Origin of the sequence: Prochlorococcus sp. MIT 0801 (genome assembly GCF_000757865.1) — a bacterium.
Classification (GTDB): domain Bacteria; phylum Cyanobacteriota; class Cyanobacteriia; order PCC-6307; family Cyanobiaceae; genus Prochlorococcus_B.
This window is the reverse complement of the sequence record NZ_CP007754.1, coordinates 288358-749730: the sequence shown is the minus strand read 5'-3', so window position 1 is coordinate 749730 and position 461373 is coordinate 288358. Positions and strand designations below refer to the sequence as shown.

The following is a 461373-nucleotide window of genomic DNA, read 5'->3' as shown; positions in this document are numbered from 1 at the left end:
AGCTTCCATCATCTCTGAGAGAGAAACTACAGCCATGTTTTTTTTGTGGGTTCCGGGTTCGCCTCCACCCAACAGGGATAACTTAAATAATGATTAAAAAATCAATATTTATTTATCACCCGAAACAGTCAGGTGTGCGTTTTTAGATTGCAGTACTAATCTAACAAACCATGGCTCATCGGAGTCCAATTAATGATGCTTCTCTAAAAATTTGTCTCACTCCAATCAAATTAAGAGGAAGTCTTAACAATTCCATAGCCAAACTAGATTGACCATTCTTAATTAGAAAAGCCAAAAGAGGTCTTAGTGTCTTCGTATTAATAAATCCACCAAGAGTTAAAAATTCCCAAAGACATCGATGAAAAAAAGTGTATTGAATAATAAATTTCACTCTCAAACTTGGATGTTTACGATAAAAAACTAATCCCATCTTTGCTCTCTCTTTTTCAATTTGAATCAACTGAGGAATTTGATCAAGAGCTAAAGCAGGATGCCAATGATATCCAATAGCTCTTGGACATTTGATAAGTTTAACTCCCATATTTCTTAGTCTTTCACCTAATTCCAAATCTTCCCAACCATATAGTCGAAAAGAAGGGTCAAAAAGGCCTGAGATTTCTAAAACGTTTTTATCAATAGCAACATTTCCAGTAGCGAAGTAAGCCCAAGACAAGTCTTGAAGTTTAAAAGGTTCAGAATTTGGATTATTAAAATTAGAAGTATTTATGACAGATCCATATGTAAAACATTTTCTATTACCAAGTTTTTTCCAGGCTACGAACAAGGAATCTAGATGGTTCCTTAGGAAATATCTATCAACAACTAGATCACTATCTATAAAAACAATTAATTCACCTTTTGACTTTTCCACTCCAAGATTTCTTCCTAGAGCAGGCCCTCCATGAGATTGTTCAAAAAGTCTTAAATGAGGATAAGTCTCAATATTAGTTCTTAGCCAATCAACTGTCCCATCTGTTGATCCGTCATCGACTATTACAATTTCAAAATCATGAATTTCAACATTCAAACTTTGATTTTCTAATGCATCTAGACACTTTTTTAGTATTGGAAGTCTATTATAAGTTGGTATAACAACGCTAATTAACATCCTAAATAAAAAAATAAAATCAAAATTTTTTCTTCAACCACTTTAAATTAAAGGATTTAAAAAAATATTTTTCGAATTGCATTTCGATTTATTAATCAGCAGCTCCACCATTATTTGCAGTTCCGGTAACGCCATTACCTGCGCCTTCTCCTCTACCATCATTGCGAAGCTTACGTTTCTTAAATTTTCTAGCATAAGCTCTATTTCTCTCTTGCTTCTCTTTCTTAAGATTTCGTCTTTTAGACATACTAAGATCCTTTGAATTTTATATCTAACTAATTTACTAAACAGAGGGCAATATTTGGCCATCTTCCATTTGCAAGAGACGATCTGCCACATCCAATATTCTTGGATCATGCGTAACCATCAACACTGAACAGGATTGTTCTAAAGCTAGTTTTTTTAACAAATCAACAATTTCTCTACCAGTTGAACTATCTAATGCAGATGTTGGTTCATCCGCTAATAGTAATTTTGGTCTAGCGGCAAGGGCTCTGGCAATAGCAACTCGTTGTTTTTGCCCACCTGATAAATCATGCGGCAGCTTAGATAAGTGGTCTTCTAATCCAACAGCTCTAAGCCATTCTCTAGACTGGGCCCTTCGAGCTTTGTATGAAAATCCATTTAAAAGGTCAGCACCCATTTGGACATTTTGTTCAGCGGTGAGACATCTCAAAAGATTATGACCCTGAAAAATCATTCCAATATTTTTTCTAAGGTTCTGTCTAGTTTTTCTACTTGCTCCAAATAGTTGTTTACCAAATACTTTAAGTTCACCATCTTGAACTTTACGAAGAGCTCCAATCAAAGTCAAAAGAGTAGTTTTTCCACATCCGGAAGGTCCCGTCAGCAATACAACCTCACCAGGAGAAATTTCCATTGAGACAGATTGGAGAACATGCCTTCTCATTTCTCCATGACCATACCAATGATTCAAAGAAGAAATATTTAAAGTATTATTATTTATATTTGTCATAAATTATTTAAATTTAAAACCGTCGATTTTTTCATCAAAATATCTCAGCAGGATCAGCATCTGCCAATTTTTTCATAGCTGCTAATGCTGATCCCATACACATAAAAAGTATCAAGCAAAATATAATTGATGCTCTACTAAAACTCATTTCAACAGGCAATTTAGTTGATGATCTAACCAAAGCATACAAAGCTTGTCCTGAAAGATAAGCAGGTATATAACCCATTATTGATAAAATGAATCCTTCTCTAGCTACAACTCCTAATAGGCTTCTTAAGTTGTAACCCATAGCCATTAGGGTTGCATATTCAGGTAAATGATCACTGACATCACTGTAAAGAATTTGATAAACAATTACACAACCAACAATAAATCCCATTGCAGCTCCCAATGTAAAAATAAATCCAATCGATGTACTACTTTTCCAATAATTTTTCTCAAAATCTATAAATGATTTCAAAGACATAACCTTAACGTCACTAGGCAAACTTATATTTAAAGAGCGAACAACTTTTTCAATATCAGATCCCTTCGCTAATCTTACCAAACCAATTTCAATACTTCCTTTGGGATTCCCCGGAGATAATCCTAAGTATGTCTCAGTGCTAGTTATTAAATTCCCATCTGCACCAAAGGAAGGACCTAAACTAACTATGCCAGAAACTCTAACTCTTCTCCCTGCGACTTCAGTTTCAACTACACGTCCTGATTTAAACCATGACGATATAGGTCCAAATTCATCTCTGGAAAGATCATCAAATAAAACCCTTCCTTTATTTTTTAAAGTTTTAGCCTTTCTCTCAAAATCAGAATCAATCAACAACGGCTTACTTGGCTCAAAGCCTAAAGCAAGAATTGATCTTGTTGATAAATTTTCAGGGTTTCGCCAAAGCAGAAAATTCCAATTAACCGCTGTTGTTCCAGTCACATCCTGATGTGCCATTGCTTGAACTAATCTTCTTCGAGGAAACCCACTCATACTTATTGAACTTTTTGAGCGAGGACTAATTAATACCAAATCTGCGTCAAATAACTTATGAACAGTAACACTTGCGTCAAATAAACCATCTCTGAAACCTAATTGCATGAACATCAAGATTCCAGCAAATGCTATTCCTGCAATAGCTACCAATATTCTTAAAGGTTGTCTTGTCAGCAAAAGCCAAGCAAGAGGTATTTTTCTTTTTTTTAAAAAATTTATAAATTCCACTACGGCTGAAAACGAGCAATAACTTTCATTCCAGTTAGTTGAGAAACCTTTTTAGCTGATGAATTATCAAGCCTTACTCTAACCTCAACAACCCTTGAGTCAGCATCGCCAGTTGGATCGGTTGAAAGCACTCTCCTTTGCCTGACTTGTGGGCTAATCAAAGTCACTTGACCACTTAAAGACCCATTAAATCCTCCATTCTCACTAATCAAATCAACAGCTTGACCCATTTGAACTCTATCTATATCGGATTCATATACTTCAATAAGCGCTTCCATCAATTTGTTAGCGCCAACATTAATTACACCAGACGAATTTGGTCTCTCTCCCTCACGAACTAAAATTTGCAAAACAATCCCATCAATTGGACTTTTTAATTGTGTTTGTTCTAAATCAACGTTAATTGCATCGATAGCAGATTTAAGCTTTAAAATCCTAGTCTCAGAAATAAACAAATCATCTTTCATCTTGTCTAAAACAATTTCCGCCACTGCTCCTTTCTCAACAAGAGTTTGATATCTATTAATTTCTCTTTTTTTTATACTGATTTCACTTATTAATATATTTAAATTAGCTTGCGCAGATTTTAAATTAGCTTCAAGCTTAGGACGATTATCAAAAACAGCTAATATTTGATCCTTGAGAATAGAGTCACCTTCTCGAATTAATAATTTAGATAATCTTGGAGTACCACCCTTTCCACTATTTGGAGCTGCTAATTTTCTTACTTCGCCAACTGGATTCAACTGGCCCAAAGCCGCTACTCCCTCTACCCTATCAACTACTTCAATCTCCTTGAGAATTTGATTTACTTCTAAATCTTTATTATCACATCCACTAATTAAGAGCACGCAAAAAGGTGTTGTGCATAGAAGAAATAAAAATCTCAAAGATAAATATTTAAACATCACTAACATTCAAAAAGTATTTTATTTATGTATTCGTCAGCCCAAGACGAGCCAAAGAATTTAGTTAGAATTCCTCTGGTTTTATCATTACGTTTTTGATTTAGGCAGTATCGTTTTTGATATTTAAGTCTTTTTATACTATCCAACGAATTAATTTGGTCTACTCTTACCTTAACCAATAAGGACAATATTAGTGACAAATATTGATCAGTGAGTTTTAGAAATAATTTTTCTTCGAGGAGATCAACTGGACGAATAAAGCATACATACGGAGAAAAGATGAATCCCCATTCTGGTAGCCTCCCAGGTTCAGCAAATTTAGGGACTTTTAATGATCTCATTTGAGAAATCAGAGAAACAGGCAAATGTTTACCTACAGGTGACAAATCAACAATTCCGGCGGAAATATTATTTGAATTAACTACCAAATCTGCACCAAATATGGGAAGTTCATAGCAAGGGTCCGGGAAAAAGACACAATGGAGTATTTGCAATGATTTTCCAAGCTTTGCAACTTCTAAATGAATTTTCCTAAATCCTTTTGCTCGATAAAATTCGTTAATAATAAATAATTCCTCTTTATTTAGGTTGCGGTAAATCTTGCTATAATTTGGATCAATGTATAGTGGTTGTAAATCAGTCAACGAATTGATTCTATTCTTGATAAGTTTGAAAGCCTCAAGCAAAAGAGGATTCAATTCACTTTGAATGCAAAAAACTGACTCCAAAACTTAGAACTCAAGCTAAAAGGGTTTGGGTTAGATTCATAGCAACTGTTTACTTATAAATATACTTACACAATATTATATGATTATTAAGGCTAAAAGAACTAAATAAGAGATTTTTTAAGAAAGGCAAGTAAATACTCACAGAGGGGTCAAATGTTGAATCTAGAAAAAGAATAAAATACATAGAAGAAAACAAGTAAAAAAGGATAATTAAATATGAAATAAATAATAGATATTAAAATCAAATGAATATGAAATCAATCTTTTACAATTAAAGAAATTTAAAATATAATGATTATAAAGTTCAAAATCTTATTACCATATATTAATATAGCATAAATATTTAGCGTGCTTTAAGATATTTAGAATGAAAGTAAAACATTGGTCATTACCTAATGGTGCTACATGTGTTGTAGCTGATATTGAAGAATCAAAGTTGACTTGTATTGACTTTTGGTGCAAAGGAGGAAGTCTTAGTGAAATGAAAGATGAAGAAGGGATTGCACATTTCTTAGAGCATATGATATTTAAAGGGAGTAAAAACCTTAAAGAAGGTGAATTCGATTTAAAAATTGAATCTCTTGGTGGAAGTAGTAATGCAGCAACTGGGTTAGACGATGTTCACTATCACGTTCTAGTACCCCCAGAAAAAATAGAAGAAGGACTAAATTTGATATTAGAATTATTATTGTTTCCTAAAATTGAAGAAGATGCCTTTGAAATGGAGAAAGAAGTAGTTTTAGAGGAAATCGCACAGAATATTGATCAGCCAGATGAAATTATTTATATGAAATTATTAAAGGAATGTTTAACACCACATAGATATTCGAAGCCAATACTGGGTGATAAAAATACTGTTAAAAATATGAATGCAAAACAACTAAAACTATTCCACAAAAGTCATTATGTAGGTAAAAATTGTACACTATCTATAGCAGGAGATTTGCCTAAAGAAATTCATTCAATAATCAACAATAGTAAACTTAAGGAATTAAAAACAATCTCAAAGGAGAGCGCTATAAGTAACTCAACATTTAATAAAGGTTATAAAAAAGAGACTATTCCAAGGCTTGAGGGAGGGAGAATATTGAAAGCCTGGAAACTTCCACCAGCAAAAGAGCAGCTTTTAATTTTAGGAGCAGAAATAGTTGCCACAATGTTATGCGAAGGCAAAAGCAGTCTCATTGTTAAGGACTTAAGAGAAGAAAAACGTATTATTGAATCAATAGATATAGATTTACAAATCCTTGAAGAGGGTGGATTAATTCTTCTAGATGTCAGTTGTCCAGAAGAGAACCTTAAAATTGTCGAAAGTGAAGTCAATAACATTCTCAAAGAGTTAACTAGAGATTTAGTTACTAAAAAAGATTTGGAACGTGCAAAAAAATTAGTCTTAAACAATATTTATTTTGGATTAGAGTTGAGTTCTCAGATTGCCTCAACATTAGGGAATCAAGCTCTATGGGGGCGACACAACTCAATACAAAAAACAATAGATGATATTTCATATTGGACAACGGTTCGATTAAATGAATTAATATTTCCATTATTCAATCCAGAAAATTCTTTTACATTAATTGCTGAACCTGAGAAATAAATATGAACATAATTCTAGACAAACTTAATAGCAAAAATATAATGTCTGCCAAACTATGGATAGAAGACGGGAGTAGGAATGATCCAAAAGATAAAAAAGGAATTCATCAACTATTAAGCTCAACAATGCTTAGAGGTTGTGGACCATACAATAATAAGCAGATCGCTGAAATTGTAGAAAGTTGTGGTGCAAGTTTAAACTGTGATACATACGAAGATGGTATTTTAATAAGTCTTAAATGTGTCGAAAATGATGCGTATACACTTTTCCCTTTAATTGGATGGATGATTACAAAACCTTTACTTCAAGTAGATCAGTTTGACTTAGAAAAAGATCTAACAATAAAAGCCATTAAAAGACAAAAAGAGAGTACATATCAACTAGCTTTTGATGCCTGGAGAAAGATGATATATGGAGATGGACCTTATGGACATGACCCACTAGGATCGATTAATGATATAAAGAAAATTAATAAAGAACATATATTGCCAATCGCAAGCTCATTAATTCATAGAAAAAAGAACTTGGTAATTTCAGGAAAGTTTCCAATTAACTTAGATAAATATATAGAAAATTCAATTGAATTTATGGGGATTAGTAAAAATATTAACAAGCAAAAGAAAACAATTAACAATGTAAACAAAACCGAACGTCTACTTAAACAAAAAAGAAGTATTTGCACACATTCATTAAATACTAAACAAGTCATTCTGCTACTTGGTAAGGCAACAATTAGATATGATAATAAATCTGATATTTTGCTTAGATTATTATCATGTTACTTAGGTTATGGAATGTCAAGTTTATTATTTAAGGTCCTCAGAGAAAAGTATGGAGTAGTTTATGAAGCAGGGGTTTATCATCCTATTAGAGAGAGTCAAACACCATTTATTATGCACGCTTCTACAAGTGAAGAGAAAGGAAACATTACTCTTCAATTACTAAAAGAGTGTTGGGAAAAAATTATCAATTGTGAAATCTCTCCTGAAGAATTATATCTTGTAAAAATGAAATATCGAGGTCAAATGGCTCATTCTTTGCAGAGTATTAGTCAAAGAGCTGAGCACAAAGCCCATCTTTTAGGAATTGGGCTAACAAAGGATCACGATAAAGAAATTCTGAAAAGACTCGAAAGTATAACTAGTAAAGAAATCAAGGATGCAGCAAATAGATATTTAAAGAACCCATTTCTAAGCGTATGTAGTAACAAAGAAGTTATTCGAAAAATCGTTAAAGACTGGAAAGTTTAATCAAGTCACATTTTTCTTATCAGTCATCCATAGCCACAATCTTAAGTCTTTCAGAAGGAATCAAGAAATTACCCCTTCTAAATTTTACTTCTAATAAGTCATTTGCTCTTATTCCAACAATCACCCCAACTTCATCAAGAGATACTAGATCTGGGGGTCTGAGCATTGATATAGCATCGGATGTCTTCAAATATGGCAAAGGAACTTGTAAGGATACTTTTTCTCCAACTGAAAATTTCATTATGAATAAATAGTTCTAGATAATAATATTGACATATCAATCAATTTGTAAATAATAAGTGAGATCAGCTAATTAAATTAATTGCACAAATTTACAAGTTGGACTCAAGCAATAACAGGCGTAATGCTAATCATAATATGCTCAATGATACCATCATCAATAATTTCCCCTCAAGAAGACCTATCTCTCTCAATTACCCCACTACATAGCAATTGGCAAATCCAAGGAGTCCTTTTGACTTCACTCGTTTGCGGACCCCAAATAGGAACAATTTCTGCAATTTCCTATCTGATTATAGGTTTATTCTATTTGCCTGTTTTTCATGGAGGGGGTAGTGTTGGTTATATCTTAACTCATGAATTTGGGTACTTATTAGGATTTATTCCAGCGGCATGGATATGTGGTTTCTTAGCTAAAAAAGAGACCAAAGCTAATTTAATTAATTATTCACTCTATACTGCCACGTCATTATGTGCTGTGCATATCATAGGAATTATTTATCTAATTATTGGGAAAGTATTTGGGAAGTGGTTAGAGAATTTATCTGATCTTATTTTAATAAATACTTTTATACCTTTGCCAACTCAACTATTACTATGCATATCAATAAGTCTATTATCTATATTCTTAAGAAGAGTCTTAATAATAAAATGACTTCATTTAACAGGAAAAGTATTAAGATCATCTCTTATTCTTTTTATATTGTTTTATTAGATCAAGTTACTAAGTTTTTAGTATTAAATACATTAGGGTTTCAAAGATCTCAAAACATTATTCCTAATCTTTTAAATCTCACCCTAGTAAGAAACAGCGGTGCTGCATTTAGTCTTCTAAGCAATTCCACAAGCCTTCTTACTATTATAAGCATTCTGGCCTCATTATTATTAATCACCGTTATATTAAGATTTCCACCAAGATCTAAATGGAATTTGATAGGACTTGCCTATCTTTTAGGTGGTACTTTAGGTAACGGAATTGATAGATTGTTCAAAGGTTATGTTCTAGATTTTCTAGATCTAGTTCCAATTAATTTTCCTATTTTTAATGTAGCAGATATATCAATAAACATTGCTTTAATTTGTTTTACAATCGATATAATTAAAACTAAAGATAAGTCGCAATTAAAGTATTAATCGAATGGTAATTATCAAATGAAAATCCTTAACTCAAGAAAAATAATATTATATATATTGATAATATTAATTAGCTTGATAATTATAGGTTTGGTTGGAGCAATAATTAGATTAATAAATATACCTGCCATATTAATTACAGTATTAATAATAGTTGGTTTAAGTTATTCGAAAAAAATAGATTGGTTGCAAAACAGTCTAAGATCAATATTTAAAATAAAGAAAGAGAAGGAATCATTAGATTTAAAGTTAATTAGCAAAAAAGAAGCCGCAGATAAATCATTAAAAAGTATTGATTATTTAATCACATTAATCAATGATAAAGTCAAGGCCAAGGCCTTAAAGGATGAAAAGGATAGAGTTTCATTAGAGTTAGATAGAGGAGATATTATTTTAGTAGTTTTTGGAATTGGCTCAAGCGGTAAAACATCATTAATAAGAGCTCTATTAAAAAAAATAGTAGGTAAAGTTAGTCCTGAAATGGGTTCAACGACAGAGAAAGAAACCTTCCGGCTAAAGCTTAAAGGACTTACAAGGGGGATAAAAATAATTGATACCCCCGGTATACTAGAAGCTGGCATAGGGGGTAGAGAAAGGGAAAAGAGTGCCTTAATAGAGGCAAGTAAATCTGATTTAATGTTAGTAGTAATTGAAGGTGATTTACGTTCTGAAGAAACAAGAATAATTAGGAGTTTGTCAAAATCAGGGAAAAGACTTTTACTCGTTTTAAATAAAATAGATTTAAGAGGAGAAAGTGAAGAAAAAAGATTAATTGAAATACTAAATTCTAGATGTAATGATTTTATTAATCCTAATGACATTATTTGTACATCAGCCTCACCTCAGACAATTGCTGTCGCTGGTAAAAAGCCCTATCAGCCAGCCCCTGAAATCAACAGTTTAATTAGAAGATTAGCAAATATCCTACATGAAGAAGGTGAAGAATTAATTGCAGATAATATATTACTTCAGTGCAGCAATATTGGAAAAGAAGGAAAAAAGTTATTAATCAAACAAAGAACTCAATCAGCCAAAAAATGTATAGATAATTATGGGTGGCTCAGCAGTGGTGTATTAATACTTACTCCTCTTCCTGTCTTAGATATGATTGCTGCAGCGGCTGTAAATGCACAAATGGTAATAGAAATAGCTAAAATACATGGTGTAGAACTTACAAATGAAAGGGCAAAGAATTTAGCACTTTCGGTAGGAAAAATACTTGCAACTATGGGTTTAGTTAAAGGTGGAGTTTCTTTAATAAGTTCAACATTAAGTTTATCACTACCAACATTAGTTATTAGTAAAGTAATTCAAGGTATTAGTGTATCTTGGCTTACCAGGATTGCAGGAGCAAGTTTCATTACTTATTTCCAACAAGATCAAGACTGGGGAGATGGAGGAATACAAGAAGTTGTTGAATATCATTACAACTTAAACAAAAGGGACGAATATTTTAAAAGTTTTATTCGTAGGGCTTATGAAAGAGTTATTGATCCGCTAGTTGAAAAGAATTTGAAAAAGCTACCACCGAGATCAAGGCCTCCGAAGGAGGGGGACTCATCGGACCTCTAAAATCTAAAGCAAAAACTAATGCTAAATAAATTAGGCCAACAAAAATTGATATTAAAGCTGTTATTAAAGCCAATATATTTTTTTTATTAAAAAAATCCTTATTCATATTAAAATCAACTAATTGACTGATTAATCAGATTAGCTAACATTTGTAAATCTTCAAATTTAGTATTTGGGTTTCCCATAACAGCTTTTAAATAATATCTATCTCCATACATTGGTCTAGAAAGCATAAACTTATTAGCTAACAAAGAGTTTCTTGTTTTTATAGACCAATCGGATGCTTGAGAAGAACTATAATTAATAGGTGTAAAAGCTAAAAGATGAAGAGGACCTGATATTATTTTAAATTTTGATTGATCAATTATTGATTCTAAATAACATCTTCTTTTAATTGAGCTCAAAAGTATTTTTTCAATACCCTCTTCACCTAATTGTCTTAATCCAATCCACAATTTCAATGACTCGGCGGATCTAGTACCTTGAATTCCAAGTTCTCCTCCATGAAAATCATCCCCTGTAATTGGCTCGGCATAAGGGAGTCCGGTTGAAAATGTAGAAGAAAGATGCTTTTTATTGGCTACGAGTAATAAAGAAGAAGTTTTTGGGATTCCCAATAATTTCTGTGGATTTATAGTTAAAGAATCAGCGAAACCTAATCCTTGAACAATTTCTGAAGTCATTTCTGATAAACCATAAATGCCACCAATTGCACCATCAACATGAAGCCAAACATTCTCTTTTTTACAAAATTTAGCGATCTCAGAAAGTGGATCAATAGCGCCTCTTACAGTAGTTCCAGCTGTCGCAACGACAGCAAAGCATTTCTTCCCCTGAGATTTAATTTTATTTAAACTTGTTCGTAAACTAGAAATTTTTAATGCACCATTTTCATCTGTAGAAACTTTTTGTAGAGATTGCTGGTTAAGCCCCATAATTCTAAAAGCTTTTGAGAATGAAACATGACAATCATGACTTGCAAAAAAAACAGCCTTAGGATCAGTTTCTAGACCAGAAATATTTCTTGCCATTACCAAAGCCATTAAATTACTCAAACTCCCACCGCTAGCGGCTACGCCTCCAGACAAATCACCAAGACCTAGTTTCTGACAAAACCATTTACATAGGTTTCTTTCCAAGGAAGACAAGCTAGGGGATAACTCATCGGCTAAAAGATTATTATTTAAACCTGCACAAATTAGTTCTCCTACTATTGAAGCTGATAGAGGAGGTGGATCCAAATGTGCAAGAGATCCTGGATGCGATGGTCGATAGGAACCATCCATTAGTGATTGGAGTTCGCTCAGTAAAACTTCATTAGAAACACCTTCTTTTGCGGGATAGACCACTGGCAATTCAAATGAATCGGGCATTGGACCTTCGCTGGCTGATTCAGCAAACCAATCACAAAGATTACTTGAGGCCTGAGCAAGTAAAGAACGCAGTTCTTTATCTAAGTTTTGAGGGGATGCGAAAGGATTCAAAGAAAATAAAACTCTATTTGTAGTATTGGATGATCCAGTTCAAACCAAAAAATGATTAATCTCTAGATAAACATTTTATTTGATAGTTCACCAAACATCTAAAAAATTGTCAAAAACAATCGATCTCAATCAAAAAGAAAAAATAGAGTGGATGACAAGATTGCTAACGAAAGCAAGACTTGTAGGAGAAAGAGGTGAGGTTCCTATTGCTGCAGTTATTCTCGACAAAAAAGGTAGGTGTATTGGCTATGGGGGGAACAGGAGAGAATCAATGAAAGATCCTTTAGGTCATGCTGAGTTAGTAGCTCTTCGCCAAGCTTCTTGGATTAAAAATGATTGGAGATTTAATGACTGTACTTTGATAGTAAATTTAGAGCCATGTCCCATGTGCGCAGGCGCATTAATACAAGCAAGGATGGGGAAGATTATCTATGGTTCTGAAGATCCAAAGAGAGGCGCGCTAGGTGGAACTATTAATCTAGCGGAACATAAAAGTGCTCATCACAACATGTTGATTGAAAGAGGAATAATGGAAGAAGAATCTAGGAAGATTATCGTGGATTGGTTTAAAGATAAAAGATTAATAGCTAGAGAAAATTTTGTTATCTAAACTTAGGTAATTCAGTTTCAAAAATATTTATTATCTTATCTACATTTGCAGAGGTGGAATTATATCCCATCAAACCAATTCTCCATACTTTTCCAGCCAGATCACCTAAGCCACCACCTATCTCCACTCCAAAATTATTTAGCAAATGCTTAGTAAATGCCTTACCATCTACTCCCTCAGGTATTTTGACTGTTGTTAGGGTAGGCAAGCGTAATTCTTCTTTAACGTGTAATTCTAAACCAATATTTTCCAACGAATTCCAAAGCGATTTTGCATTTGTACTATGTCTATCCCATGAGACTTCTAATCCTTCTTCCGCTAACAATCTAAGCGCTTCTCGAATGCCAAAATTCATATTTACGGGAGCCGTATGATGATATACACGATCACTACCCCAATACTTATTAAGCAAAGAGACATCTAAATACCAATTAGGAACTTTGTCTTTTCTATTAGACATTTTATTTTCGGCTCTCTCATTCATTGAAAAAGGACCTAATCCTGGAGGGCAACTTAATCCTTTCTGACTACAACTGTAAGCCAGATCAATTTTCCATTCATCTAAATAAAGAGGAACACCTCCCAAAGAAGTTACTGTGTCTACAAGAAGTAAACAATTATATTTTCTGCATAAATCACCAATTCCATCCATGGGTTGACATACACCTGTTGAGGTTTCCGCATGAACAATTGCGAAAACAGCTGGGGTATGTTTCCTCAGTGCATCTTCTATTTCCTCAAGTGAAAATGCATTACCCCAATCTTTATGAATTGTTTCTACATTCGCTTTATATCTACCTGCCATGTCAGCAAGTCGATGTCCAAAATATCCTTTGATAGCTACTAATACCGTATCTTCTGACTCAACGACATTTGCTAATGTTGCCTCCATTGCGGCACTTCCTGTACCACTCATTGGAAGTGTTAATCGATTGCTAGTTTGCCAAGCATATCTAAGCAATTCTTGAACCTCACTCATCAATTCCACATAAAAAGGATCTAAATGACCAATGGGAGGCTGAGAGAGCGCTTTCAAAACAGCAGGATCTGCGTTTGATGGGCCTGGCCCAAGCAATAGCCTTTCAGGAGAAACAGTTGGACCAAAATCTTTACGATGTTGATTATCAACAGAAGGAAGAATTTGAGTGGCCAAGAAAACAGATCGATTAATATCTCTTCTGAGCCTAAAAGGCAATGGGCAAAGTCGGGGTGTTTTTATTAGGGATTGCAATAGGAATTTGCTAGATCTGCTAAAAAAGACAAAAATAATAAAAGATTTCTGTTAAAAGTCTAAAAAAAGTGCTTCTTAATACAAAAGGAGATGCGATCGCTTATTACGTTCATAATTAAGTATCTCTGTTGTAAATCAAATTCATCATGAGCAAGACCTCTCAAGATGTTCTTCGTCAAATCAAGGATGAGGGCATTGAGCTAATAGATTTAAAATTCACTGACTTACATGGGAAGTGGCAACATTTAACCGTAGCATCAGATCTCATTGAAGAAAGCTCTTTCTCCGAAGGACTTGCTTTTGACGGTTCTTCTATCCGCGGATGGAAAGCTATAAACGAATCTGATATGGCAATGGTTCCAGATCCATCAACAAGCTGGATAGACCCTTTTTATCACCACAAGACTCTTAGCTTGATTTGTTCTATTCAGGAGCCAAGGAGTGGGGAACCATATGCCAGATGTCCTAGAGCTTTGGCACAAAAAGCATTGGATTATCTAGGAAGCACTAGTGTTGCAGATTCTGCTTTCTTCGGTCCTGAACCAGAATTTTTTATTTTTGATGATGTTCGATATAACTCAGGGGAAGGCGGAAGTTTTTATAGCGTTGATACCATAGAAGCCCCATGGAATACTGGGAGAGTAGAAGAAGGGGGAAACCTTGGATATAAAATTCAACTAAAAGAAGGGTATTTCCCAGTCTCACCAAATGACACAGCGCAAGACATGAGATCTGAGATGCTTCTGCTGATGGGTGAATTGGGTATACCCATTGAGAAACATCACCATGAAGTAGCGGGAGCTGGCCAACATGAATTAGGAATGAAATTTGCTCCCCTAATCAACGCAGCTGACAATGTAATGATCTACAAATACATTGTCAGAAATGTAGCAAAAAAATATGGGAAGACTGCCACCTTTATGCCTAAGCCAGTCTTCAATGACAATGGAACAGGGATGCATGTACATCAAAGCTTATGGAAAGGCGGTCAACCTTTATTCTATGGAGAGGGTACATATGCCAATTTATCTCAAACAGCTAAATGGTACATAGGTGGAATACTAAAACATGCACCATCATTCCTTGCGTTTACAAATCCAACTACCAACAGTTACAAAAGATTGGTACCAGGATTCGAGGCTCCAGTTAATTTAGTTTATTCACAGGGTAATAGATCAGCTGCTGTAAGAATCCCCTTAACTGGACCAAGTCCAAAAGCAAAGAGGCTAGAATTTAGATCAGGAGATGCATTGGCCAACCCTTACATTGCTTTTTCAGCAATGATGATGGCAGGTATCGATGGAATCAAAAATCAGATTGATCCTGGAGATGGAGTTGACGTAGACCTTTTTGAACTTCCATCAGAGGAATTATCAAAAATAGACACTGTTCCTTCCTCATTGAATGATGCATTAGAGGCATTAAAAAATGACAACAATTATTTAACTGAAGGGGGAGTATTTACAGAAGATTTCATTAATAACTGGATAGAGCTTAAATACGAAGAAGTTCAACAGCTAAGACAAAGGCCTCATCCTCATGAATTCACCATGTACTACGACGCTTAAAATAAATTCCTCTAATAATTTTTAGGATGCAGAATTAAGGTCTATGCAAAATTATGCATAGACCTTAATTTTTTTTTAGGTAACTCGTCACTAATCAATCAAATCTGTTAGATAATAGATAAATTAGAAAATGGTTCATGGCAGCGCCAAGCCTTAAAAAAATTGCTTACCATACTCTTCAACAAGGGAAAACGCTTGCTGGGTTAGCTCATAAAGAGTTGAGTACAAAGTTAATGGAAGTATTTGCACCTGGAGCCGCTCCAGGAAATTTTCCAATCAATCAAGATCTAATAAAAGAAGTTAGAAGATCAATGGAAAAACTAGAAAATATTGATTGGAGAGAAGCAGAGGCAGGTATTTACCCTAAATCACAACTTTTCGAAGCTCCATGGTTTGAATGGGCAAAGAAATATCCCTTGGTTTGGCTAGATATGCCACAAACTTGGAAGAGGCGAAAAAAAAATAAGACCAGAGAAATCCCAAAAATTATCAATGAAGAAGATTACCCTGACTACTATCTACAGAATTTTCATCACCAAACAGATGGTTACCTAAGTGACCATTCTGCTGAAATTTATGACTTACAAGTTGAGATTCTTTTCAATGGGACTGCCGATTCTATGAGAAGAAGAGTTTTATCTCCTTTAAAAAGAGGTTTGAAAAAATATCTATCTGAAGGCTCAAGGAAAGTAAAGGTTTTAGACATAGCGACAGGAACGGGAAGAACACTACAGCAAATACAAAGTGCATTACCTCAAGTTGAACTTTATGGTCTTGATTTGTCAGGCTCATACCTAAAACAAGCAAGTAAATATCTAAGTTCCAGAAGTGGAGATCTTGTTCAACTGACCAAAGGAAATGCAGAGAAAATGCCCTATGCATCCGAGAGTTTTCATGCATTAACTTGTGTTTTTCTATTTCACGAACTTCCCAGAGATGCACGACAGAATGTTTTGAACGAATGCTTCAGATTGTTAGAACCTGGCGGAATACTTGTTCTTGCCGACTCCATTCAAATAGAAGATTCTCCAAAGTTCACTCCAATAATGGAAAACTTTCACAAAATCTTTCATGAACCTTACTACAGAGATTACATAGTTGATAACATAAACTTAAGATTAGAAGAAAGTGGATTTTCATCTATAACTTCTGAATCCCACTTCATGACTAAAGTATGGAAAGCAACCAAGCCAAATTGATTTTATTGATAAAATGATTTAAAAAAGTCACAAATAAATATTATTTTATGCTAAAAACACACAAAAACATATGGCCAGGAAAAGTTAAGTTACTGGCAAAAGAACTCCATCATGAAATCAGTCTTAATAATGACAACTGGCATCAATTTAGGGGAAACAAACAAAGAAGAAGCGCCGAATTAATCATGTCAGCTATTTCACAATTGATTAATGATGGAGATGAAGCAGAAATAGAAAAATTACTTAACCAAGCAATATTATGGATTAAAGAAGAAATTAAAGATACAGGATGTAAAAGTCATTAAAAAATTATTTCTTGAATGATAATTGCAGTCTATTCCCTTTCCTACTCCATCTGACATCATCAAAACACTTATGAATTAAATAAATTCCTCTTCCGCTATTAGCATCAATTTCTAAAGGTAGAGAACTCACTCTTTTAGTTTTAACTACGCCTAATCCTTCGTCCTGAATTTGCCAAACGAACCAATATGGAGTAAGAACTCTTCGAACTCGAATAACTTTATTAGGATCAGATAAGTTTCCATGTACTACAGCATTAACAAGGGCCTCATGCAATCCTAATTCAATCTTTTTTGCAGTTTCTCTACATATTACAGGCTCTAAAAGAGTTTCAATAAATGATGATAGTTTTAAAGTAGAGGGATGAATAAATACATCCCAATTTTTAGAAGGCACCACAATTAATTAAAACAGATTTAGTAAATTAGTCTTCTGATCAAAAAATTAGTTTGGAATTAAAACGTAATTTAAGTCATCAAAAGTATTATTTGAGAAAAACTTAAGCATTAATAATTAAATGGTTAACTTTTAGTTTTAAATACTCGATGGTTTAGTAACGCATCCATCAAACGAACTCCTCTCAGTTGATTAACCAACGGCATGTGACCATTAGGTGCTTCAATTGACCAATCAAATGCTTTCGGATATCTAGTCCATATGCCATCTTTTTTCCAACCTATTCGAGGCCAAAGATTGTCATATCTTCCCCCTAATGAATCTAATATTTTCGCTTGAACTGTAAAGCCAAATTTTCCTCTAGAATAAACAACCCAAAGTTTATCCAAAGTTGACAAATCAATCGAAGGTATTGATTCAACCTCAGAGAAATAAACATACCCTCTTTTTACTGCCTTTTCTCCTGCAAGCTCTCTAAGTTTCGAGCTTGTAAAACGGTCAGCATCCTCATAGCTTTCATTTAATAAAAATCGCTGAAGAGGTGAATAATCAAAACCAACAGCTGATGGGGAATCAAACCAAGAAAGGTCATCACAATTGAGAGTATTTTTTATGAAATCTTTATCAGTTTTATGAATGAGTTGCAAAATGAAGCCAGGAGGCCAGTCATAAATACCAGGGTCAAAGCCAGACATTAAAGTTGACCCAAGGCCAAGAAGCTCCTCAACCCTCTCCTCTAAACCATTTAACAATCCGAGTCGTTTCCTTTCTGAAGCCATCTTAAAAGCCTCTAAGAACTCCTCTATGCTCTCTTTATTTGGATGTGATTTTTCTTCAGTCATGATCAACTGCAGGCCTAAAATGACCTAAGCACTAATACTATGTCAGAGAAACCTACCAATTCGAGCTTTCCCGTTACGGATTTTCGAAATTTAACCAGTCCAATTATTGATGTAAGAAGTCCTAGCGAATTTTGGCAAGGTCATTGGCCTGGTGCTGTCAATATTCCTTTATTTTCTGATAGCGAAAGAGAGATAATTGGGAAAAGTTATAAAAAAGAAAGTCGCTTAAAAGCAATATTTAATGGATTAACAATAACCATTCCTAACACTAAAAAACTATTAGAAATAATCCATCATATCACCACAAAAAAAGAAGGAAGGAATAAATCATTACGAATATATTGTTGGAGAGGTGGCATGAGATCTAGTGCTTTTGCCTGGCTTGCACGAACAAAAGGTTTTAGGACATATTTACTAAAAGGTGGATATAAAAACTATAGAAAATGGGTTTTAAATCAATTTGAGAATGATTTACCAATAAGACTTTTAGGAGGTAAAACAGGTACAGGGAAAACAGACATCTTAAATTATATAAATGAAGAAAATATACATGTAATTGATCTAGAGGGAATTGCTAATCACAGAGGGAGTAGTTTTGGTTCATTAGGTATGAGGGCGCAACCTACAACTCAACAATTTGAAAATATTCTCGCAGAATCAATATATAACTTTCAAAAAAATAGTGCTATGGAGATATGGATTGAAGCAGAAAGTTCTAATCTAGGTAAATGTCGAATACCAAATAGTTTGTATACAAAAATGAAAAAAGCACCGATCATTGAAATAATTAAAGATAAAAATGAACGTGTAAAGAATTTAGTCAATGTTTATAGTCAAAATTCACAAACTGAATTAAAAGATGCTGTAAATAGAATAAGTAAGAGATTAGGTCCACAAAGAACAAAAGAAGCATTAACGGCGATTGAAAGAAAAGAATGGTCAAAAGCCGCTGAATCCATGCTCGATTATTATGACAAGTGCTATGAATACGAGCTTAAAAAAACAAATAATATAAATTCAATTAATCTTAGTGGTTTAAGCCTAAAATCATCATTAAATAAAATCTTGAATGAGAACCTTAATCCCCTATAGTTTCAAATAAGGAAATCTCTTTTAATTAAATCCAAAGAAAATATGACTAAAATCAATGAGAATGTTGGAATTCAATTTGTTAAAGGTAAAAACGAAAAAGATCATCCTGAAATTCGTTTATTTAGAGACCTCGATGGCAAAAAAGGTAAAGCGGTATATAAATTCTATAGGCCTACAACAATAACACTAACTAATTATAAATCTGTTAAGAAAATGTATCTTATAGATTCCGAAGGTGAGCTTTCAACTAAAAAAATTGATTTATCTATTTCAGATGATCATATTAAAGAAATAAAGTCCACTTATGATTGGAAAACAGAAAAAGAATTCGAGAGGTTTATGCGCTTCGCATCAAGATATGCAAATTCATTGTCTCATAATTAATTATTTAAATTGAAACCAACTAGCTTGCTATCAATTACAGCTTTAATTATTTCAATATTGATTTTATGGAGTTTAAAAGAAATAATAATACTATTTTTTGCTTCGATAATCTTAGCAATGGCTCTTTGTACTATTACTGGTAAAATAAGAGATTTCTTTAAGGTCCCTAGGTGGATATCTTTAGTAATAGCTATAATTTCTATATTACTAATTTCAAGTCTTTCAATAGTTATAATTATCCCACAATTCACTAGTCAATTTCAAGAGTTAATAAGTCAAATACCATCAGCCGCAAGCAAACTATGGGATCTATCAATAAACACCTTTTTAAATTTCGCTGAGATTATATATAAAGATAATAATCCTAACCTCGCCGACAGATCAATACTAACAACTAAGTTAAGTATGATTCCAGACGGTGCGACCCTAGCTAGTGGTGTAACGGATAGCATTACAAAGTTAGTTAGTTTAGCCGGTAATGTAGGGATAGGAATACTTCAATTGTTTTTCATAATATCAGTTAGTTTAATGATAGCTATACAACCGAACTCCTATAGAGAAGTTGCTATATTATTAGTCCCATCATTTTACAGAAGACGCGCAAGAACTATTTTATTGAGATGCGGAAATGCACTAAGTAGTTGGATGGCTGGAGTTCTATTAAGTTCAATTTTTGTAGCGATACTTGCTTCTATTGGGTTATATTTATTAGGAATAAAACTTGTAATTGCAAATGCTTTAATAGCTGGTGTTTTAAATATCATCCCAAATGTAGGTCCAACAATCAGCACTATTTTCCCTCTATCTGTAGCATTGCTAGATACACCATGGAAATCGCTTGCTGTTCTGGGCTTATATGTAGTTATTCAAAATATAGAGAGCTATGTAATAACTCCTTCAATAATGCAAAAGCAAGTCAAATTATTACCTGGTTTGACAATTACTGCACAATTTATATTCACTATTCTTTTTGGACCACTTGGTTTATTGTTAGCAATTCCAATGGCTGTAGTAATTCAAGTATTTGTTAAAGAAATAATTATTAATGACTTATTAGAAAAAAATTATTTTTCCAATAAGATTTAAAGAAAGATGAAGCAACCATTAACCATCAGAAGGATCATCGGTGCAAGTGGAAATATCATTTTGTGAAATTTCTTACATATCTTGTTTTAAAATCCATTTATTCACACCACATCAATTCTGGCAGCAAAGCCTGAGATTTACTTTTAGAACGATAATCGATTAATCAGATTCAATAAGGTTTTAAATTTTTCGATTTTTATACTTATTTTTTCATATCTATTTTTATATCATTAGTTTAATTGTCTGCACTATATGTATTTTGTTAGTAGTTTATTTTTTTAATCCAAGCAAATATTGTTCAATATAAATAATTAAATTTAATACTGTAAATTCTTAAAGTATTGTTCAAAAACTAGTTAATTTCATCAATCATCAAATTCAGGCTTAGGTTTCTTTTTGATTTTACCTGAAAGCAATTGATGTAGGGCATCTAATGAGTTATAGACTTCTTTAAGCTCAGACAACTCAGGCAACAAGCCATCCTGGCCAAGCATTTGATCCAAATCTCGTAGTTCCTGTCTGATATAACGCAAATGAGAACTAACTTCCTCTCTTTTACTAGTAGACATTATAGGATAAATTAAATTGCTTCAATTTTTTTATTTTAGCTTAAGATAAGGATATTAAGCATCAATATTTTTACAAAGTTTATAAAGTTCCAACATATCAAAAGTTTTCAATAATATTTAATTGTTTATAAAATACTGATTGCGTAAAAATCCGCAAAAACTAATCTCTCTATATTTTCGCACAATGGATTAAAAAGATAATAAAGAAAGCATGATCACTATTTTGTAAAAAAATAACAATTATACTGGGCTATCTCATAGAGATGGTTAAGAATATATATATGGATACTCAAAAAAGAAAAGACCTCAACCTGAGATTAGGCAATCTAATACTTGCAATATTTCTTGCTACGGTTCCAACAGCCATAACTTATGGCACTCTAAGTGTACATGGATTAAATATTTGTAGAAATTTAAGTTCAAAAATTAGTGATTCTAGCAAGATCAAAAAAATGTGTTATAAGGCCTCTTGGGACACGACAAAAAGCTATATTGTTTTAATTGGATTCTTTATTACATTACCAACTTGGATGTGGTTTTACTGGTCTGTAAAAAAAAAGAAATAAGTACAAAAAGTTTAGGCTCTAACTAGGGCGATAAAAAGCTAGAGAAAGGAAATGCAAAATTTTTATCTTGCTTTGATTTTTTTGATATATTAGTTTTTTTATTAGGATAAACAGTATCGATTGTTTTCAGGTTGGGAGCAGAATTAACTGGATTTAATTTGTTTATGAAAATCTCAGTTACTAAATAATCAGCCGAGAATTTACCAGGGCCTAATAATATTATTGAGGTAGCAGAAGCGAAATACAGAGCTAAAAGTTCCAATAAATAAATGTTAAAACCTGATGTGACTAAGGCATGGTAGATAGCTACACTCATTGTCCCTAATATTGCGAAAGCTCCTAGTCGTGTTCCAAGACCAATAATTAAAGCCCAACTTCCAACTATTTCGGAAGCGGCAGCCATGTAAGAAAGCGTCACAGGGAAAGGTAAGTGGAGGGGACGCACAAATGCATCAGCAAAATTATTGATGTCGTTTAATTTTTCAAATCCATGATGGATAAGTAACGCACCAGTAAAAACTCTTAAAAGAAGGATTGCAAAATCCTTAAATATTGATTTAACGAGGACAGAAGTAAGCAATTTGACTTATTTTAATTGAATGAACTTTAATTGCAGCGGGACATAAAGCGTGGACAGGAACAACACAAAAGGTGACGATAAGTATTAATACCTAGAAAGTGTTTTAAAAGTTTTTATGTGCAGTTAATTGGAATTGCTTGAAATAAATGCTCCCAGCAGCACTTAAAAAGAAACATCAATATATTTGTTATCTAATCAAAAAATCAGATCCTTGGGAACCCTTACAAAGACACAAAAATCAATCACTTTGATTAGTATTAATACTCACATTAGTGATGCAAGCAACGTACTAATATTTGTTTGAATTAGAACTGCCTCTTGAGCACATCACTTCTTGCCGCTACTGCGTCTGTAGGCATAATAATAGTTGCTTTACCAGCGTTAATCGCTTCACTTGGCTAATTATTCTGCATATATACATTTAAATGAAAGCCAATAAAAAATTATATATTTGTATCTAACTCAAAGATATTGACTTTCCAGCCACCCAACCACTAGTCCAGCAATGTTGGAAATTAAAACCGCCCGTAACACCATCAATATCTAATATTTCTCCTGCAAAGAATACCCCCTTACATATCTTACTTTCCATAGTTTTAAAATTAATTTCCTTAAGTGATACTCCTCCAGCAGTTACAAATTCCTCCCCATACGGACCACGACCTTTTATCAAGTAGGTTTTCATTGTTAAACATTTGATTAAAGACTCTTTTTCTGATTTAGATAGTTCTGCCCATTTCAATTGTCTATCAACATTTAAACTTAAGAGGAAAGATTTCCACAATCTTCGTGGAAGACTATGGAAAGGTTTATTATTGAATATTGATTTCTTAGCATTTTCTAATTTATATAGATCTAATTTTAATCTGACTTCATTTTCATGCATACAAAGCCAATTTATTCTTAATTCACAATTATATTTGTTTCTGTATAGATTTCTTGCACTAAAGGCAGAGATCCTAAGTATCACTGGACCACTAAAGCCTTTATGTGTTATCAAGATAGGGCCTTTCCCGGAATATTTTTTGTTGTTTACTTTTAGTTTAATCTGAACATCTAAAGCAACACCTGAACAATCACTTAATGAGCTTTCTGCAGTAGAAAAAGAAAAAAGAGATGGAACAGGCTGAATAATTGAATGCCCAAGACTCTTTGCTAATCTACGTCCACTAGGATGACCACCACTACAAATCAAAATATTTTTGGCTTTAAAGGAATTGTTACCTCTAACTAATAAGTTAAAGCCACCATTTATTTTGCTAATTTGCTTTACATGAGAATTAGTTAATACCTTTACACCAGAGTTTTTCGCAGCAGCAGTCAAACAGCTTATAACATCTTCAGAAGAATCAGAGCAAGGAAATACTCTGCCATCTTTCTCTACTTTAAGACTAACTCCTCTCTTTTGAAACCAATCAAAAGTTTCAGTAGTGGAAAATCTATTAAACAGTCCTAATAGTTGCTTTTCTCCTCTTGGATAATTATTTACTAAATTAGAAATCTCGACACATGAATTGGTTAAATTACATCTACCACCACCACTAATTTTAACTTTTTCAAGTACTTTTGATGTGCCCTCTAGAATGACAACAGATCTAACGCCATTAGTAATAGCGGTGATTGCCCCCATAAAGCCAGAGGCACCCCCACCAATAATGACAAGATCTGAAGTCATCAAAGAACAAAGTTCTATTAATTTATATTTTAATAAAAGTAATAAATAAATAATTTATTTATTACTTTTATTTATTGAGTCAAAACTAAATTTTAAAAATCAAAAAAGATTATTGATTAAAGATATTGAGTAAAGACGCATTGTCTTGATACGCAGTTGAAATCTTAATTCAGTTCATTTTTGTTGTATCTTTTCAAAAATTAAAGAAAAATATGGCTGGCCCAAAAAGAGATGAAGCGAAATCAATTCTCTCATATGTAAGACAAGAGCTTAGATATATGGATGAAGACCTCAGGAACGACGGTTTACTTCCTGAGCTATCATCACTCAGATCAGTATATGAGCAACTTTCAACTTTATTAGAGCTTTCAGACGGTAGGAGAAAAAAGAAAGAGAAACCAGAGTTTCCTGAAGACAAAAGAAAATAGCTCAAAAAAATATCTTAGAAAAACAATTATTATTAGTCCTAAATACCTAAAAAATATATTTTACTTTATTTTTTCATAGAAATGAAAGTCAATAGTCTATTCTGGAATTATAGTTAACTATCTAATTCAAATTGAGAAATAACTCTTTATCGATAAACTAATGCCTAAAAAAAATACAAATTCTGGAAGTGAATCTAATCTTCTAAGCCCTATAAATCACATTCTTTTTTGGGATAAAGGAGAAATGGCATACTCAGCTTTAAAAAAAATAAATGAGTATAAGGCTAATAATGAAATGGAGAAAGCAAAAATAATGTTAGCTGATTGGATTTTTTAAAATTTATAGGTCAAGAAATACATAGAATATTTGATAATCAACCAGTAGGTAAAGTAAATTAAATTTCATCTAAATAAATATTTATGCCCTCCATAAGAAAAAGGATTGGCTATCTTCCATCAATTAATGCTCAAAAGACGATAACCAAAATTGCAATTAAAGAAAAGCTTAGCCAATCAAAAGTGGTAGGGATATTAGTAGAAGAAGCCTTGATGGCAAGAGTTGGATTCGATCTTCAAAATTCTAGTGATCAAATTGTAAAGAACCTTTATTGCAAAGAAAATAATATATATAAATCATCCTTAAACTATAACGATCTTGATGAATTGATCTCAGATAAAGGTATAACTTACAACAAAAAAAAGTACAACTATTATCCAGATTATGATTTATCCGAGTCTAAAGAAGATTCTAACGAAAAGTTAATTGAACAGTTTAAACAATTTATTCTGTTTCAAAAAATGATACAAGATAAATAATAAGGATTTTTTAAATGATTTAATAAAATCTATCTAGCGCTAAGAAATAATAAAAAGGCCTAGGCATTATAAAGGATGCAGAGATCAACAAAAATGACGCAAAAAACAATCCAATGCACTAGAAAGTGGATATATACCTTCTTCTAAGGATAACTAAACAAGTTTTTTTTATAAGAAATCTAAAATATAAACATGACATCAACAGCAATTCGTACAACATCAAAATCATCCAATCTTCTTGAAGAAGCTTTAAATCAGCCTCTCATTGGAGAAACAGATAATTTTGCATGGAACGCAACTCCCTTAGGAATTGCAGCGATTTATAAAGGCAATTCTCCTGCAAAACCTCCTTATGAACAAGCAATTAAAGAAGGTGAGGAATTAGCAATAGATTTAAGTCGAGAAGAGAAAGAGTTTTACATAACGCAAAAAGGTCTAGCAATTATTTTTTACTCATAAAACTAATTCAGCAGTTAAATAATTTAATTTAAGAATCTTGGATTAACAACTTATTTGTCTTCAACTGATGAGTCTATGACCCATTCGTCGTTTAGGCCAAGAAGAATAAGTGCTTTATCCTCCCAATCAGTATCAATAGACCAATCGTAAGGAACATCGAAAGACAATAGAATCTCATTTTTATTCTTAATATAAGTTTTACTTCTAGGGAGAGTCTTGTTAGAAATATTTTCATCTTTCAGAAAAATATCATCAGACTTCAAGTATTCAATATAACCAAGTCGTTTTATTTCTTCCTCAAATTTGAGTTCGATTCTGACATTAAAACAATGTGCCTCGTCCCAATCTGAATAATGTGAAAAGTATTGATTCCAAGAATTTGACATTTAATTGTTGCCACATCCCAATTTTAAGACACAAGAGATAAAATTTCAGATTGAAAAATACAATAACCAGAATTTATTAACTAAATTCTGGTTATTGTATATTAATTCAATCCATATTTATGAATTGAATATCAACTTACAAACTCAGTTTGTAAAAGTTAGAAAATTAAAATCATTGAGAACCCAAGTTCCTAAAGTTAGCAAACCAAATCCAGCAACAAACATCATCAATGCAGCAAGTTTATACCTAGTAGCCTCAGAGCCTCTTCTAAGCAAAAAGGTATCAGCAGCAAAAGAATTTGCTTGAGGAATTGCCTTCTGAGGTGCTTTTTTCCTTGATGAAAACATTTTTTTTAGAAGACTACAAATTTTAAATTAATGGAATTTTCATTAGACTGCGAACAACAGATGATCTTCTCTCGAGCACAAAACGATAAGCATGAGTCTAGGGGGTGTGACACCAGGCCAAAACAGGATCGAATTAAAGGATGCAAAGAAGGGAAAAGAAGAAATTCGAAGGTCGAGAAAGAACCGAGAAACAAGTAAAAAAGATTGCCATCACTTAAACGTATACGCCAACCCCACTAAAAAATAAGAGAAGAGAAGAGAGAGCAAGCAAGTGCGGATATTTACAAAAAGTCACAGATGCTTTACATTTATTCATAGTAAATCTCACATTGCTGAAGGAGTTCAATTTTCTAGCAAATTAAAATCTCGGCCAGCAAAAAAACTTCATCACAAACTCTCACAAATTTTTTATATTAAAAATGGAAATGAATCCCTACAAACCTTTAATTCAATTCTGTAAGGGCCTTTACAAAAAAAAAGCTCTACATCACAACCTCTATGAATTATTTTAATTTAAAAATTATTTTAGCCAAAACAACTTCTTGAAGATCTAAAGTAAAGTTTAAATTGAATTTTTTAGATTAAATAAATTTTATTTATAATTCATTCCAGAGCACTTAAAATTTAATCTATAAATTAAGTACGTTTTTTAATTTATCTAAATGTTTATCAGTAGAAATATTTGTTTCAATTAGTGGGCAAATTTGATTTAGTTTATAGATATTTAATAAATTTGTAATTATTTTATGGGCAGATTCCTCAGATTCTAAGAACTCAGTAGAACAATAAACACCTTTCCATGGTCGATATTTAAATCTAGCTAGAAATTGCCTAGATGGTATTAAAATACTACCAAATAGACTAATTTTAGAAACTTTAGAATGATTGTTAGTAGGCACGGATAGTATATTAGAGAGAATTTCAATCCTACTTTTGAGAAGTTTATAATCGGTACCAAATTGAATCCAAATAGAACTAACTAAACCTGATTGAAGTTTTTTTTCTAATCTTGAAATCTCTTCATCAAACAAATAGGAAGGTAAATAAGGATTAAATGCTACGCCAATAGAAATATCTTGATTAAAAAATAAAGAATTTTCTTTAAGCATATCTAGAGCCGAAACAGAGTCTAATGTAGACCTTTTTTGAGAACCAGAGACAAGAAGTACCTGTTTGCATCCGGAGTATTTAGCAGCTTGCAGAAAGTATATAAAAGAATCATATGTATTAATCCTATTTCTTTTAAATTCATTGAGGATACTAAAGTGAGGAATAATATCTATATTTGGAAACTCATCTTTTGTAATTTTTATCGACTCTAAAAGAAAATCCTTTTTTAAGCTATTTTTACATGGTATATTAATATTATAAAGATTATTTCTCTGATAAAAAGATAAAGTCTTACGAAGTTCATCAAAAGATTTAAAAGATATTTCTATCCGTATTTCAGTAAAGTTAAACAAAATATCATTCATTTAAAATAAAAAAAGATATAATCTTAAACTAAATACAAAGATTTAAAATTATTTGTGTATATAAATTAATAGAAATTATATACATTAGCTTTTTTCTATCAACCATTTATAAATGGCTTTCTTTTTACAATCAAGATCATTCAAGGAAGAATAATAGTAATCATTCCATGAATCAGAAGGTACCCCAAGGAAAATCATTAAGTTAAGGGGGTATTCATCAGAATCAGTACATTTACGAAAATCATCTCTAAATAAAAATATAGGTTTACCTAAAGCAATAGCAACCCCAAGCTCAACCATTACTCCCTCGTCAGGGGGAGTCCCATTAACTATTGCGAATAAGCCATCAGCTTGCCTCAAGTCGTTTAAGTTTGAATTAGCAACTTTATTAGCCCAACCAGGCGAAGTAATATCAATATGACTATTACGATCAAAAGGTTCCAAAACACTCGCCCCCATAACCTCCAATTTAGAAACAAATTCAGGTAAAAGTTTTTTTCTCCAATGCTCAGAAAAGCCATAAGGAGAGGCCAGATAAAGTGTCTTGTTTGTCAATTTATCATTCTGATTTTGAATTTTTTAATGGAATTATGCCTTGATTTTTTTCAGAAAAGCGCTCATTTGCATCTTTTACTAACAAAAGTGATAAATCCTTAACATTAAACATGAAATTCTTTTGATTCAGATACATTTTAGTTATTAATTCCTTAATCTCTATATTTAATGTTGTGCTAGATAAAAGAATAACTGAAGTCCATCCTGTAATTACAGCTGAGAATATAATAGTTAATTTGAGAAGTTTATGGAAAGTATTTAGCAATTTTAAAAATTATAAATACATAAATTTATGATAACCAGTAATAAGGATAATGCACACTAGATTAAAAAGCCTTTCAAGCACTTTTATTCATTTCAAAATCAAATTCAATCCAATTTGATGAGAGCAATTGATTCCATGTCTTTAATGACTCCTCCTTTGTGACCTTTCTTCTACTTTTAAATTGCATAGGTTTGCCATTTTCAACTACTCCCCACATATCAATGGTGAAAGATTCAGTATTCTGTTCACTAGTTACTTTTTTCCAATCAAAGTTTATTGCCCATTTATGATGGGGATCAATAAGCCATCCAATAGGGCATTTTGGACTATCTATTTTTGCCATCAAAAAAATTATACTTAATTTTGTTTTTAATGAGAAAGTCAGACTTCGTCAAGCCTGAAAATCTAAAGTGAAGTTAAAGAAATAATAATTTTAAAAAGCTGAAAAGAAAATTAATAATTTAAAATAATAGTTATAATAAGATAATACCAACAGCTCTTACAAAAATGACCTCTGAAGCGGGCAGCACACAGTGTCGAGGTTTGATAGAAGCAAAAGATAGCCTTTTAAAAGCTATGAATTCACTTGGATCCATCGAGCATTCAGATCATATAAAGAAAACATTACATGATGTCTATAATGAATTAGAACAACTTCATGAATCTAGGAGAAAAAAAGAATCTAATAATCTTAACTAATGGGAATTAAATAAAAACCAATAATATAATCAAATTTGCGAATATACAATTCATCATATATTTAAGTTGGTCATTAGAAAATATTTTTTGAGGTTGATAATATTAAAATATATATAATATTTTAATTTATAAAGATTGTAATTATATAAGTAAAGAGTAGAAAAAAAAATGCTCAAACTGATAAAATAGATAAAATACCTATCTAAATGTCTACAAAAAATATTGATATATGCAAATTAGAAGATCTTGATAAATTGAGATCTGCACCAAGACTTAATAAAAAACAATCAAAAAACCTTTTAAATCAAATTAGCCATCTAATTCACAAATCAGATTGGATAACGATAGGGGTTATGTCACCTACATTACAAAGGGGAATACATGCCGTTAGAAGAATAGAAGAAAAATTTGAATACGATGAAATGAAATGCATCACATTACCTAGTTCTGACGGTCCAGTATTTTTAAAGGCAAACCAAAAGACCGGTGAAATTCATGCTAGAATTGAATTTGGTTTGGGTGAAGGCATATTAATTAGTTGCCAATATTATGAAAATTCATTGAACTCCAAAACAATTGGTCCTTTTCCATTAGATTTCTTTGATTGAAAATAGAATTAAACAGCTACGTAGGTAAGAAATATATTTAATCAACAAAAGATAAATGTATAATATACAATGGTATTCTAAAGTATAAAGCAATTCAAAATTCTATACTTTACTAAACTAAAATTTAGTTATAAACAAATTGAATCAAATGCCTCACTACTATAAACCTTTTTTAGAAGATTTAATCTCTCCTTCTAACATAAATGGATAAAGAAAGAGGAAAGTTTTATCAATCCGGGGATGGCTCCTATTTTTATTCAGCCGATGATGCCTCCAAGTGGGACCTTCTAGATAGAATTGGTCAGCTTAATCTTCTTCACGTTTTAAAAAAAGAGTGGGCTCCAGAGGAATCGAGTCAAAGTAAATTAAGAAAGGTTCTTCAAGAATTAAATGTTGATGAATTTGAAGATTTTATGGCAGACATACTTGGCTTATGTGAATCATTTGAGGAAATGGTTTATGAATTTGAAGGGAACATAAATTTAAGTCCAGAATACTTAGAGAGGGTTTATCCAGAGGAAAAAGAGAGTTTAGAAAAGTTAAAAAATCAGATAAAAGAGCATAAAGATTGGAAGGAAAAGCATCAAGCTTCATATTCATTTCTAACGAGAAAGCTTTTAGAAAAGAATGAATCAGACAATAACGAAAAAAATACATAACGTATTCTTCGTAAATAAACCTTCCTAATCATGAAAACTGAGAAAGGAAATAAACAAACAAAAACTAAATAGAATTAAACTTATTTACCAAGCTCTACATATTGAATCTCCATCATTTACATCTGATCATTGATATGAAATAATCTTTTATTGTCAATAATATACTGGGAGATCGCCAAAGAGAACTGTAGATTTCTATTATTTAATAATCTATATCTATTAGTGATTATCTTTCGTTAAATTTAATGAGATCGAATTTGGAAGGAAATGATTGAAGCAGCTACAGGTTTTTTATCATGATTAATTAAAAGTGAAAATATTCAAGTCGATCGCAATAACTTGATGTTTTCAAAAAACAACCAAAAAAAATATAAAAATGGCGCTACAAGTTTTAGAACAACCAGAATTCCAAACATCCCATATGCCTTATGAAGGGTAATTAGTATTGCCTGAATTCAAATCAAAGTGATTTTACCTACACAACTTCCACGAAAATCTATTATAGTCTTAACAAATATTTACACATGAATCAGTTAGGCTCCAACCAATGATTTATAGCTTCGATAAAAGATAGCTATAAATCCAGGTATCTCTTGCTTACTTAAGCAGATTCTCTCTCAAATTGAATTCGTTTAAAAGGGATTAACCAATCTCAAAAATCAAATCTACATAAAAACAAATGACTTCAACAAATCCAAAATCTACAAAACTAATAAATAGAGAGGATGTAAATGAAATGATCGAGAATGCAATAAGAAGACATAACAGAAGGTCCACTATAATTTCAGCAATTCTAGGATGGATTCTTATTGGGGGATATTCATTCGGTTTATTTCATGTGGTTCAAAGTATATAAGTCTGAATCAAACAAAAATTAATTACTCTATGTTTAATATCTGAGCATGATTTAATTGTTGATATTAAATAAATTCATTGATTTAAAAATTTTTTATTTATTAAATTAATACAATAATACTTTAACATTTATGATTAACTAAGTAGTCTGACTCCATTTGTCTTGATAAGGAAGTTGATAATCCTCTTTATTCATTGGAATCCAACTCCAATCTGAGCAGATAGATATTTGATAACCAATAACATAGAGAGCAAGCATTGCATTAAATAAATTTATGTGCGTGATAGGAGTATCCATGGTTTAAAAAATTTTATTTATCTTAGCTAATTGAGTAACTTTTAAGAACTTCCAATTAATAAAGTGACCATTAATATCTAACAAGACAATAGTAAAATAAAAATTGAATATTAAAATTTATGATTTCTTTTTGAATTAATTTATAATCTTCAAGATTTAGATTTGAAATCTTAAACTTAAATATTTAATGGTTATTAATTATTGGAACTGTAGGATGATCTAAAGGATCATCATTTAATATAGGTGCACAAACTTGACGGCAAGATTTTCCCTGCTCATCTTCAATACAAACTTCTAAACATTCAAAATATCTATCTTGAGCGGTTTTCATATTTTTAATTTTATTTAGTAACTAAACATACTATTAAACTATAAAATTTATTGATAAATTAACAAAACTTCTTTAGGTAAATTCACTTATCAGTGGTCTTTTAACTGAAATAGTATCTGTGAAGATTTTCTTTTGGGATCACACGCTAAAACACATTGTGTTAGCTCCTTGTTAGCAAGAAGTTCAAGAATCCTAGCCATATCAACTGAAGATAATTCTCCATTGGAACTCCATTTAAGAGTAGTTTTTCTTTGAATGGGTTTGTTCATATCCCTCAAATGAAACTAAATTACAAATAGCATGAATTTAAATTTATCGTTTTTTCTTAATCTTATTTTCATTATACAAGAAAACTAAGTATAAATTACACGCTATTAATCAAAATTGTTAAAATAGTTCAGTCTTTATTAAATAAAAGATTCTGATGTTAAAAAAATTATAAGGTTAATGAGTCAAGCTCTAAGAAAAAAGTTTTAGAGAAAAAAGAAACTAATCTGATGAATATAACCTTCTCTCTTCGAGATTAGATTTTTTAATATTGTAATATGTTTTTTTTATTTTTAGATTTTTAAGAAAAAATTTTGAAAATTGTTGGGTTTCGGTTTTATGCATTTGTAAATAAACGAAAAAAATTAATTAATTAAAATTGTTTTTAATTTTTATTAATATGTATAAGATAGCAAAATGAGATCAATACTGTGAGTGAAAACCGAACAAACCTATCTTAGAGTTTTCAATTAATCATCTACTTTGATATTTTTAAGGTTTTAACTTACTTAACGGTTTATAATATATCAAACAAAATATTATAAATCTTTGATTACTGAAATATAAAGTATGTTTAGGCTAAAAAATAATTTCATAAGAAATCATTTACACCTAAACAGGTTTATTTTTAATATTTTTATAAATTACTTATTTGTTCAAGGGAAATGAAGTTTTATTCTTTATATTTCTAGTTTGTTGATCTGGTCCAAGTCTTTTCAACCTTTGATTTTTTTCCTCCTTTCAATACAAATAGCATTAGCAACGGAGCAATCCCCATTAGTGGAACTATAAGATTCATAGCATAGTTATGAGTTCCTTCCATTTAATAAACCAAAAATATTGTAATTTATACTAGTTAGTTTTTACGCTGTGTTAATGCGTAAAAACTCTTATTAAAGCGAATATAACTTTTCAGTTCAAAGCCTAAAATTAAGTTTTTGAAAAAAAAGCTTCTCCATCATTTCCTATTTATTGTGGATAATATAGATACTAAGCATTTAAGCAAAAAAAAATGAGTAATAGTTCTTTTGACATTAACTACTTATCTCCTACAGGTTTGATTGGCTTTTGGGTGCTATTAATTGGATTTATTTTCACAGGTGCTATGTTCTATTTTGTCTTTTTCAAGCTTAATGAAGATGATGATTCATATAAGGATCGAAAAAGGAAAAATCTAGAAAGAGAAATTCAAAAGCAGAAGATAGCTAGGCTATATCCAAAAGAAAAATACTATTGATTTTGTTTTTTGATAAATTAAATTAATGGGTCTAAAAACGAGATCTCATCAAAGTTTGAAAAAAGAATCACAGGACAATACTGACCTTTTCAAGCAAAAGCATTTACTCTCTATTACATCTCGTTTTTGTTCAGGAGATTTTGATTTATTGGGCTAATAAAGGGAGATAATAGAAATATAAAGAAAATGGCTTCTAACTATTAAAAGCCTATTTTAATTAAACCTATGGCTTCGAATCAAGCAAACACTAGTATTAATCTTAATGACCAGTCCTCTTTTTCAGCGTCGGGGAAACAAGTTCCTGCCGCTTTATCAATGATGGTGGACTCAATGACTAGCATGGTAGAAAGAGCAAAAATGGATTTAGAGAATGTTGATCAACGAGCTAGAGCAGACCTTGAAAACATCGATCAAAGAGCAAGAAAAGATGTTGCACTCCTAGACCAAAGAGCAAGAGAAGATATTCAAAAAGTTGATAAAAAAGCTAGAAAAGATATAGCCATTCTAGACAAAAGAGCAAGAGAAGATCATGAGCTACTTAGAAAGGTCCGCAAATCCAGAGGATTAACCTCTTGAGATCAACTTTTTAAAGTGAAAAATGCAAACACCAAAACCCTATTAAAATAAGGGTTAAATAATTTAATTATTCAAAACTAATATGTTATCTAAACCCACTAATTGAGAGAAAGTACCGCTTTGCCGTAAGGCCCAAGAAGCATCGACCTGGAAGAACCAGAGGGGGATTCAAAGTGGAGCTTCGTTTCCAGAACAGGCTGGTATACGTCACTTTCACGACAGCTTCCCCATATCGAAAGAGAGTCAGATCAGAGCACTTGAGAAGGCCTATACCAACAAAGCAGTACTGGAACAATCTAAAAGAAATGTTATCAAGAGGTCGGCCAAATTGAACGTATGGTTTGTAAAACATCTAATGCTTCTTTTTTTCTAGACAAAGCGTCCTTATTTTTCAAGAGATATGTAACGTGTCCAAGCTTCCTGCCCTTTTTTTCTTCCTCTTTTTCATACCAATGAACATTCAAACCGGGAATTCCCCTCAAATCATCCAATCTTTGGGTAAGTGATGTTGCATAGTTACTTTGTAAACCAAGCAAGTTTGCCATTAAAGCACCATTAACAAGCATTTCAGGCATGGGGACATTAATACCAGAGGCGATACATATTTGTTGATCAAACTGACTGCTGCTACAAGCATCAATAGAAAAATGACCTGAGTTATGAGTCCTTGGAGCTATTTCATTTACAAGTAATCCTTCAGATCCATAGAAAAATTCAATAGCAATAACTCCCACATATTCCAACTCGGCAAGCAACGACGCTGCGATATTCCTAACCATAAGCTCAACGTCATGTTTGATATCAGCGGGAGCAAGGACCCAGTCACATACTTGTTTAGATTGATATGTCTCTACAATTGGCAAGCTACGGACAATTCCTTTTGAATCCCTACTAGAAACAATGGATAATTCCTTATCAAAAGAGATCCATTTCTCTAACATCCATTGCTCTTCTCTTTCAACCAATAGAAACTCTTGAAGTTGCTTTAGATTTTTAATAATTTTAGTTCCTTTTCCGTCATATCCACCTTTGGCAGCTTTTGCCATTAAAGGAAATCCCCAATCTGCAGGAAGATCTATTTCTGATGATTTTTTTAGTGGTATAGCCAACCAATCAGGGCAGGGAATATCAAGACTGTTTAATAGCTCTCTTTGCGTTATTTTATTAATTAAAGGTCTTATTGATTGAAGTCTAGGGACAAAAGAAACCCCATTATTTTCAAGAGAAAGTAAACTTGAGATATCAACCCATTCATTCTCAAAAGTAATCAAGCGGGTCTTTTCAGCAAGAAGTTTTGTACCCTCTGGATTAGTAGGATCATGCAAAATGATTTGATTTGTCTTTTTAGCAGCAGGATCAGTTTTAGCTGCCGTCTGAACAACTACATCAACATTTCTTTTCTTTCCAGCCTCAATCAAAAGCATTGCAAGCTGTCCTCCGCCCACGACCCCAATCATTTAGTTAAAGACCTCATTTTTAGAGCTTTGAAAGCAAGCAAATAACAAAATCGCGCACTATCAAATAAAATAATCTATGAAGTCTGATTTTAATAAAAACATCCTTAATTCACAACCCAAAGAATATTCCACCATGTGATCCCAGAAAAAATACTTAACGTATATGAATACATATCATTTGCTTATAAAATGTGTTCATCAACCATATAATTACTTCTATATTTTGATGATTTAATGTAATAAACCATCAAAAAATTTATACCCTCACAACTGTGAATAAAGACAACCACCATATTAAAGTCTCTCTAACTAACAACCCATACGAAATAGTTATTGGAAAAAATAGTCTTGAAAGCATAGGAGATGAGCTATTTAATATTGGTTTTAGGGAAGGGCTAAAAATATTAGTCGTATCCAACAAGGAAGTCTCTGATCACTATGGTGATTGCATAATTAAAAGTTTGATTAAAAGTAAATTCAAAGCAAAGCTTTTAATAATAAAAGCTGGAGAAGATCAAAAAAATCAATCTTCTATAGATTTAATCCACAATGCGGCATATGAAGCGAGGTTAGAGAGAGGATCATTAATGATTGCACTTGGAGGTGGCGTGATTGGAGATATGACAGGCTTTGCAGCTGCTACATGGTTGCGTGGAATAAATGTAGTCCAAATCCCCACAACATTACTTGCCATGGTTGATGCTTCTATTGGTGGTAAAACAGGCATAAATCATTCGAAAGGTAAAAATCTTATAGGTGCTTTTCATCAACCTAGATTGGTTTTAATAGACCCTAAAACATTATTTACTCTCCCATCACGAGAGTTTAAAGCAGGTATGGCTGAAATAATAAAATACGGAGTTATATCAGACTTAGAACTATTCGATCTTCTAGAAAGGCAAGAAAATATTGCTGATCTTTCAAACATAAAAGAAAAACTACTAATAGAGATAATTAAGCGTTCTGCTAAATCTAAGGCAGAAATTGTTATAAAAGATGAGATGGAAAGTGGAATTAGAGCATTTTTAAATTATGGTCACACATTTGGCCACGTAATAGAAAATCTTTGCGGTTATGGGAAATGGCTTCATGGTGAGGCCGTAGCAATGGGTATGGTTGCAGTTGGTCAGTTAGCGGTACAGAGGGGACTTTGGAAAGAGGATGACGCGAAAAGGCAGAAACGATTAATAGAGAAAGCAGGCTTACCCTCTAATTGGCCCAAGCTTGAGATAGAAAGTGTTCTATGCTCACTTCAAGGAGACAAAAAAGTTAAGAACGGCAAGGTAAGTTTCGTTATGCCCTTAAAAATTGGTGATGTAAAATTATTTAATAACATTTCTAATGAAGAAATACGTGAATGCTTGCAAAAAATCAGTTAATTGGCTCTTCAAGAAAACGGTTTCCTAAAATCAACTCATCACTATTATCCTTCTGAAAAGCCAACCACCTAAAGTCCCCCAGTCCCATTGGATCAACTAGCCTCAATAATGACTCTCTACGATTTAATGCCGATGAGAGATCATTATTATTAGTATTTTGAAGAGAATAAAGAAAATTTGAAAGTCCTAATGCCAAGAGAGCTTGTCCCTGCCTGGTTTCACCCATAAACTTCCATCCGTTAAACAGAGCATAATTAATGGTTGATTCGATACATAGATGAGCTGTCAAATCACAAAAGCCAGCATCTTTTAAAACATTAGAGTTTGCCACATGATTTCTATAGGAAATAAGAGTACCGTCTTTTCTCATTGCGTTGTAGTAGCGCTTCGATTCCATCGCATAGTCGACAACTAATAATGAGCCATCAATTAAAACCTTAGACAATTTTCTAAACCAACTCGGGATATCACAATGCCATTCGGTGACCCATCTATTACAAATATCCTTTGGTGGAAACTCAATTTTCAAAAGGGTATTAGATTCTTTCAAAAATTTAACAATCCTCGAAGTAGGCTTGAGGTCAACAAACTCCAAAAAATATTCATCATTCATTTTTTTTAAAGCAACTCCCTGCCTAAAAACTTTATTGTCACTAAAAACCAATCTCTCTACTGGGAATGCATCCAAAACTTCATTAGCAATTACGACACCAGTTACTGGTCTTAAGATAAGATCTTCGATACTGCTCCAGCGATAATTTATCCCCTCCAAATTATTAACTACTTTTTCTTGTCGTCTTCTCATCCCTACATTTAATTCAACTAATACAAGCTCAATTTTACTGATTAAATCAGGTTCGATTTCAGCGATAGCCACTATCAAGTCTCTTGATAAAGTCCCTTCTCCTGGACCAACCTCAACAATAGATAACAATTTCGAATCAATTCCTGATTTTTCCATATCAAGAAGCCAATCAACTACTTGAATAGCTAATAAACGTGCAAAATCATTATTCAAAGATGGTGAAGTACAAAAGTCTCCATTCTTACCAATAGTCAATTTTCCAGTTGAATAAAATCCATTATCTGGATCATTTAATACTAAATCCATATATCTGTAGAAACTAATTGAACCGCCACTATCTCCAATGCGATCAACTAACCATTGAGGACATCTCGCGGTCGGGTCAATCATGATGGAGAATACCTTCAGAGAAAATCAAGCACATGCTTAAGAAATCATTTAATAGAGCCATGATTTTTTGTCTGGGACTATTGATTATGTTTTCAATGGGCGGAAACGCATTTGCATACGATAATCCTGAACTATTACCAAAAGAACAAACACCCATAATCGATCTCGCAAAAACTCTTAGTGAGAAACAAAGATTAGACTTGGAGAACTCACTAAATTCTTATGAACAAGAAACTGGGTGGAAAATAAGGGTTTTGTCGCAATATGAGAAAACTCCTGGTTTAGCAGTGAAGGACTATTGGAATCTTGATGAGACAAGTTTACTCATAATCGCTGATCCAAGAGGTGGAAATTTACTCAGTTTTAATGTTGGAGATGCATACTTTGCACTCATGCCCAGAATATTTTGGGTGGAATTACAAACTAGGTTTGGAAACCAATTTTATGTAAGAGATAATGGAGAGGACGGTGCAATCTTAGCTTCAATACAAGCAGTGGAGACCTGCTTAGACCGTGGTGGTTGTGAAGTTGTACCCGGCTTACCCCAAGAACAATGGCAATGGACTTTATTGACCTCTTTGTTGGGAGGGATAATTGCAGGTTTCGCAGCTTCTCCAAGAAAAGAAAATGAATCATTTTCAATAGGATGGCTTTTGCTCCTTTCTCCACTTTGGATAATGCTATTTGGAATTTTTGGCATTGCTCCTGTTGTAACAAGAACTAATGACATTTTGCCTTTAATGAGAAATATTTTGGGATTTATAGGCTCTGCAATTGGTGCTTATTTGATCGCAGAAAGAAAATTTAAGGATCCTGATTTAAACAAGCAAAGTTAAAGTCAAATGGATCTGAAGAAAATAGAAATATAGTGAAAACTAGTTTTCTTGGTTTAATAAAATCTCTTTATATGCAATTGATGCATCCTTCCTAAACCATCTGTGGGATACATGAATAAGCTTGTTATTAGAGAACTCAACCCAAGATAAATGACACAAATTCTCACCTGCAGAATCAATACCTCTTCTTGGAACACACGCTGCATTTAAATATGAAGTCCCCCATAAATCTTGAGCAAAAGTTTTTCTAGTTCGATTCCCCCCAATTCTTAATTGATGATGAGTGTGGCCAAAAACGACTAATTCTGGAACTCTAAATTTACGAATTTGATCAATTGCGATACCAAGATCTTTGTCCCCCCAATCCATTGAGGGCAATTTCCAATCTCTGCCACAAAGGCTTGAAGCCTCTGATCCAAGACCTACTGGTCCAGAATGAGCAAGTATTAATAAAGGAAAATCTAATGGTGCAGACTTAGCCGCAGAAACAATCCTAAAGACAGATTCATCAAGGCTGACCTCCCCGAATACAGATTTAACTTCTGGTGTTAAGAAAAACCCTCCCCCACCACTGCAAGGTCTAGCTCCAACGACAGAAAGTTCTTTTAATGCCCATTTCGATAAATTCCATGAACAATTCTTTTCACCTAACAAATCCAACTGTGCTTGTAAAACATTCCCAGATCCGTCTCTACCTCTATCATGATTTCCCAGTACTACAGAAGTGGGTATAGAAATTTTATTTATTCCCCGAACAATTCTTAAATCGCCATCTGACAAGTCACCAACAAATAAAACACCATCAGGATTCAGTTCCAAAAGCAGATCTAGATCATCCTGACTCCATGAGCCATGTAAATCCCCAGCGATAGCAATTCGGATATCTGTCAGATTTTTTTGGAAATTACCCTCTATACTGCCCCAACACATTGAATTGGAAACTAATTACTACTGTTTCCTATTACAAGACTGATACATCAGTCTCAAATAAAAGCAAAAATCTCATTGATGAGATCAATTTTTTGCGTAAAAAAAGAAACGCTATAATTCTTGCTCATTACTACCAAGAGCCTGCGATACAGGATATTGCAGATTTTATTGGAGATTCTCTTGAGTTATCCAGAAAAGCTTCTGAAACAAATGCAGACGTCATTGTTTTTTGTGGAGTTCATTTCATGGCTGAGACAGCAAAGATCTTGAGTCCAAAGAAGACTGTTCTTCTTCCTGATTTTGATGCTGGATGCACACTCGCAGATGATTGCCAACCTGATGACTTCCAAAAATTCTTAGACAAGCATCCTGATCATTTTGCTATTAGCTATGTAAATTGCAGTGCAGCGGTGAAGGCAAAAAGTGACCTAATTTGTACTAGTAGTAATGCCGTTGATCTGGTAAACAAATTACCCAAAGATTTACCTATTTTATTTGCACCAGATAGAAATCTTGGCAGATGGGTTGAACGTCAAAGTGGCAGAAAATTAACCTTGTGGCCAGGCAGATGTCTCGTCCATGAAACTTTTAATGAAGAATCGCTTATAAAATTAAAAATCAAAAATCCAACCGCTGAAGTTCTTGCCCATCCTGAATGTCAAGAGAATCTTTTAGATTTAGCAGATTTCATTGGTTCAACAAGCAAATTGCTGGACTATTCTCAAAATAGTAAAAAAGATAAATTCATCGTGCTAACTGAGCCAGGCATAATTCATCAAATGAGAATAAAAGACCCTTTAAAGACATATATCGAAGTACCTGGACTAGATGGTTGTAGTTGTAATGAATGCCCATACATGAGAATGAATACCTTAGAAAAAGTATTAAATTGCCTAAAAGAAATGAATCCGGAGTTGCACATGGACGAACAAATTAGATCAATGGCCTATAAGCCACTGAAAAAAATGCTTGATATGAGTAATTGATTTCAAGAGTGAATTTATCTCTTTTTATTGTTGTTTTAGGGGGAAGAAGTCTAAAAAGTAATATAGAAATACACGATGTAAGATGGGTTTTAGGTGAAACAATAGAGGATACATTCCCTGAGCTTAGGAAACAATGGTTAGGGAAAAAAAGAGGACTCCATATTGATAGTTATAAGTGTATTAAATATATAGATGGCTATCAAATAATCATTTCTAAATCTAATAAAGATAATTTAAATTCACCCAAAATAGAAGACTTAAAACTTTGGTTTGTTAATCTAGGTGGGTACAATCCTAAAAAGATGTATGAAGAACATGAATTCAAACTAGTTGTCGCACAAAAAGCTATTGAGGCAAAGAAAAAAGCCAAAAAGAATTGGGAAACAACTTTAAAAAATAAACATAATGATGACTACTCAGATATAAATTATATTGAGCAGGTGGACGATTTGCATCCTATAAAAATAAAGAATTGGGTAATAAAGCTGATCCCAGACGTTCAGAAAAGAGACGAAAAAATCATTCCTGACTGGTATGGATATAGGAGAATTGACAAGTTAAGCTAGTTTTTCAGGGCATAACCCAAATTTGATTTCAAGGGGTTATAAGAATTTTTATTACTGCCAATTTTAAACTTTTTAAGTAATAACTTTTCAGCCGCAACATATTGACTATCTTTTAAAGTTCCTATATCTGAATTTGTTAATTTATTTCTTTCATTTAACAAAAGATCAACTCTAACATCTGGTTCTATGCCATTTTTATTAATATCTTTACCACTTGGTGTTAAATATTTTGCGACCGTAACTGTTAGACCTGAGCCATCAGAAAGAGACCTGACAGACTGAACTAGTCCCTTACCAAAAGTCTTTTTCCCAACCAATACTCCTCTTTTATTATCTTTAATTGCTCCAGAGAGAATCTCGCTAGCACTCGCAGATCCTTCATCGATTAAAACCACAACTGGTCTGTTAGTTAAGGCTCTACTTTTAGCTTTCCTAACATCAGTAATTCCATCTTTTGTTTTAGTACTAACAATAATTCCTGTATTTATCCATTGTCTCGCTATTTCAATACTTGCCTCAAGCAAACCACCAGGATTACTTCTAAGATCTAATACATAACCAAAAGGTTGTTGTTTTTCTAATTTATTAATCGATAAACTCATTTCTTTAGGAGATCTTGCATTGAATTGTTTTAACCTTACGTAACCAATTTTTGCTCCAGAAACTGTATTATTTATTCGACTATCAACTACATTAATTTCAATTCTATCTCGTATTAATGAGATATTTAATAACTCCTCGTCTCTAATAATACCTAGTTCAACCTTCGTTCCTTTTTTACCTCGAATAAGTTTAACAGTACTGTCTATGCTCAGACCTTCGACAGGCTTACCATCTATAGATACGATTATATCGTTCGGTTTGATTCCTGCGAGGAAGGCTGGAGTTCCCTCTATTGGTGATACAACAACAATTTGATTAGTAACTTCATCTAGAGAAATTTGAATACCTACTCCCATCAATTCACCCGTTGTATCTATTCTCATTTCATTGAATTCTTTAGGATCTAAAAATCTGGTATAAGGATCATCTAATTCTGTCAACATGTCCTTAATGGCAATATATGCTTCGTCATTATCAAAATATTTAGTTGATAGTATTTCCTTTCTTAATTTAATCCAATCTTCTGGCTTATATTTCCCTGAATAGTCCAAAAAATCGCGATATATAATTTGCCATACCTGATCAATAATCTCCTTTGGATTGTTAGTAATCAAAGTAGAGGAATTAGCCTGGAAAGAAAAAGAAGGTGAAGGGCAAATAGCTATAAGTAAACATATTTTTAAAAATCTCTTCAACATAATTATCAAATAACTTTTCTAATACTAAAACAATAAAAAAATATATTCTATTTTTAAGGATCTACCCATTTACCATCCTCTTTAATTAAATCAACCAATGCCTGAACACCTTCATCCTCAGGTACCCTCTTAATTTCATCTCTATTCCTATAAAGAGCAATGGTTCCAACGCCTTTCCCTACATAACCATAATCAGCATCTGCCATCTCTCCAGGCCCATTAACTATGCAACCCATTACAGCAATATCCAAACCCGTTAAATGTTGAGTAGCGTCTCTAACTCTTGCTACAACTTCCTCTAAATTAAATAATGTTCTACCACAACTAGGACAACTAATATATTCAACCATGGTTTTTCTCAAACCAACCGCTTGTAAAATTGAATATGCAACTGGTATTTCTTTTTCGGGTGCCTCTGTTAAAGAGACTCTAATGGTATCTCCAATACCTTCGGATAATAATGTGCCTATCCCTACTGTACTTTTAATTCTTCCATAATCCCCATCTCCCGCTTCCGTTACACCCAAATGCAGAGGATAATTAAATCCCTCTTTGTCCATTGTGTCAGCCATCATTCTATAAGCTGCAAGCATCACGGGAGCTCGAGAAGCCTTCATCGAAATTACAATATTATGAAAATCTAATGAATGACATATTCGAATAAATTCCATAGCTGATTCAACCATTCCAAATGGAGTATCTCCATAAGCAAATAACATTCTTTCAGACAAAGAGCCATGATTAACGCCTATTCTGAGTGCCTTATTTTGCTCTTTAAGAGTATTAACAATTGGTTGGAATTTTTGTATGATCTTCTCTTTAATTGCATCAATTTCATCTTTAGTAAATTCAGTTCTATTGGGATCAGGTTTTTCAAAAACGAATAATCCAGGGTTGATACGAACTTTATCTACATGCTTAGCTACTTCTAAAGCTATTTTCATTCCATTATGGTGAACATCCGCTACCAAAGGAACTGGTTGATAAGTGCTAGCTAGAAGTTTCTTGATTTCCCCCACAGCTTTTGCACTTGCAAGAGTTGGAACTGTTAATCTGACAATCTCACATCCAACTTCATGCAATCTCCTTATTGCGGCCGTTGCCCCCTGGATATCCATCGTATCTTCATTAATCATTGATTGAACACGCACTGGATTATCTCCACCGATGCCAATATCACCGACCATTACTGGCCTAGTATCTCTACGAATAATTCTGGTGCTATATCGCTGAGAGAGATTATTTCCTTCCATATTCTTTGCCAGGGTCGCAATCATGAGTTAACAATTGAGCCTCTTTAATAAATAAGGATGACATATTTAAGGGCTATTATAAAAAATCAATTTTTTCCTTAATTTTTAAAAAATCAGATTTAGTCAGACTCATTGGTTTTCCTTCCTCTTTAGATGGATTCCTAATTAAATAAGATGGATGGAAGACAGGCATTACAAGTTTGCCCTCCCAATTAATCCATTCACCCCTGAGGATACTAATACGAGACTTAATTTTCAAAATAGCTTCTAATGCTGTTGCTCCAACTAGGACTATTACTCTGGGGTTTACAAGTTTTATTTGTTGATACAACCAAGGAAGATTTTCTTGTATTTCAATCTTTGTTGGGCGTCTATTTTGGGGTGGTCTACATTTGACCACGTTGCAAAAATAAACATCTTTGTTAATGTCAATTCCAGCATTTTGAAGCAATTTATCAAGTAATTTTCCAGACCTTCCTACAAAAGGCTCTCCTATCTCCTCCTCCTTTGCTCCTGGAGCTTCTCCAATAATCATTAACTTAGCGAAAGGGTTACCCCTGGATACAACGATTTTGTTTATGGAATTGCTTAAATTACAAACTTCAGAAAAGTCTTTATCAGACGCGCTATTTTTATTCACATCAGAGCATCCAAATCTGATCCTTTTGAGAGGTACGGAACTAAAATCAAGAATTTATTACCTTCTGGATCAAGAATCCATTGCTCAGCCCCAAAGTTTGCCAATTTTGGTATACCCATAACACTACCTCCTATTTTTAATATCTCAGAAATCCACCTTTCAATCATTTTTGATGGATCTTCAGAAGGTTCACCTTGAAAACACAATGAGGTTGAATTTCCTTTCCTTTGCCATTCATGATTCTCATTAGGTCGATAAAAATGTATTTTGGATCGATTATTTATTGAAATAAAATAATGAGTTGCATTTAAACCTTTATTTGCCTTGTCAGAGTTGACCTTGGCATAAAAATCAGACAATTCTTTAGGGTTTTCAGAAGCAATTACAAAGTTTATGTTCATCAAAGGCATGCAAGTATCTGATTAAGTAGTAAGTTTGTAATTAGATCAATTCACTTTAAAAGTGAATCTAAGAAAAACATTTTGAAGTTATGCTTCGAAGATGACTGAAAAATCACAGATATCTAAAAGAGCTCTCTCAATAAAACCTTCTCTAACTCTTGAGATCAGCGCAAAAGCTAAGGCTTTAAAAGCTGAAGGAAAAAACATTTGTAGTTTAAGCGCTGGAGAACCTGATTTCGATACCCCAGAATTTATTATCGAAGCCACTCTAAAAGCATTAAAAGATGGAAAAACTCGTTATGGACCTGCTGCTGGAGATCCAGAATTAAGAGAAGCCATTGCCCAAAAGCAATCAAATATTAATAAAGTTCCCACAAACACAGACAATGTTTTGGTAACAAATGGAGGGAAACAAGCAATATACAATTTATTTCAAGTAGTTTTAAATCCTGGAGATGAAGTTCTCATACCTTCACCATATTGGCTTAGTTATCCAGAGATAACCCTTTTAGCTGGTGCCAAGCCAATTAAAATTAAATCTTCAACTAAAGATAATTTCAAAATAGATATCAATTCTCTAGAAGAAAACGTAACTGAAAAAACAAGGTTATTAATTATCAACTCTCCCAGCAACCCAACAGGCTGCGTTTTAACAGAGCAAGAAATGAATACTATTTCTGAATTTTTAAGAAGACATCCAAGAATTTTTTTAATGAGTGATGAAATTTATGAATTTCTTATTTCTCCAAATCAAGTTCATCACAGTTTCGCAAAAATAGCACCAGATTTAAAAAATAGAATTTTTACAGTCAACGGTTTTGCCAAGGCTTGGGCAATGACTGGCTGGAGGATTGGATACCTAACAGGAAATACAGAGGTAATAAAGAAAGCCATTGCTTTACAAAGTCAAAGTACAAGCAATGTATGCAGTTTTGCTCAAAAAGGAGCTATTGCCGCACTTCAGGGCTCAAAAGATTGCGTTCATGAAATGGCAGAAATTTATAACAAAAGGAGATTATTGATAACAGAAAGACTAAAAAAAATAAAAAATATTTCTTTTGTCCCTCCTAGTGGAGCTTTCTATGTTTTCCCAGAAATTAATCTAGAGGATATCGATTCAATAAGTTTCTGTAAATTGGCACTAGAAAAGGTTGGCCTAGCAATAGTTCCAGGTATTGCTTTCGGTGATGACAAATGCATAAGAATCTCATATGCATCTTCAAATAAAATGATCAACGATGGAGTTGATAGGTTAGAAAAACTCTTAAATTATTTTTAAATCAAAAAAAATGCGTCAAGCATCAAAATTAATCAAGTTCACTAAAATAGCTATTGCTCTTTTATCAATATTTAATTTATCTAATATTTGTTCATTAAAAGCAGAGGAAGTACTTCGCATTGGGGCGATACCAGATCAAAACCCAGAGCACCTGAATCGTCTATATAAACTATTATCCTCTGAATTAAGCGAGCAGCTCAATGTTCAAGTTCGTTATAAACCAGTTACTAATTATGCTGCAGCTGTAACAGCTTTTAGGACCGGGAATTTAGATTTAGTATGGTTCGGTGCTTTAACAGGTATACAAGCAAGACTTCAAATTAAAGGATCCAAGGTAATAGCACAAAGAGATATTGATGAAAAATTCCATAGTATTTTTATTGCAAACAAGAAAAGTTCAATCCAAAAGATAAATAACATAAACGACTTAAAAACACTAAAAGGTAAGCGTTTTACTTTTGGCTCTGAAAGTTCAACATCAGGAAGATTGATGCCACAATATTTTTTAAACAAAGCAGGTGTTCAACTTAAAGATTTCAAAGGTGCAAGCCCAGGTTTTAGTGGTAGCCACGATTCAACATTAATGCTTGTGCAAAGTGGTTCATATGAGGCAGGTGCTCTTAGCGAAGAAGTATGGAAGAGAAATCTTGAGATAGGACGCGCGGACCCCTCTAAAGTCTTTGTGATTTGGAAGACTCCTTCTTATCATAATTATCATTGGCTTGCTCAAGGAAACCTAGATAAAAAGTTCAGAAAAGGTTTTACGAAAGAACTTACAAATGTATTTTTAAGTTTCAATGAAAAGTCAAAAAAACAAAAACAAGTTCTCGAATTATTTAGCGCAAAGAAATTTATAATATCAACAAACGAGAATTATAATAAAATAGAAAAGGTAGGTAGGAAAATTGGAAAGATTAAGTGACTAAGTTACTAGAATTAAAAAATATAAGCCATAGCAGTAAAGAAATTATTAGAGTACAAGATATTAATTTAACAATAAATCAAGGCGAGAAAATAGCGCTTATTGGCAAAAGTGGCTCTGGCAAAAGTACATTAATATCGATCGCTAATGGATCACTAATCCCAAACGAAGGGGATGTATTATGGAAAGGTTCTCACATTAACAATATTTCAAATATTGAGTCGTCAAAAATAGGAACTATATGGCAGGATTTATCTTTGATAGAAGAGCTAAATGTCGCTCAGAATATAAACTGCGGTGCACTAGGTAAACACAATTTCATTTGGGCTTTAAAAAATCTTCTAGGAGTCTTAGATAAAGGTTTATGCCAAGAATGCCTAGAAGCAGTCTCTCTTCCTAAAAAAACTATTTATTCCTATATAAATAAACTTTCTGGTGGGCAAAAAAAAAGAATAGCAATTGCACGTCTTTTGAGACAGGAGCCAGAGATTCTTCTAGGAGACGAACCTTTCTCAAATTTAGACCCTTTATTGTCAAAAAATATCTTAAATTTATTTATTAATCAAAAAAATTATCTTAGAATTAAAATCCCTGAGACAATACTTATAAGTCTTCATCAAATTAATTTAATAAATAATTTCAATAGAGTTATTGGGTTAAAAGATGGAGAGATTGTAATAGATAGAGAAATTCATAATATTAATAAATCAGAGTTTGATTGGATATTTTAATTCATAATGAAATTAATAAAACCAGTATCAACTTTATTAACATTAATCCCATCAATAGCCTACATTCCCATTCTAATAGAAATCATCAAAGGATTTCATATTGGGGGTCTAAATATCATATTTCTATTCATAAGCTCAGCAATAAAACCTTCGCTCAATGAAGAAGTAGTTAAAAGTGCATGGGAAGGACTTCAAATAACAATTTCTACTGCATTAACTAGCTGGGTTATAAGTATGCTTATTGGAATTCTTTTAGGTGTACTTTCTACAGATTTATTTTGGAAAAGTATTCCTAAGTTTTCTTATTTAGGTAAATTCATAAAATACTCATTAGCAATTCCAAGATCAATACATGAAGTAGTCTGGGGCCTGCTATTTATACAAATTTTAGGTTTGAATATTTGGGTGGCAATTATATCTATAGTCATTCCCTATTCAGCTTTAACAGCAAGAGTAATTTCAGAGCAACTAGATAGTTTTGACATACAACCTCTAATAGCAGTTAAGAAAACCGGATCTGATTTTATGAGCTCATTTATAACAATTCTAATACCAAAGTTAATACCTATCGTATCTACATATGGAAGTTACAGGTTTGAATGTGCAATTAGAAGTGTAACATTACTTGGAATATTTGGATTAGGAGGTATAGGAACAGAACTATATTTAACTTTAAAATCCTTTGAGTTCAATGAAATGTGGACTTGTTTGTGGATGCTTTGGTTAATTATGATTTTATTAGAGAATTTTATAAGATATTTAAGATGTTATCTATCTGATAATATTAGTTTGAAAAATTCTTTCTTAATTTCAATATCAATATTCTCACTATCTCTATCGTTAGGTATTAGTTGGCTTTATAATCTAAATTTTGAGATATTTACTCCATTAAACTTTTCGTATTTAAATTTACCTTCACTCGTAGAGATAAGAAATGGATTTAATACCTTACCTCTTTTTAAACTAATCATTACAACAATTTTAATAACTTTTTTCGCGTCTGGGATTGCAATAGGGACACCTCCTCTTTTACTAGTATTATTCCCAGGTAAATTCCCTCTAAGAGTTCAGAATCTTATTTGGATATTCTTTAGATTGATACCTCCTCCATTGACCACTATACTTATTCTTCTTTTTACTAATCCTAATATATCTGTAGCCGCATTATCACTAGGAATTACACATATGGGTGTAATGGGAAGATTACTTACAGATAACATACTAAATCAAGAAAAAAGTATTTATCGAGCAATTAAAAGCAATGGTTCAAGCAAGAAATCAGCAACACTTTATGGAATATTAGCCCCCCAAAGTAATAGTTACTTAGCTTATGGAGCATATAGAATTGACGTAATTCTAAAGGAAACAGCAATTATAGGTGCAGTCGGAGGAGTAGGATTGGGGTGGCAATTACAGGAATCACTAAGCTCATTCAATTGGGCACAAGTCTTGATAATAACTGCTACTTTCTCTTTATTAACAATGTCAGGAGAATTTTTATTTAACACTTCTCAAAATTATTGGTTAAAGAATTCAACTAACAATTTCATTAGTTAGTTATTTTATTCAACATATCTACTTATGAATAAATATCAGAAAAAATTAATCATAATTGGAGATAGTGGGGTTTATGGATGGGGAGATCTAGAGGGAGGGGGATGGTCTGAGAGATTAAGACAAAACTGGTTAAATTTAGATGGAGCACCCATCATTTATTCCCTTGGAGTAAGAGGAGATGGATTAGAGAAAGTTGCTATAAGATATAAGAATGAGTGGGCAACAAGGGGAGAGTTAAGGAGAAAAGTTCCTGAAGGTATTTTGCTATCAATTGGATTAAACGATACAGCTAGAATTGGGAGAAAAGATGGCAGGCCCCAACTTTCCGAAGATGCTTTTAAATTTGGCTTAAAACAATTAGTAAACGAAATTAAGAATGAAGTACATATAATGGTTCTTGGATTAACACCTGTTAATGAAGACTCAATGCCTTTTGCAGAATGTCTTTGGTATTCAAATCAAGCTTGTTCTAAATATGAAAATAAAATTGAAGAAACTTGCTTAGAATTAAATGTTCCGTTTTTATCTATCCATGAGAAAATGATCAACCTATTATCATTTAAAGAATTACTCTCATCAGATGGAATACATCTAAATACTAAGGGTCATAAATGGATTTATGACCAAATTAGCGAATGGCCAGCACTGAAGAATTGGGCTGATTTAAAATAAACATTTCAAACAAACTTCAAATATAAAAAGATAGAAATAATAGCGGCTATAGATGTCTGGATAGAATTAACTAATTCATTAGTCATCCAATCAATCTTATTTTGAACTAGTGCTCCTATATAACTTTCCAAAAAAGTTGCTAAATAACCAGAAAAGAAGACTATAAAAGCAACAGATAGTCCAGAAATGATCGATAGATTAAGCATAAAAACAGTCATAATAAAACTTCCTAACAAACCAGCCATTGAACCTTCGATGCTTATTGCCCCCTCTGTTCCTGGTGATACCTGCTTTAAAGTAGTTATTAGAAAAGTTCTTTTACCAAATCTTTTGCCAATTTCACTTGAAAAAGTATCGGAAAGCTTTGCACTGAAACTAGAAGCAAAACCCACCATGAATAAATTTAAAAAATTTGGCCAAATGCAACTGAATAAGGCAAGTGAGCAACCTGTTGCTGCAGACCCCCAAACATTTTCAGGGCCGCGTTGACCACCTCTGGCTTCAGCAATACCTCGGGAAGCCTTATTTTTGTATCCAATTTTTGTAACTAACGTTCCCAATAATAGATATGAACAAACTGATATCCAACCATTCCAACCAATAGATCCTAATAAAAGTGTTCCTAGTATTCCAGCATGAATCCAACCTTTCTTAGTTAAAAAGGGAAGCCTTTGTCCCAAAAGTATCAATAAGAAATTAATCAAAAAAGCATTAATCCAAACACCGCCTTCAAAAGACAAGTTACCCATCGTTTCTACTCAGAATACCTATTTCTAAACAATAGACGTTTTTATGATCAAAAATATTCAATCTTAAAGGGATGATTTAAGTCTTCTCCATGAAGTCATTATTTGACAAGCACTTACTGCAGCTGTTGATGTCCTCAAAATAGTTTCGCCCATAGAAACCCCAACTAAGCCAGCTTCAAAAGCTAATTCCTCTTCATCTTTATTCCAGCCTCCCTCTGGTCCAATTACCACCCAAACTTGATTAACATCATGTGGTGTTTCTTTTACCCAAGTCACACAATCTTGCAAGTCTTGAATACGTGTTGCAGCAAATCCGACTTGAGTTCCCGAGGGCATATCATTTATCCAATTGGGAAATGTCAATACCTGCATTAATTCTGGACTCCAGAGTCTTTCAGATTGCTCAACAGCTTCATAAATAATTTTTTTATATCTAATAGTTTTCTCGCTATTGCTTTCTTTAACTACTGATCGTTTTGAGATTAATGGTTGAATAATATCAACTCCTATCTCACAACTCATTTGTAAAAAGTTTTCAAAACCCTTTTTAGGAATAACTATAGCAATTCCTATTAATGGTCTTTCTCTTGAAACGAATCGAAGAGGCTTATCAAAACCATTGGTAAGTTTTATAGTTTTTTTTTCAACAATTTTTGCGTTCCAAAGATGACCTTTTCCATCAATGACTTCTAAAAGATCTTCCGATCTCATCCTCATAACCCTGTGTAAATAATGGGATTCATTAGAGGTCAATTCCAACTCTCCATTTGAATCGATTTCATCTCTTAATCGATTTAGTTTTATAAATAATCTTCTTTTCTCAGCCATAGAAAATTAATCTGTTGAAGAAAAAATTGCATCTGGATGTTTCTCTACTGGCCAATCTTCATTAACTCCTCCGATAATTAGTTCCTCTATTTTCATAACATCAACATCCATTTGTTTTAGTACATTTATCAAAATATCAATTGCTATGAGGTCAGAAGTGCCTAAATCGACCCAGCATCTAGCCCAACACTCATTAAATTCAAATTCTCCAAGATTATGCATTAATGATGGCAGGCTAGAAGAGCTATCGTCATTTTCATAGCTCATCCAACTGACATCAGCACCCATTTCGTGCGTTTGTAAATTTTCAGAATTAAATCCCCCAAGTCGGCCTAGCACATACCAAGAATCAAAAATACCATCAATGTAATCTTTTTCTCCTTTACTTGGAACACCTGAATATCTAAGCCATATCCAACAATTGAAAGGATCAACTTCACGAAATCTAACTTCCATAAACAATAGATCTTGAAAAAGAAAAACTAAAAGATATCAAACATAATCTAATGTAAATTGATTAAAGAAAATAGAAAAATCATTATTTATTTGATCAAAGCCTCAATAAAAAAGAATGCTTAGTTTAAAAAATATTTATTACCATCCCTCGACAGCAGAGGAACCAATCCTAAGAGATTTGTGTTTAAAATCAAAGACTGGGAAAATCACAATTGTTAGAGGGGCAAGCGGAAGTGGAAAAACTACATTAGTAGAAATCATTAGCGGTCTATCCGGACATCAGAAAGGAGAGATAACATGGTTTAACAAACCTCTAAATGCACGTAAGCGCAGGTGGTTATGTGGATTAGTTTTTCAATTTCCAGAAAGATATTTTCTTGGATTATCCGTAGCTCAAGAATTACGTCTTGGGCACAAGAGGTTAACGACTGAAGAACAAATTTCAACTCTCACAAAAGTGGGGTTAATCAACTTAGATTTAAAGAAGCCGCCAGAATCTCTTAGTGGAGGGCAACAACGACGACTAGCTATTGCTGTTCAACTATTAAGGAGTCCAAAAGTACTTTTATTGGACGAGCCAACAGCTGGTTTAGATTGGTCAGTGAGAAACGGAATTATAGAATTACTCGCGAAGCTTAAAGACAATCAAACTATTCTAATAGTTACCCATGAACCCGAACTTTTTAAAAATTTGAATACCGACAATTACGAGTTGCAGAATGGTCAACTTATCCCTCAATAAACAATCCAACTAATCAATGACAGATTCACTAGTTAGAGCTACTGCTGCAAAAGGAGGGATCAGACTAGTCGCCGTATCAACAACTGAAGCCACAAAAGAAGCAAAAGAAAGACATTCTCTTTCATATTTAACTTCTGCAATTGTAGGTAGGGCTATGAGTGCAAGCCTTTTGCTAGCAAGCTCTATGAAGGTAAATCATGGAAGAGTGACTTTGAGGATAAGCTCAAATGGACCACTAAAAGGATTAACTATTGATGCGGGTAGAGATGGAAGTGTTAGAGGTTACGTTGGCGATCCAAGACTTGAATTAGACCTAATTAAAAATAAAAGCAATCACTATTCATTTGATTTTAAAAAAGCTACTGGTATTGGATATCTTCACGTTATTAGAGATGATGGGAAAGGCGAACCACACAACAGTACAGTTGAATTAATTAATGGAGGGATAGGTGAAGACATAGCTTCCTATTTATTACATTCTGAACAAACGCCCTCAGCTGTTTTTGTTGGAGAAAGAATTAATCAGGATGGAATAGTTTGTAGCGGAGGGCTTTTAGCACAAATACTACCGAAAGCAGAGCGAGACTATTCATTGATAGACTTACTTGAAGATCGATGTAAAGAGATTAATTCTTTTAGTGAGTTATTAAACAAAAAAGGGAATAACCTTATTTCTCTTATTGAAGAGATTTTTCCTGATCTTGATCAATCACCCTCAGATATTATTAGCACATCTCAGGAAGTTAGTTTTAAATGTAGATGCTCAAGAGAAAGAAGCATAACAGCGTTAAAGATTTTGGGGAAAGATGAACTTCAGAAAATGATAAAGGAGGACGGGAAAGCAGAACTAACATGTCAATTCTGCAAAAATGTTTATCTTGTTAAAGAGGACGAATTGATAACTTTGATCGATTAGACGATTAATCAAGAAAAATCACTCCTAACCAAAGCAAAAATACTGCTGGTATCGCCTCAAATTTGTCTGAAGATAATGATCCAGCGTTATCAATAAATGATTGAGCACCACCCATAAATAATGCACCAGATAAAAGTCCAATGCTAAGCAGAATAATGCACCAAATAATAGAAGAAAAGAAAGGCCTACCTCTACGTGACTGACTAATAAATAAGCCTATTGTTGAAACTGAAAGTATTAATTCAACACTTTCAGAAGGTACAATTAAAACAAGTAAAAAAGCCAATATTCCAAGAGCTATCCGTATATTTAAGTCTTGTCCAGAGGGCAACTCTAATTTTGGTAAAAAGTTAGATGTTGAAGCCTCGTTTTTAGGAAGATTTAAATTTTTCAACCTAGTTAGAAGCGAACCAGGTCCTATATCACCAACCTTCTTAGCTTCATTTTCTTTATTTGATGCATTTATTGCCTCATTACTTGCATTACCAAGTTGTCTTGATTTAAGACTTATCATTAGCAACGAATCATAAGCAGCTTCAATTTTTGCTTTAGTAATTTGGTCATCACCCACATCTATTAACTTTTTATCTCTTGCTTCTTGAATAGCATCAAAACTTGCACCCTCATTTATTCCAAGAATCAAATATGGATCTTGTGAGTTTGAATTTGATTGTGAATTGCTACCAGGATCCATAGATTTTGCAAAAAAAGATTTATGAATTCTCTTTAAGATTAGATTTTAATCTACTTTAGAGGGAAACAGGATCAACACCACTAACAACTGGAGCAACTGAGTTTAATTCCATTTCAGGATGATCTTCCTTTAACTGATTAAGATTCCATTCATTTTTAAAAAGCAGTACTGGTCTAAGCCAAGCGTCTTGAACAGTTTTGCAATTAAAAATTCTTCCAACATCCTCTAAAACAGGCCATCCCCCTTTTACCCATCTGGCGACTTGATAACCCATCGGTTCAAGTCTAGTTTCTACTCCATATTCACTAGCAAGTCGATGCTGTACTACCTCAAGCTGAAGCTGACCAACTGCGGCCAGAATTGGATCTCTTTTACTTTGATCTTTATCATAAAGAATTTGGACTGCTCCCTCCTCTCTTAATTCATTTACTCCTTTCCTAAAGTTTTTAAAAGCTGAAGGATTTGGATTTCTTAACCAACTAAATATCTCAGGGCTAAAACACGGGATCCCCTCGAATTCAACTCTAGGTCCTATAAATAACGTATCTCCAATAGAAAACATTCCCGGGTTATTCAAACCAATAACATCCCCAGGATAAGCATCATCAACAACAGCCCTATCTTGACCAAAAATCTTTTGGGGTCTTGAGAGTCTGATTTGTTTACCTGTCCTAGCGTGTTGAACTGTCATATCTTTTTTGAACCTCCCACTACATACACGCACGAAGGCAACTCTATCCCTATGTTTTGGATCCATATTTGCTTGTAATTTAAATACAAATCCACTAAATGATTCTCTTGTAGGAACTACTGGCCCATCAAAGCTATTTCGAGCTACAGGTCCCTGAGATAGCTCAAGAAAATTATCTAAAAATGGCCTAACCCCGAAGTTGGTCATTGCAGATCCAAAAAACACAGGAGTTAATTCGCCAGATAAGATTAATTCTTGATTTAAGTCACAACCAGCCTCATCCAGAATCTCAATCTCTTCAAGTGCTTTTGTCAATAGCTCTTCTTCTACTAAGTTTTTAAGTTCCGGATCATTGATTTCCAACCTTATTTCATTAGATTGCTTCCCCCTTTCCGCTCTAGAAAATAAAACAACTTCTTTGGTTGCTCGCTCAACAACACCTCTAAAAAGCTCACCACTCCCTATTGGCCAATTGACTGCAAAGGTTGACAATCCTAATTCAGACTCAATCTCATCTAATAATTCCAGCGGTTCTTGACCTGGCCTATCCATCTTGTTGATAAATGTAAAAATTGGTATCTGACGCATTCTGCAAACCTCAAAAAGCTTCCTTGTTTGAGGTTCAAGACCTTTCGCTGCATCCTCAAGCATTACAGCATTATCAGCTGCGGCAAGTGTCCTATATGTATCTTCCGAGAAGTCTTGGTGGCCAGGAGTGTCTAATAAATTTATCGTCTTATCTTTATAAGCAAATTGTAAAACAGTTGATGTAATTGATATACCTCTTTGTTTTTCAATCTCCATCCAATCGGAAGTAACTTTTCTCTGTTCTCCTCTTGCTTTTACAGCTCCTGCTTGTTGAATAGCTCCGCCATAAAGTAAAAGTTTTTCTGTCAAAGTAGTTTTCCCTGCATCAGGGTGGGAAATAATCGCAAAATTTCTTCTTTTACTAACCTCCGTACTTAAAGATACAGTTAATTCTTCTTCTAAATTTGGATCTAAATTAGTCTTGTCTTGGGGAGTTGATTTCATTATTGTTTTTGGTTGTTCATTTGTTCAGGGCAAAGATTAAATACACCCAATAATCTCAAAATAAAGCTCATCAACTTGAAGAACCTCTAATTGAGATAACCCTGCATCAATTAGCTGTTGAGTTACTTCATCAACTGTAAATGATGCCTTGAGAGATGCATAAAAATCCTTTTTTAGAATTTCTGGGGAATCTGAAAGATGTTTTTCTTTTATCTCAAATGCTTTTTCTAAAGAAGTAGGCCTTATTAAATCACGATGAATATGAATACATTTGGTTTTACCAAGTTTTTTTAATGCACCCCAAAACCTATAAGGGTCATGAAAATGATGCAAGGCGCTATTACTGACAAGTACATCAGCTCTAAGAGGAAAATGTGTTTCACCTTTGGCTATTGAATTAATTTCAATCAATTGATAAGAGAGATTCTTCGTAAATTTTTTGGAAAGTTTGTTTTCTGCTTCATTCAACATTTCCTTTGAGCCATCAATTCCTACAACGGTTACGAAAGGCCAATTCTTAGCAATTCTCTCTGAAATATTTCCTGGCCCACATGCTATATCAAAAATTAGATCAGTTTTATTGAGAGTTTTTCCTATTTTTTTTAAATATTTGTCAAGCGATTTAATCACCATAGAATCACTCCTAGAGAAATCCGCATCCGCGTAAGCCCTTACCTGCGAGGGGCTTTGCATGAGTTCTGGTTCCGGTGTTCGCTTCATTGCTAAAATAAAGAATTTTCTTTTCCTTGAAGACCCCTGCAGATGGTGTTAAAAAAACTTGCCAACGCTATAGATGGAGTTAATGTAAAACATACAAAAGGGGTACAAAGATTTTGACAATCGCAACAAGCCAGCCCGAAACGAATAATTCAGCATCGGGTAAAAGAAATGTTACAACTGATTTTCCGATAACTGCACCTGCAGCCAATCCTGTCTTTTACAGAACTTATAGCAGGAAACTTCCAGCTGGTCGTGAAAGCTGGGAACAAGTAAATATAAGAAACTTAGATGGTCTAAAGAAGCTTGGGGGACTAAACGAAGCAGAAATAAATTTAATGCAAAGAATGCAACAAGAAAAAAAAGCTCTTCCCTCAGGTAGATGGCTTTGGATAGGGGGGACAGAATGGATTGAAAAAGAGAAGAATTTTTCTGGAGCCTACAATTGCACCTCAACGAATCTTGTTGATTGGCAAGCCTTTGGACTTATGATGGATTTAGCCATGATGGGTTGTGGAACGGGTGCGATAATTGAACCTCACTTGATTGATCAACTGCCAGAGGTTAGAAATAGAATTAATATTGCAAATGTTACAGATATTGGATTAACCCCTTCTGAAGAAAGAAATGAAAAGACTACATTTTCTATTCAAGATAACAATGTACTAATAAAAGTTGGGGATAGTAGACGTGGATGGGTTGATAGCTACCAAAAGATTCTTGAATTAAGCAGTGACAATAGTTTCAATTCTAAAGTTGTTAATGTATCTATTGACTTAAAAGATGTAAGGCCAGCGGGTGAATCACTCAAAGGTTTCGGAGGCATGGCGAACCCTGTAAAACTCAAAGATTTATACCCACGTGTGGCAACTCTTTTGAACAAAGCAGAAGGAAGAAAACTAACTTCAATTGAATGTTGTCTACTTATCGACGAAGCAGCCGTAACAATCGTTGCTGGTAACATCAGACGAAGTGCAGGTATGCGCCAATTTTCTTCGCAAGATTTAGAAGCTGCTGGTGCTAAAGAAAATTTATGGAAGCAAGACTTAAATGGTAATTGGAGTATTGACCCAGAGAAGGATGCATTAAGAATGGCTAACCATACTCGTGTTTACCACACCAAACCTGAATTAGAAGTTCTTGTCGATGCCGTTATTAAGCAATTTCATTCAGGGGAGGGTGCTATTCAATTTGCACCAGAGGCAATTGCCCGCTCAAATGCTGACATACTTTCAACAGTAGAACTCAGGAATGAATTTATAGATATCTATTGTGACCAAGGGAAAGAAGAAGCCTCTAAATGGATTCAATCAAATTATGGTCCATTTGATGATAAAGAACTTTTTCACAGACTCAGTAGATATGGTCTTAATCCTTGCGGAGAAATTCTAGGTTCAGATTTTCACTGTAATCTTGCAGAAATACATCTTAATCAAATTGATCCATTAGACATAAATCAACAAGAAGATGCTTTCAAAGCAGCAGCTTTGTCAGTAGCCTGTCTCCTTAATCATCGATTTGAAGTAGAGCGATACAGAAAAAGTCGCGAATGGGATCCCATTGTTGGGGTCAGTTTCACAGGACTTTTTGACTTTTTTGTTCATGCCTTTGGGACTTCATGGTTAAAATGGTGGGAAGCTGGACGACCTGAGACAAAAGAAGGAAAGGATTTTAAACTCAAAGAGGCTACTTTTTTGAGCCGATGGAGGAAGATCGTCAACGATACAGTTTTTGAGTATTGTGATAGGCATAATATTCGCCGTCCAAGTCGTTGTACGACAGTTCAACCTGCGGGAACAAAAAGTCTTCTAACAGGGGCTTCACCAGGCTGGCATCCTCCAAAAGCTCAGCGTTTTATTAGAAGAATTACTTTTAGGAAGAACGATCCAGTAGCGTTAGCATGCATGGATTATGGATACACAATCGTTCCTTCTCAGTCAGATAAAGATGAAAATGGGAAATTACTAGACAATCCATTTGATCCGAAATGTACTGAGTGGCTAGTTGAAATTCCGACTGAGGTAAGTTGGGCAAACATACCTGGTGCGGATCAAATAGATATCAACAACTTCTCAGCTCTTGCACAATTTGATTTTTATATGCAAGTTCAAACAAACTACACTGACCACAACACTTCTGCCACTATTGAATTTAGAGAAAATGAGATAGAGGGTTTAGCTAAAGCTCTTCATAGCTCTATCAATGAAAATAAAGGTTATATTTCAGCTGCATTGCTGGCCAGGTTTGATGCAAATGCAACCTTCCCTAGACTTCCTTTTGAACCTATTGACGAAGAATGCTATACAAAAATGCACTCAGAGGTAATAAAAAGAAGAGACAATTGTGACTTCTTTGATGCTCTTAGTCGATATGATCAAGGGGAGCTTACTGAAGCAGGTCCAGCAGGTTGCGATTCTGATAAATGCTTACTCCCTCTAGCGAAGCCATCTTAAGAGCAGTCATGCAATCTTGAGTGACGGTATTTTATATCAATCGAGAAAATTTTTTAATTAATAAAAAAGTTTATTTTTCAAAGAAATCTTAAGTTAATTGTCCAAATTAGAAAATTTGGCTAATTATTCAATAGGTATTGTCTTCCCTGAAATTTCAATGACCACGACAAATAAACCATTAAAGATAAGTGGCGCAAGTACTAATGATGCACTAATTGATCAACTGCGAGCTTGTAAAAACCCAGATGAAATTCTCAAATTCGAGAAATGGTTCAATACCAATATTGAATCAGACAAACTTTATAAAAGAATTTGTGAACTAATAAAAAACAGAAGTATCTCTAGAGCATTAGGATCAAAATGGCTCCTAACGCTTATTGAAGATAGAGAAAACACTATAAATAAGTTGTTGGTTCAATAATATTTTATTTAGACCTACTAATCCAAACCGATTTTTATATCCCTTTCAATTTAGAAAGGAAATGGTCCTGTTGCTCCGCTTGAAGCTGTAAAGCCGGAGAGAGCCCAAATACCAAAGGAAAACAGTGCACATCCAATAAAGAACATCAAGTGAGCGACATAACGGTATTTCTCTTTTTGACTAATACCACCCTCCATTGGAAGGTCTCCAAGGAAACGAGATTGTGGGCTCTTGTTGCTTGCCATGAATGTGATTTATCAATCCATGGAATTATTGCACAAATAATCTCATTGACATTTATGCATACAGAGAATCTATAGGTTCTGAAATTTTTAAAGGCTTAAAAGCATCCCATTTGAAACTGAACTAAAGAAAAAGTGATGAAATTCTCGTTTGAGCAATTTTTTTAAGATTTCTGAAGTTAATAAGGTAAAATCAAAAGTGGAGAGTTGGTCGAGTGGTTTATGGCTCTAGTCTTGAAAACTAGCATGGGGGCAACTCCATCGGGGGTTCGAATCCCCCACTCTCCGTTCTATATCGGGGAGTCTGGAGACATTTAACAATACTATTGCCCCTGCTATATAATAAATAAGCCAAAATATTTCATAGATTTATCAAAGAATATTAAAAATGATTTATTTTTTGGGCTACTAAGATAAGTAAATCAAATATTTAATACCTACAAGAACGCCATAATTCTCATGATTCTTTTATTTTTTCGTTATGGTATGACTTTGGTTTTAAAGATTTTTAAGATACTGATCTGATATCAATCAAAGCAACCTAGTAAAAGTTTGAGATTTACTGGATTGCTTTTCTTAAAAGCTCAGGAACCCATACCTTACATAATTAATTCAAAATGAAAGAAGAGCGTTACCTAAAAGACAGAGAAGCAATTGTAAGAGCTGATATTTGGAAAGAGATCACTTCTTCATGCAAAGGGCTTAGGACTGAACTTGGGTATACAAATATCCAAATAGTTGAATTTCTAAAAGAGATAACAAAAACATTTGAAAGAGACCAACTCTGATTCGTGCAGGTCGAAATTGAAATATTGCCTTAAACTTCTATTTTTCTATTTGTTTTAGAGCTTCATCAACACTTTTTATTGCATTCGGAACACTATTTAATGCAGACTTTAATCTCCAAAAGGCTCCTCTAAAAAGTGCACTTGTATCACCCAAACTTTTTAGAAAGTAATTTGGATTTCTTTTATGAGCTCTATCGGCTATTAAGGATGCCTTCCAAGGATTCCAAGAGGCAAGGTTAACTATAGTTCTATAAGCACTTGGCCAAGGATTATTTGGCAACAAAATTTCTAAATTTCTTAAATAAATATCTGCTTCAGAAGGTCTATTCGATAATATTTTAAGAAGTGATAAGGACCATAAAGATTCAACATTTTCGGGGTCTGAACTTATTTTTGATAATGCCTTATCTCTAACAATACTTTGATATTGAAAATGCCCATCAAGCATATGTTCTATTTCTATTTCATCAAAAATCAATTTAATGCCTAATGGACCTTGCTCCATACCCTTGGCTAGTTCAATAAATCTATTATGAAATTCATTTTGCTTAATTGAACTTGAACTTCGCTTCCATAGAGTGTAGCTTCCTTCTTTTTCTCTAGAGAATTTTCTAACTTGTGTGAAAAGAGAACTATCTCTAACTGCTTCATCCAGAGCTAGTGAATTACTTGAAACTGAGCCTTGATCTCCCTCAGCCAAGATAATCCAATTAGAATATTTAAGAACAGGCTCTATATGCAAAAGAGATTGCCCAAGTTGTCTGCCTAAAATATTCCCACCTTGCATTCTTCCAAAATAGCTTACATTATGCTGATTAATATCAGGAGTACTGGGAACGACAATAACTGTTTCTTTTTTATCGAAAGTCTGATCAGATCTAACTGTAGATATAATATCTTTAACAGGATAATATTTACTTGAAATATTTTGTAAGGTGTTAAATTTGCTAATAGAATTGGAAAACAAAAAACTTAAAAAAGGAATCAGGAATAAACCATAAGGGTTGAATTTAAAATAAGTATCTAGCCAGTCACTCCACTTAGTAAATCCAAGGGCTAAAAGTAAGATAATTAACGGGATTGTACATGCTATATATCTTTCATCCTTATTAGGAATGAAAGTTGTAAAGGTCCAGCATGTTATTAAATTAATATAAATCCATGTCCATTTATAATTATTCTTATTAAAAATATCACCTAATCTTGCATTAGCTCTAAAAGATCTTATATATGTTAAGAAGGCAAATAATATTCCTGAAAACCCAAAAAAGAATATTATACTTCCAAATTGATTATCTAAATAAGGAAAGTACCAGAAAATACTTTTGAAACCCAGAATAGAAGGATCACCTTCTATCGCCGCTGATTCAAAAACAGCTCGGTAAGTTCCACTTAATGTCATTATCCAATTATGATAAAACCAAGGTAAAATTGCTAAAATATTGAGAAGAACTAAGCATAAAAATTGCAATCGAAATTTAATATCTCTTTTAAAAGAAATTATAAAAATAAATAATAAAGAAGGTATTATCACCAACAAAGAACTCTGCTTAATCAACAATGAAATTGAGCATGCAAAAGTAGCAATTGTCAATTGAATCCATTTACCTCCAATTGATTTATCACTCCACCTTCCTAGATGAAACAAATAAAATGTAATGGCGGAGATTAAGGGCAACTCCAATACATAATCAGTTCTTAGATGAAATAAGAAAGGAGAACATGCACTGATAACAACACAAAAAAGCCCAAAAAATTTTCCTCTTAAATAAAGTCCCCATGAGGCCATATTAAATAGCAAAAATCCATTCCAAAAACTTAAGGACCAGGCAGCTTGATGAGGAGAATCACCAGCGAAGGCAATTACGGCTCCATTGATTATTGAGGCCAAAGGAGGAATCTTTGGAGATTTATCTAGCAAAGAACTAAAGTCTGAACCTCCATCTTCTCGCAAAAAAGAGAGTTCTCTGGCATGGTCAAGGGCACTATTGAGATAATCAGCCTGATCCCATGACGGAGTATTGCTATAAAAATTCCACCAAATCCGATCTATTATGGTGGAAAGAATCCATATAAATAGTATTGAAATCCAAAAAATATATTTAGAGTGATTAATATTTTTCTTAATAAACATATTGGCTACTAACAGTCCAATGTTTCACTTGTTTTTTTATTAGTAACACTGTTTATCCCATCTGCGATAAGACATAGTTTATTTCTAACATCATTTGCGATCAATACATCAGTAAAATCGGCACCTACAATAATAACGTTTTCAAATTTAGCATTATAAGCAAAAGCACCTTCTAATATGCTATTGGAAAGATTTGCGCCATTAAGTATAGCTGCATCCATTGTTACATCTCTCATATTTGTATTACTTAAATTAGCGTTTTCAAGCTTTGCGTCAAAAAAACTTGCTCCTTGAAGATCACTACCTGAAAAATCTGAATCTTGGAGATCACTTAAATAGAAAGTCGCACCTTTCAAATCGATGTTGGAGAAATCAGCACCTATCAAAGATTGCTTTCCATAGTCTAAAGCTGAATAAGCTGGCAGAGGATAAAAGAAAAACAAAACGGAGCTTACAAAAAAAAGAAGACGTTTAAACATAACTTACTAATGGCTACTAATCATTATATTTTAAGTCAAAAAGGGTCTGACTAACAGATAAATATTTGATTATATATATATTAGAAATAAAGGACTAATACTATAAATCTCTACTAAACCATAAAAATTAATCAAAAGAATTATTAATTAAAGTCCAAATCATAAGATCAATATATAGATCTTAATGATTACATTAAATGATTCAAGAATCATCTAATAAAATATATTCCATGCTAATGGTTTATTAAAGAAAGTGAAAACATAAAAATTAATCAAATTTCCCACCGGTCTAATAACTAACCCTATGATTTAATATATATTTTATATTATCAAAAAATAATTCCCTAAATCCACCAAATTTAAAATATACAAGTTTCAAAAAATGATTAAAAAGCCATACGAAGTCATAATTGTCGGTTCAGGTGCAACCGGAGGGATGGCAGCCTTAACAATGGCTAAAGCTGGAGTAAGAGTACTTGTAATTGAAAGAGGTCCTGAACTAGAGATCAAACAGTCAAACGGAACAGAACCTTGCAATATGATTCGGAGACTTATAGGGGTAACAACTGGAAATTACCAAAATCAACCTCAACATCCCGGGTTCTGGAAATCAAATCCCTTGCTGTACGCAAGCAAAAAAGCAAATCCTTACACCCACCCACCAAAAGCTCCATTCATGTGGACGCAAGGCAATCAAGTTGGTGGAAGAAGCCTTACTTGGGGAGGGATAACCTTAAGATTATCTGACGAAGATTTTGAAGCCTCAAAAGAAAAAGAATACAATCTTGAATGGCCTATTAGTTATAAAGATCTTGAGTCACATTATTCAGAAATTGAGAGTTTTCTTAAAGTATATGGCAACAAAGACGATCTTAATCAACTACCTAATGGTGAATATATAGGCAAACTTCCATTCACAGAGAGTGAATCAAGATTCGCCTCCAGTATAAAAGAAAGTTTAAATCTTCCCTTTATACATTCCAGAGGCTTTGGAGCAAATAAAGATAAAACAAAATGGCCCAGATATAGTAGCTTAGGAAGTACATTAAAAGAAGCAACTAGGCTAGGTAAAATAGAAATACTTTCAAATCATATTGTAGATAAATTAGTATTAAACAAGGATAGAAAGTCTGCAAAAAGTGTCATTGTAGTAAATCAAGAAAATGGAGAGAGAAGTGAATTAGAAAGTAAATTAATAATATTATGTTCATCAACAATCCAAACAATTAGAATTCTATTAAGTTCCGAAGAAAGTAATAATTCAAATGGTCTAATTGACCCCTCTAATTCATTAGGAATGAATTTAATGGATCATATATCAACCTGTAGGTTTTTCACTGTCCCAATCGATAAGAATTTCACTGATCATTCAGATGAACATAATAATAATCATCTTTTAACAGGAGCTGGTAGCTTCTTTATTCCAATCGGTAGAGACCGCTCAACTAAAAAAAACTTTATCGGTGGATATGGCATTTGGGGAGGAATAGATAGATTTGAACCACCAGAGATTTTAAAAAAATATAAAAATACAAAAACCGGATTTCTTATTGGTCACGGAGAAGTACTCCCAAATAAAAAAAACACTGTTTCGCTGTCAAATAGCAAAGATTTATATGGTATTTCGATACCACACATATCAATAGTTTGGCGTAAAAATGAGCAACGAATGGTTTCAGAAATGAACAGAATGATTGAACTTATTATCAATTCTGGAAATGGCAAGATTACTCCAGTGAATGAGATCCTCACCATTCCATTTGCCAAACAAATATTAAGTAAATCAGTTGCTATTAAAAGCGATGCTCCGCCCCCTGGTTACTACATACATGAGGTAGGAGGAGCACCAATGGGAAATGACAAGGAAAAAAGTGTTTTAGACAACTGGAATCGTCTATGGGAATGCAACAATGTATTGGTAGTTGATGGAGCTTGCTGGCCTACTTCATCTTGGCAGAGCCCAACATTAACAATGATGGCAATAACTAAGAGAGCTTGCGAAAAGGCAATTAAAGACTTTAAAGGTTAAAAATATCATTTAAGTATTTTTCAGTAACAGCCCTATCCTCAGAACCATTTTGAAAAAGAAAATTTGCTATGGCTGAGCTAATAAGCTTGGATTGATCCCAATTCTCATTTCCATATATAAAATCCTTCATACCTACATAAAGAGCTTCAGGCACCTCAGCTTCAAGGCTTATAGACATAAGGTCCAAGTCGTTTTCACAATATCCAACCTCATCAGTTTTCATCTCATCAATACGAGCTTCAATTTGATTAAACTCCATCTCTTTTCTTAAAAGCTAAAACACATGAATTAAGGATCTTAAATTTTCTAAAAAACGTCAAAGGTAAAGAAAAGCTGAACTGTAAATCAGAGACAGATGTAGACTCATCTTATATCAGCACTTCTCGAAGGATCATCTGGAATAAATTATTTTTATTCACATAAAGTGTCTAAGTGTAAATTACTATTAAAATATCTATTGAATCCCACAAGTTCATCACGAAAACTAGGGTTTTAGTCTTTTGTAGTGGAAAACTCTTTACTAGCTGTGGAAACCACTTGGGGAAAAGAGCTGAAACTAAACATTAAAAAAATGTATAAATGTCGAGTCCCCTGCGTCGCAAGCAAGAAAGAGACAAATGATTCTCTAATTTAAACCTATTTTTTTAAGATTTGGCTTTTATTTAAAGAGGGAAGCGTGACAGGTCCTAAAGGGTGCTTTGCATGTGGATAAGGAAAATGTTCATGCGCGTGATGATACTCCTTGTTTTCTGAGCGATTGTCTAGACAACCCTCAACATGATCATGATGACTAATCTGTTCATATCCAACCTCACTTTCAAAACCCAATAAATTAGAACGATATTTACATAAAGCACAGTTCATAAAATTCTCTCCATCAAAAACTTCTTGAATTCTTTCCATAAAAGTATCAATTACTAAATCTTGGTCTGACAAGTATCTTGCGTGTAGAAACTTCACATCAGGATTATCATTTGCAACTCTCATAGAGTGTTCTCTAACGCGACTTACTAAGACTCCAGAAAAAAGAAAATAAGGTAAGAGAATTACTCTTTTAAAACCCAATTTGAGAGCATGTCTCAGCCCAGGATCAACGAGAGGAAATGTTACTCCTGAAAAAACAGTTTCTCCCCATCCAAAACCAAATCCCTCAACAAGCATCCTTGTAATCTTACAAACATTTGAATTAGCATCTGGATCGGACGACCCTCTCCCTGCTACGACAAGTAATGTTTCAGAAAGGGGAAGTATTGGATTACTATCAATAATTTCTTTGAGTCTTGCTCCTGCAGCTCCAATCATCAACGAATTCAAACCAAGCTCCCTGCCATATTGAATTTGAAGTCCATTATTAGCGGAGTATTTATTCAAAACCGCAGGAATATCATTTTTAGTATGACCCGCCGCAAATAACATAGCTGGGAGAGCAATTACTCTCTCAACGCCCAATTTTCTAAGCTGATCTAGTGCCTCACTAATTATTGGTCGATTAAATTCTAGGAAACCAAATTCAACTGGGATATCAGGTATTCTAGATTTTATTTTTTTGACTACACTTATAAACTCCTTTACTGCTTGCGGATCTCTACTGCCATGTCCGCACAACAAAATCCCAATATTAGTTGGATATTTATAGTCAATTGATGCAGAGGGAATCAAAATATTTTGGCCAATAATATACTTTAATTGAATATAGTTTTATAAAATACCAACTTAAGAAATTCATTATAGAAAAAGGAGCCGATTATTAGAAATTCCATATCACTACAAAATCAGAATTCCAATGATAGTGATGTCCTTGGGGTTTTTGAAACTGTAAACTCTGAATTATTCCAATCATTGAGATCATCCCAAAAAACTTCCTGTCCATTTTTAGTCTCGAGTGGAGGAACCACAAGTAGAGCCGCCGCAGATAAACATTGGATTTTAGACCTAAGAAAAAACTACCAAAATATATTTTTCGATTTAGACAAAAAGCATGTAGAAATTGAAGGCGGGGTAACGATGGGAAAGTTATGCTCTTTTTTAGAAAATCATAAAAGAAGTTTTCCAATTGGGTTATCTGGAAATACAGGATTGGGATATATTTTGACCGGTGGAATAAGTCCACTCAGTAGGAGCAAAGGATTAGCAATTGATCAAATCTTAGAAATTAAAGGTTTTTGGGGAAATGGAAAAGAGTTTCATTTATTACGACCAAATACGAAAAAAGAAATGACTTATGAATGGAAAGCCCTTTGCGGAGCAGCTATATTTCTTGGCATAATCACACAAGTAAAGTTAAAGACTCAGCCATTAAGACCACTATTAAGTTGGACAGCTAATCTTTCATTTGCTCAGCTAGCTGAATGTATTAATCAAGCCGAAAGTTGGCCTAATTCTCTTAGCTTTCAATGGATATATGGAGACGATATTTTTGCTCATGCAATTGGTGAAATTAAAAATAGTGATGATGAATCGGTATTGATTAAATTATTAGAAAGATTACCCTTCTCTCGAAATAGAATCATTAATAAATTCAAAAATATGAAATCTTTACCTAATTTAAGCCTTGGAAATAATAATAATAATAATAATAATAATAATTTAAATCATTCTGAAGTACTTGGATTATTAGGCCCTGCTTGGCAAGGAAAAAATCAACATGTATTAAAAATCCTTAAAGAATTAATAGATAAAAGGCCGAACAAAAGTTGTTATATAGCTTCTCAACAATTAGGAGGTTTAACACATTTAAATGATCTTGACACTTCATTTATTCATCGTGATGCCATCTGGAAACCTTGGATTAACGGTACTTGGAAAGCCCACGATCAAGCGGAGAGAAAAAGAAGTCTTGGATGGATGAAAGAGTGTTGGAATAATCTAGAATTCATATGCCCTGGGGTTCATCTTGCGCAAATACACCCACATTTAGAATGGCATGAAAAAGAGTTATCATCCGCATTCAAAAATTGGCTCCCAAATTTACAAGAGCTCAAAACAATTTATGATCCAAGGAATATAATGCCTCCATTAAAATAGTCAAATCTTTCAACAAAATATAATCCCTGGTAAATCTAAAAAAGTTAAACACTCAGGCTTACACGTTGATAGCAGAACCACAACCATTGTTGAAATAATAAGTTTCTATGCGATCGCCATGAAGTATTTGATTTGGTAAAATCAAAATTTTCTGGAGGAGGTACATCGCCTCTTTTCTTATCTCTTTTCATCTCAGATTTCAATCTATCTACATTATATTCGGGATGTCCTAAATGTATTAATTGCCTCTGGTCAGGTGTTTCAAAAATTGTGTAGCCTACTTTTTCTCCATGAGCCAATAATCTTAGCTTGCCTTTTTGTTCTGCTTTTTCCATCTCAATATCAGGTAAACCGGCATGCCTACTTTGAGGACAGAAAAACTCATCATCTTGTGTTCCCATTAAAGAATGGCCAGGAACAAGACTTCTCATTGGATATACACCAAAAAGCTTTTTATTAAAAATTTTTTTCTCAACTCCAGCCAGATAAGCCATTGCAAAACCAGCCCAACACAATCCTAGGGTACTTGCACATTTTATCTTTGCTTCCTCAATTAGATTTACTAATTCCTTCCAATAATGAACTTCTTCAAAAGGAAGATGCTCAACAGGTGCACCAGTAATAATCAACCCATCAAGATGAGTTGGAGACATTGCCTCCTCCCAATGAACATATAAGTTTTTCAGATGCTCTAGATCCCAAGTTTTATATGAATGGGATTTTAATCTTATCCATATAGGTTCTATTTGTAGAGGAGAAAGTCCTAAAGGGTGCAATAAATTAAATTCATATTGTTTTCCCAAAGGCATAATATTTAATATCCCAATCCTAAGAGGTCGAATATCCTGTCTTTCTGCTAATTCAGGCTCAATCCATGAAATATGATTTTTTTCTATTGATGAAATTTTGTGATAACTGCGAGGAAGTATTAAGGCCATATCTATATACCTCCTTGAAAAATTAAATTAAGTTTAGAGCCTGCTCGAAATCCTCTAAAATATCATCAATGTGTTCTATACCAACAGACACTCTAACCATAGTGGGAGTAACACCTGCGGAAATCTGTTCTTCTGGGGATAATTGTTGATGAGTTGTTGAGGCAGGATGAATTACTAATGTTTTCGCATCACCTACATTTGCTAGATGACTAGAAAGTTTCAAAGAGTTTATAAACTTCACAGCATCATCAAAGCCACCTTTCAGAGAGAAAATCAACATGGAACCTTTTCCTCTATTGGTCATATAATTAGAGGCTCTTGAATGGTATTTATCCGAACGTAATCCTGGATAACTAACATTATCAACTTTCGAATGATCATCTAACCACTTAGCCAATGAAAGAGCATTAGAGCAATGTCTTTCTATTCTTAAACTTAAAGTTTCTAATCCTTGAAGTAATAAAAAAGAATTAAATGGACTAATTGCAGGTCCCCAATCTCGTAAGCCCTCTAGCCTAGCTCTTAAAGCAAACGCAATATTTCGATCTGCAGGGACTCCAAGCATTCCACAAATATCACTCCCAAATCCAAAGGCATCCCAATGAACCAAGCCATGATAAGCCGCGCTGGGTTGACTCATTAAAGGATATTTCCCATTCCCCCAATCAAAAGTTCCTGCATCAACAATTACACCTCCAAGACTAGTTCCATGTCCTCCTATCCATTTTGTAGCACTTTGAACAACCACATCTGCTCCATGTTCAATAGGACGAATTAAAGCTCCAGCAGCACCAAGAGTGTTATCAACAATTAAAGGGATATTTTTCGATTTAGCTAATTTCGATAGTCCCTCAAAATCAGGGATATTAAACCTAGGATTCCCCATTGATTCTACATAAATTGCTTTTGTAGATGAATCAATTTGTTCTTCAAAGCTCTCTGCATCATCACCATCAGCAAACTTGACATTGATTCCTAATCGTGGGAATTGAACTTTGAATTGGTTATAGCTACCACCATACAAAAACGATGTTGAGACAAAGCTGTCTCCTGAAGTAAGGAAGTTTGTAATCGCAATGAATTGTGCAGACTGTCCTGATGCTGTAGCTAAAGCAGCTACTCCTCCTTCAAGTGCTGCAATTCTTTTTTCGAAAACATCCGTTGTAGGATTCATCAAGCGAGTATAAATATTTCCAAATTCCTTCAAACCAAATAAATTCGCTCCATGATCTACATCGTTAAAAACATATGAACTTGTCTGATAAATAGGAACCGCCCTAGAATTGGTAACAGGATCTGGTACTTGACCTGCATGCAATTGAAGAGTTTCAAAACGTTGGGAAGTCAAAGAATTAATTATCTCTATTTTCTTTTTAGCCACATAAGTTAAGAATTGGCTATTAATTTATCCAATCATTAGGAGGTAAAGATTTATCTGACTCAGCTAGAGATGGTAAATTTTCTTTTATAAATGATAAAAGCTTTTCATTGACTTTCTTTCGGAATTCAAGAACGTTTTCTTTATCAATAATTTGATAGTCTTGGTTGCTCTCAAAATCACCATCTCTGAGAGATCGCCAACTAGAGTTTTTGCCACTGGATTTCGCATTAGCCAAAGCCCCTTGAAAATCAAATTGCTTTATAACAACTGATTCTTTATAGATTTCTAAAGCTGTTTTGACCAAGTCCTCTCTAATTGGGCCGATTAATTTGGCCTTAATTGTATCCGGCAAGCCTAAAACTGGTTCAAAATAATCAATTACTCGAAGTTCCTCTTCTAGAAAAATAGGCCAAACCCCTCTCATGCCATCGTCTAGATTTTCACTTAACTCAAAATCATTCATTTCATTTAGGAAAAACTGAATCCAGCAATAATATGACTTTTCTTTAAGAGGTTTTTTAACTGAAACTTTGCTTTTAGAAATTTCAGGCAATAAAGATTCTGCTTTTCTTAGAAAAAACCTATCTTCTCTCTCTAAATTTATAGAGCCCCACCTTTGTCTGTAATCCCATAATTCAATATATTTGTACAAATCTTCCTGATTCCAACCTAATTGTTTAAGCTCATCGGCTCTATGGGTTAATTCCTTTGCCACAAGAAAAAATAAATATCTTTTTTACTTTAGTGATAAGTTGGGTTATGTGAAACCCTAAACAATATTCTGTACATCTGAGACAAAATTTGAGTTTGAAGAAATCCCAATTCCATGAAGAGAGTTTGACAAAGTAGGAACTTGAGTAATGAAACTAGAAAGCAATTGATATTGAACCTCTGCTCTATATAGATTTTGTGTTTGATATTTTACTTTGAAATACCTATTTGATTGTAAAAAATCATTCAGGAATCGAATAATTAACTCAACAATTATCAAATAAATAAATTCGGGAAGGAGTCCAAAGAAGTCATCACCATTCTCATTAGAAAATGAGAAATAACCTTCGAGAAAATACTTACAACAGTTAACATCAAAATATACATTATTTATATTATCTGGATTCTCGCCAGCAATATTACAAATAGATCGAATACAATCAGCCAAATCAGTAAGTAAATAACCAGAAGATACAGTATCTAGATCAATCAAAGAAACAACATATTTATATTGAATATCAAAAAGAAAATTACTTAACTTAGGATCACCATGAATTAAACTTAGTTGTATTGATTTTCTCTTTAAATATCCTAGTAAAGATTTAATATATAAGATATGATTAGACAACCCATAAATTAAGTTTTGAACTCTTTTATTTATTTGATCGTCTAATTTAATAAAGTTAAAATCTTTAATCGTAATATTAAATTGGTCAATGTATTTTTTTGTATTATGAAAATCTTTAATAGTATTTTCTAATTTTGTAAGGTCAATATCGGAGCATGTTCCATGAAACTTAGCAAGACCAAGACCAGTTTGATAAGCCATTTTATTATCTTCTAAAATATCAAAGCTAAGACTTTCATCTATATATTCCATAGCTCGCCAAAAATCTGAGCAAAAAGGAAATACAAAAAGGTTATTAGAATTACACTTAATTAAACATGGAACTTCCCATCTTTGATTGATAGATTTAAGATGGTTTATTTTAATTTTAGTTTTAATATGATCGGTTATTAATTTATGATTCATATTAACTTGCTCATAGGATTCAAATATATTACTAAGACACTGTAAAACGAATTTAGACTTTTTCCCATTAATTAAATGTTCAATAATATACGTTTTATTTATAAGGCCAGAATCTATTGAATCAATATTTAAAAGTATACTATTATCAAAAAAATTGGAAGTGACGAAATTTATTTTCTCAAAATCCATAGGGTTTATTTTATAGATTAGTTTTTAAGAAATGAGTTTCCATGTAATCAATAACTTTACTATAAACCGGCTTATTTTGAGCTCCTAGTTGATTATCAAAGCCAATCTCACTAAATTCAAAAAACAATTCATCTTCATTAGTTAGTGAATTTATTACAAAATCTATAGAAGTTTTTAAATGGAAACTATTTAGTGCTTCAGATATTTTCTTACTCTGTAAAGACTTTACAGATTCTTGACAATAATTAGCCAGTTCACGGCTACATGACATAACACTATAAATGTATTTTTTTATCTCAAGAGGGCCAAATATACACATATATAAAAGATTAATCATTGAGGAATTATTCAATGGTATAGAATACTTTCTTAAAATATTTGGCCAATAATTCAAAGAATTTATACCTTCTAAAGCTCCACGTTTAAGACCAGATCTTTCGCACCATTCTATAAATTCATCTACACCTTTTGGACATCTTTTATACTCAATCATATTCTCAGCTAGGACTTGACCAGCTTGAAAATTTCTAGTTGGGTTACCACTTACAGGCAACATCATGCTCCCTCTCACATCCGCAACCATAGCTGTCAGCTGAGTAAAGGTATGATCTCTTACCTGAACAAAATCTCCATCCTTAATATAGGAAGCCTCTATGCGTTGGACGCCATATCCAAGTTCGGTAATAGGAAAAGGTTGTTTAGAATATAAATCCTCCCTATCAGTTCGACTCATTGAAACGTAGGCAGCCTGATCTAGACATTGATCTAATAATAGAGTTAATAAAGTTGGTAGTAATCCAGGATTATTCTTATGAAAAGTATGACCAAAACCCGCTAAGATTGAAGATATATTTTTAGCAGCTTTTATGTATTGACCTTCAATGTTATGTATACCTGCAGATACTTGTATATTTGGTGAAATTTTATTTAATAATTTTGCACCTAATATTGCATTCATAGCGTCTGGATGACAAAAATTAGCAGTAAAACTATCTAGTGGATTTCGAAGAGCTCCGTGTCGATGAAACCCTGAAAAGAAAGCTAGATTATTTAATTTTTCGCACAACACAAAAGATTCGTTCAAATCATGATCATGGCAAAATGATCCAACCAAGCATGCAATTAAAACATTATCTCTATTAAGCTCTTTTTTGAGTTTGAATGCTAACTCAACGTCATTTATTATGTGCTTACTATTTGAACTCAAAACAACTAATTCACAGTTAATCAATAAATCCTTAAGAGTATTATATCTGCCTGGTTTATTTTCATTTGAAATTGCCATAGATTCAATTTTATTTTTTATCCCGTTATCCATTTCAGAGAGATCAATATCCGAGAAAGCTCCAAAAAGTTCTCTACCATCTCTTGGGGCTAAAAGAATGTTGAAGCCTTCATTTTGCAACGCACAGTTGTAGGCAAGAGAGGCAGGGTATAAGCCGACACTGTAAAATCCGACTTTTCCATTCAAAACCTCTCTAATTCTTAGGGCTATGTGCTCACTTGAATAAGGCTCAGCAAAAAAGCTATTACTTAAATTCTTATCAAACACAGTTTATTTTGATTCAATTACATTATATACAATAATTAGAAACTTTTAAAAATAGTTTTTACCATACTGAATATATATCTATATAATTATTTAAGAACAAGAACTATCAATAACGTGTATATTCATTTGGACTAGAGTAAAATAATATTTAAAGGCTTCTTTTATGAAAATGTTTAAGACGAAAGAAGAAGTTATTGACACTATAATAAAAGAGAAAAATATTCTAATAGTTCAGGATCTTGACGGCGTTTGTATTCCACTAGTACAAGACCCACTGCAAAGAGAGATTAGCAAAGAATATGTGAAGGACGTTTCAAGATTAAGAGATAATTTTGCAGTTCTAACCTGCGGGGAGCATGAAGGCAGAAGAGGCGTTAATCGCTTAGTAGAAAAGGCACTTAATTCGAAAACAACTGCAAAAGAAAATGGCTTTTACTTACCTGGCCTTGCAGCATGTGGAGTTGAATTTCAAGATAGATTTAGTAATTTGTCCCATCCAGGGCTCAAAGATAATGAGATTAACTTTTTAGTAAAAGTTCCAAAGATGATGAGATCAATGTTAACTAATGAATTAAAAAAAAATTTACCAAACCTTTCAAATGAGAAAAGAAATAAATTAATTGATGTGGCTGTATGTGATACACGCTTCACACCCACTTTAAACTTTAATGAAATCTTTAGTTGCGTTAAAAATGATTTTCAAAAAGTGAAAGATTTGCAATTAATTATGGAAAAAATAATGAATGATTTGCTAGAAGATTCTAAAGATTTTGGCTTAGATAATTCTTTTTATCTGCATTTGATGCCAAATCTAGGAATAAAAGATGGCAGAGAAATAATGAAATATGCAACACAAACTGAATTTGGGACAACAGATATTCAGTTCATTATCAAGGGAGCAATAAAAGAAGCAGGTCTTTTATTTCTATTAAATAAATACATAGAAAATAAAACTGGCGTTTATCCTTTCGGTGAAAACTTCAATGTCAGAAATGCCCCAAAGACACACAGTCAATTAGTAAAGCTATGCAGAGAAAAAATACCTATTGATCAAATGCCACTGCTAGTAGGTGTTGGCGATACAGTAACCTCGGTTAAAGATAATAAAGACAACTCTTGGTTAAGAGGTGGAAGTGATCGAGGTTTCTTAACTTTGATACAAAGGTTGGGAGAATCATATAAGAAAGATAATCAAGTTGTATTTGTTAACAGCTGCAACGATCAGGTATTAAGACCAAGAATTAATGGAACTGATATGAAAGGAGTTAGTGATCCTAATGATAATTTAAAATTCAATATGATTATTAATAATGGTCCAAAAGAATATATAGAGTGGTTTAAACAATTAGCTATTAACTTTTAGCTTATTAGTAAAACCTTTATAAAAATTTGCACTTAAATAAATATTTTAACTATAATGGCAAATGAAGCTTTCTATATATAGATCTCTATGGAGATAAATAAAAATAAATTCCCAAAAATCAAAAGAGACTTTCTTGATACTTTGCAAATAAATATAGGATATAAATGTAATCAGGCCTGCAGTCATTGCCATGTAGATTCTAGTCCAAGCAGAACCGAAATGATGAGCGATGAAATTATAAAGATTATACCTAAAGTTATAAAATCTAATAATATTAAGCTACTAGATATTACAGGAGGAGCCCCCGAGCTTCATCCTAAATTCAAAGAATTAGTAATAGAAGTACGCAGTCTTAATGTTGAAGTAATGGACAGATGTAACTTAACAATACTCAGAGAGCCAGGTTATGAAAGTTTAGCTAGTTTTTTAGCATCAAATAAAGTACAAATAACTGCATCGCTTCCATGTTATCTCGAGGGCAATGTAGACAAACAACGAGGAAAAGGTGTTTTTGAAAAAAGTATCTTAGCTCTTAAGCATCTTAACAATTTAGGTTACGGCATAAAAGACAAAGGTCTACTTTTAAATCTAGTCTATAATCCAAGCAGCCCACAACTTCCTCCATGCCAAAAAGAACTAGAAGATACTTATAGACGCGAACTAAAAGAAAGATATGGAATCTTTTTCTCGAATTTATTTGTTTTAGCGAATATGCCAATTAATAGATATGAGAACTATTTAAAGATAATTGGAAAACTAGAAGATTATAATAAATTACTTAAAGATAATCATAATCCAGCAAATCTTGATTCAGTAATGTGTAGAACAACTCTGAGTGTTGATTGGAAAGGTTTTTTATATGATTGTGATTTCAACCAACAACTTGGGATGAAGAGAGATGGTAACGTTAAGCATTTGAATGATCTATTAATTCCACTTGTCTCTTTAAAGAATAATCCTATTTCAATAGGAAATCATTGTTTTGGATGTACTGCTGGAGCTGGTTCAAGTTGTGGTGGAGAATTAACTTAAAAAAGTTTATTTGTTAGAACACTTTGGACATAATGCTCTTACGTTTAACGATGACTCCAATAATTTAAATCCAAAGTTTTTAGCTGCTGCTTTACCAGCATTAATAACATTATTATTCTCAAACTCTTCTGTTCTACCACATCGAATACAAATCAAATGATGATGATCTGGATGATCATGACTAAGCAATTCGAATCTATTACCTCCTTCACTTAAATCAAGTTCATTAAGGAAGGTCATCTTGACCAAGAGTCTTAAAGTTCTATAAATAGTCGCAAGAGAAACCTTCTCCCCAGAAATTGTCAATTTGGAATGCACCTCCTCCGCACTGAGATGGATTCCAGAGCCAATCTCCTCAAACAAAGAAAGAACCTTTTGCCTTTGAGGGGTCATTCTTTTACCATCTGAACGAAGGCCAGATTCAAAAGGAGAAGGATGACTACGATAGGAAGGGGGAGAAATCAATCACAGCTATTCTTTCTCAATAGTATAGCGTAATGAGAAAAACCCGCAACAATGGAAAGGATTATCCGGATTGCTCTCGATAAAAATTATGTCTAGATTTATTAGATGATTTATATTTAAATAAACAAAAAGAATTTCTAAAATGGATAAATTTTTAAAAAAAAATCGAACCCCAATCAATGTGAATAATAATAATAATATATTAGTAGAGAATGAAACATTACTACTTATAGTAGATGTTCAACAAAAGCTCATAAAAAATATAAAAGACAATCAATTATTAATATTTAATATTAAAAAGCTTATTGATACATGCAATTTGCTTAATGTTCGAATCGCTATTACGGAACAAAATCCATTGAAACTTGGGAAGACTATAGAATCAATTACAGAAAATAATGAATATCCTAAATTTGAAAAAATGGAATTCAGTTGTATTAAGAATAAGAACTTTATAAATTATATAAATGATTATAATTTTAAAAATATAATAGTTAGTGGTATTGAGAGTCATATATGTGTTCTTCAGACATCGATTGATCTTTTACAAAAAGGGTTCAACATTCTAATTCCAAGAGATGCTATTGGCAGTAGGAATGAAATGGATAATGATACTGCTTTTCTAAGGCTTATATTATCCGGTGCAGTTGCGTCTACGACTGAAAGTCTAATATGTCAATTATGTAAGACCTCTAATAGAAAAGAATTTAGGGAGGTTAGTAAAATTTTAAAGAATTCATTTGAAATTAAATAATTAGAAAATATATAGACAAATCATTTTTTTCAGGCAGTCTGAAGAAAAGTAAACAGAGATCATGGACGATTTTTATAAAAACATAATTATTTCATTACTTACCTTTAGCATAGGTTGCATTATTTCCTTGGTGAGTCCAAAAATCTTAAAAAAGATTTTAAGGAAAATAACCTCTGCGACACAAAGCAAAACTGATGACTATATAGCGACTCTTCTACTTGAGACTATTAAACCCTTAGGGTTTATCTTAAGTTTCATAGTTGCATGGAAAGTCTTACTAATTGGTGGAATAGTAGATAAGACATTAATTGGTATTAGTAAGTTTCTATGCCTTATTTATATTGTCAGATTTGTAAATAGAGTATTTTTAAAAATAATACAAAGATGGGCAAGCAAAATAAATGATCAATCTATTAGTGAAATGATTCGTTCACTTAGTCCAATGGTTGGAGCATCTGTTTGGAGTCTAGGAGTTATTTTTTATCTTCAAAATATGGGTGTCCAAATGGCTGCCATTTGGGCTCTTTTAAGTGCAGGAGGTATAGGAGCTGGACTGGCTTTAAAGGAACCAGTTCAAGAGTTCTTCGAATACATAACGATCCTCCTAGACAAACCATTTCAAAGTGGACAGTTTATTCATATTGATGGGATCTGGGCAAAAGTTGAGAGAGTAGGCGTTAGATCAACACGCCTAAGAAGTATTAACGGCGAAGCAATAGTAATGAGCAATAGCCGACTCACAAATGGAGTAATATCAAATTATGCTGAGATGAAAAAAAGAAGACTCGTTCATAAATTAGGTGTGGTTTATGAAACTACATACGAACAAACGAAAAGCATACCTATGCTGATAAAAAATATTGTTGATAAAACTGAAAATGCGATCTTCGACCGATGTCATTTTATCGAATTCGCAAATAGCAGTCTTGATTTTGAACTTGTCTATTACATTCCTACAAGTGATTATCTTCTAGCAATGTCAGCTCAGCAAGAAATTAATCTAGAGATTATGAAGAAATTCCAAAATGAGAATATTAATTTTGCTTATCCAACCCAAACAATTCATGTAAATAAATAAGAGATATTTATTTAAGTATCTTATCTATTAGGGATTGAGATAGCTCCCATAACTTATCTGATAAATCTCTTCTTTGGGCATCATTACTGATTTCAGTTTGTTCAAAAGTAAATTTTCCTGATGAAATAATTCTATTACTATAATAATTGAAACCAGGTTCTCTATATTTACATAAACAAGCTAGATTAGTTAGAAGTAAACCTGCATCTTTATTTGATGTGGTTATTCTTAAAATATCTCTAGCTAAAAAAGAAAATAATATTTGTCCTAATTGATTATATTTTCTACTGTACCTAAAAAATCCTTGATTATCTCTAGAGATAACTAAGCCTGGAGCCCAAGCAATAACTGGAATTAACAATTTCTTGCTCATAAAATATTCACTTAACTTTCTTGCAAAAAGAATATTACATAATTTACTATCTTTATATGCTTTATCAGCATTAAATTTATTTCCATCAATCATTTCAAAACCAACACTAGATTCCAATCCTTTTAAGTTTCCTAAGCTTGCCTTGGCTCCTACCTTACCTCCACCACTGCTAGGATTATGAACTTCTGAAGAAGTAATAATTATTTTAGTATCATTGCTTATATCTATCAAAGGTAAAATCTTTTGTGTCAGATAAAAATGTGATAAATGATTAACAGCAAAAGTTAATTCTATTCCCTGAGTGGACCTTCTAGGTGTTTTTGATCCAGTATATTGAAGACCCGCATTAAAAATTAATACATCAATATTCCAACGTCTATTTTTAACCTCAGAACATAAGGAATCAATACTATTCAAATCAGAAAGATCCATTATTGGAGTATAAATCTCGCCTTTCTTAGATGATTTATCTAACGAATAATTAAATAAATTAGTCAATACTTCATTCGCTCGAGTTATATTTTTACAAGGTAAGATTATATTATTACCAAGGGAAATTAATTTTATAACTGCTTGAAAACCAATACCCGATGAACCGCCTGTTATAAAAATAGTTAAAGGTTTATCTTTTTTGAAAATATTTGAATTTTCTTTCATAAATGTTTAGTTTTACTATTAAATGATTTTGGAATTAAACTAAATTTTATATTATTTCAATTTTTAATAAAAAAATCTTGATAAATACTTAGAAATAAAATAAAATTATTAAGTTGATAAAAAACATTAATACAATTCATTCTTAATGCCATCGCGAGCTATTGTTGAACCTATAGGCATGGTGTTTAAAGTGGTAAACATGGGAGGCAATCAAATAACTAAATTTTATTCTAAGAAATTAAATCCTATTTTTCGACCCCAAGTAAAAGGAAATAGCCATTCTCCTCAAGGGAAGCAATGAATACTAGTGCATTAAAAGATGCTCTAGTACTTGGGTCAGGCCCAGGCGCTTTATCAATAGCGGCAGCTTTAGCGATTGAGAACTTAGATGTTGAAATCTTATCGGAACAATCGCCAGATGAACCTTGGCCCTTCACGTATGGGATTTGGGGTGAAGAAGTTGACGAACTTGGGCTAAGTCATTTACTTGAACATAGATGGGTAAATACCATTAGTTATTTTGGGGAGGGAGACAAGGATCCTAATTCTAAAAAGAATGAAATCACCAAACACAATAGAGATTATGGACTTTTTGATAAAAATAAATTACAAGCTTATTGGTTAGAACAATGCAATAATGCTCAAATAAAATGGCATAAAGGATCAGCAGTCAACTTAGAAACAAATCAATTAACCAGCACAGTTAAAACTTCTAATGGAAAAGAACTGAATGCTCGGGTAGTAATTGACGCAACTGGCTACAAACCTGTTTTTATTAAGTCTCCTAACCAAGGACCAGTAGCCGTTCAAACTTGTTACGGAATCGTAGGGGAGTTCAGTTCACCACCTGTCGAGAAAGGCCAATTTGTTTTAATGGATTATCGTTGCGACCACTTGAATACAGAGGAGAGAAAAGAAGCTCCAACATTTTTATACGCTATGGACATGGGAAATGGAAAGTTTTTCTTAGAAGAAACATCCTTGGGTCTATTTCCTCCAGTATCTCTTAATGAGTTAAAAAGAAGACTGGAAAAAAGATTAGAGACTCGGGGTTTAGAAATAAAAAGTCTTGATCATGAAGAGCATGGTTCATATCTGCCAATGAACATGCCTATCCCCGACCTAACACAGCCGGTCCTTGGATTTGGCGGTTCTGCTGGGATGGTACATCCTGCATCTGGATACATGGTTGGCAGCCTTTTAAGGAGAGCTCCTAAAGTTGCCAAAGCCCTTTCATTAGCAATGAAAGACCCAAAAGCATCCTCAGCTTCATTAGCAAAGAAAGGTTGGCAAACCTTATGGCCATCAGAGCTCAGAAGGAAACAAGCTATTTATAAATTTGGATTAGAAAAATTGATGCGCTTCGAAGAGAAGTTGCTAAGAGGATTTTTTATAGAGTTTTTCAGTTTACCTAATAAACAATGGTATGGATTCCTTACAAATACTCTTAGCCTTAAAGAACTAATATCCGCAATGTGGAAGATGTTTAGGAAATCACCGTGGACTATCAAACAAGGCTTAATGAATATGCATGGCAGAGAATTAAATTTATTATTTAAAGCATTACTAGTTAATAATAAATGAGAAAAATACTTATAAGTGGAGCAAGTAGAGGTATAGGTAAAGCGATAGCATTAAAATTACTTAAAGAAGGACATTCATTAAGCTTAGGGGTAAGAGAAAAAGGAGATTTATTCAATACACCCTTAGATCCCAAAAAAAACAATTCAGATAGTTTTTTGGTTCACAACTATGAGGCAATTGATAAAAATTCATCAAAGAAATGGGTAGATAAAACATTCGAAACTTTTAAAAGTATTGATACTATTATTCATTGCGCTGGGATATTCAAAAGAACAAATCTATTATTTAATGATAATGAAATGAAAGATATTGAAGATCTATGGAAAGTTAATGTGATGGGACCATGGATACTAACAAAACATGCTTGGAAGTATTTATCTCTAAGCAATTCAGCACGAATTATTGTATTGGCATCAATGAGTGGAAAACGATCAAAAGGTAACTTGACTGGCTATTCTATGAGTAAATTTGCTTTAATGAGCTTATGCCAATCCATGAGAAATGAAGGATGGGAAAAAGGTATTAGAGTTACAGCTATTTGCCCAGGCTGGGTAAATACAGATATGGCAAAAGAAATAAAACATTTTCCCAAAAAAAATATGACACAAGCAAATGATATTGCAAGTATTTGCTCCAATTTACTTGATTTACCAAACAGTTCTATTCCTTTTGAAATCGCACTAAATTGTCAACTTGAAACAAGCATTTATTAGAGAAGTCTTATTTTTTTTTAAATAGGATTAGTAGTTTTCTTAAATGTATTCAACACTCCCAGAATTGCCTTACGGAGATACTTATGAAAATAGTTTCTATAAAAACCTCCTATTGCTTTACCTACTGAATATGTTCTTTGAATGAGACCAACTATAAAATTAAAGAGCCATAAACAAACCAATACTGTAAGAACCAACGAAGCGATCGAGTAAACCTTATTTAGCTGTTCTTGTATTGGTTCTAAAAATTGAAGATAATCAGAAACGTTCATACTTTCTAAATTTCATTACCTATTAAATATATTTATAGCGACAATTTGATAATTGAGCAAGAATTTATAAATTATATAAATAAAAATAATTGCCTAGATTAAAAGGTAATTACAAAGCGAGAAAAGGTATATAGAACATATGAAACTGAAATCATGGAGATAGCTATCAAAAGACCTTTAAATCTATTAGAAAATGTCGAGAAAAGTGTAAGATCATCAGCATCATAGCCTCCAAAACTACCAAGAATTGCAAGCGACCACATAGGGAAAGAGGAAAATAATATTGACAGAGAAAAACTAAATATAAACATCTTATTAATAAGGAATGAAATAAGAAAAGTTATAGCAGCGAAAAACAAAGATCCATTTAATCCAATTCTTAACTCATCATTTAAGCTTTTTGGAAAATTACTTTTGCCTTCTAAATGTTTTTTACAATTATTAACTTCTGATTCAGATAGACGAAAATAGTTGGTATCGGGAATTCTTTTTTTCTTATAAAGCCTTAGCAATCTTACTTCAAAAGATTTTGGATCATTAGTTTTGAAAGAAGAAATTATTTCACCTGGTTTCATTTTAGTCGCCTCACTATTCAAATTAGTGGTACATCCAAGTTTATATAAATCACCATTTTTCATTAAATAAACAAATCCTGACATAATTTAATTTTCTTGAAAAATGAAGCGAATTGAATATATTTTAATAGTAAAATGTAATTTGCAAAGGAAACCATAAAGAATATACTTGTGAAGCATCTTCTATTTTGACCTCTAAGATTGACTAATCATCTATAGATATAATTGACAATATGATTTTAACAGGAAAATTATGAAGCACAATATTCTATATAGTTTTAGACGATGTCCCTACGCAATTAGAGCTAGATGGGCTTTATTAAACACAAATCAAATAGTAGAGTTAAGAGAGGTCGAACTAAAGAACAAGCCTATTGAATTAATTCAAATTTCTAAAAAAGCAACTGTACCTGTACTAAAAACTAGTTTAAATAAAGTAATTGATGAAAGTCTAGAAATAATGATATGGAGTATCAAAAAATCGAATATGAATGGATTATTTGGTTGTGGTAGTGATAATGATATTTCAAAACAAATATTGAGTCTTATAGAAATAAATGATAAAGCATTTAAATATCATTTGGATCGATTTAAATATGCATCTAGATTTAATATTGAAGAATCAGAAACTCATCGTTCTGAAGCTATGAAAATACTTTTATCTTTAAATAACAGATTAAAAGAATTTTCAAACCAAGGAAAAGCTCTATTTCTTGTTGATGCAAAAGAAAGCTTAGCTGATTGGGCTATCTGGCCATTTGTAAGGCAATTTAGAATAGCTGACATAAGAAAGTTTGATCAAAACAATGAAATTCATTATTTACGTTGTTGGTTAAATTATTTTTTTACGCATGAGAAATATCCAATAGTTATGAAAAAGAATGAAACATGGAGCAAGAAAAATGAACCTCTATTTTTTGGATAATAGAGCAGAAAATCATTCTGAGGCCCTTCTTTTGTCAATGATTCTTGATAACTCTAAAAAATAACCAGCTGTACAAAATTTACCTAGATTTCTATCTCTATTTCCTATATCGCTCCTAAACTCTGCAGTCTCTGCCATCACTAAATCCAACTGATCCTGAGGCAACTCATAGAGTTCTCTTAATTCAACCTCTTTCCCAAGCAGATGACTTTTAAACCATTTTTCTTTTGATTCTTGAGGGGGAATATCTTTGTAATTTTGTCGATTCATATAAAGGAGGGAAATAGTTTATTAAAACTTATATTTCTATAAATTATAACTTTAGTTAAGTTCATTAATTATTATGCTGAAGCTTTTGTATATTTTGACTGTAGAGATATTGCTACTACACATAAAGACAATGAAATTAATCCACAAAATTCTGTCCACCCTTTAAGCCCAAAATTACTGATAAACAAAGGCGCTATTACAGTAATCAGACCTCCAGAAAGAAGTGGTTGAAGAAATAATTGCTTAATAGAAAACACAGGTAACGTATTAGTAGAATTTCTAGGATCAGCCAATCTCAAAAGTAATAGTCCACTGGCTGCAACTCCCGTTGAATTTCCAAACTCTGCTATTGCTCTTACAAACCATTCTTCTCTAAAAAATAATCTAGAAAAAATCAACATCCCTACAAGATTCCAAATCAATCCACCAATGGCTAAAATGGTTATAGGAACCCAGTAGTTAACTAATAAAGGTAAATTCAATCCAGCCATGGCGGTAATTATAAGTAAATCGGTTGAAAGTATACCAATCTCACGTTGAAAAAGTGATGATACTAATTTAGTCTTTCCGGTTTTTTCCAATAAAAATCTAACTAAAAATGAACCCATCAAAGCCAATGGAAATACTGGGAAAGCTAATATCACCTGCTTACTTATATCACTAAAAAAAGTAGAAGATAGCCTCAAACAATAAAGAAAAAAGATTCCAATCAATACCGCTAATCCTAGTAGAGCAAAATTATATAAAAGCGACTTAAGTTGTTCAATTGGTTTAATTTCTAATTCAATATAATTTAAATCATTTGGGGGCTCTTGTTCAGTAGTCACAAGCCATCCAAAAAACCTACCTAGGACAACCAAGCCGCTCCCTAACAATGTAGAAGCAAGTAACCCTACAGTTGCCATTGCAAAGCCCAGGTCTAATCCCTCAGGAAAGCCTAATTTCATAAAACTTTCTCCCATTATTGCCGCAGCTCCATGTCCTCCTTCAAAACCAACTTCAATAATGCATCCCATCAGTGGATCTACTCCTAAAAAAGGAAGCAGAAATGACAGCACAATTATCCCACCAACAACATATTGACCAAAGCCTAATAAAAGTCCAAGTAATGCCTGCGAGGCAACTGGTTTCCATAAAGCACTAATTCTTGGAATAGGTCTTCCTAGCATTAAGGTCGCAAAGACTAAAGTGAGCAATGGAGTTGGTAATTGCATCCAAGTATTCAGAACCCTTTCTGGTAATAAAGAAAGAGGTCCATAAGGACCAATTAAAAAACCTAAAGCTCCAATTAAAAGGGCTATGGGAATACCAAATCTTTCCAACTTCATCGCGGAATCCAATCTTCTACCAAGGGTTAGAAGAATTCCTATCAGTCCAAGCAAACCCAAAGAAAGGACCAACGTCGGGATTGCATTAATTTTATATAGGTCTTCCAAACCTAAAAACGACAAACTCATCTATTAACAAGCTTACGGAAGTAAATGAAAATCCCTAAAAAATAATATCCCATTTGAATATTTAACATCTAAAGTAATTTTGTTTCTTATCATATCTCAATCAAATCATTTAATTAGCTTTAATTATTAGTAAATATGCGATCAAACCATAACCATATTTCTTATTAGTTTAATATTTTTTTAAATTTTAAACTAATAAGAAATATGGTTAATTATTATTGAAAGAATTGAGCCATTGATAAATAGAACCCAATAAAAAAGCCCCAAGCATGTGGGGCTTTTTTATTAAGTTAAATTTATTTAACTATTTTAAAGATACTGAAGCAGTATCAAGATTACTTAAGGCATTTGTCACTCGTTTGAAATCGAATCCCATTGCCCTAAGAGCATGCCATAGGTGACCTTGAATAAAGAAGAATCCAAAGTAGTAATGAACATTAGCTAGCCAAGCTCGAGAAGTATGAGCACCATTTGGAAGGTCCACAGTATCGATCCAATAAGGAGAGATTCCAAATTTAAGTGCTAGTGGTTCTCCAAACCATTCAACAGGGTAAACAGTGGTATTTGTTGCACTCCAGAATGCTGCGACAACTGCCATCCAGCCAATACCAGCTAGTGACCAAGAAAGAATAGCTTCTGCTGAAAGAAGCCCAGCTCCTTTGAACTTCGTATATTCTCCAACTTGCTTAGTAGCGATATGGAAAGCACCACCAGTTATTTCTAAGAAAGCCAAGAAAGCATGACCTCCCATAACATCTTCCAAGCTGTCAATAGTTAGGAAGTCAAACTGATGATCCCAGATATGACTCAAGTTAAGGTCGTATTCAACCTGACGAATAGCACCAATAGCAGGATCGTAAATCCCATGTATCCGCGCCCATTCAACAAACCAAATACATGCAACACCAAAGAAAATCAAATGATGTCCAAGGATGAAAGTCTGGTTATCTGGGTTGTCCCATTCAAGCTTGAATTTTCTGGCCTGTGGCACAGAAGATTCCTGCATGTCACTAGAGAAAAGAAGAGAGTGCATCAATCCACCTGCCCCATAAGCCATGGATCCAACTAGATGACAGACAGCAACTGCAACAACCGCACTTCCACCAACAAAGGCTCCAGTTTCATCGAAACCAATACCCAAAGCTGCTAAATGAGGAAGGGCAATTAAAGGCTGATGACCCATTGGTACGGAAGGGTCAAATCGAGCCAATTCAAATAACGTGAAGGCACCAGCCCAGAAAGCAATCAAACCGGTATGAGCGGCATGAGCAGCAATAAATTTGCCTGAACGGTTGGTGACCCCTGAGTTGCCAGCCCACCACCCGTAGGTGACGGCTGAATTTCCATAGGTCTGCATTAGAAGTTCTATTTTTCAAAACCGAACAGAGAATACTTCAATTTCATCGAATACTCATGCAACAGAAAGAATCTGTAAATTTTTTTTATTATTTAAATCCGATGAAATAAAAAAATATCAAAAAAAGCAGGTTTTAAACAATACAAAACAGACAGCCAAGGACTCATAATAAAATAATCAAGCGAATTGCAGAACCAAGACTTATTAATTAAAGAATTAATTGATACATAAAATAATTTTATATCAGGCATTCGAGACCAATCAAGTCCCAGAATCCATATAAATACATGCAAATATGTAATTAATATAAAAGATTAATTTGGTCTCTTTATTTACAACTAATAAGTAAATAAATCCTTTTGGATAATGAATCATGAACTTCAATCGACTTAATCGTCTAGAGATGGAGACAGAAGATCACTATCGAAAAAAAGCGAATGTTTATAGAACATCGCCTGAATACGGAAAAATGATTTCTCTTTATCCAATTTTGGAGACTTCGATCAATGATTGTAAAGGTGAGAATTTAGTAGCTTAAAAGGGCAATTCTTAAATATCAAATCTACAAAAATTCTTTGTTTTTCTTTAGGCTGCTCTTTGCGCACAAGAATCATCATTGTTCTGCCAATATTCAATAACTTCCTTACATCCCCTTAAAGAATAAAAGACTTTTGGCTTCCATGGCAATTGTTTAGGATCATTTGAACTTCTCCAGTGAATTCCTGGCTTTAAATATCCCCTTTCTCTCATCAACTCTAAAGATTGTTCATTTACTCTCAAAACCTCACTAGCTTCTTTTTCTGATAACCACATTGATGCTTCTATCATTCTTGAACAAACAAGTATCTTTTTTTTAGCGTAAAAAGTCCGCCAAAAAAAGCCCAAAGATTTAAGCTGGGAAAGCAAGTAATAATAAAAATATACTTAGATTGCATTCGAGTCGTATATAAAATATTACTTTAACTCTTTTCAAACCAAGGCCTAATAGTCTTTTTACTTATAGGTATTGTTAAACCAGAATCAATAGATGGTAGAGAAAAGTTAGTAGTTTTTATATCACTTTTATTATTTACTAATTTAGAAGAAACTCTATGATTTATTTCATCCCATCCAGCTTCCCACTTAGATAAATCAACTAACTGCGACCACGGAACTTTTACAACCACAGTCGAGTCAAGTACAGACATCAAAAGGACCCATCTTTTTAGCAATTCGCCACCATAATTAATTGCTACGAAATGAAGTTGGCCATTAAGATTAATCTTACTAGTCCAAGCTTTTACTGGAGGCCAAATCATAAAATCAAATAATTCATTGAAACTTTTCTAATAAATAACTTTTTTAGAATTTTTTTGACTCTTAGATATTTTTTGTTCTTTATTTTTTATTTTTAAATATTCTTCTCTGATTGATTTTAACAGTGCCTTTTTCTTTCTCATTATTATATTCTTTTCATTAAAATCTATTTCAAGTCTCTCTTCCTTTGATAAGTTCATCCAATTATTCATATCAAATTTTTGTTCTGATTGTTCTTGAAGTTTTTTCTTCTTCTTCTTTTTGAAAAGAAATTTAAAGAGCATTATTTTTTCTAAAATTAAATTAATAAAACACTTTAAATCAATTTGATTTATTTAAGCACCAATTATAGGCGTATTATTTTTTTATGAAGATATTTTAGTTCCCCTCACCCAGTCTCCACAGATTTAGACCTGTATTATCAATTTCTTGTCGATTAACAACAGATCTTGTATCAAAAACCCAAGCTGGTGATCTCATTAAAGAAGCTAAATAATTCCAATCAAGTCCATAGAATTCATCCCATGCAGTAAGAATTAAAACTGCATCAACATTTTTCAATGCTTCTGGAATGGAATGGGCCACTTTCCAAATACCTTGATTATCAAATGAAATTTTTTCAAAATCTTCCTCTATTCTCTCAAATGAAACCTTAGGGTCATAAATTGATAAAATTGCTCCTTCTTCGAGTAAGTCACTTGAAATTCTTATTGCAGGAGATTCTCGAGTGTCGTTGGTGTTTGCCTTAAAAGAAAAACCGAGTATTGCTATATTTTTCCCATTAACCGTACCAAAAAGCTTTTCAAGGACAATTTTATAAATTCTATCTTGCTGCCAAGTATTTAGAACTACTACTTGATTCCAATAATTAGCAACCTCTGGTAAACCAAAATATCCACTTAAATAAACTAAATTCAAAATATCCTTTTTAAAGCAACTCCCACCAAAGCCCGGACCTGCATTAAGAAATTGATTACCTATCCTTTTATCTGTTCCTATTGCTTTAGCAACTTCCTGAACATCAGCTCCAGTCGCTTCACAAAAGGCTGAAATTGAATTTATTGAACTAATTCTCTGAGCCAGAAATGCATTAGCAGCTAATTTTGAAAGCTCGCTACTCCACAAATTAGTACAGATTATCTGTTCACTAGGGACCCAATTCAAATAAATCTTAACCAGTGCATCTACATCATCAGCATCCTCCCCACCAATTAAAACTCTGTCAGGTTTTTCTAAATCATTAATTGCGGTACCTTCAGCCAAGAATTCAGGGTTCGATAAAACAGAAAAAGTTTTTGAAATTTCATTTGTTTCATTTTCTCTATTTGTTGTCTTAAGTATCTCTTTTATTACTTGTGCAGTACGAACTGGAAGAGTGCTTTTTTCAATTACTATTGTGTGTCCTTTTGAATATTTAGCAACTTGCCTTGCACTAGCTTCAACCCAACTAAGATCACTTGCTTGTCCAGCTCCAAGTCCTTTTGTTTTAGTTGGAGTATTAACTGATATAAAAACCATATCAGCATCAGAAATTGATTTTTCCATTTCTGTACTAAAGAAAAGGTTTCGCCCTCTTGTTCTTGAAATTATCCGATCTAATCCAGGCTCAAATATTGGTAATTTATTTAGATCTGAATCATTCCATGCATCAATTCGTTCTTTATTAATATCAACGACCCTAACTTCTAAATCCGGACATTTATCTGCAATAACTGACATGGTTGGGCCACCAACATAACCCGCACCAATACAACATATTTTTTTGATTTTACTAGAGCTCATTTAAAACAATCCATAATTTTTTTAGGCAATCAACTTCTTAATTAATTGATCTAGATCCTCCTTTGAAAAAATATATTCCTTACTCTTCTCATCCTTTTGTTTATCCCTTAATTTCTTCATCAATAATTGCCCCTTAGATGCCTCATCCTCACCTATCACTAAGGCCCATTTGGCCCTACTTTTATCTGCTCGCCTAAACTGTTTTGAAAAAGATGAACCTGAGTAGTCCAATTCAATCATTAAGTTAGACGACCTTAACTGACAAGTAATTTCCAAAGCAAGTTGTTCAGCTTTTTCACCCTTATGAATCACATAAGCATCTGGAGATTTTGATTGTAAAATTTTATCTCCAGCAAGAATTATCAACCTTTCCATCCCAATAGCCCAGCCAATTGAGGGAGCTTGCCCCCCCCCTAGTTCGCTTATCAGGCCATCGTAACGTCCCCCACCACATACAGTTGATTGAGAACCCAGGTCATCACTTGTTATTTCGAAGGCTGTATGAGAATAATAATCAAGCCCCCTTACTAAGTTATTGTTAATTTTATATGGGATCTTTAGATTATTTAGTAACTCCTTTAAATAATCAAATCTAGTTTTACTTTCATGAGATAAAAAGTTGTTTAGAGAAGGTGCTTCAGACAAAAGTTCTTTCATGGAATTATTTTTACTATCTAATATTCTCAAGGGATTAACATTAATTCTTTTCTGAGAATCTTCATCTAAGAAATCAAATCTCTGATTAAGCCAATCTTTCAGCTCTTCTTTAAAAATACTTCTATCTGCATTACTTCCAAGACTATTAATTTCTAAAGTCAAATCATTCAGACCAACATCCTTTAAAAAGTTCCAAGCTATTGAAATAACCTCAGCGTCACTCATAACAGAGGCCAATCCAACAAATTCAACTCCAATTTGATGGAACTGCCTTTGTCTTCCTGCTTGAGGACGCTCGTATCTAAACATTGGTCCTCTATACCAGAGCCTTTGAGGCCCATTATTTAACAACCCATGCTGGACAATTGATCTCGCGACAGAAGCTGTCCCTTCAGGTCTCAAAGTGCAAGAACGACCTCCTTTATCTTCAAAATTGTACATTTCTTTGCACACAACATCGGTATTTTCACCAATACCCCTTGCAAATAATTCAGTTTGTTCAACAATTGGTGTTCTAATTTCTTGAAGCCCAGCCCGACTAAAATGTTCAAGCGCAATTGATTCGACCTTTTGCCAGCTCTGACTCTGAGCAGGTAAAAGATCCACCATTCCTCTTAAATTCTTGAGATTGGTCAAAGTAGCTTCAGCAAAAATATTTGTTGTTTGTTTAATAGTAATTGTTTACGTAAACTGTAAAATATTTTTTAAAAGAGTAAGTTTTGAAAACCAAATTGGAGAGGTTCAACTTAGCAAGGTAATTAAGGTTAATCCTCTAGTCGCGTAGCGCCTGAATATTTAACCAACCAAAAATTAACTCTTCTTCTCACATTAAAAGGCATTTCATTTTGAAGTTGAATTAATTCCATAGCGCCGAGTCTCTTAAGTTCTTTTGATTCAAGAGTCCACATTTTTTCCGCTTCACAAATCAAACGAGCCCAACTTCTTGAGTGCTGCCATTGCCTGAGACGCTTTTTTAATTCGTTACCGTCAGTCTTACTTTTAAAAAGAGCCGTCTGACCAACTATTTTTTTCTTAGTGAAATATTTCCTCATAGATCAATCATGGAGAAAACTCTAAAAAAACTCATTACTCAATACATTAAACATAAAGAAAAGATTTGAAATGAGTACTTTATGAAAGATCTACTTCAAGTATTAAAGTCGACTTCTTGTACAGGGAAGTCTAATTTTTCCATCTCCAGACGACTCATTCTTTTAGACCAAGCACCCTTAATTGCATCATTCCACCTAAAGCCAGCTCTTTTCGCCAGATCCCTTTCTTCATATGAGATCTCAGCGCGAAATAGAATTTTTGGTTCTAATGCTCTAATCAATAGTTTTTCAAGTTCACTACATCTTTTAAAAACCTCTGCCAGATATATGCAATCTGTCAAAGCTCTATGTGCATTCCAGACTGGTACACCATAAGCCAATGCAAGATCTCTAACAGAAGGGCGAGGCTTCAATTGTCTATCAGCTGGCCAAGTTATATCGTCCATAGAACAAATCCACTTTTTGTCAATTTCAGGCAATTTATTGAGACCAAACCATTTCATATCAAATTCTGCATTGTGAGCAACAATCACATCTGATACACGAACCAAAGATTCAAAGTATTTAATTGCTTCAGATAAAGGTTGAGGTAATCTAGTTATCTCAGCAGGAATGTTATTTATTTTTTCTGCGTTATTATTTTCAACTGGTAAAAGAAACGATTGCTGCGCTAACACTGATCTAGTTTTGACATTAAAAAGTATCGAACCTACTTCAAGGCAATCATCATTCTTATTGTCAAGACCTGTGGTTTCCGTATCTAAAATCAAGATATTCTTAGGTAAACGTTCTTCTCTTAGTATTTCAACCGGTTCTTTTTTTGAGTTTAAAGAACTTTTTACTCCTAAATCAATTTCTTTTTTATTAGAAATTTCTCTAGTTGTTTCATACAGAAAGCCAAGCTGTTCGCTTTCTTTCTGACGATTTTGCACTTCTTTCACTTCAAAACAAATTAATCATGCCCCTATTATCATCATAAAAACAGTCTTGAATAAAAACTTATTAGATCATTAGAAATAAGAGATACACATATTTAATTTATAATCGACATCTATCTCTTTTTATATAGTGTTTTCCTCAATGAACACTTCTAGGCGTATAAGTAATGTTTCTTGTCAATGGCCTTCAAGACCAATTGGTCTAATAGAACTAATTGGAGGTAGCTATATTTCAATAAAGCCAGAAGTTACATACAAAAGGCTTATTTCTTGTCTTTTAAAAAGAAATTTTGCAGTTCATTCATGGGGCTATATCCCTAATTTTGATCATCAACTTCAAGCCAATCATGCTTGGAAACAATTCCGTCAATGTCGAAAAATTCTTGAAAAGAGAGTTGGCTTAATACCAAAATCAATAAGATTGGGACATAGTCTTGGATGTAAATTACATTTACTAGCGCCAGATGGTGGAAGGAATTGCGATGGTTTAGTCGCTATGAGCTTTAATAATTTCAAGGCTGATAAATCTATACCATTACTTAGGAAAATGTCTCAAAAGCTTGACTTTGAAGCAGAGTTTAGTCCAAGTCCTGCCGAAACATTAAATCTCGTTAGAGAACACTATGAGCAAATAAATAATCTATTAATAAAATTTAGAAATGATAATCTAGATCAAAACGATTTATTACTTGAATCATTACAAAAAAGACCCACTGATAAATCTAAAATTATGCAATTAGAAGGTAATCACCTAACTCCAGTAAGCGTAGGGCTAAGAGAAAAGTTACTAAAATCAAATTTCCAAAGTTTATTAAAATACGAAAAAATTGATTTAATAGTCGATCAAGTAACTCATTGGAAAGTTTAATATTAATTTCTTAATTTATCTAAAACTGATCTATCTTCAAGAGTACTTGTATCCCCACTGATTTCGTCGCCCGAAGCCAGTGCTCTTAAAATTCTGCGCATTATTTTGCCACTTCTTGTTTTAGGAAGAGAGTCAGTAAATTTTAATTCATCAGGTTTGGCAATAGCTCCAATTTCATTAACAACGTGTTTTTTTAATTGTGCCTCAATTTTTTCATTTGCTTCTGCACCAGTTTTTAAAGTAACGAAGGCTACTATTGACTCACCTTTCAAGTCATCAGGTCTACCCACAACTGCAGCTTCTGAGATGAGCTCATGACTAACTAATGCTGATTCTATTTCCATTGTTCCAAGCCTATGACCAGAAACATTTATGACATCATCAACTCGCCCCATAACCCAAAAATAACCTTCTTCATCTCTTCGTGCCCCATCCCCAGCAAAATATATATGGCTATTGTCTGAAGGTTTTAAATATTCCCAGTAACTCTCTCTAAATCTTTTTTCATCTCCGTAAACATTTCTCATCATTCCAGGCCATGGTCTTTTAACTACTAAATATCCACCCTCATTATTAGCGACAGATTCCCCCTCTGAATTGACCACATCGGCTTCAATCCCAGGCAAAGGGAAAGTTGCTGAACCAGGCTTGGTTGGAGTCGCTCCTGGAAGAGGACTAATCATTACTCCTCCAGTTTCTGTTTGCCACCATGTATCAACTATGGGACATCTCCCTCCCCCAATAACATCTCGATACCAGATCCAAGCCTCTGGATTAATTGGCTCTCCAACAGTTCCTAAAAGTCTCAAACTAGATAAATCGTATTGCTTAGGAATCTTTTCTCCTGCTTTCATAAAGGCCCTTATAGCTGTTGGAGCAGTGTAAAAAATCGAAATCCTATGCTTCTGAATTACATCCCAAAAAGCTCCTGGATTTGAGGGCCTAGGAACTCCTTCATACATAACAGTAGTAGCTCCATTAGATAGCGGGCCATAGACGATATAACTGTGTCCAGTGATCCAACCCACATCAGCTGTGCACCAATAAACATCATTTTCACGAATATCAAAAATCCATTTAAAAGTTAAATGAGACCAAAGATTGTACCCAGCAGTTGAATGAACTACTCCCTTTGGTTTGCCCGTAGAGCCAGAAGTGTACAAAACAAATAAGCAATCCTCACTATCCATTTGTTCTGGGAAACATTCTTCTGATTGACTATCTACAATTTCATGCCACCAATAATCTCTCCCCTTATCCATAGCAATAAGTTTTTTTGTTCTTTGAACAACTAAAACAGATTCGACCTTTGGACAAGCACCATTTTCTAATGCTGAGTCAACGGCATCTTTGAGAGGAATCACTTTATCTTTTCTAAAGCCACCATCAGCAGTAATTACTGCTTTCGCCTCTCCATTAATTAATCGATCCCTCAGAGCCTCAGAAGAAAAGCCTCCAAAAACAACTGAATGTGGTGCTCCAATCCTTGCACAAGCAAGCATTGCAATTGCAGCCTCAGGCACCATAGGCATATACAAAGCGACAAGATCTCCTTTGCCTATACCTATAGACTTGAGTGCATTAGCTGCTTTGCAAACTTCTTTGTGTAGTTGTTTATAGGTATATTTTTTTTGATCACCTGGCTCGCCTTCCCAAATCAAGGCTACTTTGTCAGCTGTTGAGCTACTTAAATGACGATCTAAACAGTTAAAAGAAATATTGGTTTTTCCTCCATCAAACCATCTAGCGAATGGTGGCTTGGACCAATCGAGGACTTTATCAAAAGCTTTAAACCAATGTAATTCTTCTCTAGCTGCATCACCCCAAAATTTATTTGGATCTGATTTAGCCATCTCCGACATTTCCAAATACTTTGAAAAAGATGAGATTCTACTTTTATGGGAAAAGGCATCAGAGGGGGGGAAAACTCTCTGCTCCTGAAGAACAGACTCAATAGAGTTAGAATTGTCTGAATTCATGAAAGATAAAAACAACTTTTCATTTATTGCATTCAAGCTATTTCTGACCAAAAGGCTTGAATAGTGAAACTCTTATTTAAAACAAATTCATAATGAAGAAAAATTGGAATTTTCCTAAAGCATTTTTATTTGATCTTGATGGAGTTCTAATTGATTCAGAACCCTTACATGGACAAGCATGGAGAGAAACCGCAGCACTTTTTGATCTAAATCTAACTGATAATCAACTAAAGCTCTTAAGAGGCAAAAGAAGAATTGATTGTGCCAATGAACTGGTTAAATTAATTCCAAAGGAAGTAAAAGCAAAAGAGTTACTAACACTCCATAAGCCCATCTCAAGACAACTCATCCTCACTGCACAAGCAATGCAAGGTGGCGAAAGTTTGGTCAAAAGATGTCATAAAAACAATATCCCAATGGCGTTAGTAACCAGTAGCAGCTCTGAATCTTTCCAGATAAAGACTGCTCCTCATAAGTGGATAAATCTTTTTTCTGTAATGGTTCTTGGCGATGAAAAATTACTAGCCAAAGGGAAACCAGCTCCAGATCCATATCTATTAGCCGCTGAAAAGTTAAATATTTCTGCTAAAGAATGTTGGGCTGTTGAAGATTCAATTGCTGGAGTAACTTCTGCGATTGAAGCGGGTTGTTGTGTTTTCTTTTTAAAAGAAAAACGTGATCAACTTCCGAAAAAAGAAGATTTTGACCAAAACATTAATTTAAAACAAATCACACATTTAAAAGAAATTGAACAAATATTGAATGAGTATTAAGTTAATAAAGTCTACTGATAACAAATTCAGGTAGTTCAAGTAAAGCTTTTTTTGATGGTGAATCTGGCAACCATGAAATAGAATCTTTAGATTCTGATGCAAATTGTTCGGCTAATTCTCTTGATTTTTTGATCGCACTTGAGTTCCTAACTAGTGACAGAGCCTTATCAAGATCATCTTTTTTGGAGAATTTACCAATAATAAGTTCGCTAAGAGTTGGATTTTCTTCCAAAGCATAGAAAACTGGTGCAGTAAGATACCCACTTTGGAGATCACTAGCTGCAGGTTTACCTAATTGTTCGTCATTTCCAGTGAAGTCAAGAATATCGTCAACCACCTGAAAGGCCAATCCTAACTGTCTTCCAAAAAAATAGAGTGAATTTAAGCTGTCTTGATCAACATCGGATAAAACACCAATAGCCTTAGAGCTGTTAGCAATTAGAGAGGCTGTTTTACAGTAACTTTTCTCTAAATAACTCTCAAAGGATTGACTTGAATCAAATCTATTAAGTCCCTGCTTTATTTCACCCTCAGCCAGATCCATAATCACTCTACTTAACAATTTAACAACATCTAAATTCTCAAGATTTGCCAAATGCCAACTTGCTTGAGCGAATAGAAAATCTCCAGCAAGAACAGCGATCCTGGGATCAAATCGACTATGGACAGTTTCAACACCTCGACGGGTATCAGCTTCATCAACGACATCATCATGAACTAGGGAAGCGGTATGAATCATCTCAGTAATTTGTGCCAATTTTCGATGTTTCAAAGGAAGATCCTTTTCAGAAGTCAAAGCTCTTGATATTAATAAAACAATTCCAGGTCTTAAACGTTTACCGCCTGCACTAAAAAGATGCTCTGCAGCAGCCTGCAAAATAGGGTGTCCAGCGCCTATGAGACTGCGAAGATCTAGTAGCAGCGCTTCTAGATCAAGTTCTACAGGTTGAAGAATTTCTGTGGCTGTGGTCATAAAACCGCTCTACTTTTTAATATTAAGAGACCCAGCCCTTCTTCTGTAGTGAAACCAGATTAACTTCAGGAAACACATCTAACCAATGTTTAGCTTTATTTGGAAAATTTTCAAGATTAGAGGTTACGTAAAACTTTAAATCAACTGATTTTCTTCTCTTTGAGAAATTGCTTGTTTTTGAATCCATAAACAACTTCAACTTCAAAGAAAGAGCTTCTGCTGGATCAATCAATTTAACACCAGAGGGTAAAATCTCAGTCAGCAAAGGAGTTATGAGAGGATAATGACTACAGCCAAGAATTAAAGAATGAATTTTTTGTTTTAAAAGAGGTTGTAAATATCCATTCGCAACATCAGTAATCTCATCTGAATTAATGTTATCCATTTCAATCATTGGAACAAAATCAGGGCATGGTTGCTCAATTACAAATGTTTTGGGCTTGATATCTAAAATTGCATTTGTATAAGCCTTGTTTTTTACTGTAGAAGGAGTTGCGAGAACACCTACCCTAGATTCCTTAATGGTTGAGGCAGCAGAGCCAATCAAGTCAAAAACAGGGACATCTAAATTATTTTTGAGTACGTCCAAGGCAATAGCATTTGTTGTGTTACAAGCAACCAAAAAAGCGTCAATTTTCTGATAACTAAACCAAGATGATATTTCTTCAGCAATTTTTTTGATCTCATTATTTGTCTTTACTCCATAGGGAAGTCTTGCTGTATCAGCCAAATATATAAATGAATTATCTGGACATAACTCAATAACCTTTTTTAGAACAGAAAAACCTCCAATACCACTATCAAATAATCCAATACGCATATCTAATTTGAAACTTTTAGATAATTCAGTACTCCCCTCGCGATAGCAAATGAAATTATATCCCTATAACTTTTTTGTCGTAATAAATCAGCATCATACATACCAGTAACAAATCCAATCTCTACTAAAGCTGCAGGCATGGATGTTTTTCTAATTACATAAAAGCGTGATCTACGAACACCCCTATCAGGGCTTTGCGGAGAAACAATTAAAATTTGTTTTTGAATATTTTTAGCTAAAGAATAACCTTTATAACCAGAGTAATAATAGGTTTCTAAGCCGTTAACATCTTTTCGCTTTCCTCTTGTTGCATTTGCATGAATACTCACAAAAGCATCTGCTTTTGAATTATTAGCCTTGGCAACTCTTGGCTGTAGGTCTAATGTTCTCTCGTAATTCCGAGTTAAAATAGTTTTAACGCCTTTATTTGTTAGAAATTCTGAAACACTCTTTGACACTTCTAAAACAATATCAGTTTCTCTTAATCCATTTATTCCAACAGCACCAGGGTCTGAGCCCCCATGCCCTGGATCTATTACAACTTTATACTTTCCATAGGGTACATCTGGTAAAGAAGATACATCTAAATCCTGAGTCTTTATTTTTTCATAAGTTCTTTTTATTGAGTTTCTTAAAATATTACCTTCTTCAATAGAACTAAAAGAATTACTTTCTAGACCAATAAGTTCCAACTCCCAGGTATTTCGCGATGTGCCAATTAATTTTAATTTTGATGGTGCTAATTTAACTGATGGCAAGAATTCAATAACAAGCCTCGTTTTTCCCTTAGAGGGTTTACCTAGTCTAATTTCCTTAACTGATCCATTACCTTTTATAGTTCTAGGTCGGCTTAATTCTCCAGGGAAATCAATCCAAACCCTCTCACCTTTATCAGAAGTTGAGGATTGATAAAAAGCATCTAATTTAGCCCCAGCAGCAGTTCGTAATTGAAGGCTACCGTTACTATTTAAGGCCCAAGCAGCAAGAGCACTAGCAGATCTTAGAGGTAAAGAAATAAAGAGATTGGAACAAAAAACAAATCCCGCAAACAATCCTAGTTTTGACTTTAAAGATTGATCTTTAAACATCAAATAAAAAGCTCTGTTTTTCGATGTTTCAAGCTGGGCATTTGTCCTCTAATTCTCTCAACTCTTTTTTTATCAGCAGGAGCTATTGCGGCTCCTTGAACAACTCCTGCATCTGCTAAAACTATCCCCCATGGATCAATGACCATCGCATGTCCATGGCTTTGTCTTCTGCCATAGTGACGGCCAGTTTGCGCCGGTGCCACAACATAAGCTGTGTTTTCAATAGCTCTAGCTTGCAATAAGACTTGCCAATGATCCTTTCCAGTAAAAGCAGTAAAAGCTGCTGGAATCATTAATAAATCTGCGCCTTTATTTACCAAATCCCGATAAAGTTCAGGGAATCGCACGTCATAACATATCGATAATCCAATTTTGCAAAGACCTGGCACATCAACAACAGGAGGAGATTCGCTTCCTGAAACAATTGTTTCAGATTCTCTGTAGGTATTACCTTCAGGTAGATCAACGTCAAAAAGGTGGATTTTGTCATATCTTGCTAGAGATTGACCGTCTTTACCAAACAACTCCGCTCTATTTAAAGTTCTGATTCCATCGCCAGCTGGAACAGGGAAACCACCTCCAAGCAAAACCACTTGATATCTCCTTGCCATTGTTACTAAAAAACTATTGCATTTTTCACATATTGAAGATGCAATTTTTAATTTTTTCTGATCTTCACCCAAAAATGCAAAGTTTTCAGGAAGTCCAACGAGGTCAGCTCCACGCCTTGACGCTAGCTCAATTTGTTCTTCAGCAGCATTGAGATTTGCGTCTATGTCTGAGGTACTTGTTAACTGTAAGGCCGCAGCCAAAAAATCTGACACTGAGTTAAAAAAGAAAAAAATTTATAAAGTTAGTTTGAGCGAAGTACGCCCATCTCAATCTGTTTAGGAATAACAGATAGGTTGTCCAAAGAAGCGCAACAAGCAAAATCATCATCATGATTTCCTATTCCTGCAAGTCTTTGTCCATGACTTGCAATACGTAAACATCCTTCAACATCATTCTCCCAATTTTTCCATAGTGCTATGGAGGCCATCAATTCATCATTTAATATCTGAACAGATTCTAATTGATCCATTAAAAGAGAGGCTAAAGCCCCAGCGGCTAAAGAATCCTCTAAAGAATAGGAACCCTCCCACCCACTACCAACAATCCAAACCTCTTTTGGATTATCACTTTTCAATCTTTCAGCAATAGCTTTTCTGTTTGGGAGTGCCATTGTGTACAAACTTTTGGATTCTCTGACACGATGTAGTGACCTTGTTCCATTGGTAGTACTCATAAAAACTCTTTTTCCTTTTACTCTCTCAGTTGAGACTCCTAATGGAGAATTTCCCAAGTCAAATCCATCTAATTTTTTTCCTCCTCTCTCTCCAACAAGTATTTTTTCTTTAGAGTCAAAAGCATTTGCCTGATTTTTAAGTTCATCAACATCTGCAAACACCTGCACTGAATCAGCTCCATTTTCAAGAGCCCAGGCAATAGTTGTTGTAGCTCTCAAAACATCAATCACGACTGAAGATTCAGGAATAATCCCATCAGGCACATCTGCCGCCGCATAAAAATAAGAAAGTTTCATTTCCACAAAGGCTGATAACTTGCGTCACAGTAACTAGATAAATAGGTTAATCGTGCAGACCTTCATGAAATTATTTCGTCAAGAACCTCTTACACGGGACATTAGAGATTTTCTTACTCTTCTAGAAAAGAAAGGACAACTTAAGAGAATAAGCAGTCAAGTTGATAGTGACTTAGAAATTGCGGCCATAAGCGACCGTGTCCTTGGAATGGGAGGTCCTGCTCTACTTTTTGAGAATGTAAGAGGATCATCAATACCTGTTGCAGTGAATTTACTGGGGACAATGGAACGTGTGGTTTGGAGTATGGGTTTAGAGAGGCAAGAAGAATTGGAAGATTTAGGTAAGAAATTAGCTCTTCTGCAGCAACCACGGCCTCCGAAAGGATTTAAAGAAACCAAAGCTTTTGCTTCAGTTGCATGGGATCTACTTAAAGCACGTCCAGATATTGATCTATTGCCACCATGCCATCAGCAAGTAATTGGTGAAAAAGAATTGGATCTAAATCATTTACCACTTTTGCGTCCCTGGCCAGAGGATGCTGGAGGTGCCATAACTTTAGGTCTCGTAATAACGAAAGATCCTGAAACAGGCGTACCAAATGTTGGTGTTTATAGACTCCAAAGACAATCTGCAAAGAGCATGACAGTCCATTGGTTAAGTGTTAGAGGAGGCGCTGGGCATCTTCGTAAAGCAGCTGCAATGAATAAGAAATTAGAAGTAGCTGTTGCTATTGGCGTTCATCCACTTCTTGTCATGGCGGCAGCAACTCCTATTCCAGTGCAGCTAAGTGAGTGGCTTTTTGCAGGTTTGTATGCAGGTGAAGGTGTTCGATTAACAAAATGCAAAACTCTTGATCTTCAGGTACCCAGTCATAGTGAAATTGTTCTTGAAGGGTCTATATCTCCTGGAGAAGAGATGATGGATGGTCCTTTTGGAGATCACATGGGGTTCTATGGGGGTGCTGAGTCCTCCCCTTTAATTAGATTCCAATGTATGACTCAAAGGAAAAAACCAATATTCTTAACAACTTTTAGTGGTAGACCTCCAAAAGAAGAAGCAATGCTGGCCATAGCATTAAATCGAATTTATACACCAATACTTAAACAACAAATACCTGAAATTATTGATTTTTTCCTTCCTATGGAGGCCTTAAGTTACAAGTTAGCGGTTATATCAATAGACAAAGCATATCCAGGCCAAGCTAAAAGAGCTGCGATGGCATTTTGGAGTGCTTTGCCCCAATTTACTTATACAAAATTTGTCGTCGTCGTCGACTCCACTATCAACGTAAGAGATCCAAGACAAGTGGTTTGGGTCTTATCCAGCCAAGTTGACCCTCAAAGAGATCTATTTATTTTAGAGAATACTCCTTTTGATACCTTAGACTTCGCTAGTGAAAATATAGGGTTAGGAGGGAGATTAGCTATTGATGCAACAACAAAAATTGGTCCAGAGAAAAATCATGATTGGGGAAAGCCACTGACAAGACCAAAAGAACTTGAAGACAAAGTCGATGAGAGATGGGCAGAGTTAGGATTGTCTGAGCTGGAAAACAATCAACCAAACCCAGAATTATTTGGGTATGTTATCGATGAAATAATGCGTCAAAAACAAACAAACAATTCATAAATCATAAATTAAGCTTATCGATAAATAAAATATAAAAAAATATTTGTTTTCATTGAAAGTCCACACTAAAGATCTGTCTTTAAGAGACCTTCAAAAAGGCGGGGAGCTCTGTGGGAAAGTGAAAGTACCTGGAGATAAATCAATCTCACACCGAGCACTATTGTTTGGGGCTATAGCTAAAGGGAAAACAATAATCAAAGGTCTATTACCTGCTGAAGATCCATTAAGCACTGCTGAATGCCTGAGGTCAATGGGCGTAAAGATTAGTCCTATAAAAAAAGGGAACATCGTTGAAATTGATGGTGTTGGATTAGATGGTCTCCATGAGCCTCAAGATATTTTGAATTGCGGAAATTCAGGAACAACTATGAGATTAATAATGGGGTTATTAGCTGGTCAAAAAGACCATCATTTCATCCTTACAGGAGATAAATCACTTCGAAGCAGGCCAATGAGAAGAGTAGGGCAACCGTTAAAAATGATGGGGGCTAAAGTTTCTGGGAGACAAGGTGGAGAATTTGCTCCTCTCTCGATTATCGGGAACAAATTAAGGGGTGCCGTAATTGGTACTCCAGTAGCAAGTGCTCAAATAAAATCTGCAATTTTACTAGCTGCTCTTAATGCAGAAGGCTCAACGACGGTTATCGAACCCGCAAGATCAAGAGATCATAGCGAGAGAATGTTAAAAGCCTTCGGAGCTAATATAAAAATTGGTGGTGAAATGGGTAGACATATAACTGTTTCCCCAGGTAAAGATCTAAAAGGTCAATCAATTATTGTTCCCGGTGATATTAGTTCCGCTGCATTTTGGCTCATTGCAGGTAGCATCATACCCGGATCAGCATTAGTTGTAGAAAATGTTGGTCTAAATCCAACAAGAACTGGAATACTTGACGTATTAGAAGCAATGGAAGCAAATATCAACGTGATAAACAAAAGAGAGGTAGCCGGTGAACCTGTCGGAGATATTGAAGTTTTCTACAAAGAAAACTTAAAACCATTTAAAATTGATGGTGAGATAATGCCTCGGCTTGTAGACGAGATACCTATTTTATCCGTAGGAGCATGTTTCTGTAATGGTATCAGCCAAATAAAAGGGGCAAGTGAATTGAGAGTTAAAGAAACCGATCGATTAGCTGTAATGGCCAGGCAATTAAAAAAAATGGGAGCCAAAGTAGATGAGCATCAAGATGGTCTAACTGTCTATGGCGGAAATAGTTTAGAAGGATGCGAGATTGATAGCGAAGATGATCATCGTATAGCCATGAGTTTAGCTATTGCATCAATAATGGCTACTTCTAATTCGACATTACGACGTAGTGAGGCTGCAGCAATTTCATATCCTGATTTTTGGAGTGATCTTAAGAGACTTCAACAAAAGAATTAGCTTTTCTTAGAATTGGATGCCTATAAAAAACACACGACAAAAGATGGGAGTTTAAGTCTTTATAGCTTGAGCTATGCAGAAGGATTTCATGACAAGGATGGAGCACTCAGAGAATCAATCAGTAAATATCTATTACCCTCTGAATTAGAACAATTTTCTAACGCTGAAAAAATTGTTGTTTTAGATGTTTGTATGGGATTAGGGTACAACACTGGATGTATTCTCGAAAAGTTACTTCAAAGCAATATAAAAATCGAATGGCATGGGCTTGAGATTGACAAAAAGCCACTAAATATAGGTCTCAATGAAAAGATATTTAAGGAAATTTGGTCTCCAAAAGTTTTGCATTTTTTTAATTGCCTAAACAAATCAGGGAAATGGTCTGAAGGTTTTAACGAAGGAACTATTCATTGGGGGGATGCCAGACAAAAAATATTCGAAATACAAGAATCTCTAAGGTTTGATTTAATTCTTCTTGATCCTTTTTCTCCACAAAAGTGTCCCGAGCTATGGAGTGAGGAGTTCATCTCATTATTAACCGAAAGGCTATCTACCGAGGGCCGCTTGATTACATATTCAACTGCTGCCTCAATTAGAGCGAGTTTCAAAAGAGCTGGTTTAAGCATCTATTCAATAGTTCCATCAACCGATGAACAAAGGAAATGGAGTTCAGGGACAGTTGCTGTGAAAAATAAAATTGAACATCAATTGATTGTAAAAAATTGTCAGATTAAAGAGCTAAGCATCAAAGAAATAGAACACCTTGCTACTCGTTCATCAATTCCTTATAGAGATCCAACAGGGAGAGGGAACTCTAAAGAAATTATTTCAACGAGAGAAATAGAGCAATCTAAGAGTCAATTAATAAACACTTCATTATGGAGAAAACGATGGGATACTGCGCGAAAGCAATAAAGCAATTAGATTTCTAAAAAAATACTCTAATGCTTGCCATCGCAATTTTAGCGGCTGGAAAAGGTACGCGAATGAAAAGTAAGCTGCCTAAGGTCCTTCACCATTTAGCAGGAAAATCACTTATTGATAGGGTTTTATCCTGTACTCATGAGCTTAAGCCAAACCGTAGATTAATAGTTGTAGGACATCAATCTAATTTAGTGGAGGATTCTCTAAAGAATCATCAAGACTTAGATTTTGTTCTTCAGCACCCACAAAATGGAACAGGTCATGCGATCCAGCAATTAAGTCAAAAGTTAAAAGGGTTTAATGGAGAACTTTTAGTCTTAAATGGGGATGTACCACTGATAAGAGAGGAAACTCTAAAATCACTTTTAAAGTTTCACAAAGAATCCAACGCGAGTGTAACTTTTTTATCTGCAAGTTTAGACATTCCAACAGGATATGGGCGAGTATTCACAGATGAGTCGGGACTAGTAAAAGAAATCATCGAAGAGAGAGATTGCACTAATGAACAACGAAAAACTAAATTAATAAATGCAGGTATATATTGCTTTGATTGGCAACAATTATCAGATGTTTTAGACTCATTATCTAACCAAAACAGTCAAAATGAAATTTACTTAACAGATACTATAAGTTTACTCAAAAAAGCAGTCCATTTTGAGGTGGATAATCCATTTGAGATTAAGGGCATTAATGATAGGTTTCAACTATCTGAATGCGAACATTACATCCAAGAAAAGCTTAAATCCTTATGGATGAGCAAGGGAGTTTCATTTGTTGATCCTATTAGTTGTTCCCTAAGTGAAGATTCTACCTTTGGTATAGACGTAATTATTGAGCCACAAACCCATGTACGTGGCAAATGCAATATTGGCAATGGATGTCATTTAGGACCAGGTAGTGTCATAACAAATTCAACACTTGCGGAAAATGTATTAGCTAGTCATTCATTCATCAATGAAGCAACGATTGAAAAAAATACATCAATTGGTCCATTCGCTCACATAAGGCCGGAATCAAACATAAGCAAGAATTCTAAAATAGGGAACTTTGTAGAAATAAAAAAAAGTTTTATTGGTGAAGGAACGAAGATTAATCATTTAAGCTATGTAGGTGATTCAGCGCTAGGAAAATATATTAATATTGGAGCAGGAACTATTACAGCTAATTTCGATGGCAAGAATAAGCATAGAACAATTATTGATGATTATTCAAAAACCGGTGCCAATTCAGTCCTAGTTGCACCCATCAAGATTGGATCACACGTAACTATTGGTGCAGGCTCAACAATAAGTAAAGATATTCCCGATAAAAGCTTAGTAGTTGAAAGATCAAAAGCAATTATTAGAACTAAGACTGATTAACTACAATAAGGAGTTATTTCTGTAAATAAGGTAATATTGTTTCCAATTCCAACTTACGACTACCTTTAATTAAAATATTATCTCCAGGTGAAAGCCATGATAGTAGTGCTACAGCAGCATCTCTTGGTGTTCTTACTACATCATGATTAGGTAAGTCCTTAATGATCTTTTTTATAAAATTATATTCTTCCCCAAAAGACACAAAAACGATTCCAGACAGACCTAGGTCAACGGCATGTTGAAGAACTTTCTGATGAAGTGAAATACTTTCAGGACCCAACTCAAGCATCGTACCTAAAACTGCAAAATGTCTGCCAGGCTTGGTTACCAATAACTCTAAAGATGCAATAACAGATTCTGGAGATGCATTATAAGTCTCATCTAAAACTAAATATTCTCCACATTCAACCAATCTATTTCTTCCCATAGGCATATCTATATTTAATTTATCAAGATTCTTTATTGATAGTCCTAATTCTGTTGCGACGGTCAATGCCATTAGAAAATTCATAGCATTATGTCTTCCTTCAAGGGGTAATTTATATTTACTCCCATCAAAAAAAATGAAATTATTTTGCATGTCAATTTTAGAAATATAATCTGGTTCAATATTTTGAGAAGCAAAATGATCATCATTACAACCTAACCAATCCAGTGAAAAGCCCTCTATCGCCACTCGAACAATACGTCCTGACCATTTTTCTGACAAAGCTTTTTCCAATAAGTTGTCACCAAAGGGAATAATCACAACGCCATCAGATCTTAGGTTCGAGGTGATTTCCGACTTAGCTATTGCAATATTTTCCCTACTACCAAGAATACCAATATGAGCTTGTCCCACATTTGTAATTACCGCAATATCTGGTTCAGCGACTCGAGAGAGACGTTCAATTTGACCAAAGCCTCGCATCCCCATTTCAAGAACAAATGCAGCATCTGTTTTAGACCCTCTAAGTAGGGTTCTTGGAACACCGACATCATTATTTTCATTCCCTCTACTTGAAACAATCTCACCAAGAGGAGACAATACTGCCCGAATCAATTCTCTTGTAGTTGTTTTTCCAACAGAACCTGTAACTGCAACTACAGGAAGATTCATATTTCTTCGATGAAGCAATGCGATCTGTTGATAGGCGCATAGAGTATCTGGAACTACCCAGTAGGTAAAGTCAGTTGGCACCAAACCATTAAATTGTTCAGAAACTATTGCTGCCTGTATACCAATATCAAACGCGATTTTTAAGTAATCATGGCCATCAAAGTTATTGCCTACTAAAGGGACAAAGAAATCACCCTTTTCAATCGTCCTCGTATCAGTAGATATATGACCAATAGGTAAATCAAGGTCTATTTCCTTTTGACTACATGGCTTCCCCCATAGCTTAATTAAGTCCTTAAAAGTAATATCCATACAAATATCTGAACAGAAGCATAGTAATCTAAATACGCAAAAATCCTATAGTTTTATTTTTTCCTTTTCCGTGAAGGATCCGCTTCTTGGCCGTAAGAAAACTTTTCAACCTCTGCAGCATCAGGAGAAGGCTCCTTAATGCCACAAACATCTTTATACATTAATTCATATTCCTTCGCGGATCTATCCCAACTATATTTATTTGACATTGCTCTTACTTGTAATTCATTCCAACTTTTTTGATGTCTATATGCCTCCCAAGAACGAACTAATGCTGTATAAAAGTCAATTGGTTCATAACGATCAAAACAAAATCCGGAACCTGTTTCATTCAAAGGATTATAAGGCTCTACTGTATCAACTAAACCGCCTACTTTTCTTACAATAGGAATAGCGCCATAACGCATAGCTAATAATTGACTAATTCCACATGGTTCAAAGCGACTAGGCATCAAGAATGCATCAGCTCCTCCATAAATGAGTCTAGATAATGCGTCATCATAAGTAAGGAAAACCGAAAAACGACCAGGGTACTCAATTGCAAGTTGCCATAAAGATGACTCTAAATAGCGATCTCCTGTACCAAGAACAACGACTTGAGAGTCAGTATAAGAAAGAAGCCTATTAGCTACTTGAAGTAAAAGATCAATACCTTTTTGATCAACAAGCCTACTTACCATACCCATTAGATATTTATCTGGATTAACTTCAAGTCCCATTCTTTCTTGAAGCACTCTTTTATTAATTGCTCTTCCAGAAATATTGTCTACACTAAATTTGGCTGGCAATGAATTATCCGTTGCTGGATTCCACTCAGCTAGATCAACTCCATTTAATATTCCACGTAATTTCCCTGAAATATAATTTAAAAGTCCCTCTAATTTTTCTCCATATTCAGATGTTCGAATTTCTCTAGAATAGGTAGGAGATACTGCATTCACTCTATCGGCATATAACATTGCTGACGCCATAGTGTGATCACCATGCATGTACCAAGGGCACCAAGTTATTTGATCAAGTTTCCATCTCCATGGGCCTTGATACTTGAGATTATGAATAGTAAATACAGTGCTAATTTCGGGGTCTTGATGCATCCAAACTGGGATCATTCCAGTGTGCCAATCATGGCAATGGAGGACTTGTGGCTTCCATGAGTTCCATGCAAATTCAGAGACTGCACTGGCAAAAAAAGTAAATCTCCAGTCTTCATCTTCTCCTCCATAAATATGCTCAGAATCAAAACATGGATGTCCAACTAAATAAATTGGCAACCCATTTGAGGGATGCCTTGTTTCAAAAACAGCAAAGTCAACTCCCATTGTATTGCTTCGAAAAATTGGCTCAGGAGCAATATCCATCAAGGTCCATAGTTTTCCATATCCAGGAATTATTAATCGAACATCATGTCCAAGTTTTTTAAGAGATGGAGGTAATGAACCAACAACATCACCCATACCTCCAACTTTTATCATTGGAGCGCATTCAGCAGCAGCAAAAAGTATTCGCATTTAATTCATTAAACAGAAAGGTTTATCTTTCGGATAAACCAAATAAAAATCATGGAAGCCATTTTGATTCGGAGAAATCAGGATCCCTTTTCTCCATGAAAGCATTTCTTCCCTCCTTTGACTCATCAGTCGTATAAAAAAGATGTGTTGCCTGGCCAGCAAGCTCTTGTATACCTGCCAATCCATCAGTATCAGCATTAAAAGAAAACTTCAAACATTTTATGGCCGTTGGGCTGTTTTGAAGAATTTCTCTAGCCCATTTAACCCCCTCTGACTCGAGCAAATTAATTGGAGAGATGGTATTTATTAGACCCATATCTAATGCTTCCTTCGCTCCATATTTCCTGCATAGGAACCATATTTCCCTAGCTTTCTTTTGGCCTACAACTCTTGCCAAATAACTTGAACCGAACCCTGCATCAAAACTACCAACCCTAGGTCCTGTTTGACCAAAAATTGCATTTTCCGCAGCCAAACTCAAGTCACAAATTAAATGTAAAACGTGCCCACCCCCGATTGCGAAGCCTGGAACAAGAGCAATCACCACTTTAGGAAGGCTCCGAATTATTCGCTGCAAATCAAGAACATTTAAACGAGGGATCCCATCATCTCCTAGGTATCCTCCACTTCCACGAATAGCCTGATCTCCTCCAGAACAAAAAGCGAATTTTCCATCCTTGGACGGACCAACCCCTGTAAATAAAACCACTCCAATTTTCGGATCTTCTCTTACTCTGATAAACGCATCACAAAGCTCTGAAATTGTTTGAGGTCGAAAAGCATTTCTTTTTTCAGGACGATTAATGGCAATGCGAGCAATTCCCTCAGAACTAATATCAAAAAAAATATCTTCGTATTCACCAACCGCAACCCATGAGGTAATAATTTCTCCAGGGAGAACCCTTCTGGAGATATTTTCAGGAGTAGAAGGTTTTAAAGTCATTGTTTAAATTAGTCAAAACTTGATAAATTGTCAGACAATGTTCTTTTCAGATCATCACGCAAACTTACTCTCAATTTATGATCTTCAACAGAGTTAGTACAAACTCTTATTAATACATTTGAAGAGAAAGAAAAGCTCCATTCGATTGCTTGTTCTAAATCATCTAAACAAGCAACTTGCCTATATTTCAATCCATAGGCTTTTGCAAGTGTAAGATGACAAACTTGCTGAGGCATAAGAAAAATTTCTTCAAAATTTCCTTCTTGAATTCTATCTATATTTAATTGATTAAATATACCACCCCCTCCATTATCTATCATTATTACTATTAGACTAATACTTTTATCCTTTGAAAATAACCAACCATTTGTATCATGAAGAAGTGCTAAATCTCCTGTTACCAAAATCATTCTTCCCATAATTATTGATAATCCCATACCCATTGAAAGTGTCCCATCAATACCTGAACACCCCCGAAAGCCAAAGCACCTTCTAAATAAAGCCCACTTACCAGCATAACTCAACCAATCTCTTATGGGACTGCTTGAGGCAAGCATTACAGGAACAGTACTTGGCAGTAAGCGAGGAAGCAATCTAGCCAATGCAGGCTCAGTAATTAAACCATTTCTAAATAACCTTTTATCAAGCCAATCATCGATTAACAAATCATAATTAATTAGCTTATTAGTTAATTTTCTACTAATAATATTTTTATCTATTTCAGGCTTTTTAGGAATACTCTCAAACAATTTATTAACCCAATAAGAAAATCCCTCACTAAATTGAGTTGAGTCCCCTATTGGATCAAGATTGCGACAATCTCCCTCAGTAATAAGTAATTGAATTTTTCCAGGTTTTTTAAGCCAACTATTTAATTCTCTACTTGGAGGTAATGGTCCCAAGCGTAAAACTTGAACCTCTTGGATTTTTTCAAATAGACCTGTTGAGAAAAAAAGATCCCAGTGATTTATTACACCTTCTTGATCATTTTCAACGCCAGAAAGTGGATCAGCAAGAATTGGCCATCCAGTTAGTTTTTGCCATTTCTTTAGTGCTCTCCTAAAAGAATCAAGTTGTTTTACTTTTCCTCTCCATGGACCAACAATAATTATTCCGAAAGAAAATGGATCTAATTTTGGTAGTTTTAAAGAGGGAGATTTTTTAACGATCTCAGTATTATTTGAAATAATTTTATCCTTTAAAAATCCTTCAAAGCCCCATCCATCAAGAACTTTTTTCTGGTCAATTTCGCAAGGATGTAAGGGTTCTTCATATGCAATGTTTATATGAACTGGACCAGGCAGGTTAGAAGCCATTTCGAATGATTTTTCAACTAAAGATGTGAGTCTCTCTTTAGAAATCAAATGAATTCCCTCTTTTGGAGATTCACCAAAATATCTACAAACAGACGTAAGAAAATCCTGTTGATTCACTGCTTGATTCGCTCCACATTCTTTTAATCGCAGTGGTCTATCTGCAGTCAAGAACAAAAGAGGATGGCATGATCTATCTGCCTCAACAGCAGCCGGCAAAAGATTTGCGACCGCACTACCAGAAGTTGTAATAACACCAATTACTTTTCCACTTGCAGCACTTATGCCCAAGGCAAGAAATGCAGCAGACCTTTCATCAATTGATGTTATGAGAGTTAATTCTTCTCTTTTAGAAAGACTTGCTGCCGCTAATGCAAGAGGCCCTGATCTACTCCCAGGACAAAGAACAAAATATTTAACGCCCTTGGCCACTAGAGCTTTAAGAAGTTCTAAGCTAATAAAAAAATTGTAACGTGCTAAAGAAATTGACAAAAGAAAAACTAGTTCGATTTTTGTAAAACACTATCCAAAAAGAAACTTAAGCAAAGAAAATTCATGACCTCCACCGAATCAAAAAATAATCAAAACCAAAATAATTGGAGAGGATTAATAATTTGGATATTAATTGCGCTTTTATTAAGATGGCAAGTAGTTGAACCTAGGTGGATTCCATCTGGATCAATGATTCCAACCTTGGAAATTCAAGACAGAATACTGATAGAAAAAATAACTCCAAGAATTAATCATAAATTAAATAAATATCTAAATTTAAATTCGATTGTTATTTTCAAACCTCCAAAGATTCTTACACAAGCAGGTTATAGTGATGGTTCAGCTCTAATCAAGAGAGTCGTTGGTTTGCCCGGAGACACAATTGAAGTTAAGAATGGAAAACTTTATAGAAATGAAAAAGAAATAAATGAACCTTGGATTAAAGAACCTATCCAATATGAAATGGAAGCAGTAAATGTACCTGACTATTCACTTTGGGTTTTAGGAGACAACCGAAATAACAGTTTAGATTCTCACATATGGGGTCCTCTCCCTGAAAAAAATCTTATAGGGACAGCACTTGCAAGGTACTGGCCGTTAAAAAAAATTGGACCTATTCGGTTCCCATAACCTGAATTAAATTTTATTGGAGTACATTTTGCGATATTGTGTGTATACACGGAAAAAACTGGATGTTTAATCCTGAATTTTTAGCTACAGACAATAACGAATCTCACGATACAAATGCTCTAATACAATATTTACAAGATCAACCGGCAGACGTTCTCCAGAGAGTTGCAAAGTCAGCTAGTCCTGAAATTCAAGAAATAATCAAACATAACGTTCAAGGTTTGTTAGGAATGCTTCCCGGAGAGCAATTCGAAGTCAAAGTAACCTCTAGCAAAGACAACTTGGCAAGTTTATTAGCCTCTGCAATGATGACAGGTTATTTCTTAAGACAGATGGAACAAAGAAAACAATTAGAAGAAACACTTTTGTCTGACGAAGAGATGTCTGTTGACCCAAATAAAATTTAATCGCTAAATTTTTTAAGTGGATTTTTAGGAACTATTCCGAAATCTAATAATTTTTGATCGAACCAACTTAAAAACTTAAAATCTCCTTCATTTTTTTTCCAATTTGATTTATCAATTTTAATTTTTAAATCTCTTATTTCATTTCTTGTAAATCTAACTTTTCCACTGTAATGAGCAGAAATCAAACAAGAAATTCCTTTCAGAGACTCAATCTTATTCAACCAAACGATAAAAGCTTTTTTTCCTCTAGGGAAAACTAACCTTTCTATTACAGGCGCGATTTGTATTAGGGGTTTTTTTTCTCCAACAAGTTTTTTCGCCGAAAGCTCCCAACCCTTCTGCCAAGCAAAAGGATAGATTCCGAAATGTGATCTTTTGTTTCTCATCTTTGGCTTAAAAGAGTTTTCAAGAATCTCTTTTATTTTTGGAATTTCCAACTTTTCAGGCTTGAGGTAAGAGGCGAAAAGAACTAATCGAAGCCATCCTTTCTTTCTAGCAATAGGCGTATCAATAAGTTCCTCGGAGCCTTTCTCTCTAGAATGAAACAACAACGGAGTTGGATCTAAATTAAAGAGCTCAGGCGGGGTGTCCTCGATACCTACAAGAGCATCAGTTACCAATAAAGATTTTGATGGTTTGTGAAAACAAGTAATCTCTTGAAAACGTGCCAGACCAATATCAATAGGACCTAAAGAAATCCATTCACAATCATCACCATGGGGAAAGCCATCAGCCAACAAAATATTAGTTCTATCAGATGGAATTCCTAGCCAATCAAAAGGCAATTGAAAAGGAAAACTCCATTGTCCGGGACATACCCATATTTTTGCATTAGGAAAAGCTCTGGTCAAAGCAGGAAGTCCTATTTTATGTTCTAAGCCAGAAGCCGTAGGCAAAACAATAGTTTTTACTGGTCCAATTTTTTTTTGAAGTAGGTCTATTTCTCTTAGCAATTCACTGGTAGGAGGAAGAGGATTAATTATCATTAATTCATTTTTTACTCTTACAACTAACAATCTCACTGGCACGGCAACATAATAAATACCTTGAAGTTGCTCAAAACTCCATATTTGATTAGGGACTAATTCACGAAATATTGTTCGTCTTCTTCCGTATGGGTAAAGAGGCAAGAGTGGCCACCAATTCCATTTTTGTTCGGAAGCTGAATTACTCATGTTCTATTAAATTAATCATTATTTATAAGAGTTTGTTTTTTAAATATTCCATATCTTGGGGCGAATAAGAAAGCTATTAAAAAGATTAATGTTTGTACTAAAACAATAGATCCTCCTGTTTCTATATCTGACCAATAACTTATATAAACACCTAAAATACTTGAGAAAGAGCTGCTAATCACTGCTAATATTGTCATCCTATCAAAACGATCTGTAAGCAAGTATGCTGTCGCACCAGGAGTTATCAACATTGCTACTACAAGTATAATACCTACGGTTTGCAGTCCTACAACTGCGGATAATGACAATAAAGTTAATAATAAATAATGAAGAATACCTGTATTTATTCCTATAGATCTAGCATGTTTAGCATCAAAGCAATAAAGCATTAAATCTTTTCTAAATATAAGCAAAATAGATATAACAATAAACGAAATTATTAAAGTCTGGTTAACATCTGAACGAGAAATACCAAGAGGGCTTCCAAAAAGTATTTGCATTAGATCAATATTACTTTTAATTTTTGAGACCAATACAAGGCCTAAAGCAAAAAAGCCAGTAAAAACAAGTCCTATTACTGTATCTTCTTTGATTCTAGATTTCTGTTTAACAAATCCAATCAAAGCAACTGAACCAACGCCAAAAACAAAAGCGCCTAAGGAAAAAGGGAGCCCTAAGGCATAAGCAACTACTACTCCTGGCATAACCGCATGAGAAACCGCGTCACCCATTAATGCCCAACCTTTTAATGTCATATAACAAGATAAAAGTCCGCAAACACCTCCTACTAAGGCGCTAACCATTAAAGCTCTTCTCATGAAGTCATGAGTTAATGGATCCAATAGCCAATCAATTGGCGTAATGGAAATTAGAAATTCACTCATTTATAAAATCTTTACTTGACGTTGGACCTGATAAAGGGTTTGGAGGAATTCCTCCAAATGTTTTATTTAGATTTTCAGAAGTAAAGACCTCCGAGGTTTTGCCATACGCAAGAACTGTCTTATTGATAAGGACAACAAAATCACAGAAATCTCGCACATGATTCAAATCATGAGTGGATATCAAAATAGTATGTCCTTCTTGTCGAAACTGAAGAAATAGCTCAGCCATAAGCTTTTCAGTGGGTACATCAACTCCAGAAAAAGGTTCGTCTAATAAGAGTACTGATGCCCGTTGGGCAATTGCTCTTGCAAGAAAAGCTCTTTTGCGTTGCCCTCCAGATAAAGATCCTATTGGTCTTTCTCTGAGATCAAAAAGATCAACTCTCTCAAGGGCATGAACAACTGCTCGTCTATCTGACTCTCTTGGTATTCGAAAAATGTTCATAGCACCATATCGCCCCATCATTACGACATCCCAAACACTCACTGGAAATGAATAATCTATTCCTTCATTTTGTGGAACATATGCAACGGATTGCTCCTTCTGCGCTTGATTAACGTTTATACCATTGATCTTTATTTTACCCCTTGAAGGTCTAACAAAGCCCATGAGAGCTTTGAAAAAAGTTGATTTTCCGGCACCATTCATGCCCACAAGGCCACAGATAGATCCAGCTTTTAAATTTAAACTTGCATCATAAAGAGCAACTGTTCCGTTGTAGTCCACACAAACTTGGTCTGCCTCAATACGCATAAAATCTTTCTCGTTACTTTTAAAAATTGGGTTCATTATTTTTTTATTGCTGAAATAGATAGGCCCTTAGTAATCAATCGAACATTGTGCCTTAGTAAATCTATATAGGTAGGAGCAGGACCATTTTGATTTGAGAGTGAATCTACATAGAAAGTCCCACCAAAAACAGCTCCGCTTGATTTTGCAACTTCCATTTGTGCTTCTGCACTCACAGTGCTTTCACAAAAAATAGTTGGAACTTCATTCTCTTGGATTTTTTTTATTAAATTCACCATTCTCCTTGGGGTTACTTGACTTTCAGCATTAACTGGCCACAAATATGCCTCTTTCATTCCGTAATCACGGGCCAGATAAGTAAAGGCTCCTTCGCATGTCACCAAAAATCTTCTTTCTTTAGGAATAGAGGATAAAGAATCTCTTAGCTCTTTATCAAGCAATTCAAGTTTAGCTTTATAGGTTGAAGCGTTAGATGAGTATTCAAGAGCTCCATCAGGATCGATTTTAATAAAAGCATCAACTATTTTATCTACATAATTCTTAGCTCTTTTGGGTGACATCCAGGCATGAGGATTTGGCTTCCCTGAATAAGCATCTCCCTCTATCAATAATGGCTTCATCCCCTCGGTTAATTTCACATTGGGAATATCACCCGTGCTAATCATAAATTTCGAAAACCATGCTTCAAGACCTAAACCATTTTCAATAATCAGTTTTGCTCCTTTAGTTTTTACGATATCACTAGGTGTAAATTGATAACTATGGATTTCTGCTCCTGGTTTCGTTATTGATTTAACTAGAAGTCTATCTCCAGCAACATTTCTAGCAAGATCGGCCAAAATTGTAAAAGTAGTTAAAACGAAAGGCTTATCATTGCTTGGTCTATAAGTGTTTTTATTTACACATCCTATCAGGAATAAAATATTTAAAGAAAGGAAAATATATAAACCAAGTATCTTATTTTTCTTATAAAGATAATCAAAAGGAACCTTTTTATTAAACATATATTTGAAATTAGAAAGTATTAATGTTTTATCTAAATATAAGTCAATGAGATAACAGAATAAAAGTTATAAACTTAAACTGATTTAACTTTGTAATTCATAGATTGAGAATGAATCCATTCTTTTGATTGCTTTAAAAAAGCCACCCAATCAACTCTTTCTAACTCAGCAGCTTTTGATACTAGTTGAGGAGCTTGTTGCTTAATAAGTTCTAAATCAGGTTGAGTTACTCCGTTATTAAGAGCCATCCAATCAGCCATCGATCTCCCAACCACTCTTGTTAAATAAGCAGCACTCAAGGCCTGAATTGTTCCAGCAGCAACCCAAGAGGAGCCATCAAGCTTTGCCAAGCTCAACAAGGACTGTCCACTCCATTCGACCACTCCTTGAGCAATTGCAGCCATTGCTAGTTGTCGTGAGACTGCCTCAAGTAATTCTGGCTTCATTTTGGAAGACCATATTTTCGACATTTCTTTGATCATCAAGCCATTAACCACTGCAACTGCAAGCAAATCAGTTGAGGCAACAGGGGAGGCGAAAACGATACCAGCAACTATCCACTGAGATCTTGTTTGAATAACCTTAAATTTTTCTCTTCTTAATTTTTCCAAATCTTTTTGCCAAGAAGTATGCAATCGAGACAAAAGTCTTTGCTTAGTAATGTCTGTATTCTTCTTTGGATTTTCAAGAAGTTTCTTAATTGGAGAAAGAACCGTTGCCATTTCTGTTTGAGATCCATCCCATTTCAATACTCTGTTAGTCCATCTATCTGGTAATTGAGCCTCTAATGCATTTCGCTCGTCAGACCAATCAGTAGATTCTTTACTGGCAACCATTAGCCAGGCTGGTTGATCTGTAGGGATATTTTTAATCCACAAAAGATCAGCTGCGCTCATTGGAAGTGCCAAAGAATAAACAATAAAATCTTGATCTTGGATTAAATCTGGCAAAATCCAATTTCGATCTCTTACAGGAAGAGCTGGTGGAAAAGAAACTTTTATTTGATTATTTATTCCTAAAACTTTTTCCAATTGCTCTTTATCAGGTAATTTTACGCCTTTTGTTTTCAAGAAACCAATGCTTTGATCTTCGCTTCTATCAATAATTTTTTGCAAGGAATTAATTCTTTCTTTTTTTCTTTCACTTTGTTCTCCATCCTCAAGTAAATACTCAAAATTCTCTAAAACGTCATGACATCTTCTTACCCATCCTTGAACAGTAGAGGGAGCATCAAATGAAACCTTTCCTGGTTTTAAAAAATAAAAAATACAACCAAGCCCTAATAGCAATCCAAGTCCACCCCCAGGGATATGGGCCACATCACTTAAAACCCATTGACCGGTAATAGTTAGCCCAATAAAAAGACTAATTTTCGGAATCGAAAAAGAAGGTAAGGAAAGAGGAGGTTTTGTTAATGAATGATTTTCCACGATTTGAATAAATACAGTTTCTTCTTAGCTAACTTTCATTTTAAAGCAAATTTTCCCTTAATAACCGCAAAGAAAGAAGGTTTTACGTTTTTAAGAGGAAAAATTTATGCCTAAAGAAATCAAATCATTCCGCAGGGATCAATGTCATTAGATGTGAAAGTGCTAATCAAGATATTCAAATATGTCGCAAAAGTACCGGCTATGCGTCACACTTGCCCCTATTGGCAAATAAGTTCATGGGTGACTCTTACACCAATAATCAGTCAGGTGGTGGCGATTTCCAAAACCAAAGACAAAATGGTCGTAATAATTTCAGAGGTGGCCGAGGTCCTAACAATAGAGAGGGAGGCTTTCGTATTCGCTTAAGTGATAATGAAATGCGAGCAGCTAGATCATTACAAGAAGCTTTTAATCTTCGTTCTACTGTTGCTGTTTTAGGTTTCGCGGTAAGAACTCTTGCCCAAATGCTTGAAGATGGAAATCTTGAAAATTTAGTCAACGAATATAGGTCTCAAGCGCCCGCCAATGACCAAAGAAGAGGCAGGGGTAACAGGGGAAACTATAACGGTGAAAATAACAACTCAGCCAACACAAAGCCCAACCCTTTTGCAAGACCAGAAAAGCCAGTTAAAGAACAAGAGGTAGCTGATACTAATCAGGCAAACAATGTTGCTCAAGATCCTGCAGAAAAAGATAATGATCAAACAACAGAAGCAAGTTCAAATGAAGATGATTCAACAAATACAAGCGAGCAAGGATAAGTGAATCAGAAGCGAGTCTTATCTGGTGTTCAACCCACAGGAGATGTTCATATTGGTAACTGGCTTGGAGCAATAAGAAACTGGGTTGAATTACAAGAAAATTACGAAACTTTTGTTTGCGTTGTTGATCTTCATGCGATAACGACTCCGCATGACCCAAAATCTCTTCATCAAAATTCTTTATCTACAGCGGCTTTGTATATCGCTTGTGGAATGAATCCTGATAAATGCTCAATATTCATTCAAAGTCAGATAAGCGCACATAGCGAGCTTTGCTGGATATTAAATTGCTTAACTCCTTTAAACTGGATGGAGAGAATGATTCAGTTCAAGGAAAAGTCAATTAAACAAGGCGACAATGTATCTATTGGATTATTAGATTATCCAGTTCTTATGGCCGCGGATATTCTTCTCTATGACGCTGATTTGGTGCCTGTTGGAGAAGATCAAAAGCAGCATCTTGAGCTTGCGAGAGATATTGCTTCTCAAAGAATTAATTCAAAATTCGGAACAAAAGAGAATCCAATACTTAAAGTTCCAAATCCCTTAATTTTGAAAGAGTGTTCCAAAGTCATGAGCCTGACAGACGGAACAAAAAAAATGAGTAAAAGCGACCCAAATGAAAATAGTAGGATTACTTTATTAGACAGTCCAGATGTAATTACTAAAAAAATAAAACGTGCAAAAACCGACTCACAATTAGGATTAGAATTCGGAAATCCTTCAAGACCTGAAGCTGAAAATCTTTTAACAATTTATTCTATAATTTCAGGCCTAGGCAGAGAAAAAGCAGCTGAGTATTGCGCAGAAATGGGCTGGGGTAAATTCAAACCAGAGTTTACAGAGGCAATGATTAACGTTCTTAAACCTATTCAAGAAAAATATAAAGAACTAATGAATGATCCAGAAGAGTTAAAAAGAATACTAAATAAAGGCAAACTTACTGCCCAGGAGGTTTCTAAGTTAACATTAAAGAGAGTTAAAGATGCTCTTGGATTTTATTCAACTCTATAGACGATTATGCCAATAATTACTTTACCTGATGGTAGTGAAAAGAACTATGAATCATCAGTAACCATTGAAAAAATAGCCACAGATATTGGTCCTGGTTTAGCAAAAGCAGCACTAGCAGGAAGAGTCAACGGTAATCTTTTGGATACATGTATTCCAATTACAAATGATGCCGAAATACAAATAATCACATCAAAGGATAATGAAGGTTTAGAAATTATTAGACATTCATTCGCTCACCTTCTCGGTCACGCAGTAAAGCAGCTATATCCTGAGGCCAAAATGGCAATTGGCCCTGTCATTGAGGATGGTTTTTATTATGATATTTCATACAAAGATACATTTACTCCAGTAGATTTGGAGAAGATTGAAAAAAGGATAAAAGAACTTATAAATAAAGATTACGATGTAGATGTAGAAGTCGTTTCTCCTGCAAAAGCAACACAAGTTTTCTCAGAAAGAGGTGAAGTATTCAAGCTAGATATAATTAAAAATATACCGAAAGATGAAATTATAAAACTATATAAACATGAAGAATATATTGATATGTGCAGAGGACCTCACGTCCCAAACACAAGGCATCTAAGAGCTTTTAAATTAATGAAAGTTTCTGGTGCATATTGGCGAGGAGATTCTAACAATGAAATGCTTCAAAGAATATATGGAACAGCTTGGAAGAATTCTAAAGAATTAAAAGAATACATTAATAGAATTGAAGAAGCAGAAAAAAGAGATCATAGAAAATTGGGTAAAAAACTATCACTTTTCCACTTTCAAGAAGAAGCACCAGGAATGATTTTCTGGCATCCAAATGGTTGGACTATTTATAGAGTTTTACAAGATTTTATTCGGGAAACGATTTCAAAATATGATTATCAAGAATTAAAATCACCTCAGATAGTTTGTAGAAGTTTATGGGAGAAATCTGGACATTGGGATAAATTTAAGGAGGACATGTTTACTACTACATCTGAGAATAAAGAATATGCTATAAAACCAATGAATTGTCCATGTCATGTACAAGTATTTAATCAAGGTTTAAAAAGCTATCGTGATCTTCCAATAAGACTTTCAGAGTTTGGATCTTGTCATAGGAATGAACCATCTGGAGCTTTACATGGATTAATGAGAGTAAGAAACTTTGTTCAAGATGATGGACATATTTTCTGCACTAATGAACAAATACAAGAAGAAGTTCAAAGCTTTATTGATCTTGTTTTTGAAGTCTATAAAGCCTTTGGTTTCAATTCAATTCTTATTAAACTCTCAACAAGACCAGAGAAAAGAGTTGGAAGCGATGATGTATGGGACAAATCAGAAAAAGCGCTTTCAGATGCTTTAGATTCAAAAGGATTAGATTGGTCTTTACTGCCTGGAGAAGGGGCTTTCTATGGTCCAAAAATTGAATTCTCCCTCAAAGATTGTCTTAACAGAGTCTGGCAATGTGGGACAATTCAAGTAGATTTCTCAATGCCTGAAAGGCTAAATTCAAGCTACATAGATGTTGATGGGAAGAAACAACCCCCTGTCATGTTGCATAGAGCAATTTTAGGTTCATTTGAGAGATTTATTGGTATTTTAATTGAGAACTATTCTGGGAACTTGCCCATATGGTTATGCCCACTTCAAATCGTAGTAATGGGGATAACTGACAGAAATAATGATGCATGCTTGGATACTAAATCTAAATTAATAAAATATGGTTTTAGAGCTTCTGTTGACACAAGGAATGAAAAAGTGGGATTTAAGATAAGAGAGCATACAATGCAAAGAATACCTTTCTTGATAATTATTGGAGATAAAGAAGAAGAGAATAATGAAATCTCGGTAAGAACACGTGAGGGAAAAGATCTTGGTAAAATGACTTTGGATAAGTTCAAACTTATAATGGATGAATCAATCAGCAAAAAGAGTTTGGTTGAGAGTAAATAATAATTAAAGAAATTTCATAAATAATGAATTTACTTGCTGGAGACCTTGGGGGAACTAAAACAATATTAGCTATTTATTCAAACGAGAACTATCCAAAAAAATTATTTGAGAAGTACTATATTTCATCAGAATGGAAATCTTTTTACTCATTATTTGAAGATTTTATTAAACATTTACCAGATCATATATCACTGCCTCAATATGGTTCTATTGGTGTAGCCGGGCCAATACAAAATCAGGAGGTTAAGATTACAAATCTTGGCTGGGACATCGAATCAAAAAAGTTATCTCTACTTTCAAAAATAAATAATATTGAATTAATAAATGATTTTTCAGTTTTAATCTATGGAATACCATTTTTCAACAGAAACCAATATGAAGTAATACAAGGGACATTAAATTCTGATTACAAAAACAATCAAAAATTAATTGCAATTATCGGAGCTGGTACTGGCTTAGGAATGTCCAGAGGCTTTATAACCCCTAAAAGCATTTCTATATTTCCAAGTGAAGGAGGGCATCGAGAATTTTCCCCAAGAACAGAAAACGAATGGGCATTAGTCAAATGGCTAAAAAAGAAGTTAAATATTCAAAGAATATCCATTGAAAGAATTGTTAGTGGTACTGGCCTTGGCATGATTGCCAGATGGAAATTGGATGATCCAATAAATGAAAGCCATCCACTTCAGGTAATTTTAAAAAATATGGATAGTGACAAATCAGATTCCACAGATTTACCCGCACTTGTTTGGGAAAAAGCAAAAAACGGAGACAAATTAATGACTGAAGCCTTGCAACTATGGCTAAATGCTTATGGGTCTGCAGCTGGAGACCTTGCTTTACAAGAACTTTGCTCTTCAGGCTTATGGATAGCAGGTGGAACAGCAGCAAAAAACCTCGATGGAATAAACTCTTCTAACTTCCTTAGTGCATTTAGTAATAAGGGTCGCTTTCAATCTTATTTAAAGGAAATTCCATTGGTTGTTCTTAAAGATAAAGAAGCGACATTATTCAGCTCAGCTTGCAGAGCACGCTTAATTGCCGAATAAAATGGGAGACTTAGCTAAAGGATAAAAACATGGGGCCGCCAAAAATAGGACAAACTGTCGTAGTAGAAGTCCCTTCTACTACAGCCAATATTGGTCCAGGGTTTGATTGCCTTGGAGCAGCATTAGACCTTTCCAATCAGTTCACTATTAAAAGAATTGAAGGTAATGCTGAAAGATTTGAATTAATAATGGAAAGTACTGAAGGCAATCATTTAAGAGGCGGCCCTGAAAACCTTTTTTATCGAGCCGCGCAAAGAGTTTGGAGAACTGCAGGTATAGAGCCTGTAGCTCTTGAAGCAAGAGTAACATTGGCAGTACCTCCCGCAAGAGGACTTGGAAGCAGTGCTACGGCTATCGTGGCAGGGCTAGTTGGAGCAAATGCACTTGCTGGATATCCTTTACCTAAGGAAAAATTATTGGAGCTGGCAATAGATATAGAAGGTCATCCAGACAATGTTGTTCCATCATTAATAGGAGGTCTTTGCGTAACAGCTAAAACTGCCAATGACAGATGGCGAGTGGTCCGCTGTGATTGGGATAAATCAATAAAAGCAGTAGTTGCAATTCCATCTATTCGCCTTAGTACAAGCGAAGCGAGACGTGTAATGCCGGAGAATATTCCAGTCAATGATGCAGTAATCAATTTAGGTGCGCTTACTCTTCTGCTTCAAGGACTAAGGACTGGAAATGAGGATTTAATTGCAGATGGTATGCATGACAAGCTTCATGAACCCTACAGATGGGGTCTGATTAAAGGTGGGTTAGAGGTAAGAGAAGCAGCAAAGGCTGCCGGAGCTTTAGGATGTGCAATTAGTGGAGCAGGACCAAGCATTCTTGCCTTGTGCAAAGCGACTAAAGGCCGAGAAGTCAGTGTCGCGATGGTCAAAGCTTGGGAAGCTGCTGGTGTAGCAAGTCGTGCTCCATTAATGAGCATCCAGCTCACAGGAAGCGAATGCATTTCAAACACCTTTGGGTAGTTCTACTCATGAAAACGAAAAAAAACTGATAGCTTTATGGCTGACTTGCCCCAAATTATGGATGCCAATCTGCCTATGAGTATTGATTCTCAGACGGTATTTCCATGGCTCTCACTCATTGTGCTCCTCCCCATAGTTGGAGCATTGATAATGCCTTTCCTCCCAACGCAAGAAGGTAAAAATTCTAATCTTCCGAGAAATATAGCCCTAGTAATTTTATTAGCCGATTTTCTAATAGTTGTATTGGCTTTTGCCAATTTATTTGATCCAAATAGCGAAAGCTTGCAGTTGGTCGAAAGACTTCAGTGGCTTCCGTCCATAGGACTCGAATGGTCACTGGGAGTAGATGGAATATCCGCTCCGCTGGTAGTCCTAAGCGGGCTAATCACTTTTTTGTCCGCAGCTGCAAGTTGGAAAGTAAAACAAAAAACAAGGCTTTACTTTGCTCTATTACTTATACAAGCTTCAGCCCAAGCTTTAGTTTTCCTATCGCAAGATTTCTTACTATTCTTTTTAGCTTGGGAGCTTGAGCTAGTTCCAGTCTATCTTTTGATTGCTATTTGGGGAGGCAAAAGGAAACTCTATGCAGCAACAAAATTCATTCTTTACACCGCACTGGCTTCCCTTTTAATATTAATTAGTGGGCTTGCTTTAGCTCTTTCTGGAGATCAATTCACCTTCAATTTAAGTGAAATTGCAGCCAAATCTTTTACCGGGAATTTTGGGATATTTTGTTATTTAGGTTTTTTAATTGGTTTTGGAGTAAAGCTTCCTATCTTTCCACTTCATACCTGGCTTCCCGATGCTCATGGGGAGGCAAATGCACCGGTTTCAATGTTATTAGCTGGTGTTTTATTAAAAATGGGAGGTTACGCTCTTATAAGATTTAACGTCCAAATTTTACCTGATACTCATTTAATACTTGCTCCAGCTCTAATCATCATTGGGATAGTAAATATTATTTATGGAGCTCTAAATGCTTTTGCACAAGACAATGTAAAAAGGCGCATCGCCTGCAGTTCTGTAAGTCACATGGGTTTTGTTCTTGTTGGAATTGGCGCAGTTAATGCACTTGGAATCAGTGGAGCGATGCTCCAAATGATTAGCCATGGACTGATTGCTGCCGCAATGTTTTTTGTTACTGGAAGTTTTTATGAAAGAACCAATACTCTTTCAATCCCTAACATGGGCGGTTTAGCAAAGGCTTTACCAATTACTTTCGCATTCTTCTTGGCCAGTTCTTTAGCGTCACTTGCCTTACCAGGGATGAGTGGATTTATAAGTGAAATCACAGTTTTTCTAGGCATCACCAGTCAAGAAGGATTCACTTCTTTATTTAGAGCAATAACAATCCTTTTAGCAGCTATCGGACTGGTTTTAACTCCTATCTACCTTCTTTCAATGTGTAGAAGAGTATTTTTTGGTCCTAGGATCCCTGCATTATCCATAGTAAAAGAAATGGATGCTAGAGAGCTTTCAATAGGTTTAAGCCTCTTAGTTCCTACATTAGTAATAGGTTTTTGGCCAAGAATAGCTATTGATTTATATGAGGTATCAACAAATGCTCTCGCACAATCATTAATTACCAATAGCCTTGTACCAATCAGTTAGTTTTTGAATTTTAAAAATGACTTCAATAAAGCCAACAGCTCTATTAAAAGGTGAAGGACTTCCTGATTACGATAAAATCACCCCTAACGAGATCACGGAAAATATACCCAAGCTCATAAAAGAATTAAATGAAAAATTAAATAAACTAGAAGAACAACTCGAAGAGCAATTAGAAACCAAAAGTTCACTAAGTTGGGAAGATGTAATGCCTCAGCTTTATGAAATAGGTGAAAAGCTTAGGTGGAGTTGGGGGGTTGTAAGTCATCTGAATGCTGTATGCAATTCCACTAAACTACGTGAGGTTCATTCAAATCAGCAACCTACCATCGTTAGATTTAGCAATCAGCTCGCTCAAAACGAAGTCATTTTCAAGGCGCTCTCAAATTTAAAAGAGCATGGAAATATAAAGGACGAAACACAAATAAGAATAATTGAAGCAGAACTAATAACGATGAAAAACAAAGGAATTGGTCTAGAAGCTGATAAAAAAGCACTATTTAATTCTCGTAGTGAGCGACTAGCCGAATTATCAACGACATTTAGTAACAACGTATTAGATGCGACTAAGAATTGGACTCTTTTATTAAAAAACAAATCAGAAGTCGAGGGGCTTCCTGAAAGAGCACTTGAAACATTAGCTCTTGCGGCAAAGGAATCTGGTGACAAAGATAAAGAAGGTAATGAACCATCAGCATCAAGTGGTCCATGGAGAGTTGGCTTAGACTTGCCTAGGTACATTCCTTTTCAAACCTATGCAAAAGATAGACGTATCAGAGAGGAAGTCTACAGAGCTTTTGTAAGTAGAGCTAGCAATGGAAAGATTAATAATAAAAAAATAATTGAAGAGATTCTAGATCTCAGAAATAAACAGGCAAAACTATTAGGATATAAAAACTGGTGCGAAATTAGTCTGGCTACAAAGATGGCTGATAATGAAGAGGCTGTTGAGATGTTACTAGAAGAATTACGATTAGCAGCAATGCCTCATGCCGAAAAAGAAATTATACATCTTCGTGAGTGTGCCAAAAGAAATGGAGAAAACGAAGATTTTGAGCTATCTCCATGGGATATAAGTTTTTGGGCTGAAGTACTACGCAAAGAGAAATACGATCTTGACCAAGAGAAACTCAGGCCTTGGTTTCCTCTAGATCAAGTTCTTAATGGTCTATTCAATTTATGCAAAAGACTTTTTGAAATTGACATTGAAGAAGTAATTAATACAGCTCCTTTATGGCATGAAGATGTCCGTTTCTTCGATGTTAAAAATATAGACGGCCAGAAAATTGCATCTTTCTATCTAGATCCCTTCAGTCGTCCCGCGACGAAAAGAGGAGGTGCCTGGATGGATGAATGTTTGTGCCGAAATCAAAAAACGAAAGATGATATTGTTCTCCCAGTAGCCTATTTAGTCTGCAATCAAACTCCTCCAATTGCGGACAAACCCAGTCTGATGAGTTTCGAAGAAGTAGAAACTCTCTTTCATGAATTTGGGCACGGACTACAACATATGCTGACAACTATAAATTACCCTCAAGCAGCTGGTATTAATAACGTTGAATGGGATGCTGTTGAATTAGCAAGCCAATTCATGGAAAATTGGTGCTTGGAGGATCAAACAATTTCTGAAATAGCAATACATTGGAAGACGAAAGAGCCATTACCAGAATCTGAAATCAATAAATTAAGGCAAAGCAGAACATTTAATTCTGGGCTAGCGACTTTAAGGCAAATACATTTTGCTCTCACTGATCTAAAACTCCATAGTCAATGGAATGAAGATTTAGAAATTTCCCCAGATGAGTTACGACGAGAAATCGCAAAAAATACAACAGTGATGGATCCTATTCCAGAAGATCAATTTCTCTGTGCCTTCAGTCATATTTTTGCTGGTGGCTATGCTGCTGGATACTACTCATACAAATGGGCTGAGGTACTCAGTTCTGACGCCTTTGCCGCATTTGAAGAGGCAGGCCTTGCTAATCAGGATGAAGTAAGAAAAATTGGCAAGAAATATAGAGATTCAATTCTTAGTCTTGGTGGTAGTCGTTCACCCAATAAGGTTTTCAAACAATTTAGAGGAAGACTTCCCTCTACTGAAGCCCTAATAAGACATAGTGGTCTTAATTAGATATTTTTAAAAATCTTTTCAACCAAAATATCTAGAGAACTAGAATTTGTTATCAATTCTTTATGAGTCAATACAGGTAAGTGATAAGAATCACCAATAGAAAGTTTTGCTTGCCAGCCTGGGAATGACATCAAATCCCATTTTGTAAAAAAGCTAGTGCATTCAACCTTTTCTAAGGAAGTCAAGTCATTATTTAATAGAGATAATAAACGACTACCTCTTTTCATTTCAGCAATACCTGGCATCAAAAATGAAGGGATCATTTGAGCGGTGTAAGTACCAAAATGAGGTGTACCAATACTAAAAAAACGTTTAGTTCTTAAAAAGCCATCATGATTTTGCAACCAAAACCGGCTAATTAATCCACCCATTGAAAAACCAACAATATCAATTTCGATTTCAGGACCCACTAATTCTTCAATCTTAGAATCAAGATCCAGAGCTAAACGCTTAAGAGAAGTTTTTCCATACTTGTGTGGCAAATGTGGTCTATACAATTCATAATCATCTTCATTTATTTTTCTAATTAATTTTTCAAATAATTTAGGATTGTTCCACAAACCATGAACAAGAAAGATTGGTCTTTTGTTTATATCCAATTAATTAATAGGAAATAAGAAATTCCTTTTTTTTTCGATTAGAACACTTCCAGTAAATCCATGTATTGGTGGCGAGCATTTTGTCAGCAGAATATGAATTGGAACTGGACCATATAGAGACTCAATAAGATTCAAAATTTGATCACTAAAATATTCAATCGTTAAGCATTTGATTTCAAATGAAAGTTTTTTTACTTCTTTAATTGCTTCGCTATAGTCTATTGATTTATCTAATTGATCAAGTTTGGATGACTCATCCAAATCCAACCAAAAGCTAAGGTCAAGAAGAAAGCTTTGACCATGTATTCGCTCACTTTCTAGAACACCTACATGGGCCCACAGATTTATATCTTTGATATGAATTGCGCTTAAATTATGAAATTGACTCATAATGGTAGATCAATATGAGAAAAACTTCTATCTCCAGAAGCGAAATCCTTAACGAGATCACCTTCACCTCTGAGATAATATCGATAGGTAACTAAGCCTTCCAATCCAACTGGTCCCCTTGGTGGAAGAGTCTGAGTGCTTATACCAACTTCAGCTCCAAATCCATATCTGAAACCATCAGCAAAACGAGTAGAACAATTATGGTAAACGCCTGCACTATCAACCGAACCTAAAAATTTTTCAGCAACCACCTTGTCATCAGTAACTATCGCCTCAGTATGACGAGAGCTATACTTACGAATATGTTCAATAGCTTCGTTCACATTACGAACAATTTTTATTGAAAGAATTAAATCAAGATATTCTTTAGACCAGTCTGCTTCATCAGCCTTATTTTTCACCCCTAAAGCTTGACTCTTTGTATCTCCCTTAAGAGTAACTCCTTCATTAGAAAAAATTGGCAAGCCTTTTTTCAAAAACATCTCAGCTACATCTTCATGAATTAATAATGTCTCAATTGCGTTACAAGCAGCAGGATATTGAATCTTACTATCTAAAGCTATGCTTATGGCCTTATCAATATCTACAGAATTATCTATATATAAATGGCAAATTCCATCAGCGTGCCCTAAGACAGGAATACGAGTATTTTCTTGAATAAATTGAACCAACTCATTGCTACCTCTAGGTATGATCAAATTCACAAACCTATCTAAACGAAGTAAGCCTAAACTTTCTTGACGTGTAGTAAGTAAAGACAACGCTCCTGAACCCACATTTGATTTTCTTAACCCCTTATCAAGAGAATCCATTATTGCTTGATTTGTGGCTTTTGCTTCACTTCCTCCTTTTAATAAAGCTCCATTACCAGAACGAACAGCAAGAGAAGCTATTTGTATCAATGCATCTGGTCTCGACTCAAATATCACTCCTAAGACTCCTAATGGAACTGTCACTCTCTCAAGAATAAGGTTTTCATCCAATTCCCTATGAAGTTGTCTTTTACCTATTGGATCTGCAAGATTTGAAACTTTGAGGACTCCGTCAATGCATCCTTTGAGTTTAGTTTTTGTTAGCTGAAGTCTTGATAAAAGCGATTTATTCAACCCTTCTTTTTCTGATCTTTCAAGATCTTGAACATTTGCTTTTAATATATCATCAGCTTTATCATTCAAAGCATTTGCCATTTCAGTCAAAGCATCACAACGTTGTTTATTTGTGGATTGACCAAGCGAAATAGAAGCCTCTTTTGCACTCTCTGCTACTTTTATTAGCTGGGGCGTAGGATCAGGAACTGAAAAGTTTGTACTCATTTGATTTAGATCAACTATTTAATCAAAGATAATTTTTCACTATCTTTAAAATATTCCTTTAATGGCTAATCAAGCAATAAAAGAAGATAAAAATCTATCTACCTGAGCATTTGTTAAGTAGGTCATTTTTTCAAACTATTCATTTATTTAATATCTAAAATAAAGCTGGAGCTGACTTTGCCAATTCCCATTTTTATCAAACGAGCCCAGTAGACCTACGTTGGGATTCATTTGAAAAGTAATATTTCCTTTCGGTGGAATATCCTTTCGGTTAGGAGCAGCCTGAACTGAGAGATTAATTTTATCGTTAAGGTCAACTCCTATTTCTGTCACCCATGCCTGTTGACCTGTCAAAGCAGCGTCTTCCTGATCAGTATTTGAAGAACTACTATCGCTATTATCATCCTCTGAATCTGATCCATTTATATATGCTGGATACAATGATATTTGAAGTCTATCACTTAAAAAACCATTGATATTGCCTTGAAGATACGAAGCAAAAGATCTATTCAAAAAGCTCGCAAGCACATCACCATTGCCTCCACTACTTATTAGATTTGCAAGAGAATTACCGCCTAATAGTCCTATCAACTCACTTCTTCCCAAAGATGGAGTACTTCTGAATTGAAAATTTTCACTAATGCGATCTGCAGGTCCAGAAGCCGTCACTTCGACGTTTACGAAACGAGATCCTCCAATACCAAATGATGCCAAGCCATTAGAGGAAAAATTACTTACGTCTCTAACATTATCTGGAACGCGGCTATTCAGAGTCACATCAACATATGGAACCAAGCCCATAGATGGTACAAATACGGCTACATTAGGTTCACTTTGATCTAAATTAAAAGTAGTCGTAAAGAGATTAACGTAACCACTGTCAAGTTTAATAACTCCACTAACATCAAGAGTCTCGTCAAATGCGCCATTCAAGAGAAGGAATCCATTTGTTTCAAAGCTTGCCAAGGGTTGAGAAACTAATCGCAATGAAGGGCCAAGTGCGAGCTTTAAATTGTCAAAGGTTAGTGATTCAAATCCATTAGGGAAACCACCACTAACTATTCGACTTGCAGGTGCATCTTTATCTTGAATAAATAAAACCAGAGGTTCTCTCTGGTTCCAGTTTTGTTCTGGTAAACTACGAATTTTTTTCACCTTAGAATCTTGATAACGATCCGTTTTTTCAGATGTAGTCTTACTTGGATTATTAGCCCTTTTAGCAAAAATCGAACCTTCTGAAATAAAGACTTCACCTGATAATTGAGGTTTCAAAATAGAACCCTTAACAACAAGGTTAGATGAAGCTCTGATGTCAGTAAATGCCGTCTTAATACGTGTTTTTTCTATAGAAAGAGCCAATGGCTCGCTTTCACTTAATTGAGAATCAAATAACGAAATTCCACCTTGACTGCGAATAGTACCGCTTGCTCCCATATTTGCGTTGAGATTACGGATTTCAAGTCGATTAAAATCAAAAACTATTGTGCTATTCAAATTATTAATTTCTTTATCTTGAAAAAGTAGCTCACTGTTTTTTAAAACCAAAAAACCATTAGCAACCGGTTTTGCAGGAGTTCCTCTAATCAACAAGCTTAGATCAGCTGTCCCTGAGGCCCAAGAGACATTCCCTTTAGTTAGACCAGTCAAAAACGCTAACCCATCTCCATGACTTTCGATCTTTAGATCAATAGGGTAGGAACTTATTAATGGGTAGGTTCCACCTAATTTAACAGGATTTGCCGAAAATTTATCCCTTAGAGTGATATCAAATTCGAGATTATTATCTTTAAATAAAATATTTCCAGTATCTAAAATAATATTTCTGTTATAAATTACGGTATCTTTAATAATTAAATCTGCTGTAACTCGTGGAGTTGAATTAGCTAAACTATATTTACCCTTTAAACCAAAATACCCATCAACTGCTGAAGGTATTGGTGCAACTAAAGTTAATAATGAGAAATTAAAATTAAGTAAAGAAAAATCACCCATACCTGAAGCTAGGTTCCCATTAAAAGTTGCTTTAAAGGGTTTTATTTTATTAGAGTTTATAATCTTCAATTTGTTAGTCCAAACCTTACCAAAAGCTTTTGCTTCTAAATTTAAATCAGATAGGCTTGGACCACTTAATTTAATATCAGCATTAATATCCCCATTAAGATCATAAGGATTAATAATGCTTTCATTATTTACCTTAGAAATCTCTTCTCTATATGAATCCTGAGACCTAGTTAAAGCTTCGAACTGACTATCTATAGAACTAATTGGATAACCAATTATAAATTTTTCTAGATCTCCAGCCTTCCCAATTGCATCTGAATACTTCAATCCTAATTTAGGAAACTCTAAAGCTGTAGCAGTAATCCAACTAGAGCTTACGTCCTTCAATTGAGCCAACAAAGAAAATTCGGACCCATTATTAATATCAAATTTAATCTTTCCTTTTTCAGATGGTATTAATTCACCTTTTAATTTAGTTTCTGAATTTTTAATTTGACCTTTAATACTTGCATTTTTTAATTTAAAACCTAACAATCTAAAATAATCTAAATTCAAATCACCATTAAGAAATAACGGATCAAGAGAAAATATTCCATTACCTGTAACTTCCCCGAAGATTCGTTTAAAACTTTTCTCTGGCGGGAAAGCCACTTCTACTCGATCTAATCTGAATTTATTAGCATCCCATTTAAAAGCATTTGATTTAGGATTTAGACTTATTTCACCTCCTAATCTATTTAGGTTTAAATCATTAAAATCTCCATTCTTAGCAAAGTTAATTTGAAGATTACCTGGGGTAGAAGAACCTTCTGATTTCATTCTCAAACTACCCCATTTCTTTTCACTTGGAATTCGAATAAAAGAACCTCTCCATTTTTCCCTTAATCGAATACCATTAAATTGTGGATTATCGAGGGCGAGGTTAATAGTAGATTTCAGAGAGGATAAAGGCCCCTTAAAATTACCTTTTGTATTTAATTTCCCCGATAATGATACATTTAGTATTGGGTTTAAAGCACCTAAAGGAAAAGATTCCAAATTAAAATTAGCGTTAAGGTCTCCAGGAATAAATTGTCTATTAACTACTGAAATTGGTAATTTGATTTTCAAAGAAAGTGGTTTATGGTCAAAATCTTTAATCTTAATAGTATTTACAGAACTTATATAAGTTTTATCTTTTTTATAAAATGGTATTTCAGAGGAATTAGATATATCCAAATATCCATAATTCCAGTTAGAATTAATCAACTTAAGCTTATTATTATCACATTTTATTTTTGAACTTTTTGTAGACAAGGTATCACTTAGAGGTCCTCCCCTCAGAGTTAAATTATCAAGCAATAACCCACCCTTACACCTTATCAAGCCTTTCTTAACGCCCAATTTTAGACTTCCATTTATATTTCCTCTTGTAGTAATATTAGAATTATCTCCTAAAATTCTCTCAAAGATACCAAGACTAAGTTTATTAACCTTTACTTTAGTTTGAAATTCGATTCCATCCCAATAACCCTTCCCTGCAAGATAGAGGCTTCCTTGTTTTTTGGAGTCTAGATTAATCGCACCAATAATTTTCTTCTCACCAAGATTTAGAGATAGCTTACCTTTCGCTAATAATGTCGTATCTCCAGGATTAAATACGATTTTGGTTGGTTCTTTTAAATTAAATTTTAGTTGGAGGTTGATTTTTTTAGGATTATCATTCTGGGGAACAACCCAAAAAGAACCAGTATCATTTTTATTTAATATAATTTCTGTTCCTTTTGGAGTAACTATTGCAACTGGTTTCCAATTAAATAAACTTGCAAAAGGAGCAAATTTAATTGTTAAATTTGAAATATTAACTGAAGAAGTATCTTTAATAATTGGAAGGAGTCTTGTTGGCCCCAACTCAACTCCCCATGGTCTAAGGCCCCTGTATGAACCTATTTTTAAAGGATGACCTAATGAATAAGATAATGTTTTTTCTATTTGTGGAGAAAAACGGCTTATAGTTCTACCTACTAGGAGATCTGCGCCACTCCAAATCAAAACACCACCCAACGCAGCAAAGGTTCCAGCAAGTCCCCATCGCTTTAATCTTTTAGAACTCCACTCATCTCCCATGAAACATTAATCTCAAACTTGGGGGAGCTAACAAACTATAAAGAATCAATTCAGGAGAAACCAGCCTATGTCTATTAGTGAAGTTATCCAAGATGTTTCGAAATGGCTAGCCTGGGGAGGTTCAGGACTTGGCGTCTTGACCATTTTGGCTTATTTATTTAACTGGGGAATTAAATTCCGACTCACTGGTACAACAATTTTCACACTTTTACTATCTGCTAGTTGCTGGGCCTTTGAGCAAAGTTATACTCCTCCTTATAATGTAGAAGGGTACAAATATGCTCCTATCGTTTATGACAATGGATTTGATTTAGTTGTTGCTCAAGCATCAAATGATTTCCCTAAAGAAGCAATAAAACCAACATTGTTACAAATAGCCGGAAATTTGAAAGGAGGAGGAAGAAATGGCGCTCAGGTCAAAGTTAGGCTAAGAAAAATAGAATCCGATGGTGATGGAATAAGTAAACCAATTATTCTAGGTGAATTAATAAAAGATTTAAAAGAATCAAAGATAATAGAATTACCAGACAGGAATTATTCTGCAAGTGAATATTTATCAAATGATGCTGATATTGAAGAAATTTCCTCATTAGAAACTGATGAATAATAAGTCATTATTGAAAGATCTTCCTAAAAACTTTTATCAAGAAGAAAAAATACTCATATCAAATAATATAAAAACATGGGATTCTTTATTATCTATTAGTGATGAAGAAATAAATCATCTAATTTATGGAAGCCTGGGAAGTGTTCGCAATCTAAAAAGACTTAAATGCATAGCATATTTTATATGTACTTTAGATATTCAACTTAACGAAGCTGCCTTATTGATGCACTCAGGATTAATTTCTAATAAGGCCATTTCACGACTTACACCTCAAGAGCTAGTTCAAAAGACTGGTCGCTTTGAAAGAATTCTTCGAACAGGAAGAATACCAATAATAGATCTAAAAAAAGCACATTTTTTAATAGAGAAAGCGAAAAAAACATTATTAGATTTACCCAAGAGCTATTAGGTAATAGAATATAATTAATTTAAGAGAAACTTGGTAAACTAAAAGAAATGAATGGTTTACTAATCACTTTAATATTTACATCATTTGGAATCAGTCAAGGTGTAATGGCTCAATCAAGACTTCTTGAAGGTGTAAAAAGGAATCCTGATGAAGCGAAGTCTATTTGTGAAAGTTTTAGAAAACTCAATAAAGAAAACATCTCAGCCAGTTCACAAAAATCTATTGAGAAAATCTCAATTCAAAAAAACATAAACGAAGTTGATGCTGAGATCCTTTCTATGTACGTAAGAGGTCTTTATTGCCCAGAAACTTTTTAAAGAGATAATGAATTCAATAACATACAGAGACGAAGACTTACAACTTAGAGACGGTACATTACTCAAATCCCGAATCTGGTCCCCTCAGGGGAATGGGCCTTGGCCTGTCTTGCTTATGCGCCAGCCATATGGAAGAGAAATTGCTTCTACAATTACATACGCTCATCCATCTTGGTGGGCTAGCAAGGGCTATGTAGTTGTCATACAAGATGTACGGGGTCAAGGTGGGTCTGAAGGGGAATTTTCAGGTTTCAACCAAGAAGCTTCAGATACTAGTCAAACTCATAATTGGGTACGATCCTTGCCTGAATGCAATGGTCTACTAGGCACATACGGTTTTTCATATCAAGGATTAACACAACTCCTTGCGGAAAAAGGTACTCCTCCACCTGATTGCATTATTCCTGCAATGACGGGTCTTTCAGAGAATGAACATTGGAGTTGTGAAGGAGGAGCGTTTTGGTGGCACTTGGGTATTGGATGGGGTTTGCAATTAGCCGCCCAAAAAGCACAAAGAGACAAAAATTGGAAAGCTTGGCATGAAATACGTGAAAATCTTGAATCGAAAAAATATTTACATAACGGTCATGAGTTACTTAAAAAGAATGACCCAGAAGGGATGGCATATAAATGGCTAAATCTTTCATCAAGCAAAACTCCACAATGGAAAACCCACGAGCCATTAAGTAACTGGTTAAAAAAACCTTTGCTTCTAATTGGTGGTTGGTGGGATCCTCATTTAAAAGGAATTTTAGATATCTTTGAGAAATCAAAAAAGGCAGGAGGCGATCCCAAATTACTAATTGGTCCTGCTACTCATCTTCAATGGTGGGAAGGAGCACAACGCACCCAATTAGATTTTTTTGATTCTCATTTAAAAGAAAAAAACAAAGAGATTCATTTTCCTCAAATCAATCTTTGGAATCTAACTACTAAGAGTTGGGAGCTGTCGGTTCAAAATAAAACTCCTTCATGGAATCTTCGTAGCGAAGGTTTAGCCTCAATAAATCACCTTGAAGGATGCCTAGTCCCTAATTCTGATTTAGAAGCAGATAGTGAAGTGAATTTGGTTCACGACCCATGGAGACCAATCCCATCCATCGGAGGACATCTCAGTGATACCGCCGGTGAAGCGAACAGATATGAACTTGATATTCGATCTGATGTCGCAGTATTTACATCAGAACCTATTTTGAAAGATCTTAGGCTGGAGGGTATTCCAACTCTTTTTTTAGAAACCAACTGTGACAGGGAAAGTTTTGATCTATTTGTGGCATTATCAATAATTCCTAAAGCGGTAGAGAATACTGTTACTCAACTTTCGACGGGTGTACTCAGAATTGCTAATTGCGATAAAGGTATAACAAGTGCTAGAGAAATCAGACTTCAACCAACTCTCGCCACATTTAAGAAAGGGGATCGTTTAAGAATTTCAATTTCAGGATCTGGATGGCCAGCAATTGGAATAAATCCTGGTCAGAGTAAATATTTGTGCGAAGGACCTAGCCCTAACTGCCTAGTGACAACAATTTCACTCTTACTTTTAAATTCAAAACTTAAATTTGAATCACTTATTTCCTCTTAAGGGTTCAATATTTACTTATAGAGGATTAAGCTTACTAGCTATTTAAGCTATAAATCATGACCGTCTCTATTCTATTAGATTCTTTGAAAGACGACGGACAAAGACTTTCTGAATGCAGACATGAAAGTCCATTTTCAATTCTTGGCCCTCAACCATTTAAAGATAAATGGATCATTCGAATATGGATGCCTGAGGCAAGTCAAGTTGAACTGATAACACAACAAACTAAAATTAAGCTACAAAATCCCAATCATGAATGGATATTTGAGGGGGTTTTAGAAAAAGATCCAGGTACTGACTATCAAATAAAAGTAAATAGAGGAGGAATTGAACATGTTCAACATGATCCTTGGAGTTTCCGAAAAGAGTGGATGGGTGAAATTGATAGGCATCTTTTCGCGGAGGGAAATCACCATCACATATGGCGAAAAATGGGTGCTCATCTCACTGAAATAGATAAAAAGAAAGGAGTTATGTTTTGCTTATGGGCGCCTCATGCAAAGAGTGTTTCCGTTATTGGTGATCTCAATTCATGGGATGGACGCCATCACCCAATGCAAAAACGTCTAGGAGGAATTTGGGAACTATTCATACCTGGTCTAAGTGAGGGAGATTTATACAAATATGAAATCAGGACTGAAAAAGGACATTGCTACGAGAAAGCCGACCCTTATGGTTTTCAACATGAAGTAAGACCAGCAAAAAGCTCAGTCATATCAAAAATCGACTCATTTCAATGGAGTGATCAGTCTTGGATATCCAATCGTGACAATAGAAATCCTTTAGAGCAACCAATTTCGGTTTATGAAATGCATTTAGGAAGCTGGATGCATGCTTCCTCGGACGATCCATTTATCAACTCAAACGGAGAGCATAGAGCTCCAGTTCCAGCTGCAGATATGAAGCCTGGCTCAAGATTGCTTACATATAAAGAACTGGCAAATAAGGTCATTCCCTATGTCAAAGAAAGAGGCTTCACTCATATCGAGCTTATGCCAATTTCAGAGCACCCTTTTGATGGGTCATGGGGGTATCAAGTTACAGGTTGGTATGCGCCTACAAGTAGATTTGGATCACCAGATGAGTTTCGTGCCTTCGTTGATTCATGTCATAAAGAAGGAATAGGAATCATTCTCGATTGGGTCCCGGGCCACTTCCCTAAAGATCAGCATGGACTAGCTTATTTTGATGGCAGCCATTTATACGAGCATTCAGATCCCAGAGTTGGAGAGCATAAAGAATGGGGAACATTAATTTTCAATTACAGTCGAAATGAAGTTCGTAATTTTCTAGTTGCAAATCTAATTTTCTGGTTTGATCAATTTCATATAGATGGCATACGTGTTGATGCAGTTGCCTCAATGCTTTACAAAGACTATCTTCGTCCAGAGGGTGAATGGATTCCTAATGAAGATGGAGGGAATGAAAATTTTGAAGCAGTCAGATTTCTACAACAGGCTAATCACGTTCTTTTTCAACATTTTCCAGGTGCACTTTCTATTGCAGAAGAATCAACGACATGGACTGGTGTAACCAAACCAACTGACATGGATGGACTCGGTTTCAATCTAAAATGGAACATGGGTTGGATGCACGATATGCTCGATTATTTTGAAATTGACCCATGGTTTAGACAATTCAATCAAAACAACATTACTTTCTCCATTTGTTATAACTTTACAGAAAACTTTATGCTTGCTTTAAGCCACGATGAAGTTGTTCACGGAAAAAGTCATCTCTTACACAAAATGCCTGGCGATGACTGGCAGAAGTACGCTAATACACGAGCCTTACTTGCATATATGTGGACACATCCAGGTAAAAAAACAATATTTATGGGAATGGAATTTGGGCAGCGCCAAGAATGGAATGTTTGGGATGATTTGCAATGGGATCTTCTAAATTATGAACCTCACAAAGGAATACAGAAATTAGTAGATGATTTGAATAATTTATATAAAAGAGAACCTGCTTTATGGAGAAATGATTTTGACGAATACGGATTCCAGTGGATTGATTGCGATGATAATAAAAATTCAGTAATCAGTTTTATGAGAAGAGAAAAAACTGATGGAGAATGGCTAGTAATAGTGGCAAACTTCACACCTCAAAACCACTCCAATTACAGAATAGGTGTGCCTGTTGACGGATTCTATGAAGAAATTTTCAATACAGATGCGAGTCAATATGGAGGTTCAAACCTAGGTAATATGGGAGGGAAATCAACAGATCTATACAACATACATGGCTATGAAAATTCTATAGATCTTTGCCTTCCTCCTCTTAGCGTTCTTGTTCTAAAGCATAAATCCAAGAAGAATTAAGCTTCCTCGAATAGAAATGTTTCAACCTTGACTTAAAACCTAATTTCAACTGTCGTCTGGATGTAAAAATTCAAAAGGTATGTCGAACTTTTGCAGAGAACGTATTTCATGATTTTCAAGTTACTGCTTCATGTAAGTTTTTCGAATAAAAGGACAAAATAATGAACGAAACTACTCCTTTACTACTCCGTGCAGCTCGCGGAGAAAATGTTGAAAGGCCCCCAGTTTGGATGATGAGACAAGCGGGTAGATACATGAAGGTATATCGCGACCTTCGTGATAATCATCCAAGCTTCAGGGAAAGATCCGAAAACCCCGATCTTTCTTATGAAATTTCAATGCAACCTTTTAAAGCTTTTCAACCAGATGGAGTGATACTTTTTTCAGACATCTTGACTCCTCTACCTGGGATGGGAATTAACTTTGACATCGTTGAAAGTAAAGGACCCTTAATAAATGACCCAATAAGAAGCCTCAAACAGGTTAAAGACCTTAAACCCCTTCAACCAGAAGAAAGCATGTCTTTTGTTGGGGAAGTCCTTGGAAGGCTAAGGGAAAGCGTTGGGAACAAAGCTGCAGTTCTTGGTTTTGTAGGTGCTCCTTGGACTCTTGCTGCATATGTTGTAGAGGGAAAAAGCAGCAAAAATTATGCAGTTATAAAGGCGATGGCATTCCAAGAGCCAGAACTACTGCATCAACTTTTAAATCACTTTGCAGAATCAATTGCAAACTACTTGTCCTATCAAATTCAATCTGGGGCCCAAGTAGTTCAAATGTTTGATTCATGGGCAGGACAATTAAGTCCACAAGATTATGACGAGTTTGCTGCCCCTTATCAACAAAAAGTAGTCAATTTAGTAAAAGAAAAACATCCAGATACACCTATGATTTTATATATCTCAGGTAGTGCGGGAGTTCTTGAAAGAATGGGACAAACCGGAGTAGATATAGTCTCTCTAGATTGGACTGTTGATATGGCAGATGGACTAAAAAGGCTGCCTCAAGCAGTTGGAGTCCAAGGAAATGTTGATCCAGGACTTTTGTTTGGTACTCCTGATGCGATCAGATCAAGAATTGTTGATGTCGTCAGAAAAGCGAAAGGAAGAAAACATATTCTTAACCTTGGTCATGGAATACTTCCAGGGACGCCAGAAGAAAATGCAAGAGTATTTTTCGAGGCTGGTAAAAATGTGAATGAACTTATAAAAGTTTCATCTTGAAAAACGAAATAATTCTGATTACTGGAGCAAGTGGATGTGTTGGGCAATACATAGCAAATTGGCTAATCGAAAACTCAACTTCAGAATTATTTTTATGGGTTAGAGATCCTAAAAAAATAACTTCAATAAATTTAGAAAACCCAAGGATTAAATTTTTAGTCGGAGATTTGAGAGAAGCAAATAAGTTCAAGAAAGAAATTTCAGAAGTGAACAGAGTTATTCATACTGCGACTGCTTGGGGTGATCCTAAAAGGGCGAAAGAAGTCAATATTGATGCAGTAAAAAATTTGCTCAATTTACTAAATCCTTCCAATATCAAACAAATTATTTATTTCTCAACTGCAAGTGTTCTTGATAGAAACTTAAATTTGTTACCGGAAGCTTTTACCTATGGAACAGAGTACATACAAACAAAAGCACAATGCCTCAGAGAGCTTGAATCTCATCAGCTTGCAACGAAGATCATAGCTGTTTTCCCAACACTAGTTTTTGGCGGACGTTTAGACGGTAAAAGTAAATTTCCAACTAGTTATCTTACCGAAGGACTTAGAGATGCATTGAAATGGATCTGGCTGGCTAGATGGATAAAATTATCCTCAAGGTTTCATTTTATTCACGCAGCAGATATCGCTTTCATTTGCGGGCATCTAGCTACCTCTGATTTCGAGCCTGTACAACCTTTTTCTGCCACTAAAATAAAAAAATTAGTTTTAGGGCAACCCTATACAAGTATTGATGTAGTCATTCAGACGCTTCTAATATGGAAAGGAATGAGAAAAGTCCCTCAAATCCCTATTGTGCCTTGGCTTATTGAACTTTTAACTATATTACTACCAATTCAAATGACAAATTGGGATAGATTTAGTCTTAGACAAAAACACTTTATACATGAGCCCGTAACCTCTCCTGAAACCTTTGGAGGTATAAGTCATGCCAAAACGTTAAGTCAAGTTTTACATAATTCTGGTTTAACTAAACAATAAAATGCCAAACAGAAGCTAAAGTAGTAAAATTAAAAAAGAAGAGAATTAATTTCATGATTCGTTCGATTTCAACAGCGTTATTTGCTTTCTTTGCATTCCTAGTAATTGGTGTAACCAATGTGAATGCTTCAACTGTTGAAGTTAAGCTTGGTACAGATGCAGGAATGCTTGCTTTCGAACCAAGCACCCTAAACATAAGCGCTGGTGACACCGTAAAGTTTGTAAATAACAAACTAGCCCCTCATAATGCTGTTTTTGACGGGAATGATGACCTAAGTCATCCAGATTTAGCTTTTGCCCCAGGAGAGTCTTGGGAGAGGACTTTTAGCACAGCTGGAACATACGACTTTTACTGCGAGCCTCATAGAGGTGCAGGAATGGTTGGTAAAATCGTAGTGAACTAAATCTCCAGAAAAATCTATTAAAGATGGGGGAGACCCCATCTTTTTTTTGTGAAAAAGATATTTAGAAATTCAATCAAACTCACTGAGTATATTTTTTTTAAACGAGAAACTTTTTCAATTAAAAACATTAAAGGAATTTTTTTTAGTTACGAAAAAGTTTTTATTCGCCTTTATTTGGGAGAATTTTAATTAGGATAAACTGCTTATAAATATCAATAACAGATCTGAAGTAAATAAAATTAAGATATTAAAATTCAATTAATTAGTTCCAAAAACTTAAACTGATCTCACAAATTTATATTATCAAGTGAAGAAAGGTCGGTTTTCTTATATTTATACAATTAACAGACATGAATATTATAAGTTTGGCAATAAATTTTAAGGATGAAGGTAGATCCTGATGATTTTACTAACAATGCTTGGAAAGCGATTATTGATGCAAAAGATTTAGCATTAACTGAAAAGCATCAGACTTTAGAAACAGAGCATCTTTTGTGGTCTCTCCTAAAGAAAAATGAAATAGCGATAAAAGTAATAGAAAGATCTGGCGGGGTAATAAAAAATCTACTCACAGAAATAGAAGAATTTATAACAAACCAACCAAAAATGCTGAAGACCCAAGAATCCATTTTCTTTGGCAAAAACATATCGTTTTCAATTTCAAGAGCAAAAAATATTCAACAATCTTTCAAAGATGCATTTATTTCAAGCGAACATTTAGTGATTTCCCTATTTGATGACAAGAGAATTTGTCATAGGTTATTTGAACAAAACGAAGTCCACAAAAACAGTCTTCTTGAGGCTGTAAATGCTATTAGAGGTGACAAAAAAGTGACCCAGAAAAATGCTGAAAATAGCTACGAAGCTCTGCAAAAGTACGGCACAGACCTTACTTTTGCCGCAAGAGATGGAAAATTAGATCCTGTAATTGGAAGAGATGAGGAAATCCGAAGAACGATTCAAATACTGAGCCGCAGGACTAAAAATAATCCCGTATTGATTGGGGAAGCTGGCGTGGGTAAAACAGCAATTATTGAGGGGTTAGCACAAAGAATTATCAACGGAGATGTTCCTACAGCCCTTGAAGAGCGTCAACTAATTTCCTTAGACATGGGGGCACTAATCGCAGGTGCAAAATTCCGGGGTGAATTTGAAGAGAGACTTAAGTCAGTTCTCAAAAATGTCACAGATTCAGAAGGAAAAATAATTTTATTCATAGATGAAATACATACTGTCGTCGGAGCAGGGGCAAGTGGTGGTGCAATGGACGCTAGTAACCTACTTAAACCAATGCTTGCTAGAGGTGAACTGAGATGTATTGGAGCAACAACCATCAATGAACATAGAGAAAATTTTGAGAAAGACCCTGCTCTGGAAAGAAGATTTCAGCAAATACTTGTAAAAGAACCCTCAGTTCAAGATACGATTTCGATATTACGTGGACTAAAAGAAAGATATGAAGTTCATCATGGTGTTCGTATCTCTGATAACGCCCTAATAGCTGCGGCGATATTGAGTGATAGGTATATACCCGAGAGGTTTTTACCTGATAAAGCTATTGATCTAATAGATGAATCAGCCTCACGTTTAAAGATGGAAATAACATCAAAACCAGAAGAAATTGATGAGATTGATAGAAAAATCATCCAACTTGAGATGGAGAAATTATCTTTGGAAGGTGAATCAGATATTTCAAGTAAAGAGAGACTCGAATTAATTTCTGCAGAACTAGCTTTATTAACAAAAAATCAAATAGAAGTAAATAAGAAATGGAAACAAGAAAAAGAATCAATCGAAGAAATTTCAACACTTAAAGAAGAAATTGAGAAAGTACAACTTGAAATAGAAAAAGCAAAAAGGAATTATGACCTCAACAGGGCTGCTGAACTTGAATACGGCACCCTTGTGAATTATCAACAAAATTTAAAATCTAAAGAACTGAATTTAAAAAATTCTTCTCAAAATGCAGAAAAATCACTTTTGAGAGAAGAGGTTGTAGCTGATGATGTAGCTGAAATAATTGCGAAGTGGACATCTATCCCAGTTAAAAGGCTTGCTCAAACTGAAATTGAAAAATTACTCAATCTTGAATCTGAGCTGCAAAAAAAAGTTATTGGTCAAAATAAAGCCGTCCAATCAATATCTTCCGCTATACAAAGATCTAGGACAGGACTTAGTGATCCAAACAGACCAATCGCAAGTTTTTTATTTTTAGGACCAACAGGCGTTGGGAAAACAGAATTGTCTAAGTCTTTAGCTTCTCAACTTTTTGATAGTGATAATGCCCTCATTAGAATTGACATGTCTGAATATATGGAAAAGCACTCTATAAGTCGCCTAATTGGCGCGCCTCCTGGTTACGTCGGCTACGAAGCAGGTGGACAATTAACAGAAGCAATCAGAAGAAAACCTTACTGCGTTTTGCTATTCGATGAAATTGAAAAAGCACATAAAGATGTTTTCAATATATTGCTACAAATACTTGACGAGGGCCGAGTAACTGATGGTCAAGGAAGAACAACAAACTTCAAAAACACTATTATCATTCTCACCAGTAATTTAGGAAGCGAATTAATCGCTGATAAGGATATGACGAATAATCTATCTACAAATATAGATGAACTTATTAATCAAGAGCTAAAATCAAATTTCAGACCTGAGTTCCTAAACAGACTTGATGAAATAATTAATTTCGAACCACTTAAAAAAGAAACTCTTCTTAAAGTAGTCAATTTACAATTAAACCGTTTAAGAGAAAGATTAGAAGCGAAAGGAATCGAGCTTGAAATTGATGATAATGTCCTATCTTTGATTACTGAAATTGGATACAATCCAAGCTATGGTGCTAGGCCCTTAAAAAGAGTTATTCAAAAAGAAATAGAAAGTGAAATAGCAAAATATATTCTTAAAGGCAAATATAAAAATGGAAGCACCATAAAAATAGAGAATAAAGAATCAAAATTAATTTTCAACTAAAAAATAAAACTTTAATCGTATTTCATCAAGAAGTCTTACTATATTTAGTATTGAACCACTCTGGGATGAAGCTATAACTAGCGGAATTAACATCATTTTCATGTGCTATTGCTTTCCAACAACAAGATCTACCTTTCTCTCTTGAAAATAATAAATCATTAGCCCATCCCCACACTAATTCAGCAGTCGATTCCATACCCACATTGTTCATAACTCTAAGATCTAGGACTTCTTTAGAGTGAAGGTCTTTCCAAGTTTCAAGAAGAGGATCATCAAAATTGACTAGAAAAGTATGATCAAAATGATCTTTTAATTGCTCTTCCAAAGGTCTCAGACTTGAGAAATCGACAACGAAGCCATTTTCATCAAGTTTTTTTGAAGCAAAGCAAAAAGTAAAGCTTCGACTATATCCATGAACATAACGACAGTGACCTTTATGTTTCCATTGACGGTGAGAACATGGATAGTCTTTAAAATGCTTTGAGCAATTAAATGGAATATCTTTAATCGTCATAAAAAGATAAATAAAAAACCAATAGAGGATTAAATTTAAATAGTTAGAGTTAAAAAGCCTAATTGGCTTAATTAAAAATGCTTTTTATAGATAATCTTCATTTTGATCAAAACGGCTTGATCCCAGCCATAGCACAAGATTGGCTCGATGGCTCAATTTTAATGATGGCATGGATGAACAAAGAATCCATTACAAAAACATTAGAATCTGGTGAAGTTCACTATTGGAGTCGTTCAAGAAAAGAACTTTGGCACAAAGGAAAAACAAGCGGACATTTTCAAAAATTGAAAGGAATTAGGACTGATTGCGATACAGATACAATACTTTTGTCAATTGAGCAAGTAGGTTCAATTGCATGCCATACAGGAAAAAGAAGTTGTTTTTTTAAAGATTTAGAAACAAATGAAGACGTTCTTTACCCTCCATCTGATGCTTGTAGTGAATTATTCAAAGTAATAGAGAGTCGTAAGAATAATCCTGAGGAGGGAAGCTATACAAATACTCTTCTGAAGGAAGGCGATAATAAAATCCTAAAAAAGATAGGCGAAGAGACAGCAGAATTTATAATGGCTTGTAAAGATAAAAGTCCAATTTCAGTAGCTAATGAGGCTGCAGATATACTTTTCCATCTCCAAGTAGCCTTAGCTCACCAAAACGTTTCATGGACAGAAGTTCTAAAAGTTTTAGTCAATAGAAAAGGCGCTCCCAGAAGAAATCTGTAGGGAAAGAACCAACTCATCTATTATTTTTTTACTTATAAATAAGTTTCTTTAGTACAAAGGCAAAGGATTAAATTCATAAAAACATCTTGAAAGAGAAAAAAACAGATCAAACCAATTTTCTTAAATCATTGGAAATTTATCGCTTCTCAAAAATTAGGTATAACGCTTGACCAAAATTTTTAGAGATTAAAAAGACTTTAACTAGTTTCATAGATCATAAAATTACTTTAAAGAATGTCTTTTATATCAATTGTTTTAAGATATTTCAACTAAGATTTCTTTTCTTCTAATTTCATTTCAAAGAGCCCAATTAAAGAACAGAGGAAACTTTTTGGGATTAATTGAACTTGTGAAGGCATTAAGAATAAAAAAAGGATAACTAATAAATTCCGAACACTTTATTACGCCTATTGAAAGTAAACAATTTCTCTCTAGGTTATAAATATAAGGAGGAATAAATCGTGAGTTCTTTAAGCGACTTTCTTGGAGAAATAGGAAAACACGAATTGCTCACACCAGAGCAAGAACTCACATTGGGTAGAGAAGTGCAATCAATGGTTGCACTTAATGAACGCTGCCAACAAGCTGGAGGAAATGGGCCAGAGTGCGAATATTCAAGCGCAGAGAAAAAAAGGCTTAAAGCAGGTGAGCGGGCCAAGAATCAAATGATCACAGCAAATTTGAGGCTTGTTGTGAATTTAGCCAAGCGCTATCAAGGAAAAGGGCTTGACCTTCTTGATTTAATTCAAGAAGGCACCTTAGGGTTAACGAGAGCTGTTGAAAAATACGATCCAAAAAGGGGGCATCGATTTTCAACTTATGCTTACTGGTGGATTAGACAAGGACTAAATAGAGCGCTGTCAACGCAAAGTAGAACCATACGAATCCCTGTAAACATTAATGAAAAACTAACAAAGCTTCGTGCTGCCAAGTCTCGACTAATGCAAGAACTTGGAGTTCATCCCTCAACCAACCAAATAGCCACACAGATGAAAATCCCTTTAGAAGAAGTAGAAGAATTGCTTGCATGCGAATTGAGAAGTATTACAGTTAGCTTGCAAGGTGCAATCAAATCCAAAGCAGAGCCCTCTGAGCTTGTGGATATTCTTCCAAGTGAGGAAGCACCTCCCATGGAACTTGCTGAATTAGCCGAAAGGAGTGCATCAGCTTGGTCTTTATTGGAAAAATCAAATCTCACCCCCAAAGAGCGAACGATACTAAGTCTTCGATTTGGTCTTGATGGTTCAAATGAATGGAGGACGCTAGCGGAAGTCGCCAGACAAATGAATTGCAGCAGAGAATATTGCAGACAAGTAGTTCAACGTGCATTAAGAAAATTAAGAAAGACAGGGGTTCAAAGTGGTCTTTTAGAGTCAAGTATTTAATTGTGGTTAGTTCAAGAGACTCCAATAAAGAAGTTTTTGAAGCAGAAGTACTTGAAAGTTCTGTTATCGATGAGGGGGTACTTAAAAAGATCTTATTAAGAGCAGGCAGAGTAATTGCACAGCCTGCTTTAGAAGGATTTGAACTCATCATGGATAATTCAACTCCTCCTCAGGTGAGGTTATCCATTATGGGAGCACTTACTTATTTAATTGTTCCTTTTGATTTAATTCCCGACTTTATTCCTGCCTCAGGTTTTAGCGATGATCTTGTGGCCTTAACAGCTGTAATTAGTCTATGGCAACATCACATTACTCCAGAGATAAAATTCAAAGCAAAATCAAAGCTGGATAAATGGTTTCCACTATGAGCAAAGAACGCTGGTCAAAAGATATAGAAAAGGATTTAGTACTTCTAATCAAAGACTGGTTGAAGCACACAGGTAGAACACAATCAGAACTTTGCCAAAGTCTTCATCTCCCTTCCGCAAGAATGCAAACTTTAATTGAATCTTTAAAAAAAGATTTTAGTTCTGGTGGCATTCCAAAAATTGCAAATAGGCTTTGTGAAGTTGAAAAGTTATGGACAAACGGTGGAGGAGAGAAATCAAAGAAAATTTTTGACTTAAATTCTTCGGGGCAACTTGATCTTCTTGACGAAATTTGTGAGGATCTTTCAAAAATTAATTTCGATAAATAAGATTTATAAGACTATGAAAAAATATTTAAGAGGTTTTTTTCTAATCATCTTTTGTTTCACCTTTTTTTATCTAAGTTTACCAAAAGAGCTAAATGCTATTGAGGCAGATTTAGGGGAAAGTATTTTCAAACACAACTGTGCTGGATGCCACATTAATGGCGGGAACATACTAAGAAGATCAAAGAATTTGAAGATTTCATCATTAAAACGTAATGGAATTGACAATCCAGAAGCTATAGCGAAGATAGCTAGACAAGGGTTAGGAATAATGAGTGGTTATGAAGATAAATTAGGAGATAATGGCGATCAGATTGTAGCTAATTGGGTCTGGGAACAAGCTCAAAAAGCTTGGGTCCAAGAGTAAATTTCGAAATCAGTCCATATCCCCTCTCTCCAGTAAACGTCCTCTTTGATAAGACTTCTTATATTTTCAATAGTCTCAGATTTAAATATCCCAAAAACATATCTATTACATTTTGTCGGTCCTAAAGTTATTAATATACCTTTTTCCTTAAGTAATGAGAGCCTTTGAAGATGCTCTTCCCTAAAAGGTTTTCTCTTTAGTAGAGCATCTTCACAGTAAGACCCCCAAAGGACAAATTGATCCATAGTTTTCAAGTTGAATAAAGACAACCTTTCTCAAGATAAAACATATATAAGAATTCAATATTCAGCTTGATCTGTTGCTATTTAAAAAAATATTAATTAGTTGCGGCTCTTAGTTCTTTACAAAAAGAACCTGCTTCTTCGACTTTCATTTCGATCGAGGCATTAGCAATTCTTTTAACTAAAGCACTACCAACAATTGCGCCATCAGCGCCCCATTCTCTAACTTGTTCAATATGTTTTACCTCCGAAATTCCAAAGCCCACAGCAATTGGACTAGATGAAGAATCTTTTAGTTGTTGAACAAGATTTCCTACATTATCTTCTAATGACGACCTTTCTCCTGTTACCCCAGTAACACTTACAAGATAAGTGAATCCATTAGAAGTCGCTGCGATTTTTCTCATACGATCCTTGGGGGTTGTAGGAGCAACAAGTAAAACCAAATCAATTTCCTTAGATTCTGCTATGACAGAAAGTTTTTCTGCTTCCTCTAAAGGAAGATCTGGCACGACAAGTCCTGAAACACCTACTTTCGAGGCTTGTAAGCAAAATTCTTCCAGACCTTTATTAATAAGTGGATTTGAGTAAGTAAATAAAATTATTGGTATTGTCAATTGATCTCTCAATTCAGACAACATTTTAAAAACCCTATCAGGAGAAGTTCCTGCAGAGAGAGCTCGAGAAGCTGCTAATTGAATAATCGGTCCATCTGCCAAAGGATCACTGTATGGAATGCCTAGCTCAATCATGTCAGCACCATTTTCCTGAAGTTCTAACAAAATCTTTGCTGTAGTTTCCAAATCAGGGTCACCTGCCATAAGGAAAGGCATTAATGCTATTCTTTTCTCTTTTTTTATTTTGGAAAAAGAACTACTGATATTTGTACTTTTCAATGTTTTAAGCCTTGGGTATCTATCTTTTTTATCATTTTTGTATCCCTAAGAGTAAAAAATTATTGAGATTTAGTAATTAAAACTTAAGTTTGCTCACTACTTTCTTCCTCAACGGTTTTTAGTAATTCAACTTTTTCTTCATCTGTCATGGCCTCAAACTTTTCTCTAATTTTTTCATCAGTTAATTTTTCATAAGCTTCTCTGTATCTTTTACGTTGCTCCATAAAAGTCATATTCCCAGAAAAAACTCTAAAAAGGTAAGAAGCTGTCCATACAAAAATAATTAAAATTAATATTGACTGTGATGCAATACCAGCTGATATTGATTCAAATCCAAGTAACTGAAACACTTCATATCCTAAGCCACCTAAAACAAAAACAATCAAACCTATTTGAAAAACCTGTGCTCTTGTCAAAGTTCAAGACTCCTCTTTTCCATTCATTCTTAAATTAATAAACGGTGCAAACAAAACCATTCCAGGAAAGAAAAGAAAAACAAGTCCATATATAAAAAGGCGTTCAAACTTTCCCATAACATTCCAACGATTATTCATCCAATAAAACAGAAATACAGGAACTACAAATAAATACATCCCTCCCAGTACCGCATAAGCCGATAATGTAAATATCGGATTAACAGCTCCCATTAATCCAAAAGGGATTAAACGCACAATCGAGATAGAAAACATCATGGGAGTGGGGGGACTTGAACCCCCACGGCCAAAAAGCGGCCAACAGATTTTAAGTCTGGTGCGTCTACCAATTCCGCCACACTCCCCAGTGATAGCAAGGATTATCACAATGCTAGAGAACCAACTCTAAGCCATTAATATATTAGCGTAAACGTATGTGCTTGAATCAGTACTCTTAAGAATATCTAGAGTTAAATTATTATTGGAAGAATCATTAACCAATCTCACTAAACATCCCATATGGCCCAGTCAAGAGTTTCTCCTGAATGAAATGGTTTTACAAAGTCATTGGGATCACCATCTAGTCCGACATCAATCATTTTCGGTACGGAAATATCTTTTTTAACTAAAGTTATTCTCTCTGTATTTAAAGGTAATCCATAAAAAGTTGCTCCATTAATACTCGAAAAAGCTTCAAACCTAGCTAGGGCATTTTCTTCTTCGAAAACTTTTAAATAGCTTTCCAAAGCGAAAGGGGCATTAAAGATTCCTGCACATCCACATGAACTTTCCTTAAATCTACGAGTATGAGGTGCTGAATCAGTTCCAAGGAAAAAGCAAGGTTTACCGCTAGTAGCAGCTTGTCTTAGAGCAATACGATGGATTTCACGTTTAGCTGTGGGTAAGCAATAAAAATCACTCCTTAAACCACCATCGAACATTGCGTTTCGATTGATATGTAGATGATGAGGAGTAATTGTAGCGGCTATATCAAACTCACTATTTTCTACAAAGTCAATTGCATCTGTGGTCGTGATGTGTTCTAAAACCACTTTAAGTGATGAAAATGTTCGTAATAGTGGTTCAAGGTGACGCTCAATAAAAACAGCTTCTCTATCAAATACATCAACATTGCAATCGGTCACTTCTCCATGAATTAATAACGGCATACCAATTCTTTCCATCGTCTCAAATAAATTGCCGATTTTACTTATATCTGTAACCCCATAAGAAGAATTAGTTGTCACATTAGCTGGATAGAGCTTTGCCCCATGAAAGACACCTTCTCTAAAGCCTCTCTCTAAGACATTCGCAGGCATATCATCTGTAAGATATGCTGTCATTAATGGGGTAAAAGAAACACCTTCAGGGATAGACTGGATAATTCTTTTTTTATACTCTTGTGCTTGGCTTAAAGTAGTTATTGGCGGATCAAGGTTAGGCATGATGATTGCACGGCAAAACACATCTGCTGTATGACTTAAAACACCTTTAAGAATCTTTCCATCTCTCAAATGCAGATGCCAATCATCCGGCTTTAATAATGAGATTTGATTAACAGAGGCAATCACAGGATTAAAGATTTTTCCATGTATATCTTATGCAACCTTGATCTATAAGTCTTCAAGTATCAATAAAGGGCTAAGATATTAAGATAATACCAAATGAAATAATATAAATTAATTCACTAATTTAGTTTCTCAATAAATCACTCAATTATGCCATCAATATTATTGTCATTTTTAGAGCTAGTTGCTGGGATACTTTTACTTTTTAGCGGTGGAGAGTTCTTTATTCAAGGATCTGTAGCTTTAGCCTTAATCCTGGGGATTCCTCAACTAGTCATTGGTTTAACAATCGTATCTCTCGGGACAAGTGCACCTGAACTATTTGTGAGTGTCAACTCCTCCCTAAATGGATCAGATAGTCTAGCTTTGAGCAATATTGTTGGCAGCAATATTTTCAATGTGATGGTAGTTCTTGGAGGAAGTGCTCTTTTACGACCTTTAAGAGTTGAAAGTCGTCTTGTAAGAAGAGACATTCCTCTTCTTTTAGCAGTCTCAACTGCCGTTTGGGGGATGGCCGCTTCAGAGCTGATAACTTGGCAATTTGGAATAGCTTTAATAGTTGCGCTAATAATAAATACCACTTGGGAAATTCGCACAGCAAGAGAGGAACCTCAAAGAACCCAAGAAGCAGAGCCAGAAATCAATATAGAAAAAGACTCAACAAGTTTATTCAATGCAGGCGTGAAATTATTAGGTGGTATTTTCTTGCTAACACTTGGATCACGACTTTTAATAGAAGGCGCATCTACAATTGCAGGATTGTTAGGGGTAAGCGAAGCTATAATTGGATTAACGATAGTTTCACTGGGCACTTCTTTACCTGAGTTAATCACGTCATTAGTGGCCGCTCTTCGTGGTCAAACTGACTTAGCGATAGGCAACGTAATTGGAAGTTGTTTATTAAATCAATTACTAGTTTTAGGTAGCTGTTCTGTATTATCTGGAGGCAGTGGTTTAGTGGTTGAGAATTTACTAATAACTAAGGATATTCCTATAATGGTAATTACTACACTTGCGTGCATGCCAATTTTTTGGACAAAAGGAATAATAAGTAGAGGAGAAGGTGGCGTTTTATTAGGATTGTATATGCTTTACATTGCAGACAAAATAATACCTCTAACTCTACCAACTTTACATACAGCATTCAAAGAATTAGTTTTTATAGCTATATCATTATCAATAACAATAATTATATACAAAACAATTGTTTACTGGCTAAGACTAAGAAAAAGTTCTAATAACTAATGCCTTATCTAAATCATCTCATTGTTACGAATTCCTCGGCTATCGTAGGATGCAATGCCATTGTATTATCAAAGTCAGATTTTTTAGCCCCTAGCATTAGAGAGATTGATGCCATCTGAATAATTTCAGATGCATTATCACCAATCATGTGACATCCCAAAACCTTATTATCATTTTTATCAACTATTAGCTTTAAAATACATTTAGAGCCAGTCTTTGGCAATGATTTAGATAAGGGTCTAAATATTGATCTATATACTTTAATGTTATCTTTACCCATCGACTGGATAGCCTTCTCTTCAGTCATGCCCACAGAAGCTATTTCAGGTTGACTAAATACAGCATAAGGAACAAAATTATAATTAACCTTATGATCTGATTCGCCATAATTTCTATCAGCAAACTTTCTACCCTCATCAATTGCGACAGGTGTCAAGTTGATCCTGTCAGTTACATCTCCAATAGCAAAGATATTAGAAATATTTGTTTTACCTTCACTATCAACTTTAATTTTATTTTCAAGAATTTCTATACCCGCTTGTTCTAACTTCAACCCATCTAAAAATGGCTCTCTACCAGTAGCGAAAAGCAATCCATTCGAGTCAAACTCTTTACCTGCATTTGTTTTTATAGTTAAAGATCCAGGAGTTCCTTTTAGTGATGAAACATTCTCGCCAAAGCTTATGTTAACTCCTTTATTTTTCATTGCCTCGGTTAATGCTGAAGACAGTTCAAAGTCAAACCCTCTTAAAATCTGGTCACCTCGTACTAGTTGAGTAACCTCAACACCTAAACCGTGCAGTATGCATGCAAATTCGCAAGCAATATAGCCTGCACCAACAATTGTAATTTTTTTCGGAAAGCTCTTAAGAAGAAACATATCATCACTTGTCCAACCTAAAGATGCCCCCTCTATGCTTGGTCTTTTAGGTCTGCCTCCCACTGCAATCAAAATTCTCTCTCCATAAAGTTCATTTAAAGTCTCTCCATTTTTTCGATCTTTTACTGCAACACAATTTGAATTTCTAAACTCACCCCAACCTTTAAAAAGCTCAACATTAGCTTTATTTAAAAAATTCTCGTGTAATTCATTCAGCCTTTGCACTTCCTTCCGAACATTAGCTAATAAAACTTCTGAATTGATCTTTAAATCATCAAAATTAAAGCCATAAGATGTTGCAGACAAAAAACTCTCCAAGAGAGAAGAGCCACAGACTAATAATTTTTTAGGAACGCATCCTCTTATTACACACGTTCCTCCGACAAGATCGCCCTCAACGATCGCTACAGATGCTCCATAACTGGCTGCTTTCTTTGCAGCAGCTAATCCACCGGATCCTGCACCAATGACAATCAAATCAAAAGAGCTTTTCAATTTTGCAACCTAGTATTATTTCCCTATTCTCGTTGAAATAAATGAATCGAACCAGAAATGCAATGAGTTGGGAAGAATTAGCAATATATGCAGCCGATCCAACTGATCAAATCAATGGGTTAAACAACCCCTATTCCTCACTTCGTCTTTTTAATAAAAATGAGTCCGAGGCAATTGTTACTCTTTACAGAGACAATCATGCTTGGTGTCCTTATTGCCAAAAAGTTTGGATTTGGTTAGAGCTTAAAAGAATTCCTTACCGGATTAAAAAAGTCACTATGCGTTGCTACGGAGAAAAGGAAAGATGGTATTTAAAAAAAGTACCCTCAGGTATGCTCCCTGCAATAGAAATTGAAAATCATGTAATCAAAGAAAGTGATGAGATCCTATTTGTGTTAGAAGAAATTTATGGTTCTTTAGGTCAATCTCTGAATGAGAAGAAAGTCTTAGAGCAGAGGAGACTTGAAAGAGAACTATTTTCATCATGGTGTAATTGGTTATGTCGCAACTCTCTTTTCCAAGCCCAGGAAGAACAAAAGAAAGAGAATTTCAAAAATGTTGCAACTAAATTTGAAAAAGAACTACAAAACAATGCTTCAGGGTGGCTAACACCTGTCTCAACAGAGAATGGTGAAAAGCCTGGATCAGCAGATGTAATTTTCATCCCATATGTTGAAAGAATGAATGCCTCATTGGCTTACTACAAAGGATACTCATTGAGAGATGAGCACCCTTTTATAAATATGTGGCTTAAAAATCTTGAAAAACTTGATGAGTATAGAGGGACTCAAGGAGATTTTCATACTCATGCTCATGATTTACCTCCTCAAATGGGAGGTTGCTTTACTTATTCAAATAAAAACCAACAATTATTTGCCCAAGAAATTGATATAGGTTCTGGATTAGGGCAATTAGAACTAGTAGATTTTAAAGTTGATCAAGAACCGGAACAACAATTTGAGGCATTAGCTTTAGAAAGAGTTATCAAACATAAAGAAAGGATCATCTCTGTAAGCCCAATGAAAAATAAATTATTTGATCAGCCATTGAGAGCAGCCTTAACTTCTATGATTTCAAAAGAAAATTGCCGTCCAGAGGAGAATAGTGCCTCTGCATTACGTTACCTCCGAGATAGAATTTCAGTGCCAAGAGATATGCCTTTATTATCAGGGAGATTATTTAGACAAGCTCTTGAACGCACAGCAAGTATTGATGGTAGTGATCTAGGTCCTGAAATACCTACACGAAATAGGTTAGATCAAAATCCCATACAGTTTAATTAACAAATATAAAATCCCTCTCACTATCAAATATTAAATTCAACGACGTTTTCGTGAATCGATCTGAAGAAGATCCTTAACTTTCTGAACTTGACTTGCTAATTGTGGCTCACTTGATAATTTTTTTTCTACTTGTTCAATAGCATACATAACTGTTGTATGGTCTTTCCCCCCAAAAGATTCTCCAATACGAGGAAGACTTAAATCTGTCCCATGGCGCATTAAATACATACCTACCTGTCTTGCCTGACTAACAGGCCTACGTCTACTTGGACTACGCATTTCCTCCTCGGTAACTCCAAAAACCTCAGCTACTTTTTCTAGTACTTGCTTAGGCTTAACTTCTACTCCTTGTCCAGTAGGATCAAGCATTGGTGCTACTGATTCCACTGTCATTGGCAACCCAGTTATAGAGGCAAATGCGACAGCACGAGTAAACGCTCCCTCTAACTCTCTTATATTAGAAGTGAATCGTCCAGCAATAAACTGAATCAAATCTCTTGGCAAACGCATTCTTTCATGCTCAGCTTTTTTTTGTAATATTGCCATTCTCGTCTCCAAATCGGGCGCTTGGATATCTGCAATTAGTCCCATTGAAAATCTTGAAATCAATCGTTCTTGTAAACGAGGTATTTGACTTGGAGGCCTATCACTTGTAAGGACAATTTGCCTGCCTGCCTCGTGCAAAGCATTAAATGTATGGAAGAATTCTTCCTGAGTATATTCCTTACCTTCTATAAATTGAATATCGTCAACCAAAATCAAATCAGCTTCTCTATATCTATTTCTGAAAGCTTGCATTCCATCTTTCCTGATTGCAACTATTAAATCATTGGTAAAGGTCTCAGTAGAAACATATGCAACCTTTGCTCCTGGATCGATTTCCAACCGGTAATGACCTATAGATTGCATTAGATGTGTTTTACCTAAGCCAACTCCCCCACAAATAAATAACGGATTAAATTCCCGACCAGGGGCCTCAGCTACTGCCATTGCTGCAGCGTGAGCCATCCGACTATTAGGACCAACAACAAATCTATTAAAAACATATCGAAGATTCAAACTCGGTAAAAATTTTTTTATTGGAGTTTGTTTAGATTTAATGTCGGAATTCTCACTAGTGGCAATAGAATTAGTTTCTACATTTGAAAAAGTCTTTTTCTTATTGCTTTTGTTTGATGAAAACTCTTCCTTAACTTTTATGTATACTTTAACTTCATGGCCAAAGATCTCTGATGCAATCTCCTCAATTGTTTGAGAGTAATTTTTCCTTAACCAATCACTTGAGAAACTATTTGGAGCAAGCAAAGTCAAGCATCCATCCTTGAAATCAAAAAATTCAGCCGGACGTATCCATGTTTCGTATGAAGGCTTACTTAAATTCTTTTGCAGTAATTCCTGCACCTTCGTCCATAGCTCATTCCGAGTTGGCACAGGCATTACTTAATGGAATACGAGTGTAGCTAAAAACCTTAATGAGTCATTCTTAAATTTTGGAATCCAGTTGTAGAATTTTTAATGCATTATCCCAAAACGCAACTATTGCAATTGATTAGGAAGATAAATGCAAGTGTAAATTTATTTTTTTCAGAACAAAATTTAATCTGATGCAATGAATAGTAACTTAAGCTTCAAAAACATAGAATGTTTTGAGATGAATAGCTATGAATCTGGTTATCAGTAAAGCAGAAAATACAAAAAAACTTTATGCAAATAGCAAACCAACTATTGTTTTAATGACAAAATGGCACGCGATATTTAGATGTAAAAGCCGATTAGCAAAGGATATAGGGGCTTTTAAAGCAGCAAAGATACAAGAGAAACTAACAAATCACACAATTAACGTTGCCAAAGAGATTCAAAAAGAAGGTCTTGCAGATATAAAAGTTGCAATCGATGGAATTGGGATTAAAGCCGCAAAAAAATGGGCCGCATTAAATGAAATCAAAACGGTTGAGATTCAAGGGCCTGGCAACCTAGGAACAAAAATGAAAAGACAGTTTTTAAAGACTCATTCTAAAAAAAATCTTTCTCACCAAATTCGAAATCCTATCTTAATTATTGGAAGTGATTTACCATCAATATCACATTTTGAATTAATTCAAGCTATTCAAATACTTAATCACAAAGAAATGGTTTTAGGTCCTTCAAAAGATGGAGGATACTGGCTTATAGGTCTATCCAATAAACTTTTAAATCCTTTATGTGCCTGGCTATTTTCTGGAATCAGTTGGGGAAGCGATAAAGTCCTAAAAGAAACTATTCGACTAGCATCCTTAAATCAAATAGATTATCAACTTCTTCAAACTAAAAATGATCTTGATAATATTATGGATTTGTCACCATGGCTAGATTACAAAAAATTCCGACTCTCAGCATCATCATACCAACTTTAAATGAAGCGGATCACCTCCCTCTTCTTCTTGCTGATTTAAATGAATGGCCATATAATTTTGAATTAATCATAGTTGATGGAGGAAGTATAGATTTAACTATTTCGATTGCACAAATACAAGGAATAGATGTTATTAAAAGCAGTAAAAAGAATAGAGGCTATCAATTAAAAACAGGTGCATCAAATGCAAGAGGAGATTGGCTTTTATTTCTACATGCCGACAGTAGATTAAGAATAGGTTGGGTTAAAAGTTTATCTAAAATAATACAAAATAAAAAGTCAGAAAATTTTGCATGGTATTTTGACTTTAAAATCAAAAAACATAATTTAGAATTCAGATTCTTAGAAATAGCAGTAGCACTAAGAAGTCATTTTTTACAACATCCTTATGGAGATCAAGGCCTACTAATACATAAAGATCTCTATTCCAATACAGGAGGTTATTCTTCTTTGAAAATAATGGAAGATATCGACTTGATAACAAGAATTACTAAAAAGACTAAGGTAAAGCGTATAAGAGAAAATATATATACAGATGATATAAAGTGGACTAATTCAAATATAATAAAACGTGCAATTAAAAATGCTAAATTAAGAAATAAGTGGCGTCAGGGTTGTGACATAGATTATCTTTCAAAAGAATATAATTCATGATTGTCTTATCCCTATCTAACCGATTAATTTGAATACCAAAATGCACATTTATTACCTTTTGGCTCTAAAGTCCACCCTTGCCTTTTATAAAAAGTAATAACATCAGAATCAGCAAATAAAGTTACTCTACTAATACCTTCTCTTTTTAAACTCTTCATTAAATATTCCATAAGTTGCTTTCCTAATCCATAACCTTGATAAACAGGGTTAATAGCCACATCCCATATTGTTGCGTCAATAATTCCGTCACCTGTACATCTTGCAAATCCAATCAACCTTGGAAATTTAGGATCATGTTGCCATACCCCAACCTTAAGCAAGCTATTATCGAGTGCACGTTTTACTCTTCTCAGAGGTCTTCTTCCCCAACCTACTGCTTGAAGAAGCTGCTCAAGTTCAATTAAATCAAAAGATTTTGAATGACTAAATACAAAGAGAGATGAATTGGTTTGATTAAAATATTGAAAAGCTTGTTGACCGTAAATATTTTTCAAAGTTTCATCAGAAAGAAGTTTTTCATTTTTCCATCCTGGCATTCCAATTTTTGTAGATCCTAAATTAATCATAAATTAATACTAATTAAATAGTTGTGAGACCTTTTTCTTGCAATTCTGAAAGTTGCGAATAAAGTCCACCTAAAGTCCTCAATTCTTCATGGGTACCTTCTTCAATAAGACTTCCTTTTCTCATTACTAAGATTCGATCAGAAGCTTCTATTGTTGCCAATCTATGAGCAATCACAAGTGCTGTCCTTTTTTCTAATAATCTATCAAGATCTCTTTGCAAAGTTGCCTCAGTAGATGGATCCATAAAAGCAGTTGCTTCATCCATGATTAATATTTTTGGATCTCTTATTGCAACTCTTGCGATAGACAAAAGCTGTCTCTCACCTGAGGAAAGATTTCCTCCTCTTTCTCGAATATAAGTATCTAAACCATTTGGCAACTTTCTCAGTAAATTATCAAGGCCTAATTCACTACATACATCTTTTAAGCGTTGATTATCTATTGAAGAATCTAAACGTAGATTATCTGCAACATTTCCGCTAAAAAGGAAAGTATCTTGAAGAACAACTCCAAGTTGTTTCCTCAATGAATCGATAGGGATACTTTTAATGTTTTGACCATCTATATATATATTTCCCTTCTGAGGTTCATAAAGTCTACATAATAATCTAATTAAAGTAGTTTTTCCAGAACCAGTTGGTCCTACCAGAGCAACATGATCGCCTGGTTTAATTTTGAAGCTTAAATCATTTATAATTGGTTCATCTTCTCTATAAAAAAAACTTACATTTTCAAATAAAACTTCTCCAAGAACAGTCTTATTTGAATTTGATAATTCTTTATTTTCAGCTTTATGCTTAATATGATCATAAATCTCGATTTTCTTCTCAAGCAATTCACTTATTCTTTCAACTGCTGTTAACCCTCCCTGTATTTGTGTAAATCTTTCTGCTAACTGTCTTAAAGGTTCAAATAGTCTTTGTGAATAAAGAATAAATGTAGTTAAAGTTCCTAATCCCATTGCCCCTGATGTAACCATATAACCACCTAGAGAAATAACTAAAGCGACTGCAGCTAGTGAGACCCATTCAATAAAAGCAGAAATGCTACTATCGTAGAAAATTGTCCCGTTTACGGCATGTTTATAATTAGTTCCAGTTTTGAAAAAGTTTTGGCCATTTAACGATTGTCGACTAAACATTTGAACAACTTCTAGGCCTTGCAGATTTTCCTGAAAATTTGCATTTAACTGGGAAAGTTCTTCTCTAACTTTATAATTTTGTTTTCGATAACGTTTTTGAAGCCACAAGATAAATAACGTAACAGGTATTTGAACAATCAAAAGGAGAAGACCTAACCTCCATTCTATTAAAATCATGGTTATTGATATAACTATAAGACTTACAAAGTCAGCTAAAACACCTACAGCTCCACTACCAAAAACTTCTGACAATGCATCAACATCACTAGTTAATCTTGTAAGTAATTTACCAACAGGCATTTTGTCATGAAAACGCAAAGACAATGACATGGAATGAGCAAACAAATCGTTCCTAATACGTGCCGTCAGTCTCTGCCCTACAGACTGAATATTGTATGACTGAAATCCCTGTAATCCAAGCCTAAGTAATACTGTTATAAATAACATTCCTATTATTAAATTAATTGCTAATTCATTAGACAAATTATTAAAAAAAGCTATTGTATTTTCTCCTCTTAAGACAGAAATAGCTTGCCCCACAAGAAGGGGTTGAACCGAACCAGCTAATGCAACAGGTATTAATATTATAAGTATGAGAATTAAACGTTTTTTTTCTTTTTTTAAATACTTTCCAAGTTTCTTAACTCTTCGAAAATCATTTTTTGCCATCAGAAAGGAGGTTTGTCTGAGATTGGATTTGAATTGAATCAATAATTTCTTGAAGTGGCCCTTTATCAAGTCTCAGGGATAGTGGATGACCGACAAGCCGAGCACTTGATTTAAAAAGTTCTTCAATTTCTACAAGACCATTATCTCTAAGAGTACGACCAGTTGCGACTAAATCAACGATTGCTTCAGCCATACCCGTTATGGGACCCAGTTCAACAGATCCACTCAAATGTACCAATTCAACGGGCAAATCAATTTGATCAAAAAAATTCTTTGCGCAGTTAGTGAATTTACTTGCCACGCGACAGTTTGGTGGTAGATCAGAAGCGCTCAAATAACCACTGCTGGATTTAACTGCAACCGACATATGACACTCTCCAAATCCAAGGTCAACTAAATTAGACACTTGCAATTTTTGCTCTTGCAATACATCAAAACCCACTATGCCTAGTTGCGCCTGACCATAAGATACGTAAACAGGAACATCGCTATTCCTAACCAAAAGAGCTTTAGCACGGCCACAAGCTGACGGAACCATTAATTGCCGATTGCTATCGTCTAAAACAGCAGAGAAGTCAAGTCCAACGTCAGAAAACATTGAGACTGATTCTTGCAATAAGGCACCTTTAGCTAATGCAACAGTAAACATGTCAAAAACTCTTGAAATGGACTCTAATTACTCCATTACCTAAAGAAACAATGTTAGGGGAAAAAAGCGACTTCACTATTCACCCAATTAATGTCTTACAGGACAATATCGTATGGGTATGGGTCCACAATTGCAATGCAGTGGTAGTAGATCCCTCCATATCAGGCCCAGTAGAAAAATGGCTTTTAGAAAAAAACCTATCATTAAAAGCTATCCTTCAAACACATCATCATGATGACCATATTGGTGGAACACAAAAGTTAATCAAAACATGGCCAGATGCAAAGGTAGTTGCATCAAAAAAAGAACATAAAAGAATACCTTTTCAAACATTTTCGGTTGACGATAATGATATTTTTAATTTAATGGATGGTGAGATTAAAGTTATCGAAGTGCATGGTCACACTGACAACCATATAGCTTTTTATATATCAAAACAAAATGCTAAATGTAACATACTATTCCCAGGAGATACGCTATTTGGAGGGGGGTGTGGTCGTCTACTAGAAGGTAGTCCTGTTCAAATGTTTGAAAGTTTATATAAACTTAATTCTCTTCCAGAAAATACTGAAATATACCCAGCTCATGAATATACAGAAAGCAACTTAAAATGGGCCCTATCATTAGAGCCTGGAAATATTTCTATCATCGAAAGACTAAAGCTTATTCAAAAAAAACTTCAAAAGGGAATGTCTAGCCTCCCATCAACACTCTCAGAAGAAAGAAAAACAAATTTATTTTTAATAGCAGAAAATGTCGAGAAATTTACAATGCTCAGAAAACACAAAGATAGATGGAAATGTTAAATTCTGATTTGTGTATCAAATCTATTCATTAAAGTCTAATCATTCATGAAAAGTTCATCGATTGAGGCCATCGAAACAAAATTTGCGCCTAAACCCGTTGGTCCCTACAACCAAGCTATTTTGGTAGAAAACTACTTATATTGCTCAGGACAAATTGCTTTAGACCCTTCAACTGGTGTAATGGTCGGGAATGGAAATATAGAAGAAGAAACTAGACAAGTTCTAAAAAATTTAATGGCTGTAGTTGAAGCCGCTGGAGGAAAAAGTTCAACTGTAATAAGAACAACCATCTACTTAACTGATTTAAATGATTTCGCAAAAGTAAATGAAATTTATGCAGAAACTTTCAACAAAACATTAAGCCCCGCAAGAGCATGCGTTGAAGTATCAAAGCTCCCTAAAGGAGGAAAGATTGAGATAGATTGCATAGCTTGGTTAGGAAACAAGAAGTAAAAAACAACATTATGACTAAATAGAGCCTTGCCACTTTGCTAAGTGGCCCCATTATTGACTAAATTAATAATTGATTAGCAATACACAATGTCCACTGCCAAGTTGACCATTGGCGAATTAGAAGCAGGATACCCTCTTTATTGCAAAGCACTTAGGAGGCTTCTGCAACAAGGACGTACTGCTGATCAGATTCAAAGAACTGTTTGCTGGAGCCACTTAGAGACTCTAAATCGCTGCTTACCAGGAAGATATAAAACCCCCTCCTACTTGATGGCATTAATCAAAAGAGACCTAGAACAACCAAAAGAAGAAGATTAATTTTCTTCTTTTTTATTTAAAAAATCTATTGCTCTGGCGAAATCATGATCACCTTTTGATATTTCCTCTTTTACATTATTTTCTTCAGGCCTGATGGTTATATTTGCATAAGTCTTCCCAAAACTTATATCGGGGAAGCGATTAACCTTCTCGCAATATTCTCCTAGTGCATCAAGAAAATCTCTATTTTTTTCATAAGATTTAAATTCGAATCTTTTTTCTAGACACTCTGGTCTTTTTTTTTGCCTCCACCCTTCCATGAAAAAACCTTGTCTTTTATAAAAACTACTACATCGTGAATTGATTGAAGAAATAATTTATAAATCAAAAACTACTTAACTTCTCCTTGTTGCTCCACTTCCTCTCAATGCTGGCTCAATCTCATAATGAGGTCGGGCAATGATATGTGCAGCTACTAATCCATCACCAACGCGCTCACAGGCATCAGCACCTGCTCTCACTGAAGCATTTACAGCACCAGTCTCACCACGAACCATCACTGTTACATATCCTCCTCCAACGAGTTCTTTAACGATCAAATTAACTTCAGCAGCCTTAGTCATTGCATCTGCTGCTTCTATTGCTGGTACTAAGCCACGAGTTTCAATCATTCCTAAAGCTATTCCAAAATTTGAATTAGCTTGAAAAGCTTTATTTTTTCCAATTGGAGGTTTAGATGATCCACCACCCACAGAACGATTGGATAAGTTTTTAGAAGTAGAAGTTTTTAAATTATTAGAAGAACTTTTATTTAGCTCAGACTTTACTTTAGGGGAAGTTTGTGATTGAGCAGTTGAATTCAAAGGAGTAACATCAACAACTTGATCTTGAGGTTTAAGACCCTTATCACTACTTTTTGATTGACGATTTTGTGATGCAGGCATGAATTTATAATTTTATAGGATTGAGCTTTTTTGAATACATGGTCAAACTAATCATCGGGTGACCAATGATCAATAATCCCACCTATAGTCAGATCGGTTTGAACATTAGGGTCTGGGCATCCCCACCTCGCTGCAGTTCCTGTTGCGGTAAAAACCCAATTACCTTCTCTCGCTCCGACAGGATCAACAGCAACGAGTCTTTTACCTTTGTTATTACACAATATTCTTAAATGCATATGTCCTAATCCTTCAACTCTCTGTGTACAAACTAAGCGTCCCATAACTTGCATGATCTCCATTATTTTGCTCCTCCTGAAATCTGTTGTTGTGTCTCTGGATCCCAATGATCAATAATCCCAACAATAGTTAAATCACTTGGATAAGACTTGCTTCCAGCAGCTTCTCGAGCGGCAGAACTTCCTACACAGATAACCCAATCATCTGGTTTACATCCAACAGCATCAACAGCTACTTTTTTTGAGCTGCCGTCCAACACAACCTGCAAATGCTTATGTTCAAAGCCTGGAATACGATTGGTTGAGACAAGTGGTTTGAGAACTTTACAAATAAGCATTTTAGTGAGCCTCCTGAGTGACTGGATCAAGGGAAGAACCTACAACTTCTGCAGGAGTCTTTTTATCTCGATCTCGAATAGTAAGAAATGTGTGAAGTGAACCATTATCTATTAAACCTCGATAACGAGACTTAATAGCCTCGTTAATTCTATGACAATCAGATAATGCTCTATTTCTTGCATGAGGGACACTACCTGAGTAATCAAAGCGGATGACAATAGGAATTGGTAAATTCCTAGAGATATTGAGACCTGTAAAAATTTTCACTCCGACATCGAGATCAGGAGCTCCTTGTTCAACAGTCTCCAAATGAGCAAAATAAGTAAGATTCCTTAAATGAACTTCTTTAAAACCAATACCTACCCCAATAAACCTCTCAGCATGACCTGCATCTTGGTAGCTTCCGGAGTGAAAATTTTTCACATAGTCAATTTGAGATATATTATTTGAAATAAGCTTTGTAATAAATGTGACCATATTCGGATCTGTTTCTCCAGGACAAACACTTTTGACATTTTCTTGAATTTTTTGAAGAGCCTCTTCAGAATTTAGGAATTGAGTTTCTTTGTATATTTCATTTGCACAAACCCATGATTTCAAATCAACTTCATTAGTTTTCGAAGGCGTATGAACTCTTATCGCGTCTGTATCTGTATCAATACCAATTAAAAGCAAATCAACTGATGCACCACAACAAAAACTATTTTCGACGGCTTCCCTAAAATCTAATAATCGCTGTAAGCCCTCTGATGCTGCTAACTCATCATTACTACCATGAGCAGCACATCCTTGGTGTGTAGGGTCAACAGAACTAAAATGATAGATTACTGATTTTAAATATCTTGTTGTCTCAGTTGCAGGATTAGGAATTGACTCTCTATATCTACTATGTTCAGTTTTAACCCAACGGTTAACTGTTTTTTCAATATCAAATAGTGCGCCTGCATGAGAACGCCTCCTTACAGAACTAAAAGGTATACGTAATGCATAAGAAATAGCATGAGCTAATCTACCATCGGCACAAGGAGTTATATCTAAAAGATGAAAGCCACATTTATTTAGGAAAGACTGAAAAGATTTAGCATTTTGACTGTCTCCAGATCCCTCTAGTGGATCTGAATCAAAAAATTCATTACTCGTCAATTGGTGTGATTGAAAAACACACCATGCAAACAAGGCACTTATGTCAACACTTCCAACCCAAGCCTTTTCAAGTATGTGCAGTGGCAATTCATAACCTAATTCTGCATGACATAAAGTTTGAGCTCTTTCTACAAAATTTAAATCATTTTGAAGACTAGATACTCTTTTTAAAAGAGGGACAATATTATCAAACCGACCTTTAACCTTATCTTCGTATTGATTTAACTTCTGATTTTCTTGAGAATTAGTTAATGGATGATCAGTAGATAAAGAGCTTATAGTTTTTATTTCATCGGAAAAAGACTTAATAGTTTTAATAACTCCAGAATTTAAGTTCTGGGTCTCTAGGTCATCAAATCTCTTCATAGGAGCTGTAGGCCCACGACGAGATTTCTTGGCCAAATTACGATAGGCCATTGACTATTTAACCTCTTGCTCCACCAGAGAAAGTAACCAATTGGCCATCCCTTGTATTGCCACTAGAACCAGTGATTAGGAAGTCTGGTTCGGGAACCTCTTGGTTTCTTTTTAATTCAGCTGCATTCATTGCACTCATTGGTCCTGGACGAGAGGGATTTCTCCGCTTAGCAGATGCCCCTTCTGTTCCAGTAACATGCTCTCCTCTAGCCCAATCATCACCAGTTATATTCAATCCTGCGGATTGTCCTTCTCCTGTTATTTGTGAGGTTGGGCGTTGCTTAGATTCTTCATTAATTATTTGATCAACTTTATTATTCTGAGAATTTGATGTTTTTCTGTCAAAGCGAAATTGTTCAGTACCAGTCACTTTATTTGCAGCCATATCGAATGGGCCAGTGATTCTTGAGCTATCTTCATAGCTCGTACCAGTGACACCTGTATTGATTTCATTTTGTATATGAGCTTGCCTTGCTGGAGATTTCACGCTGAAACTTGTCCATGCAGCTGCTTTTTCAATATTTTCTTGATGAGCATAACCTTCGGGAATATTTGAAATACCGCAATTCTCACTCAATTGATCACCTCCTATATAAGGAGTCCCAGTCAAAGGCTCACAAGCACCTTTGTGCGCGCCTGTCATTTTCCCTCCTATCCCAGGCTGCTGACCAGTCAATCTTGCTCCAGGAGTAGCAACTTTTCTAGGAGTTCTAGCCTCTATCTCAGATGAAGCTGAATTGTCACACCATTGACTTGCCTGATCTAATCCTGCATAGGGTGTACCTGTTACTGCTTTACAAGTACCAGGTTCATCTCCTGTTACGAGAGGTGATCTACCTGTCATAGTTCCACTAACAGATTGAGTTTTATTCGTAATACTTAGGCCAACTTTTGCTGGATCAGGAGCAGGCTTGCTTCCACAAAAAGAATCATATTGCCCAGCACCCACATACTCATCTCCAGTCACGTTCTTGCAACTACCAGCCTCATTACCAGTAACATTCTCTCTTCTCGAGACATCAGTACCAGTTACACCGTTTCCACGAATTGTTGTTAGTGAGCCAACCTTTTCTGCTGGTCTACCAGAAGGTAGTGGATCAGAACCTAAATACTGATCACCAGTTAAACCTTTATTTGATCCTGCTTCATTTCCAGTAACCAAAGCCGACCTTCCTGTCATGGTTCCACTGACTTTTTGACCATCAATAGTTTGGCTATAGCCAATTTTTGATGGTGAAGGGTTAACTCCTCCGCAAAAATTATTAGATTGATTCGCAGAAATATATTCAGTCCCAGTAAGGTTTTTACAAGTTCCAGGTTCGTCACCAGTAACCTTCTCTGACCTACCAACCTCGTTACCAGTTACAAGATTCCCATGACTAGTATTTGTGACTGCTACTTTTGCAGGCTGACTTATCGGCGTATTTGATCCATTACAGAAAGAATCAATGACTTCTGAACCTAAATACTGAGTACCAGTTATTGAACGGCATGTACTTGCCTCATTACCAGTAGTTTTAAGAGATCTATTCGCCTGAGTACCTGTAACAATTTGTCCAGTAGAAGTCTCACTTATACCAACCTTCCAATGAGCATCTGGAACATTAGCATTTTGCTTAGCTCCATTCTTATTAGGACCACATGGACGAGTTACTGAAGTGCGTTTTGATCCAGTGGCACCAGTTTTACTTTTAAGTTCTCTAACTCGTTGAGCTATTTCCTTAGTAGTTAAATCTGGATTACCTTGTCGAGCAACTGATGCAGCTGTAGTTGGTTGTTTCCCTGCAGACTTACCATGTTTTGACAAGGCTTCTCTCCTAGCCAAAACAAAAGCTCTACTTGAATTAGTAATTGCTTTTCTTTTTACAGTTGAACGGTGATCAGTAGTTCTCTTATTCAATTTCAAACTGATTTCTGGTTTATGGGTTGTATTACTAGTCTCTTCTTTAGCTTTTTGCTCACATTCTGGGCAACAATGTTCGGCATTTTTTGCATCATAAGAAGGAGCATTTTGAACTTTTTTTCTCTCAAGATCAACTCGAGTTATATCTTTAGTGTTATCAGCCGATTTCCCTCTACGAGATAAAGCTTCTCTTCTTGCGATAACAAGTTGGCGACTTGGTTTAGCTACTGACCTCTTATTATATGATCTTGAACCAGTTGATTTCCCAGGAGTACTTAATTGAAAGCTATTAGCACTTGACTGAGAAGAATTATTAGAATTTGCCAAATTATTTTGGGGCTTAACAAAAGTTGAATCAGTTCTTGTAGCTCTTGCATCGCTCGAGGAACGTACCCTATTAGGTGTTGAGCCTTTAATAGAGGCATTCTTTCCTCCTTGACTTAGAGCCTGTCGGCGATCAAGAACTAATTGTCTACTAGTTTGTTTTGCCATATCAACCCAATGGAGAGATCGTAAAAAAAAATTTTAATTCTCAAAAGAATTATTAGCCCCAAATATGTTTCGGGGCTAATTTATAAAAGACTACTAATTTAGCGGCCTTGGAAAACTACAAAGCAAGTACCTTGACTTTGTGTATACGCGTCATATCCAACGATACGAACGTGATGGTCAGGATATGCTCTATGGCAAGCTTCTAACTCGCTAACAACCAAATTTAAATCTTTCTCGCCAAAGAAAGGTAACTTCCAATAAGACCAATAAGTCTGCATTGAGCCACTTGGCTGAACATGCTCAATAACTGGGCTCCAACCCTGAGCAATGATATAAGCGATTTGATCGTAGATTTCGTCCTGGGTCATCGGCGGTAAGAAGCCGAATGTTTCCAGGGTGGCGACTGTTTGATAGTCACCTACTGTGCTCTGGAAAGGCATGGTGAACTTAAGTTAGTGAATGAGTGAAAGTCGATTTAGTTATCGACTAGTGAATTTAAGAAAGTTAGAGGCAACTTATAATGTCACCTCTATATCTTTTCTACTGAACGTCGAGTTTATCGACTGTATCGAATTCGAACTTAATCTCCTTCCATGTCTCAAGAGCAATTGCCAACTCAGGGCTATGCTTTGCGGCTTCTAGAAGGATATCGCGACTTTCTTTTTCGATTTCTCTACCTGCATTACGCGCTTTCACACATGCCTCTAGAGCTACTCGGTTAGCGGCTGCACCAGCAGCTGATCCCCAAGGGTGTCCATGAGTACCACCTCCAAATTGGAGACATGAATCATCTCCAAAGATTGCAAGCAATGCTGGCATATGCCAAACATGAATACCACCAGATGCCACAGCAAATACACCAGGCATAGAACCCCAATCTTGATCAAAGAAGTTACCGCGAGTACGGTCTTCGGGGACAAAGGATTCACGAAGATTATCGATATAGCCTAGCGTTGTTTGACGGTCTCCTTCTAATTTTCCAACAACTGTTCCTGTATGAAGTTGATCTCCGCCGGATAGACGCAAACACTTAGCAAGAACTCTGAAGTGAATACCATGCTGAGGATGACGGTCAATAACCGCATGCATAGCACGGTGAATATGAAGAAGCATGCCATTTTCACGGCACCAATTAGCAAGACCTGTATTAGCAGTAAAACCACCAGTGATGTAGTCATGCATGATGATTGGCATGTCAAGTTCTTTAGCGAACTCAGCACGCTTATACATCTCTTCAGGGGTAGTTGCTGTGCAATTCAGGTAGTGACCTTTAACTTCACCAGTTTCCTGTTGAGCTAGCTTTACAGCTTCAGCAACAAATTCAAAACGCTCTCTCCAACGCTGGAATGGCTGAGAATTGATATTCTCATCATCTTTAGTTAGGTCAAGGCCGCCTCGAAGGCATTCGTAAACAACACGACCGTAGTTTTTACCTGAAAGACCAAGCTTTGGCTTAATAGTACAACCAAGTAGTGGACGACCGTATTTATTAAGACGATCACGTTCTACTACGATTCCACTTGGTGGTCCGCCGCAAGTCTTGATAAATGCCATTGGGAAGCGAATATCTTCAAGTCGAAGATGACGCAAGGCTTTAAAACCAAAGACGTTTCCGACAAGTGATGTCAAAACGTTAGTTATAGATCCCTCTTCAAAAAGATCTAATGGATAGGCAATAAATGCATAGAAGGCATCCTTGTCTCCAGGGACATCTTCAATGCGGTAACAGCGGCCTTTGTAGAATTCAAGATCTACAAGTAATTCTGACCAAACTGTTGACCATGTACCTGTAGATGATTCGGCGGCAACAGCTGCTGCAACCTCTTCCTTTGGTACACCTTCCTGACCTGTGCATTTAAAACATGCAAGTAGATCAGTATCTAGGGGGACGTAATCAGGAGTGAAGTAAGTATCTCTATACTCCTTAACTCCAGCATCATACTTTTTAGCCATTGATAGCTCCTGTTAATTAGTTTAGAAGGTTGAAAATCTGAAAAGTCCTCTCCTCGTAGGACTTAGTCAAAAATCAGTCCTTCTGACCTAAGAAGTTACCGTTACCCAAAGCTGGCTCAACTTCACGATGAGGACGAGCAATGATGTGAGCTGCAACTAGTCCGTCACCTACACGCTCGCAAGCGTCTGCACCTGCGCGAACTGCTGCGTTTACAGCACCAGTTTCTCCGCGAACTAAAACTGTTACGTAACCACCACCAACAAATTCACGACCAATCAAGCGCACTTCTGCTGCCTTGGTCATTGCGTCAGCAGCTTCAATAGCTGGTACTAATCCGCGTGTCTCGATCATGCCGAGAGCAATACCCATTGTTTCGCTAGCCATGTCCTATTTCAGTAAAGGGATGGAATGTTCAGGAGGGACAATGGCTTGCCAAAGAGCACTTAGTCAAGGGGATTTTCTAATAGCGCTGATTACAGTTTCTAGCCCAATTCATAAGCTGAGCTTATCACCCTTGCTACGACAGTTGAGTAACGCTGTTCGATCAATCGTTAGGACTTACTCATATTGCATTGCGTAAACAAGTCCATGTAGTTATTTTTACTCACGAGACAGGGACCTGGCTATGTCAGGGTTGGAATGTTCGCCCAAAACTGTCTCAAAATCATCTAAAAAATTCATCTACTATTTTTTTTGACTTCTTCCTGTAAGACTATATAAAACCATTTAGAATAATCGAATTGAAAAAGCCACTAATAACCATAGCTAGTGGTAATCCCAAGAAAGTTGCTGAGATAGAGGCAATGCTTGGGCCGCTTCCAATTGAAGTCAAAAAACAACCTAGTTCTCTAGATGTTGAAGAAACAGGAAACACATACTTGGACAATGCAATATTGAAAGCGAAAGCAGCAGCAGAATTAACTAACAGTTGGACAATTGCAGATGATTCTGGACTTGAAATTGATTCTCTCGGTAATGCTCCCGGTATTTTTTCTGCGCGTCTTGCAGACACAAATGAAAAAAAGATTGAGAAGATTCTAACTGCTCTTGGAGACAGTCCTTACAGAAGTGCAAAAGTCTGTAGCGTAATGGTGCTCTGCAGTAACAGTGGAGAAATAATTAAGAATGCAATAGGAATTTGCTGGGGTGAAATTCTGAAAAAACCTGCCTATCCAAATGGAGAATTTGAATCATTATTTTGGGTTCGCGAAACTAATTGCACTTATGGAGAATTAAATAATGCACAATTATCAAAGCATGGAAGCAGAGGCAAAGCAGCCAGAGAATTAGCTCCTTACCTTTTGAACGCTATTGGAATTAAAAATAATTAATTTCTATTTATTTGATCAATAGATCTCATCGCGGCCGCAGCAGCCTCCTCAACATCACCCTCTTTTCCAGCCAAAGTTAATCTTCCAAAAGCACCAACTCCTTTTACGTCGACAATTGTGATGTTTGATGACTTTTCTGCCTCGTTTGCAGCCATCAAAACATATCCAGCAGGTTCAGTCTCAAGAATGAACATACTCATACCAGATTGAATCATTGATCCACGTCTATTTTGGCGATTGATCAAAACAGCATGATCTGGAGTAATAGCTCGAATAACTTCCGTCCAAGTAACTTGAGGATTAGTTCTCCTATCAATTGTGCTTCCAATGGCATCTAAGACGACATCACCCGAATGAAGAACTGTGCTTTGATCTCGGTGATAAAGAGCAAGCGATCCAAATGCCCTTTCAACGATCATTTGACCTAAGCGAACATTGCTGGCCTTTAGGGCAATATCTGTAACCCTGTGCACAGCCATTCCAGGAGAGACCTCCATCCAAAGACAAGCATCACCAGGTATGGGTAAAAATCCTGAACTTGCAGTTCCCATATAAGCCGCAAGTTGAGGCTGCAAAGAATCTAGAAATACATATGTTCTTAATTCAATTTGCTTTACATGACTGGCTTGACGAGCAACTAATGATTTTTCCGAGTCAGTTGTTATTACTCTTTTTGGATCGTCAGTAATGTATTCATTTACTTCTGCACCAGTAACTCTCTGGCTAGCACTTACTCGCCTTTCATTATTCTCAAATGTGGCGAATCTTGTCATGGGCGGGATACTACCTCAAAGATTGTCTTTTTAGCTAGCAATTAAGACTTGCATGCTGAATTTAAGCCGATAAATTCAATACATATTGATCTGATTGAAGAATGTCATTATCTCAGCCAAAGGATCCCAAAAACAATGACTCAAATGATGAAATCAATTCGGAGCAAGCGCTTGGTTTAGTCTCATTAAGTCTTATGCAGAAATTGTCTGACAAAGGAATTGCCGACTTGAATTGGTTAAAAGAAGACGAAAAATGTGATACGTATGAGCTGCGTCAAAGACTTGAACTAACTTCTCTAGCTATAGAAACAGGAGCCCCATTAAGTACTACAGAAGTATCAAAACTTTTGGGCGTTAGGCCAGGCTCCTCAAAAGTTGAGAGAGGTGGTCTCATTGCTAAGAAGGTATCAAGAAATGTTTGGAGATTAATCAAATCAAGCCAAGAAAGTTCTCATTGGCGTAATTAGAAGGTCCAAATTTAGGCTTTATAATGAGCCTTGGCGTCATAAAGAGTTTCTTCGTTGATTTCCCTACATCCGGCTTGGCGTGCATAATTCTCTGTATTTCTTCTTACTTTACCTCTAACGAAAAATGGGATTTTCGAAAGTTCCCTTTCACCTTCATGTGTCCATATGGGTTCCGCATTTGAAGTTTTTGAGTCACTTGAAATTTTTGTTTTAACTTCTGTATTAGAATTTTGATTTCCTTTTCCACCTAAATGACCTAAATGACTTTGATGGCCGTCAACAAATTCAAAGTCATGCTTGAACATTCCAATTAAATGTTCCTCAAGTCCCATCATTAATGGATGGACCCAGTCATCAAAAATGACATTTGCACCCTCCCAACCCATTTGAGGGCTATACCGAGCAGGCACATCCTGCACATGCATTGGGGTACTTATTACAGCGCATGGGATACCAAGCCTTTTTGCACTATGTCGCTCCATTTGTGTACCAAGGACTAGCTCTGGAGATGTTTCTTTTATCGCATCTTCTACTTCCAAGTAGTCATTAGTTATCAATGCTTCCAAACCAAGGGCCTTAGCGGCTGGACGAACTTTCCTAGCCATTTCACGGCTATAAGTTCCTAAGCCCACAACTTTAAAACCAAGCTCCTCATTAGCAATTCTTGCTGCAGCGAGGGCGTGTGTTCCGTCCCCGAAAATAAAGACTCTTTTTCCTGTTAAGTAATTCGAATCCACTGAATTCGAATACCAAGTTAATTTCGAATTATTAGATTCGTTTACTGATTGCGGGATTTCCATCTCTAAAACTTCGTGTAATTCTTTAAGAAAATCCTGAGTAGCACCGACACCTAGAGGAACTGTTGTAGTAAAAGGAATATTTAAATTTCTTTCTAGCCAAATACAAGTTGATTCGGCTATCTCTGGATAAAGGCAAACATTCACATCAGCATTAGGTATTCGCATTATATCTGCGGGTGATGCTCCTAAAGGGGCTACAACATTGACATCAATCCCGTACTGACCAAGGAGTTTTTGTATTTCCAAAACATCATCCCTACATCTAAAGCCAAGCAAAGTTGGGCCAAGTAGATTTACTCTCGGTCTTCTTTTTTCTTCCTGCCACGTATGTTTGGATTCATTCGAGTGGTCTTTGAGTAAAGTTCTTACGATTTGATAAAAGGTCTCAGATCCACCCCAGTTTTCCTTTTTGCTATAGGCAGGTAATTCGAGGCTGACAATAGGGATATCAAACCCCATACCTTTTGCTAGTGATCCGGGCTGATCTTGAATTAATTCAGCCGTACAACTTTCTCCTACCAACAGAGTCTCTGGCTTAAATCTGTCTACGGCTTCTTTTATATGTCCTTTTACAAGTTCTGCTGTATCACCTCCTAAATCTCTAGCTTGAAAAGTTGTATAAGTTACAGGTGGTCTACTTCCGCGGCGTTCAATCATCGTGAAAAGAAGGTCAGCGTAAGTATCCCCTTGAGGAGCATGTAAAACATAATGTAATTTTTTCATAGACGTAGCGATCCTCATCGCTCCGATATGAGGAGGTCCTTCGTATGTCCAGAGAGTTAATTCCATGAGATTAATTTGATGTAAGAGTTTTAGGATTTAAAATTTCATGTCTAAGAAGTGGCCTTGAGAACAATTCTGCTAGATCAGAAGCTTGATCAATCCCATGAATTGGGCTGAAAACCATTTCAATTGACCATTTAGTTGATATCCCCTCTGCCTCAAGTGGATTAGCTAGTCCCATACCACAAACGACAAGATCTGGTGAACTATCTCTAACTCTGTCTAACTGTTTCTCTACGTGTTGTCCTTCGACGATACGACAATCAGGAGGAAGTAAGTCTATCTCTGCTTTCATTAAATCTCTATTTAAATAAGGAGTTCCTATTTCAACAATCTTCATTCCACACTCATTACTTAGAAATCTAGCTAAAGGAATTTCTAATTGAGATTCAGGCAAAAGAAAAAGTTTCTTACCAGAAAGTTTTTCAACATGAGGTACCAAAGCTTGCTTTGCTCTAGATATCAGTGGATTTAATATTGAATCAACAATTGATTTATCGATACCAAATGAATTCGCAGCCGCCTGAATCCACAAAGTGCTTCCAGTGACACCTAGAGGGAAGGGAGCCTCAATTATTTCAGCACCTTTATTTTTTAGCTCTCTTGCCGTATCAGTTAAGTAGGGCTGAGTAAGAAGGACTTTTGTTTCAGGACCAATAGAAGGTAATTCTGTTGATTGTCTAGGAGGAAAACTTTCTACGTTATCTATTCCAAGCCGATTAAAAATACTTATTAACCGATCCTCCACAGCATTAGCAAGGGTTCCAACTAAAAGTAATTTTTTTTGATCGCTCTTCGGCATCAATGGAATCAAAGCCTTTAATGCTCCGTCTTCGCCTTGAGTAAAAGTTGTTTCTATTCCACTTCCCGAATAATTCAATACTGTTACTTGACCTTTAAGTTCAATATTCAGGTTTTCAGCAACCCTTGAAAGATCTATTTTTATTACTTCACTTGGGCAAGAACCAACAAGAAAAAGAGTTTTTATTTCTGGACGTCTTGCTAAAAGATTTTTAACTACTCGGTTTAACTCGTCATGAGCATCAGCTAATCCAGCTAAATCTCTTTCTTCTAAAATAGCTGTTCCAAAACGTGGTTCGGCAAAGATCATTACGCCTGCTGCACTTTGAATTAAATGCGCACAGGTTCTAGAACCCACAACAAGGAAGAAAGCATCAGGCATTCTTCTATGCAGCCAAACGATAGAAGTTAGCCCACAAAAGACTTCTTTTGGACCAGATTCTTTAAGGAGCGTTGCACCGCTCATAGAGATTTAATACATGTATATATTCAAACTGCATCTAAAAAGGGTAAACCGTCAACAAACACTTAATCTCTTTCGCATTTAGTTACTTTTTAGTTACCAAATGTCTGACTACGGTAACTTTTGCATTTGCACTAGCTAACAACCCTTTAACGACAACAACGCTTTTAAGGGTCAATTCTTTATCTACTAAGCACGCTAATGACATGAGTATAAATACGTGTCTACGGGACGCAATACATATATGTTTTCATTCGAAGATATATTTTTAATGTCAAATGTATCGAATTCTCCAAACATTTCCTAAAGAGATATTTGCCTGCAAGAATATAAACAATTCCTTTCGAAAGAAAAAGATTAATGACTTCGACAATAACTCGTAAGGAGGACGGTGAAGGTAGCGTTCAGGTAAAACAAGACCCGAAAGCACAAATTCAGGAAGGAGCCCTAGTTATTGCTGTTTATGGCAAAGGAGGTATTGGTAAATCAACTACTTCTTCTAATTTGTCTGCCGCATTTTCAAAGCTTGGAAAGAAAGTACTTCAAATTGGTTGTGATCCAAAGCATGACAGCACTTTTACCCTTACTCACAAAATGGTGCCTACCGTCATAGATATTCTTGAAGAAGTAGATTTTCATAGTGAAGAACTAAGACCTGAAGACTTTATGTTTAAAGGTTTCAATGGTGTTATGTGCGTTGAGAGTGGTGGACCACCAGCGGGAACAGGCTGTGGGGGTTATGTCACAGGTCAAACGGTCAAGCTATTAAAAGAGCATCATCTTTTAGAAGATACTGATGTAGTTATATTTGACGTTCTTGGTGACGTTGTATGCGGTGGCTTCGCAGCTCCATTGCAACACGCAAATTATTGTCTAATTGTTACCGCAAATGATTTTGATTCTATTTTCGCAATGAATCGCATCGTCGCAGCAATAAACGCTAAAGCAAAAAATTACAAAGTTCGTCTAGGAGGTGTCATAGCAAACCGATCTGCTGAATTAGATCAGATAGAGAAATTCAATGAAAGAACAGGTCTGAAGACCATGGCTCATTTCCGTAATGTAGATGCAATACGCAGATCAAGACTAAAAAAGTGCACAATTTTCGAGATGGATTCGGAAGAAGAAGGCGTAGTGGAAGTACAAAATGAGTATCTTTCATTAGCCCAGAAAATGATAGATAACGTTGAGCCATTAGAGGCCGAACCCTTAAAAGACCGTGAAATATTTGATCTTTTGGGCTTTGATTAAAGAGCTAGTTCAAGAATCATTTCAGCCCAACTAATCGCATAGACAATTCCCAAACTTTTCTAGAGGTCACTGGATCAGTCACTCGATCCGACAATTCTTGTGAAAATTGTTGTCTATCCTTGCGTTGTCTATTACCCCAACTCCAATGAACGCCAGAAATAGCAAATTGAGGGTCTGAAACGACTTGGGCTACTCTATCTCCAGCCAGTGCTTCACTTACGAAACCTCCTGTTATTAATTTCTGAAACCATGGGAACAACCACTGAAACAGTTTAGGAGTGTTTCTAAATAATCTTGTATTAGCTACACATCCGGGATATAGAGAGCTAAAAAGAATTGGAGAAGAATTAAATCGTCTATGTAATTCTTGGGTTGTAATCATATTGCATAACTTACTATCTTTATAGGCTTTGCCTGGTTTAAAACGTTTACCACTAGCCATTGATATGGGGTCGCAAAAACCTTCTTCAAAACCAGATAAATTTCCTAGATCAGCAGGCGCAGGTATTGGTATTTTTCCTCCAAGTTCTTTATTGTTAGCTGTTACGGTTCCTAAAATAACCACCCTCGATGATTCAACCCCCCAAGATCTTCCCTTCCAGACTGGTCTTGAAGACTTACTAAGATTTTCCAATAGCATCTGAATTAATAAAAAATGCCCAAAATGATTTGTTGCCATTGATATTTCATATCCCTGTGGAGATCTCAAAGGCTTTTTTAAACGCGGAAGATATACAGCAGCATTACAAACTAAAGCATCCAATGGCTTTTCCAAATCCTGTAAAAGACTTTTAGCCCCATTACGTACGCTATCCAAGTCGCCAAGATCAATTTGTATATGTTTAAGTTGTCTTGGACTATTGGTAGGCAATCCAACTGCGGATGCTGAAGCTTCAGCTCTCACAGAACATCTATTTGCGGTAATAACTCTCCAACCCCTCTCTACCAAAGACTTTGTTGCATACAACCCAACTCCTGATGTTGTTCCAGTAATTAATACAGTTCCTGGTGCCGCTTGTACTAGAGCCATATTCCTTAATAAAAACTATTTTAATCAATTTTCAAACACAAATCTAAACCTCAGAGAAGCAAAGTTAATCATCGCCAGATAACTCTGACACTATTTGGAGTAATCCACTGATCTTGCTCTTTAAAGAAACGTTGTTCTCCACCATTAGTAAACATTTCATCAAAACGTAGTCTTAAGTTGTGAAGTTTTTTTGATTCTTTTTCTAATAGATATGACAACTCTAGATTTCTATTCACACGTTGATGAGAAGCAAGTCCTAAGTTCACGAGGCTGGTTGCAAATACAATAAATAATCCAAGCTTCAAAATTAATCCCACATGGCTATATAAAAGCTCCCGCCTAACTTCTTCTTTCTGAAATTCAGAAACTTGAGTGAAAGCATCTATTTTTTTATTTACAGAAGGATTGCTTTTATTAATTTTTTTTAAACGTTTCCTTCTGAACGGCTCTTCAATTCGCTGAGGTTGTCCCAAAATTAAATTAAAATTTGCCAATTTTTTTCATGGTAACTTAATTAAAAATGGAATCAATTATTTGACTTCTTTCAATGCATTTATAAATTCAAAAAAGAAAATAAATATGGGTGGTATCAATACCCAACGTTTTTATGACGAATAACTAAAAAATAAAATGAATAATCTAGAAGAAGTCCTTTATTTAAATCCTCTTGAATTAAGTGGACCAGAGCAAATGGCAATCGATCTCTTCCTATTAGAGAAGTCATTTACTGACCACAATTTCAACATGGCAGTACGTTTTTATACGTGGGAGGGAGACTGGCTATCGATTGGGAACAACCAAAAAGAACTGCCAAAAACATGGATTGAACTTTTAAAAAATGAACAGTTAAAAATTGTAAGAAGACCTAGTGGAGGGAAAGCTGTTCTTCATAGCAGAGGACTAACTTACGCTCTTATATGGAAATATCCACCAAGAAATAAAAAAGAATCATATTTAAAGACAACTCAATGGTTAAAAGATGGTTTTAAAAAAGCTGGAGTGGATCTGTTTTTTGGGAATCAGCCAGTGAATATATCTAATAGCAATTGTTTTTCGACTTCAACATTAGCTGACCTAGTTGATAAAGATAAAAACAAACATATTGGAAGTGCTCAGTATTGGAGAAAGGGACATTTACTTCAGCATGGAGAAATCTTAATGGAACCTTCAAAAGAATTATGGAAAAAAGTTTTCAACGCAGATCCACCAAAGATAAAAAATGAAATTAAAGATAAAGATAAAATTATAAATTTTCTAAAAGAATCGTTAGGCCAAACATGGCCCAATTCAAAGATCTCTTATTATAAATTAGATCAAAAAGAAAAAGAAATAATAAAACATTTTACTATAAATAAATTTAAAGGAATAAATAATTATTGATCCTCTTTTAAATCATTCGAAACCATTGATTGTGCAATATCAAGTAGATTCAATCCTAGTGGATAAATATTCTCTTTTCTAGCAATTTTAATAAATTGATCTGGAATATTTAATCCGATTTTTTTAAGTAATGCTTTAGCGATATCTACTCTATCTAAAGTGCCAAGAGGAAGACCACAAACTGAAAGAACAAGTAGTCTTCCGTTTTTAGTTTTTTCTATTTTTATTATTGCTTTCCATAATAATTCGTTTTCACTAATAGATGGCAATTCATTTATTGGTAATAAGAACTCATAAAGAAATCTTTTATCCCAGTTCTGCACAGAAATATTCTTCAATATTTTTTCATTAACATAACCGACCCATCTCCCTTCTCTACAAATGAGTATCCATTCTTCATTGAAACGATTATTATTATTCAATGAATTAAATTTAGATAAAACTTTGACAGGTAAATCATCCTCAAGGACCCTGAATGAACGACTATAAACCTGATTTACATATACTTCAGACAAAATATTTTGTATTTGAATAATTTGGCTCTGTGATTTAGATGAAGAAAAAACAAATAAACCAATAATAGAAAAGCAAATTGCGAAATATAAGTTACCCCTAAGTAAACTTAAAATACCAATGAAAATAGCAATAAAAGAAATTAATCTGGCAGAGGTAATAGCCACTTTAATCCCTGCTCTTTTACTCCCTGTAAAATGCCAAATTAAAGATTTTAATATTACGCCACCATCAAGAGGCATTATCGGAAGTAAATTAAATACGCCTATCAAAAAATTTAGGCTACCAACCTGCTTAAGTAAATTAGAGAGAATTAAATTTGATACTGATAACTTATTACTTAATAAAATCATTAAAAAAGCTAATAAAAGACTAACAACGGGACCTGAAATTGCAATTTTCAAACTTCCTTTTGAAGTCGGGCATTCTTTTTCAAGATTTGCCATACCTCCAAGAAAAAAAAGTGTTATGTCTCTAACTTTTAAGCCCTCCCCAATTGCTACAAAAGAATGAGCCAATTCATGCAATAAAACAGATAAAAATAAAAGAGAAGCAGTAAAAGCACCTATCACCCATCCATTCCAAATAGATACTTGACCATCAAAAACCGTCTCGAACTGATCTCTAGCCGACACAGTAAAATACAAGAAAACCAAAAACCAACTTGGATGGATCCTTAAAGGGATGCCTCTGATTTTCATAACTTCCCAACTACCCAAATTTAAATTCCTCCAAGCTCTCAATAAAATCTATTTCAATCAATCCTAATAAAAGTTCGGATAATGATCAGAAAATCTTCTTCTAAAAAATCAACAGCAATAAAAATTTGTGGACTAACAAAGACTTCACAAGCACGATCCATAGCGGAATTCAAAATAAATGCTATTGGAGTTATTGGCGTAAAAAATTCACCTCGTTTTGTACCAGAAGAAGAATGTATAAAAATTTTTAATGAAGTAGCAAAAGTTTCTTCAAGTATTGAGAAAGTATTAGTAATAGCAAATGAAAAATTAGAGGAGGTTAAATGTATAAATAACAGATCAACTCCACCATCAGTAATCCAATTGCATGGAAATGAATCAGTTGATTATTGTCGTGAATTAAAGAATAAATTTCCCAAAATTAAATTATGGAAAGCCTTCAGGTTAAAATCTATTAATGATTTAGAAAAAACACAGCAATATGAAAAGAATATAGATGCTATTCTTATAGATGCTTGGGATGATAAGTCACTTGGAGGCACTGGGAATAGAGTCCCAGTAGAATTACTACTTAATAAAACTTTTAAAGTTCCTTGGATCTTAGCTGGTGGAATATCTGCTGAAATAATTCCTGAAATTTTTTCTAAACTTAGACCTGATGGAATTGATGCATCCAGTCGACTAGAAATATCTCCAGGTATTAAAGATATTAAGAAAGTTGAATCTCTTGTTCATGAAATAAGGGGGGGAAACTTAAAACACTCCTCCAGATGGCATTAAAGTTATATCCTCAATAGTTTGATTAATTGGTTGACTAGCAAGATGTAAGAGTTCAGAGGCAACTTGATCAACTGAAAGCATCGAATCTCTATCAAATTGCATCCCAACGGTATCAGAATCCCAAAGAGATGAATTTACTGATCCAAGAGTAAGTGTGCATGCTCGTATGAAATGCTTACGCTCTTCTTCTGCTAAGCATTTGGTAAAACTTGCTAAAGCTGCTTTGGAAACACAGTAAGCTCCCCATTGAGGAAAAGCATTTCTAGAAGCATGACTACTAACGTTGATAACTAATCCTCCTTTTTTTCTCATTAAAGGAACCGTCTCAGAGCAAACCTGAAAGATACTGGTGAGATTCATTTGCATGATCCATTCCCATTTTTCAAGTGGCATGGATAAAAGATCTCCAGTCCAAGCAACTCCAGCATTATTTATTAAAACTGATGGAATCAAACCATTATTCATTAATTCAGCTATTCCCTTAGATATAATTTTGGGATTACTTAGATCAATAGATTGGTAGAAGACCTTAACTTTTTTGTTATCAATTTCTTCGACAAGTCCTTGTAGATCATCTTCAGACCTGGCTAAAAGTAGTAAATCCCACCCAGAATTAGCAAAAGCCATAGCAGTTGCTCTCCCAATTCCTCTAGAAGCACCTGTAATTAATACTGTTGACAAGAAAGTTAAAAGCAAACACTAAAACTCTAAACTGAAATTTCACTTTCGATAGACTGAGATTCCAAATATTTTCCCATTTTTCTAAATTTGGAATATCTATTGTCTCTTAATTCATCAGGGGATAAAGCCAATAATTCTGATAAATGCTTCTCAAGGGCATTTTTCAAAGTATCTCCAGCCTGAAGCGGGGCCCAATTATTGCCCCCAGAAGGCTCTTTTAATACCTCGTCAACAATACCTAACTTCATAAGATCAGGTCCAGTAATTTTTAAGGCTGATGCTGCTTCAGGAGCCTTGCCAGCATCCCTCCATAAAATCGAAGCACAGGCTTCTGGGCTTGCAACTGTATAGACACTATGTTCAAACATGAGCAACCTGTCTGCGACACCTATCCCCAGAGCGCCACCAGAGCCACCTTCTCCAATTACAGTTGCAATTATGGGAACTTTAAATCTAAACATTTCACGTAAATTCACTGCGATTGCTTCTCCTTGGCCTTGCTCTTCTGCTATGAGACCTGCATAAGCTCCAGGAGTATCTATAAAAGAGATTATTGGCAGTCTGAATCGATCAGCATGATCCATTAGCCTCAAAGCCTTTCTGTACCCTCCTGGCTTTGCCATACCAAAGTTTCTTGCAACATTCTCTTTTGTATCTCTACCTTTTTGTTGGCCAATTATGAGGACAGATTTTTCACCTATTCGAGCTAAACCTCCTATGAGAGCTTGATCATCAGTTCCGTTCCTGTCTCCGTGTAATTCAACCCAGTCATCACAAAACATCTGAATGTAATCCAGTGTGCTAGGCCTTTGGGGGTGTCTAGCTACTTGAATCTTTTGAGCGGGTGTTAGTGAATTAAATATTTCATCTCGCCTTCTTGCTGCAAGGGTCTCTAATTGCAAAAGTTGCTGACTTACATCAACCTCTGAATCTCTTGCTAATTCTCTGATTTGATCAATCTGATTCTCTAATTCAACAAGAGGTTTTTCAAATTCGAGGAGAAAACGTCTAGCCATAAAAAAAGCAACCAAAAACTCAGACGGTTAATGTCTGAATATTTGATTTTAAACCAACAGCAGAAAACCCATGTCTTTCAGAAGCCTTGCCAATAAAATCCATCTTTTCCAACGAAATATTATTCCTCCCCCAACTGAAATTGGTGTGACAATTTTCAAATTCAAGAATCATTGCCTCAGCAAAACAAGCAAACATTTCTCTTTTAGGATTTTCCATCTCAGCCAATTCCATCATGCTCCAACCTATATCTTTAAAAAATTGAACTACTCCGCCTTTTAAGACATGTATACCAGGTCCAGAAAACTTCTCACCCAAATTCTTAGGATATCCTCCATCAATCATTAAGCAGGGTCTTTTAATTTTGGAGGGGTCAATTTCAAGGGTTTTTGGCATGCTTGCAACCCAAATCACAATATCCGCTTCAGGTAAAGCCTCATCAAGGCTAAGAATTCTCCCCCCTCCAAGTTGAGATTGAAGTTCAATTAAAGGCTTTTGCTGTCTAGCCACTAAAAGAAGTTCAGAAACACCGGTTCGATTAGTGAGCCACCTACAAACAGCGCTGCCAATGTCACCAGTAGCACCCACAACAGCTACTTTTGATTTGCTCAAATCAATTCCTATTCGAGGTGCATTTTGCTCTAACTGTCTACAAATCACCCAAGCTGTATGGGTATTACCAGTTGTGAATCTTTGCCAATCAAGAGTCGTATTTCTAACTTGTTGATTTTGAAGCAAATTAAAATTCTCAAAAATTATTGATGTAAATCCACCTAAAGCGGTGATGTTAATCCCTTTCTTTTGAGCTAACTCCATTGCATTGAGAACTTTTCTTCTTGCTGTTTTGAAGCGACTTAGCATCTCAGGAACAAAGCATGAGTCTATATAAGCCCCCTCAATAGTCTTTCCAATCGCACTTACAACCTTTACGTGCTCTACTAACTGAGGAGGGGCAGTGCACCATACGTCCAAATCTCCTTCAGCAATATGGTCAAACCCCAAGCCCAATGCCTTTCTCTTGGCATCTTCAAAACTTGTTGAGTGTCCGATTAGCCCAAACATTTGGCACCGAGCAAGATCAAAATTGAAAGTAAATATTTATCCATTTTGAACCTTAGACCACGAAGGTCTCAAAAAAAAGAATTCCTCAAGAACTTAAGCTCCTGAGGAATCAATGAAGATCTATAAATATAAATTTTAAATAACCTAAATCACTGCTGCAAGAGCCATTCTTGCAATTTCTCTATTATCAAGACCTATTTCCAGAAGAGAATCTTGATAAGCAATCATAAATTCTTCCATCAACTCTTCCTTATCCATGTGAAGTACTTCAGCATCATTTGAAACTTCATCAAGCATAGATTTTATAAGAGGCAAGTTTTCCTTATTAGCCCTCATAAGATCTTTCTTGACTGTCTCTAGATTGGCCTTAAGCCATTCTTGACCATAGTTCAAATGCAAGTATTCATCTTGCACAACACCCTCTGTGATCCTTTTAGCGAATGGATCAGCAACACGTATGTAAACGTGATATGCGGATATTGCAAAAGATTCAATAAGGATGCACTGAATCAGAAGACAGGTAGTTGTATCTCCTGCTTTGAAAGCCTCTAAAAAATTATTATGGAGTTTTGAGAAAAAGGTCTTTGCAAAAGGCATATCAGGCTTTACAGCAAGATTTCTCCCGCAAGCACAAAAGCCATTCATATGCTTTTTCTCCATCTTTCCAAGCTTCACAAGCTCATCAGCATGTTCAGGAATCAACTTAGCCAGATCAAGAAAATTGGAATAAGCTTCTTGCTCACCTTCAATTACAACTGCATTGATTCTGCTATAGGCATCTTTGTAAGATTCTGAGGTGAAATCTGGAAGAGAGTCAGAACTTAGCTCTTCTTTTTCTACGGTTAAGTTGTTGGATGCAAAAGCTTGCATAGATCTATTAGAAATTTGTCAATCTGAGTGATCTTACAGAATTTAAACCAAAACGGTAGTTCAGTTACCACATCTTAACTGCTAGAAACAGGCCTTTCTGACATAACTGGCGGCCAATCACTCTCCAAAAGACTTGTAAATAGGGACTTCCAATGATCTACTAGTGCATTTTCTAAAGCGGCACCCAATTCAGCATTCGAAGAACTTGCATCGCCAATAACTCCAGATGAGCTCAAATCTTCTGTCAACCATGCGCACGGTGATGCTCCTTCAAGGCTCCACCCTTTTGGGGTAGTAACAATTTGTTTATCTACATTATTTATTTCTAAGTAAGAATCATTTCGTACCAAATCTCCAGCCATGTGCAACATAAGACTTGTTTCCGCTAATGCCGCATGAAGGCCCTCCTCAACCTCTTTTTCAGGTAAAAGTTGATCTAATCCTGGGACACCACTCCAAAGGAAACAAGGCAATACAGCTAGAGAAGGACATTGAATTCTCAACTGCCTTGAAACCGCTTGGAGTAGACCAATTTGCCCACCATGAGCGTTAAAAAAAACTAATCTATTGAACCCCATAGAGGCTATTTGTTGGCCAACATCAGTAACCATTGAAAGCAAAACATCAGCTGATAGGGACAAAGTTCCTGGGAAAGCTTGATGTTCAGGAGAAAAACCAATCGATTGAGATGGGATCATCCATATCGGCATATTTTCTGGCAAACTATTAAGAGTCTTGATTAAAATATTTTCAGCAAAAAAAGTATCAGTAATCAAAGGTAAATGTGGTCCATGTTGTTCACATGCACCAAAAGGCCAAACCAATGTAGATCCATTCTCTGAAGCGGCTTTAGAGGCCTCAGGCCATGTCAAATGCTCAAATCGGCGAGTTTGAAAAATGATAGAAATCTCCTAATAATTAAAAAACAACTTACCCTTGACTGTAAGAATGTTTCACTTACTACTAAGGGTATTATGGCCGGGTCAGATCCTCAGCCTAAAAAAGCAACTCCCCCAAGGCCGGCAACAAATGCACCTCGCAAGCCATTGCAGGTTATGCATATCAGTCGAAAGCCTGAAGAAGAAATAATCAATCAAGGACTATCTGAGAAAGAATTCTCCGAGCGACCTAAAGATAGAAGATTTGATGAAAAGGTTCTAGCTCAAAAAGAAATCTCTAAATTAAAGAAAGCACCTGAACAGCAAAAATCAATCGAGGAAAACTCTAGCTATAATTCTCAGCCAGCGACAATGGAAGATCTTCTTAGATCTGAAAATAAAACTAACTATAATAATAATATTGAAGCTTTCGATGATCAAAATATTTTTGAACAAAAAAGTAGAACGGTTGATGAATTTGATTTTGATGAAGACGAATTCTTAGCAGCCTTAGAAGAGAATCAACCAATCGGGACAACTGGAGAAATCGCAACAGGTTCAGTTATTGCAGTTGAAAGTGATGGTATTTACGTTGATATAGGAGGTAAAGCTCCTGGATTCATGCCGAAAAATGAATGTGGTCTAGGTGTGATAACAAATTTAAAAGAGCGTTTCCCAAAAGGGTTAAAAGTCGAAGTTCTTGTTACTAGAGAACAAAATGCAGATGGGATGGTAACAATCAGTTGTAGGGCGTTAGAACTAAGAAAAAGCTGGGACAAAGTTCAAAATCTTGCAAAAGAAGGAAAAGTTATTCGAGTTAAAATAAATGGTTTTAACCGTGGGGGTGTTACTTGCGACTTCGAAGGTTTAAGAGGTTTTATTCCTAGATCTCAACTCGAAGATGGCGAAAATCATCAATCTCTTGTTTCAAAGACAATTAATACTGCTTTTTTAGAGGTAAATCCAGAGAGAAGAAAACTTGTTCTCTCCGAAAAGAAAGCTGCAATTGCTTCAAGATTTTCAGAATTAGAAATCGGACAACTAATCGAGGGTGAAATCTTAACAATAAAACCTTATGGTTTTTTTGTTGATTTGAAGGGGGTAAGTGGATTGTTGCATCATTCAATGGTAACTAATGGAAGCATGAGAAGCCTTAGAGAAGTTTTTCAACCAGGCGAATCCATCAAAGCTTTGATAACTGATTTAGATCCTTCTAGAGGACGAATTGGATTAAATACAGCTCTTTTAGAGGGACCTCCAGGAGAACTTATTACTGATAAAACAAAAGTTATGGAAGAAGCGAATGAGCGAGCTATTAAAGCGCGAAACAGCTTGAACAAAGAAAAAGTTGATCCTCAAAAGGAAAAGGAAGAAATCAACTTATCCTCATAACTTTATATTGAAGAAAAAAAATTGTGATCGCTTCAAAAAAATCTGATTTAAAAAGAGCAGACTGGGAAATAGACTTTTATTCCCGCCCAATAATTGATGAAAATGGAAAAAAAAGATGGGAATTATTAATTACATCTACAAATAATTTCAAAGACAAGAAAACATTTAAATGGGAAAAGATATGTCCAGCATCAAGTGTTAATTCAATTTGGTTAAAAGATGCATTGGTCGAAGCCATTGATGAAGCTTATTTACAAGGTTGGGATAAACCTTCAGTTATTCGATGTTGGCGATCCTCTATGAAAACAATGATAAAACGTGCAGCAGATCAAATAGGAATTGAACTTATTTCTAGCAGAAGAACATATTCATTATTGGAATGGATTATTGAAAGAGAAAGGAGTTTCTATCCTCAGCAAAAAGGATATATCGGCGTCAATCTTGCTCCTCCTTCAAACCCAATTACAAACCAAGCCATCCCATTACCAGAGGAAGTAAGAGGTGAATCATGGAGCTTTGCTTCCCTATCTCTAAATACACTTAGAGAGGCTGATGAATGGGAAATAAAGTTTTCTAATTTAATTCCCATAAAAGATTCAATTAATGAAAATATATCTATTCCAGGTATTAGGCTTTTTAGCCCAAAAAGGTCCTTAGCACTTGCAGCTTGGCTCGGGGGACTTGAACCAGCAAAGCTTTTAATAGAAGGGACTCAAATAATTTTAGAGGCAGGACAAGCTGATAGATGGTTAGTAACGGATGTCGAAGAAGAAGCTAAAAAAGTTATTGAAAATAATTTTCTAAATACAAAATTAGATGCAGATGGACTTCAATTTATTTCAGTTCAAAAAAGTCCTGAAGAAAATTCTCTAGATGGTTTTTGGATGCTAAAGGATATTGAAGAGAATTAACAATTTCATCTAGAAATAGAATTAAAATAGATCTACAGGTTTAAACAGATATCCATAAAAAATGAGGTTATTACTTTTTAGTATATTTAATATCTCATTCTGATCTATTAAAAGAAAACAATTTAATTATTACTATAGGACCTTCTATAAAAACAGATAAATATCAAATCAATCTAAATAGAACTTGTACATGCTCAAATACAAAACTATTTAATTCTTATAGAAAGAGTTAGAACTAATCAATGACAATGGTTTTGTATATATAAATAGTCATCGATAAATAGAATTTAATAATTAATCTAGCATTTATTTATAGCTAATCCTTCATTTATATATTTCTCAGTTATGTCAATAGAACTATCAAAAGGAATAACTTTGGCTACCAAAACACCATCGACTGATCCTTTAGGTTTTAAATTTACTTTTGTATGTCTCGGTAGTTGTTTTTTGAGCCACTTAATAGATTCTTCTTCTAAATCAGGAGTGATTTCTGTACATGCTAATTTCACAGTATAGGTACGATTATGATCTCCGATGAGCAAAACAGACGAACTGGTCACTTGCAAAATTTCAGCGGCATCAACTCCTGAATGAAGCCAAAAAAGAGAAATTAATAATATTAAAAACTTCTTAAGAAATTTATTCATAAAAAGTTTTTAAGTTATTTCTTAATCTCAGATATGCCAACCATTTGAGCATTACTTTTCCCAGGTGGCACCATAGGATAACAATTTTCACCTTTTCTTACATTTACGTTAACAAGAACTGGTCCTTCATTCGCCAATGCTTTCTGGAGTTCAGGGATTAGTTTTTCTCTTTCTGAAATTACTATGCCCTCAATCCCAAAAGCGTTAGATAGCGAAATAAAGTCAGGTTCTCCAACAGACATGTTAGATGCCGAATATCTTTCATCATAAAAACTTTCTTGCCATTGCCTAACCATTCCTTGCCAATGATTGTTGATGATAATAACTTTTAAATTCAACTTGTATTGAGCGATAGTTCCAAGCTCCTGAATATTCATCAGGATACTTGCATCACCGGCAATACAAATTACTTTCTCTTTGGGCAAAGCAACTTTGACTCCCATTGCAGCGGGCATTCCAAAACCCATTGTTCCAAGTCCAGCACTGCTAATCCATTGTCTAGGTCCATTTAACAAATATTGAGCTGCCCACATCTGATGTTGTCCAACATCAGTTGTAATATATGCATCTTGCGCCAAATCTCTCAACGCAATTAAAACTTCCTGTGGATAAATTTCTCCTTCTTTAGGAGGAGTTATCAAAGGAAAATTATTTTTCCAGTTTTCAATTTTATTAATCCATTTAGAGGTTCTTGGATTTGTTTTCCTCTGGTTACTGAGATCTAATAATTTAACAAGGCTAATGCCAACATCACCTAGTACGGAGACTTCAACTACTCTATTTTTATTTATTTCAGCAGGATCAATCTCAAAATGAATTACTTTTGCTTTTGGAGCAAAAGTATCTAATTTACCTGTAACTCTGTCATCAAATCTTGCTCCAATAGCAATCAACAAATCACATTCAGTCACTGCAAAGTTTGCATAAGCTGTTCCATGCATACCAAGCATCCCAACTGATAAGGGATCACGTTCATCAAAAGCGCCTTTCCCCATCAAAGTTGTTGTTACAGGTATTTGATATCTTTTAGCAATCGCTGCAAGAGTTTCATGTGCCCCCGAAGAAATAACACCCCCGCCAACGTAAAGGAGTGGTTTCTCAGCATTTTCAATTAAATCTAAGGCTGAACTTATGGCTTTATGTTCTGGCGCGAATGGAAGTTCAAAGCCTTGTGGCTTTATTGAACCTGGCTCAACAGGAAGATATTTAAACATCTCTTGTCCAACATCTTTTGGTATGTCAATCAAAACAGGTCCTGGTCTACCCGAGGATGCAATAAGAAAAGCTTGCGCTACAACTTTTGCAATTTCAGATGGATCTCTTACGACCCATGAATGTTTAACAATTGGAAGTGTTATCCCAAAAATATCTGTTTCTTGAAAAGCATCCGTACCGATAGCAGGTCTCGGAACTTGTCCTGTTATGACTACTAGAGGTACAGAATCCATCTGAGCGGTGGCTATTCCTGTTACTAGATTCGTAGCTCCAGGCCCTGATGTACCAAAACAAACACCTACTTTTCCCGTCGCTCTAGCAAAACCATCTGCTGCATGAGTCCCACCTTGCTCATGTCGAACAAGAATATGTTTTAACCATCCCTCTTGCTCTGCTTTGAAAACGGCATCATATATTGGGAGGATTGCTCCGCCTGGATAACCAAAAATAGTATCTACTCCATGCCTACGAAGAGAATCCATCAAGGCATCAGCTCCTGAAATCTCATGATGAGTTTGTGTTCCTGAATCTCCTATTTGAGTAGGTGTAGAAGTCAGGGTCACGGCAGAAGAAAATCTGAACTAACAATAAATCTTAGTATGCATAATTTCAATTAAAGTAAATTAAGCAAAGATTTAATTAAATTCTCTAAGTTTTAACAGCAAGCTTATTATTAAACTAATTAGCACAAATAGTTATTTTAATTCTTTAAAGCAAACCTATTTGGTGTAAAGGTCCACTCCCAATTATTAATTCCAACAAAAAACAAAGAAAAACAATCATCGCAACTCTTCCATTCCAAACTTCAGAGCTGTTATTCCAACCCCATTGCCATTTCTCTTGAGGATAAAGTTTTACTCTTTCTGGCAATTTTGATGCTTCCTCCAAACTAATCCCCTCGCCGTTTAAGCAAGAAGAAACTAAATCGGCCAAACCTTCAATAAACAAAGGATAGATATCAAGAGCTGGAACTCTTTTAAAATTAACAATTCCGTTTTTCTGAGCAATTTCTTTGTACTCAATATCAATCTCTTGGAGAGTTTCAATATGCTCACTCACAAAACTTATTGGGACCACGACAAGTTCCTTAACACCTGATTTACCTAGTTTTTCTAATACTTCTTCGGTATATGGTTTTAGCCACTCTTCTGGCCCTACTCTGCTTTGATAAGCAAGTGAGAATGAATTGGTGAATCCAAGAGAATTTTCAAGCTGGTCAATAACCAAAAGTGAACAGTTCTGTATTTGATCTTGATAAGGATCACCGGCTTCTTCTACATAACTTTTTGGGACACCATGTGCAGTAAAAAAAACGTGGGACTCTTGGGGTAAATCACAATCTAATATTTGCTTCTTTATTAATTCAGCCATTGAAGAAACATAGGCTGGATGATCAAACCAGCTTCGAATACAACGAATTGATAATTCTGCAAACTCGTCGTCACTATCTTTTAACCTTTTCAATTCTCTAAAGCTGGATCCACTTGTGCTTATAGAAAAATGGGGATAAAGAGGTAAAACAACAACCTCCCTAACACCGTCAGCCTTCATATCCGCCACCGCTGACTCAGTAAATGGATGCCAATACCTCATCGCAACATATGTTGTTGCGTCTATTCCTATATTCCTAAGGTAACTTTGGAGTTCTCTTGCCTGCTGCTCGGTAATACGACGTAAAGGTGATCCACCTCCAATTGATCTATAAGCCTCTTGTGATTTACTACTTCTTAATAAGCTTATGAGCCAAGCAAGAGGTTTTTGAAAAGCACGAACTGGTAAACGTATTATCTCTGGATCAGAAAATAAATTATACAAAAATGGGCCTACGTCCTTAATCCTCTCAGGACCTCCGAGATTTAATAAGAGGACACCAACCCGAGCCATTTTAGAAAAAACTCCTTATAAAAGGGTATACAAACCCTTATCGAAGTAAAGCTAGCTAAATTTACAGGATCATGGACGAGAATCAAAAGTTACTAGATATCAACCAAGACCTTGAATCAAAGGGAATCAATCTAAGAATTGAGAAAAGGGGTAAAGTTTTAAACATTCGAGGTTCTTTGCCAGATAAGAAATCTCATGATCTTTCTAAAGTTCAAAGAATAAGTCTGAAACTTCCATTCGACGTTAACGGTCTAGAAGAGGCTAGAAAAGCTATAGAATTGGTAGATTATCAACTTAAAAAAAATCAATTTTGTTGGTCTAATTGGATTAAAGAGAAAGCTTTCTCAGCAAGAAAGACTAATAAAACAGTAATAAGCAATGAAATAGAAAGCTTTAAAAGACAATTTTTTTCTGATACATCTAGGAGCAAATCATCAGCCGGAATGATCAGCACTTGGCAGTCTGCTTACAAACCATATTTGAACAGATTAATTGGAGTAAGTCATAAATCTACTCTTGAATTAAACGAGGAGCTCTTAGTGAAAATCCTTTTAAGTTACAAAGAAAATTCAAGGAGCAGACAACAATGTGGAATTGCTTTAAGTGCTTTAGCTAGACACCTTAAAGTAGAACTCCCAAAGGACTGGAAACAACTTCAAAGTGGTTATGGCATACACGAATCAAATTTCAGAGAGTTACCTAGTGATGAAGAAATTATTGATAGCTTTCAATTAATACCAAATCCAAAATGGAGATTTGTTTTTGGGTTAATGGCAGCTTATGGGCTTAGAAATCATGAAGTCTTTTTTAGTGACTTATCTTGTTTAAAAAAAGGTGGGGATAAAATACTCCGGGTTTTCCCAAATACGAAAACAGGAGAGCATCAAGTTTGGCCATTTCACCCTGAATGGGTTGGTTTATTTGAGCTAGAAAACATAACTGATACTTCAAGTTTGCTCCCAGAAATTAAAACAGATCTAAAAGAGACAACTCTTCAACACATAGGAAGAAGAGTATCTGAGCAATTCAGAAGATATAAACTATCTTTTACCCCCTATGATTTAAGGCATGCATGGGCAGTTCGGACCATCTTAATAGGCCTACCAAATACTGTAGCTGCAAAAATGATGGGACACTCAGTGTCAATACATACAAAAACCTACCATCATTGGATAACAAGAAGAGATCAACAAATTGCAGTCGATAGTGCTCTATCTAGAGTTAAATATTAACAAGAAGAATAATTAATATTTATTGCTATATCTTTTTTAGAAATTATTCTTTTATTAACTTATTTAATCTAAGCTTGGGAAATGAAAAATAAAATTAATAAAGAGGATTCAAGACTTAATAAGCTAGACAAGAGTGCAGAAAAAATAGGAATGGGTGGTAATTTAATACCAAACATCACCGAAGAAAAATATAAAGAACGAATGCAAAAGAGGAAAGAAGTTCAAACACAAAGATTAAAAGAAAGAAAAAAAGAAAAAGGTCTAATAATAGTTAATACCGGTCAAGGTAAAGGTAAAACTACAGCAGCTCTTGGGATGGGATTAAGAACTATTGGTCATAACTACAAAGTTGCAATAGTTCAATTTATCAAAGGTGGATGGGAACCAGGTGAATCATTAGCTTTGAAAATATTTGGGGATAAGTTAAAGTTTCATGCATGCGGGGAAGGGTTCACATGGGAAACACAAGATAGAAATAGAGATATAAATTTAGTTAAGTCAAGCTGGAGAAAGGCGGTCTCATATATTAAAGACCCAAATTATAAACTCATAATTTTAGACGAGATCATTGTTGCAATCAAACTTGGATATATTAAAGAAGATGAAATTATAAATGGCATAAATTTGCGTCCAGAACTTACACATATAGTCTTGACTGGAAGAGGAGCCTCAGAAAAATTAATCGATTCAGCTGATCTTGTGACAGAAATGAAATTAATCCACCACCCCTTTAGAGAGCAAGGAATAAAAGCACAAGAAGGAATTGAATATTAATCTATAGTCTTAAAATACTTCCATCGCAAGGGATCCAATACAGATGTCAAGACGTTCTCCCAAGACTTGCTACTGTCAAATTGTTATGAATTTTTAATGACATACTCTAGAGCACTCATAAAACTCAGTGGTGAAGCTCTTATGGGAGATAAACCTTATGGGATTGATCCTGAAATTGTTCAATCAATTGCCAAGGATGTTTCAAAAGTGGTTGAAAATGGCACGCAAATAGCAATTGTTGTTGGCGGTGGAAATATTTTTAGAGGTCTAAAAGGATCAGCTGCAGGAATGGATAGAGCCACGGCTGACTATGTTGGGATGCTTGCAACAGTAATGAATGCGATTACACTTCAAGATGGATTAGAAAGAGCTGGAGTACCAACAAGAGTTCAATCTGCTATTGACATGCAGCAGATTGCAGAACCGTATATAAGAAGAAGAGCAATAAGACATCTTGAAAAAGGAAGAGTAGTAGTTTTTGGAGGTGGATGCGGTAATCCATTTTTTACAACTGATACCACTGCTGCACTTAGGGCCGCTGAAATTAACGCCGAAGTTGTTTTCAAAGCCACGAAAGTTGATGGGGTTTACGATCGAGATCCAAAAAAATTCACTGATGCTGTCAGATATGACAACCTCACCTTTCAAGATGTATTAGCTAACGAAATAGGAGTAATGGATAGCACTGCTATTGCTCTTTGCAAAGATAATAAAATCCCAATAGTTGTGTTTAATATTTTCCAACCGGGGAATATTGCTAAAGCTATTTCTGGCGAACCAATTGGATCAAGAATTTCTAATTCAAGTTAAAACTGAACTTTTTTGAAGCTTTTAAAAATCAATTCCCAAAAACTTAATCTGAATGTCAAACCAAGAGCTAAAAAACACAATGAGCAAATCTGTAGAGGCAGCTCAGAGGAATTTCAATACCATCAGGACGGGAAGGGCAAATACGTCTTTATTAGACAGAATTTCAGTCGAATACTACGGAGCTGAAACTCCACTAAAATCTCTCGCAACCATCACTACTCCTGACTCTCAAACGATAGCAATTCAACCCTTCGACTTAGGATCATTAGCTTCAATCGAAAAAGCAATTGCAACAAGTGATCTAGGTTTTACTCCAAATAATGATGGCAAAATAATACGTATAAATGTTCCTCCATTGACTGAAGAGCGTAGAAAAGAATTTTGCAAACTCGCATCCAAATATGCAGAGGAAGGGAAAGTTGCCTTAAGAAATATACGACGTGAGGCAATAGATAGAGTCAAAAAATCTGAAAAGGATGGTGATCTTTCCGAAGATCAAAGTAGAGATGAACAAGAAACAATTCAGAAAGAGACGGATAATTTTATTAAAGATATTGAAAAAAAACTTTCAGAAAAAGAAGCTGAGATTTTAAAAGTTTGACCCTCATAGATGTTGCCATTATTGGAGGGGGAGCATCAGGTACTACTACAGCATTTCATCTGGCTAGTAAAAGTAAAAAAGTATGTATTCTTGAAAAAAATATTTCTTCTCCAGAGAAAATTTGCGGGGGTGGAATGTCTGCTGCAGTGCAAAATTGGTTTCCTTTTAAACTTTTACCAATAGTTGATGAAGTAATAACAAATGTAGAGTTTAGTTGGTGCAATACTGACAAAGTAGTCGCTGAGCTCTCTGGGTCTTCTCCTTTTTGGATGGTTAAACGTGAAAAACTTGATTCATTCTTATTAGATCAAGCACTAAATTCTGGTTGTAATTTATTGACTACTTTTAATGTAGTCGATGTAAAAAAAAAATCTAATGTCTGGCATATCACCGCTCTTGACGGGAGACAAATAGAGGCAAGAGCAATTGTTATTGCTGATGGTTCTCAATCGCCATGGCCTCAAACTTTTAATTTAGGTCCAAATCAACAAAAATTTGCCTCAACTTTCTCAGGGAGAATTAAAAGGAGAGGAAATCTAGGTCATGAAACTGCTAGATTTGAATTTGGCCTAGTAAAGAATGGATTTGCATGGGCCTTTCCATTAAACAATGAAGTAAATATTGGGATGGGAAGTTTTCTGGATAATAAGAATTCACTTCGAGTCAATGAAATACTTAAATCATTTCTTCCTGATTTAGATTTTGATCCTTCTGAAGTAATTGGTCATGAAAAAAAATTAAGGATATGGAATGGCCACAGTAAATTAAACGGGGAAGGAATTCTTCTGGTTGGCGATGCTGCCTCATTATGTGATCCTTTTTTAGCTGAAGGATTAAGGCCCGCTTTGATGAGTGGATTTGAAGCTGCAAAAAGCCTTATTTATTGGCTAGATGGAGAAGTGAATTGTTTAGACGCATATACAAAAACAATACAAAGAAATTGGGGGAATTCGATGGCTTGGGGTAAAAGAATTTCTCAAGTTTTTTATCGTTTTCCCAAAGTAGGATACCAATTAGGTGTAAAAAGACCTACAGCTCCAAAAAGAATTGCACAAATCCTCTCAGGTGAGATGGGTTATGAAGATATTGCTAAAAGAGTAATCAAAAGATTACTCTTCCAAAATTAAAGCTTAAAGAGTTAGGGCAACTCCTCCTTCAATCAACTCAAGTCTTTCGTTCAATTGATTTTCTAATTTATCAATTGCTTTACTAAAACCGCTAATTCCATCATCAAGTTTTTCCGTAGCCATTTTATCTCCAGCCATCATTAGTTCAAAAGATGTCTGATCTAGATGTATTTTCTCTTCAATGAGTAAAGGATTTTGTGCATTCAACTTGATTGGCAAGTCCAAATAAGTCTCATTAAGTTGCTGAAGTAATTTGGGCGAAATCGTTAACAAATCACATCCTGCAAGCTCGATTATTTCCTCTATATTTCTGAAACTTGCTCCCATGACCTCTGTCTGATAACCATTTGACTTGAAATAATTAAATATTTTAGTAACAGAAACGACCCCTGGATCCTCACTCGCTGGATAAGAATCCCTTCCTGTAGCAGATTTATACCAATCTAAAATTCTTCCAACAAAGGGTGAAATAAGCGTTACACCTGCCTCAGCACAAGCAACTGCTTGATAAAAATTGAACAACAAAGTTAGGTTGCAATGAATATTCTCTTTTTCTAATACCTCGGCAGCTTTTATTCCCTCCCAAGTAGAAGCAATTTTGATTAAAACACGATCGTTAGAAATTCCATCTTGATTATATTTAGCAATTAATTTTCTTGCTTTTGCAATAGTCGCATCAGTATCAAAACTTAGCCTTGCATCAACCTCGGTTGAAACACGGCCAGGAATTAATTTTAAAATCTCTTTACCGAAGACAACACAAAGTTCATCCAAAGCTTCCTTGACTACGTCAGTCTTAGAGGCACTAGCCCCTAACATTTCTCTTGAGGTAGTAAGTGCTTGATCAATCAAGTTTTGATAAGCAGGTATTTGTGCAGCCGCCAGAATTAAAGAAGGATTTGTTGTAGCGTCTCTGGGATGAAATTTCTTGATCGCTTCAAGATCACCAGTATCAGCCACCACCACAGTCATTGAAGATAGCTGATTAAGAAGGGATTCCATAAGATAAAACTTCTTTCATATGTCATAGGCTAGCTAAATTTTTTATAGATTTCACCCCTTAATCAGTACTTTTGGGGAAATTTAGCCATCTCTTAGCTTTTGATAGCCAAATGTTCTTTTTTAGAAATACTTGGAGGGATTTTTTCTATCACAAGCAAAGTCTCAATAATTTTTTTTGCCACAGGGAGAGCCACCGTTGATCCATAGGCATTTGGCTTTTGGGGTTCATCAATAACTGCTAAAACGACATAGCGAGGATCATCGATAGGAAGACTTGCAACAAAACTACAAATTTTAGAATTATAGTTAAAACCATCCTGCGATTTTTGTGCCGTCCCTGTTTTTCCTCCAATTCGATAGCCAGGAACATCTACCTCAATACCACTTTCATCGTAAAACGACACAACTGTCTCCATCCATCCAAGAACAGTATTTGTAACCTCAGGAGATAGAATCTGCTTAGGTTCTGAAGGATTATTGAAATACGACTCATGATCACCTTTCAGGCCTTTAGTGATATGAGGCGTCACAAGTCTGCCTCCATTTGCAATTAAAGCATGCAATTGAGCTAGTTTAAGCGGAGTAATAGAAAAGCCTTGACCAAAGGAGGCTACCGCAGGTTCTATAGGTTGATTTACAAAAGTCTGCTTTGATTTTATTTGTCCAGAGACTGCTCCTGGAAGATCAGTATGTGGGATTTCATCAATGCCTAGGCGCCTTAACCATTGCCAGTAATTACTCGCATTCAATTTATTCATAATCTTAACCATACCTACATTGCTTGAGACTTGTAACACTTCAGGGAAAGTCAATACACCGTTTGGTCTCCGATCCCAATTAGATAGAGGCCATCCTCCTACGGTTACTAGACCATCATCATTCACTTCTCCATCAGGGCTGATAACCCCCTCCTCCAAAGCCAATGCCAAGTTAATTGGCTTAAAGGTAGAACCAGGTTCAAATAATTCTTGTACTGACCACTCTTTAAACAGAGATGGAGAATAATCCCAATATTTATTGGGATCATAAGTTGGCGTAGAAGCCAATGCCAGAAGTTCTCCTGTATCTATATCCATTACGATGACCACACCTTTTTTTGCATTCCAATTCTTTACTTGCTTACTAATTTCTTTAATGGCTACTTCCTGAAGCCTTACATCTAAGGTTAGTTGAAGACTTAATTGATCCTCATCAAAGACTCCACGTTGAACACCTGTAGGCAAAGGTGTTCCATCAGCTCCTCTTCTGATTACACTGGTTTTTTCTAGACGCTTTAGATCACTATCTAAACTTAATTCCAAGCCAGCCTGAGGTCTTCTGTCTAAATCCAAAAAACCAACTACATTTGCAAAAAGTGATCCGTGAGGATAAAGCCTTTGAGGATACACCTCCAAATCAATACCACTTATTCCAAGTTTCTTAATTGCATTAGCTTGCTCGGGGGTCACCCCCTCTGCAAGTTTTACCCCTGAAGAATAATTTCCTAATTTGTTTAAAATCTCATCAACACTTTTGGATAGTGGCGTAGAAAGAAGCTTTGCCACTTCGACTGGTTTACGCACTGTCCTAGATGAATCACCAGGAAAATTAAAATACCTAGGATGAGCCCAAATCTTAAAACGTCTCTCATCTATTGCGACAAGCTTTCCATTTCTATCTAAAATAGATCGACGTGTCCCCAAAGGGTTCTTTTGTTCTGTTTGAACTTCGCGTGCTAGGGCTCTTAATTGATCAGACTGAAACAGCTGAAGCCAACCTACCCTTAAAAAAAGCCCCCCTAGTCCAAGGCATAATAAAACAAATATAATTCTAAACCTGGACTGAGATAAGGGCGAAAGAGTTTTTACTTTAAAAGTCTTTCTTTTCTTTCTATGATCTGCATTTCTCATGGGAATTATTAATAGCCTGATTTAATGGGAAAAGAAGATATTTTCTCTAGAAATCTACTTTTAAATGTCACATCGAATAATTTTTTAGTTTCTTCTGGTTTTGGTCTGTCTACGTAAATAAGATCTTCCGCTTTGGTAGGAACTAAATTTCTAGATAACTTTTGATTTTTCAATAGATAACTTTCAAGGATTGATGTTGATTCCAATATCCTTCGGTTCAAGTCTCTAGTGGTTTCAAGTTTAGTAAAAGACTTAGTCCACAAATATTGAGAATGAAGAGCTACGGATGACATTATCGCCACTGTTATAAGTATGCCTACCAATGCACCATCCAAAGCGATATGAAAAGCAGCTTGAATTGGAAATTTTCTTTGAACCTGTTTTGAGGAGAATACACTGTTTAACAATTGCTTTGACAACTTCTTTGTTAGAAATTGTTCTCCTTTTTGTTTATATAGAGTACGACTAATCAAATCAAAATTCGAGAGTAATTCAAGTCAAACACCTTGGTCAAGCAACTGCAAGAGCTGGAATACTGATATTTTTTTTATTTAATCTCAAGCTACTAATAGTAGACTAATAAAAGTGACTCCATTCCATAGAGAATGCATAAGAGCACAAGGGAATAACCTTCCTGAGCTCAATCTCATCAAACCAAGACCAATTCCTAAAACAAATAGAGGAGGTAATTCCCCTACGCTTAAATGAGCTAAAGCAAAGATCAAGGCACTTAATAAAACTCCGCTAGCTTTGCCAACTTTGGATACCAATACAGGCAAAAGAATACCCCTAAAAACCAACTCCTCAAAAACTGGAGCCAAAAAAACAGTTGTAATCAAAAGCAAAAACAATGGAATAAATTCATCACTACCTAAAACCAATTCCAACAAAGGATTACTTCCACCTTGGTCACCGATAATCTCATTCATTAGCCAACCAATAAGCAGTACTAAAGGCATAATCATTAACCATCCAATTATTGATTTAAAAAGTCCTTCTTTTATTGGTCTGATTTTCCATTGAAGCCAACCTCCATCAATCCCCGCAGAAACTAGACCCATTAATTGATATCTAATTATAAATAAAGGAGCTATAGTCATTGAACAGTAACCAATAAATACTCTTAGAGACTGTTTTAATGGAGAGGATAAATTATTAAACAATAAATCTGTTATTGGTATAATTAGTGCGGGGAAAACAACTTCACCAATAACAACGAAACCACCAGAGATCAGTAGAACCATATCTATTAGTGATAAGGGAGGAGATATCATTTCTGGCCATGGATTATTTTTCTTCCTTAAGAAAATTAAAGCATACCTAATCAATAATATACTCCCTATAACAGAAGCAAAAAATGGAAATAATTGTGAAGTTAAAAGCCTTATAGCTGTGCGGGAATTATATTCTTGATTAATACATTTTTCATCCGTAAATCCCAAAGTGGAACATGAAATTTGATAAAGTAAAGGGTCTAATTCAATCTCATCAACATCAGGGAATGTATCTAGTTCTTTACCTTTTTGTCTATCCAATATATAGCCTTTAACTGTTTCAAAATTCTTATCATTAAAACCTTTCTTCAAGATAAATTTTTGCTCATTCTCAGACTCTTCCAAAATTGCTAATAACAATCTTTCTCTATCCTCAATTTGTTCCAAAGGTATGTTACTGAGAGCTTGATAAAGTTTTTTTTGAGGTTCTGAACCTAAAAATACTTCTTGTATTGTTTCAGGTAAAGATGAAGAAGCTGACACTGCCATCTCAGTTTGCATCAAAGAAATCTTTGGAGCTACTGAGGGTCGCTCAAAGCTTTCTTGCAAACCTTGTTGCCAAATCAGTACAGTTAAAAGCAATGAAAATAGAGCTATCGCCCATTTCCAACCAGTTTTGGCTTGTCTCATAAAATCAACTTGTGAAGACTGACATGGAGAAAGACTTCTATCTTTACTAAAAGAACATTAGATTGCCCTCATGGCTAATACCATAAATATCTAGAAGACACTTTATTTAATGACATTGCGTCTAATTTTTGTCCGTCATGGATTGAGCAGTTTTAACAAGGAAGGTCGTATTCAAGGAAGAAACGACCTTTCAACATTGACTAGAGAAGGGCAATTGCAAGCTGAAGCGGCCGGAAAAACAATCTCTTCTATTCCAATAGATGCAATTTATAGCTCCCCTTTACAAAGAGCATCAGAAACCACAAGAATCATTATCAAACAGCATCAAAGCAAGCTTCAAGCAACTTATACAGATGAACTCCTAGAGGTTGACCTTGGGCCTTGGAGTGGTTTAACAAAAGATGAAATAAAAGATCAGTTTCCAAAAGAGCTTGCTATTTGGCAAAAAGAGCCAAAGGAACTAACCATTAATAGAGACGACGGTTCAAACTTTCAACCAATTAAAGAACTATTATATCAAGCTGAAAATTTCTTAAAATCTTTATTTGATACTCATTCAGGGTCTAATAAAACCATTTTGATAGTTGCCCATAATGCAATTCTTAGATGCTTGATACTGAAATTAATTAATGAGCCATCAAAAGGGTTTAGAAGATTGAAGTTAGATAACACCTCAATCTCAATTTGTAATATTAATTTTAATGATTGGAAAGATAGACAAGTTCAAATCCAATGTCTCAATAATATCGCTCATTTACATCCTACAATTCCAAAAAAAAGGAGTAAAAAAAGAATTATTTTAGTTAGGCATGGTGAAACAGACTGGAATAAACAAGGAAGGTTCCAAGGACAAATTGATATTCCCTTAAATAAAAATGGTAAATCCCAAGCAAAGGCCGCAAGTGAATTTTTAAAAACTAATATCATAAAAAAAGCTTTCAGTAGCTCTCTATCAAGGCCAAAAGAAACAGCTCAAATAATTCTAAAAGAACATCCAGGGATCAAAATTTCTCTCAAAGATAACCTAATAGAGATTGGTCACGGAAAATGGGAAGGGAAGTTGGAGTCTGAGATAAAGACCGACTGGCCAGATCTTCTGCAAAAATGGAAGATTTCACCTGAAAAAGTTCAAATGCCAGAAGGAGAAAATATAAATGAAGTCTCCAAGAGATCTATTACTGGTTGGAATGAAATTTGCCAAGGTCTTAATAACGATGAAACCGCATTGGTTGTCGCTCATGATGCAGTTAACAAAACCATTCTTTGCCATCTATTAGGGTTAATGCCATCAAACATTTGGATGATAAAACAAGGTAATGGAGGCGTAACAGTCATTGATCTCTCAGACAAAGAAGGTCAACCAGATCAAATCACATGTCTAAATATCACTTCACATTTGGGAGGAATTATCGACTCAACAGCTGCTGGAGCTCTTTGATTTAATGACTAATAGTTTTTTTTATGAAGATTTCCAAATACTTGAAAAGGCAGGATAATAGATAAAGAGGGAAACTGTTTTAATCAAAAGGGTGTGATCAAAGACAAAAAAAATAGTTGGGACAGTTATTAATTCTAGGCTAATTAATTAAGCTTACCAAAACGATTAATAGGCCAAAAGCGCCAGCTTGCTTTGCCAATTATTTCTTTATGGGGTAAGAACCCCCCTCCTGGCCAAAAGCGACTATCCCAACTATTAGCACGGTTATCCCCCAAAACGAATACATGTCCTTTTGGAACAGTTGAAGTCATCGGAGGACATAGATTAAATTTAGGATTACTTGAGCAGAAATTCATAACATATGTTTCATTGATTGATCTACCGTTCAAAACAATCTCTCCCTTACCATTAATCAAAAGACGATCTCCTCCCACAGCTACTATTCGTTTGATATAAGCATCACATGCACGATCAGATAGAGTAGGTATCCAAGAAATTAATGGAAAAGTTATTAATGAACATTGAAATTTAGACGGAAGTGGTTTTGTCCTATCAGCTATCAATTTCTGATCAAAGGAATATGGCGAGTTGAAAACTACAATTTCCCCACGCAAAGGTGTCCTTTTGCGCAAAGAAAATTTTTCAACAATTAGTCGATCATTTACTTTCAATCCTGGCAGCATTGACCCCGAGGGTATATATCTAGCTTCTGCTATAAAATGACGAATGCCTATATAAACGAGAATTGTTAGAGAAATAGGTCCCCAAGTATCACAGAAAGAATACCACCAACAATTTTTATTTTCTTTACTCGAGTCTGAATGATTTTGCTTCACTTGTTTATCTATAATAAATATATAGTTTACTGTATTTGTAAAGGCTACTCATATTTAGTCAATGATATTGATCATGTGAATTTCCAAGTAATTTCTCAGCCCACTTTTCTTCTTTAAATCCAACTAAAAAGCATTTACTAGATTTATATAAAAAAGGTCTCTTTATTAATCTGGGTTCCATAAAAAGTTGCTCAAACAATTCGTTATCACTCATTTTTTTTACAGCATCCGAACCAATAGAACGATATACAACCCCACTAGTATTTAAAAGATATTTTCTATCCCCATATAACTTACTAGCTGAGATAAGCATCTCCTTAGACGGGGGGGATTTTAAAAGATCAATTAATTCAAAAGTAATATCATTGTTTTTAAGCCACTTAATCGCTCTGCGACAAGTTGAGCATGAGGAATAACTAAATAATTTCAAGTTTTCAACTCATAAAAAAGATAAGTTTACCCAAAAAAGTGAAATTGAAAAAATTATTTTTGTGTTACGTCCAAATGATGTGCTTCTATACAGCTTTTTAATAATTCATCAACAGCATCGTAGTCTCTCCATCCGTCTATTACGATCACCCTCCCTTCCAAGCTTTTATAGGTTCTAAAAAACTCAGCCACATCCTCCAATTGGTTCTGAGCTATTTGCTTAATAGTATTAATGTCTCTTTGTCTTGGATCTGCAGTAGGTACACATAAGAGTTTGCCATCATAGGCACCAGAATCATGCATATCAAGAACTCCTATTGGTCTTGCCTGAATTAAGCAACCTGCAAAAGTAGGTTCTTCCATCACGACCATTGCATCAAGCGGCGCTCCATCCTCAGCAAGAGTATTTGGAATAAATCCATAATCAAATGGATATCTCACTGAAGAATGCAAAACTCTATCCAGAGCCATAATTCCTGCAGAGCTAAAATATTCGTATTTATTTCTGCTGCCAGCAGGAATCTCTACAACTAGATTTACTAATCCGGGCGATGGTGAAGGAGGAAGATCACTCAGGTCCATTTTGATTTATTGAAGTCGGTAAGCTTTTTGTTGTCTCTGACCTTTCACTAATAACAGCTAATAATGGTATTCCAAGCATTACAAATACTATTGCCAAACCAATTAAAGAAGTTGAGGTACTATTAAAACTATAAGGATCTTCATCATCGGAAGATAGTTGATCTTTTTCTTTATTAAGCAAAGGAGGGTCAATCTCAGGTGATTGCTTATTAATTAAATGTGGTTCTAAATCCATGTAAGGTTTGGAATAAATAAACCGTTAGTAAAATGTGAGAAAATCAATTAAAAGTCTTAATTCATTTGAAAGTATGTAAATATTATCCCACATTTAAGAATAACTAAGCAGCCTTTTTATCAGGATCTTGTAAATGATTAGGAATAGATTGATTCTTATCAGATTGTACATCAAGTTTATTCCTTATAATTACCAACTCATCAAGTATTGCCTTTAGAATATTTTGTGTTTCAGATGATGGAGAATTAAATATTTCTACAGTTACCTCTTTGATTCTGAGTATATCTTTTGCAAATCTTGCAACTTCATTGGGATGAAAAAGTAACAGATCTTTTTGATCACTTCTAAATTCAGTATTTAGTTTTCTTGGATTGAATGGAGGATTAAGATTTCTAGTGTCAGTATTTGTATACCTGTATACGGAAGCTCTGGATCTATTTAATGTTTTCTGAACTTCGTCAATAGTCATCAATGAATCAACTGATTTAGAAGCCGTATTCAATCCTTTATCTAAAAACTCTTCTGATCTTCCATTTGTTCCTGAATTTACTGACCCGTTAAACATTGCTAAAGAAAGCTTCTAGAAAAACATGTGAAAGAAATTAGCAGAAGAATCAAATTAATACCATGTACAATTGGACACTTTAATAAACAACCTGATTCCCGCACAAACAATATATATATTCTTACGGCCAACACTCAAAGGACTAATCTCATAAAGATTTAAATTTTAGGCTTATGCGTGTCTCCCGCTTAATGCTGATCACTCTCAGAGACGTCCCTGCAGAAGCCGATATAATTTCACATCAATTACTGGTAAGAGGTGGTTTTATCAAACGCCTAACCGGAGGTATATATGCTTACATGCCGTTGCTTTGGAAAGTTCTAAAAAAAATAACCCTAATTGTTGAAGAAGAGTTATCAAATAAAGGTTGTTTGCAAACTCTTCTGCCTCAACTTCAGCCTTCAGAAATTTGGGAAAAAAGTGGGAGGTGGAAATCATATACACAAGGAGAAGGTATTATGTTTAGCCTTAAAGATAGACAAGGTAAAGAATTAGGACTGGGACCAACTCATGAAGAAGTAATTACGCAAATAATTTCTCAAACTATTCACTCCTACAAACAATTACCTATAAATATATTCCAAATTCAAACAAAATTTAGAGATGAAATAAGGCCAAGATTTGGATTAATGAGAAGTAGAGAATTCATCATGAAGGATGCTTATTCCTTTCATGAAAATGAGAAGGATCTTCAATCAACTTATTCAGAGATGAGAGATGCCTATCAAAATATATTTAAAAAATGTGGTCTGGATTTTGTTTGTGTCGACGCCGATAGTGGAGCTATTGGAGGTGCTGCATCACAAGAATTCATGGTAACAGCCGATTCTGGAGAGGACTTAATTTTAATAAGTTCTGATGGTAAATATGGTGCTAATCAAGAAAAAGCTGTTTCCATTTTTGAAGAAGGAGAATTATTAGAGCCTAATAAACCTTCGATAATTGAGACTCCTAATCAAAAAACCATAGATCAATTATGTAACAAAAATAATTTCCACCCAAGTCAAATTGTTAAAGTATTAACTTATCTAGCAGTTTGTGATGACAATAAAAAATACCCAGTCCTAGCGAGTATTCGGGGGGATCAAGAAATAAATGATATTAAACTTTCAAATAAAATATCTCAAAAATTAAAGCAAAATGTACTTGATATTAGAATTATTACTAATGAAGATATACAAAAGCAAGGTATTACTAATATTCCATTTGGTTTTATAGGTCCAGATCTTAGCGATAATTTACTTTCAGAAGCAAAAGTATGGGAAAAGAAATTCATAAGAATTGCTGACAATTCTGTAAAAGATCTTAAAAGTTTTATATGTGGAAACAATATCAAGGATGAGCATAAAATATTTTATAATTGGAATTTAATTAATACCGAGCAACTGATATGTGATATTAGAAAAGCTAAGCCTGGAGACAGGTGCATTCATGATAAAACACAAAAGCTTCAAGAATGCAAAGGTATAGAAATAGGACATATCTTTCAATTAGGAACTAAGTATTCAGAGTCATTAAATGCTACTTTTACCAACGAAAAAGGTACTGAAGACCCCTTTTGGATGGGGTGCTATGGAATTGGTATTTCCAGATTAGCTCAAGCAGCAGTAGAACAAAATCATGATGATTTAGGTATTATCTGGCCGGCATCAATTGCCCCTTTTGACGTAATAATTATCATTGCCAATATAAAAAACAATGATCAAACGCGTTTGGCTGAGGATTTCTATCAGAAATTAATTAAAAATCGAGTTGATGCTCTTATTGACGATAGGAATGAGAGGGCTGGGATAAAGTTTAAAGATGCAGACCTTATTGGAATCCCTTGGAGAATTGTTGTCGGGCGAGAAGCTGTTTCTGGACTGGTTGAATTACATAATAGAAAAACAAAAACTACAGAGTTGTTAGATCTGAAATCCGTTTTCAAAAAACTTTCTGAAGAATTTAAAACTGAAAAACTATAAATTGAGCCCAAAGGACTCTAGAGTCTTGTGTAACTGCAAAAAACAAATGATTTCTGCCTTTCATCACCTCTCCATCAGGTTGGTGAGGGCAGCTTTGGCTATATGCCTTGGCTTCTGCCTCATATTCTTTCAATTCGCTTCAGGAGTGAATGCAGCCAAAACATTAATGACTGGAGATTTTGCAAAAGACACTATTGCAGTCTCATCAACTTTAAAAGAGACCATAACTTTACCTAAAGAAGACAAAGGACTATCTGAAGCAGAAAAAGAAGCTGTTTTTCTCATAAGTGATTATATTTCAAGATATAGGAATCGATCACAAGTAAACACTTCCACAACCTTTACAACAATGCAGACTGCATTAAATGCTTTATCGGGTCATTACAAGACTTTTGCAAACAGACCAGTTCCTGAAAATCTCAAAGAGAGGTTAAACAAAGAACTATCTAAAGCAGAGAAATTGGCAGTTAGAGATAGTTAAAGATAATCTTTAATTCATTTCTTTGACTCAGGGTAGGGCTATCTGCAAATCTTGTTTCTTCTAAAGTAAATCGGTTTCGAGCCGAATTTTCTTCCTTGGCAAATGTTGTAGTTATAGGAGCTCAATGGGGCGATGAAGGTAAAGGCAAAATCACCGATTTGCTCAGTCGCTCCGCAGATGTAGTTGTTCGCTATCAAGGTGGGGTTAATGCCGGTCATACAATTGTTGTAGAGGACAAAGTTCTCAAATTGCATTTAATCCCCTCTGGGATCTTGTATCCAGATACAATCTGTCTTATTGGGTCAGGAACAGTAGTTGATCCGAAAGTGATGATTAAAGAAATAAAAATGCTTGAAGATAACGATATCGATATTTCAGGATTAAAGCTTGCTTCAACTGCCCATGTAACGATGCCTTATCACAGGCTTCTTGATTTGGCCATGGAGCAAAAGCGAGGCGACCAAAAAATCGGTACTACTGGCAGGGGGATTGGTCCAACATATGCTGACAAATCTCAAAGAAATGGGATTCGCATAATTGATCTGCTGAGCAGGGAAAAGCTTCAAGAAAGGTTACAGGTCCCTTTAGCAGAGAAAAACGGACTTCTACAAAAGATTTATGGAATCGAACCACTAATTATTGATGAAATAATAGAAGAATATCTTGATTACGGAAAACAATTGAAAAAACATATTGTTGACTGCAATCGAACGATTCATAAAGCAGCCAGAAAAAAGAAAAATATCTTATTTGAAGGAGCTCAAGGCACTCTTTTAGATCTTGATCACGGAACCTACCCTTATGTCACTTCCTCTAATCCAGTATCAGGAGGGGCATGTATTGGAGCAGGAGTAGGTCCTACACTTATAGACAGGGTTATCGGGGTTGCTAAAGCCTATACGACTAGAGTTGGAGAAGGACCTTTCCCGACTGAATTGCAAGGGAGTATTAATGATCAACTTTGTGATAGAGGTGGTGAATTTGGAACAACTACTGGACGACGAAGGAGATGTGGCTGGTTTGATGGGGTCATTGGGAAATACTCAGTTGAGGTAAATGGATTAGATTGCCTTGCTATTACTAAATTAGACGTTTTAGATGAACTAGAAGAAATTGAGATTTGTGTGGCTTATGAATTAGATGGTAAAAGAATTGATTACTTTCCAAGTAGTGTTGAAGATTTTGAAAAATGTAATCCAATTTTCACAAAGCTACCTGGCTGGAGATGCTCTACAGAAAATTGTCGTCGACTAGAAGATCTTCCACCTGCAGCAATGAGTTACTTGAGATTCCTAGCTGAGCTCATGGAAGTTCCCATAGCAATAGTTTCCCTAGGAGCTAATAGAGATCAAACAATTGTGATTGAAGATCCTATTCACGGACCAAAAAGAGCTCTTTTGAATTCTTAAAAAACAAACAATTGTTCTTTTATGACTGTTAAATAAACTTGATGACTAATAAAACAAACTCCGCTTCTTTAGATATAGTAGGTATTGGGAATGCAATTGTAGACGTATTAATTACAACAGATGATTCTCTTCTTGAAAAACTATCTTTCGACAAAGGTTCAATGACCTTGATCGATGAAAACAAAGCTACAGAACTATATGAACTGACTACTAACAGAATTCAAAGATCAGGAGGTTCTGTTGCCAATTCATTAGCATGTGTTTCGCAGTTAGGGGGAAAGGCAGCCTTTATTGGAAGGGTAAAAGATGACAAACTAGGAGAAATCTTTACAGAGGAAATATCAACGACTGGGACCATTTTTAAGACTCCACCATCACCCGTTGGTCCCTCGACTGCCAGATGCATAATTTTTGTCACTCCAGATGCTCAGAGAACTATGTGCACTTATCTGGGTGCTTCAGTTCTCTTAGAACCTAAGGATATCGACCTCTCAGTAGTCAGGGAAGCAAAAATACTTTATTTAGAGGGATACCTATGGGACAACCCAGCTGCTAAAAATGCATTTATTAAAGCGGCAGAAATAGCTAAAAATGCAGGTCGAAAAGTTGCTCTATCCCTTTCTGATTCATTTTGTGTTATTAGACACCGTGAGAGTTTTATAAAACTAGTTGAAGATCATATAGATATATTATTTGCCAATGAAGATGAAATAACAACTTTGTATAAGACCTCCTCTCTAAGTACAGCTCTTGAAGAATTGAAAAAAAAATGTGATCTTGCCGCAATCACAATTGGTGAAAAAGGCTCAATTCTAATTTCAAATGGCAAAGAAATAAAAATAGATCCTTTCATTCTTGGGAAGGCTATTGACACCACGGGTGCAGGGGATCTTTATGCTGGAGCTTTTTTAAAAGGGTATGCAGATGGCCTAAAGCCAGAATTATCTGCAAGAATCGGGTCTATTTGTGCAGGACATATCGTTACTCAATTAGGATCTCGTTCCAATACTAATCTTTTAAATTTGATCAATTCACATCTAGAACTCTAAAGATTGAAAGTTTAAATAGAATTCACCCAATGATGATAATTTTTATTAGCTGAGACGCGAAAATAAATTATTTCTGGTATTTCGTAGCTATGCAATTCAGAAATCTTATTACAAACTTTATCTAGATTTTCTTTCTTACACTTAATCATTAATTGTACTTCTTGCGATTGATTTATATTTCCTTCCCACCAAAATTGTGATTCTATAGTCTTAAAATTTATGCAAGGTGCTAATTTCTCCCTTAAGAGAAGATTAGCTAATTTAAATGCATTCTTTTTATCGACTTCAGAAGTTATAACCAAATAAATTTCTTGATTGAAATCAGATAAAGACATGGTCTAAAAAATTCTTTATTACATATTAATAGATTTTAATTTTTCAATTAAGTTTTCAAAACTATCTACTGAATTAATATTCTTTAATTCAGTAGGTCTTTCCAACAACCAAAGATTAATTCTCATACTCAAACAGATTCGGTGCCATAAGACTTCATTACTTCCTCCTGATTGCCTACAAATGACACCAGAAATATTCCATTTCCTAATAAGAGCCTTTTCAATTTTCCCATTACTAGAGACTGAAGGGTTTAATATCGCAAAATTTGTTTTTTGAATTGATGAAGATAGTATTTTTCTTATACTTTCAGGATTAGCTAAAACTCTTGCATAAACATTTGCGCCTGCATTTCTTGCGAAGGTAAAGGCTTCCTGAAAATGCCTTACTCCTACAGCGAGCAAAATAGATTTATTCTTTAGATCATAATTTCTTAAATCACTAAATTTTTCTATTAAGAATGCATTTGAAATATTATCGATAGCTCTTTCATACCTTATGAATGCTTGACCTAGTTCCCTACAAACTTTTGAGATTGAACGTGTGATTTTCATAGCAAATGGATGAGTCAGATCAACAACGCAATGAAATCCATTTTGATGAATTCTGGCGTTTAATATGACTTCTCGGATCTCTTCCTCGGTGATTAAGGCACCAATTAATATTTTCTCTAAATTTAATTTTTCATATGGAATAGAGGCTCTATCCGAAACAACACTAACAGTAATTTTCCAGCCTTCTTTCAATAAAGACTCAGCAAAGACATGACCTTCTCCTGTTCCTGTTAACAACCAAAGATGTGGCTGGCATTTTTCTCTTATATCCATCAAGATAAACCACAATAACTAAAGAAAAAAAAATGAACCATTGCATGCTTGAGGTTTTGGTAAAGAAGGCCCCAACAGTTCGTTTTACCCAAGACAACAAAACTCCTCTAGCTGAACTAGAAGTTGAATTTGACAGCCTCCGTGCTGATGACCCGCCCTGCGCAATCAAGGTAGTTGGTTGGGGGAAATTAGCAGAAGAACTTCAAAACACAGTTCAAGTCAATTCTAAATTAGTAATAGAAGGTCGCTTAAGAATGAATACTGTTCCTCGCCAAGATGGGACTAAAGAGAAACAAGCTGAATTTACCCTTTCTCGAATCCACCCCTTTTCCTCTAAAACAGCTGTTTCATCAATACCTTCTCAAACTCAGTCAAATATAAAAAGCGATTCCGCAAATCCTTTAAATAACGAGGGTGTTAAATGGGACAGTTCACCATTAGTTCCTGATACAGATGACATTCCATTTTAAAAGAATCAACCATTTTCTTCAATGTATTCTGTAGCCCTAGTTAAAAGTTGACCTAATTCTCTCTCCAAAGCTGCCAGATCAGGTCTAAATTCAGGCCAGCTACCCTTATCTAATTGTTCAAGGATCCAAGCTCTATCCTTGTTTAATTTTTCAACAAGTTCAGTTAACTCAGAAAATTGTTTTTGGTGTGAGGCCATGAGACTGTCTCCTGAAAAACCCATCTGCTCAAGATTTTAGCCAAAATCACACTCATGAATAAACTACTTTCACCGGCAAGCCTCATCACTATCGGAGGAGCATCCCTTTCTCTAATAGGCCTAACAGCCTATTTCACTGATGCAACAAACCTTAGTGTTCCTACTTTCTTCTATGGAGTACCTATTTTTCTAATAGGTATATCACTAAAAACGACTGAGGTACCGCCTGCCCTAAGAGTAGTTCCAGCAACTAAGTTTGCCTCAGAGAGAGACGGAGCTCCTGAAGAGCTAGGAAAACTAGTTAAAGATGTGACTAGATGGCGCTATGGTCAATCTTGCCAACTTGAAGCATCTCTAAGAGTATTAAAGCTTTGGGACATCGACAATCCTCCCCAACTTTTAGAAGTAGAAGAGTTGGTTAAAGAGGGTAATTATGGAATACGAATGAGATTTGAAATGGCTGCTGTATCTTTAGAAAGATGGAATGCTCAAAAAGAACGTTTAGGAAGATTCTTTGCTAAAGGTTTGTGCGCTGAATTATTTTGTCCCACACCCGGTGCAATAGATTTAATCCTACTTCCGCAAAAACAAGAAGATAATCCACAAGAAAATGAATAAAGAAAACAAAAACGCTAACCTCAGTAAGAATATTAATAAACCCTTCACGGACAAAGATTCAATAAGAGTTTCTGTCTTAAGTGAGGCGCTTCCTTATATTCAGCGTTTTGCAAATAAAAGAATCGTAATCAAATATGGTGGCTCAGCCATGGCAGATAAAACACTTCAACATGCAGTATTTAGAGATCTAGCTCTTCTCTCGTCTGTTGGCGTTCAAATAGTAGTCGTTCATGGTGGGGGTCCAGAAATAAATCAATGGTTAGAAAAATTAGGAATCAAACCAGTTTTTCTTGATGGTTTACGTATTACCGATACCGAGACCATGGATGTCGTAGAAATGGTTCTTACTGGAAGAGTAAATAAACAGATTGTAAGTGGAATAAACAATCACGGAAGATTGGCTGTTGGACTATGTGGAATAGATGGCGGACTTATTGAGGCAAGAACGCTTGGAGGTGGAAGTCATGGTCTTGTTGGAGAAGTTGCAAAAGTAAATACAAAGATATTGAGCCCTCTTCTCGAAGAAGGTTACGTCCCAGTCATTTCTAGCGTAGCCAACTCTTCTGATGGCAGATCACACAATATCAATGCTGATACTGTTGCTGGGGAGCTTGCGGCCGCACTAGGTGCCGAAAAATTAATCCTTCTAACAGATACCCCTGGTATTTTAAAGAATGAAAATGATCCTTCTTCCTTAATAGAAAAGATACGTTTATCGGAAGCTAGAGAATTAATTGATAAAGGGATAGTTAAAGCAGGTATGAAACCTAAAGTTGAATGTTGTATACGTTCGCTTGCCCAGGGTGTGAATGCTGCTCATATCATTGACGGAAGAACTCCCCACTCACTACTTTTAGAAGTTTTCACTGATGCAGGTATTGGAACAATGGTTATGGGTAGAGGTTAAATGTCAAATATAGCTTCAGCTATAAAAGCTACTGAAGCGGCCCTTGATAAAGGTGACTACGGTACTTGCATAAGAATAATTGACCCTTTACTTCTACATTTTCAAGCAGAGACAGAAATAGGAGGGCAACTTAGGCTACTTATAGTTACTGCCTACATTGGAAAAGGTGATGAACAAAAGGCGATCAATATCTGTCAAACACTGATCCATAATAAAAAAGAAAGCGTCCGTCAACAAGCTAAACAGCTTTTATCAATACTTGATTCTCCACGTTTACCAAAACCATCAAACTGGTCAGTAGAAATACCAAAACTAGAGATGGAGCCATCTCTAAAATCTTCATTTAGCAAAGCAAAAAAGAAGAGGAAAAAAATTTATCATCCTCCAACTGGTCCAACAAAAAGTCTAGACTTTGGATTTTCAATAATAACTTTATTAATTATTTTATTATTAACCTTCCTTTTGAGTGGTTGCGTTGATATATCAACAAACTTGAGTGTTACAGGTCCAGATCGACTAAAGATTTCACTTGATATAGATAGTAATTCTGGTGAAACAATTCCATGGCAAACAAAATTTGAAGATAATCTTACTAAAAAGCATAGTATCTTAAAGCTCCAAACTCATGAGGATCAGCAGCATTTTGAATCACCAACTATTCGTTTTGAGGAAGCAAATAAATTACTTCAAGAAATAGTTTCAGTAGCTTCAAAAACTAGCGGATTCAGTATAAATAAACCTGAACTAATTACAAACAACAAAAACTGGATAATTGGTACAAATCAAAATTTTAAGATCTATTTTGATTTGAGAGAAATCCCAAAAATTCCTGGATTAAAACTAAACATCGTCATTCATGATATTGGCAATAAAAATAATTTCAAAACCAAACCTCTTGAACCTATTTTAAAACAAGGTTTAACTTTCTTTCCTCTTGAAATTGGACAGATTAACCAACTTGAGATTTCAAATTGGAAATGGAACCAAATTTCAGTTGGGATTATCTTGATAATTGCTTTAACCTTGTTGAGCTTATCCCTTCAAAGATTACGTCTCCAAATGGGCTTCGGTTTCCCTGAACTGCCACCTTAAAGATGATAAAGCTCATAATTGTAAAGGATCAGGATCAATAGAAAGACTTACTCCTTTTGGCAAATCTTTCCATAATTCAGGCCCATAAGGGAGTGGTATATGACTTAATTCTGGACCGTACAAAAGAAGTTGCCAACGGCTTTTACCTGCAACCTTCTCTACTAATGAAGGTGCTGGACCGACTAATTTCCAACCTTTTTGACTGCAAGCATTCTTTATTTTTGATAAAACATCAAATGCTCCCTGTGATGTCAACTCTGAAGATTCGCCAGAGAACCTTATTAAGCAGGCTCGACTGTATGGAACCATCGAGGCTTCTTTTCTAGTCTTTTCTTCTTTTTTCAGAAATTCTTCATAACTCCCATCAATCAAATGAAGAATCACTGGATGATCAGGACAATAAGTTTGCACTACAACCTTTCCAGGTTGTTCACCTCGCCCTGCACGACCAGCCAATTGCATAAATAGTTGAAGCGTTTCTTCAGTAGCCATTAAAGCAGGACGATGCAATAAACCATCTGCTGCTAAGACGACGGCAAGAGTTACCTTTGGTAAATCCATTCCCTTAGATAGCATCTGAGTACCTACTAAAATATCGGCCTCACCATCAGCAAATCTTTCTAGCAACAATCTATGGCCATCACGGCCTCTAGTTGTATCTCTATCAAACCTTAATAACCTTATCCCCTCTAGTTCTCTTTCTAAATGATCCATAACTCTTTGTGTTCCAGTCCCAAACGGTTTAAAAGCATTTGAACCACATTCTCCACATTTATCACTAATTTTCGAACGAAAGTCACACCAATGACAACGCAACCATTGATTACCCTCTTTAGAACGATGTACAGTTAGCGCAACATCACAATGTGGACATTGAACGACCTCTCCACAACTGCGGCAACTTAAAAAACTACTATATCCACGTCTAGGGACTAAAATAATAGCTTGATTTCCACTCTCTTTTATACTCAAAAGTTGTTTTTTGAGATATCTACTAATTAAGCTTCGATTTCCAATCGCTAATTCTTCTCTCATGTCTACGACTCTAACCGTTGGTAATTTACGATTCGAAATCCTTTGGGTTAATTTTGCAACAACTACATTTCCATTGGGTTTTAAATTTTTCCAAACATTTAAAGATGGTGTTGCTGTCCCAAGTATTACTTTAGCGCCTATTTTTTTTGCTCTATGAATTGCCAATTCTCTAGCATGATAGCAAGGCATAGGGGATTCCTGTTTATAAGAGCTATCGTGTTCTTCATCAAGAACTATCACTCCTAAGCTGGATAATGGTAGAAAAACAGCTGATCGAGTACCAATAAAAACACTAGGCTTTGTGTTATCTAAAGCTCTCTTCCATGTCTCAATTTTCTCTTTCGTAGAACAATTACTATGATATTCAAAAACATTTAACCCAAATCTTTTTCGAAAGCGATCAACTAATTGTGGTACTAACCCAATTTCGGGTGTTAGGATAAGACAATGTCTACTTTTAGATAACTCAAGCGCTGCAATTTGTAGGTATACCTCTGTCTTACCAGACCCAGTAACACCCCAAAGCAAAAGAACTGAACCATTTGAAAGAGACTCATATTTTTCTTTTGCTAATTTTTGCTCTAGCGTTAAAGGTTGAGGTTCCTCAATCTTTAAAATCTTTTTATCATCAGATTCTTCATTATCAAAAGAATTAAAAAGAAAAAGACGTTTTTCTCTTTCTCCGAAACCAACTGAGACAAAGTTTCTAATCAATACAGACGAAAATCCTTCAGCCTCCAAATCCTTTTGCCATTTCCCTCCTCCATTTAAGAGAAGATTTTTCTTTAACTCAATCTGTCGAGAAGATATCTTTCCCTCACGATTATTGCTAGACAATTTTACCCACCAGAGTTTTTTAGGTCTATTCGATAGTTTCGACCTTCCTAACCAACCAGGCGGTAACGCGGTCTTAAGCATCTGAAAATCACTTACATATAAATCAAGAGCAATTTCTTCTAGCCACTCTCTCCATTCTTTTTTAATAGCTGCTTTTTGAACCAATGTTTCTACATTATTCAGCGAAAAATTATTTAAATTTTGGTGTGTACTAGTTATATTTTTTTTCATCTTCTTGACGACCAACCCTTGCATGCTTTGCCCTCTCAGACGCACTGTAACAACATCGCCTAAATCAATATCTAAATTATTTCCATCTTGATAAGAAAAACATCGGCCTTCACGACCTACATGTAACCAAATATCAAATACAAAAGGATTCATATCTTTTTTAATACTTGCCGACTTTAGAAATTTTTTCTACCATTAGATAGTGAACAGCTTTAAAGCTGTTGTGGAACTTGCAAAATTCCACCCAGAGGGAAGACTAGAAGCTTTATCAAGAATAGGAAAAATCCAATTCTGAGATAAGCCGGTCTGAGAAATCCCCTGACTTCGTTGCTTACACATTTCCATTCTTCAACAAAACATCCTTCATAAATTCAAGTCCATATTGATTTCATGTGATTTTTCGCAAGATTTATCACAATTAAGGACAATCTCAAATTAGAGTGCTTTTGTTGAAATTTTACCAATTAAATAGTTTTTCCTGAAATATTATCTCTAGGAGATTCCGACCATTTTTTCGGGTAATAACCTGAGTTCTGCAACAGACCACAAAACCATCGGGGAAATCATGTTAAAGGAAAAACAGACATCTAAAAATATTTCTATTAATCAGGAAACTAAAAACAATTCCAAAAAAATTAAAAAAACAGTTGCCAAAGTAAACGTGACCCAAGAAACCCAAACTCTTTCTCAAGAATCTTCAACTGATCTAAAAATTGATTTAGATCTTGAGGCGGATAAATTAATTGCCGAAGCTAATAAAGTCCCTGAAGCTGATATCGATTTAGATGATGATGACGATAATGCCTCTGTGCTGTCGAGTGCTCAAGAAGCAGCAGCTAAAGCCTTAGCAAGTATAAAGATAGGACCAAAGGGTGTTTACACAGAAGACTCGATTAGGGTTTATCTACAAGAGATTGGTCGTATAAGACTTCTCAGACCAGACGAAGAAATTGAATTAGCCAGAAAGATAGCAGATCTTCTTCAATTAGAGGAAGAAGCTGCGCAATTTGAAAGTGAGAATGGACATTTCCCATCAGTCAAAGAATGGGCAGTTCTTGCAGAAATGCCATTAACTCGCTTCCGCAGGCGATTAATGCTTGGTAGACGAGCAAAAGAAAAAATGGTGCAATCGAATCTACGATTAGTAGTTTCAATTGCCAAGAAATATATGAATAGAGGGTTGTCTTTTCAAGATCTTATTCAGGAAGGGAGTCTTGGTCTAATTCGTGCTGCTGAAAAATTTGATCATGAGAAAGGTTATAAATTCTCAACTTACGCTACTTGGTGGATAAGACAGGCTATCACTAGAGCAATTGCAGATCAAAGCAGAACAATTCGTTTGCCTGTGCATCTATACGAAACAATTTCAAGGATCAAGAAAACCACTAAAGTTTTAAGTCAAGAGTTTGGAAGGAAACCAACCGAGGAAGAAATTGCCGAAAGCATGGAAATGACGATTGAGAAACTCAGATTCATTGCCAAAAGCGCTCAGCTCCCCATTTCTCTTGAGACCCCTATTGGCAAAGAAGAAGACTCTAGACTTGGTGACTTTATTGAAGCAGACATAGAAAATCCCGAACAAGATGTCGCAAAAACCTTATTAAGAGAAGATTTGGAGGGTGTTCTCGCTACATTAAGTCCCAGAGAGAGGGATGTTCTAAGACTTCGTTATGGCCTAGATGATGGAAGAATGAAAACCCTTGAAGAAATTGGACAAATTTTTGATGTAACTAGAGAGAGGATTAGACAAATAGAGGCTAAGGCTCTCAGAAAACTCCGCCATCCAAATAGAAACGGGGTTCTTAAAGAATATATCAAGCTAAATTAAAAAAATTAAACTAAATAAGCTTTACTTTCCCAAGCAACAAATACAAATAATTGTTTAGGTCATAGATTTCATTTCACATCAACCTTATTAAATTATTTTCCAAGAATTTTAATTTGGTAAGGTTGACTGCTTAAGGTAAAGAAATAGAAAATATTTGCTAATGACACTAGACCAACTGCGCATCGCCTCTCGCCGAAGCCAGCTGGCCATGGTTCAGACGAACTGGGTACGAGATGAACTACAAAAAGCACATCCTGATCTTGCTATCACTATCGAAGCAATGGCTACGCAGGGTGACAAAATACTTGATGTAGCATTAGCAAAAATAGGAGATAAAGGTCTTTTTACTAAAGAGCTTGAAGCTCAAATGCTTCTTGGGCATGCCGAAATTGCAGTCCACTCACTTAAGGATTTACCCACGAACCTTCCAAATGGCTTAATTCTTGGCTGCATCACAGAAAGGGAAGATCCTTCAGACGCGTTAGTCGTTAATGAGAAAAATCAAATTCACAAACTAGAGACTCTGCCAGAAGGTTCTGTAGTGGGGACTAGTTCCTTAAGAAGGCTTGCTCAATTGCGATATCATTATCCACATCTTGTTTTCAAAGATGTACGAGGAAATGTTATTACACGATTAGAAAAGCTTGACTCAGGAGAATATGACTGTCTTATCTTAGCTGCTGCTGGATTACAAAGACTTGGTTTTGCTAATCGAATACACCAGTTAATTCCAACAGATATTTCACTCCATGCTGTGGGACAGGGAGCTCTTGGCATTGAATGTGTAAGTGGTCAAAAAGAAGTCCTAGATATTTTAAAAACACTTGAACACGAATCAACATCTAAAAGATGTTTAGCAGAAAGGTCTTTCCTCAGAGAGCTTGAAGGAGGATGTCAAGTTCCAATAGGCGTTAGAACGGAAATTAACAACGATGAATTAATTCTTGAAGGGATGGTCGCAAGTTTAGATGGTAAAAGATTAATTAGAGATATAAAAAAAGGATCGGTAAGCTCTGCAGAGGAAATAGGCATAGACTTAGCCAATGAATTAAAGGGCCGTGGAGCAGGAGAAATATTAGAAGAGATATTCAAGTCTGCAAGAGCCTAAATCATTCATCCTAATTTAATTAATTAAATTAGGATCTATTTCAGATAAGTAACGCTCCTCACAGGATTTAATAATCTGAACTGCTTTTTCAACACCAAAGAAACCATTGACGGTACAAGTTCCTGGTTTTTTTAGATCCTTGTAATGCTCCCAATAATAAGTTGTTTCATTAATCCAATGCTTACCTAATTGCTCAAAGCTTTGAATGTGATCCATCCTCTTGTCATCGGCTATCACACCAATAACTTTGTCGTCAACTTCACCTCCATCATCAAAAGTCATTATTCCTATAATCCTTGCCTCAACAATTGAACCGGGGACCAAAGGCTCTGTAACATTCACAATTTCGATATCTAATGGGTCTCCGTCTTCATCCCATGTACGTGGAAGACACCCATAAGCAAAAGGGTAGGCCAGAGAAGAATATCCAACCCGATCAAGCTTTAGATGTCCTGTTTCAGTAATAAGTTCGTATTTATTTATTGTATTTGAATTTAACTCAACGATTGTATTGACTCTAAGTTCAGATTCATTGGCAAACGCAGGTAATACATGAAGCAGATTAGGCATTGTTCTGCTAGGTGCTTGGTCAAGGTTAGCCATGGTATTTTTTTATGTTCTTACATGGTAAATCAACACAGTAAATGCAAATGAAGTTGTGGCAGATAATTTAGAAAAGTTTCAACAAAAGATATGCTCCACTAAATCTTTTTGGGCAATATATGTCTATATTACTCAGAAATAGTAGAAAGCTTTTCAAGTTTATTATCTAAGTATTCAAGAAAATAAGTTGGTGATAATTTTGCTCCAGAGACCTTCTTTACAAGTTCCTCGGAATCTAAACTTCTACCATAATGATGAACATTTTTACGAAGCCAACCCAATATTTTACTGATTTGCTTAGATTCAATAATATTTTCAATTCCTCCTAAATCTTCTTCAAGAGTTTTTGTTAACTGAGCGCTAATAAGATGACCAAGCAAATAAGAAGGAAAATAACCAAACATCCCCTCACTCCAGTGCACATCTTGCAAACATCCTTCAGTATCATTTTCTGGCGAAACACCTAAAAGGTTCAAATACCTTTTATTCCATTCATTAGGCAGATCGTCGACAGAAAGCCCTCTCTCGAGAAGATCAATTTCCAAGTCAGTCCTAATCATTATGTGCAAGCCATAACTAAGTTCATCGGCCTCTACTCGATTCAATCCTGGAGTAAATGGATTTAGATTGATCCATAAATCATTTCCAGAGTGAATTGGAGCACCTGCATTCTCAAAGTGATGCCAAAAAGACTTTGCAAATGAAAAGCTCCTAGCAATTCTATTTTCCCAAAACAGAGATTGACTCTCATGTACAGCCATAGAGGTTGCTTGACCTAACGGCCATGCAAACCATTGGTGACTTTCAGAGGGTAAGCCTTGTTCATAAAGAGAGTGCCCCCACTCATGGGCAGTAGCTAATAAGCAAGAAAGTGGCTGACCTTTAACTATTCGAGTAGTAATTCGATAATCATCCGGACCTAAAGTTATGGAGAATGGATGAGGGGACTTAGCTATAGCGGTATTAGAAGGATCTCTAGACCAATCATTTAAAAGTATTTGACATAGTTTTTCTTGATCACCAATTGTTAAATCCCATTTTTTACTCTTTTTGTTGGTTATTGTCTCAACCTTCTGAATCAATTCTGGCAATCTTTTTTTTAAAGGTTCAAATAGTTCGCTTAAACGATTAATCGTTAAGTTCGGTTCAAAAGGCTGGGCAAGTGTCTCCCAGCAACTTCTTTCTTCACAGAGCTGATTGGATTGTTCTGTTCGTAATGCAATTAATTTCTTAAGCGAAGGAGAAAAACTTTTGAAATCTTTATTTTTCCTAGCTTCCTGCCAACACATATAACCTTCAGACTTTGCTGTTGCAAGCGCAGCAACCAATTGAGGATCCAAACTTTTCTGTCTATTGAAATCTTGCTCAAGCAACTCAATATTTCTAAACCTATCTGTCATGAGTTGTGATTCAAAATCGTCTTTTTCTTTGAAATTTTGAAGTTCAGATTTAGCTTCTTTTATTAAAAGTTCGAACTGTTCAGAACTTTGTCTTGCATGAAGTTGCTTAGCTAAAAGACTTAATTGCTCTCCTCTCCAAGTGGAACCAGCAATAGGCATAGATGTATTTTGATCCCAGTACAGAGTGCTTTGTATCGATCCCAATAACTGCGTATCTTTTAGGTAATCACCCAAAAGCTGCCAAGCAGACTTTGACAATGTATTCCATTTGATATTTACGTAATGCTAATATCTAACTGACGAAAATAGATCAGTATTTGATCAATTTTAAATAATTTAAATCATAAATTCTTAATTAAATTACTCATGATTTAAAAATCAAAAAGGTTCAATCTTTTCTAATAGATCGAGTTCAAACACTTTAACTTAATAAGAAAAGAACAAACCTGTTAGTATTTAATACAGTCAAGTTAGACAGGTTATTAGAAATGGAACAGATTTTATCAACTTTAGATTTCGAGACGAAGGGACAAGGTTTTACTGACATAACAAAAGACATTAATGATTGGATCCAATATAAAAAGCTTAAAAAAGGACTACTTCTTATTTTCCTAAAGCATACAAGCTGTAGTTTACTTATAAATGAAAATGCGGATATTAATGTTCTTAAAGACCTTTCAGCTTACATGAAAGCTATTGTCCCAGAAGAGGGAATTTATCCCATTAACAGAAGTCGTGAAAAAATAGAATATCTTCATTTAGAAGAAGGGTTAGACGATATGCCTGCTCATATAAGAACAATGCTTACTTCAAATAATTTAACCTTCAGTGTTGTTGATAGTAAATTAGAGATAGGCTTATGGCAAGCAATATATATATGGGAACATAGATCATCAAATAAATCAAGGTCATTACAATTGCATGCAATTGGCGATTTTGATTTAAATTAAATAAAATATAAAAAACTCATGGTTTCCTTAATAGAGCAAAATGAGCTCAATTCTTTTACAAAAAAGAACCCTTCTTGGTTAATAGATAATAAAACTATAAAGAAAGAATTTAAATTTGATAATTTTATTGATGCGTTTGGCTTTATGAGTAAGGTCGCTCTTTTATCTGAAAAAATGGATCATCATCCAGATTGGCAGAATACATATAATAAAGTTAAAATCAATTTAACAACTCATGACAAAGGTGGAATCACTAATAATGACATAAAGCTTGCTGAGTCTATTGATAAATTAATCAATAACTAATTTATTATTATTTTCTACAATTAAAATGAGTACTAGCGAATCAAATCTTAAAGAAATTATGGTTTCCAAAACTAATATTCCTATTACAATTATATCGGGTTTTTTAGGATCAGGGAAAACAACTTTATTAAATAATATACTTACTAATCAGAAAGAAATAAAGACAGCTGTATTAGTTAACGAATTTGGTGAAATAGGAATTGATAATGAGTTAATAGTCAAAACTGAAGAAGAAATGATAGAACTAAGTAATGGATGTATTTGTTGCTCTATAAATGGTGAGTTAGTAGAAGCAATAGAAAAGTTAATTAGTGTCAACAAGAAGTTAGACTATATTATCATTGAAACTACAGGATTAGCCGATCCTCTTCCAGTTGCGATGACATTACTTGGAAGTGAGTTAAGAGATCAAACAAGATTAGACTCAATTATAACTCTCATTGATGCTGAGAACTTTAATGATGTTGCTTTAGAAAGTTCAATAGGAAGATCACAGGTAATCTATGGTGATATTTTACTTCTAAACAAATGTGATTTAGTAACTAATAAAAAGATAGAAGAAACCATAGAGAAGTTAAAAGAAATAAAAAATGATGTGAGAATTTTAAAAAGCATTAAAGGAAATATTCCTCTGAATCTATTATTAAGTGTGGGTCTATTTGAAACTGATCTAATTATTCAAAAAGAATCAGTTCATGATCACTCTCATAAACATGAACATAAACATGAACATGAACATGAACATGAACATGAACATGAACATGAACACTCAGAAGAAGATAATAAAATTGAAGATTTTCTTTCTGTTTCTTTTCAAACTAAAGAACCTTTCTCTCTTAGAAAATTCCAATATTTTCTAGACAATCAATTAAAAAGTAATGTTTTCAGAGCAAAGGGTATTCTTTGGTTCAGCGAAAGCGAAAGGAGACATGTCTTTCACCTTGCTGGAAAAAGAATTTCTATTGAAGATAGTGAATGGGGAGAGGAAAGAAATAATCAACTTGTCTTTATTGGAAAAGAATTAGATAAAAAAGAAATACTCTCTCAATTAAATGCATGTATTGACAAATAATCATAAAAAAACAAATTGAACAACCTCAAATCCAATTCAAAGGCCGTCAAAAAAGAAAATAATATTAAATTTATCTATAATTTAATTGAATTAAATAATAGTCGCCACATATTAAAGTACTTAATAATTCTAATAACATTTTTTATTTTATGGCCGTTATTTACTCTCGTAAAAGAGGGTTTATACGGAATTCAAAAAGGTTCTATTTATTTAACGACAGCCAATCTTAATGAAATAAAAGGAACACTTTTACTATTGATTTTTTCTCTAACTCTAGGAGGATTTTTAGGTATAGCAAATGGTTGGATTTTAGCCAATTGCCATTTCAAAGGCAAAAAAATACTTAGAGTTTGCCAACTAATTCCTTTTGCAACTCCAGCTTATCTTTTAGCAGCTACTTTCATTGACCTCGGCAGCATTAATTCAATCAGAATTACCGGTATGTTTTGGGGTGTAGTAATAATGGCATTCACAACCTACCCATATGTATTTCTACTAAGTACAGAAAGTTTTGAGAAAGGCGGTAGAAAACAAATTGAAGCATGCAGAACTCTTGGGATAAGTCCTTGGAAAAGTTTTTTTAGAATATCTATGCCAATGGCAATTCCCTCAATTACTGCGGGGTTAGCTTTAATGGCGATGGAAATCATAAATGAGTTAGGTGCCGTTCAACTTTTAAATATTCCAAGTATTTCAGCTGGAATACTTGAGAGTTGGGTAGAAGAAGGTGAGCCCTCAGGTGCAATTGCTCTTGCCCTATTTGCCCTGATTTTAGTTTTTCTATTAGTTGCAATTGAACGCAAATCAAGAGAAAAAAGTAAACGATGGATAGACGGAATAAGTAGTCGGAATTCACAACAATGGGAATTAAAAGGTATAAATCTGTTCCTAGCTCAAGTTATAACATTTACACCTCCAATGCTGACATTGGGTATTCCAATTACATGGGCAATAATAAATATTGATCAAATAAATAAAGGCTTCAATACAGATTTAATTGGATTAACTATTAGAAGCTTTAGTTTAGCCTTAGTTGTTTCATTAATAACGGTATTTATATCATTAATTTTAGCAATTTCCAAGAGATGGAATAATCATCAATGGCTCAATATATTAACCTTCTTATCAAGTATTGGCTATGCAATTCCTGGATCTGTTTTAGCCCTTTCTCTTCTTTCCTTTAAAGGAAACATCTGGCAAATCAACATCTTAAGCTTACTAATCTGGGGGTATAGCATTCGATTTTTAGCTGTTTCAAAAGGTGGCCTTGATGCCGGCTTTGAGAGGATCACACCAAATATAGATAATGCAGCCATAAATCTCGGAAAGAACTGGTCAGAGGTCCTTTTAAAAATACATCTGCCACTTCTCAAAGGACCTATGTTGGTGGGTATTCTTCTTGTTTTTGTTGACACAATAAAAGAATTACCACTAACCTTTATATTAAGACCCTTTGATTTTGATACGCTTTCAGTACGAATATTCCAATATGCAGGAGATGAAAGAGTAGCAGAATCTATATTACCTTCAATGATAATAATTTGTCTGGGATTAATAGCCTCTTTAGCCCTAATACCAAGCTTAAATCACAGAAATGACTAAAATAAGTATCAAATAGATATTTAAACATTAAATAATTTTTTAACTGGATAAATCAAAGTTGCTAATATATCAGAAACTGTTGAAACTAGCCGATAGCAAAGCAATGAGGCCAAGAGAGGTGCCTCTGGCAAATGTGAGCTAAGACTAAATAGAATAACAGATTCAAACACACCTAACCCTCCAGGTGCTGCAGGAACTATAAGACCAATTACCCATGCCAAGGAAAAGGAAGATATTAATTCACCTTGAGAGATTAATGACCCAATAGAAAATGCATTTACACAACATAAAAAGCCAAGAAATCTGAACAAAATAAATATAATTTCTACAAATAGTGGCTTATATGGATACAACATCCTTATTGAAATATCTTGGCTATTTTGCGATAAATGTATGTCTTCTATATTATCATTATTAATAAAAGCTTTTGCCTTCATTTCTCTTAATTTTTTGATTAGAAATTGTCTAAATTCTGGCAAAAAGAGCAATGTAGATGACCAGCAAAGTATATAAATCGATAAGTTAAAACCTCTAAAAGGTATAAAAATAAAGCCTGCAACTAGCATTAAGATTGGCTCTAATAAAATAGATTCAATTGATTTTTCATTTGAAAGTTCTAACCGTAAGGTCTTATATCTAGATACAAAATGCCATATTCCACCAGGCAAATATTTATATATATTTGTAGCTAAAAAAAGTTTTATTATATTCAAATTATTAATACTACAACCAATATTATTGATTAAAAGCTTCCATGCATAAGCATTAATAATTATACTAAAGAAACTAAAAATAACACCGCACAATAACCATAATATCTCTTCACTAGTAATTATCTGATTAGATAATGAATCAAAATTCCCATATATTGAATTCCCAAGAAATGCAAAGCAAATTAAAGTTATCAACAGTTTAATATTGATTTTATAAATCATTCCAAAAACAAAATTTTTTCTGATCATTTGATTCATAGATAAATTAATTATCAAAAATAGCAATCATCTATTTCATAGAATTCTGATAATTCAATAATTAATTTCTGACGTATCTCTTCTATTGGAATTCCTGTCTTTAAAGTTATACGAGTCAAGTCTTTATGTTCTATTTTTATTGAATTCTGACCATTTGGTCTCATTACTTGTTTAACATTAACTGTCCCAAATTTAGTTTTATGACTCACTGTTCTTCTTGGAAGTATCCAACGACTGATTTTATTTTCTCTTACTCCAATTGTTGTACTATAGTTAAACCAGACTTCACGCAGTAATTTTTTATGCTTGGGGGAGACAATAGCTTGTATACATATACCTTTTCTATTTTTTTTCATATCGACCGAATAACAAATAACATCAATGGCACCTGCAGATCTTAATCTATCGATTAAAACCGCAACATCTTCAGGTGTGGAATCATCAATCCAAGCCTCCTGAGAAATTATAGTTTCATAAGAAGGTTTATTATTTTCTATATTTTCATCATTTTCATCTATTAGTAAAATACGTAAAAAGTTAGGTCGAGAAATATTTTTACTTCCTAGTCCAATACCAATATTCTGAATATTTATATTACCTGGCTGGCCAAACTTATCTATAAAAGTTGCAATCAATGCGATACCCGTAGGAGTTGTTATTTCACCAAAATATTTATCATCAAGTACCATTAATGGGATTTTATTTTGCCTCGCTATCTCTAGAACAGTAGGCACTGGGACAGGTAGAGGGCCATGTGAAGTGGATACGATTCCTTTCCCAGAAGGTGGATTTGAAGAATAAATCTTGTATGGCTTTAAAAAATCTATAGCAGAGCAAACATTAACAATATCAAGGATAGAATCCATTGAACCTAATTCATGGAAATGTACATCTGAGATTTGATGCCCGTGGACAACTGCTTCTGCTTCAGCAAGAATTTCAAAAACCTTAATAGACTTTTTCTTCACATAATCATTCAAGCTTGAATCTAGAAGTAAGTTCTTTATCTGATTAAGACTTCTAGATAATTCCTTAAATTGAATTTCGTTTTTTGTACAGACAATACCTTTTATGCCTTCACTATCTGCCTCATTAAATTTGAGTTTATAATTTTTATCTATGTTTAAACTTACTAAGTTATCCAAGAAAATAGAGTGCGGAACACCTAAATTGAAAAAAGCTGATGCGAGCATATCTCCAGATATGCCAAGACTACAATCAATAAAAATAGATTTCATTTATGATTAAACATATAATCAGTTTTACAGATAAAATACATTTATATAAAATTCTCGAAATAAGACTAATTTTTATTTTTTATAATTTTTCTACTTTTATTATTTATTTGTTGTTGAGAAAGAGGGCCTATTATTTGATAATCCTCAACCAAAAGTTGATAGTCAACACGACGAACATCAAGACTAATAAAATGTTTTAAATGATTAATAGGTATATCACCTTTAAGATTCAATTTGAAAGGTAACGCTTTTTTTTGATTATTTCTTGGCTTTTGACGAATTTTAATAACTACCTCCTTTTCTTCTGGCTTAGTAAAAATCAATTCTCCTCTTATTGAAAAATAATCATCACCTTCCAATAAAGAATCAGAATCGACCTTCAAAACTGAATCTTCATTCAATTCCTCGCTATCCAGAAGTTCTTTTTTTAAAGTACTTGGTTCCCAAATACCTGTGATTTGCAAATGAAGATTTTGATTATTTCTACATCTTGGATATACGACCCAGAGGTGAGGTTTCTCTAGAGGAACGTGATTTCTAATCAAGGTTATTACTCTTCCAAGGACAACTGAATCTATTTCATTACCTTTTGAATCAATTAAAGCTCCACGAGTAAAGGTGTCATCGTCTTGAGGCTTATAAATACCTCTAACTAATCCAATTGCTCGGTATTGCAATGGATCAGTAACCGAGGGGATTGGATGGTTCTTCATCTATTTAATAAATAGGCCATTAGGGACCAATCTTAAATTTACCAAAATCTTATGGATATTATTGTGTTTTTATTCATTTTGGACATTTTCATCCTCTGACTGATCAAATGCATTGAGAGCTGCATCGAGTGCATCTGATGGGGTTGTAGCATTATTCATTGCTCCTACTTGCTTAAGACGGTTCATCAAATCAAATGGATCTATTGGTAAACCTTGATCAATTTGATCTTCTGTATCAAAAGTGCTGTAAATATCTCTTTTCTCATCAGTTGAATAATCTTTTAGTTCCGAAATTCTTATTGTTCTTGGAGGAGCAAAAACTTGACCTACCGTAATTAAGATTGGAGCCAAACAATATAAAGCAAACAATAATTGACCATTAATAAAACGTGCAGTTTGCTTCAAAACTAAACTTTCGTCTGAATCTACATGATAATAACTTAAGCAATAAAATCTTTAAGTCTTGCTAGTTGCAACCTGGAATGTGAATTCTATTCGTTCAAGAATAGATCATGTCAAAGAATGGCTCATCACTAACAAGATTGACATTCTTTGCTTGCAAGAGACAAAAACAGAAGATAAGTCTTTTCCAATTGAAATTTTTTCAAACCTTGGATATGAGGTTTCAATCTCTGGCCAAAAGTCTTACAATGGAGTAGCAATCATAAGCCGATTCCCGATTAATAATATAAAGATTGGCTTTAATAAAGTAATCAAAGACTATCAAGATTTATCTATATTAAGTGAACAGAAAAGAATTATAAGCGCTGATATCAATGATATTAGAATAATAAATGTTTATGTTCCAAATGGATCATCTTTAAATTCAGATAAGTTTATTTATAAAGAAAAATGGCTAGAATGTCTAAAGGTTTATTTAAGGGAAATCAATCAAGATGAAACACCTATATGTTTACTAGGAGACTTTAATATTGCCCCTGAAGATAGAGATATCCATACACCAAGTAAATATAAAGAATCAATTATGGCTTCTTCCAAAGAGAGGAAATTACTCAAAGATGCTTTAGGAGAGAAATTAGAAGATGTTTTTAGGATTTTTGAGCCCGGAGAGAAAAATTGGTCTTGGTGGGATTATCGCCATTCAGCCTGGGAAAGAGACAAGGGCTGGAGGATTGATCATATTTACCTAACAGAAGAAATTCTTAGTTGTGCCAATAGTTGTTGGATCGATAAAGAACAAAGATCTAAAGAGAAACCTAGTGATCATGCACCTGTAGTTGTCGATATCAACTGGCCTCCATCAGATATTGAAAATGAATTTTTCTTCTAAAAAATTCATTTTTTTTCTATTTTCAAATCATCACAGAATTAACAAATCAAAAATTTACAATTAGCCAAAAACAATTGAAATCAAAGGGCGTCATATCCAAGAAAGTCTTACTGTTACTTGTTTTTAAGATTAAATTCAATTAGGAAGATAGACTTTATTAAGGATTAAAAAAAATAACCAGATGCTGAACAGATTCAAAAATTTAGACGAATCAGTCACTTTTAGGCCATTATGACGGACTGTGTTTATGAGCTCATTCGCTGAGGTGCTGTGACAGACGCGTTGAACACAAAAAGATCTGAAGAGATTTTTGGTGCTGCCAAAGATTTGATGCCTGGTGGAGTCAGTTCACCTGTAAGAGCTTTCAAATCTGTTGAGGGAGATCCAATCGTTTTTGATCGAGTTAAAGGTCCTTATGCCTGGGATGTTGATGGAAACAGATACATCGATTATGTTGGCAGCTGGGGACCAGCGATTTGTGGACATGCCCACCCCGAGGTAATTGCAGCCCTTCAAGAGACACTTGAGAAAGGCACAAGTTTTGGAGCGCCTTGTTTTCTCGAGAACAAGCTTGCTGAGATGGTTATAGATGCTGTCCCAAGCGTTGAGATGGTCCGGTTTGTCAATAGCGGAACGGAAGCTTGTATGGCAGTTCTTCGGCTAATGAGAGCTTTTACTGGCAGGGATAAAGTTATCAAGTTCGAGGGTTGCTATCACGGGCATGCAGATATGTTTTTGGTGAAAGCTGGTTCAGGAGTAGCAACACTTGGGTTACCAGACTCACCAGGTGTGCCAAGAAGTACAACCGCCAATACACTTACTGCTCCTTATAACGATCTTGAAGCTGTAAAAGAGCTTTTCGCTGAAAACCCAGATGCTATTTCTGGAGTCATCCTTGAGCCTGTTGTAGGGAATGCAGGCTTTATCACCCCTGAACCTGGTTTTTTAGAAGGATTAAGAGAGGTAACGCGAGAGAATGGAGCTCTTTTAGTTTTTGATGAAGTAATGACTGGTTTTAGAATCAGCTATGGAGGTGCCCAAGAGCGTTTTGGAGTAACTCCTGACTTAACCACTTTGGGCAAGGTGATTGGAGGAGGACTTCCAGTAGGAGCCTATGGAGGTCGCAAGGAGATCATGTCAATGGTTTCGCCTTCTGGTCCTATGTATCAAGCCGGTACGTTAAGCGGCAATCCTCTAGCCATGACAGCTGGTATAAAAACTCTTGAGCTCCTCAAACAAGAAGGTACCTATGAAAAATTAGAAGCTCTTACGAAAAAGCTTGTCGATGGAATCGTTAAAGCTGCTAAAGAATCAAACTTTGCCATTCATGGTCAAAGCATTAGCGCTATGTTTGGTTTTTATCTCTGTGAAGGACCAGTTAGAAACTTTGAAGAAGCTAAATCTACTGATAGTGAGCTTTTCAGCAAACTGCATAGAATCATGCTTCAAAAAGGGATTTACTTAGCTCCAAGTGCATTTGAAGCTGGCTTTACCTCACTCGCACATTCTGAAGATGATATAACTTCCACAATAAAAGCTTTTCAAGAAAGCTTTTCTGAAATTAAATAAAAAAAACCAACTCAAAAAAAATTAAATTGGTTTTTTTTATTATTTATATTTAATTACTATCTATTTCTTCCCCCTACAATAACTGGAACATTTCCTGAGGTAGTTCCTGGCAAAGAAGGAACAACTTGTGTCTCACCATTCCACTTATCTAAAAACAATTTAAAAAGAACTTGATCATCAAGACTTTTATTTAATGTGTCGTATCTGAGAGCTTCTTGCTCAGCAATTTTAACTTCAGTTTGAGCTCTTAAAAGTTTTTGCTCTGCAATTTGTTTTTCTTCAATAGCTGCTCGATATTCATCTGCAATTGTTAAACCAGTTAAATCAAGAGATTGAACATCCACATAGTCAAACTTATTTAGTTCCTCTGCAACCGTATCCTCAACTAATTCTGAAATATCACTCCAAGAACTAGCTATGGTTACCAACTCATACTTTGAGAAGACTGACTTAAGGGCTTTAAGTAGTGATGGTTGAATTATCCTGTTATAAATCTCTCTATCGTTATAAGAGATAGTTTTAAAGACTCTTCCAGCCTCATTGGGTTTTAGAGCATATTTAACAGTGGCGGTTGCAGAAATAACTTGCAAATCTTTTGTTAATGAATCAAATTTTTCAGGTCTAACTTGAGTTTGAACGTTAAATGGATAGGTATTTTGTACAAAAGGAACTTTGAAATTCAAACCAGGTTTACGTGATCCACCGCTTACTTTCCCTAATGTCGTTACTACTGAAACCTGACCAGCGGGGACGACAAAGAATGCTTGAGTAAGAAATAAAAAACCAGTAAAGCCAAGGACAAGTAGAAGAGTTGTTGTACTACCAGGTCCATTCGGAGTCACATTACGAAATGGAGTTGTCATAAAAAATATTATCTAAATAGATTTTATGTTGATTTAGACAATATTGTGTAATTTGTTAGGTAGAAAAAATAATTACCTAATATTTAAAAATCAGCAAGAAAATCATTTGGTGAACTAAAAATTTCCTACCTTATTTAATCAAATCATCTCTTTAGCAATTCTTAAAACCTCTAAATATAGTTCTTCGTCAATCTCTCTAATATCATATTCAGTTGGCATTGTCCCATGCTTAAACTCATGTACTATCATCCAACATGTTCTTTCTAGTTCTTTTTTTGACTTTCCAGATAAGTCAATTGCTTTTTTAGAAAGTTTTTGTATTAACTGATCCATGATAAAAAAACTGAACAACTAAAGTTTTTATATATTTATGTATTCTTAAACTATCTATAATTTTGAAATTGAATAGCTATATCCAATTCATCCTCCATTGTCTTAATTAAACTAATTGCAGATTGCAAATCATCTTTATTTTTACCTGTGATTCTCAAACTTTCTCCCTGAATTGATGCAGTTACTTTCTTCATATTATCTCGAACTAACTTACTTAATTTTTTTGAAGTTTCTTGAGACAGTCCTTTCCTTAATTTAACAATTTGCATTACCATGTTTCCTCCTATAATTTCAATCTTTTGAAAATCAAATATCTTTAAGGATAAATTTCTTTTAGTAGCTTTTTGTAATAAAATATCCTTTACTGATTCAATTGTCATATCGCTAAGAGAAATAATTGATAGTTCATCTTCTTTAATGTCTATTTTTGTCTTTGAGTCTTTTAGATCATACCTTTGATCAACTTCTCTCCTCAATTGATCAATAGCATTTACTAATTCCTGCTGATCAAATTCTGAAACCACATCAAAAGAATAAGAAGAGGGCATAAAAATTTCTCTTTGTTTTCACCATTTTATAAAAAAAAACGCAAATTGCTTGTAAATATACTTATGAGATATTTCGCAAGTTAAGAAGAACTATCCAGAAGTAGATGATTGTCTTTGATTGAAAATCAATCAAAAAACATCAGGCTCACTACTTTCCCCATATCTTCAGCACTATGACAACTACTCAATAATGTTTCACTGTCATGAAATGCGAAACAAATCAATTGATCACATCTGTTAATAATTTCTTGATTACAAAGACTGCTTGCCATTGGCAAAGGAAAATCATTATTGTCTTCTTTCTCTATTAGATGTAAAACGCTACCAAGAAGATCCTTAACCTCCGCAGTTTGTCTATCAAGAGACTGAGGCAACAAAACAGTTAAGAGAGAGGGATTAACATCCAGTACCGCTCTAATTACTGCAGCATTTACACCTTGAGAACCTGAAGTGATTATAGAATGGCCCTCTTGAGCCAAAGACCTAGCTATTAATTCAACTATATGAATAGAAACGACAGGTACATGCCGACTACCTAAAAAAGCAATTCTTCTTTTTCCCTCGTTTTTCAACAAGGCCAATTCCTGAGCGAGAGTATCAACTCGTCCCAATGCAGGAAGATCGAGTGATCGGCTCAAGGACATCCTAATTCAGATAATATAAAGCTAGCCATTATTGATGAACTCAAGAAGAAATTCCTAAAGTTTTTAAGATTCGATCAAGTTCACAATGTTCTTGTACTAATCGAAAAGCATAAGTAGCTTTGACTGTCTCATGAAGACGAACATGACCAAATGCTTGTTCAATAACCTCAACTGTTGAAAGAGTATCTCTATCGACTTTTAGCAATGGAACATCTAACTCTTCTGATCTGTTAATCAATTGTGGTAATGGTTCGCCAGCACCTGTCAATATTAGACATTGAGTCGACGCTTCCAAAGCCGCCAATTGGATATCTGTTCGATCTGCTCCAGTCACTACGGCCATATTGCGCCTTTTTCGAAAAAATTCCATTGCAGAATTAACACTCATTGCTCCAATACTTAATGTCTCAACCATTAACTCAAGCCTGTCAGAGCAACAAATAACTCGAGCATTTAAACGTCTCACCAATTCTTCAACAGTGACACTCCTCAACAAAGGAGACCTAGGCATTACTCCAAATACATCTAAACCTAATGCCTTAAGAGATGGAACTATATTTTCTTTAATATCTTTGATTTGATCAGGGTTAACAGCATTTAAGACAACACCACTGAGATGATCTCCTAGCTGATTTTTAGCCTCCAGTAAAGCTTCAACACTTCTACTATCCTGCCAGAAATGAGCAAGTAAAACCTTAGCGTTTAAACGTTTCGCAAGTTGAGTGAGACTTAATCCATACAATAGTCCCTCATGCAAACTACCTGCTGCTTCAAGAATATTGATAGCATCACTAGAAGAATCAAGAGATTGATGGAACTCATCAAATTTTATCCCCGGATCTAAGATATTCTCTTGAATCCTCTCGCTAGCAGTAGAAGCCGCCAAAAATTGAATGGAAGGAATTAAATTCTCAGCAGATAATTGTAATGTCTCCCCAACGAACCTAACATCATCATCGATCATATCTTGAATGTCTCCTCTTTCAGAGACATTTAATTCAAGGCTTGTGGCTAATGGTTTACCAAATCTAACCACATGATTTGAAGCAATTAAATTTCTTGCTATGCCAAGAACTAATGCCGACTTACCGCTAAATGGTTCACATGATCCAATTAGAAAGGTCTTGCTCATTAATTAAAGACCTGATGGGAGATGAATAACTCTATAAGTTTAGGCTTTTTGAAAAAGTTCTCAACACTAAATCTGTATAAAATTCTAATTAGACAAATATTCTCCAGTAATTCCTAACTTTTTCACATAAAATACAATGAATTCAACTAAGTGACCAAAAGATTGTCAGACAACTCAAGGTTTAAAGGTTTAAAAATTGCCATAACAGGTTCGAATGGAAGCCTAGGCAAAGCACTTATTGAGGTGCTGAAAAAAAAAGGGGCTTATGTAATTGGTTTAACTCATGACAGAAGAAATAATAGTAACGCGGAAGGAGGCGAACCTGATGAATGGATTCTCTGGTCCTGTGGAAAAGAAAGACTCCTTTCAAGCCGTCTCGCTAAAATTGATATTTTAATACTTAATCATGGATTTAATCCAAAAGGAATGATTGAATCAAATGAAATAAATAAAGCCTTAGAAATCAATTCCCTTAGTCATTTGAGATTAGTAGAAATATTTGAGGATTTAGCACTATCAAATAATTTAAATAAGCAAAATTCGAAGGAAGTATGGATAAATACATCTGAAGCAGAGATTCAAATAGCTTTTAGTCCGGTATACGAAATAACTAAACGTCTAATAGGTGAACTTATAAGTTTAAAAAAAAGCAAATTATTAATGGATAAAAGGAATTATTTTATTATCAAAAAATTAATTTTAGGTCCTTTTAAATCGAAATTAAACCCACAAGGAATAATGAGCCCTGAATTTGTAGCAAAAAAAATAATCCAAAAAGCAGAAAAAGAGGCTTACCTAGTCATAGTATCCCCTAATCCATTAACACATTTAATAATGCCATTCGTTGAATCAATTAGAATATTATATTCACGATTAATCAATAAAATTTACTCAAACACTCCCCTTTAAAAGGAAGTCAATCACCTCTATCAGTCAATATCTCGAAACCATTTTTGGTAACCAAAACAGTATGCTCCCATTGAGCAGATAGATTTCCATCTTTAGTAATGACTGTCCATCCATCACTAAGTGTCTTGCAGTGTTTTGACCCAAGATTAATTATAGGTTCCACTGCAATAGTCATACCCTCTCTTAGAGTGACGTTTGGCAAATCATTCGTTCTAAAATTAAACACCGAAGGTTCCTCGTGAAGATTCCTACCCACTCCATGTCCGGTATAATCCTCGACAACACTAAAACCATTAGCTTTGACATAATCTTCTATAGCACCTGCAATATCAAGAAGTTTGTTTTGTGGCTTAATCTGTTTTATTCCAAGCATTAAGGCTTTTCTTGCGACTCTACTTAATTCATTTGCTTTATCTGAGGTATTACCTACGCATATAGTTATACAACTATCCCCATGATAACCATTATAAAAAGCTCCGGTATCTACCTTAAGTAAATCTCCATCATTAATAATTTTCTTCTTACTAGGTATTCCATGAACAACTTCATTGTTTATGCTTGAACATATACTACCTGGGAAGCCATGATAGCCTTTGAAACTTGGCTTGGCATTTTGATCTCTTATTCGTTTTTCAGCATACTTATCTAGATCCAAAGTAGACATTCCAGGTTTAACTAAGTCTCTAATTTCACTCAATACAGTTGCAACTATTTTGCTGGATTTACGCATGATTTCTATCTCTCTTGAAGACTTAATTTCAACTCCTCTCCTCTGTTTAATTACAGGTCCTTTATTGATAGGAATTTTTGAGTTTTCAGAAGAGAGAAGGTCAGAGAAAAGATTCATTGTTTAGGGAAAAAGTAAAAATCTCAAAATTTGCACCTTATTAACAATCTAATAATAGGTAAACTATCAAACGAAGAGGGACAGTTTTATTAAAAAAATTCTTTTCTTTAATAAAATTTCCATATTTTAGAAAAAAGTTGAAAAAGACTAGGTTTTCTTTTTAAACGATCAATCAATGACTGAAAAAAAGCTAAATCGGGAAATCATGGTCATTAGAGATGAAAAGATCAGATATATAAAAAATTTTTAATTTGAGAAACCAGCGGTTACAATATAAGTTCGGCCAAATAAAGAGTAATTGGTGATGTCAGTCGATTCGAAAGAGCCCTCATTAGAAGAGGTGAAAATTGAAGATGAATCAAATGCTTCAGAGAACTCTGGGGTAAAAAAAGCTTCTGAAACAAAATCCAAAGGAAAGAAAATTTCAATTAAGAATCTTTCTCCTGCTGAAATAATAAAGACTTTTGAAGACGCTCAACTAAGTAAAGATCTTCCTGACATATACGTTGGTGATACAGTTCGTGTTGGTGTCCGAATAAGTGAGGGCAATAAGGAGAGGGTTCAGCCCTACGAGGGTGTTGTAATAGCAAAGAGACATGGCGGAATTCATCAAACAATTACAATTAGAAGAATTTTCCAAGGAATAGGAGTTGAAAGAATTTTTCTGGTTCACAGTCCACAAGTTGCATCGATTAAGGTTGAACGCCGAGGTAAAGTAAGAAGAGCGAAGCTTTTCTATCTGCGTGAGCGAGTGGGCAAAGCCACACGCGTAAAGCAGCGCTTCGACCGCTGAGGTTTCGGCCTCCTCAATAAAAATCATTGCTCAACAATGATTTAAAGGGCATATAAAATGCGCCGTTAGTTCAGTTGGTAGAACGCAGGTCTCCAAAACCTGATGTCGGGGGTTCAAGTCCTCCACGGCGCGTTTGAAAACCCTTTCCGCAGTTACTTTTTTAAAGAATGGAGTTGGATCTTCAACCTGGCGATGTCGTAAAAGTTCTTGAGTCAGCCGCATTAGGCTGGGTCAGAGCTCGAGTTATTCGTGTTAAATCAGGTGGCCGTGTAGTAGTGCAGAGCGACCAAGGCCGCGAGTTCACAGCTCGTGGGAATCAAGTTAGGCTTATAGAGCCTGCAGGTTTCCGTCCTTAAAATTCATCTACTTATTTAGTTTTATTTCATGAGTATCTCTCTTAACAGAGAAATTGATTGAAAAAAACCATATGAAGATAGTTTTCTTAAGTCAACAATATTAATTCTTAGTTGACTAGAAGGCATTTTTAGGATGATACTCATTGGGTCATTAAGAAGGATTTCTCATAAAAGATACAATCCTTTTCAAGGCCTAAAGCTGGGACCGTAGTTCAACTGGTTAGAGCACCGCCCTGTCACGGCGGAAGTTGCGGGTTCGAATCCCGTCGGTCCCGTATCTAAATCGAATTAGAGCTTTGAAAGTCAGGGTAAGATTGGCACCAAGTCCAACGGGAACACTTCATCTAGGGACAGCGAGAACAGCACTATTTAACTGGCTTTTTGCAAAAAAAGAAGGTGGGACTTTTCTCTTGAGAATTGAGGACACTGATATTGAAAGATCGAAAGAAGAATATATAAAAAACATATATGACGGACTCCAGTGGCTAGGAATCAACTGGGATGAATCCCCAACGATTCAAAGTGAAAGAGTAAATGAACATAAACAAATTATAAAAACTCTTATCGATAAAGGATTTGCATACAAATGTTATGCATCAGAACATGAACTCGAAGAAATGAGAGAAACCCAAAAGAAAAATGGTTTAGCTCCAAAATATGATAATAGGCACAGAAATTTAACTCCAGAACAAGAATCAGAATTTATAAACGCGGGAAGAGAGCCCGTTATCAGATTCAAAATCAGTGATCAAAAATTAATTACATGGAATGACTTAATTCGAGGAAAAATGACTTGGAGTGGAAAAGATTTAGGTGGTGACATGGTCATTGCACGAAGAGCACCAGCAGATTTAATTGGAGATCCTTTATACAATTTAGTAGTTGTTGCAGATGATTCAGCAATGCAAATTTCTCATGTAATAAGGGGAGAAGATCATCTCGCAAATACTGCTAAGCAAATTCTTCTTTACGAAGCTCTAGATCTCAATATCCCCGTTTTCGCTCATACACCATTAATTCTTAATTCTGAAGGTAAAAAACTTTCAAAGAGGGATGGAGTTACTTCAATTTCTGAATTCAAGAAAATGGGTTATACATCTGAAGCGATGGCAAATTATATGACTCTTCTTGGCTGGTCAGTTCCAGAGGGGATTAACGAAAGATTCAAAATCTCTGAGATCTCAGAGATTTTCACTTTTAAAAAGGTAAATAAAGCTTCAGCAAAATTTGATTGGGACAAATTAAACTGGCTCAACTCTCAAGTAATCCATGAGATGTCGGCAGAAACTCTATTAGAAAATTTAAATCCTTTATTTAAAGAAAATGGATGGCATCTTCCAAGTCATGAATGGGGAATCAATCTAGTAGGTTTAATAGGACCATCCATGGTTCTTATTAATGATGGAGTGGACCAAGCTAAATCTTTTTTTGAAGAGCCAGAATTAATTGATGATGGCAAAAAGCAATTGGAAATTAAAGAAGCAGCAGTAATTTTAAAGTTCATACTTGAAAAATTGGGAAACACAGATGCTGATTCCTTTTCAAAAGAGAAAGCTCTTGATTTAATTAATCAAGCCACGAAACACTGCGATGTAAAAAAAGGTCTTGTTATGAAAAGTCTAAGAGCTGCACTTTTTGGAACTCTCAATGGACCTGATTTAATTCAAAGCTGGGTTTTACTTTCAAGGTTCAGTAAAGATAGAACTCGAATTAGTCGTTTTATCTAGATCGTTATCCTCATCCAATAAACCCAATCTTTTTGCTAACGGTTGAGCTGTTAAACCTTGAATACCTACTGTCATTAATATTGTCAAAAAAACTAATCCCTGAAGTTTTCCAGCACCTAGAACGCCTGCCTGCTCTAATCTAATTGAAAACAAAGAAGCAACTGCGGCAGTTACTATTCCACGGGGTGCTAACCAACCAAGAAACAATCTTTGTTGATTATCAAGAGGTAATCCATAAGTTGCTATCCATACAGCTATTGGCCTCACTACAATCATTAAAAAAAGAACACAAGTTATACCGCCCCAACCCAAAGGACTTAATTCCCCCCATGAAACATCTGCTGCAAGGAGTGGGAAAAGCATAGTTATTGCTAACTGGGCTAATTCTCTTATTAATTTGTCAAGTTCATTTGCCTCTGTAGAAGGTCTTTGTCCTACAACAAACCCTGCTGCAACAGATGCAGGCAAACCTGATTCAGGTAACAACCATTCACATACTCCATATAGTAAGAAAACTACTCCAAGAGTAAGTTGCAATCTGATACCGACATAAGGCTCAGATCGTAAGCGCTTCAAGCCTTCTGAAAGCAATAAACCTGCAACTGAACCAATTAAAACTCCTCCTCCAAGCCTTGAAAGGAGACCAATTAATAGCTCTTTCCAGCCATGTAAGTCTCCTACAACAAGCTCCAACAATAAGAGTGCTAGTACAGCTCCAATAGGTTCAAGTATCAAACCCTCCGCCTCGAGCACATCGCTTAATGGAGATGCAAGTCGAATTTGTCGAACTAGAGGAGTTACTACAGTTGGTCCAGTAGCAAGAACAATTGCGCTGTAAACTCCAGCTACGGACCAACCAAGACCTGCGAACCAATGAGCAGCAAGAAAGGCAGCTGCTAATGAAATTATTAATCTAATTGATAAAATTCTTAGAACTATTGACTTAATTGCGCCCCCAGGGAATCGAAGATTTAAACCACCATCAAACAAAACAAGGCTTACCAATAAACCAACTATTGTCTCCAACCCCTTTCCAAGATCTAATGGTTCAACCAATCCAAGCCCTGATCGCCCAATCAACAAACCAGATAGCAACAATAAAACCACCCCAGGGAGTCCTGTTAGTACCGACAATAATCTTGCTCCAGCTCCAGAAAAAACTGTGATACCCCAGAGCAAGCCCAGCCGCTCAGGAGTCATAAACAACTAGCAATGAAGACATAAACGAGTATCCATTTAATCTACCTAAGAAAATAAATAAGTTAATAAGCTGATTTTACTTACATATTCTTATAGAGTAGCAACCCTTTCAATCCAAATATTATTTATATATCCTAGTTTAGAAAATAACTGAAAAAAACCTATTCAAAAACTATAGGTCAAACTTTCTTAAGAAAGATTGATTAGGCATATAGAGAGGGTGACGAGGGTTACCTTTTTTACTAAGGCCAAGACTTAAAATACGTTTGGAAAAATTATTTTCGTTTGATTTCAAATTTGAAAATTTCTTAATTAATTTTAGAACTTTACGATCACGTCCCTTTAATTGACCTTTATCACCCCATCCTAACCACAAATCACAATTGTTATTTTCGCGCCAAAATTGTAATGATTTTAAAGTAATTAAATCATTATTTTCTCCTATTGGATCATTGCTTTTTGATAATTGATCAGGAGACTTGGAAATCAGTCCAAAGAGATTAATTATATAGATATTTTTATAATTCCATCTCGAACAAAAATTAATTATCCTTACTAGAGTTTTATCATTATTTGATGTATTGGCTTTAGAAGGATTCAAGCCAATAAACAATATCGTCTTTTTACCACTTAATAACTCTCTTTTTAAAATCCATCGATAAGACCTGCATTCACTAAACAAGCAGAATGACAACCAAAAAATTAGAATTAAAATTAATTATAAAACCAATTTTTTTTTTAACCAGAAAAAATTAAGTTTGATACTAAAAGAGTAATTATGACAATAATTAAACCTGCTATTGCTACTCTGCCGTTCCATATCTCAGCTTGAGGAGTGAATCCTCTCTTCCATGAATTAAGTTCACTTGAGCTTGCAATCTTAGTGGATTTATTAGCTTCATTTGCATTTTTTAGTGGCATAATAAAAAATTAAAGCTTAAAAAAATATTGATTAAAAAGGGGGATTAAAGTCATAAAGTAAATCAGATTTTTCTAATGGCCATCGGGCTGAAACACCAAGTTCCATTGAACTTTGAAAATTATTAGAAAATCTTAACAAAGCTGCCGCTCCAATCATTGCCGCATTATCAGTACAAAATTCCATTGGTGCAAGAGCAATATTAATTGAATTTTCAGATGCTTTTGCAAGCATCATTTCCCTTAAACGCAAATTTGCAGCAACTCCTCCCACTAGAACTAGAGAATTCAGACCTTGATCAAGGGCACATCGAAGACTCCTCTCCACTAAGACCTCCGCAACTACGTATTCAAAACTTGCAGCAATGTCCTCTACTGGGAAGTTTTTATTTTCTGACCTGATTTTTTCTATCTTTCTAAATACAGCCGTTTTCAATCCACTAAAAGAAAAATCATATGGATAAAAACCACCTTCAGGTTTAGAGACTCTCCCTTTTGGGAAAAAGAACTTTTTTGGATCTCCAGATTTAGCTATTTTTTGAATTGCTGGCCCACCTGGATAGGAAAGTCCCAGTAGTCTTGCGACCTTATCAAAAGCTTCTCCGGCTGCATCATCATGACTTCTACCAAGGCGTTGATACTTGTGTTGAACATCTACTTTTATCAATTCAGTATGTCCTCCACTAACTAATAAGACTAAGAAAGGAGGTTTAGGATGATTTTCTGACAAATATATTGATGAAAGATGTCCCTCCAAATGATGAATTCCTAAAAATGGAATGTGATGCAAATTTGCTAAAGTTCTTGCAGTAACTGATCCGACCAAAAGTGAACCTGATAATCCTGGAGTAACAGTTGCGGCTACTGCATCTATATCTTCAATCTGTAATTTTGATTTTGCAAAAACTTCTTCAATTAAAAATGGAAGATTTTCCACATGTCTTCTTGAAGCAATTTCCGGAACAACACCACCCCAATTAGCATGCTCTTCCATTTGTGAAGCTATTTCATTAGCTATTAAATCAATTTTTCCTTTTTCATCAGAAACTAAAGCTGCTGCAGACTCGTCACAACTTGTTTCGAGGGATAAAATTATTGACATTTATCGCTATTGATCAACTAAGTTTAGTATTGAAATCCCATTAAAACAGGGAAACAGATAAAAATCAGAACTCATGAGTCGTCTTTTATCAATTTTACTTTCAGCATTTCTTTTCTTAGGAATAGCTCCAATAGCTAATGCAAGACCAGGCCCAGCACTAAACGCTGATAGAGCTCCTACAGATTTCACTGCTTCCGCTTTGGTATCTTGTGCTGATAATCCCCGTTTCCAAGAAAGAGCAAGCACAGCCTCAACAGATCAGGCAATAAAAAGATTTGAAAGATACAGCAAAGCCTTATGCGGAGATGATGGACTACCTCACTTAATAATTGGACCGCCTATTGAACCTTGGGGTGCATGGATTAACAGAGGTCATGAAGGAGATCTACTGATTCCAGGTGTAATGTTTATCTATATTGCAGGTATTATTGGTTGGTCTGGAAGGGAATATGTAAGAGCTGTTAGAGGCAAAAAGAACGCTGCAGAATATGAAATCATTATCGACACTGATCTGGCTTGGCAATGCTTAAAAAGAGGAGCCGCTTGGCCTCTACAAGCTAATAGAGAGGGAAAAAATGGAGAGCTTAGGGAAAAAGACAATAATGTTTCCCTTAATGGTCCAAGAGGCTAAAAAATTATTAATTCCTTAAATCACTTAATCTTTTCCAATCATGTTTCAATTATTTCGTACTAAATGGTTTAGATCAGCCCCAGTCGTATCAGCTATTTGGATTACTCTAACAGCAGGTATTATTGTTGAATTTAATAGATTTGTGCCAGACTTGCTTTTTCATCCAATGTCTTTTTAAAAATACAAATTATTAATTAAATTTAAGTTTTTAATCCCATTAAGCCTTCAATTTCTTTGAAGGCTTTTTCTATATCTTCATTAACAACTACAGCGTCAAACTCTTTTTTCGCAATAAGTTCCTTATTTGCTATTGCCAAGCGATCTCTAATAGATTCTTCAGTTTCAGTTCCCCTACCTCTGATTCTTTTTTCAAGTTCAGATAAATTTGGTGGTGCTATAAATATTTGCAATGCTTCAGGAAAAGACTTTCGAATTTGTCGAGCCCCCTCTAATTCAATTTCAAGAAGAACATTAGTTCCTTCTTTTATTTTTTCATTAACTATTTTTTTGGGAGTTCCATAAAAATTATTAGAGAATGAGGCCCACTCAAGAAAACCTTCATTATCTATTATGTTTTGAAAAATTTTCTTGTCTAAGAAAAAGTAATGCTCCCCATCAATTTCCCCCAATCTTGGTTTACGAGTAGTGGCAGAAATAGACAGCCATACATCACTATGGCTATCAAGGATTTTCCTAACAATTGTTCCTTTACCAACCCCACTTGGGCCAGTAAGAACAGTAAGATTTCCTAAAGTCGACATAATTAAATCCTATCGAATTTACCTAATAAAGGTTGATTCCATTATTTATAAAGTTAAAAGGATGATAAATGAACAAAGTTCCAATTCAAATAATGGACTTAACAACGCTCAAAGCGGTTGTTTTTGAACTTTGCGAACTCATCGTTCCAAGTAGATTTGAGAATGCACAGCAAATTGATTCACATACTCTTCAATTAGGATTTAGAACACTTGAAAAACTTACATGGATTGAAATCAGTTGGCTTGCCGAGTCCCCAAGAATTGTCCAAATACAACCTCCAAAAAGATATGGCGAAAAAAGTACATTAGCGAAACAACTAAAACATTTATTATTCAATTTAGCTTTGGTAAAAATAGAACAAACTGGTTTTGAAAGAATAGTTAAGTTTAAATTCTCTAGCAGACCTGGTAAAGAAATTGAGAAAGAGTTGGTAGTTGAGTTAATGGGGAAACACAGTAATATTTTACTTTTAGACAAATCAAACAAAGTAGTTACTCTTGGGAAAAAAATAAAAGAAAACCACTCAAGACTAAGGCCAATAGGAACTGGAGATAATTACAAATCTCCTCCAGCCCTTAAAGGATTAGCTCCTAACCTCTCTGAATCATTTCATTCATGGAAAGAGAATATATGCTTGGTTCCATCAACATTTAAGAATTGTCTTAAAGACACTTATCAAGGAATAAGTCCAGCTCTTACATTACAAATTGCAAGCAATGATTACAATGAAGCAATTAATATAATTAACCAATCAGTAACCAGTATTGAATTAAATACATGGGAGGCAATATATAAAAGATGGAAGAAGTGGCTAGTAGATATTGAGAATAATAATTATACTATCAATTTCAAAGGACCAACTGATTTTATAGTATGGGGAGAAGTGAAATCAAGGGTTGAGAATACACAAATTGGTCTTAGACTTGGCATATATTATTCAAATAAAATTATAGATAAGAAAATAAATTCTATTAGAGATAAATTAAAATATGATCTCCAAAAGTCAAAAGATGATGAAATTAGAAAACTAGACGAGCAAAGTTTACTAATTAAAAATATTTCTGAATATATATCCATGCAAAGCAAAGCTAATAATATTCTTACTTTAAAATCTCCAACGAAGAAGCAAATAATTGAGGCTCAGAATCTATTCAAAGAAGCTAAAAGAAAAAAAAGATCTAGAGAGTCAATCATGCATAGAGTCGAATTTCACAAAAAGAAAATATCTGAGATTGACTATTGTGAGTTATTTCTTGATTCATTAATGTATGAGGATAATGAGGCTAATAAAAATAAACTAGATTCAATTATTGAACTTAAAGAAGAAGTAGAAGAATATATATGCATTAAAAAAAATTCATCGAAGTTTAAATCAAATAGAAAAAATGAACAGGTTTCGACTATAAAAGAGATTCAAAGTCCTAGCGGTCTAAAGATTCAAATAGGTTCCAACAATAGGCAAAACGAATTAATTAGTCTAAGGAAAGGAAAAAAAGGAGATCTTTGGTTTCATGCCCAAGAGACACCTGGAAGCCATGTCGTACTTAAATCATCCAATGGACTTTTTGATAATAAAGATATTGAATTGGCTGCTGATCTTGCTTCTTTCTTTAGCCGTGCGAGAGGCAACAAACTTACACCAATAATTATGGTTCCAATTGAGAATCTACAAAGGATATCAGGATCCTTACCTGGCACTGTTAGTCATAGGGGTGGGAAGGTCCTGTGGGGAAAAGCTGAGAGAGCTGCGAAATATTTCCACCAGAAGTGAACTTCAATGACTTACTATCAGCTTCATTAGACCAGTTTAAAATGATTGACTTTTTGCTAGGAACTCATGAGTTTCTTGGTAATCACACTTTTCCAGAGTTTTTAATTGGATATTTATTTGGTGCTGCTTTAATTATTGGTGCTCCAACAGTATTTCTTTTATTAGCATTTACAAGCGCTTTAATGAAAACCAACGGAAAAATGGGTGGTTATAAAGAATATGCTAGTTATGGTGAATCTTCACTAAATGATTGTCCTCCTTTTATTTTGCCTGACCCAACAAAAAACAAGTAAAAAACTTCATTCATACATAGGCATCATCAATAATTTATCTATTTATCACTTATAAAATATCTAGCAAAATTTCTTATTTACTACTTACAAACTCAATTTCCTACTAAAATAAGCCTATTAAGCTAAATCAACCTGAATAGCTCCAACAAAAACGAAAATATTTTCAAAGCTCCTCCTCCAATAAGGATCAAGGAAAAAGCCAATTCATATGAGGCCACTCAACCTCTTGAGATGCCTTTGGTTGATCATCTTGAAGAACTTCGTCAAAGGATCCTAAAAAGTCTTATTGCAGTTCTTCTTTCATCAGGTTTTTGTTTGTTATTTGTTAGGAAGCTTGTACAAACATTAGAGATACCAGCGGGCAAAATACAATTTTTACAAGTGGCACCCGGTGAATTTTTATTTACTTCAATAAAAGTTGCAGGTTATGGAGGGCTTACTCTCTCTCTTCCTTTCATACTTTACCAATTTTTAAAGTTCATCCTTCCTGGTCTAACAAAAAAAGAGAAGCTTTTAATAGCACCATCAGTGGCAGGTTCAGCAATTTTATTTTTCTTAGGAATTTTCTTTGCTTGGAAGGCTTTGATACCTGCAGCCTTGGGATTTCTAATAAATTATGGTGCCGATGTGGTTGAACCATTGTGGTCAATAGAAAAATATTTAGATTTTGTCCTTCTACTAATGCTTTCGACTGGTTTAGCCTTCCAATTACCAATACTTCAATTAATTTTAGGTTTCTTTGAAATAATTTCTTGGAAAAAGATGTTATCTGCGTGGAGATTGGTAGTGATGGCCTCAGCCATTGCAGGAGCTGTTTTAACTCCATCAACCGATCCAATAACGATGCTTCTTTTATCAGCATCGATAACTTTATTGTTTTTTGTTGGGATTGGTTTAGTTGCCTTAACAACAAATCTCAAAGGACAAATTCGTCCATCCTTTGATCCCTAGGGAAAGCCAATGTAAGCGCCTTACCTAGTCTTGGTCTAGCTTGAACATTTTCAAGCCAATTTCTAACAAAACTTGATAGGCCTGCACGGTTAATTATTTCTAAGGTTCGATTTAAATTTTCTTTAAAAGTCTCTTCATCAATTGGAAAAGACTGTTGTTCTAAAAATCCCCACATCATTTGCAAATATATCTGGTCTCTTTTTATTAACAATCGCAAATCATACGTTACACCCCAGCGTCTTCTTAAGCAGTCCATTACTTCTTCTGATTCCAATGGAATTGAAGAAGAGAAACGACCAGAATTTGACTCGTTAAATTCAAAACTCATTTCAAAACCTAGTCTTGGCAGAGATTAATAACCCTTTATGTGTCCATTCTGGTCTAATATCTATACATAGGTGAACGTCTGTAATGACACAAATGACAACTGCAGATGTGCCCTCAATGGGCAGAAGGCAGTTCATGAATCTACTTACCTTTGGAACAGTTACAGGGGTTGCTTTAGGAGCGTTATATCCAGTAGCCCAATACTTCACTCCATATAGGGCTGGTGGTGGTGGTGGTGGAACAAATGCAAAAGATGAGTTAGGAAACAATGTAAGTGCAAGTGGTTGGCTATCAACCCATCCAGTTGGAGATAGGAGTTTGGTCCAAGGACTCAAAGGTGATCCAACCTACCTAATAGTTGAAGGCGAGGATGCAATTACTAGTTACGGAATCAATGCGATTTGTACTCACCTTGGTTGTGTAGTGCCATGGAATAGCGGAGCAAATAAATACATGTGTCCATGTCATGGAAGTCAATACGATTCCACAGGAAAAGTTGTTAGAGGACCAGCCCCTCTATCTCTAGCTATAGCTCATGTCTCAATTGAGGATGATCAAGTTCTAGTAAGTCAGTGGACAGAAACTGATTTTCGAACTGGTACTGATCCTTGGTGGGGATGATCAATAAATGAAAAAAAACTTTTATACCATTTCTAAAACCATGAGTCGTTCATTAAAACTTCTTATCTTTTCAGTTTTTATTGGATTTTCAATCTTTTTAATTCCTCAACCAACTTGGGCCTACCCATTTTGGGCTCAACAAAAATTTGAAAATCCTAGAGAGGCAACTGGAAAAATTGTTTGTGCTAATTGTCATGTCGCTAGTATGCCAACAAGAGCTGAAGTGCCTCAGGCAGTTGCTGCTGATAGTGTTTTCAAAACAGTCGTAGAGATACCATACAAAAAGGACTTACAAGAGATAGGAGCTGATGGAAGCAAAGTTCCTCTCCAAGTTGGAGCTGTTGTAATGCTTCCAGATGGATTTAAACTTGCTCCTCAAGAAAGATGGACAGATGAAATAAAAGAAGAGACACAAGGTGTCTACTTCACCCAATACAGCGAGGAACAAGAAAATATTATTTTAGTAGGTCCTTTACCAGGGGATCAAAATAGAGAGATTGTATTCCCTGTATTATCACCTGATCCAAGAAAAGACAGCAATTATAATTTTGGAAAGTATTCAATTCATGTAGGAGGTAATAGAGGAAGAGGTCAAGTTTATCCGACCGGAGAGAAGAGCAATAACAATTTGTTTACTGCAACAAATTCAGGGACCATAACTTCAATAGAAACTAAAGAAGATGGAACACAAATAATTAATCTAAACAATGAAGAAGGAGAAAGTTTTACTGAAAATCTTCCTGCTGGGACTTCATTATTAATAAAAGAAGGTGACACTATTGAGAAAGGTGCAAAATTAACTGAAGATCCCAATGTTGGAGGTTTTGGTCAACTTGACAAAGAAATAGTTTTACAGAGTAAAGCAAGAGTTATTGGAATGATAATTTTCTTTATTGGAGTTGGCTTATCCCAAATAATGCTAGTTCTTAAAAAGAAACAAGTAGAAAAAGTTCAAGCTGCAGAAGGAATATAAATTCAAATAGTTGATGGAACATATTTTTTTAGCGCTTAGATCACCTGGGCCTGAGTTGTTTCAATTGGGGCCTTTTTCATTAAGGTGGTATGGATTGCTGATAGCTGTTTCCGTTTTATTAGGTCTAAATTTATCAGGTGATTTGGCCTTAAAAAAAGGATTAAAAAAAAGCCTTATTAATGATTTACTTCCTATTTTAGTTTTGGCATCTGTGATTGGTGCAAGAATTTATTATGTTGCATTTGAATGGAGAAATTACACTGGCAAAAACTTCTGGAGTTCTATTAATTTCCTGAACTTAAATATTCCTATTCCCAGTGTGCTAGAAATTTGGGGAGGAGGAATTGCAATTCATGGGGCACTGATACTGGGTACATTATCCATTATATTTTTTTGCCGGTGGAGAAAAGAACCTTTCTGGGATGTTATTGATGTTTTAGTCCCCTCAGTTGCATTAGGCCAAGCAATAGGTAGATGGGGAAATTTTTTTAATAATGAAGCTTTTGGTATACCTACAAATTTACCTTGGAAATTATTTATACCTTATAGATTTAGACCTGAAATATTCTCAACACAAGATTATTTTCATCCTACCTTTCTTTACGAATCAATATGGAATATTTTTGTTTTTGGCATACTGATATTTCTTTTTAGAAAGGCAAATAAAAGAGAACTTAAGCTACCGCCCGGTAGTTTAAGTTGCTTGTATTTAATCACTTACAGCTTAGGCAGATTGTGGATAGAAGCCTTAAGAACTGATCCTCTCTGCTTAGGTGGGGTTCCACCTTTTTGTGAAGGAGGACTACGAATCGCTCAATTAATTAGCTTATTTTTAATTAGTGCAGGTTCATTAGGAATATGGAGAATTTATATTTCTAAAAAAGCACTCCCAGATCCTTCCTTAATTAATGGGAGAAATCAATGAATCAGATTTCAATTGTAGGAGCAGGTCCAGGCGCTTTAGACCTAATGACAATAAGAGCTCAACAAAGACTAAAATCAGCCGATGTTCTTGTTTGGACAGACTCTCTCATTCCTACTCAAATAACAAAACTTGTTAAAGATAATTGTGAAAAGATAAAGACAAGTTCATTAACTCTAGAAGAGATCCTTTTAATCTTAATTAAAAGGCACAAGGAAGGTAAAAAAATTGTTCGTCTCCATGATGGTGATCCTTGCTTATATGGAGCCGTATCAGAACAAATTTGTAGATTAAATGATGAAGGGATTGAGGTAGAAGTAGTTCCGGGAGTAAGTGCTTATCAAGCAACAGCAGCAACTTTAGGATTCGAACTAACTATTCCAGATTTAACCCAAACAATAATACTAAGCAGAGCTGATGGGAGGACCGGCAAACCAGAGAAGGAGAGTCTTCAAAAGCTAGCATCTATTCAATCTTCTTTATGCCTTTACCTAAGTGCAAGACATGTGGAAGAAGTGCAATCAATACTTATCAAGTATTATCCTGCAAATACACCAGTAGCAATTGCATATAGAGTAACTTGGCCAGACGAATGGATAAAAGTTATACCTTTGGCTGAGATGGCGAAAACATCTCGAGAACAAAATTTAATCAGAACAACATTATATATAATTAGTCCAACATTAAAGATCGGGAATAATAGATCAAAACTTTATAGTCCCACTCATTCACATTTATTTAGGTCTAGTTAAATAGAAAAAATTTTGGAATATATTTTAAAAATTATTTAAATCAGAGACAAATTATCTTTTAGAGACAAACCTCTTTACAGAGCCTTTAGAATAAATTTAATACCCAAAAGGTGTTTAATTGGAAAAAAGTGAAGAAAGGAAAAGCGATAGAACTCATGTCGCAAATAAACAACCTCCATTACAAACTGTTGGTGAGTTTCTCAGAGAAGCCAGACAAGGCAGAAATCTTTCAGTAGAGGATCTATCTTCTTCTCTTAGAATTGGTAAAGAACAACTGATTGCACTTGAATCAGGAGATGAAAAATCACTTCCTGAAAAAGTTTTCATTAGAGCAATGGTTCGAAGAATAGCCGAGAAGTTGAACTTAGATACAAGTTTTATTCTTGAAGAACTTTATGAAAAGAAAAATAATGAGCCTAAATCTAATCCTGTAATTAAGAAAAAAAATACCAGGGAAAATAGAAATTTCAATCCAGTTAGTTTAGTAATTTTATCAGGTGCTTTAGGATTATTTACTTCAGTTATGGTATTAAATTATATTCAAGGAGTTCAAAATGATTCGATTAATCCACAGCAAAGTGATATCTTTTTATTAGACAAAAAGATATTTTCTTAAAGGATATTAATATCAACATGCTTAATTTTCTTAATTAGTAAAATCGCCTTAGTTAAGCTCCATTTCTCAAGATCTAAGTTTTGGCCTAAGTCATTAGGAATCAGTTCTATGTTAACTTTTCTATTATGAGCTTCAACAACTATCTTTGATATCAAAGGTTCTGGCCTTCTATCTAAAGAGCATGCTAAGCGAAGAAGTAAAGACATGTCAGAAACCAAGCTTCTTTGACTTTCATCAACCAATAATTGCCAAGATTCATGTCTTTTTTTTGGAAGACTTTTCCTGTGATACCTTGCTATAGCAGCGACCATTAAATGCTCACTTTGGGAATACCCTAATAGCTCTCCATGTCTAATTAAATACCAGGAATGCTTGTGATAGGCACTTATATTGATATGTTTTCCACAAGCATAAAGTTTGGCTGCTGCCCACAAAAGATCTCTACCTTCACCATTATCATTATGTAAAGTCCCCCTTGTCTGATCATAGAAAGTAAGGGCAAATTCTGATACCTTTTTTGATCGTTTTGAGTTAACACCAAATCTTTTCGATTGATGAATAACTGTTCTTTCTCTTATTGATCCTTGAAAGCTCAACTGATCTTTTAAATAATTATTTCGACACATCCAATCAACAACTAGTCCTTCTCGAAGAGCTCTCTCACTTAAAATAATTTCATTAACATTAACCATTGTCATTATAGTTTGTAGAATCAAAGCTCCAGGGACAATAATTTCAGATCTTCTTTCACTTAATGAGGATAATTGACTTCGTTCAGAAGGTGTCATTTTTATTAACTGACTAATAATTACATCTAAATTATTTTTTTGAATTTTATATCCTTGTAATTTTGATTGAATATGATTTTCTTTGTTAGCTAGTAATGCACCGATAGCCATAGCAGTTCCACTAGTTGCAACCAAAACTGGAGTTTCACCTACTTCAATCCTCTTAGATACTTTGTCAATTGCAGACTCCATAGAGCCTCTGATGAATGACCTTAAAAATAATTCAGTCTGAGAGGATATTGGATCTTTTTTAATAAATTCTCTTTGTAATCTTACTGCTCCAATCTTTGTACTTGTTAATGCTCGTGCCTCAGCACTATCAGCAAGGATTAATTCTGTAGAACCTCCTCCAATATCAAGAACAAGATGAGGTTTATTTTCAAATTGCATCCCTGAAAGTACACCTAGATAAATCAATCTTGCCTCTTCCGCTCCGCTTATCAATTCAACATCTAAGCCTATCTTCTTTTTTATTTCAGAAATAAATTTTTTTCCATTTGGTGCTTCTCTAACCGCACTTGTAGCGGCAATAATAAGGCTTTCAACTTTATAACTTTCAGATAAATCCTTAAACCTCGTTAATGTTGAAAAAGCCCTATTCATAGCAAGGGAAGTAAGTTCTCCCGTCTGAGGATCTCTTTCTCCTAGTCTTGTCGTAGATTTTTCTGCCAGTTCAATACTAAAAGTATTTAATTTTCGCTCAAGCTTTGCAATTAACAAATGAGTTGAGTTGGTGCCAATATCAATTGTTGCCACACGGCATAACTCAGCATCTTGATTTTCCCCAAGATCCAATTCAATAAAATTCCTTTCAGAGGAATTATTTATTGAGTCACCTAACATGAATGAGTAGGTTTAACCTCAATACTCTGACACCCTCAGTACCCCATTGAGAAGACCTTAAAAATCATTATCAATCTGAATTTTAGTGAATAATCTTCTTACCCACAAAATGGGATATTATCTTCAACTTCTTAGATGGAACAAACCCAGTGGAAGATTGATACTTTTCATCCCCGCCGGGTGGTCTCTTTGGCTAACTCCTACAGCCCCTCCTTCTCTATTTTTGTTGGGAATAATAATTTCAGGTGGATTATTTGTAAGTGGTGCAGGATGTATTGCTAATGATATTTGGGACAGAAAGTTTGACAAGAAGGTATTGAGAACAAAAGAGAGACCATTAGCTAATGGCAAAGTTTCTCTAAAGTCTGCATGGATACTGCTAATTTTAATGTTGTTCTTAAGTCTATTTATAGTTCTTTCAATCCCACAAGAAAGTAGAAATTTATGCCTTCTACTTGCATCCTTATCATTACCTTTTATTTTCTTATATCCATCAGCGAAAAGATGGTTTAAATATCCCCAACTTATTCTTTCTATTTGCTGGGGGTTTTCAGTTCTAATACCTTGGGCAGCAAGTCAATCTTCTTTAGCAGGAGGACTAACATTGATATTTTGTTGGCTTGCAACTATTTTCTGGACTTTCGGCTTTGATACTGTTTATGCAATGGCAGATGAAAGAGAAGACAAACTAATTGGTCTAAATAGCAGTGCGATCAGTCTCGGAAGAAAGTCAATAAAAACAGTTTCTTTTTGCTATTCTTTAACTTGTTTTTTTCTAGGTCTTGCTGCCTTTAAAGCAGATTTGGGATTAATATATTGGCCTTTTTGGTTGATAACTACTTTAGGAATGCAAAGAGAGGTTTTTTTATTAAGTTCAAAATCAAAATGTATTAAGACTTCAGGTTTGCATTTCAGCAATCAAGTTAGGCTTGGAAGTTTATTACTTCTTGGCATGATCTTCAGCAAGATTAATTAATTAATATACTAATAAAGTTTCGCAGATGACGGAGCCCATAAAGAAAGGCGATCTTTTCCACATAGTTGCGGCAAGTTCGCCAATAACCCAAAAAGAAGATCTTCACTCTGGGATCAAAGTCCTTCAGGAGTGGGGATTAATATGTAACCATATCAATGAAATAGATAGGTCATGGGGTTATCTAGCAGGTAGTGATGAAGTTAGATTTAATGAATTACACTCAAACAATCATTACCCTCTTTTGGCTTTTGCTAGAGGTGGGTGGGGATCGGCAAGACTGCTAGAAAAAAAACAACCATGGAAAGAAGGTTGGATGATTGGCTTCTCTGATTTGACTTCCATACTTCTTGCACGTCTAGCCGGTGGATTTCAAGGAGGCGTTCATGGTCCACTAATTACAACATTAGGTTCCGAACCAGATTGGAGCAAAGATAGGCTTAAATCAATTTTGTTTGGCAACTATGTACCAGATATTTATGGAGACCCGTGGGGAGGCGGGATCTCAAAGGGGCCTCTAATAGTTGGCAACCTAACTGTCCTGACTCACTTAATTGGGACTGAACATCTTCCAAATTTCAAAAAATCCATTTTAATCATCGAAGATATTGGAGAAGCTCCGTACAGGATTGACAGGATGCTAACTCACTTAAGATTAGCTGGAATTCTACAACAGCTATCTGGCCTAGGTTTTGGCTCGTTTATAGGTTGTGATAATGAGAAGAACGTCGACGAAACAAAGACGTTTAAGCTTATTGATATTTTCAAAGATCGAACACAAGACCTTAAAATTCCAATTGTTTCAAGTCTGCCCATTGGACATTGTTGTGGCAATGCATCACTTCCACTAGGTAGTCAAGCTATCTTGAATGGCGATAAAGGAAGTCTTAGTCTTTTAAACTAGATAATAGAGACTCTGCAATTACGAGATCAAATGGAGTTGTCACTTTAATATTTGAAGGGCCTGCATCATATATTTTCACTGGCAATCCCAAACGTTCAAACAAGGATGCATCATCGGTTACATTCCATCCTTTGGCGATTGCTTCACTGTGAGCATGCTTCAGTTTATTCACTGGAAAACCTTGAGGTGTTTGTGCCGCCCATAAATCTGAGCGAGGAGGGCTCTCAATAATCTCACCATCTTTATCAACCTTCTTTATGGTGTCAGTTACCTGTGCCGCAGCAATAACAGATTGCCCCTTGGAAACAATCTTTGAGATTTCATCAAAAACGAATGGTCTCACCAAGCATCTTGCCCCATCATGAATCATCACAGACTTAGCACTATACGGAAGGGCCGCCAATCCCAGTTGAACTGACTGCTGTCTAGTGCATCCTCCATTGATCCATTGAACTGACTTTACTGAGTTATCAAGGATTGAACAAATGGAGTCTTTATCTTTGGGTTGTCCAATAATTCCAATCCAAGAAATTGTTTTAGCCTCGAAAGCTGCTTTCAAAGTCCACTCTAAAACCGTCTTACCTGCAACCTTCAAAAGGAGTTTATTTCTATCAGCACCCATTCGACTTCCACTCCCTGCAGCCGCAATTAACAAATGCAAAACTGATCCCCCTTCATTGATTATTTATTCAATATATTCCACCGGTAAAAATAACTATTTTTACTGGTCTAGCTTAAAGTCTTTTCAAAAAGCAAGTAGCTCAATAGTAAGTTAAATAAAATAAGCATCCCATTCTAAGGATTTTAAAATCATAAGATTATGACATTATCAAAATTACTTGAAGGTCAGACTGCGCTTGTAACTGGCGCAAGCAGGGGGATTGGTAAGGCAATTGCGATTTTGCTAGCGAAGGAAGGAGCAGAAGTAATCATCAATTATTCTTCATCTTTGGAGAATGCAAATAAAGTCGTATCAGAAATAAACTCCTTTGGAGGAAAGGGATACCCCCTTCAAGCTGATATTTCTAGTGAAAACTCGGTAAATGAATTAATAAAAACAGTATTGGAGAAAAATAATAAAATTGATGTTCTGGTCAACAACGCAGGGATAACTAAAGATGGCCTTTTAATGAGAATGAAAACAGACGATTGGCAAAAAGTTTTAGACCTTAACTTGAGTGGTGTTTTTTATTGCACAAGAGCTGTATCAAGGCAGATGTTGAAGCAAAGAAAAGGAAGAATTATCAACATAACGTCTGTAGTTGGGTTAATGGGCAACCCAGGGCAAGCAAATTATTCTGCAGCCAAGGCAGGAGTGGTAGGTCTCACACAAAGTGCTGCAAAAGAATTTGCGAGCAGAGGGATCACTGTAAATGCAGTTGCTCCTGGTTTTATTTCAACTGATATGACAAAAGATCTGAACAGTGAATCAATCCTTTCTGCAATACCGCTTGGACGATTCGGGAACCCTGAAGATGTTGCAGGAACAGTGAGGTTTTTAGCAGCAGATCCTTCCGCTTCTTACATAACCGGTCAGGTAATTCAAGTTGATGGTGGAATGGTTATGAGTTAACCAACTAGTTCGCCAACTGCTGACAATCCAGCTATAAAATTGAATCGATAATTTCTTTGAAAGTTATAACTTAGGTTCAAGCTATAATGTCAACTAATTGATCCTTTCAAAAAATAGATGTGACTGAGAGAAAAGCAGATCAGAAAAAAGAAGTATCTAAATTGAACATCATCCCAGTTCAAATTACTTTAGGTGAAACCGCAGAAATTTTTACTATCAATAGCAATAAATCTAATAAGCCTTCTCCCGCTCAAATAATTAATCAAGCACTAAACTTTCATTCACAAGGCAACATTTCAGAAGCAGCAAAGTATTATCAATATTGTATAAATCAAGGATTTAATGATCACAGAGTTTTTTCTAATTATGGAGCAATTTTAAAAAGTCGTGGGAACTCAAGTGAAGCAGAATTTTTTACACGTAAGGCAATTGAACATAATCCCAATAATGCTATGTATTATTTCAATCTTGGAAATATTTTACAAGAACTATCAAAGTTAAAAGAAGCAGAGTTTATGCATAAAAAAGCAATAAAACTTAATCCAAATTTCACAAAGGCTTATTACAATCTTGGAAATATATTAAAAAGTCTAGGTAAATTAAAAGAAGCTGAATTATCAATAAGAAAATTTATTGAACTTAAACCTGATTTAGCCGAAGCCCATGCCAGCTTAGGTAAGATATTAAAAGATCTTGGTAAATTAAAAGAGGCCGAATTATCTACTCGTAAAGCGATACAACTTAATCCTGACTTTGTCGATGCATATTCCTTACTTGGAAGAATTTTAAAAGACCTTAATTAGCTAATGAAAAATAATAAAACTGTAATTTTAGGACTTCATTTTGGGCATGATGCCGGTATTGCTATATTAGTGAATGGTATTCCTAAATGTAATTTAATTAGAGAAAGATACAACAGAGCAAAGCATTCATTTGGAATTAATGTTTCACATATTGAGGAATCCTTATTAAATGCAGAATTAGAAATAGAAGATATTGATATGATTGCTATTACTTCTACTCAAGCTTATGAACTTGTAGTGGTTGATCGACCTAAAGAATTACAAATTGAATATGGAGAGCACCCTAACAAGAAAATAAAATCAATTCTTTATAATGAGAATTTCAATGAAAATAATAATAATTTTAATACTCGTTTGGGTGGTTCCATAATTAATAATGTTTATTGTGATGATTTAGTAGCATCAAGAAGTTATAAAAATCAATTTCCTGAGTATAAGAAAGTAAAAAAAGAGGACTTAGGCATAAAAAAATCATTGAGAGATTTTGCTGAACTTAATTTTTGGAAACAAGAAATGGGTTTAAAAGATATTTCTGATTTAAAGATTAAAAATTTATTAAATGAAAAAGAAAAATCAGAATCTCTTTTTCACTTTCCCCTAAGAGTTACTTTAAAGGGGAGAAGCATACCTGGCGTTGCTATTCAACATCATGCTGCTCATGCTGCATCTGCTTTTTATAACTGTACATCTAAGAATTCTATAATTCTCACTCATGATGGAGGATTGCTAGAAACTGGTCCTCTTAACGGAATGATTTTTTATGGAGAATCAAATAAAATTCTTCCTATTTTTCCACATCATCTTACTATTGGTGATTTATATATTCGAGTTGGAAATTTCTTAGGGTTTGACTATTTTGGAGCAGCTGGGAAATTGATGGGTCTAGCCCCTTATGGTAAACCTATTTTTTTCAATGAAGACATGGTTGGTAATACTTACGACCTGCGTTTCAGAGGTATAAAAAATTTAAGAAAAAGTTGGCTAAAAAATTGCATAAAATTAGCTAAATCAATGGGATACGATCTCGATCCAATAGGAAATTGTAACCGAATTCTTGAACCTATATGCATTGACATTGCAGCTAGTACTCAAAAACTTTTCGAAAGAACTTTATTACAAACAGTCGAAAGTATTTCAAATATTTGTCTTAACAACGAAATTGATATTGATACTATTTGCTATGCAGGTGGTACAGGACTAAATTGCCCTGCCAATTCACTTTTATTTAAAGAAAGTGCTTTTAAAAATATCTATATTCCTCCTTTTTGTGATGACAGTGGATTATCTTTGGGAGGAGCTCAATATGCTTATCACCATGTACTAGACAACCCTAGTCTAGAAATTTCAAATAAATCATATTTATCTCTTCCTTATCTTGGTTTAAAAAATAGTAAAAATAGTATTAATGAAGCAATTAAAAGCTTTCAAGATCAAATAAATATCGAAGACAATATTAATTGTGAACAATCAGCAGCGATAGACCTTCATGAAAATAAAATCATCGCTTGGTTTGAAGGTCGCAGCGAAATAGGACCTCGTGCTCTGGGACATCGTTCACTATTGAGCAATCCCACTTACTCTGAAAATTGGAAACGCATGAATGAGTTAAAACAAAGAGAAAAATGGCGTCCTTTCGCACCTGCAGTTTTGAAAGAAGATGTTGATATGTACTTTAGTGGGTTGCAAAATGAGTCTCCATTTATGCTTTTCACTGGTCAAGTTCTAAAAAATAATCTGCCTGCAATTACTCATGTCGACGGTTCTGCACGGGTTCAAACTGTTACAGTGGAAACAGGTGGACTATTTTTAATACTTAAGAAATTTAAAGAACTATCAGGATGTTCAGTTGTACTTAATACATCATTTAATGGTCCGAAAGAACCTATTGTTGAGAAACCTGCAGAAGCTATTAATTTCCTTGTAACTACAAAACTTGATGTACTTTATCTAAATGGAAAAAAAATAACCAGAAAATAAACAGATATAAAAATTATATAACGAAATGAGTACTTACTATAAATTCATAGTTGATAATTATACAAGGTATCCGCAGACAATCCATCCAGAGAAATTATTTATATCGTACAGAAAGCAATTTCTCATGATTGTTTATTGAACAATGATTTTTACATACCTTATTAAGAATTAACTATTAGCTTTTCTACCTTTTGTGGCAGAAAATATAGATCTCATGGAAGCGGATATTATGTTAAAATATAGAGAAAAATTTAACCAGTTAGTAATTTTATATCATGAGATAATATTTCGATATTTATAAGTCTTTTTAAGGATTTCAATAGCAGGCCGTAGTATATCTTTGTAGTTTTTCCAACCACCAATAGATTTTGAATTAATTGGAAAACGAACTTGAACACTACTTGCTGTAGATATTGAGCGTTTATTTAAATGAGGCGAGAGATATAAATCATTCCATTCCCAACCCATCCAGGAGATTAATGATTTAATTTCTTCTTTAGGATTGGACACTAATAAATCGTAATTTAAATCATAGATTTTTTCACGATATTTCTTTTTATATAGTTCCATTATATGGTCTTGATCTAAATAAATCTTTGTACATTCAATTAATGAGGAAGCATATTCATTTTTATGGGCAAAGTTTGCACGGTAAATTGATAGAATATTATCTAGAGGGTTTCTAAAGCAATGAATAATTTTAGAATTCAAGATTTGTTTAGCTATTATTCCCGAATATTGATAATTAAATAGTGCCTTATTAGTAGATATTTTTGAATTGTATTTTAAATGATTTACCTTCTCATAGTATAAATTAGAAAGATTAAAATCTTGATTATTCTCATTATATTTCTTCAATTGTTCGTAAGATTCTTCAAGAATATTTGTTTCACCTAGATCTACAACATTAGGATTCATACTGATTATAGATTCTAAAAGTGTAGACCCACTTCTAAACATACCTACTATAAAAATACTTTCTTGTGTGATTGCTTTTCGACTAATATTCTGATTATAACTACAAATTGAATTCTCTGAATCTATAAGTAGCATTTTTGTTTTGAGAATTATATTATTAGAATAATTTTGTTGGTTCTTAAATTTTAAGGAATTAGCTAATTTTAAATATTTGGCACTTTCAATATAATTTTTCTCCCTATGAAGAATATTTGCTCTAGCAAAAAAAATATCAAATCTATTATTTGAGAGTAGATTAGTTAATATGGATTCTGAAAAGAGTTTATCTTTCCAGATTTTATCTTTACTTGTTGATTTTAAAGTAGAAAGTACAAAATAAGATTTAGCAATATAAGGATCAATTTGAATAGATTTAACTAATAAATCCTCAGCTTCTTTTAATTTACCAATATCTCTCATTAAAGTACCTAAATTATAATAGGACTCTGGAAAGTCTGGTTCAAGATTAATAGCTTGACGAAGAAACTTTTCTGCTTCTAATATTTTTCCTGAAGTTTTAAATAAAATCCCTAGACTATTATATGATTTTGCTAAATTTGGATTAAGGTTAATAGCCTTAAACAATACTTTTTCTGCTTCATCAAGATTACCTAGATCAACTAATAATGATCCGAGGTTAGAATAAGATTCAGCAATGTTAGGGTCAACTTCAATAGCTCTTCTTGTCACCAATATTGCTTCCTTTATTTTACCAAGATCTCTTAAAATTATTCCTAAGTTAATATAAGCTTCTAAAAAATTTGGATTGATTTTAATAGCTTTTTTAATTTCTATCTCTGCTTCTTTCTTTTGACCTAGAATATTTAATATAGTTCCAAGATGAAAATATGAATTAGAATGATTTGGATTTAATTCAATAGCTTTATTTATCGCTAATACTGCCTCATTCATTTTCCCAAGAGTTTTTAAGATAATTCCCAAATTAAAGTAACCTATAGCAAAATTTGGATTAAGTTTTATTCCTTCTCTAGTTGCTAACTCTGCTTCATTAGGTTTAGAAAGATCTATTAAAATAATTCCTAAATTAAAATAACCCATAGCAAAGTTAGGATTTAGTTCTATACCTTTACGGATTATTAATTCTGCTTCCTCTAATTTTCCAAGATTTTTCAATATACTTCCATAGTTTAAATAAACTCTGGGATCATTAAATCCTTGACTGATAAGATATTGATAAGATTCTATAGCTTCTTTAATATTTCCATTTGTGTGAGCATTAAATGCTTGATTAAGGACATCCTTAGAAATATTAGATGTAGTGTTTGTATTAATAGTAAAATTTTCCTTGATTTCATCTAAATTAAATGGCACTGAGAAGGTGATTTCTCTAGTTACTTTTTTTTTTCCTTGCTTCTCCTCGCCTATCTTCTCCATATGAGATTTATACTTGACCTATAAAAAATTTCTTAAATTTTAACATATTTTGTTCTGATTTTATAATAGATCTTCAAAAAATTTTTCAAACTTTGAAGTATACATTCTTAATTGATTAAATTTAATGTATTCTAAGTATTAATAGATCTATTCAAATATTTAAACTTTTCTGTACCTTTTATTATTTCTTCGGATATTTTATATATACTTTTATCCCCTATCTTATGAGCATAAGCTAACCAGTTTCTCATAATAAGAAAGTTATTTAAATTAAATTCATTTATAGTTTTATGAGATTTACCCCAGTTTCCATAACCCTTGTCAGCTTCATTTTCAATTCTTCTCCATTCTTTATTATATTCCATTGTTTGACTTCCAAATCTATTTATCTCTTTATATTCAGGGAATTCTTTTTGGAATTCAGAACAACCTCTTTTAACTATCGACTGTAAGTTGCTTCTAACATTTTTTTGAATAATATTATCTAGCTGATTAGAAATAAGATATGCTTCATTTAAATCACTACAATAAATCAAACCTTTATAAAAACCTGGAATATTTGGTCTCAATTCAACCATACATTTTCTAGTATTGTTATTTTCTAATTTTATTCGATTAAATACTAAGAATATTTTAATAAATTCTATTATTGAATTAGTTTCAATTTGAACTTTATAACAATTGAAACAAAATGCTGGGATTATCTTATTTTTTTCAAAAACCATATGATGTCTTTCACAATTTAGATTTATCTCATTACTTCTATATATTTGATAAGCATCGGTCTCCAAAGATAGATTATGTTTCTTATAAATTTCTAATCCTTTTCTATAAATATTCATTACTTTAATATCACTAATAAATTCACTATCACTATAAGAAAGATTAATTTTGTTAAATTCCTCATTGATAATATATAATTGATTAGAATTATTATCACATGGTTTATAGATACTAAGTAGGCTTATCAAATTTGACTTAAATTTCATATTATTAGGATTTATAGTAATTGCTTTATTCATTGCAATTTCTGCTTCATCAAGATTACCTAGATCAACTAATAATGATCCGAGGTTAGAATAAGATTCAGCAATGTTAGGGTCAACTTCAATAGCTCTTCTTGTCACCAATATTGCTTCCTTTATTTTACCAAGATCTCTTAAAATTATTCCTAAGTTAATATAAGCTTCTAAAAAATTTGGATTGATTTTAATAGCTTTTTTAATTTCTATCTCTGCTTCTTTCTTTTGACCTAGAATATTTAATATAGTTCCAAGATGAAAATATGAATTAGAATGATTTGGATTTAATTCAATAGCTTTATTTATCGCTAATACTGCCTCATTCATTTTCCCAAGAGTTTTTAAGATAATTCCCAAATTAAAGTAACCTATAGCAAAATTTGGATTAAGTTTTATTCCTTCTCTAGTTGCTAACTCTGCTTCATTAGGTTTAGAAAGATCTATTAAAATAATTCCTAAATTAAAATAACCCATAGCAAAGTTAGGATTTAGTTCTATACCTTTACGGATTATTAATTCTGCTTCCTCTAATTTTCCAAGATTTTTCAATATACTTCCATAGTTTAAATAAACTCTGGGATCATTAAATCCTTGACTGATAAGATATTGATAAGATTCTATAGCTTCTTTAATATTTCCATTTGTATGAGCATTAAATGCTTGATTAAGGACATCCTTAGAAATATTAGATGTAGTGTTTGTATTAATAGTAAAATTTTCCTTGATTTCATCTAAATTAAATGGCACTGAGAAGGTGGGGAATTTATATCTTTCAGTTCTTTTAACTTTTTTCCTATTACTCACGTCTATTGATGGTTTTTAAGGGTCTATTAATGATAATTATATATTAAAATTGGTTTTTTAATTTCAAAAGAAATTGAAAGGCTACAATCAAGTAGAAGTTGATCTTTTTGCGAGATGGAATTAGACTCAATCCATTAGTACATAAGTAATTAGCAATTGTGACAAATTCACCGGAGATTTACCGGAGAATCTAATTAGCATTGGTTTTTTACTCGATGTGTATTGGTGTTTTTTGATGGTAAAGTATAATAACAATGTTTTTTAGATTGTTTGCGATCATTTCAATAACTAAGATTTGGGCCATGGCTCAGTTGTTAAACAAGCTCTATGTCAAACATTTCCTTAGAGACTCAATTATTCATGGCTCCATAATTTTTAATTATTTAAACAAATGAGTTTCACCATCCTTTTCTATATTTTCTATGTTTCTTCTCTAATTAATTAGTAATTTCTATTTTCTAGGTTTTTCAAGAATAATGAAAGAGATTATTAGAAAAAAATATATTTACACTATCGATGGTAAATTAATTGAAAGTTTAGATTTTGAAGGATATAGTGAAAATGAATTAATTGAATTTGGAATATCTTTTCATTTAAATGGAGATATTATAAATGCTAAATCTTGTTATATATATTTAGTAGAGGCAGACATAAAAAACCCTTCAGTTTTTACTAACTATGCCGCTATTTTACAAATTGAGAATAAATTAGATGATGCAATTGATCTGTATATAAAATCTATTAACTATTTCCCTAAATTTGTTGATGCCTATAGTAATCTTGGGTCGTTATATTATCAAATGGGAGAATTAAATAAGGCAAAAATAATATTAAAAAAAGGAATAAAAATTAATCCAAATTTAGCTAGTTTATATAATAATTTAGGTATCACTTTAAAAGAACAATCTGAATATGATGAAGCAATTAAATATCTAACAAAAGCTATTAAGTTAGACTCTAAATATGCAGATGCTAATTATAATCTCGGAATATTATATAAAGATCTTGGTGACTTCAAAAAAGCAATAAACTATTTATCAAACGTTATAGAGATTTCACCCAAATATTCAAAAGCTTATTTATCGATCACAGAGATTAAGCAATTTAATCCTAAAGAAGATTGTATTAAGTTTCTCTTTTCAAAGGAAATTTTGGTTAATCAAAATGAAAAAAGTAAAAGCAATATTTTCTTTGCTAGAGCTAATATTTTACATAAAAGAAGAAAATATTTTGATAGTCAATCTTCTCTTAATATTGCTAACGATATAAAAGCTAAATTAGATCCACCAATTATTAATCCAATATTAGAAAAAAGTAGATATTTATATTTAGAATCTGACCATTATAATCAGAGTGATCTAGATAATAAAATTGAATTTATATTTATTGTTGGTATGCCAAGATGTGGATCAACATTGCTAGAGTCAATATTAACTAGAAATAATCAAATCTTTGATTTAGGTGAAAAAGATATTTTAGAAAAGTCATTTTATCAATGGAAACAAAATATTGAAAATAACATTGATTCAAATTTATACACTATATATAAGCAAAATATTCTTAAAATAACTGAAGCCAATATAACAACTAATAAGTGGTTATACAATTATCAATATACTGGTGTAATTTCTAAGTTGATAAAAAATTCCAGAATTATCTATTGCTATAGAAACCCATTAGATAATATTTTATCAATATATAGAGCTCATTTTGCAACTGGTAATCATTATGCTTCTTCCATTAGAGAATGTTCTAAAGTATATTTAAATCATCAGATTATAATGGATTTATATAAACAAAAGTATTCTGACCTGATTTATAGTTTTGATTATGATGCTCTAATTAAGAACCCTGATAAAGAAATCAAATCATTAATAGAATGGATTGGATTTAATTGGATGGATGAATATTTAACTCCTCATCTTAATTACCGTACTGTATCAACAGCTAGTAATGTTCAAGTACGAGAACCTATTAATAAGAAATCATTAGATGGATGGAAGAATTATAAAATGATGCTGGGACCCGCAATGAGAATAGTTAATAAAGATAATTTCGTGAAAGAAAAATGTAAGTTTATACAAACAAATATATTTAAAAAGGCAGTACAATTTCATGACAATAATAATATTGAGAAAGCTAAAGAGTTATATCAGTTATGTCATAATAATAATTATAATCATATTGATTTGTTCTTAAGATATGGTGGTATATTATTTGAAAATAACGAATATATTTTATCTCTAAATATTTACAAAGAGGGAATTAAAACATATCCAAAAAGTGCTGATTTGTTAACAAATATTTCTATTGTTTATTTAATGATTGGAAAATATTTAAAGGCAAAAAAATATATAGAGGATTCTCTTTATATTAACCCAGATTCAGCACATACTAATTCTGTTTATGCATCTATCTTAAAAGGATTAAATCAATTTGCTAAAGCTAGAAGATATATTGAGAAATCGATTTCAATTGATCCAAAAAATTCAAAATATATTATTGATCTTGCAAGCATTATGAGGGATATTGGAGACTTAAACTCGGCATTAAGGTTATGTCTTAAAGCTATAGATATAACTCCAGAATTTTCAGAAGCCTATTCAATTAAAGGTGTTATTGAAAGAGATCTTGGAGATTTCCTACAAGCTAAGAAATCAGTTTTAAAGGCAATTAAATTAAATCCCTCAAAAGGAGATTATTATTTAAATCTTTCTGCTATATATATTGATCTTGGTGACTTAGGAATTGCTGAGCAAACAATAAAAAAATCTATTTCAATAAACTCTAATTCTTCTGAAGCTTATTTAAACTTGGGTAATATTTTAAGAGATACGGGTAGGATTAGAGAATCTCAAGAGTCAATTGAATCGGCAATAAGGATTAATCCAAAATTAGCAAAGGCCTATTATGCTTTATCTGTTGTTGCCAGCTCATCTTTTAATAAAGATATACTTAATATATTATTCTCTGATGAAATTCTTAAAGATCAATCCTTAATTAGTTTATCTCATATATATTTTGCTAGATCAAATATTCAACATAGTTTATCTAAATATAATGATAGTCAATTATCTTTAACAAAAGCCAATCAATATAAGATGAATGTATTTAAATCAGATTCAGATTTCTTAATACAAAAATCTCAACAATTAATGGCTATATCTAATACTTATTACAATCAGAGTAACATATCTAATAATCAATTTAATCATATTTTTATTGTTGGTATGCCAAGAAGTGGATCTACACTTTTAGAGTCTATTTTGAATATGAATAAGGATGTTTTTGATTTAGGAGAAACGAATATTCTTGAGAATTCTTTTGAAGAATATAATAATAAAAATGTATTAGATAAAAAATTATCTGAAATTTACATTCAAAAAATGAATCATAATCGAATTAATTCTTCTATTAGTACTGATAAATGGCTTTTTAATTATCAATATGCAGGTATAATTTGCTCTTTAATACCTAATTCTAGGATTATTAATTGTTATAGGCACCCCTTAGATAATATTCTTTCGATTTATAGAGCTAACTTTGATAATCGGGGAAATCATTTTTCTTCTTCACTAGAAGAGACTGCAAGACTTTATCTTGAACAAGAAGATACTATATTAAAATATAAATCGAAGTTTCCGTCAAATATATATATGTTAAATTACGATAAACTAGTTTTAAATCCTTCTTATCAAATCCGGAAATTAATACGTTGGCTTGGTTGGGAATGGAATAACGAATATCAATTTCCGCATCTCACTAAGAGGAATATTAGTACAGCTAGTAGTGTTCAGGCTAGGTCCCCAATTAATTCAAAATCATTAGGAGGTTGGATTAATTATAATGAACTCTTACAGCCTGCTATTAATATCTTATCCAAAAGAGTAAAATACAAAGATATAGGATCTATTTAAATTCCATAACCTTTTATATGGCGTTCAATAAGGATAAGGAAAATTCTCTTGCAAGAAGTTATATTGAAAAAGGAGAATATCAATCAGCTAAGGACATTTATAATAAATTAATTTCCTTAAACTTGGCTGATCATAATGATTATAAAAATCTCGCTTTTATCTATGCGAAGAATAAAGATTGGAAAAACGTTATAGTTTTTTGTAAAAAAGCTATAACGTTAAATAAAAATTCTTATAGTGCATGGTCGATATTAGGATTAGCATTTAAAAATCAAAAAAATTACTCTTATGCAGTTTCTGCTTATGAAAATGCAATTAAAATTAAACCAGATTACTTCGATGCATTATGTAATCTTGGACTTGCAAGACAATATCTAGATGATCATAAGGGAGCTTATAAAGCTTATTCTCTAGCACTAGAAATTAATAATAAGTCCTTTATACTTTTTTATAATATTGGTAATTTATATTATAAACAAGGTTTTTATAATAAGGCTTTAGATAGTTATATGAAATCTCTTGAAATTAATGATAATTATTCTGATACATATCTAAATTTAGCATTATCTAATCATAAATTAAAGAATAATTATGAGTCTATATCTCTTTTGAAAAAAGGCTTAAAAATAGATAATAAAAATTATTCAATTCAAAAGGCTTTAATAATGTTTGAAAGAGAGATTTGCGACTGGAGTAATTTTAATACCAGGAGATTATGGTTAAACGAGTTAGGGATTAAGGGGATACCTATAAGTCCTATGGGTATTCTTTCTATGGAAGATTCTCCAAGTCGGCAATTGATTAGAGCCAGGCGATATTTTGATCATAACTTTAAAAGAAAGAGGTTTTCGTTAAGACTTAAACAGCATAAAAGAATCCGCATAGGATACTTCTCTGGTAATTTTTACGAACATGCTGTTTCTCATTTGCTCGTAAGAGTTTTAGAATTACATAATAGGGATAAATTTAAGTTATTTTCTTATTCATTAGTTGGAAGTAAGCATGATAATTATACTAACCGTATTATTTATGCCTCGGATTCTTATCGTGATGTTGAGAAACTGAACGACTTAGAAGTTGCTGAATTAGTTGTATCAGATGAAATTGATATAGCTATTGATTTAATGGGCTATTCAGATAGCAGCCGACATGGAATTTTTGCATACAAACCAGCTCCAATCCAAATTTCTTATTTAGGCTATCCTTGCACTACTGGTTCTGAAGTAATTGACTATATAATCGCAGATAAAAATTTAATCCCTCAAGAGTATAAGAAATATTATTCTGAAGAAGTTATTTATATGCCAGATAATTATCAATGTAATGATGATACATTATCTATCTCAAATAGAACATTTAAAGTAGAAGAATTTGGTATATATCAGAAGTCTTTTATTTTCTGTTGTTTTAATACGAATTATAAAATAGGACCAGTAGAATTTGATTCTTGGATGAGGGTTCTTTCAAAAATTGAGAATAGTATTTTATGGCTTATTAGGTCTAATAATTTAGTCGAAAGAAATATACAGAAGGAATCTTTAAGAAGAGGCATCGATCCTTCAAGAATAATTTTTTGTGAACCAATCAAGCTCCGGGAACATATGTCAAGGCAAAAGCTAGCAAACTTAGCTTTAGATACTTTTAATTATAATTCTGGAGCTACTGCTTGGATGTATTTACGAAGTGGTCTTCCATTGCTAACGTTATCTGGAGAAAGTTATGCTTCTAGAATGGCAACAAGCATTTTAAAATCTTTAGACCTCACATACTTAGTGGCCAAAGATATTAATGAATATGAATATAAGGCTATTGAATTAGCAAACAATAAACAACTATTAAATGAAATAAAAACTAAGATTAATCATAAGATTCATAATTCGAATTATTTTAATACTAATATTTTCACAAAAAATCTAGAAGATAAATTAGAGGATATATATTATAAATTCATAAATTCATAAATTATATCTAACTTTTATCTCTTATTTAATCAATTTATGTTTAATAGCTTATGGAAAATTTTTTAAATAACTCTTTCTTGAATTATAGAAATAATGAGATTCTTTCTCGGATTCCACTAAATTCTAAGGTTGTTTTAGAAGTTGGATGTGGAGATGGATCTCTTGGTTTTAATTTTAAGAATAAGAATCCATTGGTAGAATATATTGGAATTGAATCTTCTGTCAATAAAGGAAAAATTGCGAAAGAAAAATTGGATAAAGTTTTTATTTGTGATATAGAAGATTATTCAATTTGGATAGATAAGTTACCTCAATTAGACTGTGTTATCTATTCAAATATACTTCAACAAGTTAATGATCCTACAAGATTAGTTAAAAAACAAACAGATCTTTTAAAAAAAGATGCTGTTTTAATTACTCTTTTTTCAAATATCAATCATTGGAGTTTTTTAAAAAGATTTTTTAATGAAAGTGATTTAATAAGTCAGGTTTTATGTGAGTCTGAATTTGTGAAGAGAATAACACCTGAAAATATTTCTTCTATCTTTAATTTAACGCCATTTAGACTATTTGATATTAGTGCTATAAGCTCGCTTTCTGATAAACAGGAATGTAATGAATTTATTGAAAGTCTAGATTCTTCCTTAACTAATTTAGGTGTTGATAGGGAGAAATTCTTTACAAGAATTTCTCCCTCATTCTATATTAGTAGATTCACACATATAAGTAAAAAAAATCACCAGCAAATTAATGTTTTACTTGGTGATATGGATATTCAAGGTGTTTCTGACTCTAGGATAATAGTACCTTACAAATCAATCTCTACTAATCCCAATTTTGAAGTTAATATATCAAATACATTTATACTTAATAAAGAGATAACTGAATTTCCTAAAATCGTAATTATTTCAAGACCAATTCATCTTAGAAATGAAAATGATATTAATAAAATTAAAAAATTAATCAATAATAATTATCTTATTATTATTGATTATGATGATGATCCAAATATTATACCAAAGAGATATAGTGGTTGGGATTTTACTTTTACTAGTGCACATGCAATTCAAACTTCTAATTTATTTTTAGCCAATTACCTAAAACAATTTAATCCTGAAGTTCAGGTATTTAATAATACTGTCTCTCAAATTGGTGAAATAAGAAATTCTATAAATACTACTTATCTTAAGATTTTTTTTGGAGCTATTAATCGAAAAAGAGATTGGCAACCATGGATGAGATCTTTAAATAATATAGCAAACAAGTATCCCTCTAGATTATTTTTTGAGGTTATTCATGACCTTGATTTTTATAATTCTTTAGAAGTAGATTCGTCTCACAAACGATTTACACCCACATGTGACTATCCTACTTATCTTGATATTATGAAAGAGTGTGATATTTGTTTTTTGCCTTTATGTAATAATCATTTTAATCAATGTAAATCTGACCTTAAAGCTGTTGAGGCTGCTTCTTTTGGATTAGCTTTAATATCATCTCCTACAGTTTATAGTGAGAATTTCAGAGATGGAATCGAAGCTTTATTTTTCGAAGATTCTGAATCACTATGTAATATATTAACTAATTTTATTCTTGAACCACATAAGGTAAGAGAAATTGGTAAGACAGCACAAGAATACGTTAAAAATAACAGATTATTCAGCTATCAATTAGATTCTAGAATTGATTGGTATCAGCAACTTTGGTCTAAGAGGTCTAAATTAACAAAAGATATATATGACAGAGAACCAATACTTTTAAATTATACTTAGTTGATGCTATTTAAATTATAAATTAGTTTTTTGGAATTATTGTAGTTTGAAAGATATTAATTTTTAAATTTCCAATACCTTTTGATCTTTAATAGAAGCGGCAGCATCTTCAAGAGTCAGATCTAAAGCAGTTAGACGATTTTTTCTACTGTTCCAAGACCTAATACAAAGTAACCAGTTCCTAAATCCACAGAAATAGAAAGTCCCATTTCAAAGAACTAACGACAAAATTCTTTTCTAGCTGCAATGTCATCTCTTCCACTTTTTATAAAATCCTTGACTCCTTTTTATTTTTCCCTCAGATTGAAAACCTGTCTCTTTTTGCCTCTCTGTTCTATGTTGACTTTCTGCAAATTTTTATTCATCTAAAGCTTTTTCAAATTCCTTTTGATCATTTTTGAACCGCTCTTCATATATAAGTAGGAACGATCTACCACGACTTATATATTCATCCTCTGCCTTTTTATTCGATTTTTTTCTCTCATCCAGCTTATTCACGACATCGAACAATCTCATCATTTTGTTCTTAGCCGTTTTGAGCTTGACAGAGTTTCTTTTGTTGCTAAAAAGTTCTGCTTTTTTTGTAGTAAGCATTTATTGATTGTTTAGATCTCAACAGCACCACGGAACCCAGAACTGCATTAGAGATATTGATAATCGCTTTACTCTCCATTTTTTCAATCTGCGATTTTGAGCAGGGTTGAATTTGGAGTTACAGCAATCGCAAAATATTTAACCTCTAAATAAGTTAAGAATCTTTGGAATAAGTGGAGCGCCGTAATCTTGATTTCTAAATCTGCTTTTTCTTTTTTGTTGAAAAGCTTCCATAATTCATGCTCGATTAATAGTGGCCAAACACTTTTAAAAGAGAGTGCTCTGGTTTTTACCGCCGTCACTTTGAGGCTGCCATTCACCAAGAACGGCTCTTGATTTTAAATAACCTCCAATAGTTGATCTAGATAAACGGCGTTTTGAATTATTTATTGCCTGAAGGCCCGCGGCAACGAGTAATTTTTTGATATTTCCTCATTACCAACTTCTAAAGCCAAATTAAACATTCTTGCCATGTGCTTGGCTTGATCATTATGGACAAAATAATTTTTGACCGATCTTCCATTTCTTTGAGATCTAGCAAAAAAGATAATCAACTTTTTTACTATCGCTTGTTCTTGACTTGAAATCGCAAAATTTCCGTTTTTTATTCTTTTGTTTGCTTACCTGTAATAACTCAAGTGTATTAAACGGCAAATTCAACCAGAACGTCCTCCATCTATTTTTTGCTCAAATCCTTTATCCTCGTCGCAAAAGCAACCACAAAAAAAAAAAAACGGCGCAGATCCCTTCCTCTAATTGATTATTTATACATGTGCAATCGTGAACATTAACTCATGAGTTGAGCAGATATTAATTTTCAAGAGGCTGTCCTAATTCATCTCGCAATCTTCTAATTCTCTGCAATAGTTTTAATCTTCTGCTTCTTGCTGTAGCTGTAAGAAATATCCTCAAAGGGAAATAAATCAAAGTCATGGTCCCTGCCAACCCGGCCATGAGAATAAAAAATAAAGCCCCTGGATCGTTCATACGTTGACACTAACTACCTTCTGCAAAAATTGGGAATAATTTATGAATTACAATTCGGCTTTCCCCACTTATTTAGCCTCCCCTAATGTGTGTTTCCTGTGGGAGATTAAGTTTAATTCAAATCAGATATGGCAAAACTTCTCAGTTTTTCAGACGATTCTCGCGGTGCTCTCGAAAAAGGAGTAAACAACTTAGCCAACGCTCTAAAAGTTACAATCGGGCCTAAGGGCAGAAATGTTGTTATTGAGAAAAAATTTGGAGCACCAGATATAGTCAATGATGGAGTAACTATTGCTAAAGAAATAGATCTTGAAGATCCATTTGAAAATATAGGCGCAAAGCTCATCGAACAAGTTGCATCTAAAACGAAGGAAAAAGCTGGGGATGGAACAACTACTGCAACAGTTTTAGCTCAATTTATGGTTCAAGAAGGTTTGAGGAACACCGCCGCGGGAGCTAGCCCAATCGAATTAAGAAGGGGAATGGAAAAAGCTGTGGGTCAAATAGTTGATGATCTAAAGAAAAAAAGCAAATCAGTAAGTGGCGATGCTATTAAACAAGTTGCCACAGTAAGCGCCGGTGGAGACGCGGAAATAGGTTCAATGATTGCAGATGCAATAGACAAGGTAAGTTTTGATGGAGTAATAACAGTTGAGGAATCCAAATCACTCGCCACTGAATTAGATATCACGGAGGGAATGGCATTTGACAGAGGTTATAGCTCTCCTTATTTCGTTACAGATGAAGATCGATTGATTTGCGAATTTGAAAATCCTTCAATCCTAATTACTGACAAAAAGATTTCATCAATTACCGATCTCATTCCTGTTCTAGAAACAGTACAGAAAAATGGAACACCTTTAATAATTCTTGCAGAAGAAGTAGAGGGCGAAGCATTAGCAACATTAGTAGTAAATAAAAATCGAGGGGTTTTACAGGTAGCAGCTGTTAGAGCTCCATCATTTGGCGAGAGACGAAAAGCTGCTCTTGGAGATATTGCAGTACTAACTGGCGGCACACTAATAAGCGAAGACAAAGCAATGAGTCTTGAGAAAGTTCAAGTTTCTGACCTAGGTAAAGCAAGAAGAGTCACAATTACAAAAGACAGTACAACAATTGTCGCAAATGAGAATCAAAACACCGAATTATCTAATCGCATTGCATCAATCAAGAGAGAACTTGACGAAACAGATTCTGAGTACGATCAAGAGAAGTTAAATGAGAGAATAGCTAAACTTGCTGGGGGTGTAGCTGTAATTAAAGTCGGAGCTCCAACTGAAACTGAGTTAAAGAACAGAAAACTCAGAATTGAGGATGCTCTGAATGCAACGCGTGCAGCCATTGAAGAAGGTATTGTTGCAGGTGGTGGAACGACTCTTTTAGAACTCAGTGAAGGGCTTGGAGATTTAGCTAAAAAGCTAGAGGGTGATCAAAAGACTGGAGTTGAAATCATAAAAAGAGCATTGACTGCTCCAACAAAACAGATAGCGATAAATGCTGGATTTAACGGAGATGTTGTTGTGTCAGATATCAAGCGTTTAGGCAAAGGCTTCAATGCACAAACTGGAGAGTACGAGGATTTGCTTGAAGCAGGAATCTTAGATGCTTCAAAAGTAATACGACTTGCTCTTCAAGATGCTGTATCAATTGCCTCACTGCTCATAACTACTGAAGTTGTTATTGCTGACAAACCTGAGCCCCCATCAGCTCCAGGGGCTGAAGGTGGAGACCCAATGGGCGGAATGGGCGGAATGGGTGGAATGGGTGGAATGGGTGGAATGGGCGGAATGGGCGGAATGGGAATGCCTGGAATGATGTAAGTAAAAAAATAAAAATATCTACAATCTCAAATTAAAAAATTTGAAATTAGTAAAAACTAATTTAGAACTTATTTTCTCAACAACCACTTCTTTAGATAACTATATTTAGGTTTAGGAGGTAAAGGAATTAAAGCTTTAATTTCAGGATTACTATTAGTGTCTTTGTATGAGTTTATAGTTTTATCTTCATCATATTTTTTGTCAGCTATTGAATAAGAAGTAATTGTAAAAGATTTATCATTCTCATCCTTAACTGACTCATCAACCTCTTTGTTTATTATTTCTTTTGACTGATTATCATCGTCTTTGATAGAAGTTTCTTTTTTACCCTCGAAAGAATTTTCTTTTGATTGATCAATTTTTTGACTATCTACATTATTTGGGTTTTGATTTAACTGTTCTAAATCTAGGCTTTTCAGTTCTTCCAAACTATCTACTCCAAAACGATGAGCCCATTGAGATTTCAGGAGAGAATATAAATCATTATCGTTAGCCTTGAGAGCTTCTATAATTTGTTTTTGTAGTTGATACTTTCTAGACTCCAAGGCTCTTTTAAATCGCTAAATTAAGATTATCAAGCAAGTTTGCGATTTAAAAGAGGTCTGATAAGAAAAAACATTCCAACTGTAAGAATTAATAGAATTGCTAAACAAGAATATCCATTCACTTCTCCATAAGGAGCATCAATTAAAATTGCTGTCAGATCGACAGAACTGTGGTAAGCCATTCGAATAGGTTCAATCGCAAATGTTAATGGATTAATTGATGCTATCCATCCAAGCCATTCAGGCATAAAAGATATGGGGGCTAGGGCTGTACTAGCAAAAAGGACAGGCAGATTAGCTATGAAGATAATTGCAATTAGTTCTATATGTCCTGGTAAAACAAAGGCTAACCCAAGACTTAGGCCAGTTATTGCAAATACCAATAACAATAAGGTTATTGCTATGAGAAGAAAACCTCCCAGACTTGGCCATCCATAACCCAAGAGAGCAGAAGTTGCCATTATTGCAAAACTCTGCAAAAGGCTAATAGAAGTTATATAGATTACTGACGAAATTACTATTGAACTTCTACTACTCAATGGTGCAACTAATAGTCGATTTAGAAAACCAAATTCTCTATCAAACATCAAAGGGAGACCAGCATTAAGAGCACCACTAAAAGCAGTAAAGACTATTAATCCTGCACCAAGGAATTCTCCATAGCTACTGCTCCCTGGCAAAAAATCAATAGGAGCCTTAGAGAATAAGGCTGCAAAAAGTAAAAGCCATATCAAAGGCTGAAGAATCCCTGCAAATAACGTTGAGGGTCGTCGAATTAATTGAATGAAAAGCCTCCAAGTCAAAGCAGAAATCTCCTGAGACATTTCATTCAAATCATTTCTAGATTGCTTTTCCTTCTGAAGTGATGGGTTAGTAGTAATCATGTGTTTAATAGTTCAGGAATAATACAGTTAATTAACGCATCGATTTCTTATTCTCAAGCTTAAAATCTCTTTTACCAGCAAGTTCTAATTCAGCGTCCATAAGCGTTTTTCCTGTCGCCTGCAGATAAACATCATCTAAACTTGGCCTACTGTGAGAAAGAGCAAAGACTTCGAAATTTTCTTTTGAAAGATGACCCGACAAATTAGATATAACATCATTACTTTGCACTAAAAAATTTAGAGAATATCCTTGCGTTTGATTCACCACTACATTTGACACCCCATTTATATTTTTAATTAATTTCTTTACAGATTCAGCTTCTACTTCATCACTAAACTCTCGCACCCTAAGTGTCACTCTATCTCCACCAAGTTCTTTTTTTAAATCATCTGGCTTTCCACTAGCAATGACTTTTCCTTTATCAATAATAGCCATCTCATCTGCTAATTCATCTACTTCCTCAAGATAATGACTACTTAAAAGAATTGTAGTTTGTTTATTTCTTAGTTCCTTCAATAATCCCCAAATAACTGATCGACTTTCTATGTCCAACCCAACAGTAGGTTCATCAAGAATCAATAATTCTGGTTCATGCAACAATCCTGAGGAGAGGTCAAGTCTTCTTTTCATACCTCCCGAAAAAGAACCACATCGTCTATCAATCCATTCATGCATATCCAGTCTCTCTATCAATTCTTCAATTCTCTTTTTCTTATATTTTTTATCAAGATGATAGAGATCTCCTTGAAGCTGTAACAACTCTCTACCTGTAAGTATTTTATCGATCGCGACATCTTGAGCTACATAACCCAATCTTCGTCTGGTTTCTTTTTCCTCAAACAAGACATTATGTCCCCCAACCTCAACATGACCAGAATCAGGTGAAAGGAGAGTACAGATAATTCTAAGTGCAGTGCTTTTACCTGCCCCGTTTGGCCCCAACAATCCATACAAAGAACCTTTAGGGACTTCAAGGTTAAGTCCATTTAGAGCCATAACAGGGCCATAAGACTTAAATAAATCTCTAAGTTTGATGAAAAACATCTAGGAATAAATTGCCTAAAAAGATAAGCTGATATCTTCTAACAAATTCTAATTAATTTTGGAGAGCAAGTTCATAAAGTTTTTATTTTTATTTTATAGATTTACGAAAATCCGATAGAGAAGTCTTTAATTAAAGCTATCAACTGATCATTAAAAACAATTGAAACTTGTAATCTACTAATAACCAGCAAAAAACAAACTCCAAACATGTAAAGAATAGACCATCGAAATAAACCCTTCGCACGATCTAAATCTTCAGGATTATCTCTTAATCTGGAAACCAATTGAAGAAGTCTTGAATTATAAGGTAGCAATAAAATTCCGTATAACAAACCTCCTTCAGGTAAAACGAAGCACCCTAAAAAGCTTAAAAATACAGTTAGATAGCCATACACAGAGATAGCCTTAGCTGTAACAAAAGGTCCACTTACTGTAGGAAGCATAGGAATGCCAACAGATCGATAGTCCTCTTTCAACAAGATGGCCAAAGCCCAAAAATGTGCTGGGGTCCACACCATAACCAAAGAGAATAGCCACCAACCACCTAATCCAATATGTCCTGCCGCTGCTGAAGCCCCTACAAGAGGGGGAATTGCTCCAGCGACACCTCCAAAAACTATATTTTGAGACGTTCTAGGTTTTAAGAAAGCTGTATAGAGAAGTACGTAACTACAAAGTCCTAAAAGAGTAAGTCCCGCTGCTAAACAGTTCACTCCACTTACTAAAAGGGCTGAAGAAACAAGTGTACAAGCAACTGCTCCAATAAAAACAGAAGACTGAGAAAGGCGACCAGAAGGTAATGCTCTATTACTGGTTCGTTTCATTCGCTTATCAAGATCTTGTTCCCATAAGCAATTAAGAGCTCCTGCAGCCGCAGCGGCAAGGGCTCCTCCTCCTAAAGTGCATGCCAATCTTGGAGAGGGTAATGGCCATTCCTCAGAAAGAGCCATTCCTCCAACAGTTGTTGCAAGTAAAAGAGGAATTAATCTTGGTTTGACGACTTCTAGCCAAGCTGGCAGTTTAATACGCTTTCTAGAAGGAACTACTTCCTCACGATTAACGGGCTGTGTAATTAATTCTGATGTAGAGCTAACCATGACATGTCTCCAATGTTGATTGATTTATATAAAGTGATTGGGAAGAGTCATCATTTCCTCTACCTTTAAAATTTAAGGCTGCTATTACGGCAACTAACAAACAGGCAATTAGTTGATGACCAATTATAAGGCTAGGCTCACTCATCCTTAGATGAATAGAAAAAGCTCCTAAAAGGATTTGTGAAATGATCAAAAAAATAATCGTTAAAAGGTAGGGCCATTGCTTAATAAAAACATCTCTCTGTAAAGATGAAAAAATTACAAATAAAATCAACAATAAGCTGACTGGGATAGCACTTACTCGATGAAGTCCTAAAAGATTGCAAGACTCTCCAAAATCCAAGCATCTTTGAGCGGCCCACGAGGTCGCCACCCGACTACCTATTAAAGACTGAGCTATCACTGCAAAAAGGGATAAAAATCCAAAACAACGAAGCCAAGTTGGAAAAATTGATTGACCTGGATTAAGTAATTGTTGAGTCACACCACTCATAATGGCAACAAGAGTAAATGCAACTACAAGATGAGCCATGACGACTAAAGATGGTAATAATTGCAGTACTGTCAAAGCACCTAAAAAACCCTGCAGAGAAACCAAAAGAGTCAAGAATCCATAGATCCAAGGAAGCCATTTAGGTAAAGTTTTTGCCCAGTACAAAGAGAAAGCAAATTGTGTAATTAATACAATCCCTACGAAGAAGGCATCTAAGCGATGAAACCATTCCAAGAAGACTTGTAAATTCATTTGCCTACCAGGCAAAAACGATCCGTAGCAAAGGGGCCAGTCTGGGCAAGCGAGACCAGCCTCCATAACTCTGGTTGCTCCTCCTATCACTACAAGAGCGATAAGTGCAACTACCACGTGAGCAGCAAGCTGGCCCAATCTAAAGAGTGGCTTGGGTGGATAAATAACCTGCACGTATGCAAAAATCCATCAAGATCATTGTTTACTCAACGTAGCGATTACTTCTTACACGTCACCTGAATAAACTGACTGGAACATAAAGATTCTCTTTAAAAAAAATTATTCATCTTGAATTAACAATTAGCCGATACATTAATTACTTTTGCCCATAACCTATAGATAGAAAAGGAGATCTTCTTGCCGAAACTGTCGGCCATCTTAACTCTTACAACAAGTTTAATTCTTGGAATAGCTGGAGTTTGGGTTGCGTACAACGTAGATATGCTTCCCGTGAGCGCGAGCATGAATGCCCCTGTTTACGATGAACTATATCGAGTCCTGTTCATTATTGGCCTCATACTTTTCATAGGTATGACTGCTTTAGTAATTTATAGTCTTATCCAATTTCGTCGTAGACCTGGAGAAAGTGGAGATGGCATTGACTTAGAGGGTAATATTTCTCTCGAAATTTTCTGGACAGCAGTTCCTGCAATTGTTGTTTTATTTGTAGGTTTATATAGCTACGATATTTATGATCGAATGGGTGGTATGCAACCTTTAATGCATGATCACAGTGGACAAATGGATAATCAGGCCGAGAGAGTTTGGGGAGGGATTGGGTCTGGTCCAATTGAGTCTTCATCTGAAAAAAATTCATTATCATTACCTATTGAGTTAACTGCAATGCAATTTGCTTTTATCTTTCATTATCCAAAAGGAGATATTATTTCGGGCGAACTTCATGTTCCTGTTGGAAGAGAAGTTAGTTTAAAAATGGAATCTAAAGATGTAATACATGCTTTTTGGGTGCCTCAATTCAGACTTAAACAAGATGTCATTCCTGGCCAACCAACTATTTTAAATTTCACTCCTACAAAAGCAGGTAATTTTCCAATTGTTTGCGCAGAATTGTGTGGTCCTTATCATGGTGGGATGAGATCAAACGTAATAGTTGATGAACAAGAAGACTTTGATACTTGGTTAAAAGAAAACTCTAAAGAATCAATATAAGTTCATGACTATTTCACTCAAACCAAACAACTCATCTCCAGAAAAACTTCAACCAACTGGATGGCTGAAATATCTGAGTTTTAGTCTTGATCACAAAGTCATAGGACTTCAATATTTAGTTTGTGGTTTCTTGTTTTATTTAATTGGAGGATCTTTAGCTGGAGCAATAAGAGTAGAACTCATCAGTCCCCTCTCAGATTTTATGCCTAGAGAGGTTTACAACCAGGTTTTAACTCTCCACGGCACAATCATGATTTTCTTATGGATCGTGCCTGTAGTAAATGGTGCCTTTGGAAACTATTTAATACCCTTTTATGTTGGGGCTAGAGACATGGCTTTTCCAAGGCTGAATGCAGTTGCTTTTTGGCTAATACCTCCCTCTGGCTTAATGTTGATAACAAGTTATTTCATAAACGGAGCCGCACAATCTGGTTGGACAGCTTACCCACCTTTAAGCATTACGACTCCAGCCGCTGGGCAAATCATTTGGATATTAAGTGTATTGCTCTTGGGTGGGAGCTCAATTTTTGGTGGCATTAATTTCATCGCCACCATTCTCAAGCTAAGAAGACCTGGTCTTAAATTAATGCAATTGCCTATGTATTGCTGGGCAATGCTTGGCACGAGTATTCTTGTAGTTCTTTCAACTCCTGTTCTCGCAGGTACTCTAATACTTCTGAGCTTTGACATAGTTGCTCATACCGGTTTCTTTAACCCAAGTCTTGGTGGGAATGTAATCGTTTATCAACATCTTTTTTGGTTTTACTCGCATCCTGCTGTTTATATCATGGTCTTACCTGCCTTTGGTTTAGTCAGTGAAATACTTCCAATCCATAGCAGAAAACCACTTTTTGGCTATACAACAATGGTCTTCTCAATTATGGGAATAGTTGTATTGGGTCTAGTTGTTTGGGCTCATCATATGTTTACAAGCGGTACTCCTCCTTGGATGCGCTTATTTTTCACAATCGCTACTGCATTCATCGCTGTTCCCACAGGTATTAAATTTTTTAATTGGGTTGCCACCTTATGGGGAGGAAAAATATCACTTAATGCTGCAATGTTATTTTCCTGCGGATTTATTATTAACTTTGTTTTAGGTGGAATAACGGGAGTTGCCTTAGCGCAAGTACCTTTTGATGTTCATGTACACGACACTTATTTTGTTGTTGCTCATTTTCATTACATAGTGTATGGCGGTTCTGTCTTTGTTATCTTCTCCTCGATTTATCACTGGTTCCCAAAATTTACTGGAAAAATGCTCAATGAAAATCTTGGAAGATTTCACTTTATTATTACTTTTATAGGCTTTAATCTTTGTTTTGCTCCTCAACATTGGCTAGGTTTAAACGGAATGCCTCGACGAGTTGCCGAATACGATCCACAATTTCAGTTAATCAATCAAATAAGTAGTGTAGGTGCATTATTAATGGCTTTAAGTACTTTACCTTTCCTCTGGAATATTCTTCAAAGCACCCTATACGGTGAAGAAGCTGGTGATAACCCTTGGAATGCACTAACTCCTGAGTGGTTAACAAGTTCTCCTCCTCCTGTTGAAAATTGGGACGGAGAGGCACCACTCGTTCTTGAACCTTATGGTTATGGAAAAAAAGATTCAAATGAGACTCAGGAGGCAATCAGATGACATCAATAGTCCCAAAAGAGCAATCCTCAGAAAGCAGAAATGACCTCTCAACTGAAGAACATGAAGATTTTCGTTTGTTTGGCTTAGTAGCTTTTTTAATCGCAGACGGGATGACCTTTGCAGGTTTTTTTGCGGCATATCTCACTTTCAAAGCAGTCAATCCCATTGCTCCTGATGCTATTTACGAATTAGAACTACCTTTACCAACTTTAAATACAATCTTGCTCTTGGTTAGTAGCTTTACTTTTCATCGTGCTGGCAAATTCCTAGAGAAGAATGAATCAAAACAATGCCAAAAATGGCTTCTCATAACAGGTGCATTGGGAGTGGCATTTTTAATCAGTCAAATGTTTGAGTACTTTACTTTGCCTTTTGGATTAACTGACAACCTTTTTGCAAGTACTTTTTATGCATTAACTGGCTTTCATGGGCTTCACGTAACGCTTGGATCAATAATGATAATGATTATTTGGTGGCAAACACGTGTTCCATCTGGTCGAGTGAATAATCAAAACAAGTTTCCATTTGAGGCCGTAGAACTTTATTGGCATTTCGTAGATGGTATTTGGGTCGTTTTATTCATCATCCTTTACCTGCTTTGAGAGGTAAATATTGATACTAAGCAAGAAACTTTCAATTAATTTGTTGCCACAATTCCACTTATTGGTCAGAATTCAGTTAATTAAAACAGTCTGAAATGCTTGTTGGAAAAGAACTCCTAGACAAAGCAAGATCTTTGAGCACCCGTCCAGAAGACGAAATAGCTAAAGGTTGTGGTTACGTTGGGCCAAGCGGAAGAGTTTTACGTAAAAGTTTCTATCGTGCTCTAGTTGAGGCAAAGGGTTATAAACTTCGTTCAAATGGTCCTGGAAGAGCAGGAAATAGATCTTCAAGAGGAAGGCAAGCGGAATTCCGAACTAAGGTTCATGGCAATGGCAATCTTCTTATTGGACATGCCTATACAAAAAAATTAGGGCTTGAACCTGGACAGGAATTTCGTATTGATGTACGAAAAGAGTCAGGAGCGATAAGTTTATTACCACTCAAGAAATAATAAATTCCTCAAAAGAAATTATATAAATTAAACATAAAATTACTAATACCAACCTTGCTCACTTAGCCACTGATTATTAATTACTGGGCTTTGTTTAGAAGGGGCATCATTATTATTTACATTTAGAAGTTTTTCTGCGTACTTAGCCATCAAGTCAACTTCCAAATTAACCTTTTCTCCAATTGTCAAAAACTTCAAGCATGTATTTGACCAAGTGTGAGGTATTACTGCTACTGAAAATTCACATCCATCAACATAGATCTCAGCAATAGTAAGACTTATTCCATTTAGGCTAATACTCGCCTTATCGCACATATATCTGCAGAAGTTTAAATCATCCCAAGATACTCTCAAATTCCAAGAGTTTCTCAAATTTTCGATTGAAACAACTTCACCTAACCCGTCTATGTGTCCACTTACAATATGTCCACCTAATCGATCAGACAGACGTAATGCTGGCTCAAGATTTACATATTCATTTTTCTGAGCTTTTTCTGCAAGATTTGTTCTCTTAAGAGTCTCTTCACTTATATTAGAGAAAAAAGAATCATTCATTAATTCAGACACTGTTAGACAAACTCCATCAACAGAAACGCTATCTCCAAGTTTTAACGGAGAAAAAGGCTTACATCCATCAACAATTACCCCCAAATTATTTTTCTTGATCGTGCCAATAGACTGAATTAAACCAGTAAACATTATTGAGCCTACAACTTTTAGAATGTTAGTTATGGTATTTGAAAATGTCTCTGAAAAGGTTTTCTAATTTCAAAGATAGTTCAATTATGAATTATTCCAATTTAAAGCCAAATCTTTTTTTTCCTGAAAACTTAGAATTGGTAATGACCAACATTTATTCCAAACACTTTCTTCAGGAAGAAAGATAGATTGATACTTTTTGGGGACATTTATATTTTTCCTCCTTAAGTCTAAGAAATTTGTTGGGGGCAAAAAACCTTTACTTATTACACGTCTCAAATAAATAGCGCCCCATAAAATATCAAACCAATCAGTAGGGAAAGACCCTGGAGAGAGGGAAGGTGAAGCAAGTACTGTCCAATTCAGTGGGCTACCCTCTTGGGGTAAAAGAACAGACAAGCGAGGGTCTTTGACAAGGCTATCAACACAGCTAGATAAAGGTAAAACTGCTGCATTGGCTCTACCTGAAAGAACCCAATTTAAAGCATTCATGTCATCAAATGACTTGGCTTGACCCTTGATTTTTGAGAAATCATTAAATAAATCTATTTTTTGTGCTATGGAAATCAGAAGATAAGGACTTTTAGGAAAAACTATTTGATTTGTAAGTGAACTCGAAAAAACAACTTCCCAAGAATTCTTATTGCTAAGAGCGAGAGAGTCTTCATTTCTAAAAAGTATCACCCAAGGACTAACAGCTAAAGGTAAAATCTTTTTCTCATAGTCCTTTCCTAATCCATTGAGAAAAGAACTAGTCTGCTTGCTGAAATTATTTCTAATATTGTTTGCTTTAATTTCTTGAAGTGAATTAACAGGTAGACCAGAAATCCAACCATCATTTAAGACTAATAAATCTGTTTTTTCTTTAAGTGCAGAGTTATAGGGAAATTTGTTGAACTCAATATCTTTTATAGGGAAAAATTCCCAACCAGTAGACAAACTATTAACAAATTCACTTGGGAAACTATTGGTAACTCCTCTCAAAGCTAATTTTTTTTGAGACGTTGAGCACCCTGATAGTAAAAACAAAGAGGAAATCAATCCATATTTGATGAATTCTCTCCTTCCAAGCGTATTAGTATTCATATTAATTAGAATTCTTGAAAGGTTTTTTTATTATTAATCTTAAATAGATTACTAACCTCAATATCACATCTTTGAATCATTTCTTTCTGAGTCAATCCCTTAATTTGAGCTAATAACGATAATGCACCAGCACCAACACCCTCTTTGACGTAACCAATCTCATAATCTCGCAAAACCTTTTGATTACTATCATTAAATCTATATCCACTAGCGAGACCTAGGATATTTACTTTAAAATGATTAGCAACATGATTCATTAAATGAATAAAAGAATTTCTATTTTCCGCAGAAGAAAGTGATTCATCAACTAACCATGATGTTGTTCCTATTAAAACTTTACCAACGAATTCAGGGCGTGACGCAGGTTCAATTTCATTTAATGCCAAAGCCAATACTGCCAACATTTGACAACCTCCTCCTAATAAAATCTCCTGGCCAGATTCTCTAGCACCCATTAAAAGACCAACTGCAATTGGCTGAAATGGATCACCAACAGCAGCCATTAGATCAAAAGAAGCGGGATTTTTCTTTAATTTCGCGGCATCAAGTCCTTTTTTAACTAATTTTATTTTTAATTCTGAAGGTGGATTTCTATGACTTCCGCTTATAAGACCATTAACGTTTATTCCTAACCCAGAGAGAACGGCAAAAGCTGTAGATGTACCTCCAGGAACACACTCTGTGAGCAAAAGAGATTTTTTTAATTTCTTACCTATCTTAAAACCACCCTCGAATAAAAGTTTAACCCTGGTTCTTTCCATTGCATTTCCTGAACTCAAGCATCTAGCAGGTCCCATATCTGGTGACTCTAGGGAAACATGAGTAAAGGGTGGCGTTTGTAGCAGTCCTGACGATATTATTGTTGGTTTAATTTCTAAGAAACTTGAAGCAACGTAACTAATTAATGCGGGAGAGACCCCTGCGGGCAAAGGAGGCAAAGGCCATCTTTGCGCAAGATTAGGTCCTCTTAATAAAAGTTCAGCATCTGCAACAGCGGTATAACGTCTAGAAACAGCAGTAGAACCAGCAGCAGAAATTCCCTCAATCTCTGCGGTTTGCGATCCGGCAAGAATTAAAAAGAAAGCCATATTCGTAATATTTTCATGCCATCTTTGAACAATTTCTTCAACATTTTGCTCATGAAGACCTTCTCCAAAAGCCAATATTCCTGACGTCAACAAAACGTAGTCGTTTCCTGTCATCTTTAATCAGTTAGATTCTAGAGAAATTAAATTTTCTAGCAAAGTGGGTGGTTCAGGTATTGACGACTTGAGTCTAGGAAAAATCCAATAAGCCAAAGCATGCAAACATAGGACGTAAACGATTTCTTGAGTAATAATTAGACATAGTGCAACTATTTGAACTTGTCTCATATCTGGAGTAAAAGAAAGATTAAAAATATCTATTCCTTTTTCAAGTAATGCTGCTCCAGCACGAGTAAGAATAACCCATAAATTCTCACCAACCAACAGAGACAAGACGAAAACTCTGACAAGAAAACCCATAGTTCCTATTGAGACCCCAACACTCCAACTTAACCACCAATTCCATCCCTTTCCCCAACAATATCCTAACCATAAGGAGAGCAATCCATAAGGGAAAACCACCAAAGGTCCTCTTAGCGGACCCATCAGAGCAGTTAATAGCATTACGCATATTGTCACTCCCTCAATACCTGTTTTGACACCTCTGCGAATTTGAAGAAGAGCCAATGGCAATGGTAAAGCAAGACGAAAAAAAGCTCCACCAATAGGTAAATAATAAAGAGCTATCCAAATTAAAGCTGTTGCAGCTGCAAGATAAGAGGACTCAACGATTTTTAAAGCTTGTCTCTTACTTAGAGGACCTCTATAAAGAGACCTATCTTTTACAAACTTTTTATTATCTAAGGTCAAAATGATTATCTTTTAAAAGATGGATCCTTTAACAATTTCTCCTCATCAAAACGTTCGATCTTCTCCACCTCAAACTGGACACCTGCTGTTCTTAGAGCCTCAGTAACAGTCTCCGCAGGTGCAGAGGGATTTGCACCTGATAATCTTAAAATTATTCTGTATGGTTGTGGATTAAAAATAGTCTTCTTTTTTGGCTTTATTGATTTTTTACTAAGTCTATCTTTATTAGATATTGAATTTTCTTTGACAATATTATCAAAAATATTTTTATTTTCTTTCTTATCATCTTTTATTATTGATTTTATTTTTGTTTTTTCCTTAGTTTTTTTTGGCTTATTATTAGTTTTTTCTGAAGTTTTTGGGCTTTCTATGATATCAAAACTACTTTCCAATTTTTCACCAATTAGAGTATTTGAGCATGATTGAAGTACAAAAAAGGTAACTATTAGAAATGATCTAATAAATATTTTTTCAACTAATATTGAAATATTCAAAATTTTATTTTGTTTTAATTACCCTTACTTTACTTGCTCTTAAACGTCCTGTTTTAGTTGTAGAAGGTGCTTTTCGAGTACTACTTTTTTTTGATAGTGATGAGTTTACATCTTTCTTTGTTGACTTAGTTGTCTTTTGTGTAGATTTTCTTTTCTTAGATGTTGTCTTTTTACTTGATTTCTTAGCTGCCAATAATTCAATAGCAACCTCAAGAGTGATATCTTCAGTACTTTTGCCCTCTGGTAGAGAAGCATTTACTTTGCCCTGTTTAACATATAAACCATAAGGGCCATCAAATAATTGGATAGTTTCTTTTTCTCCCTCTGGGATACCAAGTTCCCTCAACGCAGTTCTCCCTCCTCTTCCTCTTTTAGGTATAGATAAAAGCTCAAGAGCTCTTTCTAGGCTTACTTGAAGAACGTCATCTTCACCCTTAATTGAGCGATAATCTTTTTCACCACCACTTTTACTCCAAACTACATACGGACCAAATCTACCCAAGCTTGATTGAACTCGACCTCCCTCTGGATGCTCTCCAAGTAGACGTGGTAATTGAATTAATCCAAGGGCCTCCTCAAAGGTCAAGTTTTCTGGTTTTAAACTCTTTGGTAAGGAAGTCCTTTTTGGATTTGGAGCTTTTTTTAATGATTTATCATCTAAATATTTAAGTGCTTTTTCAACATCTATATCTTCCTCCTTTATATTCTCTGGCAACAGAACCTGAACCTTTGATGAATCCTGCTTCAAATAGAGTCCATATTGACTGCTTTTGAACAAGCGAAGATTTCCTAGCTTTTTCTTACCTTTTGGAATTCCAAGATCTTTCACTTCGACTACTAAGCCCCTTTGAACAAAATGTCCATATCTACCATTTAATAGATATAAATTCTGTCCACTTTCAGGGTCAACTCCAAGTGATTCAGGACCCTCAGCTTTTTGTTTTAAAATCATCTCTGCGATATCCTCATCCAAATCTGCAGGAGTAATTTCCTGTGGAAGAGTAGCTGTTATAGGCTTGCCATTTTCACCCAGTTGCTTTGATTCCAGATATGTTCCAAATTTGCCCAACCTAACAAGAGATGAAAGTCCCTCCAGGGAAACAGCTCGAAACTCCCCTCCATCAATATCCCCTTCTCTTTGTTGAACTTGATTCTCTAGACCAGTATCACCCTTATAAAAGCCCTTAAGGTATGGAAGCCAACTCACTTTTCCTGTTGAGATCTCATCAAGTGTAGATTCCATTCGAGCAGTAAAACTGGTATCTACAAGATCAGGAAAATGTTCTTCAAGAAGTGCCGTAACAGCAAATGCTGTAAAGCTTGGAGTCAAAGAATTGTTATTGAGGACTGAATAACCTCGATCTACAATTGTTCCTATAATACTTGCGTATGTTGACGGACGACCTATACCTTCTTTCTCAAGTGTTTTGACTAATGAGGCTTCGCTATATCTAGCTGGAGGCTGAGTCTGATGCCCCAGCGCCTCTACATTCTTAGCTGTTGGAGAATCTCCTACAGCTAATTTAGGCAAAAGCACTTCTTGACCTTCAAGGGCAGTATCAGGATCATCACTACCTTCAACATAAGCTCGAAAGAAGCCAGGAAAATCAATTCGTTTACCACTAGCCCGAAAAGATAAGTCCGATGCTTGTAATTCGACTCCAAGCATTGTCAACCTTGCATCGGCCATTTGACTGGCAACTGTGCGTTTCCAAATAAGTTCATATAAAGAAAGGTCCCTACCTTGCAAGTTTGACTCTTTGGGTGTTTTAAAGCTCTCACCGGAAGGACGAATTGCTTCATGGGCTTCTTGAGCATTTCTAGTCTTGTTGGAAAATTGTCGCGGCTTCTCACTTAAATATTCAACCCCATATTTTGACTCAACACAGTTTCTTGAGGCATTTATTGCCTGATCAGAAAGATGAACAGAATCTGTTCTCATATATGTAATAAAACCTCTTTCATACAAGCCCTGGGCACATCTCATTGTCTCTCTAGCTGATAATCGTAGCTTCCTATTAGCTTCTTGTTGCAATGTGCTTGTTGTAAAAGGAGGAACTGGTTTACGGATTGACGGCTTTTCCTCGACATTAACAACTTTCCATTTATCAGTAGTTAATTTTTTTGCAAGTTCCCTAGACTCTTCTTCCTTGAGTAATATGACATTTCGGCCAGATTTCAACAATCCCGTTGACTCATCGAAATCACTACCAGTAGCAACTCTTTTACCACCAATTGAAGTCATTTTGACCTCAAACTCACTACCTTCTTTGTCTAATTTTGCTTTTAAGTCCCAATAACTTCCGCTTTTGAAAGATCTCCTTGCTCTCTCTCTAAGGACTAGCAATCTTACTGCAACTGATTGGACTCTTCCTGCAGATAAACCCCAGGAAACTTTCTTCCATAAAAGGGGAGACAACGTGTACCCAACTAATCTGTCTAAGATCCTCCTTGTTTCTTGTGCATGGACTAATTCCATATCAATTGCTCTTGTTTTCGATAGCGCTTTAGAAATAGCTTCTTTAGTTATCTCATGGAAGACCATTCTCTTCACAGGGATCTTCGGGTCAAGCACATTCATTAAATGCCAACTTATACTTTCTCCTTCTCTATCTTCATCAGTGGCAAGCAACAATTCACTAGCACCCTTCAAAGATTGTTTTAATTCCTTGACAATTTTTTTCTTGTCTTTTGGAACTACGTACAAAGGATCAAAATCAGCAGTTGTGTTCACTCCAATAGTTGCCCACTTTTCCCCTTTGTGCTTCGCAGGAATCTCAGATGCATTGTTAGGCAAGTCTCTTATGTGCCCCATTGACGCAAGAACCTGAAAGTCCTTAGGCAAAAAACCTCTAATAGTTTTTGCCTTTGTAGGACTTTCAACAATCACCAGAGTATGGTCAGTGGGCATCAGCTCAGTTTTCCTCCTTCTTATCTAACGTACTGAGTAGTAAAATGCATAGCCCAAAATGATAAAAAAGGCATATTTCATAACTTCGCTAGAGTTATAAAATCAGATTCAGCTTAAAAACAATACCTAAATGGGAGAACTCTTGTCTTTTCAAATATTCATAAATGAGCCTGTAGAGCTTTTAAATGTTTCTCTAAATGCTAAAGCTGTGCTTCCAGAGGCTGCCGTTCTAATGGCAATGCTGGGAACGCTTTTGGTTGATTTGGCTGGTGAAAAGGTATCAGCCCGCTGGTCTCCTCCAATCTGTTACGCAGGCCTTGGTAGTGCTTTGATTTTGCTGATAATGCAATGGAATGGAGAAATTCAAGAATCTTTTTTAGGTGCATTTATTGCAGACAATCTTGCTATTGCTTTTAGAGGGGTGATTGCTCTTTCAACTCTTATTTCTTTACTAATTAGTTGGAGATATGCTGATCAAAATGGAAGTCCTATTGGAGAATTTGCTGCAATATTATTAGCTGCAACTCTTGGAGCAATGCTTCTATGTGGTTCAACTGATTTGGTAAGTGTTTTTGTTTCATTAGAAACACTTTCTGTGGCTAGCTACCTGCTTTCTGGATATCTCAAAAGAGACTCAAGAAGTTCAGAAGCAGCTTTGAAATACTTGTTAGTTGGTTCAGCTGCAGCCGCTGTATTTCTTTATGGAGCATCCTTACTTTATGGAATAAGTGGATCTACAAATTTAAAAGAAATAGGATTAACTTTACTAAATGCTCCTACACCTTTGTCAGCATTAGCTCTGGTTTTCGTATTGTCTACAGTAGCTTTCAAAATCGCAGCAGTTCCATTTCATCAATGGACACCAGATGTTTACGAAGGTTCTCCTACTCCAGTAGTTGCCTTCTTATCAGTAGGTTCCAAAGCAGCAGGTTTTGCACTCGCAATAAGAATACTAGTCGGATGTTTTAGCGCTTTTGACACACAATGGAAATTGCTATTTACCGTTTTAGCTGTTCTCAGTATGACTCTGGGAAATGTTGTAGCACTAGCTCAAAAATCAATGAAAAGGATGCTTGCTTATAGCTCAATTGGACAAGCTGGCTTTGTAATGATTGGTTTGGTTTGCGGAACTGAAGATGGTTTTGCAGCGATGGTTCTGTATATGGCTGCTTATTTGTTTATGAATCTTGGTGCTTTTGCATGCATAATCCTTTTCTCAATCAGGACGGGTAGTGATCAAATCTCAGATTATGCAGGACTGTACCAAAAAGATCCATTAATCACATTAGGATTAAGTTTATGCCTTCTCTCCTTGGGAGGCATTCCTCCAATGTTGGGATTCTTTGGGAAGATTTATTTATTTTTTGCTGGATGGGCGGATGGGCAATACTTATTAGTAAGCGTTGGTCTAGTTACCTCTGTTATTTCAATTTACTATTATATTTCAGTTATAAAAATGATGGTAGTAACAGAACCTAAAGAAGCCTCAGATGTTGTAAAAGCATATCCATCTATAGAATGGTCAATGCCTGGGATGTCATCTCTCAAAGTGGCTTTGATTTTTTGTGTTCTCGTAACTGCTATTGGTGGAATTATTTCAAATCCTCTCTTCGATTTTGCAGATAGTGCGGTAAACGGAACTCCATTACTTCGTGAAGCCATTACTCTTGCAAGTAAAAGTTCAATTGGTTAACCAATTAAAATCATTGAAAAAGTCTGTAGCGCGACTAACGAATGTTAATAAATTTTATGGGGAAGGCTCGGTCAAAGTGAAAGCTCTTGACGAACTAAACCTTGATGTTTATCAGGGTGATTACCTTGCCGTAATGGGTGCAAGTGGATCTGGTAAAAGTACTGCAATGAATATACTTGGATGCCTTGATCGTCCTACTAATGGGACTTATGAATTAAACGGAACTGCTGTAGAAAAGCTAGATGATGACCTGCTTGCAGATATTAGAAACAAAGAACTTGGTTTTGTTTTTCAGCAATTTCATCTACTTCAAGAAGTTTCAGCACTTGAGAATGTCATGCTTCCAATGATTTATGCATGCGTCCCCTCTTCAGAGAGAAAGAAGCGCGCTGAAGAAGCTCTTAAACGAGTAGGGCTTGGGAACAGGATGACCAATCTCCCTAATCAATTATCAGGGGGACAACAACAACGAGTTGCCATAGCAAGGGCAATAATCAATCAGCCATCCCTGCTATTAGCAGACGAACCAACTGGTGCTCTTGATTCCAAAACTACTGAAGATGTTTTAAATCTTTTTGACCAACTTCATAGTCAAGGAATCACAATAGTCTTAGTTACTCATGAAGACAATGTTGCTCAACGAGCAAAAAAAATAGCAAGGTTTAGAGATGGCAAAGTAACAGAGATTACTCATAATTAACTCAGACAATCAATTGTAATCAGACAATACCTTCACTTTATTTTCTCTTAAAAGAATCAATCTTCCACTTGAATCTATACCTTTGATATCCCATTTTAATCCAGTTTCTTTATCAATGTATTTTCTTGACCAAAATCTTTTTTCGACCTGACTGCACAGGAAATTTTTATTAACTAAAAGATCTAAAGATCTTTCTATTGCAAGTAGAACTTCTGAAGACCAAAAATTTATATTCATTGTTTTAGCTCCAATTATTTGTTTTAGTGAAATCCCCTCTTTAGGAACATTATTAAAAACGTTTAAACCTACTCCAACTCTTAATAATCTAAGTTTTCCTCCTCTAAAAAATAATCTAGGTAAAATTCCAGCTAATTTTTGGCCATCAACTAATAAATCATTAGGCCATTTTATTTTGACATTAACCCCTATCCGTTCAATTCTTTCAACCAAAGCTAATGCCACCGCTAACCCATAAAGCTGAGAATTATTTTCACTAGAATCTTCCCTGTTAATAGCCGCACTAACCCAAACCCCTCCTTTTGGTGCATGCCAAATTCGATCAGATTGACCTTGACCAAATCTTTGGCAAGAAGAAAAAATAGCTATTGGCTGATTTTTTCTTACAGGTTGCTCTGCAATCCAATTCGATAGTTCTATTTCTGTACTAGCACAAATAGTTTTCAGCATTATTCTCCAAGACCTAGGAGAGGAATTATTTAATTTGTGACATCTATAGATCAACCCAACCCCTCTATCGAATTTTTGATTATTCATATTTCAAAAGTAATGTCTTCTTAAAAAATCAAGAATTATCTATTGACTTTTTCATCGCCTCTAATTCAACTTCAACTTCTTGGATTTCTACTGTTTTTACTTCATTAACATCTAATTCAGAAGGAGGCAAAGCGATTGCCTCAACTCCCGATTTCAATTGAGTCCTCAATGTCTCTAATTCTTTCTCTATACCATCACCTCCTTCTAATGCTGCGAACTTACTTTCTAGATCTTCTCCAGCCAACTCTAATGCAGCTTGCCCAGAAGCTTCCAATGCCTCTACTTTGTCTTCCATTCTTTCAAAAGCAGCCATGGCGGACTTGCTCCCTAAATCACCAACTGTACTTTGAATTTGTTGCTGAGCTTTGGCTGCCTGAGCTCTTGCTTTAAGCATGTCTTTTTTAGTTCGAGCCTCGGCAATCTTTCTCTCTAATAACAAAAGGCTTTTCTTTAGTTTTTCAACTTGACCATTTTGTGTTTGAAATTGAGTCGATAAAGATTCATAAGTTTCTTGAAAAGTTTTTTTTCTACTTAATGCTTCTCTAGCTAGATCATCCTCTCCCTTCTTTAAGGCTAATTCAGCTCTGGTGAACCAATTCTTTATTTGCTCTTTTGCTTGATTTGCCTGATTCTCTAATCTTTTTTGACTTGCAATGGCCATAGCGACAGCTTGACGAAGCTTCACCAAGTCTTCTTGCATATCAGCAACAGACTGATCAAGTATTTTTATTGGATCTTCTGCATCACTGACAAAAGCATTTAGATTTGCCCTTATCAATCGACTTAACCTATCGAATAATCCCATTAGGATCTTTTGTGCAATCTAAAAAATATTAGCTAGATTTAAGCACTAACTCACCATCAATGTCTAATTAAAATTGATTTTAGAAGACTTAAAACATAAAACAAAAGGAAAAAGAGAGCAGTCAATTTATACATGTTTGGAAGAAATCAAGTCTTCATGGAAAGGAAATGTCGGGGAGCTTATTCAAGATTGGGTAAAAATAGCTGGAGAGCAACTCGCATTGAATTGCACGCCTCTTAATATTAAAAATAAAATTTTAACGATTGGAGCAAGTCATCCTCAGTGGAGACAGGCTCTCCAGTACAACCGCTTAGAATTAATTGAGTCTTTAAAATCATATGGATATCAAATAAAAGAGATTCGGATTAGACAACATTATCCCAATAATTTAGTTGCCAGAGAGAGTGAAAAAGAAATATGGGAAAAGCACCCAAGTAGAACTGATAAGACTGGAATCACAAATTGTCCTTTTTGCAAAGTCCCATCTCCCAAGGGAGAAGTTAAATTATGGGGTAAATGTAGTTTTTGTAGAAGAAAAGAATTGAGAATAGATTGAACGATTTTGATTCAGGCTTCAAGTAATAAAATCCCCATTTGTCCCATTGCTAATGTTTGGTATTTTGCTTTTTTAAAGCCCGCAGAAAGTGCCAAATGAATTTGTTTTTCACCAGAAGGGAAGTTAACTAAACTTTTTTTTATATATGAATATTCTTTTCCCAATCCGAAAAGAGATGAAATTGGAACAACATAAAAACTTAAATAAATTTTTTGAAATACCCCTTGAATAGAGGTTCCTTCAAAAGATCTAAAATCTAAGATTCCAGCTCTTCCACCTGGTTTCAAAATCCTAAAAGCCTCTTTAAAACCTGCATAAGGGCTGGAAAGATTCCTTAAGCCATAGGCCATTAAAAGGCCATCGAATTGATGAGATGTGAGATTTGTCTCTAGAGCATCACCATTTATCCATTCAATTGAAGAATAGTTTTGCTTAGATCTTTCTCTCGCAACTAATAATGGTTTAGAAGCTGAATCTATCCCAGTAATATTTTTAGAACTCTCTATATATCTAGCCAAAAGTATTGACATATCTCCAGTTCCACAACAAAGATCTATCCATTTTTCTCCAAAAGTTGGATTAAGAATATCCAATAATCTTGTTTTCCAAAACCTATGCAATCCAAAGCTAAATATATCATTTAAAAAATCATATTTTGAAGAAATTGAATTAAACATTTCTTCTATAGCTTTAGTATTACCGGGCCTCATGTGATTATAGAAAAAAGCTTAGCTAGCAAAAAAATTTCAAGGCCTAAAGGCCTAAAGAATTAATCTTACATCCTTTTATGAGAATATTTATAATTCAATTGGTCTTATAGGTAAATTTGCTTTAATCAAATATTCTTTTATTTCTCTGATAGTTAATTGTCCATCATGCAATAAGGAAGCCAAGAGAGCCGCTGAAGATTTCCCCAAAGTAAAAGCCTCTTTAATGTGTCTCAAAGAACCAGCTCCTCCTGAGGCTATTACTGGTATTGAAACTTTCTCAGAAATATATTTCGTCAGTTCTATGTCATAACCATTTTGAGTTCCATCACCGTCCATGGAGGTTAAAAGGATTTCACCTGCTCCCATCTCAAACACTTTTTCTGCCCATTCAATCGCATCCAATCCTGTATTATTCCGTCCTCCACTCACATAAACGTCCCACTTATTGGGAATGTTTTTGTTCTTTTTCGCATCTATTGCGACCACAATACATTGAGATCCAAAACGATTGGCCCCTTGAGAAATCAACGAAGGGTCTTTAACAGCACTGGAATTCAAACTTACCTTGTCAGCTCCTGCTCGTAGCAATTCATTGATTCCATTCAATGAGCTGATTCCCCCTCCAACAGTAAAAGGAATGGTCACCGCTTCGGATGTTCGTCTAACCATATCAACCAAAGTCGCTCTTTTCTCGTGCGTAGCTGTTATGTCAAGGAAGACCAATTCATCCGCTCCTGCCTTGCTATATCTACATCCAAGCTCAACTGGATCGCCTGCATCACGCAATCCAACAAAATTAACCCCCTTAACCACTCGTCCGTTTGAAACATCAAGACAAGGGATCAATCTTAAAGCAACCATGATTTTTACTCTGAGGAACTGTTAAGGTGCCGAAATCAAGTAATTTAATTCCATGGCTAAGCCAACCTCCCTTTCAAGGATAGGTTCAAAAATTAAGATTAATATTGAACGTGTTCGAGATCGCATACCTTCTTATTTGATAGACCAACTATCAGAGGATCCAAGAGGTACTGTCATCGACTACAAGATGACTGACGGAAGAGGTGGTATTGGAGTGGTCATTAAAATGAATGACGGGAGCAAACATTGGTTCTTCGAGGATGAAGTTTCTTAACCCTGAGATTATAAAGTGAGCGATGCTAAGCAACTCCTTGGGATAAAAGGAGGTTCTGAAACAACAAACATTTGGAAGCTTCGGTTGCAATTAATGAAGCCCATCACATGGATTCCCTTGTTATGGGGAGTCATCTGTGGAGCAGCTGCCAGTGGTAATTATCACTGGGAATTAAGCAACATTCTTGCTTCGATAAGTTGCATGTTTATGAGCGGGCCACTCCTAACTGGATATACCCAAACAATAAATGATTATTTTGATAGAGAAATTGATGCAATAAATGAACCTAATAGACCAATACCTTCAGGGGCAATTTCACTTTTCCAAGTAAAATGTCAAATTTGGATTTTATTAATAGCTGGTCTTGCAGTTGCCTATTTATTAGATTTGTGGGCACATCACACAATTCCTTCCGTCCTTCTTTTGGCATTAGGAGGTTCATTTGTAAGTTTTATTTACTCAGCACCCCCTTTAAAACTTAAACAAAATGGTTGGCTTGGAAATTATGCACTAGGTGCAAGCTATATAGCTCTCCCCTGGTGGGCTGGACAGGCTCTATTTGGACATTTAACGTGGACAACTGCCATGCTCACTCTTGCCTATAGCTTGTCAGGATTAGGAATTGCTGTGATAAATGATTTTAAAAGCGTGGAAGGTGATAAAAGCCTAGGACTTGAATCACTTCCTGTTGTTTTTGGTATTAAAAATGCAAGTCGTATTAGTGCAGGAATGATAGATATCTTTCAGCTTGCAATGGTGGTAGTTTTAATCGCGATAGGACAAAATTTTGCATCTGTCATTCTGGTTTTACTAATAATTCCTCAAATCACATTTCAAGACATATGGCTATTACGTGATCCATTAAAATTTGACGTTAAATACCAAGCCAGTGCACAACCATTCCTAATTTTAGGAATGCTTGTAACTGCAATAGCCATAGGCCATAGTTCATTAATTAGTTTATAAAATTAATTTTTAATTCTATAAAATTAGAATGATAAATATTTTAAAAGGGTTGACATCCTATGTATAAGTCCTTTGATTAATTTTTTAATTTATTTAAAACAGCAATATAAAAACCATCTCCATTATCTTCCTCACCAGGCCATATCTGTTTTTCAAATTCTAATAAAAAATCAGACTTTAATTGAAGAAAGTTTTTTATCTGATTGAAATTTTCTTCAGGATGAATAGTACAGGTGGAATAGACCAATGTTCCTCCACTTTTTAATAAAGGAGTTAACGAGTTAAGTAAATGACTTTGAACAGCGACAAGCTCCTGAATATTTTCTTGGTTCATTCTCCATCTCGCATCAGGGTGGCGCGCAAGAGTACCCAATCCTGAGCATGGCGCATCAATAAGTATTCGATCAAAGAACCCTTTCCAAGCGGGATTTTTGAGTAATAGCTCATTGGAATCAGCAACCAATATTTGCAAGCATTTAGTCCCAAGCCTCTCTGAGTTGGCTATTATTTTTTTTGATCTTCTGAATGATCGATCAACAGACCACACCTCGCCCTTATTATTGATTAATTCAGCAATATGTGTTGATTTTCCTCCTGGTGCAGCACAAGCATCAAGAATCTTTTCTCCAGGCAAAGGTCCTAATGATGGGGAAATTAGCTGAGAAGATCTATCTTGAACACTCCATTTCCCTTCTACATAACCGGGCCATTTCCTAGGTTCACCAACACCAACTTGAACTTCCAATCCGTAAGGACAGTTTGGTATCAGATGATTATGAATACCACAGGAATCAAAAATTTCTTTTACTTCTTTTAAATCTGCACGCAATTTATTCACTCTTATGTCAATAGGACTAATGCAATTAAATGCTTTAGCAATCTTCTTAGCATCTTCTACTCCCTTCCAATTAATCAATTCATCTGCCAACCAAAGAGGAAGGGATTCGTTTTTAGCTAATTCTAAACTCGGATTATTTGATTTAGGTAGCAGTAGACCTCTCTCTTTGCTTCTAAGAGCAGATCGCAAGATTCCATTAACAACAGGGGCCAGCTTTTTTAAATTATGAGTTTTAGCAAGCTCTACAGTTGTGTTAATTGCAGCAGCTGGAGGCATTCTCTCCATTTTTAAAACCTGATAAAGCCCAAGATGCAATAGCCATCTCAACAAAGGAGGTTGTTTTTTAGCGGGTACTTTCCCTAAATAATCAATCCAACAATCTAAAAAATATCTTTGGCGAATTGCACCATAAGAAAGTTCAGTTATTAAGGCTTTATCGATCGACTTAAAGGAATAAAGATTAAAAATTCTATCCAAAGCAACATCTGCGAACGCACCTCCACCCACTGCTTGGATAACCTCCCAAGCAGCCTTTCTGGCATCTAAGCCTTTTATGGATGACTGGTTTCCACTCAAGAGCGATTATTTAAAAATTCAGTTCACAGTAAAGTGTGTATCAAATAAATCATAGCTCAAATCCCCCAGAAAGTCTTTTACCGCAGTGACTTTCAAAGCAATAGTCGGAGGTAGGCCAACTAAAAAGGTGTAACATAAGATACTTTTAACCTCCTCTTAAGGTAGTTAAATTTTATATAACTTCTTTAATGTGTGAGGACACTATGAAGCTTTTTTCACGTTTATTAGTAGCTCCAGCAGCTTTGGGCCTAATGGCTCCAGTTGCAGCTAATGCGGATTCTGCATTTTCATCAACTACAACTCTTTCTGGTAGCGCTGTTTTTACTGTTGGTTCAGTTGCTGACGGCGGAACTGCAGACAACCAAGAAGAGCTTTATATGCAATATGCATATGGCCTTGATATAAATACTAGTTTTACTGGCGAAGACCTATTCACAGCTGGAATTATCACTGGTAATGCTAGTGGTCCTTTAGCGAACATGGATAGTGCTGAAACAGGTGGCGGAACACTTTCAGTTTCATCTCTTTACTATGCATTCCCAGTTGGCGATCTTTCAGTAACTGCTGGTCCTTTGGTTGACCAAGATGATGTTGTTGCGGCAACAACTTCTGCTTACTCAGATGCTTTCAGACTAGGCAGCATGCCTTATTCTCTAGCTGGTAGCGAAACTGGTCCTGGACTTGGTGTTGCTTACTCTAATGACAACGGTGTTGTTGCTTCTGTAAGTTTCGTTTCTGTTGGTGGTAACGATTCAACTGTTGGAATCGGTGCTGACAATGGTGATGATGTTTCAACATTCACTCTTGGCTATAACGGCGACGGATTTGGCGGTGGTCTAGTGATCGCTTCTAACGACGGCGAAGCTGGAACTACTGGATATGACACATTTGGTGGTGGTATCTACTACACCCCTGAGTCAATCCCAGCAACTATCAGCATTGCTTACGACACAAAAGATCCAGAAGGAACAGCTAAAGACGAAACCGATCTATTCATCGGTATCGACTATGAAGTTGGTCCTGGAACACTAAGTGCTGCTTACAATGAAACTGATGTTGACGGTGGTAGCGATAAGGATGTAACAGGCTTTGAAGTCTCTTACACTTATGCAGTGAACGACAGCGTCACAATCACTCCTGGTTTCTTCACTGTAGAAGACAATACTGGTGATGATGACTCTGGTGTTGTTGTTGAAACTGTATTTAGCTTCTAATTAACTAGAAACCTAAATTCTCAAAGACAAAGAAAAAGCTCCTGTCCAATGGACAGGAGCTTTTTCTTTATTTAATATTCCAATAAATTGCTTTAATTTAATATTAGTTATTTAATTTAGTTCTCCATAATCAATTAAACCCTCTTTTCTACTATTCTCATTAAGGAACACCAACTGTTCTATATATGATTAGAAATGCCGATCCTAACTAGACGTTTTGAACGTCTAAAATCAGTACTAAATAAAAGGATTTCAGATCTCACTGTATTAATTGAGAATGTTGAAAAGCCTCATAATCTCTCAGCGATAATACGAAGTTGTGATGCAGTTGGTATTCTTGAGGCCTATGCAATCTTTAACAAAGAGAAGTTTTTAACATTTAATAGTACGGCTCAAGGAAGTCAAAAGTGGGTCAAAATAAACCAATATAAAAAGACCACCGAGGCAATAAAAGTTCTTAAAGAAAAAGGGTTTAAATTGTACGGAACGAACTTGAATCCCAGATCAATTGATTACAGAAAATGTGATTTCAAAGGGCCAACTGCATTTGTACTAGGTGCCGAGAAATGGGGTATCAGTGAGGAAGCAGCAAGTTTAATGGACGAGCATATTCATATTCCAATGAGAGGGATGGTTGAATCTTTGAATGTATCAGTTGCGGCATCGGCATTATTGTTTGAGGCGACAAGGCAACGACAAGTAGCCAATATGGTTCCTGAATCTGGGGAAGGCATGAGCAAAGAAACATACAAAGAAAAGCTTTTCGAGTGGGCTTACCCCGAGGTTGCTCAATGGTGCAAGAGTGAAGGCACAAAATATCCAGAACTTAATGATAAAGGAGAAATTATCGATGATCTTCCAAGAACAAAAAAAATGAGATATTAAATTCCAAATGTAAAATATGATTTAATTCTGCAGACTAGTTTCACTTATAACTTTCTCTAAGCCTTCTCCAATAAAAGATAGTCCCAGTACTAAAACGAACATAGCCATACCAGGATATATCGCTGTCCACCAGATACCAGTAGGCAATGCAACTAATGCCATATTTAAATCACTTCCCCATTCTGGAATATTCTCAGGAAGACCTAATCCAAGAAATCCCAATCCCCCAAGAACTAATACAGCATCTGCAGCATTAAGTGTTAAAACCACAGGTACAGAAGTAAGAACATTTTTAAGGAGGTACTTTCTTATTACCCACAAAGGGGAGGCTCCCATTGATATTGCTGCCTCAATATAAAGTTCTGATTTAACCTGTGCAGTCTGGTTCCTAACAAGTCGAAAATATTGAGGAATATAAACGACGCACAATGCTATTGATGCATTCAATATACCTCTGCCCAATAAAAATGCCATCACAACAGAAAGAAGAAGGACAGGAATTGTATAAAGAGTATCCATTAAAAGAACCAAAACCCTATCTAAAAGCCCACCGATGTAGCCACTTAAAAGTCCCAGAGGAATTCCTACAAGAACGGCAAGAGATACGGCAACAAAAACAACTTGTAACGCAATTCCACTCGCAGCTAAAGTTCTAATACAAACATCTCTTCCTAGTCGATCAGTTCCACACCAGTGATCTATGGATGGAGCCGAAAAAATCGGGTTCCCCAACCCAAACTCACCATTAGGGACAATCTTTAAAGATATTAATAGTGGTATAAAAATAGAGATGCATATATATATGGATAAAATTATCAGCCCAGCAAAAAATAACCGTGTCGACAAATTCTTTCGTCTTAAAAAATCACTCAAATTCAATGATCAAATAATAAGAGCTAATTAAATTTAGCTGTAAAAGGTAGAAATAAAGAAAAAGATTGCTTAAATAAATGAATACATACATTTTTATATGCATTTAAAAAATGATGGTCTCACCGTAGGGGAACTCACAACAACTATTGCAGTATTAATAGTTATAGGTTTTATATGGACAAACCTAACCAAAGATAAAAGGAATCAGGAGGTCTCAATGTTTATAAATAATTCAATAGAAATAAGCTCTACAAGACAAACATAGACCATATTAATATCTATTAATCACTATTTAATTTCAAGACAGCCATAAAAGCCTCTTGGGGAACATCTACTTTCCCCATAGACTTCATTCGTTTTTTCCCTTTTGCCTGTTTCTTCAACAATTTCTTTTTTCTTGATATATCTCCTCCGTAGCATTTTGACAAAACATCTTTTCGTAAAGCACTAATACCTTCACTTGCAATAATTCGACTCCCAATTGAAGCCTGTAAAGGAATCTTAAATTGCTGTTTTGGAATAAGTTCTTTCAATTTCTCAACAAGTCCTTTCCCGACACCATAAGCGTTATCTTTATGAACAATCGTTGTTAAAGGGTCTGCCCGTTCTGAATTAATTAAAACGTCTAATCTGACTAAATCATTTTCCCTATAACCAATCAAGTGATACTCCATAGAGGCATATCCTTTAGTTCTACTTTTCATCTGATCAAAGAAATCTGTCACAACTTCTGCAAGAGGTATTTCATAAATAAGCGTAACTCGATCAGTCGTTATGTACTTCATATCGATAAAGTCTCCTCTTCTATCCTGACAAAGACCCATCAAAGTTCCGTTGTAGTCATTGGGAGCATAAATTTCCATTCGAACGTAGGGTTCTTCTATAGTTTCACGTTTTTGAGGATCTGGAAGTGTAGCTGGATTATCGATCATCCTAACGTCTCCATCTATCATTCTCACTTTATAAATAACTGATGGAGCAGTAACAATTAAATCCAAATCATATTCACGTTCTAAACGCTCTTGAACAATTTCCATATGCAATAAACCTAAAAATCCACAACGGAAGCCAAATCCCATTGCACTACTTGTTTCAGGCTCATATTTCAATGCAGCATCAGATAGCTGTAATTTATCTAGAGCCTCTCTTAAATCTGGATATTGATCTGCATCCGTGGGAAACAATCCACAAAAAACCATTGGTTTGGCTTCGGCATAACCTGGCAAAGCATCTTCAGCAGGTCTATTCACCAACGTAATCGTGTCCCCTACTCTCGCATCAGCAACTGCTTTGATAGATGCAGCTAAATATCCAACTTCACCAGCATGAAGAGAATTTACTTTTACTTGATCAGGTGCCATAACACCTATTTCATCTAACTCATAACTTTTTTTACTAGACATAAGCAAAACCTTGTCTTTCTTACTTATGCCACCACTCATGATTCTGAAATAAACAATCACGCCTCTGTAAGGGTCGTAATAGGAATCAAAAATAAGTGCTTTTGTAGCTTGATCAGTATTATCTTTCGGAGAAGGTATTCTATCTACTACTGCTTGCAGTATTTCTGGAATACCAACCCCTGTTTTAGCAGAACAGGAAATTGCCTTAGATGTATCTAAACCAATAATTGATTCAATTTCATTTTTTATTTTCTCAGGATCAGCTCCAGGTAAATCAACTTTATTGAGAACAGGAATAATTTCTAAATCATTTTCCAAGGCGAGGTAAACATTGGCCAAAGTTTGAGCTTCTACTCCTTGACTAGCATCAACAACCAGCAAGGCCCCCTCACAAGCCTGTAATGATCGACTCACCTCATAAGAGAAGTCAACATGGCCAGGAGTATCAATCAAATTCAGGACATATTCCTCTCCATCATCCGCTTTATAATTCATCCTCGCAGCCTGTAATTTTATAGTTATTCCTCTCTCTCTCTCAAGGTCCATATTATCCAAGAATTGTTCTTGCATGTCTCTAGAGGAGACAGTGCCAGTATCCTGAAGAAGCCTATCTGCCAAGGTTGATTTACCATGGTCAATATGAGCAATTATGCAGAAGTTCCTCAGACGAGAAATGGGCACATTAGTCATACGAAAGCAATTAAAGGAGCAAGATCTTCATTTATCAATTCAACTCTGAATAAAAATTAAATATAGCTCACCAGTACTAAAGTTTTAAATTAATTTAAGTAAGAAATCGTTTCTTTTTCGAATTGCCAAAAGAGCTTCTTGATCTGAATTAATATCTGTACCAATACTGGGGAAAAGCTCTAACATTTTATTTTTCCATTTACTTGATTTCATTTTTTCCTTCCAGCAGCGGTTTAGAACTTCAATCATGATTGTTACTGCTGTGCTTGCGCCCGGAGAAGCACCAAGCAAAGCAGCTAAAGATCCATCTGATGAAGTAACCACTTCTGTCCCCATTTTTAAAACACCACCTTTAGAGGTTTGTTTAATTATTTGAACACGCTGTCCTGCAGTTGAAAGCTTCCAATCATTAGGTGAAACCTGAGGAAGAAATCTTTTTAAAGTATTTATTCGATCCTCATTTGTTTGTATTAATTGATTTAACAAGTATTTTCCTAAGTCTATATTGTCTAATCCTGCTTGCAACATTGAGAAAAGATTAGTTGTTTTGATTGATCTAAACAAATCCAACTTTGATCCGTATTTTAAAAAATTTGAACTAAATCCTGCGAAAGGACCAAACAAAAGAGATTTTTTTTTATCTATCCATCTTGTATCTAAGTGCGGGACTGACATTGGCGGGGCTCCAACTGCTGCCTTTCCATAAACCTTTGCATTATGTGTTTTTGTTGATTTCTCCTCATCACAAATCAACCACTTGCCGCTAACAGGGAATCCTGCATATAACAAGCCTTCTGGAATTCTCGATTTTTGCAAAAGGGATAAAGCTCCTCCACCTGCCCCCAGGAAAACAAACTTTGATCTAACAATTCTATTTTTTTTGGCTCCTTCTAAAGATAAATACCAATCTCCTTCACTATCTTGTTGAAGATTTTCAACATTAGTAGAGTAGTTAATATCAATAGATTTTGCTCCTTCAATTTGATTGATATATGAGCGAGTTAAATTGCCAAAATCAATATCAGTACCTCTTTTAATTCTTGTCGCGGCAATCTTCTCACTCTGTTTCCTACCATCCATAATCAATGGAATCCAATCTTGTAATTCACAATGGTCCATAGTGAATTCCATTTTGGCAAAAGCGGCATGAGAACTAAGTTTAGAAAACCTTTTTTTAAGCAAAGAAATATCCTCATCTCCAAAGACAAGGCTGATGTGTGGCAACTTATTTAAAAAAGTTTTTGGTATCAATTTCCCTTTTTCTGCCAAAGATGCCCAAAATTCTAAGCTTTGCTCAAAGGATTTATTTATTTCAAAAGCTTTGGTAGTACTAAGTTGGCCATCCTCTTGGATTGGAGTGTAATTAAGCTCACAGTTAGCAGCATGTCCTGTTCCAGCATTATTCTTAGCGCAGCTACTTTCCAAGCCAGCAGAAGATAGTTTTTCAACAACCAACAACCGTAAATCCGGCTCAAGCTCATGCAGAAGTACTGCAAGAGTTGAGCTCATGATTCCTGCACCTACTAATATTGCGTCATAAGTATTTTCTGAATCTGGAGTGCCGGTATTAAACAAAATCTTTATCAAGATTACATACAGACTATCCTGCAATTAACTAAGCTAAGCAAAATTAAATTAAGTAAATCGAAATGAGCGACGAAACTCTTGCACTGACGACAGAAAACGTTGAAAAGGTTCTTGATGAATTAAGACCTTTTCTGATGGCTGATGGAGGAAATGTAGAGATAGCTGAAATAGATGGACCAATCGTCAAAGTTAGACTTCAGGGGGCTTGCGGAAGTTGCCCTAGTAGCACAATGACTTTAAAAATGGGTATTGAAAGAAAACTAAGGGAAATGATTCCGGAGGTTAGCGAGGTAATACAAGTTTTATAAATTAACTTTCTAATTAACCATTATTGTTTAATTTAGAGAACTTAATTCTCTTTTAATTGCAGACTTATAATCAAGACAATCTAAAGGCAGACCATTATAGATTAGATAACCGATTGGAGCCATTAGTCCAACAGTAAAAATAAGATTAGACACTTCTAAACCTAAGTTTCTTAGCAAAAAAGTTATTCCATAAATCCCTAAAAGATAAACATGCAGAATCAAAAATTCTTTACTATTTTGAACAGGCCATCTAAAGATAGAACCTAAAAAAAACAAAACACCTTTCATTACTCTTCTTGATAGTTAATTAATCATACATAATCTTTAATAATTTTCACTGATAAATATGTATCTAAAGATGAAAAATGATGTATCAATTAATTTTTGAACTTTGATTTATTTAGAGAATATTCTTTTTTAAGTTTTCTCATTCTTCTTGCCCATATAAGTGTCGCGATAACAACCCACAAAAAGAAGCCCCCCAAAGCAAAAAGGCTAGCTGTGTAATTCATGAAGCAATACTTTTAAAAAGTTAGAATTGAGGTCTTTTGAAGCCAAAATATTCCAGTCACTATTGATAGTGCTCCTATTGATCTCATCAAGAAAGGATAAAACATTTTATTAGCTTTACTCGTTGCAAAAGATATTCCTAAAACAACGCATCCCATTGCAAAAATTGATCCAAGTAAATATGAAAATAGATAAGCCAATGCTCCAAACAAAGGCAATGCTAATGCTGGAATAACTGCAACCAAATGACTGGCTCCAGCGAACCCGTGTAAAACCCCTAATCCAGTTGCAGCATGTGTATGACTTCTGTGAAGTTTATTTCCAAGTGAATGGAAATGAAAATGTTTATGAGTCGCTTCTTCTCCATGCATATGCTGATGCATGTGAATGTTTACTTTCAAGGAAGTCCTAATAGCGACTCCCCCGACAATCAAAAGGCTTATACCAACAAGAAACTCTGCATAAGAAGACATTAGTTCAATGTTTATTAGGTCCTTAGCCAAAATCCCTAATATCGAGAGAATTAAAACCCCTGCTGAGTGCCCAATCCCCCATGCCAACCCATTTATCAAAGCTACTCGAGGGTTTCTGACAGAGGAAGGAGCCATTGCCACCATATGATCAGCACCACTAACTACATGCACCGCCCCAGAAGAAAAGCCAGTCAAGACGCTGATCAACATGAGAACAGATCAGATAAGATTACTTTCTTGAAGAAATTATTATCTTCATTCAATGGGAACAATTTATCTAAAATCAATTCTTCAATATTACATCCCAGCAGTTTAAATATGTTGATGAAATTTTGTATAAACAAAATTTTTCATCAAAATAAAGTTTTGAGACTTTCGTTTTTACGAAATTTGATCCTTTTGAAGTTTTCCAGACATCTCATAGGCCTCTGAACTTCCACCATGACCATGCGCAATACCTAATTCATGCATTTTCGCATGCTCATCAATAGTGTCTCTGAGCTCTTTTGAGCCCGAACCGAATGTTGAATAAACGCCATAGGCTACTGAGCCGGCTAGTAAAACAACAATTCCTCCTATCAGCATCAATAAGGTTGGATCAGTAGTTGAAGTTTCCATTTGTATTGATTAATTCAAGTGATTCTACTGTATGAATACAGACATCGAGAGCTACAAAAGGAAACTACTTAAATTGGCCTATTATAATCTTAAATTCAATGGATCAATAATTGAAAAGACATTTGTATATAAAGGATTTTGAAGTGATAAATACTTTAAAAAATAATTAATTACCAGCGATAGAAAATAATTTAGTTTATATATGTGTAATCAGAATATTATATTGTTTTTTTATCAATTAATATAATATTAAAGAGTGGAATTATAAGCTAAAAGACCGAAAAAGCCCAATATCAAAAGGATGCTAGCAATCCTGCTAAAAGTTATGGGGCCAAAATCGATTTTCATCTTGAAACTTAATTAGGAATAGCATTTTAATATAAAACCCATAAAAAGTGAAACACTTTTAAAAGAAATAAATTCAAAAGTTCAAAAAAATATCATTTCCACTAATTTGCCCAACAAAACCAAAAGCTAATCACTCTTTTGATTATTAACTTCTAAATGATGCTCATCAGAATCGATCTGTTTCTCACTTTTTTTTATTTGCCCATCGAACATAACCACCCATTCTTGAGCTTTGATTTTTTGTTCTTTTTTAATATTCATGAACCAATAAAAAATTAAAACCATCATACTTTAATAACATGTTTTTTTTAATCGCTTATAAAATACAAAAAAAAATTGTAGGCGTTAGGTTGACATAACTAGAAGACAGACACAAATTGGTAAGTTGGCAAAAAAAAGATATTCTTAGTAACCACAACTAAGAAAAAAAAAGATATGTCACCAATATTGTTCAAAGACAATATGCCCGCGCTGCAAAATAAAGCTTATTTCAATTATGGAGGTCAAGGTCCACTCCCAACTCAATCATTAAATGCAATAACTTCTAGTTGGCAAACAATTCAAAAATTAGGTCCATTCACAAATAATGTTTGGCCATACATCACGAAAGAGGTAATAACCACAAAAAATCTTATAGCGGAGATTTGCTCTATACATCCTAAGAGAATTGCATTTACTGAAAATGTCACCTCCGGATGTGTCTTGCCTTTACTAGGGCTACCATTTTCTGATGGTGATAATTTATTACTTAGCGATTGTGAGCATCCGGGGATAATTGCAGCATGCAAAGAGTTAGCTCGAAAAAAGAATCTAACAATAGCAATACTTCCTGTATCAAAGTTATGCAATGGTAACGACAAGAAAGATGAGACGTATAACACAGTACTGAAATTGATAGATGAATATCTTCAAAAAAATACGAAGCTTATTGTTCTTTCACATCTCCTTTGGAATACAGGGCAAATTATGCCAATTGAACTTATTTCAAAAAGACTTAAAGAGCATTCAAGCAAACCTTATTTATTAGTTGATGCTGCTCAAAGCTTTTGTCATATTCCAAGCAAAGGTGCTTGTGATACTGCGGACATCTATGCGTTTACAGGACATAAATGGGCTTACGGGCCTGAGGGCTTGGGCGCTGTTGTTCTTTCAGCAAGAGTTCTAGAAGAATCTAGCCCAACATTGATTGGTTGGAAAAGCTTAAAAGCTGAAGAAGGAATACATATAAATAATAAAGCTCCTTTTCATTCTGATGCCAGACGTTTTGAGATAGCGACTTCTTGTATCCCTCTTTTAGCTGGTCTCAGAAGCTCTCTAGCAATGCTAAAAAACGAAGGTAATGAGACTGAGCGCTTTTTTAAGATTAAAAGCCTCAGCTGTATCCTGTGGGAGAAACTCAACCAAATCAAAAACATTGAACTTGTTTTAAATAGTCCTCCACCTTCAGGAATTATAAGTTTTACCATTAATGGGAACCATTCTCCTGAAGAGGTTGTCGATTATCTTGGTAAAGAGAATTTATGGATAAGAGTCCTCGAGGATCCTAAATGGCTTCGTGCTTGCGTTCACATAACTACAGATTCAAACGAAATAGATAACCTTGTTATTGGTCTAAAAAATTTCATCTCGACTAAGTAGTCAAATAACATCTGTTCTTAAAGATAGTGCTTTTCTAGCTTGTTCACGATCGTCAAAATAAATTGTCTGATCTTTTAGAATTTGATAATCCTCATGACCTTTCCCTGCGATTAAAACAACATCGTTTTTCTTGGCTTTTGCTATGGCAAATTGAATTGCAATGGATCTCTCTGGCTCAACAGAAATTTCAGAATCAATTGTTATACCCTTTTCAATATCTTTAATAATTTCGATTGGGTCTTCTTGTCGAGGATTATCAGATGTCACAACTATACAATCTGCAAACTTAGCAGCAACTTCCCCCATCTTAGATCTTTTACCTTTATCTCTATCACCACCACAACCAAAGACACAAATTAATCTTTTTTTCGTCAATGATCTTGATGCGATTAAAGCATTTTGTAAACCATCTGGTGTATGAGCATAATCTACTATCACTAGTGGATAGCCGTCTTTTACTTTAAATCCATCCATGTTTATCAGTTGCATTCTCCCTGGCACTCCAGGGAACTTGTTTAAAGCTTCTAAAAGATCATTTAATGGGAGTCCCCTTTGAACTAAAATTCCTACTGCTTGCAACATATTCATTAAATTAAACTCACCTATTAGTGGTGAAATAAAATTTCCCACCCCAAATGGCGTATGCAATTTTCCCATGTATCCGTCTTGCATAATTTGAAGATTGCTAATATATAAATCTGGTTTCTCTCTGGTTTGGGAGTTCTCTTTTAATGAACATGTCCAACATTTTTTGTTGAGCTCTTTTGCTAATATTGAACCCCATTTATCGTCTATATTAATTACTGATCTAGGACCATCATCGTCTATCAGATGTGATCGGAACAAACTAGCTTTAGCCTCAAAATAAGATTCCATTGAATCGTGATAATCTAAATGGTCTCTTGAAAGGTTTGTAAATATTGCCCCATTAAAATCACAACCAGCGACTCTATTCTGAGACAACGCATGTGAACTTACTTCCATTGCTGCATATTCAACTCCTGCCTGAACGGCTTTCCTAAGTTTTGCCTGCAAAGGGACCGCAAAAGTAGTTGTATATTTTGAAGTTTCCTCATGATTAGGCCATCTATTAATTAATGTTCCAAACAAAGCGGATGGATGGCCAAGCGAAGTAGTCAGAAATTCAATTAAAAATGATGTAGTCGTTTTTCCGTTAGTACCAGTAATACCTATCAAACAAATCTCACTAGATGGCTTACCCCAAAAATCTGCAGCTAATTTACCCATAAATAGTGATACAGGCTCTGGGAGAATAACTACGGGGTCTTCGTTAGCTGGCGGATTTAAAAGAGAAGCCTTTTTACTAATAATGGCTGCACAAGCACCTCTCTCAAGTGCTTTTGCCCAAAAGTTCCCCCCATCAACTTTTTCACCTTCTAAACCTAAGAACAAATCACCTTTCTCAATTTCTCTAGAATCAGTGGACAGATTTTTTATTTCTGGATTTGCTAACCCTGAGCGGACCTGAAGATCAATTGCTTTCAACAAAGTGTGCAGATAACGCGACAAAACAAACCTCGGATAATGAAAAATCAATGAAGGATCATTTCAAGTATAAAAAGATCTGCATGATTTTCACCACAAAAGAAATCTACTTACTATTCAGTAATTAAAAAGAAATTTAATCTTCTTCATAAAATAATTTTAGTTATTAAAAAAATAAATTATGTTTTTCTCTTTGAAATCAATAAAGAACTTTATTAAAAAGAAGAATTGGTTATTTTCTTAAACTTTTTTGTACAAAATATTCAAATTCTTTTGTATCCAAGATAAAAGCATGTCTTCCTTTAAACGTGGTGAGACCCGAGGCAATTCAATCTTTTTTAACAATCTAGTTGAGTCAAGAACTATTACTGGAACTTCATTTGTATACTTCATTTGTATATCTAAAGACACTGTTTTACTATCTATATCGATAATGGAAAGCACAACAGAAGGGTTTAAATTATCTAGACATATCCTAGATAATTTCTCCTCAAGTGTTTGACACAAGCAGCAGCCTTTACGTGAATATAAGATCAATACCTCTGAGTTCATTTTTCTGGAACTGGGTCACACCCACATGGGGTAAAAGGATGACATTTACTTAATCTTTTCAAGGTCAACCAACCACCTCTCCAAGGACCATGCCTATTAACGGCTTCTATCCCATAAGCACTGCAACTAGGGATAAATCGACAACTCGGTCCAAACAATGGTGAAATCCACTTCTGATAAAAGGAAATCAAACTAACAAAAATAAGTGCAATGGCTTTATTGATCTTTGTAAGCATCTTTAGATAGAATAATGAACTGGTGAATCAGGGGGCAATGGATTTATTCCAGATTACCCTTACCAGTGAACATTTTCTAAATTAAACCCTTATGTCTAGATACCGCGGACCTCGTTTGAGGATCACGCGACGCTTGGGAGACCTACCTGGTCTCACCCGGAAGGCCGCAAAAAGGTCTCATCCACCAGGTCAGCACGGCCAAGCCCGTCGCAAGCGCTCTGAATACGCGATCCGACTCGAAGAAAAGCAAAAACTTCGATTCAACTATGGTATTTCTGAACGCCAGCTTGTTCGCTACGTAAAGAAAGCTCGTGCTCAGGAGGGTTCCACAGGAACAAATCTCTTAAAGCTTCTGGAAAATAGGCTTGATAATGTTTGTTTTAGGCTTGGATTTGGACCTACCATCCCAGGTTCAAGACAGTTAGTAAACCATGGGCATGTAACTGTTAATGGCAAAATCACTGACATTGCAAGTTACCAATGCAAGGCTGGAGATGTGATTGCTATCAGAGACAACAAAGCTAGTAAGCAACTGGCTCAAGCTAACTTAGAATTCCCAGGTCTTGCTAATGTTCCTCCGCACCTTGAGCTTGATAAAACCAAACTCTCGGCAAAGATATCTGCAAAGACAGATAGGGAATGGGTTGCTATTGAAATTAATGAATTGTTAGTTGTTGAGTATTACTCAAGAAAAGTTTAGAGCTAATCTATTACTTTCTTCTGACGACTCAGTTCAAACTTTTGTCAAACTCTTGCTAAGCTGTTTTCAGTAAGGTGAGAGTTTTTTTATTTCGAATATCCCCGAAAAAAACAAAAATGCTTGGAGGTAAAGGCTCTGTCTTGTCATTTTAAAGAGATCCAAACGTTTTCTGGTATTGAGAGCTAGTCCCAATTTAATAATAAGAAGTACAAGTACAAAGTTGTTAAGGATGTACATACCGTAGGTGATTCAATTGATAAATCACTTGATGCACATAAAGCACTAAGGAACGAGATCGCAGATCAGGTTGAGGAAGCAGCATTCGCAAAAGCTCAGTACGAAATAGAAACCAATAAACCTAGAAGAAGATCAAGAATGATTGGCGAGAATATGGTTTAGTCCAAGGAAGTCAGCATAAAGAAATTCCTCCACAACTTTCTTGAAGAAGAGCAGAAGAAAGTTCTGCTGATCTATTAAAAGAAAAATCTCTTCAAAACAAAGGGCTGAGAAAGAATATTACAGGTAGCTATATTTAGACAGATTTAACGAACTTCTACCTACAACCCCCTTGAGTAAAACTTGATTAGGCACTAAGTTTTTCCCAGATCTTTTCAGAATCTTTAATTAAGTTTATAGCATCTTCCTCTCCAAGGCTCTTTTGAGCATCTCTCATCAACTGTATATATCTCAATCTTAATTGACCCATTTCAATTTCTCGATCCAATTCACTCAAAGAAGTCCGTCTCTTGTATGGTGCATGTGAGGAATTTAGCGTGGAGTTGTGATTGCTCATCATCAAGCCTCAATAAAAGTTAGGAAAGAGTAGAGAGCTGACCACAGAAAACTCCAAATCCCTTGATTCAAGAAAGAAATTCACATCGCATAAGCTTCTCTACCCTAGTTGGTGCTGATCCCAACATTTAAATATTCTGACTAACAGTTTTAATGAGTGTGTTGGAAATTTGTTCGGTTCCCTTTCTATCCTAAAGATGTCTTGGAAGTGCTTTAACACGGAAGATGTTCTCAATCATACAGAGAGTACAATGCCCCTCTGTGTACAGGGGAGAAAGGCTCTTTCACAAGCCGTAAAAATAGCATCGATATTAAAGACAAACCGCTAGCAAATACTGTCAAGAATAAAAACTGAGATAGCAGAAGAGTAATCTGCGGCATCAAGATTAATGGATTAATAATATTCTTGCCATTTAAATAGAAGATATATCTGATTCACTAACAGCAATTACTTCTCATGATGCAAGCAAAACAGGAGTTCGTTATAAAATACTATTGAGTCTTCGGACATTCCTGGTAAAGGTAAAAAGATCAAGCCATCAGAAGAAAGCCTCAGATGGATTGGATCAGGTTAGGTTCACAATCACAATGCCAAAATATAAACTGAACTCTGAACAGCGATTTATAAGAAATCTACTTATTGGATTTTTCTCAGCATTATTTATTGTCTTTGTATTAGCGATGATTACGCTCTTCCAGACACTAACCACTTATCCAAGCGCTTCTGATCTGCCAATAGTCACCATACAAAACTGCTACGACGTGGATACTTGTACAACTACCGAAGGAGAACAGATCCAACTTGCTTGTATTGATACTCCTGAATTGAGAGAAAAAAAAGCTGATCTAATTGCTGCTAAAGCAGCAAGAGATTATTTAAATGATTTAGTTGCCGGATCAGCAATAAGCATTCGCCGTATCAGTGAAGATCGATATGGAAGAACAGTCGCGGAGTTATCAAAAGGTCCTATTAATATTCAAGAACACCTAGTTGAAAAAGGCTTTGCACGTATCTATAAAAGGTATTCAAGTCAATGTGAGTGGAGCATGAATAAAATATGAAACTCCGTAAAACATTGATTTCCTTAGGCATTAGTGCTGCCACTGCTACTGGTTTATCGCTACTAAAAGTTAATAAGGATCTTGTTGTTGGATCTACTGCTGTAGTTGTGGGTGCAGGATTAATGATTGCTTTAAAAGATAAGATCGAGCTAAATAAAAAAGCAAGAGATTATGAATATTTTTTTAATAGAGCACAAGATAAATTTGAACTCGCAGATTATGAAGAGGCAATACTTGACTACAACAAAGCTTTGGAACTTTCACCTACTGAGATTTGCCTTGTCTACTCAATGCGCGGTAATGCAAAACGTAATTCAGGTGATTTTGAAGGTGCAATCTCCGATCAAAATAAGGCATTAGATTTCGATCCTTTATATGCAGATGGATATTTCAATAGAGGTATTGCCAAATTTAAAAAGGGAGATTTTGATGATGCAATTGAAGACTATTCACAAGTTATAAAAATCAACCCAAAAGATTCAGATGCATTTTTTAATCGTGGTCATGTAAAAAAAGAAATGGGAGAGATGAAAGGTGCATGTGAAGATTGGAGAAAAGCTGCAGAGCTTGGGGATGACGATGCTGCAAAATTCTTTAGGGAAAATTGCGAATGAATCTTTTCCTTGCAGTTTATTCCCAATAGTAATCGGAGGCTTATCTATCAATCCATAGTTGAAATATATGACACCAAAACAACAAACCCACAAAACTGCCAATCAATCAATTGAATTCGTAAACAATTCTGGCATTGACTATATAGATTCTCTTTTTAACAACTCACAAGGACAACCTATTAGATGGGTCTCGGATCCAGTTTATACAAAGGATCATTCTGTAAATTCCTCAACAGTCATTACCTATAGCTTGCCAGGATTAAATGGGAAGACAGCAAGATATAGTTATGCTGAAGAAGAGTTTCTTGGGTTAGTCAAAGCTACCGCTTTCACAGAAAAACAAGCAAGTGATATCAGAAAAGCATTTGAACGCATAAGTGATTTTGTAAATATAACTTTTGTCGAAGTTGATGAAGAAGACGTTGAGGAGAATGGTGAGACAATTTCAAAAGTTGGAACAATCAGATTAGCTATAAGAACAATTACTGACGAATCTGGAGTTTATAGAGAAGGCATTGGTGCAACAGCTTCAATCCCTGGAGATCAGCCGCGAGGAGGTGACATTTTTTTTAATAAGCAATATGAAAATATTGGTAACTTTGCTTCTGGCACAGTGCCTGACAATGGAATAAGTGATGGGGATCTAAAAATTTTATACCACGAAATTTTTCATGCTTTAGGAACCGAGCACCCTGGAGATCATCCAACAATTAAATTTCCTGAATCTAAAAACAAAAGACCACATACTTTATTCGGCCCCGACGGTGAAAACACATTTATAGACGATAACAATATTATTTCGATGGATCCTGGAATATACGATATAGCACCTTTACAGTATCTATATGGAGCAAATAACCAATATAATGTAGGAGATACAATCTATAGCTACTCACCAAACGAACCACTCTTTGCAACTATTTGGGATGCGGGTGGAGTTGATACGTTAGATTTTGGTAATTTTACAAAGAGCCAAATAATTAATCTTTCACAGGGTGAATTTTGCGATTTAAGTTTTGATAATAATTGGTCTGCAAAAAACCATTTAGGTATTGCATTCAATTCCATCATTGAGAATGCTAAAGGTGGTTCCGGTGCTGATCAAATTACAGGTAATAAGTACAAAAACAATATTCAAGGTAATAGTGGTGACGATATAATTGATGGTGGCAGTAACTATGATATAGCAACCTACTCCGGGAAATTCTCAGATTACACATTCACAATTTCTAATAAAAAAGTAACTGTTGTAGATAATCGATCATCTACAAATGATGGGACTGATACCTTATCTAATATTGAAAAGCTGACCTTCGCAGATAAAAATGCCTTAGTAACAAGCAAGGAAGTTAAAGGTATTACTTCATTAGGATTTAAATCAGAAAAAATATATTCAGGCAAAAGTGATAGTTATAAATTCTATGATTTAGGAAGTGATAAATATGGAGTCGAGACAACAAGTGGAATCGATGAATTAACAGGTGCCTCGATCTTAAAATTTGATGATAAAAATATGCATCTAGCTAATGACATCAAAGCAACTTTTGATCAAGTCACTGGGCTGAATACAGACTCTGGAAAAATGTTCCGCCTATACAATGCCTCCTTTAAACGTCTACCTGACCCCGATGGACTACGATATTGGATTAGTAATTTCAGTTCTGGGAAAGATGATGAACGAGCCGTAGCTTCATCTTTTTTAGCTTCTGCTGAATTTAAGCAGCGTTATGGAGACAATGTCTCGGATTCAATCTATGTCAATACTCTGTATAGAAATGTCCTAAGCAGAGATGCTGATACCGGTGGATTGAACTATTGGTTAGGTCAATTAAATAGCGGAGCAGAAACAAGATATGAAGTTCTCCTTGGCTTCTCTGAATCAGCAGAAAACAAAGGACTCTTTACTGAAATGACAGGATATGCATAACCAATGAAAAGCTTAGAGCTAGTCTATTACTTGTTTCTAACCACTCAGGTCAAGCTTTTGTCAAACTCTTGCTAATCTATTTGCAGTAAGGCAAGCGTTTTTCATGCCGAATATCGCCGTAAAAACAAAAGTGCTAGAAGGTAAGGGCGTTGTCTTGTCATTCAAGAGAGATCCAAACGTTTTCTGCTATCGAGAGCTTGTCCCTAACACTAAGAAGTACCAGTACAAAGCTATTGAGGGAGTGAATAGCAATGAGAACTCAAACCAGTGGAACGGAAAGATAAAATCAGTAGACCAGATCAAATAGCCATTATAAATTTTCATAAAAGCTATTAATTTTCAGCCTATATCAAAGTATGTGCTTTATTTGCTTACAATCGAAAGGGTTTGAAACTGATATTGCAACAGTTATTGAACTTACAAGGAGTTCCCAATTATCAGTTAATGCTGAAGAAACAAACGGACTTCAATCTAAAGAATATTTATCAGCTCCCACTAATTTCCAGGAAACAGATTCATTTAAGCCAATAGATCCTAAATATTTAATAATGGGATTTGCAGATGGACGAGATGAAATTGCTATAAGGAAAGAATACGCAGGAACCAATAGGGAAATCAAAGTATATCTATCAACTGGTGGAGATGAATTAATAGATATCAACCTAGGAGAATCAGAAAACAAGAAATACTATTCATTAATACCAGAAGAATGGCAAAAGTCATATGTAATTGACTCTCTTGAAAAAATAAATGAATATATCGACATAGACTTAAAGCTAGTAAATAAAAGAGATGAAGCTGATTACACCATTGTAATCTCACCATTGGCCGATAATAATTTCTTATCAGCAGATACAGAGAGAGGAAAAAGTGGCAATTTACTCTCTGTAAGTTATCAATCTGGACTGTATACCACTGAAAACAATTTAGATCTCTTAAATCACACTGACTTCAGCAAAAAGATGCAGAAAGCAACTTTCGTTCATGAATTAGGACATCTACTTGGATTGGAACACCCATTTGATTTAATTGATGATGATGTGCTTAACCCATATTATCCTGAAAATTTTTCCTATCTTAGAAGTGAACCACTGTTTCCCTATGAATACTCATTGATGGGTTGGAATGGTAGCTATGTCGATGACACTAATTATAAAGACATATGGTTCCAAAGTGTCGATATAAAATCACTTGAAGTTATATGGGGAAAATCAAAAATTATGACTTTTTCTGATAAAAGTTATGATTTTAAATTTTACAATTTAGGGAATTCTCAATATGGGATAAAGAGTAAAAATGGAACAACTATTGATCCTCTAACTGGCATTAACCTTTTAAAGTTTGAAGATAAAAATTTAAATCTTACAAACGATATAAAAGCAACTTTTGATCAAGTCACTGGGCTGAATACAGACTCTGGAAAAATGTTCCGCCTATACAATGCCTCCTTTAAACGTCTACCTGACCCCGATGGACTACGATATTGGATTAGTAATTTCAGTTCTGGGAAAGATGATGAACGAGCCGTAGCTTCATCTTTTTTAGCTTCTGCTGAATTTAAGCAGCGTTATGGAGACAACGTCTCGGATTCAATCTATGTCAATACTCTGTATAGAAATGTCCTAAGCAGAGATGCTGATACCGGTGGATTGAACTATTGGTTAGGTCAATTAAATAGCGGAGCAGAAACAAGATATGAAGTTCTCCTTGGCTTCTCCGAATCAGCAGAAAATAAAGCTCTCTTTACTGAGATGACTGGATTTGCCTAAACAATGAAAAACTTATTACTCCCATTACAGAGCAGATGAGTCCACTGAATCCTTGGTAAAGGTCTAAAGATAAAGCCAGCAGTGGAAAGTTTGAGGTGGATTGGGTCGGTCAAGTTAGACTCAAAACTACAAATAGTATAAAAATTAGCTCTAAAGCAAAACACTTACAAAGTATCAAAAAGAGTTATATTACTTTATTGATAAATACCATTGATATTGTGTCATCCTCCTTTTTAATTTCAGGTCCATCAGGAAGTGCTGTTGATTTGACAAGCACTAAGTCCATCAATGAGAATTCAACAACTATTCATACTTTTTTAGCAACTGAAAGTGCTACCTGGTCACTTTCTTCTGCCTCAATAACTGATACTCAAAACTTTTTTAAAAGCGGTGAGGTCAAAGATAGTGGATCTGGAGATATTGCCTTAACATTTAAAACACAAGCAGAAAATTCTCTCCTTGATGTTGGTGGAAACGATGATGGAACAAAAGGGTTTAAAAGTCTGTCCACTTTTTCATATGATTCTGCTCAAGATAAGTTCGTTCAAATAGATGGAAGTAGCCTGCAGAATGGCAATGACTATAGAGGAGATACCACTACAAGATCTAGGCAATATTGGATTGATGAATGGAATGGGACAGACTCGTTACGTTTTGATTTCAAATATATAAACAGTAGTGGAACTGAGTATTTAGATCATTACTATCTAGAGAAAATCGATGGAACATTTACTTTCTCTGATATTCCAACGAATGAAAGTTTATTAGGTATAAGTGATTTAAATGATGCGTCTAAATTTAGTATTGATTCAAGTTCAGGTGCTTTAACGTTTAAAACTGCACCCGATTATGAAACTCCTACTGATAGTGATACAAATAATGATTATGTCCCAGTCGTCAAAGCAAGTAATAGTTCTGGAACTATAGCTAAGCAAACAGTTACTATTTCGGTTCTTGATGTCAACGCACCTACAGCACTAGTCTTATCTTCAAGTAGTTTTAATGAAAATGTTGCAGCTACTTCTACAGTCGCAACTCTCACCACAACAGATGCTGATTCTTCAGATACGCATACATACTCCTTTGTAACTGGCACTGGTGATACTGATAACGATTCATTTACCATTGATGGTACATCTCTAAAAATTAAAGCAGCCCCTGACTACGAGACAAAGTCTTCCTACAGCATCAGGCTACAAACTACTGATAGCGGTGGTGAAACCTACGCTAAAGCTTTCACCCTCTCAGTCAACGATCTTAATGAAGTGCCCACAGCCATAACATTATCCTCAACTAGTTTTAATGAAAATGTTGCAGCTACTTCTACAGTCGCAACTCTCTCCACAACAGATGCTGATTCTTCAGATACGCATACATACTCCTTTGTAACTGGCACTGGTGATACTGATAACGATTCATTTACCATTGATGGTACATCTCTAAAAATTAAAGCAGCCCCTGACTACGAGACAAAGTCTTCCTACAGCATCAGGCTACAAACTACTGATAGTGGTCAGAAGCAAGCTAAAGCATTTTCAATTGGAAGTATTTCGAGTGATGCTCCAAGTGGTATATCTCAGACTTTTTCAAAAGAGGCAGAGGTCTTTGGGATAAAAATTTACGCAACATCAACAACTCTTGATAGTGATATACAGCATGCTGCGAAAATCATGGCTGAATATCTTGATAATGACGAAGACGGAGTAGCTGATGATAGTGCGGTTATCACATCAATGATTAATAGCAAGGCGACCTTAGTGATGTTCAAAGACGAAGCAGAAAATGACTCGGCAGATTTAAGTGTTTTAGAAAGTACAGGGTTAAATGCACAAAACCTCTTTGGAGAAGAAACAATCCCTAACGGTGCCGCCACAGGTAAATTTGATGCTTCTTTAGAAGAAGTCCTGCATTTAATTACCGACTATGGATATGCCAAAGTATACCCAACGGCGTTTTCTGTTAATACAACATCGTTATTAACTGAAGCCATGGACATTGCAAGAGGTGGAAATTTTCAAACAATACCTAGCTCTTATCCCGCTGGCGCCTGGTATACCTATTATGACGAAACAAGTGATTATGCTACTCAAGCAACGGAGTATTTCTACTGGGGTTTGACCTCTATCTTAGGAGCTCAAGATTTTACTGGAAGACTTGACTCTATCAAAAATGAATGGACACCAAATACATCAGCAAAAGTACAATCCACAGATACAAAGCTGTACTCACTTTTAACCGACACTCAATATAAATTACCCACTGTTCTGCCCAATGGAGAGTACTCAGTTCCAAGTCAAGCAACATTCACTAAAACGCTTACTGTCAACGATTTAAATGAACTTTCTGGAACAACAGGAAAAGATACAATAACAAGCACCTCAAAAAATGACTATTTAGACGGCGGAACAGAGACTGACACGTTGATCTATTCTGGCAAGTTTTCTAATTACAGCTTTACACGTGGCACAGATACGCTACAAATCTCAGATCAACGGACGACTGGAACAACTGATGGAACCGATACTCTTAAAAATATTGAATATATTCAGTTCTCAGATCAAACCGTAGAAGAATCCAAAGTAGACGTAGTGAAAACTTATACCGGTGAATTTAGTGATTACAAGTTCTATAACAAAGGTAATGGAAAATATGAAATCAAAACTGATTCTGGTTATGACGACATCACTGGTTATCCATCGTTAAAATTTAGCGGAGAGGCAAGCACCAGTTCGTTCCGTGATGTGAGTGCCATCGCAGATATCAAAGGAACCTTTGATCAAGTCACTGGTTTAGATACAGATTCAGGGCGTATGTTCCGTTTATATAATGCTTCCTTTAAACGCCTTCCTGATGCGGATGGTTTGAAATATTGGATTGGCAAATATTCTTCTGGAGAGAATGATGAACGTGCTGTTGCACAATCATTTCTTGTCTCTGCTGAATTTAAACAGCGGTATGGAGATAATGTGACTAACGCAAAGTATGTAGAAACTCTTTACACCAATGTCTTAGGTAGAGACTATGACCAAGAGGGCTATAACTATTGGCTTGGCAATTTAAATAACGGTACTGAAACTCGACATGAATTGCTTTTGGGTTTTGCTGAATCAGCTGAAAACAAGACTCTCTTTACTGAAATGACAGGTTTTGGTTAAACACCTAAGTATCCACCACAAATTTCTTCACGATCATTATTGATCGAATCACCTATCATATACCCCAGACACCACTACTCTTTAGCTATGCTGAGAGGAATAAAATATCTCTCTTTGTATCAATCCAACTATGTGCAGATTATACGTGAGCAGCTAAGTTTAACGCCCTTTAATCTTATTGATACCAATAGATCTCAAGTTACATGGTACAATCAGAATTAATATCGATTTACTGGATTAATCTTGAATAATATATCATAAAAAAATCAATGATATTTAATTAAAGAAGAAGTTTCAAGATATGGCTACTTACGAAGTAAATGACGATATTTCACCGTTCAGGCGGGTTGTATATATAGAGGCTGATTATGGAAGCGAAACTTTTTCAGGTAGCGGTATTATTATTGGAGAAAATGATATCCTGACTGCTGCTCATGTTATCTATGATAAGAAGCTAGGGGGTTTGCCGGATGCATGTAGGATATATCCTTCATACGACCCTAACAGCAGTTCAAATACTTATTATAATGCCGAATGGTATAACACATTTGATTGGGACGAAAATGGTGATGAGTTAGTAACTGCAGGTGATGGTGTCCCCGGCACACTATTAGAACTAGAGAAAGATATTGGCTTAATTTCTCTCGGGACAGATATTGGTTCCACTTATGGTTGGATGGGTTTGAAATTTGATTTTGATAGTGGAACTGCTTCAAAACTTGGACATCCAGGTCAATACAATTACAGGTTGATGTATGACGAAGGTATAGTTTATAAAAATTCAATAGATAATTTCTTTTCTTGGAATACTAGTGATATTGAAGTTAACAGCGGTGATTCAGGTGGTCCTGTCTATGTGTATTCAGGTGCAAGCCTTGAATATCAAGTAATTGGAGTAGTCAGTACTAATAGTTGGGCATGTGCACTCAATGCACACTCTGATTGGTTATTAGAAGAAAGAGAATTAAATAATTATCTATATGACAAGAGTTTTGCGACGATAACATCTGCTAACAGTGTAAATGAAGGTAGCAGTATTTCATTCACTTTTAAAACTCATAAAAAGGAAGAGAATACACAATATACATATACATTAAGTGGAGTATCCTCCTCTGATTTCTCAAGTGGTGCACTTAGCGGAATAACAACCATTGATGAAAATGGTGAGGCTACCTTCAGTATTGGTATTAGTACAGATCAAAAAACTGAAGGCACAGAAAACTTCACATTATCAATTGGCGAAAAAACAAAATCAATATCCATTAATGATACGTCTACAGATGAGATAAAGCCATTAATTACGGGTCCTTCAGGAAGTGCTGGTGCGGAAAATAGTAAGAAAACAATCAATGAGAATACGACAACTGTTCATACCTTTACTGCCAACGAAGCTGTTACTTGGTCAATTAATGGAGGAAATGACCCCACATTCTTTTCAATTAATTCCACTACTGGTCTATTAACATTTAATAATGCTCCTGATTATGAAAATCATCTTGATAGCAATTCCAATGGCATTTATTCGATATATGTAAAAGCGACAGACCTCGCTGGGAATTCTTCTAATCAATGGATTGAGACTACTATTGCCGATGTTAATGAAGCGCCTACAGACCTTCGATTAATCTCAACAAGTTTCAATGAAAATATTGCTGCCTCTACAATCGTCTCGGCAATAGGTAGTACAGATGCTGATACTTCCGATCTACGAACCTACTCTTTAATCAGTGGTAATGGTGACACCGATAACAGTTTATTCACCATCTATAAAGGAGTAGCAATAACATATTTAAAGATAAATTCTTCTCCTGATTACGAGACAAAGTCTTCCTACAATATCCGCTTACAAGTCACTGATAGTGGTGGTGAAACCTACGCTAAAGCTTTCACACTCTCGGTGAATGATCTCAATGAAACACCTACAGCATTAACCTTATCTTCAAGCAGTTTTAATGAAAATATTGCTGCTGCTTCTACGGTCGCAACTCTCTCTACGACAGATGATGATACATCCGATACGCATACCTACTCTTTAGTCACCGGTACTGATGATACAGATAACAGCTCCTTTACGATTGATGGATCATCCTTAAAAATTAAAGCCTCTCCGGATTACGAAACAAAATCCTCCTACAAGATTCGCTTACAAACAACTGATAGTGGTGGTGAAACCTATGCCGAAGCATTCACTCTGTCTGTTAATGCTTTAGAAGAAGGGGATACGGAAAAACCAATCATCTATGGAGTAAATAATGATGTACTTTATTCCACTACCTCTGGCACTTTTGCTTCATCGACATCCATAGATATTCAAGAAGGTACTAACCAAGAAATTTACAGATTCATTGCCAATGAAGAAGTCACTTGGTCTATATCACAACTATTTGATAATAATGATTATCAACATTTTTCAATAGACCCAATCACAGGATCTCTGTCTATTAATGGAAATCTTGACTATGAAAACCCGCAAGCAGGTGGTGATAATAATTTATACATAATGAGTATTAACTCTACTGACACTAATGAGAATGTAAATAATTCAAATTGGTTTCGAGTAGTAATTACTGATGTAGAAGATGAAAGTAATACCTCTTCTACATCTGCGACATCAACTGAATTACAACAATTATATATTGGTTATTTTGGGAGACCTTGTGATCCAAATGGATTAGATTATTGGCTGGGCCAAAAAGTAACTAAAAAAGCTTTTGCTGCAAATATGTATTTGCAACCTGAATTTAATTCGGTTAATGGAAATCTAAGTACGACAGCTCAAGTCAATCAAATCTATTTAAACCTATTTAATAGAAATGGAGATACCGCAGGATTAACTTATTGGTCTAGTCAAATCGATTCAGGAAATCTTGAACTTGCTTCAATTGCAAACGATTTAACTTGGGCTGCCCTAAATAATGATGGGAGCGAAGTCGATAAAAAAACGTTAACTCATAAAACAAATGCTGCTATTCAATATACATATGAAATAAGAAAAAGTACTTCCGATATACTTGCCTATCAACCAGCATCTACTAGTCCTTGGATTACAGGAAATAACCTTACCGAGGCAAAAACATTTATTAATGAAATCGGCTATTCAACAGTTGCGACACTTTCAGAGATCCAAAATAGTATTACAAAATTCAGTAGTACCTCAAGTAATCTTCAATTAAGTCCTGTCAGCAATCCAAGCAATTCAATAGATGTTATTACTGGTCTAACTTTGGATAATTTATCAGATTATTCTTTAGACAATCTAAGACAACCAGATACAACAAATATCAACAGCTCAAATATTTCTCATGCTCCAAATATTAACTACAAACTAAATTATGTTGAGTTATCAAATCATTTAACTAATCAAGAATATATAGATAATTTGTATGGAGACATACTTAATAGAGCAGCCGATAGCAATGGTCACAATTATTGGGTAGGTCAATTAAATAGCGGAGCAGAAACAAGATATGAAGTTCTTTTAGGCTTTGCAGAATCAGCAGAAAATAAAGGATTATTTACTGAGATGACTGGGTTTGGTTAACTAATGAATAACTTTTTGATAGTCGCTCTAACCACTTCACTTCTCTTCCCTTCTCCTTCACAATCAGACACCAATCACTTTGGTGCAGGAGGAGTTTTCGAATTAGATCTATGCAATATCAAGATACCATTGCCACCGAAGCAAGAAAGAGAACAAAAGCTTTTAGAGGAGCAGTTGATGTAGATGAAAAAATTTCAAACCAGAAAACAATAAGTCTTAACTATTCATACAAGAATTGAGGTCAATTTCCAGTTGTGTCAGATGGCTTTGTTCTGAACTTATCCCCCATAATTCACCTCGTTAAGAAGCTTCTAAAATAGATTCATAAAGTTCTGGAATATCCTTTGGCATTGTTTTAGTTGATTTTTGAAGCAGAAATTTTCTCCTCACAATCGGTATCTCCTTCCTCACAGACAACCTCAGCTTTGTCTGAATGTGAGCTACAACCCAATGCCATTACTGGTGAAATGCCAAGAACTGTATGTAGAGTAGTTGCCGAAAAAATTAAGTAAGGAATGAATTTTTTCATAACCACCTATTAGTTATCATTAATGATCTATCAACTGATTAGCAACTGTGAGTTTTCAATGTTCGGTTAACTCCTTAAAGCCAATAGGAATAGAAACTATTTATAAATAAATGAGTCCTAATAAAAGTAACTTATAAAATAAGAGTTGCTATTTTGGCATTCCTCGTATCTATTAATAAACAAAGAAATCTAGGAACATGAATCACTTCCAATTCACGGATGAACAATTTATCGAGATCAGAGAAATCTGGAGAGATATCAATTCTCAATGCAAATTGCTGCAAGAGCAAACTGGTTGTCCTGATAGCGAAATAGTTAAAATGATTGACTCTGCAAAGAGTTATTGGGAAAACAAGCGTTAAACAAAAATAACTATCTAAGCACTAAGTTTTTCCCAGATCACCTCAGATTCTTTGATCAAGTCAATAGCCTCATCTCTACCAAGTATCTTTTGTGCATCATTCATGAGCTGTATATATCTAAGCCTTAGTTCTTGTTTATTCATAAGCTGCATTTATATTTCATGCAGAGACTTCTCTCTAAATGCAACATTATGCTTATTAGGTGCATGCGAAAAGTTTAAAGAGGCATTGTGGTGGCTCATTAGAATGAATTTGATTAACTTCTTATCGAGAAAGGGAAATTGCTATAAAGAACAATTTCCCTGGCCCTAGGTGGGTGTCAAAAAGGTGCATTGCAAAACCCTCTTTAATCACATGCAGGTGATTGACTGACCTACACAACGTAAAGAATATTTTGACTAGGTAATTGAGCTATCGAGTTGGTTAATCAGCACGGTTTTCCTTATTAAAGGTTGGTACTTTAAGTGTTGCAGCTTGAAGTACTTCAGGGTAGACATTGAATGATGTTGTCCACTCACAAAATTCTTGGCTAACTGCATAACTATCTTCATACCTCTGTAACTCATCGAGGTAATTTACTCTTTGAGTAGCCCATGCAATGATGAGTCGATGACTAATATCCATCATCGGATCTTATTCAAGCCAAAAAAGCACCGTGGTTATTACTTGTTAAATGAATATGAAAAGAACATTCAAACGAAAGCTTTTTTATTCCTAATTACTCACGACTAAATCAACTTTTAGATAAAATTTTTCATGAACTTTTAGTTTACAATCTTGTTTAACTTTAAAAAGTGGAGACGATAAATCTAGTTTGGTTCAAAAAAGACTTAAGAACATTTGATAATGAAGCACTTAATGAAGCGCTTAAAACCGAGAATGTAATACCAATCTTTGTTATTGAACCAGATCTCTGGAAATTACCTGATCATTCTTCAAGACAATGGGAATTTGTACGAGAATGTTTAATTGATTTAAACAACTCATTAAATGATATTGGTTTGAAATTAATTATAAGAGTTGGGAATATCGAAGATGTAATTAAAGAATTTACGGAAAGGTTTCATGTTAAAGGTATTTATAGTCATGAAGAAACCGGCAATGAATGGACATTTAAACGTGATCAAGATCTAAGGCGTTTTACAAAAAACGAAAACATACACTGGTATGAATACAGACAATTTGGTGTTTTTAGAGGTCTCAAAACACGTAAAAATTGGTCTCGAAAGTGGGAACAACATATGTCACAGGAACTCATCAATGATCCCAGAAGAGTAAATTACTTTATTGATATTCCAAGTCATAATTTACCCTCCTCTAAAAGTCTAAAGTTAAATTTAGATAAATGTAGTCATCGAATTCAAGGAGGAAGAAAGCAAGGGCTGAATAAACTATATGAGTTTCTGAAATACAAAATAGATAATTATCAATATTCTCTATCAAGTCCTTTAAAAGCATTTGATGGATGTTCTCGCTTATCGCCTTACTTAACTTGGGGTTGTCTATCAGTTAGAGAGGTAGTCCAGACAATTAGAAGAACGAAGAAAAGAGGATCTAGAGCAATTAACTCAAGATTACATTGGCATTGCCATTTTATTCAAAAGCTTGAATCAGAGCCTGAATTAGAAAGTCGTGAGTACCATCCATACATGAGTGGTATCAGGAAGTCAAATCAAATTTTTTTAAAAGCATGGAGTCAAGGTCTAACTGGAATACCTTTTATAGATGCATGCATGAGATCCCTAAATAGTCATGGGTGGATTAATTTCCGAATGAGAGCAATGCTTATGTCATTTGCTAGCTACCAACTATGGCTTCCATGGCAAGAGAGTGGCTTATGCCTAGCACGCAAATTTATTGACTACGAGCCAGGAATTCACTGGACACAATGCCAAATGCAATCGGGTACGACATCGATTAATACGATGAGAATTTATAACCCAATTAAACAAGGATATGATCATGACCCAGAGGGAATATTTATTCGAACTTGGGTAAAAGAATTACAATACCTTCCAAGCAAATTCATCCATGCACCATGGAAAATTGATCTATTTCATCAAGATGATTCATCATTAGTTCTTGGAAAAAATTATCCATTCCCTATTGTAGATCCAATTATTAGTACAAATACAGCACGAGCAAAGCTAAAAGAGATAAGAAATAAACCAGGCTTCTTTGACATCGCTAATAATATCCTTGAGAAACATAGCTCAAGAAAAAGGAGAAAGTCAAAGTTGAAAAAGAAGCAAAACAATCCCGTTCTACATAAACAATTAACCCTCAAGCTTTAAAATTGCAGGGCTGATGAGTCTACTGAGATCATTGGTAAAGGTAAAAAATCAAGCCAACAGAGGAAAGCTTGAGGTGGATTGGATCAAGTTAGATTCACAATCATCAACATTTGATTTAAGAAAGACTAGATGATCTAGTAATCTATGATTTCCATGATTTTGGTCAATTACCAGTGAAGTACAAATGCTTTTTACTGGCATGACGGGATTTATTAAATCTAGATCAAATGAAATTCAATCAGAAAACTCTATATTTATTATTGTAAAAGTGAATGTCGTCTTATAATCGATCATATGCGAATCAATTATATTTATCTGCGGTTAATGCTAGTTATATAAATGGCAACTACATTGGAACAAAGTCTAACGAGTATCAAAGAGAAAAAGATGACACGTTTAAAATTGATACAACTACCTCCAGAGAGCCTTACGAAAGACTTACTGTACTGCAAGAGGTCTTAAGTCAAGAAGCATAGTCGGCATCGATCTGAACCTTAACCTGAGCTTTATTTGTATAGTCGGCATCGATCTAAGCCATATCTCTAGATCACTTCTCTTAACAAAAATTCTATTTCCTTTAGGAGTTAAAAAAACCTTCTCAACAATTTTGCCCTCTCTTACAATCATTCGTACTGTTTGTCCTGAGAATCTACCTTGAATCCAATCAAGAATATCTGGATAAAACCTATCAATATTTTTAAAAGACTTTCTTGAGAAGACATGAATAAATCCTTCTGATTTAATTTTGCTTTCAATAGATTCTGTAGATTTTGCCATTAAATTATGAATTTTAAAACGAATGAGTTCTGTTTCAGTTGATTCTCTATGAAACTTTGAGGTTAACTTCCGGTGAATTAACTCATATTTTGACTCAAATCGTTTTGCAACTTGATGATATTTGGATTCAATTCTCTTTTGCTTATTCTTTAGAAAAGTGGCGACAGGCATCTCTAATATCTTCTACTAATCCTGTCTATCGCATATACGAATACAAAACCAGATAATAAATACTTATAGATACGCAATCAACAATGATTTAAACCTCTCTAAAAATACCTAAGACCGAGCACCACAGGTTTACAACCCACTATGGCTCTAATAATTCAAGATATTGTTCTGAACTATTATCAGGCATAGACGAGCACTCAATGCCGATCATGGGCGGGCTGGGCTTAGACATGCAAAAAGGTAATAACCTTTCTCTCTGCGGCTATTTCCACTGAGGATTGGTTCTTCGCCAGCCAGCCGCTAAAAGCTTCTCCCACAACTGAATCGCTAGGTTCCTACGCATTTTCTTACGACTCTTAAGTAGAGGTATTCCATTGCATTCAAGCCTACCTTTGTCGATAATGACCTTAGGGTTCTGACCCCAAGCCTCCCAGTCATACCTAAATCTCAAAACCCAAAATCCATTAGGCTCTTTAAGCCATCCATCACGCTTCATCCTTCAGATCTACCTGCTAGTACAATTGTACTAGGAACAGGAGCTTTGTGTTCTGATTCCTGTCCAGCATTCGTCCAAAACGCTCAATAACTATACAAAGAGATCAAACATTAATTAGCGAGTAAAGCTATAACTGAGTTATTCCTCGCCTTGCACAACTGATCTAACAGCAGTTATGCAAGCTTGAGAGATCGTTTTAGCGAGTTAAAAGATTGTACGGATAGCAGAAGACGGATTTATTTCGTGCGTATTGTGCGATATGTATCGTTTCTCTGTCCAACCCAAGTCAAACTCTTTTTTCTCTATCTTTGCTTACTGTTATTGGTATATAGTTTTACTAAAGAAAGGTATAGGGCTACACATAGCTTCTTTATCATTAAATTTAATTATAGTGCCTTTTCTAGGGGCTTTTTCATATTCTTCTATAGCCTATAAAAAACTACTAAAGGATATGGGATCAGTTAAAAGAGACAAGGAGTTCAGCACTGGAGTAAACACAAGAGTCATTCATCACAAAGAGAATTTTTCTGAAGGAACCGGATCAATAATGCCGCCAATCTTTCCAACCTCAACCTTCGTTCATGGCAATGAAGGTGGCTTTGACTACACTCGTTCAGGAAATCCAAATTTTCGAATTCTTGAATCAGTTTTGTCTGATCTGGAAGAATGTCAGTTCGCAAGTGTATTTAGTTCTGGAGTCGCTGCGATCACAGCAATAGTCTCCACTCTAAAGACTGGAGACTTAATCCTTTGTGAGGAGAACCTTTATGGATGTACGGTGAGATTATTTGAACAAGTTTTTAATCGTTTTGGATTAAAAACTCAATGGATAGACTTTACTAAACCCAATTTCCAAGAAGTCATTTCAAATCACAAACCCGCGATGATTTGGATCGAAAGTCCTACTAACCCACTCCTTAAAATTATTGATATTGAAGGGATTTGTCATTTCTCAAATAAAATGGAAATACCTGTTGTTGTAGACAATACTTTTGCAACACCTCTATTACAAAGACCTCTTAAACTTGGAGCGACCTTATCTTTAACTAGCACGACCAAGTTTATCAATGGTCACTCAGATGCACTTGGAGGTGCAGTATGCACCGAGAGTGCTATCTGGAGAGACAAGCTAAATTTCGCCCAGAAAGCTCTTGGATTAAACCCTTCTCCCTTTGATTGCTGGCTTATTACACGAGGAATAAAAACTCTTCCACTTCGCATAGAAAGACAAGTTAATAATGCATCTACAATAGCTAATCAACTAGCCGACCATCCAGCAATAAAATATGTTCGATATCCTTTCAGGAATGATCATCCACAATGTAAATTGGCAAAAAGACAAATGGCTATGGGAGGAGCAATTGTTACTGCAACTGCTAACACAACCCAAGCTCAAACCTATTCATTTTGTAAAAGTCTGCATTACTTCAAAATGGCAGAAAGTCTCGGAGGAATTGAAAGTCTTGTTTGCCATCCAGCCACAATGACACATGCTTCAGTGTCCAAAGAAACAAAATTAAAAATTGGAATTACTGATTCACTTATTCGATTTTCTGTTGGATGTGAGGACATTGAAGACTTAAGTGCTGATTTAAATCAAGCCTTGGGAACTATCTCTTGACTGAAAGAAATTTACTTATTGATCCTTGCTGGAGCTCCAAAGATTTAGGAGAGCCTCTACCGAGCAGGCCACATGCTGTATCTGTTGCATTGCCTAGATGGGAAGATGTAATCGCATACGAAGAGAAGGTTCCATCCTGTTTAAATTCATTAAAGGCAATTTATCCTAGATTTGGGTTTCATCCGTTTGTTGCTGAGGTAGCTCGAAAATCACTTGCATTTCATGGTGAATCACACCAAAGTAGTTGGCCCTATCCCAATAGAGCTTCTGCATTGAGTGCACAACAATATTGTCATCGAAAATATTCGGATTGTTCCTCAAAAATAAAAGATTTTCTTGGTATTTCCTGTCTAATTGTTGACCAAAGGAGTTCCCCTTCAGCAAAAGCTTTTTGGCAACACACTGGTCTTGGATTGTCGTCACGTGAAGCGGCAATTGCCCTAGGAAGAGAGAAAAGACCCTCGACCTCGGATGGTCATTGTGCTCGAGAGGAACTTCTTAATCGTTTGGCAAATATATACGATTGTCATAAAAGTCTTATACGACTACACCGCTCAGGCATGGCTGCCTTAACGACTATTCTTTCAGGGATATATTGTATCAAAGGGAAGTCTTCGACGCTTCAAATAGGCTTCCCATATGTTGATGTACTCAAACTACCTCAGAATATTTTCCAAGGGAGTGATCTCATTGTACAAACACAATTAAGTCATATAAAAGAAGAGATCGACAAAAAGAATCCAGCTGCGTTAATCATAGAAATACCAAGCAACCCTTTATTGCAATGTGTTGACCTCATATCTATTTCAAAATTAGCCAAAGATAAAAATATCCCTGTCATTGTTGACGATACAATCGGTTCATCTATAAATGTTCACTTAACTCCTTACGCAGATGTGATTTTTAGTTCTCTTACAAAAAGTTTTGCTGGAAGAGGAGATATTCTTGCTGGCAGCTCTGTCATTAGCCCATACTCTAAATGGAAAAAAGAATTAACTGAGATAATTCCTAAAGTTGCATTATCTACACTATCTGATTCAGATGCTATTGAGCTGGCATTAACTAGTAGAGACGTAAAGGATCGCTTAAAAAGGTTAAATACATCTTGCTTAAAGCTGAAAGAAAAATTAGAAACAAAAAAAGAAATTTCAAAGGTTTTACATCCTCAACATTGTAAAAATTTTAATTCGCTATTAAGGGAAGGAGGTGGTTATGGATGTCTATTATCTTTTGAACTTAAAGGGGGGATTGAAGAATCAAAAAGAGTTTATGATTCATTAAGAGTAAACAAAGGACCAAGTTTAGGTACAAATTTTACATTGGTTTGTCCATACGTTCAGTTGGCTCACTTTAAAGAATTGCAATGGGCTGACAGTTGTGGCGTCTCAGAACACTTATTAAGAGTATCAGTAGGGCTAGAAAATGAAGATGAATTATGGTCAAGATTTAATTCAGCAATATAAAAAAATCACTAATAAAGATTATCTAAATAACCAATTACCGAGATTCTTATATAGATTTAGAGTATTAGTTAATTAAGTCATTAAAAAAATGTCCAGAATCTATGAAGACAATAGTTTTGCTATTGGTCATACACCATTAGTTAAGCTTAATTCGATTACAAAAAACGCAAAAGCAACAGTACTTGCAAAGATAGAAGGCCGTAACCCTGCCTACAGCGTCAAATGTAGAATTGGAGCGAATATGATCTGGGATGCTGAGAAGAAAGGTTTACTCAATAAAGATAAAGTAATTATTGAACCAACATCTGGAAATACTGGAATAGCCCTTGCTTATACAGCTGCTGCTCGAGGTTACAAGTTAATCCTCACAATGCCTGAGTCCATGTCAATTGAACGTCGGAGAATGATGGCCGTTCTTGGTGCTGAATTAATACTTACTGAAGCAGCGAAAGGAATGCCTGGCGCCATAGCGAAAGCGAAGGAAATAGCAGATGGCGACCCTCAAAAATACTTCATGCCAGGACAATTTGATAATCCAGCTAATCCAGAAATACATTTCAAAACAACAGGTCCTGAAATTTGGGATGATACCGATGGTCAAATTGATGTTTTAGTCTCTGGCGTCGGGACCGGTGGCACAATAACAGGTGTTTCTCGCTTCATAAAGCAAGAAAAAAATCATTCATTATTATCTGTTGCCGTAGAGCCCACTCATAGCCCAGTAATAACACAAACTCTCAATGGAGAAGAAGTAAAACCAGGACCTCACAAAATTCAAGGCATTGGGGCTGGTTTTATTCCTAAGAATCTTGACTTATCCGTAGTCGATCAAGTTGAGCAAGTCTCGAATGATGAGTCTATTGCAATGGCATTACGATTAGCACAAGAAGAAGGTCTACTAGTTGGGATATCATGTGGTGCTGCTGCCGCTGTGGCTGTAAGATTGGCCGAAAAAGAAGAGTTCTCTGGAAAGACAATCGTTGTAGTTCTACCTGACCTTGCCGAAAGATATATCTCATCCATAATGTTTGAGAATGTTCCTACAGGCGTTATTAAAGAACCATCATTAGCTTGACTTTTGAGTTTATATAACTGACTCCGGTGTTATCAACATCGCATCTCCATAAGAGAAAAATCGATATTTATTATAAATAGCATGCTTATAAAGTTTCAACATACGTTTTCGACCAATTAGAGCGCTAACTAAAAGTAATAGAGAACTTTTAGGTAGGTGGAAATTAGTGAGCAATCCATCAATGACGGAAAATTTAAATCCTGGTTTAATTACCAAATCCACTTTACCTTCATACGGCTCCAAAGTTCCTCTTCCTGAAAGGTAAGTAGCCTCAAGGGCTCTCACACTTGTAGTGCCAACAGCAAAGACTTTTCCCCCATCCTCCTTACAATTAGTTATCGCTTTGATGGTCTCTTCAGTAACCTCTATCCACTCACTATGTAAATGCAACTGAGATAAATCTTCTTTTTCTAATGGTCTAAAAGTTCCTAAGCCGACATGCAAAGTAATTTGAGCAATTTTAATACCTCTCGTTTTTAAATTTTCTATAAGTTCATCACTTAAATGTAAGCCCGCTGTGGGAGCAGCTATGGCTCCTGGTTTCGAAGCAAATCTAGTCTGATAGCTTTCCTCATGACCACTAGATTTGTCCTTATCTATATATGGAGGCAATGGGACTTCTCCACATAAATCAAGTAAAGTTTCCATTTCCGTCCAACTAGTAAACTCATTTGAAAATTGAATAATTCTTCCGCCTGTTCTCTCATCCTTATCAATAACTTTCAAGATTAAAGAATTATCTGGTGACGTATCCAACCACAATTGATCACCTCCTCTCATACGCCTAGCAGGACGACCAAGACAAAGCCATCGGCCGTCACCCCTCGGTTCCATTAGCAATAATTCACCTGTCCCTCCTCCTGACAAACGAATTTTCAATCTTGCTTTAACAACTCGCGTATTATTAACAACTAAAAGATCACCCGTCTTCAAGATATCCTTTATGTCCCATACCTTTGCATGCACAAGGTTTAAAGAATCATCGAGGCCATCTTTAACAATCATCAATTTAGCATCATGCCTACTCTTGGTAGGTGATTGAGCAATTAAGTCATTTGGTAAATCATAGCTATATGAGCTTAAAAGATTATCTTTTTGATCTAACACATCAAATGAGGTTAAAGTAAGAAAAAATCACTTGTAGCTCAACTAATTAAATCTCAAGACGAAAGGCTATAAGGGTTCTTTTCGATTAAGTATGCCAAATCCTTCAGGAATAGTGCTCCATCAGCCCCATATATCACTCTGTGATCAGCGGTAAGATTTACTTGCATCTGTTTTTTGATTGAAATCGAACCATCTTTAGAAGCAACAACTTTAGACAATGAAGCTCCTACCGCTAAAATTGCTCCAGTCCCTGGGGGCAGAATTGCATCAAAACGATCCACACCAAACATACCTAGATTCGAGAGTGTAAACGTTCCACTGCTATATTCTTGCGGTTCTAATTGCTTATTCCTCGCACGCTTAACAAGATCAGCCCATTGTAGGGATAAATCAGCAAGGCTCGTCTTATCAGCATTTTGCAGCACTGGAGTTATCAACCCTCCGTCCTCCATCGCAACTGCAACGGCTACATTTATTTGTGAAGGATAGGCAATCCCCTCAGAACTAAAAGCTGCATTCACCTGGGGGTGTCTAGCCAGGGTTAAGCCAACTGCTTTAGCAAGTAAAGCAGTCATAGTTACTCCATTAGGTTTAACTTGTTTATAAAGATCATCCAATTCATCAGTAAGAATTGAATATCCGACTCTGAAACAAGGAGTATTTAAACTTTCCTCCATGTTCCGATTTACCGCTTGTTGAAGAGTATTGAATGCAATTGTTTCTCCTCTAGATCCAAAACTTTTCCCTGGAGCAGGTGGCTTACCAGAGTCAACAGATTTTTTTTCTATGCGAGGCACGTCAGAAACGATTTTCGCTGGAGCATTACTTTCTGCGATCCAAGGAACGCTTATGGGTTGCCCTTTTGCACTTTGAACATCCTCAGCTTGTATTCGTCCATGAGGTCCTGAGCCCCTAACAGTTGCCAAATCCACTCCCATTTGAGAAGCAAGTTTTTTAGCTCTTGGGGAAGCGACTATTCGACCATCATTTAAAAACTGATCCTGATTTACAGAGGATTCTGAAACAAGAGGTGCAGGCGATGCCTTTGTAACTACTGTTGCTTTGGGAGAGTCAACAGAGGCTTGTTTTTCTTGAACTTGAGGCGATGAACTCTCTTTTTCTTTACTACTTGATTGAGTGGAAGGAGAAGGTGCATTTGCTTGAGCCGCAGCGATCTCATCTGCTGTCTCAACGATCAATCCGATTGTCTCTCCAACAGGTGCAGAGCTGCCTGCAGGCATCACAATCGAAGCAAGAAAGCCATCTTGGAAAGACTCAACATCCATATCAGCTTTATCTGACTCAACAACTAAAACTGACTCACCTCTTTCAACTTTATCTCCAGGTTTTTTTAGCCACTCAACTATTTTGCCCTCAGTCATCGTTGAACTTAAAGCAGGCATAAAGATGTCATGAGTGGCCATAATTTGTTCCTATTTCCTTTATGGAGAGTTTTTGCAAGGCTTCAAAATTTTCTATCTAGAAGCTTTGCAAGTATCAATACATACCAATGTTAGTTCTACATGAGTGTCCTTACAACGATAGTTTTTTTTATGTGGATTTCTTCTTAATATCAAAAATTATTTTTGGATTAATAGTAGTTCGACCAAATTTCAATCTTGATCAATTGCCTCTACTACGCCATCTCTGACTAAAATACTCACACCCATTTTACTGACTAAGTTATCACCAACTTTTAAATCACAAAAGCTGTCAATTTGTCCTTGCTCAACGATTTGTTCCATCTCCAACTCACGAACTTGAGATTGCTGAGACAGAAGATTTCTTTTTTGTTCTTCAAATTCTGATCTCTTCGAAGCAACTTGGTTCTGAACTTGAGCGACTTGCTCTTGAACTCTTGGATCAAGAGGATTAGAGCTCTGACGTCTAATACCATCAACAATTTGTTGTCCTTCTTTTTCTAATTCACCAAGTTGCTGATCTATTGCTGATATTGCATTACTTAATTCACGCTCAGCCTCCTCTTTCCATGAAGGTGTTACAACTGCTCTGACAGTTATAGAACGTTTTATAGAAATTGAGTCCACCTGATCAATAAATCATGATTAGACCCATAGAGTCTCAGTAAAAGATAGTATTGGTCAATTTAATTGGCCAAACAAACAAATTACAAACCATATATTTCATTTACAAGTTTCAAATCACGTTGGATAATTTTTTCACGTTTTTGCTTAAGAGTTTGCGTTAACAAACCATTTTCTATTGTAAATGGCTCTACCAAGGCAATTGAAAATAATCTCTCTTCTCTTCTAGATCCGAGACGATTTGCCAGTGCTTGATTCATTTCCAATTTTAGAGATTGTCTTAATTCATAATTTTCATGAGATATTCCAAGAACAACTTTTGAATTCACACCCCTTTCTGCCAGCCATTCTTTTACGTGATCAATTCTTGGAACAATCAAAGCAGCAAGATATTTTTGATCTTGACCCAATAGCAAAGCCTGCTCAATCAATGGACTAGCAATCAAACATTCCTCCAAAGGTCCAGGCTCAATATTTTCTCCACTACTTAGCACAATCGTATCTTTTGCTCTTCCAGTCAGGATTAAGGATCCATCAGAAAGCAACATCCCTAAATCTCCAGTATTAAACCAGCCGGTAGCATCTAAAACCTTCTTCGATTCAGATCGTTTTCCTAAATAACCAGACATTATTTGAGGACCACGCGCAAGAACCAAACCTTTTTGACGCAGTTTTTTTATTTGGAATGTTTCAGGATCTACTATTTTTATCTCAGTCTCTGGCAATGGTTGACCTGCACCCCCACGTATATTTCTCCAAGGCCTTCTACATGTAAGGACTGGACTAGTTTCTGTTAAGCCATAACCAACTAATAATTCAACACCTAAAGCTTCAAAGAAAGAATCAATATGCGGAGCAATTGCACCTCCACCACTAATTGGGAATCTCAATTTTCCTCCACAAATCTTGGTAAGGATTTTTGGCCATAGATAAATAGAGGAAATTCTATGAATGGGGTACCGTAAAAGAATCTCTATACAAGAGATAATTTGTTCAAAACTAGAAACACTCTCAATAGTTAAAAAATAAAGTTTTCTTCGTGCCAATTTATATGCCTTACTATTAGAAATCGCACTTTTTATCAAGGTCTTTCTCAGTCTCGGCATTTTATCAACAGCATCCTCAAACCCTAACTTTATTGACTCCCAAAGCCTTGGAACTGTTGCCATTACTATTGGCTTAACCCTTGGCAAATCTTCCTTAAGATGCCTAATTGATGTATATGTTTGAGTACAACCACAAGAAAAAAAATAATATTCTGCACTACGTTCATATGAATGCCAAATTGGCAAGACACTTAATACAGGCGCACCTGGAGAAGGGTTCGCTACGCAAGCTAGTGATCTAATTTGATGTAATAAATTAGTATGTGTTAGTGGAACTCCTTTAGGTTTACCAGTCGTTCCAGAAGTATATAAAATGGTTGCTATTCTGTTTGGTTGCCTATCAATTATTTTCTCCTGTTTACTTACATTTTCTATATTCAATCCTTTCTTCATAAAAGTCTCCCATTCAAAAACGCCTTCACAAGCTTTACCCTCAAGTTGAAGAACAAATTTCAAATTATTTATTTGATCATCATTAAGCGAAAGTCTTCCCCATACATCGGAGTTTTGAACAATCAATCCAACCGCATTTGAGTCTTCAAGAATATATCTAAGTTCACTTGATGGAGCAGTCGCACCTCTAACAGAGTCTGTTGCACCTATTCGCATAAGACCTTGATCGGCGATGAGCCATCTAGGACTATTTTCGGCAAAAAGAGCGACCACCTCATCAGGTTCTACTCCGACCTGAGAAAAAGCAGATGCTGCCATAGAAATATTTTCTGCAAGTTCTTCATATGTAAAGCTTTCTGGGTGGAAAGTATTTGGTGAATCAACAGCCAATACCTCCCCTAACTGAACTTTTAATAGTTCCCAAATCTCATCAACTTGAGTGATCTTATTAAGATGAGATCTTCTATTAATTGCTTGTTCCTCTTTCCTATTAGGGATCCAAAAAGCCAAAGCATCCTCAGAAGAAAATATATTTTTTTTTGAGTTAGTTTTTGTCATAGCAAAAAAATAATTTTTTATTTTTTTAGTGATATTTAAAGAGGTTAATTTATTTTTTCCCAGTTCAATTTAAAACGTCTTTTAACAGATTCCCTTAAAAGAGGCGTAACGTCACAGACTTTGATGCCAGGTATCCAATCACTCAATTTCCCTACTTTCATATTATCTAGTCCACAAGGAATTATCTTTTCAAAACCAATTAAATCACAATCTACATTTAATGAAAATCCATGCTGAGTCACCCATCTCTTGCAACCAATTCCTATTGAACCAACCTTTTTATCTTCACACCAAACTCCTGTTAATCCATCTAGCCTCTTCCCATCTATGCCCAACAAGTCAAGAACATCAATCAGCACTTGCTCCAATTCTCTCAAATACCAAGATAAGTCTTTTTTGTGAAGACTTAAATTTAGAACCAGGTATCCAACAATCTGTCCAGGCATGTGATGCGTAACTTCACCTCCTCTCTCGATACTAAAAACTGGTAAAGGAGATTTATTTTCTTCAAATAATAAATTTTTTTTGTCGCTACCTCTACCTATTGTGAAACAAGGAAAATGCTCAAGTAACCATACTGCTTGTGGTGAGAACGGTTCCTCAATAAGGCTTTTCTGAAAATTCTTCTGCCAACCTAACGCAGTCTCAAATGGCACAATTTTTTTAGGTTCAAAAAGAAAAGCGGAAGAAGATTGTGCAAGTTGAGGGGTTAGATCTAAGTTGCTATTAGGCCCTGATTCAGGCAAAACAGAATGAAGCTTCTTATTCATGGACGCAATCTTGAATTAACTCCATCACTTCGTGATTACACCAAAACAAAAATTGATAAAGCAACTCACAACTTCCAAGAATTGGTGCAAGAGGCTGATGTCCATCTCTCAGTCGCTCGAAATCCTCGAGTACCACAACAGACGGCTGAGGTGACTGTTTTTGCAAATGGAACAGTGATAAGAGCCCAAGAAAGAAGTGAAAATCTTTATGCAAGCATTGACTTAGTAGCAAATAAACTTGCACGACAATTACGTAAGTACAAAGAGCGACATAATAGTCATAATGTACATAATAATCAGTCAACGAAATCAGTCCAAAACGAAGAAACTCAAAATTATTCTTCCTCAGATCATTCACTCATTGAAGGTAAAGAACCACATCTACCTAGCCCAGGAGTAAGACGCAAATATTTTGAGATGGAACCTATGACAATTGAGCAAGCAAGAGTCCAATTAGACCTGATTGATCATGACTTCTATTTATTTAGAGAGGAAAAAGGGTCAGCTTTACGAGTCATCTACAAGAGAAATCACGGAGGATATGGCGTAATCCAAGAAAAAATATAGATACTAATCAAATGAGTAAAAACAGCTTGGAAGAAGCACATGCCAATATTTCTAATGTAATTTATCAAGCAGTCCTAAATCCTCATTTCAATAAAGAAATGATTGTCCAGGCTTGTGATGCATCCAAGCAAAGTGGCTTCGCAGGCTTATGCACTAGTCTTACAACTCTACCAATTGCACGTGAAAGGTTAGGGAGCAAAAGTAATACAAAATTGATATCATTAATTGCTTTCCCTTTTGGCTTCATCCCAACTTCTAATAAACAAAAAGAAGCCGAGTATGCAATAGAGAAAGGAGCAGAAGAGTTAGATCTTGTTCCAAATTATTTTGCTTTAAAAGAAGGAAATATAGAACTTTTTGCTGAAGAAATAAATCAAATAAGTGAACTTGGTATTCCAGTAAGAGTAATAATTGATGCAAATATAATCTTCAACTCATCAAAACTTTCTATGGCAATAGATGCTTTAATTGATGCAGGCGCAATTGGAATTCAAATAGGTAACGGTTTTGGTCCATCCATCTCAAAAGAGCAAACCAATCATGTCTCTAAAATTGTTAAGAATCGCTGCTCAATTAAAACTGTTGGAGGAATTAAAACTTTTGATCAAGCAATTGAACTCATTGAAGCAGGGTCAACATATATTGGAACAAGTTTTGGTTTTGAAATTACCCAAGGACAAAAGGAAAAGGAGTAATGAATTCAAATCAGAGGATGAAAGGATTGTCTTTAAAAGTTGGGCCTCTCGGCGAAAATGACAGGCTTTTAACCATACTTAGTGAAGAAAATGGAATATCTCGTCTTGCAATACCAGGAGCAAGAAAACCAAAAAGCAGACTAGGAGCGACATCACCTTTTAATTTGTTAGATTTACATATAGTCGGAAAAAAAAATCTTAGGCGAGTTACGCAAATAAAGATTATTAAGAGTTATGGAAACCTTGGGAAAAGCATCGAAACACTCTCAGCAGCACAAGCAATTTCAGAGCTAATTATGATTATGGTTGGGAATGAAGACCCGCAACAAGATTTACTTAATCTGGTTTTAATACATTTAAATAGATTAGATGAATTACATAAAACAGAATTTGATTCATTAGAAGCTTTAGCAATAAGCGTTCAATCGTGTATTCATTTATTGGCTTTAGGCGGATATTGCTTACCACTTCAAAACTGTTGTCATTCTGGCTTCAAACTTATACCCCCTATTGGAGAATGGAACTGGAGGTGTAGCTTTATTCCTGAAGAAGGTTTTGCAATTGGAACAATGCCTAATGCACGCACTGAGCTGAATCCATCTGAACTAGCTTTACTTCAAAGACTTTTACTAGAAAAAGTACCTTTCCACAGTAATGGAAAATTATTAGGTCCTAAAAATGTCTGGTTAAAGCTGCTGGAAATTGTTGAAGCCTGGATTGAAACTCATTTACAAAGAAGAATTACATCTCTTCAAATGATGAGAGAGATAATAATTAGTAATGATCTAAATAATTAAGTATGACAATAAATTGGGGGAAAATTAATAGTTAAGAATTTTTATTTATAAATTAATTAACTATTACAATACTTTGAGAAGAAATTTAGGGTAACTGCTAGTTTGAAATACCGGTTTTTTAGAGTTTGACCCATATCGCCTGGCTAGGCAAAAAAACACCTTTTTGCGGGAACGTCTGTTATGGACTGAGTACTACTGAAGAGCTTAGAGAAAGAGGACATCAAACCAGTTTTATTCACTTTGATAACCCAATGAGAGATGGGAATAATAAAACTTCCCTACTAGCAAATGATCCTGATGTAAGTCTTCCTTATTTAATAAAATCTCAGGTTTATACAATCCCTTCTTTAAATGCTCAAAGAGAGCTTAGAGAATCTCTCTCAAGACTTAAACCTGATTTAGTACATGCGAGTCTAACTCTCTCTCCATTGGATTTTCGACTACCTGAGCTTTGTCATCAACTTAATCTACCCTTGATAGCAACTTTTCACCCCGCTTTCGATTCAAAGCTCAGAAATCTAACTGCAAACACACAGCAACTTACCTACCAACTTTATGCACCATCATTAGCTAAGTATGACAAAGTCATTGTTTTTTCAGACTTGCAAGCAGAGGTTCTCGCAAAACTAGGAGTTAAAAAAAGCAGACTCGAAGTAATCCCTAATGGAATTGACATAAAGAAATGGAACCCCCTTGAGCCAAGCAATTCACAAAATGAGCTTCAACTTGAATTAAGAGAAAAGCTCGGCTCTGAGAGAATATTTATCTATATGGGTAGAATAGCTTCTGAAAAAAATGTTGAAGCCTTATTACGTGCATGGAGATTTGTCCAGCCAAAAGGATGTCGACTAGTAATAGTAGGCGATGGACCACTTAGGCCAACACTCGAAAATCATTCAACCTTTAATAAAGAAGATAATGTGATTTGGTGGGGATACGAAGCTGATCAAGAGAAAAGAGTAGCTCTTCTCCAAATCGCTGAGGTGTTTTTACTTCCAAGTCTTGTAGAGGGACTATCTATCGCTTTACTCGAAGCCATGGCAACTGGAACAGCATGCGTCGCGACAGATGCTGGAGCAGATGGAGAAGTTCTAAAAAATGGAGCAGGAATCATACTTAACACTGAGGGGGTTACTTCTCAATTAAGGACCCTATTGCCTGTTTTACGCGATCAACCAGTGCTAACCCGCGAATTGGGTAGACGTGCTCGTTTGAGAGTAGAAGAAAAATATACACTTCAACAAAATATTGACTCACTTGAAACTCTATATGCAAATATTCTTAGGTCATCTAACTCGAAACCTCTTCAGCCAATTGACGACTCTTCTGAGCTGCCAAAACAACTGCTTCAATCAAGGCGGATCTCAAGCCCGCAAGTTCAAGGTGTCGAAGAGCACTAATTGTAGTACCTGCAGGAGAGGCGACCATATCTTTAAGCTCAGCAGGATGCAAACTTTTTTCTCTTAGCAAGGATGCTGTGCCTGAAAGGGTTTTGTGAGCCAATTGATTGGATAAGTGTCGTGGCAATCCTGCGGCCACAGCCCCATCAGCCATTGCTTCAACCACTAAAGCTATATAGGCAGGTCCTGAAGAAGTTAAAGCCAAAAAAGAATCAAGCTTTTGCTCCTCTAACTCGTAAATTTCACTAATAGGTTCAAAAATCTTTCTAACAACTTGCTTTTGATCCAAAGTCATATCATCTGGCCAGGCCAAACCAGTAAGCCCTTGGCCGACAAGAGAAGGGGTATTGGGTACTGCTCTTACACATGTGTGCCTAGGAAAAGCTTTCTTAAGCCTTTTCAAGGTTATGCCAGCTAACACTGAAATTAATAACGGTTTAGGAAACTGATCATTCGACTGAAATGATGAAACAGATTCCTTGATTTGGCTGAGTTGTTGAGGTTTTACAGCCAATATTTTCAAAGGGGCTTTCCATACTTCTTTAGACAAAGAATCTTGGCTAGATACTACTTTTACTTCCTTTGGAAGATCATTCAATGCAGATACAATACTTGAGCTCCTACGAACAATTCCTAAAACATGTTGAGGATGATATTCCCCTCTCTCCAAAAGAGGAGAAACAATAGCCTTAGCCATACTGCCAAGGCCAATTATCCCAATAGAAATTTCCAATCTATTTAATCATTCACAGAGCAGTAGCCACTGTCTCCCCCCAAGCTGGCTCTGGAGCAGGAGAGGTTTCCTTGGAAATCAAATCATTACCTTTATTACTCATACTTGAAGGAGAAGCTTCCTCTTGAAAAGAATTAGTTACTGTTACGCAAGAAGGTGCAAAAAGAAAAATACTCTCTCCGACTCTTTCTTGATGTCCATCGATAGCAAACGTTCCTCCTGCGACAAAATCAACTGCTCTTTGAGCCTGATCAGGCTCCATCATTGTGAGATTTAAGATAACTGTTTTACGCTCCCTCAAAGCTTGGATTACTCTTGGCATTTCATCAAAGCTTCGGGGTTCCATCAAACTAACTTCAGAATCATTTGTTGAGATTCCAGGCATACCAATAACGTTTGAGGAAGGGAAACCACCCCTTCCATCAAAAGGATTGGTCTGAGAGATGGTCGCCATTTCTGCACTTCCTTCTTTATTGCCTCTATTGAAATTCTCAAAGTCATCACTTGTTTCGTAATCGAGCTCATCAAAATCACTATCTAAAAAGTCATCGCCAGCGACGACAGCACGAAGACGGGAAATAAGCGACACCAGTTAATCCTCTCGGGATGATTTGTTAAAAAGTTGGATAAGCCAACAGTCGATGCATCTTCAACAACATGAAGGATGAACCATATACTTAAATAACGTTCCTTAACTTATGGGGCAAGCTTTTTTATTGTTTTTTTCATATCTTCGACAATTTATCTATTGTGACGTTTACCAAACAAAAGAGATCCCAATCGAATCCAAGTAGCACCACCTTGAATAGCTTCTTGCCAATCATTGCTCATTCCCATTGAGCAATCCTTTAATCCCAAATGATTTGCAAAATTCCTACATTCGCAAAACAAATCTTTTCTTTGATAGGAATTAAGAACTATTGGTGGAATTGTCATTAATCCAATCAAATTAATATTCTTTAAAGAAATAATCTTAGACCAACTTTTCAAAAGATCTTCTTTTAAAAATCCACCCTTGTTGGGGTCATTTTTAAATTTTACTTGTAAAAATACATTCGGAGATTTTTGCTCTTCTTGTGAAATTCTTGAAATTCTTTCAAGCAAAGGCAATGAGTCAACAGAATGAATAAAGTCAAATGCTTTAATAACTCCTCTAACTTTATTTTTTTGCAATGTTCCAACAAAATGCCATCTCAGTTGCTTTAGATCACTTAGATAGATTTTTTTAGGGATAGCCTCTTGCAAACGACTTTCTCCAAAATCCAACTGTCCATAACCAGAAAGTTTACGTATCGATTCATGCTCATGCCCCTTGCTTACAGCAAGTAAATTTACCCCAAGGGGTAATGAGTCTTTAATTATCTTAAATTCATTAGAGCCAGTCAAAATCAAGTCAAATAGAGTTACATAAAAGTTTGATTAAATAGTTCTTGCCAAACGTCCATATCTGAGGATTTTTCTCGTCTACATTTAGCCATATGCATTTCCGAATAATGTCGAGCATCCATATATGGAATCACTTCAAAAGTTGCTCCCCGTGGTTGCAAAGTAACTAAAAAAAATATTTTCTGTGCATATAGCGTTGCATATACGTCTCTACCATTACTTGCTGGTGACACTAGATATAGCATGCCAAAAGTTGGATGATTTAGATAGCGCTCAGCGTTCAAATCTGATTTTTTTTAATTAAGACGTACCATACATACAACGCAAGCCAATAGCTATCAAAAGCAAAAAAATCGAACTTGTATTAACCCACAAATATTTAGGATTAAGCACAATGCTTGATCTTAGTTGTTCTGAAGATAGCCAAAGCCCCTGCCTTGACATTAAAGAATCAGCCCCTTGTTCTGCTCTAAGCAAGATATTTGATAAAAGTCTTTCACCTAAAGTCACAAATAAACCCAATGAACTTTTAAGTCCTAATTTTTTAAAATCAATTGCCCTCACTCCTATTGAGCGAAAGAGATTTTGGAGCTCTTCTTGAACTAAAGGTAAAAATCGTAAAGCTAAAAGCAGTTGAAAGGATAGCTTTTCTAAAGGAAATCCCAATAAAGTTAAAGGTGCAAAAAACCACCTTATTGACCATACAAGGTCTTCAGGAGGTGTTGTAATTAACATCAAATTCACACTGTGAATAACAGTAAAAATCAAGGTCGAAGTTTTAATACCTAACTCGGCAGAGCGGCGATCCACAATCAATGGTCCTAATGAAATCCCCCCGAAGTTAAATGGTCCCAATCTGAAAATCTCCCATGATCTAGTCAACACAATTGCACCAGGTATTTCATTAGATGCTCTTATAGGCAATTCAAAGGATGATTGACTAGCAGGTAAAACAATCGATAAGGATCCAATAATCAAAGAAAACGCCAATAAAAAGACTAGAGACCGCCACCAAATACGTGGAGGGAGGAAACTAAAAAATGTAATCAATAAAAGAACAAAAACTGTTGAAATTCTCCAAAGGGAATTAGCTAAAACCGGAGTCAACAAAAACAACAAGATCCAAGAGAGTTTAATCCGAGGATCAATATTCCGAAGCCAGCTAGATTTGCCAGAGACATATTGACCAATTGGAATCTTTTTTAGCCAATCCATAAATAATTACTAATTTCGGCCCCCTCTCTGTTGGCGTGCTAAATCTTTTTCGACATCGCGTTGCTGCTTCCCTCTCCAAAATAATTTTATAGGAGTCCCTTCAAAACCAAGACCCTCTCTAATTTGTCTCTCAACATATCTTCGATAAGTTTCCCCAAACAATTTTGGTTCATTCACGAAAAGAGTAAAACTTGGAGGATTAATAGCTACTTGAGTACCGTAATAAAGACGCCCTTGCTTCCCACCTCTTGTTGTAGGGGGACTTCTCCATTTTAATGCCTCAGTCAGCACCTCATTAACAACTGATGTAGTTACCCTTCTTCTACTCTGATCAACTGCCACAGTAGCTAATGCAAAAATGCCTTCTACTCTTTGTCCCGTAAGTGCTGATGTAAAGATCATCTCGGCCCAATCGAGAAAATATAATTTTGAACGAATGTCTTTTTCCATTGCAGACATTGTATGACTATCTTTTTCTACAGCATCCCATTTGTTAACAACTATCAAACAAGCTCTTCCTTCCTGCTCAATTCTACCTGCAAGCCTTTGATCTTGTTCTGTGACACCGTCCAAAGCATCTATAACCAACACACAGACATCACTTCTTTCTATCGCCTTAAAACTGCGATTAATACCGAAAAATTCTGGGCCATAATTAACACTTCTACGTCTACGTATTCCCGCCGTATCAACTAATTTCCATTCCTTACCTTGATGAGTAATTCGAGTATCAATCGTATCTCGAGTTGTACCCATAATAGAACTAACAATCGCCCTTGTTTCTCCACAAATAGAATTAAGAAGACTTGACTTGCCTACATTTGGTCTCCCAATAATTGCCAATTGAACAGGAGAATCACTAACTTTATCTAAATCTTTAGATGGAAACAAATTGACCACATGATCAAGCAGATCGCCTGTACCTACTCCATGTATAGCGGAGATCGGATAGGGCTCACCAAGACCAAGCTTCCAAAATTCAGCTGCCATTGATAACCCTTGTTCGGGAGATTCACATTTATTAACCACCACGACTGTTTTGCAGGAATGAGACCTTAAAAATTCCGCAATCGATTCATCAGCGGTAGTGATTCCCTCCTGGCCATCAACAATTACTAATGAGACTACGGCTTCTTCAAGCGCAAGATTAGCTTGCTCTCTAATTTCAGGAAGGAACTCACTATCGTCATCAAAAACAAGCCCTCCAGTATCCACAACTTTAAAATCTCTGTCCCTCCAGAATCCATCTTGATAAGTTCGATCTCTCGTTACCCCTGGCTCATCATGAACAATGGCTTCTCTACTCTGACATAAGCGATTCACCAATGTAGATTTCCCAACATTTGGGCGTCCAATTATTGCGACTATTGGTAAAGCCAAATTTCTCTACCTTTCATGAGATTATTGACCCTTTATAGGTCAAAATTAAGATTAATTCTTCATACTACAAGTATGAGCAAAGAGTTCTATTCCAAAATGAAATTTAGAAATCAAACTTCCATAAAAAGATTGACCAGAAAAGATAGGGATTCATCAACTACCAAACCATCTTTAGTAGCAATACTTCTGGTTTTCATAGCTTTTCTTCAAGTTCCAATTTCCTTAAAAGCATCAATAAGTATTTTTTGCTTATTTTCACAAATCAGCGAAACAAATACAACTTTGTCTTTTTGTAATGACTGAAATAAATATAATGTAACTCTAAAAATGAAAGAGTTATCTCCGATTTTTTTGCCAGGCAATGGGACTCCTAGATCTTTAGAGTGTCCGGTTATTCAGTCCCCACTTGCAGGAGTAAGCGATCAAATATTCAGGAACTTTGTTCGTAGATGGGCCCCAAAAGCTTTACTTTTTACCGAAATGGTAAATGCTAAAAGTCTTGAATTAGGTCATGGGGAAGAGAAAGTAATTGAGCTTTCAGAGGAAAATGGTCCAATTGGTGTTCAACTTTTTGACCACAGGCCAGATTCAATGATAGATGCTGCTATCAAAGCCGAATCATCTGGTGCATTTCTTATAGATATCAATATGGGTTGTCCTGTAAAAAAAATTGCCCGAAAAGGAGGAGGAAGTGCTCTATTAAAAGAACCAGAGCTTGCTCAATTAATCGTCAAAAAAGTTTCAAAAGCAATATCAATTCCATTAACAGTAAAAATAAGGTTGGGTTGGTGTGAGACTACAAGTGATCCAGTATCTTTTGCTTTAGGGTTACAAGAGGCTGGAGCACAACTCATAACAGTTCATGGACGAACGAGAAGGCAAGGGTTTTCTGGTTTTGCAAACTGGGAAGCTATATCAAAAATAAAAAAGTCATTAGATATACCTGTAATAGCTAATGGTGATATTAAAAACTCTCAAGATGCTATTAAATGCCTAGAAATTACGAAAGCCGATGGGGTGATGATAGGAAGGGCAAGTATGGGCGCTCCATGGCTGGTTGGGCAAATTAATGAAGACATTAAAAACCAAAAAACTTTTAAACCACCTGACGCAAAGATGAAAGTGAGCTTATCTTTAGAGCACCTAAAATTACTCGTTTCAAAAAAAGGGAATCATGGACTTTTGATTGCTAGGAAACATATGAATTGGACTTGCAGAGGTTTTGAGGGTGCATCTACTCTTCGTCATAAATTAGTTAGAGCAAACACACCAAAAGACGCAATCAAACTACTCGAAGACAAACTGCTTAAATTCAACTAAGAAATTTCAGGGCATTGTCAAAGGCCAACTTTGTCGAATTAACAGTAAAGAAAAATATGGCCTTTTACCAGAGGATAAATCAGATGCTCTAAGGATTTGTTGATCTGAAGATCCTATTCTTTCAGCGAATATAGCCTTTTTTATTAAATCAAGTTCTTCAAGCAAAGGTTTGACCCATTGCCATTTTTTACCAAGCTTGAGTAACACAACTACCTTTTTTTTATGTGGTGCATCAGACAAAATAACCTTTAATTCTTCATATGATCCTGGAACTGGTAATACAAGTAATTGTTCCTCTTGAAAAGCAAGTGGTAATCTGCTTATCGCGGCAGCTGCAGAAAAAGATGTCACACCTGGAATTAAATTAACAATACATTTTGGATGATATTTTTCTAACTCCTTTAAAAGATAAGAGCCTGTCGAAAAAAGCGAGATATCTCCTTGAGCAAGGAAAACGACTCTTTCACCTTTCTCAACCATCTTCATTAATTCATTGCCAGCAACTCGCCAGGCACTTTTTAAAGTGTTCTGATCATCAACCATCGGAAAATGCAAAGGTAATTTTTTTTTATCTTTGGTTATCCATTTTGAAGCAATTTTTTCAGCAAGACTGTCTCCTTCTCTAGTAGAGACTGGATAAGAAACAACTGTTGATTCTTGAATGGCCTCAACTGCTGCCAAAGTTAACAAAGAGGGATCACCTGGTCCTACGCCAGCAATAGTCAAAGCTTTCATTTGATTGGGTAAACTTCTTCTCCTTAAAAGAGATAATTAGCTATGCATCCTTGGCTGATGATGCATTTCCAATAAAACATCAGATTCAACCTTAGCCAATTCTCCAAGCCTAGAAGTAAGCAGATTTCGATCAAAGCGTTCATCTGCTAACTTCCAATAAATTCCAAAATGCCTAGCCTCGCTTTTTAGTAAGTCCGCGTATAAATTACGAAGTTCTATATCAGGAGAATGAATAGACAATAATTTCATTCTTTCATGACTCCTTGCCTCAATAAGTCCTGCAACCAGAAAGCTATCCAACATACGAAATGGTTCATCTTTACAAATGTTTTTTGCCAGAGTCGCTCCATAGGGTGGTGAGGCTAATTTTTGAAGTTTTTTTCCACGCGCATTCAAAATAGACAAAACCATCTCAAAATGTTCAAGCTCCTCTCGAGCTAATGGGCTTAGGACCTCTGAAAGCCCAGGTTCACTAACATAACGAAACATAAGTTGTAGAGCTACTCCAGCAGCCTTTCTTTCACAATGTGCATGATCCAAAAGAATTTCCATTGGGTTAGAAATTGCAAGATCTATCCAATCTTCAGAAGTTTTATTTTTTAGCCAGCGAATCTTCGATTGCCCTGGAACTTGAGATTTTGAATTATTCATAATCTTTTTAGACTCGCTTTAAATAAGAAACTATCCCCTCTAGAGCAAGTTGATAACTATTTGCTCCAAAGCCACAAACCAAACCCAATGCTTTATCTGAAAGGAATGATTTATGGCGAAATTCTTCCCTAGAATAAATATTACTTAAATGTACTTCCACATAAGGAATAGCAACTCCTAATAAAGCATCTCTTAGAGCAATAGAAGTATGTGTATAAGCACCTGCATTAATCAATATTCCGTCAATAGAACCAACGCTCTTTTGAATGCAATCAATCATGTCGCCTTCTGAATTACTTTGAAAGAATTTGAGCTTTACATCAAGATCAATAGCTGAAGTTAATAGGTCTTCTTGAATGTCCTCTAAAGTTTGCGCGCCATATATGGATGGTTCTCTTTTTCCAACAAGATTCAAATTAGGGCCATTAATAAGTAAAAGATCCATCTTCCTTTCAAAGTAAATATCTTTCTTGATCGTATCGATTCCAACCACATAGGACCAACAAATTAGAGAAAAGTGGCGCCATTTACTGTTAATCTCATCAAGTGGATCGGGTCGGTGCCCGAGTGGTTAATGGGGGCGGACTGTAAATCCGCTGGCTACGCCTACGTTGGTTCAAATCCAACCCGGCCCATCATTTCCACAAGCCCTTGTAGCTCAGCGGTAGAGCACTCCCTTGGTAAGGGAGAGGTCTCGGGTTCAAGTCCCGACGAGGGCATCGTCGGAAGCTGAGCCAAGTCAAGCGATCTAAGGCACTAAGATCGCAAATCTTAGAAGGTGGGCGTCCAATTTCGGGTCCACTTTTGATGTTTTTTGACCATTTGTTTGGGTTGCATCTGACCTGATGCAACCCAAATAAAGGCAACGATTAGAAGAAGTGGAAGTGACTGGCAAGAACTGATTCGGAAGAATAAATATCAAGGCCAAACATCCAAAAACTATAGCTCTAGGGCCGGTGCAAAACTATTGGCAAATGCTGTTTAAAGTTCCCTCCAGGCACCCTCAAAACTTGATCTAAAACCACCTTAAATCTTCCTAGAAGCAATTGATCTGTATATCCAAGGACTTTTGCAAGATCACCGCAGCGGTAGCAACGAGAAATACCCACTAAAAGTAATAGCCAAAAGTTGGATGGGAGGAATTCTCATTGAGGATATGTCATCAGACATTTTGCTCTCTCGTGAGACGAACTATTGACCAAGGTCAAACCGAGCAAGCATTAGGGAACTCAAAATTCTTAGAGTTTTATTGGATCGGGCGAGAGATGAGCTGAGCTGAGCTGCCAATTGAACTCAAATCCCGCAAGGGAATTGAAAGTCAGAGAAGTCAGTAATGCCCGATCTCCTTTCATCACACCACCCCAGAAAAAGAAATTAAAAGAGATAAAAACCAATAAAAAAGCCTCTTCTGTAATGACAGAGAAGAGGTCTTTTTTGATTAGATCTTAAGAATCAGAATTAAACTATTCCTGGAATGATCCAGCCTGTTATTCCGTAGTTAATCACAGCTGCAAAGAAGCCCATCATCGCAAGGCGGCCATTCATTTGCTCGGCTGTTTTCCAGTAGTTAGTTTCTTTGTTCATTAAACGAAACCTGGAATGATTTGACCTGTTGTTAAATATGCTCCAACAAGGGCTAAACAGCCAATCGATGCAGCTAAGCCATTAAGTCTTTCTGCAATCACCTTGCCATCTTCTACTCTTGGAGTTTCAGTAATTTGATTTTTCATTAAACGAAACCTGGGATAATTTGTCCTGTTGTTGCGTAAGCACCAACTAAAGCAATGCATCCAAACAATGCTGCATAGCCATTAAGTCTTTCTGCAGTTACCTTTTCAGGATCAATGTTTCTGCCGCTGCTGTTGTTTTGAGTAGTCATTAAACAACACCTGGGATAAGTTGACCGGTTGTTAGGTAGATACCTGTTAGTAGAACGAATGCCATCATGGCTGGTCTGCCGATGCTTCTTTCTAGGATTGTTTTGTTAGATGGTTGCATTGTTATTAGTAGTTATTGGTTTAGAAAATTCCAGGAATGATTTGACCTGTTGTGAAGTATGAAACCAAAAGACTGACCATTCCGATCATTGCCCAACGGCCATTTGTCTTTTCTGCTTCTTCTGGATAGCTGGTGTAGTCCTCTACAAGCTGTGGCTGTGTTTCACGGCCAAAGATGTTTTGCTTGCCGTACTCAGTGATTACCTGAGAAGAAGATGAACTTGTCATTACTGAAATTGCGTTGATGTGAATAAATGTAAAGTATTTACTTTGTAGAGCAAAGATACGGTCGGGTACGGCTTCTTCTAATAATCAATAACAACAAGTCTCAAAGACTAATGACAACAACTAATTAGAGAGATATTTATCCAATGATTAGATCTATTGATGACTCTAATAAGTATAAATAGCCCAAACACGAGTGAGTTTACCCAACCTTGATATTTTGCTTAGAAGCTATATTTCACAAGTTAATACACTCAATGCAAGTCATTTTTCATGAGTTCCGAACCTGATAATTTACAAATACTTATCAGTAAGTACAGAACTATGGACATATATGAATTAGAAGCAAATATCGATAATTGGGATAACGAGAATGATTGCCAAAGCCTTGTTATCGCAAAAAAAGAACTGGTAATTAAATACAAAGAGAGACAAGAACAAATAGAACTTTTAACTAAATCTCTCACTTCTTCTTCACGAGCTGGGAGATGGATTTCTAGTGTTAAAGCCGTTATTAAACAGCTTCTAAAATTCAAGAAATAAAAGCTACATCATTTTTAGGAGTTGTTGTATTTAATTATTCCCACGTTGAGAGATCCGTAGTTCCTTGTGATCTTTGCATCCATGCAATATTCCATATGCCATCAATTTTCTTGAAAATCAATGAATAGGTAGATAAATCATTATTCAGGTCACCTTTGTAGCTAAACGCTTCTTTCAGGGTAAATGCAGCAAAGCCCCAATCAGAATTAGTCTCTAGCCGATGAATCTTGACTAATTCGGAGAGTTTAATAACCAAATCATCACTGTCATACATTCCTGCAAGACCCTGCGCGGTTATGGGGTTACCACTTGGTCTGATTGCCAAGAAATCATTTGTGGTATTAGCTGGTAAAAATGTTTTGTTTTGAGCCATGTCTGCAAAACCTTGTATAAGAGCTTCTATCTGCTGTGAATCAGAAGACAATTTTCTAAAATGTATATTCTTAGAGCATCTCACAATTTAGTTAATTAGGATGTTTAATTTGATGTATTTGAACAGATAGGAAGTGAAATCAAGAGTGGGTAAAACGCACAAAAAAAATAGACGAGCGACAGATCAAAGCACTCCCTAAAAAAAATTTGGCAAGTCGTCACATCGGATATATATTCGATTGGCGTCAAGCAAAGATGCCAAGCTGCGTGGAAAGAAATCGGGTCGGTGCCCGAGTGGTTAATGGGGGCGGACTGTAAATCCGCTGGCTACGCCTACGTTGGTTCAAATCCAACCCGGCCCATCTTTCAACAAGCCCTTGTAGCTCAACGGTAGAGCACTCCCTTGAGAAGGTAGTGCTCTACTATCGGTTTCAAATCCCGTCGAGGGCACGAAGACCCTCTACCAAAGAACTATCAGAACGAATCTAGAGACCTCATGGGGTCTTTTTTTTATACCAATGCATTGCTATCGCTGAAAAATCGCAGAAATGAGCAATCAAGAACTATCAGCATATCCAAAAATAGAAAATAAATATTCTCGATTTTTTTGATGAGAATGTTCTCCATTTTGTTCTTTATTTTTAGATGTTGGAACGTAAATAATGGTCAGATGGATACTTTAAAGATGTTCATGAAATACTTTGGGTTTAAGCAGCATCAACACAAGCATTAATACTTTTCAATTATCACAGGTCATAAGAATTTAAAAAGTTTTGCTTTAGCAAGGACAATAAGCTTTATGTAACAAGCTGAACTCCGAGAATGCAAAATTTGACTTAAATTATAAATGTAGTTAAAACTACCAAAAACGTTCAACTCATCAAATGATGAGCCGCAGTTTGACTCAAGCCAAGGAACGGGGACTTGAGCATATTTCGGAGAAAGAAAAATGTCTTTAACCTACAGAGGTCTTAAGTACAACCAGCAAAAAGCAGCTATCGAAAAACAGCAAGTACAACTTACTTATCGAGGTAAGTCTTACCAAAGCTAGTAGCAAAAACCATATGCTCCAAAGCCCCTTAAGGGGCTTTTTTTTAACTAATAAATTACTTAATAATATTTGATCTTTTTTGTAGATATATATTTATGATTGCCAAGATAAATATTATTAAAAAAGATGTTATGAATAGAAAAAGGTAATTTCCAGAAATTATATTTAATTCTCCATTTAATATTTTTTGTAAGAAATTTTTCAATCCAATATCTTTGATTTTTCTTGCGGCAAAACCACTGGCTAAAAAAGGTGAATCTGAGATTATTATGCTAAAAATCAAAGCAGGCATAAACCTTTTCCATGTTATTTTTGTCAGTCCTATGGCATAACAAACAAAATCAAAGAAACCAGACATTAGTAGAGCTGTCATAAGGAAATAATTATTTTCTAGATAATCTTGACTAATGCTTTCAACTCTTCGCATTTGTCTTGAACCAAGTAATCTACTAATATATTTTCTTCCCAATTTTCTCGCCAGTAAAAATGATACTGAACAAGAGAAAAAATCTGCAAAAAATATAATAACTAGCCCCTGTGTAAAACCAAACTGAAAGCCAGCAGCAGCGGAAAATATTGTTCCAGGTAAAACTGGTATTATGATACTAATGGATCTTAATACAAATAACAAGAATATTAAGATTAAGCTAAAAAAGTTATTCGCATTTAAACCACTAACACTATCATAAAAAAAATCAGTAATGATATTAACATCCAAGTAAAAAAAAGTAATACTTAAAATAACAACGAAGAAAATTATTATTAAATAATTAAAATATTTACTAATAATAAACTTTTTAGTCATAAAATATTTTTCAATCAGGAACGAAGTCTTATCTTAAGTTTATAGTAATGAAATTATTAAATAATCGCTATAACAAACACTAATTATGTTCAAACTTTAGACTGCAAGTTGTATTAGCTTCTGTTAAAGGCATTTCTCCAGAGTTCCATTTCTCGTATACACATGCATAAAAAGGTTCATTTAGACTACTCAAATCATTTTTTTGATCTATTAATTCTCTTAGATATTTAGCTTTTGCTCTGAGATATTCTTTTTTATATAACCAGTACATCACTTCGGCAACACCTATAAAAGCCAAAGAGAATACAAAAATAATTAATAAATGATTAATCAATCTTACATTTACAGGGATTAATATATTAGGCCCGATATACAAAAAAAGTAACTCGTAAATAATACTCAAAGCCCTTTTTCTTCTTGTTTACTAAGAATAGCGATTGTTCTCTTTGAAAGTTTTCAGTATTAGTCTTATCAATCATCAAAAAAAGTACTGAGTCTCTTCAAAAAATAAAAGTCAAAGGCTAAGTTAAAATGCTCATAGAACTACCTCGTTAGACCTTAGCCTCAACTTATGATTTATTTTGTTAGAAGGGTTGAAAATCGTAATTAACAATGTCATTAGAAAATTTCGTACTTAATCAATTACAAGATCTAGTTCTATCTGGCAAAACTAGAAATGAGAAATGGAGAAGAGCACAGCTTAACTCTTTATCAAATTTATTAGAAAATCATCAACAAGACATTTTAAATGCTCTAAGGCAAGATTTAGGAAAACCAGCCACAGAGGCGTTCTTCGAGATTATTGCTGTCAAACAAGAGATAAAACTGGCACAGAAAAATTTATCTAGTTGGATGAAGACAAGGCAAATCAATGTGCCTGTCTCTCTTAAACCAGCTCAAGCATTGGTCCAGCCAGATCCGTTGGGCTGTATTTTAATAATTGGTCCGTGGAATTATCCTTTTTCGCTTACTCTTCAACCACTAGTAGGAGCATTAGCTGCTGGGAACACTGCTGTTTTAAAGCCATCAGAGCATGCACCTAACGTGTCAACTCTGATAAAAAAACTTATAGAAGAATATTTCCCCCCAGAGATCGCGCAAGTTATTGAAGGAGATGGAAACATTGCGGCTGATTTAATGAGTCGAAAATTTGATCACGTCTTTTTCACAGGTGGAGAAAATATAGGAAAAAAAGTAATGGAAGCCGCATCAAGAAACCTCACTCCAGTAACTTTAGAACTTGGAGGCAAAAGCCCAGCTGTTGTTATCGATGGTGCAAATCTAGAGGTAACGGCAAAGAGAGTTATATGGGGAAAAAGTCTAAACGCTGGTCAAACATGTATTGCTCCGGATCATTTACTTGTTGAGCATAAACTTTTTGATTCATTAATTTCTAATTTAATAAATTCGATTAATGATTTTTACGGAAATTCGCCTTTAGATTCAAAACATCTGGGGTGCATTATTAATGAAAAACAATTTAATAGACTTAATAATTTACTAAATCAGGCTAAAAAGAATCACCAGATAATCTATGGAGGAGATAGCAATGAAAAAGAGAAAAGAATTAGCCCTACACTCATCAAAATCGAGAATCGGAATGATCCACTTATGAAGGAAGAACTCTTTGGCCCATTGCTACCTATTTTGAGTATTAAAAATCTCGATCAAGCAATCTCAGATTTCAAGTTATTGCCTAAACCCCTTGCTCTATATCTTTTTGGAGGAAGTGAGAAGGAACAAGGGAAAGTACTATCAATGACCTCTTCAGGAGGTGTTTGTTTTAATGATGTTGTTTTACAGGCAGGTATACCTGAACTGCCATTTGGAGGTGTAGGAACAAGTGGTATGGGAAAATACCACGGTAAAGCAGGTTTTGATAACTTTACTCATTACAAATCAGTCCTAAAAAGACCTTTTTGGCTAGATCTAAACTTCAGATACCCTCCATACAAGTTAGATTTATCTTTACTTAATAAATTAATAGGTTAAAGTAAATTCAATATCTATAAGATAGATTATCAATTTAGTATAGAGATGTTCAAAAGTATAAAAATAACTATCATTTTATATTACATCAATAGTATTATATTACTCTTATCAATATTTACTTTAAAAGTTAATTCAGAGACAAAGATTATCGCAAAAAGTGGTGATACCCTTTTCAAAATATCCAAAGAATATGGAGTCACCTTAAAAGAACTAATGTATAAGAATAATTTCAATGATGCGACAAAAATAATAGAAGGAGAAGTTATAATTATACCTCATAAAGAGATTGATAAATACAAAAACAATGAATATGTTACTTATAAAGTAAGCAAAGGGGATACTCTTTACAAGATTGCAAGAGATTACAACGTAAGCCTAAATGATATTATTTCCATGAATAATCTAAAAAATGATTCTTATCTTAAGCTTAATCAGATTATCTTCTTACCAAAGGGAACTACATATAAGAAAGTAGTCGATAGAGAAAATATTAAATTAGCAAGTAAAAAAGTTTTTTATCATCAAACGTCCAATAAAGATGATCTTTCAACTATCGCATATATTCACAAAATCCCAATTGAACAAGTTAAGACTTTAAATAAATTAAATTATCCTATCAAAATCAAACCTAATTTCAAATTGAAATTAAGAACACCTAAACCTTCAAAATGGATAAAATATGGATCTTTAATTATCAATTGGTCAGATTGGACATATTTTGATGGCAACTATATTGCTCAATCAAAAACAAAAAAAAATAAAGCTTTCTATTTAGCTCTTAATTGCACAAAGAGAGCTCTAAACAATACATTAAATAATTCTTACTGGACAAACTGGTATTTCCCTGAAACTGATTTTGAATTTAAATTAATTAGTGATTTTTGTGATCAGGATTTTAAATTATAAATTATTAATTATTAATTGATTTCAAGAGGTGGAGGTTCCAATCTTTCAGAGTCTTCTTCAACAAGTTGTAATCTCAACCTTTTCCCTCCTGAAAGTTCTCCAAGAGAAACTCTTATTGTTGAACCAGTGAGTGTTTGAAGTGTGTCTAAAAGCTCTCTTAAATATGGCGTGCTACTACCAGACTCAACCCATAGTCTCTCTTGCAAGCCTTCTAATCTTTTCCAAGCAGAATGGAATTTCAAAATAGAACTCTCTATAGTTTTTGCTTGTCCAAAAGCATCTGAAAGCAATCCTAAAGAATCCAACCTGAGAGCTTCTTGAGTAGCTTTATCTAAATTTAAATTCTTATTTTGAAAAGCTCTTAACGCTAAAGAAGCATCTAAAGACTTACCCATCCATTTAGCTGTATTCGTCATATCTTTTACTGAATCTATTTCAGGATTTTCTCTTAAAGTTTCGCAGATTTCTTCCTGCTGAATAGGCGACAACTTGGATAATTCTCTTACTAATGGCGCCACAAACTTTGCTGGTAATAAATTTGATTGCGTTTTTTCTTTAATTTCATCAGGCAAAAGAGTGCTGGTTGCAGCCATGAATTGGTCAGTTAAGCTTTTTACTTGTCTTCTTGTTATGTCCCTCCCTTCATTAGCAGCCTCAGAAATCATATGTTGAATCTCAGGCTCAGCTTGTGCTGTTTCTATAAAAGCTCTTTTAGAAAAATTATTTACACTAGATTCTTCAAGTATTCCATCGACTACAAGATTATCGGAGGAATCAGCTAGTTGGATAAGGGAATAGGCTTTGCTTTTACTAATTTCCATCTCCCTAAGCCATTGCAAAAAGCCTGAACCTCTGCCATCCCCACCTCTCTTTTCTCTATCTCTAACAACACGTAAAATTCTTCCTCGCCAAATTTCGGTTTGCAAATCAAACTGCTCACATATTGACCATGCATTCTCTAATCTCTTGATGAAATCAATATTACTCAAGTCATCTTGATCAGGATCAGGCAAATCAAAGCTAAGAGAAGATGGGTCTAAAGATGGCTGTGGTATCACAAAAAATAAAATCTTTAAAGGTTTAACATTTCGAAGCTAATTGAAAATTCGCCCGGAAATCAATATGGATTATTTATGTCTAATGTAAAAAATCTTTTAAAAGGGATTTGATTTTTTAAAATACTAGCGACAGTCTGTGACACATCTACAAATATAACCTGTTCTGTTAGATAATAATAATAAGAAATTTAGGTAAATCAGATGAGCTTTGCAAGAAAGGATAAGGTTCGCATCTTGCGTCAAGAATCTTACTGGTTCAATCAAATTGGAGAAATTGTCTCTATAGATAAATCTCCATCAATGAGATACCCAGTAACTGTCAAATTTGATAAATGTGATTTCAAAGCTTTTAGCGGTGTTGATGGTGGAGCCAATACCAGTCAATTTTCAGCCAAGGAATTAGAAGCTGCCGTACTTTAGCAGTATTATACTTTGTGCCAGAATTACCTGAAGTTGAGACAGTTAGAAAGGGACTTGAGAAACTTCTAAATGATTTTTATATTGAGAGAATAGAAGTATTAAAAGAACGTTCAATAGCAAGTAATGGTGGATCAAAAAGTTTCATAAATAATGTTAAACATAGTTATCTAGGTCATTGGGAAAGAAGAGGTAAATATTTAATAGGATCCCTCCTTACAAAAGAAAAAATTAGCAAAGGTTTTTTAGTTGTTCACTTAAGAATGACAGGCCAATTTAAAATACTTGAGAAAGAAGTTTTAGCATGCAGCCATACTAGAGTGAGATTTTTGGAGGAGAGAGGAAGAGAACTCCGTTTTATAGACATTAGGAATTTCGGACAAATGTGGCACGTGCCCTCAACAAAATCAGTTTCAGAGATAGTTTCTGGAATTAAAAGATTAGGCCCAGAGCCATTTAGTACTGATTTTAATAGTCATTATTTGGAAGAATATTTGAAAAAAAAAACTCGCTCAATTAAATCTGCTTTATTAGATCAAGAAACTGTTGCTGGGGTTGGAAATATATATGCAGATGAAACATTATTTGATGCTGGGATTAATCCAAAAACAGAAAGTAGAAATTTAAAAAGTAATGAATTAAAAAGGCTATGCAATAGTCTGGTCAAAATCTTAAATATAAGTATTGGGGAAGGGGGCACAACTTTTAGTGACTTTAGAAATTTAGAGGGGGTCGATGGAAATTATGGCGGACAAGCTTGGGTGTATAGAAGAAGTGGAAAAAATTGTAAAAAATGTGGAACAAAGATATTGCGGGAAAAAATCTGTGGAAGAAGCACACACTGGTGTCCTACTTGCCAAAAATAATTTTTAATTAAAAAAGGGTCCCGAAAGACCCTTTTTTAAAAAATTTTTACCTGGCATTGAGCTATTTTCTCAGGGGGCAACCCCCCAAATATCGTCGCCGCTGATGCGTTTCACAACCGAGTTCGAGATGGATCGGAGTGGTTCCACATCGCCATGAACACCAGGATAGTGTTATTAGTGAACCCTGAAGACTGCATAGAAATTATTAAAGAATAACAAGAAAAAATAAAGCAAAAATTCGAATAATAGCAAAAGAAGGTCAAGCCCTCGATCTATTAGTACTCCTCCGCTGCATCTGTTACCAGACTTCCACGTAGAGCCTATCAACGGGTGTTCTTCCCGTGATCTTACTGGTTTAAACCATGGGAATACTCATCTTGAGGTGGGCTTCCCACTTAGATGCTTTCAGCGGTTATCCACTCCGCACATGGCTACCCAGCGTTTACCGTTGGCACGATAACTGGTACACCAGAGGTGCGTTCCTCCCGGTCCTCTCGTACTAGGGAGAAATCCTCTCAATATTCCTGCGCATACACCGGATATGGACCGAACTGTCTCACGACGTTCTGAACCCAGCTCGCGTACCGCTTTAATGGGCGAACAGCCCAACCCTTGGGACCGACTTCAGCCCCAGGTTGCGATGAGCCGACATCGAGGTGCCAAACCTCCCCGTCGATGTGAACTCTTGGGGGAGATCAGCCTGTTATCCCTAGAGTAACTTTTATCCGTTGAGCGACGGCCCTTCCACTCGGAACCGTCGGATCACTAAAACCGACTTTCGTCCCTGTTCGACTTGTAGGTCTCACAGTCAAGCTTCCTTCTGCTTTTGCACTCGACGACTGATTTCCAACCAGCCTGAGGAAACCTTTGTGCGCCTCCGTTACCTTTTAGGAGGCGACCGCCCCAGTCAAACTGCCCAGCAGATACTGTCCGTTTCCCGGATAACGGGTAAACGTTAGATCTCTAGCTCTGAAAGAGTGGTATCTCACCATTGACTCAGTAACACCCAAAAGCATTACTTCAAAGTCTCCCACCTATCCTGCGCATTCAGAGCCCGAGAACAATACCAACCTGCAGTAAAGCTTCATAGGGTCTTTCTGTCCTGGTGTATGTAGTCCGCATCTTCACAGACAATTCTATTTCGCCGAGCCTCTCTCCGAGACAGCGCCCAGATCGTTACACCTTTCGTGCGGGTCGGAACTTACCCGACAAGGAATTTCGCTACCTTAGGACCGTTATAGTTACGGCCGCCGTTCACCGGGGCTTCAGTCACTAGCTTCGCTTACGCTAACCAGCTTCCTTAACCTTCCGGCACTGGGCAGGTGTCAGCCCCCATACATCGTCTTGCGACTTAGCGGAGACCTGTGTTTTTGGTAAACAGTCGCCTGGGCCTCTTCACTGCGACCAGCTCGCGCTGGCATCCCTTCTCCCGAAGTTACGGGACCATTTTGCCGAGTTCCTTAGAGAGAGTTATCTCGCGCCCCTCGGTATTCTCTACCACCCCACCTGTGTCGGTTTCGGGTACTGGCAATTATGCCTTAGCGGGTATAGGGATTTTCTTGGAAGCATGACGTCACCAACTTCGCTGCCGTAGCAGCTCGTACTCACGCCTCAGCTCAGAACGTTTTCTCCGTTCCTCAAAGCCTTGAACGCTTGAACCAGTAACCAACATCTGGATTGGCTAGCCTTCTCCGTCCCCCTTCCCAAAACATAACTGGTACAGGAATATTGACCTGTTATCCATCGACTACGCCTTTCGGCCTGACCTTAGGACCAGACTAACCCTCCGCGGACGAGCCTGCCGGAGGAACCCTTAGGGTTTCGGGGCATGGGATTCTCACCCATGTTTTCGCTACTCAAGCCGACATTCTCACTTCTATGAAGTCCACGCCCGCTTACGCTAACGCTTCACCCCACATAGAACGCTCCCCTACCATTTATAAATAAATCCGCAGCTTCGGTACAACACTTAGCCCCGTTCATTTTCGGCGCAGGATCGCTCGACCAGTGGGCTATTACGCACTCCTTTGAGGATGGCTGCTTCTAAGCAAACCTCCTGGTTGTCTGGGCAATCCCACCTCCTTTATCACTTAGTGTTGATTTTGGGACCTTAGCTGGCGGTCTGGGCTGTTTCCCTTTCGACTATGGAGCTTATCCCCCACAGTCTGACTGCCTAGTTACACACAGGGTATTCAGAGTTCATCACGATTTGGTACCGCTCTCGCAGCCCGCACCGAAATGGTCGCTTTACCCCCCTGCTGGAGCACTAGACGCTACGCCTCAACGTATTTCGGGGAGAACCAGCTAGCTCCTGGTTCGATTGGCATTTCACCCCTAACCACAGCTCATCCGGTGACTTTTCAACGTCAGTCGGTTGGGACCTCCACTTGGTATCACCCAAGCTTCATCCTGGCCATGGTTAGATCACCAGGGTTCGGGTCTATAAACACTGACAAAACGCCCTATTCAGACTCGCTTTCGCTGTGGCTCCACCATTCTCGGTTTAACCCGCCAGTGCCTATAAGTCGCCGGCTCATTCTTCAACAGGCACACGGTCACCCGATAAGTCGGGCTCCCATTGCTTGTAGGCTCATGGTTTCATGTTCTATTTCACTCCCCTCCCGGGGTTCTTTTCACCTTTCCCTCACGGTACTGTTTCACTATCGGTCACACAGGAGTACTTAGCCTTACGAGGTGGTCCTCGCAGATTCACACGGAATTCCACGTGCTCCGTGCTACTCGGGATACAGATAGGCTAACTCTCCTTTCGATTACGGGGCTTTCACCCTCTGTGGCGCGCCATTCAAACGCTTCTTCTAGGTTTGTTAGTCCACGTTTCTGTCCCACAACCCCGATAGTCGAAACTATCGGTTTGGGCTATTCCCCGTTCGCTCGCCGCTACTTAGGGAGTCGTTATTTACTTTCCTTTCCTCCAGCTACTAAGATGTTTCAGTTCGCTGGGTTGGCTCGTGCCAGCCTATGTATTCAGCTGGCCGTTCTAAGGGTTGCCCCATTCGGAAATTCCCGGATCAAAGCGTGTATCCAGCTCCCCGAGACATATCGCAGGTAACCACGTCCTTCATCGCCTCTGTGTGCCAAGGTATCCGCCATGAGCCCTTTGTAGCTTGACCTTAAATACAATCACAAAATTAATTGTGCTTGGCTTTTACTCAAGAATTAAACATGAATTCTGTTAATAAAGAATTTAGTTTTAAGGCTAAATTGCAAAAACAGAATTATGCATCCATGAGATGCTTTATTCTTTCTAATCTATGCAGTTTTCAAGGTTCTACTGAATTCTCATGGATTAAACCATGGGAGCCCAGCATGTTATCAACTATGTAAAAGATGATAAGAAGCTAGGTTCTTTCAATAGACAATTCTAAGTCACATCTACAAATTTTTCTCCAGATTTTAGTTATCAGGATAGTTTTCAGTGGAGGTAAGCGGACTCGAACCGCTGACATCCTGCTTGCAAAGCAGGCGCTCTACCAACTGAGCTATACCCCCAACAACGAATGGGCCATCCTGGACTTGAACCAGGGACCTCACCCTTATCAGGGGTGCGCTCTAACCACCTGAGCTAATGGCCCAGGAGAAACCTTTGTTGGGTGTGACCTAGACAAGTTTAGGAACTGAAATAAAAGAATTAATATAAAATAATTCTAAAATCTGAGGTACCGATCGACCTTAAGGTGACAGGATTGCGGCCTAAGAATAAAAAACTTAGACATCACAATCAATATATTGTCTCCCTGTTAGGAGGTGATCCAGCCGCACCTTCCGGTACGGCTACCTTGTTACGACTTCACCCCAGTCATCAGCCCCACCTTCGGCGTCCTTCTCCACAAGGGTTAAAGTAACGACTTCGGGCGTGGCCAACTTCCATGGTGTGACGGGCGGTGTGTACAAGGCCCGGGAACGTATTCACCGCAGTATGCTGACCTGCGATTACTAGCGATTCCTACTTCACGTAGGCGAGTTGCAGCCTACGATCTGAACTGAGCCACGGTTTATGGGATTTGCTAGCTCTCGCGAGTTTGCTGCCCTTTGTCCGTAGCATTGTAGTACGTGTGTAGCCCAGGACGTAAGGGGCATGATGACTTGACGTCATCCACACCTTCCTCCGGTTTATCACCGGCGGTCTTTCTAGAGTGCCCAACTAAATGCTGGCAACTAAAAACGTGGGTTGCGCTCGTTGCGGGACTTAACCCAACATCTCACGACACGAGCTGACGACAGCCATGCACCACCTGTCACTGCGTTCCCGAAGGCACCCTCTAATTTCTTAAAGGTTCGCAGGATGTCAAGCCCTGGTAAGGTTCTTCGCGTTGCATCGAATTAAACCACATACTCCACCGCTTGTGCGGGCCCCCGTCAATTCCTTTGAGTTTCACACTTGCGTGCGTACTCCCCAGGCGGAACACTTAACGCGTTAGCTACGACACCGAAGGGGTCGATTCCCCCGACACCTAGTGTTCATCGTTTACGGCCAGGACTACAGGGGTATCTAATCCCTTTCGCTCCCCTGGCTTTCGTCCATGAGCGTCAGTAATGGCCCAGCAGAGCGCCTTCGCCACTGGTGTTCTTCCCGATATCTACGCATTTCACCGCTACACCGGGAATTCCCTCTGCCCCTACCATACTCAAGCCAATCAGTTTCCACTGCCATGATGGAGTTAAGCTCCACGCTTTAACAGCAGACTTGAAGGGCCGCCTGCGGACGCTTTACGCCCAATAATTCCGGATAACGCTTGCCACTCCCGTATTACCGCGGCTGCTGGCACGGAATTAGCCGTGGCTTATTCCTCAAGTACCGTCATATCTTCTTCCTTGAGAAAAGAGGTTTACAGCCCAGAGGCCTTCGTCCCTCACGCGGCGTTGCTCCGTCAGGCTTTCGCCCATTGCGGAAAATTCCCCACTGCTGCCTCCCGTAGGAGTCTGGGCCGTGTCTCAGTCCCAGTGTGGCTGATCATCCTCTCAGACCAGCTACTGATCGATGCCTTGGTGAGCCATTACCTCACCAACAAGCTAATCAGACGCGGGCTCATCCTCAGGCGAAATTCATTTCACCTCTCGGCATATGGGGTATTAGCGGTCGTTTCCAACCGTTATCCCCCTCCTGAGGGCAGATTCCCACGCGTTACTCACCCGTCCGCCACTAACCCGAAGGTTCGTTCGACTTGCATGTGTTAAGCACGCCGCCAGCGTTCATCCTGAGCCAGGATCAAACTCTCCGTTGTAGTCAGGCCCTATTGTAAAAAATAATTTCTACTCAGTCTGATTTGCTTCTCCCACTTGTAACAGCACTGGCGTACTGATTGTGATTGTTGCCACCTTAGTTTTAATAAGGGTTCTAAAGAGTGCACTTAGTTTTATCTTCGTGACTTTCCCGGATCTCAGATCCGTCGTTGCTCTAACTGTGTAACACCAAATATCAAAATAGAGCCGTGAAACTCCAATTCGAAATAGTGACAAAATCATGCAACTAATTTCTTTTTGACGGGACCTCACACCTTTATCGCAATACATCCGATTCACTAATGAACCAGACGCGATAAAAGCGTCAGTTCCTAAACTTTTAAGTTGTCTAGGTGCAATGTTTTCGACTTAAAAAGCCAAGAACATTTTCGATCTTGCGACCGTTTTTTAGCTTACATCACAGAAGGGTTTAGTCTTCGAATGTTGTAAAACTCCCACTTAACTAAAAAACTTTCGTAATTTTCGCTAACTGAGTGCGCTCTAGATTAACTTTTGCGCAGAAGAATATTCTAGACCCTCGAAGTACTTACTTGCAACAAAGTTGCAAATGAAATGTTTTACCTCTTACTATCAATATTAAAGGAGTAAGCCATAACTAGCTTTTAGCGATGGCAACAGATTATTTTAATGCCCGCACGTTTTAGCCAACAGCACCAAAGGGTCCGTCCCAACTCGAATGAAGACAAAGTTGTTGCCAGAGCTAAAGAACATTTTGAAAAAACTCTGATTGAAATTTCTGGAAGTATTGCAGGAAGTGTCGCAGCATTAGAGCATCCAACAAAGAATGATGCTCTCAATTACGGAGAAATTTTTTTAAGGGACAACGTTCCTGTAATGATTTATCTCTTAACTCAAAAAAGATATGACATAGTCAAGAAATTCTTGACAGTAAGTCTTGATTTGCAAAGTACCACTTATCAAACTCGAGGGGTTTTCCCAACAAGTTTTGTTGAAGAAAAAGGAAAATTAATAGCTGATTATGGTCAGAGATCTATTGGAAGAATCACCTCTGCTGATGCAAGTTTATGGTGGCCAATACTTTGTTGGCTGTATGTGAGAAAAAGTGGTGATCAGAGTTTTGGGACGAGTCAACAGGTTCAAAGAGGTGTGCAACTTCTTCTTGATTTAGTTTTGCATCCAACTTTTGAGGGAAATCCCGTTTTGTTCGTACCAGATTGTTCTTTTATGATAGATCGACCCATGGATGTTTGGGGAGCTCCTCTTGAGGTAGAGGTTTTATTGCATGCATGCTTAAAAAGCTGCATTCAACTAATGGAACTAAGCAGAAAACATCAAAAAAGTCGATTGCTTGATCAGAGGCTTGTTTTAACTCGTCAGTGGGTGCATGATCTTCGACAATTTCTTTTGAAACACTATTGGGTCACAAGCAAAACGATGCAAGTTCTTAGAAGAAGGCCTACAGAGCAATATGGTGAAGATCAACATCAAAATGAATTCAATGTCCAACCCCAAGTAGTACCTTCATGGCTTCAGGATTGGCTTGAGAACAGAGGTGGATACCTTATTGGAAATATAAGGACTGGTAGGCCAGATTTTCGTTTTTACAGTTTGGGTAATTCATTAGCATGCATGTTTGGAGTATTGACAGCACCGCAACAGAGAGCATTATTTCGTCTAGTTCTACATAATCGTGAACACCTCATGGCACAAATGCCAATGAGGATATGTCATCCTCCAATGGATGTTGAAGAATGGCAAAACAAAACAGGTTCAGACCCAAAAAACTGGCCATGGAGCTATCACAATGGGGGGCATTGGCCTAGTCTTTTATGGTTTTTTGGTGCTTCTATACTGCTACATGCAAAACGTTATCCAAAAGCTGATGTTTTACTCATGGGACAAATGAGGGCTCTTATTGAAGAATGTTATTGGAGTCAATTGAATCAACTTCCAAGACAGAAATGGGCAGAATATTTTGATGGGCCAACTGGCACATGGGTAGGACAACAATCTAGGACTTATCAAACTTGGACAATTGTTGGATTTTTATTAATGCATCATTTGTTAAGAGCTGAGCCTGATGATGTATTGATGTTGGACTTAGAGGAAAGTTTCTAAAACAAACCTAAAGTCAGAGATTTATCAATTGGTAAGCATGCTCCTATACCTAAATACATTGTCAAAACAGTTCCAAATAAAAATAATGTCATGGCTACTGGTCTTCTAAAAGGATTAGCAAATTTATTTATGTTTTCGATAAAAGGAAGAATCATTAAACCCAGAGGTATCAGTGTCTGCAGAGCAATACCGAGCAACTTATTAGGTACAACTCTTAAAATTTGAAAAACAGGATATAAATACCATTCAGGGAGAATCTCTAATGGAGTTGCGAAGGGATTTGCTTTATCTCCAAGGAATGCAGGATCTAAAACTGCTAAACCGACAACACATGCAATCGTCCCAAGAATAACCACCGGAAAAATATACAAAAGATCATTTGGCCATGCTGGTTCTCCGTAATAATTATGACCCATTCCTTTAGCAAGTTTTGCTCTTAATTTTGTATCGGTTAAATCAGGTTTCTTAAGAGTAGACATGGTTTAAGGGTGGTTTAAAAAAATTAGAGGTTATTTGAATTAATGATTTTAAATGTCTTTAATTATAACGGACCAGAGATTCCTTGTTTTCTAATCATTAGAAAATGCATCAACATAAATACAGCTAATAGCCATGGCATCACAAAAGTATGAAGACTATAAAACCTTGTCAAAGTTGACTGTCCAACGCTCTCACCACCTCTAAGAAGTTCAACCATAAAGTCACCAATAACTGGAATAGCTGCAGGGACTCCAGAAACAATTTTAACTGCCCAATAACCAACTTGATCCCAAGGCAATGAATACCCTGTAACTCCAAAAGCAACAGTTATTACTGCCATAACCACTCCGGTTATCCACGTCAATTCTCTAGGTCTTTTAAATCCACCAGTCAAATAAACTCGAAAAACATGCAAAATAAGCATGAGTACCATCATTGAGGCACTCCATCTATGGACTGATCTAATCAACCAACCAAAACTCACATCTGTCATCAGATAACTTACTGAGCTATAAGCTTCAGTTACTGTAGGTTTGTAGTAAAAGGTCATCGCGAATCCAGTCGCGAATTGAATCAAAAAACAAACCAGTGTTATGCCACCAAGACAATAAAAAATGTTGACATGTGGTGGAACGTATTTTGAAGTGACATCATCAGCTATGTCCTGTATCTCAAGACGTTCCTGGAACCAGTCATAAACCGGTGAAGATTTCGCCATCCACTTATGCACTGTACTTTCAAATATCTTACTCGATGTGCCCCTTGGTCGCCGCAAAAGATCAATCCAATGCTTTTATCTGTTAAATCTTTAACTAAGCTACTGCAAAGATTTTTTGCAGTAATAATTTGTTTTGGGATTTTATTTCAAGTCTTTACTCCGCCAGCAATTGCTCTAAATGATGGACAATTGCTGGTTATTGAAGCCTGGAATCTAGTTAATTCGGGTTATTTAGATCCTAAGAAATTTGATGAAGTTCAATGGAAAAAACTTCGTCAAAAAGCTCTTGAAAAGCCAATAAACAATTCTCAACAAGCCTATTCAGCTATTGAAGCAATGCTTCTTCCTCTTGGAGATCCATATACACGCTTATTAAGACCAGTTGATTACGAAGCGATGAAAAAAAGCAACATAGGTAGTGAAATCAATGGAGTTGGACTTCAATTAGGAGCGAGAAAAGAAGATGGAGATATAGTAGTAATATCTCCTCTTGAAGGCTCTCCAGCATCCGATGCAGGAATTACAAGTGGAACGATTATAAAAAAAGTTAACGGACAATCTCCCAAACAATTAGGACTTGAAGCAACAGCAGCAAAACTGAGAGGGCAAACCGGAACACAAGTAATCGTTGAATTAGAGCAGCCTGACAATGAAATAAAGGAAATTTCTTTAGAAAGAAGAAGTGTTGATTTAAGACCAGTTAGGACTAAGAGAATAAGAAACGAATCAAATACATTTGGTTATTTAAGAATTACACAATTTAGTGAGGGAGTTCCTGAGCAAGTCCAGGAAGCATTGGAAGAACTTTCTGGGAAAGAAATTGATGGACTCATTTTAGATCTAAGAAATAACTCTGGAGGTCTCGTAAGTTCTGGACTCGCAGTTGCTGACGATTTCCTCAGCAACATGCCGGTTGTTGAAACAAAAAAAAGAGATTCCATAAATGATCCCATCAGTTCTGGAATAGAAACTATTTATGATGGTCCAATGGTTACTCTGGTAAATGGGGGGACAGCGAGTGCTAGTGAAATTCTTGCTGGTGCTCTTCAAGACAATAAAAGATCTGAACTTATAGGTACTAAAACTTTTGGGAAAGGCCTCATACAATCTTTGACCAATCTCAGTGATGGTAGTGGTTTAGCTGTAACAGTTGCTAGCTATTTAACTCCGAGTGGAAGAGACATACAAAATCTTGGAATTGATCCTGATCGCCTATTAGAAATGCCAGAACCACTTAATCCAGGCTCTGATGAAGATAGATGGCTTTTAGATGCAGAGCTGATCATGCAAGCCACCTTGGACAAGGAAGAAGTCTCAGAAAAATTATCAAAAGAGACTTTAGTAAAAGAAGAACAATTAATAAGCCAAGAAATTGAATAAGTCATGTCGACAAGAACTTATTACGACCCTCTTCATCAATCCATTACATTAAATAGTTCCATTCCAGAAGAAAAAATGGTGATGGAATTAATAAATTCATCCCCATTTCAAAGATTAAGAAGAATCAAACAATTAGGACCTGCTTATTTAACATTTCATGGTGCAGAATCAAGCAGGTTTACTCATTCTCTTGGTGTATTTCATCTAGCAAGAAGAGCAATAAATCATTTATTAAACTTTGATTCTGGATTAAAAGAGCATAAATTCATTCTCTATGGTGCTGCGCTTTTACATGATCTTGGGCATGGACCACTAAGTCATACAAGTGAAGAAATCTTCAAAATAAAACATGAATCATGGACCGCTAAATTAATAAATTCAAATCAAGAAATAACTACTATACTTAATAAGTATGGAGAAGGAAATGCAAAAGCAATTTCAGATTTAATTCAATCTAGAAAAGCAGAAAAAAAATCAATAATTTCGTTAATTAGTAGTCAGCTAGACTGTGATAGACTTGATTATTTAATGAGAGATAGTTATACAACAGGAGCAAGATATGGTCAACTAGATATAGACCGAATAATTTCAGCAATGACAATTTCACCTGATGGGGATTTAGCGATCCACCCAAAAGGGTTAATGGCTGTTGAGCATTATTTAGTTATAAGAAATCTAATGTATAGAAGCGTATACAATCATCGATTAAATGAAGTTTGCAATTGGTTATTAGAGCAAATTATAAAGACAGCAAGAAATATTGGACCAAAAAACTTATGGGCTGATAGAAGCATGTCTGAATGGCTTTGGAATCATAAAGAAATGAGTATAGAAAGTTTTTTATCTAATGATGACACAGTAACTGGATACCATATACATAAATGGCAAGACTCTAATTCTAGCAACCTATCTAATCTCTGTAAGCGCTTTATACATAGAAATTTATTAAAAGCATTAAATTTATCCTCCTTTACTTTAGAGACAAGGTTAGAATCTCTAGCAAAAGCTAGAAAACTATCTGAAAAATATTGCATTGAGCCAGATATATCCTGTGGATTAAGAGAACAAATTGTTAAAAGTTACCATCCTTATAAACATGGACTTCGTTTATGGGACGGAGATAAGTTACAAGCTCTAGAGAGAGTTTCACCATTAGTTGAGAGATTAATTCAGCCTAATCAAGCTTCATGGTTGATTTATCCAAAAGAAATTGAAATTGAATTAAAATTAGAAATTGAGAAACTAAAAATGAAACACAATTAGAAATGAATTTAAACAATCAAAAAATAATAATCAATATAGACGATAGAAACTATCCTAATTGGAAAATAGATTTAAAAAATAAATTAAAAAACCTGAAGTCAAATAACTTAGAAATAGATTCTAGAAATATCGATCTTTCATGTAAAGACATATCAGAAATAATAGCAATTGCGAATCAATATGATTGTAAGATTATTAGTTTTTGCTCATCATCTCCAAAGACGATTGTAAGTTCTCAATCACTAGGTTATAAATCTCAATTTATTTTTGAAAATTCTTCAAAAAATATCTCAGAGATAAATAAGAAAAATCTAACTTTTTTAAAAACTCACTTTCATCAAGGAACTGTACGGTCAGGGGAATATCTTGAAAGTCCTGGGGATTTGTTAATCCTTGGAGATGTTAATCCAGGTGCAAAAGTTAGCGCAGAGGGAAATATAATTATATGGGGAAGGCTACTTGGGATTGCCCATGCAGGCAGCAAAGGCAACTCTAAAGCAAGAATATCGGCACTTCAACTTAGACCTGTTCAACTAAGAATCGCTAAAAAAGTTGCTAGAGGGCCTAAGGAGAAGCCTCATTTTGGCCTTGCAGAGCAAGCAAGAATCGATTCTGAAGAAATTATTATTTCCCCACTGGAGACAACATAATTAGAATACAAAAAAGTATGGTTTGGACAAAAAGCAAGAAAAACTTACCTCATAAGTCCTTAAAGATGTCTTCAAAAGCAAACCCAATGCAACCGATCTAACAATAAAGGTTTTCTCTTAATCAAAATCGAACTAAAGTTTATCGAATCCAAGGAGGTCAGTGGCGACAGATACACGCGTCATTCTTATTTGCTCAGGCAAGGGTGGGGTCGGCAAGACAACCCTCACTGCTAATCTTGGCATTTCACTAGCAAGGCAAGGCTTAACCACTGCTGTTTTAGACGCAGACTTTGGTCTGAGAAATTTGGATTTACTATTAGGTCTTGAAAATCGAATTGTATATACGGCACAAGAAGTTCTTGAGGAGGAATGCAGACTGGATCAGGCCTTAGTGAAGCACAAGCAAGAATCCAATCTATCTTTACTTCCTGCGGGGAATCCAAGAATGCTTGATTGGTTAAAACCCGAAGATATGAAGCGCATAGTAGATATGTTAAGAGAACAGTTCAATTACGTTTTAATTGACTGCCCTGCAGGAGTTGAAGATGGATTTAAAAATGCCATGGCAGCCTCTCAAGAAGCCATTGTAGTTACCAATCCTGAGGTATCAGCAGTAAGAGATGCAGACAGAGTAATTGGTTTACTGAACACAAATTCTATTAAACCAGTCCAATTAGTTCTTAATAGAGTTAGGCCAAAGATGATGGCCAACCAAGAAATGCTTTCTATCGATGATGTGACTGATATTTTAGCCTTACCTTTACTTGGGCTTGTTCTAGAGGATGAACAGGTAATTGTAAGTACAAATCGAGGGGAGCCACTAACTTTAAATAGCATTAATTCCCCAGCAGCCAAATGTTATCTAAATATTGCCAAGAGATTACAAGGAGAAGATATTCCACTTATTGATCCCGTAGAGGAGAGTTCTGGATTTGGTGCGAAATTTAGAAGACTAATGCAAACAAAAATTTTCTAAAGCAATGGCAATGACACTTAGAGACATTATCAACAAGTTACTTCGTAGACAGCCGGCTAGCGCTAGTACCGCGCGCGAGAGGTTGCAACTGGTTCTAGCTCATGATCGATCAGATCTCAGTACAGAACTTTTAGATCAAATGAGAAAAGAAATACTTGAGGTGGTCGCAAAGTATGTAGAGATAGATGTGGATGAAGGAGCAGTAAGTCTTGAGACAGAGGATCGCATGACCGCATTAGTTGCAAACTTACCAATAAAAAGAACTATGACTGGGCAAATCCAACTTAAAGAGCCTAAGAATCAGTCAGAAGTAAATTCCCCAGAAACTGAAGGCACAGATCAAGTATCTTAATCAATTTCAAGATGGCACTAATTTATTAGATGAGATCAACAAGATATTTAAAAAAGTATTTTCAACAAATTTCTTAAATGGATTTACTTTTAGATTACTTTTTTAGGTAAGATAAAAGGATTGCCGGCTTAGCTCAGCGGTAGAGCAGCGCTTTTGTAAAGCGAAGGTCATCAGTTCAAATCTGTTAGCCGGCATTTTTTTAACAGTCCTAAAAGATCTATTTAGATTTACCAGAGATTATCAAAATTAAAAATGCAGCAATAAATAGGTTGAAAAATTTTAATTGAAAAGTCCAATCAAAACTCATTATGGGGAGTCTGAAAAGCCACCAAAAAATAGATTGCACTAATAAAACTATAAAGAACAGATAAATCATTCGTTACTTTTATTTCAAAACGACTGAACCAGGCCTTAACACATTCCACTTTCCATTTTCCCATTCAACAACTGTACTTGCCATGCCAGAAGAATTTGGCCAAGGAATAGGAGCCAATATTGGAATCCCAGGGAATTGAATCGAAGCTTCCATCGCATCTTTAACAGGTGCTTCTCCAGAAATGTTTGCACTTGTAGTTGCAAGAGGACCAGTTTGCATCAGCAAATCTCTTGCAAGTCTTAATGCGGGGACTCTAAAACCAACAGCATTTGAATTGCCATTCAAATGCTTAGAAAAATTTCCTATTGTTGGTAAAACCATTGTTAATGCTCCCGGCCAATAGATTTTTGCCAATTTCAAGCTTTGTTCCAAAGCACAAGGATGAACAAATTCAAACAAATCATCCAAGCAACCTCCCATTAATATAAGTGGCTTACTTAAAGGCCTTTTCTTAATAGTCCAAATTTTTTTTGAGTATTTTGGGTATGAACAAAGTGCTGGCAAAGTATCAGTAGGGAATAAAGCTAAAGATCCCTTTTTCAACTTTAAAGCCAAGTCAAAGATTCCAAATTGCTGAGTGATCATTTCATTTTCTACGACAAATTGCATAGCGATTGATTCCACTTAAATCTTGTTCAAAAGAAACTTCCTCCATTCCAATTTTCTTCATAAAACTAATTATCTTTTCACTTTGATCATAATGATGCTCAAGAATCAACCAACCTCCTTTGGAAAGTCCATTTAACGCTCCAAGGATGATTTTCCTAGAAGCATTCATTCCATCCTCTCCACCATCCAAAGCAATCAATGGCTCATGGTTTTTAACAACTGGCTCTAACTCTTCAATTAAATCGGAGGGTATATAAGGAGGATTACTTAAAACCAAATCAAAGCTCCCCCTCCATCTTTTCAAAGGTTCCCACCAATCACCCAAAGAAAATCTCACATTCGCATGTGGCACAATAGATTTTAAATTTCTTTTTGCTAGTTCTAATGCTTCATTACTAATATCAGCTGCGTGTCCATTCCAATTAGGAAGAGATTTAGCTAAAGATACTGCAATAGCTCCAGAGCCTGTTCCGAGATCAGCCCATCTTCCAGAATCAAAATTAGTAATTTTTTTCAAAGCAATATCAATCAAAAATTCTGTTTCTTGTCTAGGGATCAGAGCCTCTGATGAAACCTCTAACTCAACATCTCTCCAAGGGCACTTAGAAATCAAATATTGAAGTGGGGTTTGATCTTTTAAATGAGATTTCCAAATAACTTCTATTTCATCAGTTGAGATATCTAAGGAAATAAACTTCTCAGGACTCAAAATAATGCTTTGCAATTTAGCCCAAGAGACTCCAGCAGACATATCCAAAAGCCAATCAAAATCAACTTTCCTACCACCTATCAATATCATTTGTTTTCTCCATTTAAGAAAAGCCTCACCCGAAATGGATTTAAACATAATAAATTCTTAAATTACTTAAACTTTTGGGCCTTCTTCTAGCATTAATAAAATATTTTTAATTTCGAATGGTAATTCTCTTACTAACTTTATAGAGCCATTTGTTTTTCTTACAACAACAAGTCCTATTATTGCTTCTGCACCAATATTACCATTTGGTTTTAAAAATAAAGTTTTACAATTAAGTCTTATTTTATTTTCCAGCTTAAATTGACTCGATAAAAAAACCTTTTCGCCGTGAAAAAAAGATATTTTATATCTAAGTTGAATTGAAACAACTGGAATTTCGAAACCCTTTTCAGATAGTTTTGAATACGAATGACCAACTTTATCCAAAGCATCAATTCTCCCCTCTTCTAAAAAGTTTAAATAAGAGCCATGCCACATAACCCCTGCATGGTCAGTGTGCTGTGGAAGAACTTTTTTTGTTAAACTCCATCTATTAATTGTTGAACTCATCCTAAATAAGAACCAATTATCTTAGTCGTTAAATTTGATATGTAATTTTTTGAAGCAATACCTTACGGTAAAACCTCAATAAAAATATTGACCTCGAGCAAATACTTGAGATCTATATATTTTGAAAAAGTCTTAAATTACTTTTTAGGTTCAGGGCTCAATCTTCCCTTACTGGTATCAGAATAAAAGCTTGATTTCTCACCATCACTGGTAGAAACAAACAAACCGATAAGAAAGATAGTTGGTACTCCAACAAATAAAAGACTTGCGGCAAAGCCAAAACTAGTGGTTTCCATAACCGAGGTTTTTTACTCAGAACAAATTTTACTGAAATAAACTATATAACCCTTCAGCAGAAAAACTGGGGTTTGAATCAAAGAGACTGAGATTTTGTAATTTGCCGAAAAATTAGGAGTTTAAAAAGTGGTTCAGCCATATGAATTTGAAAAGCCACTAAAAATAATTTTCAAACTATCGGTTTCGAGTAGATTTAAGCTCGGATTTTTAGTTTTTTAAAACTAATTTGATACGAAAACGTCTTAAAATTACAAAATCAATCGAAATTCGAAAAATTCTTTTTTTTCTTTTTTTTTTAATTTTTTCTAGTCTGAGACAGTCTATTCGCAATTTTGAGCCCCTCAAAACCAGTTAGATTTTACGAAAGAGTGTCAAAAGTCATTTCAGGTCTCTACATCCTGTGCCTTAACTCAAGCAATACCATTTACGATCATGCGAGTCTTGCTGCATTAAGCAGCTTCGTTATACGAACCTGACCCATGGGATTGCCCTGGTATCGGGTGCACACAGTCGTTATCAACGACCCTGGCCGCCTCTTGGCCGTGCACCTCATGCATACTGCTTTGTTAGCCGGCTGGGCCGGCTCAATGGCCTTATATGAATTGGCCATTTTTGATCCTTCTGATCCAGTACTTAATCCAATGTGGCGCCAAGGCATGTATGTCATGCCCTTTATGGCCCGCTTAGGAATTACAGGCAGCTGGAACGGATGGGATATAACCGGAGCAACTGGAGTCGACCCCGGCTTCTGGAGCTTCGAAGGTGTTGCTGCAGCTCATATAGTTTTCAGTGGTCTCCTTATGCTCGCTGCCGTATGGCACTGGACATATTGGGACCTTGAATTGTGGGAAGATTCCCGCACTGGAGAGCCAGCTTTAGATCTTCCAAGAATTTTTGGAATCCATCTTTTCTTAGCCGGCCTGACATGCTTTGGGTTTGGCGCATTTCATTGCTCATCTGTTGGCATATGGGTCTCTGATCCATATGGATTAACGGGGCATGTAGAAAAAGTTGCACCAGTCTGGGGTGCAGAAGGATTTAATCCATTCAACGCTGGAGGAATTGTCGCCAATCACGTTGGAGCAGGACTTCTAGGAATCATTGGTGGAATATTCCATATCACCAATAGACCTGGAGAAAGGCTCTACAGAGCTCTAAAGCTTGGTAGCCTTGAAGGCGTTCTAGCTAGTGCTCTAGCAGCTGTTCTTTTCGTATCCTTCGTAGTTGCGGGAACCATGTGGTATGGATCAGCAACAACTCCGGTTGAATTATTTGGTCCTACTAGATATCAATGGGATTCTGGGTATTTCAAAACTGAAATCAACCGCAGAGTTCAAGAGTCTATGAATGATGGTGCTTCGAAAGCTGAAGCCTATGCAGCCATTCCTGAGCAACTTGCTTTCTATGACTATGTAGGTAATAGTCCAGCAAAGGGAGGACTTTTCAGAGTTGGTGCAATGGTTAATGGAGATGGAGTTCCGAGTGGATGGCAAGGTCACATCTCATTTACTGATAGCGATGGCAATGACTTAGAAGTAAGAAGAATTCCAAATTTCTTTGAGAACTTCCCTGTCATTCTTGAAGACAAAGATGGGAACGTTAAAGCTGACATTCCTTTCCGTCGAGCCGAAGCTAAGTACTCCATTGAACAAACTGGAGTCACAGCGACTGTTTATGGTGGTGAATTAAATGGACAAACATTTACTGATCCAGTAATAGTTAAACGTCTAGCTAGAAAATCTCAGCTTGGAGAAGCCTTCAAGTTTGACAGAGATCGTTACAAGTCAGATGGTGTATTCAGAAGCTCTCCAAGAGCCTGGTTCACTTATGCTCACTTGTGTTTTGGCTTGCTATTCCTCTTTGGGCACTGGTGGCACGCCGCTAGGACTCTCTTTGGCGACAGATTCTCAGGTATCGATCCAGAGCTTGGTGATCAGGTTGAGTTTGGTCTCTTCAAAAAACTTGGAGACGAATCCACACGCCGAATTCCTGGTCGAGCCTAAATCAGGATTCTTTACCCCCTTTATATCGAGAACTTAGATGGAAGCTTTCTCCTACGTGCTAATCCTTACTTTGGCACTTGTAACGCTCTTCTTTGCTGTCGCATTTCGTGATCCTCCGAAATACGACAAGTAAAATAACAAAAAAAAACCCTGAGAAATCAGGGTTTTTTTTGTTTCAACTTGAGATTAAAAATTTAATAAATAAAAAAAATATTTTAAATAAAAAGTATTTTTATTTAATCTACCCCTTCTCAGAAGTCAAATAAATGTTTAAAGTTAGTTAAATCGTTGAAAAGGGCTGCATGCAGTGCCCATCTTGTCAAAACACAGACAGTCGAGTTCTTGAATCCAGATCGGCTGATTCTGGAAAAAGCGTAAGAAGAAGAAGGGAGTGCTTAAATTGCGACTTCCGATTTACTACTTATGAAAGAGTAGAAACAACACCAATTACTGTTTTAAAAAGAAGCGGAGCAAAAGAATTATTTAATCGAAGTAAAATAATTAATGGCTTAAACAGAGCCTGTGAAAAAACACTCATACATGAATCTCAAATTGAATTTATTGTTGATGAAATAGAACGAGTTCTCCATCAAGAGGTTTGCAAAGAGATCAAATCAATTGAAATTGGAGAGATGGTTCTTACAAATTTAAAAGATATTAATGAAGTTGCTTATATCAGATTTGCCTCTGTTTATAGACAATTCAATGGAATTAATGATTTCATGAAAACCCTTGAATCACTAAAACCCATAAAAAAAGAACAATTGGCATCAGTTATTTAACAAGAAAGACCTATCAATAAAGTAGAATTTAATCTCAATTTGGTCGGCGGGCCATTTTGTATTTCTATCGAACTGTTCTAAAAAGGCAGACCGCCATTCAAGCATGTCTGAAAATCAAGCGAGCAAAATTCAAGAAAAAAATCCTGAAAAAGAGACATCAATACCTGAAGAAAATGTCTCTAATTCCACAAGTGCAAAGCTTGAAGAAAATTCAATGAGTGAATTAAAAGAAGACGATATTCCGAAAAACATTCCTGCTGCTGATGACTCATCAAGCAGAATTAATAAGAGTGATCTTGAAAGTGCAGGTTTCACGCTTGATGAATTTGCATCTTTATTAAGTAAATATGACTACAACTTTAAACCTGGGGACATAGTTAATGGAACAGTTTTTGCCCTTGAATCGAAAGGAGCAATGATTGACATTGGAGCCAAAACAGCTGCTTTTATGCCTATGCAAGAAGTCTCAATAAATAGAGTCGAGGGTCTAAGTGATGTTTTACAGCCTTCAGAAATTAGAGAGTTTTTTATAATGACTGAGGAAAATGAGGATGGTCAATTATCTTTATCCATCAGGAGAATTGAATATCAACGAGCTTGGGAAAGAGTTAGACAATTACAAAAAGAAGATGCCACAATTTACTCTGAGGTTTTCGCCACAAATAGAGGCGGTGCACTTGTTCGAGTTGAAGGCCTCAGAGGCTTTATTCCTGGATCACACATAAGCACTAGAAAGGCGAAAGAAGAACTAGTTGCTGATTTCTTACCATTGAAATTCTTAGAGGTTGATGAAGAAAGAAATAGGCTTGTTTTAAGTCATCGCAGAGCTTTAGTTGAAAGGAAAATGAATCGTCTTGAAGTTGGAGAAGTTGTTGTTGGAGCAGTCAGAGGAATTAAACCATATGGTGCATTCATAGACATTGGAGGCGTAAGTGGACTTCTTCACATCTCTGAAATAAGCCATGAACATATTGAAACTCCTCACTCGGTATTAAATGTTAATGATCAAATGAAGGTCATGATTATTGATCTAGACGCTGAAAGAGGAAGAATTTCTCTATCGACAAAGGCACTTGAACCAGAACCTGGAGACATGCTGACTGACCCTCAAAAAGTTTTTGACAAGGCTGAAGAGATGGCAGCAAGATACAAACAAATGCTTCTTGAGCAAGCAGAAGAAGGTGAAGATCCTATTGCAGTAATGACTATTTGATTATTTACATTTATTGAAATGGCAGAACTATTAATTAAGAATAGCTCTGTTGGTTTTATTAAGGCAGTAATATTTGATAAGGATGGGACCTTATCAAATAGTGAAAAATGCTTATTAGAACTGGCTAAAACTAGGATAATTTTTTTTGAACGTAAATTTAAAAAATTAAAACTAAACAATATTAAAATTTGGATAATAAAAAAATTACTTATTTCAGTTTATGGATTAAAAAAAAATTGTCTTTCTGCTAAAGCAAGCTTAGCGATAGCTTCTAGAGAGCAAAATATTATATCAACTGCGACAATCTTTACTTTATTTGGTTTCGATTGGTTTCAATCACTTTCAATAGGTAAAGAAATCTTCGATGAAGTAGATATTTACCTTTCTAATCAAAAAAGTAATACGCAGCATCATAGAACTCTAATTTCAGGAGCTTTAGATCTATTGGTTTCTCTAAAAAGAAAAGGAGTATCTATTGCATTAATGACAAATGATACAAAAAGAGGGTTTGAAGAATTTATTTTCAGGAATAAATTGGAAGGTATATTTGATTATTATTGGAGTGCTGAGAATAAACCTTCTAAACCCAATCCAGAAGCAGTTATAGAACTTTGCAAAAGAATGAACTCTAATCCTTCAGATTGTGCTCTTATTTCAGATGCAGATACTGATTTAAGAATGGCCAAAGAAGCTGGTATAAACATAGTAGTTGGCTTTAATGGTGGATGGCAAATCCCCCCAGTTTTGACTGAAAAAAGATTTCTTATAGAAAAATTAAATGAATTAAAAATTCATTCAAGCCACTAAAATATTGAATATTAATATTTTAAATGAGTAGATACGTTTTCACCTCTGAATCTGTCACTGAAGGACATCCAGACAAAATCTGTGATCAAGTGAGTGACGCAGTTTTAGATGCATGCCTAAGTGCAGATCCAACCAGCAGAGTCGCATGTGAAGCAGTTGTTAATACTGGCTTATGTTTAATAACTGGAGAAATAACTTCAAAAGCAGAGGTGGATTTTAACAAGCTTGTCAGAGAAGTCATCAAAAACATTGGATATAGAAGTGCTAGTGATGGTGGATTTGATGCTAATAGTTGCGCCGTTCTAGTCGCACTTGACCAACAGTCTTCAGATATAGCTCAAGGTGTAAATGAAGCTGAAGATCATTCAACAGATCCGCTCGATCAAGTTGGGGCTGGTGATCAGGGGATCATGTTTGGATTTGCTTGTGACGAGACTCCTGAACTTATGCCATTGCCAATAAGTCTCGCCCATCGATTAGCACGAAGGCTGGCATTAGTAAGGCACCAAAAATTAATCGACTATCTTTTACCTGATGGCAAAACCCAAGTAAGTGTCTCCTACGAAAACGGAGTACCATGCTCCATAGACACAATCTTGATTTCAACGCAGCACAAAGCAGAGATAGATGGAATAACTCTTGAAGAGGAAATCCAAAAAAGAATCGCTAAAGACCTATGGAAATTTGTTGTTGAGCCTGCGACTGAAGACCTGTCTCTGAAACCTGCTAAAGAATCAACTCGCTTCCTTGTTAATCCCACTGGGAAATTTGTTATTGGAGGTCCTCAAGGCGACGCAGGTCTAACTGGAAGAAAAATAATTGTTGACACCTATGGTGGATATGCTCGACATGGAGGAGGCGCTTTCTCAGGGAAAGACCCCACTAAGGTTGATAGATCTGCAGCTTATGCAGCAAGATTTGTTGCGAAGGCATTAGTTGCAGCAAATCTGGCAAAAAAAATTGAAGTTCAATTAAGTTATGCAATCGGAGTAGCAAAACCCATATCGATACTTGTGGATTCATTTGGGACAGGAAAGGTTACAGACTCTGAACTAACACAACTTGTACAAGCTCAATTCGATCTAAGACCAGGCGCAATCATCAAAGCATTCGATCTTCAAAACCTACCAAGTATGAGAGGTGGTCGATTTTATAGAGATACTGCGGCCTATGGTCATTTTGGTAGAACGGATATTCTTCTCCCATGGGAGGACGTATCTCAAAAAGCAAAAGAACTAAGTTTACTCAAATAAAAAGAATTTAATCATAAAAAATGTTAAATAATTCTCTTGTCCTTGGTATAGATCTTGGGACATCAGGCGTAAGAATTGCAATCATTAATACTAAGAAAAAAATATTATTCACATCATCAAAAACATACTCTAAAGGTCTTGAAGTGTCTGAAGACTGGATAAATAGCCTTAAAACTCTAATACAAGAAATTCCAAAAGGTCTTAAAGAAAAATTAGTTTCTTGTTCAGTAGCTGGAACCTCTGGAACTCTATTGGCATGCAAGAGAGATGGACAGCCTCTTGGGAAAGCCCTACCTTATTTCTTATCCTTTTCAGAATATTCATACGAGATAGAAAAGCTATTTACTAAAGAATGTGCAGGATCAAGCATAAGTGGAAGTGTTGGGAGAGCACTAAGACTTTTAGCCTTATATGGTAATGAAATAATCTTAAGGCACCAAGCAGATTGGATTAGTGGATGGTTTATAAATAATTGGGAGTATGGGGAAGAAGGTAACAATATTAGGATGGGTTGGGACATATCAAATAGTTCATGGCCAGAAAATTTTCAGAATTTAAAATGGTTAAAATGTCTTCCGAAAATAATTTCTTCAGGACAAATAATGGGGACTATATGTAATAAAAAAGCAAATGAACTAAGTTTACCAAAAAATCTTCAAGTGATAGCAGGAACTACAGATTCTAATGCTGGGGTTTTAGCCACTTTTCCTAATAAAAATGATGGGATAACAATCCTTGGCAGCACAATAGTAATTAAGAAGTTCGTTAATAAGCCTCTTGAGGGGAAAGGTATTTCAAATCATAAATTATTAGGGAATTGGCTATCTGGTGGAGCATCTAATGCAGGGTCTGCAATACTACTAGATTTCTTTAATCTTGAATATATTGAAGAATTAAGCAAACAAATAAATCCTAATAACTCGTCAGGATTAAACCTTCTTCCATTATCAAGTCGAGGAGAAAGATTTCCAATAGATGATCCCAATTTACAACCTAAACTTGAGCCAAGACCCGTAAGTGATTCTCTTTATCTTCATGCATTATTTGAAGGGTTAGCGAAAATAGAAGCAAGAGGCTGGCAAAAAATCAATGAATTAGGAGCTAATTTACCTCAGCAAATAATTACTATTGGAGGAGGAGCAAAAAATATTACTTGGAAAAAAATAAGAGAAAGAGAAATTGGCATACCAATAAAAATTTGCAACAGACCTCCCGCTGCAGGAGTAGCAAGTATTGCTTTGCAGGGATTATTATGAAGCAAGCATTAAATTCTTTATAAAATTTTTAATCTCAATTTCTTTAAATCTACCTAACTTGTTAATTAATTTCTAAATTCACTAACAAAAAGATTTTTATGAATTCCGAGCCTATCACCTACGAGTCAAGCATAAGAATATGTAATCATATGAACAAAGACCATGAGGATGCTGTCAATGCATATGCAAAATATTATGGCAAAGTTAAAACTTTTAAATCAGCAAAAATGATAAGCCTATCTCCAGAAGCAATTCAGCTTAAAATTGATGAGCAGACATTAGAAATAAAATTTGATCATATTCTTCAAGACTGTTCAGATGCACACAAAACATTGGTTAGGATGATCAAAGTTATTCCTGGGTTATGAAATTCGCTTCCAACATAACAATGAGGAAGCTACTAGCGTTCTCATCATTTTCAAATTGCCTTTGCAATTGGACAAAAAAATAAGGAGATTTCAAATTATTTTTCAATAAGGTACTTACGAATTGGTAGATTATTAGGGGCTAAAGCCGGGATAGCTCAGTTGGTAGAGCAGGCGACTGAAAATCGCCGTGTCCCCAGTTCAAATCTGGGTCCTGGCACCATTAAAATTGAAACATTTTAGGTATTAAGAAAGCACCCCAACAGGTCCTTTTTTAATACCTAAAAACCATGCATACCAATGCTTTAGAACTTAAAGGCATTTAAATCGTCAGCTAATAAGTAAACCAATCACAATTATTACAAAGCTGCATAAGAGTTGATAATAGAAGCTCAAAAAATTAAAGATCATTTCAATCTTGAGTTAGCATAAATGAAATTAGTAGTTCAGAAATGACGAACCTTTTAATTGGAGTTCAAAGTACTTTTGATCTTTCAAAAGTAGATTTCTCCTCAGGTCTAGGTATAAATTCACCTGATCTTGCTGGTATATCATTTTTAATGGTTATTTTTGCAGGTGTTTTAGCTTTGAGACTTGGAACCACTCTTAGAGACTCTTGATTTTCAAAAACACTAAAAGTTAAATATATACATATTTTTAATTAAGCAGATAGTTTTTGAAAAAATTAAAAGATCTGATGATTCTAATTCCGACTTCTTCTAAAGAAGTTGACAATTAAAATGAAAATAATAATAAGTAAGACTAAAAGATCGTTAATATCTGGCAAAATCAATAGCTGGTAATCGAGTTTATTTTAAACAATAATTATAATTTATGTTGGTTTTCATATCATTTATCTCCAAATGCATTAGGTAGCTTATTACGCAGTAATCATTATGAGATGGTCTTTATCGAGCGAAATAGATAATGATTAACTATATTATAAAGACTTAGTTATTTTTAATATTCCATTAAGGAGTTAAAATGATTTAAAAATTTGATTCTATTCTTATGAATTTAGGAGCATCTAGTGAAAATTTATATAATAATGCTGATAGTTTTGCAATGGCATTTGATGCAGCATGGAAAGATTGTGATCTGGGAAATAATAAAGATATAAAAATAGATGAAAAAATTGAACTAGCTTTTGAGAATATTAAAAATCACCCTTTTCTAATTTCTAATCCAATCGAATCCAGAAATGTTGCTCTCTTCAGAATCAAATTATTAGGACTAGCCTAAGTTTTAAATAATCAGAAAAATCAAAACCCTTCTTCAATAAGTATTTTTAAAATAATCTAAGTACCATTCAGAAAATAATTGAATACCATTCTCTATGGATGTTGAGGGTTTGTATTCTACCCATGAATTAAGCAAGTCCATCCTTGCAGCAGTTGAGACCACATCTCCTGGCTGCATAGGTTCAAAATTCTTTATAGCTTTCTTTCCTAGATTCTTCTCTAATAACTCTATAAAGTGTGTGAGTTGCGTTGGACTTGAATTACCTATATTAAAAATCCTATAAGGTGCAGACGAAGTTGAAGGGTTGGGAACAAGAGGATTAAAGTCATGATCAATACTTGCTTTCTTGAAGCAACAACGAATTATCCCTTCTATCACGTCATCGATGTAAGTAAAATCCCTTTGCATATTACCGTGATTAAATACTTGGATTGGCTCATTATTTAAAATTGATCTCGCAAAAATCATCGGAGCCATATCGGGTCTCCCCCATGGGCCATAAACGGTAAAGAATCGTAGCCCAGTTGTTGGCAAGTCATATAAGTGGCTATAGGTATGGGCCATTAATTCATTAGATTTCTTAGTCGCGGCATACAAACTAACTGGATGATTTACTGCTTGTTCTTCATAGAAAGGAAGATTTTTATTGCCACCATAAACGGAACTGCTAGATGCATAAATCAAATGAGAAATATTATTCTGCCTACATCCTTCAAGTACATTTGCAAAACCCACTAAATTACTTTGTATATATGCTGCAGGATTGGTTATTGAATAACGAACACCAGCTTGCGCGGCAAGATGAACAAAAACTTGTGGTTTATATCTATTAATTATGTCTTGTAAAACTTTATTATCTTCTATAGAAATCTCATAAAAAAACCATTCTCCATTTATAATGGAAATTTTCTCAATTTCAGTTAGTCTAGACCTCTTTAAGGAAGTAGAATAATAGTCATTTAAGTTATCAATACCTATAACTTTAAAATCCAAAGCAAGAAGAGCTTTCACTAAAGCCGCACCAATAAAACCTGCAGCACCTGTTACAAGAATAGTCTCATTGCATGCCTTTGAATTCATAATTTTATTATAATTTTCAAAAGAAAAATGATTTGACTATCATGATAACATCTTATTGATTAACTTTTTAAATTTAAAATATTTAATTACTTATTTACTTTTTCAATTGAGATATTTCTTATTAAGTTAATTATTTGAAGACTAAATAATTCTTTAGGATTACCTAAATTAATAGGTCCTAAATTTGAAGAATTCATGAATAAAGTTAAACCATCTATCAAGTCATCAGCAAAACAAACGCTTCTTTTTTTATTACCATTTTCATAAATAATTAAGTCATTTCCATTTATTGATTGAACTAATAAGTTGATAACAAGTCTTCCATCATTTAATAACATTCGAAGACCATAGATATTAAAAATTCTGGCAATTCTTATTTCTACACCATGTATTCTCACGCAGTCATAACACAATGATTCCGCAATACGTTTACCTTCATCGTTGCAACTACGAATTCCTACAGGGTTTACATTGCCGTTATGGTTTTAAAGTTGAGGATGTATTTCGGGATTTCCATAAACTTCACTAATACTTGCGAATAATATTCGAGTTCCAACTCTCCTAGAGAATCCGAGCAAATCATAAGTCCCAAGAAAGCTCGTTTTAGCTGTTTTAATAGGGTTGAATTGAAAATGAATTGGAGAAGCTGGACAAGCTAAATGCCAAATCGTATCCACATCAAGCTTGATTTGTTCGGCAAGGTTGATGTATAAGCTCAAAAGATGGATTTCCAATCCAATGTGCAATATTTTCTTTACACACAGTAAAAAAATTATCCAAACATATAACTTTTTCTCCAGACTTAATTAAACGATCAACCAAATGAGAACCAATGATGCCAGCCCCTCCAGTAACCAAGTTTTTGACAGGAGCTGTGGGCACAAAATTTTACGCTTAAAAGTTTATCTTAGTATCGTGCTAAAAAGTAGAAAATTGATTAATTTTATGTCACGTAAATCTTTATGGATTAACTAAATCAAACACATTTTAAATAGGTTAATTTACATAGAAGTCTTTTAAGAGCTTATCCTCTATATCTAGGAGTTCAATTTGAAAAAAGAAAAATTACAAAAATACCTGACTATTGCATTTTTTATAGGTGCTTTCATTTTACTTGTCTTCTTAATTCAGACGTATGGAATTGAACCATTAAGAAGTGCCGTTAAAGAAATGGGCATTTGGGCACCTCTGGGAATTCTGATACTTCGAGGAATTAGCGTAATCCTTCCAGCATTACCTAGCTCAGTTTATTCACTTTTAGCCGGATCATTACTTGGTTTCAAAACAGGTTATCTAACTATTTTTATATCTGACCTAATTTTTTGCCAGATAGCATTTTTTATAGCTAGAAATTTCGGCCGAGCTCCTGTTCGGAAATTAGTTGGCATAAAAGCCATGAAAAGAATTGAAAGTTTCAACCAAAATCAACTAGAGGGAAATTTCTTTCTAATGACTGGACTACTAATGACTGGACTTTTTGACTTTTTAAGCTACGCGTTAGGGATAGGGGGAACACGATGGAGGCTTTTCACGCCCGCTCTAATAATCAGTTTATTAATAAGTGATTCAATTATTGTTGCAGTTGGAGCAGGCGTAAGTCAGGGCGCTGGACTAATGTTGGGGGGTGCCTTACTTGGAATGTTTGCACTAGCCACTATTACTGGATTTAATAAAAATAAAGTTTCCGAAACGCAGAAAAAAAGCCAATGAATTTAAAAAATTATTAAGAAATTAAATAATATAGATAACTAAAAATAAAAAATTTATATTTATTCTCATCATATTGTTAAACTAAATTAGTATTAAGTATTGATATGTCAAGTATTCCTTTTAAAGCGCTTAAAATAGGAGCAGAAGCTATCAATAAGGATCCAGTTAAGTTTAACAAAAGTAGAGTATCTGGAAGCAAAAAAACAACGTATGGATTACATATAAGAGGAGCATCAATGCCAGGAAAAAAAGAGAAATTCACAGTCACATCTAAAACCAAACCTAAGCAATTCGAAAACTTAATTCATAACAAAGTTATGAGCAGTTACAAAAGGGGGAAGATTGAAAGTTATAAATACAAAATATTAAATAAGGAAAGTGCTGAAATAAATATGCTTCAAATCAATGAATTTGCTCCTAATGATGATGATGCATTACTTGTAGCAATCAATGCATTATATAAACACATCTTTGGAAACTTATTATTAATGCAATCGGAGCGTCCAATTGATATTGAAAGGAAACTAAGGAATGGTGATCTCACAGTAAGAGAATTTACAAGGAAAATTTGTAAATCAACTATTTATAGAAATTTCTACTTTGATGGTATTAGCCAATATAAAGCTATCAAATTAAGATACAAGCATATTCTTGGTAGGCCCATCAAAAGTAAAAGCGAAGTAACTCAAAGTTCATATATTATAAATAACCTAGGTTTTGAAGCGCATATTGATTTTCTAATAGATTCTAATGAATATAATAATATTTTTGGCGAAGATATTGTTCCATACATGAGATCATGGAATTCTCCGACTGGTTTTAAAACAAAAAGTTTCCTAGAAACTTCGTACTTAACTAAAGCTTTTGCGACAAGTGATATTTGTAAAATTATTTAATCTTTTAAAAATAAATTAATAGCAATCCAATTAAAGTAGATGAATATTAAAGAATTTTTCTTAAAAAGCGTTGGGGAATGGAATTCAATGAGAAGCGGACATTCTCTAGCATTTCAAGAATTTGAAGAAATAAGAAGTAAAATAAAAATATCACCTTCTAAACCTAACGACGCAAGAGTTATTAAATTTTTAAAAGATAATTTAATAACTACTAAAGCACTAAATAAAGCATTCCTAATTAGTTGGGAAGCAAAAAGTGAATGGGGTGAGGAGAATCAAAAAGGGAACTCTTCTGGAGAAAGTATACTTGTTCCTATAGAAGTCTCTAAAACAAAAGGAAAAATAGTTAGGAGCGTTGGATACACTGAAGCAATTCAAGTAGTGTCATTATATAAAATTCTTGCTGATGGAACTCTAATTATTTATTCAGAATACAGTCATATTTGCACAGAGGAAAGAATATGGTTTATCTCAAACAATTTAAGGAGTAGATCTTCTGTTACAAGATCACTAGATTCATTAGCAATCCTTCAAACATCTTATGCATCTGAGATTCGTTCTTTAAAAAAATAAATAATATATAAAGATGAGAAAAAAAACTATCCTAGAATTTTCAAAGATACTTTCAGGCGTATTTAGTAATAAGGAACAAGCTTTAAATAATCCAAAAAAATTTGCACATATTCAAATACATATTAGGCCATTATTTTTTAAAACTTATAAATGTTTTGCGTTTTACTCTGAACAGAGATATCAACACGACATATGGAATCCTTATAGGCAGTCTATAAATAAGTTATCCCAAGAAGAAGAAATTTTTATTTTTAGTAATTATAAGATTGAAGACAAAGAAAGATTTACTGGTGGTGCATTAGATATATCTCTTCTAGACAACATATCTAAATATAAGTTATGTAAAAAGTCTGGGTGTTCTATGTATTTTAAAGAAACAAACCCAGGAAATTTTTTAGGATCTCTCGAATCAGGTTGTAAATGCTATATAGAATATGGGAGTGATAAGACTTATGTAAAAAGTAAAGTAACAGTGAACAAAAACCTTCTTATTTCAGAAGATTCTGGATATGCAATAGAAACTGATAAAAAAGTTTGGGGATCAGAGTTTGGGCCATTAATATTTAAAAAAATAGTTAATTTTGATTGTTTCATTAACGAGAATTGGAAATAAAGATTCTCATTACCTTAACTAAAGAGAAATAAACTAAGTACTAATTTCTTTTGCTTTTAATCTCACAAATCTATGACTATCATTCAAAAATAATTTAGCGAATTTATTTTTAATATGAATTTGCTTATTTTGTAATACAAGCAAAGCAGTATATCTATTTTTCCAATAAGGTGTATGACTCTCATCTGAAAAATAAATTAAGTTATTATAAAATCTATTTTCATTTAAACGACCCAATATTTGTATTGCTGAAGATTTAAATTTCATATAATCAGGCCAATTATTGGATAGTAAAAAACCTACTTTATCTAAAAGCAATTCATCATATAATTGCTGATCTAATAGTAATTTATATACATTAATAAAGAAATATATGGCCCCATAATCTGATTTTGCTCTATCCCAATTTTTATTTAGAAAATATAAAACTTTATCTAAAGGGAATTTTATTAATTCTTTAATTGACTTATAACATCTATTAAAATCTGTATGAAAGAGTTGCTCAACAAGAAAACTCAAGTCATTATTAAAATTATTAATTTCTAAAGTATCTATATTCCTTGGATCATCAACAACTACGGAGTCTATACAATTAAATAGATTTATATTTTCACATAATACTACTTCATTAATCCAAAGAGAATCTATTGCCTGTAATTTAAATGATGGAGAAAGTGGCGCCTTAATTAAATCAGGTAAAACAGATAGATGACCAGCATTTATAATATCTTGAACTGCACAATGTCTATCATTTTGATTTGATAGTCTCAAAAATCTTTTCAGATCAGTCAGCTTATCCTCTTCACCAGCAAGTTTTATTAATGCCGCAAAAGAGGCTCCTTTAACTCCATTGGAGGATTGTTTATCTCTTGATAATGATCTAATCATATCTATTTCTTTTCTAACTCCTAAATGAGTTAATGTTTGTATTACTACTCTTTTATTATTAAATTGCTTATATAATTTTGAACAAATCTTGTTAATGATATCAATATCATTACATTTAAGTTTAGCTAATGACCAAATAACTGTCTCAACAAGATAATCATCATCATTTTCTAGAAACTCCGCAATAGCTTGGATGGCTTGTTTACAACCGAAATTAGCGAGTACCTCAATTGCTTTCCTTTTAGCTATCTTATATTCAAGTTTTTCACAGTCATATTTAATAAAGTCAAGAAGGACCAGTTCTGATTCTTCACAAGGAAAATTTGCTAAGTGGAATACAGCCTTATAATAATCTGCTAAAAGCTTAACCTCAGAAATTGGTCTTCTAAGAATATTGATAGCGTCTATTTTATTGATTTTCGGTAGATTATTAAATGGATTAGATTGCACTTTAAATATAAGGATATGTATTTATTAGATAAGCTGAGAGCATTATATTCAGCATAAAATTTATACTGAATGTAAAAGGATATTATTTATGAAAATACATGTAATAAAATTATAGTGAATAATTTAATCTAGATTATATAATAAGCTTTCAAGGATATAAGAAAAAGTGGATAATTACTTGAACAGTGAAATATCGACTGAAGAAGAAAGTGAAAAGGCCAAGGGGGATAAACAAAACATAATGAGTAAGAAAAAATCAAGTCAAAAAGACATCAAGCTATTAATCAAAGGACTTAGTGATGAAAATGGTTTGGTAAGAAGAAATTATGCAATAGCACTAGCCGAGGTTGGTTCGGCAGCGTTACCTGAATTAATCAAAGCTCTTCTGAATAGTAAAAACGTAATACAGAGAAGAGCGGCAGCTAAGACTTTAAAGTTAGTTAACGATCCATCAGCTTTACCTCATTTAATAAAAGCACTTACCAGTGATTCAGATTCTGTAGTGCAATTTTCAGCAGCTGGTGCAATTGCAATTTTTGGAGAGGCTGCTGTTAATCATCTAATCATTGTCTTGGAGAATCAAGAATATACAGAAATGCAATATGGTCTTGCAGCATGGTGTTTAGAATTTATTGGAGCTAAAGCTTCTAATGCAATAAAAAAAGCAGCTAAATCAAAAAACACCAATGTAAAATCAGCTGCAATTTCAGCACTTGAAGAACACATTAGACAGTCCCAAGATCAGGAAGCAATTCAAATAGTAGAAAGGGCTATTAATGATCCTGCTGAAAATGTTCAGATTGAAGCTATTAAATTAGTTGGTAAATTGTATAGGATAGAATCTTTAATTCCTACCTTAATATTAAAATTAAAACACAAAAATCCAGATATTCGAAAAGCTTCCATATTGTCATTAATCCAACTTAATATTAATGAAGCTATAAATCCACTCAGGGACCTTCTTAAAATTGAGCAAGATAAAAATGTTATCGCAATTATTAAATTAGCTATAAAAAAAATCAATAACTAAAAGACTTAATAAAGAATCTGGAATATTAAATAATTTTGTCTCTCAAAATATCTTCCTTTATCATTTGATCAATAGATTTATCATTTAATAAGTCTTCAAATAAATCATCAATAGTCTGATCTTTCATTTCCAAAAGGGCGCTGATAGAAGCTTTCGCTCTTAATAAGTCTTTATCTCTACAGGTTTTCATCAAAATATCTCTACCAGTTCTCCCTAATTGCCTCAAAAGAGAAATAACAGTCAAGATCATTTCAGGAGAACTATCTTTAAGAGCTAAATCAACTACTAACATCGCATCCTGAGTTAATTCTTCTAAATTAAAATTAACTACAACTTTGATAATTGTTTTAAGGCAGCTAACTTTAACAGTTGTATTGTTAGTATCCATATACAATTGAACGATTGACTTTAAGGCTTTTTCTCCAAATCGTCCCAAAGCTAATATTGATTTTCTTCTTATAAATAAATCTTCTTCCTTGAGATTAGCTAAAAGATTATTCATAAACTTAACCTCAAATTCTTTTTTTAAAATCAAAAATGCTTGAGAATTAATATTTGGATTTGGATGCAAAAAATCTTGATAAAGTTCTATATATTTATTTAAATCTAAAGAATTAATCATTAAAAGTTCAAATAATTATTTAACACTACGAAAAAATATTTTAAATAAATTAAATTAATTTATTTTTATGCAAGTGCGTTTATTAAATAATCCAATAATCCTTTGAATTCCGTTTCGGCTTGCTGACCCATAACATCATTGATTTTAATTTCATCTCGAATAAAAATAAATGCTTCAATATAAGCAGCTGTTGGTAATAGCTGGATACGAATAATTTCTCTCATACCTGATATTCCCCATTCATCTAAAGGACCAGTGCCACCAGTTACTAAGCAATAATTAATAAGACGCAAGTAATGATGAATATCTCTCACGCACTTATCTTTATTAGCCTGCTCATATGAACCATTTTGATAAACAGCATCAACGGCAAGATTGGTAAATTTATCAAGACAAGAAGCAAGTTTTTCTGCAGCCTCTAGACGAGCTTTTGCCCTATCAAAAGATCCTTTCACAGACTCAAAATCACTCATGCTGGGAAATCTTCCTGCTGCATCAGCTGCGCTAACAACGGTTGTAACTGCAGATTTCATAGTGGCTTAATAAGAAATGGTTTGCGTGATGTAGTGGAGCAATTAGAGTTTAATATTTACCTCAAAGCTTCTATTACAAGATCAAAATAAGATGCCGCCTCAGAGGCGATGTCTTGACATTGTGCTCCTGATCCAGAATTAATCCCTTTAAACATTTTTCTTCCTGTATTTTTCTCGGTCATAATTGCGACTGTGGCAATCTTCATTATTTCAACGGCTCTAATAGCATTAGAGGTTGGGACGCCAAGAGCAAGATATGTTTCTTTTAAACCATTGAGGCATCTATCTTCAAGAACAGAGGGATCCCCTGCAAGAAGCGCGTAGCTTACATATCTCAAAATAATTTCTCCATCCCTTAAACAAGCTGCCATTCTACGAGTGGGATAGCAATGCCCTCCTGGTTGAGTAAGCCCAGTATTTTCACAAACCATTCCCGCCACAGCATCTGCAGCAATGCAAGAGACATTTTGAGTTATTGCAAGAGTTGCATCAATTCTTTTATTTGCATCTGCCACGTACTTTCTTAAATCTGCAAGATCCTCACTCCCAATTGCGGCGCCCTTGGCATCAGCACTTACAACTGTTCTAGAAAACGCATCAAGCATCTTTTAAATACCTACCTTCTAATAAGTAAAAGAGTTCAAGTAAAGACTTAATAGTCATTACTTCATTACTTCATTACTTATTCAACTTAAGACTTACAGTCAAATTTGATTGAAAGAGACCTAAGAACGCAATGCTTCTTAACTGTAAGAAAAATTTCCAAGAAAAACTAACCATAGAGTTATCTCAAAAAGCTTATAAGCAAAGTGGGATATCACTAATTTGAGCTATTGTTAAACAAAAAAATGAAAAGTCCAACTGAAGAAGAATTAGAAGAGTCAATTAAAGAACTAAGCGAATACAAAAATCGTTTAGAAAAAGAGGTTGTAACTATTTCACAAAAGCTCAAAATGCCTCAAAGAAAAATCGAATCAATTATCAACTCTCATCAAGAACTTAATAAAATAAAAATAATACTTTCTAAGCTATATAAACAAAAAGAAAATGCAACATCAAATCTGCTTTTATGATTTTATTTTTGCTGCTTAAATAATATAAAAATGTACCCCATGAATGTTGCAAAACTAAATTCAATTAAATGTATTTAAAGTCTATAAAATGAAACAATCAAACAGTATATTTCTAAATGGATTAAACGAGGCGCAGTCACATGCAGTTGATCATTTTCATGGTCCATTATTAGTTATAGCAGGAGCAGGAAGCGGAAAAACAAGAGCTCTTACTCATCGTATTGCGCATTTAATTACTGAATACAAAGTTGATCCTAGTTCTATTCTTGCAGTTACTTTTACCAATAAAGCTGCAAGAGAGATGAAAGATAGACTTGAATTGCTTTTAGCAAAAAGGTTATCAAGTCTTACCCACGGGAAGCCTTGGACTGCCTTGCAAGTAGCAGAACAAAGAGAAATTCGTAATCGTATACATCGTGAAATCAGTCGTGAATTATGGATAGGTACTTTTCACGCTTTGTTTTCAAGATTATTACGCTTTGACATCGATAAATTCAAAGACCCTGAAGGATTGACATGGACTAAACAGTTTTCAATATATGACGAAACAGATGCCCAAAGTCTTATCAAAGAAATAGTTACACAAGATCTACAATTAGATCCAAAAAGATTTGAACCAAAAAAAGTACGATGGGCAATCAGTAATGCCAAAAATCAATGCTTACTTCCTGATGATTTATCAAATAATCAAGAAGGTCAAAGAGGAAAATTAGTTGCTGAAACTTATAGACTTTATAGAAAAGCTTTAGCTGCTAATAATGCATTAGATTTTGATGATCTTCTATTAATACCTGTTCAATTACTACAACAAAATGAAAAAATAAGGACTTATTGGCACAGTCGCTTCAAACATGTTTTAGTTGATGAATATCAAGATACTAATTGGACACAATACGAATTAATTAAACAATTGGTTACCAATGGTAAAGATCCATCTTCTTTTCAAGATTGGAATAATCGATCAGTTTTTGTTGTTGGCGATGCAGATCAAAGTATTTACAGCTTTAGAGCTGCGGACTTTAGGATACTAATGGGATTTCAAGAGGACTTTGGAAAGAAAAGCCTAGACAATACATATGATTCAACTCTTGTAAAACTAGAAGAAAATTATCGATCTACCTCTACCATCCTCGAAGCAGCAAATTCACTAATCTCCAACAATAAAGAAAGAATAGATAAAGTTCTTAGAGCAACTAGAGGAGAAGGTGAGCCTATTAGATTAACAAGGTGTGACGATGAGATAGCAGAGGCAGAGGCAGTTATTCATAGGCTAAGAATTTTAGATGCCTCGAATCCAGAATTAAATTGGGGAGATATGGCTATTCTTTATAGAACCAATGCGCAATCAAGAGCAATTGAGGACTCATTGGTCCGCTGGAGTATTCCATACATTGTGGTTGGAGGATTACGTTTTTATGATCGAAGAGAAATTAAAGATCTACTAGCTTATTTAAGACTTTTAATTAATCCATCTGACAGTGTCAGTCTTCTGAGAGTTTTAAACGTTCCTAAAAGAGGGATTGGCAAAACAACAGTTCAAAGATTGAGTGATGCTGCTAGTCAATTAAAAATTCCTCTTTGGGAAGTTGTAAATGACCCCGAAGCTGTCAGATCACTCGCAGGAAGATCAGCCAAAGGTCTTTTAATTTTTAGTGAGCTTATTAATGAATTACAAAGTCATCTTCTCTCTTCAAGCCCCGCCGAGTTGGTTCAATTAGTTTTAGAAAAAAGTGGCTATTTAAGTGAATTAATTGCAACAGGAACAGATGAGGCAGAAGAAAGAAGACGCAATCTTCAAGAATTAGTTAATGCCGCGTTGCAATATCAGGAAGAAAGCGAAGATGCAAATTTAGAAGGTTTTTTATCAACTGCTGCTCTATCAAGCGATGCAGATAATAAAGACACTGCGTCAAATCGAGTCACATTAATGACTCTTCACAGCAGTAAAGGTTTGGAATTTCCTGTCGTTTGTCTTGTGGGAATGGAGCAAGGCTTATTCCCAAGCTATAGATCACTTGATGATCCATCTTCACTTGAGGAAGAAAGGCGACTTTGTTACGTAGGACTTACTAGAGCAAAAGAAAAACTATTTCTCTTTCATGCATCTGAGAGAAGAATGTGGGGAGGGATGAGAGAACCAGCTATCGCATCTATATTCCTCTCCGAAATACCAGAAGAACTTGTTAAAGGCGATATCCCATTATCTGGTGGGGCTACATTAAGAAGAGAAAAAAATCTAGACAGACTAACTAGAATTGATCGCCAAAGTAATAAAAAGTCCTTTCCTAGTGAAGCTGAAAATGCAGTAAGAAAAACATATTCTGGTCCTTCCCCAGGGAAGCGATGGTCAGTTAACGATAGAGTTGAACATTCTTCATTTGGAGAAGGGATAATCACACATGTTTTTGGTTCAGGAGAAAAAATCTCACTGGCCATAAAATTCTCAGGAATGGGGCCAAAAATATTAGACCCAAGACTAGCTCCATTGAAATTGATAGATGAGTAAGATTTAATCTGAAAAATGTTAACTAGCTAAAACCATATTTCTCATGGAATTATTTGATAAATCTACAATTGAAAAAGAGATAAAAGAATTACCGAGTGGAATTCTAACTATTATTTTAGAAGCAGCTTGCTCAGTCAATATAACTTCTATTGCAATAGTTGGAGGAGTTGTAAGAGACTTAATAAAAAAATCTAAAAATCAAGATTATGAAATTATCTTCAATGATCTAGATTTAATTATTGAAGGTGAGACCTCAACCTATATCAAAGAATTGCAAAAAGTTCTTGGAGCAGAAAGAGTAAAAGTCATACGAGATAACAGAAATTACAAAACCTCAGAAGTGATAATTAATGGCATAAAAGTTGATATTGCATCTGCTCGTAAAGAAACGTATCCAATACCTGGAGAAAACCCAATAGTCGAATTATCAACAATCAAAAAAGATCTAATAAGAAGAGATTTTAATATAAATGCAATGGCAATTGAACTGAAAGATAATAGACTAATCGATTTATTTTCAGGATCAGATGCAATTGAAAATATGAAAATGGACTTTTTGCATAAATCAAGTGTTTTAGATGACCCAACTAGAGTTATTAGAGCTTCTCGCTATTCTGCTAAGTTAGATTTTGATCTATCAAATCAAGCCTTAAAACAAATAAAAGATACAATAAATCTTTGGCCTTGGAATTGGCATATTGGAGATAATACTGATTTAGCACCTTCAGCATTATCAATAAGATTAAAAATGGAACTAGAATTGCTTTTAGAAGACAAATATTGGAAGAATGCATTAAAAAATCTACAAGTCTGTGGAGGGCTAAAAATAGTAGATTCGAAATTACAAAATGATCAACGACTTATTGAAAAAATTTTCATTGCAAAGAAGTCTAATATTGAACCCCTAACAGCATTTGTTTATGAATCTAAAAGCCCTATTTATCTAGCTAAGAGATTACACTTAAATCAACAGCAAAAAGAAATAATAGAAGGAGCTTGTAGATTAAATAAATATCTAAAAAATATAACAGCTAATCATTTATATAAAAATTGGTCACCATCAAAGTGGACAACAAACCTTGAGAAAATCAATGCTAATGAATCTTCTTTCATGCTTGAAATATGTAGAAATAACCCACTAAAAGAATATTTGAAATCTTGGCTATTTAATTGGAAGAATATAGAGTCTCCAATAAAAGGAGATGATTTAATAGCTAAAGGTTGGGAACCTGGACCAGAAATAGGAATAGAAATAAAACGGCAAAGAATGAAATTAATTGATGAAAATATTGCTTTTTAAAAATTTAATAAGTATTTATTTAGAAATAAAACCTATTTTAATCCAAGGTCCTTGCTGTATAAGTTTTTCTGAATAAATCGATGAACAACAAACAACCAAAGGGCCACAAGTTTGTGGGTCTACTAAGATTTTTAGCATGGCATTATAAAAGGATCTATTAGAGGAAGAATCATTAGATTTGAGCTCAAACCTTAAGTTTTTATCTCCATCAATATTTTTTAGAAAAATATGATTTGCAGGGGCTAAAGTGCTTTCAAAGCCTTTATCTAAAAGTTCTTTTACACCATCATATAATGGTATATTATCCAGTTCAAGAGTGACTTTAAATGGTTCTAAATTCATCTTTAATTGGTCACTATTAGTAGATTCCAACATTTCTGACAAATGACCTAGCAAACCAAATCCAGTTATATCAGTACATGCATTAACTATTTTTGAGCGTGGATTTAGATTTGTTAATTGATTAATATAATTGACAATCTCATGCTGACTTTTATTCATTTCTTTTAAGACATTATCAAGTATATAAGGTTTTACTTGACCATTCATAAATGCAGAAAAAATAATTCCAGTTCCCAAAGAACGACTAATTAAAATTTCATCTCCATTTCTCATTCCTCCCTTAGGCCAAAAATATTTTTTATCATCAATAACCCCATTTACAGTTAATGAGCTTTCTATTCCTAGGGAAAAAGGCTCTTCAGATATTTTTCTTGATTCTAATGTATGCCCACCTATAAGATTTGCACCTTGGATAGTTAAAGCAGAATTAATACCTTCCAAAACTTGATATAACAATTCTTTCTGTAAGTTATTAGATATGGATGGTAAGTTGATAAGAGACTGTGCAGAGATCACAGATCCTCCGCATGCCCAAATATCAGAACAGGAATGAAACGCCAAAAGTCTTCCATTTAACCAAGGATCACTAATTAAAGAAGGGAATCCATCTACACTTTGTATCAAAGTTTTATCAGAATTTAATATCCCTATATTCATAGAATCATCTTTTGAAGATTCTATTAAATCTACTTTTTTTAATGCTGAACTTAATGGAGTAAAAGCTAATTTTGCCGCACATCCTCTACATTTAATCATCTCTTCTTCAGAAGACATATCTGAATTTATATCTTTAACTAGATCAAATTTAGAGATAAATTGTTTATCAATTAATTCTTTTAAACTTGATAAAAAATCAAAAGGACCAATAATAACTTCACCCCAGGAAATAAAAGCTTTAGATTTCTTTTTTCTAATATTGATATCCAAAAGTTGTATTGCTTTTCTTTGAGGTTTCCATTCCTCTAGTTTTAAACCTTTAGTTATAAACTCTAAATTATTTGCAAGTGGTTTTGCTGCACGAACCGCCCATACTCCAGAAGAAGGTCGAGGATAATCCTTAATGACACCACAATCTCCTACAGCAAATAACTCTGGATAGTTAAGGACTTGAAGAGTTTTTTCAGTTAGAACTCTCCCATTCTCATCTATAGGTAAACCACTATTCTTTAACCAATTAAAAGATTTATTACCGGTACATATTAATTTTGGATATAAAATAGATGGTTGCTTTTTTGTAATTTCAATATCTAAAGCCTTTAAATTTCTTAAAAGATTTTTATTTATATTTCTTCCTGATTTGACTTTTAATAAAATAGTCCTTTTTGGCCATCTTTTTCTTAAAGAAAAAGCTATTTCTATTCCAGCGAATCCTCCACCAATAATTACAAATGGTTTTGCAGAAGAATCATTCTTGTGGATATCTTGATCGACAATAAATTTATAGGATTCAGAAAAAGGTTTAATTGGAACAGCTAAATCTTTATCACCTCTAATAAAAAGTTTAGAATTTATATTAGTTTTTGTTCCTATATTTAGGGATAATAGAGAATATTCAATTTCTGGCCGTCCTGCTAAAAGTAACTTTTTTTCCTTAAGATTGATTCCCTCAATTTCTGCCATCACAAATGAAACTCCTGCTTTTAAAGCAAGTTTCCTCAAATCAATTAGTATTTCATCTATCTTGTATTTACCTGCTATGACACCTGGAAACATTCCAGAATAAACAGTTGTACTTGCTTTATTAACTAAAGTAATCATTCCAGCAGGCTTCAATTTTGGATTCATTGCCCACTGGAGCAACACAAGGGCATGAGTATGACCACCACCAGCTAGAACGAGATGATCACTGAACATGATTTTTTGAATATTTCTGGAACACAATCAGATGCCTACGATTTCAAACAAGCAAGATTAGGAATTATTGGCGGAAGCGGACTATATAGGATAGAAAATCTTAAAGACATAGTCGAGTTAAGCTTAGACACTCCCTATGGGAAACCATCTAATAAGTTACTAATAGGCAATCTATTTGGAATTGAGATTGTTTTTCTTGCTCGCCACGGAGAGAAACATACTTTAAATCCAAGTGAAATTCCATACAAAGCAAATATCTGGGCTATGCGCTCTCTAAATGTTAGATGGTTGATATCCGCATCAGCGGTGGGATCATTAAAAGAAAATATCAAACCTTGCGACATTGTTATTCCTGATCAATTTATTGATCGCACTCATCAAAGGCCATTGACTTTTTTCAACAATGGAGTTGTAGCGCACATAAGCATGGCAAATCCATTTTGCGACATTCTTTCTCAAATACTTTCGAAAGAGATAGAAAAACTGTTAACAAAAGACAAAAAACTGCATATTGGAGGAACATACCTTGCTATGGAAGGACCAGCCTTTTCAACAAGAGCAGAATCAAACTTATATAGAGATTGGGGATGCTCAATAATAGGGATGACAAATCATACTGAAGCTAGATTGGCAAAAGAAGCTGAAATCGCCTATTCCAGCCTCTCAATGGTTACTGATTATGATTGCTGGAATCAAAATTGCGAAAATGTATCTGTAGAAATGGTTATTGAAAATCTTCAGGAAAATGCAAATTTTGCTAAATCAATAATTTCTGCTGTTGCTAAAAGGGTCTCATTATTAAGGCCGCCAAGCTCTTTTCACAATGCATTAAAAGATGCCTTAGTCACTCCAAAAGAGCATGTACCAGACAAAACTAAAAGCAAGATCAAATTATTTACAGATAAATATTGGCTTAAAAAAAACCAACCGACACATTAAGTGACGGTTGGTTTTTTTTAATTTCAATTCAATAGTATTTATCTAGTTAAGACTAACCAGCGTTACCAATACCAGTGTATGAACCATAAAAGAAAATACCCAGAACAAAAATTACAGCTGTTCCACCAGCAGTCGCTACTAACCATAAAGGAAGTGCTCCTTCTGTCCACCGTCTTTGCCAGGAGACTGCAGGTCTACCATCTGGCAGACGATCTCCTACTCGTCCATCAGGACCTTTTAATTTACTCATGATAAAGAGATTTAGTTAAAGAAGTAACTGGAAAAAAGAATTCCCATTACGAAAACAAGTAAGAGTCCAAGATAAAGACTTGTCCGGTTTAACTCAACCGGAACTTTATTTGGATTTGGATTGACTTGCATGGATAAAAAAGCAATCAGTTGAAATTTGGTTATTTCAGACGAGTGTCAAGTTCAGCCTTGGAATCAAAGCGCTGAACAACAACAGGAGCTTTGCTTTCTCCAGCCTGAAAATACGTATCTGGTCTAGGAGTTCCAAAAGCGTCGTAGGCAAGCCCAGAAGACACAAATAGGAATCCTGCCACGAAGATCGCAGGAAGTGCTACCGCATGGATAATCCAATAGCGGACACTAGTAATGATCTCAAAAAACGGGCGTTCCCCGGTAGAGCCGGCAGCCATAGCCTCACTTAATCAGCTCAGTGATCTTATCAAGCGAAACCATAAGAAACGATCTCTGTTGCAAGGTGGTTACACAGAGTCATGGAAATCATCAAAAATTTATGATATCAACCCTGCCACCGCAGTAAATTGCCCCTTTCTCCGAATACAAATCCCTTAGGACTGTCACTATTTAAATCGTCCAGAAATTGAATTCTTATGAAATTTGTTGGAACAGATTCACCAACAGGGTCTTTTTCCCAAGTTTTTCCATCATCATTGCTGACTAATAAAGTTCCATTTCCTCCAGCCGCCCAAATCGACTTAGATGGATCCCAAACAAGATCTTGATAGTTATACCCATTGACGATTGGGATTATGGGCTTTGACCATGAATCGATATCTTCAGGATCTGCGTTAAATCTGATTTCAGCTCCTCTAGAAAGCATCCATAAATCACCATTTGGCTGTTCACCAACACTTTGAACTCTCTTACTACTTGCTCTTTGATGAGGGCTCCATACCTCTTCTCCCGGTCTTAAGACTGAGAAAAAGTTACCAAGGCTACTAACACTTATATATCCACCGTTATTTGTACGTCTTAATTCTCTTATGCCTCCAGAGCCAGAAGTATCAAGAACAATTGCTTCCCAATTGGTACCACCATCAGTAGTTTTATAAATTGCTCCAGCAGTAGTTGCTAACTCGGCAGAATCAGTATCAATTGTTGTTATCAAATACGGATCTCCGGGCAACTTATTTCCCAAATCAAGACGAGTCCAATTTTTTCCTCCATCAGTGGTATGAAGAATCAATCCTGGTTGACCTGCAATCCAACCTTCTTGGCCTTTGAAATCAACGCTTATTAAACGAAAATTACCTTCGCTTGGGATATCTAAATTTCTTTCTTTCCAAGTTATTCCTCCATCATTTGTCTCCAGAATCAATCTGTTTGTTCCGACTAAGAACCCATTTTTGTCATCTACAAAGTCAACATCTAATGGATTTGCCTCAGTATCTAGGTCAACTGGTGACCAAGGGCTTGATGAGCCTATTGAAGCATTACTAACAGTACAACCACTAAGAGCTACTCCAACTACTAAGACAAGGGTCAAATTAATGACATTTGAAAACAGACGTTTCATTTCAAAGAATAAAGAGAGAGAAAACAGGCAGCGGCTAAAGCCAAGCTTCCAAAAATAAGAACGTTTTTCTGGCCTGAAGGAAGTTTATTAAATCCAAAGCCATAAGTAAGGTTTTCTTCAAATCCACTCGGCTTTGATTTAGGGCCAATATCCTTGTATCCACCAAATCCTACTCGACAGACAGGACATCTAAACTTGTCTCTATCTATGTCTAGGAATGGCGTCCCTGGTTCAATATTTAGCTTTTTTATACCCTCATCAGGATCAAAAATAAAACCACAGCTCATACATTCGAAGCGATTGGCTTTTGGATCAAATTCCTTGGTTGAGTTTTTTGGTTCAAATGAAATAACTTGATTTTGTTGTTCATTAGGATTCAAATTTTCCAAAGGATTTGATTCTTTTTTTGTGCCTTCACTCACAGTTTTCACTTTCACATATAACAACTCTATGTCACTAATCTAGAAAATGACTGTCAGACTGATATTGAAATCAGTAATTCATTCATGTTTTCCCTTCAGGGTTATGAGTATTTTTTAGGATTTCTTCTTATTTCTGGAGCAGTTCCAATTCTTGCTCTAACAACAAATAAGTTAATAGCTCCTAAAAGTAAGGCAGGAGAAAGACAGCTTACATATGAATCTGGTATGGAGCCCATTGGTGGGGCATGGATTCAATTTAATATTCGTTACTACATGTTCGCTCTTGTTTTCGTTATATTTGACGTTGAGACTGTGTTCCTTTACCCATGGGCAGTTGCATTTCACAAACTTGGGTTATTAGCATTCATAGAAGCACTTGTTTTTATCACAATATTGGTTGTGGCATTAGCATATGCATGGAGAAAAGGTGCCCTTGAATGGAGTTAAATCCCTTGAAAAAACCTCCCTCTTCTGAAGCTGTAAGAAATCTTAGAGAAGCTTCCTGTGGCCCAATTGGTACTCCGACAGTAACAAATGATTTAAGTGAAAACATAATCCTCACCAGCCTTGAAGATCTTCACAATTGGGCACGATTAAGTAGTTTATGGCCTCTTCTTTATGGAACTGCCTGCTGTTTTATCGAATTTGCAGCTCTAATTGGATCTAGATTTGATTTTGACAGATTTGGATTAGTACCAAGAAGTTCTCCTAGGCAGGCAGATCTACTAATAGTGGCAGGCACAGTCACAATGAAAATGGCACCCGCTCTTGTCAGGCTTTATGAGCAAATGCCAGATCCCAAATACGTTATTGCAATGGGAGCTTGCACTATTACGGGTGGAATGTTCAGCGCAGACTCAACCACGGCAGTTAGAGGTGTTGATAAATTAATACCTGTTGACCTTTACCTTCCTGGATGTCCTCCAAGACCTGAAGCAATATTTGATGCTGTCATTAAATTAAGAAAAAAAGTTGCGAACGAATCAATATCAGAGAGATCAAAGATCACCCAAACTCATCGTTATCTAACTATCCCTCATAAAATGAAGCGAGTAGCAGCAAAAGTAAATGGACAATATCTAAAGGCAAAAACTCAATTAATTGCTCTTAATCCTTCTCTTTCTGAAGAGTTTGATCAATCTTTAAAAGAGGTTCAGAAAATATCTGAAGAACTTTCAAGTAATTAAACCTCTCATAAAAAAATGACAAACGAATCGGAAATTGTAGTTGAAGAAAAAATCTCATGTCCAATAAGCGATTGGCTCTCTAAGAATGGATTTGAAAATGTTCCTCTCAAAGAAGATCACTTAGGAGTTGAAGTTATAAAAATCTTGCCAATCAATCTTTTATCAATAGTTGAGGCATTAAAGAATGATGGATTTAATTATCTGCAATGCCAAGGTGGATACGATGAAGGACCTGGTTTAAATATAGTTTGTTTTTATAATTTAATGGAAATGAGTGAATTTCAAGAAGGTATTTCTCCTCGCGAAGTCAGATTAAAAGTATTCCTAGATCGTAATGGTGACCTAACTGTACCTAGTTTATACAGTCTTTTCAGAGGAGCAGATTGGCAAGAAAGAGAAACATTCGATATGTACGGTGTTAACTTCAAGGGTCACCCTCATCCTAAAAGACTTTTAATGCCTGAAGACTGGAAAGGATGGCCTCTCAGAAAAGACTATGTTCAGCCTGATTTTTATGAAATGCAAGATGCTTACTAATTTATTTACCTTTTTTGTATCTTCTGTAAAACCTCATTATTGCTAAAGCGAGACTTCTTGGGTCGTGCCTCAAAGTTGGAGTGACCTTTGAACCCTGAAGAGAAGCTAAATAAACATTATATCCTCTAGATAAAAGATCAATCTTGTTGCATTTGACTGGTTCAGCCCCTTTTGATTTGTAGTAATCAACCAATGGGGATGGTTTTAATTCATCTTGAGCAAGAATTGAACTAAATATTTTCCTAGAAATTCCTCTTGATGCCAATTGCGCTTCTATGGCTCTTACATGACCAGTTACGTCAAGTCCATCAGTTTCTCCAGGTTGAGTCATCAAATTACATACATATAGCTTAGGAGCTTTGCTCTTCTCAATCGCCTCGACTATTTCAGGGACTAGCAGGTTTGGGAGAATTGAAGTATATAAACTTCCTGGACCTATCAAAATAATTTCAGCATTTCTTATAGCTTCTAGAGCTCTTGGCAAAGCTGGGGGTCGCGATGGGTAACAGCCTATTCTGATTATTGGCAAGGGGGCTTTTCCTATGGCTGACTCTCCATCTATTCGGTCACCATTTTCGAGTTCCGCCCACAAACGAACATCTACATTAGTTGCTGGTACAACTTGACCCTGAACTGCAAGAACACGACTTGAAGCAGTAATTGCGGTCTCTAAGCTTCCAGTTATCTCAGTCAAGGCAGATAGGAAAAGATTCCCAAAACTATGTCCCTCAAGTCCACTACCTGAGGGAAAGCGATATTGAAAAAGTCCTTTAATAAGAGGTTCTTCTGTTGCTAAAGCTGCTAAACAATTCCTTATGTCTCCTGGAGGCTGAACACCCAGTTCTCTCCTGAGAACTCCACTACTTCCTCCATCATCAGCAACAGTCACTATTGCCGTGATTCGGCTGCTATATCTTTTTAAGCCTTTTAATAATGAAGATAAACCTGTTCCTCCTCCAATAGCAACAATATTTGGACCTCTATTTAATTTTTGCTTAGCTCTTAAAGCATCAACCAAAAAAGTATCTTTTTTTGAACCTAACGCCTGCCTAATAGATTCAAAACTTCTCCCTTGCCCCCAAATTAAAAGAGATATCCCTATAAAAAAGACTATAGGTCCAGAAATGGTTCTGGGTAAAAAAGTAGTTATAAATCCTAAAAACCAAAAAAGTATTTCAACTACCCAATAAATTGGACGCAAGTCAGCCCAAATAGAGGCTCCAATCAAAGCAATTAACAAGCCCAATCCAGATGTCATCATCCACCTTTTGACTACTAATCCAGGCAAAAGCCATCTAATAGCTCTTTTGAAGCGAGAGTAAAGATGAAAAGACAAGCTAGCGAGAAGGCTTTTACGCAAGGTGGCTCTTCTTAATTTTCTTTTTCTTCTTTTGTTCAATGGATTCGAGTTTGAGGAAATTTCAAAAAAGAGAACTAAATAATTAATTCATATAAACTCTAATTAAACTTCCCATTTCACAGATCTCATACAAAATGAGACAGGTAAACAAACATTAGGGGAGAGTGTGCCAAAAAACACTCAAGTAATGTTGATGAAAGATCTCAGTGTTGTACTGGGGTCAAACAAAGTCCTCGATTCAGTCAATCTAGCCATGATGGCTGGAGAGAGATTGGCAATTGTTGGTCCATCAGGCTCGGGCAAGTCAACAATACTTCGCTTACTAGCTGGTTTGCTCTTACCTTCTGAAGGAAGCCTTAAAATATCAGGTATTGATCAAAATTATTTAAGGCTTGATCAAAATAGTCCTCCTGATGTGAGATTAGTTTTTCAAAATCCAGCATTATTAGCATCATTAACTGTTAGGGAAAATGTAGGCTTTTTGCTTGAAAAACAGAAAGTTTTACCAGAGGAAATTATCAATAAAAAAGTCATAAATTGCTTACAGAAAGTAGGCTTATTTGATGTTGCGGACAAATTTCCAAATCAACTGAGTGGAGGAATGCAAAAAAGAGTAAGTTTTGCTCGAGCATTAATCAGTGACTCCAAGAAAGGAAAAGGCTCTATTCCGCTTCTTTTATATGACGAACCAACTGCTGGGTTAGATCCAATAGCTTGTACTCGTATTGAAGATCTAATTATTAAAACGACTGAGGCTGCGGAAGGATGTTCAATTGTAGTTAGTCACGTTTCAAGTACAATTGAAAGAACGGCTAATAGAGTTATTTTGCTTTACGGTGGCAAGTTTCAATGGGATGGATCTATAGATCAATTTAAACAAAGTGAAAATGCCTATGTGAAACAATTTCGCACAGGCAATCTTCAAGGACCAATGCAACCTGAGGACTCATAAATTTATGCGAAGAAGTTTACGAGATGCTTTTGTTGGCTTTTCACTATTAGGTGGGTTAGTTATCTTTTCAGGAGCAATGCTCTGGTTAAGAGATTTTCGTTTAGGCTCAAAAACGTGGGAAATATCTGCAAGCTTTAAAGATGCAAGTGGTCTTGCCAAGATGTCTCCAGTTACTTATCGGGGAATCATTGTTGGATCTGTTCAAAATATTAGTTTCACGCCAAACACAGTTGAAACTAAAATAAAATTAAATAACGATAATCTAATTCTACCAAAACCTGTAATTGCCAAAATCGTCACAAGTTCTATGCTTGGAGGAGATGCTCAATTATCTTTAATTTCACTAGGCAAATCATTAAATAAAAATGAACTAATTACAGTCAATAAAGATTGTCCTCAAAAAATAATCTTATGTAGTGGAGATAAAATTAAAGGTGTTAAAATGGTTAGCATATCAAGCTTGACAGAGGGTATAAATGGAATTATTGGTGAAGCCGACAAACAAGAAATAGTAAATAAAGTATCTGAATCTATTCAACAATTTGATCGTACTCAAGCTAATCTTGATGAACTTGTCTTGTTATCTAAATCAGAACTTATAAGAGCAAAGCCTATAATTTCTGAACTAACAAAAGCTTCTTTTCATTTAAATAATATTCTTGAAAGCCTAGACAACCCTGAGACTTTAAAAGATATTCAGGAACTTGCCTCAACATCTAGCTCTCTAACAAAGAAAATTGATCAAATGAGCTCAGATATGGGAAATATTATGGAAGACAAAGAACTTATAAATGCTCTAAAAAAGGTAACCATTGGTTTAAGTAAATTATTTGATGATATATATCCTTAAAAAACAAGTTTCAGGTAACGCTGTTAATCGCATCCATTGCAATTGAAGCAATAGCCTTATCACTTGCCTTAGGTAATTGAACATATTTACCTCCGGATGCTTCAGCCAGGTCTTTACCCATTCCACTAGCAATAAACTTTCTTTCTGTATCAATTACAAGCAATTTAATACCCAGCGCACGATAACGCGAAGCGACATCAAGAACTTCTTGCTTCAAGTCGGGTGGTGTCTCTCCCTCAAGAATTGGTTGACCTAGTGAAGTGCTTAATGGAACGTTTCCACGCCCATCCGTAATTGCCACTACTACAACCTGTCCGAGATCTCCTGTGGCTAAGGCATTTGCTCCAACTCTTGCAGCCTGAGTTAAACCATGAGCTAGTGGAGAGCCACCGCCACATGGCATTGCCTCAAGTCTCCTTTTCGCAGCGGTGATTGATCTGGTTGGAGGGAGTAAAACTTCTGCTTGATCCCCTCTGAAAGGTATAAGAGAAACTTCATCTCTGTTTTCATAAGCTTCGGTTAGCAACCGAATAACAGCTCCCTTTGCACTTTGCATTCTATTGAGCGCCATTGATCCACTTGCATCAACCAAGAAAATTACCAATGCACCAGCTTTACGCTGCAGTAATTTTGCGCGTAGATCGCCTTCCTCAACAATAACTTTCCTATTAGGTTCTCTTTCCCTTCTTGCTTTCTGATAAGGAGCTGCAGCTCTTAAGGTTGCATCAACGGCAATCCTTCTAACAGGTCCTCTAGGAATAATTGGTTTTACGTATCGACCTCTGTTATCACTTAAGACAGCTGATCGACTTCCGCTATTTCCACTCTTTGATTTAGTAGATGAAAACAACAACAAATCAGGATCTACGGCACATGCTTCTGGATCAAGCATAAATTCCTCTGGGATTGGAGGGGATGACTCTTCATCTTGCTCCTCTTCCTGATCTTCTTCTTGATCTTCCTCTTGATCATTATTGTCATCAGAGTCTTCAGGAGGCGGTGGTGGTGGCTGCTGATCTTCAGGGGCCGGAGGCTCCATCTCCTCTTCTGACGGCATTTGCATAGCCCTGGGAGCGATGACAAGTCTTACTGCCGCTTTTAAATCTTCTGCGTCCACTGAATCCCTTCCACACAAGGCAGCATGAGCCTTTGCAACCCTTACTGCATAAAGCTCTGATCTGTGTCCTTCTACACCTCCACGTATGGCTTCCACAACTAAGTATTCAATTTGATCCTCACTGATTTGAACATCTGGAAGCCATTGCCTTGCCAAAAGCAACTGTGTTGATAGAGATTCTGTGTCTTCAGACCATTTCTTAGAAAAAGCTTCACTTGATTGACCATGAGAAATGGCAGATTGAGTTATTTCAACTCTTTGTTCGTTTGTAATTAATTGATCTGCAGATAAAACAATTGCAAATCTGTCCAAGAGGTGGTCCCTTAATCCCCCCTCTTCAGGATTGTAAGTAGCAATCAAAAGAGGACGGCAAGGGTGACTTAGGCTCAATCCTTCTCGTTCAACTCTATTTTCACCTGCACCTACTGAAGCCAAAAGAAGATTGACAATGCCGTCATCCAATAAATTCAATTCGTCTATGTACAAAACTCCTCTGTGAGCCTCAGCTAGTAAGCCTGGCTGAAATACTGGAGTTCCGCTTGATAATGAAGCAGCGACATCAACTGCACCAACAAGCCTATCCTCCGTTACTCCTAAAGGAACCTGAATAAAGGGCGCAGAAACAACTTTTGTAGGGATATTTTCTAAGTCATCAGTATTTTCATAACTCCCTATCTTTTTTGTGAAAAGTTTTTTAGTTAAATCATCCCATTCGCCTGAAAAAGAAGGATCTAAATTTCTACCTGCCGGATAAATAAATGAATCATCTCCATCCTCAGTATTGGCTAATTCGTCTAAATCAATTATTTCAATCGGCGGGAGAAGGGCATGTAAGCCTCTAGCTAAAACAGATTTCCCAGTCCCGCGACCACCCGCAATTATTACTCCTCCCAAACCAGGATCAACTGCGGCGAGCATTAAAGCAAGCTTTAAAGTTCCATGGCCTGTAATTGCAGCCAAAGGGAAAGCAAGATTGGCTCTATCCTTTACAGCAATGTCTTTTGAAGTCGAAGACATATTGTTATTGTTCAATCCACTGGAAACCATAGGGTTGGATCAACAAGCAAATTTTTAAAAGTCTTTTAATATTCGCATGACTTATGCAAAACAAAAACCAGAATTGAAACTCGTCATCTCAATAGGCGCAAATATCCCTGGCATTCTAGGAGATCCCATAAGAACAATCGCTGCCATGAGGCCGCATATAGAAAAAAGCATAATCGAGTGGAATATTGCTTTAAATCATCCAAAAATAGACTCTCAAAATTTTGATAAGTCTTTATCTTTTCAATGGGCTCCTCTATTTGAGACTGATCCTTTAGGGGGGCCAATTGACCAACCAAAATTCATTAATACCGTACTTGTTGTGGAGGGAGAGGGTTTTGCCTCAGTCACCCCAAATGAAAAAGCAGCTAAATGTTTGATGAAAAAATTTTTAGAATTAGAAAAAATTGCAGGAAGGGAAAGAGAAAATATAGAGATTATTTGGGGGCCAAGATCTTTGGATATTGACTTCATTTCTTGGGGCGGACTACAAATAAATACTGACACTTTGATTTTGCCTCATCCAAGATTTAGTGAAAGAAACTTTGTTTTAATTCCCCTTGCAGAAGTTTTATCAAAAACCCAAGGTAAAACGAAACGAATCAGTTCTCAAAATATTTGGCCTGAATAAAACTCGTAACAAAAATCACCAACCTTTTCTAAAAAAATCAGCCATCCTATAAGGATAGAAAAAAAAGCATGTCAATTCCAGGACCTGAACCCTCAAAAATTATTGAGACAAAAGATTGTCTTGATGCAAAAAAAATTCGTTTTGAAATTAATAAATTTCTTTTACCTAATTCAATGGAGGGCGAATTTGGGATCATTCGTCATCCTGGGGCTGCATTAGCCGTACCAATAACAGATTCTGGAGAAGTCGTTATTCTTCGTCAATACAGATTTGCTTGCTCGAGAAGAATTCTTGAGTTTCCTGCTGGAACATTAGAATTAGGCGAAAGCCCTCTTGAATCAATCAAAAGAGAAGTTCAAGAAGAAAGTGGTTACTCTGCAAAAAGATGGGACAAACTAGGAGAAATGCTTCCTTGCCCAGGATATTCTGACGAAACAATTCATATTTTTCTTGCAAGGGATCTAACAAAACTTGAAAAAAAACCTGAGGGCGATGCAGATGAAGATATTGAAGTATTAAAAATTTCCCCAAGAAAATTAAATGAAATCATTGCAAGTGGGGAAGAGTCACTTGATGGGAAAACTATTACAGCATGGTTCAGAGCATGCCAACTCTTGAATATGAGATGACAAAATTTCAATCAATATTTTGGCATAGGAGAGATTTAAGATTTGGAGATAATATCGGCCTATTCGAAGCATCAAAAAATTCAAAAAGCCTTATCGGAGTATATGTTTTAGATCCCAAACTCTTAGATCTAAATAGAACTACATCTGAAGCAAAAAACTGGTTTTTAGGTGAAAGTCTTATAGAACTACAAAAGAATTGGGAGATTAGAGGAAGTCGTTTATTAATATTAAATGGAGATCCTATTGAATTAATATCTAAATTAGCTGAGTTAGTTCATGCTGAATGTATTTACTGGAACGAAAATATTGAACCTTATGAAATCAATAGAGACAAACAAATTGCAGAAAAACTTTCAAAAGAAAAAAGGAAAGTTTATACATTTTTAGATCAATTAATTGTTAACCCAAGTAATATCAAAACAAACAATGATGAACCATACAAGGTATATGGACCTTTTTATCGCAAATGGATTGATATAATCAATACAACCAAATCATCAGAGAATAATTTAATACAAACCTCAGAAACAGCTAAACAACTTACAGGTCTTAATGAAAGAGAATTATCATCAATTAAAAACTCTGATTTAAACTACTGTATTACAAACAAAAGCAAATCTATTTATGAATTACTTTCTTTAAATAGATTCAACAATACAAATCTATGTCCTTGCAAGCCGGGAGAATCAGAATCAATAAAACAATTAAACTCTTTTATACATTCAGGAGTTATAAATTCATACAATAAAGCAAGAGATATTCCATCTTTAGAGAATACTTCTCATCTAAGTGCTGCTTTAAGTTTAGGTACCATAAGTTGCAGAGTAGTATGGAATGGGGCTCAAGTATCAAAAAACGCGACGGATGATGAATATAAAATAAATTCTATTGATACATGGATAAAGGAACTTGCTTGGAGAGAGTTTTATCAAAATGCTCTCATTAATTTTCCAGAGCTTGAGAAAGGTCCATACAGGGAGAAATGGTTAGATTTTTCATGGCAAAATAGACCTGATTGGTTTGAAGCATGGGGAGATGGATTGACTGGTATCCCAATAATTGATGCTGCAATGAGACAACTTAAGTGTTCTGGATGGATGCATAATCGTTGCAGAATGATTGTTGCCTCTTTTCTAGTAAAAGACCTTTTAATTGATTGGAGATTGGGAGAACTTTTCTTCATGAAAAGCTTAGTTGATGGTGACTTGGCAGCAAACAACGGGGGTTGGCAATGGAGTGCTAGCAGTGGGATGGATCCAAAACCCATGAGAATATTTAATCCTTTTAGACAAGCTTCTAAATTTGACGAAGATGGTGAATATATCCGAAAATGGATTCCTGAGCTATCACATATTTCAACGCCTAATTTACTTTCAGGTGAAATAAGTTCTGCGGAGAGAAATAGCTATCCAAAACCAATAATAAGCCACAAAAATCAAACATCAATCTTCAAAGAATTATATTCGAATATTAAATAGCTTATTTTTTAAATAGTTCTTTTATTTTATCAATGACATATGATTGCTGAATAGATTTTAACTCTGGGAAAATAGGTAAACTAATAACCTGACTACATACTTTTTCAGTAACAGGAAGAGATCCTTCTTTATACTCTAAATTTTTATATGCAGGTTGAAGATGTATGGGTATTGGGTAATAAATTATTGTATTTACACCAAGCCTATGAAGTTCAGTTTTAAATAGATCTCTATTTAGATTATCAAAAACATCATCTGAGTTATATTTTATATTTTTAATAAAAGAATTGTCCATTATTCTGATTACAAATTGATTCCAAGAATGACCAGAATTATTAACAAAAGTATTAGATGGTAATTCAATTGAATCTATAGCTGATAACTGATTTATGTAATTAATAGCTATTTCTTTTCTTTGCTCAATCCATTTATTTAATCGGATTAACTTAACATTTAATATTGCAGCTTGTAATGAATCAAGTCGACTATTATATCCAATATTTGTATGAAAATATCTCTTTGGCATCCCATGAATAGCTAGTTCCCTAATTGTTTTTGCTAGATCAAAATCATTAGTAGTTATAGCTCCTCCATCTCCTGCTGCACCTAAGTTTTTAGTAGGGAAAAAACTAAAACAACCTATATCCCCATAACTTCCAACAGGTTTACCTCGCCAATACGCCCCAGCTGCTTGAGCACAATCTTCTACAACCTTAAGATTATTGGATTCAGCAATTGCCATTATTTTATCCATATCTAGTGGATGACCAAACAAATGCACAGGCAAAATAGCTTTTGTTCTGGGAGTTATTGCATTTTCTATTAAATCCAGATCCATAAGATAGTTTTTAGAATCAATATCTACAAAAACCGGCCTAGCTCCAACACTGGTGATTGCTTCTGCAGTAGCAAAAAAACTAAATGATGAGGTGATCACCTCATCACCTTGTCCAATATTTAGTGCTCTTAAAGCAAGAATTAATGCATCTGTTCCACTATTACAACTAACTGAGTAAGAAGTTTCTGTTGCTAAGGCAAAAGCTTTTTCGAACGAAGCTACTTCCTCTCCTCCAATATATTTTCCGCTTCTGAAAACCTTAATTAAAGCTTCTTCAATCTCGTCTCCAATTTCAGAAATTTGAGCTTCAAGACTAAAAGGAGGTATTTGCATAACTATTTAAATTAAGTGGCAACGATGAACAATTAAAAGACTCTCATTAATTCATCCAAACCACTCAGGCTCCATACCTGGATGCCATTTTATGTTGCAACCAATAGAAGGTTTTTGATTAGCTGAAATAACTTCTCCCTTTAATAAGGATTTGAATACTAGACGAATATCATCACCAGATACAGGAATTTCATTGCCAGGGCGACTTCCGTCCATTTGTCCCCTATATCTCAATGTTAAGTTTCCATCTGGAGAAGGCCAAAAAACATAAAAATCGGGAGTACATGCGGCTCTAAGCGCTTTTGCTAATTTTTGATCAGAATCAAATAGGTATGGGAACTTCCATCCCAGTTTATTAGCTTGAGAGGCTAAGAATTCTGGTGCATCTTGAGGATGGGTTATCAAGCTATTGCTAGAAATAGCCAAAAATTGAATATCATTACCAAAAGAATTGAATAGGTTTGTGATTCCACTTTCTACATGTTTAACAAATGGACAATGAGCACATATAACCATCAAAAACAATGGTCTTTTTGTTAGGTCAACACTTCTAATATGACTAAGGCCTTTTAAAGGATCATCTGGAGCAGAGTTCACGCCTGAAACCACACCTAACTCAAAATCAGGTAATTGAGTTCCTAATGGAAGCATTGTTGAGGCTGTTCGAACCATGATTCTTATAGTTTTTTGGGGTTAATGGATTACAGAACTTTTAACTATATTTTCATTTAACTATGAGTCTTAGCCCTAAATAAGGGACAATTAGAAATACTAACCAAATGAGTCCGAAAGATGCTTCTCGATCTTAGTGGCAAAAAAATCCTTGTTACAGGAATAGCAAACAATAGATCAATTGCCTGGGGCATTGCACAACAGTTAAAAGCAGCTGGAGCTGAATTAGGAATTACATACTTGCCCGATGAAAAAGGTAGATTTGAAGCGAAAGTAAAAGAACTTACTTCTCCTTTAAATCCAAGCTTGTTCTTACCACTTAATGTTCAAAATTCTTCTCAAATTGAAGAAGTTTTTGAAGCCATTAAAAATCAATGGGGTCAGCTTGATGGATTAGTTCACTGTCTAGCCTTTGCAGGGAAGGAAGAATTAGTAGGCAATTACAGTGCAACTTCTTCAGAGGGATTCTCAAGAGCCCTAGAAATCAGCGCTTACTCACTAGCCCCACTATGTAAATATGCAAAACCTCTTTTCAGTAAAGGCGCTGGCGTAGTCACCTTGACTTATTTAGGAGCAGAAAGAGCAATTCCCAATTACAACGTAATGGGGGTTGCTAAAGCAGCTTTGGAGGCATCCGTTAGATATCTTTCGGAAGAACTTGGTCCTGAGAATCAGGTTCGAGTTAATGCTATCAGTGCTGGACCAATAAGAACTCTCGCTAGCTCAGCGATTGGAGGAATTCTGGACATGATTCATAACGTCGAAGAAAAAGCTCCCCTTAGGAGAACCGTTACTCAAATAGAGGTAGGCAATACCGCAGCTTTCTTGCTTAGCGATCTTTCAAGTGGTATATCAGGACAAACTGTTTATGTTGATGCAGGTTATTGCATCAATGGAATGTAATTTCAAGCCAACTTAAAATTGCCAATTAAATATGGAAAAAACTAGAGAAGGAGAGATTAGACGGGAAACTAAAGAAACTGACGTTTTTGTGAAAATTGATCTTGATGGTTCTGGAAAATGCAGTGCAAATACGGGGATTGGTTTTCTAGACCATATGATCCAACAATTATCTAGTCATGGATTATTTGATATTGAAGTAAGAGCAAATGGAGATACTCACATAGACGATCATCACACCAATGAGGATGTTGGAATTGCTATTGGACAAGCTTTGTCAAAAGCATTAGGTGATCGAGTTGGAATCAAACGTTTTGGTCATTTTTTAGCTCCGCTTGATGAAGCTCTTATTCAGGTTGTGGTTGATTGCTCCGGTCGACCACATTTAAGTTTTAGTTTAGATATTCCTTCTCAAAAAGTGGGCACTTATGATACGGAGTTAGTTAAAGAATTTTTTGGTGCTGTTGTGAGTAATGGTGGTTTAACTCTCCACATCAGACAACTGGCAGGAAATAATACTCACCACATAATTGAGGCTACTTTCAAATCGTTTGCAAGAGCCCTTAGGATGGCTACTGAAATTGACCCTAGAAGATCAAGTCAAATTCCAAGCAGTAAAGGAGTTCTTGAACAGGCTGGTCAATAAAAACTCCATATTTAAATAAATCATTTGAGCTTGAACTCGCAAAAGTCAGACTTTTAAGCGAAAATCAAGTTTCAATTCAAGAAAAATAATGGCAGTTAGTTATTTAAAAAGAGAAACATCACCAAAGCAAACAATCTTCAACAAAGAAGATTGGTCCAGTGCATATTGCAATGTTGAAAAAGAATTAGATAACGTTCAACTCAAGCTTGTAAAAGGATCTATTCCTGAAAAAATTTCTGGTACCTTTTATCGAAACGGCCCAGGTAGATTAGAAAGAGGGGGAAGATGGGTCCATCATCCATTTGATGGAGATGGCATGATTGCTGCCTTCAAATTTGACAATGGAAAAATAAACCTGACGAATCGTTTTGTTCGCACAAAGGAATGGACAGAAGAAGAAAAATCCCAAAAATTTCTATATAGAGGTGTATTTGGAACTCAAAAAGAAGGAGGAGTGTTAGCTAATGCTTTTGATATAAGGCTAAAAAATATTGCCAATACACACGTCATAAAACTTGGAGATGATCTACTAGCTTTATGGGAAGCATCTAGTCCATATTCACTTAATCCAAATACCCTTGAGACCAAAGGTTTATCAAATTTAAAAGGAGTTTTAAAAAAAGGTGAAGCATTTAGTGCTCATCCACGATTTGACCCTGGCCATCATCAAAGTCAAAGAATGGTCACTTTTGGGGTATCCACAGGTCCTAAAAGCACAATAAGATTGATGGAATTTTCCACAGAGGGAGAAAATATTGGTTCTCTTTTAAGTGATAGAAAAGATTCTTTTAATGGATTTGCCTTCTTGCATGATTTTGCCATAACTCCAAACTGGGCAATATTTCTGCAAAATGCTATTAGTTTTAATCCTCTCCCTTTTCTTCTTGGACAAAAAGGAGCCGCACAATGTTTAGCCTCTAAAAGTGATGGAACTCCAAAATTTTTATTAATTCCAAGGGACTCTGGCAAGTTTGCTGGTCAACCTCCAAAATCAGTTGATGCTCCAAAGGGTTTTGTTTTTCATCATCTAAATGCATGGGAAGATAATGAAAAAATCAATATTGAAAGTATTTTTTATGATGATTTTCCGAGCATTGGACCCGAAGATAATTTTAGAGAAATTGATTTTGATCTTTTACCAGAAGGAATTTTGAAAAGAAGTGAAATCAATCCCATAGAAAATACATTTACCTGCTCAACAATAAGCAATCAATGTTGTGAATTTGCAATGGTTAATCCTCATTTTGAAGGATTAAAGGCCCGCTTTAGTTGGATGGCAACTGCAGAAGAAAAAGAGGGGAATGGGCCACTTCAAGCCATAAAAAAAATCGATTTATCTAATAATAAAGAGATAAGTTGGAGTGCGGCTCCAAGAGGTTTTGTAAGTGAACCTATATTTATTCCATCTCAAGAATCAAAATCTGAAGAAGACGATGGATGGGTTGTTGCATTGGTTTGGAATAGTATTAGATCTGGAACTGATTTAATAATCCTTGATTCTAAAGATCTGACTGAAAAAGCTATTCTTGAAGTACCCATTTCAATACCACATGGATTACACGGAAGCTGGGTTGAAAATTAAAAACTAAAAGTTTTCAAGAAAACAAAAACTACTTTTTTATTGAACCCAATAGTTTTTTCAATTCTGGGATCAGCAATTTAAATGCATTTCCCCTATGACCAATATGCTTCTTTTTGTCGTGGTCCATTTCTGCATAAGTTTCACCTAATCCAGAAACTTCAAAAATCGGATCATAACCAAACCCATTTTTCCCTTTTGGGGAAAAAGTTATTACACCTTCGCAAAAGCCTGAAACTTCTATCAACACTTTTTCTCCACTAGCAATACATAATGCACATTCAAATTTAGCTTTTCTATTTGAAAAAGGTTTCAACTCGGCTAATAGTTTTTCTATTCTTTGCTTATCTGAACTTGCATACCTAGAAGAATAAATACCTGGAGCTCCTCCAAGAGCCTCAACACTTAATCCAGAGTCGTCAGCAAGAGACAAATTACCTGTTGCTTGACTGACAGCAATGGCCTTTATTCTTGCATTTTCCATAAATGTATTTCCTGTTTCCTCAATCTCAAAACCGACAGGTTGTGTCAATAAATCAAATGGAAAATCGTCCAAAAGTTTTTTAAATTCTCCAATTTTACCCTTATTGCCACTAGCAATTACCAGAGGGAGATCATCCAAAACTATTATCTATAAGTTGCTTTGCATAATACAAAGTTGAAGTAACTTCTGCACTGGATGGCGCTTCACAATAAATTCTTAAAAGAGGCTCTGTTCCAGAGAAACGAAACATCAGCCAATGACTTTTATCAAGTATGAGTTTGATTCCATCAGTTGAAATAACCTCTAAAACTGATTTATGACCAATTGAAGATGGGGTTTTCTGTTTCAAAAAATCTTCCAAGGACCTTCTCATCTCCATGTCTTTGAGAGTTAAATCAATACGTTCGAAATGACTCTTACCAAAACGAGCATGAAGAGAATCTATTTTCTCACCTAAACATTTACCATCAGCAACTATTGACTCCATCAAAAGCAAAGCGGTAAACAAAGCATCACGTTCTGGCAAGTGATGTCCAAACCCAACTCCCCCTGACTCCTCTCCTCCAATCAAAACTTCTCTTGAAAGCATTTCTTCAGCAATATATTTAAACCCAACTGGCTTTTCGAGCACTTCTCTCCCCAAATCCTCCGCAATCAATCTCATCAAGTCCGACCCACTTACAGTTTTTACAACGCAACCTGGCAAATTTCCAACTCTTGCCAAATGATCTATCAAAACAGGCATTAATAACTGTGTATTGCAATATCTACCTTTTTCATCTATTGCAGCAATTCGATCTCCATCCCCATCAAAAACCAAGCCCATGGACAACTGTCCTGCCTGGTATTCATCCTGAACTTGTTTTATTAATTGTGATAGATAAGCCTTCATAGGTTCTGGAGGATTTCCACCAAAGCATGGGTCTCTTTCAGTTCTTATTTCATAAATAAGCTCTTCACAATTAACTCCAAATAATTCAGACATGCAGCCCGCCGCAGATCCATGCATTGGATCGACAAAAATTTTCACACCTAATTTCCGCAAGCCATCAGAAATCAAATGCATGTCAAATTTCTGACTAATCCCCAAAAGATGTTGTTTTCGAAAATCAACTCTCTCGGTTACGCCTTCGATTGGGATTGATATCCCCCCAGCATCTAATCTTTTTTGCACCGAATCGGTAAAAGAGCTATCAACTGAGCCTCCAAAGGGTCCTTTAATTTTTAAACCCAACCATTCGCATGGGTTATGACTTGCTGTAATCACTAGTGCACCAAGTGCATTTTCTTCAACTATCCCCCAGCTACAAGAGGGAGTTGGCAACGCTGAAGAAGCCAACAAAGGGACTAAATCAACTCCTCTAACTGCAGATGCGACCGCCTCAGCCATCTCCTCTGCAAGGAAACGTCGATCATAACCAATGATTATTTTATTATTTTTTTTCTCTTTCACATAAGCAAGCTCTTGAGCTGCTGCTGCTGCAACTTTAAGCAATCTTTCCAAAGTGAACTCAACGCCTAATATCCCCCTCCATCCATCTGTTCCGAAAGAAATTTTCTCCTTAGTGAGATTCAACTTTTTCTTTTTCATCTTTATATTGGAGAAACTTTGTTCTTAGAGAAATGCGGATTATTCTCTAAGTATGAAATGTAATAAATCCAAACCAATTAACGATCATCTTTTAAGGAGTTGGATTAGATGCAGAAGAAAAGCGTGGCTTGATATTTATGGTGATAAACAAAAAAAGTTGTGGACGGCCCACAGCACACTTCAATTAAATCATCAAATCGACTGCTTTCATAATCTCTCACAAAAAAGTTATGGGATAGGAATTCAAGCTTGTGAAGAGGGGAAAAATATTGCTTATGGAGTCAGAATTAAATATCCTCTAATAAAAAATAGAATTATCAAAGCGAATTTACCGATACTAAAGAAGACATCAGGAGAGAGTATTTGGGGGAATTTTTCATATCAACCTATACTAGCTAGGCAAGGTAAAAAAATCACAAGAGAGCATAAATTATCACTTGCAATGACTGGTTTATTAATAAATAATTTACAAAAATTTGAAGTAAAAAAAGGGTTAATATTACACAAAGAAAATGAAGTTATAAAAGTCGAAAAGATAAAATTAAGCGCTAATATAAACAAAGATTTAATAGATTCATTATTAAATCTAGAGAAAGATATAGAATCAAGAACTCCTCCACCGATCACTTCTAATAGAAAAAAATGCACAATATGTTCATGGAGAAAAGATTGTGATGCTGTAGCAATTAATGAAGGAAGCTTAAGTGAAGTTAGCGGGATTGGAGCAAAAAGAGAACTTTTATTAAACAAAATTGGTATAAATAATATAGAGGAACTAGCGAAGACGAAGCATTATAAATTAAAGGAAAAGCTTGAGATATTCGGGCGACAACATGGTGATATTTCCAAGCAAGTTATTTTACAATCTCAATCTCAATCAACGAATAGGGCAATCAAACTAAATCCAGAAATAGAACTAAATAATCTAAAGAAAGCAAAAGGTTTATATATTTATGACATTGAATCTGACCCAGATATTAAACATGACTTTTTACACGGATTTATTCGAATACCAAAAAACATAAGAAATGAAATAAGTTTAGAAAAAACTAAATATTCTCCATTACTTAGTCTTGAAAAAAATACTGAAAGTTTTCTATGGAAAAGAATAACTAAAAAATTAATTCTTAATCGAGACTATCCCATCATCCATTATGGAGAAACAGAACCAATATCTTTGCTAAAGCTAGGATTGCGACAAGGAGCTGATCCTAATGAAATTGAAGAATTAAAAAAAAGATTTATTGATATACATTTATTAATTAGAGAATACTGGTGTCTTCCCGTAAGGAATTATGGTCTTAAATCAATCGCAGAATGGATAGGATATGAATGGAAACATTCAAATGTAGATGGAGCTAGAGCTCTTTTATGGTGGAGACAATGGAAAAAATCACGTAAAGTCAATAAAATGTATTCTAAAAATTTAAATTCAATTTTTGAATATAATCGTGATGATTGTATAGCTACCTTAATGATCGCAAAATGGTTAATAGATCACTAGTAAGCATATCGCAATAAATTAAAAAGGATTAGTAAAAGAGATTGGTTTTTTAATAGTTATGGAGTCACCATTTTCAGAAAAACAAAAATCCTGATCAAGAAAAGTTTTCTTAATTAAAGCCAGTCCATTAAAAAAATTATCATTAACCCTAATTGAAGAAGTAACAACCCCTACATTTTTTTTATATCCTTCATTTTTATTAGTATTAAAAAAATTTTTACCAATTTTAAAATTATCATTTTTCCCATAAGCTTCCCAATAACGAAGTTGATATTTTAGAGATTTTGACCTAAAGAACTTTGCCATTGCCTCTTGACCTAGATAACAGCCTTTATCTAAATTTATAGTATCTGCTAATCCTAGCTCGTAAGGATTAGTTTCTCCATTCATCTCTTTATCAAAGCTAGGTATTCCTTGTCTTATTTTCCAAGCCTCCAATTCTTCTTTAGTAGCTTTTCTATAGTGATTTATTTCGTCTAGGATTAAATCATTATTATCAATCCAACTAAAATTTGACTCCTTCCATGAATTATTATTATTTATTTCTTGTCTTCTTCTAATTGGATCTACAACTTCTAACTTAACTTTATCGGCTGGAAATATCACTGATTCAAATCCATCTCTTATAGAATTAATTTCACCACAAATTATAACTATTTCAGCCTTATTATCTGAAAGTCGAATTTCCAATACAGCTTTTAAAGATCCTTTAGTTGATAGCCAACAACTAGTAAATATTCTATCTAGTTCCTTCTCAGCAAAAACATCAGCGGTTGTTTGACCATGTAAAAAAGCAGTTGTCCCCTGACCTTTGAGAAGCAACGAAGGGAATGTTTCATCCCAAATCAATGATTGAGTTTCTGTCATTGCAAACTTTTAGCTCTTTCAACAATATCTTTTAAAAAGAAAAGACTATTTAACTCTAAATCAGCTTTAGACATTGCCTCAGCGCCTCCTTCTTCTCTATCAACTATTGCTAGTACTTGTTTAACTAAATAACCTTGATTTCTAAGCTGATCAACAGCTTTTAAAGAAGAGCCACCAGTAGTAACAACATCCTCTAGGACAGAAATCACAGAACCCTTTGGAGGCAAAGGTCCTTCTAGCCATGCTCCAGTCCCATAACCTTTAGCTTCTTTCCTTACTATTAAACCGTTTAAATAAATACCTGCTTGAGCTGCCAACATTACAACTCCACTAACAAGTGGGTCAGCACCTAAAGTCAAGCCGGCTACGCCACTATCACTTTGATTTATTTGTTTTAGGAATAATGAACTTATCGACAAGAGACCTGGACCTGAGAGAGAGACAGGTTTGCAATTGACGTAATGAGAACTTTTTTTTCCGGAAGCCAAAGAAAAATCTCCAAACCTATAGGCTTTTTGAGCTAATAAAGTTAAAAGATTTTCTTTTATTTCATCTGATGGAGGATTCAATGGGTTCATATCTTTATATGCAAGTTTAATTATTAAACATCTTGGTGGGATTAGATATATATTTACTTTAGGCAAACTAATTAACTATTATCAAAAAAAGTTTTAGTTCTGCTTTTTTGGGGGTGTAGCAATCTGGTGAATGCAGCGAACTCATAATTCGCCTTAGGCGAGTTCGATCCTCGCCACCCCCATAGAAAAATTATTAATGAGTTTATTACTTCTTTTTATATTGCTTGTAATACCAGCATTTTTCAATGCAGGTCAGTTTGCCATATTACGCCTTCGTTCAACTAAGGTTCAAAGACTTGTAGAAGATGGACTACCTGGTTCCAATTCCATAATTCGTCTACAGAAAAGGCTGAGAAGAACCCTTTTAATAGCGGAGTTAGGAATAACTATTTCATTAATTTCAATTGGTTGGATCTGCAAAAATTTCGCAAGTCAATGGTGGGCAAATAATGCTTCAATTAATTATTTTTTAGACCTAGGTCTTTTTATTACTGTTGTACTTTTAGCAACTTTGATATCTGGTCTGCTTCCAAAAGCACTTGTTCTTAATCAACCAGAGACTGCTGCTCTGAAATTATCGCCTCTAATTGAAGCAGCGATAAAATGGATGTCACCATTCCTTTCGTTGCTGGAAGGACTTGCTTTATTAATTCTTAGATTATTTGGACTTAATACTCAATCAGAAAGTCTTACGACAGCTGCATTCTCTGCCGGCGAATTAGAGAAGTTAATTGAAACTGGTGGTGTAACTGGATTAAAACCTGATGAAAGAAACATACTTGAAGGTGTTTTCGCTTTAAGAGATACACAAGTCAGAGAAGTAATGGTTCCTAGGTCAGGGATGGTTACTCTTCCAAGAGAAGTTTCCTTCACTCAAATGATGGAAGAAGTTCATAAAACTCGTCATGCAAGATACTTAGTAATTGATGATTCACTTGATAATGTTCTTGGAGTTTTAGATTTAAGGCAACTTGCTGATCCAATAGCAAAAGGGGATATGCAAGCCAACTCATCTTTAGAGCCTTATATAAAACCAGTTGTTCGTGTTTTAGAAACTTCTACTTTGGCCGAATTGCTACCCTTAATCAAAAACGGGAATCCACTACTGTTAGTCGTTGATGAATATGGAGGAACTGAAGGATTAATAACATCAGCAGACTTAACAGGTGAAATTGTTGGTGATGAAATTCAATTTGATAATAAAGAATCTGAGCTAAGATCTCTTGATGACATAAAAAAAATATGGCTTACTTCTGGTGAGATAGAAGTAATAGAACTAAATAGAGAGCTTGACTTAAAATTGCCAGAAGCTGATGATCATTACACTCTTGCTGGATTTGTTTTAGAAAAACTCCAAGAAATTCCCAATGCAGGAGAAACATTCGTTCATAATGAAGTTATATTTGAAATCATCTCCATGAAAGGTCCAAGAATAAACAAAGTAAAAATAATCCTTCCTAAGTAATTTATAAAACAGACTATTAATTAATAAAAAAGTAAACATGAAAACAATTTCCAATTCCAAGATCAACGAAAATATTATTCCTGTAAAAGTTGGGGTAATAGGAATTGGAAATATGGGGTGGCATCATGCAAGAGTCCTCAGTCTTCTCAAGGATGCTGAGCTCATTGGAGTTGCAGATTTAGACGAGGAACGAGGAAAGTTGGCTATGGAGCAATTTAATTGTAATTGGTATGGAAACTACAAGGATTTATTACATCAAGTAGAAGCTGTATGTATTGCTGTACCTACGTTATTTCATCATGAAGTTGGCCTAGAATGTCTAAAGTCTGGTAAACATGTTTTAATTGAAAAACCGATAGCAGCAAATAAAGAAGAAGCATCATCTTTGATCAATGCTTCAAACAATGCGAAAAAATTATTGCAAGTTGGCCATATAGAAAGATTTAATCCGGCATTTAGAGAATTGACAAAAGTTGTTGCTAATGAAGAAGTTGTAGTTCTTGAAGCCAGAAGGCATAGCCCTCATCCCGATAGAGCTAATGATGTTTCGGTCGTTTTGGACTTAATGATTCACGATATTGATTTAGTTATTGAACTTGCAAATTCAAAAGTGATAAGGCTTGCTGCAGTTGGAGGATGCAGTGGAGAAGGACCTATGGATTACGTTAACGCGACACTGGGGTTTAAAAACGGGGTCGTTGCAAGTCTGACTGCAAGCAAAATGAGTCACAAAAAAATCAGAAGTTTGAGCGCTCATTGCAAAGAAAGTCTAATAGAAACAGATTTCCTAAATCACAATATTCATATCCATAGAAAGGCTCATGAATGGTATTCAGCTGATCATGGAGAACTACTTTATAGAAACGATGGTTTTATTGAAGAAGTGAGTACAACATCAATTGAGCCATTGTATGCAGAACTGGAGCATTTTCTACAATGCGTCAGAGGAAAGGAGAAGCCAGCTGTAGACGGGCTGCAAGCTTCTCGAGCACTTCATCTTGCTGATTTAATTGAAAAGGCAGTATCAATACCAAGTGAAGACATTTTGATAAGCAAAGGGATCTAGATAAACTGATTAATTAACTCAAAAAAATAAAATTTATGTCCGATGTCTTACTTCGAACAAAAATTTTATTTTGTTAAGAATATCTAATCGATTAGTTAATTTTTAAAAAATCTAGAAGAAAAGACTTCGCTTTTAACGAAAGCCAACTGCCGCTTGCCAAACAAAAACAAGCAGAAAGAAGAAAAGAGGTATTAGCGGAAGTACATCCACTGTTGGTGCAAAAGCTTGGTATGCAACTGGAAGTTCAGCAAGCAAGTCGAAATTAATCAGTGCCATCCCTAAGAAATAATGGACATATTAAGCACGCACGCTACCACGTATGACGCGCTTTAGAGTCACTCTGCCACGGAGCGAAATCCTCTGAAAAACAACCTTCAGTAATTGCTTGCCTCATAGCACCTGTAAAACGGATCAAATGCGTGAGGTTGTGCAGACTCAAAAGTGTGAGACCAAGTAATTCTTTGTTGCGAATTAAATGGTGTATATATGCCCTTGAATATCCTGTACAAGCTTCACAAGTACATGTTGAATCTAATGGGCTGTAATCGTCTTTAAAACGTGAATTTCTTAAATTCCATACCTCTCCATTGACTAATGCGCTCCCATGCCTTCCCAGCCTCGTAGGAATTACACAATCAAACATGTCTACTCCATTTGCTACTGCTATGGCCATTTCTCGTAAGGTTCCAATTCCCATTAAGTATCTTGGTCGATCTTGAGGTAATAAAGGACAGGTTTCTCGTACGATTTTGTGCATTTGACTTATGGGTTCACCTACGCTTACTCCTCCAATAGCAATCCCAGGCAAATCGAATTCTGAGACGATTTTTGCGCTCAATTCCCTCAAATGAGAGAAGCAGCCCCCTTGAACTATGCCAAAAATTGCTTGATCATCTTTCTTATGAGCATTTATACATCTCTCCAACCAATGATGGGTTCTCTTGCAAGCCTCCTCAACATCTGATTCGCTCGCTGGATAAGGGGGGCATTGATCAAAAGCCATTGCCACATCGGCGCCTAAAGCCATTTGAATTTCAATAGCTTTTTCAGGAGTCAAATAAATATGTTTGCCATCTCTTGGGCTTTGAAACGAAACCCCTTCATCATCAATTTTATTTAACTTTGCCAAACTAAATACTTGAAAACCTCCTGAGTCAGTAAGAATTGGTTTATTCCAACTCATAAATTTATGTAGTCCGCCGGCATCTTGAACTATCTTTTCTCCTGGTTGAAGATGAAGATGAAAAGTATTTGCAAGAATCATTTCAGCCCCTGTTTTCTCAAGTTGCTGAGAAGTAACACCTTTGACTGTTCCTAAAGTCCCAACAGGCATGAATTTTGGAGTATTTACAATTCCATTTGGAGTTTTAATAGAGCAGACTCGAGCTAATGTCGTTTTGCATCGACTTTTTATTTGAAAATCGAAGGAGGTCTTTTTCAATTATTCCTAAATATTCCATAATTTAGACTAGTTATATAACTAATTTGAGATCTAAGAAACAGTTGAGGTTGTAATTCTGATTTTTAAAAACTGGCTAGGTGACCTTGCAGGTGCATGGGTGTTCTACACAATTTTGCCTCAATGGCCACTAATTAAACCTAGGTTCGAAAGAATTGCTCGTTTTGCACCTTTAGTAGGAGTTTTAATAGGCTTTTCCCAATCATTTTTTTGGCTTGTATTGAAGTACTTTGATTGGCCCAATATTTCTATCGCCTTGATTACTATTGCAATTAGCATTTGCATAACTGGTGGACTTCATATTGACGGGCTAATGGATACAGCTGATGGGGTTGGTGCAGGGCCATCAAAGCGAATTGAGGCAATGAAAGACAGCCGAGTTGGAGCAATAGGTGTGCAAAGTTTAGTAATTATTTTAATCCTTCAAATTGCAGCAATAATCAAACTTGATTTTTATGCTCCTTTTGCTTTTCCAATAGCTGCATTCTGGGGACGATTATCCCAAATATTTGCTATTGAAAATTATGAATACATTTTCAATAAAGAATTTAGCTCCATTCATCAAAAATACTGGCGAGGCATTTCCAAAGAGATACGACCTTCGTTGATAATAATTTTTATTGGGATAATATTTTTTTTATCTTCAACAAACTTAAATTTGTCTGCTAATTTATTACTAATATATTGCATTTCTTCAGGAGTAACAACTTCAGTATTAATCCCACATTTTATAAATAAATTATTAGGAGGCCATAATGGTGATAGCTATGGAGCAGGTTTAGTGATAACAGAAACTACTAATTTATTATTATTAAGTATCATTTTTGTTCCAAATTAAAAACGAAGGCATTCCCTGATTCAGGCAAAGAATTTTTAAATTGGCTTGGGTCAACAAATAACTGTAAATCTCCACCTAATTGTCTAGCCAAATCTCTAGCAAGAGCAAGGCCTATTCCACTCCCAGACATTTTTGAACCACTTTCACCCCTAAAACCTTTCTCAAAAATCTTTTCTCTTTCTTCCTTCTTTATGGGGGCGCCCTCATCCCAAATACATATCCCCTTTTCGATCACTTCAATACCAATAGAGGATTGAGGAGGGCTGTAACGAAATGCGTTTTCCAAAAGGTTTGCAACTATTTCAGCAATTACACCTTCTGAAATTGAATTTTCTTCCATCCAAGTTGGCCATTCTGAAGGGCCATAACATTTCCTGCCTTGCAAATTAGCTCTAGCTTTAGCTCTCTCAATCAATGGCTCTATTAAGCTTTTTACACTAATGCAAGTCTCAGTTGGCAAAAGTGGAGGCAAGAGCAATCTGTTTGATCCATCATCAGCTTGGGGTAGTTTTACCTGACTAAGTTGATCGAGCGCAGAAAGATATTTATTAACTTGTGCTTGTTCGTTAATTAGGCCTTTCACAAGGCTTTCATTTTCACTTTCAGGGCCTATTTTTCTCAAAAGAAGTTTTGCATAAGTTCCAAGAGCAGCTAGTGGATTCCTGAGCTGATGCACCATTAATGATATCTGCTCCTTTTGATCATCTAATTGATCTAATAACCTTTTTCTATCAAGTTCAGAAGCGAGGGAGTTAGCTAATAAAGTTGACATTGCTTGCAGGCGTTGATCAAGAGACTCGCGCCATTCTTCCTCAGAAGCGATTCTCTCCGCGCGTATAACACCTAGCAATATTGACCCCTCCTGCAATGGATACCATCTCCTATTAGAAGAAGGCGTGCGAAGGGCAGTATCAGTTTCTACTGGCTGTAAAACTTTCTCTGACTTCGGCCACTGGCCAACTACTTCCAAAGTAGGTGATCCACTTTCTCCAGATCTAGCTACATAAACAACAACATGCTCAAGCTCTTGGTCAGCTTGAAAGCTCATCAACTGTTGTTGAACAAAATTCAAAAACCGGTCTGAATAATGCATTGAAGTCATTACGCAATCTTAGTCAGGTAAAAAGAAAGATTCAAAAACTTGAAAAATTTGAAAAAAGTATTAAGATGTTAATAAAGAATTTAGATTCCTTAACTAGGAGGCTATCTCAAATTAAATCAAAAAGTGAGCACTTTAAGTGACTTTGAGGCTGTTGCAGAGATTGATGGGTAACCTCTGTAGTCAACTTTTTAATTATTTGAGAAAGGTTTTCTCCTCAGTTTCAAATTATTTTTCTTAAAAACTCTTGCTTAGGCTAGAGCCAATAAAAAAGAAAAACCTCTAACTCTCTCCAAACAAATAAAGGTAGTTTTTTCATGTCTAAGAAGCGCAAAAGAATTAGCAGAAGAAGACTGGCAGGACAGCGTGTTATGTCCCATGTACCTATTTTCCATTTAGGTACAGGTCAGCACAAGCCTGTAACAGCAGCTAGAAGATTTATCGCAGAAGAGGGGCTCTATGCCCCAGCTATATTAAATGTACGTCGTAATGAGCACACTACTGATCGCTTTTTTTGGGGAGAGAAAGGTTTGTTTAGTGCTCAATATGCTGAAGAAAATCATTTCCTGTTCCCTTCTTTAAGAGTGATTGTTGAGTTCCTGGGTGAAGACAAAATCTTTGCTGGTCTAGAACTTACAGCAGATGACTGGGAAGAAATCGAAGAGTATGAATATGCTTTTGTTTAACTTAAAAATAGTTGTTCAATTTTCCCACGGCAATAACCAATTAGATCATTATTAATTTCATGGCCTCCATCGAAAAAAAATAATTCTGCTTTAACTCCATTTCCCACCAAAATATCAAGACTTTTCTTAGAAGCAGCTTTTGGGACTACTGAGTCCATTTCGCCATGGCAAAGAAAAATAGGTGGCATATTTTTTGTAGGTTCCCAATCTGGATGAGGATATGAGCTAAGTGCAAAAACTCCCTGAAATTTAATTCTTGTCGCAATATCTAAGGCAATTGCACCTCCTTGAGAAAAGCCCAATAACAATGTCTTGTCTAAAGGAATTTGTTTAGTGCAAAGATTATTTAAGCGTTTTTCAAGATCTAACACTGCATTGGGGACCTGTTCCCATTCGTGAGGGTATAAAGGGTACCATTGCCTACCTGATCCGCTTGGATGAGGCTGAGGAGCAGAAAGAGAAACTATTTCAAAAGGATCTTTTAATCCATCAGTTAATAATTTCCCAATAGGCATTAAATCATGGGCATCAGCCCCCCAACCATGCAGCAAAATAAGTCTATTTGTTGCGGATTCAGAGTTTAAAGAGATTAGTTCAGTCATCTTGAATGCAATATTCTTCTTTGATGCGTAGGTTATCGAGAAGAATAGATTTCAAAAATAAAAATGTCACCGATAGCTCTGCTAAGTGTCTCAGACAAAACTGGCTTAATTCCACTTGCGAAAGCATTAGTTAATGAACTGGGCTTCAAAATTATTTCAAGTGGCGGGACTGCAAAGTTAATTGAGAGTGAAAATCTTCCTGTTACACGAGTCGCAGATTACACAGGATTCCCAGAAATTCTTGGAGGAAGAGTAAAAACACTAAATCCAAAAATTCATGGAGGGATATTAGCCAGACGAGATAAACAATCTCATTTAGATGATTTAGATAAACAAAATATCAATCCGATAGACTTGGTGGTTGTTAACTTATATCCATTTGAAAAAACAATTTCCAAAGAGAATGTTTCATGGGAGGAAGCTATCGAAAATATTGATATCGGCGGGCCAACAATGATCCGAGCAGCAGCAAAAAATCATCAAGATGTTCTTGTAGTTACTGATCCAAGTCAATACTCATACTTAATTGATGCCTATAAATCAAAAAAGATCACTACTGAATTACGAAAAAAATATTCGCAACAAGCTTTTGAGCATACCGCCACCTATGACCTAACAATAAGTAAATGGATTGCTAATCAAAGCTCCTCAAAAAAGGTTTCTTGGTTGCAAAGCTTGCCACTAAAGCAAGAACTGAGGTATGGAGAAAATCCTCATCAAAAAGCTTCATGGTATGGAGAGCCTGAAAAAGGATGGAGTGGAGCTAAACAATTACAAGGCAAAGAATTAAGTACAAATAATCTTTTAGATCTGGAGGCTGCTTTATCTACTCTTCGTGAATTTGGTTATGAAAATACTATTAGTAACCCCTCATATCAAAAAGCAGCGGTAGTAATTAAGCATACAAATCCTTGTGGAGTAGCTATTGGAGATTCTTCATCCTCAGCTCTTAAAAAAGCATTAGATGGGGATAGAGTAAGTGCTTTTGGGGGTATTATTGCTATCAATTGCCCTGTTAATGAAGCTGCAGCAAAAGAAATTGAAAATATATTTATTGAATGTGTTGTAGCTCCATATTTTGATGAGAATGCAAAAGAAATACTTTCAAAAAAGAAAAATCTTAGGCTCTTGGAATTAAAAGCTGAGTCTATTCAAAAAGCAGATCAAAATCACATAAGAAGCATACTTGGTGGTTTATTAATTCAAGATTTAGACGAACCAAGTATTGATCAAAAAGAATGGAAAACTGTTACGGAACTAATCCCAACAGATGAAGAAATGAATGACTTATCTTTTGCATGGAAAATCGTAAAACATATACGATCAAATGCAATAGCCGTAGCATCCAATCAGCAGAGTCTAGGGATTGGTGCTGGTCAAATGAATAGGGTAGGTTCAGCAAAACTTGCATTGGAAGTTGCTGGTACAAAATCAAAAGGTGCTGTAATGGCTAGTGATGGGTTTTTCCCATTCGACGATACTGTAAAGATGGCTTCTGATTATGGTATTAGTGCAATTATTCAGCCAGGTGGAAGTATTAGAGACAAAGATTCTATTAAAGCCTGCAATGAATTTGGAATAAAAATGATTCTTACTGGTAAAAGGCACTTTTTACATTGAGATAAACTCAAAGAGTTGGTTTTCTTAAATATATTATTCTTTACTTTAAATTTATACTTAATTACGATCCTTTTGGATAGTAAGTTATTTTATTAGATTTCCTGAAAAGTGATAATCTGCCAGGACCTGCACATAAGAAATAAAATGATATTGCTGCATAAATAGCGGATAATTCAAAAATATAATTGTGATTTTCGACTACAGCAAAAGGGAATCCCTCTAAACCAGTATCTATGAAATGGAAATACAAAGCAAAAACCATAGTTGAGAACAGCCCCAAGGAGGATAATCTTGCCAATACTCCTGTTGCTAATCCAATTGGACAAACTATTTGAGTTACTCCCGCCAAATAAGTCCAAATCACAGGATCACCAGGAAGAAAGCTGAAGTATTTGCCTACCACAAATTCAGCGAATCCTCCTGGATCACTCAATTTTTCCAGACCGTGATGAACCATGAACAAACTAAAGCTAACTCTCAGGACAAAGATTGATAGTTCACCAAAAATATTCACTTCACCTTCAGGGCTTTGAACAACCACTTCAACTTTTTGTGAATCAGGATCTTTAAGATTAGATTTGTTTGCTTGAGTCATCTTCTACTAAAAACTATTAACTATCCTACGAGAGATTGGAGCAAAATTGCGTTTTTTTCTTATCAAAAATTTTCGCCTATTTTCATTAGCTTGTGGATAACATCTTCAACTACACGGTCGGGAGTTGAAGCACCAGAAGTAATACCTACACTAATATTTCCCTTTTGAAGAAAATTTTCCTCAGTTAACAATTCTCCTCCCTCTAGAGGCATATGAGTAATGGTATTGGTCTCTTCTCCAATTCTCTCTGGAGTATCAATATGAAATGAACGAATCCCCCTACTAATTGCGATTTCTTGAAGATGAGTTGTGTTGGAAGAATTGAATCCACCAATTACAACCATAAGATCAAGAGGTTCATCAACTAGCGAAAACATTGCTCCCTGTCTTTCTTCAGTAGCATCACAAATGGTATTAATAGCTAGAAAATGTTCGTTCAATTGAGCTGGTCCAAATCGTTGCAACATTGTTTTCTCAAACAATCTTCCTATTTCCTCAGTTTCGCTTTTTAACATTGTGGTCTGATTAGCAACTCCAACTTTTTGCAAATCCTTATCTGGATCGAATCCTGATGAAGAAGCTTTTGAAAAACGCTTTAAGAAATCTTCTCTATTTCCCTTGCCTAAAATATAATCAGAAACATAATTCGCCTCTTCAAGGTCAAATAGAACTAGATAAGTCCCTGCGAAAGAACTAGTCGCTAAAGTTTCTTCGTGTTTATATTTGCCATGAATAATTGATGTGAATGTATGTTTTTTATGCTTTTCGACTGTATGCCAAACTTTTGAAACCCATGGGCAAGTTGTATCAATAATATGACAACCTCTATCGTGTAAAAGCTTCATATCTTGAACCGTTGCTCCAAATGCAGGAAGAATTACTACATCTCCATCTTTTACTACTGAAAAATCTTTGATCCCTTTCTCCTCAGTAATAAAAAGAACATTCATTTTCCTTAAATGATCATTCACAGAGGGGTTATGAATGATTTCATTAGTTATCCAAATTCTTTCATTTGGATAATGCTTCCTAGTCTCATAAGCCATTGCTACTGATCTTTCTACTCCCCAACAAAATCCAAAAGCTTCTGCAAGTTTAACTTTTAATCTTCCATGCTCTAAAAGATTTCCATTTTCTCTAATAGATCCAATCAAACCACTTTGATAAGCCTCAGCAAGTGCTTGAGCTCGCTTATTTGCTGAACCAAATCCTCGTCGGTTATAACGATCCGATTTATGAAGGGTTTGCTTGAAGGCTTGAGTATCCATTTCAATTAAATAGTAAAAAACAAATTGATAGGAATCTCATCACTATTAAACCACACTAAAAAAGCCCAGAAATATTCCGGGCTTTTTTAGATTTAATGTAAGACAATTAAACAAGTTAACTAGCTAGAAGCAAAGTCAGGATAAGCCTCCATTCCATGCTCGCCAATATCAAGTCCCTGTGTCTCTTCTGCTTCGCTAACTCTGATACCTCCGAAGAAGCCACCAATAATTTGCCAAGCAATCCAGCATGTCACAACAGTCCATATGCCATAAGCAGCTGCTCCTAATGCTTGAATGAAGAATTGGTTAATTCCTCCTCCATTGAGAAGACCAATTCCTGCAGCTCCAGGATCCATTCCATCAACGCCCCAAAGGCCGATAACAATAGTTCCCCAGACCCCACAAACTCCGTGAACTGAGAAAGCACCAACTGGATCATCAATACCTGCAGAATCCAAAGCAGCTACTGCAACTACGACGATTAATCCACCTACAGCACCAGCGAGCCAAGATCCAGCAAAAGTCATATTGCCACAACCAGCAGTGATACTTACTAATCCAGCAAGAATGCCATTGATTATCATGGTTAGATCAGGCTTGCCAGAAGTAATGGTAGATAAAACTGTAGCGGCGATTGCACCACCAGCTGCTGCCAAAGTTGTTGTTACTGCGACGTAAGCAACATATTGATCCATTGCTAATTCTGAGCCAGGGTTGAATCCGTACCAACCAATCCAAAGGATTAATGCTCCTAAAGTTGCAATGGCCATATTGTGTCCAGGCATCGCTTGAGCTTTGCCATCAACAAATTTGCCAATACGTGGTCCTAGAAGCATTGCTCCAACAAGACCTGCCCATCCTCCAACAGAGTGGACAATAGATGAACCAGCAAAATCAATAAAACCAAGTTCAGCAAGCCAACCACCATTCCACTGCCAACTTCCTGCAATTGGATAGATAAAAGCAGTCAAAACTATTGAGAAAACCACAAATTCACCAAATTTGACTCTCTCAGCAACCAATCCCGAAACGATCGTTGCAGCAGTACCAGCAAAAGCAGATTGAAAAAGGAAATCAACTGCTGGGACAAGACAACCTGTATCTCCAGCGGCTGCGCACTCAAGTGCACCTGAAGGATCAGGATCAACGAATAAGCCTTGGAAATAAAGCCATCCATCAATCACTGAACCGCCATACATTAAGGAATAACCAACTACCCAGTAGGCAGTAACAGCAAGAGCAAAAACAAATAAATTTTTAGCTAAAATGTTGACCGCATTTTTTTGACGGCACATACCAGCTTCAACCATTGCGAATCCCGCGTTCATAAAAATAACGAGGATTGTGGCTATAAATAACCAAAGGTTGTCCGCCAAGAAAGCAGCGGCTTGTGGTCCTGTTAAATCTGAAAGAGCAACCTCAGCTCTTGCAGAGAAAGTGAAAACACCTAACCCCAAAAGGGCCAAGGGGATAGAGGCTAGCCATGCCCAAGACTGACTTCTTCTAAAGCCTTTAATACTTCTTAAAAGAAGCATTGGCCCGTTCAAAAGACTTGCGTCTTGAAGACGGGAAGTAGTACGCCTTGGAGGCGATTGCAAAGCAGTGGTCATAAATGATGCTTACTTCGAGAAAAAGAAATGGATAGTTAATCCAAAATTTATACAACATTAAATATGTATGCAACACATACATACAAGATGTAAGTGTTTATACAAAAAAGAGTTTAGTCTTGAAAATATGTTCTTATTTACACATTTATAAATTCAATTAATTGAATTTATAAATGTGTAAATAGCTGAAGCAGTACAGCCAAAACCAAGAACTAGTTTTAATAGGTAAACTATTTAAAACTGTGACTTATATTAAATAATTTATTTTTCTCTCGAATTCTGAAATGGTCTAACACCCTCCCAGGTGATGTGATCTGCAAAAAAACCAAATGCGCATGGAATCACTTCAACACCCTTAGCTATTGCCTCTCTAAACAACCTCCCATATTCAGGATCTGCTATGTCACCAGGTGCAAAAAGTTCTATATCACTTCTACTAATACAAGGAATTAGGACTGCTCGAGAATCTGGATAAATACTCATTAATTCTATTAAATGTTTTTGACCTCTAGTCGTTACTGTATCTGGGAACAATGCTAAAGAATCTTGACACCAAGTTGTATTTTTAACCTCGACAAATATCTTTCTACTATCTTCATTCTGAATGCTGGGATAAAGCAATAGATCAATTCTACTTTTTCTCTCAAAGCCATAAACAACTTCAGGCTTAATGCTTGAAATTTGACCAAATTGCTTCTCTAAACAATTTGCTTCAATTAGATGTTTAATCAATTTATTAGGCAAAGATGTATTAATACCTACCCAGCATTTCTTGTTCTCATTATGACTAGGAACCTCAGCTTGCTCCCAAGACCAATCTAATTTACGTTTGGGAGAAGGAGAATACTTGAGTCTGACTCTTCGCCCAGGCCACAAGACCCCTTTCATCGGGCCTGTGTTTGCACAATGCGCTGTAACAACCTCTCCATCATCCAATTCAATATCCGCCAAAAACCTCTTATATCTCTTAATTAATATTCCCTCTATAAGAGGAGGAAACTTAATAATGGTTTTGCCAATTTCAATCACTTAATTAACATCCAATTAAAACAAGGACTACAAAATATTCTAGAAAAATGAAAGTTCTCTTTTTTCAAATTTAACATGTCGAAATCAATCAAAGAAATTGCTTTCGTCGTAAGTTTAGGAACTTTATTGAGCAAATTTGTAGGGATGGCAAGGCAACTAGTTATTGCTGGTGCTTTCGGAATTAGTGCTGCATATGATGCATATAATTATGCTTATATTATACCTGGATTTTTTTTAGTTCTCTTAGGAGGTATTAATGGTCCATTGCATAACTCAATGGTTACACTATTGGCAGATAAAAATAAAGTTGACAGTAGATTATTTATAAGTTCAATCAATAATATTTTATCTATAATACTATTAATTATAAGTTTTTTTATTTTCTTTTCATCTGATTTTTTGATTAATTTAGTTGGACCTAGTTTAACCCCTGAAATAAAAGAAATAGCATCCTATCAATTAAAAATAATGTCTCCAATAATCTTCCTTTCTGGATTAATAGGTCTTGGATTTGGATCACTAAATGCAAAGAAAGAATTTTTGATTCCCTCTATCGCTCCATTAGTTTCAAGTCTAGTAATCATAATTTCAATATCAAACTTTTGGATAAACAAAGGAAATACTATTGATATAGATGGATTGAATATGAGAGGAGGAATTATTTTAGCTAAGGCTACATTTATAGGTGCCCTTTCTCAATATTTAATTCAAATACCGTTCCTAATAAAAAAAGGAATATTTGCGATAAGTTTTTCAATAAGAACAAAATATGCAGAACTAAAAAGGGCCTTGAAAATGATTGCCCCTGCATCACTATCTTCAGGAATGATACAAATTAATGTTTTTACTGATTTATTCTTTGCATCGAAAATAGTTGGTGCTGCAGCTGCCTTAAGTTACGCGAACTTTTTAGTTCAAGCACCTCTTGGAATAGTATCAAATTCTATTTTAATTCCATTATTACCAGTTTTTGTAAGTTTAAGAGCTCGAGAAAATCATTTAAAATTGATCAAAAAAATCCATCAGGGATTAATTCTTTCGTCGACTTCTATGGTGTTTTTAGGATCGATATTTATTTCACTTTCTACTCCAATAGTTATATTAATCTATGGGAGAGGTTCATTCAATCAAAATGCGGTTGATGTAGTAAGTCAACTATTAATTGCATATGGAATAGGCATGCCTTTTTATCTATGTAGAGATCTATTAGTAAGAGTTTTTTATGGTATAGAGGATGCAAAAACACCATTTAGAATATCAATCATAGCAATATTATTAAATTTATTTTTTGACTGGTTTTTCATAGGAGGCTCAAGTCCATGGGGGGAGCTATCACCCCTAAACTTAGGAGTAAATGGATTAGTCTTTTCAACTACATTTGTTAATTTCTTTGCTTGCATACTTTTACTATTTAAATTAAATCATAAATTAGATAATCTAGATTTATCTAATCTATTATCTCAGAATCTGAGAATTATTCTAATAGGTCTAATTTCTGGTATTTGCTCATTCTTTATTTTTAAAGTAATATTTATACCCTATAGTTTTATCAATTTATTATTAAAATTAATAATATCATCTGGAATTAGTATGATTATCTTTTATTGTCTAGCAATTATTCTTAAAATTGATGATATTGATAAATTAAGTAAGTTTTTAAAGGAGAAGTTTATTCGTCTTTAAGAAAAACATCTTTTTCTGATCTAACTTTAAGTGGAATTTCCAAACAATTCATTTCATCCGTTTTCACTCCACTTACTGAGAGAATTCTTGCTTCGATGCCAAACTCTTTAAAAGCTATTTCCATCTCTTTCATTAATTCCTTTTCAACCTGTGCATCAGCATCAGCAACTTTCCCTATAAGTCTCTCTCCTAATCGACCAATTCGCTGCCTTACAACCTCTCTAGCATTAGTCACCTGAATGATTAGCAAGAATAAAGAAGCAATTGATCAAATCTTATCTGCAATAGGGTTCTAAAATCTCCTCAAGGTCAAAAAGTTGATTTGGTGGAATTAATTTTGACAACGGCAATCGCGTGATACCGCCGCCAAGTTTTACTTGAATTCCTTCAAGACCTTTTCTAGCTGCAACATTTGCACCTTGATCAAAGTTAGCCTGACATTCAATAGCTAAGTCCTTTGCAAGGCAAGCATCACCTAGATAAAGGTTCCAATTTCCAACTTGAATAAATAATCTGTCAGCTATTGACATCGCAAGCTCATTAATTTGCGATGCATCGATAGAAGTGGACATAAAACCTAGGGTTTTCTCTTATTCATGACCTTAGGCAGAGATTGGTTACTTTCTCAAAATTAAAAAAATTAATGGAATAACAACTTTTTAGGTTTCTTGATCTGATTTTAATGAATTTTCAAGGCATAGATACAAACATATTTTTCTATTCTTTGGGAGACTATCTGATATTGTTTTTTCATGCGCCTGTAGCTCAGCGGATTAGAGCATCTGACTACGGATCAGAGGGTCGGGAGTTCGAATCTCTCCAGGCGCGTTTAAAAAATTTGTAAATCCATATATATTCAGAAAATAAGAGAAAGTTTTCTCTCATTGGACTAAACATATGCTTACTATCAAATTATGAATAAAAGAATAAAGTGACTATTGAATCTTCTTTGATTGAATGTGATCCAAGTATTGCGAAATTAATAAACAATGAATTATCAAGACAAGAAACTCATTTAGAGCTTATCGCAAGCGAGAATTTTGCCTCTAAGGCCGTAATGGAAGCCCAAGGATCAGTCCTAACAAATAAATATGCTGAAGGTCTCCCTAACAAACGCTATTACGGAGGATGTGAGTATGTCGATGGAATTGAGCAACTAGCAATAGATAGAGCAAAAAACCTTTTTGGTGCCAACTGGGCAAACGTCCAACCACACAGCGGAGCTCAAGCTAACTTTGCAGTTTTCCTTAGCCTTCTAAAGCCAGGGGAAACAATCATGGGAATGGACTTATCTCATGGAGGTCACCTCACACATGGTTCACCTGTAAATGTAAGTGGCAAATGGTTTAAGACTTGCCATTACGAAGTTGATAAAAAGACCGAAATGCTCGATATGGATGCAATAAGAAAAAAAGCAATTGAAAATCAACCAAAATTGATTATCTGTGGATTCTCTGCCTATCCACGAAAAATCGACTTCCAGGCTTTCAGATCAATAGCTGATGAGGTAAATGCTTATTTATTAGCTGATATTGCTCATATTGCTGGTTTAGTCGCGAGTGGACTTCACCCAAGTCCAATTCCATATTGCGATGTAGTTACAACAACCACTCACAAAACTCTTAGAGGGCCAAGGGGTGGACTAATTCTCTCAAAAGATGAGGAGATAGGAAAAAAGCTTGATAAAGCAGTATTTCCTGGCACCCAAGGAGGTCCTTTAGAACATGTAATCGCGGCCAAGGCTGTTGCCTTCAAAGAAGCTTCTGCACCCGAATTCAAGATCTATAGTCAAAAAGTAATCTCAAATGCACAAGTTCTTTCTAATCAACTTCAAAAAAGGGGAATTTCAATTGTAAGCAAAGGAACTGACAATCATATAGTTCTTCTTGACCTTAGAAGCATTGGGATGACAGGTAAAGTTGCTGATCAATTAGTAAGTGATATTAAAATAACCGCGAACAAAAACACTGTACCTTTTGACCCCGAGTCCCCATTTGTTACTAGTGGGCTAAGGCTAGGTTCAGCAGCCCTTACTACTAGAGGTTTTAATGAACAAGCCTTTGAAGATGTTGGTAATGTTATTGCAGATAGACTACTTAACCCTAACGATGAAGATATAAAGGAAAAGTCAATCAATAAAGTATCTGAACTTTGCGATAAGTTTCCTTTATATAGTGAAAAAATCTAAAGAAATTTCTATTAACAAGAAAAATCAATTTGGAGCAGAGATTTTATGCATTGGAAGTGAAATACTTCTAGGAAATATTGTAAACACAAATTCTCAATGGATAGCAGAGCAATTAGCAATTTTAGGAATACCACATTTCAGACAAACCGTTATTGGAGATAACCCTGCCAGATTAGAAGAAGCAATACTTGAAGCATCTAATCGATCTGAAATTCTAATAACAACTGGTGGGCTTGGACCAACTCCAGATGATATAACAACGAAGGTGATTGCTGATACTTTTCAAACACCTTTAGAACAAAGAAATGATATTTTGATTGACTTGAAAAACAAGTTAATCAAAAAGGATAGTAAATTATCCGAAAGTCAAAAGAAGCAATCCTTAGTCCCAAGGGGCGCTAAAATTATAAACAATTACTCAGGAACTGCCCCAGGTATTTTTTGGAGTCCAAAGGAAAATTTCACAATAATTACTTTCCCTGGAGTCCCGAGTGAGTTAAAAGAAATGTGGGTTAAAGAAGCATCAAAATTATTAATTAGTAATAATTTATCAAAAGAAGTTATCTCTAGCAAAGTGTTACATTTTGCAGGTATAAGTGAATCATTGCTAGCAGACAAAATTCCTCATTTACTAATATCAAAAAACCCAACTGTTGCAACTTATGCAAGCACTGGAGAAGTAAAGGTAAGAATCACAGCTAAAGGAGAGGATTCGGAAAAAACCAATAGATTGATAGAACCTATTAAAAAAGAATTAACTCAAATCACTGGATTAAAATGCTTTGGTGTAGACAATGAAACTCTTGAAGAAATTGTATTTAAATTATTACTGGAAAGAAAAGAAACTATTGCTGTTGCGGAATCATGTACCGGAGGTGGAATAGGTTCTAGACTTACAAAAATCCCTGGATCTTCAAAAATTTTCCATGGAGGTGTCATCGCATACAACAATTTAATTAAACAGAGATTACTAGGTGTGCCTGAGGAAATCATTAATACCCATGGTGCAGTCTCAAAGCCAGTTGTTGAAGCAATGGCGAGAGGCGTCCAAATAAAATTCAAAGTTAACTGGGCTATCTCTGTCAGTGGAATTGCAGGCCCCACTGGAGGAAGCAAATTAAAACCAGTTGGTCTAGTCAATTTTTGTATTAAGGGTCCAAAAACCCTTATTACATGGGAAGAAAATTTTGGATCTAATAAGACAAGAGAAGATATTCAAAAATTAAGCGTTTTAAATGCTCTTGATAGATTACGTTTATCTATAATCATGGAAAATTAAGTCCTAATCATTGGATTTGAAAGTTGAGTTCTAGAACCCTCTACGACAAAGTTTGGAACTTCCATCAGGTAAAAGAGTTACCTGGAGGATCGACTCAACTTTTTATTGGTCTTCATTTAATTCACGAAGTTACAAGTCCTCAGGCTTTTTCTGCACTTAATGAAAAAAAACTTCGAGTAAAGTTTCCCAATCTTACTGTTGCAACAGTTGACCATATAGTTCCGACCTCAAACCAGCAGCGTCCTTTTAGTGATCCTCTTGCCGAGGAAATGTTGACTACTTTAGAAAAAAACTGCAAAACACATGGGATAAAATTTCACGGAATTGGAAGTAATTCGCAAGGAATAGTACATGTTATGGCTCCAGAATTAGGATTAACCCAGCCTGGGATGACAGTAGCTTGTGGAGATTCACATACCTCAACCCATGGAGCATTTGGAGCAATTGCCTTTGGTATTGGGACTAGTCAAGTGCGAGATGTTTTAGCCAGTCAAAGCTTGGCAATGAATAAATTAAAAGTAAGAAGAATATGGGTAGAGGGTGAATTGCAAAAGGGAGTCTATGCAAAAGACCTAATTCTTCATATCATTCGTCATCTTGGAGTTAAAGGAGGCGTTGGATTTGCATATGAATTTGCCGGGCCTGCAATAGAAAAGCTATCAATGGAGGGACGAATGACCATATGCAATATGGCTATTGAGGGTGGTGCAAGATGCGGTTATATCAACCCAGATGAAACTACTTTCAAATATATTAAAGGGAAAGAACACGCGCCCAAAGGTCAAGAATGGGATAGGGCTATTTCTTGGTGGAAAAGTTTAGCTAGTGATTCAAAAGCGACATTCGATGATGAGATTCAATTAGATGGATCATCAATCGAACCTACTGTTACTTGGGGTATAACTCCTGGCCAAGGAATTTCAATCAAAGAAACAATTCCAAACCCTGAGTTGCTTCCCGAAAATGAGCAACAAATCGCTAAAGATGCTTGCAAATACATGAATCTTAAACCAGACGAACCCATAGAGGGACAATCAATTGATGTTTGTTTTATAGGTAGTTGTACCAATGGAAGATTAAGTGATCTCCAAGAGGCATCTAAGGTTGTTAAAGGTAATACTGTCGCTGCTGGGATTAGAGCATTTGTCGTTCCTGGTTCTCAAAAGGTTGCTAAGGCGGCAAAAGAAAAAGGATTAGATAAAATATTCCTTAAAGCAGGTTTTGAATGGCGAGAACCAGGTTGCTCAATGTGTCTGGCCATGAACCCAGACAAACTAGAAGGGAGACAAATAAGTGCTAGTTCGAGTAATAGAAATTTCAAAGGACGACAAGGCTCTGCAAACGGGAGGACCTTGTTAATGAGCCCCGCTATGGTTGCTGCTGCTGCAATAAATGGAAAGGTTTCAGATGTAAGAAAGTTCCTGTAAGAGTAAAACTAAAAATAAACTTATTGAAAAATGAATCAAAAGTTCCCAAAAGGTGAAATCAAATCAATACAAGGCCGCAGCCTTACAATTAGAGGCGATGATGTTGACACTGACAGAATAATTCCTGCAAGATTTCTCAAATGTGTAAGTTTTTCCGCTTTAGGAGAACAAGTCTTTGCTGATGATAGAAAAGAACTAAAGGGTAATCATCCATTTGATCTTGAAAATAATAAAGGGGCAAATATTCTTATTGTTAATGACAATTTTGGCTGTGGCTCAAGTCGAGAACATGCACCTCAGGCTCTTATGAGATGGGGGATAAGATTAATTATTGGCGAAAGCTTTGCTGAGATCTTCTTTGGGAATTGCCTTGCTCTCGGGATACCTTGTCTAACAGCCACAAAAGAAGAAATAGTTAAATTGCAAAACCTAGTTGAAATAAATAATAACCAAATTTGGGATTTCAATCTTAAAAACCTATCCATTTCTAATCAAAAAGAAACTGTCAAACTTATTCTTGATGAAGGAGCCTACAATATGCTTTTTACAGGCAAATGGGATGCCACCTCTCAACTACTAGATGAAGAAGAAAAAATAAATAAAACATTTAATAACTTACCTTATCTCAATAATTTCAAACAAAAGCTCTAAAATACTGCTTTAGTAGAATTACCAAATTTAAATCCATTTATACGAAAATATAAGCCTCCTGCATCATTATTAGGATGATAGTAAATCCCACATTCGTATGCTCTTTTATGCCATAAGATTCCTAACTTTGTATCATAATATTCTCCATAGTTTTTGGAACTGCTATCAATATTTAAGTTAGAAACAACATCAAACATTAAAGGTCCATATATTTGTTGCATTAAACTTATATTTATTGTTTTTAAATCTATTGCGTTATCAAATTTAAATGGACTATTTCCAAATTTAATTTTCAAACCTGGCATAACAGAAAGTTTTGTATAATCAAAAAAATCTTTCTCTAAATTACCTAGTCTAATTTCGGGACCAATACTAAGTTTAAGAAAGCCTTGATCACTATCATGCAAATATTTAAAATAAGCTGAATCAATATTAGCTCTTAAGACTAATTCAGAGTCAATTAAAACAGGGGATAAAGGCGTTACAAAATTTTGATGAAGATTATTTTTATTACTTTTCCAGATTTGATATTCACTATCTAAAGAAGAAAAAATACTAGAGCGCCAAAGACTAATCATTTCACTATTTTCAAATTTTTCTGATTCATATCTACCTGTTCCTATCCTAATCTTTAAGTTATTTTTTAAATTGCCAGTCGTAAAATACTGCGACTTTTCGATAAAGCCTCCAAATGCAGATTTAATCTCAGTCTCACCAATTGTTCCATTCCAAGCTCTAGATCTATAAGCAGTAAACATATTGAAAGTTGATTCTTCTAAAATAGGTATTCTAAAAGAGCTTGAATGCCTTAAACCAGAAAATAATCTAGATGTATTTAATGTACTTAAATCATTTAAACTATCAAATTGCCAATTGGCATTACTTGCTTTTAGATTTATATTCAAACCAAATAAGTCAGCAAGATTAATATTTTTATTTTTACTATTTTTATAGCTATTAGTTTTACCTAAAAAAGCTCTATTAAGTAAAAACTGAGGCTGTAGATCAAGTTCTATATTATTATTAATATTCGTTGTATTACTTCTTCTTACCAAGACTAATCCGTCACGATCTTTACTATCTAATATCAATTGAAATTTACTTCTCTTTTTCTTTTGGTCTCCAAATATTCTTTTTCCAATAAAAATTTTCGATCTATTCTCAAGAATTAAATTAGTTTTAGAACTAGTAATAACTAATCTATCATCATCATCTTCTGCGACAACATCTATCCCCTCAAAAGAGATTTGATTTGGATCAAATGGATCATTAGTAAAAACAATTCTATTAGATTTCCAGCCATTTTCCTTAATATTTATTAAATCAGATTTAAATCTCCAGTTATTAATTGAACCAATAGATTTATTAGATCTTGTAATTTTATTTTCTGGTAATTTAATATTTCCAAAAGAAAATTCTATTCCATCATCGTAAGTATTTATTTTGTTATCATTAATTTTATTCTGAGCTTTAACCTGATTTGAACTAGCATCGATTTCCAAATCATTTAATATATTTTTCAAATCTAATATCCCATATGCATCTTTAATACTACCTTCTTTCTTTAACAAATTAAATTCGAATTCTTTAGCTCTAAAATATTGCCCTCCCTTTCTGAATCTAATATTACCCTCAGCAGAAAGAGTACCTGTTGATTTATCATAACTTAACAAGTCAGATCTTAAAATTCCACCATTTATTAGAGCCTTTACATTCCCCTCGGCTAGATAAATATTTTGATCATAATCATATTGCTTATCAGCAAATATTTTAAGAGTTAAAGATGCAACTTTATTATGTTCTAATTTTCTTGAGGATGACCTTTTATAGGTTTCTACTAAATTACCAACAGAAAAATTGTAGTGTTTATCAATAACTGATTTTCCGAGAGAATTCCCCTTTCCTCTTGAGGTCTCAGATAAAGACAGTAATATACTAAACCCCAGAAGTCCAAGGTTTAAAGCCAATAGATATTTTTTATTCGCCGTCAAAAGAGTTAAGCCGACGAAAAGATGATACCGAATAAAGCAATTACAGGAGCTTATTTAGTCCAGTAATTAGCGCGTCATTTTTAGTCCTGGGGACTTTCCAAATCCTTTCTGTTGGGTGTCCTTGTTGGATCACTTGCCAAGAAACCAAACAAAAAGATCCCGACAAAGAAAAAGACGACCGTATAGACGGAAATCTTGAGGGCAAGCATGAATCTAACCAACTAAATAGAGATTTAACCTATCCTATGAAGTCAATAACTCCAATCAAAAAACCAAAGGTGTTACAGACTTTTGGAAATGAATAAAATTTTCATCCCTCGGGAAAGCCAATAAAAGCTAGGAAACAAATAGAAAGATCGATTTTTCTCATACCATTTCCTAAAATTACAAATTTATTTCGTTTTGTGATTTTGCTAGTTTTTCAGCTTTTTTAGACCACATTTATCAAAAATAATATTTTTTTGGTTCATTCCATCACAAGTTTCTACAGTCTCTTCTTCTTTTGGACAAGTTCTCATACAATATCTTGACTCATACAAATCTGAGCTTAGAGAAACGACATGGGACAAAAAACAGCACTTGGATCTTTGCTTAAATCCATTGGCAATTCTGGACAAGGAAAAGTTGTTCCAGGTTGGGGAGCAGTACCTGTCATGGCCTTTATAGGACTTTTACTACTGATTTTTCTAGTGATCATGCTCCAAATTTATAACCAATCACTTCTTTTACAGGGTTTTTCCGTCGACTGGAACGGCTAAATTGGTTAAATTTTGAGCAGTTGAGATTCGCCCATGAATATTTTCGGGGTTGGTTTACCAGAAATTGCTGTTATTGCCGGCTTGGCACTAATTATTTTTGGTCCAAAACGACTTCCCGAATTTGGGCGAACTATTGGAAAAACCTTAAAGGGTCTTCAAAGTGCCTCTACGGAATTTGAGCGTGAAATACAAAACGCCATGAAAGAAGAAGAGTCTGCAAATGAAAACATTGTGGACAAAGAAAATTAATTTCCAGAAAATTAACTAAACATCTAACTATTAAAATCAACAACGATTTTGTTTGATTGGTATGTTGTCCGATGACTTGAAATTATTAGTAGGCTTAGGCAATCCGGGGACTGCGTACGAAAAAACTCGTCATAATGTCGGATTTATAGTGTTAGAAAAAATAGCGAGAAAAAATAATTGTAGCTTTAGTGAAAGCAAAAAACTATTTGGCAGGACTTGTGAATACGGCTCAGGTATAGAAAAAACTAGGCTTTTAATGCCCAACACATACATGAATGAAAGTGGAAAATCAGTAAGATCAACAAAGGATTGGTTTAATTTTAAAAATAATCAATTAATAGTCTTAGTCGACGACATGGATCTCCCTCTGGGAAAAATAAGAGTCCGCTCTAAAGGCAGCTCAGGAGGTCATAATGGATTGAAAAGCATTATCAACCATCTTGGTACTGATGAGTTTAAGCGATTAAAGATTGGTATAGGAGCGCCAAGTAACGACCAACAAGAGAGGAAATCTAAAACTGTTTCTCACGTTTTAGGAAAATTTTCAAAAGATGAATTCATAATATTAGATTTAATCATTCATGAAATAATTAGTTGTATTGAATCAATTACATCTAATAATTGGGAAAAGATAACTACTCGACTAAATTCGTACAAACCTAACATTTAATAACTTTATAAAAATGTATAACAAGCCATCAACTACTGCATATCTTCAAATTCATAAGCAATGCTTTAATCAAAAAAAAGTTGAGGGGATTGTCCGTGCAGGAAATTTTGAGTGGAGTTTTATTTGGGCTTTTAATCAGGGACAACTTTTTGTCGAACCGCCACTAGGCAGGGCGCTAATAAAAGATGCATTAGAGCGCTATTTAGTAAAAGCTGATTATAAACTTGAGTCTGGTGGAGATTACATTTTTACAGTTAGGGCCAAGTTTTAATACTGACTTTAGCTGGCCAAATAAATCTATATTTTAAAAAATCTTCCAATAAAATCAACGCGACAATTGCATCAAGATTCGCAGGAGGAAAAAGAATTTCTTTTGGAAGCCAACGAATAAAATAATTTGGAGGCCAAATTTGCCAATATCTAAATCTTGCTCTTAGCGTTGATCCTCTTTCATTCACATAATTTATATTCAAAAAATTATTTCGTTTTAATTTATTCCCTATATACTTACAATTAGTTCCATCACCAATTATTATATTGATAATGTCGTAATCTTCATTCCATCGAGAAACTAAATCAGAAGATTTATTTAATGAAGCTACACCTGCCTCAATAACTTTTCCGGATTGAATATCAGCCAATAATAAACCACATTTTTTCATTCCAGGATCTATGGATATATAAAGACTCATTTAACTCTTGTTTAGTATAGATTTTGCTAGAGATTTTAATTCCAATGATACGGAGACTTTTTCAGCACTTTGACTATCATCAAGAGCCCTTGTAATAATTTGGAAATCTCCCTTTTTTTTACTAACTAGATATTTTCCTAAATTATTAATTTGATTAGCATTAATTTTCAACTCAGAACTTAATGATCCTCGACGCCTAACCTCAGCTAAAGTTGAAGCCATTAAAAGATTAATCTTCTTACTGATAGTTTCAGAATCTGATTTTAATAAAGATATATTTTCTATCGCAATAACTTCACCTTTCTTTGTAATCATTTTATTTAATGTGACTTCAGGAAATGCATAAACATAATTTTCACCTCTAAGTATATTTCCTGCTGATTTAATCCTAACGACCCAACTTCTATTATCAGCTATCTTTTTTTCAAGTTTCTCAATATCATCTTTACGAACTAATAATATTCTTCGATATTCAGATTGATTTGTTTTTACTAAATTAAAAGCATAAAAATTTGCTTGCTGTAATATACTTTCTATAATTTTTTTAATATCATTCGTTTTATTTAATTTAATAGTCTTAGTTACTAGAGTTTGACCACTACTAATTACTACATTCCCACTCCTAAAAGCATACAAATTTTTCTCTAATTTTTTTAATTCTTTTTCACTCTCTATAATCTTTTCTCGAATATCCTCTAACTGAAATAATCCAACCCTTAAATCTCTATCAAATATAACCATAGTTGCAAATGAAATAGCACTAATAATACTTCCAGTAAAAACAGTTATTAATACAGCGGTACTTTTTGGTCTTAATTTAAATATACTTAAACGCGCTTTGCCAACTTTTGTACCTAAGCGATCACCTAGAGTAGAAAGTATTCCACCCAGGATTAATAGTAAAAGAATTTTCAGCCAGACAGTCACAGAGAGAAAGAAGAAGAATTAATCAAACCTCTTAAACCTTAGTATGCAATGGCCTTCAATTAAATCTTTTCGCAAGCGCTATTGGATCAAATATGGTTATTTTCTTCCTATCTATTGCCAATAAGGAGGAACTTTTCAACTCACCAAGTAGTCGTGTAATAGTAACTCTGGTTGAGCCTATGGCCTCAGCAATGGCTTGATGAGAGAGTCTCAAGTCAATTGTGACTCCTTTTTCCCCAGCCACGCCAAAGTCTCTACATAAAACAAGTAAAAAGCTTGCAAGACGAGAAGACATATCTCTATGAGTCAAAGTTTCAATCATTGTTTCAGTTTGAAGTACCCGACTTGATAAACCTTGTAAAAGTAGCAGCCCAACAGAGGCATCTTGCTCGATTGCATTCCTTACTGATGTGGCTGGGGCAGAAACGAGCTCCACACGAGTAAAGGCAATTGCGTGATAAAAACGATCTGATCTATGTCCTGTTAATAAAGATAAAACTCCAAACAGACTATTTTCTCTTAACAAAGCAACAGTAATTTCTTCGCCCGTTTCATAGACTCTGCTCAATCGAACTGCACCACGTCTTATCAAATAAACCCTTTCTGCAGGATCACCAGGAAAAAAAATAGTTTTTGACCTATCAACTGTTTCAGTAGAGAATCCCTCCAAAGATTTAATTACATCTAAGAGAGACTTATTTGGCGGCAATGGAGAAGATGAATTACCAACCATCTGGCTATTTCTTGGTTGGTTGAAACGAGTAAAGCCACGATAGGAGGTGACCATGTTTAATTAACTGTTCTGAGAACATTAATAAGTCGAGAAAAAACGATATGTAGCCATGGCGACTTTTTTGAACCTAAGTCTTTAATACAAGGCTGTTCGTTCAGGAAATTCTATCTTTTTTTCACTCAAAAAATTGCGACTATTTTTTCAAAAGGTATGAAAAACTACTTTCTCCTGTTTTTTTTGAATCGCTTTTGGGGCCTTAATAGTTTTGAGAACCAATTATTCTTACTCCATACACCACAGATAGTGTTCAATTGGTTGATTAGAAATTTTATGCCGCTAGATTAATTTGAAGACATTCTGATCAAAATCAATATGAATGCACGAGCGAGTATTAATGCTCAACAAAGGGGTTCATCTATGTCAACAGAGACGTCTCTAAGGCCTACCCCCATTAAAAAGCCTTTACAACTAGTTGCGACACAAGGCCAAGTTCAAATCCATACTTCTACTTTCAGAGGCAGTTTTTCTGTTGTTCTTAGTGAGGCAATTAGATCTGCAGGATTAGGAAGCCAGGTTTTAATAGCACAATTTTTGAGAGGTGGAGTCAATCAAGGGCCAAGTGGAGCTATCAATCTTTGCGGGCGACTTGAGTGGTTAAGACCAGCAATTGAAACGTGCTTACCAGAAAAAATATTGGAAGAACATTTATCTTTAAAGAGAAAATATGAAGAAAAAGCGATCAAAGAACTTTGGGAATTTTGTAAAGCACGTTTAATTGAAAAAAAAATAGATAAAATCATTCTTGATGAAATTGGAATGGCTATTAGTCTTGGTTTCATTGAAGAAAATGATTTAATTTTCTTGATAAATAATCGACCATCATCCACAGATATTATTCTTACAGGACCATCAATCCCGCCTAAAGTAATTGAAATGGCTGATCAAATCACTGAATTACGCTGCAATTAAATGTTAAAAAACGATCGTTGGATTGCTGAACAGGCTTCATTAGGAATGCTTGAACCTTTTCAAGAAAAGCTAATAAGACATCTTGAGCCGGAATCAGAAAAATCTCCTGTTTTAAGCTTTGGTTGCTCATCATATGGATATGATTTGCGTCTCTCTTCTAAAGAGTTTTTGATTTTTAGGCATGTCCCTGGAACAGTAATGAATCCGAAAAAGTTTAATCCTGCCAATTTAGAACCCACAGATTTGAAAGAAGACAAAGATGGTAAATATTTTATTTTACCTGCTCACTCTTACGGCCTTGGTGTTGCATTAGAAAAAATGAAAGTACCGCCAAATATTACAGTTATTTGCCTTGGGAAAAGCACCTACGCCCGCCTAGGAATAATCGTAAATACAACTCCTGCTGAAGCAAGCTGGGAAGGTCATCTAACCCTGGAATTCAGTAACAGCTCTGGAGCAGATTGCAGGATTTATGCTGATGAAGGAATTTGTCAATTACTTTTCTTTGAAGGAGATCCTTGCGAAACAACTTACAGTGATAGGAAAGGTAAATATCAATATCAACAAGAAAAAGTAACCCTAGCAAAGGTTTAAATATGAGTTGTGTTCAATTAATAACTTCTACGCCAGACGCTGAAAAAAGCATGGCATATATTGCCAGGGTTAGTAATCCAAAAAATCAAGACAATGATGATTTTACAAAATTAATTGGGTATTGCATTAAAAATGAACATTGGAGCGTATTCGAGCAAGCTTATATGACTTTACAAATAGAAACTACTAGAGGAATTGCTGCACAAATTTTAAGACATCGATCATTTACCTTTCAAGAATTCTCACAACGCTATGCCGATAGCATGCAATTAGGAGAAATTCCTATCCCCGAATTAAGAAGACAAGATAATAAAAATAGACAAAATTCTATATCAGACTTGCCAGAAGAAATTATCAATACATTCAACAAAAAAATCAAACATCAATTTAATCAGAATAAAGAACTTTATGAAGAGATGTTAGAAGCTGGAATCGCCAAAGAATGTGCAAGATTTGTACTTCCACTTGCTACGCCAACCAGAATTTACATGACAGGATCATGTCGCTCGTGGATTCATTACATAAATCTTAGAACTGGTCATGGCACGCAAAAAGAGCATATGGAGATTGCACAAGAATGTAAAAATATTTTTTCAAAAGCATATCCAGTAGTTTCATCAGCTTTAAACTGGCTAGTCTAGCTATGATATCTAGGGCCTTCTGCTCTAATATTATTTTGCACTTTTAAATTGTTTTTAGAAATCAAATTACTTGAATTTGATAATTTAGTGTAAGATGGTAACTCAGAATTATTAATTAAAGCAAGAAAGATTTCATTAAGTTCAGTATATTTTCTAACTCCTAATGAAAAGCCCTTAAATTCACCTTTATCGTTAAAAAAAGTTAATTGAGGAATACCATTAACATTATATTTTTCAATCAAATCCAACCATCTTGAATTATCGACATTAAGTAAAACTATATCTATCTTATTTGAATATAGTTTCTCAGCATCAAACATGTCGGGAGCCATTTCTTTGCAAGCTTCACACCAATCCGCATAAAATTCAAATACTGTAGGTTTTCCATTCAACAAAGCTATGTCTGGTTCCAAGGAGTTCTTAGCCAATTGATCAAGCATTGCATTAGCTTTAAACCCACTTCGGAAAAAGAAAAGTAAAGCAACTAAAAAAAGACTAAGTAAAACTAAAAAAATTTTTTGAAGGAGGCCAAGATCTTCATCTGAATTGGAGTTATCAATCATCAGAAATCACACTTTCTGTATAAGAATTATTATATACATAAACTTTAACTTATAACATATCATATATTTTGAGTATAAATTTTATTAATTAATGAATAATAGGTTATTTCTAATATACATTACTCTATAAATTAGCAGATTTTTTTTAAGAGAAAATATTTCTCTATCTGTCTTCACATTATAAGGATTTTTATCAATGAATCTTTGAGGTCCTACATCTTTTCTATTAAAATATCTATTTTTATCAATCGTATTAGTCATATATTCAATAAGTTTGAATATATCGCTTTGAATAAATATTTCGCCATCATTACTCATAGCTTTAGCAATTGAATTGAGGATACTTGTCTTTAATACCCTCCTCTTGAAGTGTTTTCTTTTAAACCAAGGGTCTGGAAATTGAATTGAAACTCTTTTTAATTGACCATAATCTAAATCAGACAACCATTCATCGAGACTGACATTAACATTACAAAATAAAAATTTTAAATTATTCAATTCTAATTTTCTTCTTTTCTTTTCACACAAACTAACAAGAGGTTCTCTTATCTCAAGCCCAACAAAATTCCAGTCAGGATGTTTTTTGGCTAGTTCAATCAGAAATTCACCTTTTGCAGATCCAATATCTAAATGAATTGGATAGTGAGATTCCTCAAAAAGAACATTCTTACTGGGAAGAGATAATGGTAACTGAAAAAATTGGCTTAAAGGATTTACATGCTGTCTCACAAAATGAAACCTGAAATAAATAAATCAGATTACTATATTAGTAAAGTCAATTAATTTTTTCAAAAGATGATATAAAGACAAACCAATTTATAAATTTTTGATGAGAGTCTTTTAATTATTTAATTTTAATTGGTATATACTCATTAAGTAAGCAATTGTAGAATTGGGGCAATAATCTAAGAATTCCGCAAATATAGAGAAAACGCTTTAATAATTAAGAATAATCATCAAAAGAATACCTTAAGGTTGATAATACATATAAATGAGATTTTTTTTGACTGAACCTCAATTCCAAATTCTAGTTTGGCTCTCATATCGAATTGCTGCTACCTTCGCACTCGGTCTCCCATTATTTCTATTGATTTGGGCAAAAAGATCCAATTCGAGGTCTATTGATCGACTTTTATCAATTTACTGGAAAGTTTCTAGTCTTTATGCGATAAACCTATTATTTCTTAGTGTTGAGAGCCAATTAGGCCAATTAATTTCATTGGTTGCCCCAATACTTATGGTTAGTTCTATTTGGTTTTGGTTTGATTTAAATCAAGAAATTGATGAAATGCCTGCTCATAAACCAATTGCTTTAACTACACGAATTTGGCGTTGGACTTTAACTTTTTGGTCCTTACTAAATACTGGACTTCATCTATTTAGTTGGAGATGTTTGAATTCAATCAATGAGAACTATTGTGATACTTGGAGAGAAATTCCATTTAATTCATTCATTACAACAAAAACAATAATAAAATTTGTTTTAGACGGTAATTGGAGTATAGGGTTTGCTACATTTTTTGCCTATTTAGCTCTAGTATTCTATTTAATAGGTTTACTACAATGGTTGCTTATCCAATTACCAAAGAATGGTCGTTTCGCCGGTAAATTTTAAAAAATAATAACTTTAATATTAAAAGTTAATTACTATTTAAATAGCTAAGACTATTTTTTCGCACCTTTTGCAAATATTTGAGTGTTGAGGACTCTTACTCATTTCTATTTCATAATGCCAACATCTTTCACACTTAAATCCCCTTGCTTTTGCAATCTCGACTGAAGCATAATCATTGTCCTCACTAACTAAAACTTCAGCCCATGGCTCACCGCCAATTTGTAAAGATGAAACTAGGAACCAATCTCTTAATACATCAACATTATTAGATTCGCTTTCAGCTAACCATTCAATAGCAGCTTTAACTTTTTGATCAGAGATATCAACCCTTACTGATGCTTCCAAAGAAGAACCTAACGCTTGATTATTTCTACAACTCTCCAACATACGATTAATAACTGCTCTGAGTTTACGGAGTTCATTCACATGAGAATTAAAACTACTATTTCGCCATGATTTAGGAACATTAGGCCATCCTCTTTGAAATACTGAGGCTTCCTCTAAGTCATATGGAATATTCTGCCAAATATCTTCTGCCATATGACATAAAACAGGTGCAATTAATCCAGATATTTTTTCAATTACCAAGGATAAAACTGTCTGACAACTTCTTCTTCTAAAGTCAGATTTAGAACTCACATATAACCTATCTTTTGCAATATCTAAGTAAAAATTAGATAGATCAACAACACAAAAATTTTGAATTGTTTGGAAAAATTTCGAAAATTCAAAATTATTGTATGCATCTGATATTTCATCGATTACTTCAGCTGTTCTATTCAACATCCATTTATCTAACAATGGTAGGTTAGCAATATCAATGGAATCAATTTTATAATCAAAATCATAGAGGTTACCTAATAGATACCTAGAGGTATTTCGAACCTTACGATAAACATCAGAAATTTGCTTTAGTATGTTTGATCCAATAGGAACATCTGCAGAATAATCAACAGAACTAACCCACAACCTCAAAACATCAGCTCCATAAGCAGGGTCTAATTTCTTATTTGAACCACCATTAATTATAACTAAAGGATCAATAATGTTTCCCAGGGATTTACTCATTTTCCTACCATTCTCATCTAGTGCAAAACCATGTGTAAGGACCTTTTTAAAAGGTGCATGTTCATTCACTGCTACAGAAGTTAATAAAGAGGACTGGAACCAACCCCGATGTTGATCAGATCCTTCCAAATATAAATCTGCTGGATAATTTAAATTTTCTTTCTTAGAAATAACTGAAGACCAACTAGAGCCAGAGTCAAACCAAACATCCATAGTATCAGTACCTTTTTGCCATCGATCTGCATCATTTAAATAAGAAGGAGGTAATAGCTCAGATACTTCATATTCCCACCAAATATCTGCTCCATGAACAGAAAATAAATCAGCTATATGAGAAATAGTTTCTTTATTGAGCAAGATTTCTTGTCCATTCTTTTCATAAAATACTGGTATTGGAACTCCCCAGGTTCTTTGTCGAGAGATACACCAATCTCCTCTTTCTCTAACCATGGAATTAATTCTATTTTTTCCCGATTCAGGAAGCCAAATAACATCTTCTATGGCAGAAAGGGCTTTATCTCTAAATCCTTCAACGGAAGCAAACCATTGTTCTGTAGCTCTAAAAATAGTTGGTTTTTTAGTTCTCCAATCATAAGGATACCTGTGCTCATATGGAATTTCTTTAAGCAAAGATCCAGCATTAATGAGATCACTTATTATGACACTATTAGCATCTTTTAATACATTTAGACCTTCAAATTTTCCGGCTTCTTTCGTTAGAAAACCTTTTGCATCAACTGGGCAAGAAATTGGTAAATTATATTTTTTACCAGTGTTGAAATCATCAACACCATGACCTGGAGCAGTATGTACTAATCCAGTTCCTGATTCAGTTGTAATATAATCTCCTCCTAAAACAACAGGGCTTATTTTATCAAATAAAGGATGTTTATATATAATTCCATCTAAGATTGATCCTTTGATTAATACTCTTTTTTCGTAATTAATTCCTACACTCTTAGATACTTCTTCCAAAAGATCGTTAGCAATAATTATCAATGAACGATCAGAACTTTGTGCAATTACATAGTCTAATTTTTGATTAACAGAAATGGCCTCATTTGCAGGAATTGTCCAAGGAGTGGTAGTCCAAATGACAAGTTTTACTTCTTTTAATTTTCCTTCAGAATTAAGTAGATCTGGAGCTTGCTTAGAAATTTCTTGAGCTAATCTTTTTGGTATTTGATTAACTTTAAATCCCACATAAATACTTTTACTCACATGACCGGTTGGATATTCTAGTTCCGCCTCGGCCAGAGCTGTTTGAGAACTTGGACTCCAATGAACTGGTTTTAGGCCTCGATATATGTATCCTTTGAAGACCATTTCACCAAACAACTTGATTTGAGAGGCTTCAAACTTTTTGTCTAAACTTAAATATGGTTGATCCCAATCACCCCATACGCCCCATCTTTTAAAACCATCCATTTGTTGGGAAACTTGCTTTTTTGCATAATCAGCAGCTTTTTTTCTCAACTTAATAGGTGTTAATTCAGCTCGTTGACTTTTATCCATAGCTTGAAGCACTTTCAATTCAATAGGCAATCCATGGCAATCCCAGCCAGGGACATAACAAACTTTTTTCCCTTTCATTATTTGAAATTTATTAATTATGTCCTTCAAGACTTTGTTGAGAGCATGCCCCATATGAAGCGTTCCATTTGCATATGGCGGGCCATCATGCAAAGTAAAAGTCTCTCCAGTATTATTTGAGCCTAATTTGAAATCTATATTTTTTTCTCTCCAAAAAGCTTGCAACTCAGGTTCTCTTATAGTTGCATTTGCCCTCATTCCAAAATTAGTCTGCAAAAGGTTGAGAGTGTCTTTGTAAGTTGGACGATCCTTTTGAGAATTTTTATTGATGTTATTCACTTTGAAAAATATTCATCAGTAATCATGTTTACCTGAGGTCTTTTAACCTTATCAAGAAGTTTCTTCATTTTCAGCGAATTCTTGATTTCCGATCTTATTGGAATCAATTGAATCAGATCTTTCAACTACTTTCTTCTTGACTTCTTCTTTCAATTCTGGATGAACCCATTTTTTTTCTTTTAACGGTTTTTCAGATTTAGTAGTGAAGCCTTTAAAAAAATTAAAAAAGCCACCTGCAAGTAAAGCAAAACTTTGACCGAGCTGTCTAAAAGATTCAAACCACCTCTGAAAAGATCCAACTCGCTTTTTTTCTTCAGAGTCTAATTGATTCCACCTAGTTTGGATAATTTCTAAAATCATTTTTCCATACAAAATTGCCATAGAAATAACAAGTAAATTTATTGAGCCTCTCAAAAGATCATTCTCCACTAACAGAAATAATCCTAAAAATAAAAAAAGTCCTCCCATCAACCAATCTCTTGGCCTACTTAATTCCACAAGCATTAAAGGTAAAGCCAATATCAAAAGCCCAACAAAAAGAAACAAGTATCCAGAAATAGAAATAACCATATTTTTCTCAATATGAGTTTGTTTTGTAGTGATGAAGGCTTATTGAACAACTAAAAATCATGCTTCATAAAACCAGAATTTCAAATGTCTCATATACAAATATAAAAATTACATTAATCTTTTTACGATCACGAATCAAAAATAGTCTTTAAATAGCCATCAACGAGCTGCTAGAATTAATATACAATCGGTGAAAACCCTTGGCCCACCTGGCGGAATTGGTAGACGCGCTGGTTTTATGTTTCAGTAAGACACTATTCGAAACAAGCCAAGCTAGGAATAAGGCTAGACCTTATTGCTAGCGCACAGCTAGCACGTTTAACTCCGTGGGTACAAAAAACAGAAACTATAAATTTTCTTGGATTCGAAGGGGTTGGCTCAAGGATTGGAGCATCGGAGACAACCTTGGCCAGATTTTTGCTTAGTAGATCATTGCAAATCCTTCAAACTGACTTTGAAAATGAGGGAATAATTGAACAGATTGCCGAATGGTATAGAACCGAAAAAAGTCACTCTGTGGTCAGAGGATGGGTTGAGGCCCCTTGGGAAGATTATGCAGATTCACTTATAAGTTACTTTTTAGCACTTGGATATAAGCGCTCACAAAAACCAATCAATAATAAAAATCTAATTGACAACAAAACCAGAGAAGAAGTTCTTAAAGGTAAGTTTTACGATGAGCTTCAAGGTATAGACAAAGTTATTGAAGAAATAAAATCAAAAGAACAAGAGGAATATGAGCAAGAACAAAAGGAAATTTACTGAATAAATCAAGTTCCAGCGCGTCCACTAATCAAGATTTTAAAGAATTTACTAGGTTTCCAGTACTACAATTTTGCTCCGCGCTGGATTATGATCGTTCAGATCCACCAGCCCACCTGGCGGAATTGGTAGACGCGCTGGTTTTAGGTACCAGTGGCTTTATGTCGTGGGAGTTCAAGTCTCCCGGTGGGCATTTTTTAATTAAGCTATAAAAGCTCAATTAATTTCAATCACATCAAGCAATGACCCAGTGCTTATCGAGGTCTGACAAAAATAAGGCAACGAAAAAACTGAAGTCATTGCGCGACTGGCAAAATGAGATCCAAGAATATCTTGATCCGCCAAAGCCTTTAAACGTAACTTTAGGTCTTTTCTTTGGTGGATATTTTCTTGCAATAGTTAGTGTTTGGCAGTGGTATCAGGGGAACTGGCCGTTACCAATTTTAGTTGCATTAGCTTTTTTGGCTCTACATATGGAAGGCACTGTTATTCATGACGCCTGCCACAATGCTGCCCATCCAAATAAATGGATCAATCAATTTATGGGGCATGGGTCAGCAATATTACTAGGTTTTAGTTTCCCAGTTTTCACAAGAGTTCATCTAGAGCATCACAAATACGTTAACGACCCAAAAAACGATCCAGATCACATAGTTAGCACCTTTGGCCCTATTTGGTTAATTGCTCCAAGATTTTTCTATCATGAATATTTTTTCTTTGAGCGAAAACTTTGGAGAAAGTTTGAACTAATGCAATGGGGAATTGAAAGAGGAATATTTATTTGCATAGTCATTGCCGGAATTAAATACAATTTCATGAATGTTATTTATAATTTATGGTTCGGACCAGCATTAATGGTTGGAGTCACTTTAGGAATATTTTTTGATTATCTACCGCATAGACCTTTTCAATCTAGAAATAGATGGAAAAACGCAAGAGTTTATCCAAGTAAATTAATGAACTTACTCATAATGGGACAAAATTATCATTTAGTTCATCATTTATGGCCCTCTATTCCATGGTTTGAATATAAACCAGCTTACGAAGCCACAAAACCACTTTTAGATCAAAAAGGTTCACCTCAAAGAATGGGAATTTTTGAAACTAAAAAAGATGGTCTAAATTTTCTTTATGATGTTTTACTTGGAATCAGAAGCCATAAAGAAACAAGAAGTAAAATGAGACCAATAGCAAGAATATTACCGAAAAACAATTGGAGGAGAAAATATATAAAATTGATTCATAAAACTAGAATCAGAACAGAAAGTAAATGATAATTCCTGAATTTAAAGTATTTTAGGAACTCTAA

General features: G+C 35.2%; 485 protein-coding genes, 14 tRNA genes, 3 rRNA genes, 1 other RNA gene and 1 pseudogene (2 of these 504 cut by a window edge). 244 read left to right on the top strand and 260 right to left on the bottom strand.

Annotated elements, in window-relative coordinates; genetic code table 11:
• From rpsB to EW15_RS03885, 7 genes are all read right to left on the bottom strand, one after another.
• Positions 1-36: the start of a 30S ribosomal protein S2 gene (gene rpsB, locus EW15_RS03910; RefSeq protein ID WP_038655148.1), read on the bottom strand. It extends 657 nt beyond the left edge of the window; only the first 36 of its 693 coding nucleotides appear in the window; the start codon lies at positions 34-36; the stop codon falls past the left edge of the window.
• A gap of 139 nt (positions 37-175) precedes the next feature.
• Positions 176-1108, bottom strand: coding sequence for a glycosyltransferase family 2 protein (locus tag EW15_RS03905; RefSeq protein WP_038652169.1), 933 nt, complete (start codon positions 1106-1108; stop codon positions 176-178).
• Positions 1109-1199: 91 nt separating this feature from the next.
• On the bottom strand, positions 1200-1355 hold the full coding sequence (locus EW15_RS10785) for a hypothetical protein (RefSeq protein WP_011293689.1): 156 nt from the start codon (positions 1353-1355) through the stop codon (positions 1200-1202).
• A gap of 36 nt (positions 1356-1391) precedes the next feature.
• Entirely contained in the window at positions 1392-2084 is a 693-nt protein-coding gene (locus EW15_RS03900; protein WP_038652166.1) for a DevA family ABC transporter ATP-binding protein, read from the bottom strand.
• 34 nt (positions 2085-2118) lie between these two features.
• Positions 2119-3285, bottom strand: a complete 1167-nt coding sequence (devC, locus tag EW15_RS03895; RefSeq protein ID WP_369793875.1) for an ABC transporter permease DevC — start codon at positions 3283-3285, stop codon at positions 2119-2121.
• 8 nt (positions 3286-3293) lie between these two features.
• Positions 3294-4211, bottom strand: a complete 918-nt coding sequence (locus tag EW15_RS03890) for an efflux RND transporter periplasmic adaptor subunit (RefSeq protein ID WP_038652160.1) — start codon at positions 4209-4211, stop codon at positions 3294-3296.
• The gene (locus EW15_RS03885) at positions 4205-4888 is read right to left on the bottom strand and encodes a phycocyanobilin:ferredoxin oxidoreductase (RefSeq protein ID WP_255327232.1); all 684 of its coding nucleotides are present in this window, start codon (positions 4886-4888) and stop codon (positions 4205-4207) included. The genes EW15_RS03890 and EW15_RS03885 overlap by 7 nt, the downstream gene beginning before the upstream one ends.
• A gap of 409 nt (positions 4889-5297) precedes the next feature.
• Here EW15_RS03885 and EW15_RS03880 point away from each other — a divergent pair, with 409 nt between their 5' ends.
• Together EW15_RS03880 and EW15_RS03875 are read left to right on the top strand one after the other, a co-directional pair.
• Entirely contained in the window at positions 5298-6527 is a 1230-nt protein-coding gene (locus EW15_RS03880) for a pitrilysin family protein (protein ID WP_038652157.1), read from the top strand.
• 2 nt (positions 6528-6529) lie between these two features.
• The gene (locus tag EW15_RS03875) at positions 6530-7777 is read left to right on the top strand and encodes a pitrilysin family protein (RefSeq protein WP_038652154.1); all 1248 of its coding nucleotides are present in this window, start codon (positions 6530-6532) and stop codon (positions 7775-7777) included.
• Between the two features lie 19 nt (positions 7778-7796).
• On the opposite strand, the gene EW15_RS03870 is transcribed toward EW15_RS03875, so the two are convergent.
• Positions 7797-8018: an NAD(P)H dehydrogenase assembly family protein gene (locus EW15_RS03870; RefSeq protein ID WP_038652151.1), complete on the bottom strand. Its 222-nt coding sequence runs from the start codon at positions 8016-8018 to the stop codon at positions 7797-7799.
• An 81-nt stretch (positions 8019-8099) separates the two neighbouring features.
• Between EW15_RS03870 and EW15_RS03865 the strand changes: the two genes are divergently transcribed.
• Genes EW15_RS03865 through EW15_RS03855 form a run of 3 tightly spaced genes read left to right on the top strand, consistent with a single transcriptional unit; the run spans position 8100 to position 10723 of the window.
• Positions 8100-8672 carry a biotin transporter BioY gene (locus EW15_RS03865; RefSeq protein WP_225866602.1) on the top strand — a complete coding sequence of 191 codons (573 nt, stop codon included), beginning with the start codon at positions 8100-8102 and terminating at the stop codon, positions 8670-8672.
• Entirely contained in the window at positions 8669-9151 is a 483-nt protein-coding gene (gene lspA / locus EW15_RS03860; protein WP_038652148.1) for a signal peptidase II, read from the top strand. The genes EW15_RS03865 and lspA overlap by 4 nt, the downstream gene beginning before the upstream one ends.
• An 18-nt stretch (positions 9152-9169) precedes the next feature.
• On the top strand, positions 9170-10723 hold the full coding sequence (locus tag EW15_RS03855; RefSeq protein ID WP_038652145.1) for a DUF697 domain-containing protein: 1554 nt from the start codon (positions 9170-9172) through the stop codon (positions 10721-10723).
• A 113-nt stretch (positions 10724-10836) separates the two neighbouring features.
• On the opposite strand, the gene EW15_RS03850 is transcribed toward EW15_RS03855, so the two are convergent.
• Entirely contained in the window at positions 10837-12207 is a 1371-nt protein-coding gene (locus EW15_RS03850) for an aminotransferase class V-fold PLP-dependent enzyme (RefSeq protein WP_038652144.1), read from the bottom strand.
• Between the two features lie 151 nt (positions 12208-12358).
• On the opposite strand from EW15_RS03850, the gene EW15_RS03845 reads away from it, so the two are divergent.
• Complete coding sequence (locus EW15_RS03845; RefSeq protein ID WP_038655138.1) at positions 12359-12817, top strand: nucleoside deaminase; 459 nt, start codon at positions 12359-12361, stop codon at positions 12815-12817.
• Here the strand turns inward: EW15_RS03845 and EW15_RS03840 are convergent.
• Entirely contained in the window at positions 12810-13988 is a 1179-nt protein-coding gene (locus EW15_RS03840) for an alanine--glyoxylate aminotransferase family protein (RefSeq protein ID WP_052041236.1), read from the bottom strand. The two genes, EW15_RS03845 and EW15_RS03840, sit on opposite strands and share 8 nt — an antisense overlap.
• 206 nt (positions 13989-14194) lie before the next feature.
• On the opposite strand from EW15_RS03840, the gene glnA reads away from it, so the two are divergent.
• From glnA to EW15_RS03825, 3 genes are all read left to right on the top strand, one after another.
• Positions 14195-15616 carry a type I glutamate--ammonia ligase gene (glnA, locus tag EW15_RS03835; RefSeq protein ID WP_038652138.1) on the top strand — a complete coding sequence of 474 codons (1422 nt, stop codon included), beginning with the start codon at positions 14195-14197 and terminating at the stop codon, positions 15614-15616.
• 137 nt (positions 15617-15753) lie between these two features.
• Positions 15754-16815, top strand: coding sequence for a class I SAM-dependent methyltransferase (locus EW15_RS03830; protein ID WP_038652135.1), 1062 nt, complete (start codon positions 15754-15756; stop codon positions 16813-16815).
• 47 nt (positions 16816-16862) lie between these two features.
• On the top strand, positions 16863-17120 hold the full coding sequence (locus EW15_RS03825) for a DUF6439 family protein (protein WP_038652132.1): 258 nt from the start codon (positions 16863-16865) through the stop codon (positions 17118-17120).
• A gap of 4 nt (positions 17121-17124) precedes the next feature.
• Here EW15_RS03825 and EW15_RS03820 read toward each other — a convergent pair whose 3' ends face one another.
• Together EW15_RS03820 and EW15_RS03815 are read right to left on the bottom strand one after the other, a co-directional pair.
• On the bottom strand, positions 17125-17514 hold the full coding sequence (locus EW15_RS03820) for an ATP-binding protein (protein WP_369793870.1): 390 nt from the start codon (positions 17512-17514) through the stop codon (positions 17125-17127).
• A gap of 125 nt (positions 17515-17639) precedes the next feature.
• Positions 17640-18356, bottom strand: coding sequence for a GUN4 domain-containing protein (locus EW15_RS03815; protein ID WP_038652125.1), 717 nt, complete (start codon positions 18354-18356; stop codon positions 17640-17642).
• 39 nt (positions 18357-18395) lie between these two features.
• Here EW15_RS03815 and mnmH point away from each other — a divergent pair, with 39 nt between their 5' ends.
• The 3 genes from mnmH to EW15_RS03800 are packed head-to-tail and all read left to right on the top strand — an operon-like array spanning position 18396 to position 20918.
• Entirely contained in the window at positions 18396-19448 is a 1053-nt protein-coding gene (gene mnmH / locus EW15_RS03810) for a tRNA 2-selenouridine(34) synthase MnmH (RefSeq protein ID WP_038652122.1), read from the top strand.
• A gap of 42 nt (positions 19449-19490) precedes the next feature.
• Complete coding sequence (gene psb28, locus EW15_RS03805; RefSeq protein WP_038652119.1) at positions 19491-19832, top strand: photosystem II reaction center protein Psb28; 342 nt, start codon at positions 19491-19493, stop codon at positions 19830-19832.
• A 9-nt stretch (positions 19833-19841) separates the two neighbouring features.
• On the top strand, positions 19842-20918 hold the full coding sequence (locus EW15_RS03800; RefSeq protein ID WP_038652116.1) for an AI-2E family transporter: 1077 nt from the start codon (positions 19842-19844) through the stop codon (positions 20916-20918).
• Between the two features lie 365 nt (positions 20919-21283).
• Here EW15_RS03800 and EW15_RS03795 read toward each other — a convergent pair whose 3' ends face one another.
• Complete coding sequence (locus EW15_RS03795; RefSeq protein WP_038652113.1) at positions 21284-21487, bottom strand: hypothetical protein; 204 nt, start codon at positions 21485-21487, stop codon at positions 21284-21286.
• Positions 21488-21768: 281 nt separating this feature from the next.
• On the opposite strand from EW15_RS03795, the gene EW15_RS03790 reads away from it, so the two are divergent.
• Entirely contained in the window at positions 21769-22053 is a 285-nt protein-coding gene (locus EW15_RS03790) for a hypothetical protein (RefSeq protein ID WP_225866601.1), read from the top strand.
• 22 nt (positions 22054-22075) lie between these two features.
• Here EW15_RS03790 and EW15_RS03785 read toward each other — a convergent pair whose 3' ends face one another.
• Entirely contained in the window at positions 22076-22633 is a 558-nt protein-coding gene (locus tag EW15_RS03785) for a DoxX family protein (protein ID WP_038652106.1), read from the bottom strand.
• A 457-nt stretch (positions 22634-23090) separates the two neighbouring features.
• Positions 23091-24308: an NAD(P)/FAD-dependent oxidoreductase gene (locus EW15_RS03780; RefSeq protein WP_038652103.1), complete on the bottom strand. Its 1218-nt coding sequence runs from the start codon at positions 24306-24308 to the stop codon at positions 23091-23093.
• A gap of 212 nt (positions 24309-24520) precedes the next feature.
• Here EW15_RS03780 and EW15_RS03775 point away from each other — a divergent pair, with 212 nt between their 5' ends.
• From EW15_RS03775 to EW15_RS03765, 4 genes are all read left to right on the top strand, one after another.
• On the top strand, positions 24521-24736 hold the full coding sequence (locus EW15_RS03775; RefSeq protein ID WP_038652099.1) for a hypothetical protein: 216 nt from the start codon (positions 24521-24523) through the stop codon (positions 24734-24736).
• Between the two features lie 160 nt (positions 24737-24896).
• Positions 24897-25073, top strand: a complete 177-nt coding sequence (locus EW15_RS11045) for a hypothetical protein (RefSeq protein WP_197049700.1) — start codon at positions 24897-24899, stop codon at positions 25071-25073.
• 83 nt (positions 25074-25156) lie between these two features.
• Positions 25157-25552: a hypothetical protein gene (locus EW15_RS03770; protein WP_038652097.1), complete on the top strand. Its 396-nt coding sequence runs from the start codon at positions 25157-25159 to the stop codon at positions 25550-25552.
• Positions 25553-25744: 192 nt separating this feature from the next.
• Positions 25745-26011, top strand: a complete 267-nt coding sequence (locus EW15_RS03765; RefSeq protein WP_038652093.1) for a hypothetical protein — start codon at positions 25745-25747, stop codon at positions 26009-26011.
• Between the two features lie 50 nt (positions 26012-26061).
• On the opposite strand, the gene EW15_RS03760 is transcribed toward EW15_RS03765, so the two are convergent.
• From EW15_RS03760 to EW15_RS03735, 5 genes are all read right to left on the bottom strand, one after another.
• Positions 26062-26397 carry a hypothetical protein gene (locus EW15_RS03760; RefSeq protein WP_038652090.1) on the bottom strand — a complete coding sequence of 112 codons (336 nt, stop codon included), beginning with the start codon at positions 26395-26397 and terminating at the stop codon, positions 26062-26064.
• Between the two features lie 144 nt (positions 26398-26541).
• Positions 26542-26745, bottom strand: a complete 204-nt coding sequence (locus EW15_RS03755) for a hypothetical protein (protein ID WP_038652087.1) — start codon at positions 26743-26745, stop codon at positions 26542-26544.
• Between the two features lie 629 nt (positions 26746-27374).
• On the bottom strand, positions 27375-28220 hold the full coding sequence (locus EW15_RS03750; RefSeq protein ID WP_038652084.1) for a hypothetical protein: 846 nt from the start codon (positions 28218-28220) through the stop codon (positions 27375-27377).
• Positions 28221-28304: 84 nt separating this feature from the next.
• The gene (locus tag EW15_RS03745; RefSeq protein WP_038652081.1) at positions 28305-28775 is read right to left on the bottom strand and encodes a nucleoside 2-deoxyribosyltransferase; all 471 of its coding nucleotides are present in this window, start codon (positions 28773-28775) and stop codon (positions 28305-28307) included.
• Between the two features lie 338 nt (positions 28776-29113).
• Positions 29114-29383, bottom strand: a complete 270-nt coding sequence (locus EW15_RS03735) for a DUF1651 domain-containing protein (protein WP_038652075.1) — start codon at positions 29381-29383, stop codon at positions 29114-29116.
• Between the two features lie 164 nt (positions 29384-29547).
• Here EW15_RS03735 and EW15_RS03730 point away from each other — a divergent pair, with 164 nt between their 5' ends.
• The 4 genes from EW15_RS03730 (at position 29548) to EW15_RS11040 (ending at position 31862) form a co-directional block, all read left to right on the top strand.
• Positions 29548-29739 carry a hypothetical protein gene (locus EW15_RS03730; RefSeq protein ID WP_038652066.1) on the top strand — a complete coding sequence of 64 codons (192 nt, stop codon included), beginning with the start codon at positions 29548-29550 and terminating at the stop codon, positions 29737-29739.
• Between the two features lie 206 nt (positions 29740-29945).
• Positions 29946-30347 (top strand): DUF1824 family protein, encoded by a 402-nt coding sequence (locus EW15_RS03725; RefSeq protein WP_038652064.1) that lies wholly within the window; start codon positions 29946-29948, stop codon positions 30345-30347.
• Positions 30348-30550: 203 nt separating this feature from the next.
• The gene (locus EW15_RS03720; RefSeq protein WP_038652061.1) at positions 30551-31006 is read left to right on the top strand and encodes a hypothetical protein; all 456 of its coding nucleotides are present in this window, start codon (positions 30551-30553) and stop codon (positions 31004-31006) included.
• Positions 31007-31685: 679 nt separating this feature from the next.
• Positions 31686-31862 (top strand): hypothetical protein, encoded by a 177-nt coding sequence (locus EW15_RS11040; RefSeq protein WP_197049699.1) that lies wholly within the window; start codon positions 31686-31688, stop codon positions 31860-31862.
• A gap of 138 nt (positions 31863-32000) precedes the next feature.
• Here EW15_RS11040 and EW15_RS11035 read toward each other — a convergent pair whose 3' ends face one another.
• The 3 genes from EW15_RS11035 to EW15_RS03715 all read right to left on the bottom strand — a co-directional run bounded on the left by EW15_RS11035 (position 32001) and on the right by EW15_RS03715 (position 32759).
• Entirely contained in the window at positions 32001-32159 is a 159-nt protein-coding gene (locus EW15_RS11035) for a hypothetical protein (protein WP_197049698.1), read from the bottom strand.
• A 184-nt stretch (positions 32160-32343) separates the two neighbouring features.
• Entirely contained in the window at positions 32344-32490 is a 147-nt protein-coding gene (locus EW15_RS11030) for a hypothetical protein (protein WP_197049697.1), read from the bottom strand.
• An 89-nt stretch (positions 32491-32579) separates the two neighbouring features.
• Positions 32580-32759, bottom strand: coding sequence for a hypothetical protein (locus EW15_RS03715; protein WP_038652059.1), 180 nt, complete (start codon positions 32757-32759; stop codon positions 32580-32582).
• Positions 32760-33769: 1010 nt separating this feature from the next.
• Between EW15_RS03715 and EW15_RS03710 the strand changes: the two genes are divergently transcribed.
• Together EW15_RS03710 and EW15_RS03705 are read left to right on the top strand one after the other, a co-directional pair.
• Positions 33770-33994: a hypothetical protein gene (locus tag EW15_RS03710; RefSeq protein ID WP_038652058.1), complete on the top strand. Its 225-nt coding sequence runs from the start codon at positions 33770-33772 to the stop codon at positions 33992-33994.
• A gap of 225 nt (positions 33995-34219) precedes the next feature.
• Positions 34220-34570: a hypothetical protein gene (locus EW15_RS03705; protein ID WP_038652057.1), complete on the top strand. Its 351-nt coding sequence runs from the start codon at positions 34220-34222 to the stop codon at positions 34568-34570.
• Positions 34571-34678: 108 nt separating this feature from the next.
• On the opposite strand, the gene ssrS is transcribed toward EW15_RS03705, so the two are convergent.
• Both ssrS and EW15_RS03700 read right to left on the bottom strand, forming a co-directional pair.
• Positions 34679-34860, bottom strand: a non-coding RNA gene (ssrS, locus tag EW15_RS10455) — 6S RNA.
• A 21-nt stretch (positions 34861-34881) separates the two neighbouring features.
• The gene (locus EW15_RS03700; RefSeq protein WP_038652056.1) at positions 34882-36027 is read right to left on the bottom strand and encodes a 5-(carboxyamino)imidazole ribonucleotide synthase; all 1146 of its coding nucleotides are present in this window, start codon (positions 36025-36027) and stop codon (positions 34882-34884) included.
• A gap of 272 nt (positions 36028-36299) precedes the next feature.
• Here EW15_RS03700 and aroB point away from each other — a divergent pair, with 272 nt between their 5' ends.
• Complete coding sequence (gene aroB, locus EW15_RS03695) at positions 36300-37406, top strand: 3-dehydroquinate synthase (protein ID WP_038652053.1); 1107 nt, start codon at positions 36300-36302, stop codon at positions 37404-37406.
• Here the strand turns inward: aroB and EW15_RS03690 are convergent.
• Positions 37399-38601 carry a class I SAM-dependent methyltransferase gene (locus EW15_RS03690; protein WP_038652051.1) on the bottom strand — a complete coding sequence of 401 codons (1203 nt, stop codon included), beginning with the start codon at positions 38599-38601 and terminating at the stop codon, positions 37399-37401. The genes aroB and EW15_RS03690 overlap by 8 nt on opposite strands.
• Positions 38602-38687: 86 nt before the next feature.
• Between EW15_RS03690 and EW15_RS03685 the strand changes: the two genes are divergently transcribed.
• Positions 38688-39437 (top strand): TPM domain-containing protein, encoded by a 750-nt coding sequence (locus tag EW15_RS03685; protein ID WP_038652049.1) that lies wholly within the window; start codon positions 38688-38690, stop codon positions 39435-39437.
• A gap of 39 nt (positions 39438-39476) precedes the next feature.
• Here EW15_RS03685 and EW15_RS03680 read toward each other — a convergent pair whose 3' ends face one another.
• The gene (locus EW15_RS03680) at positions 39477-40367 is read right to left on the bottom strand and encodes a TIGR04168 family protein (RefSeq protein WP_038652047.1); all 891 of its coding nucleotides are present in this window, start codon (positions 40365-40367) and stop codon (positions 39477-39479) included.
• Between EW15_RS03680 and nadA the strand changes: the two genes are divergently transcribed.
• The gene (gene nadA / locus EW15_RS03675) at positions 40367-41353 is read left to right on the top strand and encodes a quinolinate synthase NadA (protein WP_038652045.1); all 987 of its coding nucleotides are present in this window, start codon (positions 40367-40369) and stop codon (positions 41351-41353) included. The two genes, EW15_RS03680 and nadA, sit on opposite strands and share 1 nt — an antisense overlap.
• 8 nt (positions 41354-41361) lie before the next feature.
• A complete protein-coding gene (locus EW15_RS03670; protein ID WP_038655135.1) occupies positions 41362-41919 on the top strand; it encodes a DUF1543 domain-containing protein in 558 nt (185 codons plus the stop codon).
• On the opposite strand, the gene EW15_RS03665 is transcribed toward EW15_RS03670, so the two are convergent.
• The 4 genes from EW15_RS03665 to EW15_RS03650 are packed head-to-tail and all read right to left on the bottom strand — an operon-like array spanning position 41916 to position 45514.
• Positions 41916-43220: a S41 family peptidase gene (locus EW15_RS03665; protein WP_038652044.1), complete on the bottom strand. Its 1305-nt coding sequence runs from the start codon at positions 43218-43220 to the stop codon at positions 41916-41918. The genes EW15_RS03670 and EW15_RS03665 overlap by 4 nt on opposite strands.
• A 53-nt stretch (positions 43221-43273) precedes the next feature.
• The gene (gene ispG, locus EW15_RS03660; RefSeq protein ID WP_038652042.1) at positions 43274-44497 is read right to left on the bottom strand and encodes a (E)-4-hydroxy-3-methylbut-2-enyl-diphosphate synthase; all 1224 of its coding nucleotides are present in this window, start codon (positions 44495-44497) and stop codon (positions 43274-43276) included.
• A gap of 52 nt (positions 44498-44549) precedes the next feature.
• The gene (locus tag EW15_RS03655) at positions 44550-45113 is read right to left on the bottom strand and encodes a uracil-DNA glycosylase (protein ID WP_038652040.1); all 564 of its coding nucleotides are present in this window, start codon (positions 45111-45113) and stop codon (positions 44550-44552) included.
• Entirely contained in the window at positions 45110-45514 is a 405-nt protein-coding gene (locus EW15_RS03650) for a VOC family protein (protein WP_225866600.1), read from the bottom strand. Before EW15_RS03650 ends, EW15_RS03655 begins: the two co-directional genes overlap by 4 nt.
• 100 nt (positions 45515-45614) lie before the next feature.
• On the opposite strand from EW15_RS03650, the gene EW15_RS03645 reads away from it, so the two are divergent.
• From EW15_RS03645 to EW15_RS03625, 5 genes are read left to right on the top strand one after another with little or no spacing between them, the layout of a single operon-like run.
• The gene (locus tag EW15_RS03645) at positions 45615-46793 is read left to right on the top strand and encodes a pyridoxal phosphate-dependent aminotransferase (protein ID WP_038652037.1); all 1179 of its coding nucleotides are present in this window, start codon (positions 45615-45617) and stop codon (positions 46791-46793) included.
• A gap of 10 nt (positions 46794-46803) precedes the next feature.
• On the top strand, positions 46804-47715 hold the full coding sequence (locus tag EW15_RS03640; protein WP_052041165.1) for a putative selenate ABC transporter substrate-binding protein: 912 nt from the start codon (positions 46804-46806) through the stop codon (positions 47713-47715).
• On the top strand, positions 47712-48446 hold the full coding sequence (locus EW15_RS03635; RefSeq protein WP_038652035.1) for an ATP-binding cassette domain-containing protein: 735 nt from the start codon (positions 47712-47714) through the stop codon (positions 48444-48446). Before EW15_RS03640 ends, EW15_RS03635 begins: the two co-directional genes overlap by 4 nt.
• Positions 48447-48452: 6 nt before the next feature.
• Complete coding sequence (locus EW15_RS03630) at positions 48453-50003, top strand: ABC transporter permease (RefSeq protein WP_038652033.1); 1551 nt, start codon at positions 48453-48455, stop codon at positions 50001-50003.
• A 24-nt stretch (positions 50004-50027) separates the two neighbouring features.
• On the top strand, positions 50028-50675 hold the full coding sequence (locus EW15_RS03625) for a GDSL-type esterase/lipase family protein (protein WP_038652031.1): 648 nt from the start codon (positions 50028-50030) through the stop codon (positions 50673-50675).
• A 5-nt stretch (positions 50676-50680) separates the two neighbouring features.
• Here the strand turns inward: EW15_RS03625 and EW15_RS03620 are convergent, their stop codons facing one another.
• From EW15_RS03620 to EW15_RS03610, 3 genes are all read right to left on the bottom strand, one after another.
• On the bottom strand, positions 50681-51424 hold the full coding sequence (locus tag EW15_RS03620) for a TIGR00297 family protein (protein ID WP_038652029.1): 744 nt from the start codon (positions 51422-51424) through the stop codon (positions 50681-50683).
• A gap of 63 nt (positions 51425-51487) precedes the next feature.
• Entirely contained in the window at positions 51488-52252 is a 765-nt protein-coding gene (locus tag EW15_RS03615; protein WP_038652027.1) for a 16S rRNA (uracil(1498)-N(3))-methyltransferase, read from the bottom strand.
• Positions 52253-52258: 6 nt separating this feature from the next.
• Positions 52259-52708, bottom strand: coding sequence for a DUF3531 family protein (locus EW15_RS03610; protein ID WP_038652026.1), 450 nt, complete (start codon positions 52706-52708; stop codon positions 52259-52261).
• Between the two features lie 115 nt (positions 52709-52823).
• On the opposite strand from EW15_RS03610, the gene EW15_RS03605 reads away from it, so the two are divergent.
• Together EW15_RS03605 and hslO are read left to right on the top strand one after the other, a co-directional pair.
• Positions 52824-53450 (top strand): ABC transporter ATP-binding protein, encoded by a 627-nt coding sequence (locus EW15_RS03605; protein ID WP_038652025.1) that lies wholly within the window; start codon positions 52824-52826, stop codon positions 53448-53450.
• A gap of 16 nt (positions 53451-53466) precedes the next feature.
• A complete protein-coding gene (hslO, locus tag EW15_RS03600; protein ID WP_038652023.1) occupies positions 53467-54366 on the top strand; it encodes an Hsp33 family molecular chaperone HslO in 900 nt (299 codons plus the stop codon).
• Between the two features lie 4 nt (positions 54367-54370).
• Here hslO and EW15_RS03595 read toward each other — a convergent pair whose 3' ends face one another.
• From EW15_RS03595 to EW15_RS03585, 3 genes are read right to left on the bottom strand one after another with little or no spacing between them, the layout of a single operon-like run.
• Entirely contained in the window at positions 54371-55060 is a 690-nt protein-coding gene (locus EW15_RS03595; protein WP_038652021.1) for a CPP1-like family protein, read from the bottom strand.
• A gap of 55 nt (positions 55061-55115) precedes the next feature.
• Positions 55116-56783, bottom strand: a complete 1668-nt coding sequence (locus EW15_RS03590; RefSeq protein ID WP_038652019.1) for a peptide chain release factor 3 — start codon at positions 56781-56783, stop codon at positions 55116-55118.
• Between the two features lie 36 nt (positions 56784-56819).
• Positions 56820-57503: a trans-aconitate 2-methyltransferase gene (locus EW15_RS03585; RefSeq protein WP_038652017.1), complete on the bottom strand. Its 684-nt coding sequence runs from the start codon at positions 57501-57503 to the stop codon at positions 56820-56822.
• A 113-nt stretch (positions 57504-57616) separates the two neighbouring features.
• Here EW15_RS03585 and nrdJ point away from each other — a divergent pair, with 113 nt between their 5' ends.
• Entirely contained in the window at positions 57617-59953 is a 2337-nt protein-coding gene (nrdJ, locus tag EW15_RS03580) for a ribonucleoside-triphosphate reductase, adenosylcobalamin-dependent (protein ID WP_038652015.1), read from the top strand.
• Positions 59954-60050: 97 nt separating this feature from the next.
• Positions 60051-60374, top strand: a complete 324-nt coding sequence (locus tag EW15_RS03575) for an RNA recognition motif-containing protein (RefSeq protein WP_225866599.1) — start codon at positions 60051-60053, stop codon at positions 60372-60374.
• Positions 60375-60424: 50 nt separating this feature from the next.
• Here the strand turns inward: EW15_RS03575 and EW15_RS03570 are convergent, their stop codons facing one another.
• The gene (locus tag EW15_RS03570; RefSeq protein ID WP_038652013.1) at positions 60425-60619 is read right to left on the bottom strand and encodes a hypothetical protein; all 195 of its coding nucleotides are present in this window, start codon (positions 60617-60619) and stop codon (positions 60425-60427) included.
• A 198-nt stretch (positions 60620-60817) separates the two neighbouring features.
• Between EW15_RS03570 and EW15_RS03565 the strand changes: the two genes are divergently transcribed.
• Positions 60818-60904 (top strand) — tRNA-Ser (locus tag EW15_RS03565).
• Positions 60905-61233: 329 nt separating this feature from the next.
• Positions 61234-61404, top strand: coding sequence for a hypothetical protein (locus tag EW15_RS11025; RefSeq protein ID WP_011295219.1), 171 nt, complete (start codon positions 61234-61236; stop codon positions 61402-61404).
• A gap of 37 nt (positions 61405-61441) precedes the next feature.
• Here EW15_RS11025 and EW15_RS03560 read toward each other — a convergent pair whose 3' ends face one another.
• A complete protein-coding gene (locus EW15_RS03560) occupies positions 61442-63538 on the bottom strand; it encodes a glycosyltransferase family 39 protein (protein ID WP_038652012.1) in 2097 nt (698 codons plus the stop codon).
• 8 nt (positions 63539-63546) lie between these two features.
• Complete coding sequence (locus tag EW15_RS03555; RefSeq protein ID WP_038652011.1) at positions 63547-64017, bottom strand: pentapeptide repeat-containing protein; 471 nt, start codon at positions 64015-64017, stop codon at positions 63547-63549.
• 382 nt (positions 64018-64399) lie between these two features.
• On the opposite strand from EW15_RS03555, the gene EW15_RS03550 reads away from it, so the two are divergent.
• Entirely contained in the window at positions 64400-66046 is a 1647-nt protein-coding gene (locus EW15_RS03550) for a GMC oxidoreductase (protein ID WP_038652010.1), read from the top strand.
• Here EW15_RS03550 and EW15_RS03545 read toward each other — a convergent pair.
• Together EW15_RS03545 and EW15_RS03540 are read right to left on the bottom strand one after the other, a co-directional pair.
• A complete protein-coding gene (locus EW15_RS03545) occupies positions 66036-66305 on the bottom strand; it encodes a DUF2811 domain-containing protein (RefSeq protein WP_038652009.1) in 270 nt (89 codons plus the stop codon). The genes EW15_RS03550 and EW15_RS03545 overlap by 11 nt on opposite strands.
• A 377-nt stretch (positions 66306-66682) precedes the next feature.
• A complete protein-coding gene (locus tag EW15_RS03540) occupies positions 66683-67705 on the bottom strand; it encodes a sirohydrochlorin chelatase (protein ID WP_038652008.1) in 1023 nt (340 codons plus the stop codon).
• Positions 67706-67885: 180 nt separating this feature from the next.
• On the opposite strand from EW15_RS03540, the gene EW15_RS03535 reads away from it, so the two are divergent.
• Complete coding sequence (locus EW15_RS03535; protein WP_052041164.1) at positions 67886-69070, top strand: FAD-binding protein; 1185 nt, start codon at positions 67886-67888, stop codon at positions 69068-69070.
• Positions 69071-69114: 44 nt separating this feature from the next.
• Here the strand turns inward: EW15_RS03535 and EW15_RS03530 are convergent, their stop codons facing one another.
• From EW15_RS03530 to EW15_RS03510, 5 genes are all read right to left on the bottom strand, one after another.
• On the bottom strand, positions 69115-70008 hold the full coding sequence (locus tag EW15_RS03530; protein ID WP_038652004.1) for a homoserine O-succinyltransferase: 894 nt from the start codon (positions 70006-70008) through the stop codon (positions 69115-69117).
• 22 nt (positions 70009-70030) lie between these two features.
• On the bottom strand, positions 70031-71356 hold the full coding sequence (locus EW15_RS03525; RefSeq protein ID WP_156095786.1) for an O-acetylhomoserine aminocarboxypropyltransferase/cysteine synthase family protein: 1326 nt from the start codon (positions 71354-71356) through the stop codon (positions 70031-70033).
• 52 nt (positions 71357-71408) lie between these two features.
• Positions 71409-72104: a hypothetical protein gene (locus EW15_RS03520; RefSeq protein ID WP_038652000.1), complete on the bottom strand. Its 696-nt coding sequence runs from the start codon at positions 72102-72104 to the stop codon at positions 71409-71411.
• 54 nt (positions 72105-72158) lie between these two features.
• Entirely contained in the window at positions 72159-73133 is a 975-nt protein-coding gene (locus EW15_RS03515) for an aminoglycoside phosphotransferase family protein (RefSeq protein WP_225866598.1), read from the bottom strand.
• A 199-nt stretch (positions 73134-73332) separates the two neighbouring features.
• Positions 73333-74874 (bottom strand): hypothetical protein, encoded by a 1542-nt coding sequence (locus EW15_RS03510; protein WP_038651997.1) that lies wholly within the window; start codon positions 74872-74874, stop codon positions 73333-73335.
• Positions 74875-75037: 163 nt separating this feature from the next.
• On the opposite strand from EW15_RS03510, the gene stpA reads away from it, so the two are divergent.
• Entirely contained in the window at positions 75038-76237 is a 1200-nt protein-coding gene (stpA, locus tag EW15_RS03505; RefSeq protein ID WP_038651995.1) for a glucosylglycerol 3-phosphatase, read from the top strand.
• Positions 76238-76324: 87 nt separating this feature from the next.
• Positions 76325-77269, top strand: a complete 945-nt coding sequence (arsS, locus tag EW15_RS03500; protein ID WP_038651991.1) for an arsenosugar biosynthesis radical SAM (seleno)protein ArsS — start codon at positions 76325-76327, stop codon at positions 77267-77269.
• Between the two features lie 6 nt (positions 77270-77275).
• Here arsS and EW15_RS03495 read toward each other — a convergent pair whose 3' ends face one another.
• On the bottom strand, positions 77276-77662 hold the full coding sequence (locus EW15_RS03495) for a Fur family transcriptional regulator (RefSeq protein WP_369793873.1): 387 nt from the start codon (positions 77660-77662) through the stop codon (positions 77276-77278).
• 214 nt (positions 77663-77876) lie between these two features.
• Here EW15_RS03495 and EW15_RS03490 point away from each other — a divergent pair, with 214 nt between their 5' ends.
• Positions 77877-78488 (top strand): isochorismatase family protein, encoded by a 612-nt coding sequence (locus EW15_RS03490; protein ID WP_038651989.1) that lies wholly within the window; start codon positions 77877-77879, stop codon positions 78486-78488.
• 61 nt (positions 78489-78549) lie between these two features.
• Positions 78550-79566: a mechanosensitive ion channel family protein gene (locus EW15_RS03485; RefSeq protein ID WP_038651987.1), complete on the top strand. Its 1017-nt coding sequence runs from the start codon at positions 78550-78552 to the stop codon at positions 79564-79566.
• 7 nt (positions 79567-79573) lie between these two features.
• Here EW15_RS03485 and EW15_RS03480 read toward each other — a convergent pair whose 3' ends face one another.
• Positions 79574-80596 (bottom strand): SDR family NAD(P)-dependent oxidoreductase, encoded by a 1023-nt coding sequence (locus EW15_RS03480; protein ID WP_038651985.1) that lies wholly within the window; start codon positions 80594-80596, stop codon positions 79574-79576.
• Positions 80597-80893: 297 nt separating this feature from the next.
• On the opposite strand from EW15_RS03480, the gene crtL reads away from it, so the two are divergent.
• Both crtL and EW15_RS03470 read left to right on the top strand, forming a co-directional pair.
• The gene (crtL, locus tag EW15_RS03475) at positions 80894-82180 is read left to right on the top strand and encodes a lycopene beta cyclase (RefSeq protein WP_038651983.1); all 1287 of its coding nucleotides are present in this window, start codon (positions 80894-80896) and stop codon (positions 82178-82180) included.
• Positions 82177-82893, top strand: a complete 717-nt coding sequence (locus tag EW15_RS03470) for an SDR family NAD(P)-dependent oxidoreductase (RefSeq protein WP_038651981.1) — start codon at positions 82177-82179, stop codon at positions 82891-82893. Before crtL ends, EW15_RS03470 begins: the two co-directional genes overlap by 4 nt.
• A gap of 370 nt (positions 82894-83263) precedes the next feature.
• Here EW15_RS03470 and EW15_RS03460 read toward each other — a convergent pair whose 3' ends face one another.
• A complete protein-coding gene (locus EW15_RS03460; RefSeq protein ID WP_038651977.1) occupies positions 83264-83824 on the bottom strand; it encodes a GIY-YIG nuclease family protein in 561 nt (186 codons plus the stop codon).
• 169 nt (positions 83825-83993) lie between these two features.
• On the opposite strand from EW15_RS03460, the gene EW15_RS03455 reads away from it, so the two are divergent.
• Positions 83994-84665: a glutathione S-transferase gene (locus EW15_RS03455; RefSeq protein WP_038651975.1), complete on the top strand. Its 672-nt coding sequence runs from the start codon at positions 83994-83996 to the stop codon at positions 84663-84665.
• 12 nt (positions 84666-84677) lie between these two features.
• Here EW15_RS03455 and EW15_RS03450 read toward each other — a convergent pair whose 3' ends face one another.
• The 3 genes from EW15_RS03450 to EW15_RS03440 all read right to left on the bottom strand — a co-directional run bounded on the left by EW15_RS03450 (position 84678) and on the right by EW15_RS03440 (position 87749).
• The gene (locus EW15_RS03450) at positions 84678-84935 is read right to left on the bottom strand and encodes a hypothetical protein (protein ID WP_038651966.1); all 258 of its coding nucleotides are present in this window, start codon (positions 84933-84935) and stop codon (positions 84678-84680) included.
• A 71-nt stretch (positions 84936-85006) separates the two neighbouring features.
• Complete coding sequence (locus EW15_RS03445; RefSeq protein WP_038651963.1) at positions 85007-86392, bottom strand: sodium/glutamate symporter; 1386 nt, start codon at positions 86390-86392, stop codon at positions 85007-85009.
• Positions 86393-86696: 304 nt separating this feature from the next.
• The gene (locus EW15_RS03440) at positions 86697-87749 is read right to left on the bottom strand and encodes a chlorophyll a/b binding light-harvesting protein (RefSeq protein ID WP_038651961.1); all 1053 of its coding nucleotides are present in this window, start codon (positions 87747-87749) and stop codon (positions 86697-86699) included.
• A gap of 373 nt (positions 87750-88122) precedes the next feature.
• Here EW15_RS03440 and EW15_RS10780 point away from each other — a divergent pair, with 373 nt between their 5' ends.
• Complete coding sequence (locus tag EW15_RS10780; RefSeq protein WP_156095730.1) at positions 88123-88287, top strand: hypothetical protein; 165 nt, start codon at positions 88123-88125, stop codon at positions 88285-88287.
• Positions 88288-88334: 47 nt separating this feature from the next.
• Here EW15_RS10780 and EW15_RS03435 read toward each other — a convergent pair whose 3' ends face one another.
• The 7 genes from EW15_RS03435 to EW15_RS03405 form a co-directional block, all read right to left on the bottom strand.
• Entirely contained in the window at positions 88335-88577 is a 243-nt protein-coding gene (locus EW15_RS03435) for a hypothetical protein (protein ID WP_052041235.1), read from the bottom strand.
• 131 nt (positions 88578-88708) lie between these two features.
• Positions 88709-89047: a TIGR02450 family Trp-rich protein gene (locus EW15_RS03430; protein WP_038651959.1), complete on the bottom strand. Its 339-nt coding sequence runs from the start codon at positions 89045-89047 to the stop codon at positions 88709-88711.
• Positions 89048-89074: 27 nt separating this feature from the next.
• Complete coding sequence (locus EW15_RS03425) at positions 89075-89257, bottom strand: hypothetical protein (RefSeq protein WP_225866597.1); 183 nt, start codon at positions 89255-89257, stop codon at positions 89075-89077.
• A gap of 166 nt (positions 89258-89423) precedes the next feature.
• Positions 89424-90827 carry a nucleotide sugar dehydrogenase gene (locus tag EW15_RS03420; RefSeq protein WP_038651957.1) on the bottom strand — a complete coding sequence of 468 codons (1404 nt, stop codon included), beginning with the start codon at positions 90825-90827 and terminating at the stop codon, positions 89424-89426.
• 21 nt (positions 90828-90848) lie between these two features.
• Complete coding sequence (gene hisS, locus EW15_RS03415) at positions 90849-92120, bottom strand: histidine--tRNA ligase (protein WP_038651955.1); 1272 nt, start codon at positions 92118-92120, stop codon at positions 90849-90851.
• Between the two features lie 128 nt (positions 92121-92248).
• Positions 92249-92536: a hypothetical protein gene (locus EW15_RS03410; protein WP_038651953.1), complete on the bottom strand. Its 288-nt coding sequence runs from the start codon at positions 92534-92536 to the stop codon at positions 92249-92251.
• Positions 92537-92631: 95 nt separating this feature from the next.
• The gene (locus EW15_RS03405) at positions 92632-93468 is read right to left on the bottom strand and encodes a 3'-5' exonuclease (protein WP_225866612.1); all 837 of its coding nucleotides are present in this window, start codon (positions 93466-93468) and stop codon (positions 92632-92634) included.
• Positions 93469-93616: 148 nt separating this feature from the next.
• On the opposite strand from EW15_RS03405, the gene EW15_RS03400 reads away from it, so the two are divergent.
• Positions 93617-94342 (top strand): DUF1350 family protein, encoded by a 726-nt coding sequence (locus tag EW15_RS03400; RefSeq protein WP_038655114.1) that lies wholly within the window; start codon positions 93617-93619, stop codon positions 94340-94342.
• Between the two features lie 2 nt (positions 94343-94344).
• Here the strand turns inward: EW15_RS03400 and acs are convergent, their stop codons facing one another.
• On the bottom strand, positions 94345-96321 hold the full coding sequence (acs, locus tag EW15_RS03395) for an acetate--CoA ligase (protein WP_038655111.1): 1977 nt from the start codon (positions 96319-96321) through the stop codon (positions 94345-94347).
• 92 nt (positions 96322-96413) lie between these two features.
• Here acs and EW15_RS03390 point away from each other — a divergent pair, with 92 nt between their 5' ends.
• Positions 96414-97094, top strand: coding sequence for an HAD family phosphatase (locus EW15_RS03390; protein ID WP_038651951.1), 681 nt, complete (start codon positions 96414-96416; stop codon positions 97092-97094).
• Position 97095: 1 nt separating this feature from the next.
• Here EW15_RS03390 and sds read toward each other — a convergent pair whose 3' ends face one another.
• From sds to EW15_RS03365, 5 genes are read right to left on the bottom strand one after another with little or no spacing between them, the layout of a single operon-like run.
• Positions 97096-98067 (bottom strand): solanesyl diphosphate synthase, encoded by a 972-nt coding sequence (sds, locus tag EW15_RS03385; protein ID WP_038651949.1) that lies wholly within the window; start codon positions 98065-98067, stop codon positions 97096-97098.
• Positions 98068-98089: 22 nt separating this feature from the next.
• Positions 98090-98887, bottom strand: a complete 798-nt coding sequence (gene murI / locus EW15_RS03380; protein ID WP_038651947.1) for a glutamate racemase — start codon at positions 98885-98887, stop codon at positions 98090-98092.
• Positions 98888-98889: 2 nt separating this feature from the next.
• Positions 98890-99975, bottom strand: coding sequence for an N-acetylmuramoyl-L-alanine amidase (locus EW15_RS03375; RefSeq protein ID WP_052041161.1), 1086 nt, complete (start codon positions 99973-99975; stop codon positions 98890-98892).
• Positions 99975-100799, bottom strand: coding sequence for a carbon-nitrogen hydrolase family protein (locus EW15_RS03370; protein WP_038651945.1), 825 nt, complete (start codon positions 100797-100799; stop codon positions 99975-99977). The genes EW15_RS03375 and EW15_RS03370 overlap by 1 nt, the downstream gene beginning before the upstream one ends.
• A 29-nt stretch (positions 100800-100828) precedes the next feature.
• The gene (locus EW15_RS03365; protein WP_038655105.1) at positions 100829-101557 is read right to left on the bottom strand and encodes a 2-phosphosulfolactate phosphatase family protein; all 729 of its coding nucleotides are present in this window, start codon (positions 101555-101557) and stop codon (positions 100829-100831) included.
• A 64-nt stretch (positions 101558-101621) separates the two neighbouring features.
• Here EW15_RS03365 and EW15_RS03360 point away from each other — a divergent pair, with 64 nt between their 5' ends.
• Genes EW15_RS03360 through glmU form a run of 4 tightly spaced genes read left to right on the top strand, consistent with a single transcriptional unit; the run spans position 101622 to position 106859 of the window.
• The gene (locus tag EW15_RS03360; protein WP_038651942.1) at positions 101622-103187 is read left to right on the top strand and encodes a UbiD family decarboxylase; all 1566 of its coding nucleotides are present in this window, start codon (positions 101622-101624) and stop codon (positions 103185-103187) included.
• Positions 103188-103239: 52 nt separating this feature from the next.
• Entirely contained in the window at positions 103240-104574 is a 1335-nt protein-coding gene (gene aroA, locus EW15_RS03355; protein ID WP_038655103.1) for a 3-phosphoshikimate 1-carboxyvinyltransferase, read from the top strand.
• 12 nt (positions 104575-104586) lie between these two features.
• On the top strand, positions 104587-105489 hold the full coding sequence (locus EW15_RS03350) for an MnmC family methyltransferase (protein ID WP_038651940.1): 903 nt from the start codon (positions 104587-104589) through the stop codon (positions 105487-105489).
• 29 nt (positions 105490-105518) lie between these two features.
• Positions 105519-106859: a bifunctional UDP-N-acetylglucosamine diphosphorylase/glucosamine-1-phosphate N-acetyltransferase GlmU gene (gene glmU / locus EW15_RS03345; RefSeq protein WP_038651938.1), complete on the top strand. Its 1341-nt coding sequence runs from the start codon at positions 105519-105521 to the stop codon at positions 106857-106859.
• Between the two features lie 13 nt (positions 106860-106872).
• On the opposite strand, the gene murF is transcribed toward glmU, so the two are convergent.
• From murF to menD, 4 genes are read right to left on the bottom strand one after another with little or no spacing between them, the layout of a single operon-like run.
• Positions 106873-108270 carry a UDP-N-acetylmuramoyl-tripeptide--D-alanyl-D-alanine ligase gene (gene murF, locus EW15_RS03340; RefSeq protein WP_038651936.1) on the bottom strand — a complete coding sequence of 466 codons (1398 nt, stop codon included), beginning with the start codon at positions 108268-108270 and terminating at the stop codon, positions 106873-106875.
• Between the two features lie 53 nt (positions 108271-108323).
• A complete protein-coding gene (glgA, locus tag EW15_RS03335; protein ID WP_038651933.1) occupies positions 108324-109778 on the bottom strand; it encodes a glycogen synthase GlgA in 1455 nt (484 codons plus the stop codon).
• Between the two features lie 49 nt (positions 109779-109827).
• On the bottom strand, positions 109828-110721 hold the full coding sequence (gene menB, locus EW15_RS03330; RefSeq protein WP_038651930.1) for a 1,4-dihydroxy-2-naphthoyl-CoA synthase: 894 nt from the start codon (positions 110719-110721) through the stop codon (positions 109828-109830).
• An 8-nt stretch (positions 110722-110729) separates the two neighbouring features.
• Positions 110730-112526: a 2-succinyl-5-enolpyruvyl-6-hydroxy-3-cyclohexene-1-carboxylic-acid synthase gene (gene menD, locus EW15_RS03325; protein ID WP_038651928.1), complete on the bottom strand. Its 1797-nt coding sequence runs from the start codon at positions 112524-112526 to the stop codon at positions 110730-110732.
• A gap of 63 nt (positions 112527-112589) precedes the next feature.
• Here menD and lepB (EW15_RS03320) point away from each other — a divergent pair, with 63 nt between their 5' ends.
• Both lepB (EW15_RS03320) and EW15_RS03315 read left to right on the top strand, forming a co-directional pair.
• Entirely contained in the window at positions 112590-113156 is a 567-nt protein-coding gene (lepB, locus tag EW15_RS03320) for a signal peptidase I (protein ID WP_038651926.1), read from the top strand.
• A gap of 62 nt (positions 113157-113218) precedes the next feature.
• Positions 113219-113563: a DUF760 domain-containing protein gene (locus EW15_RS03315; RefSeq protein ID WP_038651923.1), complete on the top strand. Its 345-nt coding sequence runs from the start codon at positions 113219-113221 to the stop codon at positions 113561-113563.
• On the opposite strand, the gene EW15_RS03310 is transcribed toward EW15_RS03315, so the two are convergent.
• From EW15_RS03310 to EW15_RS03290, 5 genes are all read right to left on the bottom strand, one after another.
• The gene (locus EW15_RS03310) at positions 113560-114738 is read right to left on the bottom strand and encodes a DUF4336 domain-containing protein (protein ID WP_038651920.1); all 1179 of its coding nucleotides are present in this window, start codon (positions 114736-114738) and stop codon (positions 113560-113562) included. The two genes, EW15_RS03315 and EW15_RS03310, sit on opposite strands and share 4 nt — an antisense overlap.
• Positions 114739-114749: 11 nt before the next feature.
• Positions 114750-115622, bottom strand: coding sequence for a metal ABC transporter permease (locus EW15_RS03305; RefSeq protein ID WP_038651917.1), 873 nt, complete (start codon positions 115620-115622; stop codon positions 114750-114752).
• On the bottom strand, positions 115615-116412 hold the full coding sequence (locus tag EW15_RS03300; protein ID WP_038651915.1) for a metal ABC transporter ATP-binding protein: 798 nt from the start codon (positions 116410-116412) through the stop codon (positions 115615-115617). Before EW15_RS03300 ends, EW15_RS03305 begins: the two co-directional genes overlap by 8 nt.
• Entirely contained in the window at positions 116412-117377 is a 966-nt protein-coding gene (locus tag EW15_RS03295) for a metal ABC transporter substrate-binding protein (protein ID WP_038651912.1), read from the bottom strand. The genes EW15_RS03300 and EW15_RS03295 overlap by 1 nt, the downstream gene beginning before the upstream one ends.
• A gap of 74 nt (positions 117378-117451) precedes the next feature.
• The gene (locus tag EW15_RS03290; protein ID WP_038651909.1) at positions 117452-118807 is read right to left on the bottom strand and encodes a YcjF family protein; all 1356 of its coding nucleotides are present in this window, start codon (positions 118805-118807) and stop codon (positions 117452-117454) included.
• A 236-nt stretch (positions 118808-119043) separates the two neighbouring features.
• Here EW15_RS03290 and EW15_RS03285 point away from each other — a divergent pair, with 236 nt between their 5' ends.
• From EW15_RS03285 to EW15_RS03255, 7 genes are read left to right on the top strand one after another with little or no spacing between them, the layout of a single operon-like run.
• Positions 119044-119568, top strand: coding sequence for a hypothetical protein (locus EW15_RS03285; protein WP_038651906.1), 525 nt, complete (start codon positions 119044-119046; stop codon positions 119566-119568).
• The gene (gene trpS / locus EW15_RS03280) at positions 119569-120582 is read left to right on the top strand and encodes a tryptophan--tRNA ligase (RefSeq protein ID WP_038651904.1); all 1014 of its coding nucleotides are present in this window, start codon (positions 119569-119571) and stop codon (positions 120580-120582) included. It abuts the gene before it with no gap.
• A 6-nt stretch (positions 120583-120588) separates the two neighbouring features.
• Positions 120589-122511 (top strand): threonine--tRNA ligase, encoded by a 1923-nt coding sequence (gene thrS, locus EW15_RS03275; RefSeq protein WP_038651901.1) that lies wholly within the window; start codon positions 120589-120591, stop codon positions 122509-122511.
• Positions 122512-122534: 23 nt separating this feature from the next.
• Positions 122535-123560, top strand: coding sequence for a glucokinase (locus tag EW15_RS03270; RefSeq protein WP_038651898.1), 1026 nt, complete (start codon positions 122535-122537; stop codon positions 123558-123560).
• Between the two features lie 29 nt (positions 123561-123589).
• On the top strand, positions 123590-124537 hold the full coding sequence (gene thrB / locus EW15_RS03265; RefSeq protein WP_038651895.1) for a homoserine kinase: 948 nt from the start codon (positions 123590-123592) through the stop codon (positions 124535-124537).
• Between the two features lie 57 nt (positions 124538-124594).
• A complete protein-coding gene (locus EW15_RS03260) occupies positions 124595-126148 on the top strand; it encodes an NAD(P)H-quinone oxidoreductase subunit 4 (protein WP_038651892.1) in 1554 nt (517 codons plus the stop codon).
• A gap of 16 nt (positions 126149-126164) precedes the next feature.
• Positions 126165-128276 carry a M3 family metallopeptidase gene (locus tag EW15_RS03255; RefSeq protein ID WP_038651890.1) on the top strand — a complete coding sequence of 704 codons (2112 nt, stop codon included), beginning with the start codon at positions 126165-126167 and terminating at the stop codon, positions 128274-128276.
• Here the strand turns inward: EW15_RS03255 and EW15_RS03250 are convergent.
• From EW15_RS03250 to EW15_RS03235, 4 genes are all read right to left on the bottom strand, one after another.
• Entirely contained in the window at positions 128273-128875 is a 603-nt protein-coding gene (locus EW15_RS03250) for a triacylglycerol lipase (RefSeq protein WP_038651887.1), read from the bottom strand. The genes EW15_RS03255 and EW15_RS03250 overlap by 4 nt on opposite strands.
• Positions 128876-129265, bottom strand: coding sequence for a dihydroneopterin aldolase (locus EW15_RS03245; protein ID WP_038651884.1), 390 nt, complete (start codon positions 129263-129265; stop codon positions 128876-128878).
• Positions 129262-130578 (bottom strand): glutamate-5-semialdehyde dehydrogenase, encoded by a 1317-nt coding sequence (locus tag EW15_RS03240; protein ID WP_038651881.1) that lies wholly within the window; start codon positions 130576-130578, stop codon positions 129262-129264. The genes EW15_RS03245 and EW15_RS03240 overlap by 4 nt, the downstream gene beginning before the upstream one ends.
• Before the next feature lie 147 nt (positions 130579-130725).
• Positions 130726-134685 carry a translocation/assembly module TamB gene (locus EW15_RS03235; RefSeq protein WP_038651877.1) on the bottom strand — a complete coding sequence of 1320 codons (3960 nt, stop codon included), beginning with the start codon at positions 134683-134685 and terminating at the stop codon, positions 130726-130728.
• Positions 134686-134752: 67 nt separating this feature from the next.
• On the opposite strand from EW15_RS03235, the gene EW15_RS03230 reads away from it, so the two are divergent.
• From EW15_RS03230 to clpB, 9 genes are all read left to right on the top strand, one after another.
• Complete coding sequence (locus EW15_RS03230) at positions 134753-135292, top strand: Ycf51 family protein (protein WP_038651874.1); 540 nt, start codon at positions 134753-134755, stop codon at positions 135290-135292.
• A complete protein-coding gene (locus EW15_RS03225; RefSeq protein WP_038651871.1) occupies positions 135285-135701 on the top strand; it encodes a DUF4332 domain-containing protein in 417 nt (138 codons plus the stop codon). Before EW15_RS03230 ends, EW15_RS03225 begins: the two co-directional genes overlap by 8 nt.
• Before the next feature lie 47 nt (positions 135702-135748).
• Complete coding sequence (locus EW15_RS03220; protein ID WP_038651868.1) at positions 135749-136018, top strand: hypothetical protein; 270 nt, start codon at positions 135749-135751, stop codon at positions 136016-136018.
• Between the two features lie 7 nt (positions 136019-136025).
• Positions 136026-137603, top strand: a complete 1578-nt coding sequence (locus tag EW15_RS03215; RefSeq protein WP_038651865.1) for a CocE/NonD family hydrolase — start codon at positions 136026-136028, stop codon at positions 137601-137603.
• 56 nt (positions 137604-137659) lie between these two features.
• Complete coding sequence (gene glgB / locus EW15_RS03210) at positions 137660-139927, top strand: 1,4-alpha-glucan branching protein GlgB (protein ID WP_038651862.1); 2268 nt, start codon at positions 137660-137662, stop codon at positions 139925-139927.
• Between the two features lie 161 nt (positions 139928-140088).
• Positions 140089-141147: a uroporphyrinogen decarboxylase gene (gene hemE / locus EW15_RS03205; protein ID WP_038651859.1), complete on the top strand. Its 1059-nt coding sequence runs from the start codon at positions 140089-140091 to the stop codon at positions 141145-141147.
• Complete coding sequence (locus tag EW15_RS03200) at positions 141144-142130, top strand: NAD(P)-dependent oxidoreductase (RefSeq protein ID WP_038651856.1); 987 nt, start codon at positions 141144-141146, stop codon at positions 142128-142130. Before hemE ends, EW15_RS03200 begins: the two co-directional genes overlap by 4 nt.
• A 53-nt stretch (positions 142131-142183) precedes the next feature.
• The gene (gene petE, locus EW15_RS03195) at positions 142184-142534 is read left to right on the top strand and encodes a plastocyanin (RefSeq protein ID WP_011293551.1); all 351 of its coding nucleotides are present in this window, start codon (positions 142184-142186) and stop codon (positions 142532-142534) included.
• A gap of 384 nt (positions 142535-142918) precedes the next feature.
• Complete coding sequence (gene clpB / locus EW15_RS03190; protein ID WP_038651851.1) at positions 142919-145510, top strand: ATP-dependent chaperone ClpB; 2592 nt, start codon at positions 142919-142921, stop codon at positions 145508-145510.
• A 25-nt stretch (positions 145511-145535) separates the two neighbouring features.
• Here the strand turns inward: clpB and EW15_RS03185 are convergent, their stop codons facing one another.
• Complete coding sequence (locus EW15_RS03185; protein WP_038651848.1) at positions 145536-146024, bottom strand: 6-carboxytetrahydropterin synthase; 489 nt, start codon at positions 146022-146024, stop codon at positions 145536-145538.
• Between the two features lie 77 nt (positions 146025-146101).
• Here EW15_RS03185 and hisIE point away from each other — a divergent pair, with 77 nt between their 5' ends.
• The 5 genes from hisIE (at position 146102) to EW15_RS03160 (ending at position 149192) form a co-directional block, all read left to right on the top strand.
• Positions 146102-146746 (top strand): bifunctional phosphoribosyl-AMP cyclohydrolase/phosphoribosyl-ATP diphosphatase HisIE, encoded by a 645-nt coding sequence (gene hisIE / locus EW15_RS03180; RefSeq protein ID WP_038651845.1) that lies wholly within the window; start codon positions 146102-146104, stop codon positions 146744-146746.
• Between the two features lie 461 nt (positions 146747-147207).
• Positions 147208-148131, top strand: a complete 924-nt coding sequence (locus EW15_RS03175; protein WP_081930456.1) for an RNA polymerase sigma factor RpoD/SigA — start codon at positions 147208-147210, stop codon at positions 148129-148131.
• Between the two features lie 2 nt (positions 148132-148133).
• The gene (locus EW15_RS03170) at positions 148134-148499 is read left to right on the top strand and encodes a YkvA family protein (protein WP_038651839.1); all 366 of its coding nucleotides are present in this window, start codon (positions 148134-148136) and stop codon (positions 148497-148499) included.
• Positions 148496-148828, top strand: coding sequence for a hypothetical protein (locus tag EW15_RS03165; RefSeq protein ID WP_038651836.1), 333 nt, complete (start codon positions 148496-148498; stop codon positions 148826-148828). Before EW15_RS03170 ends, EW15_RS03165 begins: the two co-directional genes overlap by 4 nt.
• A 13-nt stretch (positions 148829-148841) precedes the next feature.
• Positions 148842-149192, top strand: coding sequence for a c-type cytochrome (locus tag EW15_RS03160; RefSeq protein ID WP_038651833.1), 351 nt, complete (start codon positions 148842-148844; stop codon positions 149190-149192).
• On the opposite strand, the gene EW15_RS03155 is transcribed toward EW15_RS03160, so the two are convergent.
• From EW15_RS03155 to pyrC, 6 genes are all read right to left on the bottom strand, one after another.
• Positions 149168-149437 (bottom strand): YciI family protein, encoded by a 270-nt coding sequence (locus EW15_RS03155; RefSeq protein WP_038651830.1) that lies wholly within the window; start codon positions 149435-149437, stop codon positions 149168-149170. The genes EW15_RS03160 and EW15_RS03155 overlap by 25 nt on opposite strands.
• Positions 149438-149529: 92 nt before the next feature.
• A complete protein-coding gene (gene trpA / locus EW15_RS03150) occupies positions 149530-150330 on the bottom strand; it encodes a tryptophan synthase subunit alpha (protein WP_038651827.1) in 801 nt (266 codons plus the stop codon).
• A gap of 83 nt (positions 150331-150413) precedes the next feature.
• Positions 150414-150746, bottom strand: a complete 333-nt coding sequence (locus tag EW15_RS03145) for a DUF3007 family protein (RefSeq protein WP_038651825.1) — start codon at positions 150744-150746, stop codon at positions 150414-150416.
• A 3-nt stretch (positions 150747-150749) separates the two neighbouring features.
• The gene (locus EW15_RS03140) at positions 150750-151022 is read right to left on the bottom strand and encodes an NAD(P)H-quinone oxidoreductase subunit L (RefSeq protein ID WP_081930455.1); all 273 of its coding nucleotides are present in this window, start codon (positions 151020-151022) and stop codon (positions 150750-150752) included.
• Positions 151022-151108, bottom strand: a tRNA-Leu gene (locus EW15_RS03135). The genes EW15_RS03140 and EW15_RS03135 overlap by 1 nt, the downstream gene beginning before the upstream one ends.
• Positions 151109-151249: 141 nt before the next feature.
• Positions 151250-152314, bottom strand: a complete 1065-nt coding sequence (gene pyrC, locus EW15_RS03130; protein WP_038651819.1) for a dihydroorotase — start codon at positions 152312-152314, stop codon at positions 151250-151252.
• A 147-nt stretch (positions 152315-152461) separates the two neighbouring features.
• Here pyrC and EW15_RS03125 point away from each other — a divergent pair, with 147 nt between their 5' ends.
• Complete coding sequence (locus EW15_RS03125) at positions 152462-153556, top strand: calcium/sodium antiporter (protein WP_038651816.1); 1095 nt, start codon at positions 152462-152464, stop codon at positions 153554-153556.
• Between the two features lie 13 nt (positions 153557-153569).
• On the opposite strand, the gene gorA is transcribed toward EW15_RS03125, so the two are convergent.
• Positions 153570-154931, bottom strand: a complete 1362-nt coding sequence (gene gorA, locus EW15_RS03120) for a glutathione-disulfide reductase (protein WP_038651813.1) — start codon at positions 154929-154931, stop codon at positions 153570-153572.
• Positions 154932-154972: 41 nt separating this feature from the next.
• Here gorA and EW15_RS03115 point away from each other — a divergent pair, with 41 nt between their 5' ends.
• Positions 154973-156214, top strand: a complete 1242-nt coding sequence (locus tag EW15_RS03115; protein ID WP_038651810.1) for a glutathione S-transferase N-terminal domain-containing protein — start codon at positions 154973-154975, stop codon at positions 156212-156214.
• Between the two features lie 36 nt (positions 156215-156250).
• On the opposite strand, the gene dnaA is transcribed toward EW15_RS03115, so the two are convergent.
• Positions 156251-157651 (bottom strand): chromosomal replication initiator protein DnaA, encoded by a 1401-nt coding sequence (gene dnaA, locus EW15_RS03110; protein ID WP_038651807.1) that lies wholly within the window; start codon positions 157649-157651, stop codon positions 156251-156253.
• A gap of 224 nt (positions 157652-157875) precedes the next feature.
• On the opposite strand from dnaA, the gene EW15_RS03105 reads away from it, so the two are divergent.
• Positions 157876-158607: a TIGR04282 family arsenosugar biosynthesis glycosyltransferase gene (locus EW15_RS03105; RefSeq protein ID WP_038651804.1), complete on the top strand. Its 732-nt coding sequence runs from the start codon at positions 157876-157878 to the stop codon at positions 158605-158607.
• Positions 158556-159260, top strand: coding sequence for a TIGR04283 family arsenosugar biosynthesis glycosyltransferase (locus EW15_RS03100; RefSeq protein ID WP_038651801.1), 705 nt, complete (start codon positions 158556-158558; stop codon positions 159258-159260). The genes EW15_RS03105 and EW15_RS03100 overlap by 52 nt, the downstream gene beginning before the upstream one ends.
• Before the next feature lie 23 nt (positions 159261-159283).
• Here the strand turns inward: EW15_RS03100 and EW15_RS03095 are convergent, their stop codons facing one another.
• Genes EW15_RS03095 through hisG form a run of 3 tightly spaced genes read right to left on the bottom strand, consistent with a single transcriptional unit; the run spans position 159284 to position 162285 of the window.
• Positions 159284-159826: a GNAT family N-acetyltransferase gene (locus tag EW15_RS03095; protein WP_038651798.1), complete on the bottom strand. Its 543-nt coding sequence runs from the start codon at positions 159824-159826 to the stop codon at positions 159284-159286.
• A gap of 13 nt (positions 159827-159839) precedes the next feature.
• On the bottom strand, positions 159840-161636 hold the full coding sequence (locus EW15_RS03090; protein ID WP_038651795.1) for an ABC transporter ATP-binding protein: 1797 nt from the start codon (positions 161634-161636) through the stop codon (positions 159840-159842).
• Positions 161623-162285 carry an ATP phosphoribosyltransferase gene (gene hisG / locus EW15_RS03085; RefSeq protein ID WP_038651792.1) on the bottom strand — a complete coding sequence of 221 codons (663 nt, stop codon included), beginning with the start codon at positions 162283-162285 and terminating at the stop codon, positions 161623-161625. The genes EW15_RS03090 and hisG overlap by 14 nt, the downstream gene beginning before the upstream one ends.
• A 50-nt stretch (positions 162286-162335) precedes the next feature.
• Between hisG and gloB the strand changes: the two genes are divergently transcribed.
• From gloB to EW15_RS03070, 3 genes are all read left to right on the top strand, one after another.
• On the top strand, positions 162336-163091 hold the full coding sequence (gene gloB / locus EW15_RS03080) for a hydroxyacylglutathione hydrolase (protein ID WP_038655100.1): 756 nt from the start codon (positions 162336-162338) through the stop codon (positions 163089-163091).
• Positions 163092-163136: 45 nt separating this feature from the next.
• On the top strand, positions 163137-163544 hold the full coding sequence (locus EW15_RS03075) for a RidA family protein (protein ID WP_038651789.1): 408 nt from the start codon (positions 163137-163139) through the stop codon (positions 163542-163544).
• A gap of 87 nt (positions 163545-163631) precedes the next feature.
• Complete coding sequence (locus tag EW15_RS03070; protein ID WP_011294518.1) at positions 163632-163862, top strand: DUF3136 domain-containing protein; 231 nt, start codon at positions 163632-163634, stop codon at positions 163860-163862.
• Here EW15_RS03070 and EW15_RS03065 read toward each other — a convergent pair.
• The 9 genes from EW15_RS03065 to EW15_RS03025 all read right to left on the bottom strand — a co-directional run bounded on the left by EW15_RS03065 (position 163859) and on the right by EW15_RS03025 (position 171614).
• Positions 163859-164122, bottom strand: coding sequence for a 4a-hydroxytetrahydrobiopterin dehydratase (locus EW15_RS03065; RefSeq protein ID WP_038651786.1), 264 nt, complete (start codon positions 164120-164122; stop codon positions 163859-163861). The two genes, EW15_RS03070 and EW15_RS03065, sit on opposite strands and share 4 nt — an antisense overlap.
• Positions 164123-164197: 75 nt before the next feature.
• Positions 164198-164746 carry a BMC domain-containing protein gene (locus EW15_RS11655; protein ID WP_038651783.1) on the bottom strand — a complete coding sequence of 183 codons (549 nt, stop codon included), beginning with the start codon at positions 164744-164746 and terminating at the stop codon, positions 164198-164200.
• A gap of 47 nt (positions 164747-164793) precedes the next feature.
• Positions 164794-165045, bottom strand: coding sequence for a carboxysome peptide B (locus EW15_RS03055; protein WP_038651780.1), 252 nt, complete (start codon positions 165043-165045; stop codon positions 164794-164796).
• Positions 165045-165320, bottom strand: a complete 276-nt coding sequence (locus EW15_RS03050) for a carboxysome peptide A (RefSeq protein ID WP_011294514.1) — start codon at positions 165318-165320, stop codon at positions 165045-165047. The genes EW15_RS03055 and EW15_RS03050 overlap by 1 nt, the downstream gene beginning before the upstream one ends.
• A gap of 1 nt (position 165321) precedes the next feature.
• Entirely contained in the window at positions 165322-166881 is a 1560-nt protein-coding gene (locus EW15_RS03045; RefSeq protein WP_038651776.1) for a carboxysome shell carbonic anhydrase, read from the bottom strand.
• Between the two features lie 7 nt (positions 166882-166888).
• Positions 166889-169276, bottom strand: coding sequence for a CsoS2 family carboxysome shell protein (locus EW15_RS03040; protein WP_038651773.1), 2388 nt, complete (start codon positions 169274-169276; stop codon positions 166889-166891).
• 98 nt (positions 169277-169374) lie between these two features.
• Positions 169375-169716, bottom strand: a complete 342-nt coding sequence (locus tag EW15_RS03035; RefSeq protein ID WP_011294511.1) for a ribulose bisphosphate carboxylase small subunit — start codon at positions 169714-169716, stop codon at positions 169375-169377.
• Positions 169717-169816: 100 nt separating this feature from the next.
• Positions 169817-171229 (bottom strand): form I ribulose bisphosphate carboxylase large subunit, encoded by a 1413-nt coding sequence (locus EW15_RS03030; RefSeq protein ID WP_011294510.1) that lies wholly within the window; start codon positions 171227-171229, stop codon positions 169817-169819.
• 73 nt (positions 171230-171302) lie between these two features.
• Positions 171303-171614, bottom strand: coding sequence for a BMC domain-containing protein (locus EW15_RS03025; RefSeq protein ID WP_011130577.1), 312 nt, complete (start codon positions 171612-171614; stop codon positions 171303-171305).
• Between EW15_RS03025 and EW15_RS10775 the strand changes: the two genes are divergently transcribed.
• Both EW15_RS10775 and EW15_RS03020 read left to right on the top strand, forming a co-directional pair.
• The gene (locus tag EW15_RS10775; RefSeq protein ID WP_156095728.1) at positions 171613-171810 is read left to right on the top strand and encodes a hypothetical protein; all 198 of its coding nucleotides are present in this window, start codon (positions 171613-171615) and stop codon (positions 171808-171810) included. The two genes, EW15_RS03025 and EW15_RS10775, sit on opposite strands and share 2 nt — an antisense overlap.
• Positions 171811-171970: 160 nt before the next feature.
• On the top strand, positions 171971-172561 hold the full coding sequence (locus tag EW15_RS03020; protein ID WP_038651765.1) for a non-canonical purine NTP pyrophosphatase: 591 nt from the start codon (positions 171971-171973) through the stop codon (positions 172559-172561).
• Here the strand turns inward: EW15_RS03020 and EW15_RS03015 are convergent.
• Positions 172558-173334 carry a microcompartment protein gene (locus tag EW15_RS03015; RefSeq protein ID WP_038651762.1) on the bottom strand — a complete coding sequence of 259 codons (777 nt, stop codon included), beginning with the start codon at positions 173332-173334 and terminating at the stop codon, positions 172558-172560. The genes EW15_RS03020 and EW15_RS03015 overlap by 4 nt on opposite strands.
• Positions 173335-173435: 101 nt before the next feature.
• Here EW15_RS03015 and EW15_RS03010 point away from each other — a divergent pair, with 101 nt between their 5' ends.
• Entirely contained in the window at positions 173436-173801 is a 366-nt protein-coding gene (locus tag EW15_RS03010) for a hypothetical protein (protein ID WP_038651760.1), read from the top strand.
• An 11-nt stretch (positions 173802-173812) separates the two neighbouring features.
• Here the strand turns inward: EW15_RS03010 and EW15_RS03005 are convergent, their stop codons facing one another.
• The 3 genes from EW15_RS03005 to EW15_RS11545 all read right to left on the bottom strand — a co-directional run bounded on the left by EW15_RS03005 (position 173813) and on the right by EW15_RS11545 (position 176856).
• Positions 173813-175390, bottom strand: a complete 1578-nt coding sequence (locus EW15_RS03005; RefSeq protein WP_038651755.1) for a ferredoxin:protochlorophyllide reductase (ATP-dependent) subunit B — start codon at positions 175388-175390, stop codon at positions 173813-173815.
• Positions 175391-175394: 4 nt separating this feature from the next.
• Entirely contained in the window at positions 175395-176651 is a 1257-nt protein-coding gene (locus EW15_RS03000) for a ferredoxin:protochlorophyllide reductase (ATP-dependent) subunit N (protein ID WP_038651752.1), read from the bottom strand.
• An 82-nt stretch (positions 176652-176733) separates the two neighbouring features.
• Positions 176734-176856, bottom strand: coding sequence for a hypothetical protein (locus tag EW15_RS11545; RefSeq protein ID WP_255327230.1), 123 nt, complete (start codon positions 176854-176856; stop codon positions 176734-176736).
• Positions 176857-177008: 152 nt separating this feature from the next.
• On the opposite strand from EW15_RS11545, the gene bchL reads away from it, so the two are divergent.
• Positions 177009-177899, top strand: a complete 891-nt coding sequence (bchL, locus tag EW15_RS02995) for a ferredoxin:protochlorophyllide reductase (ATP-dependent) iron-sulfur ATP-binding protein (protein ID WP_011294504.1) — start codon at positions 177009-177011, stop codon at positions 177897-177899.
• 16 nt (positions 177900-177915) lie between these two features.
• Here bchL and EW15_RS02990 read toward each other — a convergent pair whose 3' ends face one another.
• Positions 177916-178929: a protochlorophyllide reductase gene (locus EW15_RS02990; RefSeq protein ID WP_038651748.1), complete on the bottom strand. Its 1014-nt coding sequence runs from the start codon at positions 178927-178929 to the stop codon at positions 177916-177918.
• Between the two features lie 68 nt (positions 178930-178997).
• Positions 178998-179402, bottom strand: a complete 405-nt coding sequence (locus EW15_RS02985; protein ID WP_038655098.1) for a hypothetical protein — start codon at positions 179400-179402, stop codon at positions 178998-179000.
• 157 nt (positions 179403-179559) lie between these two features.
• On the opposite strand from EW15_RS02985, the gene EW15_RS02980 reads away from it, so the two are divergent.
• Positions 179560-180309, top strand: a complete 750-nt coding sequence (locus tag EW15_RS02980; protein ID WP_038651745.1) for a lipoate--protein ligase family protein — start codon at positions 179560-179562, stop codon at positions 180307-180309.
• Here the strand turns inward: EW15_RS02980 and EW15_RS02975 are convergent.
• The gene (locus EW15_RS02975; RefSeq protein WP_038655096.1) at positions 180303-181541 is read right to left on the bottom strand and encodes a site-2 protease family protein; all 1239 of its coding nucleotides are present in this window, start codon (positions 181539-181541) and stop codon (positions 180303-180305) included. The genes EW15_RS02980 and EW15_RS02975 overlap by 7 nt on opposite strands.
• 63 nt (positions 181542-181604) lie before the next feature.
• On the opposite strand from EW15_RS02975, the gene EW15_RS02970 reads away from it, so the two are divergent.
• Positions 181605-182303, top strand: a complete 699-nt coding sequence (locus EW15_RS02970) for a phosphoribosylanthranilate isomerase (protein WP_038651742.1) — start codon at positions 181605-181607, stop codon at positions 182301-182303.
• On the opposite strand, the gene EW15_RS02965 is transcribed toward EW15_RS02970, so the two are convergent.
• The 5 genes from EW15_RS02965 to EW15_RS02945 all read right to left on the bottom strand — a co-directional run bounded on the left by EW15_RS02965 (position 182277) and on the right by EW15_RS02945 (position 186802).
• Positions 182277-182984 (bottom strand): SDR family oxidoreductase, encoded by a 708-nt coding sequence (locus EW15_RS02965; protein WP_038655095.1) that lies wholly within the window; start codon positions 182982-182984, stop codon positions 182277-182279. The two genes, EW15_RS02970 and EW15_RS02965, sit on opposite strands and share 27 nt — an antisense overlap.
• Positions 182985-183010: 26 nt before the next feature.
• A complete protein-coding gene (locus EW15_RS02960) occupies positions 183011-184000 on the bottom strand; it encodes an acetyl-CoA carboxylase carboxyltransferase subunit alpha (protein ID WP_038655093.1) in 990 nt (329 codons plus the stop codon).
• Between the two features lie 19 nt (positions 184001-184019).
• Positions 184020-185060 (bottom strand): long-chain acyl-[acyl-carrier-protein] reductase, encoded by a 1041-nt coding sequence (locus EW15_RS02955; protein WP_038651738.1) that lies wholly within the window; start codon positions 185058-185060, stop codon positions 184020-184022.
• A 144-nt stretch (positions 185061-185204) separates the two neighbouring features.
• Complete coding sequence (locus EW15_RS02950; RefSeq protein WP_038651735.1) at positions 185205-185930, bottom strand: aldehyde oxygenase (deformylating); 726 nt, start codon at positions 185928-185930, stop codon at positions 185205-185207.
• 74 nt (positions 185931-186004) lie between these two features.
• Positions 186005-186802 (bottom strand): creatininase family protein, encoded by a 798-nt coding sequence (locus tag EW15_RS02945; protein ID WP_038651732.1) that lies wholly within the window; start codon positions 186800-186802, stop codon positions 186005-186007.
• Positions 186803-186904: 102 nt separating this feature from the next.
• Between EW15_RS02945 and EW15_RS02940 the strand changes: the two genes are divergently transcribed.
• Both EW15_RS02940 and EW15_RS02935 read left to right on the top strand, forming a co-directional pair.
• Positions 186905-188200, top strand: coding sequence for a S1 RNA-binding domain-containing protein (locus EW15_RS02940; protein ID WP_038655090.1), 1296 nt, complete (start codon positions 186905-186907; stop codon positions 188198-188200).
• Positions 188201-188223: 23 nt separating this feature from the next.
• Positions 188224-189111, top strand: a complete 888-nt coding sequence (locus EW15_RS02935) for a Tab2/Atab2 family RNA-binding protein (protein WP_038651729.1) — start codon at positions 188224-188226, stop codon at positions 189109-189111.
• Between the two features lie 299 nt (positions 189112-189410).
• On the opposite strand, the gene EW15_RS02930 is transcribed toward EW15_RS02935, so the two are convergent.
• The 3 genes from EW15_RS02930 to hemH all read right to left on the bottom strand — a co-directional run bounded on the left by EW15_RS02930 (position 189411) and on the right by hemH (position 192857).
• Positions 189411-189758 (bottom strand): hypothetical protein, encoded by a 348-nt coding sequence (locus EW15_RS02930; RefSeq protein WP_038651726.1) that lies wholly within the window; start codon positions 189756-189758, stop codon positions 189411-189413.
• A gap of 14 nt (positions 189759-189772) precedes the next feature.
• Positions 189773-191536, bottom strand: coding sequence for a biosynthetic-type acetolactate synthase large subunit (gene ilvB / locus EW15_RS02925; protein WP_038651723.1), 1764 nt, complete (start codon positions 191534-191536; stop codon positions 189773-189775).
• A gap of 145 nt (positions 191537-191681) precedes the next feature.
• Positions 191682-192857 (bottom strand): ferrochelatase, encoded by a 1176-nt coding sequence (gene hemH, locus EW15_RS02920; protein ID WP_038651720.1) that lies wholly within the window; start codon positions 192855-192857, stop codon positions 191682-191684.
• A 71-nt stretch (positions 192858-192928) separates the two neighbouring features.
• On the opposite strand from hemH, the gene EW15_RS02915 reads away from it, so the two are divergent.
• The 5 genes from EW15_RS02915 (at position 192929) to EW15_RS02895 (ending at position 197401) form a co-directional block, all read left to right on the top strand.
• Complete coding sequence (locus EW15_RS02915) at positions 192929-194089, top strand: site-specific integrase (protein WP_038651717.1); 1161 nt, start codon at positions 192929-192931, stop codon at positions 194087-194089.
• Between the two features lie 81 nt (positions 194090-194170).
• Positions 194171-194863 carry a cob(I)yrinic acid a,c-diamide adenosyltransferase gene (cobO, locus tag EW15_RS02910; RefSeq protein ID WP_038651714.1) on the top strand — a complete coding sequence of 231 codons (693 nt, stop codon included), beginning with the start codon at positions 194171-194173 and terminating at the stop codon, positions 194861-194863.
• Between the two features lie 96 nt (positions 194864-194959).
• Positions 194960-195673 (top strand): UMP kinase, encoded by a 714-nt coding sequence (pyrH, locus tag EW15_RS02905; protein ID WP_038651711.1) that lies wholly within the window; start codon positions 194960-194962, stop codon positions 195671-195673.
• Positions 195674-195725: 52 nt separating this feature from the next.
• The gene (gene frr, locus EW15_RS02900) at positions 195726-196274 is read left to right on the top strand and encodes a ribosome recycling factor (RefSeq protein WP_038651707.1); all 549 of its coding nucleotides are present in this window, start codon (positions 195726-195728) and stop codon (positions 196272-196274) included.
• Entirely contained in the window at positions 196271-197401 is a 1131-nt protein-coding gene (locus EW15_RS02895) for an NAD(P)/FAD-dependent oxidoreductase (RefSeq protein WP_038651704.1), read from the top strand. The genes frr and EW15_RS02895 overlap by 4 nt, the downstream gene beginning before the upstream one ends.
• Positions 197402-197404: 3 nt before the next feature.
• Here EW15_RS02895 and EW15_RS02890 read toward each other — a convergent pair whose 3' ends face one another.
• The 4 genes from EW15_RS02890 to EW15_RS02875 all read right to left on the bottom strand — a co-directional run bounded on the left by EW15_RS02890 (position 197405) and on the right by EW15_RS02875 (position 202196).
• On the bottom strand, positions 197405-198403 hold the full coding sequence (locus tag EW15_RS02890; RefSeq protein WP_038651701.1) for a transaldolase: 999 nt from the start codon (positions 198401-198403) through the stop codon (positions 197405-197407).
• Positions 198404-198495: 92 nt separating this feature from the next.
• On the bottom strand, positions 198496-200292 hold the full coding sequence (locus EW15_RS02885; protein WP_038651698.1) for a penicillin-binding protein 2: 1797 nt from the start codon (positions 200290-200292) through the stop codon (positions 198496-198498).
• A gap of 8 nt (positions 200293-200300) precedes the next feature.
• Positions 200301-200765 carry a hypothetical protein gene (locus EW15_RS02880; protein WP_038651695.1) on the bottom strand — a complete coding sequence of 155 codons (465 nt, stop codon included), beginning with the start codon at positions 200763-200765 and terminating at the stop codon, positions 200301-200303.
• Between the two features lie 84 nt (positions 200766-200849).
• Entirely contained in the window at positions 200850-202196 is a 1347-nt protein-coding gene (locus EW15_RS02875) for a CPBP family intramembrane glutamic endopeptidase (protein WP_038651692.1), read from the bottom strand.
• Positions 202197-202305: 109 nt separating this feature from the next.
• On the opposite strand from EW15_RS02875, the gene EW15_RS02870 reads away from it, so the two are divergent.
• A complete protein-coding gene (locus tag EW15_RS02870; protein WP_038651689.1) occupies positions 202306-203634 on the top strand; it encodes a histidine phosphatase family protein in 1329 nt (442 codons plus the stop codon).
• Positions 203635-203777: 143 nt separating this feature from the next.
• On the opposite strand, the gene lepB (EW15_RS02865) is transcribed toward EW15_RS02870, so the two are convergent.
• The 5 genes from lepB (EW15_RS02865) to EW15_RS02845 all read right to left on the bottom strand — a co-directional run bounded on the left by lepB (EW15_RS02865) (position 203778) and on the right by EW15_RS02845 (position 206281).
• Positions 203778-204470, bottom strand: coding sequence for a signal peptidase I (lepB, locus tag EW15_RS02865; protein WP_038651686.1), 693 nt, complete (start codon positions 204468-204470; stop codon positions 203778-203780).
• A 58-nt stretch (positions 204471-204528) separates the two neighbouring features.
• A complete protein-coding gene (locus tag EW15_RS02860; protein WP_038651683.1) occupies positions 204529-204900 on the bottom strand; it encodes a Spx/MgsR family RNA polymerase-binding regulatory protein in 372 nt (123 codons plus the stop codon).
• A 53-nt stretch (positions 204901-204953) separates the two neighbouring features.
• Positions 204954-205481 (bottom strand): inorganic diphosphatase, encoded by a 528-nt coding sequence (locus EW15_RS02855; RefSeq protein ID WP_038651679.1) that lies wholly within the window; start codon positions 205479-205481, stop codon positions 204954-204956.
• Positions 205468-205716 carry a hypothetical protein gene (locus EW15_RS02850; protein ID WP_038651676.1) on the bottom strand — a complete coding sequence of 83 codons (249 nt, stop codon included), beginning with the start codon at positions 205714-205716 and terminating at the stop codon, positions 205468-205470. Before EW15_RS02850 ends, EW15_RS02855 begins: the two co-directional genes overlap by 14 nt.
• 103 nt (positions 205717-205819) lie before the next feature.
• Entirely contained in the window at positions 205820-206281 is a 462-nt protein-coding gene (locus EW15_RS02845) for a resolvase (protein ID WP_038651672.1), read from the bottom strand.
• Positions 206282-206454: 173 nt separating this feature from the next.
• On the opposite strand from EW15_RS02845, the gene EW15_RS02840 reads away from it, so the two are divergent.
• The 4 genes from EW15_RS02840 to EW15_RS02825 all read left to right on the top strand — a co-directional run bounded on the left by EW15_RS02840 (position 206455) and on the right by EW15_RS02825 (position 211184).
• The gene (locus tag EW15_RS02840) at positions 206455-208245 is read left to right on the top strand and encodes a proline--tRNA ligase (protein WP_038651668.1); all 1791 of its coding nucleotides are present in this window, start codon (positions 206455-206457) and stop codon (positions 208243-208245) included.
• 46 nt (positions 208246-208291) lie between these two features.
• Positions 208292-208726 (top strand): photosystem II protein Psb27, encoded by a 435-nt coding sequence (gene psb27 / locus EW15_RS02835; protein WP_038651665.1) that lies wholly within the window; start codon positions 208292-208294, stop codon positions 208724-208726.
• A gap of 95 nt (positions 208727-208821) precedes the next feature.
• Complete coding sequence (locus EW15_RS02830) at positions 208822-210135, top strand: adenylosuccinate synthase (protein WP_038651662.1); 1314 nt, start codon at positions 208822-208824, stop codon at positions 210133-210135.
• A 41-nt stretch (positions 210136-210176) separates the two neighbouring features.
• Entirely contained in the window at positions 210177-211184 is a 1008-nt protein-coding gene (locus tag EW15_RS02825; protein WP_038651659.1) for an adenosine kinase, read from the top strand.
• An 11-nt stretch (positions 211185-211195) separates the two neighbouring features.
• Here the strand turns inward: EW15_RS02825 and cutA are convergent, their stop codons facing one another.
• A complete protein-coding gene (gene cutA / locus EW15_RS02820) occupies positions 211196-211519 on the bottom strand; it encodes a divalent-cation tolerance protein CutA (protein ID WP_038651656.1) in 324 nt (107 codons plus the stop codon).
• Between the two features lie 18 nt (positions 211520-211537).
• On the bottom strand, positions 211538-212344 hold the full coding sequence (locus EW15_RS02815) for a precorrin-6A/cobalt-precorrin-6A reductase (RefSeq protein ID WP_038651653.1): 807 nt from the start codon (positions 212342-212344) through the stop codon (positions 211538-211540).
• 32 nt (positions 212345-212376) lie between these two features.
• Here EW15_RS02815 and EW15_RS02810 point away from each other — a divergent pair, with 32 nt between their 5' ends.
• The gene (locus EW15_RS02810) at positions 212377-212814 is read left to right on the top strand and encodes a single-stranded DNA-binding protein (protein WP_038651650.1); all 438 of its coding nucleotides are present in this window, start codon (positions 212377-212379) and stop codon (positions 212812-212814) included.
• Between the two features lie 5 nt (positions 212815-212819).
• Here EW15_RS02810 and EW15_RS02805 read toward each other — a convergent pair whose 3' ends face one another.
• Positions 212820-213011 carry a hypothetical protein gene (locus EW15_RS02805; protein WP_038655087.1) on the bottom strand — a complete coding sequence of 64 codons (192 nt, stop codon included), beginning with the start codon at positions 213009-213011 and terminating at the stop codon, positions 212820-212822.
• A gap of 54 nt (positions 213012-213065) precedes the next feature.
• Between EW15_RS02805 and EW15_RS02800 the strand changes: the two genes are divergently transcribed.
• From EW15_RS02800 to EW15_RS02790, 3 genes are read left to right on the top strand one after another with little or no spacing between them, the layout of a single operon-like run.
• Positions 213066-213629 (top strand): DUF2854 domain-containing protein, encoded by a 564-nt coding sequence (locus EW15_RS02800; RefSeq protein ID WP_038651647.1) that lies wholly within the window; start codon positions 213066-213068, stop codon positions 213627-213629.
• A complete protein-coding gene (argB, locus tag EW15_RS02795; RefSeq protein ID WP_038651644.1) occupies positions 213622-214536 on the top strand; it encodes an acetylglutamate kinase in 915 nt (304 codons plus the stop codon). Before EW15_RS02800 ends, argB begins: the two co-directional genes overlap by 8 nt.
• Positions 214537-215628, top strand: coding sequence for a DUF3153 domain-containing protein (locus EW15_RS02790; RefSeq protein ID WP_038651641.1), 1092 nt, complete (start codon positions 214537-214539; stop codon positions 215626-215628).
• A 12-nt stretch (positions 215629-215640) separates the two neighbouring features.
• Here EW15_RS02790 and priA read toward each other — a convergent pair whose 3' ends face one another.
• On the bottom strand, positions 215641-217884 hold the full coding sequence (priA, locus tag EW15_RS02785) for a primosomal protein N' (protein WP_038651638.1): 2244 nt from the start codon (positions 217882-217884) through the stop codon (positions 215641-215643).
• 412 nt (positions 217885-218296) lie between these two features.
• Here priA and rpoD point away from each other — a divergent pair, with 412 nt between their 5' ends.
• Together rpoD and hemC are read left to right on the top strand one after the other, a co-directional pair.
• Entirely contained in the window at positions 218297-219559 is a 1263-nt protein-coding gene (gene rpoD, locus EW15_RS02780) for an RNA polymerase sigma factor RpoD (protein WP_038651635.1), read from the top strand.
• A gap of 160 nt (positions 219560-219719) precedes the next feature.
• Positions 219720-220667: a hydroxymethylbilane synthase gene (hemC, locus tag EW15_RS02775; protein WP_038651632.1), complete on the top strand. Its 948-nt coding sequence runs from the start codon at positions 219720-219722 to the stop codon at positions 220665-220667.
• A gap of 15 nt (positions 220668-220682) precedes the next feature.
• Here the strand turns inward: hemC and EW15_RS02770 are convergent, their stop codons facing one another.
• Both EW15_RS02770 and EW15_RS02765 read right to left on the bottom strand, forming a co-directional pair.
• A complete protein-coding gene (locus EW15_RS02770; RefSeq protein WP_038651629.1) occupies positions 220683-221270 on the bottom strand; it encodes an inorganic diphosphatase in 588 nt (195 codons plus the stop codon).
• 128 nt (positions 221271-221398) lie between these two features.
• A complete protein-coding gene (locus tag EW15_RS02765) occupies positions 221399-222928 on the bottom strand; it encodes a carboxypeptidase M32 (RefSeq protein WP_038651626.1) in 1530 nt (509 codons plus the stop codon).
• Between the two features lie 230 nt (positions 222929-223158).
• Here EW15_RS02765 and EW15_RS02760 point away from each other — a divergent pair, with 230 nt between their 5' ends.
• The 4 genes from EW15_RS02760 to EW15_RS02745 are packed head-to-tail and all read left to right on the top strand — an operon-like array spanning position 223159 to position 226600.
• Positions 223159-223620, top strand: a complete 462-nt coding sequence (locus EW15_RS02760; RefSeq protein WP_038651624.1) for a secondary thiamine-phosphate synthase enzyme YjbQ — start codon at positions 223159-223161, stop codon at positions 223618-223620.
• Between the two features lie 18 nt (positions 223621-223638).
• Complete coding sequence (locus EW15_RS02755; protein WP_038651621.1) at positions 223639-223926, top strand: 4a-hydroxytetrahydrobiopterin dehydratase; 288 nt, start codon at positions 223639-223641, stop codon at positions 223924-223926.
• 25 nt (positions 223927-223951) lie between these two features.
• Entirely contained in the window at positions 223952-224998 is a 1047-nt protein-coding gene (locus EW15_RS02750; protein WP_052041157.1) for a GTP-binding protein, read from the top strand.
• A 15-nt stretch (positions 224999-225013) separates the two neighbouring features.
• A complete protein-coding gene (locus EW15_RS02745; RefSeq protein WP_038651618.1) occupies positions 225014-226600 on the top strand; it encodes an iron ABC transporter permease in 1587 nt (528 codons plus the stop codon).
• Positions 226601-226620: 20 nt separating this feature from the next.
• On the opposite strand, the gene EW15_RS02740 is transcribed toward EW15_RS02745, so the two are convergent.
• From EW15_RS02740 to EW15_RS02725, 4 genes are all read right to left on the bottom strand, one after another.
• Positions 226621-227562: a lysylphosphatidylglycerol synthase domain-containing protein gene (locus tag EW15_RS02740; RefSeq protein WP_225866596.1), complete on the bottom strand. Its 942-nt coding sequence runs from the start codon at positions 227560-227562 to the stop codon at positions 226621-226623.
• Positions 227563-227585: 23 nt separating this feature from the next.
• Positions 227586-228809 carry a nickel pincer cofactor biosynthesis protein LarC gene (gene larC / locus EW15_RS02735; protein WP_038651615.1) on the bottom strand — a complete coding sequence of 408 codons (1224 nt, stop codon included), beginning with the start codon at positions 228807-228809 and terminating at the stop codon, positions 227586-227588.
• Positions 228810-228874: 65 nt separating this feature from the next.
• Entirely contained in the window at positions 228875-229522 is a 648-nt protein-coding gene (locus EW15_RS02730; protein ID WP_038651612.1) for a hypothetical protein, read from the bottom strand.
• A gap of 69 nt (positions 229523-229591) precedes the next feature.
• Positions 229592-229927: a hypothetical protein gene (locus EW15_RS02725; RefSeq protein ID WP_038651608.1), complete on the bottom strand. Its 336-nt coding sequence runs from the start codon at positions 229925-229927 to the stop codon at positions 229592-229594.
• Between the two features lie 58 nt (positions 229928-229985).
• Between EW15_RS02725 and xth the strand changes: the two genes are divergently transcribed.
• Together xth and hemL are read left to right on the top strand one after the other, a co-directional pair.
• Complete coding sequence (xth, locus tag EW15_RS02720; RefSeq protein ID WP_038651604.1) at positions 229986-230813, top strand: exodeoxyribonuclease III; 828 nt, start codon at positions 229986-229988, stop codon at positions 230811-230813.
• Between the two features lie 270 nt (positions 230814-231083).
• A complete protein-coding gene (gene hemL, locus EW15_RS02715; RefSeq protein WP_071841032.1) occupies positions 231084-232382 on the top strand; it encodes a glutamate-1-semialdehyde 2,1-aminomutase in 1299 nt (432 codons plus the stop codon).
• 56 nt (positions 232383-232438) lie between these two features.
• Here the strand turns inward: hemL and EW15_RS02710 are convergent, their stop codons facing one another.
• The 5 genes from EW15_RS02710 to EW15_RS02690 all read right to left on the bottom strand — a co-directional run bounded on the left by EW15_RS02710 (position 232439) and on the right by EW15_RS02690 (position 235902).
• The gene (locus EW15_RS02710) at positions 232439-233245 is read right to left on the bottom strand and encodes a prohibitin family protein (RefSeq protein WP_038651598.1); all 807 of its coding nucleotides are present in this window, start codon (positions 233243-233245) and stop codon (positions 232439-232441) included.
• A 138-nt stretch (positions 233246-233383) separates the two neighbouring features.
• Positions 233384-233578, bottom strand: coding sequence for a hypothetical protein (locus EW15_RS02705; protein WP_038651595.1), 195 nt, complete (start codon positions 233576-233578; stop codon positions 233384-233386).
• Between the two features lie 50 nt (positions 233579-233628).
• On the bottom strand, positions 233629-234126 hold the full coding sequence (locus EW15_RS02700) for a YajQ family cyclic di-GMP-binding protein (protein WP_038651592.1): 498 nt from the start codon (positions 234124-234126) through the stop codon (positions 233629-233631).
• 125 nt (positions 234127-234251) lie between these two features.
• Positions 234252-234770, bottom strand: coding sequence for a DNA recombination-mediator protein A (locus tag EW15_RS02695; RefSeq protein ID WP_038651589.1), 519 nt, complete (start codon positions 234768-234770; stop codon positions 234252-234254).
• A gap of 40 nt (positions 234771-234810) precedes the next feature.
• Complete coding sequence (locus tag EW15_RS02690; RefSeq protein ID WP_038651586.1) at positions 234811-235902, bottom strand: phosphotransacetylase family protein; 1092 nt, start codon at positions 235900-235902, stop codon at positions 234811-234813.
• Between the two features lie 150 nt (positions 235903-236052).
• Here EW15_RS02690 and EW15_RS02685 point away from each other — a divergent pair, with 150 nt between their 5' ends.
• Positions 236053-236811 carry an SDR family oxidoreductase gene (locus EW15_RS02685; RefSeq protein ID WP_038651583.1) on the top strand — a complete coding sequence of 253 codons (759 nt, stop codon included), beginning with the start codon at positions 236053-236055 and terminating at the stop codon, positions 236809-236811.
• A 7-nt stretch (positions 236812-236818) separates the two neighbouring features.
• Here EW15_RS02685 and map read toward each other — a convergent pair whose 3' ends face one another.
• On the bottom strand, positions 236819-237658 hold the full coding sequence (map, locus tag EW15_RS02680) for a type I methionyl aminopeptidase (protein WP_038651579.1): 840 nt from the start codon (positions 237656-237658) through the stop codon (positions 236819-236821).
• Positions 237659-237962: 304 nt separating this feature from the next.
• Between map and rplS the strand changes: the two genes are divergently transcribed.
• The 5 genes from rplS to gltX all read left to right on the top strand — a co-directional run bounded on the left by rplS (position 237963) and on the right by gltX (position 240534).
• Positions 237963-238451: a 50S ribosomal protein L19 gene (gene rplS / locus EW15_RS02675; RefSeq protein ID WP_038651575.1), complete on the top strand. Its 489-nt coding sequence runs from the start codon at positions 237963-237965 to the stop codon at positions 238449-238451.
• Between the two features lie 59 nt (positions 238452-238510).
• Positions 238511-238583, top strand: a tRNA-Trp gene (locus EW15_RS02670).
• 35 nt (positions 238584-238618) lie between these two features.
• A complete protein-coding gene (locus EW15_RS02665; RefSeq protein ID WP_006043540.1) occupies positions 238619-238807 on the top strand; it encodes a hyperconserved protein Hcp in 189 nt (62 codons plus the stop codon).
• Positions 238808-239008: 201 nt separating this feature from the next.
• Positions 239009-239082: transfer RNA gene (locus EW15_RS02660), tRNA-Asp, on the top strand.
• Positions 239083-239103: 21 nt separating this feature from the next.
• Complete coding sequence (gene gltX / locus EW15_RS02655; protein WP_038655076.1) at positions 239104-240534, top strand: glutamate--tRNA ligase; 1431 nt, start codon at positions 239104-239106, stop codon at positions 240532-240534.
• On the opposite strand, the gene EW15_RS02650 is transcribed toward gltX, so the two are convergent.
• From EW15_RS02650 to tsaD, 4 genes are all read right to left on the bottom strand, one after another.
• Entirely contained in the window at positions 240490-241734 is a 1245-nt protein-coding gene (locus tag EW15_RS02650; protein WP_038651569.1) for a sodium:proton antiporter, read from the bottom strand. The two genes, gltX and EW15_RS02650, sit on opposite strands and share 45 nt — an antisense overlap.
• Positions 241735-241906: 172 nt before the next feature.
• Complete coding sequence (locus EW15_RS02645) at positions 241907-242416, bottom strand: DUF1643 domain-containing protein (RefSeq protein WP_225866611.1); 510 nt, start codon at positions 242414-242416, stop codon at positions 241907-241909.
• Between the two features lie 56 nt (positions 242417-242472).
• Entirely contained in the window at positions 242473-242655 is a 183-nt protein-coding gene (locus EW15_RS02640; RefSeq protein WP_038651563.1) for a hypothetical protein, read from the bottom strand.
• Between the two features lie 31 nt (positions 242656-242686).
• Positions 242687-243754: a tRNA (adenosine(37)-N6)-threonylcarbamoyltransferase complex transferase subunit TsaD gene (gene tsaD, locus EW15_RS02635; RefSeq protein WP_038651560.1), complete on the bottom strand. Its 1068-nt coding sequence runs from the start codon at positions 243752-243754 to the stop codon at positions 242687-242689.
• Positions 243755-243827: 73 nt separating this feature from the next.
• Between tsaD and EW15_RS02630 the strand changes: the two genes are divergently transcribed.
• Both EW15_RS02630 and psaJ read left to right on the top strand, forming a co-directional pair.
• Positions 243828-244385: a photosystem I reaction center subunit III gene (locus EW15_RS02630; protein WP_038651557.1), complete on the top strand. Its 558-nt coding sequence runs from the start codon at positions 243828-243830 to the stop codon at positions 244383-244385.
• A 40-nt stretch (positions 244386-244425) separates the two neighbouring features.
• Positions 244426-244563, top strand: a complete 138-nt coding sequence (gene psaJ, locus EW15_RS02625) for a photosystem I reaction center subunit IX (RefSeq protein WP_038651554.1) — start codon at positions 244426-244428, stop codon at positions 244561-244563.
• A gap of 22 nt (positions 244564-244585) precedes the next feature.
• Here psaJ and gmk read toward each other — a convergent pair whose 3' ends face one another.
• Positions 244586-245146, bottom strand: a complete 561-nt coding sequence (gene gmk / locus EW15_RS02620) for a guanylate kinase (RefSeq protein ID WP_038651551.1) — start codon at positions 245144-245146, stop codon at positions 244586-244588.
• 68 nt (positions 245147-245214) lie between these two features.
• Here gmk and EW15_RS02615 point away from each other — a divergent pair, with 68 nt between their 5' ends.
• The 3 genes from EW15_RS02615 (at position 245215) to tatC (ending at position 248162) form a co-directional block, all read left to right on the top strand.
• Positions 245215-246918: an NFACT RNA binding domain-containing protein gene (locus EW15_RS02615; protein ID WP_038651548.1), complete on the top strand. Its 1704-nt coding sequence runs from the start codon at positions 245215-245217 to the stop codon at positions 246916-246918.
• 41 nt (positions 246919-246959) lie between these two features.
• The gene (locus EW15_RS02610; RefSeq protein ID WP_011294430.1) at positions 246960-247211 is read left to right on the top strand and encodes a hypothetical protein; all 252 of its coding nucleotides are present in this window, start codon (positions 246960-246962) and stop codon (positions 247209-247211) included.
• A gap of 231 nt (positions 247212-247442) precedes the next feature.
• Positions 247443-248162, top strand: coding sequence for a twin-arginine translocase subunit TatC (gene tatC / locus EW15_RS02605; protein ID WP_038651545.1), 720 nt, complete (start codon positions 247443-247445; stop codon positions 248160-248162).
• Here the strand turns inward: tatC and EW15_RS02600 are convergent.
• The gene (locus tag EW15_RS02600; RefSeq protein WP_038651542.1) at positions 248128-248490 is read right to left on the bottom strand and encodes a DUF3067 family protein; all 363 of its coding nucleotides are present in this window, start codon (positions 248488-248490) and stop codon (positions 248128-248130) included. The genes tatC and EW15_RS02600 overlap by 35 nt on opposite strands.
• A gap of 83 nt (positions 248491-248573) precedes the next feature.
• Between EW15_RS02600 and petC the strand changes: the two genes are divergently transcribed.
• The 5 genes from petC (at position 248574) to EW15_RS02575 (ending at position 252373) form a co-directional block, all read left to right on the top strand.
• Positions 248574-249110, top strand: a complete 537-nt coding sequence (petC, locus tag EW15_RS02595; protein WP_011294427.1) for a cytochrome b6-f complex iron-sulfur subunit — start codon at positions 248574-248576, stop codon at positions 249108-249110.
• Positions 249111-249150: 40 nt separating this feature from the next.
• Positions 249151-250083 (top strand): cytochrome f, encoded by a 933-nt coding sequence (gene petA, locus EW15_RS02590; RefSeq protein ID WP_225866595.1) that lies wholly within the window; start codon positions 249151-249153, stop codon positions 250081-250083.
• A gap of 13 nt (positions 250084-250096) precedes the next feature.
• The gene (lgt, locus tag EW15_RS02585) at positions 250097-251008 is read left to right on the top strand and encodes a prolipoprotein diacylglyceryl transferase (RefSeq protein ID WP_038651536.1); all 912 of its coding nucleotides are present in this window, start codon (positions 250097-250099) and stop codon (positions 251006-251008) included.
• Positions 251005-251757 carry a precorrin-4 C(11)-methyltransferase gene (gene cobM / locus EW15_RS02580; RefSeq protein WP_038651533.1) on the top strand — a complete coding sequence of 251 codons (753 nt, stop codon included), beginning with the start codon at positions 251005-251007 and terminating at the stop codon, positions 251755-251757. The genes lgt and cobM overlap by 4 nt, the downstream gene beginning before the upstream one ends.
• A gap of 118 nt (positions 251758-251875) precedes the next feature.
• Entirely contained in the window at positions 251876-252373 is a 498-nt protein-coding gene (locus EW15_RS02575; RefSeq protein ID WP_038651530.1) for a RodZ family helix-turn-helix domain-containing protein, read from the top strand.
• Here the strand turns inward: EW15_RS02575 and EW15_RS02570 are convergent.
• Positions 252370-254004 (bottom strand): Ppx/GppA phosphatase family protein, encoded by a 1635-nt coding sequence (locus EW15_RS02570; protein ID WP_038651527.1) that lies wholly within the window; start codon positions 254002-254004, stop codon positions 252370-252372. The genes EW15_RS02575 and EW15_RS02570 overlap by 4 nt on opposite strands.
• Positions 254005-254089: 85 nt before the next feature.
• Between EW15_RS02570 and EW15_RS02565 the strand changes: the two genes are divergently transcribed.
• Together EW15_RS02565 and EW15_RS02560 are read left to right on the top strand one after the other, a co-directional pair.
• Entirely contained in the window at positions 254090-254980 is an 891-nt protein-coding gene (locus EW15_RS02565) for a 4-hydroxybenzoate polyprenyltransferase (protein WP_225866594.1), read from the top strand.
• Between the two features lie 25 nt (positions 254981-255005).
• On the top strand, positions 255006-255881 hold the full coding sequence (locus EW15_RS02560; protein WP_038651520.1) for an LD-carboxypeptidase: 876 nt from the start codon (positions 255006-255008) through the stop codon (positions 255879-255881).
• On the opposite strand, the gene ispD is transcribed toward EW15_RS02560, so the two are convergent.
• Entirely contained in the window at positions 255865-256542 is a 678-nt protein-coding gene (gene ispD / locus EW15_RS02555; RefSeq protein ID WP_038651517.1) for a 2-C-methyl-D-erythritol 4-phosphate cytidylyltransferase, read from the bottom strand. The two genes, EW15_RS02560 and ispD, sit on opposite strands and share 17 nt — an antisense overlap.
• A gap of 159 nt (positions 256543-256701) precedes the next feature.
• On the opposite strand from ispD, the gene fabG reads away from it, so the two are divergent.
• The 3 genes from fabG to EW15_RS02540 all read left to right on the top strand — a co-directional run bounded on the left by fabG (position 256702) and on the right by EW15_RS02540 (position 260234).
• Entirely contained in the window at positions 256702-257454 is a 753-nt protein-coding gene (gene fabG / locus EW15_RS02550; protein WP_038651516.1) for a 3-oxoacyl-[acyl-carrier-protein] reductase, read from the top strand.
• Positions 257455-257573: 119 nt separating this feature from the next.
• Complete coding sequence (locus tag EW15_RS02545; RefSeq protein ID WP_052041155.1) at positions 257574-258257, top strand: tetratricopeptide repeat protein; 684 nt, start codon at positions 257574-257576, stop codon at positions 258255-258257.
• A gap of 3 nt (positions 258258-258260) precedes the next feature.
• Complete coding sequence (locus EW15_RS02540; protein ID WP_038651513.1) at positions 258261-260234, top strand: carbamoyltransferase C-terminal domain-containing protein; 1974 nt, start codon at positions 258261-258263, stop codon at positions 260232-260234.
• A gap of 273 nt (positions 260235-260507) precedes the next feature.
• Here EW15_RS02540 and EW15_RS02535 read toward each other — a convergent pair whose 3' ends face one another.
• Together EW15_RS02535 and EW15_RS10310 are read right to left on the bottom strand one after the other, a co-directional pair.
• The gene (locus tag EW15_RS02535) at positions 260508-262586 is read right to left on the bottom strand and encodes a tetratricopeptide repeat protein (protein WP_052041154.1); all 2079 of its coding nucleotides are present in this window, start codon (positions 262584-262586) and stop codon (positions 260508-260510) included.
• A 131-nt stretch (positions 262587-262717) separates the two neighbouring features.
• Positions 262718-264355 (bottom strand): tetratricopeptide repeat protein, encoded by a 1638-nt coding sequence (locus EW15_RS10310; RefSeq protein WP_225866593.1) that lies wholly within the window; start codon positions 264353-264355, stop codon positions 262718-262720.
• Positions 264356-264888: 533 nt separating this feature from the next.
• On the opposite strand from EW15_RS10310, the gene EW15_RS10305 reads away from it, so the two are divergent.
• Genes EW15_RS10305 through EW15_RS02515 form a run of 3 tightly spaced genes read left to right on the top strand, consistent with a single transcriptional unit; the run spans position 264889 to position 272062 of the window.
• Positions 264889-268329 (top strand): tetratricopeptide repeat-containing sulfotransferase family protein, encoded by a 3441-nt coding sequence (locus tag EW15_RS10305; protein WP_052041152.1) that lies wholly within the window; start codon positions 264889-264891, stop codon positions 268327-268329.
• A gap of 17 nt (positions 268330-268346) precedes the next feature.
• Positions 268347-270290, top strand: coding sequence for a tetratricopeptide repeat protein (locus tag EW15_RS02520; RefSeq protein ID WP_052041151.1), 1944 nt, complete (start codon positions 268347-268349; stop codon positions 270288-270290).
• Positions 270291-270340: 50 nt separating this feature from the next.
• Positions 270341-272062 carry a methyltransferase gene (locus EW15_RS02515; RefSeq protein ID WP_038651511.1) on the top strand — a complete coding sequence of 574 codons (1722 nt, stop codon included), beginning with the start codon at positions 270341-270343 and terminating at the stop codon, positions 272060-272062.
• A gap of 357 nt (positions 272063-272419) precedes the next feature.
• On the opposite strand, the gene EW15_RS02510 is transcribed toward EW15_RS02515, so the two are convergent.
• Together EW15_RS02510 and EW15_RS02505 are read right to left on the bottom strand one after the other, a co-directional pair.
• The gene (locus EW15_RS02510) at positions 272420-272656 is read right to left on the bottom strand and encodes a hypothetical protein (RefSeq protein WP_038651508.1); all 237 of its coding nucleotides are present in this window, start codon (positions 272654-272656) and stop codon (positions 272420-272422) included.
• Between the two features lie 83 nt (positions 272657-272739).
• Positions 272740-272976, bottom strand: coding sequence for a hypothetical protein (locus EW15_RS02505; protein WP_038651505.1), 237 nt, complete (start codon positions 272974-272976; stop codon positions 272740-272742).
• Positions 272977-273771: 795 nt separating this feature from the next.
• On the opposite strand from EW15_RS02505, the gene groL reads away from it, so the two are divergent.
• Positions 273772-275463 carry a chaperonin GroEL gene (gene groL, locus EW15_RS02500; protein ID WP_038651502.1) on the top strand — a complete coding sequence of 564 codons (1692 nt, stop codon included), beginning with the start codon at positions 273772-273774 and terminating at the stop codon, positions 275461-275463.
• 68 nt (positions 275464-275531) lie between these two features.
• On the opposite strand, the gene EW15_RS02495 is transcribed toward groL, so the two are convergent.
• The 5 genes from EW15_RS02495 to EW15_RS02475 form a co-directional block, all read right to left on the bottom strand.
• On the bottom strand, positions 275532-276008 hold the full coding sequence (locus tag EW15_RS02495; RefSeq protein WP_038651499.1) for a hypothetical protein: 477 nt from the start codon (positions 276006-276008) through the stop codon (positions 275532-275534).
• A 29-nt stretch (positions 276009-276037) separates the two neighbouring features.
• Positions 276038-276892 (bottom strand): ABC transporter permease, encoded by an 855-nt coding sequence (locus EW15_RS02490; RefSeq protein ID WP_038651496.1) that lies wholly within the window; start codon positions 276890-276892, stop codon positions 276038-276040.
• Positions 276893-276923: 31 nt separating this feature from the next.
• Positions 276924-277937, bottom strand: coding sequence for an ABC transporter ATP-binding protein (locus tag EW15_RS02485; RefSeq protein ID WP_038651493.1), 1014 nt, complete (start codon positions 277935-277937; stop codon positions 276924-276926).
• 101 nt (positions 277938-278038) lie between these two features.
• Positions 278039-279034: a heme o synthase gene (locus tag EW15_RS02480; protein WP_011823247.1), complete on the bottom strand. Its 996-nt coding sequence runs from the start codon at positions 279032-279034 to the stop codon at positions 278039-278041.
• Positions 279027-279953 carry a heme A synthase gene (locus EW15_RS02475; protein ID WP_052041150.1) on the bottom strand — a complete coding sequence of 309 codons (927 nt, stop codon included), beginning with the start codon at positions 279951-279953 and terminating at the stop codon, positions 279027-279029. The genes EW15_RS02480 and EW15_RS02475 overlap by 8 nt, the downstream gene beginning before the upstream one ends.
• Positions 279954-280136: 183 nt before the next feature.
• Between EW15_RS02475 and EW15_RS02470 the strand changes: the two genes are divergently transcribed.
• The 4 genes from EW15_RS02470 (at position 280137) to EW15_RS02455 (ending at position 283648) form a co-directional block, all read left to right on the top strand.
• Positions 280137-280949: a cytochrome c oxidase subunit II gene (locus EW15_RS02470; protein ID WP_038651490.1), complete on the top strand. Its 813-nt coding sequence runs from the start codon at positions 280137-280139 to the stop codon at positions 280947-280949.
• A 4-nt stretch (positions 280950-280953) separates the two neighbouring features.
• Positions 280954-282594, top strand: a complete 1641-nt coding sequence (gene ctaD, locus EW15_RS02465) for a cytochrome c oxidase subunit I (protein WP_038651488.1) — start codon at positions 280954-280956, stop codon at positions 282592-282594.
• A complete protein-coding gene (locus EW15_RS02460; RefSeq protein ID WP_038651486.1) occupies positions 282591-283196 on the top strand; it encodes a heme-copper oxidase subunit III in 606 nt (201 codons plus the stop codon). The genes ctaD and EW15_RS02460 overlap by 4 nt, the downstream gene beginning before the upstream one ends.
• Before the next feature lie 95 nt (positions 283197-283291).
• Complete coding sequence (locus tag EW15_RS02455; RefSeq protein WP_038651483.1) at positions 283292-283648, top strand: AbrB family transcriptional regulator; 357 nt, start codon at positions 283292-283294, stop codon at positions 283646-283648.
• A 42-nt stretch (positions 283649-283690) separates the two neighbouring features.
• Here the strand turns inward: EW15_RS02455 and EW15_RS02450 are convergent, their stop codons facing one another.
• The 6 genes from EW15_RS02450 to topA form a co-directional block, all read right to left on the bottom strand.
• The gene (locus EW15_RS02450) at positions 283691-284347 is read right to left on the bottom strand and encodes a riboflavin synthase (RefSeq protein ID WP_038651480.1); all 657 of its coding nucleotides are present in this window, start codon (positions 284345-284347) and stop codon (positions 283691-283693) included.
• Between the two features lie 84 nt (positions 284348-284431).
• Positions 284432-285433, bottom strand: coding sequence for a hypothetical protein (locus EW15_RS02445; protein ID WP_038651477.1), 1002 nt, complete (start codon positions 285431-285433; stop codon positions 284432-284434).
• Between the two features lie 5 nt (positions 285434-285438).
• The gene (locus tag EW15_RS02440) at positions 285439-286635 is read right to left on the bottom strand and encodes a nicotinate-nucleotide--dimethylbenzimidazole phosphoribosyltransferase (RefSeq protein ID WP_038651474.1); all 1197 of its coding nucleotides are present in this window, start codon (positions 286633-286635) and stop codon (positions 285439-285441) included.
• Positions 286636-286641: 6 nt separating this feature from the next.
• The gene (locus EW15_RS02435) at positions 286642-287328 is read right to left on the bottom strand and encodes a DUF2232 domain-containing protein (protein ID WP_038651471.1); all 687 of its coding nucleotides are present in this window, start codon (positions 287326-287328) and stop codon (positions 286642-286644) included.
• A 5-nt stretch (positions 287329-287333) separates the two neighbouring features.
• Positions 287334-287822: a hypothetical protein gene (locus EW15_RS02430; protein ID WP_038651469.1), complete on the bottom strand. Its 489-nt coding sequence runs from the start codon at positions 287820-287822 to the stop codon at positions 287334-287336.
• 4 nt (positions 287823-287826) lie between these two features.
• Positions 287827-290733 (bottom strand): type I DNA topoisomerase, encoded by a 2907-nt coding sequence (gene topA / locus EW15_RS02425; RefSeq protein WP_038651466.1) that lies wholly within the window; start codon positions 290731-290733, stop codon positions 287827-287829.
• Between the two features lie 130 nt (positions 290734-290863).
• On the opposite strand from topA, the gene EW15_RS02420 reads away from it, so the two are divergent.
• Together EW15_RS02420 and EW15_RS02415 are read left to right on the top strand one after the other, a co-directional pair.
• Complete coding sequence (locus EW15_RS02420; protein ID WP_052041149.1) at positions 290864-292426, top strand: NAD(P)H-quinone oxidoreductase subunit N; 1563 nt, start codon at positions 290864-290866, stop codon at positions 292424-292426.
• Between the two features lie 13 nt (positions 292427-292439).
• Positions 292440-293126 (top strand): ABC transporter ATP-binding protein, encoded by a 687-nt coding sequence (locus tag EW15_RS02415; protein WP_156095720.1) that lies wholly within the window; start codon positions 292440-292442, stop codon positions 293124-293126.
• 9 nt (positions 293127-293135) lie between these two features.
• Here EW15_RS02415 and EW15_RS02410 read toward each other — a convergent pair whose 3' ends face one another.
• A complete protein-coding gene (locus EW15_RS02410; protein WP_225866592.1) occupies positions 293136-293900 on the bottom strand; it encodes a biotin--[acetyl-CoA-carboxylase] ligase in 765 nt (254 codons plus the stop codon).
• 28 nt (positions 293901-293928) lie between these two features.
• The gene (locus EW15_RS02405; RefSeq protein ID WP_038651463.1) at positions 293929-294705 is read right to left on the bottom strand and encodes a PspA/IM30 family protein; all 777 of its coding nucleotides are present in this window, start codon (positions 294703-294705) and stop codon (positions 293929-293931) included.
• A 73-nt stretch (positions 294706-294778) separates the two neighbouring features.
• Here EW15_RS02405 and EW15_RS02400 point away from each other — a divergent pair, with 73 nt between their 5' ends.
• Positions 294779-295261 carry a DUF721 domain-containing protein gene (locus tag EW15_RS02400; RefSeq protein ID WP_038651461.1) on the top strand — a complete coding sequence of 161 codons (483 nt, stop codon included), beginning with the start codon at positions 294779-294781 and terminating at the stop codon, positions 295259-295261.
• A gap of 11 nt (positions 295262-295272) precedes the next feature.
• Here the strand turns inward: EW15_RS02400 and ubiE are convergent, their stop codons facing one another.
• Both ubiE and hisF read right to left on the bottom strand, forming a co-directional pair.
• A complete protein-coding gene (gene ubiE, locus EW15_RS02395) occupies positions 295273-295971 on the bottom strand; it encodes a bifunctional demethylmenaquinone methyltransferase/2-methoxy-6-polyprenyl-1,4-benzoquinol methylase UbiE (RefSeq protein WP_038651458.1) in 699 nt (232 codons plus the stop codon).
• An 87-nt stretch (positions 295972-296058) separates the two neighbouring features.
• Positions 296059-296832, bottom strand: coding sequence for an imidazole glycerol phosphate synthase subunit HisF (hisF, locus tag EW15_RS02390; protein ID WP_038651455.1), 774 nt, complete (start codon positions 296830-296832; stop codon positions 296059-296061).
• A gap of 52 nt (positions 296833-296884) precedes the next feature.
• On the opposite strand from hisF, the gene EW15_RS02385 reads away from it, so the two are divergent.
• Positions 296885-297106 carry a DUF2862 domain-containing protein gene (locus tag EW15_RS02385; RefSeq protein ID WP_011823230.1) on the top strand — a complete coding sequence of 74 codons (222 nt, stop codon included), beginning with the start codon at positions 296885-296887 and terminating at the stop codon, positions 297104-297106.
• A gap of 15 nt (positions 297107-297121) precedes the next feature.
• The gene (gene chlG / locus EW15_RS02380; RefSeq protein ID WP_038651451.1) at positions 297122-298072 is read left to right on the top strand and encodes a chlorophyll synthase ChlG; all 951 of its coding nucleotides are present in this window, start codon (positions 297122-297124) and stop codon (positions 298070-298072) included.
• A gap of 76 nt (positions 298073-298148) precedes the next feature.
• On the opposite strand, the gene EW15_RS02375 is transcribed toward chlG, so the two are convergent.
• Positions 298149-299486, bottom strand: coding sequence for a 16S rRNA (cytosine(967)-C(5))-methyltransferase (locus EW15_RS02375; protein WP_225866591.1), 1338 nt, complete (start codon positions 299484-299486; stop codon positions 298149-298151).
• 203 nt (positions 299487-299689) lie between these two features.
• On the opposite strand from EW15_RS02375, the gene EW15_RS02370 reads away from it, so the two are divergent.
• The gene (locus EW15_RS02370; protein ID WP_038651448.1) at positions 299690-300700 is read left to right on the top strand and encodes a porin; all 1011 of its coding nucleotides are present in this window, start codon (positions 299690-299692) and stop codon (positions 300698-300700) included.
• A gap of 195 nt (positions 300701-300895) precedes the next feature.
• The gene (gene trmH / locus EW15_RS02365) at positions 300896-301585 is read left to right on the top strand and encodes a tRNA (guanosine(18)-2'-O)-methyltransferase TrmH (RefSeq protein WP_038651445.1); all 690 of its coding nucleotides are present in this window, start codon (positions 300896-300898) and stop codon (positions 301583-301585) included.
• Between the two features lie 21 nt (positions 301586-301606).
• Here trmH and EW15_RS02360 read toward each other — a convergent pair whose 3' ends face one another.
• A complete protein-coding gene (locus EW15_RS02360) occupies positions 301607-302431 on the bottom strand; it encodes an ABC transporter permease (RefSeq protein ID WP_225866590.1) in 825 nt (274 codons plus the stop codon).
• A 124-nt stretch (positions 302432-302555) separates the two neighbouring features.
• On the opposite strand from EW15_RS02360, the gene EW15_RS10760 reads away from it, so the two are divergent.
• Positions 302556-302723 (top strand): hypothetical protein, encoded by a 168-nt coding sequence (locus EW15_RS10760; protein ID WP_156095718.1) that lies wholly within the window; start codon positions 302556-302558, stop codon positions 302721-302723.
• Between the two features lie 16 nt (positions 302724-302739).
• Here EW15_RS10760 and lepA read toward each other — a convergent pair whose 3' ends face one another.
• Both lepA and EW15_RS02350 read right to left on the bottom strand, forming a co-directional pair.
• On the bottom strand, positions 302740-304551 hold the full coding sequence (gene lepA / locus EW15_RS02355; protein ID WP_038651442.1) for a translation elongation factor 4: 1812 nt from the start codon (positions 304549-304551) through the stop codon (positions 302740-302742).
• A gap of 84 nt (positions 304552-304635) precedes the next feature.
• Positions 304636-306126, bottom strand: a complete 1491-nt coding sequence (locus EW15_RS02350) for a malate:quinone oxidoreductase (RefSeq protein WP_038651439.1) — start codon at positions 306124-306126, stop codon at positions 304636-304638.
• A gap of 74 nt (positions 306127-306200) precedes the next feature.
• Between EW15_RS02350 and EW15_RS02345 the strand changes: the two genes are divergently transcribed.
• A complete protein-coding gene (locus tag EW15_RS02345) occupies positions 306201-306446 on the top strand; it encodes a NifU family protein (RefSeq protein ID WP_011294385.1) in 246 nt (81 codons plus the stop codon).
• Between the two features lie 27 nt (positions 306447-306473).
• Here the strand turns inward: EW15_RS02345 and EW15_RS02340 are convergent, their stop codons facing one another.
• The 5 genes from EW15_RS02340 to EW15_RS11535 form a co-directional block, all read right to left on the bottom strand.
• Positions 306474-306734, bottom strand: a complete 261-nt coding sequence (locus EW15_RS02340) for a hypothetical protein (protein ID WP_011294384.1) — start codon at positions 306732-306734, stop codon at positions 306474-306476.
• 89 nt (positions 306735-306823) lie between these two features.
• Positions 306824-306958, bottom strand: a complete 135-nt coding sequence (locus EW15_RS11540) for a hypothetical protein (protein WP_011294987.1) — start codon at positions 306956-306958, stop codon at positions 306824-306826.
• 12 nt (positions 306959-306970) lie between these two features.
• Positions 306971-307639, bottom strand: a complete 669-nt coding sequence (locus EW15_RS02335; RefSeq protein WP_038651435.1) for a hydantoin utilization protein A — start codon at positions 307637-307639, stop codon at positions 306971-306973.
• Between the two features lie 171 nt (positions 307640-307810).
• Positions 307811-308047 (bottom strand): photosystem II reaction center protein PsbN, encoded by a 237-nt coding sequence (psbN, locus tag EW15_RS02330; protein WP_225866589.1) that lies wholly within the window; start codon positions 308045-308047, stop codon positions 307811-307813.
• Between the two features lie 474 nt (positions 308048-308521).
• The gene (locus EW15_RS11535; protein ID WP_011823217.1) at positions 308522-308656 is read right to left on the bottom strand and encodes a hypothetical protein; all 135 of its coding nucleotides are present in this window, start codon (positions 308654-308656) and stop codon (positions 308522-308524) included.
• A gap of 174 nt (positions 308657-308830) precedes the next feature.
• Between EW15_RS11535 and EW15_RS02325 the strand changes: the two genes are divergently transcribed.
• A complete protein-coding gene (locus EW15_RS02325) occupies positions 308831-310033 on the top strand; it encodes an aminotransferase class V-fold PLP-dependent enzyme (protein WP_038651432.1) in 1203 nt (400 codons plus the stop codon).
• Here EW15_RS02325 and EW15_RS02320 read toward each other — a convergent pair whose 3' ends face one another.
• The 3 genes from EW15_RS02320 to yidD all read right to left on the bottom strand — a co-directional run bounded on the left by EW15_RS02320 (position 310034) and on the right by yidD (position 312327).
• The gene (locus EW15_RS02320) at positions 310034-311563 is read right to left on the bottom strand and encodes a UDP-N-acetylmuramoyl-L-alanyl-D-glutamate--2,6-diaminopimelate ligase (RefSeq protein ID WP_038655038.1); all 1530 of its coding nucleotides are present in this window, start codon (positions 311561-311563) and stop codon (positions 310034-310036) included.
• Between the two features lie 216 nt (positions 311564-311779).
• The gene (locus EW15_RS02315) at positions 311780-312091 is read right to left on the bottom strand and encodes a glutaredoxin family protein (RefSeq protein ID WP_038651429.1); all 312 of its coding nucleotides are present in this window, start codon (positions 312089-312091) and stop codon (positions 311780-311782) included.
• Positions 312088-312327 (bottom strand): membrane protein insertion efficiency factor YidD, encoded by a 240-nt coding sequence (gene yidD / locus EW15_RS02310; RefSeq protein WP_038651426.1) that lies wholly within the window; start codon positions 312325-312327, stop codon positions 312088-312090. The genes EW15_RS02315 and yidD overlap by 4 nt, the downstream gene beginning before the upstream one ends.
• 91 nt (positions 312328-312418) lie before the next feature.
• Between yidD and rpsD the strand changes: the two genes are divergently transcribed.
• Positions 312419-313027, top strand: coding sequence for a 30S ribosomal protein S4 (rpsD, locus tag EW15_RS02305; protein ID WP_038651422.1), 609 nt, complete (start codon positions 312419-312421; stop codon positions 313025-313027).
• Between the two features lie 583 nt (positions 313028-313610).
• On the opposite strand, the gene EW15_RS11530 is transcribed toward rpsD, so the two are convergent.
• A complete protein-coding gene (locus EW15_RS11530; RefSeq protein ID WP_255327228.1) occupies positions 313611-313733 on the bottom strand; it encodes a hypothetical protein in 123 nt (40 codons plus the stop codon).
• Between the two features lie 674 nt (positions 313734-314407).
• Here EW15_RS11530 and EW15_RS02295 point away from each other — a divergent pair.
• From EW15_RS02295 to EW15_RS10750, 7 genes are all read left to right on the top strand, one after another.
• A complete protein-coding gene (locus tag EW15_RS02295; protein WP_225866588.1) occupies positions 314408-314881 on the top strand; it encodes a thermonuclease family protein in 474 nt (157 codons plus the stop codon).
• Positions 314878-315495 (top strand): tetratricopeptide repeat protein, encoded by a 618-nt coding sequence (locus EW15_RS02290; protein ID WP_038651415.1) that lies wholly within the window; start codon positions 314878-314880, stop codon positions 315493-315495. Before EW15_RS02295 ends, EW15_RS02290 begins: the two co-directional genes overlap by 4 nt.
• A 67-nt stretch (positions 315496-315562) precedes the next feature.
• On the top strand, positions 315563-317422 hold the full coding sequence (locus tag EW15_RS11430) for a DUF4214 domain-containing protein (RefSeq protein WP_225866587.1): 1860 nt from the start codon (positions 315563-315565) through the stop codon (positions 317420-317422).
• A 356-nt stretch (positions 317423-317778) separates the two neighbouring features.
• Positions 317779-319191: a DUF4214 domain-containing protein gene (locus EW15_RS10450; RefSeq protein ID WP_071841027.1), complete on the top strand. Its 1413-nt coding sequence runs from the start codon at positions 317779-317781 to the stop codon at positions 319189-319191.
• Positions 319192-319409: 218 nt separating this feature from the next.
• Positions 319410-322346 (top strand): DUF4214 domain-containing protein, encoded by a 2937-nt coding sequence (locus tag EW15_RS10755; protein ID WP_197049696.1) that lies wholly within the window; start codon positions 319410-319412, stop codon positions 322344-322346.
• 301 nt (positions 322347-322647) lie between these two features.
• On the top strand, positions 322648-325887 hold the full coding sequence (locus EW15_RS10295; RefSeq protein WP_052041147.1) for a DUF4214 domain-containing protein: 3240 nt from the start codon (positions 322648-322650) through the stop codon (positions 325885-325887).
• Between the two features lie 3 nt (positions 325888-325890).
• Positions 325891-326070: a hypothetical protein gene (locus EW15_RS10750; RefSeq protein WP_156095716.1), complete on the top strand. Its 180-nt coding sequence runs from the start codon at positions 325891-325893 to the stop codon at positions 326068-326070.
• A gap of 172 nt (positions 326071-326242) precedes the next feature.
• On the opposite strand, the gene EW15_RS02255 is transcribed toward EW15_RS10750, so the two are convergent.
• Positions 326243-326416: a hypothetical protein gene (locus EW15_RS02255; RefSeq protein ID WP_156095714.1), complete on the bottom strand. Its 174-nt coding sequence runs from the start codon at positions 326414-326416 to the stop codon at positions 326243-326245.
• Between the two features lie 197 nt (positions 326417-326613).
• On the opposite strand from EW15_RS02255, the gene EW15_RS10745 reads away from it, so the two are divergent.
• On the top strand, positions 326614-326778 hold the full coding sequence (locus EW15_RS10745; protein WP_156095712.1) for a hypothetical protein: 165 nt from the start codon (positions 326614-326616) through the stop codon (positions 326776-326778).
• A 14-nt stretch (positions 326779-326792) separates the two neighbouring features.
• Here EW15_RS10745 and EW15_RS11525 read toward each other — a convergent pair whose 3' ends face one another.
• Together EW15_RS11525 and EW15_RS02245 are read right to left on the bottom strand one after the other, a co-directional pair.
• Positions 326793-326921 carry a hypothetical protein gene (locus EW15_RS11525; protein WP_255327227.1) on the bottom strand — a complete coding sequence of 43 codons (129 nt, stop codon included), beginning with the start codon at positions 326919-326921 and terminating at the stop codon, positions 326793-326795.
• A 280-nt stretch (positions 326922-327201) separates the two neighbouring features.
• Complete coding sequence (locus EW15_RS02245; RefSeq protein WP_225866586.1) at positions 327202-327405, bottom strand: hypothetical protein; 204 nt, start codon at positions 327403-327405, stop codon at positions 327202-327204.
• A gap of 167 nt (positions 327406-327572) precedes the next feature.
• Between EW15_RS02245 and EW15_RS02240 the strand changes: the two genes are divergently transcribed.
• Positions 327573-329072 carry a deoxyribodipyrimidine photo-lyase gene (locus EW15_RS02240; protein WP_038651402.1) on the top strand — a complete coding sequence of 500 codons (1500 nt, stop codon included), beginning with the start codon at positions 327573-327575 and terminating at the stop codon, positions 329070-329072.
• 438 nt (positions 329073-329510) lie between these two features.
• Here EW15_RS02240 and EW15_RS02235 read toward each other — a convergent pair whose 3' ends face one another.
• Positions 329511-330020 carry a hypothetical protein gene (locus tag EW15_RS02235; protein WP_038651399.1) on the bottom strand — a complete coding sequence of 170 codons (510 nt, stop codon included), beginning with the start codon at positions 330018-330020 and terminating at the stop codon, positions 329511-329513.
• Between the two features lie 262 nt (positions 330021-330282).
• A complete protein-coding gene (locus EW15_RS02230; RefSeq protein WP_038651396.1) occupies positions 330283-330516 on the bottom strand; it encodes a DUF1651 domain-containing protein in 234 nt (77 codons plus the stop codon).
• Positions 330517-330967: 451 nt separating this feature from the next.
• Between EW15_RS02230 and EW15_RS02225 the strand changes: the two genes are divergently transcribed.
• From EW15_RS02225 to cysK, 3 genes are all read left to right on the top strand, one after another.
• Positions 330968-332137 carry a PLP-dependent aspartate aminotransferase family protein gene (locus tag EW15_RS02225; RefSeq protein WP_038655017.1) on the top strand — a complete coding sequence of 390 codons (1170 nt, stop codon included), beginning with the start codon at positions 330968-330970 and terminating at the stop codon, positions 332135-332137.
• Positions 332134-333600, top strand: coding sequence for a PLP-dependent transferase (locus EW15_RS02220; RefSeq protein WP_038651393.1), 1467 nt, complete (start codon positions 332134-332136; stop codon positions 333598-333600). The genes EW15_RS02225 and EW15_RS02220 overlap by 4 nt, the downstream gene beginning before the upstream one ends.
• Positions 333601-333688: 88 nt before the next feature.
• Positions 333689-334675 (top strand): cysteine synthase A, encoded by a 987-nt coding sequence (gene cysK / locus EW15_RS02215; protein ID WP_038651390.1) that lies wholly within the window; start codon positions 333689-333691, stop codon positions 334673-334675.
• 9 nt (positions 334676-334684) lie between these two features.
• Here cysK and queA read toward each other — a convergent pair whose 3' ends face one another.
• From queA to lipB, 5 genes are all read right to left on the bottom strand, one after another.
• On the bottom strand, positions 334685-335782 hold the full coding sequence (gene queA, locus EW15_RS02210) for a tRNA preQ1(34) S-adenosylmethionine ribosyltransferase-isomerase QueA (RefSeq protein WP_038651387.1): 1098 nt from the start codon (positions 335780-335782) through the stop codon (positions 334685-334687).
• Between the two features lie 53 nt (positions 335783-335835).
• A complete protein-coding gene (locus tag EW15_RS02205) occupies positions 335836-337206 on the bottom strand; it encodes a dihydrolipoamide acetyltransferase family protein (RefSeq protein ID WP_038651384.1) in 1371 nt (456 codons plus the stop codon).
• A 189-nt stretch (positions 337207-337395) separates the two neighbouring features.
• Positions 337396-337830 carry a YlqD family protein gene (locus tag EW15_RS02200; RefSeq protein WP_011823206.1) on the bottom strand — a complete coding sequence of 145 codons (435 nt, stop codon included), beginning with the start codon at positions 337828-337830 and terminating at the stop codon, positions 337396-337398.
• An 80-nt stretch (positions 337831-337910) separates the two neighbouring features.
• Positions 337911-339884, bottom strand: a complete 1974-nt coding sequence (locus tag EW15_RS02195; RefSeq protein ID WP_038651377.1) for an AMP-binding protein — start codon at positions 339882-339884, stop codon at positions 337911-337913.
• Positions 339885-339928: 44 nt separating this feature from the next.
• Positions 339929-340654: a lipoyl(octanoyl) transferase LipB gene (lipB, locus tag EW15_RS02190; protein WP_038651374.1), complete on the bottom strand. Its 726-nt coding sequence runs from the start codon at positions 340652-340654 to the stop codon at positions 339929-339931.
• Between lipB and hpf the strand changes: the two genes are divergently transcribed.
• From hpf to EW15_RS02170, 4 genes are all read left to right on the top strand, one after another.
• Positions 340637-341221: a ribosome hibernation-promoting factor, HPF/YfiA family gene (hpf, locus tag EW15_RS02185; protein ID WP_038655015.1), complete on the top strand. Its 585-nt coding sequence runs from the start codon at positions 340637-340639 to the stop codon at positions 341219-341221. The genes lipB and hpf overlap by 18 nt on opposite strands.
• A gap of 11 nt (positions 341222-341232) precedes the next feature.
• The gene (gene deoC / locus EW15_RS02180) at positions 341233-341916 is read left to right on the top strand and encodes a deoxyribose-phosphate aldolase (RefSeq protein WP_038651371.1); all 684 of its coding nucleotides are present in this window, start codon (positions 341233-341235) and stop codon (positions 341914-341916) included.
• Positions 341916-342713 carry a DNA repair protein RecO gene (recO, locus tag EW15_RS02175; protein WP_038651368.1) on the top strand — a complete coding sequence of 266 codons (798 nt, stop codon included), beginning with the start codon at positions 341916-341918 and terminating at the stop codon, positions 342711-342713. The genes deoC and recO overlap by 1 nt, the downstream gene beginning before the upstream one ends.
• Before the next feature lie 125 nt (positions 342714-342838).
• A complete protein-coding gene (locus EW15_RS02170) occupies positions 342839-344113 on the top strand; it encodes a glycosyltransferase family 4 protein (RefSeq protein ID WP_038651365.1) in 1275 nt (424 codons plus the stop codon).
• Here the strand turns inward: EW15_RS02170 and proC are convergent.
• The 6 genes from proC to der form a co-directional block, all read right to left on the bottom strand.
• Complete coding sequence (proC, locus tag EW15_RS02165; RefSeq protein ID WP_038651362.1) at positions 344004-344846, bottom strand: pyrroline-5-carboxylate reductase; 843 nt, start codon at positions 344844-344846, stop codon at positions 344004-344006. The genes EW15_RS02170 and proC overlap by 110 nt on opposite strands.
• Before the next feature lie 13 nt (positions 344847-344859).
• Entirely contained in the window at positions 344860-345435 is a 576-nt protein-coding gene (locus tag EW15_RS02160; protein WP_038651360.1) for a cell division protein SepF, read from the bottom strand.
• A gap of 152 nt (positions 345436-345587) precedes the next feature.
• Entirely contained in the window at positions 345588-346238 is a 651-nt protein-coding gene (locus EW15_RS02155) for a YggS family pyridoxal phosphate-dependent enzyme (protein ID WP_038651357.1), read from the bottom strand.
• 11 nt (positions 346239-346249) lie between these two features.
• Positions 346250-346516 carry a PipX family protein gene (locus EW15_RS02150; protein ID WP_011294361.1) on the bottom strand — a complete coding sequence of 89 codons (267 nt, stop codon included), beginning with the start codon at positions 346514-346516 and terminating at the stop codon, positions 346250-346252.
• Between the two features lie 16 nt (positions 346517-346532).
• Positions 346533-347447, bottom strand: a complete 915-nt coding sequence (locus tag EW15_RS02145) for an energy-coupling factor transporter transmembrane protein EcfT (RefSeq protein ID WP_038651354.1) — start codon at positions 347445-347447, stop codon at positions 346533-346535.
• Between the two features lie 9 nt (positions 347448-347456).
• Positions 347457-348827 (bottom strand): ribosome biogenesis GTPase Der, encoded by a 1371-nt coding sequence (gene der / locus EW15_RS02140; protein WP_038651351.1) that lies wholly within the window; start codon positions 348825-348827, stop codon positions 347457-347459.
• A gap of 96 nt (positions 348828-348923) precedes the next feature.
• On the opposite strand from der, the gene EW15_RS02135 reads away from it, so the two are divergent.
• Together EW15_RS02135 and dusB are read left to right on the top strand one after the other, a co-directional pair.
• Positions 348924-349130, top strand: coding sequence for a hypothetical protein (locus EW15_RS02135; protein WP_225866585.1), 207 nt, complete (start codon positions 348924-348926; stop codon positions 349128-349130).
• Between the two features lie 24 nt (positions 349131-349154).
• Positions 349155-350147, top strand: a complete 993-nt coding sequence (gene dusB, locus EW15_RS02130) for a tRNA dihydrouridine synthase DusB (RefSeq protein WP_038651348.1) — start codon at positions 349155-349157, stop codon at positions 350145-350147.
• Between the two features lie 6 nt (positions 350148-350153).
• Here the strand turns inward: dusB and cobI are convergent, their stop codons facing one another.
• Genes cobI through aroQ form a run of 3 tightly spaced genes read right to left on the bottom strand, consistent with a single transcriptional unit; the run spans position 350154 to position 351978 of the window.
• Positions 350154-350882, bottom strand: coding sequence for a precorrin-2 C(20)-methyltransferase (gene cobI / locus EW15_RS02125; protein WP_038651345.1), 729 nt, complete (start codon positions 350880-350882; stop codon positions 350154-350156).
• A 36-nt stretch (positions 350883-350918) separates the two neighbouring features.
• Entirely contained in the window at positions 350919-351533 is a 615-nt protein-coding gene (locus tag EW15_RS02120; protein ID WP_038651342.1) for a tRNA-(ms[2]io[6]A)-hydroxylase, read from the bottom strand.
• 7 nt (positions 351534-351540) lie between these two features.
• On the bottom strand, positions 351541-351978 hold the full coding sequence (aroQ, locus tag EW15_RS02115; RefSeq protein WP_038655010.1) for a type II 3-dehydroquinate dehydratase: 438 nt from the start codon (positions 351976-351978) through the stop codon (positions 351541-351543).
• A gap of 108 nt (positions 351979-352086) precedes the next feature.
• Between aroQ and EW15_RS02110 the strand changes: the two genes are divergently transcribed.
• Together EW15_RS02110 and EW15_RS02105 are read left to right on the top strand one after the other, a co-directional pair.
• A tRNA-Tyr gene (locus EW15_RS02110) sits at positions 352087-352168 on the top strand.
• A 12-nt stretch (positions 352169-352180) separates the two neighbouring features.
• Positions 352181-352252, top strand: a tRNA-Thr gene (locus EW15_RS02105).
• A 228-nt stretch (positions 352253-352480) separates the two neighbouring features.
• Here EW15_RS02105 and EW15_RS10740 read toward each other — a convergent pair.
• The 6 genes from EW15_RS10740 to EW15_RS10430 all read right to left on the bottom strand — a co-directional run bounded on the left by EW15_RS10740 (position 352481) and on the right by EW15_RS10430 (position 353758).
• Positions 352481-352642 carry a hypothetical protein gene (locus EW15_RS10740; RefSeq protein ID WP_156095710.1) on the bottom strand — a complete coding sequence of 54 codons (162 nt, stop codon included), beginning with the start codon at positions 352640-352642 and terminating at the stop codon, positions 352481-352483.
• Between the two features lie 349 nt (positions 352643-352991).
• Positions 352992-353117 (bottom strand): chlorophyll a/b-binding protein, encoded by a 126-nt coding sequence (locus EW15_RS02100; RefSeq protein WP_011294605.1) that lies wholly within the window; start codon positions 353115-353117, stop codon positions 352992-352994.
• The gene (locus tag EW15_RS02095; protein WP_038651339.1) at positions 353117-353263 is read right to left on the bottom strand and encodes a high light inducible protein; all 147 of its coding nucleotides are present in this window, start codon (positions 353261-353263) and stop codon (positions 353117-353119) included. Before EW15_RS02095 ends, EW15_RS02100 begins: the two co-directional genes overlap by 1 nt.
• The gene (locus EW15_RS02090; protein WP_038651336.1) at positions 353263-353412 is read right to left on the bottom strand and encodes a high light inducible protein; all 150 of its coding nucleotides are present in this window, start codon (positions 353410-353412) and stop codon (positions 353263-353265) included. The genes EW15_RS02095 and EW15_RS02090 overlap by 1 nt, the downstream gene beginning before the upstream one ends.
• Positions 353412-353531 carry a high light inducible protein gene (locus EW15_RS02085; RefSeq protein ID WP_011294968.1) on the bottom strand — a complete coding sequence of 40 codons (120 nt, stop codon included), beginning with the start codon at positions 353529-353531 and terminating at the stop codon, positions 353412-353414. The genes EW15_RS02090 and EW15_RS02085 overlap by 1 nt, the downstream gene beginning before the upstream one ends.
• Positions 353532-353551: 20 nt before the next feature.
• Positions 353552-353758, bottom strand: coding sequence for a high light inducible protein (locus EW15_RS10430; RefSeq protein ID WP_038651323.1), 207 nt, complete (start codon positions 353756-353758; stop codon positions 353552-353554).
• 270 nt (positions 353759-354028) lie between these two features.
• Here EW15_RS10430 and EW15_RS02075 point away from each other — a divergent pair, with 270 nt between their 5' ends.
• The gene (locus tag EW15_RS02075; protein ID WP_038651320.1) at positions 354029-354298 is read left to right on the top strand and encodes a hypothetical protein; all 270 of its coding nucleotides are present in this window, start codon (positions 354029-354031) and stop codon (positions 354296-354298) included.
• Positions 354299-354332: 34 nt separating this feature from the next.
• Here the strand turns inward: EW15_RS02075 and EW15_RS02070 are convergent, their stop codons facing one another.
• Positions 354333-354722, bottom strand: a complete 390-nt coding sequence (locus EW15_RS02070) for a DUF3804 family protein (RefSeq protein ID WP_038651317.1) — start codon at positions 354720-354722, stop codon at positions 354333-354335.
• Between the two features lie 228 nt (positions 354723-354950).
• Here EW15_RS02070 and EW15_RS02065 point away from each other — a divergent pair.
• A tRNA-Tyr gene (locus EW15_RS02065) sits at positions 354951-355032 on the top strand.
• A 587-nt stretch (positions 355033-355619) separates the two neighbouring features.
• Positions 355620-355721 carry a DUF4278 domain-containing protein gene (locus EW15_RS11660; RefSeq protein ID WP_071841026.1) on the top strand — a complete coding sequence of 34 codons (102 nt, stop codon included), beginning with the start codon at positions 355620-355622 and terminating at the stop codon, positions 355719-355721.
• 55 nt (positions 355722-355776) lie between these two features.
• Here EW15_RS11660 and EW15_RS02055 read toward each other — a convergent pair whose 3' ends face one another.
• Positions 355777-356526: a TVP38/TMEM64 family protein gene (locus EW15_RS02055; RefSeq protein ID WP_038651314.1), complete on the bottom strand. Its 750-nt coding sequence runs from the start codon at positions 356524-356526 to the stop codon at positions 355777-355779.
• Between the two features lie 79 nt (positions 356527-356605).
• On the bottom strand, positions 356606-356902 hold the full coding sequence (locus tag EW15_RS02050; protein WP_225866584.1) for a hypothetical protein: 297 nt from the start codon (positions 356900-356902) through the stop codon (positions 356606-356608).
• Positions 356903-357138: 236 nt separating this feature from the next.
• Here EW15_RS02050 and EW15_RS02045 point away from each other — a divergent pair, with 236 nt between their 5' ends.
• Positions 357139-358518 carry an aldehyde dehydrogenase family protein gene (locus EW15_RS02045; RefSeq protein WP_038651310.1) on the top strand — a complete coding sequence of 460 codons (1380 nt, stop codon included), beginning with the start codon at positions 357139-357141 and terminating at the stop codon, positions 358516-358518.
• Between the two features lie 45 nt (positions 358519-358563).
• Positions 358564-359424, top strand: a complete 861-nt coding sequence (locus EW15_RS02040; protein ID WP_038651308.1) for a LysM domain-containing protein — start codon at positions 358564-358566, stop codon at positions 359422-359424.
• Positions 359425-359435: 11 nt separating this feature from the next.
• On the opposite strand, the gene EW15_RS02035 is transcribed toward EW15_RS02040, so the two are convergent.
• The gene (locus EW15_RS02035) at positions 359436-360482 is read right to left on the bottom strand and encodes a hypothetical protein (RefSeq protein WP_038651306.1); all 1047 of its coding nucleotides are present in this window, start codon (positions 360480-360482) and stop codon (positions 359436-359438) included.
• A gap of 201 nt (positions 360483-360683) precedes the next feature.
• On the opposite strand from EW15_RS02035, the gene EW15_RS02030 reads away from it, so the two are divergent.
• Together EW15_RS02030 and EW15_RS02025 are read left to right on the top strand one after the other, a co-directional pair.
• Complete coding sequence (locus EW15_RS02030; RefSeq protein WP_038651304.1) at positions 360684-360902, top strand: photosystem I reaction center subunit IV; 219 nt, start codon at positions 360684-360686, stop codon at positions 360900-360902.
• A gap of 14 nt (positions 360903-360916) precedes the next feature.
• Positions 360917-361765, top strand: a complete 849-nt coding sequence (locus tag EW15_RS02025; RefSeq protein WP_038651302.1) for a DNA-formamidopyrimidine glycosylase — start codon at positions 360917-360919, stop codon at positions 361763-361765.
• A 48-nt stretch (positions 361766-361813) separates the two neighbouring features.
• Here the strand turns inward: EW15_RS02025 and rrf are convergent.
• A 5S ribosomal RNA gene (gene rrf, locus EW15_RS02020) occupies positions 361814-361930 on the bottom strand.
• Positions 361931-362020: 90 nt separating this feature from the next.
• Positions 362021-364896: ribosomal RNA gene (locus tag EW15_RS02015) — 23S ribosomal RNA — on the bottom strand.
• Between the two features lie 52 nt (positions 364897-364948).
• Between EW15_RS02015 and EW15_RS11425 the strand changes: the two genes are divergently transcribed.
• Positions 364949-365110 carry a hypothetical protein gene (locus EW15_RS11425; protein ID WP_225866583.1) on the top strand — a complete coding sequence of 54 codons (162 nt, stop codon included), beginning with the start codon at positions 364949-364951 and terminating at the stop codon, positions 365108-365110.
• 92 nt (positions 365111-365202) lie between these two features.
• On the opposite strand, the gene EW15_RS02010 is transcribed toward EW15_RS11425, so the two are convergent.
• The 3 genes from EW15_RS02010 to EW15_RS02000 all read right to left on the bottom strand — a co-directional run bounded on the left by EW15_RS02010 (position 365203) and on the right by EW15_RS02000 (position 367008).
• Positions 365203-365275, bottom strand: a tRNA-Ala gene (locus tag EW15_RS02010).
• A gap of 9 nt (positions 365276-365284) precedes the next feature.
• Positions 365285-365358: transfer RNA gene (locus EW15_RS02005), tRNA-Ile, on the bottom strand.
• A gap of 165 nt (positions 365359-365523) precedes the next feature.
• Positions 365524-367008: ribosomal RNA gene (locus tag EW15_RS02000) — 16S ribosomal RNA — on the bottom strand.
• The 16S, 23S and 5S rRNA genes sit together here with 2 tRNA genes alongside, the layout of an rRNA operon.
• 646 nt (positions 367009-367654) lie before the next feature.
• Here EW15_RS02000 and EW15_RS01990 point away from each other — a divergent pair.
• The gene (locus tag EW15_RS01990; RefSeq protein WP_038651296.1) at positions 367655-369106 is read left to right on the top strand and encodes a glycoside hydrolase 100 family protein; all 1452 of its coding nucleotides are present in this window, start codon (positions 367655-367657) and stop codon (positions 369104-369106) included.
• Here EW15_RS01990 and petD read toward each other — a convergent pair.
• Entirely contained in the window at positions 369103-369585 is a 483-nt protein-coding gene (gene petD, locus EW15_RS01985; RefSeq protein ID WP_038651293.1) for a cytochrome b6-f complex subunit IV, read from the bottom strand. The two genes, EW15_RS01990 and petD, sit on opposite strands and share 4 nt — an antisense overlap.
• A gap of 62 nt (positions 369586-369647) precedes the next feature.
• The gene (gene petB, locus EW15_RS01980; protein WP_038655007.1) at positions 369648-370304 is read right to left on the bottom strand and encodes a cytochrome b6; all 657 of its coding nucleotides are present in this window, start codon (positions 370302-370304) and stop codon (positions 369648-369650) included.
• A 69-nt stretch (positions 370305-370373) separates the two neighbouring features.
• On the opposite strand from petB, the gene ctpZ reads away from it, so the two are divergent.
• The 6 genes from ctpZ (at position 370374) to EW15_RS01950 (ending at position 375119) form a co-directional block, all read left to right on the top strand.
• On the top strand, positions 370374-371684 hold the full coding sequence (ctpZ, locus tag EW15_RS01975) for a carboxyl-terminal processing protease CtpZ (protein ID WP_156095708.1): 1311 nt from the start codon (positions 370374-370376) through the stop codon (positions 371682-371684).
• Positions 371685-371687: 3 nt separating this feature from the next.
• On the top strand, positions 371688-372947 hold the full coding sequence (locus EW15_RS01970; RefSeq protein ID WP_038651290.1) for an HD domain-containing protein: 1260 nt from the start codon (positions 371688-371690) through the stop codon (positions 372945-372947).
• A gap of 2 nt (positions 372948-372949) precedes the next feature.
• On the top strand, positions 372950-373597 hold the full coding sequence (minC, locus tag EW15_RS01965) for a septum site-determining protein MinC (RefSeq protein ID WP_038651287.1): 648 nt from the start codon (positions 372950-372952) through the stop codon (positions 373595-373597).
• A 160-nt stretch (positions 373598-373757) separates the two neighbouring features.
• Entirely contained in the window at positions 373758-374573 is an 816-nt protein-coding gene (gene minD / locus EW15_RS01960) for a septum site-determining protein MinD (RefSeq protein WP_038651284.1), read from the top strand.
• Between the two features lie 4 nt (positions 374574-374577).
• The gene (gene minE, locus EW15_RS01955) at positions 374578-374925 is read left to right on the top strand and encodes a cell division topological specificity factor MinE (protein WP_197049695.1); all 348 of its coding nucleotides are present in this window, start codon (positions 374578-374580) and stop codon (positions 374923-374925) included.
• 122 nt (positions 374926-375047) lie between these two features.
• A tRNA-Thr gene (locus EW15_RS01950) sits at positions 375048-375119 on the top strand.
• 191 nt (positions 375120-375310) lie between these two features.
• Here EW15_RS01950 and EW15_RS01945 read toward each other — a convergent pair.
• The 4 genes from EW15_RS01945 to psbM all read right to left on the bottom strand — a co-directional run bounded on the left by EW15_RS01945 (position 375311) and on the right by psbM (position 377512).
• Complete coding sequence (locus tag EW15_RS01945) at positions 375311-375925, bottom strand: L-threonylcarbamoyladenylate synthase (RefSeq protein WP_369793867.1); 615 nt, start codon at positions 375923-375925, stop codon at positions 375311-375313.
• Positions 375888-376709 carry a peptide chain release factor N(5)-glutamine methyltransferase gene (gene prmC, locus EW15_RS01940; RefSeq protein ID WP_038654997.1) on the bottom strand — a complete coding sequence of 274 codons (822 nt, stop codon included), beginning with the start codon at positions 376707-376709 and terminating at the stop codon, positions 375888-375890. The genes EW15_RS01945 and prmC overlap by 38 nt, the downstream gene beginning before the upstream one ends.
• A gap of 66 nt (positions 376710-376775) precedes the next feature.
• Positions 376776-377216, bottom strand: coding sequence for an acyl-CoA thioesterase (locus EW15_RS01935; protein WP_038651281.1), 441 nt, complete (start codon positions 377214-377216; stop codon positions 376776-376778).
• A gap of 137 nt (positions 377217-377353) precedes the next feature.
• On the bottom strand, positions 377354-377512 hold the full coding sequence (gene psbM / locus EW15_RS01930) for a photosystem II reaction center protein PsbM (RefSeq protein ID WP_011294327.1): 159 nt from the start codon (positions 377510-377512) through the stop codon (positions 377354-377356).
• Positions 377513-377992: 480 nt separating this feature from the next.
• On the opposite strand from psbM, the gene psbB reads away from it, so the two are divergent.
• From psbB to EW15_RS01880, 11 genes are all read left to right on the top strand, one after another.
• On the top strand, positions 377993-379516 hold the full coding sequence (psbB, locus tag EW15_RS01925; protein WP_038651277.1) for a photosystem II chlorophyll-binding protein CP47: 1524 nt from the start codon (positions 377993-377995) through the stop codon (positions 379514-379516).
• Positions 379517-379553: 37 nt separating this feature from the next.
• On the top strand, positions 379554-379649 hold the full coding sequence (locus EW15_RS10420) for a photosystem II reaction center protein T (RefSeq protein ID WP_011294325.1): 96 nt from the start codon (positions 379554-379556) through the stop codon (positions 379647-379649).
• Positions 379650-379818: 169 nt separating this feature from the next.
• Positions 379819-380298, top strand: coding sequence for a transcriptional regulator NrdR (gene nrdR, locus EW15_RS01920; RefSeq protein ID WP_038651274.1), 480 nt, complete (start codon positions 379819-379821; stop codon positions 380296-380298).
• A gap of 103 nt (positions 380299-380401) precedes the next feature.
• Complete coding sequence (locus EW15_RS01915; protein WP_038651271.1) at positions 380402-381511, top strand: 30S ribosomal protein S1; 1110 nt, start codon at positions 380402-380404, stop codon at positions 381509-381511.
• Between the two features lie 18 nt (positions 381512-381529).
• Positions 381530-382318, top strand: coding sequence for an HAD family hydrolase (locus EW15_RS01910; RefSeq protein WP_038651268.1), 789 nt, complete (start codon positions 381530-381532; stop codon positions 382316-382318).
• A 23-nt stretch (positions 382319-382341) separates the two neighbouring features.
• A complete protein-coding gene (metK, locus tag EW15_RS01905; RefSeq protein ID WP_038651266.1) occupies positions 382342-383571 on the top strand; it encodes a methionine adenosyltransferase in 1230 nt (409 codons plus the stop codon).
• Positions 383572-383591: 20 nt separating this feature from the next.
• A complete protein-coding gene (locus EW15_RS01900; protein ID WP_038651264.1) occupies positions 383592-384827 on the top strand; it encodes an FGGY-family carbohydrate kinase in 1236 nt (411 codons plus the stop codon).
• Positions 384828-384925: 98 nt separating this feature from the next.
• The gene (locus EW15_RS01895; RefSeq protein ID WP_038651262.1) at positions 384926-385195 is read left to right on the top strand and encodes a DUF2470 domain-containing protein; all 270 of its coding nucleotides are present in this window, start codon (positions 384926-384928) and stop codon (positions 385193-385195) included.
• A gap of 144 nt (positions 385196-385339) precedes the next feature.
• A tRNA-Phe gene (locus EW15_RS01890) sits at positions 385340-385415 on the top strand.
• A gap of 229 nt (positions 385416-385644) precedes the next feature.
• Positions 385645-385812 carry a hypothetical protein gene (locus tag EW15_RS01885; RefSeq protein ID WP_038651260.1) on the top strand — a complete coding sequence of 56 codons (168 nt, stop codon included), beginning with the start codon at positions 385645-385647 and terminating at the stop codon, positions 385810-385812.
• Between the two features lie 391 nt (positions 385813-386203).
• Positions 386204-386434, top strand: coding sequence for a hypothetical protein (locus EW15_RS01880; protein WP_038651258.1), 231 nt, complete (start codon positions 386204-386206; stop codon positions 386432-386434).
• 33 nt (positions 386435-386467) lie between these two features.
• Here EW15_RS01880 and EW15_RS01875 read toward each other — a convergent pair whose 3' ends face one another.
• Both EW15_RS01875 and EW15_RS11420 read right to left on the bottom strand, forming a co-directional pair.
• A complete protein-coding gene (locus EW15_RS01875; protein WP_038651256.1) occupies positions 386468-387514 on the bottom strand; it encodes an NAD-dependent epimerase/dehydratase family protein in 1047 nt (348 codons plus the stop codon).
• 113 nt (positions 387515-387627) lie between these two features.
• Positions 387628-388396: pseudogene (locus EW15_RS11420) on the bottom strand (NAD-dependent epimerase/dehydratase family protein); the annotation flags it as partial.
• A gap of 168 nt (positions 388397-388564) precedes the next feature.
• Here EW15_RS11420 and EW15_RS01865 point away from each other — a divergent pair.
• From EW15_RS01865 to EW15_RS01850, 4 genes are all read left to right on the top strand, one after another.
• A complete protein-coding gene (locus tag EW15_RS01865; protein WP_038651253.1) occupies positions 388565-389224 on the top strand; it encodes a TVP38/TMEM64 family protein in 660 nt (219 codons plus the stop codon).
• A 104-nt stretch (positions 389225-389328) separates the two neighbouring features.
• Positions 389329-390120, top strand: a complete 792-nt coding sequence (locus EW15_RS01860; protein WP_038651249.1) for a phycobilisome rod-core linker polypeptide — start codon at positions 389329-389331, stop codon at positions 390118-390120.
• A 39-nt stretch (positions 390121-390159) separates the two neighbouring features.
• Positions 390160-390693 (top strand): phycobiliprotein lyase, encoded by a 534-nt coding sequence (locus tag EW15_RS01855; RefSeq protein ID WP_038651247.1) that lies wholly within the window; start codon positions 390160-390162, stop codon positions 390691-390693.
• A gap of 13 nt (positions 390694-390706) precedes the next feature.
• Positions 390707-391306: a chromophore lyase CpcT/CpeT gene (locus tag EW15_RS01850; RefSeq protein ID WP_038651244.1), complete on the top strand. Its 600-nt coding sequence runs from the start codon at positions 390707-390709 to the stop codon at positions 391304-391306.
• 33 nt (positions 391307-391339) lie between these two features.
• Here the strand turns inward: EW15_RS01850 and EW15_RS01845 are convergent, their stop codons facing one another.
• Positions 391340-392644 carry a HEAT repeat domain-containing protein gene (locus EW15_RS01845; protein WP_038651242.1) on the bottom strand — a complete coding sequence of 435 codons (1305 nt, stop codon included), beginning with the start codon at positions 392642-392644 and terminating at the stop codon, positions 391340-391342.
• Between the two features lie 166 nt (positions 392645-392810).
• Between EW15_RS01845 and EW15_RS01840 the strand changes: the two genes are divergently transcribed.
• Complete coding sequence (locus tag EW15_RS01840) at positions 392811-393674, top strand: HEAT repeat domain-containing protein (RefSeq protein WP_038651239.1); 864 nt, start codon at positions 392811-392813, stop codon at positions 393672-393674.
• A gap of 25 nt (positions 393675-393699) precedes the next feature.
• Here EW15_RS01840 and EW15_RS01835 read toward each other — a convergent pair whose 3' ends face one another.
• The 3 genes from EW15_RS01835 to EW15_RS01825 form a co-directional block, all read right to left on the bottom strand.
• Entirely contained in the window at positions 393700-394296 is a 597-nt protein-coding gene (locus EW15_RS01835) for a glycosyl transferase (RefSeq protein WP_038651236.1), read from the bottom strand.
• 65 nt (positions 394297-394361) lie between these two features.
• The gene (locus EW15_RS01830; RefSeq protein ID WP_011294305.1) at positions 394362-394829 is read right to left on the bottom strand and encodes a bleomycin hydrolase; all 468 of its coding nucleotides are present in this window, start codon (positions 394827-394829) and stop codon (positions 394362-394364) included.
• Between the two features lie 56 nt (positions 394830-394885).
• The gene (locus EW15_RS01825) at positions 394886-395434 is read right to left on the bottom strand and encodes a bleomycin hydrolase (protein WP_011823147.1); all 549 of its coding nucleotides are present in this window, start codon (positions 395432-395434) and stop codon (positions 394886-394888) included.
• Between the two features lie 243 nt (positions 395435-395677).
• On the opposite strand from EW15_RS01825, the gene EW15_RS01820 reads away from it, so the two are divergent.
• The 3 genes from EW15_RS01820 to EW15_RS01810 all read left to right on the top strand — a co-directional run bounded on the left by EW15_RS01820 (position 395678) and on the right by EW15_RS01810 (position 399708).
• The gene (locus EW15_RS01820; RefSeq protein ID WP_011294303.1) at positions 395678-395902 is read left to right on the top strand and encodes a hypothetical protein; all 225 of its coding nucleotides are present in this window, start codon (positions 395678-395680) and stop codon (positions 395900-395902) included.
• 88 nt (positions 395903-395990) lie between these two features.
• Positions 395991-398408, top strand: a complete 2418-nt coding sequence (locus EW15_RS01815) for a UvrD-helicase domain-containing protein (RefSeq protein ID WP_038651232.1) — start codon at positions 395991-395993, stop codon at positions 398406-398408.
• A 43-nt stretch (positions 398409-398451) separates the two neighbouring features.
• Complete coding sequence (locus tag EW15_RS01810) at positions 398452-399708, top strand: CCA tRNA nucleotidyltransferase (RefSeq protein WP_038651229.1); 1257 nt, start codon at positions 398452-398454, stop codon at positions 399706-399708.
• A gap of 15 nt (positions 399709-399723) precedes the next feature.
• On the opposite strand, the gene selD is transcribed toward EW15_RS01810, so the two are convergent.
• On the bottom strand, positions 399724-401904 hold the full coding sequence (gene selD / locus EW15_RS01805) for a selenide, water dikinase SelD (RefSeq protein ID WP_038651226.1): 2181 nt from the start codon (positions 401902-401904) through the stop codon (positions 399724-399726).
• On the opposite strand from selD, the gene mtnP reads away from it, so the two are divergent.
• The gene (mtnP, locus tag EW15_RS01800) at positions 401890-402843 is read left to right on the top strand and encodes an S-methyl-5'-thioadenosine phosphorylase (protein WP_052041146.1); all 954 of its coding nucleotides are present in this window, start codon (positions 401890-401892) and stop codon (positions 402841-402843) included. The genes selD and mtnP overlap by 15 nt on opposite strands.
• 52 nt (positions 402844-402895) lie before the next feature.
• Here mtnP and EW15_RS01795 read toward each other — a convergent pair whose 3' ends face one another.
• The 5 genes from EW15_RS01795 to EW15_RS01780 all read right to left on the bottom strand — a co-directional run bounded on the left by EW15_RS01795 (position 402896) and on the right by EW15_RS01780 (position 404976).
• On the bottom strand, positions 402896-403093 hold the full coding sequence (locus EW15_RS01795; RefSeq protein WP_038651223.1) for a photosystem II reaction center protein J: 198 nt from the start codon (positions 403091-403093) through the stop codon (positions 402896-402898).
• An 11-nt stretch (positions 403094-403104) separates the two neighbouring features.
• Positions 403105-403224 carry a photosystem II reaction center protein L gene (locus EW15_RS10415; RefSeq protein WP_011294297.1) on the bottom strand — a complete coding sequence of 40 codons (120 nt, stop codon included), beginning with the start codon at positions 403222-403224 and terminating at the stop codon, positions 403105-403107.
• 29 nt (positions 403225-403253) lie between these two features.
• Positions 403254-403502, bottom strand: a complete 249-nt coding sequence (psbE, locus tag EW15_RS01790) for a cytochrome b559 subunit alpha (RefSeq protein ID WP_011294296.1) — start codon at positions 403500-403502, stop codon at positions 403254-403256.
• 107 nt (positions 403503-403609) lie between these two features.
• Positions 403610-404626 (bottom strand): photosynthesis system II assembly factor Ycf48, encoded by a 1017-nt coding sequence (locus EW15_RS01785; protein ID WP_038651220.1) that lies wholly within the window; start codon positions 404624-404626, stop codon positions 403610-403612.
• Positions 404623-404976: a rubredoxin gene (locus EW15_RS01780; protein ID WP_369793872.1), complete on the bottom strand. Its 354-nt coding sequence runs from the start codon at positions 404974-404976 to the stop codon at positions 404623-404625. The genes EW15_RS01785 and EW15_RS01780 overlap by 4 nt, the downstream gene beginning before the upstream one ends.
• Before the next feature lie 156 nt (positions 404977-405132).
• On the opposite strand from EW15_RS01780, the gene EW15_RS01775 reads away from it, so the two are divergent.
• Genes EW15_RS01775 through EW15_RS01765 form a run of 3 tightly spaced genes read left to right on the top strand, consistent with a single transcriptional unit; the run spans position 405133 to position 406772 of the window.
• The gene (locus EW15_RS01775) at positions 405133-405495 is read left to right on the top strand and encodes an NAD(P)H-quinone oxidoreductase subunit 3 (protein WP_011294293.1); all 363 of its coding nucleotides are present in this window, start codon (positions 405133-405135) and stop codon (positions 405493-405495) included.
• Positions 405486-406235, top strand: a complete 750-nt coding sequence (nuoB, locus tag EW15_RS01770; protein ID WP_038651217.1) for an NADH-quinone oxidoreductase subunit NuoB — start codon at positions 405486-405488, stop codon at positions 406233-406235. The genes EW15_RS01775 and nuoB overlap by 10 nt, the downstream gene beginning before the upstream one ends.
• Positions 406236-406250: 15 nt before the next feature.
• A complete protein-coding gene (locus EW15_RS01765; RefSeq protein ID WP_038651214.1) occupies positions 406251-406772 on the top strand; it encodes an NAD(P)H-quinone oxidoreductase subunit J in 522 nt (173 codons plus the stop codon).
• Between the two features lies 1 nt (position 406773).
• Here the strand turns inward: EW15_RS01765 and yvcK are convergent, their stop codons facing one another.
• On the bottom strand, positions 406774-408171 hold the full coding sequence (yvcK, locus tag EW15_RS01760) for a gluconeogenesis factor YvcK family protein (protein ID WP_038651211.1): 1398 nt from the start codon (positions 408169-408171) through the stop codon (positions 406774-406776).
• Positions 408172-408298: 127 nt separating this feature from the next.
• Here yvcK and EW15_RS01755 point away from each other — a divergent pair, with 127 nt between their 5' ends.
• Together EW15_RS01755 and EW15_RS01750 are read left to right on the top strand one after the other, a co-directional pair.
• Entirely contained in the window at positions 408299-409084 is a 786-nt protein-coding gene (locus EW15_RS01755) for an ABC transporter ATP-binding protein (protein ID WP_071841024.1), read from the top strand.
• Positions 409085-409088: 4 nt separating this feature from the next.
• Positions 409089-409934: an MlaD family protein gene (locus EW15_RS01750; protein ID WP_038651208.1), complete on the top strand. Its 846-nt coding sequence runs from the start codon at positions 409089-409091 to the stop codon at positions 409932-409934.
• 10 nt (positions 409935-409944) lie between these two features.
• On the opposite strand, the gene bchD is transcribed toward EW15_RS01750, so the two are convergent.
• Positions 409945-412098 carry a magnesium chelatase ATPase subunit D gene (bchD, locus tag EW15_RS01745; protein ID WP_038651205.1) on the bottom strand — a complete coding sequence of 718 codons (2154 nt, stop codon included), beginning with the start codon at positions 412096-412098 and terminating at the stop codon, positions 409945-409947.
• Positions 412099-412144: 46 nt separating this feature from the next.
• Between bchD and folK the strand changes: the two genes are divergently transcribed.
• The 3 genes from folK (at position 412145) to EW15_RS01730 (ending at position 414833) form a co-directional block, all read left to right on the top strand.
• Positions 412145-412726 (top strand): 2-amino-4-hydroxy-6-hydroxymethyldihydropteridine diphosphokinase, encoded by a 582-nt coding sequence (folK, locus tag EW15_RS01740; protein ID WP_011294286.1) that lies wholly within the window; start codon positions 412145-412147, stop codon positions 412724-412726.
• Between the two features lie 68 nt (positions 412727-412794).
• On the top strand, positions 412795-413355 hold the full coding sequence (locus tag EW15_RS01735; protein ID WP_038651201.1) for an NUDIX hydrolase: 561 nt from the start codon (positions 412795-412797) through the stop codon (positions 413353-413355).
• Positions 413352-414833, top strand: coding sequence for a deoxyribodipyrimidine photo-lyase (locus EW15_RS01730; protein WP_038654986.1), 1482 nt, complete (start codon positions 413352-413354; stop codon positions 414831-414833). The genes EW15_RS01735 and EW15_RS01730 overlap by 4 nt, the downstream gene beginning before the upstream one ends.
• Position 414834: 1 nt before the next feature.
• On the opposite strand, the gene EW15_RS01725 is transcribed toward EW15_RS01730, so the two are convergent.
• Together EW15_RS01725 and EW15_RS01720 are read right to left on the bottom strand one after the other, a co-directional pair.
• Positions 414835-416004 (bottom strand): DegT/DnrJ/EryC1/StrS aminotransferase family protein, encoded by a 1170-nt coding sequence (locus tag EW15_RS01725; RefSeq protein WP_038651198.1) that lies wholly within the window; start codon positions 416002-416004, stop codon positions 414835-414837.
• A gap of 51 nt (positions 416005-416055) precedes the next feature.
• Positions 416056-416676 (bottom strand): thioredoxin family protein, encoded by a 621-nt coding sequence (locus EW15_RS01720; protein ID WP_011823128.1) that lies wholly within the window; start codon positions 416674-416676, stop codon positions 416056-416058.
• Between the two features lie 120 nt (positions 416677-416796).
• Between EW15_RS01720 and fabI the strand changes: the two genes are divergently transcribed.
• The 3 genes from fabI (at position 416797) to EW15_RS01705 (ending at position 419804) form a co-directional block, all read left to right on the top strand.
• A complete protein-coding gene (fabI, locus tag EW15_RS01715) occupies positions 416797-417579 on the top strand; it encodes an enoyl-ACP reductase FabI (RefSeq protein ID WP_011823127.1) in 783 nt (260 codons plus the stop codon).
• Positions 417580-417610: 31 nt separating this feature from the next.
• On the top strand, positions 417611-418222 hold the full coding sequence (hisB, locus tag EW15_RS01710) for an imidazoleglycerol-phosphate dehydratase HisB (protein ID WP_011294280.1): 612 nt from the start codon (positions 417611-417613) through the stop codon (positions 418220-418222).
• An 88-nt stretch (positions 418223-418310) separates the two neighbouring features.
• On the top strand, positions 418311-419804 hold the full coding sequence (locus EW15_RS01705) for a carotenoid oxygenase family protein (RefSeq protein ID WP_038651192.1): 1494 nt from the start codon (positions 418311-418313) through the stop codon (positions 419802-419804).
• A 28-nt stretch (positions 419805-419832) separates the two neighbouring features.
• On the opposite strand, the gene rdgB is transcribed toward EW15_RS01705, so the two are convergent.
• Complete coding sequence (rdgB, locus tag EW15_RS01700; protein WP_038651189.1) at positions 419833-420423, bottom strand: RdgB/HAM1 family non-canonical purine NTP pyrophosphatase; 591 nt, start codon at positions 420421-420423, stop codon at positions 419833-419835.
• A complete protein-coding gene (locus tag EW15_RS01695) occupies positions 420416-421876 on the bottom strand; it encodes a phosphoglucomutase/phosphomannomutase family protein (RefSeq protein WP_038651185.1) in 1461 nt (486 codons plus the stop codon). Before EW15_RS01695 ends, rdgB begins: the two co-directional genes overlap by 8 nt.
• A 52-nt stretch (positions 421877-421928) precedes the next feature.
• On the opposite strand from EW15_RS01695, the gene EW15_RS01690 reads away from it, so the two are divergent.
• A complete protein-coding gene (locus EW15_RS01690; RefSeq protein WP_038651182.1) occupies positions 421929-423380 on the top strand; it encodes a TM0106 family RecB-like putative nuclease in 1452 nt (483 codons plus the stop codon).
• Positions 423381-423398: 18 nt separating this feature from the next.
• On the opposite strand, the gene EW15_RS01685 is transcribed toward EW15_RS01690, so the two are convergent.
• Entirely contained in the window at positions 423399-424247 is an 849-nt protein-coding gene (locus EW15_RS01685) for a folate-binding protein YgfZ (RefSeq protein ID WP_038651179.1), read from the bottom strand.
• Positions 424244-424825, bottom strand: a complete 582-nt coding sequence (gene pyrE / locus EW15_RS01680; protein WP_038654984.1) for an orotate phosphoribosyltransferase — start codon at positions 424823-424825, stop codon at positions 424244-424246. The genes EW15_RS01685 and pyrE overlap by 4 nt, the downstream gene beginning before the upstream one ends.
• Positions 424826-424934: 109 nt before the next feature.
• Here pyrE and EW15_RS01675 point away from each other — a divergent pair.
• From EW15_RS01675 to EW15_RS01665, 3 genes are all read left to right on the top strand, one after another.
• Positions 424935-425007: transfer RNA gene (locus EW15_RS01675), tRNA-Ile, on the top strand.
• Positions 425008-425021: 14 nt separating this feature from the next.
• Positions 425022-426290, top strand: coding sequence for a hemolysin family protein (locus tag EW15_RS01670; protein ID WP_038654981.1), 1269 nt, complete (start codon positions 425022-425024; stop codon positions 426288-426290).
• A 37-nt stretch (positions 426291-426327) separates the two neighbouring features.
• Complete coding sequence (locus tag EW15_RS01665) at positions 426328-427356, top strand: Gfo/Idh/MocA family protein (RefSeq protein ID WP_197049692.1); 1029 nt, start codon at positions 426328-426330, stop codon at positions 427354-427356.
• Between the two features lie 132 nt (positions 427357-427488).
• On the opposite strand, the gene EW15_RS01660 is transcribed toward EW15_RS01665, so the two are convergent.
• On the bottom strand, positions 427489-427632 hold the full coding sequence (locus EW15_RS01660) for a photosystem II reaction center protein K (protein WP_011823118.1): 144 nt from the start codon (positions 427630-427632) through the stop codon (positions 427489-427491).
• A 34-nt stretch (positions 427633-427666) separates the two neighbouring features.
• Positions 427667-428797, bottom strand: coding sequence for a tRNA guanosine(34) transglycosylase Tgt (tgt, locus tag EW15_RS01655; RefSeq protein WP_038651175.1), 1131 nt, complete (start codon positions 428795-428797; stop codon positions 427667-427669).
• Between the two features lie 118 nt (positions 428798-428915).
• Between tgt and EW15_RS01650 the strand changes: the two genes are divergently transcribed.
• Positions 428916-429653 carry an adenosylcobinamide-GDP ribazoletransferase gene (locus tag EW15_RS01650; protein WP_081930452.1) on the top strand — a complete coding sequence of 246 codons (738 nt, stop codon included), beginning with the start codon at positions 428916-428918 and terminating at the stop codon, positions 429651-429653.
• On the opposite strand, the gene EW15_RS01645 is transcribed toward EW15_RS01650, so the two are convergent.
• A complete protein-coding gene (locus tag EW15_RS01645) occupies positions 429634-430755 on the bottom strand; it encodes a sensor histidine kinase KdpD (RefSeq protein WP_081930451.1) in 1122 nt (373 codons plus the stop codon). The genes EW15_RS01650 and EW15_RS01645 overlap by 20 nt on opposite strands.
• A 314-nt stretch (positions 430756-431069) precedes the next feature.
• On the opposite strand from EW15_RS01645, the gene EW15_RS01640 reads away from it, so the two are divergent.
• Positions 431070-431438 (top strand): DUF3155 domain-containing protein, encoded by a 369-nt coding sequence (locus EW15_RS01640; protein ID WP_011294267.1) that lies wholly within the window; start codon positions 431070-431072, stop codon positions 431436-431438.
• Here the strand turns inward: EW15_RS01640 and EW15_RS01635 are convergent.
• A complete protein-coding gene (locus EW15_RS01635; RefSeq protein ID WP_038651169.1) occupies positions 431435-432040 on the bottom strand; it encodes an alpha/beta hydrolase in 606 nt (201 codons plus the stop codon). The genes EW15_RS01640 and EW15_RS01635 overlap by 4 nt on opposite strands.
• Before the next feature lie 63 nt (positions 432041-432103).
• Here EW15_RS01635 and purH point away from each other — a divergent pair, with 63 nt between their 5' ends.
• Positions 432104-433660 carry a bifunctional phosphoribosylaminoimidazolecarboxamide formyltransferase/IMP cyclohydrolase gene (gene purH, locus EW15_RS01630; RefSeq protein ID WP_038651166.1) on the top strand — a complete coding sequence of 519 codons (1557 nt, stop codon included), beginning with the start codon at positions 432104-432106 and terminating at the stop codon, positions 433658-433660.
• Positions 433661-433721: 61 nt separating this feature from the next.
• On the opposite strand, the gene EW15_RS01625 is transcribed toward purH, so the two are convergent.
• The 4 genes from EW15_RS01625 to sfsA all read right to left on the bottom strand — a co-directional run bounded on the left by EW15_RS01625 (position 433722) and on the right by sfsA (position 438162).
• Complete coding sequence (locus tag EW15_RS01625; RefSeq protein WP_038651163.1) at positions 433722-434255, bottom strand: DoxX family protein; 534 nt, start codon at positions 434253-434255, stop codon at positions 433722-433724.
• Between the two features lie 62 nt (positions 434256-434317).
• The gene (locus tag EW15_RS01620; RefSeq protein WP_038651161.1) at positions 434318-435523 is read right to left on the bottom strand and encodes a 4-hydroxy-3-methylbut-2-enyl diphosphate reductase; all 1206 of its coding nucleotides are present in this window, start codon (positions 435521-435523) and stop codon (positions 434318-434320) included.
• A gap of 119 nt (positions 435524-435642) precedes the next feature.
• A complete protein-coding gene (locus tag EW15_RS01615) occupies positions 435643-437133 on the bottom strand; it encodes an ammonium transporter (protein ID WP_038651158.1) in 1491 nt (496 codons plus the stop codon).
• A 261-nt stretch (positions 437134-437394) separates the two neighbouring features.
• On the bottom strand, positions 437395-438162 hold the full coding sequence (sfsA, locus tag EW15_RS01610) for a DNA/RNA nuclease SfsA (RefSeq protein WP_038651156.1): 768 nt from the start codon (positions 438160-438162) through the stop codon (positions 437395-437397).
• A 75-nt stretch (positions 438163-438237) separates the two neighbouring features.
• On the opposite strand from sfsA, the gene murJ reads away from it, so the two are divergent.
• Complete coding sequence (gene murJ, locus EW15_RS01605) at positions 438238-439845, top strand: murein biosynthesis integral membrane protein MurJ (protein WP_038651153.1); 1608 nt, start codon at positions 438238-438240, stop codon at positions 439843-439845.
• Here murJ and EW15_RS01600 read toward each other — a convergent pair.
• Together EW15_RS01600 and EW15_RS01595 are read right to left on the bottom strand one after the other, a co-directional pair.
• Positions 439832-440080 (bottom strand): hypothetical protein, encoded by a 249-nt coding sequence (locus tag EW15_RS01600; protein ID WP_038651150.1) that lies wholly within the window; start codon positions 440078-440080, stop codon positions 439832-439834. The genes murJ and EW15_RS01600 overlap by 14 nt on opposite strands.
• A 40-nt stretch (positions 440081-440120) precedes the next feature.
• On the bottom strand, positions 440121-440417 hold the full coding sequence (locus EW15_RS01595) for a DUF3181 family protein (protein WP_038651146.1): 297 nt from the start codon (positions 440415-440417) through the stop codon (positions 440121-440123).
• A gap of 182 nt (positions 440418-440599) precedes the next feature.
• Here EW15_RS01595 and EW15_RS01590 point away from each other — a divergent pair.
• The 5 genes from EW15_RS01590 to EW15_RS01570 all read left to right on the top strand — a co-directional run bounded on the left by EW15_RS01590 (position 440600) and on the right by EW15_RS01570 (position 445390).
• Positions 440600-440673, top strand: a tRNA-Arg gene (locus tag EW15_RS01590).
• Between the two features lie 124 nt (positions 440674-440797).
• Positions 440798-442033: a serine hydroxymethyltransferase gene (glyA, locus tag EW15_RS01585; RefSeq protein ID WP_052041226.1), complete on the top strand. Its 1236-nt coding sequence runs from the start codon at positions 440798-440800 to the stop codon at positions 442031-442033.
• The gene (locus EW15_RS01580; protein ID WP_038651140.1) at positions 442020-443312 is read left to right on the top strand and encodes a competence/damage-inducible protein A; all 1293 of its coding nucleotides are present in this window, start codon (positions 442020-442022) and stop codon (positions 443310-443312) included. The genes glyA and EW15_RS01580 overlap by 14 nt, the downstream gene beginning before the upstream one ends.
• Before the next feature lie 23 nt (positions 443313-443335).
• Entirely contained in the window at positions 443336-444739 is a 1404-nt protein-coding gene (gene leuC, locus EW15_RS01575; protein ID WP_038651138.1) for a 3-isopropylmalate dehydratase large subunit, read from the top strand.
• A gap of 30 nt (positions 444740-444769) precedes the next feature.
• Positions 444770-445390 (top strand): 3-isopropylmalate dehydratase small subunit 2, encoded by a 621-nt coding sequence (locus EW15_RS01570; protein WP_038651135.1) that lies wholly within the window; start codon positions 444770-444772, stop codon positions 445388-445390.
• On the opposite strand, the gene EW15_RS01565 is transcribed toward EW15_RS01570, so the two are convergent.
• Both EW15_RS01565 and EW15_RS10410 read right to left on the bottom strand, forming a co-directional pair.
• The gene (locus EW15_RS01565; RefSeq protein ID WP_225866582.1) at positions 445387-447357 is read right to left on the bottom strand and encodes a DUF3769 domain-containing protein; all 1971 of its coding nucleotides are present in this window, start codon (positions 447355-447357) and stop codon (positions 445387-445389) included. The two genes, EW15_RS01570 and EW15_RS01565, sit on opposite strands and share 4 nt — an antisense overlap.
• A 104-nt stretch (positions 447358-447461) precedes the next feature.
• The gene (locus EW15_RS10410; protein ID WP_011294252.1) at positions 447462-447590 is read right to left on the bottom strand and encodes a photosystem II reaction center protein I; all 129 of its coding nucleotides are present in this window, start codon (positions 447588-447590) and stop codon (positions 447462-447464) included.
• Positions 447591-447941: 351 nt separating this feature from the next.
• On the opposite strand from EW15_RS10410, the gene psbH reads away from it, so the two are divergent.
• The 4 genes from psbH to EW15_RS01545 all read left to right on the top strand — a co-directional run bounded on the left by psbH (position 447942) and on the right by EW15_RS01545 (position 449329).
• Entirely contained in the window at positions 447942-448139 is a 198-nt protein-coding gene (gene psbH, locus EW15_RS01560; protein ID WP_038651132.1) for a photosystem II reaction center phosphoprotein PsbH, read from the top strand.
• A 33-nt stretch (positions 448140-448172) separates the two neighbouring features.
• Positions 448173-448388, top strand: a complete 216-nt coding sequence (locus EW15_RS01555; protein ID WP_038651129.1) for a TatA/E family twin arginine-targeting protein translocase — start codon at positions 448173-448175, stop codon at positions 448386-448388.
• A gap of 61 nt (positions 448389-448449) precedes the next feature.
• Complete coding sequence (gene pth, locus EW15_RS01550) at positions 448450-449058, top strand: aminoacyl-tRNA hydrolase (RefSeq protein ID WP_038651126.1); 609 nt, start codon at positions 448450-448452, stop codon at positions 449056-449058.
• A gap of 13 nt (positions 449059-449071) precedes the next feature.
• On the top strand, positions 449072-449329 hold the full coding sequence (locus EW15_RS01545) for a DUF3146 family protein (protein ID WP_038651123.1): 258 nt from the start codon (positions 449072-449074) through the stop codon (positions 449327-449329).
• Here EW15_RS01545 and EW15_RS01540 read toward each other — a convergent pair.
• From EW15_RS01540 to ntcA, 3 genes are read right to left on the bottom strand one after another with little or no spacing between them, the layout of a single operon-like run.
• Entirely contained in the window at positions 449313-449750 is a 438-nt protein-coding gene (locus tag EW15_RS01540) for a hypothetical protein (RefSeq protein ID WP_038651120.1), read from the bottom strand. The two genes, EW15_RS01545 and EW15_RS01540, sit on opposite strands and share 17 nt — an antisense overlap.
• Positions 449751-450677: a DUF3084 domain-containing protein gene (locus tag EW15_RS01535; protein ID WP_038651117.1), complete on the bottom strand. Its 927-nt coding sequence runs from the start codon at positions 450675-450677 to the stop codon at positions 449751-449753.
• 55 nt (positions 450678-450732) lie between these two features.
• Positions 450733-451410 carry a global nitrogen regulator NtcA gene (gene ntcA, locus EW15_RS01530; RefSeq protein WP_369793871.1) on the bottom strand — a complete coding sequence of 226 codons (678 nt, stop codon included), beginning with the start codon at positions 451408-451410 and terminating at the stop codon, positions 450733-450735.
• A 417-nt stretch (positions 451411-451827) separates the two neighbouring features.
• Between ntcA and EW15_RS01525 the strand changes: the two genes are divergently transcribed.
• The 3 genes from EW15_RS01525 to thyX are packed head-to-tail and all read left to right on the top strand — an operon-like array spanning position 451828 to position 453614.
• A complete protein-coding gene (locus EW15_RS01525) occupies positions 451828-452379 on the top strand; it encodes a cob(I)yrinic acid a,c-diamide adenosyltransferase (RefSeq protein WP_225866581.1) in 552 nt (183 codons plus the stop codon).
• On the top strand, positions 452380-452973 hold the full coding sequence (gene dcd, locus EW15_RS01520) for a dCTP deaminase (protein WP_038651109.1): 594 nt from the start codon (positions 452380-452382) through the stop codon (positions 452971-452973).
• Between the two features lie 2 nt (positions 452974-452975).
• Complete coding sequence (gene thyX / locus EW15_RS01515; protein WP_038651106.1) at positions 452976-453614, top strand: FAD-dependent thymidylate synthase; 639 nt, start codon at positions 452976-452978, stop codon at positions 453612-453614.
• On the opposite strand, the gene EW15_RS01510 is transcribed toward thyX, so the two are convergent.
• Together EW15_RS01510 and trmB are read right to left on the bottom strand one after the other, a co-directional pair.
• Complete coding sequence (locus EW15_RS01510) at positions 453611-454177, bottom strand: thioredoxin domain-containing protein (protein WP_038651103.1); 567 nt, start codon at positions 454175-454177, stop codon at positions 453611-453613. The two genes, thyX and EW15_RS01510, sit on opposite strands and share 4 nt — an antisense overlap.
• An 84-nt stretch (positions 454178-454261) precedes the next feature.
• On the bottom strand, positions 454262-454906 hold the full coding sequence (gene trmB, locus EW15_RS01505; protein ID WP_038651100.1) for a tRNA (guanosine(46)-N7)-methyltransferase TrmB: 645 nt from the start codon (positions 454904-454906) through the stop codon (positions 454262-454264).
• A gap of 274 nt (positions 454907-455180) precedes the next feature.
• Between trmB and EW15_RS01500 the strand changes: the two genes are divergently transcribed.
• The gene (locus tag EW15_RS01500; RefSeq protein WP_038654969.1) at positions 455181-455792 is read left to right on the top strand and encodes a DUF3177 family protein; all 612 of its coding nucleotides are present in this window, start codon (positions 455181-455183) and stop codon (positions 455790-455792) included.
• A 36-nt stretch (positions 455793-455828) separates the two neighbouring features.
• On the opposite strand, the gene ileS is transcribed toward EW15_RS01500, so the two are convergent.
• Both ileS and EW15_RS01490 read right to left on the bottom strand, forming a co-directional pair.
• Positions 455829-458732, bottom strand: coding sequence for an isoleucine--tRNA ligase (gene ileS, locus EW15_RS01495; RefSeq protein WP_038651097.1), 2904 nt, complete (start codon positions 458730-458732; stop codon positions 455829-455831).
• 51 nt (positions 458733-458783) lie between these two features.
• Positions 458784-459302 carry a hypothetical protein gene (locus EW15_RS01490; RefSeq protein ID WP_038651094.1) on the bottom strand — a complete coding sequence of 173 codons (519 nt, stop codon included), beginning with the start codon at positions 459300-459302 and terminating at the stop codon, positions 458784-458786.
• 405 nt (positions 459303-459707) lie between these two features.
• Between EW15_RS01490 and EW15_RS01485 the strand changes: the two genes are divergently transcribed.
• The 3 genes from EW15_RS01485 (at position 459708) to crtR (ending at position 461338) form a co-directional block, all read left to right on the top strand.
• On the top strand, positions 459708-460067 hold the full coding sequence (locus tag EW15_RS01485) for a hypothetical protein (RefSeq protein ID WP_038651092.1): 360 nt from the start codon (positions 459708-459710) through the stop codon (positions 460065-460067).
• A gap of 107 nt (positions 460068-460174) precedes the next feature.
• Positions 460175-460257: transfer RNA gene (locus EW15_RS01480), tRNA-Leu, on the top strand.
• Positions 460258-460306: 49 nt separating this feature from the next.
• Positions 460307-461338, top strand: a complete 1032-nt coding sequence (gene crtR, locus EW15_RS01475) for a beta-carotene hydroxylase (RefSeq protein WP_038651089.1) — start codon at positions 460307-460309, stop codon at positions 461336-461338.
• Between the two features lie 12 nt (positions 461339-461350).
• Here the strand turns inward: crtR and gatC are convergent, their stop codons facing one another.
• Positions 461351-461373, bottom strand: partial view of an Asp-tRNA(Asn)/Glu-tRNA(Gln) amidotransferase subunit GatC gene (gatC, locus tag EW15_RS01470; protein WP_038651086.1) — the end only. 265 nt of this gene lie beyond the right edge of the window; only the last 23 of its 288 coding nucleotides appear in the window; the start codon falls outside the window, past its right edge; its stop codon occupies positions 461351-461353.

Excerpts from the sequence above, each read along its gene's own strand:
- EW15_RS11545 (WP_255327230.1), bottom strand. The coding sequence starts at position 176,856 with ATGTCATTAGCGTGCTTAGTAGATAAAGAATTGACCCTTAAAAGCGTT.
- map (WP_038651579.1), bottom strand. The coding sequence starts at position 237,658 with ATGAATCTTTTCTCTGACCTTCTCTCTTCTGAAAACTCAAAAATTCCT.
- EW15_RS03770 (WP_038652097.1), top strand. The coding sequence starts at position 25,157 with ATGCCCTCCATAAGAAAAAGGATTGGCTATCTTCCATCAATTAATGCT.
- psb28 (WP_038652119.1), top strand. The coding sequence starts at position 19,491 with ATGACTAAAATCAATGAGAATGTTGGAATTCAATTTGTTAAAGGTAAA.
- psb27 (WP_038651665.1), top strand. The coding sequence starts at position 208,292 with ATGATTTCTGCCTTTCATCACCTCTCCATCAGGTTGGTGAGGGCAGCT.
- EW15_RS02760 (WP_038651624.1), top strand. The coding sequence starts at position 223,159 with ATGGAACAGATTTTATCAACTTTAGATTTCGAGACGAAGGGACAAGGT.
- prmC (WP_038654997.1), bottom strand. The coding sequence starts at position 376,709 with ATGATATTGATAGGTGGTAGGAAAGTTGATTTTGATTGGCTTTTGGAT.
- ispG (WP_038652042.1), bottom strand. The coding sequence starts at position 44,497 with ATGATTGCGACCCTGGCAAAGAATATGGAAGGAAATAATCTCTCTCAG.
- EW15_RS02700 (WP_038651592.1), bottom strand. The coding sequence starts at position 234,126 with ATGCCCTCTTCTTATTCTTTTGATGTGGTTTCAGAATTTGATCAGCAG.
- hisG (WP_038651792.1), bottom strand. The coding sequence starts at position 162,285 with ATGTTTACTGTTGCATTAGCTAAAGGTGCCTTATTGCAAGAATCAGTC.
- ntcA (WP_369793871.1), bottom strand. The coding sequence starts at position 451,410 with ATGGTTGGTAATTCATCTTCTCCATTGCCGCCAAATAAGTCTCTCTTA.
- EW15_RS03420 (WP_038651957.1), bottom strand. The coding sequence starts at position 90,827 with ATGAGCTCTAGTAAAATCAAAAAAATATGTTGTATTGGTGCGGGTTAT.
- EW15_RS03040 (WP_038651773.1), bottom strand. The coding sequence starts at position 169,276 with ATGGCAAAACAAACTAGTAGACAATTAGTTCTTGATCGCCGACAGGCT.
- EW15_RS03015 (WP_038651762.1), bottom strand. The coding sequence starts at position 173,334 with ATGACAAGATTCGCCACATTTGAGAATAATGAAAGGCGAGTAAGTGCT.
- EW15_RS03140 (WP_081930455.1), bottom strand. The coding sequence starts at position 151,022 with ATGATGTTTTCTATCTCGATTGTGCGTTTAATCCCTTTTGGATTAATG.
- EW15_RS03185 (WP_038651848.1), bottom strand. The coding sequence starts at position 146,024 with ATGACGATTAAAGATATTCCATTTAATTGCTCAAAGCATTTTAAAGAC.
- EW15_RS03295 (WP_038651912.1), bottom strand. The coding sequence starts at position 117,377 with ATGTTTAATAAAAAGGTTCCTTTTGATTATCTTTATAAGAAAAATAAG.
- EW15_RS02135 (WP_225866585.1), top strand. The coding sequence starts at position 348,924 with ATGAAATTTAGAAATCAAACTTCCATAAAAAGATTGACCAGAAAAGAT.
- rpsD (WP_038651422.1), top strand. The coding sequence starts at position 312,419 with ATGTCTAGATACCGCGGACCTCGTTTGAGGATCACGCGACGCTTGGGA.
- acs (WP_038655111.1), bottom strand. The coding sequence starts at position 96,321 with ATGAATTCAGACAATTCTAACTCTATTGAGTCTGTTCTTCAGGAGCAG.
- EW15_RS03155 (WP_038651830.1), bottom strand. The coding sequence starts at position 149,437 with ATGGATCAATTTGTCCTTTGGGGGTCTTACTGTGAAGATGCTCTACTA.
- EW15_RS03455 (WP_038651975.1), top strand. The coding sequence starts at position 83,994 with ATGAAGCACAATATTCTATATAGTTTTAGACGATGTCCCTACGCAATT.
- lgt (WP_038651536.1), top strand. The coding sequence starts at position 250,097 with ATGGAACATATTTTTTTAGCGCTTAGATCACCTGGGCCTGAGTTGTTT.
- EW15_RS02960 (WP_038655093.1), bottom strand. The coding sequence starts at position 184,000 with ATGGCTAGACGTTTTCTCCTCGAATTTGAAAAACCTCTTGTTGAATTA.
- lipB (WP_038651374.1), bottom strand. The coding sequence starts at position 340,654 with ATGAATAAGAAGCTTCATTCTGTTTTGCCTGAATCAGGGCCTAATAGC.
- EW15_RS01685 (WP_038651179.1), bottom strand. The coding sequence starts at position 424,247 with ATGACAGAAACTCAATCATTGATTTGGGATGAAACATTCCCTTCGTTG.
- EW15_RS03560 (WP_038652012.1), bottom strand. The coding sequence starts at position 63,538 with ATGTTTATTAAGAAAAATATTAATCACTCTAAATATATTTTTTGGATT.
- EW15_RS02630 (WP_038651557.1), top strand. The coding sequence starts at position 243,828 with ATGAGTCGTCTTTTATCAATTTTACTTTCAGCATTTCTTTTCTTAGGA.
- EW15_RS02790 (WP_038651641.1), top strand. The coding sequence starts at position 214,537 with ATGTCAAATATAGCTTCAGCTATAAAAGCTACTGAAGCGGCCCTTGAT.
- EW15_RS01990 (WP_038651296.1), top strand. The coding sequence starts at position 367,655 with ATGCCCGCACGTTTTAGCCAACAGCACCAAAGGGTCCGTCCCAACTCG.
- crtR (WP_038651089.1), top strand. The coding sequence starts at position 460,307 with ATGACCCAGTGCTTATCGAGGTCTGACAAAAATAAGGCAACGAAAAAA.
- rpoD (WP_038651635.1), top strand. The coding sequence starts at position 218,297 with ATGTTAAAGGAAAAACAGACATCTAAAAATATTTCTATTAATCAGGAA.
- cutA (WP_038651656.1), bottom strand. The coding sequence starts at position 211,519 with ATGTCTTTATCTGATTTCAATCAAGAAATTTATTTGGTTATAACTTCT.
- EW15_RS10785 (WP_011293689.1), bottom strand. The coding sequence starts at position 1,355 with ATGTCTAAAAGACGAAATCTTAAGAAAGAGAAGCAAGAGAGAAATAGA.
- EW15_RS03490 (WP_038651989.1), top strand. The coding sequence starts at position 77,877 with ATGGATAAATTTTTAAAAAAAAATCGAACCCCAATCAATGTGAATAAT.
- EW15_RS03255 (WP_038651890.1), top strand. The coding sequence starts at position 126,165 with ATGACTTCAATAAAGCCAACAGCTCTATTAAAAGGTGAAGGACTTCCT.
- EW15_RS03105 (WP_038651804.1), top strand. The coding sequence starts at position 157,876 with ATGAATCTGGTTATCAGTAAAGCAGAAAATACAAAAAAACTTTATGCA.
- EW15_RS03570 (WP_038652013.1), bottom strand. The coding sequence starts at position 60,619 with ATGGCAAGCAACAAGAGCCCACAATCTCGTTTCCTTGGAGACCTTCCA.
- EW15_RS03165 (WP_038651836.1), top strand. The coding sequence starts at position 148,496 with ATGAGCAAAGAACGCTGGTCAAAAGATATAGAAAAGGATTTAGTACTT.
- pyrE (WP_038654984.1), bottom strand. The coding sequence starts at position 424,825 with ATGAACCCATTGAATCCTCCATCAGATGAAATAAAAGAAAATCTTTTA.
- EW15_RS01635 (WP_038651169.1), bottom strand. The coding sequence starts at position 432,040 with ATGACTGAACTAATCTCTTTAAACTCTGAATCCGCAACAAATAGACTT.
- fabG (WP_038651516.1), top strand. The coding sequence starts at position 256,702 with ATGACATTATCAAAATTACTTGAAGGTCAGACTGCGCTTGTAACTGGC.
- recO (WP_038651368.1), top strand. The coding sequence starts at position 341,916 with ATGAATTCAAATCAGAGGATGAAAGGATTGTCTTTAAAAGTTGGGCCT.
- tsaD (WP_038651560.1), bottom strand. The coding sequence starts at position 243,754 with ATGTCAATAATTTTATCCCTCGAAACAAGTTGTGACGAGTCTGCAGCA.
- EW15_RS03830 (WP_038652135.1), top strand. The coding sequence starts at position 15,754 with ATGGCAGCGCCAAGCCTTAAAAAAATTGCTTACCATACTCTTCAACAA.
- EW15_RS02205 (WP_038651384.1), bottom strand. The coding sequence starts at position 337,206 with ATGGCCACTCATGACATCTTTATGCCTGCTTTAAGTTCAACGATGACT.
- EW15_RS02095 (WP_038651339.1), bottom strand. The coding sequence starts at position 353,263 with ATGAAAAATCAAATTACTGAAACTCCAAGAGTAGAAGATGGCAAGGTG.
- EW15_RS01910 (WP_038651268.1), top strand. The coding sequence starts at position 381,530 with ATGGCAGAACTATTAATTAAGAATAGCTCTGTTGGTTTTATTAAGGCA.
- EW15_RS03870 (WP_038652151.1), bottom strand. The coding sequence starts at position 8,018 with ATGAAATTTTCAGTTGGAGAAAAAGTATCCTTACAAGTTCCTTTGCCA.
- EW15_RS03365 (WP_038655105.1), bottom strand. The coding sequence starts at position 101,557 with ATGAAACTTTCTTATTTTTATGCGGCGGCAGATGTGCCTGATGGGATT.
- EW15_RS03435 (WP_052041235.1), bottom strand. The coding sequence starts at position 88,577 with ATGATAGAAGCATCAATGTGGTTATCAGAAAAAGAAGCTAGTGAGGTT.
- purH (WP_038651166.1), top strand. The coding sequence starts at position 432,104 with ATGTCACCGATAGCTCTGCTAAGTGTCTCAGACAAAACTGGCTTAATT.
- EW15_RS01660 (WP_011823118.1), bottom strand. The coding sequence starts at position 427,632 with ATGGCACTGATTAATTTCGACTTGCTTGCTGAACTTCCAGTTGCATAC.
- EW15_RS03240 (WP_038651881.1), bottom strand. The coding sequence starts at position 130,578 with ATGAGTACAAACTTTTCAGTTCCTGATCCTACGCCCCAGCTAATAAAA.
- EW15_RS03825 (WP_038652132.1), top strand. The coding sequence starts at position 16,863 with ATGCTAAAAACACACAAAAACATATGGCCAGGAAAAGTTAAGTTACTG.
- EW15_RS02120 (WP_038651342.1), bottom strand. The coding sequence starts at position 351,533 with ATGAATAATTCAAAATCTCAAGTTCCAGGGCAATCGAAGATTCGCTGG.
- EW15_RS01795 (WP_038651223.1), bottom strand. The coding sequence starts at position 403,093 with ATGAGTAAATTAAAAGGTCCTGATGGACGAGTAGGAGATCGTCTGCCA.
- EW15_RS10410 (WP_011294252.1), bottom strand. The coding sequence starts at position 447,590 with ATGCTTGCCCTCAAGATTTCCGTCTATACGGTCGTCTTTTTCTTTGTC.
- EW15_RS03620 (WP_038652029.1), bottom strand. The coding sequence starts at position 51,424 with ATGGGTAACTTGTCTTTTGAAGGCGGTGTTTGGATTAATGCTTTTTTG.
- nrdR (WP_038651274.1), top strand. The coding sequence starts at position 379,819 with ATGCAGTGCCCATCTTGTCAAAACACAGACAGTCGAGTTCTTGAATCC.
- EW15_RS02255 (WP_156095714.1), bottom strand. The coding sequence starts at position 326,416 with ATGAAAAAATTCATTCCTTACTTAATTTTTTCGGCAACTACTCTACAT.
- aroQ (WP_038655010.1), bottom strand. The coding sequence starts at position 351,978 with ATGGATCTTTTACTTATTAATGGCCCTAATTTGAATCTTGTTGGAAAA.
- EW15_RS03070 (WP_011294518.1), top strand. The coding sequence starts at position 163,632 with ATGTCCACTGCCAAGTTGACCATTGGCGAATTAGAAGCAGGATACCCT.
- lspA (WP_038652148.1), top strand. The coding sequence starts at position 8,669 with ATGACTTCATTTAACAGGAAAAGTATTAAGATCATCTCTTATTCTTTT.
- EW15_RS02085 (WP_011294968.1), bottom strand. The coding sequence starts at position 353,531 with ATGCAACCATCTAACAAAACAATCCTAGAAAGAAGCATCGGCAGACCA.
- EW15_RS03115 (WP_038651810.1), top strand. The coding sequence starts at position 154,973 with ATGAATCGAACCAGAAATGCAATGAGTTGGGAAGAATTAGCAATATAT.
- EW15_RS01880 (WP_038651258.1), top strand. The coding sequence starts at position 386,204 with ATGAATTTAGGAGCATCTAGTGAAAATTTATATAATAATGCTGATAGT.
- EW15_RS11525 (WP_255327227.1), bottom strand. The coding sequence starts at position 326,921 with ATGAATAAACAAGAACTAAGGCTTAGATATATACAGCTCATGAATGAT.
- EW15_RS02490 (WP_038651496.1), bottom strand. The coding sequence starts at position 276,892 with ATGATTACTACTAACCCATCACTTCAGAAGGAAAAGCAATCTAGAAAT.
- ubiE (WP_038651458.1), bottom strand. The coding sequence starts at position 295,971 with ATGAGGCCCGGTAATACTAAAGCTATAGAAGAAATGTTTAATTCAATT.
- EW15_RS03225 (WP_038651871.1), top strand. The coding sequence starts at position 135,285 with ATGAATAATAAGTCATTATTGAAAGATCTTCCTAAAAACTTTTATCAA.
- EW15_RS02825 (WP_038651659.1), top strand. The coding sequence starts at position 210,177 with ATGACTAATAAAACAAACTCCGCTTCTTTAGATATAGTAGGTATTGGG.
- EW15_RS01785 (WP_038651220.1), bottom strand. The coding sequence starts at position 404,626 with ATGAAACGTCTGTTTTCAAATGTCATTAATTTGACCCTTGTCTTAGTA.
- EW15_RS03645 (WP_038652037.1), top strand. The coding sequence starts at position 45,615 with ATGACTGAAAAATCACAGATATCTAAAAGAGCTCTCTCAATAAAACCT.
- EW15_RS03055 (WP_038651780.1), bottom strand. The coding sequence starts at position 165,045 with ATGGAGATCATGCAAGTTATGGGACGCTTAGTTTGTACACAGAGAGTT.
- murI (WP_038651947.1), bottom strand. The coding sequence starts at position 98,887 with ATGCGTATTGGATTATTTGATAGTGGTATTGGAGGTTTTTCTGTTCTA.
- EW15_RS02885 (WP_038651698.1), bottom strand. The coding sequence starts at position 200,292 with ATGAGAAATGCAGATCATAGAAAGAAAAGAAAGACTTTTAAAGTAAAA.
- EW15_RS03775 (WP_038652099.1), top strand. The coding sequence starts at position 24,521 with ATGGCTGGCCCAAAAAGAGATGAAGCGAAATCAATTCTCTCATATGTA.
- EW15_RS01555 (WP_038651129.1), top strand. The coding sequence starts at position 448,173 with ATGAATATTTTCGGGGTTGGTTTACCAGAAATTGCTGTTATTGCCGGC.
- EW15_RS02850 (WP_038651676.1), bottom strand. The coding sequence starts at position 205,716 with ATGGATTTAGAACCACATTTAATTAATAAGCAATCACCTGAGATTGAC.
- pth (WP_038651126.1), top strand. The coding sequence starts at position 448,450 with ATGTTGTCCGATGACTTGAAATTATTAGTAGGCTTAGGCAATCCGGGG.
- EW15_RS11655 (WP_038651783.1), bottom strand. The coding sequence starts at position 164,746 with ATGCCTGCATCACAAAATCGTCAATCAAAAAGTAGTGATAAGGGTCTT.
- glgB (WP_038651862.1), top strand. The coding sequence starts at position 137,660 with ATGACCGTCTCTATTCTATTAGATTCTTTGAAAGACGACGGACAAAGA.
- EW15_RS01885 (WP_038651260.1), top strand. The coding sequence starts at position 385,645 with ATGACGAACCTTTTAATTGGAGTTCAAAGTACTTTTGATCTTTCAAAA.
- EW15_RS02980 (WP_038651745.1), top strand. The coding sequence starts at position 179,560 with ATGAATAATCTAGAAGAAGTCCTTTATTTAAATCCTCTTGAATTAAGT.
- EW15_RS03780 (WP_038652103.1), bottom strand. The coding sequence starts at position 24,308 with ATGACTTCAGATCTTGTCATTATTGGTGGGGGTGCCTCTGGCTTTATG.
- EW15_RS02650 (WP_038651569.1), bottom strand. The coding sequence starts at position 241,734 with ATGACTCCTGAGCGGCTGGGCTTGCTCTGGGGTATCACAGTTTTTTCT.
- EW15_RS03160 (WP_038651833.1), top strand. The coding sequence starts at position 148,842 with ATGAAAAAATATTTAAGAGGTTTTTTTCTAATCATCTTTTGTTTCACC.
- EW15_RS02845 (WP_038651672.1), bottom strand. The coding sequence starts at position 206,281 with ATGTTTAACGGGTCAGTAAATTCAGGAACAAATGGAAGATCAGAAGAG.
- hemE (WP_038651859.1), top strand. The coding sequence starts at position 140,089 with ATGAACGAAACTACTCCTTTACTACTCCGTGCAGCTCGCGGAGAAAAT.
- murF (WP_038651936.1), bottom strand. The coding sequence starts at position 108,270 with ATGGATATTACTTTTAAGGACTTAATTAAGCTATGGGGGAAGCCATGT.
- EW15_RS03315 (WP_038651923.1), top strand. The coding sequence starts at position 113,219 with ATGTTTAATCCTGAATTTTTAGCTACAGACAATAACGAATCTCACGAT.
- EW15_RS11025 (WP_011295219.1), top strand. The coding sequence starts at position 61,234 with ATGAAAGAAGAGCGTTACCTAAAAGACAGAGAAGCAATTGTAAGAGCT.
- EW15_RS03595 (WP_038652021.1), bottom strand. The coding sequence starts at position 55,060 with ATGGATCCTGGTAGCAATTCACAATCAAATTCAAACTCACAAGATCCA.
- EW15_RS03700 (WP_038652056.1), bottom strand. The coding sequence starts at position 36,027 with ATGATTGGGGTCGTGGGCGGAGGACAGCTTGCAATGCTTTTGATTGAG.
- EW15_RS02870 (WP_038651689.1), top strand. The coding sequence starts at position 202,306 with ATGACATTGCGTCTAATTTTTGTCCGTCATGGATTGAGCAGTTTTAAC.
- EW15_RS03310 (WP_038651920.1), bottom strand. The coding sequence starts at position 114,738 with ATGAGTAATTCAGCTTCCGAACAAAAATGGAATTGGTGGCCACTCTTG.
- EW15_RS01690 (WP_038651182.1), top strand. The coding sequence starts at position 421,929 with ATGAAATGTAATAAATCCAAACCAATTAACGATCATCTTTTAAGGAGT.
- EW15_RS02450 (WP_038651480.1), bottom strand. The coding sequence starts at position 284,347 with ATGTTTACTGGTTTAATTCAGTCTATTGGCACGATCAAGAAAAATAAT.
- EW15_RS01850 (WP_038651244.1), top strand. The coding sequence starts at position 390,707 with ATGAGAAAAAAAACTATCCTAGAATTTTCAAAGATACTTTCAGGCGTA.
- EW15_RS03515 (WP_225866598.1), bottom strand. The coding sequence starts at position 73,133 with ATGAATCATAAATTAATAACCGATCATATTAAAACTAAAATTAAAATA.
- folK (WP_011294286.1), top strand. The coding sequence starts at position 412,145 with ATGACTTATGCAAAACAAAAACCAGAATTGAAACTCGTCATCTCAATA.
- EW15_RS02570 (WP_038651527.1), bottom strand. The coding sequence starts at position 254,004 with ATGTTAGGTGACTCAATAAATAATTCCTCTGAAAGGAATTTTATTGAA.
- deoC (WP_038651371.1), top strand. The coding sequence starts at position 341,233 with ATGAGTAAAAACAGCTTGGAAGAAGCACATGCCAATATTTCTAATGTA.
- hemC (WP_038651632.1), top strand. The coding sequence starts at position 219,720 with ATGACACTAGACCAACTGCGCATCGCCTCTCGCCGAAGCCAGCTGGCC.
- EW15_RS02600 (WP_038651542.1), bottom strand. The coding sequence starts at position 248,490 with ATGAGTTTTGAATTTAACGAGTCAAATTCTGGTCGTTTCTCTTCTTCA.
- psbN (WP_225866589.1), bottom strand. The coding sequence starts at position 308,047 with ATGGAAACTTCAACTACTGATCCAACCTTATTGATGCTGATAGGAGGA.
- EW15_RS02815 (WP_038651653.1), bottom strand. The coding sequence starts at position 212,344 with ATGGATATAAGAGAAAAATGCCAGCCACATCTTTGGTTGTTAACAGGA.
- EW15_RS02950 (WP_038651735.1), bottom strand. The coding sequence starts at position 185,930 with ATGCAAGCTTTTGCATCCAACAACTTAACCGTAGAAAAAGAAGAGCTA.
- EW15_RS02740 (WP_225866596.1), bottom strand. The coding sequence starts at position 227,562 with ATGATCAGAAAAAATTTTGTTTTTGGAATGATTTATAAAATCAATATT.
- thyX (WP_038651106.1), top strand. The coding sequence starts at position 452,976 with ATGAGTTGTGTTCAATTAATAACTTCTACGCCAGACGCTGAAAAAAGC.
- gloB (WP_038655100.1), top strand. The coding sequence starts at position 162,336 with ATGTTAGGGGAAAAAAGCGACTTCACTATTCACCCAATTAATGTCTTA.
- EW15_RS02560 (WP_038651520.1), top strand. The coding sequence starts at position 255,006 with ATGACGGAGCCCATAAAGAAAGGCGATCTTTTCCACATAGTTGCGGCA.
- EW15_RS03390 (WP_038651951.1), top strand. The coding sequence starts at position 96,414 with ATGAAGAAAAATTGGAATTTTCCTAAAGCATTTTTATTTGATCTTGAT.
- EW15_RS03495 (WP_369793873.1), bottom strand. The coding sequence starts at position 77,662 with ATGACCCCTCAAAGGCAAAAGGTTCTTTCTTTGTTTGAGGAGATTGGC.
- EW15_RS03730 (WP_038652066.1), top strand. The coding sequence starts at position 29,548 with ATGACCTCTGAAGCGGGCAGCACACAGTGTCGAGGTTTGATAGAAGCA.
- EW15_RS02055 (WP_038651314.1), bottom strand. The coding sequence starts at position 356,526 with ATGACTAAAAAGTTTATTATTAGTAAATATTTTAATTATTTAATAATA.
- EW15_RS03715 (WP_038652059.1), bottom strand. The coding sequence starts at position 32,759 with ATGAACAAACCCATTCAAAGAAAAACTACTCTTAAATGGAGTTCCAAT.
- minC (WP_038651287.1), top strand. The coding sequence starts at position 372,950 with ATGAATTTAAACAATCAAAAAATAATAATCAATATAGACGATAGAAAC.
- EW15_RS02840 (WP_038651668.1), top strand. The coding sequence starts at position 206,455 with ATGCGTGTCTCCCGCTTAATGCTGATCACTCTCAGAGACGTCCCTGCA.
- EW15_RS03855 (WP_038652145.1), top strand. The coding sequence starts at position 9,170 with ATGAAAATCCTTAACTCAAGAAAAATAATATTATATATATTGATAATA.
- EW15_RS03045 (WP_038651776.1), bottom strand. The coding sequence starts at position 166,881 with ATGGCCTATCGTAATTTGGCCAAGAAATCTCGTCGTGGGCCTACAGCT.
- EW15_RS02460 (WP_038651486.1), top strand. The coding sequence starts at position 282,591 with ATGACATCAATAGTCCCAAAAGAGCAATCCTCAGAAAGCAGAAATGAC.
- EW15_RS02195 (WP_038651377.1), bottom strand. The coding sequence starts at position 339,884 with ATGACAAAAACTAACTCAAAAAAAAATATATTTTCTTCTGAGGATGCT.
- selD (WP_038651226.1), bottom strand. The coding sequence starts at position 401,904 with ATGTTCAGTGATCATCTCGTTCTAGCTGGTGGTGGTCATACTCATGCC.
- EW15_RS02540 (WP_038651513.1), top strand. The coding sequence starts at position 258,261 with ATGAAAAATAATAAAACTGTAATTTTAGGACTTCATTTTGGGCATGAT.
- EW15_RS02690 (WP_038651586.1), bottom strand. The coding sequence starts at position 235,902 with ATGAGCAAGACCTTTCTAATTGGATCATGTGAACCATTTAGCGGTAAG.
- EW15_RS10295 (WP_052041147.1), top strand. The coding sequence starts at position 322,648 with ATGGCTACTTACGAAGTAAATGACGATATTTCACCGTTCAGGCGGGTT.
- EW15_RS03300 (WP_038651915.1), bottom strand. The coding sequence starts at position 116,412 with ATGAACCCAATTTTTAAAAGTAACGAGAAAGATTTTATGCGTATTGAG.
- EW15_RS03470 (WP_038651981.1), top strand. The coding sequence starts at position 82,177 with ATGAGAAAAATACTTATAAGTGGAGCAAGTAGAGGTATAGGTAAAGCG.
- EW15_RS02045 (WP_038651310.1), top strand. The coding sequence starts at position 357,139 with ATGTCATTAGAAAATTTCGTACTTAATCAATTACAAGATCTAGTTCTA.
- EW15_RS01810 (WP_038651229.1), top strand. The coding sequence starts at position 398,452 with ATGGAATTATTTGATAAATCTACAATTGAAAAAGAGATAAAAGAATTA.
- EW15_RS02940 (WP_038655090.1), top strand. The coding sequence starts at position 186,905 with ATGGCCGGGTCAGATCCTCAGCCTAAAAAAGCAACTCCCCCAAGGCCG.
- EW15_RS11530 (WP_255327228.1), bottom strand. The coding sequence starts at position 313,733 with ATGGGTCAATTAAGATTGAGATATATACAGTTGATGAGAGATGCTCAA.
- EW15_RS03285 (WP_038651906.1), top strand. The coding sequence starts at position 119,044 with ATGGGTGACTCTTACACCAATAATCAGTCAGGTGGTGGCGATTTCCAA.
- EW15_RS02665 (WP_006043540.1), top strand. The coding sequence starts at position 238,619 with ATGGAGTTGGATCTTCAACCTGGCGATGTCGTAAAAGTTCTTGAGTCA.
- EW15_RS02145 (WP_038651354.1), bottom strand. The coding sequence starts at position 347,447 with ATGGATTGGCTAAAAAAGATTCCAATTGGTCAATATGTCTCTGGCAAA.
- petD (WP_038651293.1), bottom strand. The coding sequence starts at position 369,585 with ATGTCTACTCTTAAGAAACCTGATTTAACCGATACAAAATTAAGAGCA.
- EW15_RS01895 (WP_038651262.1), top strand. The coding sequence starts at position 384,926 with ATGAATTCCGAGCCTATCACCTACGAGTCAAGCATAAGAATATGTAAT.
- psbB (WP_038651277.1), top strand. The coding sequence starts at position 377,993 with ATGGGATTGCCCTGGTATCGGGTGCACACAGTCGTTATCAACGACCCT.
- EW15_RS02420 (WP_052041149.1), top strand. The coding sequence starts at position 290,864 with ATGGGAGAACTCTTGTCTTTTCAAATATTCATAAATGAGCCTGTAGAG.
- EW15_RS03530 (WP_038652004.1), bottom strand. The coding sequence starts at position 70,008 with ATGGCCTTAATACTTCCTCGCAGTTATCACAAAATTTCATCAATAGAA.
- EW15_RS03245 (WP_038651884.1), bottom strand. The coding sequence starts at position 129,265 with ATGAGTCAATTTCATAATTTAAGCGCAATTCATATCAAAGATATAAAT.
- EW15_RS03065 (WP_038651786.1), bottom strand. The coding sequence starts at position 164,122 with ATGGAAGGGTGGAGGCAAAAAAAAAGACCAGAGTGTCTAGAAAAAAGA.
- nuoB (WP_038651217.1), top strand. The coding sequence starts at position 405,486 with ATGGAGTTAAATCCCTTGAAAAAACCTCCCTCTTCTGAAGCTGTAAGA.
- EW15_RS02810 (WP_038651650.1), top strand. The coding sequence starts at position 212,377 with ATGAACCATTGCATGCTTGAGGTTTTGGTAAAGAAGGCCCCAACAGTT.
- hisIE (WP_038651845.1), top strand. The coding sequence starts at position 146,102 with ATGCTTTTTATAGATAATCTTCATTTTGATCAAAACGGCTTGATCCCA.
- petA (WP_225866595.1), top strand. The coding sequence starts at position 249,151 with ATGAGTCGTTCATTAAAACTTCTTATCTTTTCAGTTTTTATTGGATTT.
- trmH (WP_038651445.1), top strand. The coding sequence starts at position 300,896 with ATGCCGATCCTAACTAGACGTTTTGAACGTCTAAAATCAGTACTAAAT.
- EW15_RS02245 (WP_225866586.1), bottom strand. The coding sequence starts at position 327,405 with ATGATGGATATTAGTCATCGACTCATCATTGCATGGGCTACTCAAAGA.
- EW15_RS03400 (WP_038655114.1), top strand. The coding sequence starts at position 93,617 with ATGAACACTTCTAGGCGTATAAGTAATGTTTCTTGTCAATGGCCTTCA.
- EW15_RS02225 (WP_038655017.1), top strand. The coding sequence starts at position 330,968 with ATGGGATCAGTTAAAAGAGACAAGGAGTTCAGCACTGGAGTAAACACA.
- EW15_RS01615 (WP_038651158.1), bottom strand. The coding sequence starts at position 437,133 with ATGACCACTGCTTTGCAATCGCCTCCAAGGCGTACTACTTCCCGTCTT.
- EW15_RS10450 (WP_071841027.1), top strand. The coding sequence starts at position 317,779 with ATGTGCTTTATTTGCTTACAATCGAAAGGGTTTGAAACTGATATTGCA.
- EW15_RS03630 (WP_038652033.1), top strand. The coding sequence starts at position 48,453 with ATGAAATTAATAAAACCAGTATCAACTTTATTAACATTAATCCCATCA.
- EW15_RS02800 (WP_038651647.1), top strand. The coding sequence starts at position 213,066 with ATGAATAAACTACTTTCACCGGCAAGCCTCATCACTATCGGAGGAGCA.
- EW15_RS01875 (WP_038651256.1), bottom strand. The coding sequence starts at position 387,514 with ATGAATTCAAAGGCATGCAATGAGACTATTCTTGTAACAGGTGCTGCA.
- EW15_RS02100 (WP_011294605.1), bottom strand. The coding sequence starts at position 353,117 with ATGAACAAAGAAACTAACTACTGGAAAACAGCCGAGCAAATGAATGGC.
- EW15_RS01970 (WP_038651290.1), top strand. The coding sequence starts at position 371,688 with ATGTCGACAAGAACTTATTACGACCCTCTTCATCAATCCATTACATTA.
- EW15_RS03710 (WP_038652058.1), top strand. The coding sequence starts at position 33,770 with ATGAGTAATAGTTCTTTTGACATTAACTACTTATCTCCTACAGGTTTG.
- EW15_RS03605 (WP_038652025.1), top strand. The coding sequence starts at position 52,824 with ATGCTTAGTTTAAAAAATATTTATTACCATCCCTCGACAGCAGAGGAA.
- EW15_RS03075 (WP_038651789.1), top strand. The coding sequence starts at position 163,137 with ATGAAAAGTTCATCGATTGAGGCCATCGAAACAAAATTTGCGCCTAAA.
- EW15_RS01570 (WP_038651135.1), top strand. The coding sequence starts at position 444,770 with ATGAATCAAAAGTTCCCAAAAGGTGAAATCAAATCAATACAAGGCCGC.
- EW15_RS03260 (WP_038651892.1), top strand. The coding sequence starts at position 124,595 with ATGGATGCCAATCTGCCTATGAGTATTGATTCTCAGACGGTATTTCCA.
- EW15_RS10775 (WP_156095728.1), top strand. The coding sequence starts at position 171,613 with ATGTCCTATTTCAGTAAAGGGATGGAATGTTCAGGAGGGACAATGGCT.
- EW15_RS03125 (WP_038651816.1), top strand. The coding sequence starts at position 152,462 with ATGCCATCAATATTATTGTCATTTTTAGAGCTAGTTGCTGGGATACTT.
- EW15_RS01595 (WP_038651146.1), bottom strand. The coding sequence starts at position 440,417 with ATGTCCACTTCTATCGATGCATCGCAAATTAATGAGCTTGCGATGTCA.
- hslO (WP_038652023.1), top strand. The coding sequence starts at position 53,467 with ATGACAGATTCACTAGTTAGAGCTACTGCTGCAAAAGGAGGGATCAGA.
- EW15_RS02855 (WP_038651679.1), bottom strand. The coding sequence starts at position 205,481 with ATGGACCTGAGTGATCTTCCTCCTTCACCATCGCCCGGATTAGTAAAT.
- dusB (WP_038651348.1), top strand. The coding sequence starts at position 349,155 with ATGAAAGAGTTATCTCCGATTTTTTTGCCAGGCAATGGGACTCCTAGA.
- arsS (WP_038651991.1), top strand. The coding sequence starts at position 76,325 with ATGGAGATAAATAAAAATAAATTCCCAAAAATCAAAAGAGACTTTCTT.
- EW15_RS03765 (WP_038652093.1), top strand. The coding sequence starts at position 25,745 with ATGACATCAACAGCAATTCGTACAACATCAAAATCATCCAATCTTCTT.
- stpA (WP_038651995.1), top strand. The coding sequence starts at position 75,038 with ATGAAAATGTTTAAGACGAAAGAAGAAGTTATTGACACTATAATAAAA.
- EW15_RS03270 (WP_038651898.1), top strand. The coding sequence starts at position 122,535 with ATGAATTTACTTGCTGGAGACCTTGGGGGAACTAAAACAATATTAGCT.
- EW15_RS01825 (WP_011823147.1), bottom strand. The coding sequence starts at position 395,434 with ATGCTTGATGCGTTTTCTAGAACAGTTGTAAGTGCTGATGCCAAGGGC.
- EW15_RS01525 (WP_225866581.1), top strand. The coding sequence starts at position 451,828 with ATGTCAACAGAGACGTCTCTAAGGCCTACCCCCATTAAAAAGCCTTTA.
- EW15_RS01645 (WP_081930451.1), bottom strand. The coding sequence starts at position 430,755 with ATGACTTCAATGCATTATTCAGACCGGTTTTTGAATTTTGTTCAACAA.
- lepB (WP_038651926.1), top strand. The coding sequence starts at position 112,590 with ATGACCTCCACCGAATCAAAAAATAATCAAAACCAAAATAATTGGAGA.
- EW15_RS03480 (WP_038651985.1), bottom strand. The coding sequence starts at position 80,596 with ATGAAAGAAAATTCAAATATTTTCAAAAAAGATAAACCTTTAACTATT.
- EW15_RS03025 (WP_011130577.1), bottom strand. The coding sequence starts at position 171,614 with ATGGCTAGCGAAACAATGGGTATTGCTCTCGGCATGATCGAGACACGC.
- glnA (WP_038652138.1), top strand. The coding sequence starts at position 14,195 with ATGAGCAAGACCTCTCAAGATGTTCTTCGTCAAATCAAGGATGAGGGC.
- EW15_RS02955 (WP_038651738.1), bottom strand. The coding sequence starts at position 185,060 with ATGTTTGGGCTAATCGGACACTCAACAAGTTTTGAAGATGCCAAGAGA.
- EW15_RS03220 (WP_038651868.1), top strand. The coding sequence starts at position 135,749 with ATGAATGGTTTACTAATCACTTTAATATTTACATCATTTGGAATCAGT.
- EW15_RS03445 (WP_038651963.1), bottom strand. The coding sequence starts at position 86,392 with ATGAGTTTGTCGTTTTTAGGTTTGGAAGACCTATATAAAATTAATGCA.
- EW15_RS02750 (WP_052041157.1), top strand. The coding sequence starts at position 223,952 with ATGAGTACTAGCGAATCAAATCTTAAAGAAATTATGGTTTCCAAAACT.
- EW15_RS03755 (WP_038652087.1), bottom strand. The coding sequence starts at position 26,745 with ATGTTTTCATCAAGGAAAAAAGCACCTCAGAAGGCAATTCCTCAAGCA.
- thrB (WP_038651895.1), top strand. The coding sequence starts at position 123,590 with ATGGGGCCGCCAAAAATAGGACAAACTGTCGTAGTAGAAGTCCCTTCT.
- EW15_RS02515 (WP_038651511.1), top strand. The coding sequence starts at position 270,341 with ATGGAAAATTTTTTAAATAACTCTTTCTTGAATTATAGAAATAATGAG.
- psbH (WP_038651132.1), top strand. The coding sequence starts at position 447,942 with ATGGGACAAAAAACAGCACTTGGATCTTTGCTTAAATCCATTGGCAAT.
- EW15_RS03090 (WP_038651795.1), bottom strand. The coding sequence starts at position 161,636 with ATGGCAAAAAATGATTTTCGAAGAGTTAAGAAACTTGGAAAGTATTTA.
- EW15_RS01730 (WP_038654986.1), top strand. The coding sequence starts at position 413,352 with ATGACAAAATTTCAATCAATATTTTGGCATAGGAGAGATTTAAGATTT.
- EW15_RS02930 (WP_038651726.1), bottom strand. The coding sequence starts at position 189,758 with ATGAATAAATTTCTTAAGAAGTTTTTAATATTATTAATTTCTCTTTTT.
- EW15_RS03485 (WP_038651987.1), top strand. The coding sequence starts at position 78,550 with ATGGACGATTTTTATAAAAACATAATTATTTCATTACTTACCTTTAGC.
- EW15_RS11045 (WP_197049700.1), top strand. The coding sequence starts at position 24,897 with ATGCCTAAAAAAAATACAAATTCTGGAAGTGAATCTAATCTTCTAAGC.
- EW15_RS11660 (WP_071841026.1), top strand. The coding sequence starts at position 355,620 with ATGTCTTTAACCTACAGAGGTCTTAAGTACAACCAGCAAAAAGCAGCT.
- EW15_RS02480 (WP_011823247.1), bottom strand. The coding sequence starts at position 279,034 with ATGGTTAGCTCTACATCAGAATTAATTACACAGCCCGTTAATCGTGAG.
- EW15_RS02990 (WP_038651748.1), bottom strand. The coding sequence starts at position 178,929 with ATGGCTCTAGTACAAGCGGCACCAGGAACTGTATTAATTACTGGAACA.
- hemH (WP_038651720.1), bottom strand. The coding sequence starts at position 192,857 with ATGGCTCGGGTTGGTGTCCTCTTATTAAATCTCGGAGGTCCTGAGAGG.
- EW15_RS03625 (WP_038652031.1), top strand. The coding sequence starts at position 50,028 with ATGAATAAATATCAGAAAAAATTAATCATAATTGGAGATAGTGGGGTT.
- cobO (WP_038651714.1), top strand. The coding sequence starts at position 194,171 with ATGAAAAATAAAATTAATAAAGAGGATTCAAGACTTAATAAGCTAGAC.
- EW15_RS03360 (WP_038651942.1), top strand. The coding sequence starts at position 101,622 with ATGAAATTATTTCGTCAAGAACCTCTTACACGGGACATTAGAGATTTT.
- EW15_RS03650 (WP_225866600.1), bottom strand. The coding sequence starts at position 45,514 with ATGAACATAAACTTTGTAATTGCTTCTGAAAACCCTAAAGAATTGTCT.
- EW15_RS03880 (WP_038652157.1), top strand. The coding sequence starts at position 5,298 with ATGAAAGTAAAACATTGGTCATTACCTAATGGTGCTACATGTGTTGTA.
- EW15_RS03030 (WP_011294510.1), bottom strand. The coding sequence starts at position 171,229 with ATGGCTAAAAAGTATGATGCTGGAGTTAAGGAGTATAGAGATACTTAC.
- EW15_RS03035 (WP_011294511.1), bottom strand. The coding sequence starts at position 169,716 with ATGCCTTTCCAGAGCACAGTAGGTGACTATCAAACAGTCGCCACCCTG.
- hisB (WP_011294280.1), top strand. The coding sequence starts at position 417,611 with ATGGAAAAAACTAGAGAAGGAGAGATTAGACGGGAAACTAAAGAAACT.
- EW15_RS02090 (WP_038651336.1), bottom strand. The coding sequence starts at position 353,412 with ATGACTACTCAAAACAACAGCAGCGGCAGAAACATTGATCCTGAAAAG.
- EW15_RS03590 (WP_038652019.1), bottom strand. The coding sequence starts at position 56,783 with ATGAAATCAACTCCCCAAGACAAGACTAATTTAGATCCAAATTTAGAA.
- EW15_RS03095 (WP_038651798.1), bottom strand. The coding sequence starts at position 159,826 with ATGATTAATTTAGGATCTACAAAAATTGGAATGCCAGGATGGAAAAAT.
- EW15_RS01695 (WP_038651185.1), bottom strand. The coding sequence starts at position 421,876 with ATGAAAAAGAAAAAGTTGAATCTCACTAAGGAGAAAATTTCTTTCGGA.
- ctpZ (WP_156095708.1), top strand. The coding sequence starts at position 370,374 with ATGCTTTTATCTGTTAAATCTTTAACTAAGCTACTGCAAAGATTTTTT.
- argB (WP_038651644.1), top strand. The coding sequence starts at position 213,622 with ATGAATAAAGAAAACAAAAACGCTAACCTCAGTAAGAATATTAATAAA.
- EW15_RS01815 (WP_038651232.1), top strand. The coding sequence starts at position 395,991 with ATGAAACAATCAAACAGTATATTTCTAAATGGATTAAACGAGGCGCAG.
- EW15_RS02235 (WP_038651399.1), bottom strand. The coding sequence starts at position 330,020 with ATGCCTGTCGCCACTTTTCTAAAGAATAAGCAAAAGAGAATTGAATCC.
- EW15_RS03555 (WP_038652011.1), bottom strand. The coding sequence starts at position 64,017 with ATGTTTAAACGTCTTCTTTTTTTTGTAAGCTCCGTTTTGTTTTTCTTT.
- EW15_RS03050 (WP_011294514.1), bottom strand. The coding sequence starts at position 165,320 with ATGCTTATTTGTAAAGTTCTCAAACCACTTGTCTCAACCAATCGTATT.
- EW15_RS02640 (WP_038651563.1), bottom strand. The coding sequence starts at position 242,655 with ATGCCACTAAAAAATGCAAATGAAGCTAATAAATCCACTAAGATTGCA.
- EW15_RS02485 (WP_038651493.1), bottom strand. The coding sequence starts at position 277,937 with ATGTTTTTCATCAAACTTAGAGATTTATTTAAGTCTTATGGCCCTGTT.
- EW15_RS02610 (WP_011294430.1), top strand. The coding sequence starts at position 246,960 with ATGATTGACTTTTTGCTAGGAACTCATGAGTTTCTTGGTAATCACACT.
- EW15_RS02535 (WP_052041154.1), bottom strand. The coding sequence starts at position 262,586 with ATGGAGAAGATAGGCGAGGAGAAGCAAGGAAAAAAAAAAGTAACTAGA.
- EW15_RS02410 (WP_225866592.1), bottom strand. The coding sequence starts at position 293,900 with ATGAATAATCAAAAATTCGATAGAGGGGTTGGGTTGATCTATAGATGT.
- EW15_RS01545 (WP_038651123.1), top strand. The coding sequence starts at position 449,072 with ATGTATAACAAGCCATCAACTACTGCATATCTTCAAATTCATAAGCAA.
- EW15_RS01705 (WP_038651192.1), top strand. The coding sequence starts at position 418,311 with ATGGCAGTTAGTTATTTAAAAAGAGAAACATCACCAAAGCAAACAATC.
- EW15_RS03460 (WP_038651977.1), bottom strand. The coding sequence starts at position 83,824 with ATGTCAGGATTTGTTTATTTAATGAAAAATGGTGATTTATATAAACTT.
- EW15_RS01665 (WP_197049692.1), top strand. The coding sequence starts at position 426,328 with ATGAAAACAATTTCCAATTCCAAGATCAACGAAAATATTATTCCTGTA.
- EW15_RS10415 (WP_011294297.1), bottom strand. The coding sequence starts at position 403,224 with ATGCAAGTCAATCCAAATCCAAATAAAGTTCCGGTTGAGTTAAACCGG.
- EW15_RS03010 (WP_038651760.1), top strand. The coding sequence starts at position 173,436 with ATGTCATTATCTCAGCCAAAGGATCCCAAAAACAATGACTCAAATGAT.
- EW15_RS11040 (WP_197049699.1), top strand. The coding sequence starts at position 31,686 with ATGACTTCAACAAATCCAAAATCTACAAAACTAATAAATAGAGAGGAT.
- EW15_RS03545 (WP_038652009.1), bottom strand. The coding sequence starts at position 66,305 with ATGGAGTTTAATCAAATTGAAGCTCGTATTGATGAGATGAAAACTGAT.
- EW15_RS01725 (WP_038651198.1), bottom strand. The coding sequence starts at position 416,004 with ATGCAAATACCTCCTTTTAGTCTTGAAGCTCAAATTTCTGAAATTGGA.
- EW15_RS11540 (WP_011294987.1), bottom strand. The coding sequence starts at position 306,958 with ATGAATTACACAGCTAGCCTTTTTGCTTTGGGGGGCTTCTTTTTGTGG.
- EW15_RS02445 (WP_038651477.1), bottom strand. The coding sequence starts at position 285,433 with ATGAATACTAATACGCTTGGAAGGAGAGAATTCATCAAATATGGATTG.
- EW15_RS03725 (WP_038652064.1), top strand. The coding sequence starts at position 29,946 with ATGTCTACAAAAAATATTGATATATGCAAATTAGAAGATCTTGATAAA.
- EW15_RS02290 (WP_038651415.1), top strand. The coding sequence starts at position 314,878 with ATGAAACTCCGTAAAACATTGATTTCCTTAGGCATTAGTGCTGCCACT.
- EW15_RS02040 (WP_038651308.1), top strand. The coding sequence starts at position 358,564 with ATGTTCAAAAGTATAAAAATAACTATCATTTTATATTACATCAATAGT.
- EW15_RS01750 (WP_038651208.1), top strand. The coding sequence starts at position 409,089 with ATGCGAAGAAGTTTACGAGATGCTTTTGTTGGCTTTTCACTATTAGGT.
- petC (WP_011294427.1), top strand. The coding sequence starts at position 248,574 with ATGACACAAATGACAACTGCAGATGTGCCCTCAATGGGCAGAAGGCAG.
- petE (WP_011293551.1), top strand. The coding sequence starts at position 142,184 with ATGATTCGTTCGATTTCAACAGCGTTATTTGCTTTCTTTGCATTCCTA.
- pyrH (WP_038651711.1), top strand. The coding sequence starts at position 194,960 with ATGACATACTCTAGAGCACTCATAAAACTCAGTGGTGAAGCTCTTATG.
- topA (WP_038651466.1), bottom strand. The coding sequence starts at position 290,733 with ATGCCCACTGACCATACTCTGGTGATTGTTGAAAGTCCTACAAAGGCA.
- EW15_RS02875 (WP_038651692.1), bottom strand. The coding sequence starts at position 202,196 with ATGAGACAAGCCAAAACTGGTTGGAAATGGGCGATAGCTCTATTTTCA.
- EW15_RS03735 (WP_038652075.1), bottom strand. The coding sequence starts at position 29,383 with ATGGCAAAAATAGATAGTCCAAAATGCCCTATTGGATGGCTTATTGAT.
- EW15_RS02405 (WP_038651463.1), bottom strand. The coding sequence starts at position 294,705 with ATGGGATTATTCGATAGGTTAAGTCGATTGATAAGGGCAAATCTAAAT.
- minE (WP_197049695.1), top strand. The coding sequence starts at position 374,578 with ATGGCAATGACACTTAGAGACATTATCAACAAGTTACTTCGTAGACAG.
- rplS (WP_038651575.1), top strand. The coding sequence starts at position 237,963 with ATGTCAGTCGATTCGAAAGAGCCCTCATTAGAAGAGGTGAAAATTGAA.
- EW15_RS02915 (WP_038651717.1), top strand. The coding sequence starts at position 192,929 with ATGGACGAGAATCAAAAGTTACTAGATATCAACCAAGACCTTGAATCA.
- EW15_RS02315 (WP_038651429.1), bottom strand. The coding sequence starts at position 312,091 with ATGAACTCAGAGGTATTGATCTTATATTCACGTAAAGGCTGCTGCTTG.
- EW15_RS02890 (WP_038651701.1), bottom strand. The coding sequence starts at position 198,403 with ATGGAATCCCTTCTTAATCAGCTATCTTCAATGACTGTGGTGGTGGCT.
- EW15_RS01490 (WP_038651094.1), bottom strand. The coding sequence starts at position 459,302 with ATGGTTATTTCTATTTCTGGATACTTGTTTCTTTTTGTTGGGCTTTTG.
- EW15_RS11035 (WP_197049698.1), bottom strand. The coding sequence starts at position 32,159 with ATGGATACTCCTATCACGCACATAAATTTATTTAATGCAATGCTTGCT.
- EW15_RS02385 (WP_011823230.1), top strand. The coding sequence starts at position 296,885 with ATGGCTAAGCCAACCTCCCTTTCAAGGATAGGTTCAAAAATTAAGATT.
- EW15_RS01670 (WP_038654981.1), top strand. The coding sequence starts at position 425,022 with ATGAGTTTATTACTTCTTTTTATATTGCTTGTAATACCAGCATTTTTC.
- cobM (WP_038651533.1), top strand. The coding sequence starts at position 251,005 with ATGAATCAGATTTCAATTGTAGGAGCAGGTCCAGGCGCTTTAGACCTA.
- crtL (WP_038651983.1), top strand. The coding sequence starts at position 80,894 with ATGAATACTAGTGCATTAAAAGATGCTCTAGTACTTGGGTCAGGCCCA.
- EW15_RS03750 (WP_038652084.1), bottom strand. The coding sequence starts at position 28,220 with ATGAATGATATTTTGTTTAACTTTACTGAAATACGGATAGAAATATCT.
- EW15_RS03585 (WP_038652017.1), bottom strand. The coding sequence starts at position 57,503 with ATGAAGCGAACACCGGAACCAGAACTCATGCAAAGCCCCTCGCAGGTA.
- petB (WP_038655007.1), bottom strand. The coding sequence starts at position 370,304 with ATGGCGAAATCTTCACCGGTTTATGACTGGTTCCAGGAACGTCTTGAG.
- EW15_RS02440 (WP_038651474.1), bottom strand. The coding sequence starts at position 286,635 with ATGACAGGAAACGACTACGTTTTGTTGACGTCAGGAATATTGGCTTTT.
- EW15_RS02695 (WP_038651589.1), bottom strand. The coding sequence starts at position 234,770 with ATGTCCTTGAGCCGATCACTCGATCTTCCTGCATTGGGACGAGTTGAT.
- EW15_RS03795 (WP_038652113.1), bottom strand. The coding sequence starts at position 21,487 with ATGTCTACTAGTAAAAGAGAGGAAGTTAGTTCTCATTTGCGTTATATC.
- frr (WP_038651707.1), top strand. The coding sequence starts at position 195,726 with ATGTCAAACCAAGAGCTAAAAAACACAATGAGCAAATCTGTAGAGGCA.
- EW15_RS10780 (WP_156095730.1), top strand. The coding sequence starts at position 88,123 with ATGAACTTCAATCGACTTAATCGTCTAGAGATGGAGACAGAAGATCAC.
- EW15_RS01720 (WP_011823128.1), bottom strand. The coding sequence starts at position 416,676 with ATGGTTCGAACAGCCTCAACAATGCTTCCATTAGGAACTCAATTACCT.
- EW15_RS01855 (WP_038651247.1), top strand. The coding sequence starts at position 390,160 with ATGAATATTAAAGAATTTTTCTTAAAAAGCGTTGGGGAATGGAATTCA.
- EW15_RS03235 (WP_038651877.1), bottom strand. The coding sequence starts at position 134,685 with ATGGGAGATGAGTGGAGTTCTAAAAGATTAAAGCGATGGGGACTTGCT.
- EW15_RS03845 (WP_038655138.1), top strand. The coding sequence starts at position 12,359 with ATGACAAGATTGCTAACGAAAGCAAGACTTGTAGGAGAAAGAGGTGAG.
- EW15_RS10420 (WP_011294325.1), top strand. The coding sequence starts at position 379,554 with ATGGAAGCTTTCTCCTACGTGCTAATCCTTACTTTGGCACTTGTAACG.
- EW15_RS03760 (WP_038652090.1), bottom strand. The coding sequence starts at position 26,397 with ATGTCAAATTCTTGGAATCAATACTTTTCACATTATTCAGATTGGGAC.
- EW15_RS02335 (WP_038651435.1), bottom strand. The coding sequence starts at position 307,639 with ATGTTGATCAGCGTCTTGACTGGCTTTTCTTCTGGGGCGGTGCATGTA.
- EW15_RS01935 (WP_038651281.1), bottom strand. The coding sequence starts at position 377,216 with ATGAGTTCAACAATTAATAGATGGAGTTTAACAAAAAAAGTTCTTCCA.
- larC (WP_038651615.1), bottom strand. The coding sequence starts at position 228,809 with ATGAAATCTATTTTTATTGATTGTAGTCTTGGCATATCTGGAGATATG.
- EW15_RS03410 (WP_038651953.1), bottom strand. The coding sequence starts at position 92,536 with ATGAGGAAATATTTCACTAAGAAAAAAATAGTTGGTCAGACGGCTCTT.
- EW15_RS03705 (WP_038652057.1), top strand. The coding sequence starts at position 34,220 with ATGGCTTCGAATCAAGCAAACACTAGTATTAATCTTAATGACCAGTCC.
- EW15_RS10430 (WP_038651323.1), bottom strand. The coding sequence starts at position 353,758 with ATGACAAGTTCATCTTCTTCTCAGGTAATCACTGAGTACGGCAAGCAA.
- psbE (WP_011294296.1), bottom strand. The coding sequence starts at position 403,502 with ATGGCTGCCGGCTCTACCGGGGAACGCCCGTTTTTTGAGATCATTACT.
- yidD (WP_038651426.1), bottom strand. The coding sequence starts at position 312,327 with ATGCTTACAAAGATCAATAAAGCCATTGCACTTATTTTTGTTAGTTTG.
- EW15_RS02295 (WP_225866588.1), top strand. The coding sequence starts at position 314,408 with ATGCCAAAATATAAACTGAACTCTGAACAGCGATTTATAAGAAATCTA.
- clpB (WP_038651851.1), top strand. The coding sequence starts at position 142,919 with ATGAAGGTAGATCCTGATGATTTTACTAACAATGCTTGGAAAGCGATT.
- EW15_RS01915 (WP_038651271.1), top strand. The coding sequence starts at position 380,402 with ATGTCTGAAAATCAAGCGAGCAAAATTCAAGAAAAAAATCCTGAAAAA.
- EW15_RS02075 (WP_038651320.1), top strand. The coding sequence starts at position 354,029 with ATGAGTTCCGAACCTGATAATTTACAAATACTTATCAGTAAGTACAGA.
- EW15_RS01830 (WP_011294305.1), bottom strand. The coding sequence starts at position 394,829 with ATGAAATCTGCAGTTACAACCGTTGTTAGCGCAGCTGATGCAGCAGGA.
- bchL (WP_011294504.1), top strand. The coding sequence starts at position 177,009 with ATGACTTCGACAATAACTCGTAAGGAGGACGGTGAAGGTAGCGTTCAG.
- EW15_RS03905 (WP_038652169.1), bottom strand. The coding sequence starts at position 1,108 with ATGTTAATTAGCGTTGTTATACCAACTTATAATAGACTTCCAATACTA.
- psbM (WP_011294327.1), bottom strand. The coding sequence starts at position 377,512 with ATGGAAACCACTAGTTTTGGCTTTGCCGCAAGTCTTTTATTTGTTGGA.
- EW15_RS02230 (WP_038651396.1), bottom strand. The coding sequence starts at position 330,516 with ATGAAGCGTGATGGATGGCTTAAAGAGCCTAATGGATTTTGGGTTTTG.
- hisF (WP_038651455.1), bottom strand. The coding sequence starts at position 296,832 with ATGGTTGCTTTAAGATTGATCCCTTGTCTTGATGTTTCAAACGGACGA.
- EW15_RS03430 (WP_038651959.1), bottom strand. The coding sequence starts at position 89,047 with ATGATTTGGCCTCCAGTAAAAGCTTGGACTAGTAAGATTAATCTTAAT.
- EW15_RS03690 (WP_038652051.1), bottom strand. The coding sequence starts at position 38,601 with ATGATTGACCCGACCGCGAGATGTCCTCAATGGTTAGTTGATCGCATT.
- EW15_RS02970 (WP_038651742.1), top strand. The coding sequence starts at position 181,605 with ATGATCAGAAAATCTTCTTCTAAAAAATCAACAGCAATAAAAATTTGT.
- glmU (WP_038651938.1), top strand. The coding sequence starts at position 105,519 with ATGCTTGCCATCGCAATTTTAGCGGCTGGAAAAGGTACGCGAATGAAA.
- ctaD (WP_038651488.1), top strand. The coding sequence starts at position 280,954 with ATGACTATTTCACTCAAACCAAACAACTCATCTCCAGAAAAACTTCAA.
- EW15_RS02805 (WP_038655087.1), bottom strand. The coding sequence starts at position 213,011 with ATGGCCTCACACCAAAAACAATTTTCTGAGTTAACTGAACTTGTTGAA.
- psaJ (WP_038651554.1), top strand. The coding sequence starts at position 244,426 with ATGTTTCAATTATTTCGTACTAAATGGTTTAGATCAGCCCCAGTCGTA.
- EW15_RS01835 (WP_038651236.1), bottom strand. The coding sequence starts at position 394,296 with ATGATTAATTCTTTAGATTTAAATAAATATATAGAACTTTATCAAGAT.
- EW15_RS01765 (WP_038651214.1), top strand. The coding sequence starts at position 406,251 with ATGACAAACGAATCGGAAATTGTAGTTGAAGAAAAAATCTCATGTCCA.
- hpf (WP_038655015.1), top strand. The coding sequence starts at position 340,637 with ATGAAGCTTCTTATTCATGGACGCAATCTTGAATTAACTCCATCACTT.
- EW15_RS03790 (WP_225866601.1), top strand. The coding sequence starts at position 21,769 with ATGGATACTCAAAAAAGAAAAGACCTCAACCTGAGATTAGGCAATCTA.
- EW15_RS10760 (WP_156095718.1), top strand. The coding sequence starts at position 302,556 with ATGCATTTAAAAAATGATGGTCTCACCGTAGGGGAACTCACAACAACT.
- murJ (WP_038651153.1), top strand. The coding sequence starts at position 438,238 with ATGTCGAAATCAATCAAAGAAATTGCTTTCGTCGTAAGTTTAGGAACT.
- EW15_RS03375 (WP_052041161.1), bottom strand. The coding sequence starts at position 99,975 with ATGTTTAAAGATCAATCTTTAAAGTCAAAACTAGGATTGTTTGCGGGA.
- cobI (WP_038651345.1), bottom strand. The coding sequence starts at position 350,882 with ATGAAAGCTTTGACTATTGCTGGCGTAGGACCAGGTGATCCCTCTTTG.
- dnaA (WP_038651807.1), bottom strand. The coding sequence starts at position 157,651 with ATGCCTGTGCCAACTCGGAATGAGCTATGGACGAAGGTGCAGGAATTA.
- EW15_RS01820 (WP_011294303.1), top strand. The coding sequence starts at position 395,678 with ATGAAAAGTCCAACTGAAGAAGAATTAGAAGAGTCAATTAAAGAACTA.
- EW15_RS03615 (WP_038652027.1), bottom strand. The coding sequence starts at position 52,252 with ATGGCTGAGAAAAGAAGATTATTTATAAAACTAAATCGATTAAGAGAT.
- EW15_RS11535 (WP_011823217.1), bottom strand. The coding sequence starts at position 308,656 with ATGAATATTAAAAAAGAACAAAAAATCAAAGCTCAAGAATGGGTGGTT.
- EW15_RS02770 (WP_038651629.1), bottom strand. The coding sequence starts at position 221,270 with ATGGCTAACCTTGACCAAGCACCTAGCAGAACAATGCCTAATCTGCTT.
- EW15_RS01640 (WP_011294267.1), top strand. The coding sequence starts at position 431,070 with ATGTCTAAGAAGCGCAAAAGAATTAGCAGAAGAAGACTGGCAGGACAG.
- metK (WP_038651266.1), top strand. The coding sequence starts at position 382,342 with ATGAGTAGATACGTTTTCACCTCTGAATCTGTCACTGAAGGACATCCA.
- EW15_RS02710 (WP_038651598.1), bottom strand. The coding sequence starts at position 233,245 with ATGACAACTCCATTTCGTAATGTGACTCCGAATGGACCTGGTAGTACA.
- tatC (WP_038651545.1), top strand. The coding sequence starts at position 247,443 with ATGCCTTTGGTTGATCATCTTGAAGAACTTCGTCAAAGGATCCTAAAA.
- EW15_RS02455 (WP_038651483.1), top strand. The coding sequence starts at position 283,292 with ATGCTTGTTGGAAAAGAACTCCTAGACAAAGCAAGATCTTTGAGCACC.
- mtnP (WP_052041146.1), top strand. The coding sequence starts at position 401,890 with ATGATCACTGAACATGATTTTTTGAATATTTCTGGAACACAATCAGAT.
- EW15_RS03305 (WP_038651917.1), bottom strand. The coding sequence starts at position 115,622 with ATGAGTGAATTTCTAATTTCCATTACGCCAATTGATTGGCTATTGGAT.
- EW15_RS10750 (WP_156095716.1), top strand. The coding sequence starts at position 325,891 with ATGAATAACTTTTTGATAGTCGCTCTAACCACTTCACTTCTCTTCCCT.
- mnmH (WP_038652122.1), top strand. The coding sequence starts at position 18,396 with ATGTCAGAGAAACCTACCAATTCGAGCTTTCCCGTTACGGATTTTCGA.
- thrS (WP_038651901.1), top strand. The coding sequence starts at position 120,589 with ATGCCAATAATTACTTTACCTGATGGTAGTGAAAAGAACTATGAATCA.
- EW15_RS03875 (WP_038652154.1), top strand. The coding sequence starts at position 6,530 with ATGAACATAATTCTAGACAAACTTAATAGCAAAAATATAATGTCTGCC.
- EW15_RS11030 (WP_197049697.1), bottom strand. The coding sequence starts at position 32,490 with ATGAAAACCGCTCAAGATAGATATTTTGAATGTTTAGAAGTTTGTATT.
- EW15_RS03005 (WP_038651755.1), bottom strand. The coding sequence starts at position 175,390 with ATGGAATTAACTCTCTGGACATACGAAGGACCTCCTCATATCGGAGCG.
- EW15_RS03640 (WP_052041165.1), top strand. The coding sequence starts at position 46,804 with ATGCGTCAAGCATCAAAATTAATCAAGTTCACTAAAATAGCTATTGCT.
- EW15_RS02370 (WP_038651448.1), top strand. The coding sequence starts at position 299,690 with ATGAAGCTTTTTTCACGTTTATTAGTAGCTCCAGCAGCTTTGGGCCTA.
- EW15_RS02755 (WP_038651621.1), top strand. The coding sequence starts at position 223,639 with ATGGTTTCCTTAATAGAGCAAAATGAGCTCAATTCTTTTACAAAAAAG.
- EW15_RS01735 (WP_038651201.1), top strand. The coding sequence starts at position 412,795 with ATGTCAATTCCAGGACCTGAACCCTCAAAAATTATTGAGACAAAAGAT.
- EW15_RS03440 (WP_038651961.1), bottom strand. The coding sequence starts at position 87,749 with ATGCAGACCTATGGAAATTCAGCCGTCACCTACGGGTGGTGGGCTGGC.
- EW15_RS02615 (WP_038651548.1), top strand. The coding sequence starts at position 245,215 with ATGAACAAAGTTCCAATTCAAATAATGGACTTAACAACGCTCAAAGCG.
- EW15_RS03100 (WP_038651801.1), top strand. The coding sequence starts at position 158,556 with ATGGCTAGATTACAAAAAATTCCGACTCTCAGCATCATCATACCAACT.
- EW15_RS03665 (WP_038652044.1), bottom strand. The coding sequence starts at position 43,220 with ATGTTGAAGAGATTTTTAAAAATATGTTTACTTATAGCTATTTGCCCT.
- EW15_RS01510 (WP_038651103.1), bottom strand. The coding sequence starts at position 454,177 with ATGATTGATAACTCCAATTCAGATGAAGATCTTGGCCTCCTTCAAAAA.
- EW15_RS02730 (WP_038651612.1), bottom strand. The coding sequence starts at position 229,522 with ATGAAGAACCATCCAATCCCCTCGGTTACTGATCCATTGCAATACCGA.
- EW15_RS03000 (WP_038651752.1), bottom strand. The coding sequence starts at position 176,651 with ATGAGCGGTGCAACGCTCCTTAAAGAATCTGGTCCAAAAGAAGTCTTT.
- EW15_RS02705 (WP_038651595.1), bottom strand. The coding sequence starts at position 233,578 with ATGGATCAGTTAATACAAAAACTTTCTAAAAAAGCAATTGACTTATCT.
- glgA (WP_038651933.1), bottom strand. The coding sequence starts at position 109,778 with ATGCGAATACTTTTTGCTGCTGCTGAATGCGCTCCAATGATAAAAGTT.
- EW15_RS03720 (WP_038652061.1), top strand. The coding sequence starts at position 30,551 with ATGGATAAAGAAAGAGGAAAGTTTTATCAATCCGGGGATGGCTCCTAT.
- EW15_RS03215 (WP_038651865.1), top strand. The coding sequence starts at position 136,026 with ATGAATTCAATAACATACAGAGACGAAGACTTACAACTTAGAGACGGT.
- EW15_RS02510 (WP_038651508.1), bottom strand. The coding sequence starts at position 272,656 with ATGCTTACTACAAAAAAAGCAGAACTTTTTAGCAACAAAAGAAACTCT.
- EW15_RS03680 (WP_038652047.1), bottom strand. The coding sequence starts at position 40,367 with ATGTGTTGGGGCAGTATAGAGGGTAATTTCCAAAAAAATCTGACAGAT.
- EW15_RS01775 (WP_011294293.1), top strand. The coding sequence starts at position 405,133 with ATGTTTTCCCTTCAGGGTTATGAGTATTTTTTAGGATTTCTTCTTATT.
- EW15_RS10745 (WP_156095712.1), top strand. The coding sequence starts at position 326,614 with ATGAATCACTTCCAATTCACGGATGAACAATTTATCGAGATCAGAGAA.
- fabI (WP_011823127.1), top strand. The coding sequence starts at position 416,797 with ATGCTTCTCGATCTTAGTGGCAAAAAAATCCTTGTTACAGGAATAGCA.
- EW15_RS01540 (WP_038651120.1), bottom strand. The coding sequence starts at position 449,750 with ATGAGTCTTTATATATCCATAGATCCTGGAATGAAAAAATGTGGTTTA.
- EW15_RS02520 (WP_052041151.1), top strand. The coding sequence starts at position 268,347 with ATGGCGTTCAATAAGGATAAGGAAAATTCTCTTGCAAGAAGTTATATT.
- EW15_RS03550 (WP_038652010.1), top strand. The coding sequence starts at position 64,400 with ATGATTAAAAAGCCATACGAAGTCATAATTGTCGGTTCAGGTGCAACC.
- EW15_RS03815 (WP_038652125.1), bottom strand. The coding sequence starts at position 18,356 with ATGACTGAAGAAAAATCACATCCAAATAAAGAGAGCATAGAGGAGTTC.
- EW15_RS03900 (WP_038652166.1), bottom strand. The coding sequence starts at position 2,084 with ATGACAAATATAAATAATAATACTTTAAATATTTCTTCTTTGAATCAT.
- EW15_RS01625 (WP_038651163.1), bottom strand. The coding sequence starts at position 434,255 with ATGACTCAAGCAAACAAATCTAATCTTAAAGATCCTGATTCACAAAAA.
- menB (WP_038651930.1), bottom strand. The coding sequence starts at position 110,721 with ATGACTTTAAAACCTTCTACTCCTGAAAATATCTCCAGAAGGGTTCTC.
- EW15_RS03685 (WP_038652049.1), top strand. The coding sequence starts at position 38,688 with ATGTTTTCAATGGGCGGAAACGCATTTGCATACGATAATCCTGAACTA.
- gmk (WP_038651551.1), bottom strand. The coding sequence starts at position 245,146 with ATGTCGACTTTAGGAAATCTTACTGTTCTTACTGGCCCAAGTGGGGTT.
- EW15_RS01860 (WP_038651249.1), top strand. The coding sequence starts at position 389,329 with ATGTCAAGTATTCCTTTTAAAGCGCTTAAAATAGGAGCAGAAGCTATC.
- EW15_RS03610 (WP_038652026.1), bottom strand. The coding sequence starts at position 52,708 with ATGGAAGTTAGATTTCGTGAAGTTGATCCTTTCAATTGTTGGATATGG.
- lepA (WP_038651442.1), bottom strand. The coding sequence starts at position 304,551 with ATGACTAATGTGCCCATTTCTCGTCTGAGGAACTTCTGCATAATTGCT.
- sds (WP_038651949.1), bottom strand. The coding sequence starts at position 98,067 with ATGACCACAGCCACAGAAATTCTTCAACCTGTAGAACTTGATCTAGAA.
- EW15_RS03890 (WP_038652160.1), bottom strand. The coding sequence starts at position 4,211 with ATGTTAGTGATGTTTAAATATTTATCTTTGAGATTTTTATTTCTTCTA.
- EW15_RS11425 (WP_225866583.1), top strand. The coding sequence starts at position 364,949 with ATGAATTCTGTTAATAAAGAATTTAGTTTTAAGGCTAAATTGCAAAAA.
- EW15_RS10305 (WP_052041152.1), top strand. The coding sequence starts at position 264,889 with ATGAAAGAGATTATTAGAAAAAAATATATTTACACTATCGATGGTAAA.
- EW15_RS01620 (WP_038651161.1), bottom strand. The coding sequence starts at position 435,523 with ATGGATACTCAAGCCTTCAAGCAAACCCTTCATAAATCGGATCGTTAT.
- EW15_RS02325 (WP_038651432.1), top strand. The coding sequence starts at position 308,831 with ATGTCACCAATATTGTTCAAAGACAATATGCCCGCGCTGCAAAATAAA.
- groL (WP_038651502.1), top strand. The coding sequence starts at position 273,772 with ATGGCAAAACTTCTCAGTTTTTCAGACGATTCTCGCGGTGCTCTCGAA.
- bchD (WP_038651205.1), bottom strand. The coding sequence starts at position 412,098 with ATGGTTTCCAGTGGATTGAACAATAACAATATGTCTTCGACTTCAAAA.
- cysK (WP_038651390.1), top strand. The coding sequence starts at position 333,689 with ATGTCCAGAATCTATGAAGACAATAGTTTTGCTATTGGTCATACACCA.
- EW15_RS11430 (WP_225866587.1), top strand. The coding sequence starts at position 315,563 with ATGACACCAAAACAACAAACCCACAAAACTGCCAATCAATCAATTGAA.
- dcd (WP_038651109.1), top strand. The coding sequence starts at position 452,380 with ATGTTAAAAAACGATCGTTGGATTGCTGAACAGGCTTCATTAGGAATG.
- EW15_RS03230 (WP_038651874.1), top strand. The coding sequence starts at position 134,753 with ATGTCTATTAGTGAAGTTATCCAAGATGTTTCGAAATGGCTAGCCTGG.
- EW15_RS01900 (WP_038651264.1), top strand. The coding sequence starts at position 383,592 with ATGTTAAATAATTCTCTTGTCCTTGGTATAGATCTTGGGACATCAGGC.
- EW15_RS02340 (WP_011294384.1), bottom strand. The coding sequence starts at position 306,734 with ATGAAAGGTGTTTTGTTTTTTTTAGGTTCTATCTTTAGATGGCCTGTT.
- EW15_RS03450 (WP_038651966.1), bottom strand. The coding sequence starts at position 84,935 with ATGAATCGACAAAATTACAAAGATATTCCCCCTCAAGAATCAAAAGAA.
- priA (WP_038651638.1), bottom strand. The coding sequence starts at position 217,884 with ATGAATCCTTTTGTATTTGATATTTGGTTACATGTAGGTCGTGAAGGC.
- EW15_RS03425 (WP_225866597.1), bottom strand. The coding sequence starts at position 89,257 with ATGAATAATTGGATGAACTTATCAAAGGAAGAGAGACTTGAAATAGAT.
- EW15_RS02345 (WP_011294385.1), top strand. The coding sequence starts at position 306,201 with ATGAGCGACGAAACTCTTGCACTGACGACAGAAAACGTTGAAAAGGTT.
- EW15_RS02030 (WP_038651304.1), top strand. The coding sequence starts at position 360,684 with ATGAGCTTTGCAAGAAAGGATAAGGTTCGCATCTTGCGTCAAGAATCT.